The sequence below is a fragment of the Sediminibacterium sp. genome (assembly GCF_019264485.1).
Classification (GTDB): domain Bacteria; phylum Bacteroidota; class Bacteroidia; order Chitinophagales; family Chitinophagaceae; genus Sediminibacterium.
In genome coordinates, this window is sequence record NZ_JAHVAA010000011.1 from 346,029 (window position 1) to 775,212 (window position 429,184).

Annotated in this window: 369 protein-coding genes, 4 tRNA genes, 2 other RNA genes and 1 riboswitch (1 of these 376 running past the window's edge); of the genes, 199 read left to right on the forward strand and 176 right to left on the reverse strand. The window is 40.9% G+C overall.

The genetic code is table 11. The features are described from left to right. The 6 genes from KXJ59_RS07725 to KXJ59_RS07750 form a co-directional block, all read left to right on the forward strand. Window positions 1–227: the end of an acyl transferase gene (locus KXJ59_RS07725; RefSeq protein WP_295202828.1), read on the forward strand. Its footprint begins 757 nt before the window's first position; the window shows 227 of its 984 coding nt (coding positions 758–984); the start codon falls outside the window, past its left edge; the stop codon is at window positions 225–227. Between the two features lie 102 nt (window positions 228–329). Beyond that, a tRNA-Leu gene (locus KXJ59_RS07730) sits at window positions 330–413 on the forward strand. 138 nt (window positions 414–551) lie between these two features. Continuing rightward, window positions 552–2,780, forward strand: coding sequence for an ABC transporter substrate-binding protein (locus KXJ59_RS07735; protein ID WP_295202831.1), 2,229 nt, complete (start codon window positions 552–554; stop codon window positions 2,778–2,780). Beyond that, the gene (locus KXJ59_RS07740; RefSeq protein WP_295202833.1) at window positions 2,773–3,177 is read left to right on the forward strand and encodes a response regulator; all 405 of its coding nucleotides are present in this window, start codon (window positions 2,773–2,775) and stop codon (window positions 3,175–3,177) included. Before KXJ59_RS07735 ends, KXJ59_RS07740 begins: the two co-directional genes overlap by 8 nt. 621 nt (window positions 3,178–3,798) lie before the next feature. Then, on the forward strand, window positions 3,799–4,425 hold the full coding sequence (locus tag KXJ59_RS07745; RefSeq protein WP_294994151.1) for a response regulator transcription factor: 627 nt from the start codon (window positions 3,799–3,801) through the stop codon (window positions 4,423–4,425). A 301-nt stretch (window positions 4,426–4,726) separates the two neighbouring features. Next, a complete protein-coding gene (locus KXJ59_RS07750; RefSeq protein ID WP_295202836.1) occupies window positions 4,727–5,149 on the forward strand; it encodes a response regulator in 423 nt (140 codons plus the stop codon). Between the two features lie 7 nt (window positions 5,150–5,156). On the opposite strand, the gene KXJ59_RS07755 is transcribed toward KXJ59_RS07750, so the two are convergent. From KXJ59_RS07755 to KXJ59_RS07780, 6 genes are all read right to left on the reverse strand, one after another. Continuing rightward, the gene (locus tag KXJ59_RS07755) at window positions 5,157–5,894 is read right to left on the reverse strand and encodes a response regulator (protein WP_295202839.1); all 738 of its coding nucleotides are present in this window, start codon (window positions 5,892–5,894) and stop codon (window positions 5,157–5,159) included. A gap of 59 nt (window positions 5,895–5,953) precedes the next feature. Beyond that, window positions 5,954–7,021: a histidine kinase gene (locus KXJ59_RS07760; RefSeq protein WP_295202841.1), complete on the reverse strand. Its 1,068-nt coding sequence runs from the start codon at window positions 7,019–7,021 to the stop codon at window positions 5,954–5,956. A 3-nt stretch (window positions 7,022–7,024) separates the two neighbouring features. Then, window positions 7,025–7,384 (reverse strand): DUF4288 domain-containing protein, encoded by a 360-nt coding sequence (locus tag KXJ59_RS07765; protein ID WP_295202843.1) that lies wholly within the window; start codon window positions 7,382–7,384, stop codon window positions 7,025–7,027. 23 nt (window positions 7,385–7,407) lie between these two features. After that, complete coding sequence (locus tag KXJ59_RS07770; RefSeq protein ID WP_295202845.1) at window positions 7,408–8,157, reverse strand: hypothetical protein; 750 nt, start codon at window positions 8,155–8,157, stop codon at window positions 7,408–7,410. Between the two features lie 121 nt (window positions 8,158–8,278). Beyond that, complete coding sequence (locus KXJ59_RS07775) at window positions 8,279–9,253, reverse strand: EamA family transporter (protein WP_295202847.1); 975 nt, start codon at window positions 9,251–9,253, stop codon at window positions 8,279–8,281. 24 nt (window positions 9,254–9,277) lie between these two features. Continuing rightward, window positions 9,278–10,090 (reverse strand): 2,3,4,5-tetrahydropyridine-2,6-dicarboxylate N-succinyltransferase, encoded by an 813-nt coding sequence (locus tag KXJ59_RS07780; protein WP_295202849.1) that lies wholly within the window; start codon window positions 10,088–10,090, stop codon window positions 9,278–9,280. 89 nt (window positions 10,091–10,179) lie between these two features. Between KXJ59_RS07780 and KXJ59_RS07785 the strand changes: the two genes are divergently transcribed. The 6 genes from KXJ59_RS07785 (at window position 10,180) to miaA (ending at window position 15,212) form a co-directional block, all read left to right on the forward strand. Then, window positions 10,180–10,752, forward strand: a complete 573-nt coding sequence (locus KXJ59_RS07785) for an L-threonylcarbamoyladenylate synthase (RefSeq protein ID WP_295202851.1) — start codon at window positions 10,180–10,182, stop codon at window positions 10,750–10,752. A 154-nt stretch (window positions 10,753–10,906) separates the two neighbouring features. Next, window positions 10,907–11,122: a hypothetical protein gene (locus tag KXJ59_RS07790; RefSeq protein WP_295202853.1), complete on the forward strand. Its 216-nt coding sequence runs from the start codon at window positions 10,907–10,909 to the stop codon at window positions 11,120–11,122. Between the two features lie 38 nt (window positions 11,123–11,160). After that, window positions 11,161–12,159 carry a glycosyltransferase family 9 protein gene (locus KXJ59_RS07795; protein ID WP_295202854.1) on the forward strand — a complete coding sequence of 333 codons (999 nt, stop codon included), beginning with the start codon at window positions 11,161–11,163 and terminating at the stop codon, window positions 12,157–12,159. A 28-nt stretch (window positions 12,160–12,187) separates the two neighbouring features. Next, on the forward strand, window positions 12,188–13,606 hold the full coding sequence (locus KXJ59_RS07800) for an HD domain-containing protein (RefSeq protein WP_295202857.1): 1,419 nt from the start codon (window positions 12,188–12,190) through the stop codon (window positions 13,604–13,606). Between the two features lie 71 nt (window positions 13,607–13,677). Beyond that, a complete protein-coding gene (locus KXJ59_RS07805) occupies window positions 13,678–14,241 on the forward strand; it encodes a hypothetical protein (RefSeq protein WP_295202859.1) in 564 nt (187 codons plus the stop codon). 56 nt (window positions 14,242–14,297) lie between these two features. Then, window positions 14,298–15,212: a tRNA (adenosine(37)-N6)-dimethylallyltransferase MiaA gene (miaA, locus tag KXJ59_RS07810; RefSeq protein WP_295202862.1), complete on the forward strand. Its 915-nt coding sequence runs from the start codon at window positions 14,298–14,300 to the stop codon at window positions 15,210–15,212. A 5-nt stretch (window positions 15,213–15,217) separates the two neighbouring features. Here the strand turns inward: miaA and KXJ59_RS07815 are convergent, their stop codons facing one another. Continuing rightward, entirely contained in the window at window positions 15,218–16,750 is a 1,533-nt protein-coding gene (locus KXJ59_RS07815; protein ID WP_295202865.1) for a hypothetical protein, read from the reverse strand. Between the two features lie 76 nt (window positions 16,751–16,826). Beyond that, entirely contained in the window at window positions 16,827–17,597 is a 771-nt protein-coding gene (locus KXJ59_RS07820) for a hypothetical protein (RefSeq protein ID WP_295202867.1), read from the reverse strand. A gap of 137 nt (window positions 17,598–17,734) precedes the next feature. On the opposite strand from KXJ59_RS07820, the gene proS reads away from it, so the two are divergent. The 4 genes from proS to truB all read left to right on the forward strand — a co-directional run bounded on the left by proS (window position 17,735) and on the right by truB (window position 22,084). Then, window positions 17,735–19,213: a proline--tRNA ligase gene (gene proS / locus KXJ59_RS07825; protein ID WP_295202870.1), complete on the forward strand. Its 1,479-nt coding sequence runs from the start codon at window positions 17,735–17,737 to the stop codon at window positions 19,211–19,213. Between the two features lie 134 nt (window positions 19,214–19,347). Further along, entirely contained in the window at window positions 19,348–20,301 is a 954-nt protein-coding gene (locus KXJ59_RS07830) for a DUF898 family protein (protein ID WP_295202873.1), read from the forward strand. Then, window positions 20,298–21,371: a M48 family metallopeptidase gene (locus tag KXJ59_RS07835; RefSeq protein WP_295202874.1), complete on the forward strand. Its 1,074-nt coding sequence runs from the start codon at window positions 20,298–20,300 to the stop codon at window positions 21,369–21,371. The genes KXJ59_RS07830 and KXJ59_RS07835 overlap by 4 nt, the downstream gene beginning before the upstream one ends. Next, window positions 21,368–22,084 carry a tRNA pseudouridine(55) synthase TruB gene (gene truB, locus KXJ59_RS07840; protein ID WP_295202877.1) on the forward strand — a complete coding sequence of 239 codons (717 nt, stop codon included), beginning with the start codon at window positions 21,368–21,370 and terminating at the stop codon, window positions 22,082–22,084. Before KXJ59_RS07835 ends, truB begins: the two co-directional genes overlap by 4 nt. Here truB and KXJ59_RS07845 read toward each other — a convergent pair. Then, window positions 22,073–24,463: a BamA/TamA family outer membrane protein gene (locus KXJ59_RS07845; RefSeq protein WP_295202879.1), complete on the reverse strand. Its 2,391-nt coding sequence runs from the start codon at window positions 24,461–24,463 to the stop codon at window positions 22,073–22,075. The genes truB and KXJ59_RS07845 overlap by 12 nt on opposite strands. A 5-nt stretch (window positions 24,464–24,468) precedes the next feature. On the opposite strand from KXJ59_RS07845, the gene KXJ59_RS07850 reads away from it, so the two are divergent. Further along, window positions 24,469–25,206, forward strand: coding sequence for an RNA methyltransferase (locus tag KXJ59_RS07850; protein WP_295202882.1), 738 nt, complete (start codon window positions 24,469–24,471; stop codon window positions 25,204–25,206). Here the strand turns inward: KXJ59_RS07850 and KXJ59_RS07855 are convergent. Continuing rightward, window positions 25,199–26,431 carry an FtsX-like permease family protein gene (locus tag KXJ59_RS07855; protein ID WP_295202884.1) on the reverse strand — a complete coding sequence of 411 codons (1,233 nt, stop codon included), beginning with the start codon at window positions 26,429–26,431 and terminating at the stop codon, window positions 25,199–25,201. The genes KXJ59_RS07850 and KXJ59_RS07855 overlap by 8 nt on opposite strands. Window positions 26,432–26,541: 110 nt before the next feature. Between KXJ59_RS07855 and KXJ59_RS07860 the strand changes: the two genes are divergently transcribed. From KXJ59_RS07860 to fsa, 3 genes are all read left to right on the forward strand, one after another. Then, on the forward strand, window positions 26,542–27,825 hold the full coding sequence (locus KXJ59_RS07860) for a type IX secretion system plug protein domain-containing protein (protein WP_295202887.1): 1,284 nt from the start codon (window positions 26,542–26,544) through the stop codon (window positions 27,823–27,825). Window positions 27,826–28,078: 253 nt separating this feature from the next. Continuing rightward, an RNA gene (gene ffs, locus KXJ59_RS07865) (signal recognition particle sRNA small type) lies at window positions 28,079–28,177 on the forward strand. Between the two features lie 54 nt (window positions 28,178–28,231). Then, a complete protein-coding gene (gene fsa, locus KXJ59_RS07870) occupies window positions 28,232–28,882 on the forward strand; it encodes a fructose-6-phosphate aldolase (RefSeq protein WP_295202890.1) in 651 nt (216 codons plus the stop codon). A 60-nt stretch (window positions 28,883–28,942) separates the two neighbouring features. Here the strand turns inward: fsa and KXJ59_RS07875 are convergent, their stop codons facing one another. Beyond that, a complete protein-coding gene (locus tag KXJ59_RS07875) occupies window positions 28,943–29,998 on the reverse strand; it encodes an oxidoreductase (RefSeq protein WP_295202892.1) in 1,056 nt (351 codons plus the stop codon). Window positions 29,999–30,173: 175 nt separating this feature from the next. Next, a complete protein-coding gene (locus KXJ59_RS07880) occupies window positions 30,174–32,927 on the reverse strand; it encodes a prolyl oligopeptidase family serine peptidase (protein ID WP_295202895.1) in 2,754 nt (917 codons plus the stop codon). 193 nt (window positions 32,928–33,120) lie between these two features. Between KXJ59_RS07880 and KXJ59_RS07885 the strand changes: the two genes are divergently transcribed. From KXJ59_RS07885 to KXJ59_RS07900, 4 genes are all read left to right on the forward strand, one after another. Then, a complete protein-coding gene (locus tag KXJ59_RS07885) occupies window positions 33,121–33,807 on the forward strand; it encodes a response regulator transcription factor (protein ID WP_295202898.1) in 687 nt (228 codons plus the stop codon). Then, window positions 33,807–35,171 carry a HAMP domain-containing sensor histidine kinase gene (locus tag KXJ59_RS07890; protein ID WP_295202900.1) on the forward strand — a complete coding sequence of 455 codons (1,365 nt, stop codon included), beginning with the start codon at window positions 33,807–33,809 and terminating at the stop codon, window positions 35,169–35,171. The genes KXJ59_RS07885 and KXJ59_RS07890 overlap by 1 nt, the downstream gene beginning before the upstream one ends. Window positions 35,172–35,355: 184 nt before the next feature. Beyond that, complete coding sequence (locus KXJ59_RS07895; RefSeq protein ID WP_295202902.1) at window positions 35,356–36,078, forward strand: hypothetical protein; 723 nt, start codon at window positions 35,356–35,358, stop codon at window positions 36,076–36,078. Window positions 36,079–36,109: 31 nt separating this feature from the next. After that, window positions 36,110–37,018 (forward strand): bestrophin family ion channel, encoded by a 909-nt coding sequence (locus KXJ59_RS07900; RefSeq protein WP_295202904.1) that lies wholly within the window; start codon window positions 36,110–36,112, stop codon window positions 37,016–37,018. A 168-nt stretch (window positions 37,019–37,186) separates the two neighbouring features. On the opposite strand, the gene KXJ59_RS07905 is transcribed toward KXJ59_RS07900, so the two are convergent. Continuing rightward, the gene (locus KXJ59_RS07905) at window positions 37,187–37,609 is read right to left on the reverse strand and encodes a small multi-drug export protein (RefSeq protein ID WP_295202905.1); all 423 of its coding nucleotides are present in this window, start codon (window positions 37,607–37,609) and stop codon (window positions 37,187–37,189) included. Window positions 37,610–37,826: 217 nt separating this feature from the next. Between KXJ59_RS07905 and KXJ59_RS07910 the strand changes: the two genes are divergently transcribed. The 7 genes from KXJ59_RS07910 to KXJ59_RS07940 all read left to right on the forward strand — a co-directional run bounded on the left by KXJ59_RS07910 (window position 37,827) and on the right by KXJ59_RS07940 (window position 41,994). Then, a complete protein-coding gene (locus tag KXJ59_RS07910) occupies window positions 37,827–38,252 on the forward strand; it encodes a hypothetical protein (RefSeq protein WP_295202907.1) in 426 nt (141 codons plus the stop codon). 111 nt (window positions 38,253–38,363) lie between these two features. Further along, window positions 38,364–39,053 carry a YafY family protein gene (locus tag KXJ59_RS07915; RefSeq protein ID WP_363265845.1) on the forward strand — a complete coding sequence of 230 codons (690 nt, stop codon included), beginning with the start codon at window positions 38,364–38,366 and terminating at the stop codon, window positions 39,051–39,053. A 144-nt stretch (window positions 39,054–39,197) separates the two neighbouring features. Next, window positions 39,198–39,692 carry a DinB family protein gene (locus tag KXJ59_RS07920; RefSeq protein WP_295202912.1) on the forward strand — a complete coding sequence of 165 codons (495 nt, stop codon included), beginning with the start codon at window positions 39,198–39,200 and terminating at the stop codon, window positions 39,690–39,692. Between the two features lie 83 nt (window positions 39,693–39,775). After that, window positions 39,776–40,279 (forward strand): DinB family protein, encoded by a 504-nt coding sequence (locus KXJ59_RS07925; RefSeq protein ID WP_295202915.1) that lies wholly within the window; start codon window positions 39,776–39,778, stop codon window positions 40,277–40,279. 214 nt (window positions 40,280–40,493) lie between these two features. Continuing rightward, window positions 40,494–40,802, forward strand: coding sequence for a hypothetical protein (locus KXJ59_RS07930; RefSeq protein ID WP_295202917.1), 309 nt, complete (start codon window positions 40,494–40,496; stop codon window positions 40,800–40,802). After that, entirely contained in the window at window positions 40,799–41,458 is a 660-nt protein-coding gene (locus tag KXJ59_RS07935; protein ID WP_295202919.1) for an ATP-binding cassette domain-containing protein, read from the forward strand. Before KXJ59_RS07930 ends, KXJ59_RS07935 begins: the two co-directional genes overlap by 4 nt. 89 nt (window positions 41,459–41,547) lie before the next feature. Further along, the gene (locus KXJ59_RS07940; RefSeq protein WP_295202922.1) at window positions 41,548–41,994 is read left to right on the forward strand and encodes a hypothetical protein; all 447 of its coding nucleotides are present in this window, start codon (window positions 41,548–41,550) and stop codon (window positions 41,992–41,994) included. 90 nt (window positions 41,995–42,084) lie between these two features. Here the strand turns inward: KXJ59_RS07940 and KXJ59_RS07945 are convergent, their stop codons facing one another. Further along, on the reverse strand, window positions 42,085–44,352 hold the full coding sequence (locus KXJ59_RS07945; RefSeq protein WP_295202925.1) for an aconitate hydratase: 2,268 nt from the start codon (window positions 44,350–44,352) through the stop codon (window positions 42,085–42,087). A 281-nt stretch (window positions 44,353–44,633) separates the two neighbouring features. Between KXJ59_RS07945 and KXJ59_RS07950 the strand changes: the two genes are divergently transcribed. Beyond that, window positions 44,634–44,855, forward strand: a complete 222-nt coding sequence (locus tag KXJ59_RS07950; RefSeq protein WP_133474984.1) for a PspC domain-containing protein — start codon at window positions 44,634–44,636, stop codon at window positions 44,853–44,855. A 100-nt stretch (window positions 44,856–44,955) separates the two neighbouring features. Here the strand turns inward: KXJ59_RS07950 and kdsA are convergent, their stop codons facing one another. Then, the gene (gene kdsA / locus KXJ59_RS07955) at window positions 44,956–45,783 is read right to left on the reverse strand and encodes a 3-deoxy-8-phosphooctulonate synthase (RefSeq protein WP_295202928.1); all 828 of its coding nucleotides are present in this window, start codon (window positions 45,781–45,783) and stop codon (window positions 44,956–44,958) included. Between the two features lie 156 nt (window positions 45,784–45,939). Here kdsA and KXJ59_RS07960 point away from each other — a divergent pair, with 156 nt between their 5' ends. After that, window positions 45,940–46,890, forward strand: coding sequence for an NAD-dependent epimerase/dehydratase family protein (locus tag KXJ59_RS07960; RefSeq protein WP_295202931.1), 951 nt, complete (start codon window positions 45,940–45,942; stop codon window positions 46,888–46,890). A 149-nt stretch (window positions 46,891–47,039) separates the two neighbouring features. Here the strand turns inward: KXJ59_RS07960 and KXJ59_RS07965 are convergent, their stop codons facing one another. After that, window positions 47,040–47,777 (reverse strand): DUF3575 domain-containing protein, encoded by a 738-nt coding sequence (locus tag KXJ59_RS07965; RefSeq protein WP_295202933.1) that lies wholly within the window; start codon window positions 47,775–47,777, stop codon window positions 47,040–47,042. 17 nt (window positions 47,778–47,794) lie between these two features. Then, window positions 47,795–48,205: an Rrf2 family transcriptional regulator gene (locus KXJ59_RS07970; protein ID WP_295202935.1), complete on the reverse strand. Its 411-nt coding sequence runs from the start codon at window positions 48,203–48,205 to the stop codon at window positions 47,795–47,797. A gap of 86 nt (window positions 48,206–48,291) precedes the next feature. Here KXJ59_RS07970 and KXJ59_RS07975 point away from each other — a divergent pair, with 86 nt between their 5' ends. Further along, window positions 48,292–48,819, forward strand: coding sequence for a hypothetical protein (locus tag KXJ59_RS07975; protein ID WP_295202938.1), 528 nt, complete (start codon window positions 48,292–48,294; stop codon window positions 48,817–48,819). On the opposite strand, the gene dapB is transcribed toward KXJ59_RS07975, so the two are convergent. From dapB to KXJ59_RS08000, 5 genes are all read right to left on the reverse strand, one after another. Then, the gene (gene dapB / locus KXJ59_RS07980; RefSeq protein ID WP_295202940.1) at window positions 48,814–49,530 is read right to left on the reverse strand and encodes a 4-hydroxy-tetrahydrodipicolinate reductase; all 717 of its coding nucleotides are present in this window, start codon (window positions 49,528–49,530) and stop codon (window positions 48,814–48,816) included. The genes KXJ59_RS07975 and dapB overlap by 6 nt on opposite strands. A 21-nt stretch (window positions 49,531–49,551) precedes the next feature. Then, window positions 49,552–50,214, reverse strand: coding sequence for a DUF5683 domain-containing protein (locus KXJ59_RS07985; protein ID WP_295202943.1), 663 nt, complete (start codon window positions 50,212–50,214; stop codon window positions 49,552–49,554). Window positions 50,215–50,221: 7 nt separating this feature from the next. Further along, window positions 50,222–51,145 carry a ParB/RepB/Spo0J family partition protein gene (locus KXJ59_RS07990; protein WP_295202946.1) on the reverse strand — a complete coding sequence of 308 codons (924 nt, stop codon included), beginning with the start codon at window positions 51,143–51,145 and terminating at the stop codon, window positions 50,222–50,224. Between the two features lie 81 nt (window positions 51,146–51,226). Further along, a complete protein-coding gene (locus tag KXJ59_RS07995; protein ID WP_295202949.1) occupies window positions 51,227–52,027 on the reverse strand; it encodes an AAA family ATPase in 801 nt (266 codons plus the stop codon). A gap of 35 nt (window positions 52,028–52,062) precedes the next feature. After that, window positions 52,063–52,743 (reverse strand): metal-dependent hydrolase, encoded by a 681-nt coding sequence (locus KXJ59_RS08000; RefSeq protein WP_295202952.1) that lies wholly within the window; start codon window positions 52,741–52,743, stop codon window positions 52,063–52,065. 254 nt (window positions 52,744–52,997) lie between these two features. Here KXJ59_RS08000 and KXJ59_RS08005 point away from each other — a divergent pair, with 254 nt between their 5' ends. After that, a complete protein-coding gene (locus tag KXJ59_RS08005) occupies window positions 52,998–54,248 on the forward strand; it encodes a metallophosphoesterase (protein ID WP_295202955.1) in 1,251 nt (416 codons plus the stop codon). A 50-nt stretch (window positions 54,249–54,298) separates the two neighbouring features. On the opposite strand, the gene KXJ59_RS08010 is transcribed toward KXJ59_RS08005, so the two are convergent. Together KXJ59_RS08010 and KXJ59_RS08015 are read right to left on the reverse strand one after the other, a co-directional pair. Continuing rightward, window positions 54,299–54,877 carry a DUF2911 domain-containing protein gene (locus KXJ59_RS08010; protein WP_295202957.1) on the reverse strand — a complete coding sequence of 193 codons (579 nt, stop codon included), beginning with the start codon at window positions 54,875–54,877 and terminating at the stop codon, window positions 54,299–54,301. 36 nt (window positions 54,878–54,913) lie between these two features. Continuing rightward, complete coding sequence (locus KXJ59_RS08015) at window positions 54,914–55,189, reverse strand: TIGR03643 family protein (protein WP_295202960.1); 276 nt, start codon at window positions 55,187–55,189, stop codon at window positions 54,914–54,916. Window positions 55,190–55,350: 161 nt separating this feature from the next. Here KXJ59_RS08015 and KXJ59_RS08020 point away from each other — a divergent pair, with 161 nt between their 5' ends. Then, window positions 55,351–55,941 carry a porin family protein gene (locus KXJ59_RS08020; RefSeq protein WP_295202963.1) on the forward strand — a complete coding sequence of 197 codons (591 nt, stop codon included), beginning with the start codon at window positions 55,351–55,353 and terminating at the stop codon, window positions 55,939–55,941. 71 nt (window positions 55,942–56,012) lie between these two features. Here KXJ59_RS08020 and KXJ59_RS08025 read toward each other — a convergent pair whose 3' ends face one another. Then, window positions 56,013–58,238, reverse strand: a complete 2,226-nt coding sequence (locus tag KXJ59_RS08025) for a DUF4954 family protein (protein ID WP_295202965.1) — start codon at window positions 58,236–58,238, stop codon at window positions 56,013–56,015. 31 nt (window positions 58,239–58,269) lie between these two features. Further along, window positions 58,270–60,108 (reverse strand): glutamine--fructose-6-phosphate transaminase (isomerizing), encoded by a 1,839-nt coding sequence (gene glmS, locus KXJ59_RS08030; protein WP_295202968.1) that lies wholly within the window; start codon window positions 60,106–60,108, stop codon window positions 58,270–58,272. A 96-nt stretch (window positions 60,109–60,204) separates the two neighbouring features. On the opposite strand from glmS, the gene KXJ59_RS08035 reads away from it, so the two are divergent. After that, window positions 60,205–60,813, forward strand: a complete 609-nt coding sequence (locus tag KXJ59_RS08035) for a GNAT family protein (RefSeq protein WP_295202970.1) — start codon at window positions 60,205–60,207, stop codon at window positions 60,811–60,813. A 195-nt stretch (window positions 60,814–61,008) separates the two neighbouring features. After that, window positions 61,009–61,413, forward strand: coding sequence for a hypothetical protein (locus KXJ59_RS08040; protein ID WP_295202972.1), 405 nt, complete (start codon window positions 61,009–61,011; stop codon window positions 61,411–61,413). 89 nt (window positions 61,414–61,502) lie between these two features. On the opposite strand, the gene mgtE is transcribed toward KXJ59_RS08040, so the two are convergent. Next, on the reverse strand, window positions 61,503–62,894 hold the full coding sequence (gene mgtE / locus KXJ59_RS08045; RefSeq protein ID WP_295202974.1) for a magnesium transporter: 1,392 nt from the start codon (window positions 62,892–62,894) through the stop codon (window positions 61,503–61,505). 93 nt (window positions 62,895–62,987) lie between these two features. Between mgtE and KXJ59_RS08050 the strand changes: the two genes are divergently transcribed. The 3 genes from KXJ59_RS08050 (at window position 62,988) to KXJ59_RS08060 (ending at window position 64,712) form a co-directional block, all read left to right on the forward strand. Then, window positions 62,988–63,371, forward strand: coding sequence for an SET domain-containing protein (locus tag KXJ59_RS08050; RefSeq protein WP_295202977.1), 384 nt, complete (start codon window positions 62,988–62,990; stop codon window positions 63,369–63,371). 5 nt (window positions 63,372–63,376) lie between these two features. Beyond that, window positions 63,377–64,189: a helix-turn-helix transcriptional regulator gene (locus tag KXJ59_RS08055; RefSeq protein WP_295202979.1), complete on the forward strand. Its 813-nt coding sequence runs from the start codon at window positions 63,377–63,379 to the stop codon at window positions 64,187–64,189. A gap of 64 nt (window positions 64,190–64,253) precedes the next feature. Then, window positions 64,254–64,712 (forward strand): DUF6265 family protein, encoded by a 459-nt coding sequence (locus KXJ59_RS08060; RefSeq protein WP_295202982.1) that lies wholly within the window; start codon window positions 64,254–64,256, stop codon window positions 64,710–64,712. A gap of 111 nt (window positions 64,713–64,823) precedes the next feature. Here the strand turns inward: KXJ59_RS08060 and KXJ59_RS08065 are convergent, their stop codons facing one another. Beyond that, window positions 64,824–65,705 carry a bestrophin family ion channel gene (locus KXJ59_RS08065; protein ID WP_295202984.1) on the reverse strand — a complete coding sequence of 294 codons (882 nt, stop codon included), beginning with the start codon at window positions 65,703–65,705 and terminating at the stop codon, window positions 64,824–64,826. Window positions 65,706–65,808: 103 nt separating this feature from the next. Between KXJ59_RS08065 and KXJ59_RS08070 the strand changes: the two genes are divergently transcribed. The 3 genes from KXJ59_RS08070 to KXJ59_RS08080 all read left to right on the forward strand — a co-directional run bounded on the left by KXJ59_RS08070 (window position 65,809) and on the right by KXJ59_RS08080 (window position 69,423). Beyond that, window positions 65,809–67,170, forward strand: a complete 1,362-nt coding sequence (locus tag KXJ59_RS08070; protein ID WP_295202987.1) for a GH1 family beta-glucosidase — start codon at window positions 65,809–65,811, stop codon at window positions 67,168–67,170. 54 nt (window positions 67,171–67,224) lie between these two features. Then, window positions 67,225–68,892 (forward strand): DUF3472 domain-containing protein, encoded by a 1,668-nt coding sequence (locus tag KXJ59_RS08075; protein ID WP_295202990.1) that lies wholly within the window; start codon window positions 67,225–67,227, stop codon window positions 68,890–68,892. Window positions 68,893–69,012: 120 nt separating this feature from the next. After that, window positions 69,013–69,423 (forward strand): hypothetical protein, encoded by a 411-nt coding sequence (locus KXJ59_RS08080; RefSeq protein ID WP_295202995.1) that lies wholly within the window; start codon window positions 69,013–69,015, stop codon window positions 69,421–69,423. Between the two features lie 43 nt (window positions 69,424–69,466). Here KXJ59_RS08080 and treF read toward each other — a convergent pair whose 3' ends face one another. The 3 genes from treF to KXJ59_RS08095 are packed head-to-tail and all read right to left on the reverse strand — an operon-like array spanning window position 69,467 to window position 73,383. Further along, a complete protein-coding gene (treF, locus tag KXJ59_RS08085) occupies window positions 69,467–70,990 on the reverse strand; it encodes an alpha,alpha-trehalase TreF (protein WP_295202998.1) in 1,524 nt (507 codons plus the stop codon). A gap of 2 nt (window positions 70,991–70,992) precedes the next feature. Continuing rightward, a complete protein-coding gene (locus KXJ59_RS08090; RefSeq protein WP_295203004.1) occupies window positions 70,993–72,240 on the reverse strand; it encodes an MFS transporter in 1,248 nt (415 codons plus the stop codon). Window positions 72,241–72,258: 18 nt separating this feature from the next. After that, window positions 72,259–73,383, reverse strand: a complete 1,125-nt coding sequence (locus KXJ59_RS08095) for a lactonase family protein (protein ID WP_295203006.1) — start codon at window positions 73,381–73,383, stop codon at window positions 72,259–72,261. Between the two features lie 176 nt (window positions 73,384–73,559). On the opposite strand from KXJ59_RS08095, the gene KXJ59_RS08100 reads away from it, so the two are divergent. Next, entirely contained in the window at window positions 73,560–74,765 is a 1,206-nt protein-coding gene (locus KXJ59_RS08100) for a TlpA disulfide reductase family protein (RefSeq protein ID WP_295203009.1), read from the forward strand. A gap of 177 nt (window positions 74,766–74,942) precedes the next feature. Here the strand turns inward: KXJ59_RS08100 and KXJ59_RS08105 are convergent, their stop codons facing one another. Next, complete coding sequence (locus tag KXJ59_RS08105; RefSeq protein WP_295203012.1) at window positions 74,943–77,357, reverse strand: prolyl oligopeptidase family serine peptidase; 2,415 nt, start codon at window positions 77,355–77,357, stop codon at window positions 74,943–74,945. A 121-nt stretch (window positions 77,358–77,478) separates the two neighbouring features. Continuing rightward, window positions 77,479–78,252: a glycoside hydrolase family 16 protein gene (locus KXJ59_RS08110; RefSeq protein ID WP_295203014.1), complete on the reverse strand. Its 774-nt coding sequence runs from the start codon at window positions 78,250–78,252 to the stop codon at window positions 77,479–77,481. A gap of 247 nt (window positions 78,253–78,499) precedes the next feature. Between KXJ59_RS08110 and hisG the strand changes: the two genes are divergently transcribed. From hisG to hisB, 6 genes are read left to right on the forward strand one after another with little or no spacing between them, the layout of a single operon-like run. Further along, window positions 78,500–79,354 carry an ATP phosphoribosyltransferase gene (hisG, locus tag KXJ59_RS08115; protein WP_295203015.1) on the forward strand — a complete coding sequence of 285 codons (855 nt, stop codon included), beginning with the start codon at window positions 78,500–78,502 and terminating at the stop codon, window positions 79,352–79,354. A 10-nt stretch (window positions 79,355–79,364) separates the two neighbouring features. After that, the gene (hisD, locus tag KXJ59_RS08120; protein WP_295203018.1) at window positions 79,365–80,636 is read left to right on the forward strand and encodes a histidinol dehydrogenase; all 1,272 of its coding nucleotides are present in this window, start codon (window positions 79,365–79,367) and stop codon (window positions 80,634–80,636) included. Window positions 80,637–80,665: 29 nt separating this feature from the next. Further along, window positions 80,666–81,727 (forward strand): histidinol-phosphate transaminase, encoded by a 1,062-nt coding sequence (gene hisC, locus KXJ59_RS08125; protein WP_295203019.1) that lies wholly within the window; start codon window positions 80,666–80,668, stop codon window positions 81,725–81,727. A 47-nt stretch (window positions 81,728–81,774) separates the two neighbouring features. Continuing rightward, entirely contained in the window at window positions 81,775–83,064 is a 1,290-nt protein-coding gene (locus KXJ59_RS08130; RefSeq protein ID WP_295203022.1) for a PQQ-dependent sugar dehydrogenase, read from the forward strand. A 6-nt stretch (window positions 83,065–83,070) separates the two neighbouring features. Beyond that, window positions 83,071–83,499: a cytochrome c gene (locus KXJ59_RS08135; protein ID WP_295203024.1), complete on the forward strand. Its 429-nt coding sequence runs from the start codon at window positions 83,071–83,073 to the stop codon at window positions 83,497–83,499. Between the two features lie 5 nt (window positions 83,500–83,504). Beyond that, complete coding sequence (gene hisB, locus KXJ59_RS08140; RefSeq protein ID WP_295203027.1) at window positions 83,505–84,635, forward strand: bifunctional histidinol-phosphatase/imidazoleglycerol-phosphate dehydratase HisB; 1,131 nt, start codon at window positions 83,505–83,507, stop codon at window positions 84,633–84,635. Window positions 84,636–84,759: 124 nt separating this feature from the next. Here hisB and KXJ59_RS08145 read toward each other — a convergent pair whose 3' ends face one another. Continuing rightward, window positions 84,760–86,139 (reverse strand): sugar transferase, encoded by a 1,380-nt coding sequence (locus KXJ59_RS08145; RefSeq protein ID WP_295203028.1) that lies wholly within the window; start codon window positions 86,137–86,139, stop codon window positions 84,760–84,762. Window positions 86,140–86,142: 3 nt separating this feature from the next. Then, entirely contained in the window at window positions 86,143–87,117 is a 975-nt protein-coding gene (locus KXJ59_RS08150; RefSeq protein ID WP_295203030.1) for a Gfo/Idh/MocA family oxidoreductase, read from the reverse strand. 185 nt (window positions 87,118–87,302) lie between these two features. Between KXJ59_RS08150 and KXJ59_RS08155 the strand changes: the two genes are divergently transcribed. Then, entirely contained in the window at window positions 87,303–88,448 is a 1,146-nt protein-coding gene (locus KXJ59_RS08155) for a glycosyltransferase family 2 protein (protein WP_295203031.1), read from the forward strand. A 61-nt stretch (window positions 88,449–88,509) separates the two neighbouring features. Here KXJ59_RS08155 and KXJ59_RS08160 read toward each other — a convergent pair whose 3' ends face one another. Further along, on the reverse strand, window positions 88,510–90,018 hold the full coding sequence (locus KXJ59_RS08160; RefSeq protein ID WP_295203033.1) for a RagB/SusD family nutrient uptake outer membrane protein: 1,509 nt from the start codon (window positions 90,016–90,018) through the stop codon (window positions 88,510–88,512). Window positions 90,019–90,039: 21 nt separating this feature from the next. Continuing rightward, window positions 90,040–93,003 (reverse strand): SusC/RagA family TonB-linked outer membrane protein, encoded by a 2,964-nt coding sequence (locus KXJ59_RS08165; protein WP_295203037.1) that lies wholly within the window; start codon window positions 93,001–93,003, stop codon window positions 90,040–90,042. A gap of 647 nt (window positions 93,004–93,650) precedes the next feature. On the opposite strand from KXJ59_RS08165, the gene KXJ59_RS08170 reads away from it, so the two are divergent. Then, window positions 93,651–97,343, forward strand: a complete 3,693-nt coding sequence (locus tag KXJ59_RS08170; RefSeq protein WP_295203040.1) for a T9SS type A sorting domain-containing protein — start codon at window positions 93,651–93,653, stop codon at window positions 97,341–97,343. 157 nt (window positions 97,344–97,500) lie between these two features. Here the strand turns inward: KXJ59_RS08170 and KXJ59_RS08175 are convergent, their stop codons facing one another. The 18 genes from KXJ59_RS08175 to KXJ59_RS08260 all read right to left on the reverse strand — a co-directional run bounded on the left by KXJ59_RS08175 (window position 97,501) and on the right by KXJ59_RS08260 (window position 124,283). Beyond that, a complete protein-coding gene (locus KXJ59_RS08175; protein WP_295203042.1) occupies window positions 97,501–98,274 on the reverse strand; it encodes a polysaccharide deacetylase family protein in 774 nt (257 codons plus the stop codon). Window positions 98,275–98,285: 11 nt separating this feature from the next. Continuing rightward, window positions 98,286–99,578 carry a hypothetical protein gene (locus KXJ59_RS08180; RefSeq protein ID WP_295203044.1) on the reverse strand — a complete coding sequence of 431 codons (1,293 nt, stop codon included), beginning with the start codon at window positions 99,576–99,578 and terminating at the stop codon, window positions 98,286–98,288. 91 nt (window positions 99,579–99,669) lie between these two features. Beyond that, window positions 99,670–101,214, reverse strand: a complete 1,545-nt coding sequence (locus KXJ59_RS16000) for an alpha-L-arabinofuranosidase C-terminal domain-containing protein (RefSeq protein WP_363265861.1) — start codon at window positions 101,212–101,214, stop codon at window positions 99,670–99,672. A 27-nt stretch (window positions 101,215–101,241) separates the two neighbouring features. After that, a complete protein-coding gene (locus tag KXJ59_RS08190) occupies window positions 101,242–102,789 on the reverse strand; it encodes a hypothetical protein (RefSeq protein ID WP_295203046.1) in 1,548 nt (515 codons plus the stop codon). A gap of 72 nt (window positions 102,790–102,861) precedes the next feature. Next, the gene (locus KXJ59_RS08195; protein WP_295203047.1) at window positions 102,862–104,796 is read right to left on the reverse strand and encodes a sialate O-acetylesterase; all 1,935 of its coding nucleotides are present in this window, start codon (window positions 104,794–104,796) and stop codon (window positions 102,862–102,864) included. A 1-nt stretch (window position 104,797) separates the two neighbouring features. Further along, window positions 104,798–105,880 carry an alpha/beta hydrolase-fold protein gene (locus KXJ59_RS08200; protein ID WP_295203050.1) on the reverse strand — a complete coding sequence of 361 codons (1,083 nt, stop codon included), beginning with the start codon at window positions 105,878–105,880 and terminating at the stop codon, window positions 104,798–104,800. Then, window positions 105,877–107,247 (reverse strand): putative oxidoreductase C-terminal domain-containing protein, encoded by a 1,371-nt coding sequence (locus tag KXJ59_RS08205; protein ID WP_295203052.1) that lies wholly within the window; start codon window positions 107,245–107,247, stop codon window positions 105,877–105,879. The genes KXJ59_RS08200 and KXJ59_RS08205 overlap by 4 nt, the downstream gene beginning before the upstream one ends. A 4-nt stretch (window positions 107,248–107,251) precedes the next feature. After that, window positions 107,252–108,631 carry a Gfo/Idh/MocA family oxidoreductase gene (locus tag KXJ59_RS08210; RefSeq protein ID WP_295203054.1) on the reverse strand — a complete coding sequence of 460 codons (1,380 nt, stop codon included), beginning with the start codon at window positions 108,629–108,631 and terminating at the stop codon, window positions 107,252–107,254. Window positions 108,632–108,781: 150 nt separating this feature from the next. After that, the gene (locus KXJ59_RS08215) at window positions 108,782–109,765 is read right to left on the reverse strand and encodes a PmoA family protein (RefSeq protein ID WP_295203055.1); all 984 of its coding nucleotides are present in this window, start codon (window positions 109,763–109,765) and stop codon (window positions 108,782–108,784) included. Between the two features lie 26 nt (window positions 109,766–109,791). Continuing rightward, complete coding sequence (locus KXJ59_RS08220) at window positions 109,792–112,410, reverse strand: glycoside hydrolase family 3 C-terminal domain-containing protein (protein ID WP_295203058.1); 2,619 nt, start codon at window positions 112,408–112,410, stop codon at window positions 109,792–109,794. Window positions 112,411–112,425: 15 nt separating this feature from the next. Continuing rightward, window positions 112,426–114,075 (reverse strand): glycoside hydrolase family 43 protein, encoded by a 1,650-nt coding sequence (locus KXJ59_RS08225; RefSeq protein ID WP_295203061.1) that lies wholly within the window; start codon window positions 114,073–114,075, stop codon window positions 112,426–112,428. A 20-nt stretch (window positions 114,076–114,095) separates the two neighbouring features. Continuing rightward, on the reverse strand, window positions 114,096–115,130 hold the full coding sequence (locus tag KXJ59_RS08230; RefSeq protein WP_295203063.1) for a glycoside hydrolase family 43 protein: 1,035 nt from the start codon (window positions 115,128–115,130) through the stop codon (window positions 114,096–114,098). An 11-nt stretch (window positions 115,131–115,141) separates the two neighbouring features. Then, window positions 115,142–116,584 carry an MFS transporter gene (locus KXJ59_RS08235; RefSeq protein ID WP_295203066.1) on the reverse strand — a complete coding sequence of 481 codons (1,443 nt, stop codon included), beginning with the start codon at window positions 116,582–116,584 and terminating at the stop codon, window positions 115,142–115,144. 26 nt (window positions 116,585–116,610) lie between these two features. Continuing rightward, window positions 116,611–117,729, reverse strand: coding sequence for an endo-1,4-beta-xylanase (locus tag KXJ59_RS08240; RefSeq protein ID WP_295203069.1), 1,119 nt, complete (start codon window positions 117,727–117,729; stop codon window positions 116,611–116,613). A gap of 4 nt (window positions 117,730–117,733) precedes the next feature. Continuing rightward, on the reverse strand, window positions 117,734–120,301 hold the full coding sequence (locus KXJ59_RS08245; RefSeq protein WP_295203072.1) for a glycosyl hydrolase 115 family protein: 2,568 nt from the start codon (window positions 120,299–120,301) through the stop codon (window positions 117,734–117,736). Window positions 120,302–120,311: 10 nt separating this feature from the next. After that, window positions 120,312–121,058: an SDR family oxidoreductase gene (locus tag KXJ59_RS08250; protein WP_295203074.1), complete on the reverse strand. Its 747-nt coding sequence runs from the start codon at window positions 121,056–121,058 to the stop codon at window positions 120,312–120,314. Between the two features lie 20 nt (window positions 121,059–121,078). After that, window positions 121,079–123,229, reverse strand: coding sequence for an alpha-glucuronidase family glycosyl hydrolase (locus KXJ59_RS08255; protein ID WP_295203077.1), 2,151 nt, complete (start codon window positions 123,227–123,229; stop codon window positions 121,079–121,081). A gap of 25 nt (window positions 123,230–123,254) precedes the next feature. Beyond that, complete coding sequence (locus KXJ59_RS08260) at window positions 123,255–124,283, reverse strand: LacI family DNA-binding transcriptional regulator (protein ID WP_295203080.1); 1,029 nt, start codon at window positions 124,281–124,283, stop codon at window positions 123,255–123,257. Window positions 124,284–125,337: 1,054 nt separating this feature from the next. On the opposite strand from KXJ59_RS08260, the gene KXJ59_RS08265 reads away from it, so the two are divergent. The 4 genes from KXJ59_RS08265 (at window position 125,338) to KXJ59_RS08280 (ending at window position 129,710) form a co-directional block, all read left to right on the forward strand. Then, window positions 125,338–126,849 (forward strand): FGGY family carbohydrate kinase, encoded by a 1,512-nt coding sequence (locus KXJ59_RS08265; protein ID WP_295203084.1) that lies wholly within the window; start codon window positions 125,338–125,340, stop codon window positions 126,847–126,849. Between the two features lie 37 nt (window positions 126,850–126,886). Next, the gene (gene xylA, locus KXJ59_RS08270) at window positions 126,887–128,215 is read left to right on the forward strand and encodes a xylose isomerase (protein ID WP_295203087.1); all 1,329 of its coding nucleotides are present in this window, start codon (window positions 126,887–126,889) and stop codon (window positions 128,213–128,215) included. Window positions 128,216–128,323: 108 nt separating this feature from the next. Continuing rightward, complete coding sequence (gene uxuA, locus KXJ59_RS08275) at window positions 128,324–129,472, forward strand: mannonate dehydratase (protein WP_295203090.1); 1,149 nt, start codon at window positions 128,324–128,326, stop codon at window positions 129,470–129,472. Between the two features lie 31 nt (window positions 129,473–129,503). Further along, window positions 129,504–129,710 carry a hypothetical protein gene (locus KXJ59_RS08280; RefSeq protein ID WP_295203092.1) on the forward strand — a complete coding sequence of 69 codons (207 nt, stop codon included), beginning with the start codon at window positions 129,504–129,506 and terminating at the stop codon, window positions 129,708–129,710. Window positions 129,711–129,819: 109 nt separating this feature from the next. On the opposite strand, the gene KXJ59_RS08285 is transcribed toward KXJ59_RS08280, so the two are convergent. The 3 genes from KXJ59_RS08285 to KXJ59_RS08295 all read right to left on the reverse strand — a co-directional run bounded on the left by KXJ59_RS08285 (window position 129,820) and on the right by KXJ59_RS08295 (window position 132,768). Next, a complete protein-coding gene (locus KXJ59_RS08285; protein WP_295203095.1) occupies window positions 129,820–130,704 on the reverse strand; it encodes a hypothetical protein in 885 nt (294 codons plus the stop codon). A gap of 135 nt (window positions 130,705–130,839) precedes the next feature. Further along, complete coding sequence (dapA, locus tag KXJ59_RS08290) at window positions 130,840–131,721, reverse strand: 4-hydroxy-tetrahydrodipicolinate synthase (protein WP_295203098.1); 882 nt, start codon at window positions 131,719–131,721, stop codon at window positions 130,840–130,842. Between the two features lie 69 nt (window positions 131,722–131,790). Then, window positions 131,791–132,768 carry an acetyl-CoA carboxylase carboxyltransferase subunit alpha gene (locus KXJ59_RS08295; protein WP_295203104.1) on the reverse strand — a complete coding sequence of 326 codons (978 nt, stop codon included), beginning with the start codon at window positions 132,766–132,768 and terminating at the stop codon, window positions 131,791–131,793. A gap of 149 nt (window positions 132,769–132,917) precedes the next feature. On the opposite strand from KXJ59_RS08295, the gene KXJ59_RS08300 reads away from it, so the two are divergent. Further along, window positions 132,918–132,991, forward strand: a tRNA-Asp gene (locus tag KXJ59_RS08300). A 208-nt stretch (window positions 132,992–133,199) separates the two neighbouring features. After that, complete coding sequence (locus KXJ59_RS08305; RefSeq protein ID WP_295203107.1) at window positions 133,200–134,381, forward strand: heparan-alpha-glucosaminide N-acetyltransferase domain-containing protein; 1,182 nt, start codon at window positions 133,200–133,202, stop codon at window positions 134,379–134,381. Between the two features lie 100 nt (window positions 134,382–134,481). Here KXJ59_RS08305 and mutS read toward each other — a convergent pair whose 3' ends face one another. Continuing rightward, a complete protein-coding gene (gene mutS, locus KXJ59_RS08310; protein ID WP_295203109.1) occupies window positions 134,482–137,118 on the reverse strand; it encodes a DNA mismatch repair protein MutS in 2,637 nt (878 codons plus the stop codon). Window positions 137,119–137,302: 184 nt separating this feature from the next. Then, window positions 137,303–138,859, reverse strand: coding sequence for a M20/M25/M40 family metallo-hydrolase (locus tag KXJ59_RS08315; RefSeq protein ID WP_295203111.1), 1,557 nt, complete (start codon window positions 138,857–138,859; stop codon window positions 137,303–137,305). Between the two features lie 129 nt (window positions 138,860–138,988). Between KXJ59_RS08315 and KXJ59_RS08320 the strand changes: the two genes are divergently transcribed. From KXJ59_RS08320 to KXJ59_RS08340, 5 genes are all read left to right on the forward strand, one after another. Further along, the gene (locus KXJ59_RS08320) at window positions 138,989–139,513 is read left to right on the forward strand and encodes an RNA methyltransferase (RefSeq protein WP_295203115.1); all 525 of its coding nucleotides are present in this window, start codon (window positions 138,989–138,991) and stop codon (window positions 139,511–139,513) included. Between the two features lie 123 nt (window positions 139,514–139,636). Then, the gene (locus KXJ59_RS08325) at window positions 139,637–140,539 is read left to right on the forward strand and encodes a UbiA-like polyprenyltransferase (RefSeq protein ID WP_295203119.1); all 903 of its coding nucleotides are present in this window, start codon (window positions 139,637–139,639) and stop codon (window positions 140,537–140,539) included. A 205-nt stretch (window positions 140,540–140,744) separates the two neighbouring features. Next, window positions 140,745–141,161 carry a Holliday junction resolvase RuvX gene (gene ruvX, locus KXJ59_RS08330; protein ID WP_295203122.1) on the forward strand — a complete coding sequence of 139 codons (417 nt, stop codon included), beginning with the start codon at window positions 140,745–140,747 and terminating at the stop codon, window positions 141,159–141,161. A gap of 152 nt (window positions 141,162–141,313) precedes the next feature. Next, window positions 141,314–141,892, forward strand: coding sequence for a peptide deformylase (gene def / locus KXJ59_RS08335; protein WP_295203126.1), 579 nt, complete (start codon window positions 141,314–141,316; stop codon window positions 141,890–141,892). Then, the gene (locus KXJ59_RS08340; RefSeq protein WP_295203129.1) at window positions 141,889–142,824 is read left to right on the forward strand and encodes a hypothetical protein; all 936 of its coding nucleotides are present in this window, start codon (window positions 141,889–141,891) and stop codon (window positions 142,822–142,824) included. The genes def and KXJ59_RS08340 overlap by 4 nt, the downstream gene beginning before the upstream one ends. 46 nt (window positions 142,825–142,870) lie before the next feature. Here the strand turns inward: KXJ59_RS08340 and KXJ59_RS08345 are convergent, their stop codons facing one another. The 6 genes from KXJ59_RS08345 to KXJ59_RS08370 form a co-directional block, all read right to left on the reverse strand. Then, window positions 142,871–143,875 (reverse strand): hypothetical protein, encoded by a 1,005-nt coding sequence (locus KXJ59_RS08345; protein WP_295203133.1) that lies wholly within the window; start codon window positions 143,873–143,875, stop codon window positions 142,871–142,873. 56 nt (window positions 143,876–143,931) lie between these two features. Next, window positions 143,932–145,524, reverse strand: coding sequence for an outer membrane beta-barrel protein (locus tag KXJ59_RS08350; RefSeq protein WP_295203141.1), 1,593 nt, complete (start codon window positions 145,522–145,524; stop codon window positions 143,932–143,934). 1 nt (window position 145,525) lies between these two features. Continuing rightward, window positions 145,526–146,005, reverse strand: a complete 480-nt coding sequence (locus KXJ59_RS08355) for a sigma-70 family RNA polymerase sigma factor (RefSeq protein ID WP_295203149.1) — start codon at window positions 146,003–146,005, stop codon at window positions 145,526–145,528. Window positions 146,006–146,233: 228 nt separating this feature from the next. Further along, on the reverse strand, window positions 146,234–147,922 hold the full coding sequence (locus KXJ59_RS08360; RefSeq protein ID WP_295203152.1) for a beta-xylosidase: 1,689 nt from the start codon (window positions 147,920–147,922) through the stop codon (window positions 146,234–146,236). A gap of 133 nt (window positions 147,923–148,055) precedes the next feature. Continuing rightward, window positions 148,056–149,171 (reverse strand): carboxylate-amine ligase, encoded by a 1,116-nt coding sequence (locus tag KXJ59_RS08365; protein ID WP_295203157.1) that lies wholly within the window; start codon window positions 149,169–149,171, stop codon window positions 148,056–148,058. After that, window positions 149,171–150,124: a hypothetical protein gene (locus KXJ59_RS08370; RefSeq protein WP_295203160.1), complete on the reverse strand. Its 954-nt coding sequence runs from the start codon at window positions 150,122–150,124 to the stop codon at window positions 149,171–149,173. Before KXJ59_RS08370 ends, KXJ59_RS08365 begins: the two co-directional genes overlap by 1 nt. 195 nt (window positions 150,125–150,319) lie before the next feature. Between KXJ59_RS08370 and KXJ59_RS08375 the strand changes: the two genes are divergently transcribed. Then, the gene (locus KXJ59_RS08375; protein ID WP_295203164.1) at window positions 150,320–151,138 is read left to right on the forward strand and encodes an alpha/beta hydrolase-fold protein; all 819 of its coding nucleotides are present in this window, start codon (window positions 150,320–150,322) and stop codon (window positions 151,136–151,138) included. A 168-nt stretch (window positions 151,139–151,306) separates the two neighbouring features. On the opposite strand, the gene KXJ59_RS08380 is transcribed toward KXJ59_RS08375, so the two are convergent. Then, window positions 151,307–154,573, reverse strand: a complete 3,267-nt coding sequence (locus KXJ59_RS08380) for a carboxypeptidase regulatory-like domain-containing protein (RefSeq protein ID WP_295203172.1) — start codon at window positions 154,571–154,573, stop codon at window positions 151,307–151,309. Window positions 154,574–154,801: 228 nt separating this feature from the next. On the opposite strand from KXJ59_RS08380, the gene KXJ59_RS08385 reads away from it, so the two are divergent. Continuing rightward, window positions 154,802–156,022: a bifunctional 3,4-dihydroxy-2-butanone-4-phosphate synthase/GTP cyclohydrolase II gene (locus KXJ59_RS08385; protein WP_295203177.1), complete on the forward strand. Its 1,221-nt coding sequence runs from the start codon at window positions 154,802–154,804 to the stop codon at window positions 156,020–156,022. Window positions 156,023–156,090: 68 nt separating this feature from the next. Here the strand turns inward: KXJ59_RS08385 and KXJ59_RS08390 are convergent, their stop codons facing one another. From KXJ59_RS08390 to KXJ59_RS08400, 3 genes are all read right to left on the reverse strand, one after another. Continuing rightward, a complete protein-coding gene (locus KXJ59_RS08390) occupies window positions 156,091–157,077 on the reverse strand; it encodes a PhoH family protein (protein ID WP_295203179.1) in 987 nt (328 codons plus the stop codon). A gap of 257 nt (window positions 157,078–157,334) precedes the next feature. Beyond that, window positions 157,335–157,982 carry a ribulose-phosphate 3-epimerase gene (gene rpe, locus KXJ59_RS08395; protein WP_295203189.1) on the reverse strand — a complete coding sequence of 216 codons (648 nt, stop codon included), beginning with the start codon at window positions 157,980–157,982 and terminating at the stop codon, window positions 157,335–157,337. Between the two features lie 73 nt (window positions 157,983–158,055). Continuing rightward, window positions 158,056–158,847 carry a tetratricopeptide repeat protein gene (locus KXJ59_RS08400; RefSeq protein WP_295203192.1) on the reverse strand — a complete coding sequence of 264 codons (792 nt, stop codon included), beginning with the start codon at window positions 158,845–158,847 and terminating at the stop codon, window positions 158,056–158,058. 165 nt (window positions 158,848–159,012) lie between these two features. On the opposite strand from KXJ59_RS08400, the gene KXJ59_RS08405 reads away from it, so the two are divergent. The 3 genes from KXJ59_RS08405 to KXJ59_RS08415 all read left to right on the forward strand — a co-directional run bounded on the left by KXJ59_RS08405 (window position 159,013) and on the right by KXJ59_RS08415 (window position 161,599). Continuing rightward, window positions 159,013–160,092, forward strand: coding sequence for a hypothetical protein (locus KXJ59_RS08405; protein WP_295203194.1), 1,080 nt, complete (start codon window positions 159,013–159,015; stop codon window positions 160,090–160,092). A gap of 201 nt (window positions 160,093–160,293) precedes the next feature. Further along, a complete protein-coding gene (locus KXJ59_RS08410; protein WP_295203195.1) occupies window positions 160,294–161,013 on the forward strand; it encodes a glycerophosphodiester phosphodiesterase family protein in 720 nt (239 codons plus the stop codon). 112 nt (window positions 161,014–161,125) lie between these two features. Continuing rightward, on the forward strand, window positions 161,126–161,599 hold the full coding sequence (locus KXJ59_RS08415) for a hypothetical protein (protein ID WP_295203200.1): 474 nt from the start codon (window positions 161,126–161,128) through the stop codon (window positions 161,597–161,599). A gap of 97 nt (window positions 161,600–161,696) precedes the next feature. Here the strand turns inward: KXJ59_RS08415 and KXJ59_RS08420 are convergent, their stop codons facing one another. Continuing rightward, on the reverse strand, window positions 161,697–162,473 hold the full coding sequence (locus KXJ59_RS08420; RefSeq protein WP_295203202.1) for a hypothetical protein: 777 nt from the start codon (window positions 162,471–162,473) through the stop codon (window positions 161,697–161,699). Between the two features lie 171 nt (window positions 162,474–162,644). Between KXJ59_RS08420 and KXJ59_RS08425 the strand changes: the two genes are divergently transcribed. From KXJ59_RS08425 to KXJ59_RS08435, 3 genes are read left to right on the forward strand one after another with little or no spacing between them, the layout of a single operon-like run. Then, a complete protein-coding gene (locus KXJ59_RS08425; RefSeq protein ID WP_295203204.1) occupies window positions 162,645–163,664 on the forward strand; it encodes a histidine kinase in 1,020 nt (339 codons plus the stop codon). Next, window positions 163,661–164,374, forward strand: a complete 714-nt coding sequence (locus tag KXJ59_RS08430) for a LytTR family DNA-binding domain-containing protein (protein WP_295203207.1) — start codon at window positions 163,661–163,663, stop codon at window positions 164,372–164,374. Before KXJ59_RS08425 ends, KXJ59_RS08430 begins: the two co-directional genes overlap by 4 nt. Before the next feature lie 18 nt (window positions 164,375–164,392). Next, window positions 164,393–164,845 carry a hypothetical protein gene (locus tag KXJ59_RS08435; RefSeq protein ID WP_295203210.1) on the forward strand — a complete coding sequence of 151 codons (453 nt, stop codon included), beginning with the start codon at window positions 164,393–164,395 and terminating at the stop codon, window positions 164,843–164,845. 11 nt (window positions 164,846–164,856) lie between these two features. On the opposite strand, the gene KXJ59_RS08440 is transcribed toward KXJ59_RS08435, so the two are convergent. The 4 genes from KXJ59_RS08440 to KXJ59_RS08455 all read right to left on the reverse strand — a co-directional run bounded on the left by KXJ59_RS08440 (window position 164,857) and on the right by KXJ59_RS08455 (window position 167,543). Next, entirely contained in the window at window positions 164,857–165,993 is a 1,137-nt protein-coding gene (locus tag KXJ59_RS08440) for a histidinol-phosphate transaminase (protein ID WP_295203213.1), read from the reverse strand. Window positions 165,994–166,087: 94 nt separating this feature from the next. Further along, entirely contained in the window at window positions 166,088–166,513 is a 426-nt protein-coding gene (locus KXJ59_RS08445; RefSeq protein WP_295203214.1) for a nuclear transport factor 2 family protein, read from the reverse strand. Window positions 166,514–166,625: 112 nt separating this feature from the next. Continuing rightward, the gene (locus tag KXJ59_RS08450; protein WP_295203217.1) at window positions 166,626–167,120 is read right to left on the reverse strand and encodes a metallophosphoesterase family protein; all 495 of its coding nucleotides are present in this window, start codon (window positions 167,118–167,120) and stop codon (window positions 166,626–166,628) included. After that, window positions 167,121–167,543, reverse strand: coding sequence for an NUDIX domain-containing protein (locus KXJ59_RS08455; protein ID WP_295203220.1), 423 nt, complete (start codon window positions 167,541–167,543; stop codon window positions 167,121–167,123). Between the two features lie 236 nt (window positions 167,544–167,779). On the opposite strand from KXJ59_RS08455, the gene KXJ59_RS08460 reads away from it, so the two are divergent. The 14 genes from KXJ59_RS08460 to KXJ59_RS08525 all read left to right on the forward strand — a co-directional run bounded on the left by KXJ59_RS08460 (window position 167,780) and on the right by KXJ59_RS08525 (window position 180,337). Continuing rightward, a complete protein-coding gene (locus tag KXJ59_RS08460) occupies window positions 167,780–168,937 on the forward strand; it encodes a homogentisate 1,2-dioxygenase (RefSeq protein WP_295203223.1) in 1,158 nt (385 codons plus the stop codon). An 82-nt stretch (window positions 168,938–169,019) separates the two neighbouring features. After that, complete coding sequence (locus tag KXJ59_RS08465) at window positions 169,020–169,397, forward strand: DUF1801 domain-containing protein (protein ID WP_295203225.1); 378 nt, start codon at window positions 169,020–169,022, stop codon at window positions 169,395–169,397. 191 nt (window positions 169,398–169,588) lie between these two features. Next, window positions 169,589–169,993 (forward strand): hypothetical protein, encoded by a 405-nt coding sequence (locus KXJ59_RS08470; RefSeq protein ID WP_295203227.1) that lies wholly within the window; start codon window positions 169,589–169,591, stop codon window positions 169,991–169,993. A 119-nt stretch (window positions 169,994–170,112) separates the two neighbouring features. Next, on the forward strand, window positions 170,113–172,914 hold the full coding sequence (locus KXJ59_RS08475) for a hypothetical protein (protein ID WP_295203228.1): 2,802 nt from the start codon (window positions 170,113–170,115) through the stop codon (window positions 172,912–172,914). 128 nt (window positions 172,915–173,042) lie between these two features. Further along, window positions 173,043–173,261: a translation initiation factor IF-1 gene (gene infA, locus KXJ59_RS08480; protein WP_026752042.1), complete on the forward strand. Its 219-nt coding sequence runs from the start codon at window positions 173,043–173,045 to the stop codon at window positions 173,259–173,261. Between the two features lie 66 nt (window positions 173,262–173,327). Beyond that, window positions 173,328–173,444, forward strand: coding sequence for a type B 50S ribosomal protein L36 (ykgO, locus tag KXJ59_RS08485; protein ID WP_026774906.1), 117 nt, complete (start codon window positions 173,328–173,330; stop codon window positions 173,442–173,444). 66 nt (window positions 173,445–173,510) lie between these two features. After that, entirely contained in the window at window positions 173,511–173,891 is a 381-nt protein-coding gene (gene rpsM, locus KXJ59_RS08490) for a 30S ribosomal protein S13 (RefSeq protein WP_295203231.1), read from the forward strand. A gap of 181 nt (window positions 173,892–174,072) precedes the next feature. Next, window positions 174,073–174,483: a 30S ribosomal protein S11 gene (rpsK, locus tag KXJ59_RS08495; protein WP_295203233.1), complete on the forward strand. Its 411-nt coding sequence runs from the start codon at window positions 174,073–174,075 to the stop codon at window positions 174,481–174,483. A gap of 147 nt (window positions 174,484–174,630) precedes the next feature. After that, a complete protein-coding gene (gene rpsD, locus KXJ59_RS08500) occupies window positions 174,631–175,236 on the forward strand; it encodes a 30S ribosomal protein S4 (protein ID WP_295203236.1) in 606 nt (201 codons plus the stop codon). A gap of 120 nt (window positions 175,237–175,356) precedes the next feature. After that, window positions 175,357–176,358 carry a DNA-directed RNA polymerase subunit alpha gene (locus tag KXJ59_RS08505; protein ID WP_295203238.1) on the forward strand — a complete coding sequence of 334 codons (1,002 nt, stop codon included), beginning with the start codon at window positions 175,357–175,359 and terminating at the stop codon, window positions 176,356–176,358. A gap of 121 nt (window positions 176,359–176,479) precedes the next feature. Next, entirely contained in the window at window positions 176,480–177,013 is a 534-nt protein-coding gene (rplQ, locus tag KXJ59_RS08510) for a 50S ribosomal protein L17 (RefSeq protein ID WP_295203241.1), read from the forward strand. Between the two features lie 146 nt (window positions 177,014–177,159). Continuing rightward, the gene (carA, locus tag KXJ59_RS08515; protein WP_295203244.1) at window positions 177,160–178,266 is read left to right on the forward strand and encodes a glutamine-hydrolyzing carbamoyl-phosphate synthase small subunit; all 1,107 of its coding nucleotides are present in this window, start codon (window positions 177,160–177,162) and stop codon (window positions 178,264–178,266) included. Between the two features lie 74 nt (window positions 178,267–178,340). Next, window positions 178,341–178,763 (forward strand): type II 3-dehydroquinate dehydratase, encoded by a 423-nt coding sequence (gene aroQ / locus KXJ59_RS08520; protein ID WP_295203247.1) that lies wholly within the window; start codon window positions 178,341–178,343, stop codon window positions 178,761–178,763. A gap of 35 nt (window positions 178,764–178,798) precedes the next feature. Continuing rightward, on the forward strand, window positions 178,799–180,337 hold the full coding sequence (locus KXJ59_RS08525) for a glycosyltransferase family 39 protein (protein WP_295203249.1): 1,539 nt from the start codon (window positions 178,799–178,801) through the stop codon (window positions 180,335–180,337). On the opposite strand, the gene KXJ59_RS08530 is transcribed toward KXJ59_RS08525, so the two are convergent. The 4 genes from KXJ59_RS08530 to ggt form a co-directional block, all read right to left on the reverse strand. Next, entirely contained in the window at window positions 180,338–185,071 is a 4,734-nt protein-coding gene (locus tag KXJ59_RS08530) for a translocation/assembly module TamB domain-containing protein (RefSeq protein ID WP_295203252.1), read from the reverse strand. It abuts the gene before it with no gap. Window positions 185,072–185,222: 151 nt separating this feature from the next. Next, a complete protein-coding gene (gene nudK / locus KXJ59_RS08535; RefSeq protein WP_295203255.1) occupies window positions 185,223–185,804 on the reverse strand; it encodes a GDP-mannose pyrophosphatase NudK in 582 nt (193 codons plus the stop codon). An 8-nt stretch (window positions 185,805–185,812) separates the two neighbouring features. Further along, window positions 185,813–186,358, reverse strand: a complete 546-nt coding sequence (locus KXJ59_RS08540) for a DUF1572 family protein (RefSeq protein ID WP_295203258.1) — start codon at window positions 186,356–186,358, stop codon at window positions 185,813–185,815. A gap of 22 nt (window positions 186,359–186,380) precedes the next feature. Further along, window positions 186,381–188,102 (reverse strand): gamma-glutamyltransferase, encoded by a 1,722-nt coding sequence (gene ggt / locus KXJ59_RS08545; RefSeq protein WP_295203261.1) that lies wholly within the window; start codon window positions 188,100–188,102, stop codon window positions 186,381–186,383. 125 nt (window positions 188,103–188,227) lie between these two features. Between ggt and KXJ59_RS08550 the strand changes: the two genes are divergently transcribed. The 5 genes from KXJ59_RS08550 (at window position 188,228) to KXJ59_RS08570 (ending at window position 196,313) form a co-directional block, all read left to right on the forward strand. Continuing rightward, window positions 188,228–190,726, forward strand: a complete 2,499-nt coding sequence (locus tag KXJ59_RS08550) for a M14 family zinc carboxypeptidase (RefSeq protein WP_295203263.1) — start codon at window positions 188,228–188,230, stop codon at window positions 190,724–190,726. 79 nt (window positions 190,727–190,805) lie between these two features. Continuing rightward, window positions 190,806–191,645 carry an alpha/beta hydrolase gene (locus tag KXJ59_RS08555; protein WP_295203266.1) on the forward strand — a complete coding sequence of 280 codons (840 nt, stop codon included), beginning with the start codon at window positions 190,806–190,808 and terminating at the stop codon, window positions 191,643–191,645. 77 nt (window positions 191,646–191,722) lie between these two features. Continuing rightward, window positions 191,723–194,320, forward strand: a complete 2,598-nt coding sequence (locus tag KXJ59_RS08560) for a PIG-L family deacetylase (protein WP_295203269.1) — start codon at window positions 191,723–191,725, stop codon at window positions 194,318–194,320. 4 nt (window positions 194,321–194,324) lie between these two features. Beyond that, window positions 194,325–194,468 (forward strand): hypothetical protein, encoded by a 144-nt coding sequence (locus KXJ59_RS08565; protein ID WP_295203272.1) that lies wholly within the window; start codon window positions 194,325–194,327, stop codon window positions 194,466–194,468. A 129-nt stretch (window positions 194,469–194,597) separates the two neighbouring features. Next, window positions 194,598–196,313: a sodium:solute symporter gene (locus KXJ59_RS08570; RefSeq protein WP_295203275.1), complete on the forward strand. Its 1,716-nt coding sequence runs from the start codon at window positions 194,598–194,600 to the stop codon at window positions 196,311–196,313. Here KXJ59_RS08570 and KXJ59_RS08575 read toward each other — a convergent pair. Further along, the gene (locus KXJ59_RS08575; protein ID WP_295203278.1) at window positions 196,269–197,108 is read right to left on the reverse strand and encodes a KilA-N domain-containing protein; all 840 of its coding nucleotides are present in this window, start codon (window positions 197,106–197,108) and stop codon (window positions 196,269–196,271) included. The genes KXJ59_RS08570 and KXJ59_RS08575 overlap by 45 nt on opposite strands. 94 nt (window positions 197,109–197,202) lie before the next feature. On the opposite strand from KXJ59_RS08575, the gene KXJ59_RS08580 reads away from it, so the two are divergent. Continuing rightward, window positions 197,203–198,468: an alpha-amylase family glycosyl hydrolase gene (locus KXJ59_RS08580; RefSeq protein ID WP_295203281.1), complete on the forward strand. Its 1,266-nt coding sequence runs from the start codon at window positions 197,203–197,205 to the stop codon at window positions 198,466–198,468. A gap of 97 nt (window positions 198,469–198,565) precedes the next feature. Here KXJ59_RS08580 and KXJ59_RS08585 read toward each other — a convergent pair whose 3' ends face one another. Together KXJ59_RS08585 and KXJ59_RS08590 are read right to left on the reverse strand one after the other, a co-directional pair. After that, entirely contained in the window at window positions 198,566–200,089 is a 1,524-nt protein-coding gene (locus KXJ59_RS08585) for a trypsin-like peptidase domain-containing protein (RefSeq protein WP_295203284.1), read from the reverse strand. A 219-nt stretch (window positions 200,090–200,308) separates the two neighbouring features. Beyond that, the gene (locus KXJ59_RS08590; RefSeq protein WP_295203286.1) at window positions 200,309–201,316 is read right to left on the reverse strand and encodes an acyl-CoA reductase; all 1,008 of its coding nucleotides are present in this window, start codon (window positions 201,314–201,316) and stop codon (window positions 200,309–200,311) included. Between the two features lie 59 nt (window positions 201,317–201,375). Between KXJ59_RS08590 and KXJ59_RS08595 the strand changes: the two genes are divergently transcribed. From KXJ59_RS08595 to KXJ59_RS08610, 4 genes are all read left to right on the forward strand, one after another. Next, window positions 201,376–201,723 carry a 4Fe-4S dicluster domain-containing protein gene (locus tag KXJ59_RS08595; protein WP_295203289.1) on the forward strand — a complete coding sequence of 116 codons (348 nt, stop codon included), beginning with the start codon at window positions 201,376–201,378 and terminating at the stop codon, window positions 201,721–201,723. Between the two features lie 290 nt (window positions 201,724–202,013). Then, window positions 202,014–202,994, forward strand: coding sequence for a D-alanine--D-alanine ligase (locus KXJ59_RS08600; protein ID WP_295203292.1), 981 nt, complete (start codon window positions 202,014–202,016; stop codon window positions 202,992–202,994). A gap of 95 nt (window positions 202,995–203,089) precedes the next feature. Then, window positions 203,090–203,932 (forward strand): PASTA domain-containing protein, encoded by an 843-nt coding sequence (locus tag KXJ59_RS08605; protein ID WP_295203295.1) that lies wholly within the window; start codon window positions 203,090–203,092, stop codon window positions 203,930–203,932. Window positions 203,933–203,953: 21 nt separating this feature from the next. Then, the gene (locus tag KXJ59_RS08610; protein WP_295203298.1) at window positions 203,954–204,259 is read left to right on the forward strand and encodes a rhodanese-like domain-containing protein; all 306 of its coding nucleotides are present in this window, start codon (window positions 203,954–203,956) and stop codon (window positions 204,257–204,259) included. A gap of 86 nt (window positions 204,260–204,345) precedes the next feature. On the opposite strand, the gene KXJ59_RS08615 is transcribed toward KXJ59_RS08610, so the two are convergent. Next, window positions 204,346–206,721: a TonB-dependent receptor plug domain-containing protein gene (locus KXJ59_RS08615; protein ID WP_295203299.1), complete on the reverse strand. Its 2,376-nt coding sequence runs from the start codon at window positions 206,719–206,721 to the stop codon at window positions 204,346–204,348. 61 nt (window positions 206,722–206,782) lie between these two features. Further along, window positions 206,783–206,885, reverse strand: a riboswitch (TPP riboswitch). A gap of 81 nt (window positions 206,886–206,966) precedes the next feature. Between KXJ59_RS08615 and KXJ59_RS08620 the strand changes: the two genes are divergently transcribed. The 7 genes from KXJ59_RS08620 (at window position 206,967) to porQ (ending at window position 214,464) form a co-directional block, all read left to right on the forward strand. Beyond that, window positions 206,967–207,698: a head GIN domain-containing protein gene (locus KXJ59_RS08620; RefSeq protein ID WP_295203300.1), complete on the forward strand. Its 732-nt coding sequence runs from the start codon at window positions 206,967–206,969 to the stop codon at window positions 207,696–207,698. Between the two features lie 55 nt (window positions 207,699–207,753). Beyond that, a tRNA-Met gene (locus tag KXJ59_RS08625) sits at window positions 207,754–207,825 on the forward strand. 212 nt (window positions 207,826–208,037) lie between these two features. Continuing rightward, window positions 208,038–208,910: a GTPase Era gene (gene era, locus KXJ59_RS08630; RefSeq protein ID WP_295203301.1), complete on the forward strand. Its 873-nt coding sequence runs from the start codon at window positions 208,038–208,040 to the stop codon at window positions 208,908–208,910. Between the two features lie 59 nt (window positions 208,911–208,969). Further along, window positions 208,970–210,283 (forward strand): ribosome biogenesis GTPase Der, encoded by a 1,314-nt coding sequence (der, locus tag KXJ59_RS08635; protein WP_295203303.1) that lies wholly within the window; start codon window positions 208,970–208,972, stop codon window positions 210,281–210,283. 81 nt (window positions 210,284–210,364) lie between these two features. After that, window positions 210,365–210,544, forward strand: a complete 180-nt coding sequence (locus KXJ59_RS08640; protein WP_295203305.1) for a hypothetical protein — start codon at window positions 210,365–210,367, stop codon at window positions 210,542–210,544. Window positions 210,545–210,766: 222 nt separating this feature from the next. Further along, window positions 210,767–213,169, forward strand: coding sequence for an endopeptidase La (gene lon / locus KXJ59_RS08645; protein WP_295203306.1), 2,403 nt, complete (start codon window positions 210,767–210,769; stop codon window positions 213,167–213,169). Between the two features lie 260 nt (window positions 213,170–213,429). Beyond that, entirely contained in the window at window positions 213,430–214,464 is a 1,035-nt protein-coding gene (porQ, locus tag KXJ59_RS08650) for a type IX secretion system protein PorQ (protein ID WP_295203309.1), read from the forward strand. Between the two features lie 6 nt (window positions 214,465–214,470). On the opposite strand, the gene KXJ59_RS08655 is transcribed toward porQ, so the two are convergent. The 4 genes from KXJ59_RS08655 to KXJ59_RS08670 form a co-directional block, all read right to left on the reverse strand. Continuing rightward, complete coding sequence (locus tag KXJ59_RS08655; protein WP_295203311.1) at window positions 214,471–215,094, reverse strand: chloramphenicol acetyltransferase; 624 nt, start codon at window positions 215,092–215,094, stop codon at window positions 214,471–214,473. After that, window positions 215,091–215,783, reverse strand: coding sequence for an HAD family hydrolase (locus KXJ59_RS08660; RefSeq protein ID WP_295203313.1), 693 nt, complete (start codon window positions 215,781–215,783; stop codon window positions 215,091–215,093). The genes KXJ59_RS08655 and KXJ59_RS08660 overlap by 4 nt, the downstream gene beginning before the upstream one ends. Before the next feature lie 18 nt (window positions 215,784–215,801). Then, window positions 215,802–218,207 (reverse strand): transglycosylase domain-containing protein, encoded by a 2,406-nt coding sequence (locus KXJ59_RS08665; protein ID WP_295203316.1) that lies wholly within the window; start codon window positions 218,205–218,207, stop codon window positions 215,802–215,804. Window positions 218,208–218,281: 74 nt separating this feature from the next. Next, the gene (locus tag KXJ59_RS08670; protein ID WP_295203319.1) at window positions 218,282–221,185 is read right to left on the reverse strand and encodes a tetratricopeptide repeat protein; all 2,904 of its coding nucleotides are present in this window, start codon (window positions 221,183–221,185) and stop codon (window positions 218,282–218,284) included. A 27-nt stretch (window positions 221,186–221,212) separates the two neighbouring features. On the opposite strand from KXJ59_RS08670, the gene KXJ59_RS08675 reads away from it, so the two are divergent. Genes KXJ59_RS08675 through KXJ59_RS08690 form a run of 4 tightly spaced genes read left to right on the forward strand, consistent with a single transcriptional unit; the run spans window position 221,213 to window position 222,918 of the window. Beyond that, on the forward strand, window positions 221,213–221,698 hold the full coding sequence (locus tag KXJ59_RS08675) for a hypothetical protein (RefSeq protein ID WP_295203320.1): 486 nt from the start codon (window positions 221,213–221,215) through the stop codon (window positions 221,696–221,698). Further along, on the forward strand, window positions 221,691–221,897 hold the full coding sequence (locus KXJ59_RS08680; protein ID WP_295203323.1) for a hypothetical protein: 207 nt from the start codon (window positions 221,691–221,693) through the stop codon (window positions 221,895–221,897). Before KXJ59_RS08675 ends, KXJ59_RS08680 begins: the two co-directional genes overlap by 8 nt. A gap of 9 nt (window positions 221,898–221,906) precedes the next feature. Next, a complete protein-coding gene (locus KXJ59_RS08685; protein WP_295203326.1) occupies window positions 221,907–222,299 on the forward strand; it encodes a hypothetical protein in 393 nt (130 codons plus the stop codon). Next, window positions 222,286–222,918, forward strand: a complete 633-nt coding sequence (locus KXJ59_RS08690; protein ID WP_295203329.1) for a SprT-like domain-containing protein — start codon at window positions 222,286–222,288, stop codon at window positions 222,916–222,918. Before KXJ59_RS08685 ends, KXJ59_RS08690 begins: the two co-directional genes overlap by 14 nt. A 157-nt stretch (window positions 222,919–223,075) precedes the next feature. Here KXJ59_RS08690 and sucC read toward each other — a convergent pair whose 3' ends face one another. Further along, window positions 223,076–224,287: an ADP-forming succinate--CoA ligase subunit beta gene (sucC, locus tag KXJ59_RS08695; RefSeq protein ID WP_295203332.1), complete on the reverse strand. Its 1,212-nt coding sequence runs from the start codon at window positions 224,285–224,287 to the stop codon at window positions 223,076–223,078. Between the two features lie 121 nt (window positions 224,288–224,408). Between sucC and KXJ59_RS08700 the strand changes: the two genes are divergently transcribed. Further along, complete coding sequence (locus tag KXJ59_RS08700; RefSeq protein ID WP_295203335.1) at window positions 224,409–224,966, forward strand: YceI family protein; 558 nt, start codon at window positions 224,409–224,411, stop codon at window positions 224,964–224,966. 161 nt (window positions 224,967–225,127) lie between these two features. After that, window positions 225,128–225,838, forward strand: coding sequence for a hypothetical protein (locus KXJ59_RS08705; RefSeq protein ID WP_295203337.1), 711 nt, complete (start codon window positions 225,128–225,130; stop codon window positions 225,836–225,838). Between the two features lie 5 nt (window positions 225,839–225,843). Here KXJ59_RS08705 and KXJ59_RS08710 read toward each other — a convergent pair whose 3' ends face one another. The 14 genes from KXJ59_RS08710 to panC all read right to left on the reverse strand — a co-directional run bounded on the left by KXJ59_RS08710 (window position 225,844) and on the right by panC (window position 240,123). Continuing rightward, window positions 225,844–226,353, reverse strand: coding sequence for a DinB family protein (locus KXJ59_RS08710; RefSeq protein ID WP_295203338.1), 510 nt, complete (start codon window positions 226,351–226,353; stop codon window positions 225,844–225,846). Between the two features lie 2 nt (window positions 226,354–226,355). Continuing rightward, window positions 226,356–228,047: a S8 family peptidase gene (locus tag KXJ59_RS08715; protein WP_295203341.1), complete on the reverse strand. Its 1,692-nt coding sequence runs from the start codon at window positions 228,045–228,047 to the stop codon at window positions 226,356–226,358. 168 nt (window positions 228,048–228,215) lie between these two features. Continuing rightward, a complete protein-coding gene (locus KXJ59_RS08720) occupies window positions 228,216–228,737 on the reverse strand; it encodes a DinB family protein (RefSeq protein ID WP_295203344.1) in 522 nt (173 codons plus the stop codon). An 11-nt stretch (window positions 228,738–228,748) separates the two neighbouring features. Next, entirely contained in the window at window positions 228,749–230,272 is a 1,524-nt protein-coding gene (locus KXJ59_RS08725) for an aldehyde dehydrogenase family protein (protein ID WP_295203347.1), read from the reverse strand. 221 nt (window positions 230,273–230,493) lie between these two features. Continuing rightward, on the reverse strand, window positions 230,494–231,192 hold the full coding sequence (locus tag KXJ59_RS08730) for a LytTR family DNA-binding domain-containing protein (protein ID WP_295203350.1): 699 nt from the start codon (window positions 231,190–231,192) through the stop codon (window positions 230,494–230,496). Next, a complete protein-coding gene (locus KXJ59_RS08735; RefSeq protein ID WP_295203352.1) occupies window positions 231,189–232,274 on the reverse strand; it encodes a sensor histidine kinase in 1,086 nt (361 codons plus the stop codon). Before KXJ59_RS08735 ends, KXJ59_RS08730 begins: the two co-directional genes overlap by 4 nt. 26 nt (window positions 232,275–232,300) lie before the next feature. Further along, the gene (locus KXJ59_RS08740; protein ID WP_295203355.1) at window positions 232,301–233,122 is read right to left on the reverse strand and encodes a hypothetical protein; all 822 of its coding nucleotides are present in this window, start codon (window positions 233,120–233,122) and stop codon (window positions 232,301–232,303) included. Between the two features lie 80 nt (window positions 233,123–233,202). Continuing rightward, the gene (panB, locus tag KXJ59_RS08745; protein ID WP_295203358.1) at window positions 233,203–234,018 is read right to left on the reverse strand and encodes a 3-methyl-2-oxobutanoate hydroxymethyltransferase; all 816 of its coding nucleotides are present in this window, start codon (window positions 234,016–234,018) and stop codon (window positions 233,203–233,205) included. A gap of 168 nt (window positions 234,019–234,186) precedes the next feature. Next, complete coding sequence (locus tag KXJ59_RS08750; protein ID WP_295203360.1) at window positions 234,187–235,077, reverse strand: exopolyphosphatase; 891 nt, start codon at window positions 235,075–235,077, stop codon at window positions 234,187–234,189. After that, entirely contained in the window at window positions 235,058–237,148 is a 2,091-nt protein-coding gene (ppk1, locus tag KXJ59_RS08755) for a polyphosphate kinase 1 (protein WP_295203363.1), read from the reverse strand. Before ppk1 ends, KXJ59_RS08750 begins: the two co-directional genes overlap by 20 nt. Before the next feature lie 184 nt (window positions 237,149–237,332). Continuing rightward, window positions 237,333–237,830, reverse strand: a complete 498-nt coding sequence (rfaE2, locus tag KXJ59_RS08760) for a D-glycero-beta-D-manno-heptose 1-phosphate adenylyltransferase (protein ID WP_295203365.1) — start codon at window positions 237,828–237,830, stop codon at window positions 237,333–237,335. Next, a complete protein-coding gene (locus tag KXJ59_RS08765; protein ID WP_295203368.1) occupies window positions 237,817–238,836 on the reverse strand; it encodes a lysylphosphatidylglycerol synthase transmembrane domain-containing protein in 1,020 nt (339 codons plus the stop codon). Before KXJ59_RS08765 ends, rfaE2 begins: the two co-directional genes overlap by 14 nt. Before the next feature lie 53 nt (window positions 238,837–238,889). Continuing rightward, on the reverse strand, window positions 238,890–239,234 hold the full coding sequence (gene panD / locus KXJ59_RS08770; RefSeq protein WP_295203371.1) for an aspartate 1-decarboxylase: 345 nt from the start codon (window positions 239,232–239,234) through the stop codon (window positions 238,890–238,892). A gap of 37 nt (window positions 239,235–239,271) precedes the next feature. Then, the gene (gene panC, locus KXJ59_RS08775) at window positions 239,272–240,123 is read right to left on the reverse strand and encodes a pantoate--beta-alanine ligase (RefSeq protein WP_295203373.1); all 852 of its coding nucleotides are present in this window, start codon (window positions 240,121–240,123) and stop codon (window positions 239,272–239,274) included. Between the two features lie 107 nt (window positions 240,124–240,230). On the opposite strand from panC, the gene KXJ59_RS08780 reads away from it, so the two are divergent. The 7 genes from KXJ59_RS08780 (at window position 240,231) to KXJ59_RS08810 (ending at window position 247,137) form a co-directional block, all read left to right on the forward strand. Beyond that, entirely contained in the window at window positions 240,231–241,049 is an 819-nt protein-coding gene (locus tag KXJ59_RS08780; protein WP_295203376.1) for a glycogen/starch synthase, read from the forward strand. A 10-nt stretch (window positions 241,050–241,059) separates the two neighbouring features. After that, window positions 241,060–242,550 carry a DUF4270 family protein gene (locus KXJ59_RS08785; protein WP_295203379.1) on the forward strand — a complete coding sequence of 497 codons (1,491 nt, stop codon included), beginning with the start codon at window positions 241,060–241,062 and terminating at the stop codon, window positions 242,548–242,550. Between the two features lie 41 nt (window positions 242,551–242,591). Then, window positions 242,592–243,845 (forward strand): methionine adenosyltransferase, encoded by a 1,254-nt coding sequence (gene metK / locus KXJ59_RS08790; protein WP_295203381.1) that lies wholly within the window; start codon window positions 242,592–242,594, stop codon window positions 243,843–243,845. Between the two features lie 91 nt (window positions 243,846–243,936). Then, window positions 243,937–244,491, forward strand: a complete 555-nt coding sequence (locus KXJ59_RS08795; RefSeq protein ID WP_295203384.1) for an NUDIX hydrolase — start codon at window positions 243,937–243,939, stop codon at window positions 244,489–244,491. Between the two features lie 11 nt (window positions 244,492–244,502). Beyond that, window positions 244,503–245,252: a 23S rRNA (guanosine(2251)-2'-O)-methyltransferase RlmB gene (rlmB, locus tag KXJ59_RS08800; protein ID WP_295203386.1), complete on the forward strand. Its 750-nt coding sequence runs from the start codon at window positions 244,503–244,505 to the stop codon at window positions 245,250–245,252. A 12-nt stretch (window positions 245,253–245,264) separates the two neighbouring features. Continuing rightward, window positions 245,265–246,131 (forward strand): hydroxymethylglutaryl-CoA lyase, encoded by an 867-nt coding sequence (locus KXJ59_RS08805; protein WP_295203389.1) that lies wholly within the window; start codon window positions 245,265–245,267, stop codon window positions 246,129–246,131. A 4-nt stretch (window positions 246,132–246,135) separates the two neighbouring features. Continuing rightward, window positions 246,136–247,137 (forward strand): GSCFA domain-containing protein, encoded by a 1,002-nt coding sequence (locus tag KXJ59_RS08810; protein ID WP_295203392.1) that lies wholly within the window; start codon window positions 246,136–246,138, stop codon window positions 247,135–247,137. Window positions 247,138–247,142: 5 nt separating this feature from the next. Here the strand turns inward: KXJ59_RS08810 and KXJ59_RS08815 are convergent, their stop codons facing one another. Then, window positions 247,143–247,751 carry a tRNA-(ms[2]io[6]A)-hydroxylase gene (locus KXJ59_RS08815; protein ID WP_295203395.1) on the reverse strand — a complete coding sequence of 203 codons (609 nt, stop codon included), beginning with the start codon at window positions 247,749–247,751 and terminating at the stop codon, window positions 247,143–247,145. Window positions 247,752–247,837: 86 nt separating this feature from the next. Here KXJ59_RS08815 and KXJ59_RS08820 point away from each other — a divergent pair, with 86 nt between their 5' ends. From KXJ59_RS08820 to KXJ59_RS08845, 6 genes are all read left to right on the forward strand, one after another. After that, a complete protein-coding gene (locus KXJ59_RS08820) occupies window positions 247,838–248,929 on the forward strand; it encodes an 8-amino-7-oxononanoate synthase (RefSeq protein WP_295203397.1) in 1,092 nt (363 codons plus the stop codon). 62 nt (window positions 248,930–248,991) lie between these two features. After that, the gene (locus KXJ59_RS08825; protein ID WP_295203400.1) at window positions 248,992–251,457 is read left to right on the forward strand and encodes a penicillin acylase family protein; all 2,466 of its coding nucleotides are present in this window, start codon (window positions 248,992–248,994) and stop codon (window positions 251,455–251,457) included. A 9-nt stretch (window positions 251,458–251,466) separates the two neighbouring features. After that, window positions 251,467–251,841, forward strand: a complete 375-nt coding sequence (locus tag KXJ59_RS08830) for a hypothetical protein (RefSeq protein WP_295203402.1) — start codon at window positions 251,467–251,469, stop codon at window positions 251,839–251,841. Between the two features lie 92 nt (window positions 251,842–251,933). Then, the gene (locus tag KXJ59_RS08835; RefSeq protein ID WP_295203404.1) at window positions 251,934–254,408 is read left to right on the forward strand and encodes a DUF5686 and carboxypeptidase regulatory-like domain-containing protein; all 2,475 of its coding nucleotides are present in this window, start codon (window positions 251,934–251,936) and stop codon (window positions 254,406–254,408) included. A gap of 103 nt (window positions 254,409–254,511) precedes the next feature. Further along, entirely contained in the window at window positions 254,512–255,462 is a 951-nt protein-coding gene (locus KXJ59_RS08840; RefSeq protein WP_295203406.1) for a tetratricopeptide repeat protein, read from the forward strand. 181 nt (window positions 255,463–255,643) lie between these two features. After that, window positions 255,644–256,690 (forward strand): rhodanese-related sulfurtransferase, encoded by a 1,047-nt coding sequence (locus KXJ59_RS08845; protein WP_295203409.1) that lies wholly within the window; start codon window positions 255,644–255,646, stop codon window positions 256,688–256,690. A 78-nt stretch (window positions 256,691–256,768) separates the two neighbouring features. Here the strand turns inward: KXJ59_RS08845 and KXJ59_RS08850 are convergent, their stop codons facing one another. Continuing rightward, window positions 256,769–257,701: a phosphoribosylaminoimidazolesuccinocarboxamide synthase gene (locus KXJ59_RS08850; RefSeq protein ID WP_295203410.1), complete on the reverse strand. Its 933-nt coding sequence runs from the start codon at window positions 257,699–257,701 to the stop codon at window positions 256,769–256,771. Between the two features lie 145 nt (window positions 257,702–257,846). Here KXJ59_RS08850 and KXJ59_RS08855 point away from each other — a divergent pair, with 145 nt between their 5' ends. The 5 genes from KXJ59_RS08855 to KXJ59_RS08875 all read left to right on the forward strand — a co-directional run bounded on the left by KXJ59_RS08855 (window position 257,847) and on the right by KXJ59_RS08875 (window position 266,569). Continuing rightward, on the forward strand, window positions 257,847–260,765 hold the full coding sequence (locus tag KXJ59_RS08855; RefSeq protein ID WP_295203412.1) for a TonB-dependent receptor: 2,919 nt from the start codon (window positions 257,847–257,849) through the stop codon (window positions 260,763–260,765). Between the two features lie 168 nt (window positions 260,766–260,933). Continuing rightward, a complete protein-coding gene (locus KXJ59_RS08860) occupies window positions 260,934–261,923 on the forward strand; it encodes a pyruvate dehydrogenase complex E1 component subunit beta (protein ID WP_295203413.1) in 990 nt (329 codons plus the stop codon). 86 nt (window positions 261,924–262,009) lie between these two features. After that, window positions 262,010–263,332 (forward strand): alpha-L-fucosidase, encoded by a 1,323-nt coding sequence (locus tag KXJ59_RS08865; RefSeq protein ID WP_295203416.1) that lies wholly within the window; start codon window positions 262,010–262,012, stop codon window positions 263,330–263,332. Next, window positions 263,329–265,383, forward strand: a complete 2,055-nt coding sequence (locus tag KXJ59_RS08870; RefSeq protein WP_295203418.1) for a TonB-dependent receptor — start codon at window positions 263,329–263,331, stop codon at window positions 265,381–265,383. The genes KXJ59_RS08865 and KXJ59_RS08870 overlap by 4 nt, the downstream gene beginning before the upstream one ends. Window positions 265,384–265,417: 34 nt before the next feature. Further along, on the forward strand, window positions 265,418–266,569 hold the full coding sequence (locus tag KXJ59_RS08875) for a sigma-54 dependent transcriptional regulator (RefSeq protein ID WP_295203421.1): 1,152 nt from the start codon (window positions 265,418–265,420) through the stop codon (window positions 266,567–266,569). A 64-nt stretch (window positions 266,570–266,633) separates the two neighbouring features. Here KXJ59_RS08875 and KXJ59_RS08880 read toward each other — a convergent pair whose 3' ends face one another. Next, window positions 266,634–267,509 (reverse strand): MerR family transcriptional regulator, encoded by an 876-nt coding sequence (locus KXJ59_RS08880; RefSeq protein ID WP_295203424.1) that lies wholly within the window; start codon window positions 267,507–267,509, stop codon window positions 266,634–266,636. A 291-nt stretch (window positions 267,510–267,800) separates the two neighbouring features. Between KXJ59_RS08880 and lepB the strand changes: the two genes are divergently transcribed. Continuing rightward, window positions 267,801–269,309: a signal peptidase I gene (gene lepB, locus KXJ59_RS08885; RefSeq protein ID WP_295203427.1), complete on the forward strand. Its 1,509-nt coding sequence runs from the start codon at window positions 267,801–267,803 to the stop codon at window positions 269,307–269,309. A 201-nt stretch (window positions 269,310–269,510) separates the two neighbouring features. After that, a complete protein-coding gene (locus KXJ59_RS08890) occupies window positions 269,511–269,996 on the forward strand; it encodes a cytidine deaminase (protein ID WP_295203430.1) in 486 nt (161 codons plus the stop codon). Between the two features lies 1 nt (window position 269,997). Here KXJ59_RS08890 and KXJ59_RS08895 read toward each other — a convergent pair whose 3' ends face one another. The 3 genes from KXJ59_RS08895 to KXJ59_RS08905 all read right to left on the reverse strand — a co-directional run bounded on the left by KXJ59_RS08895 (window position 269,998) and on the right by KXJ59_RS08905 (window position 271,541). Then, window positions 269,998–270,657: a hypothetical protein gene (locus KXJ59_RS08895; RefSeq protein ID WP_295203433.1), complete on the reverse strand. Its 660-nt coding sequence runs from the start codon at window positions 270,655–270,657 to the stop codon at window positions 269,998–270,000. Next, the gene (locus KXJ59_RS08900; RefSeq protein WP_295203436.1) at window positions 270,635–271,132 is read right to left on the reverse strand and encodes a methylated-DNA--[protein]-cysteine S-methyltransferase; all 498 of its coding nucleotides are present in this window, start codon (window positions 271,130–271,132) and stop codon (window positions 270,635–270,637) included. Before KXJ59_RS08900 ends, KXJ59_RS08895 begins: the two co-directional genes overlap by 23 nt. Before the next feature lie 79 nt (window positions 271,133–271,211). After that, window positions 271,212–271,541 (reverse strand): tRNA-binding protein, encoded by a 330-nt coding sequence (locus KXJ59_RS08905; RefSeq protein WP_295203439.1) that lies wholly within the window; start codon window positions 271,539–271,541, stop codon window positions 271,212–271,214. Between the two features lie 38 nt (window positions 271,542–271,579). Between KXJ59_RS08905 and KXJ59_RS08910 the strand changes: the two genes are divergently transcribed. Continuing rightward, window positions 271,580–271,990 carry an OsmC family protein gene (locus tag KXJ59_RS08910; RefSeq protein ID WP_295203442.1) on the forward strand — a complete coding sequence of 137 codons (411 nt, stop codon included), beginning with the start codon at window positions 271,580–271,582 and terminating at the stop codon, window positions 271,988–271,990. Between the two features lie 41 nt (window positions 271,991–272,031). Here the strand turns inward: KXJ59_RS08910 and KXJ59_RS08915 are convergent, their stop codons facing one another. Then, window positions 272,032–272,904 (reverse strand): transglutaminase family protein, encoded by an 873-nt coding sequence (locus KXJ59_RS08915; RefSeq protein WP_295203444.1) that lies wholly within the window; start codon window positions 272,902–272,904, stop codon window positions 272,032–272,034. A gap of 238 nt (window positions 272,905–273,142) precedes the next feature. Here KXJ59_RS08915 and KXJ59_RS08920 point away from each other — a divergent pair, with 238 nt between their 5' ends. Beyond that, window positions 273,143–274,222 (forward strand): acyl-CoA desaturase, encoded by a 1,080-nt coding sequence (locus KXJ59_RS08920; RefSeq protein WP_295203446.1) that lies wholly within the window; start codon window positions 273,143–273,145, stop codon window positions 274,220–274,222. Window positions 274,223–274,318: 96 nt separating this feature from the next. On the opposite strand, the gene topA is transcribed toward KXJ59_RS08920, so the two are convergent. Both topA and KXJ59_RS08930 read right to left on the reverse strand, forming a co-directional pair. Beyond that, on the reverse strand, window positions 274,319–276,895 hold the full coding sequence (gene topA, locus KXJ59_RS08925; RefSeq protein ID WP_295203449.1) for a type I DNA topoisomerase: 2,577 nt from the start codon (window positions 276,893–276,895) through the stop codon (window positions 274,319–274,321). A gap of 270 nt (window positions 276,896–277,165) precedes the next feature. After that, the gene (locus KXJ59_RS08930; protein WP_295203452.1) at window positions 277,166–278,032 is read right to left on the reverse strand and encodes an alpha/beta fold hydrolase; all 867 of its coding nucleotides are present in this window, start codon (window positions 278,030–278,032) and stop codon (window positions 277,166–277,168) included. 11 nt (window positions 278,033–278,043) lie between these two features. Between KXJ59_RS08930 and KXJ59_RS08935 the strand changes: the two genes are divergently transcribed. The 7 genes from KXJ59_RS08935 (at window position 278,044) to KXJ59_RS08965 (ending at window position 283,270) form a co-directional block, all read left to right on the forward strand. Continuing rightward, entirely contained in the window at window positions 278,044–278,808 is a 765-nt protein-coding gene (locus KXJ59_RS08935) for a DUF2520 domain-containing protein (protein ID WP_295203454.1), read from the forward strand. A 100-nt stretch (window positions 278,809–278,908) separates the two neighbouring features. Further along, a complete protein-coding gene (locus KXJ59_RS08940; RefSeq protein ID WP_295203457.1) occupies window positions 278,909–279,244 on the forward strand; it encodes a 2Fe-2S iron-sulfur cluster-binding protein in 336 nt (111 codons plus the stop codon). 184 nt (window positions 279,245–279,428) lie between these two features. Then, window positions 279,429–279,668, forward strand: coding sequence for a Fe-S cluster assembly protein IscX (iscX, locus tag KXJ59_RS08945; RefSeq protein ID WP_295203460.1), 240 nt, complete (start codon window positions 279,429–279,431; stop codon window positions 279,666–279,668). Between the two features lie 11 nt (window positions 279,669–279,679). After that, entirely contained in the window at window positions 279,680–280,195 is a 516-nt protein-coding gene (locus KXJ59_RS08950) for an HAD hydrolase family protein (protein ID WP_295203463.1), read from the forward strand. Window positions 280,196–280,254: 59 nt separating this feature from the next. Then, entirely contained in the window at window positions 280,255–281,187 is a 933-nt protein-coding gene (locus KXJ59_RS08955; protein WP_295203466.1) for a geranylgeranylglycerol-phosphate geranylgeranyltransferase, read from the forward strand. 166 nt (window positions 281,188–281,353) lie between these two features. Then, entirely contained in the window at window positions 281,354–281,935 is a 582-nt protein-coding gene (locus tag KXJ59_RS08960) for a Maf family protein (RefSeq protein ID WP_295203468.1), read from the forward strand. A 66-nt stretch (window positions 281,936–282,001) separates the two neighbouring features. Beyond that, window positions 282,002–283,270: a DUF2851 family protein gene (locus tag KXJ59_RS08965; protein ID WP_295203471.1), complete on the forward strand. Its 1,269-nt coding sequence runs from the start codon at window positions 282,002–282,004 to the stop codon at window positions 283,268–283,270. 86 nt (window positions 283,271–283,356) lie between these two features. Here KXJ59_RS08965 and KXJ59_RS08970 read toward each other — a convergent pair whose 3' ends face one another. Further along, complete coding sequence (locus KXJ59_RS08970; protein WP_295203472.1) at window positions 283,357–283,761, reverse strand: OsmC family protein; 405 nt, start codon at window positions 283,759–283,761, stop codon at window positions 283,357–283,359. A 45-nt stretch (window positions 283,762–283,806) separates the two neighbouring features. Between KXJ59_RS08970 and KXJ59_RS08975 the strand changes: the two genes are divergently transcribed. The 4 genes from KXJ59_RS08975 to KXJ59_RS08990 all read left to right on the forward strand — a co-directional run bounded on the left by KXJ59_RS08975 (window position 283,807) and on the right by KXJ59_RS08990 (window position 287,548). Beyond that, window positions 283,807–284,628 (forward strand): hypothetical protein, encoded by an 822-nt coding sequence (locus KXJ59_RS08975; protein WP_295203475.1) that lies wholly within the window; start codon window positions 283,807–283,809, stop codon window positions 284,626–284,628. Between the two features lie 170 nt (window positions 284,629–284,798). Beyond that, complete coding sequence (gene lipA / locus KXJ59_RS08980; protein ID WP_295203478.1) at window positions 284,799–285,734, forward strand: lipoyl synthase; 936 nt, start codon at window positions 284,799–284,801, stop codon at window positions 285,732–285,734. 124 nt (window positions 285,735–285,858) lie between these two features. Beyond that, window positions 285,859–286,569 (forward strand): hypothetical protein, encoded by a 711-nt coding sequence (locus tag KXJ59_RS08985; protein WP_295203481.1) that lies wholly within the window; start codon window positions 285,859–285,861, stop codon window positions 286,567–286,569. A gap of 22 nt (window positions 286,570–286,591) precedes the next feature. Continuing rightward, complete coding sequence (locus tag KXJ59_RS08990; RefSeq protein ID WP_295203484.1) at window positions 286,592–287,548, forward strand: phosphodiester glycosidase family protein; 957 nt, start codon at window positions 286,592–286,594, stop codon at window positions 287,546–287,548. Window positions 287,549–287,664: 116 nt separating this feature from the next. Here the strand turns inward: KXJ59_RS08990 and KXJ59_RS08995 are convergent, their stop codons facing one another. Then, window positions 287,665–288,642 carry an ROK family protein gene (locus KXJ59_RS08995; protein WP_295203486.1) on the reverse strand — a complete coding sequence of 326 codons (978 nt, stop codon included), beginning with the start codon at window positions 288,640–288,642 and terminating at the stop codon, window positions 287,665–287,667. Between the two features lie 27 nt (window positions 288,643–288,669). Further along, a complete protein-coding gene (locus KXJ59_RS09000; RefSeq protein WP_295203489.1) occupies window positions 288,670–290,277 on the reverse strand; it encodes an MFS transporter in 1,608 nt (535 codons plus the stop codon). A gap of 125 nt (window positions 290,278–290,402) precedes the next feature. Here KXJ59_RS09000 and KXJ59_RS09005 point away from each other — a divergent pair, with 125 nt between their 5' ends. The 9 genes from KXJ59_RS09005 to KXJ59_RS09045 all read left to right on the forward strand — a co-directional run bounded on the left by KXJ59_RS09005 (window position 290,403) and on the right by KXJ59_RS09045 (window position 300,373). Next, window positions 290,403–291,818, forward strand: coding sequence for a glycogen synthase (locus tag KXJ59_RS09005; RefSeq protein ID WP_295203491.1), 1,416 nt, complete (start codon window positions 290,403–290,405; stop codon window positions 291,816–291,818). A gap of 79 nt (window positions 291,819–291,897) precedes the next feature. Then, the gene (locus KXJ59_RS09010; RefSeq protein WP_295203494.1) at window positions 291,898–293,181 is read left to right on the forward strand and encodes a glucose-1-phosphate adenylyltransferase; all 1,284 of its coding nucleotides are present in this window, start codon (window positions 291,898–291,900) and stop codon (window positions 293,179–293,181) included. Between the two features lie 262 nt (window positions 293,182–293,443). After that, window positions 293,444–294,751, forward strand: coding sequence for an MFS transporter (locus KXJ59_RS09015; RefSeq protein ID WP_295203497.1), 1,308 nt, complete (start codon window positions 293,444–293,446; stop codon window positions 294,749–294,751). A 37-nt stretch (window positions 294,752–294,788) separates the two neighbouring features. After that, window positions 294,789–296,657, forward strand: a complete 1,869-nt coding sequence (locus tag KXJ59_RS09020; RefSeq protein ID WP_295203499.1) for an alpha-amylase family glycosyl hydrolase — start codon at window positions 294,789–294,791, stop codon at window positions 296,655–296,657. Between the two features lie 98 nt (window positions 296,658–296,755). Continuing rightward, window positions 296,756–297,937 (forward strand): cation:proton antiporter, encoded by a 1,182-nt coding sequence (locus KXJ59_RS09025; protein WP_295203502.1) that lies wholly within the window; start codon window positions 296,756–296,758, stop codon window positions 297,935–297,937. Between the two features lie 10 nt (window positions 297,938–297,947). Further along, window positions 297,948–298,313 carry a VOC family protein gene (locus tag KXJ59_RS09030; RefSeq protein ID WP_295203503.1) on the forward strand — a complete coding sequence of 122 codons (366 nt, stop codon included), beginning with the start codon at window positions 297,948–297,950 and terminating at the stop codon, window positions 298,311–298,313. A gap of 16 nt (window positions 298,314–298,329) precedes the next feature. Next, window positions 298,330–299,265: a hypothetical protein gene (locus tag KXJ59_RS09035; RefSeq protein WP_295203505.1), complete on the forward strand. Its 936-nt coding sequence runs from the start codon at window positions 298,330–298,332 to the stop codon at window positions 299,263–299,265. Window positions 299,266–299,283: 18 nt separating this feature from the next. After that, the gene (locus KXJ59_RS09040) at window positions 299,284–299,706 is read left to right on the forward strand and encodes a tail fiber domain-containing protein (RefSeq protein WP_295203508.1); all 423 of its coding nucleotides are present in this window, start codon (window positions 299,284–299,286) and stop codon (window positions 299,704–299,706) included. Window positions 299,707–299,800: 94 nt separating this feature from the next. Further along, complete coding sequence (locus KXJ59_RS09045; RefSeq protein ID WP_295203511.1) at window positions 299,801–300,373, forward strand: PepSY-associated TM helix domain-containing protein; 573 nt, start codon at window positions 299,801–299,803, stop codon at window positions 300,371–300,373. A gap of 120 nt (window positions 300,374–300,493) precedes the next feature. On the opposite strand, the gene KXJ59_RS09050 is transcribed toward KXJ59_RS09045, so the two are convergent. Both KXJ59_RS09050 and KXJ59_RS09055 read right to left on the reverse strand, forming a co-directional pair. Beyond that, on the reverse strand, window positions 300,494–301,231 hold the full coding sequence (locus tag KXJ59_RS09050) for a GLPGLI family protein (protein WP_295203514.1): 738 nt from the start codon (window positions 301,229–301,231) through the stop codon (window positions 300,494–300,496). Between the two features lie 13 nt (window positions 301,232–301,244). Next, window positions 301,245–304,013: an outer membrane beta-barrel family protein gene (locus KXJ59_RS09055; protein WP_295203516.1), complete on the reverse strand. Its 2,769-nt coding sequence runs from the start codon at window positions 304,011–304,013 to the stop codon at window positions 301,245–301,247. A gap of 119 nt (window positions 304,014–304,132) precedes the next feature. On the opposite strand from KXJ59_RS09055, the gene glgB reads away from it, so the two are divergent. The 3 genes from glgB (at window position 304,133) to KXJ59_RS09070 (ending at window position 307,440) form a co-directional block, all read left to right on the forward strand. Beyond that, window positions 304,133–306,160, forward strand: coding sequence for a 1,4-alpha-glucan branching protein GlgB (gene glgB / locus KXJ59_RS09060; protein WP_295203519.1), 2,028 nt, complete (start codon window positions 304,133–304,135; stop codon window positions 306,158–306,160). 141 nt (window positions 306,161–306,301) lie between these two features. Beyond that, the gene (locus KXJ59_RS09065; RefSeq protein WP_295203521.1) at window positions 306,302–306,970 is read left to right on the forward strand and encodes a DUF2807 domain-containing protein; all 669 of its coding nucleotides are present in this window, start codon (window positions 306,302–306,304) and stop codon (window positions 306,968–306,970) included. 176 nt (window positions 306,971–307,146) lie between these two features. Next, entirely contained in the window at window positions 307,147–307,440 is a 294-nt protein-coding gene (locus KXJ59_RS09070) for a hypothetical protein (RefSeq protein ID WP_295203524.1), read from the forward strand. Here the strand turns inward: KXJ59_RS09070 and KXJ59_RS09075 are convergent. Further along, entirely contained in the window at window positions 307,412–308,569 is a 1,158-nt protein-coding gene (locus tag KXJ59_RS09075; RefSeq protein WP_295203527.1) for a HAMP domain-containing sensor histidine kinase, read from the reverse strand. The genes KXJ59_RS09070 and KXJ59_RS09075 overlap by 29 nt on opposite strands. Window positions 308,570–308,756: 187 nt before the next feature. Further along, on the reverse strand, window positions 308,757–309,731 hold the full coding sequence (locus KXJ59_RS09080; protein ID WP_295203530.1) for a hypothetical protein: 975 nt from the start codon (window positions 309,729–309,731) through the stop codon (window positions 308,757–308,759). Window positions 309,732–309,773: 42 nt separating this feature from the next. Between KXJ59_RS09080 and KXJ59_RS09085 the strand changes: the two genes are divergently transcribed. Both KXJ59_RS09085 and holA read left to right on the forward strand, forming a co-directional pair. Further along, window positions 309,774–310,490 (forward strand): ribonuclease H-like domain-containing protein, encoded by a 717-nt coding sequence (locus KXJ59_RS09085; protein WP_295203533.1) that lies wholly within the window; start codon window positions 309,774–309,776, stop codon window positions 310,488–310,490. A gap of 156 nt (window positions 310,491–310,646) precedes the next feature. Then, on the forward strand, window positions 310,647–311,645 hold the full coding sequence (gene holA, locus KXJ59_RS09090; protein WP_295203536.1) for a DNA polymerase III subunit delta: 999 nt from the start codon (window positions 310,647–310,649) through the stop codon (window positions 311,643–311,645). A 104-nt stretch (window positions 311,646–311,749) separates the two neighbouring features. Here the strand turns inward: holA and KXJ59_RS09095 are convergent, their stop codons facing one another. Further along, window positions 311,750–312,691, reverse strand: coding sequence for a bifunctional riboflavin kinase/FAD synthetase (locus KXJ59_RS09095; RefSeq protein WP_295203538.1), 942 nt, complete (start codon window positions 312,689–312,691; stop codon window positions 311,750–311,752). A gap of 182 nt (window positions 312,692–312,873) precedes the next feature. On the opposite strand from KXJ59_RS09095, the gene KXJ59_RS09100 reads away from it, so the two are divergent. Together KXJ59_RS09100 and KXJ59_RS09105 are read left to right on the forward strand one after the other, a co-directional pair. Continuing rightward, complete coding sequence (locus KXJ59_RS09100) at window positions 312,874–314,052, forward strand: AIR synthase related protein (RefSeq protein WP_295203541.1); 1,179 nt, start codon at window positions 312,874–312,876, stop codon at window positions 314,050–314,052. Between the two features lie 75 nt (window positions 314,053–314,127). Continuing rightward, window positions 314,128–314,808 (forward strand): ATP-binding cassette domain-containing protein, encoded by a 681-nt coding sequence (locus tag KXJ59_RS09105; RefSeq protein WP_295203543.1) that lies wholly within the window; start codon window positions 314,128–314,130, stop codon window positions 314,806–314,808. A gap of 166 nt (window positions 314,809–314,974) precedes the next feature. On the opposite strand, the gene KXJ59_RS09110 is transcribed toward KXJ59_RS09105, so the two are convergent. Further along, complete coding sequence (locus tag KXJ59_RS09110) at window positions 314,975–316,108, reverse strand: glycosyltransferase family 4 protein (RefSeq protein WP_295203545.1); 1,134 nt, start codon at window positions 316,106–316,108, stop codon at window positions 314,975–314,977. Then, complete coding sequence (locus KXJ59_RS09115) at window positions 316,108–317,190, reverse strand: glycosyltransferase family 4 protein (protein ID WP_295203547.1); 1,083 nt, start codon at window positions 317,188–317,190, stop codon at window positions 316,108–316,110. Before KXJ59_RS09115 ends, KXJ59_RS09110 begins: the two co-directional genes overlap by 1 nt. A gap of 239 nt (window positions 317,191–317,429) precedes the next feature. Between KXJ59_RS09115 and smc the strand changes: the two genes are divergently transcribed. Together smc and KXJ59_RS09125 are read left to right on the forward strand one after the other, a co-directional pair. Then, window positions 317,430–320,951, forward strand: a complete 3,522-nt coding sequence (gene smc, locus KXJ59_RS09120) for a chromosome segregation protein SMC (protein WP_295203550.1) — start codon at window positions 317,430–317,432, stop codon at window positions 320,949–320,951. Between the two features lie 97 nt (window positions 320,952–321,048). Continuing rightward, window positions 321,049–321,486 carry a hypothetical protein gene (locus KXJ59_RS09125; protein WP_295203552.1) on the forward strand — a complete coding sequence of 146 codons (438 nt, stop codon included), beginning with the start codon at window positions 321,049–321,051 and terminating at the stop codon, window positions 321,484–321,486. A gap of 1 nt (window position 321,487) precedes the next feature. On the opposite strand, the gene KXJ59_RS09130 is transcribed toward KXJ59_RS09125, so the two are convergent. Next, window positions 321,488–322,321: a hypothetical protein gene (locus KXJ59_RS09130; protein ID WP_295203554.1), complete on the reverse strand. Its 834-nt coding sequence runs from the start codon at window positions 322,319–322,321 to the stop codon at window positions 321,488–321,490. 100 nt (window positions 322,322–322,421) lie between these two features. On the opposite strand from KXJ59_RS09130, the gene KXJ59_RS09135 reads away from it, so the two are divergent. From KXJ59_RS09135 to KXJ59_RS09145, 3 genes are read left to right on the forward strand one after another with little or no spacing between them, the layout of a single operon-like run. Continuing rightward, window positions 322,422–323,546: a DUF3667 domain-containing protein gene (locus KXJ59_RS09135; protein ID WP_295203557.1), complete on the forward strand. Its 1,125-nt coding sequence runs from the start codon at window positions 322,422–322,424 to the stop codon at window positions 323,544–323,546. Window positions 323,547–323,567: 21 nt separating this feature from the next. Next, complete coding sequence (mazG, locus tag KXJ59_RS09140; RefSeq protein WP_295203560.1) at window positions 323,568–324,335, forward strand: nucleoside triphosphate pyrophosphohydrolase; 768 nt, start codon at window positions 323,568–323,570, stop codon at window positions 324,333–324,335. A gap of 4 nt (window positions 324,336–324,339) precedes the next feature. Then, window positions 324,340–328,083: a HAMP domain-containing sensor histidine kinase gene (locus KXJ59_RS09145; RefSeq protein ID WP_295203562.1), complete on the forward strand. Its 3,744-nt coding sequence runs from the start codon at window positions 324,340–324,342 to the stop codon at window positions 328,081–328,083. A gap of 44 nt (window positions 328,084–328,127) precedes the next feature. On the opposite strand, the gene KXJ59_RS09150 is transcribed toward KXJ59_RS09145, so the two are convergent. The 5 genes from KXJ59_RS09150 to rplU form a co-directional block, all read right to left on the reverse strand. Further along, window positions 328,128–330,329, reverse strand: a complete 2,202-nt coding sequence (locus KXJ59_RS09150) for a TonB-dependent receptor (protein ID WP_295203564.1) — start codon at window positions 330,327–330,329, stop codon at window positions 328,128–328,130. 99 nt (window positions 330,330–330,428) lie between these two features. Next, window positions 330,429–332,102, reverse strand: a complete 1,674-nt coding sequence (locus tag KXJ59_RS09155) for a DNA polymerase/3'-5' exonuclease PolX (RefSeq protein WP_295203567.1) — start codon at window positions 332,100–332,102, stop codon at window positions 330,429–330,431. A 96-nt stretch (window positions 332,103–332,198) separates the two neighbouring features. Beyond that, on the reverse strand, window positions 332,199–332,327 hold the full coding sequence (locus KXJ59_RS09160; RefSeq protein WP_255415860.1) for a hypothetical protein: 129 nt from the start codon (window positions 332,325–332,327) through the stop codon (window positions 332,199–332,201). 73 nt (window positions 332,328–332,400) lie between these two features. Continuing rightward, on the reverse strand, window positions 332,401–332,667 hold the full coding sequence (gene rpmA, locus KXJ59_RS09165; RefSeq protein WP_295203571.1) for a 50S ribosomal protein L27: 267 nt from the start codon (window positions 332,665–332,667) through the stop codon (window positions 332,401–332,403). Between the two features lie 53 nt (window positions 332,668–332,720). Further along, window positions 332,721–333,026, reverse strand: a complete 306-nt coding sequence (gene rplU, locus KXJ59_RS09170; RefSeq protein ID WP_295203573.1) for a 50S ribosomal protein L21 — start codon at window positions 333,024–333,026, stop codon at window positions 332,721–332,723. 273 nt (window positions 333,027–333,299) lie between these two features. Here rplU and KXJ59_RS09175 point away from each other — a divergent pair, with 273 nt between their 5' ends. Beyond that, window positions 333,300–334,799 (forward strand): GH3 auxin-responsive promoter family protein, encoded by a 1,500-nt coding sequence (locus KXJ59_RS09175; RefSeq protein ID WP_295203575.1) that lies wholly within the window; start codon window positions 333,300–333,302, stop codon window positions 334,797–334,799. 26 nt (window positions 334,800–334,825) lie between these two features. Here the strand turns inward: KXJ59_RS09175 and KXJ59_RS09180 are convergent, their stop codons facing one another. Continuing rightward, window positions 334,826–335,572: a DUF6498-containing protein gene (locus KXJ59_RS09180; RefSeq protein WP_295203578.1), complete on the reverse strand. Its 747-nt coding sequence runs from the start codon at window positions 335,570–335,572 to the stop codon at window positions 334,826–334,828. Window positions 335,573–335,757: 185 nt separating this feature from the next. On the opposite strand from KXJ59_RS09180, the gene KXJ59_RS09185 reads away from it, so the two are divergent. Together KXJ59_RS09185 and rseP are read left to right on the forward strand one after the other, a co-directional pair. Continuing rightward, complete coding sequence (locus KXJ59_RS09185) at window positions 335,758–336,942, forward strand: 1-deoxy-D-xylulose-5-phosphate reductoisomerase (protein WP_295203580.1); 1,185 nt, start codon at window positions 335,758–335,760, stop codon at window positions 336,940–336,942. 72 nt (window positions 336,943–337,014) lie between these two features. Next, entirely contained in the window at window positions 337,015–338,367 is a 1,353-nt protein-coding gene (gene rseP, locus KXJ59_RS09190) for an RIP metalloprotease RseP (RefSeq protein ID WP_295203583.1), read from the forward strand. 57 nt (window positions 338,368–338,424) lie between these two features. Here rseP and ssrA read toward each other — a convergent pair. Both ssrA and KXJ59_RS09200 read right to left on the reverse strand, forming a co-directional pair. Then, window positions 338,425–338,797: a transfer-messenger RNA gene (gene ssrA, locus KXJ59_RS09195) on the reverse strand. A gap of 258 nt (window positions 338,798–339,055) precedes the next feature. Then, window positions 339,056–339,667: a polymer-forming cytoskeletal protein gene (locus KXJ59_RS09200; protein ID WP_295203585.1), complete on the reverse strand. Its 612-nt coding sequence runs from the start codon at window positions 339,665–339,667 to the stop codon at window positions 339,056–339,058. A 214-nt stretch (window positions 339,668–339,881) separates the two neighbouring features. On the opposite strand from KXJ59_RS09200, the gene KXJ59_RS09205 reads away from it, so the two are divergent. Together KXJ59_RS09205 and KXJ59_RS09210 are read left to right on the forward strand one after the other, a co-directional pair. Then, window positions 339,882–340,313 carry a polymer-forming cytoskeletal protein gene (locus KXJ59_RS09205; RefSeq protein ID WP_295203588.1) on the forward strand — a complete coding sequence of 144 codons (432 nt, stop codon included), beginning with the start codon at window positions 339,882–339,884 and terminating at the stop codon, window positions 340,311–340,313. Between the two features lie 9 nt (window positions 340,314–340,322). Continuing rightward, complete coding sequence (locus tag KXJ59_RS09210; RefSeq protein ID WP_295203591.1) at window positions 340,323–340,820, forward strand: cupin domain-containing protein; 498 nt, start codon at window positions 340,323–340,325, stop codon at window positions 340,818–340,820. A gap of 8 nt (window positions 340,821–340,828) precedes the next feature. Here the strand turns inward: KXJ59_RS09210 and KXJ59_RS09215 are convergent, their stop codons facing one another. Together KXJ59_RS09215 and KXJ59_RS09220 are read right to left on the reverse strand one after the other, a co-directional pair. Further along, window positions 340,829–341,185 carry a hypothetical protein gene (locus KXJ59_RS09215; protein WP_295203593.1) on the reverse strand — a complete coding sequence of 119 codons (357 nt, stop codon included), beginning with the start codon at window positions 341,183–341,185 and terminating at the stop codon, window positions 340,829–340,831. Beyond that, complete coding sequence (locus KXJ59_RS09220) at window positions 341,185–341,748, reverse strand: sigma-70 family RNA polymerase sigma factor (RefSeq protein ID WP_295203595.1); 564 nt, start codon at window positions 341,746–341,748, stop codon at window positions 341,185–341,187. The genes KXJ59_RS09215 and KXJ59_RS09220 overlap by 1 nt, the downstream gene beginning before the upstream one ends. Before the next feature lie 71 nt (window positions 341,749–341,819). Here KXJ59_RS09220 and KXJ59_RS09225 point away from each other — a divergent pair, with 71 nt between their 5' ends. Then, a complete protein-coding gene (locus tag KXJ59_RS09225) occupies window positions 341,820–342,584 on the forward strand; it encodes a C40 family peptidase (RefSeq protein ID WP_295203596.1) in 765 nt (254 codons plus the stop codon). 56 nt (window positions 342,585–342,640) lie between these two features. Here KXJ59_RS09225 and KXJ59_RS09230 read toward each other — a convergent pair whose 3' ends face one another. The 4 genes from KXJ59_RS09230 to KXJ59_RS09245 are packed head-to-tail and all read right to left on the reverse strand — an operon-like array spanning window position 342,641 to window position 344,276. Continuing rightward, window positions 342,641–342,793 carry a hypothetical protein gene (locus KXJ59_RS09230; protein ID WP_295203599.1) on the reverse strand — a complete coding sequence of 51 codons (153 nt, stop codon included), beginning with the start codon at window positions 342,791–342,793 and terminating at the stop codon, window positions 342,641–342,643. Window positions 342,794–342,837: 44 nt separating this feature from the next. Continuing rightward, entirely contained in the window at window positions 342,838–343,278 is a 441-nt protein-coding gene (locus KXJ59_RS09235; protein ID WP_295203602.1) for a sulfite exporter TauE/SafE family protein, read from the reverse strand. A 5-nt stretch (window positions 343,279–343,283) separates the two neighbouring features. After that, window positions 343,284–343,832, reverse strand: a complete 549-nt coding sequence (locus tag KXJ59_RS09240) for an inorganic diphosphatase (protein WP_295203604.1) — start codon at window positions 343,830–343,832, stop codon at window positions 343,284–343,286. Window positions 343,833–343,874: 42 nt separating this feature from the next. Continuing rightward, window positions 343,875–344,276 carry a hypothetical protein gene (locus KXJ59_RS09245; RefSeq protein ID WP_295203607.1) on the reverse strand — a complete coding sequence of 134 codons (402 nt, stop codon included), beginning with the start codon at window positions 344,274–344,276 and terminating at the stop codon, window positions 343,875–343,877. A gap of 136 nt (window positions 344,277–344,412) precedes the next feature. Here KXJ59_RS09245 and KXJ59_RS09250 point away from each other — a divergent pair, with 136 nt between their 5' ends. From KXJ59_RS09250 to KXJ59_RS09260, 3 genes are all read left to right on the forward strand, one after another. Further along, window positions 344,413–345,411, forward strand: coding sequence for a fatty acid desaturase (locus KXJ59_RS09250; protein WP_295203609.1), 999 nt, complete (start codon window positions 344,413–344,415; stop codon window positions 345,409–345,411). 188 nt (window positions 345,412–345,599) lie between these two features. Continuing rightward, a complete protein-coding gene (locus tag KXJ59_RS09255) occupies window positions 345,600–345,803 on the forward strand; it encodes a hypothetical protein (RefSeq protein ID WP_295203610.1) in 204 nt (67 codons plus the stop codon). A gap of 99 nt (window positions 345,804–345,902) precedes the next feature. Then, complete coding sequence (locus KXJ59_RS09260) at window positions 345,903–346,616, forward strand: TlpA disulfide reductase family protein (RefSeq protein WP_295203613.1); 714 nt, start codon at window positions 345,903–345,905, stop codon at window positions 346,614–346,616. A gap of 120 nt (window positions 346,617–346,736) precedes the next feature. On the opposite strand, the gene KXJ59_RS09265 is transcribed toward KXJ59_RS09260, so the two are convergent. Then, window positions 346,737–347,183: an acyl-CoA thioesterase gene (locus tag KXJ59_RS09265; RefSeq protein ID WP_295203616.1), complete on the reverse strand. Its 447-nt coding sequence runs from the start codon at window positions 347,181–347,183 to the stop codon at window positions 346,737–346,739. Window positions 347,184–347,396: 213 nt separating this feature from the next. On the opposite strand from KXJ59_RS09265, the gene KXJ59_RS09270 reads away from it, so the two are divergent. Next, window positions 347,397–348,146, forward strand: coding sequence for a zinc-dependent metalloprotease family protein (locus KXJ59_RS09270; RefSeq protein ID WP_295203618.1), 750 nt, complete (start codon window positions 347,397–347,399; stop codon window positions 348,144–348,146). A 190-nt stretch (window positions 348,147–348,336) separates the two neighbouring features. Next, a complete protein-coding gene (locus tag KXJ59_RS09275) occupies window positions 348,337–348,795 on the forward strand; it encodes a DinB family protein (protein WP_295203619.1) in 459 nt (152 codons plus the stop codon). 50 nt (window positions 348,796–348,845) lie between these two features. On the opposite strand, the gene KXJ59_RS09280 is transcribed toward KXJ59_RS09275, so the two are convergent. The 8 genes from KXJ59_RS09280 to KXJ59_RS09315 all read right to left on the reverse strand — a co-directional run bounded on the left by KXJ59_RS09280 (window position 348,846) and on the right by KXJ59_RS09315 (window position 362,756). Beyond that, a complete protein-coding gene (locus tag KXJ59_RS09280) occupies window positions 348,846–350,267 on the reverse strand; it encodes a TolC family protein (RefSeq protein ID WP_295203621.1) in 1,422 nt (473 codons plus the stop codon). A 19-nt stretch (window positions 350,268–350,286) separates the two neighbouring features. Then, on the reverse strand, window positions 350,287–350,955 hold the full coding sequence (locus tag KXJ59_RS09285) for an ABC transporter ATP-binding protein (protein WP_295203623.1): 669 nt from the start codon (window positions 350,953–350,955) through the stop codon (window positions 350,287–350,289). 29 nt (window positions 350,956–350,984) lie between these two features. After that, the gene (locus KXJ59_RS09290) at window positions 350,985–353,387 is read right to left on the reverse strand and encodes an ABC transporter permease (protein WP_295203626.1); all 2,403 of its coding nucleotides are present in this window, start codon (window positions 353,385–353,387) and stop codon (window positions 350,985–350,987) included. A 31-nt stretch (window positions 353,388–353,418) separates the two neighbouring features. Continuing rightward, complete coding sequence (locus KXJ59_RS09295) at window positions 353,419–355,761, reverse strand: ABC transporter permease (RefSeq protein ID WP_295203628.1); 2,343 nt, start codon at window positions 355,759–355,761, stop codon at window positions 353,419–353,421. Window positions 355,762–355,831: 70 nt separating this feature from the next. Further along, entirely contained in the window at window positions 355,832–358,189 is a 2,358-nt protein-coding gene (locus KXJ59_RS09300) for an ABC transporter permease (protein ID WP_295203631.1), read from the reverse strand. A gap of 30 nt (window positions 358,190–358,219) precedes the next feature. Continuing rightward, window positions 358,220–360,652: an ABC transporter permease gene (locus tag KXJ59_RS09305; protein ID WP_295203634.1), complete on the reverse strand. Its 2,433-nt coding sequence runs from the start codon at window positions 360,650–360,652 to the stop codon at window positions 358,220–358,222. Window positions 360,653–360,685: 33 nt separating this feature from the next. Next, entirely contained in the window at window positions 360,686–361,363 is a 678-nt protein-coding gene (locus KXJ59_RS09310; protein WP_295203637.1) for an ABC transporter ATP-binding protein, read from the reverse strand. Between the two features lie 136 nt (window positions 361,364–361,499). After that, the gene (locus tag KXJ59_RS09315) at window positions 361,500–362,756 is read right to left on the reverse strand and encodes an HlyD family efflux transporter periplasmic adaptor subunit (RefSeq protein WP_295203640.1); all 1,257 of its coding nucleotides are present in this window, start codon (window positions 362,754–362,756) and stop codon (window positions 361,500–361,502) included. A gap of 409 nt (window positions 362,757–363,165) precedes the next feature. Here KXJ59_RS09315 and KXJ59_RS09320 point away from each other — a divergent pair, with 409 nt between their 5' ends. Next, window positions 363,166–364,530, forward strand: a complete 1,365-nt coding sequence (locus KXJ59_RS09320; protein ID WP_295203642.1) for a sigma-54 dependent transcriptional regulator — start codon at window positions 363,166–363,168, stop codon at window positions 364,528–364,530. A gap of 6 nt (window positions 364,531–364,536) precedes the next feature. Next, the gene (locus KXJ59_RS09325) at window positions 364,537–365,901 is read left to right on the forward strand and encodes a HAMP domain-containing sensor histidine kinase (protein WP_295203644.1); all 1,365 of its coding nucleotides are present in this window, start codon (window positions 364,537–364,539) and stop codon (window positions 365,899–365,901) included. A gap of 67 nt (window positions 365,902–365,968) precedes the next feature. Here the strand turns inward: KXJ59_RS09325 and dnaG are convergent, their stop codons facing one another. Next, window positions 365,969–367,903, reverse strand: a complete 1,935-nt coding sequence (gene dnaG, locus KXJ59_RS09330) for a DNA primase (protein WP_295203646.1) — start codon at window positions 367,901–367,903, stop codon at window positions 365,969–365,971. Between the two features lie 135 nt (window positions 367,904–368,038). On the opposite strand from dnaG, the gene KXJ59_RS09335 reads away from it, so the two are divergent. The 4 genes from KXJ59_RS09335 (at window position 368,039) to KXJ59_RS09350 (ending at window position 374,748) form a co-directional block, all read left to right on the forward strand. After that, a complete protein-coding gene (locus tag KXJ59_RS09335) occupies window positions 368,039–368,785 on the forward strand; it encodes a DeoR/GlpR family DNA-binding transcription regulator (protein ID WP_295203649.1) in 747 nt (248 codons plus the stop codon). A gap of 334 nt (window positions 368,786–369,119) precedes the next feature. Continuing rightward, on the forward strand, window positions 369,120–372,263 hold the full coding sequence (locus tag KXJ59_RS09340; RefSeq protein WP_295203651.1) for a SusC/RagA family TonB-linked outer membrane protein: 3,144 nt from the start codon (window positions 369,120–369,122) through the stop codon (window positions 372,261–372,263). A gap of 39 nt (window positions 372,264–372,302) precedes the next feature. Beyond that, entirely contained in the window at window positions 372,303–373,940 is a 1,638-nt protein-coding gene (locus KXJ59_RS09345; protein WP_295203654.1) for a SusD/RagB family nutrient-binding outer membrane lipoprotein, read from the forward strand. A 22-nt stretch (window positions 373,941–373,962) separates the two neighbouring features. Beyond that, window positions 373,963–374,748, forward strand: a complete 786-nt coding sequence (locus KXJ59_RS09350; protein WP_295203656.1) for a DUF4397 domain-containing protein — start codon at window positions 373,963–373,965, stop codon at window positions 374,746–374,748. Between the two features lie 47 nt (window positions 374,749–374,795). On the opposite strand, the gene KXJ59_RS09355 is transcribed toward KXJ59_RS09350, so the two are convergent. Further along, window positions 374,796–375,428: a J domain-containing protein gene (locus KXJ59_RS09355; protein WP_295203659.1), complete on the reverse strand. Its 633-nt coding sequence runs from the start codon at window positions 375,426–375,428 to the stop codon at window positions 374,796–374,798. Window positions 375,429–375,506: 78 nt separating this feature from the next. Beyond that, entirely contained in the window at window positions 375,507–375,905 is a 399-nt protein-coding gene (locus KXJ59_RS09360) for an STAS domain-containing protein (protein WP_295203661.1), read from the reverse strand. Between the two features lie 92 nt (window positions 375,906–375,997). Between KXJ59_RS09360 and KXJ59_RS09365 the strand changes: the two genes are divergently transcribed. Continuing rightward, window positions 375,998–378,553: an ATP-dependent Clp protease ATP-binding subunit gene (locus tag KXJ59_RS09365; protein ID WP_295203664.1), complete on the forward strand. Its 2,556-nt coding sequence runs from the start codon at window positions 375,998–376,000 to the stop codon at window positions 378,551–378,553. Between the two features lie 136 nt (window positions 378,554–378,689). Here KXJ59_RS09365 and KXJ59_RS09370 read toward each other — a convergent pair whose 3' ends face one another. The 3 genes from KXJ59_RS09370 to KXJ59_RS09380 all read right to left on the reverse strand — a co-directional run bounded on the left by KXJ59_RS09370 (window position 378,690) and on the right by KXJ59_RS09380 (window position 382,188). Beyond that, entirely contained in the window at window positions 378,690–379,253 is a 564-nt protein-coding gene (locus KXJ59_RS09370; RefSeq protein ID WP_295203667.1) for a UbiX family flavin prenyltransferase, read from the reverse strand. 132 nt (window positions 379,254–379,385) lie between these two features. Further along, a complete protein-coding gene (gene glgP, locus KXJ59_RS09375) occupies window positions 379,386–381,038 on the reverse strand; it encodes an alpha-glucan family phosphorylase (protein WP_295203670.1) in 1,653 nt (550 codons plus the stop codon). Window positions 381,039–381,231: 193 nt separating this feature from the next. Then, on the reverse strand, window positions 381,232–382,188 hold the full coding sequence (locus KXJ59_RS09380) for a hypothetical protein (protein ID WP_295203673.1): 957 nt from the start codon (window positions 382,186–382,188) through the stop codon (window positions 381,232–381,234). 104 nt (window positions 382,189–382,292) lie between these two features. Between KXJ59_RS09380 and KXJ59_RS09385 the strand changes: the two genes are divergently transcribed. The 3 genes from KXJ59_RS09385 to KXJ59_RS09395 all read left to right on the forward strand — a co-directional run bounded on the left by KXJ59_RS09385 (window position 382,293) and on the right by KXJ59_RS09395 (window position 386,161). Continuing rightward, on the forward strand, window positions 382,293–382,952 hold the full coding sequence (locus KXJ59_RS09385; RefSeq protein WP_295203675.1) for a metal-dependent transcriptional regulator: 660 nt from the start codon (window positions 382,293–382,295) through the stop codon (window positions 382,950–382,952). A gap of 1 nt (window position 382,953) precedes the next feature. After that, window positions 382,954–384,837, forward strand: a complete 1,884-nt coding sequence (locus KXJ59_RS09390) for an Nramp family divalent metal transporter (RefSeq protein ID WP_295203678.1) — start codon at window positions 382,954–382,956, stop codon at window positions 384,835–384,837. A 91-nt stretch (window positions 384,838–384,928) separates the two neighbouring features. Further along, complete coding sequence (locus KXJ59_RS09395) at window positions 384,929–386,161, forward strand: NADP-dependent isocitrate dehydrogenase (protein WP_295203680.1); 1,233 nt, start codon at window positions 384,929–384,931, stop codon at window positions 386,159–386,161. A 92-nt stretch (window positions 386,162–386,253) separates the two neighbouring features. Here the strand turns inward: KXJ59_RS09395 and smpB are convergent, their stop codons facing one another. The 11 genes from smpB to KXJ59_RS09450 form a co-directional block, all read right to left on the reverse strand. Further along, window positions 386,254–386,694, reverse strand: coding sequence for an SsrA-binding protein (gene smpB / locus KXJ59_RS09400; RefSeq protein WP_294995903.1), 441 nt, complete (start codon window positions 386,692–386,694; stop codon window positions 386,254–386,256). A 29-nt stretch (window positions 386,695–386,723) separates the two neighbouring features. Beyond that, window positions 386,724–387,644, reverse strand: a complete 921-nt coding sequence (accD, locus tag KXJ59_RS09405) for an acetyl-CoA carboxylase, carboxyltransferase subunit beta (RefSeq protein WP_295203683.1) — start codon at window positions 387,642–387,644, stop codon at window positions 386,724–386,726. Window positions 387,645–387,768: 124 nt separating this feature from the next. Then, complete coding sequence (gene fbaA, locus KXJ59_RS09410) at window positions 387,769–388,836, reverse strand: class II fructose-bisphosphate aldolase (RefSeq protein WP_295203687.1); 1,068 nt, start codon at window positions 388,834–388,836, stop codon at window positions 387,769–387,771. A gap of 157 nt (window positions 388,837–388,993) precedes the next feature. Continuing rightward, window positions 388,994–389,812, reverse strand: coding sequence for a helical backbone metal receptor (locus KXJ59_RS09415; protein WP_295203690.1), 819 nt, complete (start codon window positions 389,810–389,812; stop codon window positions 388,994–388,996). A gap of 31 nt (window positions 389,813–389,843) precedes the next feature. Next, complete coding sequence (locus KXJ59_RS09420; RefSeq protein ID WP_295203693.1) at window positions 389,844–390,035, reverse strand: hypothetical protein; 192 nt, start codon at window positions 390,033–390,035, stop codon at window positions 389,844–389,846. 59 nt (window positions 390,036–390,094) lie between these two features. After that, a complete protein-coding gene (locus KXJ59_RS09425) occupies window positions 390,095–390,994 on the reverse strand; it encodes a LysR family transcriptional regulator (RefSeq protein ID WP_295203696.1) in 900 nt (299 codons plus the stop codon). Window positions 390,995–391,087: 93 nt separating this feature from the next. Further along, window positions 391,088–392,470: a pyridoxal-phosphate dependent enzyme gene (locus tag KXJ59_RS09430; protein WP_295203699.1), complete on the reverse strand. Its 1,383-nt coding sequence runs from the start codon at window positions 392,468–392,470 to the stop codon at window positions 391,088–391,090. Between the two features lie 158 nt (window positions 392,471–392,628). Then, window positions 392,629–392,814 carry a hypothetical protein gene (locus KXJ59_RS09435; RefSeq protein ID WP_295203702.1) on the reverse strand — a complete coding sequence of 62 codons (186 nt, stop codon included), beginning with the start codon at window positions 392,812–392,814 and terminating at the stop codon, window positions 392,629–392,631. Window positions 392,815–393,113: 299 nt separating this feature from the next. Beyond that, complete coding sequence (plsX, locus tag KXJ59_RS09440; RefSeq protein WP_295203705.1) at window positions 393,114–394,058, reverse strand: phosphate acyltransferase PlsX; 945 nt, start codon at window positions 394,056–394,058, stop codon at window positions 393,114–393,116. A 34-nt stretch (window positions 394,059–394,092) separates the two neighbouring features. Further along, a complete protein-coding gene (gene rpmF, locus KXJ59_RS09445; protein ID WP_078830450.1) occupies window positions 394,093–394,287 on the reverse strand; it encodes a 50S ribosomal protein L32 in 195 nt (64 codons plus the stop codon). A gap of 28 nt (window positions 394,288–394,315) precedes the next feature. Next, window positions 394,316–394,861 carry a DUF177 domain-containing protein gene (locus KXJ59_RS09450; protein ID WP_295203710.1) on the reverse strand — a complete coding sequence of 182 codons (546 nt, stop codon included), beginning with the start codon at window positions 394,859–394,861 and terminating at the stop codon, window positions 394,316–394,318. 123 nt (window positions 394,862–394,984) lie between these two features. On the opposite strand from KXJ59_RS09450, the gene KXJ59_RS09455 reads away from it, so the two are divergent. Together KXJ59_RS09455 and KXJ59_RS09460 are read left to right on the forward strand one after the other, a co-directional pair. Next, a complete protein-coding gene (locus tag KXJ59_RS09455; protein ID WP_295203720.1) occupies window positions 394,985–396,106 on the forward strand; it encodes a DUF3810 domain-containing protein in 1,122 nt (373 codons plus the stop codon). Beyond that, window positions 396,093–396,569 carry a TspO/MBR family protein gene (locus KXJ59_RS09460; RefSeq protein WP_295203730.1) on the forward strand — a complete coding sequence of 159 codons (477 nt, stop codon included), beginning with the start codon at window positions 396,093–396,095 and terminating at the stop codon, window positions 396,567–396,569. Before KXJ59_RS09455 ends, KXJ59_RS09460 begins: the two co-directional genes overlap by 14 nt. Before the next feature lie 42 nt (window positions 396,570–396,611). Here KXJ59_RS09460 and dcd read toward each other — a convergent pair whose 3' ends face one another. Then, on the reverse strand, window positions 396,612–397,148 hold the full coding sequence (gene dcd / locus KXJ59_RS09465) for a dCTP deaminase (protein ID WP_295203739.1): 537 nt from the start codon (window positions 397,146–397,148) through the stop codon (window positions 396,612–396,614). A 111-nt stretch (window positions 397,149–397,259) separates the two neighbouring features. Here dcd and KXJ59_RS09470 point away from each other — a divergent pair, with 111 nt between their 5' ends. Further along, window positions 397,260–397,862 (forward strand): 4'-phosphopantetheinyl transferase superfamily protein, encoded by a 603-nt coding sequence (locus tag KXJ59_RS09470; protein ID WP_295203763.1) that lies wholly within the window; start codon window positions 397,260–397,262, stop codon window positions 397,860–397,862. 91 nt (window positions 397,863–397,953) lie between these two features. Here KXJ59_RS09470 and KXJ59_RS09475 read toward each other — a convergent pair whose 3' ends face one another. Together KXJ59_RS09475 and KXJ59_RS09480 are read right to left on the reverse strand one after the other, a co-directional pair. Next, entirely contained in the window at window positions 397,954–399,060 is a 1,107-nt protein-coding gene (locus KXJ59_RS09475; protein WP_295203765.1) for a hypothetical protein, read from the reverse strand. Further along, entirely contained in the window at window positions 399,053–400,306 is a 1,254-nt protein-coding gene (locus tag KXJ59_RS09480; RefSeq protein ID WP_295203768.1) for a DUF2130 domain-containing protein, read from the reverse strand. The genes KXJ59_RS09475 and KXJ59_RS09480 overlap by 8 nt, the downstream gene beginning before the upstream one ends. A gap of 239 nt (window positions 400,307–400,545) precedes the next feature. On the opposite strand from KXJ59_RS09480, the gene KXJ59_RS09485 reads away from it, so the two are divergent. After that, window positions 400,546–401,097: a hypothetical protein gene (locus tag KXJ59_RS09485; protein WP_295203771.1), complete on the forward strand. Its 552-nt coding sequence runs from the start codon at window positions 400,546–400,548 to the stop codon at window positions 401,095–401,097. A 54-nt stretch (window positions 401,098–401,151) separates the two neighbouring features. Next, on the forward strand, window positions 401,152–401,745 hold the full coding sequence (locus KXJ59_RS09490) for a hypothetical protein (RefSeq protein ID WP_295203774.1): 594 nt from the start codon (window positions 401,152–401,154) through the stop codon (window positions 401,743–401,745). A 397-nt stretch (window positions 401,746–402,142) separates the two neighbouring features. Here KXJ59_RS09490 and KXJ59_RS09495 read toward each other — a convergent pair. Both KXJ59_RS09495 and argS read right to left on the reverse strand, forming a co-directional pair. After that, window positions 402,143–402,228, reverse strand: a tRNA-Leu gene (locus KXJ59_RS09495). Between the two features lie 64 nt (window positions 402,229–402,292). Then, window positions 402,293–404,104, reverse strand: coding sequence for an arginine--tRNA ligase (argS, locus tag KXJ59_RS09500; RefSeq protein ID WP_295203776.1), 1,812 nt, complete (start codon window positions 404,102–404,104; stop codon window positions 402,293–402,295). A 57-nt stretch (window positions 404,105–404,161) separates the two neighbouring features. On the opposite strand from argS, the gene KXJ59_RS09505 reads away from it, so the two are divergent. Further along, window positions 404,162–404,659: a GtrA family protein gene (locus KXJ59_RS09505; protein ID WP_295203778.1), complete on the forward strand. Its 498-nt coding sequence runs from the start codon at window positions 404,162–404,164 to the stop codon at window positions 404,657–404,659. Here the strand turns inward: KXJ59_RS09505 and KXJ59_RS09510 are convergent. Then, entirely contained in the window at window positions 404,656–406,869 is a 2,214-nt protein-coding gene (locus tag KXJ59_RS09510) for a right-handed parallel beta-helix repeat-containing protein (RefSeq protein WP_295203780.1), read from the reverse strand. The genes KXJ59_RS09505 and KXJ59_RS09510 overlap by 4 nt on opposite strands. 201 nt (window positions 406,870–407,070) lie before the next feature. Here KXJ59_RS09510 and dnaK point away from each other — a divergent pair, with 201 nt between their 5' ends. Continuing rightward, window positions 407,071–408,987, forward strand: coding sequence for a molecular chaperone DnaK (gene dnaK, locus KXJ59_RS09515; protein ID WP_295203782.1), 1,917 nt, complete (start codon window positions 407,071–407,073; stop codon window positions 408,985–408,987). Window positions 408,988–409,131: 144 nt separating this feature from the next. Here the strand turns inward: dnaK and KXJ59_RS09520 are convergent, their stop codons facing one another. The 3 genes from KXJ59_RS09520 to KXJ59_RS09530 all read right to left on the reverse strand — a co-directional run bounded on the left by KXJ59_RS09520 (window position 409,132) and on the right by KXJ59_RS09530 (window position 411,116). Then, complete coding sequence (locus tag KXJ59_RS09520; protein ID WP_295203785.1) at window positions 409,132–409,359, reverse strand: hypothetical protein; 228 nt, start codon at window positions 409,357–409,359, stop codon at window positions 409,132–409,134. Between the two features lie 159 nt (window positions 409,360–409,518). Further along, window positions 409,519–410,055: an ORF6N domain-containing protein gene (locus tag KXJ59_RS09525; RefSeq protein WP_295203788.1), complete on the reverse strand. Its 537-nt coding sequence runs from the start codon at window positions 410,053–410,055 to the stop codon at window positions 409,519–409,521. A gap of 110 nt (window positions 410,056–410,165) precedes the next feature. Next, complete coding sequence (locus tag KXJ59_RS09530; RefSeq protein ID WP_295203790.1) at window positions 410,166–411,116, reverse strand: class I SAM-dependent methyltransferase; 951 nt, start codon at window positions 411,114–411,116, stop codon at window positions 410,166–410,168. A gap of 110 nt (window positions 411,117–411,226) precedes the next feature. Here KXJ59_RS09530 and KXJ59_RS09535 point away from each other — a divergent pair, with 110 nt between their 5' ends. Both KXJ59_RS09535 and KXJ59_RS09540 read left to right on the forward strand, forming a co-directional pair. Next, the gene (locus KXJ59_RS09535) at window positions 411,227–412,858 is read left to right on the forward strand and encodes a M14 family metallopeptidase (protein ID WP_295203792.1); all 1,632 of its coding nucleotides are present in this window, start codon (window positions 411,227–411,229) and stop codon (window positions 412,856–412,858) included. A 20-nt stretch (window positions 412,859–412,878) separates the two neighbouring features. Next, window positions 412,879–414,624 (forward strand): M14 family metallopeptidase, encoded by a 1,746-nt coding sequence (locus KXJ59_RS09540; RefSeq protein ID WP_295203795.1) that lies wholly within the window; start codon window positions 412,879–412,881, stop codon window positions 414,622–414,624. A gap of 57 nt (window positions 414,625–414,681) precedes the next feature. On the opposite strand, the gene KXJ59_RS09545 is transcribed toward KXJ59_RS09540, so the two are convergent. Together KXJ59_RS09545 and KXJ59_RS09550 are read right to left on the reverse strand one after the other, a co-directional pair. Then, window positions 414,682–415,821: a pyridoxal phosphate-dependent aminotransferase gene (locus KXJ59_RS09545; RefSeq protein WP_295203797.1), complete on the reverse strand. Its 1,140-nt coding sequence runs from the start codon at window positions 415,819–415,821 to the stop codon at window positions 414,682–414,684. Window positions 415,822–416,246: 425 nt separating this feature from the next. Further along, window positions 416,247–417,476, reverse strand: coding sequence for a serine hydrolase (locus tag KXJ59_RS09550; RefSeq protein ID WP_295203799.1), 1,230 nt, complete (start codon window positions 417,474–417,476; stop codon window positions 416,247–416,249). A 333-nt stretch (window positions 417,477–417,809) separates the two neighbouring features. On the opposite strand from KXJ59_RS09550, the gene KXJ59_RS09555 reads away from it, so the two are divergent. Both KXJ59_RS09555 and KXJ59_RS09560 read left to right on the forward strand, forming a co-directional pair. Further along, entirely contained in the window at window positions 417,810–419,237 is a 1,428-nt protein-coding gene (locus tag KXJ59_RS09555) for an L-serine ammonia-lyase (RefSeq protein WP_295203801.1), read from the forward strand. 177 nt (window positions 419,238–419,414) lie between these two features. Next, the gene (locus KXJ59_RS09560) at window positions 419,415–420,719 is read left to right on the forward strand and encodes an NAD(P)/FAD-dependent oxidoreductase (RefSeq protein ID WP_295203803.1); all 1,305 of its coding nucleotides are present in this window, start codon (window positions 419,415–419,417) and stop codon (window positions 420,717–420,719) included. An 88-nt stretch (window positions 420,720–420,807) separates the two neighbouring features. On the opposite strand, the gene mqnE is transcribed toward KXJ59_RS09560, so the two are convergent. After that, entirely contained in the window at window positions 420,808–421,968 is a 1,161-nt protein-coding gene (gene mqnE, locus KXJ59_RS09565; protein WP_295203805.1) for an aminofutalosine synthase MqnE, read from the reverse strand. A 188-nt stretch (window positions 421,969–422,156) separates the two neighbouring features. Between mqnE and KXJ59_RS09570 the strand changes: the two genes are divergently transcribed. Next, window positions 422,157–423,476 carry a nucleoside permease gene (locus KXJ59_RS09570; RefSeq protein ID WP_295203807.1) on the forward strand — a complete coding sequence of 440 codons (1,320 nt, stop codon included), beginning with the start codon at window positions 422,157–422,159 and terminating at the stop codon, window positions 423,474–423,476. Window positions 423,477–423,611: 135 nt separating this feature from the next. On the opposite strand, the gene trxA is transcribed toward KXJ59_RS09570, so the two are convergent. After that, a complete protein-coding gene (gene trxA / locus KXJ59_RS09575) occupies window positions 423,612–423,929 on the reverse strand; it encodes a thioredoxin (RefSeq protein WP_295203810.1) in 318 nt (105 codons plus the stop codon). 444 nt (window positions 423,930–424,373) lie between these two features. Between trxA and KXJ59_RS09580 the strand changes: the two genes are divergently transcribed. The 3 genes from KXJ59_RS09580 (at window position 424,374) to KXJ59_RS09590 (ending at window position 428,904) form a co-directional block, all read left to right on the forward strand. Continuing rightward, the gene (locus tag KXJ59_RS09580) at window positions 424,374–424,997 is read left to right on the forward strand and encodes a hypothetical protein (RefSeq protein ID WP_295203813.1); all 624 of its coding nucleotides are present in this window, start codon (window positions 424,374–424,376) and stop codon (window positions 424,995–424,997) included. 299 nt (window positions 424,998–425,296) lie between these two features. Further along, window positions 425,297–427,951 (forward strand): hypothetical protein, encoded by a 2,655-nt coding sequence (locus KXJ59_RS09585; protein ID WP_295203815.1) that lies wholly within the window; start codon window positions 425,297–425,299, stop codon window positions 427,949–427,951. Window positions 427,952–428,259: 308 nt separating this feature from the next. After that, window positions 428,260–428,904, forward strand: coding sequence for a methyltransferase domain-containing protein (locus KXJ59_RS09590; protein WP_295203816.1), 645 nt, complete (start codon window positions 428,260–428,262; stop codon window positions 428,902–428,904). A gap of 168 nt (window positions 428,905–429,072) precedes the next feature. Here KXJ59_RS09590 and KXJ59_RS16005 read toward each other — a convergent pair. Further along, a partial coding sequence (locus KXJ59_RS16005; protein WP_363265734.1) for an integrase core domain-containing protein occupies window positions 429,073–429,184 on the reverse strand: 112 nt, incomplete at its 5' end.

Consider the following 429,184-nt stretch of genomic DNA (forward strand, 5'->3'; position numbering starts at 1 on the left):
TTGAATGTCCGCCCTGGATGAAAGTGATGGTGCGAGATGAGGAAGATCCGCTTGGTATGAGTACTACAGGCCGGGGGGTAATACAGGTGATTGATCTGGCCAACCTCTATAGCTGTTCGTTTATAGCCACGGAAGACCTTGGGCAGGTATATTCCGATGGCAGCTTTGAAGTATGGGGCCGACTTGATAACAGCGATATCAGGGGTTGCAGCCTGATGGTAGTATAGAAAAGTATTATCTGAAATTTACTTTGGCAAATAGGGTGGTTTGCCATTATATTTGCAGCCCTGAAACCGGTAATCCATCTATAAAATGGGTTCAAGATCACTGCCCAGGTGGCGAAATTGGTAGACGCACTGTGTTCAGGTCGCAGCGTTCGCAAGGATGTGCTGGTTCGAATCCAGTCCTGGGCACTTTTTTAGAGACGGCACCACCACCGTCTCTTTTTTATGATTCTTGCCATACGATTTTTCTGTATTCGTGTGCAACACCAAAAAAGCGAAAAAACAACTATCTTGTAAAGAGCAATACGATAAGTTGTTTAGGAGTCAATGAAAATAGCCAGATATCTTCTTATTCTTCTCCTGCTAACCGTTATTCCCCGGCCGTCTTCTGCTGCTGGCGATACACTGAGGGTTCAGTTAAAATGGTGGCATCAGTTTCAGTTTGCCGGTTATTACGCAGCTGAGCTCAAGGGCTATTATCGGCAGGAAGGATTGAATGTAAAACTTATTCCCGGCGACCCTCAGCATGCACCCATTTCTGAAGTATTATCTGCCAGGGCCGATTTTGGCATTACGGGTTCCGATTTGGTGATTGAGTACGCAAAAGGCCAGCCTGTAATTGCGTTGGGTGCTATCTTTCAGCATTCGCCCTATACTATTCTTTCGTTAAAAGAGAAGAAAATCAATATTCCCTCAGATCTGATTGGCAAAAGATTAATGGCTTCTCTCGACCAGGGTTGGACAGAGCTTCAGGCTGTTTTTCTGAAAGAGGGGATTAATCCTGATTCTTTAAAACTCCTTTCCCATACCTGGAAAAATACAGATCTGATAGAAGACAAGGTTGATGCCATTACGGCGTATATATCGGTTGAAATTAATCAGCTACGTAAAATGGGTGTAGAGCCTTCGTATATACTGCCCATAAATTATGGGATCGATTTTTATGGTGATGTATTGTTCACCAGAAAAAATATGGCCGATACCGATCCTGTTACCATTGGTAAATTTCGAAAAGCCAGTTTTGCCGGCTGGGAATATGCCATGTCGCATACCGCAGAAATGGCCGATTATATTTTAACACTTCCGGGTGTAAAAGAAAGAGGGGTTACCAAAGACGATTTGCTGGTAGAAGCCGAAGCCATGCGCAAACTAATCCTTCCCGGACTGGTTGAGATTGGCCATATGAATGAAGGCAGGTGGAAACATATTCTGGATGTGCACCAAAAACTGGGTGTTATTGCCAAACAACCTGAGCTGACAGGTTTTTTATATGACGGAACAAAAAAGGTTTCCTCGAAATTCCTTAGAAATACAGTGTATGTATTGATTGCTGTATTGGTGTTGTTGTTGCTCTCTGTATTGTATGGTTTTTCATTGCGTAAAGCGGTGAAAAAAAGAACAGAGGAATTAGAAAGTGAAATTGGGGAAAGGGCTACTGCACAACGCCTGCTTTCCATCAGCGAGCAACGGCTTGAAATGGCTACAGTAGCGGCAGGTTTGGGTATATGGGACTGGGATATTAAAACCGGTCAGGTATATTTTAATGACCAGTGGAAGATGATGTTGGGTTATGCACCTGCTGAATTATCCAATGACTTCGACACATTTGAAAAACTACTGCATCCTAATGAGAAAGAATCGTTGATGCAATTACTACAGGATCACCTGGATGGCAAAAGCAGTGTTTACCAGGCTATGATTCGTATGCGTACCAAAGATAAACGCTGGAAATGGGTATTAACCATGAGTAAGGCCAGTATGCGTGATGATGAAGGTAAAGCCATACGGTTATCGGGTATACACCTCGATATTGATGATATCAAACAAAAAGAAATTGAATTAAAAGAACTGACCCAGGAACTCATGCATAGTAATAATGAGTTACAGCAGTTTGCCTATATTACTTCTCATAATTTACGGGCGCCGGTAGCTAACCTTATCAGTTTGCTCGGGTTGTTCGACAGGGAACATCTTTCAGAAAGAAATACAGTGTTTCTGGAGAAAATGGAAATCAGTGTAGAGCGTTTACATGCTACGCTGAACGACCTGAACGAAATTTTATCATCCAGGATTAATAAGGCCGATCGAGATGATCAGTTGGTATTTGCAGATGAGCTTAATAAAGTAAAAGAACTGATATCAGAAGAAATCAGGTTGAAGGAAGTGGTTATTCAGGCGGATTTTTCAAAAGCTCCTGAAATATTTTTCTCGCGAAAAGTAATGCATAGCATTCTGCTGAACCTGCTTACCAATGCTATTAAATACCGTAGACCGGGTGTACCGCCCTTGATTAAGCTATATACAGAAGAAGACGGCGACTATATTATTCTGTATGTAAAGGATAATGGACTCGGAATTGATATGGAAAAACATGGTAACAAAATATTTGGGCTCTATCAGCGTTTTCATGATAATAAAGACGGGAAAGGACTTGGTTTATATATCATTAAAAACCAGGTGGAGGCGTTGGAAGGTAAAATAGCAGTTGAGAGTATTGTGAATAAAGGAACCATGTTTCATGTGTTTCTGAAGAAAAAAAAGGGACTATATGAGTAATGAAGCATATCAGATATTATTGGTTGACGATGATGACGTAACGAATTTCCTCAGCAGGGAAATGTTGCGTTTGTATATGTCGTCGCCCAAAATTGATATTGCACTGAATGGACAGGAAGCGGTAGACTATTTGTTGGCAAGGGCCAGTGATCCCGACAGTTTACCCAACCTGATTCTGCTCGATATTAATATGCCCATCATGGATGGCTGGGATTTTCTTGCTGAGTTCGATAAAATAAAGGGGCCGGGCTTTGAGAAAATCAATATCATCATGTTTACCTCTTCTGTTTATTATGAAGATATTGACCGTGCCAGGACTTATGCATCGGTTCAGAATATTTATTCAAAACCTCTCGACGAACAAAAGATCAAGGAAATTATTGCCTCCTGCTCCTGATATTTACGGAGTAATTGAATTGGATATTTATAAAATATAAATTAAATTTGTTTTTTATTTTGTTGATTATCATTTGTTTACTTTCTTATTAGCTATTCTCGACTATTTTAACTGATCTAAAATTCAGTGTTTTCCCCAGCATAATTCAGTGAATAAAACAGTGTTTCAGCAATGCGCCTCATGTATCTTGCACTCAGTAAATGATTCATTAGAATTGTTTCGCTGATATCCTAAGAACCAAAAAAAATGTAATAACACGTTATTACATTTTTCCATCGATCCAATCTCCTTTAGTATACAAAATCTTATATTCTACTGTAAAGACCAAGAGAATGGGGTAATTCGTTACCCCATTCTCTATTTTAGCCCTCCCCGTTCATGAAAGTTTTACGTGATGTATTATCATAAAAATTGAGTAACTTTCAGAGTGTCATCTAACAGGTTCTGTTTTTTGTCTTTAAAGAATCATATCGGCGCTGCTTTATCCGTTTCTGCCTTTTTTAAAAATATATCTCTGAAATAGAACAATAAAGCAGTACATAATTGCGTGTATAGCATATATTAGTAGCATATTTCGCATAATTGATTTCTATATCAACTGACTGACTAAAGGGAACTTAAATGAGAATATTGATTGCAGATGATCATAGCCTGATTAGGGAGGGATTACGTAAGATTTTATTGGAATCGCTTCCTTTCGCTGAAGTGCATGATGTGGCTGATTCAGCCGATCTTTTCAAAAAAGCGATCAGTGAAAAATGGGATATTATTATCTCGGATATCAGTATGCCTGGATATTCCGGTATTGAAATACTCAAACAAATAAAGGAACATGCTCCCAATACGCCCGTATTGATGTTGAGTATGCATACTCCTGAACAATATGCAGTTCGTGCCATTAAAGCAGGTGCTTCCGGTTATCTTACCAAAGAAAGTGCTCCCTATGAACTAGTGAAAGCCGTTCAGCAAATACTAAGTGGCAGAAAATACATTACAAGTGAGGTAGCAGAAGTATTGGCCGGTTCGCTCGAACAAAAAGACCAGCGCGCACCACATGAACAATTATCAGATAGAGAATTTGAAGTATTTAAGATGATTGTAATGGGTAAAAGCATTTCGGAAATAGGCGAAATACTTTCTCTGAATGTGAATACCATCAGCACTTACAGGGCAAGAATCATGGATAAAATGAAGTTGCATAACAATGCCGATCTGGTGAAATATGCCATTCAGAATAACCTGGTATAAGCAGGTTATGAAAAAATGACGGTTATTGTGTAGTATAAAACCTACAAGATTTTCACAGGTTATATTATTGCAACTTGCCAAAATAGATTAGTCCTTTGTATGGAGATCGTGCTGTATATCCCCCCAAATTGACAGCCGGTTATCTGTCAGCATAATATTCCACTATCCTTTTTTTAAAATCTTTTTCCGGCTTGGTGTAAACCAAACCTAAACGTATTTATCCTGGAAGAACCTTGCAGCCAAAAGCTGTAAGAGCTTTGTAGGGTGTAACCCTGCAAAGCTCTTTAAAATTAATATTCTAATGATGCCTTTTCCCATTATGGTGGACCGCGCCCTGAAAATATTATTGGTTGACGATTCTGAATTTATACTTCAGCGTATCCAGCATCTGCTGGAAGATATGAAACAGGTAAAAGAAATCCGTACCGCCACCAGTGCCGAAGAAGCAGATGAATGGATTGAGGCATTTAATCCCTCCCTTATTTTTCTGGATATTAATCTCCCCGGAAAGAATGGGTTACAGATGTTGAAAGATATACGCAGTAAAACTACCATCGATCCAGTAATCGTAATGCTCACCAACAATACATTGTCTGGTTACAGAGCAGAATGTATGCAGGCCGGAGCCGATTATTTTCTGGATAAGGCAAAAGATTTTTCAAGCATTCCTGATATTATCCACCAGACAAGAGAGAAACTGATTGCCGGTTCAAAGTTTAATTAAACTGTACCTAAATACCTAAAGCAGCTTTCAGGCGGGTATAACCCGATTTACTAACCGGAAGCCTTACTCCAATACTCAGAATAGCAAGATGACCCTCTTTTTCATAAGGATCAATTCTGCTGATCAGGTGAACATTAACCAGGTACGATCTGTGTATACGGATGAACAATGCCGGATCCATTTTCTGTTCGAAGAACTGCATGGTTTTATTTTTTAAAAAGACAGCTTCAGGCGTATGAATTTTCACATAATCATCTGCTGCCTCAAAGTACTGTACCTGGGCAGTAGGAATGATCTTGATCTTGCCATTGTCTTTTAATACAATTCTGTTTTGCTGCTGTGGTGTGGTAGCTACAGTATCGAGTAATTCACTGGTTCTGTTTTGTTGTACCAGTTTTTCGGTTGATCTCCATTTGTCCATTGCTTTCATAAATCTCTCTTTACTGAATGGCTTCAATAAATAATCAATGGCATGTGCTTCAAAAGCCTTGATGGCAAATTCTTCAAATGCAGTTGCAAAAATTACAGCAGGTGGATTTTCAATCAGCTCCAGCATCTCAAAACCATTGATCTTTGGCATTTGTATGTCCAGTATCACCAGATCGGGCTGGTGTTGCTGAATGGCTTTTACGCCTTCAAAACCATCTCCGCATTCCTGCACTAATTCTATATCGGGATAGGCAAGCAGGTATTCTTTTACAATACTTCTTGCAAGCGGCTCGTCATCAATGATGATTAGTTTCATGAGTTCATTTTTATTGATTTTAGCCACATGGAGTTCGCCAATGAATATTTTCTTTGGTGTTATATCCTGGTATGGCTCATTTCATGGTTGTATTGTGGTATAAGGATATGAGTAGTAAATAATTGATCGGTTTTTGAAGTACGTATCAGATCCTGACGTGCATATAACAAATACAGCCTTCTTGCAATGGAAGCCAATCCAAAACCTGTACCCTGTGTGGCAATAGTAGTAGATGGGTCAAATGGGTTTTCAATCAATATCTCGAGCATATCTTTTTTGGTGCCGTCTGCTTTAATCCTGATGAGTACATTTTCTGTTGTATCATATAAGCCAAATTTAATGGCATTCTCCACCACAGGTTGAAGGAGTAAAACGGGTATCAGCATGGAAGCTGCCTGTTCATCTACTTCAAGTTTGGTTTGGAGCCGGTGACCAAAACGTACTTTTTCTATATCGAGGTATAATTGTAAATGATGAATTTCTTCCTGCAGGCTAACCTGCTGGTGTTCTTCTTTTTTTAATGTACCTCGCAGGAAATCAGATAACTGCTGAATCATATGTCTTGCTTTCTCCGGCTGTGTTCCAGCCAGTGCACTGATGGAGTTGAGACTATTGAATAAAAAATGCGGCTGCAGCTGCTGACGGAGTTTTAATAATTCTGCATCTTTTGAAATTTTTTCTGCCTCTTCCTTTCTCTGTTCATTTTCCTGTTGTTCCAGTAAGGTATACCACAATAAACTGATCATAGACATACAACCGATCATCAGAAACCCTGTGATGTAACGGATATAAAACGATTGCCTCAGCAGTGTCAGGTAAACATCATCTTCTTTAAACCAGACTTTTAAAATGGTTCTTACAAGAAAAAGATAGAGACTACTCAGTACCAGACTGATGATAAGTATATACCAATACCGCTCATTTCTTGGCAGGTAGTATTTCATATTATTCACTACCAGTAAACAAAAAGCGGCCAATAACAGGTTTGATGTAAAGGCATCGGCTAATGACTGTATAAAGCTTACTTCGTATTCACGTAACACCCAGATGTGTACAATGATCCATACCAGCCACCAGGTAGTGAAAGCCAGGTAAAAACTGCGTCCTTTTGTAATGGGTGTTACCATGGGTTAGAGTGCTTGCAGAAACTGATCTGTACAAGACGATAACAAATATCCTGCTTTTAAGCGAACCTCACGCTGGTAACGGTTCGAGTCTGAAGGTAAACATACCTGAGACAATACTTCAGCCCCATCGATTAGCTGGTTGAGTTTATATAATTCAGTAACATCAATAAAATACCAGTTGACCTGGTGAATGGTTTGTTCATCTGATATGAGTTGCTCCTGCTGACCTATCTGTTGTGCTTTATGAAAGGCATGCAATTCATCCTCTGCCTGTATGAGTCGTAACTGCTCATCAAATTGTATATGAGTGGTATCGGCCGGAGATTGAAACCGGTATACGAGTTTTGCGAGAAACCATTCCATAAGCAGGGTGTTGAATGGGTTGATTAATAACTTTTTATTTCAATGCCGCCAAATACAGACGTGCCACTTAGGATCAGTACTTTGTCGGGATCAAATTTGCTGCCGGGTAAGAGGTTGCGTTTGTCTTCGATGCCTGCAAATACGGCTACGGTTTCGGAACGTATTTCCCAATTGGGCGGAACCACCAGTTTGGCACCCCCAAAAACAATGGTTACTTCCAGAAAAACGGGCCCCTGTATATCGGCTTGCGAGAGATTGATCTGTGAACCACCCATAAAACATACTATTTCTCCCCCTTTGAAATTTTTGGAAGTCACCATTTTCTTTACTTCACCAAAAACAGAAGTGCTGTCGATCCGGTCTTCTGAAGAAGGGGGAAACTCGGTTTCATTATCGGTTTTTTGTTTGGGTTTAAAATTGAGTAAAGGGTCCTGACTCAATGAACTCATTTTCGGACGGAAGATGAATAAGATACCAATGCCAATAATCAATCCCGGCCAGAGAAAGCGACGGATCTCTACGTCTTTAATGAACTCGTCAGACATAAAAAATAATCCAACTGCAATCATGATGATCCATGAAACACCCCTGAATTTCACTTTCAAACCAGATATTATGCCCACTAGTACAACAATGGCCGACCAGTCGTATAACCAGGATGGGAGGTATACGCCTACTCTTTTCATAAGTATGGCTGCACCTACAAGTATTAAAATGATACCAGTAAAAAATCGGTCGTTATGATTTCTTAAACCGTAGCCTCTGTTGCTCATTGTTTGAATGTTTTCAGCAAAGCTATACAGGCGGCATTGCAGCGGAAAACAGATTTAGGTTATGGTATATAAAAGGGCGGTAAAAGATGGGAAATCGTCGGTAAATGATCCCGGGAATTTTCTACTGATGTGGTTCACCGGCAACTTTAGATTGCCAGCCTATCAGTAATACACCAATAATTACGAAGATAGTGCCAATGATCTGCTCGGTTATGATAGATTCACCCAGGAAAAAATGTGCCTGTAAAATGGTAGATACAGGACCAATACTGGTAATGATGGCCACATTATTACTACCAATTTTTTTCATCCCTACACTCATCATAAATGAAGGTAAAACGGTTGCAATAATAGCCAGCGCAATACCATATGCAGCCAGTGGGGTAGTTAAATGAAAATCTGTAATCGGTTGTTCAATCAGGTAATGAATGAAAATACCTGCAGTAGCCGTAAGCATGGCATAAGCAGTATAACGTGTAGCACCCACACTGTTTACCAATCTGCCGGTACCAACAAGGTAGAATGAATAAGTAATGGCGCATAAAAAGATCATGAATGAGCCATAAAAAAATTGAGGTCCGTATTGTGCATTACGAATTTCTCCCCAGTAAGCGATGCCAATGCCTATATAAGTAAGAACAAGGGCAATGAGCTGCATCCTCCCCAGTTTTGTTTTAAAATAAAAGGTATTGATAAGTACGGCAAATGTGGGGTAGAGAAAAAGAATCAGTCTTTCCAGACCTGCAGAAACATATTGCAAACCAATAAAATCGAAAAGACTACTCAGGTAATAACCAAAAATGCCCATGAGCATGATTAAAAACCACTGGCGGCGGGTAAGTGGTTTAACCTGATCTTTTCTGGTGGCCAGCCATACTGCAACCACATAAAAAGGCAATGAAAATAACATACGCAAACTCAGTAAAGTAAGCGCATTGACTTTTGTTTCCTGAAAAGCCAGTTTTACAAATATGGCTTTGGTAGAAAAGAAAATGGCACCCCCAAGGGTAATGAGAAAACCAAGCAGACTTATTTTTTGGATCTGGTTATTCACGGTTGATAGTTTATAGTCTATGGTCCATAGTCCATGGTCCATAGACTATAAACTATGGACCCTCTGCTATACACTTACATTGAAGTCTCTCAATGCGTCGTTCAGGCTGGTTTTGAGATCGGTGCTGGCTTTACGCTGACCTATGATAAGGGCACAGCTAACCTGGTATTCGCCTGCATTGAATTTCTTGGTATAACTGCCGGGTATAACCACGCTTCTTGCCGGTACACGGCCCTTGTATTCGATGGGCTCATTACCACTAACATCGATGATTTTGGTTGATTGTGTTAATACCACATTGGCACCCAGTACTGCTTCTTTTTCAACTATTACGCCTTCTACTACAATACACCTGCTGCCGATAAAACAACCGTCTTCAATAATTACCGGACTGGCCTGCAGTGGTTCCAGTACACCTCCAATACCTACACCACCACTCAGGTGAACGCCTTTACCAATTTGTGCGCAGCTTCCTACAGTAGCCCATGTATCAACCATGGAACCCTCATCTACATACGCACCAATATTTACATAACTGGGCATGAGTACCACATTTTTTGCCACAAAAGCACCATAACGCGCAACGGCATGTGGAACGGCCCTTACACCCAGTTCTTTATAATTGGATTTCAGTAACATTTTATCATAGAACTCAAAAGGAGGGAGGGTCCAGGTTTGCATTTGCTGGATACCAAAATACATAAGGATGGCCTGTTTTACCCATTCATTTACTACCCATTTGCCCTCTGCTGGTGTAGCCACACGCAAACGACCTTTGTCTACTTCTTCAATCACTGCTCTTACCGCATCACTATGTTTATTGGCCTGTAACAATTCTCTGTTGAGCCATGCTTCTTCAATTAATGTTTTCAGTTCCATTGCCTTAAAATTTTTGCAAACATACAGGTTCATCTTAAAGGTTGTATAGGCGGCAGCATATTGGGTACAATTTGTACATTGCAGATGCGATGCTTCCATTTCAAAACGATATCGATTCCTGTCTTGAAGTACTGGAAAAGGGCGGCCTGATTCTCTATCCCACCGATACCATCTGGGGAATAGGCTGCGACGCCACTAACCCTGCTGCTGTTGAAAAAGTATTTCAGCTTAAACAAAGAGCCAATCATAAAGCCATGATTGTACTGGTGGCAGATGAAAGAGATATCCTTCAATATATAACTCAACCGGATCTTCAGGTATTTGATTATGTAAAAGGGTTATCTGGACCTATTACGGTTATTTATGACGGCGCTATTGGTTTGGCAGACGCATTACTGGGAGAAGATGGGTCGGCAGGTATTCGTATAACCACCGATACATTTTGTAAACACCTCATCAAACGATTCAGGAAGCCATTGGTAAGTACTTCTGCCAATATTTCCGGCTACCCTGCACCCCGTTCATTTCCAGACATAGAACCGCTGATTAAAGAGGGGGTTGATTATGTGGTAAGGTACAGGCAGGCCGATGAAAACTATTATAAACCATCATCAGTAGTAAAATGGGACAAAAACGGTGTTTTGACCATTTTGCGCCCATAAGTGTGCATAACCCTGTGCGAAAATTGCTTTTTCTGTTAATTGTCTGTTTCTGAGTCAATTAGGTACAATTTGTTACAGTGTGGCAGGAATTTTGTTGAACTTTTAGTTGTATTTCTTGTAATTAAATGCAAACTTAAAGTAAGAAAATAACCGCATGGCACGTGTAATACTGGATGTTCCAAACGACAAAATGCAGCCTTTTTTGAAGGCCATCCTGAACCTCGGGCTGGATAGTCATGCGATCAGTTCAAATGAATCAAGACGGCGAAGTCTTTCTTCCCGCACCAGGAAAAATATACTCAAACATCTTTCCGGCAGTTTTCTTCTTTTCGACTGGGAATTTTTCAGCAATGAGCTGGAATATGAATAGTCCTCTTCTCAAAGAAAGCTTTATAGTAATTTTGTTGGATGCAGCGTATCCTGGTTATTCAAACTGCTTTTATTGGTGATGTTGTACTGGCAACAGGTTTATTGGAAAAATTGCACTGTCAGTTTCCAGATGCCGCTATTGATATAGTTGTAAGAAAAGGCAACGAAGGTTTATTCGTGAATCATCCTTTTCTTCAAACCATTCATATTTGGAATAAAAGAAAAAACAAGTACACCCATTTACTGCAATTGGTTTTTTCCATCCGGAAAAAGAAATACGATATTGTGGTGAATGTTCAGCGTTACATGGCTACTGGATTTTTAGCAGCATTTTCCGGAGCCAAAAAAACCATTGGTTTTGATAAGAATCCACTCAGTTTTTTATTTACAGAGGTAATACCGCATAATTTTTCCGGAGCAGGAGCTGCCATACACGAAATTTATAGGAATCATGCATTGATTCGATCTATTACAGATGAGCAGGCTGCTAAACCAAGATTATATCCCTCAACAGCTGATGAAGAAAGCGTTGCTGCTTACCAGACAAAACCTTATATCTGTATTGCACCGGCTTCAGTATGGTTTACCAAGCAATATCCCGCCGAACGTTGGATAGCGTTTATCAGGCAATTACCCCGGGAGTTCGCTGTTTATTTATTAGGGGCACCCGGCGATGAGGCCTTATGCAGTTTCATACAAAATCAGTGCAATCAGCAGGTAATAAACCTCGCCGGTAAATTATCTTTTTTAGCATCAGCAGCTTTAATGAAAACTGCAGCAATGAATTATGTAAACGATTCTGCACCCATGCATTTTGCTTCTGCCGTAAATGCACGGGTAACTGCTGTGTATTGCTCTACCATACCTGCGTTTGGATATGGCCCGCTTTCCGACCTGTCTTTTATAGTAGAAACACCTGTTGCTCTACGATGTCGGCCCTGTGGCTTGCATGGTCATGCAAAATGCCCGGAAAGGCATTTCAATTGTGCCCTGAACATTGGTGCAGAACAGTTACTGAAAACACTTACAGCCGTATAAAACCCGAAAGGAATTACATTTGCAGCAGATGGATATTGTTTGTACCGATAAGGAGACCTATATTTTTGAAACCATTGCCAAAGCCGCAGCAGCACTCAACCTGCCCTGTTACCTTATTGGCGGTTTTGTGCGTGATAAACTGATTGGCCGCCAGACAAAAGATATTGATATTGTCTGTATCGGTGATGGTATTGCACTTGCCCATGAAGTAGCCAGCTTTTTTAAACCAAAACCACCTGTCTCTTTTTTTAAAACATTTGGTACGGCGCAGATTAAAATAGATGACCTGGAGATAGAGTTTGTAGGGGCCAGAAAAGAGAGCTATACAGATAACAGCCGTAAACCGGATGTATTGCCCGGTACTATTGAAGACGATCAGAATCGGAGAGATTTTACCATTAATGCATTAGCCATTAGCCTGAATGCCGCCGATTACGGAACTTTAATAGACCCTTTTAATGGCAGGCAGGCACTGAACGATAAAATTATTGTAACGCCATTAGAACCCTCTCAAACTTTCAGTGATGACCCGCTGCGGATGATGAGGGCCATTCGTTTTGCGACGCAGCTTAATTATACCATAGTTCCTGTAACACTTGCTGCTATTGAATCTAATGTGGATCGAATTGGTATTGTTTCTCAGGAACGTATTACAGATGAGTTGAATAAAATAATGTTGTGTAAAAAACCATCTGTTGGATGGGATCTTTTGTTCAGGACCAAATTGCTGCATAAAATATTCCCACAAATGGTTGAGTTGTATGGGGCTGCTTATATTGATGGGATAGGGCATAAAGATAATTTTTATCATACACTGCAGGTACTTGATAATATTTCTGAACATACCGATGATCTCTGGTTAAGATGGGCGGCATTGCTTCACGACATTGGCAAACCTGCCACTAAACGTTTTGAAGAAGGGCATGGGTGGACCTTCCACGGGCATGAAGTAGTTGGTGCCAGAATGGTTCCCAAAATCTTTACTAAATTAAAATTGCCCTTAAACGAGAAAATGAAACAGGTGCAGAAACTGGTATTATTACATTTGCGCCCGATAAGTCTTACAAAGGAGAATATTACCGATAGTGCTATCCGTAGATTGTTGTTTGATGCAGGAGAAGATATTGATGCGCTGATGATGTTGTGTTCGGCTGATATAACCAGCAAGAATAAATCGAAAGTAAAAAGGTACCTCCAGAATTTTGAACTGGTAAAACAGCGCCTGTCTGAAGTGGAAGATGCAGACCGTATCAGGAACTGGCAGCCACCTATTACCGGGGGAATAATTATGCAGACATTTGGGTTAGGACCTGGCCGGCAGGTAGGTATTATAAAAGATGCCATCAGGGAAGCCATATTGGATGGGGTTATTCCAAATGAGTATGCTGCGGCCAGGGCCTTTATGTTGGCGAAAGGCGCAGAACTGAACTTGCAGGCGGTAGAATAAATTGTATTTTAGCATTTCTGATAGCACAAATACTGCTATTATATTCATCAACAAAAGCTTAAGTATTTAGAATGGCTGTTTTAAAATTTCGGATTTACCTGGAAGAAGATGATGCGGTTTACCGTGATATTGTGATCAAACATACCCAGCATTTCATCGATCTGCATTTCGCCATTTTGAAAGCATATGAGTTCGATCAGAAACACCAGGCTACTTTTTTCCGAAGTAATGATAACTGGCAACGTGGTCGCGAAATAAGTTTCGAAAAGTATGATAAAACCTATGTAGCCGAGCCATTGTTGATGGCCGATACGACCATCGGGAGTGAAATCAGAGACACGAACCAGAAATTTATTTATCTCTACGATTTTACAAAAAACTGGGTATTCCTGGTAGAACTCATCAATGTAAGTAAAGAAGAGAATGCCAAAATGAATTACCCTGCTGTTTCAAGGGTAGAAGGAATTGGTCCGCAACAATATGGTACCAAGAGTTTGCTGGGCGATAAGTTTGCAGATATAGAAGAGAAATACGATCTCTCCGAAGCAGCAGAGGGTTTTGGAGAAGAAGGAGAAGAGGGGGAAACAGACTCAGATGATTCTGAAACAGAAGAAACCAACGAAGAAGAATTTTAATCATTTTCCCTGACCCGGATTTAAATCCGGGGCAGGGAAAATGTACAATATTTATTTTGTCTCAACAACATACAGTTATACTCGTAGCAGGACCCACGGCAGTTGGTAAAACAGCGGTAGCCATACAGCTGGCCAAACAATTTGAAACAGAAATCATTTCAGCCGATTCAAGACAATGTTACCGTGAAATGGATATTGGTGTGGCCAGACCTTCACCTGAAGAACTTGCTACAGTTCCTCATCATTTTATTGCTTCTCATACTATAAAGGAAGAAGTGAATGCAGGCGTCTTTGAGCAATATGCATTGGCTCAAACGGAAATGCTGTTTGCCAATCATCCGGTTGTGGTGATGACGGGTGGTACAGGGCTTTATATAAAAGCTTTTTGTGAGGGTATAGATGAAATGCCTGCTATTCCATCTGCCATTCGTGAAAACATTATTCAGTTGTACGAAACAAATGGGTTACAGTGGTTACAGGAACAGGTACAGCAAAAAGATCCTATTTTCTGGCAAAGCGCTGAACAGCAAAATCCGCAACGATTAATGCGTGCACTTGAGTTTGCAGAAGCCACGGGAAAATCGATTACATTATTCAGGGCAGGAAAAAAAGCGGAAAGGCCGTTTCGTATTATTAAGATTGGCCTGGAAATGCCAAGGGAATTGCTAAATGAAAGAATCAATCAAAGAGTTGATGTGATGATGAAGAGCGGACTACTGGAAGAAGTAAAAACTTTGTTTCCATTCCGTCGTCTCAATGCTTTGCAAACAGTGGGTTATCAGGAAATATTTGATTACCTGGAAGAAAAAACAGACTTAAAGCGGGCAGTGGAACTGATTAAACAACATACGAGACAATATGCCAAGCGCCAGATGACCTGGTTTAAAAAAGACAGCAGCATCCACTGGGTGAATGCTGCTGAAAATATGGAAGAGCAGATCAAAGCTATTCTTCAGTTATATCATTTGTAAGGTTATTAGAACTTAAATCCAAAGGTCAACATCACATTTCCCCTCGAACCGGTTTGTTCTGCAAAAGTGTTGGGTTTATCGTTGAGTCTGTACGCAAACTGAACATCGCGGTTGAAAGCGTGCGCATAACTCAGGTCAACAAAAACACCTTTGTTACGGTAACCTACACCGCCCGTAGCCATGATACGGTGGGCCTTCAATTCACTTTCTTTATAAGGGCTACCATAGTAGGCACCACCCAGGCGGAACATTACTGTATGGAATTTTAATTCGCCACCTAAGCGAAAATTGATATTGCCTTTATAAGTGTCTTTGATAACATTATTCAACATATCGTAATAGTTCACTAAGGCCTGATCATTTTCATCTTCTGCAGCAAATCTTGACCCCCGATAATTTACATATTCCAGATCGGCGCTTATAAATGCCCTCTGTCTGCGTGTATCTTTTATTTCCCTGAACACATAACTGGCACTAACAATAGCGCGCCATGGGGTAATAAGGCTGTAATTACTGTTACCTGGGTTGCCGCTGTTCAGGTTATCGCTGTTTTCAGACCTTAAACCGGCATAAGTTTCTGTATTGGCGGTCATGGAAGCACGTACACGATCTTTAAAGCTGATAAATTGTGGTGTATGAATGGCAAAACCAACACGCCAGTAATCTTTGGGTTTATAAATGGTACCAATTTTAGCACCTACACCCAAGCCGCGTGAAGTAAAATTTTCCTTGAATTCAAAAAAACCAAACTGGTTATTTGGATCGTTTGTTGCATCGGTTTCCCTGTACACTAAATCTCTTGTGTAACTGATAACCGGAATGGTAAGGCTACCACCAACGTATAATTTATCTTCCATATTGCCAGCCATACCCAGGGCTATTTCATGATAGCCGCCACGGGTTATTGCATCGTAAGACTGGTTAACACCGGAAGAAAGTGGTACAAGGCTCTGATAGCCGATAAAATTTCCCGAAGCGTTATTCGCAGTATCTATCAGGAATGTTCTAAAAGCTAGTGAGGAACCAAAAATATAATTGCTTAATGCAGCATTGGTATCGGCCAGATCGCGGGTAAGTTCTTCGAGGTATTGTTCAGAGAAAGAACTCATGTTATTAAAACCTTTGAACTGAATCCTGTTATTGTAACTGGCGAGTTGATTAACCGATAGGGCAAATGCACTGCTGGTCCACTTGCGGTTATTTTTATAATTACTACTCAGAATAATACCCGAAGCCCCATAACCGAAATTATTTTTATTATTCAGTGTATCAGTACCACGGTATTTGAATTTGTTATTGTTAAGTAGGAAACCGGGCGATAAAACAAATTCATTGGTTTTAAATAAACCAAGTCCGGCAGGGTTAACGTGGTTGGCAGTAATCTCACCGCCCAAGGATCCCATAACGCCGCCTGTGGCAACGTTTCTGGCAGAACCATTTTGATTGAACCAGGCCATTCTCAGCGAATAGTCGGGGTTTTGAGCCGAAGCGGAAAGGGTAGTAAACAATATTGCGATAAAGGGTAGATATGATTTCATATTACAATGCGTTTGGATATAGGTTTAGTAATGGTGTGGTACACCTGACTCTTATTTGCTTCCAACAATCGATCGGTTAATTGCCCCTGCCACCTCTTCCTGAGCTGGAGCTGCTTCCTGTACTTTTTACACCACCACTGTTTCCACCCGCATTGCTGCTGGGAGTAGCAGTTGAACCAGTGTTCGTATTGGTAAAACTTCTTACAGGCCTGTCAACAGAAGTACCTGATGAGCTATTGTTGCCACCTGTGAATACCCTTTTCAGGAGGTTACCAAAACTGTTGTTATTACCACCAGTATTTACAAATGAACCGGTTTTAGGATTGTAATATCCCTGGTTATTATTGTTGAATCCTTTGGTGTTTCTATATGCAGCTAAATTGCTGCCCGATGTGCTGCCACTGTAAAATTTGGGAGATGCATACACAATAACCGTGTACATAGGATTATTCCAGCCCCATCCATAACCTACACCCAACTGTGGTCTCCATCCTCCATAACACACTCCGAGGTTCCAGGGATTGTTCCAGGTATAGGTGTTCCAGTTGTTGTATGGATTGATGCGGTTAAAATCGTAACGGCTGTCGTACCAGTAATCAAAATCATCGATGCCAGACCAGCGGTTTCGGTTGGCAACTTTCATGCGCAGGTAACGATCATCCTGACTGCTGATATATTCCTCATAACGTTCCTGTTGTTCTTTTGCTTTATCCTCTTCTTTTCTGCTCATGCCTTCACGAGCCGGAGAATAGTAAACATCGTCCGGCGTTTGCCCCGACTGGTAAGCCGTAGAGCAGCCGGAAAGAAGTCCGATGGTGAGTAATGAACTGAGTAAGGTTGTTTTCATAACGTGAGGATTGACAAGGTTATATAATGTGAAGTTACATACATTTGCGCTGTTGCAGCTTCTCAGATATTGCGGCAATTAGTTTGCCAACTAACATCTGTAAGCAATGAATTTTGTTAAGAGAATTATAATATTTTATGAGTAAGGAAATTACTTCAAGGGCACAAGACTATTCTCAATGGTATAATGACCTTGTTTTGAAGGGAAGCCTGGCCGATTATAGTGCTGTTCGCGGGTGTATGGTAATTAAGCCTTATGGCTTTGCACTTTGGGAGAATATGCGTGATGTGTTAGACAGAATGTTCAAGGAAACCGGGCATCAGAATGCCTATTTCCCGCTATTTATACCCAAGAGTCTGTTTGAAGCAGAAGAAAAGAATGCAGAAGGTTTTGCGAAAGAATGTGCTGTGGTAACGCATTATCGTTTAAAAACCGATCCAAATAATAAAGGGAAGCTCATAGTAGATCCGGAAGCGAAGCTCGAGGAAGAGCTGGTGGTTCGCCCAACAAGTGAAGCCATTATCTGGAATACGTACAAGGGCTGGATACAATCTTACCGCGATCTTCCTATCCTCGTAAACCAGTGGGCCAATGTGGTTCGTTGGGAAATGCGTACCCGTTTATTTTTACGCACGGCGGAATTTTTATGGCAGGAAGGACATACCGCACATGCTACCAAAGAAGAAGCAGTGGAAGAAACAGTAAAAATGCTGGATGTATATGCCGACTTTGTGGAGAACTGGATGGCGGTACCCGTTATTAAAGGAGTAAAAACACCCAATGAACGTTTTGCTGGTGCAGAAGATACTTATTGTATTGAAGCCATGATGCAGGATGGGAAAGCTTTACAGGCCGGTACCTCGCACTTCCTCGGCCAGAATTTTGCCAAAGCATTTGATGTAAAATTCAGTGACAAAAACAATAAACTGGAATATGTATGGGCCACCAGCTGGGGTGTAAGCACCCGTTTAATTGGTGCGCTGGTTATGGCACACAGTGATGACGACGGACTGATATTACCTCCGCGTATTGCACCCATACAGGTAGTTATTGTTCCTATCTATAAAGGAGAAGAACAGAAGGCAAAGATTGATGAACGTGTTCATCAGTTGGTGGCTGAACTGAAAGGCATGGGTGTTACTGTAAAATATGATGATAACGATAATACCAGACCAGGATGGAAATTTGCTGAGTATGAAATGAAAGGTGTTCCTGTTCGAGTGGCATTGGGGTTACGAGATCTTGAAAACAATGTGGCGGAAATAGCGAGAAGAGATACCAAAGAAAAAAATTCGGTTTCATTGGATGGACTTTCTGCACATATCAAGCAGTTACTGGAAGATATTCAGCAGAATATTTTCAATAAAGCAAAACAATACAGAGACGAACATATTACGCCTGCCAATAATTGGGATGAATTTGTTGGTTTACTTGATGGTAAAGGTGGTTTTATTTCGGCACATTGGGATGGGACGGCAGAAACTGAAGACAAAATAAAAGAGCTTACCAAAGCAACCATACGCTGTATTCCTTTGAATAATGTACAGGAAGAAGGAGTCTGTATTTTAACAGGAAAGCCTTCCAGTCAGCGGGTATTGTTTGCAAGGGCTTATTAAAATACCAACGGATCAATCCTACTAAAAAAGCCATCCCGACTCAGTCGGGATGGCTTTTTTTTAATGTTTGGATTTCAATAAAGTGAAATATATTTAATATAAATTATCTTAGATATATTCAACCAAAACTGCACATGGAAAACAGAACACACTATCGAATGGCCTATCATGGAACGGGCATGGACCTATTCCGTATTGAAATTGTAAATCTTATTTTATGCATGGTTACGCTTGGATTTTACTATCCATGGGCGAAAGCTAAAACTCTGCAATACCTGTACAGCCAGACCCTGTTTGAAGAACAGCCCTTTGTTTTCTCCGGAACAGGTCAGGAAATGTTCAAAGGATTTGTAAAAGCATTTGCGCTCATTGCAATTTTGTGGGCTGGTGTATTTATCAGTCTCTGGTATGGCGGTGAAATTATTCAGCTCACGCTTCTTTTATTCTACCTGATTATTATAGCGATGATACCACTGATTATTCATGGTTCATATAAATACAGGATGGCAAAATCGTCCTGGCGAGGCATACGATTCGGATATACAGGTGAGCGGAGCGAGCTGATTAAAATATTCTACCGCGACCTGTTTTTAACGATCATTACATTTGGTATTTACGGATCATGGCTGGCAATGAATATCCGCAGGTATGTATTGGATCATGTGCGTATTGGAAATGCCACCTTCACCTATCATGGTAATGGAGGTGATTTTTTCTTGCTCAACCTCAAAGGATATTTCCTCACACTGTTTACCCTTGGGATATACATGTTCTGGTGGCAAAAAGATTTGTTTGAATATTTTGTAAATAACCTCAGGCTAAGACAGGGCGACCATAAAGTGGCATTCCGCTCAAAAGCAACAGGCGGAGGGTTTGCAGGATTACTGATTGTAAATTTACTGATTGTTATTTTTACCCTGGGATTTGGATATGCATGGGCAGTAACACGCACACTGAATTACGTTGCAAACAACATTGATATCTATGGCGATTTATCATTTGATGAATTAGTGCAGTCACAATCAGATTACAGTGATGCCACTGCAGATGATATGGCCGATTTCTTTGACTTTGGATTTATTATATGAGTGAGCATCCCCGTTTATTATTTTTTGATGCAAATAATGCCAGCCCGCGTGAAGTTTATGCAGAAACGGGTAATGGGAAAATTTATCTATCAAATATAGATGACCAGGATGGGCATGTATTGATATTTGAAACAGTGAATGCTACCGTATCGGCAACGGGCAATCGCTTATTTATTTTCCTCAATAAAAACGGGGCCTATTTATCTGTAGAGGCGGGTCATCCTTCTTATCATGATCTTAAAACTGCTGTACAACCGGAACGAAAAAGCTGGTTTGGTAAAATGATGGCACTGAAATGGCCGGTATTGGTTACAGTACTGGTTGGCATATTTATAATCGCATATTTTATTATGGCGCGGGTTATTCCGGCAGCTGCGTTAAAAATAATCACAACTGAACAGGAAGCAGAGATCGGCAATAGTTTCTATCGGTCATTGATGACTACTGAAGAAAAAGATACCGCTGCTACAAGGATTGTTAATGAGTTTGCCAGCCGTCTTTATTTAAGTGAAAAATACCGCATCAGGATTACGGTTATAAAAGAAACTGAAGTAAATGCATATGCATTACCGGGAGGGAATATAGTATTGTATACAGGAATACTGGAAACCATGGATGATCCGGATATGCTTGTGGCATTACTTGGACATGAGGCAACGCATATTAATGAAAGACACAGTCTGCAAAGTATGTTATCGGCCATGAGTATGTCCCTTTTACGTTCGATGATATTGAGTGGATTTGGCGATGTAGGCAGTATAGTATTAGAGCATGCCGGTACACTGGAGCAATTAAGTTATTCCCGAAAACTTGAAAGAGAGGCCGACAGAAAAGGAATGGAACTGATGATCCGGAACGAAGTAAATCCTGTTGGGATGAAAAAACTGATGACAGGTTTGCAGGAAGCAAATGATAATTTACCCGGTATCTTTTCATTTATCAGCACGCACCCTATGTCTGATGAAAGAATAAAGACGGCTGATGCTTTCGCTGCTGCACATAAAACGGCTACTTTTGCACCTGACCCTGAACTCAGGAAACTCTGGCAGCAATTGAAAGCAAGGAAATGAAGCAAAAAGAAATACATCCCGCCTTACAACCTTACCTGGATGGAAAAGTGATTTTACTGGATAAACCCATCGACTGGACTTCTTTTGATGTGGTGAAAAAAGTGCGTATCCTCACAAGAATATCTAAAGTGGGTCATGCCGGAACGCTCGATCCACTGGCAACTGGATTATTGATTGTTTGTACGGGTAAATTCACAAAGAAGATCAATGAGTACATGGGTATGGAAAAAGAGTACACGGGTACTTTTACTTTAGGAGCCACAACGCCTACTTACGACCTTGAATCAACCCCTGAAAACATAAGGGATTACACGCATTTATCGGATGCACAAATTCATGCAGCTACATTGCAGTTTAGCGGTCCGATTATGCAGGTACCACCTGCACATTCCGCAATAAAAAAAGATGGCAAACCTGTTTACCTGGCAGCAAGAAAAGGATTGGAAGTAAAACTGGAGCCACGTCCTGTTACGATTCATTCTTTTATCATTGAAAGGATTGAACTGCCTGTGGTGTACTTCAGGGTAGTTTGTTCAACCGGTACCTATATCAGGAGTCTGGCACACGATTTTGGTGCGGCACTGGGTGTAGGAGGGTATATGAGTAGCTTGCGCAGAACGCGTATCGGTTCTTTTGCAGTTACCGATGCAGATGATCTGATAAGTTTCGAAAAAACAATCGATGCATTGAAGGCGGTATCATCAGAAGGGTAGGCCAATACCAAATTGCAGGGCTGCATTGTTTACTTTCAAAGTAGGTGTTCTTTGTTCCGACCATACAAAATCTTTGATGCTCATCCAGCCACCATTGGTGCTTCTGGCAGGGTCTTTTACACGGTAGGCCACATCGAAGCGAATAAGAAAATAGGAAAAGTCGAATCTTAAGCCTGTGCCAATACCAATGGCAAGGTCTTTCCCAAGATTACCAAACGAAAACCTTGAGTCAGGGTCCTGCGCATTTTTTTTCAGGTTCCAGATATTACCTATATCAGCAAATACAGCACTGCCTATTTTGAATGAACCCAGTGATGCCAACTGAAAACGGTATTCGATATTGGTTTCCAATTGCATGTCGCCAAACCTGTCGCGGTAGCTGCTGTTTACGGTATCGCTGAATACAGAACTGCCCAACCCTAACTGACGCAGGCCCCATGCACGCATACTATAAGGGCCACCCACAATAAATTGTTTAAAGAAAGGGAGCGTTCTGCCGATAGTAGGGTCACTGCCGTAATTATAACCGAAACCTGCAAATGCACGATACGCCAACTCCGATTTAGGATATAATATTCTTTGTCTGTATTCTGTTTCTGTTTTTATATATCGGTAGATATTATTTTGTAAACCGGGTAATAATCCAAACAAACCACCTGCTTCCTCTATGCCGATTCTGAGGTAATGACTTTTATTCCTGTTTTTGGGGCTGGTAGTGGTTCTGATGAATGATAAACTCTGACTTACAATATTCCCTTCATTAAAAGAAGCCTGTAGAAAAGGATTGTTCTTAATGAGGCTGTCAAGACCCGCCAGTCTTTTAATACCATACAACTCAATATTGAGTGGTTTATACAACCATAAATGGTCTCCGTTTTTTACGGGCTTACGCCATTCATAGCCAATACTGGCGGTAAAAGAAGTTACGTTGTAAAAATTCTTTCTGTCGATATAAGAACTGTTCAGTGTAAATAAAGTTTTCTTGTTTTCCAGGTTGCGCAGTGAACGCCAGTTGCCAAAAGGAGTAAGAATTCGTGGTAGTACATAGGTATGACTTCCACTCAGTAAAAATGTTTGCAGGAGTGGGTTATTACCCTGACTGAGGAGGTTAAGTTCTACACCCGTTCTCAATACTGTTTGTTGCTGAACGGCCTGACGCCACCTGTTTCTGTTGGTATAACTAAGGTTGGTAGAAATACCAAGTGTATTACCCGTAATCACATCACCGGAATTTCTGCTTCCTTCCAATTCCGCTGCCACTGTTTGCTTAATGGCCGGTACCAAAAGAATATGCATGTCCAGTGTATCCTTATCTCTTATACGTAAAACAGCATCAGCCTGTTGCCATGCGCCCAACTGTCCCAGCCTGTTGATGGTTTTATAATAATTTGCTTCATTGTATTTATCACCCCTGCTCAGGTAAGTATGTTCACGGAGGGGTCTGAAACGAAACAAACCTTTGTTGTATTTCATAATACCAGCCCTGAAACTATCTGTTTTAAAATCTTTTCTGCGTATAACACTGTCAGGAATATCAGCAATGCCTGTTTCGGGGTAATAATAAATATGCCCCATACTAAACTGTAACAACTTGCTTGAATCAAATATGGGTCGATGGGTAAGGTTAATATCCCAGGTAGGATTTTCTTTTCTTCTTTTATCGGCTTGAGCAATAATTTCTGCCTGCTTAAAAGGATCGAGGGTGAGGGGTAATAATTTAGTGTCCAGGGTATCAACCACGGCCATCAAATCGTCCCTGTTGAAATTGTAATACCCGTTCTGGCGGAATAAATTGGTGAGTCGATCCAGTTCATCACTGATTACCTGCTTGGTATAAGCCTTTCCTTTTTTTAACAGGCTTTCCGATGTATTGGCCAATACCAATGCCCGTAAAGTTGAATCTGAAAAATCATAGGAAACAGAATCGATGCTGATGTTTTTCCCAACGGTAATATTCATGAATACATTAGCGCGCAGCTGTGTTTTAAATGTATCATAGGAAACAGAATCTTTTAAGCCTGAATAAAAGTATCCCTGACTGTTGAGGTAGGCTGTCATGAAAGTCATGGAACGGGGAATATTACTGCTGTCGAACACCGGAGGATTGGAAAGAATGTTTTTAAGACCTATATATTTCTGAACGATTCTTACCTGCAAGCTGTCTTCCCAATAATTCTGTAGTTCGGTTATTAGTCGTTTTTTCTCATCTTTGGGAAGGGTGTCAAGGATATTGATCTGGTTACTATAAACAAATGGCCTGTTTTCAGGGAAATTGACAACTTTAATACGTTGCTGTTGAGAACAGGAGCTGAAAAGGCTGATCAACAGAACAGTTGTAATAATAAATGCCAGGGAACCTCTTTTTCCAATCAAACGCATAGTAGATGTTAAGCAAGAATGAACTCAAATATATCCAATCTTTGTGCCAGAAAAAACAAAGGACGGCTGAACGGTTGTTTCTGGCTGAAGGGGTGAAACTGGCAGCTGAGTTACTGGATGCAGGTTATCCGGTAAAAAAAATATATGCAGTGGAAGAGTGGGAGGCACCTGTTACCAGCGTTCCCGTCACCCGTATTCCCTTATTTGAACTGGAAAAAATCAGTTCATTGCAAACGCCGAACCAGGTACTGCTTATTGCGGAACAACAGGAGCCGGCAGGAGAACCTGTACTGAAAAACAACTTTACACTGGTACTCGATGGTATACAGGATCCAGGTAACCTGGGCACCATTATACGTATTGCAGACTGGTTTGGTATCAATCAGGTCATCGCCAGTAAGGATACTGCAGAGTTGTATAACCCCAAAGTCATTCAGGCAACTATGGGTAGTTTTTTACGGGTAAAAACATGGTATCGCGATCTTGAAACCATACTTGCACAAAAACAGGTACCTGTATATGGTGCATTGCTCAATGGTAAATCAATGTACTCCATAGAATCAGTGAAAGAAGGAATATTGGTAATAGGGAATGAATCAAAAGGTATTCGTGAAACAGTTTTACCGCTGATTAATCAGGCTATTACCATTCCGAGAATGGGTAAAGCAGAATCGCTGAATGCTGCCGTGGCCACTGGCATACTTTTGTCGCAATTGAAATCACCCCAACATAATCTTACCTGAACTGGATGGCTTTTACCGGACTTATTTTTCTGACCAGTATGGAAGGCAGTAATAATGCACCATAACAAACCAATGCAGTACCTGTAACAACTGCAATTACCTGCCACCAGATAATTTCCATAGGTGCCTGCGATACATAATAGGAAGCTTCATCTAAACTGATAAAACCTGTCATTTGCTGTAGCCAGCAAATGCCTATACCCAGAAATGCTCCCAAACCAATGCCTGTAAAAGTTATTACAGATGCGTGATAGAGGAATATTTTCTGTATGGTCCAGTTGCTTGCACCCAAAGCTTTCAATACACCAATCATTCTTGTTCTTTCAAGAATAAGAATGAGTAAACAGGTAATGAGATTGATGATGGCTACGGCCGACATAACAATAAAAATTACATCCCTGTTTACATCCTGAATATCGAGCCAGTCAAAAATATTCGGATATACTTCACGAATGGTTCTGCTCATCCATTCTGCAGGTAAAGCAGCAGACAAACTTTTGCTGATGCTGTCCATTTGCCTGTAATCGTTTACGAAAATTTCATAACCACCGCTCTGGTCATCTCTCCATTCATTGATTCTTCTGATAAGCCTCAGGTCGCCCATGATAAAAAGCTTATCGTATTCTTCAATACCTGTTTTGTAAATACCTTTTACTAATAGTTTGCGATAAGTACGACTGTCGTCAATGGAAGAAACAAAATGTACTTTTACCGTATCATTTACTGCAATATTCAACTGGTTGGCAAGCGCTTTAGAAATAATAATCTCTTTGCTGTAGGAACTGTCTGCAAAATTGATCCAGTAGCCACTTTGCATAAAAGGTTTTAGTGTAGTGCTGTCGTAGCCTGCATCGATGCCTTTTATTAGAACACCTTCAATCTCATTTTTATTTTCTATCACTGCCGATTTGGTAGCAAAATTCTGTACCCTTATCACGCCGGTTTGTAAACGAATGGTTTGTCGGATGCCACTGTCCATGGTTAATGGTGTTTCCTCAGCGATCAGCGATTTGCCTGCTTCATATTTCTGTACCCTCATATGCCCCCAGAAACTGAAAATTTTGCCTGCAACAGTATGTTGAAACCCATTTACAAAAGCCAGTGTAATGATCATGGCCATTACACTCAGTGTAGTGGCCGCAATCGACAAACGAATGATAAAGCGGGAAAAAGAATGTTGATGATTAAATGCAATTCTTTTAGCTATGTCGAATGAAAGTCCCAAATGGCATGATTTTGGTAAAAATACGAACTGCCGATGAATGATCGGAACTTATCGCTGTGGTGTTTCTGTATTGTATTATCTTGTATTGCTAAGCACCTTATTTAAGTACTATGAATGGTTGTTTAATTACCCTGGTTATTGTTTTATTGACGAATAGCGTGGTTGCGCAACGACAGCCCGATCGTGTATACATGGAAGGCATAAAAACGGTAAAACTGTTTCAGCAAAACGATCAGCAATCAATTCCACTGATAAAGCTCGGAAGCGCCGATCAGCTGGAGCTGCATTTTGATGATATGGCAGCTTATCCGCGCAATTTCTTTTATACGTATCAGTTATGTAATGCCGACTGGACTCCTGCATTGTTAAATCCTTTTGATTATATCCGTGGTTTTGTACAGAACCGTTTATCGCAATACCGGATGTCATCTATTGCACTTACACGTTACATACATTACCAGGCATTACTGCCCGACAGAAGTGCAGTTCCTACCAAGAGTGGTAACTATCTGTTAAAAGTATTTTTGGATGGAGATACTTCCAAGCTGGCTTTTACCAAACGGATCATGATAGTAGATGATAAGGTAAATATTGGAGCCAGAATAGCACAGCCTTTTAATAACAGTCTCATACGCACCCATCAGAAAATACAGGTAACAGTGGCTACCAAAGACCTGAATATCATGAGTCCGCAGCAGCAAACCAAACTTGTAATTATTCAGAATAACCGCTGGAACGATGCTGCCACAGGGCTGCAACCTGCTTTTATACGTAACAATGTACTGGAGTACAATGGAGAGCAGGATGCTTTATTTCCTGCAGGCAAAGAATACAGATGGGCTGACCTGCGTAGTTTTCGTTTTTCGAGCGACCGTATTGATAGAATAGATAAAACGGCCCAACCCAATCTTATCTATATAAAACCCGATCTTGTAAGAAACGATCTGCGTTATGCATTTTTTAATGACAGAAATGGATGGAATGAAATTGGTACCACTGAATCAATTAATCCATGGTGGCAGGGTGATTATGCTTATGTAACATTTACTTTACTGCCACCCAATGCAAAACCATTTGCAGGGAAAGAGGTGTTTATAACGGGAGAATTTACCGGTAACCAGGCAGGCGACAGCTCATTGATGGAATTTGATACGGAGAAAGGCTTGTACAAAAAAACACTTTTCCTAAAACAGGGTTATTACAGTTATAATTACGTTACAAAAGATAAAAATGGGGTAACCGTAAGATCAGATCCGGCACTTACAGAAGGTAATTACTGGGAAACGGAAAATGAATACCTCATATTATTCTATTTCCGCCCACTTAGTGGCAGGCATGATGAGCTGGTGGGTATTACCCGACTGAATTCAAGAAACCTTGGCAGTGGATTTTAAAGTTCACATAAAATCAATAACTCAACGCTTAACTCCCCTCCTCCCTTTCTCTTTGCTAAATTCCTCTTGAATATTCGCTAGGTAACTCAATGCAAGAGTTTTAACAAAGAGAAAGGGAGCCGTTTGATATGGGTAAGATTAAAATCTGCGAATCTGCGGCTAATATATTTACACTCATAGGGTTAAATCTAAAATTACCGGGTAACTAACTCAAAAAATTAGGGAAAATAGGAGCCAACCCTTACTTTTGCACCGGCAGGTCTTACACGACCAGCTCCTGCCGAACCTCCCCAGGGCAGGAATGCAGCAAGGATAGGCGGTTGAGCGGTGCGATGTGAGTAGCCTGCCATTTTTTTCCCCCTTTCGCCCCTGAAGGGATCACGAAAGGGATTTTAATGTATACACTATGAAATTTTTTATTGACACCGGTAATCTCGCACAAATTAAAGAAGCAAATGACTTAGGTATCCTGGATGGTGTAACCACCAATCCTTCACTGATGGCCAAAGAAGGCATAAAAGGGGAAGAAGCCATTGCTAATCACTACAAAACCATTTGCGAACTGGTAGATGGAGATGTAAGTGCTGAAGTATTGTCTACCGATTTTGCCACCATGGTAGAAGAGGGAAAAAAACTCGCCGTTATTCATCCGAATATCGTTGTAAAAGTTCCGATGATTAAAGATGGTATCAAAGCCATTAAATGGTTTACAGATAATGGTATCCGTACCAACTGTACACTGGTATTTTCTGCCGGACAGGCCATTCTGGCTGCAAAAGCAGGTGCTACTTATGTATCTCCCTTCATTGGTCGTATCGACGACAGTGGTTGGGACGGCATGGAACTGATTGGTCAGATCCGTCATATTTATGATATACAGGGATTCAAAACAGAAATCCTCGCTGCATCTATCCGCAGTGCATTACACATTACCAAAGCAGCTGAACTGGGTGCCGATGTATGTACCTGTCCACTTGATTCTATTCTGGGATTGTTAAAACATCCCTTGACTGATATTGGACTGGCGAAGTTTCTGGAAGACGCTAAAAAAATGTAATTTTCTTTTGAGTGAAATAGAAGCCGGATCTGTATGATCCGGCTTTTTGTTTTATATCCTTTATAGTTTGTCTTTAACTGTAATTGCTTTTCTTTCTCTGCTGCTTGTTCTGGCTGCTTCCAGTATCTGCATAACACGTATACCATCTTTTGCCGAAACAGGGTTTTCTCCTTTTCCTGTCAGTGCATCGTATAAGCGCGCATAATAGTGACTATAGTTGCCTGCAATCGTTGGAATCGTTCTACGCTCCTCCATACCATGGATTTTCGTGTTCAATAAACCCATTTCAGATTCAGGCTCTACACCCCAGTTTGGCTGATCGGGTTTTCCACCTGCCAGCAATGCGCCTTCCTGTATATCGGCTCTTGATTTGATGAATGATCCATATAATCCGTGAACAGTAAAAGAAGGTAAGGGCTCTTTCACCAACAGGCTCGACTTTAAACGCACTCTTATAGATGGGTAATACAAAAGCAGGTCGATATAATCGTCAACCTGTGAGTTGCGTCGCAAGGTTCGTATATCGGCAAACACAGCATCCGGCATACCAAACAGGCATACAGCCTGATCAATTAAATGTGGCCCGAGATCGTATAACAAACCTGCTCCCGGAGCGGCTGTTTCTTTATGCAGTTTCGGACTCAGTTCTTCTTTATACCGGTCGAAATGAAATTCAGCTTCATGCACGGGCCCCAGTAGTCCGTCGCTGATTACTTTTTGTACAGTCTGAAAATCACTATCCCACCTGCGATTCTGAAATACCGATAAGAGCCTGTTTTTTTCTGTTGCCAGACGATCGAGTTCAACGGCTTCATCAACAGTGGTGGTAAACGCTTTTTCTACCACTACATGTTTATTTGCTTCCAGTGCTTTTTTGGCATAGTCGAAATGTGTTCCGGTAGGGGTGTTAACAACAATCAGTTCAATACTCTTATCATCGAGCAGTTCCTCCATTGATCTGGCAATATGTACATAGGGATAAACTTCTGTTGATTCAGACTTTGTTCTTTCCCAGATGGCTTTGAGTTCAAAGCCAGGGTGCAGGTGAATAAAAGGCGCATGGAATACTTTGCCGGATAAGCCAAAAGATAGAATGGCAGTTTTAATAATTTGCATATGAATGATTGAAAGGAGAACTAAAATAAACCATTCTCACGACTTTCTTAACCCGTACTTATTTAACGAAACAGTGTTTCGCAGAGTTGGTTTGTTATTTGTGAGAGGATGTGATGGTAAGTGTAAGAATAAAAAAACCTGCTGTTGATGAGCAGGTTTTTCTTTTTAATGAATCTTATTGGCCAGCGGGTTTTTCTCTCGCTTTCATTTTGTCCATATAACTGATACCGTCAATGATCCATTTCTCTGCAGGCTTACCGAGGAGATAATGTTCAAACCATTCACGCTGACGTTTCTGGTAATCAACCTGGTTTTCTTTTTTGGCCAGGCCATGATTCTCATCTGCATATACCAGCATAACATGTGGTTTCTCCATCCTGCGCATGGTACCATACATTTCAATGCCCTGATGCCAGTCAACAGCACCATCTTTATCGCCAAAAGCCACTAATAAAGGTGCTTTTATTTTTGCAGCATTGAACATGGGTGAGTTACGAATATGCTCCTGTGTACGCTCATACCATGGACCATCAAAACGACCCTGACTGGTTTCGAAAATTTTCTGATCGGGGGTACCGGTATTCCAGTAAATAGACAATGACATACTGATCAGATCGGTTAGAGGAGCACCTGCGCAAGCTGCTTTGAAAATATCTGTTTGTGTGATGATAAAAGATGTCTGATAAGCACCCCAGCTATGTCCCATTAAACCTACTTTGGTTTTATCGATCATGCCTGTTTTTAATACTTCTTCTACAGCAGGCACTACACAGTTTACGGCACTCATACCAGGTTCATTCGTATCATATACTATATCGGGTCTGAAAACGAAATAACCATTGCTGGTATAGTTGGTGGTATTATAAGCACTGCGTTCAGAAGGTGTAACATAACCATGAACTGTGTTCGACAAGAGTTCATAGATGTAAACAATCATCGGATATTGTTTGCCGGGCTCATAATTGGCAGGATAGAATAAGGCGCCCTGTAATTTTTTGCCCTTTTTACTGGTGAAATTCACCAGCTCGCTCTTACCCCAGAAATAATCGGTTTGCTGCGGGTTGGTGCCGGTAATTTTTTTCTGGTTGCTGAAATCATCGGTTACATATAGTTCTGGTGACAGGTTGTAATCCTGTTTTACATAGCTGAAGCTATTGGCTTCTGTTGCTTTTGTAATACGGCCTACAGAAAGGTTTTCATAGATCAGTGACTGAACAGTATTGTTCTCGAGTTTGGCATAACCAAATTTCTTTGTTTTATCTCCATACAAAGAAATATAAATGGGTTTGCTGTCGTCGATATAAGGGTATTCAAAATCGGTTCTTGTTACCCGGTGTGTAATTTCATCTTTCTCACCATTAGTAATCTTTCTGGCAGCACTGCCATCAGGTTTTACTGCCCAGATATTGTACTCGTCATACAACAAAACTTCCTTATCGTCTTTTATCCAGCCACCCAAACCAAATGGAGGTTTGCTGGCAGTATGGTCATCTCTTGTATTCCAGAAAGCGGTTTTGATATTTTGTGTGATGTTAACTGTTTGCTGTGTTGCAACGGAATAAGTCCACCAGTTTTTATCACGGAAAAAATAAAAATATTTGCCATCGGGAGAAGACTGTGGCCCGGTAAAAAATCCCGCAAGCATTTTTTCATAGAGCAATTTCTCTTCACCGGTTTTGGTATTTACCAGGAAGAAATCGGCATAATCTTCTTTGAATGCAGGTTTGTATTTTTTGCTGGTAGAAGTAACGGCATATGCCTGGTTGCCACTTAATAAAGCCACAGGTGTGTTTTCTTTAGCAAGTTGGTAAAACTGGCTGTTGCCCATATTCCATACCGACAAATAACTGGCTTCTTTGTCCTGCCCGAAAGTAATTTTCTGTCTTGGCTGAATTTCAGGATCCTTCCAATGCCAGATATCTACGGCAGCTAATTTATCATCGGGTTTGGCAGCGGGCTTGGGGGCCTGTTTTGCAGTGTCGCCAGGTTTCTTTTCCTCTTTCTTAGGTTTGGCGGTCCAGGTTTTTATGCCAAAAAACAGGGCATTCATATCATCACTTAACCTCGCTACACTTCCATTGTGAACACGCATATCTTTTGGAAAACCGCTTGCCTGTTGCGGGTCGAATGTTTTGAGCGATGCATTGGTGTAGAGGTTGGTATAACCATGAACGGTGGCATTTTCTTCTTCGTAGTCTTTGTGTTTAAAAGTTTTAAAAAATGTAAAACCTTCACCTTCACGCTGCCAGTTAAGCCTTGAAAAACGAAGGGTATCGCTCGCAATAATTTTAAGACTGTAATTTTTGAGGTTCAGTAATTCTACTGCATTGCCTGCTGTATTGGCCGATTCTACTATGTATGAGAGGTAATCGCTTTTCTTGTTGAATGCATATTCTGTTACATTACCAATGGTATGTGTGGTGCCATCGGTCAGGTTTTTTACCAGTAACACACTGCCTTTGTCTTTATGCTCTTTGGGTGGGGCAAGGTATACTGCAAGAAATTTCCCATTTTTTGAAAAACCAAAACGGCTGATATTCTGCACTACTTCTTTTTTGCCGGTAGCAAGATTGAGCAATCCCATTTTGTATTCTATAGGCCGGCTCTGTTCACGTAATTTTTCCGCTTCTTTGAAAGGTATGCCGATACGATAAGCTACCCACTGGTTATCGCCGGAAAACTCAAAGCTGGTAGCAAACTCCAGTTTATATACTTTATCTGTTTTCCGATTAACAATATAGACGGTGTCATTGTCTTCCTGTATGGCAATATGATAACCTACCCAGTTGCCATCGGGTGATAAATCGGTGATGCCCATTTGTTGCCATTTACCATAATCGGCGGAGGTAAGTTGTTTTTTTTGCTGTGCATATACCGTGGAAGTGATCAAAGAAAAAATGACCAGAAGCAATAGTAATGAATATCTCATGTTGGTTGTTTTATCCAGACAAGATAATAAAAAATGAAGCAGTTTCCGGAAGCACCTGCAATTTGCAAAAAAGGGGAAGAAAACTTTGCGGTAAATTTTTTGTTAAAATAGCCGCCTGTGGCAACTCTTTCAGGCATCTTTTGTTATTGTCGCAATATTTAACCCTTATTACTGGCCTGAATAACAGTTAAACATGAAGATTTTACTGATTGAGGATGAAGCCGCTGTGGTATCCCTTATTGAGCGGGGATTAAAAGAAAAGGGACTGGAAGTAAGTGTGGCCATGGATGGCAATACCGGTCTGCAAATGATTCGCGATCACCATTTTAACCTGGTGATTTTAGATATCATGCTGCCAGGTATGAATGGGGTGCAGATTTGTAAAGAAATCAGAGCGATTGGTCTGGAGTTGCCCGTTTTAATGCTCACCGCCCTGGGTAGTACAGAAAATATTGTAACCGGTTTAGACAGCGGTGCAGATGACTATATGGTAAAACCTTTTAAAATAAATGAACTCATTGCCAGGGTAAATGCACTTGGCAGAAGAACGTTCAGAAAAGTACAGGTTACAGACTCGCATATTTTACAGATAGCCAACCTGCAACTCGATACCGATGCCAAGATTGCTCAGCGCGATGATGAAATTATTTCACTTACTTCCACCGAATATAAATTACTGGAGTTCTTTATGAAGAACCAGGCACGTGTACTTTCCCGTATGGAAATACTGGAAAATGTATGGGATATAGATTTTAACCTTGGTACCAATGTGGTAGATGTGTATGTAAACTACCTGCGGAAAAAAATAGACAAGAACCGCGATGCCAAGCTCATTCATACCATGATTGGTATGGGATATATGATGAAGGAGAATGCCTGATGAATATCCGCAATAAAATTACCACACTGTTTACCATACTCACAGGAGCCATTATCCTGATGCTGAGTATTTTCATTTATCATTTCAGTAAACGATCTGTAGACAAAGAATTTTTTCACCGCTTGTCTGTTCGCGGAGGTATTGCCGCACAGGCACATTATGAGGAAGAAACACTGAGTGCTGCAGTGTACAATGAAATCAGGGAAAAACACCTGCAACGTTTACCCGAAGAAAGGGAATATTTTTTTGATACCCTGCCCGATGCTGATTCACTGAAACAAAGCGGAATTTTATTACCTGTAGGTTTTGAAGACCAGATGGCAAAAAATACACGTGTAGAGTTCATCATCGGTAAAATGTATTATGTAGCGATCCCTTACGAGCACGAAGGAAAAAAGTATACCGTACTTATGTCGGCCAGAAACGAATCTGGTGAACTGGCCATGAAAGATATGCGGCAGAATCTTTTTCTGGGGATAGTATTGTCTGTGATCATTGTATTTGTAGTAGGGCTGCTTTTTTCAGCAGAAATCGTAAATCCTATCTCTACGATTATCAGCAGAGTGAAAAAAATAAGTGCTTCCAACCTCGACATGCGTTTGCCTGAACGGGAAGGCAAAGGGGAGATAGCCGATTTGACACAGACTTTTAATGACATGCTCGACAGGTTAGAGACTTCATTTGAAACGCAGAGAAATTTTGTGAATAAGCTGTCGCACGAGCTGCGCACACCCCTTACAGCTATTATTGGCGAAGCCGAACTGGCACTTGATAAAGAAAGAAATTCAACAGAATACCAGGAAGCTCTGTCTGTTATTGCAAGAGAAGCCGATCAGTTACATCATTTAACAACCAGCTTATTGGAACTGGCACAGGCAGGTAACAGTGTTAATGAAGAATTTATGGGCGAAATTCGACTGGATGAACTGGTCTTGTCGGTAAAAAAGCTGGTTGATTTTACCGATCCGCAAAATCATATTCATCTCAACTTTGAAGAACTGCCTGATGATGAAACAAGGATCACCATTTTTGGTAACCAGAATCTCTTAAAGCTGGCCATTACCAATGTGGTACAAAATGCCTGTAAGTATTCTAATAATGGAAAAGTAACCATTTCACTAAGGGCTACTGAAAAACAATCTATCCTGATAGTGGAAGACCAGGGTATTGGTATACCCCAGAAAGAACTCCGTTATATTTTCGACCCTTTCTTCCGGGCCTCCAATACTACCGCCTATAAAGGCTATGGTGTGGGGTTGCCACTGGCCCAGAAAATAATCCGTATACACCGTGGTGAAATTAAATTCACCTCCATGGAAGGAGCCGGTACCAGGGCCGAAATGCGCTTCCCTATTCAGTCATAAGCTGCCTGATTTTCAGGGGTTTAAAAATGTTGTAAGAGCCGCATTAGAATTTAGAGCCCATTCTAATGCCATTCTTAAAAACTTCTAACCATCTCTTAATTGAATCCTTAGACGGTACCAATACCTGCAAAATAGTTTTGCTTTTTATAACGAATCATCGTTTAATCATCAAAATCAAACAGGTATGAAAAAGATTATTATTCCAACCAGGTGTACTGAACATGCGGTACATCTTTTTCGTCTGGCTACAAAATTGTATAGCAATGAAGGATTCCACTGTACATTTCTCCAGGTTGTACCCATACCTGAGAATGAAAGTGATCTGCTGACCCTGGGAAGACAGCCGGCAGGATATATTTTCTCTGATGAATCACTCAGCGAAATCAGGAAAATGGAAAACGAATTTGCACACGTGATAAAAGGGTATAGTATCGACAGGATATATGGCGATTCTCCGGCCGTATTTAAACAATACATACAGGAATTTGGTGCCGATATGGTATTTTATTCGAGAGAAGAATGGCAGGAGGCCCGCAAATCATTAAACCTCGATGTATTCAGGATGTTATGCCGTTCACGGTGTCCGATCATGTATATCGCAAAATCTGATCTGGCGAATATTTCAGAAGAATTACTGCAGCCACAAACAAGGGCCTACCATACAGCAAGAGAAATGTCGGATGCAGTTTCACTGATTGATGCAGCTAAAGCAAAAGATATTCCTGAAGCATTGGTGTACCAGTTTAATGCAGTAGAGAAAAAATTATCCGGTTTCTCTGAAATGATGCAGAATAAAGATATTCCTACTGTTAAAATGGGAAAACTGTCGAGCTATTTTATGCGTGAACAAAGACTGGAAAGAATATTGATGCAATCAAATGTTTCATTGCTCTTACTCACTATCTGATTAAATTTTATTCAACTGAAAAACAGTCTTTATGTTATTGAAGGGTAAAATACCGGTGAAGTATATAGTGGGTAAAATAAAGTATGAAATAATACTCATTTTATTGTACACCTGTACCATCTGGTACCTGAGTAAGGAATACAATATTCATGAATTATCTATTCCACTGGGCGTACCTACTATTTTAGGAACAGTGCTTTCCCTCTTACTCGCTTTCAGATCGAATCAGGCATACGACCGGTGGTGGGAAGCCAGGATTATCTGGGGTTCAATCGTCAATGATTCAAGAACACTTACCAGGCAATTACTCTGTTTTGTACAAACAGGGTATAATGATCCGGAGAAAAAACATTTTATAGACCGTTTTGTCAACAGACAGATTTTCTGGTGTTACAGTTTAGGAAAAAGTTTGCGTGGATTAGATGCTCTGGAAGGTTCTGCAAGATTACTGACAAAAAAAGAAATTGCGTTTGTAAAGAATCACGACAGCGTACCCTACGCTTTGCTGAACCTGCATGCTAAAGACCTGAAACTGGCACTGGAAGAAGGTTGGATCAATGAATTTCAGCAGGTAGAACTGGATGATACACTCAGCAGGTTATGCGACGCCATGGGTAAATGTGAAAGAATCAAGAATACGGTTTTCCCAATGACATACAGTCTGTACATTCATTTCGCGCTTTATTTCTTTATTCTTTTACTGCCCTTTGGTGTCATTGAATATGTAGGTGCTATTGAAATTCCGCTGGTTACTATTTTGGCTTCTTTCTTTTTACTGATTGAAAGAATGGCGGTTCATTTGCAGGATCCTTTTGAAAACAGACCCACAGATACACCCATGCTGGCTATTTCAAGGGGGATAGAAAGAAACCTTCGACAGATGTTGAATGATGAACAAGTGCCGGAAAGAATGGAAGCGGAAAAATATTATTTGATGTAGGGGAGGGAGTCCGGAAGACAGAAAGTCCGGAAGACCGAAAGTTGGATGAAAATAGTAAGACCTCCGTGTAAACGCTGTGCCTCACTCAGTACGGCACAGCGTTTACACGGAGGTCTTCTATATAAAAAAGATCTTTCGGACTTTCGGTCTTCCGTCTTCCCGACTTCACTAAAACAATTTCAATCCATAATACCCTATTGCTGTAAATAGAGCGCAGCGGGTGAATACACCGAGACAGCACCAAACCAATAATTTTTGTAAGGGTACATTAAAACCAACTCCCACACCAATACTTACAGGAGCGCCAACTGTCATGGTACCGAAAAAGCCCAGACCAATAACACCATATTTTTCCCAGAGGGTATAGATAAGGCCGGTTTTTGGTTTTTCGGGTTTGGGTTTACGGTACCTGGCTAGAAAGGCTTTTATTTTATCGCCGAGGAAAGTGGCCACAAATACACCCACCAATCCACCAATCAGGCTGGCAAGGAAAATAACCCAGGCAGGAAGTCCGAATGCAAATCCGGCAGGGATGGCGGCATAAATTTCAAATGTGGCGAGACCGGCAACGGTTAAAATCTTTAGTATCATAAGGAGGAATAATCACTGTTTTCTTCAGGCCGTGAAAATAGGGACAGATGATGGTTAAACACGGGTTTGAAAGATAATTGTTTGTGAAGGTTAAAGACGGAGTTATCCCCGCCTTATGAACAATACTTCATTTTCGGGGCTGGAAACTTGCATTTACGCAAGCTGCTTTCTATTTTGTTCAGTCAAATCATTTTCCCCCTTAAAAAAACGATTGCTTATGAACACCACAAAAATGTTGATTTCCGGTATTGCCGGAGGTATTGCCGCCTTTTTTGCAGGATGGGTCATTTATGGAATGTTATTAATGGATTTCATGTCTCAAAACAGTGGTACCGCTACCGGCGTAATGCGGGCCGATGCAGACATGGTATGGTGGGCATTGATTGCCGGTAACCTGCTTACCGGTATTTTGTATTCTTATATTTTCAACCGCTGGGCCAATATCAATACATTGGCGGGTGGATTGTCGGCAGGTGCCACCATTGGTCTGATCATGGGAGCAGCTTTTGATCTTACCATGTTTGGAACGTCCAATATCCTGGCATTAAAAGCTGTTTGGGTCGATATTGCCGCTTCAGCTGTATTGGGTGCCATTACAGGTGCCGTGGTTGGTTGGGTAAATGGTATGGGTAAAAAAGCCTGATTAATAACAACAACTGATAACGTTAAAAGCGACCCCCGCCGGGTCGCTTTTTTGTTGACCGGTTTCGGAGATAAAGTATGAGTGTATATCTTCAGATTTATATATACTGTTATGAACCGCATCGACCGCCTGTTTAGTATTCTTACTTTTTTACAATCAAAAAAATATGTGCCTGCTGAAAAGATTGCTGAAAAATTTAATCTCAGTATCCGAACCGTGTACCGCGATATCAAGGCACTGAATGAATCAGGCGTACCGGTGAGTTTTGAACAGGGCAGGGGCTATTTTATTGTGAATGGGTATTTTCTGCCCCCTGTTTCTTTTACGAGTGAAGAAGCCAATGCATTGTTACTGATGGAAGCGGTGGTCAATGGTTTTTCGGACCGGTCTATCCAGAAAAATTATTCGAGCGCATTGAATAAAGTGAAAAACGTACTACAGTCAACCCAGCAGGAAAAACTCGAAACACTGGCATCACGTATTCGTTTGCATGTACCGGAATGTATGACCTTACAGGTATCCTATCTCTCCGTGTTACAGGAAGCCATTACCGGAAGAACCATGATACAGATTGCCTACCTCAACAAAAACCTGGAACCCAGTGTGCGAAAAGTAGAACCTATCGGTTTAATATTCTATGCACTGGCCTGGCACCTGATAGCCTGGTGTCATAAACGCAATGGCTACCGCGATTTCAAAGTGGCCCGCATACAAAAACTCACCAATACCGATACCCCCTTTATTCATAGAAAGCATATTTCGCTGGATACGTATATGAAAGATATTCCGGTCGAATACTGAGAGAACAGAAGAATGTTGAATGTCGAATATTCAATATCGAAGTTCATTATTGGATATTCGACATTCAATATTTTTTCAAACCGGCTGCCATAGGGTTGTCAGTGCCTGTTGATTGTTTTGTGATATCAATTAAAACAATCAATTATGACAATCATTCAAGCCTTTCAGCAGGAGCTGGAAAATGAAGCAGTAGTAACCCGTAAAATGTTGGCCCTGGTACCCAGCGACAAATACCAGTGGAAACCCCATTCAAAAAGCATGACCCTGCAGCAGCTGGCCACCCACACTGCAGAATTACCCACCTGGATCGGAATGGTACTGAATACCGATGAACTCGATTTTGAGGCACATCCATACAGTCCGAAAATCATTGAAAACACGGCGGATCTCATTGCTTATTTCGATGCCAGTCTGAAAGAAGGACGCGAGGAGTTCAAAAATGCCGATCCATCAAACCTCTCTAAAAACTGGACACTCCGCAATGGCGAACAGATTTATACGGTGGAAACAAAGTATAGTTTTCTGCGTAGCACATTGAGCCAGATCATACACCACAGGGCACAATTAGGTGTTTACCTGCGCTTACTCGATATTCCGATACCGGGCAGTTATGGTCCGAGTGCGGATGAGCATATGTAGAACAAAAAATCCCCTGACATATTTTGTCGGGGGATTAATTTGCCGTAATCAAATCAACAATAACCAACTACAAATTAAATACAATGAGTTTACACACATCAATTAGAAACAGCGTTGATTATAATATTTGGGTCACTGAGCAACTGGTGAATTGGTTGAGCAATTACCCTGAAGAGTTATTACAAAAGGAATGTCCATCGAGTTTTAGCAGTATCGCAAAAACGCTGAAACATATCAGCGACACACAATTGTATTGGTCATCAATGATTCGTGAGACGCCGATACCAGGGTTTGATTATATGGCTCCAGACGTAGATGTTAAGATTGAAATGGCAAATTTGCTAAATGAAGCTAAAGTTTTGGCGACTTATGTAAAGGATAATAACGAAGCCATGAGTGAGCGTCGGTTGATAGAATCGGAATGGTTTTCATCAAATTTCCCCAAATATGAATACCTGCAACATTTGATTATTCATACAACCTATCATCGCGGTCAGATAGTAACGATTGGGCATCATACAGGTGTTTCAAAAGCACCTATGATGGACTATAATTTTTGGAATGTTATGAACCAGCAAAATAAGTAACAAGCTGCTGACGAGGGCAAAGTTAGTTTTGAAACGGTAGTTGTATAATCAGCGTTCTGGCAATTGCTTTTAACAATTCGTTTCTATCTTTCTCATTGTGCATATACATTTATAATGAGTATCTTACCTATATGCAAGTGGGCGCAAGCCTGATCTCTCACCTGCTTCGGTGAGGAAGATAATAGGGTGAATAATCCAATTTTGTAATCTATAAATGCAATTGCTTAAAACCATACGACTTGTCAGCGGTTTTTACCGAAACTTCTTATTGTTTTCAATAGTAATTACTGTTTGTTGTGCAAGCATCTTCTGGAACAATGGGTTGAGTAGTTTTATGACTATTTTCTGGTTTAAAATAATCACCCTCGGACTCATTTATTATTTCGTGAACAGTAATAATAACAAGCAGTATTATTATTATTTCAATCTGGGTATTTCTAAATTCGTGCTCTGGACTACAACAGTTGCTTTTGATTTAGCCTTGTTTTTATTCATTCTCCTGCTCATTCATAAAATCAGATGATACATACACTCGAAGCAGATGGTATTCAACTGGAGTTTGGTGGGAGAAAAATCTTGTCCAGTGTGTATTTAAAATGCGAAACCGGAAAGATAACCGGGCTTCTGGGTAGAAACGGACAAGGAAAAACCTGCCTGATGAATATTATTTACGGTAGTCTGGATGCTGAAAAGTCTGTTCGGTTTGATAATGTACCTCAAAAATTTGCTTTCAGACGACGCGATTTATTATTGTATCTCCCGCAATTCAATTTTATTCCTAAGGGTTTTTCTCTGAAAAGAGTATTCAGAGATTTTGAGTTGGATTATTCAGTATTCGAACAACTGTTCTCTGAATTTACTTCAAAATATACCACTGCCATTGGAAGTCTCTCAGGTGGTGAGCGAAGGTTAGTGGAGCTTTACATAATACTCAAAAGCAGGTCTCAGTTTGTTATGCTGGATGAACCTTTTACGCATTTGAATCCCATTCAGATTGAAAAGGCAAAGGAATTGATGTTGGAAGAGAAAAAACATAAGGGCTTACTTATTACGGATCATATGTATCAACATATTATTGACGTTTCTGACAACCTGTATGTTTTATCAAACGGAAAAACGCATCTAACAAAAAGTATAGACGAAGTTGAAAGGCTTGGGTATGCCGGATTTAATGCCTGATAGCACTGAGCGCAAGTAGGGATTGTTGTTGACTGAATTCAATATATTAATATTAACTTCCATTATGAATAACCATACTTTGTTTCCAAATGAAAAACTTTGATGTTCCTAACTGGCTAATAATAATAGGTGCAGTCGGACAAATGTTTACAGCTATTATTTATCCTTATATACGTCATGTTGTGTTTGACTGGTATAATGATATCAAAAAATTGAAACCTTTAAATCAGGAAATTGCTAAAACATACGGCCGGTATATTCAAGGATTGAATTTTTCTTTTGGTTTAATATCACTTCTGCTAACAGATGAATTAAAAAATCAAACAGGACTGGCAGTTGCAATTACTGGGTTGATTGCTGCTTATTGGACAGGTAAAATAATTACGCAGTTTGCCTATTACCCCATGTATCAAATACCTAAGAAAACGATATTCCGGATTGGTGAAATAGGGATGAATCTTTTGTTTATTACTTTTGCAATAGTTTTTTTACTCTTATTTATTACAAACTTGATTGGTTATTCAGTACATACTTAAGATATCAGTTTACTTATAATAATTGACACTAATAAATAGAAATCCCCCGACGAAATGCCGGGGGATCTTTTATTGAAACGGGTGAATGGATTAACCCGCCACCTGCTTACGAATAATATTCAACGCACCACCCGCTTTAAACCACTCAATCTGCTGTTGGTTATATGTGTGGTTTACAGTAATACGATCAGAAGAACCATCTGCATGGTGTAATACAACCGTTAATGGCTGACCCGGTGCAAAAGAGGTAAGACCTTCAATATCGATGGTATCGTCTTCCTGTATTTTTTCGTAATCGTTTTTATCTGCAAAAGTAAGTGCCAGCATACCCTGTTTTTTCAGGTTGGTTTCATGGATACGCGCAAATGATTTTACCAGAATGGCGCGAACACCTAAGTGACGTGGCTCCATGGCCGCATGCTCTCTTGATGAACCTTCACCATAGTTTTCATCACCCACTACAATTGAACCAATATTGGCTGCTTTATAAGCACGCTGTGTGGCTGGAACAGGACCGTATGCACCACTCAGCTGGTTTTTTACAAGGTCTGTTTTTTCATTAAAGAAATTCAGCGCACCAATCAGCATATTGTTACTGATATTATCGAGGTGTCCGCGGAACTTCAACCAGGGACCCGCCATTGAAATATGGTCAGTGGTACATTTGCCTTTTGCTTTGATGAGGAGTTTTAATCCTTTCAGATCAGTTCCTTCCCATGCTGCAAAAGGATCGAGTAACTGTAAACGTTTTGATGCAGGATCAACTGCTACCTGAATACCACTGCCGTCTGCGGCAGGTGCCTGATAGCCCGCATCTTCTACAGCAAAACCACGCTGTGGTAATTCCTGACCGGTAGGTTCATCCAGTTTTACCTGCTCACCTTTTTCATTGGTGAGTGTATCTGTAATAGGGTTGAAAGTAAGATCGCCTGCAATAGCTAATGCAGTCACCAGTTCTGGTGATGCCACAAATGCCATTGTATTTGGATTGCCATCGGCACGTTTGGCAAAGTTTCTGTTGAAAGAATGTACGATGGTATTGCGTTCTGCTTTTTCTGCACCCACACGATCCCACATACCAATACAGGGGCCACAGGCATTGGCAAATACAGTAGCACCTATTTCAGAAAAAATATCAAGGAAACCATCACGCTCAATCGTGTAACGAACCTGTTCGCTACCGGGTGTAATAGTGTATTGTGCTTTTGTTTTCAGTCCTTTTTCTTTTACCTGACGGGCCAGACTAACGGCACGGCTGATGTCTTCATAAGAACTGTTGGTACAGCTACCAATTAAACCCACTTCAACTTTGGTGGGCCATCCGTTGGCAGCGGCCATTTCTTTCATTTTAGAAATAGGAGTGGCCAGGTCTGGTGTGAATGGTCCATTCAGGTGTGGTTCCAGTTCGCTCAGGTTTATTTCAATTACCTGGTCAAAATATTTTTCAGGAGCAGCATATACTTCAGGATCGGCATTCAGCGAATCTTTTACTTTATCTGCCATAGCAGCTACTTCTTCACGGCCAGTGGCTTTGAGGTAACGGCTCATACTATCATCGTAACCAAAAGTAGAAGTGGTGGCCCCAATTTCGGCACCCATATTACAGATGGTTCCTTTACCGGTGCAACTCATGGCACTGGCACCTTCACCAAAATATTCCACGATGGCACCTGTTCCACCTTTTACGGTGAGTATGCCGGCTACTTTCAGGATAACGTCTTTAGGAGCTGTCCAGCCACTGAGTTTACCTGTGAGTTTTACACCAATCAGTTTGGGCCATTTCAGTTCCCAGGGTAAACCCGCCATCACATCACAGGCATCGGCACCACCAACACCAATGGCAATCATACCGAGTCCACCGGCATTCACCGTATGCGAATCGGTACCAATCATCATTCCACCAGGGAATGCATAGTTTTCCAGTACCACCTGGTGAATAATACCTGCACCTGGTTTCCAGAAACCGATACCATATTTATTGGATACAGATGCGAGGAAGTCGTACACTTCTTTGCTTTCTGCATTGGCCACTTCAAGGTCTTTTTTAGCTTCCAGTTTGGCAGTAATGAGGTGATCGCAGTGTACAGTGGAAGGAACGGCTACTTTTGGTCTGCCGGCCTGCATAAACTGCAAAAGGGCCATTTGGGCCGTTGCGTCCTGCATGGCTACACGGTCGGGGGCAAAATCAACATAAGATTTACCTCTTTCAAAATTACTCAGTTGTTGATCCTTGTGCAGGTGTGCAAAAAGAATCTTCTCCGACAGGGTAAGCGGGCGTCCCAGCGCCTTACGTGCAGCATCAACCTTAGCAGGCATCTCAGCGTACACTTTCTTGATCATTTCAATGTCAAATGCCATGGAATATTAATTTTAGATGTATGATTAGGGATGTCTGATGTCTGATGGCAGATCTCAGATCTCAGATGGCGGATTGAAGGCCTGAAACAGGGGTTCAATCAATGTTTTGCCTCTGATGGGTGCGAATTTACGAAAAAAGGAGATAGCTTATGGTCCATGGTCGATGGTCCATAGTTAGGAAATTTTTTACCATTGACTATGGTCTATCAACCATAGACTACTTTCTTTTCACCAAAATTCTCTAATTTGCTGTTCAAAGCCCCTTTAATTAACCGTTGATTATGCAAAAAATCAGAGAATTTCTTGAGCTGAGGGCATTTGGTGTTTGTACCGCTATTGGCGAAAAGCTGGGTATCGCCAGTTCAAGGATCAGGATGTGGTTTATCTACATTTCTTTTCTCACCATGGGGTCGCCCGTTATCATCTACATGATCCTTGCTTTCTGGATCAATATCAAAAATTATATACTGGCAGGCAGGAGAAATCCGTTGAGGAACTGGTGAAAAACAGAGGAATATCGAACAGAGGAACAGAGAAATTTCCAATGTTAGTGAAGCTGTAATTCCTTAGTTCTTCTGCTTCTCTGTTCGATATTCCTCAGTTCTACTGTTTAACTGCTCCTCTAAGTTTCACCAACTGCTCCAACAACGGTTTCAGTAAATCAAGTCTTAGCATGTTTGCGCCATCGCTTTTGGCTACGGCGGGGTTGGGATGGGTTTCAATAAAAAGTCCATCGGCACCGGTAGCAATAGCTGCTTTGGCAATGGTACCAATGAGCTGGGGGTTACCGCCCGTTACACCACTGGTCTGGTTGGGTTGCTGAAGCGAATGAGTACAGTCCATAATTACCGGACAGCCATGTTCCTGCATCCAGGGAATATTTCGGTAATCGACTACCAGGTCCTGGTAACCAAATGTGGTACCACGTTCGGTGAGCATAACCTGGTTATTACCTGCCTGTTTAATTTTATCTACTGCAAATTTCATGGAGGGGCCACTGAGGAACTGTCCTTTTTTAACGTTTACCACTTTTCCGGTATCGGCAGCAGCCAGCAGCAGATCGGTCTGGCGGCAGAGAAAGGCAGGTATCTGTAAAATATCAATAAAAGGAGCAGCCATAGCAGCTTCATCATGTGCATGAATATCTGATGTAGTAGGCAGTTTATAGGTATCGCCTACTTTTTTGATGAGTGATAAACCATTGTCGTCACCAATACCTGTAAAGGATGATGCACTGGTACGATTGGCTTTTCTGTAACTGGCTTTAAATACATAGGGGATACCAAGATCGGCGCAAATTTTCGATACCGTATCACCCACTTCCATTACCAGTTCTTCACTCTCTACTACACATGGACCTGCAATCAGAAAAAAATTATTGGAATCGTATTGTTGATGTTTAAATAAATCTGCTAAATAAGCTGGGATCATGGAACTTGTTTAGGGGTAAAATTACGGAATTGTGGATGAGAAAGCAGGAAAGTGAGTAGTGAGTAGTCTGTAGTGAGTAAAAACAGCCTACTTACTCACCATTGACTACTCACTATTCACTTTTTCCTTTTCTTTGCTTCTCTAAAACAAGATTGCATGTCGCAGCAAAAAGAAAAAATACTGGTAATTGGTGCGTCGGGTCAGATTGGTGTTGAACTGACGATGGCGCTGAGAAAATTATATGGGAATAATAATGTGATCGCATCCGATTTACGGGAACAGAATCCTTTACTGGAAGGAACAGGTCCTTATGTAAGTCTGGATGTAATGAATAAGGAAATGTTGCATGTACAGGTAATTCGCCAGAATATTACACAGATTTATCTCCTTGCTGCTATTCTTTCTGCCACGGGTGAAAAAAATCCAAACCTGGCCTGGCACCTCAATATGCAGGGTTTATTAAACGTACTCGATATTGCGCGGGAAGAAAAACTTACCAAAGTTTACTGGCCCAGCAGTATTGCAGTGTTTGGTCCTACATCTCCCAAACAAAACTGTCCGCAGCAAACTATTATTGAACCCACTACTGTGTATGGTATCAGTAAATATGCCGGGGAGTTCTGGTGTAATTATTATTTTCAGCGTTATGGAGTGGATGTGCGCAGTTTGCGTTATCCGGGATTGATCAGTTATAAATCGGCGCCGGGTGGTGGTACAACAGATTATGCAGTAGAAATTTACCATGATGCATTGGAACATGGTAAGTATAAATGTTTTTTACAGGAAGACACGTATTTACCGATGATGTATATGCCCGATGCCATTCGTGCAACGATGGAGCTGATGGAAGCACCGGCAGATAAAATTGCTGTGAGAACTTCTTACAATGTATCGGGTATGAGTTTCTCACCCAAAGAAATAGGAGCAGAAATTACCAAACATATATCCGGTTTTTCGATGAGTTATGCGCCCGATTACCGTCAGCAGATAGCCAATAGCTGGCCACAAAGTATTGATGACAGTGTGGCTACGCACGACTGGGGCTGGAAACCGGAATATGACCTGTCGAAAATGACAAAAGATATGCTGGAGAACCTGAAAAAATAAGGTATGAAAGCAACGTTTTTCATCCCTATGGTATCATATATTACGATTTGACACTGGAATCATTCCTTCATTCAATCAAATCTTTACCGGGGGGTAAACTAAAAGAGCCGCAATAATTTATTGCGGCTCTTCTTTTACAACAGGTTTTGTTAGAACCTGAATCCAATATTGATACCAGCTCCACGAATACCGGCCCATGGGCCGTCTGACTGTATACTGGCACCGGTAGCAGTTACCACTGCATTTTTAAATTTAAACGGACTGGCATCGATGCCATCCAGTTCTGCTTTTAAAGCGTCTCTTTCCTGTTGTGTAGCAAAAGATTTTACCACACTCAGGTCGCCTTTACTGCTTCCATAATGCCCGCCAATGATCCAGATATCTAAAACAAGCACTTTGAAGATTCTATGTTGTGTACCAAACATGATACCACCACTGGTAGATTTTATTTTTCCGGCAATAGGAGCTTCTTCTGTTACATTACCCGAACCATTATTATAGGTGTACTTGATTGGGGCTGTAATATCGAAAGAAGCAAAACGTAAATAGGGGGCTACATAAAATCCGCGCAGGTTGCCTTTGCCAAGGTAAAAACGTATTTCAGGCGTGAAAGCGGTGTTACCCATCTCAAACTTGTTGAAATTAAAATCTGATCCTTCAACAATGTTCTCAAAAGTACTTTTGAAGGGCAGACTGCCTTTGGGCATTGTTCTGAAACCCAGGGAAGCTGAAATGCGACCAGTGAGTTTTCTTTCATAAGTTAAATGGAAGTTCTTGGCTACAAGTGAACTTACATTGAGCTTAACGATATTTTTCCCGCTTAATACAGGAACCTGTGCCTCCGTTACAAACGGAATACAGATAAGGAGGATGAGCCATTTTTTCATACTGTTAGTTTTAGTGGTTACAGGATAGCCAGATCGGCTACCGTTTTATTTTCAAGTACTTTTAATGTATTATCTCTCACTTCAATCATGACTTTATTCAAACCGCATTTTTTTTCATTGCAGTCATGGCATTTTTCATAGAAGTTAAGACTTACGCAAGGCAGCAGTGCAATAGGACCTTCAATCAGCCGCATCACTTTTGCCAAGGGGATTTTATGGGGCTCAACATTGAAGAAATAGCCGCCACCTTTTCCTTTTTTACTCTCCAATAAACCGGCTTTTTTTAATTCAAGCAGGATATTTTCCAGAAACTTCAGTGGTATCTTTTTCTTGCTCGCAATTTCAGCTATCAATACCGGGCCCTCTTTTTTGCGTTCAGCCATAAAGGTAAGGGCTTTAAACGCATATTGTGTTTTTTTTGATAGCATAAGGAGTTGATTGAGGGGATGATTATTAATGGTGCAACTTTATATCATTGACCAAAAATGTTTTTCTTTACAAAGAAATCAATCTCATGCGAAAAGTATCAAAACTTTCTTTATTTATCATCATCGCAACAATTTTTTGTTCGGCAGCGCAGGCTCAAATACTTAAAAGACCCCGTGCACTCGTGTTTGGCAACCTGGCTTATGCTTCACCTGCAGGTAGCGGGTTAGACCAAAACTACCGTGCCGGTGTTGCCGGTGAATTTGGAGGCGGACTTGGTTTGGGTAAAACCATCTTTACCGGCAGTGTTGGTTATCAGTTATTCAGCAGCAGACCGGGTGTTACTGCGGGTAACCTGCGTATTGTTCCGGTTAAAGTAGGGGTAAGACGTTATTTGTTGGGAAGTATTTTTTTGCAGGCACATGGTGGTATTGCCACACAGAGTTATGCCTACAGCGGTACGAAAGGATCTTCTTTTATATATGAGCTGGGTGGCGGATTGAAACTGCTTAAAATGCTCGAAATACAACTTACTACCAATAGCTGGAAACAACCTGCTTCCTTCAACAGGTCGAATGCCTGGTTTTTGAAAGCGGGCTGGTCGCTGCGATTATAAACCCAGCACTTCTTTCATTCCCAGTACACCTTTGTGGTTTACTGCATATTCGGCAGCAAGAACGGCACCACCGGCAAACCCTTTTCTGTTATGTGCCGTATGAATGATCTCGATATCATCAATTGGTGAACTGTATTTTATTTTATGCGTACCGGGTGCCGGATCAATCCTTTCTGAAATAATGGAAAGCTCATCTGTTTTTGTTGATGGTTTGTTTACCCAATGAGTTTTGGTAGTAACAGCCGCCATAATCTGTTCTGCCAAAGTAATTGCGGTACCACTTGGGGCATCTTTTTTCTGTGTATGATGAATCTCTTCCATCGATACATCATAATCCGGATGCTTACTCATGAGCTTTGCGAGCTGTGTATTGATTTCAAAGAAAAGATTCACGCCAATACTATAATTGCTCGCATACACCAGGGTTCCGTTTTTCTGTTCGCATAATTGTCTGGCAGTTTCAAATTTATCTAACCAGCCTGTTGAACCACATACAACAGGTATGCCCAGTTCAAGACATTTCATAACATTATCAAATGCACTGTGCGGACTGGTAAATTCTATGGCCACATCTGCTTTGGCTGCATTCTGGGCATTGAGCTCCTGTGCATTGTCGAGGTCTATTTTTAATATAATGGTATGGCCTTTTGCTACTGCAATTTCTTCAATGGCTTTTCCCATTTTACCATAGCCTACTAAAATAATATTCATTGACTGCGTATTTGTATTGTGTTATCGGATATTAACAGGTTTCTTGTTAGGTGGCTTGATATTCATTACCAGTCCAAACCCCGGTGATCTGGTTACGGGATTAAAAGTGGGTGTTACCTGCATACTCAGGTCATTGCTTACATCGAAATGTTTGAGGTGAGCAAAAACGGTGGCATCTGCAATCTGTAATCCATAAGCAATCACAAACCATAAAATAGAATAATCACGGTCTCTTCTGAATGCGTTACGGTAACTCTGAACCGATGAAATGCTGAGTCCTTGTAACTGTGGGTCTATCAGTCGGTAATCTGTACTATCCGGTATAGTTGCCTGTGCTTTAAACAAAGCCTCATAAGCGAACTTGGTTTTTTTGTACATACTATTGTTGTAAAAAAAAGTTACGGTGGGTATGGCCAGTATACCATATACAACGGGTATTTTCCAGTATTGCTTATTGTATGCCTGTCCCCAACCGGGCAATAAAGCACGACGTGTAGCTATTTTTGGGATATGGGGTTTGCTTACTTTTTTAAGTGTTGCAGTAACACTGTCTTTTTTTACAGTGGTATCTTGCTGACTGAACATACTGGTTTTGGCCAACTGATCTTTATCAGATTGCGCCTGCAATGTGGAGATGCCATTGCATAAGATCAGACATAGTATGAGGAACCGGAATACACGCATGTAGTTATTAACTCACCGTTACATTCATGGCATCAAGTATTTTATTCAGTTCTTCCAGTGAAAAATACTCGATGGTGATGCTGCCATAGCCTTTTTTGTTATGAACCATTTTCACTTTGGTAGCGAAATGTGATGCTAAATTATCTTCAATTTTCTTGTAAGCAGGGGGCAGATCGGCTTTTGCAGAAGATTTAACAGTACCTGTTTTATCGGCCTGGTACAATTTACGCACCAGTTCTTCTGTCTGGCGAACACTGAGTCCACGCTGCTGAATTTCTTTGTAAACGTATAATTGTTTGTCAACCGTGTCAATATTAATCAGGGCGCGGGCATGACCCATACTCAGGTTACCGCTTCTTACTGCGAGTTGAATATCGGGTGGTAATTTCAGTAAACGGATATAATTGGTTACTGTACTTCTTTCCTTACCCATTCTTTCTGCAACCTGTTCCTGGGTATAATCCAGTTCATCCATCATACGTTTATAACTGAGTGCAATTTCAACAGCATTCAGGTTTTCACGTTGTAAATTTTCCAGTAAAGCAAGTTCGAGTAACTGCTGGTCATTGGCCTGTCGTATATAAACAGGCACATCTTTGAGTCCGGCCAGTTTAGCTGCACGAAAACGACGTTCCCCTGCAATCAGCTGGTATTTATTACCCGCCAGTTTTGAAACGGTTAGCGGTTGAATGATATCATGCAGTTTTAATGATTCAGCGAGTTCGTTCAAAGCCTGTTCATCAAAATCGCGGCGTGGTTGTTTGGGGTTGATCTGAATATCAGATAAAGAAATCCGGCTGATATGTGTCACCTGCTCCACCACATCGGTTTTTAAAGTGCCGGCAGTGGTTTTTAAATCAGCATCAATATTCTGCAATAAAGAGCGGAGCCCTTTACCTATGAGTTCTTTATTTTGTTTTGGATTGGTCATGGTTGTTTTTTTGGGTCCATGGTCTATTGTCGATAGTCTATAGTGAAAACTTTTTTCTTGCGATGGACTATCAACTATTTACTACTCAATAATTCTTTCTTCGTTCGACATTTTCGTGAGCCCGTTATTCTGTAATATCTCTTTGGCCAGGTTCAGGTAATTAATGGCTCCCTTACTTTCTGCATCATATAAAATAACAGGCTTGCCTACGCTGGGCGATTCACTTAAACGGGTATTTCGATGAATGATGGTTGAGAACACCATTTCATCGAAATGTCTTCTCACCTCACTTACTACCTGGTTGCATAGGCGTAAACGACCATCATACATGGTCATCAGAATACCTTCTATCTGTAGGTCAGGGTTTAAACGGCTTTGAACAATCTTAATGGTGTTCAGCAGTTTGCCTAATCCTTCCAACGCAAAAAATTCACACTGCACAGGCACAATCACACTGTCGGATGCTACCAATGAGTTTACGGTAATCAAACCAAGAGAAGGAGAGCAGTCGATGATGACAAAATCGTATTTATCTTTTACTGCATCGAGTATTCCTTTCATCACATTTTCGCGGTTGGGGTAATTGATCATTTCAATTTCTGCACCTACCAGATCTATATGGGAAGGAATAATATCAAGATTGGGTATCTCACTTTTGAGAATGACATCGGCGGCAACAACATTATTTACCATGCAGTCGTAGAGACTACTGGTGATATTGTGCAGATCGAAACCAACACCTGTTGTACTATTGGCCTGTGGATCGGCATCAACCAATAATGTTTTGAACTCTAATACGGCCAGGCTCGCCGCCACATTAATGGCCGTGGTCGTTTTACCGACACCTCCTTTCTGATTGGCAACTCCAATAATTCTCGCCATAATTGTCTGCTGTTCGTGTTACCGAACTTTTTGTTTTAAAGGTCTGTAGAAGCTCCGATAGCCGGTAATATTAATTCCTTACCAGCAGCGGTAAAAGCCTGTATGGCTGCTTCTGTATCAATTTTTATAAAACCAAATGTGTTGTAATGTACTCCCACCACTCTTTTGCACTGAACAAAATCGGCACAACGAATAGCATCTGCCACATCCATGGTGAAATTATCGCCTAAAGACAGTACCGAAAAATCAAGTTTTGCCCAGCTGGGTATGAGTTGCATATCCAATGTGAGTGCGGTATCACCGCTGAAATAAAAATTACCTTCATCTGTGATGAATAAAAATCCCATCGGGTTGCCTCCATAACTGCCATCGGGTAAACTGCTGCTGTGTTGAGCAACCACACATTTTACCACACCAAAATCAAAAGCCCATTTACCCCCCGTATTCATGGGATGTGTTTTTACTACACCCTGTTTATTGAGCCACTCATGAATTTCCCAGGCAGCTACCACTGTACAACCTGTTCTTTGGGCGATCGACACCGCATCGGCAATATGATCTGCATGACCATGTGAAAGGAAAATATAATCGGCTTCTATTTTGCCTACCTCAATATCTTTTGCCAGTTCATTATAAGTAATAAAGGGGTCGAACAGGATCTTTTTTCCCTTCACTTCCACCTGAAAACAGGAATGTCCATAATAAGTCAGTTTCATAGTCGCCAAAGTTTTGAAGGATGCCAAAAATACGGTTTCAGGCACATCTTTTGAAAGAATCTTATCCATAGGAGGCTGTCTATGGTCCATGGACTATAGACCATAGTTTTATGTCTCAATTCGTGTTTGATAATTTGTACAAAAGGGGTAAAGTATAAAATGCTATGGTCCATAGACTATCGGCCATGGTCTACAATCCCCAAAATGCAATATTTTCACCCCCTGTACGTCTATAAACACAATAAAACTTTTACATGCGGAACGCGGGTACTCTCTGGGTCATTGCCTTGATTATGTTATTACTGGATTTCTATGTATTCCAGGCAGTAAGAATTGTTACGCAAAACCTGTCAGACAGGGCCCGTATGTGGGTACATATGGGGTATTGGGTGTTTTCGGGTCTTGCACTGATTGCTTTATTGTCTTTCCCTTATGTGCAGGCTTTACAAAATTCCAGGTTCTACCGCAACTATGTATTTGCCATTCTTGTAGGTTTATTTTTTGCCAAACTCATTGCCGCAGTCTTTTTCCTGACCGATGACCTGCGAAGGGTTGCATTATGGCTCATGAGCAAGCTATTTCCGGGAACCGGGGCTCAATACATGAATAATAATGGTGGTGGAATACCCCGCTCTACTTTTTTAAGCTGGCTCGGACTGGGTCTGGGTACTTCTCTTTTTGGTACTTTATTGTATGGGTTCAGTAATAAATATAATTATCAGGTAAAACGAATCAGGCTTCGCTTTGCTAACCTGCCCGCTGCATTCAGCGGTATGAAACTGGTACATATTAGTGATGTGCATAGCGGTAGTTTTCAGAATAAGAAAGCGGTTAATCATGGTATCGACCTGATTTTACAGCAAAATCCCGACCTGATCCTCTTTACGGGCGACCTGGTGAATGACAGGGCCAGTGAAATGGATGAGTATAAAGAAGTCTTTGCCCGGCTAAAAGCACCATTAGGTGTTTACAGTACCCTGGGTAACCATGATTATGGCGATTATGTAGTCTGGCCTACCGCAGCGGAAAAAACGGCTAACCTGGATGCACTCAAAAAAGTACATGCCGATATGGGCTGGCGCTTATTGATGAATGAACACGTGAAACTGGAACGGAATGGTGAACATATTGCATTGCTTGGTATTGAGAACTGGGGTGCTAAAGGAAGATTTCCCAAATATGGTAAAATGAATGAGGCCCACCCGGGAACGGAGAACAGCCCGTTTAAAATTCTTATGAGCCATGATCCCAGTCATTGGGATGCGCAGGTGAGAACTGAATACCCCGATATAGACCTTATGCTTTCCGGACATACACATGGCATGCAGTTCGGTATAGAAAATCCTTATTTTAAATGGAGCCCTGTACAGTGGATGTATAAACAGTGGGCCGGGTTATACGAAGAAGGAAAACAGAAACTATATGTAAACCGTGGCTTTGGTTTTATCGGTTACCCGGGAAGGGTAGGTATATTACCGGAAATTACGGTGATTGAGTTGTTATGAATGGTGAATGGTGAAATATTGACCATTCACCATTCACCATTCAGGCCTCATTATAACTTAACCGGCATTACCACTCTCAGGTATTCCCATTCAATGGCGATGGAAGCATTCTTGCCGTCTTTTTCTATCAGGTAGCTGAGACGCTGTACCATTTTATCTTTTTTAACGGGCTTTACTTTTACCCTTACCAGGTCTTCGGAAGGATTATACTCATCTGCCAGGTGTTGTTTGTTCCTGGAATTAATGATAATCGTCCATTCATCTTTTCCCGGGATGGTAAAGAGTGCATATTTTCCTTTTGGAATATTCTTTCCTCCGATGGTTACGACTGTAGAAAAATCAACGGTAGTAGCATTGTGTGCACCGGTTGCCCACACCTGATCGTAAGCTACCAGTCCACCCCAAATCATCCTCCCTTTTACACCTGGCGATCCATATTCAATATGAATATGTGTATCACCAATGGTTTCCATAGTTACACGCTTAGGGCTGCTTTTTAAAGTGTCTTTTGCAATCAATCCTTTGTTCACGCTGTCTGCATAACCACTGTTGGCCTGGTGATTGTGTTGAGCTAAACATATATTGGATAAGCCGATACCAATAAACAGAAGCAGCAATGACTGACGCATAAATGGATGATTTATGCAAATAAACGAATAAAGCCCTTATCGTTTGCTAATCTTATTACTGCTGATCGCTCGCTGTCTGCTACACTTGAAACGACTGATGCCCGTAGCTCGGATATGACTGTGTTTGGTATTTCGTCCTTTCATTCTTTTCCTCCACATGGTAAAACTGCTTTTTTTACTGTGTCTGCGCATCAGTTCAATGACTTGTGGCTCTTTTATACCAAACTGAAAATGAATGGCTTCAAAAGGGGTGCGGTCTTCCCAGGCCATTTCAATGATTCTGTCGATCTCTTTTTCCGTTAAAAATTCCATAAAGCATTAACACCCGCAATAAAAAAACGTTGAATGACGTTACAATTTTGCCCAGACTCCCTTTTTTTAGCACCTCGTACAACGAAAGGGAGCCAATCCGGGTCTTGGATAGCAAGTTTGGCACGGTCATTGAAATAGGTAAGAAGAATAAAATAAACCTTATGAAGAAAGTATTATTAGCAATGTTTGTGGTAACAGTGTTTACCACTTCATTAAAGGCACAGGGTATCAGACTGGGGGCCAAAGTAGGAGCCAACCTCAATAAAGTTTCAGGTCAGTCATTCAGTGATGGATTTGACCTTGCCTATCATGTAGGTGGTTTTCTTGAAATAGATTTTAATAAAAAATGGGGTATCCAGCCTGAAGTATTATGGAGCCAGACAGCTACCAAACGCTCCAGTTTCAATACCATATATGCCAGTGAGATTAACCCTTTTAATAACCAGGAGAAAATTAAACTCGATTACCTGAGTATACCTGTATTGTTTCGTTATAATATAGGGGGTATTCTTACGCTAAACCTGGGGCCACAGTTTGGCATTTTGCTGAACCAGGACAAAACTCTGTTACAAAATGGAGAGTCGGCATTTAAAGGAGGCGATTTCTCGATGGTTGCGGGCGGACAACTAAATTTTAAAGTTTTACGTATTTATGGCAGGTATAATATTGGCCTGCAAAACATTAACGATATCGACAATAAAGATAAATGGACAAACCAACAGATTCAGTTGGGTCTGGGGTTGAGGTTTTAAAATCCAATATCCATCCGGATTTTCTAACCAGGGGTAATCTTCTTTCGAGGATTACCCTTTTTTATGTTGGCTTACTTAATCTTGAATGTCTTTTTTAATACTGCTATTTTTTGTTTGAAGGACCCGAGTTCAGCCAGTTGCTGTTTGATAAAACTGTTGTCTTCCAGTTTGCCAATTACGGAATTCATTTCTTCAAAACTTTCATAGACCATTTTGCGGAAAGGATTCTGGTAGTCCTTTGCCCTGGAATCATGTATGCCTTTGGTCATCCATTCTTTTGTAGTAAGTGCATTATTGAATAACTGACCTAATTGGTGTGAATCTATTTTCTTCAATGATAACTCTGTAATTTCTGCCAATGAAGCCAGTGCATGTGCTCTTTTCTGCACGGCATATTTATTACCCAGCATGGTATAATGTGCATGCACTTCATCCCATGATTTTATCTTACCTGATTTTATTTTTTCTTTTAGTTGCCGGTGTTCATCTGTAGTGATTAATTGTCCACCCAGATTAACCCAGCCAGTTCTTTTGGTACGGGCGGGGAGAACAGATTTCAGGGTATCGACAGAACGAAGCTGCTCTTCGTTAATCAGGTCTAATAAATGAAGGGTTCCATAATAGCGAATCAGTTCAATAAACAAATGATAAGCAATGCGTGTTTTAATAAGCACTACTTTTCGTTTGCTGTTTTCGAAGCCGTCAACAGTAATTTCCAGTTCATCCACGAGTTTATTGCTGCTCAGCAATAACTGTTTTCCAATGGCAACCGCTTCTTCACTGGTAAGTATTGCTTTGCTGTTGTTTTGTTTGCGATGATAGGCCCTTCCTGTAGCTTCTTCAATAATGGCTAATGAGTCAAAGAGTTCGTTGATGGTATCTGGTGCCAGATAATCGTATTCTATCAGTTGAACGCGCTCTGTTCTTTTATCCCTGTCAACATATTTCCAGGCATTTCTGGCCAGGGCATACATATTGTAAAGGAACCAATAACCAGGCATTACTAAAAGCTGATCCTTACTTACATCATTACTCACCAAAGAGAAGGGTAACCTGATATTCAGTTCTGCAGGATAATCGCCTTTTGTAAGAATGGTAAAACCTGCAAATACAGAATTGTGTTTGAGGCTTACACAGAGTCCGGGCCAAAAGCCACGCCCCATAATAATTTCACCATCAGCCCCACGGCTATTATGATTTGAGCCAATCGTGGCGCCGGCAGCAATATTACTTTGCCCCATTACCAGTGCCGCACATAAAAATGAATTGTTGTGATGCTGTTCGTGTGCCGGAAATATTAATGAATTCAATACTTCGCAGCATGATATGGTAGCATTATGCCCGAGGTAAGAGTTAATAAGCCTTGCGCCATATTTCAGTTGAGAATGTGAGGCCATAATAAAACGCACGGCTTTTACACCGTAAAACATTTTACAGCCATAACCAATGATACCATTTACTGCTTCACAACCTTCACCAATTTGTGTACGCCCTTCTTCACCTGAATTAATGGTTAGGTTTTTGAGTTTGTTAGCGCCTTTTATATATGCATCTGTACCAACCCATACATCCTTAATAATGTTACAGTTTTTGATAACGGTGCGATCGCCTACCTTACCATAATAACCTCTTCTGTTGTCGTAACGCGCTTCTGTAAATGCAACAAACTTATCCTGCAGGAGCTGGTCATTTTTGTCTCTGCTCCATAAATAAGCATCTCCGGCCAGCATACCGTTAAAAGGCAGTACACGGCGACCCGTATTTTCGTTACAGATTTCCATCCATATCCGTACATCTTCCGACTCACCCTGTTTTATAATACCATTGCCGAATTTGGCATGATTGGTAGATACCAGTTCATTTACATTGGTAATAATTACTTCACTGCCAATGATATAGTGAGACAGATAGTTCACATTATCAACGCAAACATTGTCACCAAAATCGCAGCTGATGATGGTTGAATTATATAAACCCACAGGTACTTTCAGGTCACTGAAACCCAGACAGAAAGGTTCCAGTTTGCCGATGCGCACCAGTCCGAAAAATTTGCAGTTTTTTACCAGCTCAGGATTGAATGCATCCGATACTAAAATTTTGTTCCAGTCATCACTTGTATTCCTGTTACGTACCAGCACTTCAATTTCATAGGCATTGAGTATGCGGTAGGTAATACCATTCCGGTTTTGCATATTCCGTAAATAATATTCATCCTTGCCTTTGGGCAATTCATTATTACCCAGAAAATGGTAACCCAGTGATGAAAGCGGTGTTTTGCTGATCTTATTTTGTGCCATGCAAGTTTTGTTTGAACGCTTCTACTGAATATTATTCTACTGTAACACTTTTGGCAAGGTTTCTGGGTTTATCCACGTCGAGCCCTTTCGCCAGTCCAACATAATAACTTAACAGTTGAAGTGGTATGGTGCTGAGTAAAGGAGCAATCACTTCATCTGTATCAGGTACAAACATTACATCATCGGCCATACCGGGGATAATATCATCATTAACAGTGGCCACCGCAATAACTTTACCTTTTCTTGCTTTGATCTCCTGTACATTCGAAACGATTTTTTCGTAGTAAGAATCTTTGGTTGCTACGAAAACCACTGGTAATTTCTCATCAACCAATGCAATCGGTCCATGTTTCATTTCTGCAGCAGGATAACCTTCTGCGTGTATATAAGATATCTCTTTTAATTTGAGCGCTCCTTCCAGTGCCACAGGGAAATTATATCCCCGGCCAAGGAACAGGAAATCGGTGGCGTCTTTATATTTTTCTGCAATTCTTTTGATATTGGAAGTGTCTGCCAGTATTTCTTTTACTTTTTCCGGAACGGCTTCCAGTTCTTTCATTAGTGACAGATAGCGTTTCTCATCGATAGTACCTTTGACATAACCAATTTTCAAAGCCATCATGGCAAGTACCGCCAACTGACCTGTAAATGCTTTCGTGCTGGCCACGCCAATTTCAGGGCCGGCATGGGTATAGGCGCCTGCATGACTGAGCCTGGCGATACTGCTGCCTACTGCATTTACCACACCAAAGATAAAAGCACCTTTTTCTTTGGCGCTTTCAAGTGCCACCAGCGTATCGGCTGTTTCGCCACTCTGTGAGATAGCAATAATTACATCTCCTTTGTTTACTACAGGATTTCTGTAACGAAATTCTGAAGCATATTCAACCTCTACCGGTATACGGCATAATTCTTCAATCTGGTATTCGGCAATTAAACCGGCGTGCCAGCTTGTACCACAGGCAACAATTAAAATTCGTTGTGCATTTTTTAAAGCTTCAATATGATTGTCAACACCGCTCATAATAATCTGCCCGGTTTGTGGCAGCAACCTTCCTCTCAGACAATCGAAAATTGTATCGGGTTGTTCGTGAATTTCTTTTAGCATGAAATGCTCGTATCCGCCTTTTTCAATAGCAGCAAGCTCCATATCGAGTTTGGTAATAAAAGGAGTTTGTTTTTCATTACCCAGGTTTTTCAGGATAAGTTCATCGGGTCGAATGATGGCAATCTCATAATCATTTACATACACTACTTCTTTGGTATATTCAATAATGGGTGATGCATCGCTTGCAAGGAAATGTTCTCCTTTACCAATGCCAATTACCAGCGGACTTCCTTTTCTTGCTGCAATAATTGTTTCAGGGTCATCTTTAGAAATCAGTAGAATACAATAAGCACCTACAATACGTTTGAGTGCAATACGTAAAGCTTCTTCAAGCGAGCAGTTATTATTTGTTTTGATGTCTTCAATAAAATTGAGCAATACTTCTGTATCGGTGTCACTTTTAAAATCATACCCTTTAGAAATCAGTTCCTGTTTAATATGTGCATAGTTTTCTATGATACCATTGTGTATCATAGCCAGTTGTCCGCTTTGCGATAAATGCGGGTGCGCATTCCTGTCGCTGGGTTCACCATGTGTAGCCCAACGGGTATGACCAATACCAATATGGGCGTGTACATCTTTGCCCATGGTATCTTCTTCCATTTCGGCTACTTTCCCTTTCTTTTTGTACACATTTAATTGCCCGTTATGCAGTAGTGCAACACCTGAGCTGTCGTAGCCACGGTATTCCAGTCTTTTTAATCCTTTTAATACAATCGGGTAGGCTTCTCTATGACCAACATATCCAACAATACCGCACATAATTTTTTGCTTTAATAGGTAAATAATCAAGATTAACTTTCACGGCGGAAAATTACCCTGGATTGCAAATATTCAACTTAAACTTAAATAAATTCAATGCATTACACATTCGATCTTTCAAAAGAGTATATACTTGAAGATGACTGCGTTTTATTGCGGCCTTTAAAAGCAGATGATTGCGATAATCTGCGGTATTTCTCCCTAAATGAGCCAGATATCTGGACTTATTCTTCGCAAAAAGCAGCAGGAGAAGAAAACCTTAAAAAGTATATAGAATTTGCACTGAATGCCCGTGCCGCAGGAAATGAGTATCCTTTTATTGTTTTTGACAAAAGAACACAGTCTTATGCCGGCAGCACACGGTATTACGATATCCAGTTACAACACCTCACCCTTCAACTAGGGTTTACCTGGTATGGTAAAGCTTTTCAGGGTACGGGGCTGAATAAACACTGTAAATTCCTGCTTCTGCAATTTGCTTTTGAACAAATGGGTATGGAGAGGGTAGAATTTCGGGCCGATAACAATAATGCCCGCAGCATAGCAGCCATGAAAAGCATTGGCTGTACACCCGAAGGAGTATTAAGGAGTCATGCCATTAAAGCCGACGGAAGCCGCCGCGACTCTATTGTACTGAGTATACTGAAAAATGAATGGTTTGGGCATGTAAAAGAGAATATCAGGAGGAAGATGGCAGATCTATGATTGCTGATCTCAGATGTCTGATATTCATGCTGCATCCCCCTTGAACATTCATTATTCAGTATTCAACATTCATAATTTCTCCCCGTTTATACTTATAAATCGGTAATTGCGTCTTTACACAGGTGGAGAATCAAATAATGTGCGTATTTTTGTTTCATAGACAGTAACCCCCCGCTGATTCTAATTTTTTATTGTATGCAACAGCGGACTATTATTACCCGTACGGAGGATATCCGTAGTATCGCAAGAGATATCAGTATCTTTTCTTGCAAGAAGCAAATCTTTAAGGTTCAGTTGAGCCATATCTCTGAAACAGAGAATTTTGAAGTTGAGAAAAAACTGGTGCGGCTTTACTCACTCGGACAGCATGGGTTCTGGGCCGTACTCCCTGTTTACACCATTCTTGTGTACCTGCTGATGTTGTTTGCTAACATTATACCTTATCATGAACTGGGTATTGTTCCTACCATCCTTCTATATGCTCCCTTTGCTATAGGAGCAATCTTTTTCTTAAGAATTCTGGCTACTTTCTACGCCAAACGTTCATTACTGAAACTGGCACAAGAATTACAAACCGATCCTTCTTTTACTTTTGGATAAACGAACTGGTTTTTACGATTCGATTGATTTAAGTTTCACTTCAACAGGTGGAACTTTTTTATGAAGCGTCGTTTGAAGCCTTGTTATGGTTAGAGTAATAAACCCTGCAGGAAGAAATAAGCGAAACTGAAATAAATAATCAGGCCTGTTACATCTACAAGTGTAGCAACAAAGGGTGCTGAAGAAACGGCAGGATCGGCTCCGAGTTTTTTGAGGAAGATGGGCAGCATGGATCCGGATAAAGTTCCCCACAGTACAACTCCAATTAATGAGAAGCCTACAGTAAAAGCAATCATCATCCAGTGTTCCCCATAAATTTCGGGAAAGAAAGAATGCCATACAGACACGCGAACAAATCCAATAATGCCCAGAACGGTTCCGAGTAATAAGCCACTTAATATTTCCCTTCTTAATACGCGCCACCAGTCGCTAATGGTGATTTCGCCAACGGCCATAGCCTGAATAATCAGTGTAGAAGCCTGTGAACCACTGTTACCGCCACTGGAAATAATTAAAGGAACAAATAAGGCAAGCACCACTGCTTTGGCAATTTCGTCTTCAAAATATCCCATGGCAGTTGCGGTGAGCATTTCTCCAAGAAAAAGAACAATGAGCCAACCCACACGTTTTCTGAATAATTTAAACAATGGGATATCAAGATAGGGTTCGTTCAGCGCTTCCGTACCACCAATTTTTTGCATGTCTTCACTGAACTCTTCATTGGCCACCCATAACATATCGTCGATAGTAATAATACCCAGCAAAATATTATGATCATCTACCACCGGAAGTGCCACACGGTTATTCATTTTAAATACCTGGTTGGCATATTCCTGATCGTCATTTACATTCAGCGATACCACACGTCCGTCGATGATTTCATCAATTCTTTTATCTGGTGGGGCAAGAATTACATCCCTGATTCTTATATCATCTATCAGCGCACCTGTTTCATCTATCACATAAATAACATCGATGGTTTCACTGTTCTTACCAAATTTCCGGATCGTACTAAAAACTTCCGATACTTTATTATAGGCGTACACATACACATAGTCGGGAGTCATCAGCCTGCCTACACTGTCTTCCGGATAACCCAGCATGGCCAGTGTAATTTTACGTTCTTCGGGGTCAAGCAATTTAATGAGGTCGCGGATGGCTGCCTTGGGTAATTCTTCCAGAAAGTCGGTTCGGTCATCGGCAGGAAGTTCGTTCAACAGTTCTGCTGTTTTTGCAGAAGGTAATTCCTTAACAATATCTTTCTGTTGTGCAATGTCGAGGATCTTGAAAACACTGGCCGCCCTGTGTATGGCCATATTGGCAATGATCTGGGCTTCATATTCAGGGAAATCATTGATCAGCTCGGCCACATCACTGATATTCTGGTGATCAAGAAATTCCCTGATCTCCAGTTTATCTTCTTTTGCAATCAGCAATTCAAACTGCTCATTAATGCCGGGCTGTTCCAGTTCGAGTGACATGAGCGCAATTTACGGGGGAATGACCAATGGGCAAACCCGGACTCAGGAAATAACGTATTTTGGAGCCATCAGACCAAGCTTCAAATTAGTAATATGATACTTCCTATCCTTTCTATCGCTCCTTCACCCGAACGAGGCAGGGGTGTTTTTACAACACAGGATATAGAAACAGGTACTATTGTTGAAATATCACCTGTGCTCGTATTAGATCCGGAAGAGAGGGCCAAAGTAGAACAGACCCTTTTGTTCGACTATATTTTTGAATGGGGTGATGACCTGAAAAGTGCCTGTGTGGCGTTGGGATATTTATCGGTATATAATCATTCCTATACCGCCAATTGTATCTACGAAATGGATTTTGAAAATGAACTGATGCAGATAAGAACAGTAAAACCTATTAAAACAGGAGAAGAACTCTTTATTAATTACAATGCAGACCCCGATAATGCCAAACCCATCTGGTTTGAAGCAAGCTGATTTATATGGACTATCAAACTTATTTACCTCAGGAAGATTTAGCGGCTTTCATCAAATGCTACTGGACTTTGTCTGCACCAGCTTCTTCTACAGAAGAAAGGCAGCGTATAGTGCCTGATGGCTGTATGGAAATGATTTTTCATGCAGGCGATCTGTATCGCCAGTACCTGCCTGATGCAACATATATTATGCAACCCAGGTGTTTTGTTTTCGGACAAATTACACAGCCGCTGGAAATTGCTGCAACAGGTCAAACGAAAATTTTTGCTGTGCGTTTTCATCCGGAAGGATTTTTACCATTTATCAATATGCTTATCCGGGAAATGGACAATAAGGCTATTTCTCTTGAGCGTTTGTTTGGTGATAAAGCGGCGGCTTTTGGAGAAGCCGTATGCACTGCAAAAGAAGTTGAAGAACAAATCAGTCTGGTAGAAAATTTCCTGCTCCAGCAATTACAAAACCAGGAAACCAGTGATCGTATCGCTGCCTCAAGTGTACAGACGCTGCTTGCTTTAAAAGGGCAGTTAAGTGTAGATGAATTGGCCGGTCAGTTACAGGTTCATCGCAGACAACTGGAAAGAAAATTTGCAACAGTAATCGGCCTAAGTCCGAAACAACTGGCAAAAATTATTCGTTTGCAGGCCACATTGAAAATGATGGGTGAAGGGCAATATGATAACCTTACCGAACTGGCTTATGAAAATGGTTATTTTGATCAGGCCCATTTTATCAAAGACTTTAAGGAATTTACGGGTGTAACACCAGGTGAATTTTATGCAGATCAGTTAAAGATGAGCCACTTATTCAGTGGCAGCTGATAAATGTCGCGATTTTACAATTTTAGATATACGGATATCTTCAGTTTTGATAAAAATTATGGAAATGAATAAGATTATTGTCATTATCGGATTATTACTGGCAGGAAACACAGTTATGGCCCAACAAACCAAAGCTGTTCAGTGGATGCTGGGGGTATGGAAAATAAGCACACCACAGGGAACTGTGGTTGAAATATGGGAGGCAAAAGACGACAGTACTTTGCAGGGACGCAGTGTTTTTGTAAAAACAAACAATGATACCATTCCACAGGAACGTATTGAAATGGCTTTCAGAAACGGGGAGTGGTTTTATATACCCACGGTGAGTAACCAGAACCAGGGGAAACCAGTTTCATTTAAAGTAATCTTTATTCATGGCAATGAGTTTGTAAGTGAAAACCCGGCGCATGATTTTCCGCAAAGAATTGCTTACCGCAGAATCAAACAAAACATGTATGCCAGTATCGAAGGAAAGCGAAACGGCCGGTTCAGTAAGCAGAATTTCGACTTTACAACAGAATAAGCATCAAAATAACTCCGCGTAATCTCCCCTTCTCCCTTTCTCTTTGTTAACCAGTCTTAGATGATTGAGACCAGCTGGATACATTTTTTTAAACAAAGAGAAGGGGAGGTTTTAGTTGAGGATGTCATTTACATTTTTACCGATGTTTTCAGCTATTCTTTGCATGGGTAAATCATTGTCATCTTTCCCAAATGGGTCTTCAATTTCTTCGGCAATTACTTCAAGGCTGGCCAGTACATAAAAGATGAAGACAACAACGGGTATGGTAATATACCCCAGCGATAAGGCAAAACCAAGTGGTAGTGTAATTACATAGATGAAAATGAATTTTTTGATGAAGGCGCTGTAGGAATAGGGAATGGGGGTGTTTTTAATACGCTCACAGGCACCACAGATATCCAGGAAGGATTGTAATTCATTGTTTAAAAACAATAACTGGAAATCATTGATCTGTTTATCGCGATGCAGCAGGTTTATTTTATTCATCATCAGCATTACCACCTGGTTGGGGATATGTTTGCTGGTATCGAAACCAACGATTTCGGGATGTGGGCTGGAATCTAATGCCAGTCTTGTTTTTTCATTTTGTAAATGAGCCCTTAATTCATTGGCGAATAGCGGGATGATTTTTTTAAAGAAAGCCCGGTTCTTATCATCGTCATTTGGTAATATACTGTTCAGTTTAACGGCCAGGTTGCGACTGTTGTTTACCAGTGAACCCCAAAGTTTTCTTCCTTCCCACCAGCGGTCGTAAGCTGTATTGGTTCTGAACACCAGCAGCATTGAAATGGCGAAACCCAGCAGGCTGTGCATGATGGTAATATTCTTTGCATGACTGCTCTCAGAAAGCTTCAGGTAATTGGCTTCGAGGTAAACAATACCCCATGAATAAATACTGATGAATATTAATAAAGGAAATAACTGCCGGATGGTTTCTGTTTTATGAAAACTGAAAAGAAAACGCACCCAGTCTTTTGGATTATAACTGATCATACAATAAAAATAGTGATCCCGTTCCACTCTTGTATACTGCCGGTAACAAAACCTTAATATTGACCTTCCGGGTCTATACAGCAATTTCGCAGAAATTGCCACATTGCACCAGCAACACGCTTTACTGAAACAATCTTTTGGTCGGAATTTCCAGTGGGGAGTGGCCATTTCAGCCGCACAAAATGAGGGCGCCTGGAATATTGATGGCAGAGGTCCTTCTATCTGGGACCAGTTTGCACGTAAACAGGGCAAAATAAAGGGCAGTGCAAAGCCATATACTTCCTGTGATTTTTATTACCGCTATAAAGACGATCTCATGCTGGTAAAAGCCATGGGATTCGATTGCTTTCGTTTTTCCATTTCCTGGAGCCGCATATTGCCAGAAGGTATGGGGAGGGTAAACAAGGAAGGAGTAGCTTTTTATAACCGGGTGATTGATGAATGCCTGCAATTGGGCCTAACACCTTACGTTACTTTATACCATTGGGATCTGCCACTGGCTTTACATAAAGAAGGTGGCTGGACAAGTCACCAGATGCTCAAATGGTTTACCCGCTTTGTGAATGTATGTACAGAATCGTTTGGCGACAGGGTAAAAAACTGGATTGTATTGAATGAGCCGATGGGTTTTACTTCATTGGGTTATATGATTGGCAAACATGCACCCGGAAAAACCGGCTTGAGTAATTTTTTACCTGCGGTACATAATGCAGTGCTTTGTCAGGCAGAAGGTGGAAGGCTGATAAGAGCCGCTGTTTCAAGGGCTAATATCGGTACCAGTTTTTCCTGTAGTGAAGTGATACCATTTACACAGAAAGAAGAAGACATCAAAGCAGCAAAGAGAGCCGATATTTTGCTGAACCGCTTATTTATTGAACCTTTATTAGGCAGAGGTTACCCACAGGAACAAGGATTTACCTTGCTAGATAAACTGCATCTCCATAATAAAGCCTGGAAATATACAGAACGGATGCAGTTCAATTTTGATTTTATCGGGATACAGAATTATTTCAGTACAACGGTCAAATACAATCCGCTCATTCCTTACATACAGGCATCTGAAGTAAAAGCCATAGCAAGAAAAGTACCACATACCGATATGGGCTGGGAAGTAAATGCAGACAGCTTTTACCGGATGATCAAAAGGTTTTGGTTATATGGTGGTGTTAAAGAAATCATGATCACAGAAAGCGGGGCTTTCTATAAGGATCAGATGATAAATGGAGTAATAGCAGATACCGAGCGGGTTCAATATTTTCAACAATACCTCAATGCCTTATTAAGAGCCAAAAAAGAAGGGGTGAATATCGGCGGTTACTTCGCCTGGACACTCACAGATAATTTTGAATGGGCTGAAGGCTACCATGCAAGGTTTGGACTTGTGCATGTAGATTTTAACACACAGTTACGGACCATTAAACAATCTGGTTACTGGTTTCGTGATTTTCTGCACGACAGGCTCTGAATTTAATTACTCTCATCATGTTTCAGTAAATTTGGTACTACTAAAACCAAACAGATGCGTCGCTTCCTGATTCTTTTATTGATCCTTGTTATTATTACTGATGGCAAAGCACAGTCAAAAGTGCTTGTTCCTTTTCATACTGCTTATGCAACTGGATGGAATGCACATAAAGTAAACAGGCCCTCTGCGAGAAAAGATGCTCTGTTATGGTCTGATACAGCCACACAATTGCGCTTCTTTGTGCATAATTCCAAAACAGGAGCACTCCATATTGCGTTGAATGCAGTTTCACTGCGAACAGCCAAACAACTGACGGTTGAAGTAAGGGGGAAAAAGATGAATATCACAGTACCGATAAATACACTGACTAAAGAAATAAAAATCGGAACAGTACAACTGACTGATACTGGATTTGTGGAACTGGTATTGTCATCTAAAAAATTATTACCAGGGGCACTGGGTATCGGCAACCTGGTTTTATCGGGTCCTGCTTCAGAAGGTTTAAGGTTTAATACAAAAGAAAGATTGAATGCCGCATCTGTTCATCTTCGTTATCCATTGGCCGATTCCATTAAAGCAATTGGTTTTTATAATGAAATAACGATTCCTCAGGGGTACGATCCATTGTATAGCTATTATATGGCTACAGGTTTTTCAAGAGGTTATTTTGGTATACAGGTTAACAGTGAAAAGGAACGCCGTGTTATTTTCTCGGTATGGGATGCAGGCAATGAGGCCGTCGACCGTGGAAAAGTGGCCGACTCCAATAAAGTAAAACTTTTAGCCAAAGGGGATGCCGTAGTGACCAATGATTTTGGTAATGAAGGAACAGGTGGGCATAGCCATTGGGTGTACAACTGGAAAGCAGGTGAAACCTATCGTTTTCTGGTAACCGCACTTGCCGACAGTGCTTCTCAAACCACTATTTATACAGGCTACTTTTTTGTTCCTGAACTGCAACGCTGGAAACTGATTGCAGCATTCAGGACACCAAAAGATGGCAACACCCTGAATAAGTTGTATTCATTCAATGAAAATTTCAGTGGGGAAAACGGACACTTACAACGCAGGGCATTATTTGGTAACCAATGGGTACAACAGCAACGCGGTGGCCGCTGGGTAGCATTAACAGATGCCATCTTTACCACTGATGCAACCGGCAGGTCAGGCGACCGTTTTGATTATGGGGCAGGTGTGACCAATGAACAGTTGTATTTATGGAACGGAGGGTTTAAAGAACAGGAAGCAACACATAATGATCAGTTCAAGAGACCCAATACCACTAAAGCTCCTGTGATTGACTATACAAAAGATGCTGACAGTCTTGCACAGGCTAGAAAAGACATACAGGAAATTACAGATGCTGTAAAGAGTGGAAAGATTGATACAACAGGAAGGGTCGAATCAGTTTACTATCATATTTTACAACAGGGTACCGGGGAATATGTATCGGAAACCGATACGGTAACTGTTCATTACAAAGGAACATTATTGACCGATGGAACTGTTTTCGACCAGACAAGGGATAAGCCTGCCGTATTTCCTTTACGCAGGCTCATACGAGGATGGCAACTGGCACTACCCAAATGCAGGGTAGGAGGCAAAGTACGGGTCATTATACCCTCTGCACAGGCATACGGTATAAGAACACGCAGTAAGGACATCCCACCCAATAGCATTCTGGTATTCGATATTGAAGTGGTGGCTACCAAAAAAATGTAGCAAACTTGGTTCCCGGGATAGGTAATTGACATTTTATGCAGATTCGGAACAAAGGGCTTGCATAAGGCCAGAAAGCTGTTTATCTTAAGACTATCTACTTCTCAACGATAAACCTTGCGTATGAAAGCTGCCCGTCAACTTACCATCGCAATGCTCTTACTTGCCGTTATAGCAGCATTGTATAGTGGTTACAGCCTGATTTCAGATCCGACAGGCTCTACACTTGGTATACCTTTTTACTGGCTCAATGGAACCATGTTTAAAGATTTTACCACACCTGGCTGGATTATCCTGCTTGCCATCGGTGTATTGGGAATCATTACAATTGCCACCGTAATAAAAAGAATCAGGCATTTTCATCTGCTGGTAATTGTACAGGGAGCCATCATCTGTATTTTAGTGATTGCACAGATGATCATTATCGGGGAAGAAAATATGTTGCAATATCTTTTTCTGATGATGGGTATGGCCATCGCCATCGTAGGTGGTTTGTTGAGCCAGGCGGATAAGAAAATAAGAAATAAGGAATAAGAAAATGTCAAATCCTACTTCCTCATTTCTTATTCCTTATTTCTTATTTCTCTGTTCCTCTGTTCTTCTGTTCCTCTGTTTCCTTCCTCATCGCCAGGTACACGCCATTGGTCCAGCCAAAACCATCCTGATTGGGGTACTCTCCACCGCCGGCTTTTGTATTGGTATCAGCCACATTGTATTTCTCCATCATCTTACCAGTTTCAGCATAAGTTTTTTCATTCAATCTCATCCATCTTTGACGAATTTCTTCAGCAAGCGTATTCAATCCGTAATTATTCAGTCCTTTATAAGCAATCCACTGGAGAGGAGCCCAACCATTGGGAGCATCCCATTGCTGGCCGGTTTGTAAAGTAGTGGTTAATACACCCCCTTCCCCCAATAGTTGTTTGCTGATTACGATTGCTGTGGCATTTGCCTGTATCTCATCTGCTATTCCAATAAATAAGGGAAAACATCCGGCCATGGTGATACGGTCACTAACCCGATGTTGCTTCCAATGATAATCGAAATAAAAACCCTGCCCGGCACTCCAGCAATATTTTTGAATGGCATTTGTACGGCTGGTCATTTTTTCCCTGAACCTGTTTACCGAATCATCATCTTTTTCAAGAAGGTAACAGTTAAGCAATACTTTTTCCAACTGCAGTAATAAGCAATTCAGGTCAACAGGCACCAGGTCTGTTGTTTGAATGCTGTGCATGTATTTTTCATCTGCAAACCACCGGCTGCTAAAATCCCAGCCCGATTCTGCAGCAGCCCTGATATGTCTGTACACTTCTTTACTATCCCTACCCGATTCTGCAGCCACATGAATATCTTCAATATACGCTTCTGGCCGGGGAGAAGGATCATCGTCCCAATACCTGTTTAATATTGAACCGTCGGGCATTTTAACTACTCTTCGTACGGATGGGTTTATTACAGTAACCTGATCAATGCCATCCATCCAGAAACTGTATTCTTTTTCCAGTGCAGGCAAATAGTCTCTCAATATTTCATCACCCTTAATCGACGCCAGCAATGAAACCATCATGGCAAAAAAAGGAGGTTGCGATCTGCTGATATAATAAGTTCTGTTGCCGTTGGGAATATGCCCGATTGTATGGATAAGATGCGCAAAGTTCCTGATCATGTTTTCAATCAGGTCATATCTTTCGCTTAGTTCCAGTCCCAGCATGGTGAAATAACTGTCCCAGTAATAGATCTCCCTGAATCGCCCTCCCGGAACAATGTAGGGGAATGGCAACCCGATTAATGTACCGCCTGTTTCATCAGGATTTCGTTGTAACACTTTCCAGAGTTCCTGCAAATGAACAGTAATAGGTTTTGCTGCAGAAGAATAGTCCTCCTGTTTATTATCGGGCAGTTCGAAATATTGCTGTACAAATGCCAATAAATTGAATGATGGACTTTTTTTCTCGGTTAAATATTTTTCAAGAATGCCGGCTGTATTTTCTTTTGGCAATGCATCTACGAAATATTTGGAATCGGAGAAAAGGCCTGCTTTTTGAACATCCTCATACAAAGGCGATAATGCGGTGATATGAAAATATGGCTCCTTCATGGTTAATCTGCTTTAGCTGTTTGTTTTTCCCTGCGTTGTAACCTGTTGAAGAGAAACAAACAAACCACCAGTATAGCCATTGGTATAAGTGAAAAATAAAAAGCCTGTTTGCCATCATAATGCTCAAAAATATTCCCGGTAATAATAGAACCAGTTGTACCACCAAGTGCTGAAAAAATAATGATCAGCCCCGACATTAAACCATGTTGTTTAACCGGCAGTGTGCTCAATATTACGGAGTTAACGGCCGGATAAATAGGTGCCAGCAATAAACCAATCATCGGAAATACAAAAGCAGCCAGCGGGGCAGTAGACCAGCCTGTAATAGGTTGTCCGGTTGTTTTTTCAGCCAATGGTATGGCCACCAGCACCAATACAGCAGCCAGTATAAGACAGGATATCAATACAATCATCCAGTTCAGCTTTTTCAGTACCAGACCGGCAAAGAAGCGCCCGAGTGCGGTTGATCCTGCCAGGATACTTGCCATCTGAATACTTAAAGCAGCAGGTAAGAGCAGCACTTTGTTATTGAATGTGGGTAACCAGCTCATGATACTTTGCTCAATCAACACATAAAAAAAAGCACAGAGTACAAATACCAGTACAATGGGTTTAACCATGAGTTTGAACATATCCGTAAACTCAGCAAACATAGATTTCTGTTCTTTTGCCTGTATGGAAGATTCATCCAAAGATGCTGACCAAAGCAATAGGAAAGCAAGCAATGAAATACCTCCTAATACATAATACACATTGAGCCAGGCGGTTGATTGGGGATTGGTATCATCAACAAAATAACTAAAGATGAAATAGCCGGTGAGTATGCCCACCATAAAAAAAGATTCAATAAAATTCATCAGACTGATATGCTCTTTCTCATTTTTGGTAACCAGGCCAATGGTACTGTAAACAGACATTTTAATCAGTGCAAAAGAAGAACCGACAGCTGCAAATAATAATTTCGTGGTGAAAAAACTGGCCGTAAATGGCATGATAAAACAGATAATACTAATGAACCCCAATGCGATGAGCATGGCATTTTTATAGCCAATCCGAACGATATAGGAAGAGACGAGAAAAGAAACAATGGCGATACTCAGATCCTTGAAGGCTTCCAGCACAGAAGCCGAACCTTCAGTTACACCAAAATTTTGTTGTACCTGAAGTATAACTGTTCCTACACTATTGAGTAGTATGGCAAAAACAAAATAGTTAAGGAACAGAGATGTTTTTATTTTCCAGTTTTGCATATAGAAGTATTAAGCGTTTTATTGTTGTGCAGCAATCAGTTTCAAACAAACGGGGCTGGGAACTTCAACCTGTCTGAGCATTTGTTGTAATAAGCCTGTTTCCTTGTTTACACGGTAGATGACAATATTGTTGGTTTTCTGGTTGGCCACCAGTATAAAATTGCCATTGGGTGCAATGATAAAATTTCTCGGTCCTGCCCCCGGTATAGGCTGGTAGCCTTTAGCCGTTAGTTTTCCGGTTATCTGATCAATGGAAAAAATGGCGAGATTATTTTCATCTCCGCGATTGGAAGCGTATAAGAATTTTCCGTCGGGCGATACATGTATATCCGCACTACCCGGCTGACCCTTATAGTCGGCGGGATGTGTAGCAATATTTTGAATACCCGTCATAAACCCATTGTTGTAGCGGTATGCTTTAATGGTACCTGTTAATTCTTCCAGCACATATACAAAACGTTGGTTGGGATGAAAGTCGAGATGTCTTGGCCCACTACCCGGGGCAGAAGCCGCAAAGGGCATGGCTGCAGGTTTTAGTGGCTTTTTGAGCAAGGGATTAAACTGGTATAACATCACTTTATCGGTACCCAGATCAGGGGCCAGTATGTATTTGCCATCAGGTGAAAAGAAAGTAGCATGAACATGGGGTTTGTCCTGCCTGCTTTTGTTTACACTGCTGCCTGTATGTTGAATCAGTTGTGCGTAATGTTCTAATCCACCTTCTTTATTAACTGGCAAAGCTGAAAGATTACCTCCTGTATAATTACCAACCACCACCCATTTCCCGGTTTTATCAACCGTTACAAAACAGGGATGATCACCGCCACTGGGTTGTGCATTGATAAAATATAACTGACCTGTGGCCTGATCAAAATCATACGCACTTACATAGCCGGGTTGTTCGCCACCCGTTTCATTTACTGCGTAGAGTTTGGTGCCATCGGGCGATAAAGAAATAAAAGAAGGATTGGTGGCACTATCGGTACTGCTTACCCATTGTACTTCACCATTTTGTGAATTAAAACGGAATACATAAATGCCCTTGCTCTTACCCGAAGTATAAGTACCAACAAAGAGATAATGATCCTGTGCCAGCAAGCCAATGCTGAACAGGCAGAACAAAACAGCAATCAGGTGTTTCATAAAAGCCGGGTTTGCTCTAAGATAAAGATTGCGTTGCATTCCTGTTTAACTTTATTTTATGAAATAAACCGATTGGCTGTACGGATATGTTTATTATGAATATTAGCATACTTTTTTAGTAGACTATCTTTACCTTCGCCAACCAAATTTTTTCTATGAAAAAAATACTACCATTAATGTCAGTTCTATTTGCAGCCTGTACAGGCGGACCTACAACATCATTGGAAACAGGAGAGTGGCAGGGCAAACTGTTGCGTGAAGATGGGAATCATATTGTATTCAATTTTGAAGTAAGGCAGAAGAATGATTCACTTAGCTGGGTGATTAAAAATGGGGAAGAGAAAATTGAAGTAACAGATATATTGCTCAATGGCGATTCCATTCTGGTGCATATGCCTGTTTTTGAATCCTCATTCAAACTGATAAAACACGGTACTAATAAATTAATAGGTACCTGGACCAAAGCGGGATCGGCTGGCTTTATTGATATGCCATTTGAGGCTGTATCTGGTACAAAAGAAAGATTTAGTACAAAACAAAAAGCCGGTAATAATATTTCGGGTAAATGGTCAGTGAAGTTTTTCAGGGCAGATGGTTCACCCCGACCTGCCATTGCCGAGTTTGTGCAAAAAGACAATGATCTCTCCGGAACTTTTATTACACCTACAGGTGATTATCGTTATTTAAAAGGAGTGGTAGATGGTGATTCTTTAAAACTATCTACGTTTGACGGTAGTCATGCCTATTTCTTTAAAGCATATATCAATAGCGATAATTCCATCGGTAAAGGATTTTATTATTCCGGCGCCACAAGTACCGAGCCCTGGGAAGCAGTGAAGAACGACACAGCAAGTTTACCCGATGTAGCAGCCATGTACCTGAAAGAAGGGGAAGAAAAACTCGATTTCAGTTTTCCTGACCTTGATGGGAAACGGGTTGCTATTACAGATGAAAGATTTAAGAATAAGGTAGTTATTGTTCAGATCATGGGATCATGGTGCCCCAATTGTATGGATGAAACAGCCTTCCTGAGTACATTTTATAAAAAGAATAAAGACAGGGGTGTAGAAATTGTAGCGCTGGCCTATGAATACTATGAAGATTTTAACCTGGCAGCGAACAGTGTAAAAAAATTCCAGAAAAGATTTGATGTGCAATACCCGATGCTGGTTACAGGGGTAACAGTATCAGATACATTGAGAACAGAAAAAACATTACCGCAGCTCACCAAAATTAAGTCCTTTCCATCTACCATCTTTATTGGTAAAAACGGTAAAGTAGCCAGAATACACGCTGGTTTTGAAGGACCCGGAACAGGAAAGCGACATGAAGCGTTGAAGAAAGAGTTTGAAGAAACGGTGGAAGGGTTGTTGAAGCAATAGCTTTGATGTCAGATCTCTGATATCGGATATCTGATGTAAAGGGAATGGAACACGGATGGTCATGGTTATTATGATTTTTCATGATCCATCATAATAATCATGACCATCTGCGTTCTCTTTAATCTACAAAAAAAGCCATCCACAAACGGGATGGCTTTTTTTGTAATAAACTAAATTTTATTTAGCTCCCTTCACATACTTATCCAACCACTGCTGTTGTTCAAACAAAGTATGCAATACATTTTCCTTTCCACGATAGCCATGTGCTTCATATGGCAGGAACACAAAACGAACGGTGCCGCCATGACCTTTGATGGCCGCATATAAACGTTCGCTGTTGATGGGATAGGTGCCTGTATTATCGTCACTATCGCCATGAATTAAGAGGATCGGCGTTTTAATTTTATCCGCATAACTAAACGGACTCATCTCATAATACAATTGCGGTGCCTGCCAGTAAGTACGATCCTCATTCTGGAAACCAAATGGCGTAAGGGTACGGTTATAAGCACCACTTCTTGCCACACCTGCTTTAAACAGATTGGTATGAGCCAGTAGGTTAGCCGTCATAAAAGCGCCGTAGCTATGTCCACCCACACCTACACGGTTTTTATCTGCAATACCCAGACCAGATAAATGACCGATAGCGGCTTCTGCATTCATCTTTAACTGAGCGACAAAATTGTCGTTCGGTTTTTTGTCGGCCGAAGCTGCAACGATGGGCATTTCTGCATTATCAAGCACTGCGTAACCTTGTGTTACATAATAGATGGGAGAGCCCCAACTCAGTGTGGTAAAACGGTATTGACTTCCACGAATCTGTGCAGCATCAGCGGCACTGTTGAATTCTCTTGGGTAGGCCCAGATTATAAGTGGTAAGGGGCCGTCTTTATCTTTGTTATATCCTTTGGGCAGGTATAAATCACCGGTAAGGTCAACACCATCGGCTCTTTTGTATTTTACTTTTTCTTTCTTCACCCCCTCCAGTTGCGGATATGGATTGCTGAATTGAGTAATGGCTTTATCGGCAATACGAAGCACCAGGTTTTTAATAAAATAGTTAGGTACATCTGTCTGCGATTCTCTCCTGGTCAATAAAACCAGTTTATCGGCATCCAGCACTTCATTCACTGTTTCATACACCCCTTCCTGACAACGCCAGATGATTTCATTCTTTTTGCTGGCAAGATCAAACTTGGCAAGAAAAGGAAGATCACCTTTGGCAGAAGCACCTGTGGTATTGTTCATTAAAATTTTCGTTCCGTTATCAGTAGTTTGAATAACAGGTCTGCCAAATTTGTTGCGTGTTAAAACAGGAGAACCCGGATTATTATACGCATCGGTCTGGTTTCTTTCAATCAGTAATTCAAATGAACCGGTGCTACTGTTATACCTGCTTACACGGATGGTTTGTTTTGATCTTAATACTTCCTGCACCAAGGCGAGGTTTTCGTTACCCCATGTAGTGCCACCATAACGTGTTTTGGTTTTGAACAGTTCTTTGGCTTCACCGGTAAAAGGTGCGCTTAATGCATATACGGCATCATGGTATTCTACCTGTTTTTTAATCAGACCACTATCCAGAGGCATGGCCCAGGTAATGGTAGCCGCTTCATCATCGCGCCAGTCGAAACTTCTGGGTACGTTTTGTGTGTTATCGTAGCCGGAAGGAGTTCCTTCAGAAGAAGGCAATTCAGCCAATACCTTCACTACTTTACCACTTAGGTCATTGATAGTGATGGTAGAGGGAAACCCATTCGCAGTAACTAAGTAAGAGAAAGGTTTACGGATGGTTCTCACCATCATGTATTTTTTATCGGGCGATAAACTGAAAGTTGAAACAATACCGGGTTTGCCCAACACTGTTTCCACTCCATTTTTGTTTTGAATGAGTTGGCCCATGGCATAAAACTCAAACAACTGTTCATCAAAAGGCGATTTAATCAGATCCTGGTAAGTAGGGCTAGGGGCTGCTTTACCCAGGTTCTGCTGAATGGTTGGACCCTTTGGTGTAATCGGTCTTTTGGGTGCATTGGCCGCAGATTGTGTAGCGGCTTTGTAGATGATGGTATTATCATCCACCCAGGTGTAAGAAGTTCCTAATACGGTATTCAATGCCTGTTTATTAATTTTTGCAGCTTTTTTGGTAGCAATATCAATAATATACAAGTCAACACGTGAACCGGTTGTATGTGTAAAGGCAATTTTTGTTTCTGAAGGATTCCAGCTCACACCACCTGCCAGTAAATTGGCGGGTAAGCCACTTACCTGTGAACTCTGCCCCGATTTAATATTCTGCAGGGTGAAATTGTTGATGAAGTTCTGTCTGCTCGGAGAAAAATTATTCGGGTTGATACGTAAGCCCGCAACACGTAATTCAGGCTGACCCAATTCTTCAACCGTTGGATAACTGTTGCGTTCACTGAGCAGCATCCATTCTGCTTTTCCATCAATGCTTACAGAAGGTGTTGGTTTGGCCAGCAGCAGTTCCATTACTTCTTTAGCAGGTGTACGATAGGTATTGTCGTCCTGGGCATATGCAGCAGTAAAGCTGAAACCCAGTATCAACAATCCGAAGAACCATTTTTTCATAGCGTTCTATTTTAGTTGGTGGTTTTATATTAGTCCGAAAATCCGGAAGTCGGAAAGACCGAAAGAAATTTTAAATGAAGCGATCATCTTTCGGACTTTCGGTCTTCCCGTCTTCCGGTCTTCATTGATAAACTCTTACATAATCAACAATCATCTGTTGCGGGTACACTTTTTCATCTACGCCTTTTTGCCCGCCCCAGGAACCGCCCACTGCAATATTGAGCAATAAATGAAAAGGTTTGTCAAAGGGCCAGGCCTCGTTACCGGTATGTTCGTTTTTAAAAGTGAAATAAGGTTTCTTGTCTACAAACATTTTAATGGTTTCTTTATCCCACTCTAACATGTATACATGAAATGTTTCACTGCAGTCGGGAACAGATACAGTTCCTGTTTTTTGGGTGCCGATGCTGTGGAAATATTTTTTGGTATGCGCCGAGGCATGAATGGTTCCCTGGTTATACCCCACATGTTCCATGATATCTATTTCACCATCATCGGGCCAGGTAATTTTCGGGGTACTGGCCAGCATCCAGATGGCGGGCCAGGTGCCAACACCTTTGGGTAGTTTGGCGCGTACTTCTATGCGGCCATAGGTCCAGTCGCCCTTGCCCTTGGTTACTAATCTTGCAGAACTGTATTTATTATCACCTGTTTGTTCTTTATGAGCCTCAATAATGAGAAAGCCTTTTTCCACCCTTGCGTTGCGTGTATTCTTTGATGTATAGTATTGTAATTCATTATTACCCCAGCCATGTCCGCCCACATCATAGTTCCATTTGGCAGAATCGGGTAAGCCATTAACCGAAAATTCATCGCTCCAGACCAGTTTTTTCTGTTGGGCATTGGCCATAGCTATGACAAACAGGGAAATCAGGGAAAGGAATAATCTTCTCATGTATTCGCAGTTTGGGGAGATGAAAGTTAGGTAATCTCAGGTAGTTCTGTACCTGTATTGGATGATCGGGTGAAAAAAATTTGCGCATAACCACAGTTGACTGTATTTTTGCCATCTCATGAAACAATTCGCACATATCCACCATCATCATTTCTTACCCAGAGGGTAGGCTGTTGGTGTTATGTGCTGATCATAAACATTAAAAGGCTTACCAACAGGTAGGCCTTTTTTATTTTAACGCAGAACTATGAAATTAAAATTAGCAATCCAGAAAAGCGGCCGTTTGCACGATGATTCCATTCGTTTGTTGAAGGAATGTGGTATCGATATCAGCAATGGCGTAAACAAACTGAAAGCAGAAGCATCCAATTTTCCGCTCGAAGTTTATTTTTTAAGGGATGATGATATTCCGCAGTATGTGGAAGATGCCGTGGCCGATATTGGATTTGTGGGTGAGAATGTGGTGTACGAAAAAAAGAAGAAACTCACTGTAGTAGAAAAACTGGGTTTTGGTAAATGCAGACTAAGTATGGCCGTTCGCAGAGGTGAACAATATACAGATGCTTCCTTCCTCGAAGGCAAAAGAATTGCTACCAGCTATCCGGTAATTGTTGAATCTTTTCTCCGCGAAAAAGGAGTAAATGCAGAGATTCATGAAATCAGCGGCAGCGTGGAAATTGCTCCCGGTATTGGTTTGGCCGATGCTATCTGCGACCTTGTAAGCAGTGGTTCTACCTTGTTCATGAATGGATTGCAGGAAGCAGAAACCATCCTGCAGTCGCAGGCCGTTCTTATACGTAATAATGAGCTGGATCCTGTTAAAGTTCAGCTGATCGACCGTCTGTTATTCCGTATACAGTCGGTAAAAAAAGCAAAGAACAATAAATACATTCTGTTGAATGCACCCAATGATAAACTGAAAGAAATTATTGCATTGCTGCCCGGTATGAAAAGCCCGACTGTATTGCCGCTGGCCGATCCGGGTTGGAGCAGTGTACACAGCGTACTGAATGAAAATGATTTCTGGGATATCATTGAACAACTCAAAGCAGCAGGCGCACAGGGAATATTAGTGGTACCTATTGAAAAAATGATCGTCTAATCTACAATGTATGAAACGAATTGAATATCCTTCCCGCTCACAATGGAATGAACTGCTGCAAAGACCGGTTATAGATACGGCTACTTTACAACAGCAGGTGAAAGCTGTAATGGATGTGGTTAAACAGGATGGTGATAAAGCTGTAATGCAATTTACCAGACAGTTTGATGGTGTTCAGCTGGAAACTTTGGAAATGACAGAAGCGCTTATCAATGAAACGATTCAACTGGTTCCTGACGATTTAAAACGCGCCATCAAGCAAGCTGCACATAATATCCGCATCTTTCATGAGCAACAAAAAACACCGGTTGAAATAGTTGAAACCATGAAAGGGGTTCGTTGCTGGAGAAAAGCCGTAGGTATTGAAAAAGTAGGTCTGTATATTCCGGGTGGAACAGCACCTTTGTTTTCAACCATCCTCATGCTTGGTATACCGGCACAGATTGCAGGTTGTAAAGAAGTAATTTTATGTTCACCACCCGATAAAAACGGGAAACTGCATCCTGCCATAGTATATGCCGCGAATCTGGTAGGCATCACCCGCATTTTTACTATCGGCGGTGTGCAGGCTATCGCCGCCATGACCTACGGTACCGAATCTGTTCCTAAAGTGTATAAAATATTTGGTCCGGGCAATCAATATGTAACCTGCGCCAAACAGCTGGCCCAGCAGGATGGTATCGCCATTGATATGCCTGCAGGCCCCAGTGAAGTTTGTGTAATGGCAGATGATACAGCCAATCCTGCTTTTGTTGCAGCCGATTTGTTGAGCCAGGCAGAACATGGAACAGACAGCCAGGTGTTATTAGTGAGTACAGATGCAATACTGGTTGATAAAGTAATAGAAGCGTTGGATGTACAATTGGCACAATTATCCAGAAAAGAAATAGCCGCTAAAGCACTTACTAACAGCAAAGCTATTATTGTAAAGGATAAGAATGAAGCAATTGATCTTGTAAATCAATATGCGGCAGAACACCTGATTCTTTCCTGCGAAGACGATGAGCAGATAGCTGAAAAAATTATCAATGCAGGCTCTGTGTTCCTGGGTAATTATTCACCGGAGAGTGTGGGCGATTATGCCAGTGGTACCAATCATACCCTGCCAACCAATGGATTTGCAAGAGCGTATAGTGGTGTAAGTGTTGATTCTTTTGTAAAAAAGATTACTTATCAGAAACTGTCGAAAGAAGGACTGGCATCAATTGCACCCACTGTTGTTATTATGGCTGCAGCGGAAGGACTTGATGCACATAAGAATGCTGTACTCATCAGACAATAGATTGAATCACATTATAAGAGAGTTATTATATGTTTAACCTGGAACAATTAATCAGAAACAATATCAAAAATCTGAAGCCTTATTCTTCGGCCCGTGATGAATTCAGCGGGGAGGCAAAAGTGTTTTTAGATGCCAATGAGAATAGTTTAGGGTCGCCACTTACAAAATGGTATAACCGATATCCTGATCCTCATCAGCAGGCAGTAAAACAGCAATTGAGTAAAATTAAGGGTATCGGCGCCGAACATATTTTTCTGGGTAATGGAAGTGATGAATGTATTGATATACTGTTTCGCTGTTTTTGTGAACCCGGGAAAGATAATGTAATCATCTGCCCGCCTACTTATGGTATGTATGAAGTAAGCGCTAATATCAATGATGTTGACATACGTAAAGCCCCGCTGCTGCCCGATTTCCAGCTCGATCTGGTTCATATGGAAAACCTGACAGATGACAATACTAAAATCATCTGGCTCTGTTCACCCAATAATCCAACCGGTAATTCCTTGCAACGGGCAGATATTGAAATGGTGTTGAATAACTTTAAAGGTATTGTGGTAATTGATGAAGCCTATATCAATTTTGCCCAACAAAAATCATTTGTACAGGAACTTACAGAATACCCGAATCTTGTTGTGCTGCAAACATTGAGTAAAGCATGGGGACTTGCTGGACTTCGTTTGGGAATGGCATTTGCATCGCAATCGGTTATTGAAGTGATGAATAAGGTAAAACCACCTTATAATATCAACCAGTCAACACAGGAACTTGTACTGAAGGCACTTGAGGAAGTAGGGCAGGTGAATGATATGATTAAAATACTGGTAGATATGCGCATTGCGCTGACTGAGGTATTTGAATCGATGCCTACGGTTGAGAAAGTGTATCCATCGGACGCGAATTTTATACTGGTTAAAATTGCAGAAGCCAGAAAAATATATGAATTTTTACTGACTAAGGGCATTGTGTTGAGAGACAGGAGTAATGTTGAATTGTGTGAAAACTGTCTGAGAATCACCATCGGTACAGAAAAAGAGAACACCGATTTGGTGGATGCCATGCAGGAATGGTACTCTTCACCGACAAACTGAGTAAATCTGTGTTTTCATTTGTAATTTTATTCCAAATTCAATCGTATATGAAAAAAAGGCTTCTATTTTCTTTCGCCATCTTTTGTGCTGTGGTTAATCTTGTTGCAGCAAATGATTCTACTAACACTACTCCAAAAAAATTAGTAGCTGATCCTGTAAATGCCGGTTTAAAAACACCCAGTGGTTTTTCAGCATCTATTGTTGCAGATAACCTTGGCAGGGCCAGGCATATTGTGGCTACTGAGCAGGGGGGCATATATGTAAAACTGGAACGCTTGAAAGAAGGGAAAGGTATTGTTTACCTGAAAGATGCAGACGGTGATGGTAAAATGGAAATCAATAAAACATTTGCGAATTATTATGGAACAGGTATCGCTATTAAAAACGGTTATCTCTATGCGTCATCTGATCAGGATGTGTTCAGGTATAAATTGGATGATAAAGGAAATGTAATCGACACCGAAAACCCGCAACGTATTGTAAAAGGTTTGTGGGATAAACGTCAGCATGCTTCTAAGTCATTGGCCTTGGATGATGCCGGGAATATTTATGTAAATATTGGAGCTCCTTCTAATTCATGTCAGGAAACAGACAGAACAAAAGGTTCCAAAGGAATGAATCCATGTCCGATACTGGATTCAGCAGGTGGTATCTGGCAGTTTAAAGTAGATCTCGCAGACCAGAGTTATCATAATGGGGTACGTTATGCCACCGGGTTAAGAAATGTAGTGGGACTTGACTGGAACCAGCAACAGAAGAAATTATATGTTACCATGCATGGTCGCGATATGCTGTACACTTTGTATCCCGATATGTTTGATACCACTGTAAGTGCGGAGCTTCCTTCAGAAACTATGTATGCCATCAATAAAGGTGATAATGCAGGATGGCCCTATGTTTATTATGATCATTTTCAGCAAAAGAAAATACTGGCGCCGGAATATGGTGGTGATGGAAAGAAAACAGGTGGTGAAAATGCCATCGATCCGATTGTGGCTTTCCCGGCACATATGGGACCCAATGCCCTGTTGTTTTATACCGGCAACCAGTTTCCTGAAAAATACAGACAGGGTGCATTTATTGCATTTCATGGCTCGTGGAACCGTTCTCCTTTGCCACAGGAAGGTTACTATGTAGTATTTGTTCCTTTTAAAGATGGTAAACCCAGTGGTAAATGGGAAGTGTTTGCAGATGGATTTTCGGGTACAGGTGTAGTGAAAAATCCAAGAGAGGCACAACACAGACCCTGCGGACTTACACAAGGGCCGGATGGTTCTTTGTATGTATCTGATGATGTAAAAGGAACCATTTATAAAATCAGCTATCCGTCTAAATAAAGAAAGATGAAGTTTGTTTATATCGTTACAATTTTATTGACTACTACAGCTTTTGTATTACCAGAAGAAAAAGCAACTGTTGTACAAGCCCCATTGAAAGCTTCTATAGAGAGAGGTAAAACAATTTATCTGCAAAGATGTATGGCCTGTCATCAGGCAGATGGCGGGGGTGTTCCAAGACTGAATCCACCACTTGATGCAGCTTCTAAAGTAAAGGGTAATGATAAAGTCTACCTGGTCAGGGTTATTATTAAAGGAATGACGGAAAGGGTAGAGTTAGATGGGGAGTATTACGATAATAATATGTCGGCCAATCCCGACCTTACCGATATGCAGATTACTGATGTATTAAATTATATCAGGAACAGCTGGAGCAATAAAGCAAATGCAGTAACTGTAGCAGAAGTAAAAGCTGCCCGGGCAAAAATCAAGTAAAAGCAATGAAGCCAGTATTATTTATAGACCGCGACGGAGTAGTGTTGCAGGAACCACCACAGGATTTTCAGATTGATGATATTGGGAAGACTGCTTTTGTAAAAGGCAGTATTACAGCATTGTCGCAGATCGCAGCCTCCTTTGATTATTATAAAGTAATGGTAACTAACCAGGATGGATTGGGAACAACGAGTTATCCTGAAAAAGATTTCTATCCATATCATGATCTCATGATCCGAACACTGGAAGGTGAGGGTTTTGTGTTTGATGAAATGATCATTGATCGCAGTTTTGCAGCAGACAATCAACCTACACGTAAGCCCGGTACAGCCCTGCTGCAACATTTTTTTGATGAATCGAAATTCGATCTCACCCATTCTTATGTTATTGGCGACAGATGGAGCGATATACAATTGGCTAAAAACCTCGGATGTAAAGCCATCTATTTAAAATCACCTCTGCATTCGCTTACAGCAGAACAGGAAGCGCAATTGCGTTCGACCATTGCTTTGGAAACAGATAATTGGAAAGCAATCTATTCGTTCTTGAAACTTGGTTTGCGTAAAGTGCAGCATGAGCGTAATACGAATGAAACAAAGATTAGTGTTAACCTTAACCTTGATGGTACTGGTGTATCGTCTATTCATACCGGTATTGGTTTCTTTGATCATATGCTTGATCAGATTGCAAGACATGGACAGATTGATTTATCTATTGAAACAAAAGGAGATCTGCATATTGACGAACATCATACCATTGAAGATACAGGTATTGCACTGGGAGAAGCATTTGCAAAAGCATTGATCGACAAGCGAGGTATGGAACGTTATGGTTTTGCTTTGCCGATGGATGAAGCTGAGGCAAAAGTGTTGATTGATTTTGGTGGTCGGAACTGGATCGTATGGGATGCTGAGTTTAAAAGAGAAAAAATTGGTGAAATGCCAACTGAAATGTTTTTTCATTTCTTTAAATCATTCAGCGATGCTGCTAAATGCAACCTGAATATTGAATGTAGAGGAGAAAATGAACACCATAAAATTGAAGCCATTTTCAAAGCTTTCGCCAAAGCCATCCGAATGGCCGTAAGACGAGATCCTTTCTCCAATCATTTACCTTCAACCAAAGGGTTGTTATAGCCAGTTATACGCTTGTATATTTAAACGACTCTGCGAAACCTCTGTGCTCTCTTGTTCTCTGCGGTGAACTTATTCGAATAGTCACCGCAGAGAACAATAGATAATGGAGGTTTCGCAGGGTAATTTATTTTCCTTTTCCGGATAGTATGATACGTAAAGTATGCATCATGATTTTGAAGTCGAGGAGGAGGGATGCATTTTCAATATAAATGAGATCATATTTCATGCGCTGGATCATTTCTTCAATATTACTCGCATAACCAAATTGTACCATTCCCCAGGAAGTAAGTCCGGGTTTTACTTTTAGCAGATAACGGTAATAAGGTGTTTGTTGCAAAATCTGATCAATATAAACTTTTCTTTCAGGTCTTGGACCAATCAGACTCATATCACCGGTAAGTATATTCCAAAGCTGTGGTAATTCATCGAGTCGCCATTTACGCATGATTTTACCCCAGGCAGTAATACGTGTATCATGATCACTTGAGAGAGCGGGTCCATTTTTTTCAGCATCTGCAACCATGCTTCTGAATTTATAAATAATAAATGGGCGACCCTTGTATCCTACTCTTTCCTGCGCATAAATAACAGGGCCGACTGATGAAAGCCTGGTACGGATGGCAATAAACAAAAGCAATGGTGATAATAATAATAACCCGGTTACAGCAACAAGAATATCAGTGATTCGTTTGATATTTTGCTGCCATGCACTAAGTGGGCTGGTACGTAAATCGATTAAAGAAGCGGTGAATATATTGTTGGTTTTTACAGAGCCAGAAACGATATCAAGCGTATCTGCCACCAGTTTTATGTCAACATCTTTTTCAGTCAGTATATAAACGAGTTCGTCTATTAATGCATGATCTTTTTTCTCTAAAGCGAGTATCACTTTTTCTACCTGATAATGTTGTATGATACTGTTTAATTCTTCTGTTGATCCCAATCGGGGAATCCATTTACTTAAACCATTACTCGTTTTTATTTCATGTGTAACAAAACCTACTACCTGCATTCCAAGGTATTTGAAGTTCTTGATTACTTCATGATACACTTTTACAGCTTCTTTATTATTACCGATTATGATTGTATTGAAACGAATTTGACCATTTAGAATAGATCTTTTGATGAGAAGCAGAACAATGCTTCTGTCGATGGCAAAAAGTATAAAATGAAGGAAGAAGAAAAGAATAAAGAAGTTGAAAAAATCAGGGCGCCCCCCGAAAAAAAACAAGGTGATCGCAAGGCTGCCAATCGCAGTCTGGATAAAGGTTTCGGTTATTTCATTCAGCCTTGATTTCTCGTATAATGATTTCTGGTAAGTACCCGATAGCCCAAAAACAAGCAGCCATACAAAAGCAGTAGTCAGACAGCCTAATATAGTAGCTTGAAAAGGCCAGGCTGTTGAGTCGGGGTAAAGCAGATAAAAAAACAACAGATAACCTGTTATGGCAAAAAAGTAGTCGGAAAAGATATACCAACTGATCTGTTTCTTTTTGCCTTGCATGTGTTACACCAGGATACTGGTATTATTGATTTTGTCCAATATCTGATGTGCTACTTCCATTGCCAGAAAACCGTCGATCTCGCTTACTACAGTTGGTTTGTTGTTAAGAATGGCGTCTACAAATGATTCGAGTTCCAGTTTAATGGCATTAGCTTGTGGAATGATGGGATTGGCAATGGCGATGGTTTTCTTTCCGTTTTGGGTATCAATATCAAAAGAAAACACATTCTGGTCATCAGGTTGTTTGAGTTTGATGATCTCTGTTTTTTTCTCCAGGAAATCAATGCCAATATATGCGTCTTTCTGAAACAGACGCATTTTCCGCATTTTTTTCATGCTGATCCGGCTGCTGGTAAGATTAGCTACACAGCCATTATTGAATTCTATACGCACATTCGCAATATCAGGCGTTTCGGTCATTACGGCTACTCCGCTGGCAGAAATATTTTTTACATCACTTTTCACCAGGCTCAGAATAATGTCGATATCATGAATCATCAGGTCGAGTATCACGCTTACTTCGGTACCTCTCGGATTAAATTGTGCCAGCCTGTGCACCTCAATAAACATGGGGTTCAGGTTCATTTCCTGAATGGCGAGGTATGCGGGGTTAAATCTTTCCACATGCCCTACCTGCATTTTTACATTTGCTTCACGAACCATGTTTACCAGGTCTCTTCCTTCCTGAATGGTATGGGCCAGTGGTTTTTCAACAAAAACATGTTTGCCTTTACGGATGGCCATCATACAAATATCAAAATGATGATCAGTAGGAGTAATGACATCAATAATATCACAGGCATCCATTAGTTTTTCTTCGTCTGAAAATCTTTTCACGCCATATTCATCCACTGCAATACGGGCATTATCGTTGTTGGGGTCAAAAAAGCCAACGAGTTTCACGTCTTTTATTTCTTTCCAGTTATTCAGGTGAAACTTACCCAGGTGTCCAACTCCAAAAACGCCTACTTTAAGCATAGCAATACAGGTATTTAATGGGTAAAGATAAATAATAGCCGCCCCCGAAAGCTAGTAAATTGTCTTATGTGGATATCCTGTCCGGCAAAACAGCCCTTTCTTCCCTGCTCCTGAAATCTTACTTAATATTGTAGACGCCCGGTACAGATACTTGAACCCGGATATTATCCTTAACCTGGTCAATAATGAATGTGGTTATCTATAGTTTATTGGTAGTTATTGCATACCCTTATGTTATATACCCCTGTTTGTCTTTTTTGATCAGTCGTTTTAAAACTGAAAAAAAGCATCCTCCATTTTATCCCTCTGTAACTGTGCTGATTGCGGCTTATAACGAGATAGATTATATCAGGCAAAAACTGAACAACACATATGCATTGGAATATCCTCGGAATTTATTACAGGTAATAGTGTTGACAGATGGATCAACTGATGGTACCGATCTTGCAGTTACTGCCGATGGAAGAGCGATACTCATACATAATCCTGAACGGAAAGGGAAAGCTGCTGCGCTGAATAGTGCCATCGGAAAAATTGAATCAGCTATTGTTGTATGTACAGATGCTAACACCATGCTCAATAAAGATGCACTCGTTGAATTGGTTAAGCATTTTGAGGACCCTTTAATTGGTGCAGTTGCAGGAGAGAAACGAATAATAACAGAAAAGGGAAGTGGGGGTACTGTAGCGGAAGGATTTTATTGGAAGTATGAGTCGAAGCTCAGACAATGGGATTCAAAAAATTTTTCAGTCACTGGTGCCGCCGGTGAATTATATGCAATTCGACGGGAATTAGTACAACCAATACCGCCAGATACTGTTTGTGAAGACTTGCTCATTACCATGCGCGTAATTGCGAACGGCAAAAGGGTGGTGTATGAACCGCTTGCATATGGCACAGAGAAGATGTCGGAAACAGTAGTAGATGAATGGAAAAGGAAACTGAGGATCGCTGCCGGCAGTATACAGTTTTTAGGGCGAATGAAAATGCTGAAGTTTTTTAGTAACCAGCCTTTAGCTGCATTTCAGTTCATGAGCCGGAAATTATTTCGATGGCTCATTGTACCTTATTCATTGGTTGGATTATTGCTGATCGGGTCTTTACAAGTATTTCAGACCGATGACCGCTGGATACTGATTATCTGTATTGCTCAATTCTTTTTTTATTGCTGGGCAGTAGCGGGGTGGTTTTTTAGCAGGTACAGAGGATTGCCAGGCGTGTTTTTCTTTCCTTTTTATTTTGTTATGGCTAATGCGGCCATTATTGCAGGAACCAGTCAATACATAATGGGTAAGTCATTTGTTTTATGGGTTCGGGTTAAGCGAAGTTAAGTACATAAAAAAACTCCCCGCCGAGGCAGGGAGTTTTTTATTCTTAAGATCGAAATCTGAATTAGTATCCAGGATTCTGAACCAGGTTTTTATTGGCACCCAGTACACTTTCAGGAATTGGCAGTGCCCATTCTCTTGCAGTAGCTGCAAGTGTGCAGTTACCGGCAGATGAGGTTGGCGTTCCGCAAATTGAACCACGCTGAATAATACGCGTAGTACGCTTCAGGTCGAAGAAACGATGGCCTTCACCAAACATTTCTCTTCTTCTCTCATCAGCAATGGCGTTAATCAGTGCAGTACCGGTTAACACTACTGGTGTATAACCAGTGATACGTGCAGCACGCAAAGCATTCAGGTCGGCCAATGCAGTTACTTCATTGGCTCCTCCCAAACGGGCATTTGCTTCAGCACGGATCAGGTACATTTCACCACTACGCAGTGCAACGAAATTGGCATTACCATCTACAAGTGTTCCTTTACCTCTGTACTTGGTAATAGCAAGGTTCGGAGTAGGATTACCCGCGGCAGGTACATTGGTAAAGTAAGCCTGATAACGCAGGTCATTACTTTGAATTAAACCGGTAGTTCCAGCTGCTGTTGCTACTTCTGGAGCAGGTCTGAAATAACTACGGTTACTTGTTGCAAAGAAAGCAATAAATGAAGGACCAGACTGACCAGCTTCAAACTGAACGTTCCAGATGATTTCTCCTCTGTCTGTTTGTTTGTACATACCGGTAAATGCAGACTGTGTGGTAGCCAGTGGACGACCATTCAGAGCGTTGGTAGCGGCAGTTGCAGCATCAGCCCAGTTACCTGCATAGAGGTTAACCCTTGCCAATAATGCATATACTGCATTACGATCGAGGAAGGGTCTGGTTAAACCGCTGGCAGGGTTTACCGCCTGATCTACATTTCCTAACAAAGTAACTGCCTGATTCAAATCTGCAAAAATGTTATCGTAGTAATCTTTATTATTATTACGAACAGGTTTTACAGAAGTAGAAACGGTGAAGTCTTTGATATAAGGCATTGCCAGATCAGCAGTACTGCTGCGATCATATTTTACCGCAAAAAAACGGAACAGATCGAAATGGGCCATGGCACGTAATGCGTAAGCCTGTCCTTTAATCCTGTTAGACTGTCCCTGGTTATTGGCATTGGTAAATTTGTCAACATCTCTCAGGATAATATTCGCGTGTGCGATGGTATTATACGGAGCAGAATACAAGCTTGTAATCTGGCCGGTTGATGAGTTGAAAATCCAGTCAGCCATTGCTCTTGAGTTAGCCAGTGTTTCGGCAGAAACCTCATAGAGGTTGTCGCTCATTACATCCGGCATTAGTGCCCAGCCAGAACCGGTACCACTACCGGATCCGAAATAATCGGCTGCTCTTAAACTTCCGTATGCACCTGTTAAAACTTCTTCCACCTGTTTCATGCTGGAAGGGTTACTCAAGGCATCCAGAGAAAATTCGGGAGTCAGTTCAATGACTTCCTTTTTGGAACACCCCTGCACCAATGTAAATGCTGCAAAGGCGACGATTGTATTTTTTATGATCTTATTATACATATTATGCATTTTGATTGGTGATTAGAATCCAACATTCAGACCGATGGTTGTTTGTACCAGTGCTGGGTATTGTGCACCCACCAGCGATACTCCTGTTGCTTCAGGATCAAAGCCCTGGAATTTAGTACCAGTCCACCAGTTCTGACCCTGAACGAATACACGGGCAGAACGGATACCTGTTTTCGACAACAATTTAGTCGGAACAGTATAGCCTAATGTTACGTTACGTAATCTCCAGAAACTGCCGTCTTCCAGGAAGAAAGTAGTTTGTGTCTGATAAGGATTGGATGGGCCTAAAGCGGTAGCACCAGATGTTGGTCTTGGGATATTGGTAATATCACCGGGATTTCTCCACTCTTTCAAGAGTTCAACCCACATATTATCAAAGAAATAAGTAGGGTTAACTACGTTGTTTTTATCATTGTTATACTGTACCCTGTTGAGGAAGAAGTTCAACTGAGCACTCAGGTCGAAACCTTTGTAAGACCATGATGAAGTGATACCACCAAACCATGGGGCATCTGAAGTACCCTGGTACACTTTATCATTTGGTGTGTATACCATGGTAGTGCTCTTATCTTTCTTCTGGTATTGCGCGTTACCATTAGCAGGGTTAACACCAGCATACGGAACGAGGTATAAAGTATTCAGCGCTTTTCCTTCTTTCAGGATAGTGATACCAGCTACAACTGAGTCTGTAGGCAGGTCAATAATTCTGTTCTGGTTGTAAGTGAGGTTAGCAGCAATAGTCCATGAGAAATCTTTTGCTCTTAACACATCACCACGGAGTGATAATTCAATACCACGGTTACGTAAGCTACCGAAGTTACTTGGAATGCTACCAAAACCACTGATAGACGGATCGATTGGAAGTGCATAGAACAGATCAAGTGTTTTTCTGTCATACAATTCAATACTACCACTCAGTCTTCTTTTCAGGATAGAGAAGTCGATACCAACGTTGATCGTACGGTTGGTTTCCCAACGGTAGTCTAAGTTACCTGGTGATCCTGGAGACCATCCACTAACACCTGCATAGGTAGAGCGACCGAAGATAGGAATAGGGAAGTCACCAGCCTGTGTATTGTTGTTACCGGTTGTACCGATACTGGCACGTAAACTCAGGTTATCAAACAATTTGCTGTTCTCCATGAATTTCTCCGAAGAAACAGACCATGTAACACCCACAGAACCAAAGTTCGCATAACGGTTGTTTACACCAAAACGTGAAGAACCATCGCGACGGCCTACTAAGGTTAGGTAATATTTACTGTCGTAACCATAGTTGAAAATACCGAAGTAAGACTGGATACCATTTCTGCTACCACCACCACCAATGGCAGGGATATAGTTAGCATTGGCGGTACTACCTGCAGTTAAACCTGCTTCGTTGGTAAAGCCATTAGTGAAACCATAACCGGTAAAACCAAAGTTTCTTGAATCACTCTTAACAACTTCTGTAAATATCCCACCATCAAACTCATGCTTACCAAAGTTTTGCTTGTAGTTGATAGAAGTAGTTCCGGTATAACGGAAATTCCAGGCACTATTTCTGCTCAATGCACCGGCTCTTGCCTGAGCACCTGCGGTACGTGGGTCGTTAAATGCTGTAGATTCGTTATTGGTATAATCAATACCCCAGTTAGTTCTGGCAGATAAACCTTTCAGGAAAGGGAAATGGAATTCCAGGTAACTGGTTGCCACTGTTTTTATCTGGATAGAATTATTATAATCAAGGAACAGTTCCATGGCACCGTTAGGCTGACCAGAAGTCAGGTAACCAGGACCACCGAATTGCTGAAAATCTCCAGTTCTTGGGTCTCTGTCTCTTTCATAAGGGTTAGACCAACGGATAGCATTCAATGGAGTTGCCAGACCTGTATTGGCTTCACCTGTTTGTTTCAGTTTAGAGAAACCTGCCTGCAGGTTAATACCAAAGCGCCAGTTTTTAATGGTATTGTCTACGTTGATACGGGCAGTATAACGTTTTAAACCAGTAGTTTGAACGATACCTTCCTGATCCATATAAGATAATGAAGCAAAGAATTTGCTGGTAGCAGTACCACCGCTTGCACTGATCATGTGCTGATGGGTCATACCTGTTTGCATTAAAGCATCTTTCCAGCTAAAGTTTACTTTGCGTAAGCTGTCTGCTTCAGCAGTAGTCCAACCGTAAGGGTTACCACGCTGTAATTCATAGGTAATTTTCTGATCGCTGTTCATCATCACCAGGCGATCCTGAGGCAATGTGCTCCATCCCACTTGAGCATCATAGTTCAGTTGCAGTGTTCCTGCACGACCGCGGCGGGTAGAAATAACGATTACGCCATTTGCACCACGAGAACCGTACATAGCTGTAGCCACGGCATCTTTCAGCAATTCAACACGCTCAAAGTCGCCCTGGTTTAAGCTGGAGAAGTCAGCAGCAGTAATTTCAATACCATCCATAATATATAATGGTACGTTACCACCACTGATTGAACCATTACCACGGATACGAACAACGGCATTAGCACCTGGCTGACCGCTATTGGCAATAACAGAAACACCCGCAGCCTGACCCTGAAGGGCCTGGTCGAATGAACCAAAAGGTTGTTTCTTCACCTCCTGGGCTGATACGTTGGCAATGGCACCAGAGAATTTCTTACGCTGGATGCTGGTATAACCGGTTACAACAACTTCAGATACACTGTTGGCATCTGCAGTAGTTAATGTAATGGATAAAGCACTTCCTGTTAAGGTTACGGTACGGTCGTTATAACCGATGGAAGTAACCACGATAGAAGTGGTGGCCGTAGGCACAGCAACCGAAAAGTCGCCACTCGCACTGGTGGCGCCAACTGGTTTGCCATTGGCACTAATGGTAGCACCGGAAATAGGTGTACCATTCGATTCTGTTACCTTACCGGTAACAGTTTTGTTTTGAGCGAATGCAGATGCTGTAAAAAGCATAAGCACCGTCAGTAGTGATACAAGTTTTCTCATTTGTTCCAATTTTTAAAAGTTTAGGCTTGTTTCATAAAATGTAGTGGGTACATTTTCGTTTAGGTGATGGAAAATTTTAATGGTGTTTGATTAATTTCTTTCTTTTCGGTATTTTTCTATCCAATACCTCAAAAAGTATCTTTTTTACTGTTTTTAAATGGTAAAGTGAGTTTAAATGACAAACGATGCTTCTTTCGAATAAATGATATTTCATTATCTACAGCACAAAATCTCACAACGTCAGTTTTTCTAAAGGCAGGATCGAAGCATCAGCACCTTAAATAAGACCACCAGCGGGTCAAAGTGCTGCATTAATAGGTGTAAATGTTAATAAAAGATTAATGCAAACAAAAAAATAAATAAATATTATTTTATTATATGCTCAAGTATATTTAAATGAATTTTTTAAGTGTTATTTTTTTTGAAATAAGAGGATATTTATGGTCGATTTTGCCGGCTAAAATCTCCTGGAAAATTAACAAAAGGCTGAAATATTGATCAATCAAGCCAGGTTTTTTCTACTATCCCTGCGAGGAAAACACCGTACATTTTCTAAAAAATACCGTTTTTTCCACATTGAATTAACAGTTAATATGCAATTGATTATTAACGTTTTGTAACCCTAACTAACCCCAAAACGAAAACGTATGGAAAAAAAGCTACGCATTTTTCTCACCCTTTTATCTATTGTATTGATCAGTATCACTACAAAGGCGCAAACGAATTACTACGTTTCTGCCACAGATGGGGATAATCTGAACGATGGATTAAGTGCTGCAACAGCTAAAGCTACTATTACTGCAGCAGTAGATGCTGCATCAGCTGGAGACATCATTCATATAGGTGCCGGTACTTATGTTCAATCTTCTACCATTCAATTGAATAAATCAGTTACACTCAAGCCGGTTGGTATTGCCGGGTCGGTAACCATTCAAACCAGTGGTTCCGCTTATCTGTTTTTGGTAACCGCTCCACAGGTTTCCATCCGCGACCTGGTAATTACTAAAACAGATGATTCACCCAGCCATAACCTTATTGGCGTTCAGGCCAGTAATTTTGAACTGGCAGGATGTACCATCAGTGGCCAATATGCCATGACCGGTGGAAATGTTTCCCGTGCACTGGAAATATCGGGCGGACTAACCGGATTGAATATTCATGATAATACCATTTATAATCTCCGTCAACCCGGCTATATCAATAACAATGTAACAGGTACCATTGCCAATAATCATGTGTACGGTACCCGTGGATGGGTACTGTTATCAGACTGTTCCATCAGTTTTACCGGTAACCAATGGGGTTCTGGGGCTAATGCCAATTATTATGATATTGCCATTCTGAATGCTGCAGTGAATAAATACACTGATATCGCTGCAGTGAGTGCAGCAAATAATAATGCAAACATCGAAAACCAGCACAGCTCATATGGAGCTCCTGTTTTGTCTATTGTATATGTAGATGCTTCCTATGCAGGTACTACCAAAAATGGGTCTGTTCGTGATCCGTATGCAACTATTACACAGGCTATCCCCCGTGTTGCAACCGGTGGTAAAATCATCGTTGCACCAGGAACTTATACTGGTAATATTACCATCAACAAACAGGGTATTAGTTTACTATCTACCGGAGGAGCTTCTGTAACACATATTAATTCAACCGTTATTGGTCTAAATACTGTTGCACTTAGTTCTGGTACTAATAATGTAACCATTGGTGCTCCCGGTAAAGGTTTTACCATTACAGGTTTTGATAGTAATGGTTCATCAGAAACGGGTGCTGTTTATTTATTGGGAAGTCATACCAATATCCGTATCGAGGGAAATGAAATTGTAGCAAATGGAGAACATGGTATCGGTTCCAATTTTAATACTGCTATTGACAATATCATCATCAATCAGAATACTTTTTCGGGTAAAACATTTGCGGGGGCAGAACCAGGCGGTTGCGGTTCTACGGGACAATTTGTAGCCGGTAACAATATTCCCAGACAATTAGTAGTATTAGGAGGAAGCAATACTGTAACCAATTCGAAGAATGTAAGTTTTACCAATAACAGGGTAATTGGTACAACCGGTGGATACAATAGTGCTTCCGGATGTTTTCAGGGAAATACACAGATAACTATCGATGTAATTGGTGCTTTTATTTCCGGAAATATTTTTGATGGTGTTACCACAACAGGATCAAGTTTACGTACAAGAGGTAATGCTACTTCTATCAGTTGTAATACTTTTTATAACAGAAACCTGGGCGAGGGAGCTACCCATATTTTCTTTTTCGATCAGGATCCTTTAACCGGAGCAGTACCCAATACCATTCATGGTGTATTGGAAGCCAATGCATTTCCGGGTGGAGGAACCGGTTTCATAGCAGGTAATATTCCTGGCAATTCCGGAACTTATTTTATCTATAGAGATACAGTACAGGCAACAGCCGTAAATGCAGCATTGGGAAATATATATCCAATGGCAAACGGTTTTGCCGGCCTGGCCACATTCGTTCGCCCTTTGTTTGATTACAGTGTGGTGAATGATGCCAATGCCTGTGGTGGTACTGTAACACTTCAAACACCCGAAACCTATAGCTATTGTGCTAACAACGCTTCTGTAACCAAAGATTTCCAAGGTGCTTTCTTCCCGATTGGAACTACAAAAGTTACCTGGACTATTACAGACAGTAACGGTAATACCGATACAGCTTCTCAGTATGTAACAGTAATCGATAATGAAAACCCGACCATCGAAGCCATGCCTGCCACTACGTTGTGTTATAATGCATCGGGCAATTATCAGGTGCCATCATTAGTAGCCACAGATAATTGTGGAATCTATTCTGTGTCATATGTCATCACAGGTGCCACCAACAGAACAGGAACTGGTTTGGATGCCAGTGGTAATTTTAATGTAGGCAGTTCCACTATCACTTTTACGGTAATGGATGTAAATGGAAATATAAAAACGGGTTCTACAGATGTAATCATCACTGCAGCGCCGGTTGCAGCATATACAGTAAGTACACCCGATGCCTTTTGTAACCAGCTTGTATTAACCGCCAATGCTGCTCCGGGAGCAAGTTATACCTGGAAGCAGGGTACAACAACAGTTTCAACTCAACAAACACTTGGTCTTGGCTTAACGAATACTGATGGAACCTATGAATTAACCACCACCACTTCAAACGGTTGCACTTCTTCACCTGTTACATATGTTTACAACAAACAGACGGTTGCGGGCAATTATACAATCCTTGTAGCCAATGATGTAAAACTGGGTGTTGGCAATAAAGTGGTTACAGGAAGTGTAGGTGTGATGAACACGCTGGGAAGGGCCATTTTTGAACAAAACAGTTCAGTCGCAGGAATGGGTGCATTTGTAAAAGCACCCAAGGTATATAAATACGGAACGGGTATCAACCTCGCATCTGTAATATTGGGAAGAGCAACTGTAACACTTCCAAGCATGAAGTATAATACGGCCTCAACAAAAAACCTGCGTAATTATACTGTGAACAGGAATACTACAGTCACTTTAAGCGGTAATTATGCAGACCTGATCATCCGTGAAGGGGCTAATGTGGTTTTAAGCGGTGATAATTTTAAAACAATCTGTATTGGTGCAGGCGCACGGGTACAGTTTACTGCTTCAGTGATCAATATATCCGATATGGTAGTGGAAGCCGGAACAAGTTCAGCCAATACCACCGTACGTTTTGCTGCAGATGCAGAAATGAAAATTACGGGCAGTGCACAACTCATGTCTAACACAAGAGTAAACCCCGATCAGCGAAAAGTTACTTTTTACATGGGCGACAGTAATAATGATGATGAGCGCTTTACTGTTACCGGGACCAATATTCAGTTCACAGGAAATGTATACCTGCCAAAAGGCCTCATAAAACTGAACCCTGATGGCAGAAGCAGCAGTACAAATTCCAATGTATTCATGACAGGTTTCTTTATTACACAGAACCTGGAAAGCACACTGCCAAACGTTACCTGGAATAGTTATTCATGTGGTAATGCTTTACCGGTTGTTTCAAGCGGATGGACTTCTTCACAGTTCACAACAGCAGAGAACAAAACAACTGATGAAAGCTTTACAGTGCAGGTTATCGGAAATCCTTCAACCAGTTATTTCACCCTGAAATTACAAAGCAGCAGCCAGGCAGCAGTACAGATCAGGGTAACAGATGCTACTGGCCGGATGGTAGAAGCAAAAGCCAATAATAATGCCAACAGCACTGTTCAGATTGGACATGATTTCAAACCGGGTATTTACTATGCTGAATTACTACAGGGCTCAAGCCATAAAGTGGTTCAGTTAATGAAACTGCGTTAATCCCCCTTGCCATACCAATTGCTTAATGCCTGAGGCCCGCCATTTGGCGGGCCTCTTTTTTCTCTGCGGTCTACCCCCGCGTTCTTCTTTCTCTGCGGTGATGATTTGAGTATGATTCACCGCAGAGAAAGGAGAACGCAGAGATTTCGTGAGGAGATTATTTTTGGAAAGACTTAATATGAGCTGCTACTTCTACCATGGGTGCAACAAGAATATCTTTTTCATTTTGTTTGAGGTAGGTTAGAAACTGACGATGGGCACTGAGCGATACATCCAATCCATTTCCGCCACCCACACCATGAAAAAGTATAACCAGTAAAGAATTAGTGGCAACCGCTTTTTTTACCCATTCAATCATTTCTTCTGCTGAATGATTGTTCACCATATAACAATCAACATTGTATAAATCAATCTCATTGATTTTGTGCATTTGATTCCTTACGGCTCTGGCGGCAACAAAATCATTCTTCATCGCATGGATAAAACCAGAGTCTCCAATTTTCATATCACCACAGGTATAGGCAAATGTTCTTTTAGTTTTTCCATCCAGGGCATGCAAAAAAAGATTGGTCATGCGGGTTTCGTCTATCATTTGCTGAACAGTATAGCTTCTCATATCGTATTCAGGCTTTACCCATTCTCTCCCTTTACCACCTACACAAGGATGAAAAAGGGTATGATTGCCCAATTCGTGCCCTTTTTTATCAAGATTTTTCCACTCATTCATTCTTTTCTGTACAGAATTGGAAAAAGCAGTAACGTAAAAACTGGCTTTAAGTCCCAATGAGTCGAGTAATGGTGCTGCATTGTCGAGATGCTGGTCAAGGGCATCATCATATGTAATTACCACGGCACATTTTTTCCCGTTCCAGGGTTGTGCATCGATACGTGCAACAGTAAAAAATAGCAAGAAACAAAGCAGGGCTCTCATAATATTGAAAATTAATTAGTAATCACCAATGTGGTAACACTGTTCGCGGGCGCATCAAATGTTACTTTTTTATCTGAAATGGTTAATGTTTTTTTATTCATGACCATTGTTTCAGAACTGGTATAAGATACAACACCTGTTTGTGTAATTCCGGTTACCTGTACATTGTTTATCGGGAAAGCTTCGGGATTAATTATGACCATGACAGTCTGATTATCTTTTTTATAGGCCGATAGTTTCAGGTAAAAATTCAGGGTAGCATCTGTGCCAATGCGTACAAAACCCGGTCGTATAAACTTTGAAAAATGGGAGAAAGCAAAGCCACGTTTTAATACGGCACCATTGGTAGTGCCTTCTTCTCCATCACCAAGAAAAGAGTAATAACGCTGAAGGTACCACCAGATATATGCGTTCCAGTTATTCAGCATTGCGTCATGCACAGAAACAAGCATTTTTATAGTCTCTCCCCATTTGGCAGCTTCTGTATAAGTGCTCCATTTGGCTGCCCCTGTATTACCTGTATTCAGGTTTAAGAGGTATTCTGTCATCCATATTTCTTTTTGTTTCTGTTCCGCTAATGGAAATTTTGCCAATCCTCCACCATAAATATGTCCGGCAACAATATCAATTTTCTGCGCAGCAGCATCGTTCGATAAAATTGCATTAGTCATGTTCTGATTAAAATTTAATGATTCAGGAGCCGCTACTTTTGCACCTGTAATCTGACCAGGCGCGTTTAAAAAGTTAATCATTTCATCAGCGGTCCAGTCGCAGGATTCATAAGTAGGAGTCCAGTCGGGTTCATTCTGAATAGATACTACATCAATTGTGGCCCCATTTGATTTCATATAGGCCAGAAACTCATTGATATAGTTTTTAAACGCTGTATAATTTTGTGGTAATAATCTACCCCGTATATCACTGTTATTGTCTTTTAATGCGGGAGGGGGCGACCATGGACTCGCCAATACTTTAACGCCATTTTTATTGGCTTCTTTCACGGCTTCGATAATAATGGGCCATTCAGTTTTATTAGAAGATAACCTTACCCTGAATATACTTAACCCTAATTCGTCAACACCCATACCAAAAGCTTTCTGCGCTTCTGCGGGTGTAAGTGATTGTGTTCCCCACATACGATTGGCGCCACCAAAGCCTGCAATGGTCTGGTAAGTGGTTTGCGGAGCATAGCTAATGGTTACTGACGGAGTACTGGATGGTGGATTGACAGATGGATCTGTTTTTGATTTTTTACAGGCTATTAACAGAGACAGTATACAAAAACTGAAAAGAATATTTTTCATGCACAGGTTTTATGATAAACGATATATATGCTTTTCATGTACTGCTTACTCGGTATTTTAATCAGGGGTAAGTAAGTAGTATACGAGGGATTTATTTTAATTCGAGTACTACGACACTAAATGGGGGCAGACTGATTTTTAGTTCATTTCCATTTAATGTGGCTTTGTTGAAAGAAGCAGGTACAACTGTATTTGGTTTATCGAATGTATTGTGGTCTTGTATGTTAGATGAACTAAGGATACGTCCTGTAACAGATTTTGCTCCAGAGTTACCAAGGTTAATGGTAATGGTTTGTTCTTTGGTGCTATGTATATTAACCAATGAAACATGTGTAATTCCGTTTTTATCTTTTGAAGCCGAAGCAGAAACTGCCTGAAGTTTCTTATCTCCCATTACATAATCTTCACTGGTTACGGTTACAGGAATCATTACAGCATCCTGGTGTACATTGTACATCTCCATTACATGATAGGTAGGAGTAAGGATGAGTTTTTCTTCTTTAGTAAGAATAACAGCCTGTAACACATTTACAATTTGTGCCAGATTAGCCATACGAACACGATCAGCATGGTTATGAAAAATATTGAGTGATAAACCGGCAATCATAGCGTCGCGCATCGTGTTCTGCTGATAGAGAAAATTTTTATTAGTACCCGGCTCCACTTCATACCAGCCACCCCATTCGTCTACAATAAGCGCTACTTTTTTCTTCGGATCATATTTGTCCATTATTTCACTGTTCTTTGTAATAAACCTTTCCATGCGCCATGCCTGTTCCATGGTACGGAAATATTCCTGCTCGGGAAATAGCGTAGCTGAGCCTTTAGCCGACCAGTTGATCACAGAATAGTGATGAACAGAAAGACCTTCGATCAGTTTTGAAGGGATATCGCGCATCACGGTTTCTGTCCAGTTATAATCTTCAGAACCTGGTCCTACAGCAATACGAAACAAATTCTCAGAGTTGCCATAATTGGTGATATGTGTAGCATATTTTCTGTATTCACTTACGTACTGACTTGCAGTCATATTGCCACCACAATCCCATGACTCGTTACCAACGCCCCAGTATTTTACGTTCCATGGTTTTGACCTGCCGTTTTTGGCACGCATATCGGTTAAATAACTGCTGCTATTGGCATGATTTACATATTTAACCCAGTCGGAAGATTCCTGTACTGTACCACTTCCCATATTCAACGCGAGATAAGGCTCTGCTTTTATCATATCACAGAGTTCAAGAAATTCGTGTGTTCCAAAAGCATTGTTCTCTCGCACATTTCCCCACGCTACATTTTCTGTATGTTTTCTTTGTGCTTTGGGGCCAATACCATCCATCCAGTGATATCCATCAGCAAAACATCCGCCGGGCCAGCGAAGTACACCTACTTTCAGTTTTTTCAACGCTTCTACTATATCTGTTCTAATGCCATTTTTGTTGGGAATCTTTTTATTATCGCCTACATATAAACCATCATACACACAGCGACCAAGATGCTCAGCAAAATGTCCGTATATGTTTTTACTGATGGTGTCTTTCGCCTCTGAAGTGCGCAGTATAATACTATTTTGTGCAGAGGCTATACACATAAACAGTATGATGTTTGTTATCAAAAGGATACTTCTTTTTTTCATATGCTTGGTTTTAAATTGAATAAACGATTATTGTGCAGCTTTTTTTTCATAATTAAGAAAACGAGAAGCCCATGGAATAAAATGCTTAAAGTTCGGTGCATCGGTATGTCCGCCATCATGCTGGCGCCAGGCTAATTGCCCATCTAACAAACCCGTTAGTACCGGCGGCATTTTTTCTTTCAGATAGTCATTCGATACGCCAATATCTTTTGCTCCCAATAATTTAAATACTGAACCGGCAGCAACAGTAGACATATAACTACCTGTCTGGTCAAGCCATTTAGCATCTCCTTTTTCAGGAATACCATAACTGATAAATGTTAATCTTGGTGCTGCCAGTGCAATCAGCTCATGAGAGTCAACAGTCAGGTCGCAACCTGTTTTTGCACCAAAACCCGATTCAGATGTGCCATACCGTAAATAGTTGCCGGCCATCCAATGATATTCTCCGCTGCTGGTAAGGCTTTCAACTGCTTCCCCAAATATGCGTCTATGTAAAGTAGCTCCCCCTTTGCCAGATGAACCGATTAATCCTACTGCAAAACGTTGATCAAAAGCAAGCGTAACCAATGCGGCTTTACCGTAACGTGATACACCTTCAATACCTACTTTTTTTGCATCAACCAGTGAATCTGTTTCAAGATAATCTAAAGCTCGTGAAGCTCCCCAAGCCCAAGCACGCAACGAACCCCAGTCTTCTGGTTTGCGGGGTTGTCCTTTGTTTACCAAACCAATAATTCCTTTGGTTAATCCAGCTCCATTATCTGCCTGAATACTACCGGGCTCAATAGTGAGGTAACCCCAACCGGCAGCCAATAACTGCTCAGTAGGTGAAGGATCTCCGGGTGGCGGAGCTGCAAATGGATTGGCACCCGCCAACCTGGTGATAGGTGAATAAGCAGGATAACGATCAAAAATAACTTTCATCGACGGATCATTTTTGATCATCAGTTCTTTGAATGCAGTATTTAGTTTTTCGAGATCGGCAGGAGAAGGTTGTGCAGGTGCGGGAAAAGAAGGGAAACCAAACATCATCAATACCGGTACAGGACCTTTCACATTGGTAGGTACAACAAGCATCATGTTAATGTCTACATTCAATAAAGGATATTCGCTGTTGTCAACATATCCTACCAACTGCTTAACTATTGCAGGAGTTCTGCCGATAAATTCTCTGTCGGTTACTTTTACTTTCCAGTTTATGTTAGGAATTTTATTTGGAATACGTCCATACAATTCTTTTTCAATAGCGTTTATCAGTTCAGGTCTTCTTTCCTTCCACCACATGTCTGCACCTGCTACTTTTTTTCCTGATGTTGTTGTGAGGATATCCGGTAACTCCGGACATGGATTTGCTTTTGCCTCATCGTAATTGGCTGGATTGGCTGCATTTTCATTGGCATTAGGGCCGGGCCTTAATCGCTTAATGCCCAATTGCTGCATCATGTTTTGATGATCCTGTTGTGTAGTAAAGTTTACAGGTTTTGGGTATTTGCTGCTGTCTACAACAATTGTTTGTGCAGTTACCCCGTAAAAAAAGATGATGAATAAGTTGAACAATGATATTTTTTTCATCTGTTACTTGTTTTGAATACCCATATGATGAGCCCATTTTATTGTATAAGTACATTGTATCTGCATAAAACATTACTGATCGGTTCTGAAAGGCGAAGCTGGCAAACCTTCTTTGTTATAGAGATTTGGATGCACTGGGTTATCGGCCCATGCATAACGCACATACAATGGCTGAGTAATTTCATCACTCCATACAATCACTTTATTTCCTTCAATCTTAGCCTTGGCCCATACGAATTTTTTATCAGCGCCAGCAATGGCAAAATCGCCAGGTTCTTCTCCATCATTTGTAATTAACCCGCTGCCAGTGTGTTCAAAGCTGATGATGATTTTGTTGCCTTCAATAGTAGCTGTTTTAAAAAGAGGGCCTGAGTAAATGATATTTTCTCCATGCGCCAATTTTAAAGCAGCCAACGCCATTCTTTCACCCACATCTTTTTTATTATCCGGATGGATATCGTTCCATTCACCTAAATCAATGGCTACAACCATGGCACTGTTGGGTGCTCTTAATGCTTTTAGTTGTGCTTCTCTCAACATGGCCCATCCACTTTCAGAAGGGAGATAGTTGTAATCCATAAAACCCGGTAACTGTACATAAAGAAAAGGTAATGTACCCTGCTTCCATTTGTTGCGCCAGTCATTCATCAGCGCACGCATCAGTTTTTCATATTCCTGTGGTCTTCCTGCATTGCTTTCGCCCTGGTACCAGCAGAATCCTTTAATGGTATAATTAATTTCAGGTGCCACCATTGCATTATACAAAGCGGCAGGCTGATTTTGCGCATTGATGCCCCCTCCACCAAAACCCCCACCGCTAACAGGGCGATTAACCAATCCAACTTTATATTGCCAGTCACCTTTCAAATCAACTGTATCTGTGCCCGAAAAAATGCAGTAAGGCTTATCAGGAACAAATCCACCTTTACCATTGGTATTGGTTACACGAATAACAAAAGTATTCTTACCTGCTTTTAACAGGTTGCCCGGAACATAGTATCTCCTTTGCGGATATAAATAAGTCGTATTCCCAACTTGTTTTCCATTGATATAAAGTTCATCTGCATCAACAATTCTGCCAAGGAAAACCCTTGCCTGCTTGCCAACCATGGAAGCAGGTATGTTTACCTCACGACGATACCATACCACACCATTTAAATCCTTTACGCCCTGGTCTTCCCAATAACCGGGAATATTTATGTTACGCCAGTTAACAGGAACATATGCAGGATCAAACCATTTTAAAGTACCAGTCAACCCTGCATCGGCAGGTGGTGAGGGTCTGTTGAAATTGCCAGCCGGTCTGCGGTTCAAACTATTCAGGTAAGCAGTGTCTTTATTTTTCTGGATGCTTACGGTTAAAGCAGAAAAATCTTTCAAGCCTTCTTCGCTTGTCCATGCTTCAATAGGCGTACCACCTACACTGGCATTAATGATGCCAATGGGAACTTTATATTGCTGGTATATTTTTCTTGCAAAAAAATATGCTACTGCAGAAAAAGGGCGAACATCTTCACCAACAGCTGATTTCCAATAACCGGAAGGCAGATCATCCTGAACACCGCGTAAACTGGTTAATGTTGGTATCCAGAATTGTCTGATCTCCGGATTATTGGCTTCTGCAATATCTTTTGCATAAGTAACATCATGAATATTCAGTTGATGTACCATGTTCGACTGTCCGCTACAGAACCATACATCTCCTATAAGTATATCTTTTAGTATGATTTTATTTTTGCCACTTAGTTCCATAGTATAAGGTCCCCCGGCTTTCATTGGTACCAGTTGAAAAAGCCACTTGCCATCGGTGTCTGCTGTAGCCTGATATTTTTTCCCGTTGAAACTAGCCGTAATATTTTCACCCGGTGTTGACCATCCCCAGATATTCACTTTTGTATCTCTTTGTAAAATCATACTATCCCTTACAAGTCTGGGTAGCCTTATCTGGGATTGTGTTTCATTTTGAAGAAGCAACATGCCAAGTAATGCAAAAACAATTTTTTTCATACTAATTGATCTTTTTAATGAATTGTGTACTGCCATATCTTGTCCAGTCAAATCCTTCTACCTTGCTTGTGTTTATTTTGAAATAGAGATTGAAAAATTCATGCGTGGCGTAAAAATGATGTATTGTATTTGCCAATAACCTGGTCTTGTTTTGAGGGCCAGAGAACCAATACAGTTCTTTGTCTTCTATTTTTAATTCAATTGTTGAGCCATTGGGTAACTGATAGGTTCCTGTATATTTCTCGAGTTGCTCATTGCTTAACGCCAGTTTATTTTTTTCAAAAATGTACTGAAGTCCTCTTGTATAGGTTTCAGACTTAGTACCGGAATGTCCGGTGTTTTCCAAAACTTTTGAACGAATATGTACATTATTATACTTCTTATCAATAAGAAAAGAAGCCATTTTTTCAAATGAAGAACGTCCTCTCTCCACGTCGCCAATGGTCATGTATAAACGAATGGGCTTATCAATTTTCTTTTCAGAAAAAATTTTTTCATACTGGTATAGTACCTGATTATCCCAGCCAATTGCCGGGCTGGCCGCAGCATACCCGGAAAACATTTCGCTATGTGTAAGCATGGCATAAATGGTAAATAAACCTCCTAGTGAACATCCCATCAGGATTCGTTCATCTTTACTCGCCCGGTAGTTTTGCTCTATAAATGGAAATAATTCGGTTTTCATAAATGAAAGAAACCGATCGGCACCTCCGCTTTGTAATAGTCTTGCTTCGCGGGTAGGGGTGTAGTCTCTCGCCCGAAGACTGTCGGGATTTGGTTTTTTACCTCCCCAGGTAACACCTACTATAATAAGTTCAGGAATAAAACCGTCATAGTAATATTGGCCATAAATAGATTTTACCAAAGGGAAGTCCCACTGCGAATCCATTAAGTACACAACAGGATATTGTTTTGTACTGTTGCTATAACCACCCGGTAATAAAATCTGTAATTCATATTCCTGCCCATTTACAATTTCAGATTGGATAAAACGTATTTCTGAACCCGGAATGCTCACCGGAGCATATTGTGCTACAGCAGGAACTGTGCAAAACAGCACCAATATGAAGACTATTTTTTTCATTGACTTGTTTTTAATGCTAGTGCTAACCCCGTGGTGGTTGTATAATATTTAGCCAGCATATTGGGAACTTCCCATGAAGGCATATTGTTGTGTTTTAAGTATTTCAGGTAGCTTTCTGTTACACGTGCAAAATGTGCTTCATGCCCTTCTTTCAGCGAATCGGGTATTTTCACTGCCCAGCCTTTTGTAGATTTTACGAGTTGAATACCCGGATACTTAGTTGAGAGCTTTTGTATGGCAGCAGACAATACAGCTGGATAGTTAGCTTCTTTCCTGGTCGGTTCAATGTATAACTGCGGCTGATAGTTCTCTTCTTTTCCCTGGCGTATAATGAGATTGGTTTTGGTTCCCCTCATAATGGAGTAATGTGTATCGCCTGTTCCTTCCGGTGCTTTATAGTTCCATGTTACAGAGGTTTTTGCATGCACACCTTTAACAGTATAGTTAATTTCACCATTGGAAAAAACCTTCGCAACAGAATCGGTAACCACCGGCTGCAGGAAGGAAGGGAATGTATTTAGCTTCGTGATGGCACTAAACTGGCTTAGTGTTACAGGAGTGGCCCAACGTCTGGCTTTTAATACATCAATGTCTTTGGTGTAATCAATAACTGTTTCCGGAAAACATTCCCATTGCACCAGGTCAACAAGATGTGTCATTACATCAACAATACCTTCACCCTGTTGCGATACATCTAAAAACCAGGCTGGTCTTGTAAGTACAGCACCAGATACAAACTTGTAAAAATGGTGCACGCTTTCCTTGGTAATGGCCGGGTTATCAATACTCCCTTTTTCAAGAGTACCAAAAACATCGGGCAGCATCGATAATTCTTTTTGCAAAATGGTATTGATCTCAAATCTTTCTGTCATAATATCATATAACAGCAATTTGTTCTTAGCAGCTATCGAAAAAGCCTGTTTCAATTTGTCAAAACCAGTTGCATCAATTACCATTGGTTTATCGGCCAATACATGAAACCCGTTTTGTAGAGATGATAAAATATAGTCTGTTTTCTTTTGGTTATTACCACTGAGTATCACCAGGTTTCCTTTCTTTTCAGCAATCATTTTCTCAAAAAAATCGGCTCCCGTGTATACCTGCTCATTCCAGTGAGTAGGATTTTCTTTCCTGCTGTTGTAGCTGTTAATCCTGTCGAGATGCAACTGTAAGTCGTTTCCTTTTGGTGCATAAACCTGTACTATGGAATCAACATCTGCGTACATGGTTTTTTGTACCAATGCAGCATGAAAATGGCCCGGATCAAGTGTAACAAGCTGAAAAGGTTTTTGATCAATCTGTTTTGATTCAGTACACGACACTGTTATCAGTGTAAAAAATAGTATGGGGATGATATTTTTGTTCATTCAATTACTCTTTTACTTCGTATTGTTTTCTCTGTGGGCGACTTAACATGGCATTGGCTTCAGCATCGTTGCTGAATTTTTCTGTTTTAGGATCCCAGTATAATTTTCTTTTCAATTTCATGGCAATATGATGAAGCAGACAGGCCGAACAGGCACGATGTGCTTCTTCAACAGGTGCAATGGTTGCTTTATTATCCCTGATGGCTTCCAGCCAGTTACCATGATGCGCTTTACTCACTGTAAAACGAAATTCATTTTCACCAATAACAGAAGTCAGTAAGGACGGATCGCTTGCGTCTAACCTTTTTGCTCTTTCACCTGGTTTGGTTGGGTCTGTAGATGTAACCTGGTAATCGCCTCTTGAAACAAAAATCCATCCTTTTGTTCCTTCGAATTTTATGCCGTTCTGAAATTCATTGCTAACAATCATGGTAACACCATTGGCATATTTTGCTCCGGTTTTAAATATGCCATGCACATCCCATAACCCTCCGGTAGCAAACTCTGCTTTGTCGCACCAGATTTCTACGGGGCCACTTGATTCCATTCCCATACCCCAATGAGCACTGTCAATATGATGCGCGCCCCAGCCTGTAATCATCCCCGCACCAAACTGCTCACAACGTAACCAGCCCGGACGATCATAACCACTTTGTGGATGCACCCTGTCAATTGTATAATACACTTCGGGAGTAGAAGCGAGCCATAAATCGTAATCGAGGTTCGATGGAACAGGCATTTGTTCTTTGTTGCCACCAGACGGGTCGCCGGGTAAGCCAACATACACAGTTTTCAAATCACCAATCCTGCCATTTCTTACCAGTTCTGCAGCATAACGAAATTGTTCACTGCTTCTTTGCTGGCTTCCTATCTGGAATTTTACCCCGCTTTTGCTAACTACATTGCTGATAATTCTCCCTTCCGCAATGGTAAGAGAAGCAGGCTTTTGCATATAGATATGTTTGCCTGCCCTTGCTGCTGCTGCACCAATCATGGCATGTGTGTGGTCGGGTGTGCTGATGAGAACGGCGTCGATATCTTTATTCTGTAATAGTTCCCGGTAGTCGGTGTACATTTTTACGCCATCGTAAGGAGCGCCATTTTTTTTGCTGTAAAAATCATTAACCAGTTTCCTGCCTTCTTCGGCACGCTTACTATCAAGATCGCAAACTGCCATGAGTTGTGCATAGTTGTGTTGCCATACACCCGGCATATCATGAATCCTCGATATTCGTCCTGCCCCAATAGCAGCAACATTGATACGGTTACTGGGCGCATTTTTTCCAAACACGCTAACAGGTACAATAGACGGGAATGCCAGCAAAGCAGAAGCCTTCAGTGAATTACTGAGAAATGCCCTGCGCGATTGCTTTCTTTTTTTCATCTTGAGTTGATTTATGTGATGAATATGATCAACAAAGCCACAATAGGTTTTCTATTGTTACATACTTAATTGCAACACAAATCCATTTGAGTGTATTGATATTATTAAGATCATACACTCAGCGTCAACTTCATTTCCGATGCAGCATCCTTATTTTACTTCAGCCACAAAAGCCTGCCAGGCTTTCTCTGCTTTCGCCGCATCTGTTTTGCCATTAAAAACCACCAGCCTGTATTTCAGTGTATAAGTTTTGCCTGACTCTAATAACCAGTCTTTATCTTTTGTAGGTGCAAAATTTACAAATACATCACCGCGACCGCCATTTGCTTTTTTGTCCCATATGCGTAATGGTTCTGGGTGGTTGTAGTTGGAAGGATGCGATAGCATTACTATCCCGCCTTCCTCATTACCAGGTAGCGATCCATAAGTAATAATCCATTTAGCTTTTGAATTGTCTGTAGCATCTCTTGTTTTTCCTTCGGAAGTAAGCATTTCTGAATTGTCTTTATTCCAATACTCAGTGGCGCGCCAACCAAGACCCGCATACCTGTAAGCAACAATCAGTAAGGGGCTTTCAGAAGCACAACGCATTTCAGAACTGATATCGACGATATAAGAATTTTCTTTTTCATTGAATGAATGCACTTTAACCGTCTGCCATTCGTTTAGTGCCACTTTTTCAGTCCCATTCTTTTTGAAAACCACATGTTCATGCAGTGCCGTGTATTCAGCTAAACCTGCGGTACTTTTTTGTGAAGTGAATTTTGCAAAACGAACAGTTCCCTGTCTTCCTTTGATGTTCCAGAAATCAATGGTGTCTTTTTCAAATACCGTATGCGTCCATGGATTCCATATGCCATAATGATGATAATGATCAGGAGGCTGAATCCTTGTCAGCGTTTGTCCTTTTGGTGTATTCAGTGGATGAATAAAACCACTTCGTTTATAATTTGTATCCTGCCCTGCAGGCGGATACATTGTTTTAAACTGGTAGGAGAGTAATGTCTGCTGATTGTAACGGATATGTAATGCATCGGTAAGTTCTATGTTGAACTTTTGCTGACCCGAACAGGTAGCGGGTACAAAAAAAGAAAGAACAGTACCCGTAATAATGATGGTGAGGATACGTTTCATAAGATTGTTTTTGGTATGAACTACAGTTATAAAATTTGTATGGTACTATTTACCACATTACTGGTTGACTTTGTCTTTACATCTGGCTGACCACCACCGATACTGATCTTCACTTTTCCTTTTGGCTGATAACTTTTACCGGTTGTTTCGTTTACCAGTGCAAGGTCTTCAGGTCTTACGGTAAAACTGATTGTCTTGCTTTCACCTGCTTTCAGCATAACGCGCTGGAAACCTTTCAACGCACGTACAGGTAATTTTCCTTTGGTTTGCTGGTGAGCCACATAAAGCTGAACAACTTCCTCTCCATCTCTTGTGCCTGTATTCTTAACCTGCACACTTAGTTTAATGGTTTTATTTGCCATAACAGTGTTAGGTAATTTTAAACCATCATAATTAAAAGTGGTATAACTTAATCCATAACCAAAAGGATAGAGCGCTTCTCCACGGAAATAGCGATACGTTCTTCCTTCCATAGAATAATCTGTAAAACCAGGAAGATCGCTGTCTTTCTCATAAAAAGTAACAGGTAAACGACCGGCAGGATTATAATCACCGAACAGCACATCAGCAATGGCAGTACCGGCACTTTGTCCGCCATACCATGCATTTACAATTGCAGGTATATTGTTGCTCTCCCATGGAGTAGCAATGGCGCTGCCTGTCATCATTACAAAAACTATGGGCTTGCCCGTTGACTGTAATGCTTTTAGTAAAGCTGTTTGTACAGCAGGTAACTGTATCGTGGTACGATCGCCCCCATTAAAGCCAGGATAATCAACACGCATTTCTTCTCCCTCGAGTTGAGGTGAAATACCGCCTGCAAATACGATGGCATCTACGTTAGACAATCGTTTAGCCAGTAGGTTGAAATCGGTTTTCTCAAAATTACCGGTACGTAACCTCACGTTTGCTTTACCATCGCCCTGCCAGTATTCAAGAACAATATTGTATACAGAATCTTTTTTTGTTTTAAGGCGATAGGTGCGCGCACCCCAGCGATTACGCTGCCATGCATTGATGACTTCCCTGTTATTAATGGTAAAACGATAACCATCATCTGCTTCTACCTCTAAACTTATTTCACCGTCTTTTGAAGCCGTAAACGCAGTACTGTACCTTGCCGAGAAATTATTGGCTCTGATACCATCAGTAACGGCTTCTCCTTCCTGCCAGAAATGGTCAATCGTTTTTTCATTTTTTGTCACAATAGGAGAACCGCTGAGTTCACGGTTATTGAAATATTCCGCTTTAAAACCCTGCTGACCCTCCCAGGTAAATTGAGTTGACTGATCATTGTACACAAGAAGTGTATCAGTCGTGAAGTTGATGGCTTTTTCATAGATCACTTCAACATCAGTACCCAATTTGTCTTTAATGCCCTGTAATAAGGTTACCACTTTGGATGGTACACCATTGTAGTTGCCAAGAACAGCAATGCCATTGTCTGCATTCGGGCCAACTACTGCAATTCTTTTGATTTTTTTAGATAGTGGTAAAGTATTTTGTTCATTTCTCAACAATACAATCGACTGTTGCGCCATTTTCAAAGCATGTGCTTTATGGGCCGGTGCTTCCAGTGCCGATGCAGGTGTTTGTGCATAAGGAACAATGGAAGGAGGATCGAACATGCCCAACTTGAACCTTGTGGTAAACAATCGCTTTAAAGAAATATCCAGTTGCGATTCTTTGATGAGTCCTTGTTTAACCGCATCTATCAATGTTTTATACACTGTTTGTCCGCATTCAAGATCTGTACCATGTAATACAGCGTCTACTGCAGACTCAGTAGCATTTTTATGTGTTTTGTGGTATTTGAAAAAATCGTCAATAGCCCAACAGTCGCTGGTAACATAGCCTGTAAACTTCCATTGTTTGCGAAGTATATCATTCATTAAAAGATCATTACCGCAGCAGGGTTGTGTGTTTACCGCATTATAAGCACACATAACACCTTCAACATTTGCTTTTGTAATCAGTTCTTTAAAAGCAGGCAGGTAAGTATCCCATAAATCGTAAACAGTGGGATTGAAATTATCCGAATGACGGGATGGCTCGGGGCCACTATGTACCGCAAAATGTTTGGCACAGGCGGCAGCTTTTAAATATTTAGGATCATCACCCTGTAAACCTCTTACAAATGCAGCGCCGAGATAAGTAGTAAGAAATGGGTCTTCTCCATAGGTCTCCTGTCCACGACCCCAACGGGGGTCACGGAAAATATTGATATTAGGTGTCCAGTAAGTAAGGCCCAGGTAGCGTTCATTGGTTTTATTTTCCTGGATAGCTTTATTGTGTACCGCTCTTCCTTCAATCGCAGAAAAGTCTGCCATTTGTTTGAGCGAATTGGTATCCCATGTTGCAGCCATAGCAATGGCCTGTGGATAGGAAGTAACACGATAAGGTGTTCTTGCTACACCATGTAGCACTTCGTTCCACCAGTCATAAGCCGGAATGCCTAAACGAGGTATGGCAGGAGTTGCATTCAGCATCTGTGCCACTTTTTCTTCAAGAGTTAAACGTTTCACCACATCATTCACCCTTTGCTCCATGGGTAACCGGTGGTTCCACATGGGCAGCGATTGATAGTCCTGTGTAAAACCGTTAATGCTGGTCAGGATAAAGGCAATGGCAACAATCTTTTTCATAAACAGTTTATTGAATTATTGTTTATACACGTCGTCGTTGTTTTTTATTTCAAACCAGTTGTATAATGCTTTATTATCAGTTGGTTTTCCATTTGATGTAGCATACATGGCATACACACATCCTACAAAACCTCCGGCAGATTTAGTGCTCAGGTAACGCGCATCTATACCATCTGCCAGTAAAATCCATTTGTCTTTTTGTGTAGCGAAATAGAAAGCATACGCATCTGTTCTGGCTTCTATTTTAAAATAAACCTCGTTACCTGTATTGCTGTTGAGAATTTCAGATTTCACAAGGGTATCAGCTTTGAATAGTTCTACTACTTCCTTACCGTCTTTTACAGATTTACACAGATAATAACTGATTTTCTCATTTTGAAATAATAGTAATCCAGCCTTTTCATTTGCTGCTTTTGCAGTGAAGTTTAGTGCTGTAGAAGCATATCCTTTTAAATGTGGTTGATGGAAGGCTAAGAATGATGGATTGCCTTTTCCCGAACAGGTTTCAGGCTGCAACTGCATTGATAGTGAACCCGGTTTTTCTGTAAGACTGTACCATTGATTTCGAACAGTTCTCAAAAACTGGTAACGGATATTTAAGGAGGATTGACTGAATTCATCTTTGAAATGATAGTTTCCATTAAAGGGCTCCCGTTTTATATCGGCTTTGGCATTGATAGGATAACTGTATTTTACTTCATCACCACCCAAATCAAATTCAGGCCAGCCATCTTTCCATACAACAGGTGCCATAAAAGTTTCGCGACCAGTATTGTAATAATCATCTTCATAAGCGCGACAGGCCAGAAATACGCCCCACCATTTACCGTCTTTCCCTTCTACAAAATCTGCATGACCTGCTGTGGTAACAGGGTATTTTCTTTTAGGATCAAGCTGTCTTTGTGTAAGAATCGGGTTCTTTTCATAAGAAACAAACGGCCCTTCAGGCGATTTACTTCTGAAAACCACTTCAGAATGATCATAACCGGTTCCTCCTTCAGCGCAAATGAGGTAGTACCAGCCATCTTTTTTGATAAAATGCGGGGCTTCAATCCATACCGGTTTTTTGGCCATATCTGTACCGCCATTGATGAGTAGTTTTTCTTCACCAATCACTTTTAAGTTTACAGGATCAAATTCAAACATGCGTATGGTACGATGGCCATTGTGCAGGGAAATATTATTGGGTGGAATACTGTTAAAAAGAATATAGGCTTTACCATTGTCATCAAAGAACAAAGAAGGATCAATGCCATTCACCTGCGGTAGTTTTACCGGGTTACTCCAGGGGCCTTTTGGATCTTTGGCGGTAATAACGAAATTACCCAGCTTGCTTACTTCGGTACATACAATATAAAATGTGCCATTGTGATAAGAAATAGCTGGTGCGAATAAACCTCTTGATACACCAGCACCATCCAGGTTCAACTGTTCAGGACGATTCATCGCATAACCAATCTGTTTCCAGTTCAACAAATCTTTGCTATGAAAGAGTGGTAAACCCGGGTAATAGGCAAATGAAGAGTTGACAATATAATAATCATCGCCTGCTCTGCAGATGCTTGGGTCAGGATAATAACCTGCGAGTATGGGATTCTGAAAAGATTGTGCACTACCTGTAGCCATTACAGTATAGAGTAGTATAGCAGACAATAATTTCCTCATGATCAACGAATGTTTTACTGTTATGGTTTGTATGGTTGAATGGTTTGTATAAGACCATTCTCGTCATGTATCAGCTCGGTTACTTTTACACTTCTCAGGTGTGTAATACCTTTACTTAAACTACTGTCGTGATAAAACAGGTACCACCTGCCTTCAAATTCACAAATGGAATGGTGTGATGTCCAGCCGACTACCGGTTCTAAAATTCGTCCACCGTATGTAAAAGGACCATATGGGTTATCGCCGATAGCATAACAGAGAAAATGGGTATCACCGGTAGAGTAAGAAAAATAATATTTGCCTTTATACTTGTGCATCCAGCTTGCTTCAAAAAAACGTCTGTCGGTATCACCAGCCAAAAGCGGATGGCCATGTTCATCATTGATGATAATATCTTTAGGTGTTTCGTCAAATGAAAGCAAGTCATCTGTCAAACGTGCAATTTTTGCAGAAAGAGCTGGTTCTCCTGTTTCCGGCAGATGTGCGAGTGGTCCCTCGCCTTCAGCTTTAAATGAGCCTGTTCTCCATCTTTGTAACTGACCTCCCCAAATACCACCGAAATACATATAGTAAGAGCCATCATCATCTTTGAAAACGGCGGGGTCAATAGAAAAGCTTTCCGGAATAGGCAAAGGCTGAGGAATAAAAGGCCCGGTAGGAGAATCACTTGTTGCTACACCAATTCTGAATATTCCCTCAAGATCTTTTGCAGGAAAGAATAAATAATAAACACCGTTCTTTTCAGTGGCATCAGGTGCCCACATTTGTTTTGATGCCCAGGGAACATCTTTAACATGAAGTGCCGGGCCATGATCAATAGCTGCCGAACTGGGCGTATCCATAGAGAGTACATGGTAATCTTCCATGGCAAAATGACTACCCAGGTCATCAAATGGGGTGTCGTTTTCTATATCATGTGAAGGGTAAATATAGATTCGTCCATTGAAAACATGTGCAGATGGATCGGCAGTATAAATATGTTTCACCAGGGGCTGTGAAATAGCCCGTTGGTTCAGTTCCTCAAAGTTAATATGGTCAATAGCATCTTCAGGCATACTAAATATGTTTATGCGTTACGTCGTTCTTTTAAATCTGTTTCAATTCGTGTTTCCATTGTTTTGTTGATTTCATAAAAAAACAACAGCCCTGCACCAACCAGAAAAGGGATGGCGGGAAATACACTTACGAGTAATTTGGTGCCATTAATGGCTGATGCTGTTTGTACGGCATCGCTGTTGGGTACATAATCGAATAAATTGAGTATGGCAGTTAATAAGGCACTGCCAATACTTAAGCCTGCTTTTAAACCCACCATCATTGCAGAAAAAATAATAGCAGTGGCACGCCTGTTGTTTTTCCATTCACTGTAATCTGCCACATCTGCAATCATGGCCCACAATAATGGAATGGTAATACCATAAAAAAAGCCATGTAGTATTTGTGATATAAACATGAGTGCTACTGAAGTGGGAGGGAAGAAAATAAATGCGAGGATAAAAATTGTAGATATGAACAGCGTTATGCCAAATACATCTCTTTTACCATATTTATCGGCATAGCGTTTCGATAAGGTAATACCCACAATCATAAAAATAATACCACCCGCATTGAACAAGCCAAATCCTGCTGACACAGGATCTTCACCAAAAAAATTCATGCCAAGACCAGATAAGAAACCGGTTATTGGTGCTACAAAAGCTGTCAAGCTTTCTTTGTCTACATAATTTTTGAAATAATAAACATAGGAGCCACCTTTCATTGCCAGCGTAATAAATACCAGTGTGGTAAGTGTAAGCATGATCACCCAAGGCCTGTTCCGGAACAGATCGCCCAGGTCTTCTTTCAGGCTCGACTTTTGTTCGGGCTTGGGTACAATGCGTTCCTTCGTGCTTAAGAAGGTAATAATGAGCATTATGGTACCAATAATCGATAACCAGGTCATCACGGTTTCAATACCGGCTGCTTTATTTCCATTACCCACTGTTTCAATAATGGGAAGCATGAATACCTGAACAAAGAATTGTGCAAACATGACAGCCACAAAACGATAGGCCGACATGCTGTTGCGTTCTTTCATATCGCCAATGATCACACCACTTAAAGCTGAATAAGGGAGGTTATTGGCCGCATAGAACAGCAACAAAAGTGTATATGTAATAACAGCATAAATAACTTTTCCCTTATAAGAGAAATCGGGGGTGCTGAAAGCCAGTAAAGCGATGGCTCCAAGCGGTACTGCTGTCCATAGTATCCATGGTCTGAACTTGCCCCATCTCGACACCGTTCTGTCTGCAATGGCTCCAATGATAGGGTTAAAAGCAAATGCCGCTACGAGTCCAACAGTAAGCATAAGGGCAGATGCATGACTCGTTTCAAGTCCATATATATCTGTATAGAAATAGGCGAGATAGGTCATCAGTGTCTGAAACACCAGATTCGCGGCAAGATCGCCTAAACTATAACCTACTTTTTCAAGTACTGATAATTTGGTTGTGGCTGATTGATTCATATGGCTTGTTTAAAAGGATAAAATCCTTATTTATTTTTTGTTCCTATCACTTTATAATAAGCAGGTTTTGGATTGAATTCGCGATCGAACAGTAATGGATAATTGGTTCTTCCTCTTACAGGCCAATCATTCAGCCAGCTTTGGCCATCGTTCACCCCCCAGAAAGTAACCCTTGTTATCTTGTCTTTGTGTTTTAAGAATAATTTAAACAGGGCTTCGTAATCATTCGCCAATTGCTGTTGTACACTGTCTGGTAAACCATTGGGGTAGGGGTTAAGTGCAGGATTACTGGCCACCCGCTGATTTACATCTGCGCCCTGAAAACTTCTGGGTAATACTTCAATATCAAGTTCTGTGAACATTACTTTAAGACCCATCGCGGCATATTGAATAATACTTTCTTCAATGTCTTTGAAAGGAACTTTACCTACATGCCAATGTCCCTGTATGCCTACACCATCAATACGAACACCGGCATCCTGAATTTTTTTGATCAATGCAATACAGCCGGCTCTTTTGGCAGGTTGCTCATTGTTATAATCATTATAATAGAGTTCTGTTTTAGGTGCAGCCGCTGCTGCAAGTCGAAATGCTTCTGTTACAAAATTATCTCCGAGCCTGCTCAGGAAAACTGACCGGCGCATAGTGCCATCTTCGTTCAGGGCTTCATTCACTACATCCCATGAAAAAATCTGATCCTTATAACGACCAGCTACAGTATTGATGTGATTGGTAAAAAAAGTCCGGAATGAATCCACACTCCTGATATTTCTTGCAAAAGCCGGTAACTGGCTATGCCAGATCAGGGTATGTCCATTGATCTTAATTTTATTCTTCTTTCCATAAGCCACCATTTTATCAGCCAGATCAAAATTGTAAACATCCCATTGCGGATGAATAATTTCTGCTTTCATAATATTCTCTGGGGTGGCCATATTGAAGTGCTGGAGGATAACTGCATTGGCTTTAGCATCCCGCTCTTCAATTTGTGCAGTATTCATGGCCGTGCCAATTCCAAAATCTTTGGCAAATACTTTTTTCAGTGATGTTTTTTTCTGGGCACTCACCCATTGAGTTCCCATTGAGCATGTAGCGATCGCAAGTACAATGCAACGAACGAGGGTTTTGTTATTGTTATATGGCATAGGATTATTTTTTATTTGGTTGATAAATTGTTTCTGAAGGCCCCAGATAACTTGGTTTGTTATTGCCAAAATCGACTACGATTTTTTGAAGGACTACTGTTGGATCAACCATCCAGTATTTGATGGTATGTTTACCGGGGCTATTGATAGTATGTTTGGTCGATTTGATAATGATACTTTCCGATACCCATTTATTCCAGATGCCTGTACCGGTATTTTTATCTTCTTTATTGATACTGATGATCTGTGGTTGCTCATCATCCACAGAAATAGCATAGGATAAACCATTCTCTGTATTCTGCACATTCAGGGTTGGGGAGAAGTAGGCATTGATCGCGAAATTGCCTTTACTGCTTGTATAGATATCATACGATACGTAAGGTGTACCTGCACCAGGTTGCTGACTCGGTGCGGTTACCGGCATTACGGTTATTGCCGATCCTGTTCTTCCCAGATCAGGAATAACTGTCCATTTTATCGTATTGCTGTTGTAGATGTTGGTGTAATGATCTGCAGCAATTGATATGCCTCTTTGGGTGTCTTCATAAAAAGCAGCTCCCTTTTCACGCTGCGGAACCGCTGCCCGTATAGCAATTACCGGTGATTCTGTTTGTTGCTCTTTTACTGAATCCGCCGGTACATACCGAACCATTGGCATACGCTGACGGTTTGGCTGCTGCCAGTAGGTATAACCAATATGTGTCTGGCTCATCATGTGATTCCATTTGCCATTATTGAGCCGGTGATATTCGAGTGTAATCAACGAGTCCTGTAGGTATAATGATTTTACTTTATCGGCGTATATATTGGCCGCTGCATATTTTTTTGCATAAGCCTGCTGGTTCAATGCCACATTATAATACATATCGTAAAGATTACTGCATGCTTTTACAGGATGTAAAACCAATTGAAAAAAAGCATCTCTTTTTTCTGCAGGTAATTTGTTGTTAATAATTTCTGCCTCCTGCAATAGTGTTTTGTATTCATTCACTACAGTCGGCCATTCATTGTAATTGAAACTGTAAGTATTCGCATCCAGCAATTCGGGTTTTCTCCTGCCATTGTATTTGCCATATTTAGTCATAATGCCTGCAATCTCTTTTGCATACTGGTTTCCAAACTGTGCTTTCGCCCATTGAATACTGTATGTTTCCAGGTCATTGGCTTTAATGCGCTCAGGATTCCATGCATAGTCAAGAAAAAATGAAATAGGATATTCCATGGGTTTAATATCACCCACATTCACGATCCAGATTTCACGTGCATTGTATTCCCAGGCGAGGTTCATCTGTTCCCATATTCTTGGCAATGGGTTGGTGTTTACCCATTTGTAATTTCTGGGCCCACCCACATAATCGAAATGGTAATAAATGCCATATCCGCCTTTTCTTGGTGCTTCTTTTGGGTTGGGTAAGCGACGTATATTGCCCCAGTTGTCATCGCATAATAACAGCGTAACGTCATCCGGTACACGCATACCTTTATCGTAATAATCCTGAACCTCTTTATATAAAGCCCATAATTGAGGTGTTTCACTGGCAGGTTTACCGGTTACTTCAGTAATAATATCTCTCTGGTCTTTTACAATTCTCTCCAGTAAAGCTGTAGCAGTTTGTCTCGACATAGGTTCATCTCCATCCCCTCTCATACCTACCGTTACAATTTTTTCATTGGAAGCTCTTTTCATTCCGGCGCGCCAGAATTCTTTGAGCTTAGCCTCGTTACTATCGTAGTTCCATTTACCGGTACCATGTCTTCTCCATTCATCATGGGCACGCATCAATGGTTCGTGGTGAGAAGTACCGATTACAATACCGTATTTATTGGCAGCCTGTATATTGAGCGAATCGTCATCATAAAATGCATTACCCCACATAGCGGGCCAGATATAATTTCCTTTGAGGCGAAGAATCAGTTCAAAAACTTTTTCATAAAGCCGGTGATTGAAACCACCGAATTTCTCTCTGGTCCAGCCAGACAGGGCAGGGGCTTCATCATTGATAAAAATACCCCGGTATTTTACTTTAGGCGCATCGGTTATCGACAGATTTTTTTTAATGAAAACTGCATTCTTTTTTTCTACAGGAACATCAGCCCACCAATACCAGGGAGATACCCCTAACTGTTTTGAAAATTCAAATACACCATATGCAAGCCCTCTCTTATCTGCCCCGGCAATAACAATGGCATTGGTAATTCCTTTTAATGGGTTACTGATTGTTTGAAGATGGTAGGCCTCCCATTTGTTTAGGATCTCTTTAGTGGTTACCAGTTTTTTTGCTTCAAGTGTTTGTAGTAACGCCGACTTGCCGATAGTACCAAGTAAGATTAAGGTTCCGGTATTTTCTGGAACAGTAGCAGTAATTTCAGCAGTAATACCGGTTACAGATTTAATATCTTTTTGTAAAAGAGTAGCTGTTAAATGCACAAGCGCTTCTTCAGATTTATCAACATAAATAACCGTATTTCCCAGTGCAAAGCTATTGCCTGTTGATGTAGGTGAAAATATGGCCTGCCCTGTTAATGTAACAGAAACTATGCAAGCGATGATCAAAAAAACAGTTCTTTTCATATACACAATTTTAAAAACCGATACTATTACCACCGTCTACCGGCAATACAACACCTGTTATATACTTCGATGCGTCGCTGGCTAAAAAATAAGCAGCTTCACCAATATCAGTAGGCTGACCCATTACACCCATTGGTGTTCTGCCAAATACTTTTGCTTTTCTTTCCGGATCACTGTCGAGTGCTTTTGCAGTCATATCAGAATAAATAAATCCAGGTGCAATGGCATTCACGCGAATTCCTTTTGGTGATAGTTCAACGGCCATGGCCCTGGTCATACCATCAATGGCTGTTTTACTTGCACTGTAAGCAATAACTTTTGGCAGACCATATTGCGCAGCCATGGAACTGATATTGATAATGGAGCCTGTTTCTCTGGAAAGCATATGTTTTACCACTTCACGGCTGATGGCAAATACGGCCGATACATTGGTGGTAAGAATCCGCTGGAACTCTTCATCAGTTACTTCTGTAAAAACTTTTTTCATATTGATACCGGCATTGTTCACCAATATGTCTATCTGACCAAAACGTTTTAATATATCTTCTACCAGTGCCGGTATGGAAGAAAGGTTACTGAGATCGCAACTAACTGCATGGGCTCCTTCACCTAATTTTTCTTTGGCCTGCGACAGTTTCTCCATATCGCGTCCCACGATAATAGTTTCAATACCCTGGCGGATAAATTTATCTGCAATGGCGAAACCCAAACCAGAGCCACCTCCGGTAACAACCGCTATTTTTTTATCTGTTGACATAAACTTGTTTTTATGGTTCACTAATTTCCAGGTGCAAACGGAAAACGTAAACTCTTATAATAATCCAGTGTTTTATCAGGTTTTTCGTACTGACCGGGGATAGGTTTTTTGCTGAATGTCTGGAAGTATAACAAACAGGCATTTCTCCACCATACAGCTTCATCATACTGAACATTAAGCAATGAACGAACCTGATCGAATCTTTGCTGATCTACATAAGGGTTGAGATTGGCCCATGATTGCTGCATCTCTTTTACTTTGGCAGCACCAGAATAATAGTGATGACAAAGTTCGTCCCACAACGATCTTCCGCTTCGCATTTTAAAAGTCCAGGGAACATGATGAAACCAGAGCAGGTTTTTTTCTTCGCAGGTATTCATATCCTCCCATAATTTTCTTGCTTCGGGATGATATTGTACTAGTGCATTACTACCTGTTGCAGTGCGGTTAAAACCAATGCCCATGCTGTCTGCTTTATGGTAATACACAGGATTCCAGTCGGGTCTGTTGAGGTTATTCACCCAGGGTGCAGGCCCATAATGATGGCCGGTTCCCATGATATGATGTAAGCCAATGGGGTTTGAATATTGAACAAATATATCCCGGCTCTCCATCATCAGCTTTGATGCAGTTTGAATAAAAGCAGTATGGTTGGAATAGGTCATCCGCAACCATTCATCCGCAATTTTTTCAGCACTCAGTGAATGGTTCCATGCAAGACGGCCCAGTGCATACCAGTTAGCCTGTGCAAATGGGTGGCCGGTCCAGTTCACATCGGTTCCTATATTGGCCACACCGGTAATGCCTGTAAGTGTTTGGTCTTTATTAAAACTTCCGTCCAGTACTTTGGCAACCGTGCTTCCTTTGCCACTGGTATAGGTATCGCTGTCGAGACATTCTTTAAACAATGGACCCAGGTACACCAGATTGGTAGCCTGTCCTAAGTATTCCTGTGTAACCTGAAACTCCATCATGAGCGGCGTTTTTGGCATGGCACCAAACAGTGGGTGAAAAGGTTCACGTGGCATAAAATCAATGGCACCATTTTTTACCTGCACCATTACATTTTTGTGAAAAGCGCCATCCAGTGGTACAAATTCATCATAAGCCTGTTTATGCCTGTCTACATTTTTTTCTGCACTGTATACAAAAGCGCGCCACATAATAATACCGTTAAAAGGCGCTACTGCCTCTGCAAACATATTGGCCCCATCGCTGTGCGATCTCTTATAATCCTGAGGGCCAGGCTGTCCTTCACTGTTGGCTTTTATTACAAAGCCTCCAAAATCGGGTATATGCTGATAAATCTCTTTTACTTTATCCTTCCACCACTGCCTTACTTTTTCATCTAATGGGTCTGCCGTTTTTAAACCACCAATTTCTATTGGTGCACTGAACCTGGCTGTGAGGTAGACCTTAATACCATAAGGCCTGAATACATCGGCCAGCGCTTTTACTTTTTCAAGATAATTTTTAGTAAGAATGGTGGCATTGGCATTTACATTGGTGAGTACCGTACCATTAATGCCAATGGATGCATTTGCTCTTGCATAATCTTTATAGCGGGGATCAATATAACCGGGTAAGCTGTGCCAGTTCCACAAGGAGAAACCGGCATAACCTCTTTCCACTGTTCTGTTAAGGTTATCCCAGTGATTCAGCATTCTCAGTTTTACTTTCGGAACAGACACTGTTTCTAAGTTACTGATCGATTGTTGCGTCTGAAGCAAGCGAAGAAAATGAAACACGCCATACAGGATGGCCTTATCTGTATTGCCGGATATAATAATTCTTTTTTTTCCGCTGAGGTTTTTGGAAATAATTATAAAACCTTCTTCTCCTGTTTGTGCCAGTAATTCTTTTATACCTGCGGTGGCGAGAAGAGAAGATGTACCTCTTGCTGCAATAAGCGATGCAGCAGATCCCATTGCACTGGGGGAAGAAAATTTCTGCTGAAGCATGTCCGACAAACCGTTTGTTAGTTCCTCTCTGGCCATGCGAATGGTTTCAGAATTGCCATCAACATACATACTGCTGATCTGTTGGCGATACTTGCCAAGTAGGGTCTGGTCCTGTATGGGTTGATAGCGAAGCCATAAATCATACCCGGTCTCAGCATTTAACTGAGAATAACTACAGATAAGTAAAAAGAGGAACAATATTTTTTTCATGGTATGGCGACAGCTTGTTGAATAATTATTTTTTTCGGAGAGAGGATTGACGGATGATCAGGTTCGATCGTATGACAATAGTATTGGTATGTTTTATGTTAGATAAACCTTTCAGGTGGTTGATCAGGTTTCTTGCTGCAATCTCGCCCATGTCAATACCCGGATAGTCAATGGTTGTTAACTGCGGTTCAATGATCTTTCCAATCGCATCATTGTTAAAGCCAACAATAGCAATATCTTCAGGAATACGCACGCCGTGCTCTTTAAGTGTTTGCATGCAAACGGCAGCAGAGAAATCGTTGGTTATAAAAGCCCCATCGGGTAGCGGGTTCATTTTGAGGATTTCAAGTGCGGCTTCTACACCGCACTGCTCACTAAGGTCTTTTATAAGTACATATTTTTTATTGAAAGGAATATTGTTATCGTACAAGGCATCTGCATATCCTTTGTGACGCTGTGCGTATACATTTCGTTTCAGGCTGGCGGTAACGAGTACAATTTTTTTGCAACCCTGTTCAATCAGGTGTTGCGTGGCCTGGTAACCGCATTTATAGTTATCGATGATTACTTTGGTGCTTTCCCCTTTTTCTTCTACACGGTCAAAGAAAATTACCGGGATACCTTTTTCCTCAAAGAGTGCATAATGAGCCAGGTCTGCTGTATCGAAAGCCAGGGAAGCAATGAGCCCGTCAACCCTTTTATGGAAAAGGTTAACGGCATTTGCAGCTTCTTTAACTGAACTTTCTGAGGAGTGGGCAATGATGAGATCGTAACCGGCTTCTGTAGTAACTTTTTCTATACCGGCCAATACTGAAGTGATAAAATTACTGTTCAGTTCGTGTACAAGTACCCCAATGGTATTGGTCTTTTGTTTGCGAAGATTACTGGCAAAATTATTATGTCTGTACCCCAGTTCACGGGCAGTTTCCTGAATTCTCTTGCGGGTATTTTTATTAATAGCGGGATGGTCCTGTAAGCCACGGCTCACTGTTGCAGATGATAACTCAAGTTTTTGAGCAATATCATAGATGGTGACTTCCTTTTTCGTTTTCATATTGCAATCGGTTGTATAAAAATCGCAAAAAAAAATTAAAATCAAATTTTAGTTTTTCTGAAGACGAAACCAACTGATCTAAAGCATTGACAGAAGGTATTGAAGCAGGTAAGTTTTCAAAATTTACCTGCTTAAGTGAGTATATTGGCTAATTCATGTTAAAAAGAATAGGGAGCGTCTGGTTTAGATGCCGCTGTTATAGCTGTTTAAAAGGCTTTGCTGACAACCATTTCAGCAGTTTCGTAATAGTGTTTAGCCGTTAGCGGTCAGTTTTCCGGGAAAGCTGCTTATAGTTTTTTATCCGTGTAGCCTTTAGCGGTTTGTTTCTGGCTTTGATCCGTTTGTGCAGATTATGAGGTAGTGGAAAGGCTCCCAATAAGGATCAAAAACGGGATTTTTTTGTAAAAAAATTGCAATCGGTTACATTTTTTGATAAATTCTCTTATATTCGTCTTGGAATGACTGATAACTGGTCGAATCATGTCTGAAATTGCTTGCTGCGTTATATGAGAAAGTGGAAACTATTAAATAGTAAATCCTGTTCATTTTACCCGAACAGGCTCCCTTCCCTTATCACTGCACCTGCAATTTTTCATGGATAGTATTTGTGTAATAAATACACAGATTACCAGCAGGTATCAACTTTTCAAAAGCATAACAAAACTGAATTAGTATAGGGTTCCATCCCGTTCGATTCTATTCAGACATCGTCTGAAAGGTGAATTGGATGGTAATCGGTTCTTCGGGACCGGGTTGGTTATTAAGCGTCATAAGGGTCACTTGCCGGTGTGGTTTGCTTGCAGGTTAGACCGACGATTGGCAAGGGGAGTTTGGCGTTTTACTCTCCTTGCTTTTTTTGAGTCTCGTGATAATGAGAATGGAGGAAAATGAATTGATATAAATCATTATCAAATTAATATAATGGATGAATGAAGAACGGGCTGTTTCCATCAAAATAAATGTGAACAGTTGTTTGTTTTGATAAATAAGGATGAACAGCATGCTTCACCATCCAAGGTTTCAAGTATCTTGATCATTATTAATTATTGACGGAATGTTATTATTAGGTATAGATGTTGGAACTTCTTCTGTTAAGGTTTCAGTTGTCGATGCCGCTACACATCAATGTGTGGCATCAGGGCATTACCCGGAAACAGAAGCAGAAATCATCACCCCGCATCCTGGCTGGGCTGAGCAAAGTCCCGATCAGTGGTGGGAGTATGTAAAACAGGCTATACTAAAATGCAATACCAGCGGTAACTATGATCCACAGGATATTACTGCTATTGGTATCGCATACCAGATGCATGGATTGGTATTGGTAGATAATGATGGGCATGTGTTGCGTAATGCCATTATCTGGTGCGACAGCCGGGCAGTTGAAACTGGTAATAAAGCTTTTGACTTCATCGGTCGTGAATATTGTTTAAGCAGGCTGCTCAATTCACCCGGCAATTTTACTGCAAGCAAACTGGCATGGGTAAAGGAGTACGAGCCGGCTGTTTACGATAAAATACACAAGGTTATGTTACCCGGCGATTTTATTGCCTTTAAAATGACCGGTGATATTACCACCACTAACGCTGCACTTTCGGAAGGTATTTTCTGGGACTTTAAGCAGGAAGGACTATCGACAGATATCATGCGTTATTTCGGATTCGATAATGCGCTTATTCCCAATATACAATCTTTGTTTTCTGCGCATGGTTACCTGAAAGAATCAGTGGCCAGCCGTTTGTCGTTAAAGGCAGGCATACCGGTTGCTTATAAAGCAGGTGATCAACCCAATAATGCGCTCTCGTTAAATGTAATGAAGCCGGGTGAAGTAGCTGCAACTGCAGGAACATCGGGCGTTATATATGGTGTGAGTGATGAGCTGGGTTATGATCCTTATTCCCGTATCAACAGTTTTGCCCATGTAAATCATAGTGAAGCACTCAGGCGAATTGGTATACTGCTTTGCATCAATGGAACAGGTATTTTCAACCGGTGGATCAAAACCATCACGGGCGGTTCACAATCTTATTCAACACTGAATGAAGCTGCTGCATCCGTACCTGTTGGAGCAGAGGGTTTACTCGCCATACCATTTGGCAATGGTGCCGAAAGGATGTTGGATAACCAGATAGTCGGCGCTCACTTTGAACAGATTGATCTGAATATGCATGGCATAGCACATATGGTAAGAGCAGTACAGGAAGGCATTGCTTTTTCTTTCCGTTATGGTCTCGATATCATGCGGGAGAATGGAATGAACCCACAGGTAGTACGTGCATCAAGGGCCAATCTCTTTCTGAGTGATGTATTTGCAAAAGCATTCGCTGGTGTGAATCAGGTATCTGTTGAGTTTTATGACGGAGATGGAAGTTACGGTGCAGCCATAGGAGCAGGAATGGGAGCCGGCATTTTTTCCAGTGCCGCTGAAGCTGCTGCAGGGAGAAAGCCCCTTGGTAATATTACTCCGTCTAATGTGGGTTTATATGAAGAACGTTATGCAGCATGGAAAGAATCATTACAAACAAGAATTGAAATGCTGAAAAGCCATGAACCCGTTTCAGTAAGTTAAAAATATCTTTATTGTATCATACACTTATTTAAGAATTATGTCAATCGTATTAGGTCAACAAGAGTATTTTAAAGGCATCGGCCAGATCAGGTATGAGGGTGTGGAATCTGATAACCCGCTCGCATATCGCTGGTACGACGAAAATAAAGTGGTATCCGGAAAAACCATGAAAGAATGGCTGCGTTTTGCCTGTGCTTACTGGCACAGCTTCTGCGGCAGTGGTGCAGATCCCTTTGGTGAACCCACACATATTTTTCCATGGGACAAGAAAACAGATGCTGTTGAAAGAGCAAAAGATAAAGCTGATGCGGCATTTGAATTCATGACCAAACTGGGTCTTCCTTTTTATTGCTTTCATGATGTAGATGCAGTTGATTTCGGGAATGATGTAGCAGAAAATGAAAGAAGACTGCAAGCCATCAGCGAATACTTTGCCGAAAAACAAAAAGCAAGCGGTATACAACTCTTATGGGGAACGGCTAACCTGTTTTCCAACAGACGATATATGAATGGTGCGGCTACCAATCCCGATTTTCATGTGCTGGCACATGGCGGGGCACAGGTAAAAGCTGCACTAGATGCCACTATTTCATTGGGTGGACAAAACTATGTGTTCTGGGGCGGACGTGAAGGATATATGAGTTTGCTGAATACCGATATGAAACGCGAGAAAGAACACCTGGCACGCTTTCTTCATACGGCTAAAGACTATGCGCGTAAACAGGGCTTTAAAGGCACATTTTTTATTGAGCCCAAACCCTGTGAACCCAGTAAACATCAGTATGATTATGACAGTGAAACCGTGATTGGTTTTTTACGTCAGTTTGATTTGTTGAACGATTTTAAACTGAACATTGAAGTAAACCACGCAACGCTGGCCGGACATACATTCCAGCATGAATTGCAAATTGCGGCCGATACAGGCACATTGGGATCTATTGATGCCAACCGCGGCGATTACCAGAATGGATGGGATACTGATCAGTTCCCCAATAATATAAACGAACTCACCGAAGCAATGCTGGTTATTGTAGAAGCCGGCGGTTTTGCAGGTGGTGGTATTAATTTCGACGCGAAAATCCGCAGAAACAGTACTGATTCAGCAGACCTCTTCCATGCGCATATTGGCGGTATCGATACATTTGCACGTTCATTGGTAGTGGCAGATAAAGTATTGAACCTGTCTGATTACAAGAAAATCAGAACAGAAAGATATAGTTCCTTCGATAGCGGAAAAGGGAAAGAGTTTGAAGCAGGTAAACTGAGCCTCGAAGACCTCCGGAACTATGCAGTAGAGCAGGGTGAACCCGCAATGAGAAGTGGCAGACAGGAATACCTGGAGAACCTGATTAACCGTTATATCTGATTTATATAAACAAATCATAAACCTGACCATGGGATGCGGTTTGATGCATAATGCTTCAGCCGCATCTTTTTTTAAACGTAATTTTATTGTATGTTAATGCATCAGACAATGAGATGGTACGGGCCACAGGATGTGGTGAAACTATCAGATATCAGACAGGCAGGTTGTGCCGGAGTAGTTACAGCTTTACATCATATACCGGTAGGAGCTGTATGGACAACCGATGAAATTAAGCAACGTAAAAAACTGATTGAAGATGCCGGAATGACCTGGACGGTAGTGGAGAGTTTACCGGTGAGTGAAGATATTAAGAAGCAGAATGGCCAATACCTTGAACATATTGCCAATTATAAAACAAGTCTGCAAAACCTTGCTGCCTGTGGGATAGAAGTTGTTACGTATAATTTTATGCCCATACTCGACTGGTTAAGAACAGATATTGCCTACACGATGCCTGATGGCAGCAAAGCTCTTTATTTTAACAGACTCGGGTTTATTGCATTTGATTTATACCTGCTCAAAAGACCCGGTGCAAAAGAAGAACATAGTTTGACCGATCAGGAAGCTGCGGCAGCCTATCTGAATAGCCTGAACAAAGATGAACAGGAGCAATTATTCAGGAACCTCCTGCTGGGTTTGCCCGGAAGCGATGAAGCTTTTACAGCGCAACAGGTTTTGGATGCATTGGAAAACTATGCAGGTATTAATGCTGATACATTGCGTAAGCACCTTGTTTATTTTTTAAGAGAGGTTGTTCCAGTTGCTGAAGCCGCTGGTGTAAAAATGGCCATTCATCCGGATGATCCGCCATATCCAGTTTTAGGTTTGCCCAGAATTGTGAGCACTGAAGCAGATGCTGCTTTCCTGCTCCAGTCTGTTGATTCTCCTGCCAATGGTTTGTGTTTTTGCACAGGATCGTATGGGGCAAGGGCAGACAATGATATTGTTGCTATGCTTAAACGATTTGGCGACCGTGTTCATTTCCTGCATTTGCGCAATACCAAAAGAGACGCGGAAGGAAATTTTTATGAAGCAGCTCATCTGGCGGGTGATACCGATATGTATGCAGTAATTAAAGAAGTATTACAGATACAGCAGCGAAGAAATATTTCAATACCCATGCGCCCCGATCACGGGCACCAGATGCTGGATGATCTCCAGAAGAAAACCTATCCCGGTTATTCTGCCATTGGCCGTTTGAAAGGACTGGCAGAGTTGAGAGGTGTTGAATATGCGCTTGATAAAATGATGCGTTGAAAAATCCTGCCGGCTTTGTGTATTTTTATGGATGCGTAACACCACCAAGCTAAAAGCTGTTCTTCAATATTATCATATTGACCTTTCCATGAACGACCAGGAGTTGATGGTGCTAAACCTCTTTCATAAACAAACCGGTGAAGTCATGACTTTTGAAGATGCATCATACAGCAAACTCATCAGCAAAGCCTATTCGTACATGAACAAACAGTTAAAAGAAACCACAAAAAATATATAGTTCTCTGCGTAAACTCCCTGTTCTCCTTTCTCTGCGGTGGGGTTCCTAACGTCACCCTGACGAAGGAAGGGCACCGCAGAGAAAGAAGGGCGCAGAGGTTACGCTGAGATTAATTTCTTCTTGCTGGTCTTACGTTCTTTCCATGATACACATCAGTGGGGATTTTATGTCCCCAGTAAACCTCGTCGAGTAAAGCATACAAATCGGGGTCATATGCTTTCAGGTCATCGGGCGACTGTATGCGTTTGTCGCCATCATAAAATTCATAGTTCGACCAGAACCACCATTGTGTGCCTTCTGCCCAATACTCAGCAACCGTATTGATGGCATACTGCCCTTTGTACATGCCTTTTTCTTTTGCATTTGCATAAGCGGTATTAATGCGTCGCAGCATGGCCGTGTCGGCTACACGCATGGCGCTCATAATATTGTGGCTGAATTCATGCACTAAAATATTTTCACCATAGTAACGGGTACCTGCATAGCCTAAAATATTTTCTTCCGCACAGGAAGTTATCGTGCCGCCCATACCACGTGCCCTTCTGTTCCAGTATTCTCTATCAGTCATGCTGGCAATACCTCCGGGCTTGTCATAGTTTTCTCTTTCACCGGGTGTGAGGCGCCGGTCTTCTCTGGTGGGTTTTTTCCAGTTGCTTCTTTCCGGTAAATCGGTTTCCATTTCTGTTTCTGCCATGATCAATAAACGTGCACCCTGCTTTACCAGGGCTGCACGGATATCGGTACGTTTCAACAACATGTAATTGATGATATCTCTGGCAACCAGTAAAGCATCATCTGGTACTTTATGAGAAGACACAACGGGGATGCCGAATGCATCGGTGTATTTTTTATAAAAAGTATCAAGTTTTAATTCGGCTGGAGGAGTGGAAATAACGGCTGAAGAAAAACTTTGAACAATTTTTTGTCTGCCGGTCTGAGCACTGGTTACAATGATCGAAAATAAACAGCAGGCTGATAAGCATATACGCAGCATGATACAATGGTTTAATTGGTCGTACTACAAAATACTCAGTCGCTGCAAGCACGAACTGTTGCAGATTAACCGATTGTTCGCAATTTTTGACGCATAGGCCAAACATTACCCATAAACGGTCAGCAGGAAGATATTTTACTTGGCTAAGTACTGTTTAACAGACTGGTGCAATCCACTGCTCAAAGGCACAACAGGTAAACGCACTTCATTTTCAATCAAACCCTGTTCAAACATAAAGGCTTTTACACCTGATGGATTATTTTCAGCAAACATCAGATCATATGCTTTTAATAAAGGATCGTTGAGTTGCTTGGCTGTTGTAAAGTCATGTTTCAATGCCGCACGAACCATATCGGAGAATTGTTTAGGGAATGCATTGGCTGCCACGCTGATAACGCCATTCATACCACAGGCAATCTGTGCCATGGCCAGCGCATCATCACCACTCACCACCAGAAAATCGGCGGGTTTGTCGCGTAGAATTTCCATACATTGAACCATATCGCCACTGGCTTCTTTCATACCGGCAATATTGGCTACTTCATGTGCAAGGCGAAGGGTAGTAGAAGCGCTCATATTGCGCCCCGTTCTTCCCGGAACATTGTATAAGATAACGGGTTTTGGAGAGGCTTCGGCCACCGCTTTATAATGTTGAAAAATGCCTTCCTGCGAAGGTTTGTTATAATAAGGTGCGGCACTTAATACCGCAGCAGCTTTGTCTAAAGGAAAATAACCGAGGTCTTTCACTACTTCATGGGTGCTGTTACCACCAACACCTACTACTACAGGTACACGGCCTGCTACTTTCTCAAAAGTATAGTTTACAATGTCTTTCTTCTCCTGTTTCTCAAGGGTAGGGGTTTCGCCTGTTGTTCCCAAAGTAATGAGGTATTCTACCCCGCCACCAATCATGGCATCGATTACTTTTCCCAGTGCATCAAAATCTACACTAAGGTCTTTTTTAAAAGGTGTTACCAATGCTACACCCGTTCCTCTCAATTGTGTTTCTAAAGACATTATCAAGACTCTTTTAAATGATATAACCTACTTTCTTATTTCTTATTCTTTATTCCTTATTGGACATTTTTATACCGCTTCTTCCCAGAATCCCATCTTACCATATTTCTCAATACGGTTGTTGATACGCTCGGTTGGGTTGATGCTTCTGATCTCATTCAGGGTTTTGATGAGATAAGATTTCAGGATATCAGCTGCTTCGGCATAATCCCAATGTGCACCTCCTAATGGTTCGTGTACAATTTCATCTACTAATCCAAATCCTTTCATATCTGTAGCCGTGAGACGTAATTGTTCAGCCGCTGTTTCTTTTTTATCCCAACTGCGCCAGAGGATGGAGCTGCAACTTTCCGGAGAGATAACAGTGTACCAGGTATTTTCCATCATCAGCACTTTATCGCCTACACCAATACCCAATGCGCCACCGGAAGCACCTTCGCCAATAATTACAACGATCACCGGCACTTTCAGGCGAATCATTTCATAAATATTACGGGCAATGGCTTCACCCTGTCCACGTTCTTCTGCTTCCAGTCCTGGGAAGGCACCGGGTGTATCTACGAGACAAACAATGGGTTTATTGAATTTTTCGGCCAGACGCATTAAACGTAAAGCTTTGCGGTAACCTTCAGGATTGGCCATACCAAAATTGCGCAACTGGCGCAGTTTGGTATTGGTACCTTTCTGCTGACCAATAAACATCACGGTCTCACCATCGAGTTTGGCAAAACCGCCCACCATGGCTTTATCGTCTTTAAAATTGCGGTCGCCATGGAGCTCCACAAAATCGGTACACATTTTATCGATGTACTTGAGTGTATAGGGTCTGTCTGGATGACGGCTCAGTTGCACACGCTGCCAGGGAGTAAGGTGTCTGGTGATCTCTTTTCTTTTTTCAAGGATAGAGTCTTCCAGTTGCTGAATGGTAGCTGTATAATCTATTTTAGGGTTCTTTTCGGCGAGTTTTCTGGTATCCTCAATTTGTTCGTACAGTTCCTTGATAGGGTTCTCAAAATCAAGGAATTGTCTGTTTGGGTATTGGGGCATAATGATCGTTTAGAACGGTAAAATTAGGGGTTCAGATTTTTTCCTGAAAAGATTTGTTTATGAAAAGTCTTTACCCTTATCTTTGCCGTCCCGAAAACGGACTGAAAGGGATGTTTTTAGGATGATTTAACTGGTTTCCCAGTAATCACGGATCGGTAGTTCAGTTGGTTAGAATGCCGCCCTGTCACGGCGGAGGTCGCGGGTTCGAGTCCCGTCCGGTCCGCAGAAAGTCTCAGCTACAAAAGCTGGGACTTTTTTGTTTATGGCATAATATGTCTGTATCCTGCAAAGCCTCACATTTCTGTGAGGCTTTGTTGTTTTTAGGTGAATCGTCTTTGAGACCAACACCCCATTCCCTGCACCGGATTTCAATCCGGTGGAGAATGGTAGCGAATAATTTTTAATTCGTATCTTTTCCTCAAACCCTTCCCATGACCAACAACCTGACTGCCGAAAAATGGAGAATATCTTCTATTGATATCCTCCGTGGGCTGGTAATGATCATCATGGCACTCGACCATGTACGCGACTTCTTTCATATCTCTGCCATGGTTGAAGACCCTGCCAATCCGGCCACTACAACACCCGTACTGTTTTTTACACGATGGATTACACATTATTGTGCGCCCATTTTTGTGTTCCTATCAGGTACTTCCGCTTTTTTATCCGGACAAAAGAAGACCAAGAAAGAATTGTCTTCCTTCCTGCTCAAACGAGGGCTGTTTTTGATGGTGTTGGAAATTGTTGTCGTCAATTTTATCATTGTATTTGATCCCCTATACCGTTTTATATTCTTTCAGGTAATTTGGGTCATCGGATTATCGATGGTACTCTTATCTTTTCTGATCTATCTGCCACTGCGTGTGCTATTCATTATTGGTATCGTAATGGTTGCCGGGCATAATATGCTCGATGGTTTCAATTACAATAACATGAATGAAATTCCTTTCTGGCATGCATTCTTTCACCAGCAGATGTTTACCAGTTATGCAGAAGGAAGATTTTTTGCTGTGTTATATCCGTTGATACCCTGGCCGGGAGTAATGTTGCTGGGTTATTGCATGGGGGCATGGTATGTAAAAGAATTTGATGCAGCCAAACGCAAACGTTTATTACTTGGTTGGGGACTTACTACCATCGCCGCTTTCTTTATACTCCGCTGGGTGAATGTGTATGGCGATCTGGTGCCATGGTCTACCCAGAAAGATAATACCATGACCATTATTTCTTTTTTCAATGTTACCAAATACCCGCCATCTTTGTTGTATTTGTGTATGACTTTAGGCCCTGCTTTATTATTACTCATCTGGCTTGAAAAAGTAAAAGCCGGTTGGACAAATGTGGTAAGCGTTTATGGTCGTGTACCGATGTTTTATTATCTCTTACACTTCTTTACTATTCATGTGCTTTGTATTGTTGCTTTCTTCGCTGTAGGAAGACCATTAAGTGATATGGCAGCCGGTAATTTTGCATTCCGACCCAATGATTTTGGATTCACTTTACCAATAGTATACCTGATATGGATTGCTGTAGTAGCAGGTCTTTATCCGTTGTGTAAACGATATGATACATTCAAGCAACATAATAAAAGATGGTGGACGGGGTATTTATGAGTTTAAGTCAAAAGTGAAAAGGCAAAAGTCAAATAGTGAGTAGTGAGCAGTCAGTAGTGAGTGAATTATTTTATACTCACTATTCACTACTCACTATTCACTACTTCAGTTTTTCCTTTATCTCATTCAGCTTCATCAATGCCTCCACAGGTGTGAGCCTGTTGATGTCTATTTCGCTGAGTGTTTTGCGGATATCGTCGAAGGTTTCGGAGTGCGCATCAAAAATAGAGAGCTGCATTTTAGGGCCACTGATTTCTTTCACAGCCTGCTGTAATCTCTCTTTCGGACTTTCCGTCTTTCGGAGTTCCGGACTTCCCTCATCCACATGCTTTTCTTCAAGCTGCGCTAAAATTTCATTGGCTCTCTGAATCAATTCAGGGGGCATACCCGCCATTTTGGCCACATGAATACCAAAACTATGTGTGCTGCCGCCGGGGGCCAGTTTACGAAGGAAGATGATTTTGTTGCCTACTTCTTTGTTGGTAACATGGAAGTTTTTTACACGTGGTAATTTTTCTTCCAGTTCATTCAATTCATGGTAGTGGGTGGCAAATAATGTTTTGGGTGTATGTGGCGAACCATGCAGGTATTCCACAATGCTCCAGGCAATAGAAATACCATCATACGTTGAAGTGCCTCTTCCAATTTCATCCAGTAATATAAGACTGCGGGTAGATATATTGTTGATGATACTGGCGGTTTCATTCATCTCCACCATAAAAGTAGATTCACCGCCACTCAGGTTATCACTGGCGCCTACACGTGTAAAGATTTTATCGGTAAGTGGTACTTTGGCAACAGCAGCAGGTACAAAACTGCCGATATGTGTCATCAAAGTAATCAGCGCCGTCTGTCGGAGAATGGCACTCTTACCACTCATATTGGGCCCTGTAAGAATAATGACCTGTTGTGCTGAGGGGTCTAAAAAAATATCGTTGGTGATATAGGGTTCTCCCGGCGGAAGATTTCTTTCAATAACAGGGTGGCGGCTTTCTTTCAGATCGAGTATATGACCTTCGTGCAGTTCCGGTTTTTTATATTGATACAATAATGCAGTTTCTGCAAAAGACAGCAGACAATCTAATTGCGCCAGCACCTGCGCATTTTGCTGAATCGCTACAATATAAGGTTGTAAGTTCTGTAATAAGCGATCATACAACTCAAGTTCTATCGCTAATATTTTATCTTCCGCTCCAACAATTTTTTCTTCGTATTCCTTTAGTTCAGGTGTAATGTATCTCTCTGCATTGGCCAGTGTTTGTTTCCGTATCCAGTCTGCCGGTACTTTGTTTTTATGTGAATTGGTGACTTCGAGATAGTATCCGAATACATTGTTGAAACTGATTTTTAAAGAGGAGATACCCGTTCTCTCAGCTTCGCGCTGCTGAATATTGATCAGAAACTCTTTTCCCCCGGAAGCAATACTGCGGAGCTGATCAAGTTCGGCATGTATACCCGCTCTGAATACTTCACCTTTATTGGCAGCAACAGGTGGGTTATCTGTTAATGATTCAGTAATAGATTTTATCAGCGTCTCACAGGGGTCTAACAATTTAGCTGCACGCAGGAGCAAAGGATCTGTAGCAGTACTGCACTGATCCTTTATTTGGGCTACCAGTTGCAAACCTTTTGCCAGTTGTAATACTTCTCTTGGATTTATTTTTTTATTGGGTACTTTACCTACCAGTCGTTCAATATCTCCACATTGTTCTATGGCCTGTAAGAGTGGTTTGCGTGTTTCTGTATGCAGCAAAAAGTATTCAACTGTATTTAATCTCTCCCTGATGCTGGCTGCATCTTTTAAAGGGAATATCAACCATCTTCTCAATAATCTGGCACCCATCGGACTCACTGTGTGATCAATTACTTTGAGCAGGGTATTGCCTTGTTCTGTTCCGGTGCTGAGTATTTCAAGGTTGCGGATGGTGAAGCGGTCCATCCACAGAAAATCATCTTTCTCCATTCTTTGAATGGAACTGATATGTTGCAGGTTGGGATGTTCTGTTTCTTTCAGGTAATATAAAATGGCGCCTGCAGCAACAAGACCTTTTGACAGATGTTCTACGCCAAAACCTTTTAAAGTGTGGGTCTGAAAATGTTTGAGTAAACTTTCTGTTGTAAAAGCTTCATCAAATATCCAGCTCTCCATGGTATAGGTGTAGAAGCGGTTGCCATGTGTTTCTTTAAAAGCCTTCTGGTAATTACGCTGGAAAATAACTTCTGCAGGTTTCAAACCCTGTAACAGGTTATCAATATATTCTGCATTGCCTTCTGCAATAAAAAATTCTCCTGTGGAGATATCGAGAAAAGCAATACCCGTTTCTGTTTCTGTAAAATGAATGGCAGCCAGAAAATTATTATTGCCCTGATCGAGTAATTTATCGTTGGTGGCAACACCAGGTGTAACCATTTCGGTAACACCTCTTTTTACAATACCTTTTACCGTCTTAGGATCTTCCAACTGGTCGCAGATAGCTACACGGTGACCTGCTTTTACGAGCTTATGCAGGTAAGTATCGAGCGCATGATGCGGAAAACCGGCCAGTTCACTTGATGATGCAGCACCATTATTTCTTTTGGTAAGCGTAATACCAAGCACACGTGAAGCAATAATGGCATCTTCTCCAAAAGTCTCATAAAAATCCCCTACACGAAACAGCAAAATCGCATCAGGATATTTCTGCTTAATGGCCCTGTGCTGTTGCATTAAAGGAGTGTCTGCCGAAGATTTTGCCATAGGAGCAAATATAGAATTTGTCCAAGGGACTCCCATGGAGAAAATGAGACAATTTGTCCAAAGGACCCTTATGGGGAAATTTGGAAATGAAAATAGCCTTTTTGCTTTGCAAAAAGGCTATTAAACTATGTGCCATTTCCAAATTAGCAAATTTCCATCCCGTCGCTGGCGGGACCAAATTGGATTAATTCCTCGGTTTCGGCATTGCCTTCCTCGGCAGCTTCGCATCGCGCTGGGCGGTGTTGTAGGTGAAAGCAGCAACGATAGTGGCTATTTGTTTGAGGTCATCTGCAATCAGGTGATCGTAAACGTCCATATTGCTGTGGTGTGTACGGGTATCGTATTCAATAGGATCCTGAATAAACTGAAAACCGGGTAAACCCACACCATCAAATGCCTGGTGATCGGTACCGCCGGTATTGCTGATGGTTACTGTGGTGGCACCCAGGTCTTTGAAAGGCTCTAACCATGCGCTGAAAATAGGTTTGCACTCTGCATTACCCTGTAAATAAATACCACGAATTTTTCCGGTACCATTATCAATATTATAATAAGCAGAGAATTTTTCGTGAGCCGGTAAAGTCTGCATGGTAGCAGGATCAGCAAATGTTTTCTTTACATAATTGCGTGAACCCAATAAACCCTGTTCTTCACCACTCCATAAACCAATACGGATGGTTCTTTTAGGCTGTACACCCAATGCTTTCAGGATACGAATAGCTTCCATCATTACGGCAGAACCTGAAGCGTTGTCTGTAGCGCCGGTACCAGACTGCCATGAATCGAGGTGGGCACCAATCATAACGATTTCATCTTTTAATGCAGGATCTGTTCCCGGAATTTCAGCGATTACATTATAACCCTGTAAATCTTTGGTCTGGAATTTTGTTTTTACATCTACATCCATTTTTACAGGTGTGCCAGATTTGGCCAAACGTAAAATGGTGTTGTAGTCTTCAATACCCAAAGCCATATCTAAAAAGTTTTCAGGATCGGTTCCTTTATAAGCACCGCCGCCCTGGGCAAAAATGGTACCGTCGTGGTTACGGGTGCTGGTAGTAAACATACCCACTGCGCCTTCTTTCAGCGCCATGGCTTTCAAGAGTGCCAATGCACGAACAGCAGGGTTAGGGGTTCCTCTGAAACCACCGCCACCACCGGGTCCGCCAGGATTAACGGGAGGAGGTGTTGCAGCAGCCATTCTAGCCAGTTGAGAATCTGTATAACGAACAGCATCAGCTTTGAAACTGTGTTTATACTCGGTTAGTTGGTCAACAATCAAAATCTTATTTTTCAACTGCCCCCTGTAAGCTTCAATTTGAGCAGAGTCTTTAACGGTTATTACCAATACCTCACCATTCTTTAAACCTTTGGTTCCGGCTGTCCAGGTTTTGGGCCAGGCAAGAATGGGTTTGTAATAAGGAGCGGTAACGGCAACATACATTTTTTCAAGATCCCAGCCTTTGCCAAATTCACCCCATGGGTCGATGGTGGCATTGGCAACGCCCCAACCGGTAAGTGCTTCTTTTGCATAGTTGGCGGCACGTGCATAACCGGCAGAGTTGGTAAGACGGTTGCCGCTTTTATCGGTTAAATTAAAGGCAATATCCATTACCTGTGAACGCTGTAATCCTTCTTCACGGATTTTCTTCATCATGTCAAGGTCAACTTTCTCCTGTGCCATTGCGGCCACGGGCATACTCAGCGCCAGTAACCAGGCATAACGGTTTAATTTTCTCATATTGGTTGGTTTGTGGGTTAGACCATGGTCTATAGTCCATTGACCATGGTCGAAAAGGAGAGTCAATTTACTTATTCTGTTACAATCAGCCATCATCATTATTTGAGTGGTTGAGTTTACCTTTGCAGGATGCGAAAACTAAGCATGGATGAGCTGGGCCGTAAATCGGTGGCAGCATTTAAGGAGGCAGAAAAGAACCGGATAGTATTGGTATTAGACAATATCCGTAGTATGCATAATGTAGGAAGTGTATTTCGTTCTGCTGATGCTTTTCTGGTGGAGGGTATATGTTTATGTGGTTATACCCCACAGCCACCTCACCGCGATATTCATAAAACGGCACTGGGAGCTACAGAAACCATCGACTGGATACATTTACCCACCACTTTGGAAGCAGTTCAGCAACTCAAAGAGAAAGGTTATAAAGTATTTGCACTGGAACAGGCAGATGGGAGTATTTTACTTGATAAGTTTGTGGCGCAGGATTTTTTCCCGTTGGCCATTGTTTTAGGAAATGAAGTAGAAGGTGTTGATGCCGAAGTACTGAAACTATGTGATGGATGTATTGAAATCCCGCAATTTGGTATGAAACACTCACTCAATGTTTCCGTTGCAGCTGGTATTGTTTTATGGGAAATGGTGAGAGGAAAGTAAGATGTCAGATGTCAGATGTCGGATGTCTGATGTCGGATTTGGGAATTCGATATTGGATATTCATTATTCTTGCTTCTTGCCCCTTGTTTCTTGTTACTTGAATCTAATCTTATTTCGTTTTTTATGACTGCTATCAAAAACTACCTGAGTCTTGTAAAATTTTCCCACACCATTTTTGCATTGCCTTTTGCCATGATTGGACTGGTACTCGGTTTTAAACAGGCGACTGTATTGCCTTCCGGCTGGCTGCAGGAGCGTTTGGGTAGCAGTGTTCATCCCTATATCATCAGTTTTGTATTGGTACTGATCTGTATGGTAACAGCGAGAAGTGCTGCAATGGCTTTCAACCGTTATCTTGATCGACAGTTTGATGCAAAAAATCCACGCACCGCTATCCGCGAAATACCAAAGGGTATTATTTCTCCCAATAGTGCTTTGCGTTTTGTGATCTTTAATTGTGCTTTGTTTGTTCTTGCAACATGGTTCATTAATCCCATTTGCTTTTACCTCGCGCCTATAGCTTTATTCGTGATTCTTTTTTATAGCTATACCAAAAGATTTACCATGCTTTGTCATCTGGTACTCGGGCTTGGTCTGTCGCTTGCACCTATCGGAGCATATCTGGCGGTAACAGGTGTATTTGCAGTTTTACCCATTCTTTTTTCACTGGCGGTAATTTTCTGGGTGAGTGGTTTTGATATTATTTATGCCATGCAGGATGTAGAGTTCGATCAGTCACAGAAACTGTATTCCATTCCATCTGTGTTAGGAAAAAAAAGAGCATTATGGGTTTCAAATCTGTTACATCAGCTTAGTATTGGCTGTATACTGGCTGCAGGATTTAACGGCCCGTTTCACTGGGTATACTGGATTGGTTTTATTGTATTCTGTGGCATGCTGGTCTATCAGCACTCCATTGTAAAACCCGATGACCTCAGTAAAGTAAATATTGCTTTTATGACTGCGAACGGAATAGCGAGTGTGGTATTTGGGGTGTTGGTAATCATGTCGTTGTTGTTGAAATGAAAGGAGAGGTGAATGGTCAATGGTGAATCGTGAGTGAGGAAATAATATGTTTTAACCGCATAATAAAGATAACCGAGATCAAATTCCCCTTATTGACTATTGACTATTGACTATTGACTATTGACTATTGACCACTCACTAACTCCCTCCCTTTCCCTAAATTCGCACTACGGAGTTTCGGACTTTCCCGACTTCCGGTCTCTCAATGGCAAGAATACTCTGCATAGATTATGGTGGCAAAAGAACAGGTATTGCGGTGACTGATCCTTTACAGATCATTGCCAGTGCCTTAACAACTATTCCTACCAAAGAGCTGATTCATTTCCTGAAAAAATACATACAGACGGAAACGGTAGAACTAATATTGATTGGCGAACCACTTGGTCTGGATGATAAACCCACACATGCTACCCCGCTGGTTAAAAAAGCCATCCAGCAATTGAAAAGAGAATTCCCGACGATACCTCTTGTAACTGTTGATGAACGTTATACGTCAAAGATGGCTTCCCGTGCCATGATTGATATGGGGATGAAGAAAAAAGACCGCCAGAACAAAGGAAATGTTGACCAGATAGCGGCTACTATTATGTTGCAGGAGTATATGGAGAGAAGTCAAAAGTAAAAATTCAAAAGTCAAAAGCCAGACTATTTTTGAATTTTCACTTTTGAATTTTTGACTTTCAATTGTCGAATTTTCACTTTCTCTTATCCCTCCCCATTTGCTGGTTGCCCAAATTCGGGGTATTTTCGCCGATTATTAACACAGAACACGCAATGATATTACCTATTGTAGCCTACGGGGCACAGGTGCTCAGAAAGAAAGGAGCGGAAATAACAGCCGATTACCCGGGTTTGTCCAAACTGATTGAAGATATGTGGGAAACCATGTATGCCAGTAATGGGGTAGGACTTGCAGCGCCGCAGATTAATAAAGATATCCGTTTATTCGTGGTAGACAGTTCGCAGATTTTTGAACACCAGGAGGCAGAAGACAAAGGGAAATATCCGGATGAACCGGGTATTAAAAAAGTATTTATCAATGCGCGTATTCAATCGCTGGCAGGAGAGGAGTGGCCTTATAACGAAGGTTGTTTGAGTATACCCAATATCCGTGAAGATGTATTTCGAGCAGAAGAAGTGGTGCTGGAATATATGGATGAACAGTTCCAGCCACAGGTTGAAATGTTTAAAGGTATTACCGCACGTGTTATTTTACATGAGTACGATCATATTGAAGGGAAATTATTTATCGATTACCTCAAACCCCTGCGCAAAAAAATGTTGCAGGGTAAACTGAATGATATCAGCAAAGGAAAAACAAGGGTGGATTATAAAATGATCTTTATCAAATGATACGTACGCTCTTCACCATTTTTATTGTTTTTATTATTTCAGCTTCACTGAAGGCGCAGGATACTGCTGTGCTGGTGGATAATCAGGCTTTTACTTTATCTGAAGTGGTGGTGCGTAATAATTTTGATTATAAGCGGTTGCTCTCGCAGATAAAGGAGGATACTACTTTTTATAAAGCCTTCCGTAACCTTCGTATCCTGGGTTTTACTTCGTACAACGATATAAAAATGCTCGATAAAAAGGGAGCAGTAAAAGCATCTTTATACAGCAAAACCAGGCAAAACAGGGCCGATGGTTGCAGAACCATGGATGTACTGGAAGAAAAAATCACCGGTGATTTTTACGACAGTAAAAAAGAATTTAATTACACCACACCCGAATTGTATGCAGGTTTATTTTTTACAACAGGTAAAGTATGCGGGGAAGACAATATTGTAAAGGGACGTGTAAGAACTACCAGCAATAAAAAGGGAATGGAAAAGCACAAGGAACAATTAAAAATGTTGTTCTTTAATCCAGGGAAAAAAATACCCGGTATTCCTTTTATCGGTAATAAACTCGATCTATACGATGATGATGCGCATAAACTCTATGATTATCGTCTCGATCTGGAAGAATATAAAGGGCAGCTCTGTTATGTATTCTCTATTACACCCAAAGAGAATCTTGGCTTCTTTAAAAGCGACAGGGTGGTGGTAGACCAGATGACCACCTGGTTCGATCAGAAAACACTTGAAGTAATGGGACGAAATTATTCGCTCAGTTATAAGGCAGGTGTGTATGATTTTGATGTATCGATGGAAGTGGAAATGGGGAAGTTCGAAGGCTTAACTGTTCCTAAAACACTTCGCTATAAAGGTAACTGGGATGCCATGTTCAAGAAAAGAGAACGCGCCATTTTTACTGCTACGCTATTTGATTTTAAGAAATAAGGGTCGCCAGGGGCAACCCTTATCCAAAATCCCACACCCTTGTATCTTATAAGTTATTGATGTAATTGAGTATATCTGCCAGACTTTTCTTTTGCGGTTCTATTTTATACACATTACTTGTTCCCACATCATTCACTAAGCGGGTGCCCAGGTAAAGATCGGAACCCAGTCTGGAGAAACTCAGTATCCTGATTTTTGCCCCTTTGGGTATGCGTATGGTTGTAAAACTCCTTGACCGGAAATCTGCCGTAAGGTTCACTACTATTTTCTGGTTCTCGAATACAGCATATACCACTGTATTTTTATTGGTGAAATTCTGTGGCAGGTAAGCAAAAATATTGGTATGGGGTAAAGTACTGTCAATAAAACGGTTGGCAGCTGTCCACCTCAATTGTGTTGTCGTGAGTTCATAACCTTTCAATGGATTGCCAAGAGAATCCTGTCCCTGCCATGTTTTAATATGGCTGGTGTCTGTATGTCTTGTCCAGGTATGTAAAGTATCGATACCACTTGAAATAAAAGGAATTGTTTCCCTTGCATGAAATACCTGCATATTGGTTTTAGGATCTTCCGTATCTGAAAAGCGAACAGTGATAGATGCATTCGGAGCGAGCTTTAATTCCTGACCATTTTTAACTACACGGATAAAAAAACCGCCGCCACTTTCTACCAGGTAACCCGATGAGGTAGTGGGTTTAAAGAATTTGATAAAATCACCTTTCTTTTTCAACCTGAAAAATTCAATCCTTACTTTTCCGGTAGCAACTGTGCCTGAGTTTTCTATAAAAGAAGCTGCTGGTACCTGTATACTTATATAATCTTTGAATGTAATTGTATCGCCCAGTGTACAATCAAAAGTATCGATGATCAGGTCTGGTAAAAACTGACCGGCCAGTTGATGAATAGGTGCATTACCAGGTGTGGTAGCTACCCAAACCGTATCGTTTCTGAGATCACCAGGATAGGTGGTAAAATTATCTGACAATTCTTTTTTACAGGCTGTAAAAAAGAAGAGCATTGCAACCGTTGTGATGAATAAATTCTTTTTCATAATCTTTTCTTATCGCTACATCAATAAGATACCAATGTGTGTTTAATCGTTGCCTGTTATTGTCTGTTTAAATTATACCGCAAGCCAATGGATAGCCCACCCAGACTGAATTTCTGCTGGTAAGAAGCCTGTCCACTGGTGATACCTGAAAGATTATACCTGAAATAGGGTTCAAAGAATAACTGTGTATTCTCACCCATTTTTTTCAGTACACTGATACCTCCATATATGCCAAGACCAATATTGTTTTTATATACCTGATTTGTGCCTTTGCTGATGGGTACTGCAGACATACTGCTGTCGAGTATTACACCCTGGTACCAGGATGAAATATTAAAAATTACTCCGGCATTGATACCAAACTTGAGGTTATCGTTTCCAAACTGGTAACCAACCGTAACCGGGATATCAAAACTGCGGAAACGGTTTTTGATTGAATTGGTTTTATAACCTACCTGTTGTACCGTACTGGTATCGGTTACCCGCAATGTATCGCCGGGTCCACGAATAATGGTTCTCACAGAAATAACAGTAATGGTTTTTACTTCATCTTCTGTACGATAAGTGAATTTTTCATTGATCTGGGTATACTGTAAACCAGTTCGCACGAGGAAATTATCTGTAATGGGTTTCACAATGCGAACACCTGCCGAATAACCCAAACGCATGCTTTCACTACTGTCTTTTTTGGCGAGATACTGTTGTGTGGCCGATTTGTTTTCAATGCTTTTGAAAGCAATATCAGGTGAAACATATACTTCCGCAAACCAGTCGGTATTACGGGTTTTATAGGGTGGACAAACAATAATGTTTTTGAATTTCTTTGAATAGGCACTGTTGATTTGTTGTCTCTGCATCAATCCACTCAACCCGAAATTGGCTTTACTTAAGGAGATGATATTACCTGGTTCAAAATTGCCACTGAAAGTAACAGGGTAAAGCATCTCTTCTTCACTGTCTTCCGTTGATGAAATAGCTGCTTCATTTTTGGCAGTGAGGTCAGCGCTTACAAAGGGAACAGGGCGGGTATTTTTTGTTGTTTTATTCAATGCCTGTAATGATTCGATACTACCTGGTGTAATAGATTTTCTCTTGTTATTGCTGATGTTGATATTATCGATTTCTTTAGCAGAGTTCCGCTTCTCAACACTGCCGGTGTTGGCTGCATTACGCGAAGGCGTGGATGTTGTTATTGAGTTTCTGTCTGCCTCAGGTTCCTGTGCTGTTGGTGAAAGCTGCTGCTTATCTGCTGTAGGTTTATTTGAAATTGTATTATGATCAAGGGTTGTTGAGGCTTTTGTTACAGTATTATTTTCAGGCAGGTTGTTTTGTTGGTTATGAATGGATGCATTTGTTTCGGTAGTGGTTGAGGTTATTGCGGCGGAGCCTGTCTGTGCTGCAGAATCCTGGCTTTTGGTGAGGCTGCCTGAAGCATCATCACTGAATATAAAATAACCCGTTACTGAGCCGGCCAGTATCAGCAGGGCAAGCAGTGGCAGGCCCCAACGGAATTTTCTGGGGATGATAATGCCTTTGCGGTCATCATCATCATTGGCAGGGTTCACTTTATCCCACAACCCTGCCGGCACAGGCGAAGAGTGGTCGTGGAGTTTGGCCCTGACGAAATTGTCAAATTGGTTATCGGTCATTTTATACAGCAATTTTTTGCAATTGTAAGATTTGTTGTTGCAGCATCTTCCGCGCCTTTACTAACTGGCTGCGACTGGTGCCGGGTTGTATATGTAGCATTTCTGCAATTTCTTCATGGCTATACCCTTCAATCACATTCAGGTTAAATACCAGTCTGTATCCATCGGGTAACTGGTTAATCAGTTTCATCAGGTCGTCTTCTCCCAGATGCGTATAAGCACTGGCTTCCACCTGTGGGCCACTGTTACTGTGTTCATCAATATCCTTGAACTTCATTTTCTTTCGCTCTAAGTGGCGAATGGCGGTATTTACTACAATACGCCTGATCCAGCCTTCGAAAGACCCTTCAAACTTAAACTGGCCGATATATTGAAAAACTTTGATAAAGGCATCCTGAATCATATCTTCTGCCTCCATAGCGTCGTTGGCATAGCGAAGACATACAGACATCATTTTACCGGCATACTTCTCAAAAAGCATACGTTGGCAACTGTTTTCCTGCCTGATACAGCCTCTAATCAGATCGTGTTCTGTCACCTGCGGGGTAGTTTAGTGGGTTGACGTCGCTTACATAGATACCACTTTATGTGCTATTGTTGCCCGGAACGGGATGAATTTTGCCCGAAAAATAAGGAAAACCCGGCCAGTCAGCCAGGTTTTAACTGAGAAAGAAGCCTTAAAATTTAAAAATCCGACAATGACCCTTCCTTATCTCCAGGTGAGTTGTAACAGCGATACACCCTGGCGGGGCAGTTGCAGCTGAATTACCGCCTGACCATTTTTTATCCTGACTGTTTTCGGGCTTTCGAGCATGGCCAGCTGACCTGCTTTTTCCAGTTCTTTAATTTGTGCTTGACTTGGTTGTTGTGGTGATCCCATTTTCTTCCAGACCTCATAAGAATTGCTGTGTTGGTCATCAATCCGGTAATGGGTGAGCAGGGCTTTTTTAGCCGGTATATTTTTGATGCTTACAGATACCGGTGAAGCAGGTGCGGGCAGGTCTTCATCATGGTAGTTCCATACCATTACACTGGCAGTTTTGTTTTCATAACTGGCCAATGCATTTATATCTGCTTCTCTTCTCACACTTGAATCACGTACACGCAAAAAATCATAAGCCATATTACCACTTACTTCCACTCTTTGTCCGCCCATCTTTCCATACATCCTGAATACATTCAATACCGGTTTATCAACCCCATTGGTGGCCAGGTCGCGAAAACCATGGAACCAGGGCTGATCCTCAAATTCAAAAGCCCATGAAACGGCACCAATAAAATTTATTTTATAATAATCTGCCAGTTCATATTTACGTGCAAACGCAGCTGCTGTATAACTGGAGAACATGGTTCCGTTTCTATAGGCATTTTCTGGATTGGTATGCATACCACAGGCCGCACATCCTTCGGGGTCAGACTCACCAATGATGATTGGCAAGTGTTTTAATTCGGGAAAAGAAGACACCAGCTCAAAACCATTGTTTACTGCTCTTAATTGGGTACCGAGGTTCATTCTCACATGGCCTCTTACTACACTGGGTGCTCCTTTTGCATGAAACGTAATAAAATCGAGCGGCGCACCAATTTTACCGGTGGCATAATTGGTATCTCTTAAAGTATGCTGCAGAAAGCCCTCAAGTAACCGGTAACCCGATAAACGACCTAAGGGGCCTGTACCATCTACACCACCCACTTTGGCAGAAGGCAATGCTCTTTTAATGGCATCGGCTGTATAATCGTATAATTTGAAAAACTCCTGTCTGGTGCCTCTCCAGTAAGCAAGGTCGGGTTCGTTCCAGAGTTCCCAATACCATGTGTCTACTTCTTCTTTGCCATAACGTTCAACGGAATGTTTTACCCATTCATATACCAATGCGGCCCATTTCTTATAATCTTTGGGAGGATAGGCCCAACCGGTATAAATATTTCCATAAGGATCACCGGGTTTCCAGTTATGGCGGTAAGGTTCTGGTTTGGTAGAAAGTGCCTGTGGCATAAAACCTACTTCTGCCATGGGTTTGATGCCTCTGGCGAGGTAGGTATCAAAAATACTGTCTACAATTTTCCAGTTATAAATAGGATTGCCGTTGGCATCTTCTGTATACGCATTGGTAGAACCCCATTTAAAAGATGCTGACCCATCGCCTGTAGTGAGCATATTGTGTGCACGAAAATAGACTGGTACCGATGGTTTGATTTGACCAAGTTCCGTCAGTAATTTTTTTCCGTCTTTCATGTACGCATAGTTGGGTTCATCGCAACCAAACCAGGCCCATACAGGTTCCATTTTTCCTTTTACTTTGTTAATATCTACTTGGATGGAAACAGGCTGCTGTGCCTGTATGTTTTCAAAACAAAGCAGGATCAAGAATAAGAGTGGAACGATTTTCTTTTGCATAGAATGGTATGGTGATATTAAAATCGTCAAAATGACACTTATAAATATATTTAATCGGTCAGTAATCAATAATACCCGGCAAGGAGTGGGTATTATTGATTACTGTACGATCCGATAAATAGGTGGAGGGTACTCAGACTTTAAGCGTCAGAAACTGGTCGTGTATATAATCCACCACATCTACCAGGTTCTGGTTTTTATTGAATACAGACAGTTGTCTGTCGGCCCCGGTTCCATGTTCAAATATCCTGGATACATAATTCAGGGCCTGTCGGCTTCCCAGATCATCTGCTACATCATCTACAAAATCAAGTAATTCCATGATGAGTGTTTTGGTATCGGCTTCGCTTTCTTTTCCAAAATCAATCAGTGTTCCATCAATACCATACCTGCTGGCGCGCCATTTATTTTCATTAATCAGTGAGCGCTGATACATCATGAAATTAAGGTTCTGTGTCCTGAGTTTATAAATCTTGGCACAAATGGCCTGGAACAGGGCAGCGATGGTAATGGTTTCATTGATGGTCATGGGTACATCACAAATCCGGAACTCAACCGTGTTGAAGAAAGGGTGTACGCGTATATCCCACCAGATCTTTTTTGCATTATCAATGCAATTGGTTTTGATGAGCAGGTTCACATAGCTTTCGTAGGCTTCAATGCTTTCAAAAAAATCAGGAATACCTGTTCTCGGGAATTTGTCGAATACTTTGGTGCGAAATGATTTATAACCCGTTTTTCTTCCTTCCCAGAAAGGAGAATTGGTACTGAGTGCATATACATGCGGTAAAAAATACCTTGCCGTATTGGCTATATGAATGGCCATCCTGCGGTCTTCCATACCCACGTGCACATGTAATCCAAAAATGAGGTTACTGCGTGCGGCTTCCTGTAGTTCATTTACAATCTGGTTATAACGAACATGATCGGTAATCAATTGGTTTTCCCAATGACTGAAAGGGTGCGTTCCGGAAGCACCAACCCACAAACCCAGTTCGCCCGCTACATTGGCAATGGTACCACGTAAAGCCGCTACATCATTAAAGGCTTCTTCAATATCGCGGCAAATATCTGTACCTACTTCTACCACAGCCTGGTGCATCTCGGCTTTTACTTTGTCTTTCAGGATTTTTTGTCCTTCCAGTACTATTTTTTGCTCATGACTTTTTAATTCCCGGGTATGGGGGTCGATCACCATGTATTCCTCTTCCACACCTAAAGTAAAATGCGAATAATTCATATGTCCCATCAGATGAGTTTTTGTTTGGCACTGCTGCGTTTGATGTATTCACCCCAGGTGAGGTTATCGGCTCCGTCTTTCTGCGCCTGTGCTTTTTCAATGGCGTAAGTAGCAGCGGTTTCCACTACCCAGTCGAAATTTTCCTGACCCACACTTTTAAGATCGGCATCGGGAGCAGGGTTACAGAAATCGATGGCATAAGGAACACCATCGCGGAGTGCAAGTTCTACGGTATTAAAATCATAACCAAGGTAACGGTTGATGCGTAGCACAATATCTTCCATTTGTTTGAGTCGTTCAGCCGAAGGTTTAAAATCGGCCACATAGCGTAAATGATGAGGATTGCGGGGCTCATAAGACATGATGCGTACATATTTACCACCAATGCAATAACAACGATAATATTCTTCAAAAACAATTTCTTCCTGTAACAGCATTACCAGTTCACCTGTTTCACTGTGTTTCTCGAAGAAGTCTTCCATGCTGGTGAGTTTGTATACATTTTTCCATCCACCACCTGCAAAAGGTTTCATATAGGCAGGGAAACCCACATAACCGAAAATGCCATCCCAGTCTAATGGGTAAGCCAGGTTGCTGAACGACTGATCAGAAGTATCTGCAGGCAGATCGCGTGATGGCAGGATCACTGTTTTGGGAACAGGAACATCTATTTTGGTGGCGAGGCAATTATTAAAAAATTTTTCATCGGCACTCCACCAGAATGGATTGTTGATAACGGCAGTACCACAGAGGGCTGCATTTTTCAGAAAAGCCCTGTAAAAGGGTACATCCTGACTGATGCGATCTACAATCACCGCATAACCACTAGCTTCACCCTGCATCACTTTATCGATCCGAACAGGTTCGGCAGTAATACCCGGAATATTTTTACTATTGATACGCTCCACAAAGGCCATGGGAAAACTTCTTTCCTGCCCGAACAAGATGCCAATCTTTTTCATATGTCAGTAGTTTGGTGTGATTTGTCTTCAATTTAATTAGAATTTTTTGAATTTGAGTCCGAAAGTCGGGAAGTCCGAAAGTCCGTGAGACAGGAAGTCCGATAGAAAGATTATTGTGAAGTGAAATGCTTCGCACTTTCCGACTTTCGGACTTTCGGTCTTCCCGTCTTCCTCAGTTTCCCCTATTTTTGAAACATGACCGAAGTGAGAACTGAATCGAGCCTGACGGCGATTTGTTTAACCCAGCACCTGTTTCATTCCGAATACCTTGAACGGGAAGTAACAATTGATGTTTATCTGCCGCTGCAATACCAGCCACATGAACAACTGAGTCTGCTGTTGATTAATGACGGACAGGATCTTGCCAAAATGCCTTTCGATGAAATATTGGATGGACTGACAGCGGAAGGAAAGATTACTCCGATGATTTGTGTGGCCATTCATTGTGGCCCAGACAGAAAAATGGAATACGGTACGGCTTATGCAGCCGATTATAAAGGAAGGGGTGCAAAAGCAGGGTTGTACACCAAATTTATTTTTGATGAACTGCTCCCTTTTATCCGCAAAACCTGTCAGATTCCCTCTTTTAAAGACAAGTCATTTGCAGGGTTTTCACTGGGTGCATTGAGTGCAATGGATATTGTGTGGAACCATCCGAGTGAGTTTAACCGTGTAGGTATTTTCAGCGGTTCATTGTGGTGGAGAAGAAAAGGATATGAAGATGGATATGAAGATGAAAAAGACAGGCTGATGCATTTACAGGTTCGAAAGGGCGCTTTCTATCCATGGCTCAAAACATTTATTCAATGTGGTTTATTGGATGAAGCGGAAGACAGAAATAAAAATGGTGTAATCGACAGTATCGATGATGCACTTGATCTGATTATAGAACTGAAAGCCAAAGGCTACACAGACGAACATATTCATTACCTCGAACTCGAAGATGGCAAACATGATGTAGCTACCTGGGCGAAAGCCTTTCCGGAATTTTTGAAATGGGGATGGGAGAAATAAGGAATAAGAAATCAGGAATCAAGAATCAGGAATATTTTTTGAGCGTTAACAATAAACGTAATCGCTGTCGAGTTCCCCATATTGACTATTGACTATTGACTATTGACTATTGCCAAAAAAAAGCCACCCGAAAACGGATGGCTTTTTTATTATCAGGAATGTCTCTGATTAGAAGTTGAATCTCAGACCTAACTGGCTGATCCATCTTGCAGCATAAGCAGCATTGGTCGTAGTGCTTATGTTGTATGGAGTTCTGATATTAGGATTGAAACGGAACTGTGGAGTAAAATTGGTAGCACTTACATAACCTGCAAACTGTAATAACTGGAAGTTATCGTTGTTCATGAAGTAAGTACGTCCCCAATTTCTGCTCAACATGTTACCAAAGTTAAATACATCGTATGTTAACTGGAACTGGTAACGTTTATTACCGATTTTCAGGTTGAAATCCTGGGCAATTTTCAGGTCAACGATATTCGTGAAAGGAAGACGGCTGCCGTTTCTTTCTGCGAATTTACCACGGTTGCCTCTCAGGTATTTATCGTTCATGATATAAGCTTCCAAAGCATCTTTTTGTGCCTGTGGAGAAGCAGTTACACCACCACCTGTAACAAAAGTCATAGCAGCTAATTCAGCCGAAGTTGGAATGTAGATAAGGTCGTTGGTACCACCTGTACCGTCATCACGTACCATTGATCCAACACCATTTACATAACTGAATGGGTTGCCAGACTGGCCAGTATAAGCTAAAGTAATTGTGGTAGCCAGTTTTTTATTGGCATATTCAAATTTCTTGCTCAGGTATGCAAAAATTCTGTGACCTGCACTGAAATCTGAAGTAGAACGTGTGATGAAGTTACGGCCGTTAACAGTTTCCATAAATCTCCACTGACTCAGGTTCACAGAGCTGGTACCATCGTTGATAGCAGTTGAGTTACCAAATGTGTAGTTGAAATCAAATGCAAAACCATTGCGTGCACGCTTAGAAACAGTAACGGTGAAATTGTAACCAAAACCTTTAGGGCCATCGTTGTTGCTTAACAGGATAGCATTATCATAAGGGTTTGATCCATCAACATTCAAAGGAATACGAGCGTTATTGGTGGTAGGATATACATTTCTACTACCCGGTGCTACAGATACGCCAATAGGAGGAAGCAGGTTGATATTGGTATAGTAGATCTCATTCATGTTCTGGGTGAAGATACCTTCAAGGGTACCAGACCAGCCATTACCGAATTTCTTATCTACAGCCAATGAAGTTCTGAATACTTTAGGTGTGCTGAATTCAGCAGCAGTCAGGTTCAAAGGTCCTTTTGTGATACCGGCACCTACTTCAGCAGGTGTCCACTGTCCGTTTGGATTAGCCCTGAAACGGATGGTATTCAGTTGAGTGGCATTGGCAGTATAACCCCCTACGAAAATACCGTTGTTCTGGAAAATACCACCTGGCCATACCAGTGGGATACGACCTACAAACATGCCCAATCCACCACGTAACACGAGGTTTTCTTCAGGTATCTTGTAGGTAAATCCAAATCTTGGAGAGAAGGCAATAGGTACTTTTGGAGCCTGACCTGAGCGTGCACCTTTGAGATCGTAATACTGTGCAAATTTAGGAATGGCTACAGTGTTTGTATAACCATCTTCCCAGGGTTTGCTCAGCACTTTGAAATAGTCTGCTCTTAAACCAAAACTCAAGGTAAGGTTATCAGAAGCCCTCATTTCATCGTTGATGAACAATGAACCTTTGGCCATCATGAATTTTGCTGCAGCAGCGGTGTTGTCACCTTTACCCGCATCAACATTGGAGAAACCAAAAGTATAGGCCTGAGGTCTTGCATTGGTCAGAAAATCGTTGAGGTTTGAATAGGTATAGTTACCAAAAGTGTTCTGAATAAATGCATTGTATACATTGTTAAACTCCCAGTCAACACCTGCTTTCAGTGAATGTTTGCCCAAAGTAAATTTGAACTCATCATACACCGACCAGTTTTTCTGGGTTAACAGGTTTACGGTTGAACTGTTATCAGGTCCGAATACCAATGCACCAGAACCATCATTGATACGAACACGTGGGAAATCCTGACCAATCGGGCTACGGTCATCCAGTACATCGGTGAAAGTGATCAGAAATTTATTACTTGAACTTTTGCCTACCAGACTTTTCAATTCGGCAGAAGTTGAATTGGTTCTGGTTGGGAAACGGTGTCCGTTGTTATAAAAGTTAATAATACCGGTCCCGCTGCTAGAAGTATTTAAGCGCTCTGCTTTAGTATAACGGTTACTCACCGATAATTTATGTCTGTCGCTGATATTCCAGTCAACACGGGCAGTAATACGATCGGCAGATACTTCTTCAGTATTGTCCAAGAAACCACCGGGTTCATAGCCATAATTGGTTCTCAATGTATTTGCCAATGCATTAATTGCGGCAAGTCCGGTAGTTCCATTGGTATTACCGGCATACTGACTGAAATTAAATGGCTGCGGACGTACATCTCTCTGCAGGTCTACGTTGATGAAGTAGAACAATTTATTTCTTGTGATGGCGCCACCTACACGGAAACCATAGGTTTTCTTAGAGAAATTGGCCAGTCTTGTAGCGGCAGATTTTAAACCTGTTGGTGTTTTACCAGCCAGTTTTTCGTTCTGTAAGAAATAGTAAACAGAACCTTCTGTTTTATTGGTACCTGAACGGGTAATGGCATTGATACCACCACCAACGAAGTTACCCAGTGAAGCATCAAATGGAGAGATCACAACCTGAAACTGGTCAACCGCATCAATTGAAATTGGAGCAATAGCAGCCTGGCCACCATTGGTACCTGATGCAGAAAGACCAAACACATCATTATTCACGGCTCCGTCTACATAAAATGAATTGTAGCGGTTATTTTGACCGGCAATGGTAACAGCACCTTCAGCAGCACCCAGTTTAGCCTGGGGAACAGCACGCAGGTAATCGTAAATATTACGACCTACGGTTGGAAGGTTAGCCATTTTGTCGCGGCCAATCAATGTTTCAGAACCACCTTTACCCGAAGCTTCAGTTGTTCTGCGCAATGCAGTTACTGTTACTTCACCAAGGTTGTTGCTTTTAGGAGCCAGCGCAACATCTAATTTAAAAGACTCACCCAGGCTCAGGTAAATCTCTGTTTTCTTCTCATTCGCATAGTTTACGAATGTAACTTCAACTGAATATGGACCACCGGGGTTCATATTGCTGATGTCGAAACGACCACCTGTACGGCTTTGAACACGATAAACGGTACCGGTAGGCTCATGGGTTGCTGTTACGGTTGCACCAATCAGGACTTCACCTGTATTGGTTTTTACTGTACCACTCATGCTACTGGTGGTGTTCTGTGCCAGGGTTAGTACCGGCATCAGTAAAACCGCAATTACAAATTGCAAGAGTCTTTTACTTAGCATAATGTTAATTTTTCAAGTGCAAAGAAAATGAATTATTAGCTTAGATATTCAACAGAATGTTAACAAAATATTGTCAGAATGGGCATTTCAGGCCATTTGTCTAATCTTGTTCGGCTTTTTAGAGAGAAATCTTGTTTTTTATTCAAAATCCGGCGATTGTAGTCAAAAAATAACCCTGATTCCCAAATAGGTAAACCTGTTTGGTGCATCGGGCGTAATTTTGCACCGATGGAACAGTTTATACTTAACAGGATTGAGGATGCCATTGAGGACATCCGTGAAGGTAAAATGGTGATTGTAGTAGATGATGAGGACCGCGAAAATGAAGGTGATTTTATCATTGCAGCACGTCATGCCACACCAGAAGTCATCAATTTCATGAGCAAGGAAGGACGAGGACTGATTTGTGCCGCCCTTACCGAAGAACGTTGTAAAGAGTTGGATCTCAGCCCAATGGTAAGCTCCAATACCTCTTTGCATGAAACCGCTTTTACGGTTTCGGTAGACCTGATTGGTCAGGGTACCACCACCGGTATATCAGCCCATGACCGCTCTAAAACCGTTTTGGCGCTTATTGACCCCAACACCAAACCGGCCGATTTAGGGAGGCCCGGACATATCTTCCCTCTCAGGGCAAAAGATGGCGGTGTGCTCCGCAGAACCGGTCATACGGAAGCTACAGTTGACCTGGCCAGACTTGCCGGACTCGAACCTGCGGGTGTATTGGTAGAAGTGATGAACGAAGATGGTACGATGGCCCGGTTACCACAATTGATGGAGATCGCGAAAAAATTTGCCCTGAAAATTATTTCTATCAAAGACCTGATTGATTATCGCATGAAACGCGACTCGCTCATTGAAGAGCTGGTACGCGTAGATATGCCCACCAAATATGGCCAGTTTGAACTGGTGGCATTCAAAGAAAAAACAAGTGGGGGAGAACACCTGGCACTGGTAAAAGGTACATGGAAAGAAAATGAAGCAATACTTACACGTGTACACAGCAGTTGTTTTACGGGCGATATTTTAGGAAGTTTTCGGTGCGATTGTGGTGAACAGTTGCAAAAAGCCATGAAGATGGTGGAAGCAGAAGGAAAGGGTGTAATACTTTATATGAACCAGGAAGGACGTGGTATTGGATTGATCAATAAATTGAAAGCCTATAAGCTGCAGGAAGAAGGGATGGATACGGTGGAGGCCAACCTGCACCTTGGTTTTGGAATGGATGAACGCGATTATGGTGTGGGGGCACAGATATTACGTAAGCTCGGTATTTGCAAGCTCAAACTCATGAGTAATAATCCCCGTAAACGTGCGGGCTTAAAAGGGTACGGACTTGAAATAGTTGATATAGTTCCCATTGAAATTGCGCCCAATCCGCACAACGAAAAATACCTGAAAACAAAGAGAGATAAATTAGGGCATGAGATACTGGAGGAAGATGGATGATTTTTTGATGTCAAATCTCAGATGTCAGATTTGATTTTTAAATCTGACATCTGAGATCTGACATCTTTTTATCTTCTTCCCTGACCGTATTCCTGCTCTTCTTTCTCGTGTTCCTTATCGTAGGCTCTGATGATGGCTTTAACGAGTCTGTGACGAACCACATCTTCTTCATTTAATGCTATATGTGCAATGCCATCTATCTGCTGCAGAATACGTGTGGCTTTTTCAAGACCACTTCGCTGGTTTCTTGGCAAATCAATCTGCGTTGGATCACCTGTAATGATGGCTTTTGCATTGGCACCAATACGTGTGAGGAACATTTTTAACTGGAGATCATTGGTATTCTGGGCCTCATCAAGAATAATAAAAGCATTGTCGAGCGTACGTCCGCGCATATAGGCCAATGGTGCAATTTCAATGGTACGGGTACTCATATAATACCCAAGTTTATCGGCGGGAATCATATCATCCAGTGCATCATATAAGGGACGCAGGTATGGATCAATCTTTTCTTTGAGGTCGCCGGGAAGAAAACCCAAACTTTCGCCTGCTTCTACCGCCGGACGTGTAAGAATGATTTTCTTCACCAGTTTATTTTTTAATGCACGAACCGCCAATGCTACTGCTGTATAGGTTTTACCTGTACCTGCAGGACCAATGGCAAAAACGATATCGTTCTTGTCTGCCGCCAATACCATTTTTTTCTGGTTCTGTGTGCGGGCACGAACGGTTTTGCCATTTGGACCAAAGACCAGGATATCATTGGGATTGCGATCTACAAAATTATCAACCGTTTCAGCATCATCTCCTCCTAAAATCTGTTCAAAATAATTTTCGCTGAGATGGCCGTTTCTTTCGAGGTACTGAATAATAAGATCGATTTTTTCTTTTGCTGATTCAATCTGTTCCGGGGCCCCGCTCAGTTTAATTTGTGTCCCGCGGGAGAGGATCTTTAATAATGGGAATTTCTTTTTCAGCAAATCTAACTTTCCGTTGTTTACACCAAAGAATTCGATGGGGTTAACGGTTTCGAGGTTAATGATTGTCTCTGTCAAATCTGTTTCTGTTTTAGGTTCACGGAATCATGGAATACTTAACCAAACCATCCTTCTCAAATTTAATTTGTTATGTATGAGAATTCCTAACAATTATTATGCACAGGTGTGGATAGGTTAGTCTCCCAAATTTCCTGAATTGCCTTACAGGGTGGTGTGAAGATTGTGTGAAGTTTTGCGACTTTGCTGGCATGAGTGGTGAATGGTCAATGGTGAATTCTGTCTACGAACCATTCACCATTCACCCAATTCACCCTCTACAATGCTTTCAACGCTGCAATAGTAGCAATTGGGTCTTTTGAACGAAAAACGGTATTACCTGCAACCAGTACATCGGCGCCGGCATTGAGGATCGATTTGGCATTATCAAGTGTTACGCCTCCGTCTATTTCAATATGTGTGTGCAGGTTCTTATCTGTAATCATTTTTCTGAGTGTACGGATTTTTTCCAGTGTTTGTGGAATGAATTGCTGCCCGCCAAAACCAGGATTCACACTCATCAGACAAACCAGGTCAATATCGTGCAGTACATCGGCCAGTAAATGAACAGGGGTATGCGGATTCAATGCAACACCTGTTCTCATACCCAGCGACTTTATCTGTTGCAGGTTCCGGTGCAGGTGTGTACATGCTTCGTAGTGTACAGTAAGAATATCTGCACCCGCTTTTTTAAATGCTTCAGCATAATTGCCGGGCTCCACAATCATAAGGTGTACATCACAGATTTTAGTAGTGGCTTTCCTGATATGCTCAATTACAGGTAAACCAAAACTTATATTGGGCACAAATGAACCATCCATTACATCGAGGTGAAACCAGTCGGCCTTGCTCTCATTAAGCATGGCACAGTCTTTATGCAAATTTAAAAAGTCGGCACTCAGTAAGGAGGGGGCAATAATGGGCATAATTGAAGATTAAAGTTGCAAAACTGCTGTATTTTAATGGCCTTTACGAATATTTTATTGCACAATTTTTTTCTTAATCACCCAGTCGCTTTAAAGCCTCATTGGCTTCTTTGATACCGGGGTCCAATACCAATGCTTTCTGGTATTGTAATATGGCTTTATCTTTTTCACCCTTTGTTTCAAAACATTTAGCAAGCCAGTAACTGGCATCGGCATAAGTGGGTCTTATTTCCAGTGCTTTTTCAAAAATGCTGATCGCTTTGTCAGTCTGTTTTGTATCGTATAACAGGAACCCTTTCTCCATATAGGCTTCCATGTACTGGTAATCATTGCCAATGCAACGGTCGAAAGAAGCCATGGCTTTTACAAGATCGCCTGTTCTCGCAAAATAAACACCTTTTATAAAGCTGGCATGCGCCAGGTATTCACGCCCCAGCCTAAGCGATTCCACTTCATCGCAAATGGCTATGGCCTGCCTATTCTTTTTTTCAGCCAATAAGTTGGCCATACTGAGTAATGCATCGGGGGAGGGATAGATACGGACCGCCATCTGGTAACTTTGCAATGCCATGGCTGTATCCATTGCCTTTTCACTTAATTGAGCCTTATGAAACCAGATACCAAAATTGGCACTGTCTCTTTTTATCAAAGAATCCATCTGCGCCAATGCAAATGATAATGCGCCTGCACTGTCGAGTGCATTTACCAGTTGTACCCTTGGTGAAATGCTGTCGGGGTGCTGGTTTACTGCCTTGTAGAGGGCTTCTGCTTCGGCAGGTATTTCAACTTCTTTTTGTACCTGCTTTTTTTCTTCCTGCTGGCAGGCTGCTAATAAAAACAATAATAGTGCCGGTATCCATTTCATACTGCAAACATACAGCAGCAGCAGCTTTTCAATCAGGTATACCTGTTGTAAGCTTGTGAAAAAAGGAACCTGCTGTTTCGTGGCTTATAAAATTCCTCATTCAATGACAATTCTTTGACAATTGAAGCGGTTGATTCTAAATACTTTTGCGCCAGATTTTTTTGTATGAAAAGAATAATATCAACTACACTATTGCTCATCGTTACCGTTACAGTAGCTATGGCTCAGCCTTCTTTTAGTGATAGCGTCCATTTTGCTGGTGAAAAACATTTCAGGAATGTTCAGCAACTCACTTTTGGCGGCGACAATGCAGAAGCCTATTGGAGTTATGATGGAAAATATATCATCTTTCAGAAAACCTATGCCAAAGAAGGAATTCCCTGCGACCAGATTTATATTGGTAAAGTGCCCACTGCCCCGGGTGAAAAATTCTCACCAAAACTGGTAAGTACAGGCAAGGGCAGAACTACCTGTGCCTATTTTTTACCCGATGGTAAACATATTATTTATGCTTCAACACACCTGGGAAGCAGCGAATGTCCGCCTACACCCGACCGGGCTAAATATGGTAACCGTTATATCTGGCCTCTCTATAGCAGCTATGATATTTTTATGGCCGATACCAGCGGAAAAATTGTAAAGCAGCTTACTACGGCAAAGGGTTATGATGCTGAAGCAACCCTTTCGCCCGACGGAAAAAAAATGATCTATTGCAGCGATAAAGATGGCGACCTCGAATTATATGTGATGGACCTGGCAAGTGGAAAAGAAAAAAGAATCACCAATATACTTGGTTACGATGGAGGTGCATGGTTTAGTCCCGATGGAAAAAAGATAGTATGGAGAGCCAGCAGACCAAAGACCGATGCGGAGATCAAAGAATACAAAGAGTTACTTGCAGAAGGTTTGGTGGCACCCACCAATATGGAAGTATGGGTAGCCAATGCTGATGGGTCTGATGCAAAACAGGTGACCAGTCTTGGCCAAGCCAACTGGGCTCCCAACTTTACACCCGATAGTAAAAATATTATTTTTTGCAGCAATCATGAGTACAAAAGAGGATTCCCCTTCAATATGTACCTGACCGATATCAATGGAAAAGGATTGGAAAAAATCAGCCGGGATAAAGGGTTTGATGCTTTTCCAATGTTTAGTCCGAATGGAAAGAAAATTATTTTTGCTTCCAACAGAAACAATGGAGGTACAAGAGATACCAATCTGTTCATAGCAGACTGGACTGAATGATGTTTACTATGAGAATCCATTCAAGGCGGGTCTGCTAGACCCGCTTTTTTTATGGGTAGGGTTCATAAAATCTTCATCTCTGAGCTGCCGGAGCTTTCCTACATTTGATTCTTACTAATGAACCTTCCAATGAAACGGGTATTTCTTTTACTGTTTGTTGCAGTTACAGTTTCCGGTAATGCACAAGAAAATCAATCCTCAATGTCTTTTGCCAAAAACCCTGTGGTGGCCCATCGCGGCGCTTTCAAAGCGAAAACCCTGCCTGAAAATTCAATTGCGGGGTTGAGAAGTGCTATTGGTATGCACTGTACAGGATCTGAATTTGATGTTTGGATGACGGCTGATGATTCGCTTGTAGTAAACCATGATCCTAAATTTCATGAACTACCTATTGAACAAACTAAGTATGCTGATCTTTTACAGTTTACTTTATCGAATGGCGAAAAAATTCCAACCCTTCATGAATATCTTTCCGAAGGGTTAAAGAACAATAAGGAAACCCGGCTGGTACTGGAAATCAAGCCTTCAACGATTAGTAAAGAAAGAGGTAGAATAGTAGCTGAGAAAGCATGGAAACAGGTACAGGCATTGAAAGCTTCATATGCAACGACCTATATCAGTTTCGATCTCGGTATACTCACACGTATTTTAGAACTGGAACCTAAAGCACCTACGCAATATTTAAATGGTGATAAAACACCCGAAGAATTAAAAGCATTGGGTATTATCGGAGCGGATTATCATTTCAGTATCTTCAAAAAAAATCCCGACTGGATTGAAAGCGCCCGAAAAAACGGAATCATTCTCAATACATGGACAGTGAATAGTAAAGAAGATTTGCAGTGGGCACTTGATAATCGTTTTGATTTTATCACTACCAATGAACCCGAGCTGTTATTTGAGTTGTTGAAGGGACGATAGTTAATAGTCGATGGTCTATAGTCCATAGTATAACTCTTATCATGGACTATGGACCATCGACTATCAGCTATTCACTACTTTCCCTATCTTGCAACAACTAAAAACAAAACACATGGATACCGGACTGCTTCATTTACACAACCTTCTTCGCTGGGTGATATTAATTTTATTAATTGTTTCTATTGCCAAAGCCTGGAGTGGATGGCAAAACAAAAAAGTATTTTCTCCTGCCGACAAAAAAACATGGTTGTTTACCATGATTGCAGGGCATACTACATTACTGCTGGGCCTTTACCAGTGGGCCGCTGGGCGCTATGGTTTTTTTACCACCACTTTACCTGAAGGTATTAGTATGATGAAAGATAAGTTCTATCGCTTTTACTGGGTAGAGCATCCCTTAACCATGATATTGGCTATTGTGTTTCTTACATTGGCACATGGCATGTCTAAAAAATCAGTGAGCGATGAAATAAAATACAAAAAGGCATTTTTCTTTTTCCTGATAGCACTTTTACTCATCCTGGCAGGTGTACCCTGGCCTTTCAGAGGTGAGCCAATTGCAAGAGGATTGGTTCCGGGTATGTAATTAACTAATTTGGAAATGGGCTAATTTGAAAATGGGAGAAAGATACTCTTCCCTTTATTTCCAAATTAGCCCATTTCCAAATTTCCAAATTCAATAGCTATTTTGAAAACGGCAGCTTGATTTTATACCTGAACATCTTTCCAAACTGCTGCTCGAGTTTTAAAACTTCTTTTGTTTTCTTACTGATCCAGAAAATTTCTTTGTTGTTGGTATCGTCGTGTTCGAGTAACCAACAGTCTGCTTCTTGTCCGTCTAAGCCCGGTAATTTCCCGTTTCCGGTAACTGTATAAGCTACCCATTTAGGTTGTGAATATCCCGGGTCATAAAAATTAATCATAAACGTCCGGTTGTTTTGATAAGGGAGCTGAGGAAATACTTCCAGATCGAGGTGCCAGTTTAATGAATATTGTGTAAGTGCAGTATCAAATCCATCCCTGATTCTTTTTATTCTTGCAGCAGTATCTGCAGCTGTGATTTTTTTATCATTTATGCTTGCTTCTCCTGTCAGAAAATTATAACTCGTACTGCCTCTTTGTTTCCACCAGGACTGATGAAATAAAGTGCGAAAATCTTTTGCATCGGAAAAAGAGAGGGTGGTATGCATGATACTGTCTTTGTCTTCCCATACCTGTTTTATTTCAAAGGCATCTTTTCCCTGAAATTGTTTTTTTTCAATATGTCTCGACCAGATATTGAACATGGTTCGTGGGCTATCAGCTCCCATTTTAAAATATACCAGCCAGCGATGGGTGCCCGGTATCAGCACTTTTGTGTTCACCTGACCGGGCTTTATATAAACGGTATCTTTTTTCAGAGCGCTCACAGAAGTAAAAGGCAGAATAACTGCAAGTAGTGCAAATGTAATCGGGTTCATTTTTTTTATTGTAAATCTGTCCTTATTCTACCGTTTGATATTTGCTCATTAAATGCTTGGCCGATTCTGTTTAATCAATCCGGTAAAGTAATAAAAAAGGTATTCGTTGAAGAAAAACGATAATTCGTTGAATGGCGACGGGGCTGTTCTATTTCCTTGTAGCTTTGAGAGATGCAGTTCATCAGACAGAAATGGGATATAGCCCGTATACAGTGGGTTATCTGGGTATTGTTGTTTGGTATTAATGTACTGAATCTCCTTCATTTTGATACCCTGCTTCAATCAATGGGGTATTCTGTAATCATCATCAGTTCTTATATGGCGATTGTGTACGGTAATGCAGCCTTACTCATCCCCAGGTTATATATGCGTCAGCAAAAATTATTGTATGTTTTATTGGTATTGATCTTGTTGATTGCAGTTGCCTTGTATCGGTCAGGAACCTCATGGTGGTTCTATAACACTTATTACGCACCCAAACCACAGGATTTTCCCTGGACAAGTGTATTCGGTGCATTGGTATCGAGTGTGCTTATTTATTTTACCAGTGTACTTTTTTATATTGCACTCAGGTATTTTCACCTGCAAAAACAACAACAGGTTTTAGAGAAAAAACAGGTAGAGTCGGAGCTGAATTTATTAAAGGCACAGGTGCAGCCACATTTTTTATTCAATTCACTTAATAATATCTATTTCTATGCACAACGTGAGTCGCCGGTTACAGCGGCGATGCTTGAAAAACTGTCGCAGATCATGCGCTATTTTGTAGATGAGGCCCCAAAGGATATTATTTCTTTGCAAACCGAACTCTCCTTTATTCATAATTACATCGAGCTTGAGAAAACCAGGATGCGTTATCCTTTATCGGTGTCTGTTCAGGAAACAGGTAATACCACAGATGTTCAAATACCACCTATGCTGATTATTCCCCTGGTGGAGAATGTATTTAAACACGGTATTGATAAAAGAAGAGAAGATAATTTTATTGATATAAGCATTGAGAATGCAGAGCAGAAGCTGACAGTAACTGTTAAGAACAGGATTGCTGAAACCGGACCTAAGGAAGAGAGTGGGAAGGGACTGGATAACCTGAGAAACAGGATGCAGTTATTGTATGGAGACAAAAGTAGCCTCAAAGCTGAACCTGACGATGTATTAACTTATACGGCTATTTTAAGTATACCGCTATGAATACAAAAATCAGTTGTCTGATTATTGAAGATGAACCACCTGCCATGCAGTTGCTGGAAGACTATATCCGAAAATTACCAATGCTCGAGCTTAAAGGAAAATTCTACGATGCCATCGAGGCACTGGAATACCTGAAAAAGCAACCTGCAGATATTATTTTTCTTGACATCAACCTGCCTGGATTATCGGGTCTGGAGTTGGCAGAACTTATTCCCAAAGACCAGAAAATTATTTTTACCACCGCTTATGCTGAACATGCGCTGGATAGTTTTTCTTTTCATGTAATTGATTACCTGTTGAAGCCTGTTTCTTTTAAAAGGTTTCTGCAAGCTATTCAAAAGTTACAGTTACATGTTTCGCCCAGCCCTGTAAAAGAAATACAGTCGGCAAAACAAGATGAACTTTTATTTATTAAAACGGGAAGAACAGTTATCAGGATTCAGTTTTCTGATATTATTTATATCGAAGCGCATAAAGAGTACCTGTGTATTCATACCGGTCGGCAAAAACATCTCGTGTATAAACGAATGAAAGAAATGGCCGCATCCCTGCCTGACAGTTTCGTGCGAATACATAATTCTTATATCATAAACCTCCGGCATGTGCAAAAGCTGGGGCAGCAGCTGGTAGAAGTGGGAGGCAGGGAACTGCCGGTAAGTGCTGGCTATAAAGAGGCATTCCAGCAACATATTCAACAACACATGATGTAGAATTTTTAAAATACAGCTATGAAAACAATACTCTTTTTTATCAAAGCATGGTTATTGGTTGGTGTTTTAGATATTATAGCCGCAATGTTTTCTTTTTATTTGTCAACTGGTAAATCGCCTTTAATTGTATTGAAATTCATCGCAACCTCAGTACAAGGTGCTGAAGCTTATGCAGGAGGCACAACAAGTATATTACTGGGCCTGGCACTACATTTTTCAGTAGCATTTCTGTTTACCCTGTTTTTCTTCCTCATATATAAACCATTAAAATTAGATCGTTACAATAGCTACCTCACAGGCATCCTATATGGTATTTTTATCTGGCTGGTGATGAATAAACTTGTTTTGCCAATGACTTCGGTAAAACAGCAAGCTTTTCAATGGCTGGAGGCGGGCAAAGCAATGCTGATACTTGTTGCAATGATTGGATTACCACTTGCATTTATGCTGAAGAAAAGAAAAAATGGATGAACAGACAGGTTTTATACCTGAACCTTTTTCATTACTTCAATAAACTGTTTCATTTCATCCATGGTGCCCACACTGGCCCTTGCCCATTTGCCATTGATATAGTTGGAAGAACGGAGAAATATATTTTTCTGCAGCATATCGGCAGCAAAATCCCCGTTGTAATTAGGAATAGGGAAGAAGAGAAAATTGGTATAGGATTTTACCACATCAATCTTCATGGCTTTTAAAGCATTATAGGTAAAGTCTCTTGCGGCCGCATTTTTTTCTTTACTCAGTTTATGCCAGCCACTATCTTTAAGACTTGCAAGAGCGGCACTCATCGATAATGCAGACATAGCCATCTGTGTGCGGATAAAATAATTGTCTGCAAGGGGTTTAATCAAAGAAGCGTGTCCTATTACCCAGCCAATGCGCAAGCCGGCCATGGCATGAATTTTAGAAAAAGTGCCAATTACAAAAACTTTCGGATGTTTTTCAATTAACTGAAGCATGGATTCATTATCCGGTGCATCAAGAAAATCTACATAAGCCTCATCTACCGCTACATAGGCTTTCCTGGATGCTTCCATACAAAAACTTTTTAAAGAGGCGGGTGAAACGATTGTACTGCTGGGATTGGCAGGGTTACAAACATAAACCAGTGCCGTATCATCATCTACTTCTTTTAACATGGCAGGAAGATCATGTTTCTGATCAATCGTTAAGGGAACTTCCACCACTTTCTGCCCCAGCATTTTAGCAGTAGCAGGTAAGATGCCAAAAGTAGGATTGGCGGTAACCAGTTTGCCTTTATTGAAATGACGGGGCAATAGGCCCAATGCTTCTCCTGAGCCTGCTGTTATCAATACCTGATCCTCGTTTACACCATAATGTGCAGCGAGCTGTTTCTTGAAATCTTTAAGATTGGTATGATTGTATTGATAACGGTGAGCTTCGCCTAAAGCCGCCAGCAGGGCTTCTCTGGCTTTTGGTGAAATACCGTATGGGTTCTCGTTTGAACTCAGGTTAATTAATCCTTCTGCAGCACCATAGCTTCTTACAATTCCTTCCTCATTGCCCATGCCCAGTGATGGTAGTCTCAAGCCCATACCAATAGCAGCCATAGAACCAAACTTTAATAAATCGCGGCGATTGAATGATGCAGACATATGAAATTAATTTTCTGACCGAAAAGATACAAAAGATCGATGAGATTTTGCCACAGATTCATCCGCCCGGGACGAACGAATCTGTGACAAAAAATTATTTGTTCACCCTCGAAAATATCTTACTCACAATTTTCCATTCTCCGTTGATTTTGAGCATGTTCATATAATCGTATAATATGGCAGTTTCTGTTTCAATCTTGATTTTTGCATTGGCTGCACTGCCTTCGATATTCAGCGACTGAATACCTATGGTTCTTTTGCCCGGTCCGGTACCGGCTTTTACACGGGTAATATAGTCAGCAATAGGCACGTCTTTAAATTCGCCGGTATTGATATCTACATACTTCATAAAAGCACTCGGGTGAAAAGCTTTCTCAACACGGTCGCCCATTCCACTCATATAGTTTTCCAGACAGGCTTTTACACCGGCTTCTTCGGGGTTAGATTGTGCAGTGGCAAAATTTTGTAATAAGCAAAAGAGTAAAGTTGTTAATAAAAGACGTGAAAATTTTGTAGGCATAATTTGGGTTTTAATCCTACAATATAGGAGGCAGCTGTATGCGGGAACCTGTTAAATTTGGATGAACGCGCGTAAGACTCCGTGGAAGGTGGATGAAATTGTTTAGTTCCGATTATCGTGGACCCAGTTCAATTACCTGACAGTTTTTCATTTCCTTTCCTTCAATATCAAGTTTAACAAGTGTGCGAACCTTATGCCAGCCATGTTTCCCGGCAGCTCCCGGATTAATATGCAGGCATTGTAAAGTATCGTCAAACATAATTTTCAGAATATGGGAATGGCCACTGATAAATAACTGTGGTTTGCCGGAAATAATCAGTGGTTTTGCATGGCTATTGTATTTTGGTGGATAACCGCCTATATGCAGCATCATTACTTTAATATCTTCACAAACCCATTGCAATAGTTCAGGGTAAAGAGAGCGAATGTCCTGACCATCAATATTACCGTACACCCCGCGCAGTGGTTTGAACTGTCTGAGCTGCTCAGCCAATACATCGTTGCCAAAATCGCCGGCATGCCATATTTCATCACAGTCTTTAAAATGTTGAAATACGGCTTCGTCAAGATAGCCATGTGTGTCTGATAGGATGCCTATTCTTTTCATTTACGGATCAACTTTGTGGTCTTTAATCAGTTGTTGAAATAATAACAAAACACCTGGTACCTGAACCGTTTCCTGCTTGAATTCTGTAAAACTAAAAAAACGGATGGCTTCAATTTCGGCATTCACTTCAGGTGTTGATTTGAGTGTATAAAGAAAACAGTCCTGTTCCATCATTACGGGAGGTAATTCTCCATAAGCCGGGGCAGTAATATGACAATAGAATTCCAGTTCATCGGGTGTTATATCAATGGAAAGTTCTTCCTTTATTTCCCTCAGTATTGCTGTAACCGAAGTTTCTCCCTCATCTAATTTTCCTCCCGGGAGGTAATAAGCCTGTTTTCTCTTGCTGAAAGCCAGTAAAAGCTTGCGTCCTTCAATTACCACAAGTCCGGCGGTAAGTAATTTTTTAGGTGCTTCATTCATAAACTTTACTAATTTCACAGAGAGATTGCAACCTATGCCATTAAAACGAAATTTTACCTACTGGATCGATAAACGCTCATGGAAATATTATTTCCTGATGCTCTCCCTTGCACTCGTAGAATACTAATACCCCTCTGCGTAAACTCCCTTTCTCCGCGGCTCCGCGGTGAATAAAACGCTAAGTTTACTACATCAACCTTGAACCTTGTTTCTTGTAACTTATAACTTTTAGTTCTATGCCACATTATCATACATTAGGTAATATACCCCATAAACGTCACACACAGTTTCGGAAAACCGATGGGTCATTGTATTCGGAACAATTGTTTTCAACAGAAGGATTTAGCAATGATTATTCATTGCTGTATCATCATTATCCGCCAACACAGATCATTCATACAGATGATCCGGTAAATGTACAGCCACGTGTTGCAGAAGAAAAAATGCTCAAACACAGAAGCTTTGAAGGGTTTAATGTGAAACCGGAAAACGATTATCTCAAAAGCCGCAAACCTGTTCTGGTTAATAATGATTGTCATATTGTACTGGCGGCGCCGCGGGAAAGTATGACTGATTATTTCTATAAAAATGCCGATGCAGATGAAATGATTTTTGTACATGAAGGAAGTGGTGTACTTCTTTCACAATATGGTCAGTTGCCTTTTGCATATGGCGATTACCTGGTGATTCCAAGGGGCACTATTTACCAGATAAAATTTGACACCCCTGCAAACAGGCTGTTTATTGTAGAAAGCTTTAGTCCAATCCGTTATCCTAAACGATATATAAGCAAGTATGGACAGTTACTGGAACATGCTCCATTTTGTGAACGCGATATACGCACACCACAGAATCTCTTAACTTTTGATGAAGCCGGCGATTTCCTGATTCAAACCAAAAAGAAAGGTGTTCAATATGGCTTGCATTATGCACATCATCCTTTCGATGTGGTAGGCTGGGATGGGTGCTGTTATCCTTTCGCATTCAGCATACATGATTTTGAGCCTATTACCGGTCGTGTACACCAGCCCCCTCCGGTTCATCAAACTTTTGAGGCGCATAATTTTGTGGTATGTAGTTTCTGTCCGAGGTTATACGACTACCACCCGGATGCTATCCCCGCACCCTATAACCATAGCAATATTGACAGTGATGAAGTGTTGTATTATGTAGATGGTGATTTTATGAGCCGAAAAAATGTAACGAGGGGAATGATCACTTTACACCCGGCAGGTATTCCACATGGGCCACATCCCGGAGCGGTTGAAAAAAGTATTGGAAAAAAAGAAACACAGGAACTGGCCGTTATGGTAGATACTTTTCATCCTTTACAATTAACGGTAGATGCACTGGAGATAGAGAATCCGGGATATACGATGAGTTGGGCGGAATAGTGAATAGTGAGTAGTGAGTTTTTTTGTAGATTTATCTTACTGTCTTTTATTTACTCACTACTGACTATTCACTACTCACTATATGAAAGTCTACGAAAACATCGATGCCTACATTGCCGATTTCCCTGCAGATAAACAGAAGTTGCTAAAACAGATGAGAACTGTTATTCAGAAAGCTGCACCTAAGGCGGTGGAGAAAATAAGTTATGGTATGCCCTGTTTCTTTCAGGAGGGTAATCTGGTATATTTTGCAGCTATGAAAAACCATATCGGGTTTTATCCGACTTCATCCGGTGTACTCAATTTCGAAAAAGAGCTGGAAAAATATACTACCTCCAAAGGTGCTATTCAATTTCCATTGGATAAACCATTGCCGGTAAAACTTATAACCATGATTGTAAAATTCAGGGTATTGGAAAACCTGGAAAAAGCGGCTATAAAAAAGAAACTGAAAAAATAACCCCCTTCTGTGCCCTTCTGTGCCTTCTCCATGGAGTCCTTTGGACATTGGCAAATTAGTCCGAAAGACCGTAAGACAGAAAGTCCGGAAGAAAGAATTTTTGCAGAAGGAGGGTGCTTAGGGGAAAATTCTTCCGGACTTTCTTCCAATTCAAAAATTCCTTAACTTATGCTCCTAAAACGACTTGCCATATGATTAAATTCAGCGACATTAAAATTGGAGACTATGTATTGGCGGAATATGATGGAAAAATGTGGGAGGGAGAAGTTGTTCGCCTAAACGGAGATGAAAAACAGGTTTGTGTACAAACAGATGTACAGGAATTCTGGTTCAGTACCGATCAACTGCATCCGCTTCCGCTCAATGAAGATGCATTGTTGAAACTCAGTTTTGCAAAACAACCCAATGAGGATGGTTCCGTGAAATATATGAAGGGTTCATTCCGACTGGTTACGCCACAATCGAATGATTTCTCCAAAATAGAAATGTGGTATCGCGAAGACAGAAGACATCATCCTGATGTTCATTATGTTCATCAGTTACAAAATCATTACCTGGATATGACAAAGATTCATCTAACCCGGGATCCTATGTAATCCATCAAAAAGAAAATAGAAGAGGGTACCAATAAATGGTGCCCTTTTTTTGTTGGATGAGCTTCACAGAAGTGAGTTGCAACAAAGTGTTTATGTATATTGTTGATAAATTCAGTTACATGCGTTCTGTTTTTTTACTGTCTTTCTTTTTTTTAGTTTCAGTCCAGTTGCTTGCCCAACGTTTTGGAGGTAACCCTTCGCGCCAGCGTTGGAAACAAATCGATACCGATACGGTGAGGATTGTATTTCCTGATGGCAATGAAAAGCAGGCGCAGAAAATTGCAGGTATTGTTCATGGTTTACAACAAAATAACAATACTGGTTTAGGACCTGACCGAAGAAAAATAAGTATGGTCATTCAGCACCGCAGTCTTTTCTCTAATGCATATGTTGGACTGGCACCTTTCAGAAGTGAGTTCTATACTACTGCCCCACAAAGTGCCTTTGAACTGGGGGCATTTGATTGGGTGAGTAACCTGGCCATCCATGAGTACAGGCATGTACAACAGTATGGAAATTTCAACAAAGGATTGTCTAGGCTCGCATCGGTTATTTTGGGTGAAGAGGGACAAGCGGTAGCAAATGCAGCAAGCATTCCTGACTGGTTTTTTGAAGGCGATGCTGTGTACAGTGAAACACAGTTAACGGCACAGGGCAGGGGTAAACTACCGGAGTTTTTTAATGGGTATATGTCATTGCAACATTCAGGAAAACAATACAGTTATATGAAGCTGCGCAATGGTTCTTTGCGGCATTTTGTGCCCAGCCATTATGATCTTGGCTATTTACTCGTGGCATATGGCCGTAAACAATATGGGCAAGATATATGGACAAAAATAACCAACGACGCAGCCCGCTTCAGACCACTGATTTATCCATTTCAAGGTGCGGTGAAAAAACATACAGGTGTTTCATTTGATCGGTTTGTAAATGATGCGTTGGGATATTACCGTTCACAGTGGAAAGTTCTGGCAGTTGAAGAACCTGAATGGGTCACCAGCATTGAAAAGAATAATGTGTTGAATTATCGTTTTCCTTATCTCATGGAAGATGGTGCTGTTCTTACTTTACAGAACAGTTATACCCAGGTTCCTGCTTTTGCCAAAGTATTACCAGATGGTAAAACAGAAAGAATAAGGGTAAGAGATATTGCTATTGATCCGTATTTCACTTACCGGGGCAATAAAATTGTCTATACAAGTTATCGCCCCGATACCCGATGGGGTAATGTTGAAACCAATACCCTGAAAATTTTTGATCTCAGTACACAAACAGAGCAGGTAGTTTGTACAGGTACCCGTTTGTTTTCACCTGATCTGTCTTCCGATCTGCAAAAAATACTGGCTATTGATATGCATACCAATGGAGGGAGTTCCATTGTAAAAGTTGATGTAGCCACAGGGAATACTGATACTCTTTTTTCATCGGAGGATAAAGTTTTTTCTTATCCCCGGTTCGACAGCAAAAAGGATGGTTTTTATGCTGTTCACAGACAGTTAAATGGTCATATGGGAATCAGCTGGTACAGTCATTCGGTAAAGACAGAAAGAATACTGCTGGCCTCTGCCAATCGTGTGGTTGGTTATTTACAGACCCAGGGTGATACGCTTCTTTTCACGAGTACCTACCAGGGGCGGGATGAACTATGGGGGCTGATTGATGACGGAACAAACGTAAAAGGTCCGTTTCGGCTTGCCACTTATCCAACAGGTATCTATCAGGCTATATTAAGAGAAGGCAAGCTGGTAGGATCAGTGTTTACTGCTGATGGATTCAGGCTGGCCTCTTTTGTTCCTAAATGGGAAAGAGTACCGGTGGATCATATTTTGCAGCCATTATATACTGATAATAGTATAACCCCGGCAAGCTTTGGTTTTAGCGAAAAATTGGCAGACAGGAATTTTGCCGTTACCCCATATAAAAAATTCAGGCGGTTTGTTAATATTCATAGCTGGCGGCCTTATTATGACCGGCCGGAGTATTCATTCACGCTTTACGGTGAAAATTTATTGAATACACATCTCACAGAGCTGGCATACACTTATAATGAAAATGAACAAAGCCATAAGCTAAGTGCAGACTTTGCTTATGGAGGGAGCTATATCCAGAGAATTTTCGGAGCCAGTAGTACCTATAACCGTTCAGCGCGCCTGAATCAGGATACGTTGTTGCACTGGGAAGAGCAGACTGCCTATGCCGGATTGCGGTTGCCTTTGAACCTTACATCGGGCAGGGAATACCGAAGTCTGGTTTTCCAAACCACTTTCAATACCAATAATGTAAAGTGGACAGGTATTGCTAAAAACCTCTTGAAAGATCGTAGGGTCAATTATCTGGATTTTAATATTTCGTATTCGGCTCAGTCGCAAAGGGCGCTTCGGCAAATATTTCCCAGATGGGGGCGGGTAATGACTGCCCGTTACCGGACAGCCCTTGGTAAAACCGATGCATGGCAAATGCTGTTGAGCGGGGCTATATATTTTCCCGGATTGGGACAAACCCATAACCTGGTGCTTACAGGAGCTATCCAAAGTCGTGACACCCTGAATCAGTATATTTTCTCTGATAATTTCCCTTTTTCGCGAGGGTATCAATCGGTAAATTTCCCAAGGGCATATAAAATTGGGGTGAATTATCACTTCCCACTACTGTATCCTGACTGGGGTTTTGGACAACTGGTCTATTTTCAGCGGGTAAGAATGAATGCTTTTTACGATCATTCGGTTGGGAAAAGCCTTAGAACCGGTCGAAAATTCTATTTTGGAACGGTTGGGGGTGAATTAATGTTCGACACCCGGTGGTGGAACCAGGAGCCGGTAAGTTTCGGATTAAGGTATAGCCGATTGCTCGATCGGGAGTTTAGCGGTGCAACCACAACTAATTATTGGGAGATAATTCTGCCTGTGGCCCTCTTCAGATAAGTTATATTTGCCTTTATAAGGGGCTCAGGGCCATTATTTTACCCTATTTTCCACAAAATTGGTAATTTTTTCCCCGAAATTTTCATATTTCCATTGCAATCTAATATCTTTGCAGCCCCAAAAATAGTATGTCGAAACAACCGCTGATTAAACAAGATGGAGTAATTCTGGAAGCCCTGAGCAATGCTATGTTCCGGGTGAAGTTAGAAAATGGCCATGAAATCCTGGCCACCATCTCAGGTAAAATGAGGATGCATTACATCAGAATTTTGCCAGGTGATAAGGTAGGGGTTGAGATGAGCCCATACGATTTGAGCAGGGGAAGAATCATTTTCAGGTATAAGTAAACATTTGCGGAACGCTATCGGCTCATGCTGAAAGCCGGAAGCAGTAAAGCGATAAATAATAAAGCAATGAAAGTCAGAGCTTCAATCAAAAAGCGTAGTGCAGATTGCAAGATCGTGAAGAGAAAGGGTAAGTTGTACGTGATCAACAAAAAGAATCCCCGTTATAAACAACGTCAGGGATAATTTCATGTACCGTTACTGATTACAGTGGATGGTACCAGTATTAAAGTATTAAATTAAAATCAGAATATGGCTCGTATTGCCGGTATTGATTTACCAAAAAACAAAAGAGGCGAAATTGGTCTGACCTATATTTTTGGTATTGGTCGTTCAACAGCTCAGTATATCCTAACTCAGGCTGCTATTGACTTCGATAAGAAAGTACATGAGTGGAACGATGATGAGCAGACTGCTATCCGTAATATCATAAACAATGAGTTTAAGGTAGAAGGTGCATTACGTAGTGAAGTATCGATGAATATCAAGCGTTTGCTGGATATCGCCTGTTATCGTGGTTTACGCCACCGTAAAGGCTTGCCTGTTCGTGGTCAGCGTACCAAAACAAACAGCCGTACCAGAAAAGGTAAACGTAAAACAGTTGCCGGTAAGAAAAAGGCACCTAAGAAATAAATGATAACATGATGCTGGAATGACCTCATTTCAGCATCATGATTGTTATACAAATCCTCTACAGCTTGGATAGGCCCGATACAACCGGGAAAGGAGAGTGTAGCGGTTTCCGCCCCGGGCGGAATTTTTCATTGTTAAACCAATCCCGATTTGATCGGGACGACTACCTCAAAAAAGAAACATGGCAAAACCACAAAAAGCGCAGAACAGTGCAAAAGCTGCTGCCAAAAAAAGAGTAGTAAAAGTAGACGCGGCTGGAGAAGTACGTGTTTCTGCTACTTTCAACAACATTATCATCAGTTTTACCAACAAAGCCGGACAGGTAATCAGTTGGAGCAGTGCTGGTAAAATGGGTTTCAAAGGCTCTAAGAAAAATACTCCATATGCAGCTCAGATGGCTGCTGCCGATGCTGCTAAAGTAGCAATGGAAGCTGGTCTGAAACGCGTTGAAGTTTTCGTAAAAGGTCCTGGTGCCGGTCGTGAAGGTGCTATCCGCTCTATTTCACAATCAGGCATTGAAGTTATTTCTATCAAAGACGTAACTCCTTTACCACACAATGGTTGCAGACCTCCCAAGCAGAGAAGAGTATAATTGAATTTTATGATGTAGGATGTTTGATGTCTGATTTGTTTTTAAATCAAACATCCTACATCAGACATCAAACTTTTATAGGGTTCGGTATTGATTTTAGATTTTTAGGATACCGGATCGTCATTAAAAAATCGCAAAACAAAACAAATGGCACGTTACACTGGTCCAAAGACCAAAATCTCCAGAATTTTTGGAGAACCCATTCTGGGAAATGGCAAATGGTTAGGTAAAAACAGCAACCCTCCCGGTCAGCATGGAGCTGCCCGCAAGCGTAAAAGCCTTGGTGAATATGCTTTACAGCTGAGAGAGAAGCAAAAAGCAAAATACACTTATGGTGTATTAGAGCGTCAGTTCCGTAAAACTTTTGAAGAAGCATCACGTATTAAAGGTGTTACCGGTGAAAACCTGATCAAGTTACTGGAAGCTCGTCTGGATAATACTGTATTCCGTATGGGATTAACAGCCAGCCGCCCTGAAGCCCGCCAGTTGGTAAACCACAAGCATATCACTGTAAATGGTGAAGTGATGAATGTACCTTCTTACCAGTGTAAGCCAGGTGATATCATTGCTTACAGACCAAAGAGTGCAGATAATTCTTCTATCATTAGCAAAACACGCGGTAAGAACCCTAAGTTTAGCTGGATCGACTGGAACGAATCTGAGAAGAAAGGTACTTTTATTACCTATCCTGAGCGTGAGAATGTTCCTGAGAATATCAAGGAGCAACTGATCGTCGAATTGTATTCTAAATAGTGAATAGTGAGTAGTGAATAGTGAGTGTTTTACTCACTATTCACTACTCACTCCTCACTCATATCATCCGGAAACCAATAATGGGTTCCGCTACAATCAAGTAAAAAACCAAGTTTTAATATGGCCATATTAAGCTTCCAGAAACCCGACAAAATCGTTTTACAAAAAGCAACAGATTTTGAAGGTCAATTTGAATTTCGTCCATTAGAACCAGGTTATGGTCTTACCATTGGTAATGCACTGAGAAGGGTATTATTGAGTTCTTTGGAAGGATATGCAATCGTAGGTATCAAAATCGAAGGTGTAGACCACGAGTTTGCTACCATGAAAGGTGTAACAGAAGATGTTACCGAAATCATCCTGAACCTGAAGCAGGTACGTTTCAAGAAGCATGTAGAGCATGATGTAGCCAATGAAAAGATCAGCCTTTCTATCAAAAACCGCACTGAATTTACTGCGGGTATGTTAGGTGAGGTTTCACAGCACTTTCAGGTAATGAATCCTGAGCTGGTGATCTGTACCATGGATTCTTCTGCTAAAATGGATATAGAACTCACCATTTCACGTGGTCGTGGTTATATCCCTGCTGAAGAAAATAAAGTAAAAGATGCGCCTTTTGGATATATCGCAATCGACTCTATTCACACACCTATCAAGAACGTAAAATACGGTATTGAGAACTATCGTGTGGAGCAGCGTACCGATTATGAGAAACTGATCCTGGATGTAGCTACAGATGGAACCATCCATCCTGAAGATGCTGTAAAACAGGCTTCACGTATCCTGATTCAGCACCTGATGATCATCACCGATGAAAACATCACTTTCGATAACAAAGAAGACAAGAAAGAAGATGTGGTAGATGAGCATGTATTACAACTGCGTAAAGTATTGAAAACACCACTTGAAGACCTCGATCTTTCTGTACGTGCTTTCAATTGCCTGAAAGCAGCCAAAATCAACAGCCTGAGCGAATTGGTTCAGTACGAACAGGAAGACCTGATGAAATTCAGAAACTTCGGTCAGAAATCACTCTCAGAAATTGAGCAGGTGTTAACTGAGCGTGGACTGAGCTTCGGTATGGATCTGAATAAATTGGGGTTAGATAACTTAGACAATTAAGCTACTAGCTTTTAGCTACTAGCTTCTAGAAAAATACTAGTAGCTGGTAGCTGAAAGCTAGAAGCTATTTATAAACATCCTGCAATTCCTGACACGGTGCAGGGTATAAAAACAACAAGTCATGCGTCACGGAGACAAAATCAACAACCTGGGTCGTAAGAAAGCGCACAGGGAAGCATTGCTGGCCAATCTGGCTAGTCAATTGATCACACACAAACGTATTGTTACTACTTTGGCCAAAGCTAAAGCCCTGAGAACATACGTTGAGCCGCTGATCACCAAAACAAAGAAGTCTGACGATAAAGAAACCATCATGCACCAGCACAGAGTGGTATTCAGCTATCTTCAAGACAAAGCTGCTGTGAAAGAACTGTTTACAGTAGTAGGTCCGAAAATAGCCAGCCGCCCAGGCGGTTATACCCGTATCCTGAAGCTCGGCATTCGTCCGGGTGACAATGCGGAAAAAGCAATGATCGAACTGGTAGATTTCAATGAAATCTATGGTAAGAGCGCTGCTCAGGCTGCTGAACCTGCTAAGAAAACACGTCGTAGCCGTGCACCTAAAAAAGCCGAAGCAGCTCCAGCTGTAGAAGCCGCCGTAGCAGAAACACCAGCTACTGAAGAAACTCCTTCAACTGATAAAGCAGCTGAATAAATTGAAAAAACAGTTTCTATATAAAAAAGCAAGACTTAGCCGTCTTGCTTTTTTTATGTATTTGCCCGTAAAACCGGATGTGTGAAACTTATTCCGACATTTTAACCAACAATTCTTTTTTTTGCACCGTTAAACCGTGAACAATTATGTCTCAATCGAAACAACCCGCAATACTCGTACTCGCTGATGGTCATGTCTTTTATGGACATGCTTTTGGTAAAACAGGTACTACTACGGGTGAAATTTGTTTTAATACCGGTATGACCGGCTATCAGGAAGTTTTTACAGACCCAAGCTATACGGGTCAGGTACTCATTATGAACAATGTGCATATCGGTAACTATGGTGTAAAAGATACCGATGTGGAAAGCAGCAGTGTAAAAATTCACGGATTGATTGCCCGCAACCTTGAAGAGCAGTTTAGCCGTATACAGGCAAATAATAACCTGAACGATTACCTCATAGCCAATCAGATTGTAGCCATTGATAATATCGATACACGTGCACTGGTGGCTCATATACGTACCAAGGGTGCCATGAACTGTATTATTTCATCGGAGATAATGGATGTGGAAGAATTAAAGAGAAGACTTACAGAAGTACCCGATATGGATGGACTTGAGCTGGCCAGCAAAGTAAGTACTACTGAAGAGTATGAGATGGGTGATAGTAATGCTCCTGTAAAAGTAGCGGTACTGGATTTTGGTGTAAAGAAACATATCCTTCAGTGTCTGGTAGACAGAGGTGCGCATATTCGTGTACATCCTGCGAAAACACCTTTAAGCCGGCTGAAAGAATTTAATCCCAATGGTTATTTTATTTCAAATGGTCCCGGCGATCCGGCAGCAATGGATTATGCTGTTGCCACAGTAAAGGGGCTGCTGAATGAAAATAAACCCGTATTCGGTATTTGCCTTGGTCATCAGTTACTTGCACTGGCCAATGATATACCTACGTTTAAAATGCATCATGGACACAGAGGGCTGAATCACCCGGTTAAAAATATCATTACCGGTCAGTGTGAAATTACCACGCAGAACCATGGTTTTGGTGTAGACCCCGAAGCAGTGAGAAATCATCCTGATGTAGAGATTACACATGTAAACCTGAATGACCAGTCTATTGAAGGTATCAGGATAAAAGATAAACCTGCTTTCAGTGTTCAGTATCATCCTGAAAGTACACCGGGTCCTCATGATAGCAGGTACCTGTTCGACAATTTCCTCGATATGATTAAACAGGGTATGAACTGATTTCTGGTAACTCAACTATACTGGCCATGTATCAGCATATGATACGTGGCCATTTTTTTTATTAACTTCGGTACATGAAGATTGCCATCATCAATGGTCCTAATTTAAATTTACTGGGTAAAAGAGAAACCGATATTTATGGAAACATGAATTTCGATGAATATTTTGTTTCCTTACAGGAACTATTCCCCGATGTTCAACTCACTTATTTTCAAAGCAATATTGAAGGTGAACTGATTGATGAGATTCAGAAAGTTGGATTCAGTTATGATGGCATTGTACTCAATCCAGGTGGTTATACACATACTTCAGTTGCATTGGGAGATGCAATTGCAGCTGTTAAAACACCGGTGGTTGAAGTTCATATCAGTAATGTACATGCACGTGAGGAATTCAGAAAACTGTCACACGTTTCAGGAAAATCGGCAGGTAGTATCATTGGTTTAGGATTGAAAGGCTATGAGCTGGCCATTCTATGGTTGTTGGGTAAATCCTGATCTCTTGGTATGGTCTTTGCTTTTTCAGCAACATCATGTATCAATCATATAGCAGAAAAGTTTTTTGGCTGATCATCATCAGCACCATCATTAAGTTACTTGTTGCAGGATTACTGGAACTGGGTAATGATGAAGTGTATTATTGGACCTATGCCATACAATCAGACTGGAACCATTTCGATCATCCTCCGATGGTGGGGTGGCTCATCAGACTCACCACTTTGAATTTATGGTGGGTTAATGAAGTAACCCTACGTGCAGGTGCCGTTATTTGTGCTGGACTTTCTACCTGGATCATTTTCAAATTAGGCAAACTACTCGACAGTGAGAGACTGGGCTGGCTGGCTGCTTTGATTTATACATTATCTGTGTACACCGGTTTTATCGCAGGACTGTTTATTTTGCCCGACTCTCCACAAATGTTATTCTGGGTAGCTTCTTTGTACCTGATGGCTTATATACTCCTGAAAAGAGAAGAAGAAAACCTGAGCGTCTGGCTCTTACTGGGGTTTACAATAGGTATGGCTGCATTGAGTAAAGTACATGGTTTGTATTTGTGGGCAGGTTTCGGCGCTTTTCTTTTATTTACCAGGATACAATGGCTCACCAACTGGCGTTTGTATGTTGGTGTATTGGTTACTTTACTATGTATAGCTCCGATTGTTTACTGGAATATTTCGAATGACTTTATCACGTATCGTTTTCATTCAGCCAGGGTTACAAATACCCGGGTACAATGGGATATGCTGGGTAGAGAGATAGTAGGGGAAGCATTGTATCAGCATCCGTTTTTATTTATTGTTATGCTCTTATCGCTGTTTGGTATTGCCACCAACCGGATTCGTTTTGCAAGGAAACGCATCAGGAAATGGTTGTTATGGATGAGTATTCCCATGATCATCTTATTCTGGGGTGTTTCTTTATTCAATCCTACACTGCCACACTGGGCAGGGCCTGCTTATATACCCTTGTATTTTATGGCAGCAATGTATTTACAACAAAGAACCAACAGGCAATTTCCGGTTTGGATACAGGCATCCTTTATATTGGTTGTGGTAGTATTAACAGCAGGAATTATTCTTGTGCGTTTTTCCCCGGTAAATTTCGGCAGCCAGCAGAAAGAAAATTATGGTGAATATTGTCCAACGCTTGATCTTTCAGGATGGAATGATATGAGTGAACAGTTTGATCAATTGTATAAGGCTGATATTGCAGCAGGACGAATGAATCAAGATGCGGTATTACTCACGCATAAATGGTTTCCGGGCGGACATCTTGAATTTTATACTGCAAGGGAAACAGGTATAAAGCTGATCGGTATCGGTGAATTACAAGACCTTCACAAATTTGCCTGGCTCAATAAAGAACGGGGTAATCTGCAAAAAGGAGCCGATGCTTATTATATACAGGCATCCAATCTGCCTTATGATGTAAAACTCAACCTGGGAAAATACTTTAGTAGTATAGAAGAACCGGTAGTTATTAACCAGGTACGGTCAGGAAAAATTGTTCGTTATTTTTATGTGTATAGGTTAAGAAATGCGCTTCAAACTGTACCGGCATTGTTACCCTGATTATTGTTTCTGACCTGAAGTCTGTGTACTGTCTGTTGGAGCTTTGAATTGAATATCATCTGGTTTGGTAGCAAAAAGATTGTCGAAATCTTTACGATAGGAGATACTGGCACCGAAGCGATTGCGTCTGCCGATTCCTCCTGCGCTGGTATTGGAAATATCGAGACTGTTTTTATTAAAAAGAATAGCTCTTAGTTTTCGGTCTTTTGATAAAATGAATTCAATATTCAGATCAGGCAGCCATTGAAGATTCCCATTTTTTACCGCTGCCGAATTACTTACATTAAAATCAAGGTCGCCACCAAAAGTCACAACCATCTTATCCTGAAAAAAGCTTTTACCCAACTTGAAATTCACCCTTGAACGGTCAATGGAGTTACTATTGATAGCACCGTCTACAACACCGTTTGTAATTTCATTATTACTATACCATGAGGTTCCGAGGTCGAAACGTAAACTTTTATCGCCAGTAAGTTTATACAGAAAATTAGAGAACATCTTGTTAATCTCTTTTGTAAGAATTTGGGAAAGTGTATTGGCTCCAATAGTAGTGAGTGAATTATTAGCCGCATTTCCACCTCCATTTCCCACACTGGGTGGTGCAAATGTGTTAAACACAATCAGGAATGAAACCTGTTTAAGGATTTCATTTTCATCTTTCTCCAGTCTGGTAATATATTGTGATAACACGTTATCACTTTTAACCGGACTTCCAGCAGGGAAGTCTAGTCTGAAACTAATATCGGGTGCATTCAGTTTACCACGTAAAGCAGCAATTACATACACTTCACCACGATAACCTTTGGCAGCGCCGCCAACATTAATATTTGAAACAAGGTCATATAACGCAATTCTTTCTGCGGTGTATTGTGCATCAATACGGATATCAGCTTTAAAAGGATCTCCGGTCCATTCAATATAGTTACCTGCATCGGGCATCAGTATGAATGGTTTTCTGATAAAAGACTGGAAATTGAAATCATAATTTCCTCTTTCAATATTATACTTGCCATTGATTGTTAAAGGTTCAGATGTACCTGCCCTTATTCTAAGCCTGCCATTACCGGTTGCTTTAATTACATCACCTGTAAGATCATCCAGAATTACATCAATCGATGCTTTATTAGTTGCAGTAATGGTGAGGTCGACCGATAAATTAAATCCTGTTTTCTTTTTTTCATTGATCATCTCAGTACCATATTCCTTAAACACAATAAAATCGGCACTACCGCTTTCCCTGCTGATCGAATTAGGAATATAAATGTGAGAACTGTCTGTTGATTCTGCTTTCAGGATCATTTTGGCATTAGACTCTGGTCCTTTAAGGGAAAGCTCGGCGCTACCTATCGCTTTTCCATAGAATTGCTGGTTATCTTTCAATCTGGTATCAATCAACAACATTTTAGTTGTGCTCAGGTCAAAATCAAAAGCCATATTCTTAAAACCTTTTTCATACAGTTTCCCTTTCACGGTACCGGTATTTTTAAATTTATCCCTGATGGTGAAAGAGCCAAAATCGATTCCATCTTCCTCGAAGCGTATATCGGCGGAATCAATCGTATAATAAACCTGTGTGTAGTCTACCTTTAAACCCGCATTAAATAGTTTTACCCTTCCTGAAAGCGTAAGATTGGCAGGGTCGCCACCAATAAAGAGTTTGCCTTTTGCCTGACCAGACAACTCAGAAAATATGCCTTTCAGGAATTGATTGAGTATGCCTACTTTGGCATCGTTGAGGTTGATATCGGTACTCAAAGGATTGCCAATAGAATCTTTAAGGTTATAAAAACCTTTGGCAGAAAAGTCAAATCCAGGGTTGGGTGAATTAACATCAAAAGGAATTAAACCGGTCTTGCTGTTATAACCTGCTTTAATTTTTACCAGACCCACTGAGTCATCATCTAATCTGAATTGTTCTGCTGTAAGGTCAGCATCAGCATTGAACTTCCCAAAGAAATCGCGTAGTAAAATTTTACCACTGGTTATCCCTTCCATTCTCGGGCTTTTTACAAAAAGAGAAGTAAGGTCGCCCAATACCACATTTCTGAGTTTTACCACCAGGTTATTGGTATTGCCGCCATCTTCCTCTTCTGTTTCTACTACTATTTCCTGAAACCCCTGTGTAAATTTTACATTTTCTGCCAGTACAAAATTTTTCCTGATAACCAGTTCTCCCTCCTTTTCAAGATTCCATTTTTTGGTATTGAGTAAAAATGAAGAAGGCAGAAATTGAATCCGTGCACCATCTGCGAGTGTAAAAACCTCGGCATTGAGGTTGGCATCGTTAAGTGTATTATCTGCACTGGTTTTAATGGTAACCAATGAACGATCGTCCTGTGCGGTTACAGAAAATTTAGTGCCGGGAAAACTAAGGCTGTCACCAATGGTAATGGTGGTAATATCGCCGGTGAGGGAAAGCGTATCTAAATTTCCCGCACCTTTAAGTTGTACTGCATTGAATGAATATTTATCCATCTTGGCAAAAGGAATATTAGCAGTTACCTGGAGGTCATTATTCCTGGTATCGATACTGCCATATAAAGAGGCGTCATTAAAGCCCGAAAAACTTTTGCTGGCAATCTGTAAGTATGGCTCAATATAATTGGTATTGATGCGAACATCAAAACGTTGATTCTGTGGAATACTTTTTGGTTCGGGTACATACACAGGATAATAATGGTGCAGGAAAGACTGAATACTGGCTGGTAATTCAAGAATACTAAACTGGCCTCTTATTTCTGCCTTAAATTCATTACTGCCTACCCGTAAAATTTTTGTACTGTCGTCCTGAACAGAAGTAATATTCAAAGAATCGAAACTGATCTTTGTGGTTTCATCTTTTATTGAGGCGTTAAGAAACTTCGCTGTACCTAAGAAGTTGTCGATATTGGTGCCTGTAAAATTCGCATCCAATAAACCTGTTACTTCTATATGGTCCTTGATAAAATTGAGTGTCTTTAAATTTGATTGTACCAGGTCGCCCACGACGTTAAAACTGGGGACTTCTTTTGAGAAATCAATTTCAACCGATGTTGTGAAATTCAGGTTAGGATCATCAATTTCCAGTTCACCCCTGAATGCTTTTTTCTGGAAGGTTCCATTGGTTACAATAGTGGAATAAGTATAGTTGTTGAATTCGAGTGAATCAATATTTCCTTTGAGTGTTGTTCTGATTTTATCAATGGCAAAACTACTACCCTCAATTTCTCCTTTGAAATTAATCAGTCCCAGAGAACTGGTATTTAAAAAACGTCCGATATTAAAGCGCGTGGTTTCAAGATTGCCGGTATAGGTAGGTTCTCCTTTTGAGGGGAGTTTAAGACTCAGATTCGTTTTCAATCCGCCCAACTCGGTGCTGAATACACCAGCCGTTACAAAATTCTTTACTGTGCCTTTAAAATTACCCCTGTAGATTACATTGCCCAGTTCGGCAAGATTGGGTTCTTTTATTTCCTTCAATGCAGGAATAAAACTAACCAGGTCATTATAATTGGTAGATACAACACCATTGGCAAAATTGATCTGTGTGCTATTGATAGAGGGTAATCCTTTCATGGAAAGTCCGCCCGAAATATTTGTTTTATTGCCAATCCTTGCAAAAAGTTTCTCGATGGTAAAATTGGCAACAGTACCTGTATAATGTCCGGAAATATCAATATTCCTTTTTAGGGTATTTAGTTCGGGAGCAAAGAAAGCAATATCATCACTATTTATTTTTGCTTCTTTAAAGCGGGCATCCATCACTACTTTCTCTATATAGTTGCCGAAATCTTTATTGAAATCGGTGAACTTCATAGCATAATAATTTCCTATCCTGCTTTTATTGGTTCTCAGATCTAGCGATGCCAGCTCCATAATCTGTGGTGTAAACCTGAACTTAGTCTTCAACTTCTGTAACTGAAAACCGCTTCTGTCTTTTACGGAAAGATCAATATCGGCTCGAAGTGTGTCTTTGATGAATGACACCTGTTTTAAGGTGCCGTTTAATTTGCTTAACTGAATATGTGCCCCATCGAAATGTGCCAAAGCTGTTTTTTCATTGCCGTCAATATAGAAGCGGCCATTGTTAATCTGCAGGAGACTTGCTTTGATCAGCATATTACCCGCATTAAACTGTAAGCCGGTATCGGCTGAGGCAGGTTGTTTTTTTCTTCTTAATACCTCTGGCCTGAGTCCCTGAAAACCCTGTATGGCAAAAAGAGGTTGATCCAGTTTAATATCATCTATCAGAAAAATACCTTTGTTTAAATCAACTGATTGAGCATTTAATACCATGCTCAACATTTCCAGGGTCATTTTTTCACCCACCCAGCGATCATTTTTAACCAGTTTAATATTTTTCAGGTCAATCTTTTTAAGATCCAGTGCCATGCCACCGCTTTTCTTTTTATCAGTGGAGGGAGAGGAGAAATGATCAACGATATACTGGTAATTCCAGATACTGTCTTTTCTGTTGAGTTTGATTACTGCATCTTCCAGACCTATAAAACGTAAAACAGCTTTTTCTCTCAGAAAGAACCAGTCGGTGATACGTACCTTAAGACTACCTGCATATACAAGTGTGTCTTTAGAACGGTCGCGTACCAATAACCCTTCCATATTCAGTCTGTTGAAAAGCCCCAGGCTTACATGACGGATATTTACTTCGGTACCAAGCGATTTTGAGAGACGGCTGGTGGCAATACCCACCAGTTTATTCTGAACATAATCAGTTTGTATAGCAATAAAGATCAATAAGATCAGGGCAAGAATGACTAAAAGGGTTCGCCTTAATATTTTCAGGGTACGCTTCAGAACAGAATGGGTTTATCGCAAATTTACAGAATACCAACCTGAGTGCAAATTCGGTACCAAAGACGTTAAAACCACGATAAAATCTACTTAATTATGATATTAATCGGTTTAGTGCGGCATATTGAAGCAACATAATGGTTTTGCCATCTTTTATTTCACCTGTTTCCATCATGGCAAGGGCTTTTGAAAAGGGAAGTTCTAATACTTCTATGTTTTCCTGCTCCTCAGCAACGCCACCCCCGTCTGATACTTTCATGTCTTTGGTATACGAGGCCACAAAAAAATACAGGATTTCGGTAACCGATCCGGGAGACATATAAGCTTCGAATACTTTTTTAACATTCGATACTTTATAACCCGTTTCCTCTTCAGTTTCTCTTTTTATGCAATCTTCCGGGTTATCCTGGTCGAGTAAACCTGCGCAGGTTTCTATGAGCATACCTGTTTCGTTGCCATTGATAAAACTGGGTAAACGAAACTGGCGGGTGAGAATTACCGTTTTATGTTCCTGATTATATAGCAGGATAGTGGCTCCATTACCCCGGTCATAAGCTTCCCTTTGCTGTTTTTTCCAGGTACCATTTTTCTCAAGTACTTCGTAGTGAATCTTTTTGAGAATATACCAGTTATCTGAAAGAATCTCTGTGTCAATAATCCGAACGCTTGGTTGCATACCTGAAATTATTTTGCTGAATGTTGTTGAGCCTCTTTTACAGCGTCAAGATAAGATTTACTACCTCCTTTGGGGATACTTAAAGATTGCCATGCTGAATCCTTAATCATCCTGCCTACATAAACAATCTGACCCACATGATATGGGTAATGCGCCAGTTGCCTGAGAATTGCATCATACACTGTGAGTGGTTCGGTACGGATGGTTACTGTTTTCATCAGGTCTTCGGGTTGAAGCGTTTCCAGTGTCTCAAGGAGGCAGTTCCAGCCTTCGTTCCAAAAAGATAAGAGGTCTTCTTTACTCATGGAAACATGCTCAAATTCAGCATCTCTTTTCCGCCACTCTTTTTCACCGTCTTCGGTAAGAAAATTGGTCCAACGGCTCAGCATATTACCATACATATGCTGAATGATTACGGCAATGGTATTGCTTTCTGCGGTAGGTTGGTAGAAGAAGTCTTTCTCTTCTAATTGTGCAAAAGTATTATCGCCAAGTTCTTTGTAATATTTAAAACGCTTGATGGTATCTTTTAAAAACCCCGATTCAAAACTCATAGTCTGTTATTCTTTTATTAGTTTAAAAACCTGCAACGGAATCATCGCCTCTTTTATCGGCAACTGCTTCACGTTTGCCATTAGAGAGAATACGTATGCCTTCTGTTCTGCCGATCGGACTTCTGTCTTTTATTCTGTAACCCATTGCTTCCAGTTGTTTTCGTGTTTCAGGAAGGAAGTCTCTTTCAATGGTAACTTCATCTGGCAGCCACTGGTGATGAAACTTGGGTTTATTAATGGCATTGTCCAGGTCCATATTAAAATCAATCAGGTTTACCAGTGCCTGGAATACAGATGTAGGAATGGTGGTACCGCCAGGGGTACCAATGGTGAGATAAGGTTTTTTATTTTTCAATACGAGTGTAGGGGTCATGGAACTTAACATTCTTTTACCCGGAACAATTGCATTGGCTTCACCACCCAAAGCGCCATACATATTTGGTACACCTGGTTTTACGCTGAAATCATCCATTTCATTATTGAGTAAAAAACCTGCACCACCTACTACTGTTCTGCTGCCATAACCACCGTTTAATGTAGTAGTTACTGCTACCAGGGTGCCTTGTGCATCAATTACACTCAGGTGAGTAGTTTCTTCACTCTGTTGAATCAGCCCTGCTTTTACCGTTGAACTGCTACCGGCTTTTTCTGGTTGATAATCCTGCATCCGTTTAGACAGATAAGCTTCGCTGATAAGTGTATCAACAGGTACTTTCCAGAAATCGGGGTCGCCAAGGTGCTCGGCACGATCGGCATAGGCTCTTCTTTCTGCTTCAATCATTAGCTGAACACTTTTTTGTGTTTGAAAACCATAACTGCCCACCGGAAATTTCTCAATCATCTTAAGCATTTGTGCAATCAGTATACCCCCACTGCTGGGAGGGGAGAAACTGATGATATGATGCCCGCGATAATCAAAATGAATGGGCTCCCTGAGTTTAGCGGTATAATTTTTCAGATCGTCATAACTAATGATGCCCTTTCCTCTTTGCATTTCTTCAACAATAAGTTTTGCAGTCTCGCCTCCATAAAAACCCTGTGCCCCATTTTTCTGCATGCGTTTTAAAGTGCCGGCTAACTCTTTCTGGAATAATGTATCACCAGCTTTCCATTTTTCCGTTTTTACAAAAGCAACAGGTTTTGTATTGTATTTGAGCAATGATTCTCTGGTACTGTTAAGAGAAACCGCTTCTCTCTCTGAAATAACAAACCCTTTTTCAGCGAGGTCTATAGCAGGTTGTATGAGTTTTGCAAAAGACAGTTTAGCATAGGGAAGTGTAGCAAATAAACCGGCAACAGTACCCGGTATACCAGATGCGAGATGCCCGTTTTGTGAAAGTGAAATTTTTGCATTTCCATTTTCGTCGAGGTACATATCTCTCTGAGCGGCTGCAGGAGCTGCTTCGCGGTAATCAAGTCCAATGAGTTCACCGTCTTTTTTTCTGGCGAGTAAAAATCCGCCACCACCCAGATTGCCTGCTGCAGGATATACCACAGCCAATGCCAATTGTGTGGCAATTGCAGCGTCAAATGCATTTCCGCCCTGTTTCATGATCATTGCACCTACCTGACTTGCCAATGGATGAGCGCTTGATACTGCGGCTTTCTGATAACTGGCTTTTTTTACGATAGCATAATTGTAAGGGTCGATGGCTTTCCCTTTACCAACTATTGAGGGAATACCCTGAGCAGTAACCGAAGCTGATATGAGTAAAAGGCCTGTATAACTCCACCATTTTTTCATGGCAGAAAATTAGCACTTTTAACAGAGAACTGATATCAGAATAATTGCTGTCTGTATAAAAAAATGATAGAATCTGGTCAGATACCTCTATTTCTTTGCTACTTTCACGACTCATTTATCGTAATATGAAACCTTTCATTACTTTTTTATCATTCCTGTTGCTTGTATCAGCAACAGTTGCACAAAATGTACCCAGCCCGGAAAACTACCTGGGTTATAAAGTGGGGACACGTTATACACGTCACCACAAGATTGTGGAATATTTTAATGCGGTTGCAAAAGCCAGACCCGATATGGTGAAGCTGGAGCAATACGGATTTACCAATGAGGGCCGCGAACTGATGCTGGCTTTTGTGGGTTCACCTGAGAATATACAAAGACTCGAAGCCATTCGTTTGAATAACCTGAGACTGGCAGGGGTAAGCCGCGACAGGGCAGCACCGGTTTTGGAAGGAGCACCTGCAATTGTATGGCTGAGCTATAATGTACATGGTAATGAACCCTCATCTTCTGAAGCGGCATTGCTCATGATTCATGCATTAACAGATCCATCCAATGCCAAAACAAAAGAATGGTTAAAAAACACCATCGTTGTTGTAGATCCCTGTATCAACCCCGATGGGCGTGACCGTTATGTTAACTGGTTTAATTCAATGGTGGGCGATAAACTGAATGCTCATCCCATGGCGAGGGAACATGCAGAACCATGGCCTGGTGGAAGAAGCAACCACTATAATTTCGACTTGAACCGCGACTGGGCCTGGCAAACACAGGTTGAAACCCAGCAACGCCTGAAAAGATACAATGCATGGTTACCACAGGTACATGTAGATTTTCATGAGCAGGGGTATAATTCACCCTATTATTTTGCTCCCGCTGCACAACCCTTCCACGAAGTAATTACCGGCTGGCAACGCGATTTTCAGGAACTTATCGGTAGAAACAATGCTTCTTATTTTGATAAAAATGGCTGGTTGTTTTTTACCAAAGAAAGTTTTGATCTTTTATACCCTGCTTACGGAGACAGTTATCCTATTTATAATGGGGCCATTGGTATGACTTACGAGCAAGGGGGTCATAGCAGAGGTGGTTTGGGAGTCGTTACTTCTGATGGTGATACACTTACGTTGGTTGACCGTGCCACACACCATTTTACAACTGGACTGTCGACTGTAGAAACATCGAGCAGGAACCAGCAGAAACTGATGGCTGAATTCAAAAAATATTTTGATGATGGTCGCTCGGGTAAAATTGGTGAATACAAAACTTATGTATTAACAGCAGCCGATCAGCATAAATTAAATGCCGTAATTACCCTGCTGGAAAAAAATGGTATTGAATGGGGAACTGTGAGTAATAAAAACTTCAAAGGGTTTAATTATTTTACCGGTAAAGAAGAAAGTTTTACGGATGAAGGATTCAATATTGCAGTGAGTGCCCATCAACCCAAAGCGGTGATGGCGAAAGTGTTACTGGAGCCTAAAACAGTTGTGAATGATTCAAATACATATGATATCACTACCTGGTCGTTGCCCTATGCTTATGGAGTGAAAGGATATGCAGTAAAAGAAAAACTTGATCTGGGTAATGACTGGAAACAGCCGGTTATTCAGTCTGTTAACTCTACATATGGTTTATTGGTTCCGTATACTTCATTCAACAGTGCCAAACTACTGGCTGAGTTGTTGAAAAACAATGTAAAAGTTCGCTTTGCAGAAAAACCCTTTAAATACAGAAATAAAAATTACGACAGGGGTACACTGATTGTTTTGAAAACAGGAAACGGAACTGTAAACTGGAACGCAGTCACGAATGCAGCCTGCGTAAAATTTGGGGTACAGGCCGATGTGGTGGAGACAGGTTTTATGGATCAGGGAGCTGATTTCGGTTCTTCAGATATTAAAAATATCAGTGAAGCACCCAAAGTAGCGCTGCTTACCGGTGATCAGGCATCTTCTCTGGGTGCTGGTGAAGTATGGCATTATTTTGAAAGAATGTTGGAGTATCCGATTACACTGATTAATGGTTCAGATCTGGGTCGCATAAACCTGAAAGATTTTAATGTAATCATCGCTCCGGATGGTTTTTTCCGTACACTTGGAGAAAAAGCGGGCGCTGATCGCTTGAAAGATTTTGTACGTGGCGGTGGTAAAATCATTGCAATGGAAGGATCTGTTTCTGCCATGGCAAGTGAATGGGGATTGAAAACAAAAACAGACAAGGATGAAGAAAAAGGTGATTACCTCGATGTAAAAAAATATGGAGAAAGAGAGCGCAGTTATCTTCCTAATGCTATTCCTGGTGCCATCTTTAAAATGGATCTGGATAATACGCATCCATTAGGTTTTGGGTATCCCGATTTTTATTATACACTGAAACAGGACGGTACTTTATATGAGTTTATGAAAGGTGGCTGGAATGTTGGTGTACTGAAAAAAGAAGCATATGTAACCGGTGTTGCCGGAACCAAAGTAAAGAATAAACTGAAAGATGGTATGTTGTTCGGTGTTCAGAATATGGGTTCAGGATCGGTAGTGTTCCTGACAGAAAATCCATTGTTCAGGAATTTCTGGGAGAACGGTAAACTTTTAATTGCCAACGCTGTTTTCTTAGTTGGACAATAATAGTCAGAAGGCCGTCGCGATTAAATCCCGACGGCCTTTTTTATACTTCTATATGCCTAAAAGCAGGATCGGAAAGTTCATGAAAACAACAGGAATTGTATTGTTGCTCATACTCATTGCCTGGGTAATTGTGGGGGAGAGTTGTATGAAGTTTCGGATCAGCGATGAAGCAGCTACTGAAAAATTTAATAAAGCGGGTGTTTCATTAACCATTCGAAGATTATCTGTCAACCATCGCACACTGCATTATGTGAAAACAGGATCGGATAGTTTGCCGACCATCGTATTTGTGCATGGTTCTCCCGGATCATGGAATGCTTTTGAAGATTATATGCGTGATCCGGTACTTTTAAAAAAATACCGGATGATATCGGTAGATCGCCCCGGATTTGGCTATAGCGATTTCAGGGATGCGCTAAACCTGCAGGACCAGTCCTTAATCATCAATGCCCTGTTTGCCAGGGAAACAAATGGAAAGCCTGTATACCTTGTCGGACATTCATTGGGTGGCCCATTAATTATTCAGATGGCAGTTGATAAGCCTGGCTATTTTGATGCATTGGTTATACTTGCCGGTTCAATTGACCCGAAATTGGAGCAACCAGAGAAGTGGAGGCCTTTCCTGATGAATAATCCATTGAAATTCCTGGTACCTGGTGCTATGCGCCCATCGAATGATGAACTCTGGTACCTGAAAAAAGATCTGAAAATACTGGCTCCACAGATGTCTGTAGTAAATACAAGGATTTATGTGGTGCATGGTGATAAAGATATATTGGTGCCTTATGCTAATATGAATTTCGCCGTTAAAACCTTTACCAATGCCCGCAGCCTCGATACTTTAACCCTGCCCCGGGCTAATCATTTTATTCCCTGGAGTCATTACAAGACGGTAAGGTCGGTATTGTTAAAGCTATAGCCTTTCACCGATTTTTGTTTGAATGGTGTGTCATATCATCTCACAGCCTTTATCTTCGTTAGCACCATTTCTGTCGTATGAAAAAAAATATTGCACTGCTTTTCTTGTCAAGCTGTTTTTTTATAGGGGTAATTCAGGCACAGATTGTTCCGGTAACAGCCAGTTCTGCTGATATCTACCAGCAATTAAAAAAACTGAATGTACTGGGTTCTGTGCTGTATATCGCGGCACATCCGGATGACGAAAACAATGGATTATTGCCATATCTCGCCAAAGAAAAATTATATCGAACGGCCTATCTGAGTCTCACCCGCGGCGATGGTGGTCAAAACCTGATTGGACCTGAGCAGGGTATTGAGTTGGGCATGATCAGAACGCATGAATTAATGGCGGCAAGAGCTATTGATGGGTCGGAACAGTATTTTACCCGGGCTTATGAATTTGGTTTTAGTAAGAGTTCGGAAGAAGCATTACGTGTATGGGATAGAGGACAGGTGTTGGCAGACGTGGTTTGGATGATACGCACATTACAACCGGATATCATTATTGCCCGTTTTCCGCCCGATGCAAGAGCGGGGCATGGACACCATGCTGCATCAGCCATCATAGCAGAAGAGGCATATAAAGTGGCTGCAGACTCTACAAAGTTTACAGAACATTTTAAATATGGTGTAAAACCCTGGAAAGCAAAACGGTTACTCTGGAACACTTTTAATTTTGGAAGAACCAACACTACCAGCGAGAACCAGTTAAAAATGGAAGTAGGCGCCTACAACCCATTGCTTGGTAAAAGCTATGGTGAATTGGGTGGTGAAGCAAGAAGTATGCACAAAAGCCAGGCTGAAGGCAGACCCAGAAGAAGAGGTGAAGTATTTGAATACTTTGTTCATGTTGCCGGAGACTCTGCCAAAACAGATGTTATGGAAGGGGTGAATACCAGCTGGTCAAGATTAAAAAAAGGAAGAGAAGTGGCTGTTGTAAATTCACAGGGAAAAGAAATAACCCTGCAACTATCTACAGAGGCAGATATTAACCAGATACAAAATACAATTCAGGAAATCATCGATCAATACGATTTCAAACAGCCTCATAAATCGGTGCCAAGGCTTACTCAGTTGTATAAACATATGTTGAATAAAATGCCCGATGGTCCCTGGCGCTCACAGAAACTCAAAGAAATACAGGCAATCATAGAATTTGCGTCGGGTTTATTTGTGGAAGCTTTTACCCAGCAGGAAACAGCTTTAAAAGGCGATAGTGTACGGGTGAATTTCTTTGTTAATAAAAGAACCGACGTAAATGCCAAAATCAGGTCCATGCGTTTTATAGGCGAAGAAGATACAGTAGTAATGCAGCCGACAGAAAAAAACAGAAACTATCAATACGCTCGAATACTGGTTGCCAATAAAGGACCTGAATTTACACAGCCCTATTGGCTTAGTAAAACTAAAGTCAGGGATGGTATGTTTGTGGTAGAGGATCAGCAGGATATTGGCAAGGCCTGGAGTGACCCAATTTTTGCAGTAAACTTTGATATTGAAATAGAAGGTGTTCTTTTTCAGGTACAGAGACCGGTTTTGTATAAGTATGTAGACGCAGAAAGAGGAGAACTCTATCAGCCTTTTGTAATTGTTCCTCATATTGAAGTATATATGGGTTCAACAGTAGTGCTATTAAATGTTAAAGATGAAACCGGAAGGAACAGAGCAGATTCTATGTTGCATGTAGTGTATCGCTCAAATTTTTCACAACAGAATGTAACGACTACATTGAATATCCGTCAGGAGTCAATAAAACCCGTATTTAGCCGGGAGCAAAGAAATTTCGTAAAGGGGCAGCGTCAGGTGGTGAATGTACCCATTGCCAGGGTGTATAATCCAAATGCTTCAGCCCAGTATATGGAAGCCACAATCAGTATAGTTCCGCCGGGAGGGCGTGTGTTGAATTTTTCAGATTATTTCAAGTCGATTCATTACGATCATATTCCCAATATCAATTATGCTTTTCGTGATCATGTAAAAATTCTGAAGGAAGAGATTAAGGTAAGAGGAAAGAAAGTAGGATATATTCCTGGTTCAGGTGATATGATGCCGGAAGCATTAAAACAATTGGGTTACGAAGTAAGAGCACTGAATGATGCAGACATTAACGACGAGAACCTGCAGCAATTTGATGCAATTGTAACAGGAGTAAGGGCTTATAATCTGAATGAATGGCTTACCGGCAAATATGATGTGATGATGCGTTATGTGGAAAGAGGGGGTAACCTTATTGTACAGTATAACAGAAACCAGGGTGGTGTTCCATCTCCAAAGATGGGCCCTTATCCGTTTCAGATATCTTCTAACCGTGTTACGGAAGAAGATGCGGAAGTAAGGTTTGCAATACCAGATCATCCGGTATTGAATTTTCCGAATAAAATCGGTAGTAATGATTTCGTAGATTGGGTACAGGAAAGAAGTACCTATCAGGCCGATCAGGCCGATAGTCGTTACCAATCTCCCTTATCTATGAATGATACCGGTGAAAAAGCCAGTAGCGGAAGTTTGATTACAACAGCTTATGGCAAGGGAAATTTTGCTTATGTAAGCCTGGTCATGTTCAGGCAATTGCCTGCCGGTAATGCAGGAGCTTTTAAAATACTGGCAAACCTGATTGCCATGCCCAAACATTGATACTATGAAGCAGAGAAGACAGATAGGAATATTTACGATTGTACTGATTGGTGTGGGTGTAGGCTTGCTCATTAAAAATGTAAAAATTGGGTTGCTGATAGGGTTGGGTCTGGGTTTATTTGCCGGCAGCCTCATCAGAAACAGGTAATAATTGTGTCATCATGGAACCAAAAGAAAAAATACCCTTGTTTAAGAGCTGGAAAAAATGGTATTTGTTTGTACTGTTTTTCTTGCTTGGATTGATTGTATTTTTTCAATGGCTTACTAAAACCTATGCATGAGTACAACAGACTGGATTGTTTTGGTGATAACCCTTGTGGGCATCATTACATATGGTTTATATAAAAGTAGAACGAGTAAAAACCTCGAAGGCTATTTTCTGAGTAACAGAAGTATGCCCTGGTATCTTGTGTTACTGAGTATCATGGGTACACAGGCCAGTGCCATTACCTTTTTATCGGCACCCGGTCAGGCATTTACAGATGGGATGCGTTTTGTGCAGTATTATTTTGGGTTGCCACTGGCAATGATTATTCTCTGTATCACATTTGTACCCTTGTTTAATAAGCTGAAATTATTTACAGCGTATGAATTCCTGGAAAAAAGATTTGACCTCAAAACAAGAATATTTACATCTTCTCTATTCCTGCTATCCAGGGGTTTATCAACAGGTATCAGTATTTATGCGCCATCAATCATACTCTCTTCATTAATGGGCTGGGATATTTTCTGGACCAATATTGTAATGGGAGGAATGCTGATTATCTATACAGTAACCGGTGGGGCCAAAGCGGTGGCATATACACAACAGTTACAGTTGCTGATCATTTTTGCGGGGATGTTTGTGGCAGGGTATCTTATTGTAGATTATTTACCGGAAGGGGTTGGTTTTAGTGAAGCCTTAAAAGTAAGTGGTGCATCAGGTAAACTGAATGTTATTACAACAGGCATCACTGAAAAAGGGTTCGACTGGAAAGACCGGTATAACCTGATCAGTGGTGTAATTGGAGGCTTTTTTCTGGCCCTGTCTTATTTTGGAACCGATCAGTCGCAGGTAGGCAGGTATCTTACTGCAAAAGATACAACTGAAAGTCGGTTAGGGCTTTTAATGAATGGTCTGGTAAAAGTACCCATGCAGTTCCTGATTCTTTTATTGGGGGCATTGCTGTTTACTTTTTATCAGTTCAATCCATCTCCTGTATTCTTCAACAAAGCGGTGGAAGAAAAAGCCATGCAGACATCTTATAAAGATGAACTTGCCGGATTAAAACAACAGTTTAACACATACCAGGTTCAGCAACAGGAGTGGAGCCGTTTGTATACCGTAGAAAAACAGGAAGTGTATAAAGATAGTATCGCGAATGGTTCAAAAAAACTGGCTGCTATTCAGAAAGAATATAAAACTGTTCTGGCAAAAGCCAGCCCGGGGGCCGATACCAACGATACCAATTATATATTCCTACGGTTTGTGGTAGATTTTTTACCCAAAGGATTGGTAGGGTTATTAATCGCCATTATTTTTCTGGCGGCATGGGGGTCTATAGCTGCAGCGTTAAATTCGCTCGCATCCTGTACCATGATCGATTTTCATCAAAGATTAAAGGGCATTCAGACAGATAGTACAAATGCTGAACAATGTGCACTGGAGTACAGGCAATCAAAATATTATACCCTGGCCTGGGGTGTTTTCTGTATTATCACTGCTGAGTTTGCATCGGGTATGGGAAGTTTGATTGAAGCAGTGAATGTATTGGGGTCTTTATTTTACGGTGTGATACTCGGTATTTTCCTGGTTGCATTTTATATGAAAAGGGTAAAGGCCAATGCAGTGTTTGCTTCGGCTATTATTGGTGAACTCATTGTTATTGCATTCTTTCTCCTTGATAAATATAATATTATCGGATTAGGATTTTTGTGGTTGAATGTAGTGGGAGCCTTAGCGGTGGTATTACTGGCTGCTATCTTTCAACTGTTTCAGAGAAGGGGTGCGTAAGAGTGATTTCATTTGTTGAATGGCAGTCTGGTTGAGTTGTATCAAGCGCTCCCGCTGAGTTAAACCGTTTCTTATTAATAGGGCATTGATGCTTTCCAGGTTGGCAAGAATAATAAGCTGTTCCATGCTGGCATGGTCACGCATATTTCCTTTCTCGCCTGGGCGCAGTTGTTTCCATTCTTTTGATGTTAGACCGAATACGGCCAGGTTTACTACTTCGACTTCCGATGCATAAACCATTGCAGCCTGTTTTGTATTGATGGTCGGCGGAATTAAAGTTTCCATGATGGCATCGGTATGAATGCGGTTATTGATTTTCGAAATGGTACGATGAATATTCCACTCTAATTGTAAAGAAGAAGATTCACCTTCTTTAAGTCTCTGAAACTCTTTAATCAGGTAAAGCTTAAATTCAGCACTGATCCAGGCCGCAAATTCAAACGCAATATCCTTATGTGCATAAGTACCACCAGAATTACCCGCTTTTACAATGATTCCTTTCGCATTTACTGTGGTAATCCATTTTAAGGGAGAAAGCACAAAACTATTACTCCCCGCCTCCCTCACAAAGGGGTCGAATTCGACCCCTTTGAAGTCAGGGTTATGAATTTGTTCCCAGATGCCCAGAAATTCAATGGTAGACTTTGCCCTGAGCCAGTTTTTGATGATATCTTTTGGTTCATGCGGGTTTTTATAGCGGGCAATATCCGTTAACGAGATATAATCCAACTGCTCCGTCTTAAGTAATTCAATTTGTTTGCCTTTAACAACGATGGTTTGCTTAGCTTTTTTCATGTAATTATTTTAAGCCCTAAATCTATAGAGCTCGGCAATCATTGTCAATACGTATAAATACCTGATTTTCCCTAAAAATCAGTATCATCGTAACATGAGTCATCGTTTTTCAATTGTACCCTGGGCGAAGTCGGCTTCGATATATGAAGTGAATACAAGACAGTATACTCCGGAAGGAAACTTTAATGCCTTTTCAGCACATCTCCCGCGATTAAAAGAAATGGGTATTGATATACTCTGGTTGATGCCGGTTACGCCAATCAGTGTTGCTGAAAGACAGGGCACATTGGGAAGTTATTATGCCTGCAGCAGTTACACAGGCATTAACCCTGAATTTGGTACCCAAGCAGATTTTCAAGCTTTGGTTACACAAGCACATTCATTGGGTATGAAACTGATCATTGACTGGGTGGCCAATCATACCGGTTACGATCATCATTGGACCAAAGAACATCCTGACTGGTACATAAAAGATGAAAAAGGCAATTTCACGGAGCGAAATGGCTGGAAAGATGTAATTGACCTCGACTTTAGTCAATCCGACATGCGCCAGACAATGATAAACGCTATGCAATACTGGGTAAAAGAATTCAATATAGATGGGTTTCGTTGCGATATGGCCCATCTTGTACCACTTGATTTCTGGATGGATGCACGAAAAGCTTGTGATGCCATCAAGCCCTTATACTGGCTCGCTGAATGCGAAGACGTAAATTACCACAATGCTTTTGATACCAGTTACGCATGGTGGTGGATGCATACAACAGAAAAATTTGTAAAAGCAGAGCTGGGTTTGCATGAGGTACGTGAAGTATTACATGCTTATTCGCAATACCCGCAGGGTGCAAGTAAATTGTTTTTTACCAGCAACCACGACGAAAACAGCTGGAACGGCACAGAATATGAAAAATATGGTCTCTGCGCCAAAGCCTGGGCGGTATTCACTTGCACATGGCAGGGAATGCCATTGGTATACAGTGGACAGGAGAACCCGAATGTAAAACGGCTTGCTTTTTTTGATAAGGACCTGATTGAGTGGAATGAAGAACCTTTACTTCATGATTTCTATCAACGATTGTTACACTTGCGAAAAAATAATGCGGCACTTACCGAAGGCGAAACTTTTATACTGCCAACAGAATCGTCGTCGGTAATGGCTTATTTCAGGAGAAAAGAGGATAAACTGGTATTGATATTATTGAATCTTTCAGAAAAAGAAAGAGCCACCATACAGGTAACACATGAGTGGCTGAATGGGACATTCAAACAACTGTTTTCTGATATTGCATACACTTTCTGCGGTGCAGAAACCTATGAATTATTACCGGGTGATTTTCTGGTGTATGTAAAGCAGGGCTGAGGAGAATAAAAAATAAGGAACAGTAAATAAGAAAGTAGAAGTGCATTCACTTTCTTATTTCTTATTTACCGTTCCTTATTCCTTATTTTTTTCCCCTTTATTCTCTGGTTAAATTCAATGGATAAGTATAACTTCCTTCAAAACCGGGATAAATACCTTCAAGTCTTACAACGCCACCGCCTTTTAAGCTTGCTAATACTTCCTGCAACTCTTCCATATTTTTTACTTCACGTCCGTTTACACCAGTTATCACAAATCCATCCTGCATACGGCTTTTACCTAATAAGCCAGTGCCTACTTTTCTTACACGAACACCACCTTTAATATCGTTGGCAGTAGCCAGACTTTTATCGATATTCTCCAACTCACCACCGAGTTGTTCGAGTGCAGAAGCAGTTTTTACAATTTCAGTATTACCAGCTTTGTTCTTCAGGGTAATATTAACAGTGCTTTCTTTTCCGCCTCTTTTATAACTCACAGTAATTTTATCTCCGGGTTTATACAATGCTACCTGCTCCTGCAATTCAGGGCCATTGGTTACCACATTCCCGTTTACTTTAGTAACCAGATCTCCTTTTTTTAAGCCTGCTGTTGCTGCCGCGCCACCTTCGGGAACAGCAGTTATATAAACACCTTCACCTTCTTTAATAGAGGTGCCCAGTTCTTTTTCCAACTCACGTTTCTGGTCATCAGACAGGTTTTCACTAGGATAATTAATACCGATATACGCACGTTGAACCGTACCAAACTTCACAATATCAGTAACAATTTTCTTTACAATATTCACGGGGATAGCATAGGAATAACCTGCATAAGAACCAGTGGGAGATGCAATAGCCGAGTTGATGCCGATCAGTTCACCAGAAGTGTTGATCAATGCACCACCACTGTTACCTGAGTTTACAGCAGCATCTGTTTGAATAAATGATTCAACCGGACTCTGGCTCTGACGACTGTTGATACCAATGGATCTCGATTTGGCACTTACAATACCCGCTGTAACCGTGGCATCGAGGTTTAAAGGATAACCAATGGCCAATACCCACTGACCCAGCTTTACCTCGTCGCTGTTACCATACACCAGATAAGGAAGTGTTTTACCTTCAATTTTAATAACTGCAATATCACTGCTCGGATCTGTACCGATTACTGTGCCTTTGTATGATTTTTTATTGGCCAGCGTTACGTTAATTTCATCTGCACCATCTACCACATGGTTATTGGTAATGATGTAACCATCTTCTGTAATCAATACACCACTGCCGCTTGCCCGTTGCTCAGGAATTACACGCGGGCCACCAAAGAAATCGCCAAAATCATCTCCAAATAAATCAGCAAAAGGGTTGCTGCGCTGACGCTGGGTATTACTTACCTGACGGGCTTTGGTTTTTGTTTTAATATGCACAACTGCCGGTGTGGCACTCGTGGCAGCAGGTGTAAAATCAACCGCTGCTCCGATATTATTATTCTTATCAAAAAAACCGGCATAGTTCACCGGTAATTTTCCGGTATCCTGTACACCTGCACGTTGAAAATCGTTGTACTTACTAAAGCCCCAGACGCTGAGGACAGCAGTAGTGGCGCTAATGGCAACCACGGCTAAAATGTTCTTAAGATTCATATGCATGGTCTTTTAATTGAATGATACTATTTAAATCAAAAAATATGCCTTTTCAACAGCAAATAAACAAAGCTGTTTAATTGACAGTTTACCACTGACAGTATTTAACAAATGTTTTACGGCAATTCTCGTAGATCGGCTACTGTTGAACCTTAAAGTTAATTGATTATCCGCAGATTAGCACGGACACTGGTACCTGAAAAACAGACAGTTTACCGATTATTTAACGTCAAATTGCTGCAAAAAAGCCATGGTATCAACCCCATCGGCATAATCTGTAAGACCTGGATGCTGTGCCTGGCCAAATGGAACAAACCCATGTCCAACCACACATTGTATATCAGTATTGCCCATCAGTTGTTCCGACAGGCTTTTTTTATCGGAATAATACTGGTAATGAACCTGACTTACAGGAGAGAAAGGAGAACTGTTTTCCGTGAGTACAACAGAATCATTGTTCATGTAGTATTTATTTCCCATGATCAGTAATGCAAGGTGATAGTCGTAGTTATGTTTGTATTTATGGTAATCTACCAGGTGGGCATATTTTTTCAATTCCTCTAACAAAGGAATAAAATCATACCCTTCCGGAACATAGAGCTGGGTAATATTTCTGCAACCCAAACCAAAATACAGTTGAATATCATCTGCCAGTAAAGACAATTCGTTCATTGTTTCTGTTCCGTCGAGGATGGCTGCAGAAGTCCTGTTTTTGCGGATGATATTGGGGTATTTCCCAAAATAGTAGTCGAAATACCTGCCCGAATTATTGGAGCCTGTAGCAATATAGGCATCACATCCTTTTAATTGTTCGGCAAAGGAAACCTGATTTTGTACAGTAATCTCCCATTCATACATTTTTTTGATCAGGTGTTTAATAAGGAACTCATCTTTTGATGAAGTTTTAATAACCATGGCCTGACCGCTGATAAATACCGATAAAAAGTCATGAAAACCAACAAGGGGAATATTTCCAGCCATTACTATGCCAATGGTTTTCAACTGCGCAGGGGAATCTTTTACCCCGTATTGTGCAGCCCAGTTGGTTAAAAGATCGGCTCGCAGAAACCGGTTTGCTATCTGTTGAATAGAACGTTCCAGAAATTCGGGAATAAACCAGGCATTTTCGCGATAAGCCCTTTCCTGAACAGCCATCCATTCTTCGTCTTTACTCAATATATATTCACCCAAACGGGCCATTAACTGAATTCGTTCTTGTAAAATCATTTGTCAACCGTATTTTTGGAAAGCAAATGTAGAATCACTAACCCAACAAACCCATTTATATGGCCATCAAAATAACCGAAGAATGTATTAACTGCGGAGCTTGTGAGCCCGAATGCCCTAATAATGCCATTTATGAAGGTGGTGTGGAATGGGCTATTTCCGACGGAACCACTATCAAAGGAAGTTTTACCCTGATGGATGGTACTGTTGCAGATGCCGACCAGCGTTTTGAACCCATCAGTGTTGATACTTATTATATTACACCTAATAAGTGTACCGAATGTCAGGGCTTTCATGAAGAGCCACAATGTGCTGCCGTATGTCCGGTAGACTGTTGTGTGCCCGATGAAATGTACCAGGAAACGGTAGAAGATCTGCTGGCAAAGAAGGAGAAAATGCACATTTAATGCACAGGTAGTTGTGCTAAACTTTTGCTTAAAAAGCTTGCACCTGCCAAAATAACTATTTAGCTTAGTACTACAATCATTGTTGTATCTGAAAGTACGACAACTAGTAACGGCGGGTGATATTTCCCGTCAACGTGAGGTGAAGAGACGGGTAGTTTCTTCACCTTTTTTTATGTCTGATATCAGATGTCGGATGTCTGATATATTTTTTATTTCCGACATCCGACATCCGACATCCAACAATTCCTCTCCCTATCTTTGTTACTTAGTTACTTAACCTGCAAAAAATCATGAAGAAAAAACTGGCATTGGTTACGGGTGGATTAAGCGGAGAAGCCCAGATCAGTTATAAAAGTGCTGTTACAGTTGGTAATAATCTCGACAGGGATTTATTTGATGTATATAAAATCGATATCAATGCCACAGGCTGGTGGTATGAAGCGGTAAATGGAGAAAAATCAAAAGTAAACCGCGACGATTTTTCCATCAGCGATAAAGGGGCTGTTATTCATTTCGATGTGGTATTGTTGTGTATTCACGGAACGCCGGGAGAAGATGGTAAACTGCAGGGATATTTCGATATGTTGGGCTTGCCCTACACCAGTTGCGATGCAGCAACATCGGCCCTTACAATGAATAAGCGATACACGGTGGCTGTTGTTTCATTTAGTGGGATCAATGTTGCTAAATCAATGCACCTGTTTAAACATACACCTGTTGCACCTGCTCATATATTGAAGCAATTACGCTTACCTGTTTTTGTAAAACCCAACAGCGGTGGCAGCAGTATTGGTATGAGTAAAGTAAATACGGCTGATGAATTACCTCTTGCATTGGAAAAAGGATTTAAAGAAGATACACAATTACTCGTGGAAGAATTTATCAGTGGAAGGGAATTCACTATCGGAGTTTTTAAATCTGAGGGAAACATTCAGGTATTGCCTATCACTGAAATTGAAACAAAGAATGAATTTTTCGATTTTGAAGCAAAATACCAGGGCAAAAGTGTTGAAACCACGCCCGCTCAGATCGATCATCATATGAAAGAACAACTGGAATCAGCAGCCAGACGCGTATATGAAGTATTGAACTGCAGGGGAGTGGTGCGGATTGATTTTATTTACGATACGGCCCTCCAACAGCCTTTCATGCTCGAAGTTAATACAGTACCGGGTCAGAGCGATGCCAGTGTAATTCCACAACAGGTAAGGGCAATGGGCGGGTCGCTGAAAGATTTTTATACAGCAGTAGTAAATGAAGCACTTCGTTAAAATTCGAAAAAACAACTGTTAAAGACCAGTTACACAAAGGGAATCCTTTAACTTGTTTATTATTCTGCAGATTAATTTTAGGTTTGCACCAAGGCATGAAAAAATTCATACAGAAAATAACAGAAAAGCCCCTTTGGGTGAATATCCTGGCAGGCTTAGGTATTATATTGATCCTGATCATTTTATTTTTCTCTTTATTGGGATGGATCACCGGTTACGGTAATATTACCAAAGTTCCTTCTGTAACAGGACAGGAAGTAACAGCCGCTACTCAGTTATTGGAACAGGCCGGATTTGAAGTAGAGATACAGGATTCTGTTTATGTAGACAGCATACCCAAGCTGGCAGTAGTAAGGCAAACCCCTGAAGCCGACGCCTCCGTAAAAACGGGCAGAACCATTTACCTCACAGTAAACCGAATGGTGCCACCACAGGTAGAAATGCCCAGTTTAATAGGGTATTCGGTAAAGAGCGCAGAGCTTTACCTGCAAAGTCTTCAACTGAAAATGGGTACGGTTACCTATAAACCCGATATCGCCCGAAACTCAGTATTAGAACAGTTGTATAATGGTGTTACAGTAAAAGAAGGCGATAAAGTACCATTAGGCGCTACCATCAGTTTTGTATTGGGAAGCGGATTGGGTGGTAATGAAATGGATGTACCCAATTTGATCGGCATGACTTTATCAGAAGCCCGTTCTTACTTGTCCAGTATGAGTATTAATGTAGGAGCCGTAGTGGCCCTTGGCGCTATCCGTGATTCTGCTACCGCATTTGTAGTAAGACAGAGCCCGGAATATTTATCAGATATGCTGGATGAAGCCGGTAGCCGCACACCAAATAAAATTCGACAGGGACAACTGATGGATATTTATATCAGCAGTATAGCCCCCATACGCGATACAGGAAGAATTATTCCTCCGCCTAACCAAAACTAATTAACAAGTACTATTCCTACTATGCAAACAATTACTGTAGAAGAGCTCAAGGCAAAAATAGATAATGGTGAAACGCTTCATCTGGTAGATGTACGCGAACCCCATGAACATGCCGAATTTAATATTGGTGGTATCCTCCTTCCATTAGGCAAGGTGCAAACCATGCAGGTTGATGATATTGAAGAGCTGAAAGATGAAACCGTATATGTGTATTGTCGCAGCGGAAACAGAAGTGGACAAGCCTGTCTCATCCTCGGAACTATGGGATACCAAAATGTAGTTAATGTAACAGGCGGTATGCTGGCCTGGCAAGAGAGGAATAAATAACAGAAAAACAGAGAAATATCGAATATCCAACTTTTATTACTCCTAATTTGGAAATTGGGTATTCGATATTTCTCAGTTCTTCTGTTTTAAAACCTCAGATTCACTGCAATCATAAAATTCCTTCCGGCCATTGGGTAATAACCATTATCGGTATAGAACACCCCGCCACTTGTATAACTATAGCTATAGCCGTTGGGCTCATATAATTTATTGAATAAATTATTGATCTGCCCGATCAGTTGTACCTGCTTTAATGCCTTGTAGCTAAAACTGTAAGCAACACGGAAATCCTGTGTGGTAAAAGCTTTCAGTTCACTTCTTGTCAACTGGCTGTTATCCATATATTGTTTCCCCACATATTTGCCAATTAAGCCCAGTTCAAATTGTTGAACAGGATAAAACATAATCTGTGACCCACCTACAACAGCGGGAGAGAAAGAAATATCGGTACTGCTTCTTTGTACTGCATCCTGATTGCCTGAATCATAATTATCTGTGTATTCAGTAAACGACCTGATTTTATTTTTACTCAGCGTAAGGTTTCCGCCCACTGATAGCCATTCTGCAGGTTTCCATCCACCCTGAAGTTCAATGCCCAGGCGATAGCTTTCAGGAACATTAAAACGTGTATAAGCACCTACATCATTAATCTGTCCGGTTAAAACCAGTTGATTTACATATTTCATATAATACAGGTTGGCTGAAAACTGGTAATTGCTTTTTTTGAATTCAACCCCTAATTCCAGGTCCTGTAGTTTTTCTGATTTAGGCTGGCTGGTTACACCCGCTTCAAAATCATCCCTGTTGGGTTCTTTCTGTCCAATGGCGTAACTGATAAAAGCCTGCCAGTTATTTTTTCTGTAAGTGATACCGATTTTAGGATTGAAAAAATCAAATTCTCTCTTTACCACCAATGCAGGATTATTCTGAAACCCTTTCATATGATGTGATACATGACGGTACTGCACATCAACAAAACCAAAAAAATGATCAGTAAAGCGTTGCTGCCATTTGGCAAACAGGTTAGCATCTTTTTTCAGTGCAGGATTATCATAGTACCGGTAACCAGCAGGAGCAGTTCCTGTTTGCAGCCAGGGTAAAGTACCATAGTGGTCACCTTCATAAGTGCTCCAACCACCTCCGAGTGTTAATTCATTTCCCTTTTCGCGGTACTGCAAAGAAATATTCTGTCCATAGAAATAATTATTCAGCCAGCGCTGACGAACAAGATCAGTTCTTGTAACAGGTGAGCCACTAACAATAGGATCGGGTAATCCGTAATTTGAAAAACGCTGATCTGCTTTGTATTCTTCATAGTAACCATAACCACGGGTTAAGAAAGCGGCGGTTTGTAAGGACCATAAACTGTTAAACGCATGGTTGAAGAACAACTGGTAATGTGTTTGTGTATAGTTGTCGGTCTGGTTATCATACGGAGTACCCGCTTTTTCTGTTCCGGCGGGGTTATTGGTACGATCGGTTGAAAGCAAAGACTGCGAAACACCATACCAGGCCTGGTAAGTTTTTTCTTTGCCACTGAATACATTGAAACGAACCGAAGATTTTTTACTGAGCCACGCGCCACTGATATAAAAAGATTTCAGATCGCTGCTGGCACGATCAATATAACCATCGCTTTGAATACTGCTTACTCTTGCATCAAGTGTGAAATGTTTACCCAATAAACCGGTGCCGGCTTTTAAAGTATGTTTACGCGTGTTGAATGAACCAAAACTATTGTTGAGTTCACTATACGCTTTCTCATTATACTCATTGGTAGAAAGATTGATGGTTGCCCCAAAAGCAGCAGCACCATTGGAAGAAGTACCCACACCGCGCTGTACCTGAATACTGTTTACTGAAGAAGAGAAGTCAGGCAGGTTCACGAAAAATGTTCCCATACTTTCCGCATCATTATAGGGAATGCCATTAAGGGTAACATTAATACGGGTAGCATCGGTACCACGAATGCGGATGCCCGTGTAACCTACACCATTGCCTGCATCGGAATTGATAACAACAGAAGGAGTCTGGTTCAGTAGAAAAGGAATGTCCAGGCCAAGATTGGTTTTAACGATTTCCTCTTTCCCGAGATTGGTTTTGGCAAAAGGTGCTTTGTCTGCTGCACGAATGGATCTTACTTCCAGGGGCTGAAGAAATAAACTACCAGGCTCCAGTTCAATCTTCAGCTCATTAAGTGAAGCAGAAGAAAGGTCAATCTGTTTGTCTCGATACCCCAGACTTTTTACCCATAAACTGGTTTTGGCCGATCCCGACCAGGTGAGCGAGAAAAAACCGGCTTCATCGGTAGTGGTTTGAAAATTGTTAACCGATAGCACTGCACCGGCAACAGGTTGTTGATTGGTTCTGTCGGTAACTTTACCGCGAACCAGGTTTTTGTTTTGCCCGGATACGAGCAGGATGAGGAATGTCAGCGACATTGTTCCCAAAAACTTTTTCATTTTTAATGGTTTAAAAGTTTACAAATGGGAACAGGGGAACAGCTAATAGGAGAGAGGTACGACCAAAAATGTACGCCTTCCCTTCGCAGGAATTACCCTGTTCAGGTTCAACGGGTATTATCTCAGCCTCCCGATTATATCAGGAAGCACCCCGAGGAATGATCTGGTGCAAAAGTAGTAAATGTGTAAATTACCCCCAACTGTAACTTTAACCGATGATACCCGTTACACACAAAACCCCTTTTATGAAGCGGATATTTATATTCTTTCTGGCCTCAATGGCTATATTCCCTGCTTTTTCTCAGGTAGAGAAAAACCTGGTATATGACGGTAATGCAGAGGTGAGGAACTACAAAGGTTTTACAGCTGTTGATGTATCAGGTGCTATCGATCTATACCTGTCGCAGGGAACAGAAGATGCTGTGGCAGTAAGTGCAAGTTCTGATGAAATCATAACCCGCATACGTACAGAAATGCGTGGCAATACCCTGCGTATTTATTTTGATGGAAAAGGATTGAACTGGAAAAAATGGGGCAATCATAAAATGAAAGCCTATGTAACTTTCAAACAACTGAATAGTATAGAAGCCAGCGGCGCGTGTAATGTAAAAGTATCAGGAAAAATAAAACAGGAGCAACTGAAAATTGAAATGTCGGGTGCCAGTGATTTTAAGGGAGATGTTGAAGTATCAGACCTCAAACTGGATGCCAGCGGGGCATCGCGCATTACTGTAAATGGTACTGTAAAAATGCTGGGTGTAAATGCCAATGGCGCCAGTGATATAAGAGGCTACGATATTAGAGCCGATCAGTGTAAGGTAGACGCATCAGGCGCATCAGTAGTAAGAGTAACGGTAAATAAAGAATTAAATGCAACAGCCAGTGGGGCCAGTGCCATATATTATAAAGGTGAGGGACTGATCAGGGATATTAATACAAGTGGAGGTGCCACTATAAAGCGCAAATCTGATGATTAATTAAATAATATTTGGAGGAGAAGTTGCACAGCCCTACCTTTGCACCCCATTACATCGCGAGGTAGAGCAGCGGTAGCTCGTCGGGCTCATAACCCGAAGGTCGGAGGTTCGATCCCTTCCCTCGCAACAGAAAAATCTAAAGGCCTCAGATTGGAGGCCTTTTGTATTAAAAAGGTATAATTTTGAGTCAGAATGACTCGTAATTCGGCTAGGGGCTTCTCTGGATACTGAATAATGAAAGATGCGGGTTTAGTAAGGATCATTTTCACATCTTATTGTTTCGTTCTCATCTGAGTTTCCTCTTTCCGTCTTCCGGAATTTCCGACTTCCCAACTTATTATGAAATCAGGATTTGTCAACATATTTGGTCGCCCCAATGCCGGGAAAAGTACCCTGCTTAATGCACTGGTGGGTGAGAAAATGGCAATTGTGTCGCCAAGGGTCCAAACCACCCGTCACCGGATCAAGGCTTTTTTAAACAAGCCCGGTGAATACCAGGTTATTTTTTCAGATACACCCGGTATCATCGACCCAAAGTACAAGCTTCATCAAAGAATGATGGCCTCTGTAAAAAGTGCACTCGAGGATGCCGATCTGGCCCTGCTCATGGTAGATGCCAATGACGATTTCCAGGAATGTGATGCCATATTCAGCGGACTCCGGCTAAAAGTACCAGCGATCCTTGTACTGAATAAGATTGATACAGCAGCCAACGGAAAGATTGCGGAAGCCGAGGCTTTTTTTGCCGGTAAGAATTACTGCAGGCAATTGGTAAAGATATCGGCACTCCAAAAAGTGCATTTGCAAAAATTACTCGATGCAGTCCTGGCATTTTTACCCGAAGGTTCCCCATTCTATAACGAAGACGACCTGAGCGACCTGCCCACCAAGTTTTTTGTAGGAGAGATGGTAAGGGAAAAGATTTACCAGTTATTCGGCGATGAAATACCCTACCATACCGCAGTGATGGTAAATGAGTTTAAGGAGAAAGATAGGCTGGTCAAAATTCAGGCCGATATTATTGTACAAAGAGAAAGCCAGAAAGCCATCATTATTGGCGAAAAAGGAAAGATGATCAGACAGGTAGGTACGTTAGCCAGAGTAGATATTGAAGCATTCATTGGCCAGAAAGTGTTTCTTGAACTATTTGTGAAAGTAAGACCGAAATGGAGAGATAATGAATTACAGTTGAATGAATACGGATACCAATAAATTGATAATCATTTAGTTAAAATATTTAATTAATTATTTAGTAGAATAAAAATAGCATTATGGGTTATACAGTTGCAATAGTTGGAAGACCGAATGTGGGAAAGAGTACATTCTTTAATCGTTTGCTCGAAACGAGGAAAGCCATTGTGGATGATATCAGCGGCGTAACACGCGACCGCCAGTATGGTATGGCCGACTGGAACGGGAAAGTGTTTAACCTCATTGATACAGGTGGATTTGTGCCCAATACCGAAGACATTTTTGAAAAAGAGATCAGGAAACAGGTTAAAATTGCCATTGATGAAGCCAATGCCATCGTTTTTATGGTAGATGTGGCCACAGGTATAACCGATCTGGATGAGGCAATGGCCGATTTGCTAAGGCGAACTACCAAGCCGGTTTATGTAGTGGTAAACAAGGTGGATAATGGCACCCGCGAACTCGAAGCCACTGAATTTTATAGTTTAGGTTTCGCTCATAACTTCTTCATTAGCAGTATTTCAGGTAGTGGAACAGGTGAGGTAATGGATGCTATAGCTGCCGGTATTTCTCCCGAGGATTCAGAAGATACCACAAAGGATGATGGTTTACCCAAGTTCGCTATTATTGGTCAGCCCAACGTAGGAAAGTCATCCCTGCTGAATGCTTTAATTGGCGAAGAACGAACCATTGTAAGTGATATAGCCGGTACCACCCGCGATACCATTCATACCCATTATAAACTCTTCCAGAAAGAATTTATGTTGATTGATACGGCTGGTATCCGTAAAAAAAGCAAGGAAAAAGATGACCTGGAGTTTTATTCCATCATCAGGGCCATTAAAGCCATGGATGAAGCCGATGTGTGTTTGCTCGTACTGGATGCTGATAAGGGAATTACCGCCCAGGATGTAACCATTTTTAGTCTGGCTACAAGAAAGGGTAAAGGAATAGTGGTACTCGTAAATAAATGGGATCTTGTTGAAAAAGAGACAAATACAGCCCGTGATTACGAAAAAACTTTAAAGCAAAGAATAGCTCCTTTTACAGATGTTCCTGTGCTGTTTATATCGGTAAAGGATAAGACCAGGATCTTCAAAGCCATAGAAATGGGACTGGAAGTGTATGAAAACAAGAAGCGAAAAATTCCAACTTCTCAGTTGAATGATATTATGCTCAAAGCAGTGCAGGCATACCATGCACCTGTTGTAAGGGGTAATACGGTAAAAATTAAATATGTGACACAACTGCCAACCGTGGTGCCATCTTTTGCCTTTTTTACCAATTATCCAGATGATATTAAACAGCCATACCGCAATTATCTCGAGAATCAGCTGCGTACCAGCTTTAATTTTAAGGGAGTACCGGTTCGCATATTTTTCAGGAAGAAGTAAAAAAAGCTGTTAAAAGTTTGCAAAAGACAATTTGACGATTATCTTTGCGCCCAAACAAAAAAACTTAAAAAAACAAGTACAATGAAAAAAGTATTCGCAATTTTAGCTGTTGCAGGTTTCTTCGCTGCATGTAATTCAGGTGAAACAACTGAAGCTACTACTGACACAACTGCAACTGTAGCTCCTGCTGCTGACACAACTGCTGCTCCTGCTGACACTACAGCAACTGCTGACACAACTGCTGCTCCAGCTGCTCACTAGTAGTATTTGTTTTTAGACAATATTACTTCTTGCAAGAAGCTTCCCGATTTTATCGGGATAAAAGGTCTCCCGATTTTATCGGGAGATTTTTTTTGCGACAGTTTGTACCAATCGCCCCATTTTTACCTGCGTGGCACCAATATTGACTTATTTTTGCCGACTTACCTAATAGGTAACAGCTTGGCTATTCATGCCAATCTGGCTTAAGATTGAAAACGAATTATGTTGAACGAGAAACTTTTTTTTAGATCAGAAGACGATACAGACTTCATGCCCATCATCCCCATCAATGAAAATGATGGTGATTTTGATAAGGATACCGTAATTCCGGACACACTCCCTATTTTACCCCTCCGTAATACGGTTCTTTTCCCGGGTGTGGTATTACCCATTACAGTAGGCAGGGACAAAAGCATTAAAGCAGTAAATGAAGCTTACAAGCAGGATAAACTGGTAGGTGTGCTGGCCCAGAAAGATGCCAATGTGGAAGATCCTGAGCCAAATGACCTTTGTGCCATTGGTACCATTGCCAAAATCGTCAAGCTCATTAAAATGCCGGATGGGGGTACCACCATCATTATACAGGGTAAAAAACGCTTTGAACTGCTTAGTATCGTTTCGGAAGATCCTTATTTCAGGGCATCTATCCGTATGCTGGCAGATGATGAAGTACCCAAGCAGGAAGACTTTAACGCCATTGTAAGCAGTATTAAGGACCTGGCCACGCAAATTATACAGTTGTCTCCCAATCTGCCTACCGAAGCGTCTATCATCCTCAAAAACATTGAAAACCCTTCATTCCTCATCAATTTTGTCAGCAGTAACCTCAACAGCGACCTGTCTGAAAAACAGGGCTTGCTGGAAATACATGATATACACGAACGGGCAGAAAAACTGATCCATATACTGCAGCGGGAGTTACAATTTGCTGAACTCAAGGATAAAGTGACGAATAAAACCCGCACTGAAATAGATAAACAGCAACGCGATTATTTTCTTCAGCAACAACTGAAAAGCATCAAGGAAGAACTGGGTGGCGATACCAATGAACGGGAGATAGCCGAAATGAAGAAAAAAGCAGAGGGTAAAAAATGGCCCGAAACTGCCAAAAATCTTTTTAAAACAGGTATTGAGAAACTGGAAAGAATGCATCCCAGCACCCCGGATTATTCTGTGGTCTATAACCATCTCGATCTGATGCTGGATCTTCCCTGGGATGAGCATACGGATGATAATTACGACCTGAAAAACGCCAAGAAAGTATTAGATATTGATCATTATGGCATGTCTAAAATCAAGAGCCGTATTCTTGAATACTTAGCCGTATTGAAGCTGAAGGGTGATATGAAAAGCCCGATTCTTTGTTTTCTCGGTCCTCCGGGTATTGGTAAAACATCTTTAGGACGTTCTATTGCCCATGCCATTGGACGTAAATACGTTCGCCTGAGTTTAGGTGGTATGCATGATGAAAGTGAGATCCGTGGTCATCGCAAAACCTATATCGGCGCAATGCCCGGCCGTATTCTTCAGAATATCCGGAAATGCAAATCATCGAACCCGGTAATGATTCTCGATGAAATTGACAAGATCGGAAACGATTTCCGTGGGGATCCTTCTTCTGCGCTACTGGAAGTACTCGACCCGGAACAGAATAACAGCTTTTACGATAATTACCTCGAACTCGAATACGATCTGAGTAAGGTTTTGTTTATTGCAACTGCCAATAATCTCCAGAATATCCAGCCTGCATTGCGCGACCGACTGGAGATCATCGACCTCAGTGGTTATGCGGTAGAAGAGAAAGTAGAGATTGCCAAACGTCATTTACTGCCGAAACAAAAAGAAGCACATGGATTAGGTAAGGTAACGGTTAAGATGAATGATAAAGTGATCGAAAAAATTATTGAAAACTATACCAGGGAAAGCGGGGTTCGTGAGCTCGACAGGCAACTGGCATCCATCATGCGGTACCAGGCAAAAGAACTGGCTATTAAAAATAAAATCAAAACAACTCTCACAGCCGTTGATATTGAAAAAATTCTCGGTCAGGCAAGGTACAGCAATGAAATCTATAAAACGGCCAATATGCCCGGTGTGGCTGTAGGACTTGCCTGGACTTATGTTGGAGGTGATATTCTTTTTATAGAAACCATATTAGGGGAAGGCAAAGGTGATTTGAAACTGACCGGTAACCTGGGCAATGTAATGAAAGAGAGCGCAAGTACTGCACTTAGCTACCTGCAGGCCAATGCCAGAAAATATGGGATCGACCCTGAAGAGTTTGGTAAAAAATCTATTCATATACACGTGCCGGAAGGTGCTGTTCCTAAAGATGGTCCAAGTGCCGGTATTACCATGCTCACTTCATTGGCTTCTGCTTTTACCGGCAGAAAGGTAAAACCTTACCTGGCTATGACGGGCGAGATAACACTCCGCGGGCAGGTATTGCCCGTTGGCGGGATCAAAGAAAAAGTGCTGGCAGCTAAGCGGGCCGGTTTAAAAGAAATAATCGTTTGCTCACAAAATGAAAAAGACGTAAAGGAAATTGAAGGCGATTTTATCAGGGGCGTTCAGTTTCATTATGTGAAAAGCATGCAGCAGGTAGTAGATATTGCACTGGTATGACATTAAAATTATGGACCGGCTAAACCATTAGCCGTGATACTTGTTATTTAAACATCAACATTTTCTTCATGTTGGTTGTTTTAAGGGTTAAAATCCCCCATCTCAATGGGGGATTCTTTTTTCCCTGCGGTCTTCTTCCTGTTCTCCTGTTCTCTGCGGTGAACGGAGTTATTCATTCACCGCAGAGAGCGTATTAGAGTTCTGATAAAATTGAAAACAGCCTCATTTTTCTTCCTACAGTTATATTAGTTTTGAATGTATTGAAAAACAGACTCCTTATAACATGCAGCCTATGCCTTATGTCTCATATAGGTATTTCTCAGACTTTGGGAGGTAATGCGGTATTTAATTTTCTCAAACAGTCTAATACAGCACAGTTGTCGGCTTTTGGGGGGCTCAATGTTTCTGCACCGGGAAAAGATGTAGGCATGGGATTTCAGAATCCTGCATTGCTCAGAAAAGAGATGCACCAGCAACTGAACACTTCTTTTAACGCATTTGTAGCCGGTATCAGTAATTATAGCCTTACAGGGGCCTGGTATCTGGAAGAAGCCAAAACCAATATCGGACTCGGCATCAATTATTTTAACTACGGAAACATTGACCAGACCGATGCCTCGGGGAATATATCGGGTAGTTTCAGACCAAGAGATTATGTGGTGCAGGTAATGGCATCGCGTAGCCATAAGGAGAAATGGTGGTACGGGGCCACCTTGAAATTTATACATTCAGGCTATGGTCAGTATCGTTCATCAGGAATAGCAATGGATGTAGCTTTGAACTATCATGATACCGATAAAGGACTACAGGCGGGTATTGTGGTGAAAAATATGGGTACCCAACTCAGCACTTATGATGGCACTGGCAGAAAAGAAGAACTGCCTTTCGACTTACAGGCAGGGGTTACTAAAAAACTGGAGAATGCACCCGTTCAATTCTCAATTAGCTTTCATGATCTTCACCGGTTCAATAATTTTTACAACGATACCAGTTTCAGGGCAGGAGAAGGGGATGATGATTTTACAAAAAAAAATACCCTGCAAAAAATATTCAACCATGTGGTAATAGCCGCACAGTTTTTTCCCCACGAAAAAATTGAACTGACAACTGGGTATAATTTTCAGCGAAGACAGGATTTAAACGGATTCAATATCAGTAATGGACTGAATGGTTTTACACTGGGCACTGCTGTAATATTGCCTAAAATACATATTCGCTATGCAACTGGCTTTTACCAGCGACAACTCTTTCATCAGTTTTCTCTGAATTTTAATCTGAAAGGGAATGCTTTCTGATTACTATTACTGTAATAATAATTCCTGGAACCTTTCTACAAACTGTGCTACATGAAATCCATCCATTAAGGCATGGTGTACATGAATGGAAACCGGCATTTGTTTGATGCCATTTTGTTCCATCATCTTGCCAAAAGAAATTTTAGGGCATGAATCTTTGAAACTAAAACTACGGGCATGTGATAAGCTGGTGAAATTGAGCCAGGGTATAGATGAATAATGAATCACATTCTCACCCGATACCGCAGGAATTAATCCCGTACTACTACGAACTTCTTCTATGATAGCTTTTGCGTGTTCACTGAACACAGAAAAGTCGGGATGATAATTCATATAGGAAAACCCAAAAGTTCCGTCGGGCCGGTTAATAGTGGGAGATGCATTTACCTGATCGTAAACATATACAAGCCCGTCTTCAATACGGTAACGAAAAGGGATTGTTTCGTTGGCGGCTTTAAGGGAAGCATGCAGGTAATAAAGAAAAAATGAGTAATTGTTTTCTTTGGCTGTATGATAAGCCCTGGTGCAGTCTACATGTACTGTTAGGCCAAAAAAAGGTTCTTCAAACTGACTAAAAAACCTGAATTGGTCTTTCCGGTTCCAGCTTTCAATGTCTAATAAAGTTTTCATTTCAACAGGAAAGATAATACTTCTTTGATCGATTCAACCTGTCTGAAATTCAGATGATCGATGTCTTTATCAATGGTTTCATGTGCCCATGTGGTATGATAGGGTATATGCACAGCATGAGCTCCCAGTTCCAATACAGGCAGTACATCTGATTTTAATGAATTACCCAGCATCATGAATTCAGCCGGTTGTATATCGAGGTGTTTTAACAATTTCTGATAATCAGTTTCTCTTTTCTCCGACATAATTTCAATATGATGAAAATAATGTTCAAGCCCCGATTTTCTCAACTTTCTTTCCTGATCAAGCAAATCACCTTTTGTTGCCACCACCAATTTGTATTTACCATGTAAGGCCTGTAATACATCTTCTACCTCATCGAGTAAAACAATGGGTTTTTCCAGTAATTCCTTGCCGAGTGCAATAATTTTTTCAATTACATCTACTTTAATGGTTTTCTGGGAAAGCTCCATGGCTGCTTCAATCATACTCAGCATAAATCCTTTTACGCCATAACCATAAAGATTGATATTCCTGATTTCTACCTGTAGTAGCTCTCTGGCAATAGAATGGTGTGGCAAATAATCTTCCAGTAACTCGCAAAACCTGTCTTCTGTTTCCCTGAAATAAGGTTCATTTACCCAGAGGGTATCGTCAGCATCAAATGCAATTACTTTTATGTCATTCATAACAATAAGATGGATCCTTTATTTTCCTCCACCTGGTTTTTTAGGTAAAACAGCTTTGGGTTTATCTGCAGGTGGTGGAGGGGGTACTCCTTTACCATCTTTTTTCTCAGGCGTTTTTGGTGTACTGATTTTGATATCAGACTCAGGTGCTATATCCTCCAGTTTAATATTTTGTGGTACTTCATAATCTTCTGATGTGCCAGTTCCTACATCTTCACCTTCACCACCTAAAATGGGTGTTGAGTCGTTCAGGTAATCAATGGTGATATCATTGCTCATTACATCAGGCTTCACAAAACGTACACTTTTATCAATGCCGCAATTAGGGTCGGCAGCTGCTTTGCTGAAGAAATAAGCCCATATAGGCATGGCAGCACGACCACCCTGACCCCATGCGCTTTCTTTATTAAAATGTATAAAACGATCATCGGCACCTACCCATGCACCTGCCATCAGTTGTGGTGTATATCCCATAAACCAGCCATCACTGTTATCATTGGTAGTACCTGTTTTGGCGCCCATTTCAACGGAAGGCATTCCATAACCCCAGATGCCGCGACCTGTGCCTACCTGCACCGTACCCTGCATCATCTTAACAACAGAGTAAGCCGTTACTTCGCTGATGACTTCTTTTCTTTTGGGCGTGAAAGTGGCGAGTACATTTCCATTTCTGTCTTCAACACGGGCAATGTACATGGGTTTTACATTGAAACCTCTTCCGGGAAACATGCTGAAACCCTGCATCATTTCATACAATGAAATTTCGCATGAACCCAATGCAATAGAAGGATATGGATCGATCTTGGTTTTAAAATCGCAACGCTGGAGGAAATTCACTAATCTTTTGGCACCATTGTTTCCTTCACTATCTAACTGTTTCATAATATAAGCTGATGCACAGTTACGCGAAAATGCCAAAGCCGAAGCCATGGGCATAGCGCCACCCTGACATGACCTGCTGGTAGCCGGTACCATTCCATATCCCCCAAAACTCTGCTGCTCATCGTATACGGTTGTATTGGGTGTAAAACCTGCTTCTTCAATGGCCAGGCTATATAAAAGAGGTTTCATGGTAGAACCCACCTGACGTTTGGTATTAAAGTTTACGTGATCGTATTTGAAAGTTTTAAAACCAATACCACCTACCCAGGCTTTAATTTCACCTGTTAACGGATCCATTACCATAAATCCAGCCTGTAACATCTGCCGATGGTAACGGATAGAATCATAAGGGGTCATTAAAGTATCTGTTTCCCTGTTATTGTTCCAGGCAAATACACGCATCGGTGTTTTTTCGTAGAAGGTTTTTTTAATCTCTTCATCTTTCAGGCCTTCACGATCCAGATTTTTCCATCGATCACTTTGTTTCATCGCTGCTTCCAGCACATTCTCATAGCCTTTCCAGATCGATTTGTTTTTGATATTCGCCTGACCATTAAACAGCTTCTGCATAAAGTTCATATGCTTGGCCACGGCCTCTTCTGCATATTGCTGCATGCGCGGATTGATGGTGGTATAAATTTTTAATCCATCCCTGTACAGGTTATAATTATCACCGTTGTTCTTTTTATTCTCCTTGCACCATTTCTTCATTTCTTCGGCCAGTATCATACGGAAATAAGGACCAAGACCCGTTGTTTCATCCAGTTTCTTGTAGTTGAGTTCAATGGGTTTTCTCTTCAATACATTGGCTTCTGCTTCTGTGAGGTACTCATTCCGAACCATTTGATTGATAACCGTATTTCTTCTGTCGAGTGCCAGCTTCGGGTTGCGCCTGGGATTATAAATAGTGGCACCTTTCAACATGCCAATTAAAACAGCCGACTCTTCAATATTGAGCCTGTCTGGTTCTTTCTGGAAAAAAGTTTTGGAGGCGTTCCTGATGCCAAATACATTATCACTAAAGGCAACGGTATTGAGGTATAGTGTGAGTATTTCTTCTTTGGTGAAATTGCGTTCCAGTTTGATTGCGATCACAGATTCCTTGATCTTCTGAATCATTCTGAGAAAAATATTCCTTGTGCTCCAGTTATCGGTAAACAGGTTTTTGGCTGTTTGCATGGTAATGGTACTGGCGCCACCTTCCCGCCCAAGATAAACAAGTGCACGACCCAGAGAACGGGGGTCTACACCGCTATGACTGTAAAACCTTTCATCTTCTGTGGCTACCAGCGCATTGATTACATGTTTGCTGATATCCTGGTATTTTACATTGATCCTGTCTTCGCCATTCAGGTAATACTTACCCATCAGCGTTCCATCCTGTGCATATACCTGACTGGCAATGGATGCACTGGGGTTTTCAATATCATTAATGGAAGGCATATTCCCCAGCCATCCCCAGTTAATCATTAACAGGAACAGGATACCTCCGCCGAGGGACCAGAAAAAAATGCGCCAGAAAATGCGAACAGGTTTTGACATAACAATCCACTATTGGTTCAAAAAAATGATGCGTAAAACTAAAGAAGAGTTAGTGAAGCAATGCTTCACACTCGTTAAAATTTGTCAGGTAATATTTTTTGCATAAATGCCCGGTATGCAGCTATATCTTTTTTGTTTTGTAATATCCTCAGGTTGGCCGGACTTATAATCTGGAATCCGTATTTATCAGCACTTAACCAGGGTAATATTCTGCTCGCGGCCTGTGGTTTAACCAGATCGGTATAGCTAACCGCATCACTGGCCGATGGGAAAGGCCCCACCAGTAATAATTGTATTTCGGGTACAATGGTTATAGTATTGATGGGCAACCGGCGATTATAGAATTTTTCCTGGTTAAAACGGTTAAAAGCATTTCTTGCCTCACCCACAAACATGCCATCTACTTTGTTCAGTACAATTACGGCATATTGAGTATCGGTAGGTACAAACTCATACTCCGGTTCTGCCAGTGTTAAGGGGGCTGATTTAACAACATTTGTCAAATTAATACCTGGCGCCTGTTTTATTTCTTTTGGTAGAGGAGTAGCAGTAACTGAGCTGTCTTTCTTCGGAATGGTATTAATAATAGAAGCAGGGCCGGTAAGATCAATGCCTCTGGTTACTGCTTCTGCTGGTCTTTCAACAGATAAATCGGTCAGGTATTTTTCAATTTCTGCCCTTCTGCTCAACACATCAATCATGGTAGCCGCTTTTTCAGCAAGGGGGGAAGAGGGGAAACTGGTTAGTAACTGTTGCAGTCTGTTGATGGCAATTGTATCCGCTTTTTGTTTGATGTAGTAAATAGATTCAATGTACAGTAGTTGGGGCGTCCATTGAGAGTTCTTATACTGTTGTTCTGTCTGTTTCTTTGCCTGTATGGCCGATTCAAATTTCCCTTCTATAAACAGGTTGTAGATATTGCTATAAATAATTTCTGCCGGGTCTTTCTTGTTTGCGGCATTGGTATTGTTTAAAAATTTGCTGTCAGCAAAAGTTTTGGCAAATGCATTTTGTAAAGAATCGGCCGCTGACAGGTTATTTGTTTTGCGATAACACTGTATCAGGTTGAAACCTGCTTCCTCTGCTTCAGCAGCGCGGGGGAAACGTCTGAGCAGTTCTTCATAAACTTCTATGGCAGAAGGATAATCATCCAACTGTTCCTGAAATATTTTTCCATTCTCCAGCAAACCACGAATGATCATAGTATTCGATAACTCTTTTTGCTCTTCGGTAAGTGGAATGGTATTCTGTAATGCTTCAAGACTCAGTTCTTCTTTTTTGGGTACCGGCTTATTATCTGCTGAAACTATTGCCTGGTTTTGCGCTGGAATTACTTTGTCTACAGCCGATTGTCTGCGCCAGTTATCTATGTTCGGTCTGTTGCCCCAGCGTCTGTTGAATTCACCTAAACCACGGCTTCTTAAACTGCTGTTAAGAAAATAGAATTCGGCGCCATTGTTATTAAACAGATCAGCAGCCTGGGTATTGCCGGCAGGAAGATCAGAACCAAATGAAGTTTCTTCTGTTTCTTTCAGGCCACGTTCTTTTCTTAACTGACGGAGTATTTTTTTAAGTAAAGCCGTTCTCTCTGCTTCTGGAAGGGTAGCAATTTGTTGAACACTGTCTTCCCGGTTAATGTTTTCCTCATTCATGGCAATGAGCTGAAGCGCAGGTTTTCTGGTATTGATTCTTTCCTGCTCTTTTTCTTTCACCATATTTACCTGTACACTGTCGTAAAACCGGAACGATTGGCTATATGCTTTTCTATCGTAGTTCAGGTCGCCGAGCAAAAGAAAACTTTGCTGCTTCTGTAAAGGGTTATCGTTACTGAATGAAACACTTCTTAATAACCATTGCTGTGCTGCATTATAATTCTTCCGGCTCAGCTCCAGTTTGGCTGCTGCATAATAAATGATATCGCGATATACATCGTACTTGTCTTTTTTGGCCATCTTGAGCAATTCATTCAGGTTTTCCTGCAATGCATTGTCTTTGTCGCCGGTAGAAAGTGCCGCAATATTTAACCTGGCATACACTTCCATAAAAGGATCGGTAGAAAACCTGATAGCTGTCTGATAAGATTGAATGGATGCTTTATTGTTTCCCGCCAGTTCATATAGTTGTCCTGCGAGGTAATACGATCTTGCTTTGGCCATATGGTCATTGCCTTTCTTTAAAGCACGTACCAGGTAATTAGCAGCACTATCGTAAGCATTCAGTTTATAAAAAAGATAAGCACTCAGTTCATCCAGTTCTGGTTGCAGACGAACAGGAAAGAGTGCGTCACTTCTGAGGAGTGCAAGTAAGCCCGCTGCTTCCGCTGCCTTATCCTGTTCTATAAAAGTTCTTGTCATCCAGATAAAACTCTCGTTCCTGCTGGGTAGGGTAGTAGTGAGCTTTTTCCAGAGTGGTCTTTTTTCATTGGTAGAAATGGAGAATATACCACCTGCATTACTGGCATTACTGCCAATAGGAATATCGTATCCTTCGTCCTTGGGGGCAAATGCATAGTTGATATACTGAAATACCATCTGTGCCGAATCAAAATCTTTTCTGAGTAAATAAGCTTTACCCATCAGCATATACAGGTTATCTACCCAGTCGCTGCGAAGGTCATGTAAAAGAATACCGGCCGTGCATTTATACAAAACAGTATCTATCTGATCCTGTGCCGTGGTTTCCAGGTCGTAATCATAAAAAGACAGGAGTTGTGTATAATCATCCCTGTGCGATTCGCTGGCTCTTTCCAGTATTTCATTCAACCGCTGGTTAGCATTGAAATAATAGTTGAAATGAGTCACCGTATTATTATAAATCCTTTTGGGAAGTGTAAACTTTTTATTGCCTGTTTTTTCAGCAGGCAGGGTCCTGTTTTCGTAAGGTTTGTCTTTTTTGAGCTCAATGCTTGTATAAGGTTGTGCCATGCTTTTCAGACTAAAAAAAAGCAATGCGGCAACCATATATGGGATCGGAATCATCCGGGAAAATATGAATCTGGAATTACTGTGCATAAAAACAGTTTAAAAATACAGTTATTTCCCGATCAGCGATGGGTAAAACCTAATTCATCATTACCTTTAACCAGATTTTACCGTATGGCCAGCTCCGAGAATAATAATAACCTCAAACGTATCCGTAACAACTATCGACTGGTAGTGATGAATGATGATACTTATGAGGAAGTAGTTACTTTCCGGTTGTCGCGCCTGAGTGTTTATATTGGACTGAGTACGGTTTTTGTGATTTTGGTGGGGCTTACCATTGCATTGATTGCTTTTTCTCCATTGAAATATTATATCCCGGGTTATGGCACCAAGGAAAGCCGAACGGCTCTTCAGGTGTTGAAAATGAGAACCGACTCACTGGAGCAGGCCATCAGGTATAAAGAACAATATATAGACGGAGTAAAAAAAGTGCTTTCGGGTAATACACCCTCCGCACTGGATACTATTGCCTTACAAATTCCCAAAGCAGATATTTCCAATGAATAAGGATCGCCGCACCGGTTCGGTCTTACAATATGCAGGTATGGCTTCTCAATGGATTATTGTATTGGTGGCAACTGTATACCTGGGAAAATGGTTGGATGCGAAATGGGCTTTTAAACAGGCATTTCTTATCTGGTTATTACCCCTTCTTTCATTGACAGGTCTGATGATTAAACTTATCAGGGATACTTCAAAAAAATGATTTTTGTTTATGACAAAACCCATCCAACCATTATTATTTCTTTTTCTGGGTATTAATATACTCGTGCTTCTGGGTAAAGAAAAGTTAGGTGTTGCCGGTATTAAATTCGAAGTAGTTACAGTAGCCAATATCCTTTTGTTTTTGTTTACACTTATCGGTCTACTGTTGCAAATAAAAGCAGCATCCAATAAAAACCCGAATGCAATTGTACGGGCCGTAATGGCAGGTATGGGTATAAAACTCATTGGTTTTGCCAGCGCCATACTCATTTATATTTATCTGTCAGGAAAAAATAAAAGTAATTTGTCTGTCTATGTTTCGCTGGGTTTATATTTTGTCTATACCTGGCTGGAAGTACGTTTATTCCTGAAGCAGAACCCGAAAAAGAATGCCCAAAGCTGAACATCCCATGCAGGCATTGGCTGCCTTTCTCCCGGAAGGCAGCTTTGAACAGGTGGTCGCTTATATTCAGCGATATAAAGTACATCTTACCATCACAAAAAAAAGAAAGTCGGTGCTGGGCGATTACCGGCATGCCGGCATCGGAAAAAATCACCGCATCACTGTTAATGGCGATCTCAACAAATACGAATTCCTGATTACCTTATTACATGAACTGGCTCACCTGCTCACTTTCGAACAATACCGCCACAGGGTAGAAGCGCATGGCCTGGAATGGAAAAACTGTTACAGTGTGTTACTCAGCGATTTTGTAAAAATGGGTGTGTTTCCGTCAGATATCAGCCAGGCATTACAACGCTCCATCATGAACCCCGCGGCTACTGCCAATGGTGAAACAGATTTACTCCTGGTACTTCGTAAATACAACACCAAACAAACGGGTTTGATACCCGTTGCAGAAATTCCTCCGGGAAAATTATTTCAAACCGAGAATGGACGTGTTTTTATGAAGGGCGTACTTCGCAGGAAAAGATTCGAATGTGTGGAAGTGAAAACCGGGCTTCGTTATTCTTTTAGTGCTGTCACAGAAGTTCGGTTACTGGAAATAGTACCTGCCTAAATAACTCTGCGAAAACCTCTGTTGTCTCTGCGGCTCTGCGGTGAACAGAAATTCATTTACCGCAGAGCCGCAAAGGACAGGGAGTTTTCGGAGGGAGTTACGAAAAGAAAAGGCCGTTCACACAACTTGTATGAACGGCCTTTATAATTAAAGGTTTTTAGGCTACTGCTTTCTTCACTAATGCAGCAGCTTCACTTAATTCAATCGCAGACTGAACTTTCAAGCCACTTTCATCAATCAGTTTTTTTGCTTCAACAGCATTTGTACCCTGTAAGCGAACAATGATAGGGATATTGATATTACCCAGTTTATTGTATGCCTCAATAACACCTGCTGCAACACGGTCGCAACGAACGATACCACCAAAAATATTGATCAGGATTGCTTTTACATTCGGATCTTTCATGATGATGCGGAAACCGGCTTCAACGGTTTGTGCATTTGCTGTACCACCTACATCGAGGAAGTTAGCAGGCTCACCGCCACTTAATTTAATCATGTCCATTGTGGCCATGGCCAGTCCGGCACCATTCACCATACAACCCACATTACCATCCAGTTTTACAAAGTTCAGGTTGTACTGCCCTGCTTCTACCTCTGTAGGGTCCTCTTCTGTTACATCTCTCAATGCAGCAGTATCGGCATGACGCATCAGGGCATTATCATCAATATTCATTTTACAATCTACTGCAATGATTTTCTCATCGCTGGTTTTGAAAAGTGGATTGATTTCAAGCATGCCGCAATCCAATCCTACATACGCATTGTATAAATTGGTTACGAATTTTACGCAGCTTTTAAAAGCTTCTCCACTCAGACCCAGGTTGAAGGCAATTTTTCTTGCCTGGAAACCTTGTAAGCCACCACCGGGGTGTACCCACTCTTTGAATATTTTTTCGGGGGTATTATGTGCCACTTCTTCAATATCCATACCGCCTTCGGTACTGTACATGATAACATTCATGCCTTTGGCACGATCGAGCAGGATGGACAGATAAAATTCTTTTACGGGATTGGGACCGGGATAATAAACGTCCTGAGCTACCAGTATTTTACTCACTTTTTTACCCGCAGCACCGGTTTGAATGGTTACCAGGATACCGCCCAGTATGTTTTTGGCAATGCCGGCCACATCTTCCACGCTTTTAGCCACGGCTACACCACGTTGTTCTGTACCTTCAATTTTACCCTTACCACGACCACCGGCATGTATCTGGGCCTTGATTACGGCAAAATTGTTGCCTGTTTGGGTCTTGATTTGACGATAAGCTTCCTCAGCGGCCATAACTGTATCAACCGCAATACCTTCCTGCACAGGTACATTGTATTTTTTAAGGAGTTCCTTGGCTTGATATTCGTGAAGATTCATACTCGAAAAAAATTTTTGCGAAGATAAGCGAATCAGCCATTCAGATTTACGGAGAATTATTATTGTTGTAACATTAATTTTCCTATTTTTACGATGCTCTATAACTGTAAAAACAAAAACAATGAAAAAACTAGTCCTTACCCTGGTAAGTGCCGCCATGATTATTGGCGTTTCATCTTTCACTTTATTGAAGAAAAAAGCTCCTTTAACCTTAAATGTAACCGAGAAAAGCCGTATCGACTGGATCGGGTCTAAAGCAGGTGATTTCCATACCGGTAGCTTTGCCCTCAAAAGCGGACAGGTTCAGGTAGATAATGGCAAATTGACCGGTGGGTCTTTTGTTATTGACCTCGCCAACCTGAAAGTAACCGACGGAGCCGGCGACCGTTTGGCTGGTCACCTGAAAGGTGCCGACTTTTTCGATGTTGCTAAATTTGCTGAAGCTACTTACACTATCAACAGTGTAAATTATACCAACGATACCAACTGCGAAATCAATGGCACTTTGTCATTGAAAGGAGCCAGTATCCCGGTAAAATTCAATGCCAATATCCGCAGCGCAAGCGAAAAAGGATTCTTTGGTCAGGCTTATTTCAGCGTCGACAGAACAACTTTAGGTGTGCTGTATAAAGGTCCGTCTAACGATGTACAATTGGCCATTCACCTGTTTGCAAAATAATTGGAACAAAAAATATAAAAGAGAGACCTGATCAGGTCTCTCTTTTTTTGTGTCTGCTTCTCAAACAGTAGCGCTAATTTTACCTGATGTATCGTTTATACCTGTTTATAATTTTATTTTCCGGATGCAGAACTGTGACACCACTGCAGGTAAAGCACGGTATGAAGGGCTCATCATTTTATAATGCCACCGCCTCTTTTCAATGGAAACAACGCGACTCTATGGCGCTCCAATTATTGTCTGACGGTAGTATACCTGCTTTTTTAAATCGTTTTGTAGCGATTCATACCAGCATCAAGAACGAAAAGGGCAGAACAGTAAAAGCCACTTATTATGTAACACCAGATTATCTTTCCATAGGCATTAATGAGGATTGGGCAAGGGTACCCTTAACACCTCAGACAGCACAGCTTATTGCAAACAGGTACAACTGTTTTTTACCGACGCGTAAAATGGTGAATGATATTTATGAGCAGGCCCATGTAAAACTCGAACCGGTACCCATGTTTGCATTCAGAGACAGTACAGTAACCATGTGGCAACATCACCTGATGATTGAAGGTCAAAGAAAGGGTAGAAAGGGATTGATTGCGGGGATAAAAAAAGATGTGGTCATCAGCCCCAAGATCAATACAACCGGGAAAAATGACCGTGTGGCTATTTATGGCTGGCATAAAACCAATGGCCAGGCTATTCAGCCTTTATATACCGGTCATGTAAACTGGTATGTTGATTATAGTCATGGTATCCGCCTGGTTTACCAAACCATTTGGGTGAATGGGAAAGCTATGAACTACAAAGATGTATTGAATAATCCTTTTCTAAAAGGGTTGCTCTGCGATGAGGATCAATGTGATTATTTCAGTTATTGAAACAATCAGAGATAACGTTCTTCAATAACAGATTTGTGGTGAAGCATATGACCAAAAATGATGTATGCCAGAGCATTGGCTGTCATCCTGTTGCCACTTGCCACACCCGCATACGCCAGTTGTTCCTGTTGAAGCGATTGCAACAGCAGATCGGTTGATTTCCTGACAGCGATAAATTCTTCTTTTATAGAACTGAAAGACCGGTCGGTTGCTTTTGCATTTTCGGCATAACTGTTTTCATCAAAAGAAGCAAGTGGGGTTTCATCTTTCCGGGCTATACGTAACAAACGATACGACATGATTCTTTCTGTATCAACAATATGCTGGAGTAAATCTTTTAATGTCCATTTCCCCGGGGCATAGGCATAATCTGCTTTCGATTCGGGTAAACCGGTATAAAATGATTCCAGTTCTTTACTGTATTGCGTAATTATTTTTACTGCTGAATCAGCCTGTACTTTACTGATATATCCTTCAAAATAAGGAGGGAAATCGCCTGCTTGTGGTTTGCTCATGTTTAATGTGCTTTATTCTTTTTAGCAACAACAGGTTTAGGATCACTGTTGCTGATGGCAGTATTACTGAACTGGTCGGCAGCTACAACAGCATTGTAAGCATTTACAATGCCACCTGTTTTAGACAATGTGGTAAAAGGTACAATATCTGCTTTGGGTCCGGGTCTGAAACATAAATTACTCGAATCAGGTATCCATACAGATTTTTCAATGATTTTCTTTACCTGTATGGCCGATAAACCGGGATAATATGAACGTATCAATGCTGCAATGCCACTTACAATCGGGGTAGACATACTGGTTCCCTGCTGGTTGCCATATTGATTTCCGCCTGGCATGGTAGAATATATTTTTACACCGGGTGCAAATACATCTACTTTTTCTTTACCATAATTGCTGAATTCTGCTGTAAGGCTACCACTGATTTTAGGATCGCTGCTGGCACCCACTGTAATAAAATTACCAGCCACAGTATTCCATTGTTTCAACCATGCATTGGGGTACACGTCTTTTTCATCGATATTGGCGCCTTCATTGCCGGATGAATGTAATACCAATACATCTTTCATTTCGGCGTAACGAATGGCACTGTCAACCCATACTTTCTCAGGCGAGAAAGATTTGCCAAAACTCATATTGATTACTTTGGCGCCATTGTCAACTGCATAACGAATAGCCAGTGCAATATCTTTATCATACTCATCACCATCAGGCACTACCCTTAACATCATAATCCGTACATTGTCGGCAACACCATCTATTCCAATTCCATTATTTCTTTGTGCAGCAATCAAGCCGCTTACATGGGTGCCGTGATCGGGGTTGGGGCCCATTACATCGGCATTACCGTAAAAACGGTCGGCCAGACTATAATAGTTATCGCCAATTACTTCTGCCCGATAATCTTTGGGTGCTTTTTCTTTTGATTCGAAAACCAATTTTTTTCCATCAATGTATTCTTCCAGTTGCGAAAGCAGTATGGTATTTTTTTCTTCTGCGTCGAGCCCAATCATTTTCATGCAGGTGAGAAAGCCCATTTTAGCTTCCTTACCCATACGGCTGATGGGTTGAAATTTCTCCAGCTTTTCAAAATTATATTCTTCACAACCCATTTCCTGGCGAAGAATTTTATCGTGCTTCTTTAAGGCTTTGGCAGTTACTTCCACAAACATCAATTCCATCTGTTCTTCGGCGCTGAAATTGAGTTCATTTAATGCTTTTTTCCAGAGTGCAAACTGGTCGCGCTCTTTTTCCGTCATTTCTTCCGGATTCAATACCTTATCGGAGAACTGGTTTTTCCAGCGGTGAAAAATGCGGGAACGCTCGTCGGCAGCTTTTTTAATATTCCTGCCATCTTTATTACCTAAAAAATTCCATCCATATACATCATCAATATAACCGTTAGCATCATCATCTATTCCATTGCCCGGAATTTCTTTTGGGTTACGCCATAAAACAGGTTTAAGATCCTCGTGTGTGGTATCGATACCGGAATCGAGAACGGCAACAATAACGGGCTGTGCTTTTTTATTGCTGATGCGGAGGTAGTCGTAGGCCTTGTTCAGACTGATACCATAAAATGAATCTTTGGCAGCATCCATCTGGTACCAGGTCTTTGGTATTTGCTGTGCATATGCATGGCCTGAAACAATCGCGAGTGGCAGGGCCACTAATATTATTATCCCACGAAACATTGAAAGTATATTTTTACTATCCTCACAAATTTCGGTAATGATAATGAAAATTTAACCGCTGTTCTCTTTTTTAGGATAATCTTGGCGGGAACCTAATCGATTTTTAAGCCGGGTAAAATCTTTTTTGGTTTTCCTTAACAATTCTGGTTGTTGAAACCTGTTTGGAAATTATTGAACAATTCTAAGGTAGGCTTTCCAGGGGCCAACATCGTCCCTGAACTGGTGAGCCAATATCCTCGAAACCTGGTAAATATGATCCAGGTCATGTACCACCCAGGTGGTTAATAATTGTCCGAGATTTACTTCTCCCAATGCCGGGTGTACAGCTCTTCTTTGATAATCTTCATTCCTCAGTTTCATTTCTTTTAAAGCAGTAATATTTTCTGTTCGTATCTGCTCAAAAGCAGATAATAAATCCTGTAAAGTTTTATCCTTGCTGTCTTCAAATTGTGCAAAGCGGTCAAAAGGTTGAAAGGTTTTATCCGTAGTGTCAGATAAACAAATCCGAAGCCTGGGTATCCAGTCGGTTTTATCTCCGTGAATCAGATGGCCAACTACATCGTAAGGCGACCATGTTTCTCCTCCTTCATTTGCCTGTATCAAATGATCGGGAAGCCCCTCAAGCATATCACGCAAGAGCTTTGGCGTACGATTGAGTAAGTTGATGGCATCGGATACTGCTATAGACATACAGATGAATTTTACAGATCGAATTGAATACCCTGAGCAAGTGGTAATTGTGTACTCCAGTTAATAGTATTGGTTTGCCTGCGCATATAGGCTTTCCAGGCATCACTGCCGCTCTCCCGGCCACCACCCGTTTCTTTCTCACCTCCAAATGCACCTCCAATTTCTGCACCACTGGTACCAATATTTACATTGGCAATACCACAATCGCTACCTCTATGCGAAAGGAACAGTTCCGATTCGCGTATATTCAGGGTCATGATAGCAGAGGAGAGTCCTTGCGGAACACCATTTTGCAATGCAATGGCTTCATCAATGGTGGTATATTTCATGATATAAAGAATCGGCGCAAAAGTTTCATGTTGTACCACTGCCATATGATTGTCGGCTTCAGCAATACATGGTTTTACGTAACAACCACTTTCATAGTTTTTTCCTTCCAATACCCCACCTTCCACAATAAATTTTCCTCCCTGTTGTTTACAGTCTTCAATAGATTTCAGGTAAAGCTGAACAGCTTCTTTATCTATCAATGGACCTACATGGTTATGTGTATCCAGCGGGTCGCCGATACGAAGTTGACCATAAGCTTTCACCAGTTTTTCTTTAAATACATCATACACCGATTCATGTATAATGAGTCGGCGGGTAGTGGTGCAACGTTGTCCTGCTGTGCCTACTGCACCAAATACACAACCAATCAGCGACATATCCAGATCGGCATATTTTGAAATAATAATGGCATTGTTACCTCCCAGTTCAAGAATGGTTTTACCTAATCTTGCGCCAACAGTGGCCGCTACTATTTTACCCATTCTTGTGGAGCCTGTTGCAGATATCAGTGGTATTCTTGTATCCTTACTCAGCCATTCGCCTACATCTCTTCCTCCCTGTACAAGACAGTTTACGCCTTCCGGCACATCATTTTTTTTGAATACTTCTGCAACAATATTTTGTACTGCGATACCGCAGAGTGGTGTTTTTTCACTTGGTTTCCAGATGGTAGTATTGCCACAAACCCATGCCAGTGCAGCGTTCCAGCTCCAGACGGCCACCGGAAAATTAAAGGCAGAAATAATACCCACTACGCCCATTGGGTGCCATTGTTCGTACATACGGTGCAGGGGTCTTTCGCTGTGCATGGTAAGGCCATGTAACTGGCGGGAAAGACCTACAGCAAAATCGCAGATATCAATCATTTCCTGTACTTCACCATACCCCTCCTGAAGGCTCTTGCCCATTTCGTAACTCACCAGTTTTCCTAAAGGCTCTTTGTATTTGCGTAAGGCTTCACCGACCTGTCGCACTATTTCTCCTCTTTTGGGAGCGGGCCACATGCGCCATGTCTGGAAAGCAGTAACAGCAGTTTGCATAACAGCTTCATAAGCTGTTGAATCGGCCGATACTACACTGGCTGTTTTCTTTCCATCAACAGGTGAATAAGAGTCAATGACGCTGCCTTTACTATTGATCCAGTTGGTGCCGGAAGAAGCAGCACCATTTTGAGGTTGAATGCCGAGTATTTGTAAGAAATCCATGCAGGTAATTTTGCAGCAAAGGTAAAGGATTCGATACCAGCAGAGAGGGTAGGATGGCCTGAAAATAAAAAAGTATCACCTTGTTGAGAACAACGTTGTGATACTTTATTATCTAAAACCCTGCATGAAACGCCTTTCAGCATTTACAGGGTAAAAATACTATGATGATTTACCGGTTGCAATAGCAGATAGGTGAGTACCTTATTTCAATCGGGGAATCATTATTTGGTTTTGGAAATTTCAAGCAATTGGTCATAAACAGCACTATAACTGCTCCCGATAGGTATTTCTTTTCCTGCGATCCAGACTTTTGATTTACTGAATTTTTCAATTTTTGCCAATGGGATAATAAAGGAACGATGCACCCTTACAAAATCTCTGGGCGGTAATTTCTCCTGTATACTTTTTAAAGTCATGAGGGTAAGTACCGGGTTGGGTTTGATATAGATTTTGATATAATCATCCAGTGCTTCAATAAGGTCAATATCTTTTAAATTAACCTTCATGATTTCATAATTCACTTTGATAAAAAGTGAATTTAACTGCACTTCCTGTGAACTCAGGAATTCAATATATTCCTTTGCCTTATAACAGGCTTTCAGGAAGCGGTCGTATTCGAAAGGCTTGAGCAGGTAATCTACAGCATCAACATTAAAACCTTCTACGGCGAAATCCTTATACGCAGTCGTGAAAATAACGGGGGGCTTTTCTATGAGGTTTTTATAAAACTGGATACCTGTTATATCCGGCATTTGAATATCGAGGAATATGAGGTCTATTTTATTGGCCTGCATAAAACTGATGGCTTCATCGGTATTGGTAAAAGTTTTCTCCAGTTTCAGGAATGAAATTTTTGCACAATATTCCTGAATCAGTTGTAGTGCTAATGGCTCATCATCAATGGCTATACAGTGTATCATGTTGTGATCTCCAGTTTTACGACATATGTCTTGTTCTCAATAGTGGTACTTAGCTGGTGCCTGTCAGGGTACATCAATTCTAACCTGCGTTTAACGTTGTTGATACCGATTCCGGTATTCTCCATCAGATTACTTTCAGAAGCTACAATATTATTGCTGGCATAAAATAATATCTTGTTGCCATTGGTATTGATCGTGATATCAATATTCGATAATTCTTTTGTGCTGACGCCATATTTAAATGCGTTCTCAACAAAGGGAATAAAAATGAGCGGTGCAATCAGCATGGTTTCAATATCACCTGTGGCTGAAAAATTAAGTTTCACTTTGTCTGTTAAACGAACCTGCTGTAGCTCTATAAAATTATGGATAAAATCAACTTCATTTCTTAATGGAACCAGGTTGCGTTCGGTTTCCGTGAGTATGTACCGCATAATAGATGAAAGCTTCATCACTGCAGGGGCGGTTTTTTCACTTCTTACTACTGCGAGTGAATAAATATTGTTGAGTGTATTGAAAAAGAAGTGAGGATTTACCTGCGACTTCAGGAAAGACAATTCTGTATTCAATTTTTCATTCTCTGTTTCCTTTCTTGTTCTTTCTGTTTTCAGCCATCGTTGTGTAACTGAAATACAGGTGCCGAATGCAAATACAAGGAGGAACAGCACAGTATTATAAGGGTCGGCGATGGGGCGGGCCCTTCTTGGTGCCCTGGTGAGTTTGGGTATGCCTTTGAAATCGGGGTTTCTGATGAACTCATTGTTCTGACGGATGAATTCAGGCTCTACCAGAAAATTGGCAATTTCTTTTGGTAAGAAAAGAAATGCACCCAGACAGGCGGCTATGGATAAAATATACCAGCCCCATTTTTTATTAATGAGCAGGCGGGGTACCAGTACATGTGTGTTGAAATAATAAAAGAGAACAATGAAAATATTATTACAGATAATGGTAGTGAGCATGTTATCGCTCATGCTGAATTCCCTCAGTCTCGGAAAGAATACAAGATAGGGCACGAAAAAGAAACAGGCCCAGGCCACCATGTGTGTAAATATCGTAATGAGTGATTTGTCGTTTCTCAAAGTGTGGTTGAAGTTATAGAAGTGAATTAATGTACCTCATGTTTGAGCCAGAATGATTGTTCGGGTATACCTGGTTTTGTTGGCGGCATACTTGAGCGTAAGCTGCTGCTTGAAACAACGCTACCACCTCCCTGACTTATTCTGCCGCCCTGGTTACTGTTAGCGGGAACAGCTACAATTCTGGTTTCTGTTCTTATTGGTTGGGATGAAGATGACATCAGTTCTGCTGATTTCAATTTTATACCTACAGAAAGCGGCTTATTCAGGAGGGCTTCTTTTCCGCCCAGTCTTGTAAATGGGATTTCATATTCTATATACATTACAGAACGCTCATCCCATCCAAAACTGATATTGATTTCATTGGGTAAATTAATAGCCTGTAATTCTGTTTCGAATTGCTGGTTTTTAAACCCCGTTTTTTTAAGAAATAACATACCACCTGTCATCTGTTCACGAAAAACCTGTACTTCTTCCGGCGTTTGTGTTTTTGTAGAAAGATATAATGCAATTTCCTGAGGCGTCTTTTGAACCGGAAACTCAACAAATGTTCCCTCTCTCTTTTTTGCTTTTGTATCTACAAATAATTGCATGCCACTCAACATCATTCTTTTCTGTACATCCGGATTCACAATGTAGAGGGCCAGGTATAGTTTTTCTGCATCATTGTCTGCAGCCATACGTATGCCGGTAGCTTCATGAATATCAAATGCAGAAGGGTCCCAGTCGTCGAGTACCGCATCGGTACTATGTTTTACAAGGGTATCACCTGGTGCATTTGCATGTAACCGATTGCCAGTTGCATATAGCAGGCCAAAGGTTAATGATAATATAGTAAATTGTTTAAGCATACGATCTTATTCAAATTTATTCTTCCGCTACAATTTAGAAAATTGTTTTGGGTGAACAATGAATAACCATCGGTAAATCCTTAATAGGACTCTTTTTCAGACGGGAAATCGCCCGATTTTACATCTGAAATATATTGAGTAACTGCTGTATGTATCTGTTCCTGCAAATTGAGGTATTGACGTAAAAAACGGGGCTTGAACATATTGCTGATACCCAGCATATCATGCATCACCAGTACCTGCCCATTACAGCCACTTCCGGCACCAATGCCAATGGTAGGAATAGTGAGTGAGGCACTTACTTCGGCAGCAAGGCTGGCCGGAATTTTTTCAAGCACAATGGCATAACACCCTGCTTCTTCCAGCAGGAGCGCATCTTTTTTAAGCTTGGCTGCTTCTGTCTCTTCTTTTGCCCTTACATTATAAGTGCCGAATTTATAGATAGATTGTGGTGTAAGCCCCAGATGTCCCATTACCGGGATACCAGCAGATACAATACGCTGGATACTTTCGAGCACTTCTTCGCCACCTTCCAGTTTAATGGAATGCCCGCCGCTTTCTTTCATGATACGGATGGCAGAGGCAAGAGCAATATCTGAATTGGATTGGTAGGAGCCGAATGGCAAGTCAACCACTACCAGTGAGCGGTTAATACCCCTTACCACACATTGCGCATGATAAATCATCTGATCCAATGTAATGGGTACGGTGGTTTCATGACCGGCCATTACATTGCTGGCACTGTCGCCAACCAGGACTACATCAATGCCGGCATCATCAAATAGCCGGGCAAATGAATAATCGTAAGCGGTGATCATGGATATTTTTTCACCTGCTGCCTTCATTTTCAACAGGGTATGAGTCGTTATTTTCTTGATTTCTTTCTGAACTGACATCTGCTTGTTTTTAGCTTGAACAGAACTGCAAAGTAGGCAGTTTTTTGAGGATTACCTTCGGTAGGATGGAATAGCCCGGTAAAATAAATACGAGGATAGCTATGAGCCATGAGCTGCGAGTATCTCTAAATAATATTAATGGGTTAGGCTCAGAGCTCACAGCCCTAATTATGCGGAACTTTTTTGCAATTCATCGTAGAGGTGCTGAATAAGACCATCGGCCAGGCCTATTTTCGGAACATATATTTCATCAGCATCGGCCCAGCGCATTACATTGATGTAAATCTGAAGTGCAGGTACAATAACATCTGCGCGGTCTTCTCGTAGTTTATAAGTATTGATACGGTCATCCAGTGAAAAACTGGAGATTTCTTTATAATAATCTTTTAGTAAATCGAGTGAGAGGGGTTTGCCGTCTTTTTTCTTACTCAGTGAAAATACTTTGTTGATATTACCACCGGTACCAATGGCTACAATTTTTTTATAACCTTTTGTTTTGTTTTTGATGATATCCTTCATCTCATTCCAATGCAGTTCATCAACCATATCTTTCAGTATGCGGATGGTGCCAATATTGAAAGATTGTTTAAATACCAGTTTACCATCTGCAAAAAAAGTAAGTTCGGTACTACCTCCGCCTACATCAATATAGAGATAACTGTGGTCGGTATCCATGTTTTCAGCTACATGGTTTTCATAAATAATGGATGCTTCCAGATCGCCGCTGATAATTTCTATGTCGAGACCGGTTTCGAGTTTTATTTTTCTGATCAGGTCTCCGCTGTTACGGGCATCACGCATGGCACTGGTGGCACAGGCAATGGTATGTTGCACACCATAGGCATTGATGAGATGCCCATAGGCTTTCATGGTTTGTAATACCATTCCCCTTTTTTCTTTTGAGATTTCTCCTTTTTCAAATACATCAAAACCCAAACGAAGGGGAACGCGAACAAGGTTGAGTTTGTTAAATCTTGGTTTGCCTTCGGCATCAAGACTAATCTCCGAGATGAGCAGTCTTGCAGCGTTACTTCCTATATCAATGGCGGCCAGCCTCAATGTGTACTACGTTTTTCCGGTGGAGGTAATGATAAGTCTCAATCTGAGAGCGTATCTTCTTTTTACCTGCGGAAGGTACATAGTTGTTGCTTAATTCTTTGTCGAGTATTCTCGCCTTTACATTGTCTCTTAATTGAATGTGGATAATCTCTTTTAATTCGTTCCTGATATCGGGGTCATTAATAGGTACTGCTGCTTCAATACGATGGTCGAGGTTCCTGACCATCCAGTCGGCACTGGAAATAAACATTTTTTCTTTACCACCATTATAGAAAATAAGTACGCGGGCATGTTCCAGGTATTCATCTACAATACTTACGGCCTTAATGGGGTGTTTGAATTTTTTATGATCAATCACTGCACAGAATATACCTCTTACCACCATTTGTATTTCTACTCCGGCTGCTGCAGCCATATATAGTTTATCGATTAATTTGGCATCGCTCAATGAATTAAGTTTCAGCGTAATGCCGGCTGGTTTGCCGGCTTTGGCAGCTTTTATCTCTTTAGCGATCAGCAAGTCCATTTCGCGGCGCATATTATTGGGGCAAATCATCAGTGTTTTACATTGACTTAATTGCGCAGCGCCTGTTTTCCAGTTTTCGAGGTAATGAAAAATGCGGTTGATATCGGCCATGATCATCCTGTTGGCAGTGAACAGACAATGATCGCCATATACATGAGCTGTTTTTTCATTCAGGTTACCCGTACTTACAAAACCGTATTGAACCGTCTTGTTACCTTTTCTTTTTTTAATAATACAGAGTTTGGCATGTACTTTCATTTTGGGTACACCCAATAATACTTTTACACCTTCCTCTTCCAGTATGTCTTTCCATTCAAGGTTGGCTTCTTCGTCGAACCGGGCTTTCAGTTCAAGCATTACAATTACTTCTTTTCCATTTCTTGCAGCGTTGATTAATGCATTGATCACTTTTGAATTGGCAGCCAGACGGTATGCTGTGATCTTGATAGATTGAACGTCGGGATCCATGGCTGCTTCACGCAGAAGATCAATTACTGCATGAAAAGAATGATAGGGGAAATGGAGCATAACATCTTTCTTCAGTACCACTTCTGTTACCCGAACACGACCATGAAAAGCTGGGTGTATCAGTGGTTCACGCCTTGTGTTTTTGGTATTAAAGACATCCGGAAAATCCATAAAATGTTTAAAATTATGGATGCGCCCACCGGGAATAATATTGCTTTTCCGGTTAAGACTTAAGCGTCTGATCAGGTATTCAAGTAAACCGGCATCCATTTCCTTATCGTATACAAAGCGAACGGGTTTACCCTTGCGTCGGTTCTTTAATCCCTTTTCTATTTTCTCTACAAATGTGGTACTTACGTCATTGTCAATATCTATCTCTGCATCTTTGGTTACCTTGAATACATGTGCGTCAAAATAATCATAATCGAAGTAGGTAAAAATTTCCGGCAGGTTATAACGAATCACATCTTCCAGCAGTATAATATGGTTCTCTCCGGGTTTTGAGGGTAATAGTACAAACCGGCCCAGGTCTTTTGATGGTATTTCTATCAAAGCATATTTCTGGTTGTAAGCAGAGTTTTTTTTCTGCATTACCACACCCAGGTAAATACTCTTGTCGCGCAGATAGGGAAGTTGGGGAAGGGTTTCAATCATCAATGGAATGATGTTGGAGCGCACTTTGTCATCAAAAAAATTGCGTACAAAATGTTTCTGTTCTTTGGAAAGCTGTTTTTCATTTACCAGGAATATCTTCTCCTTTCTTAGTTCTTTTAAAATGCCTTCCCAGATCCGGTTGAATTCATTCTGTTGTTTCAATACAATGGTCTGAATCTGGTCAATGATCGATTGAGGGTCTTCTTCCATGTGCATGTTCAGGTTCCGTCTTTTATCGGCGTACTCCACCATGCGTTTTAAAGTAGCTACCCTTACGCGGAAGAACTCATCTGTATTGTTTGAAAAAATACCCAGAAAGCGTATTCTTTCTTTTAGAGGCACAGTTGGGTCATTGGCTTCCTGTAATACCCTTCCATTAAAACTAAGCCAGCTTATATCGCGTTGAATGAGTTGTTTTTTCACAATGACAAGAATTGATGCTTCAATTCACCAAATATAAAAAAGGAGAGGAGAGAGCAATGTTAAGTTTCGTACAATTTGTCTAAAGAATTCCTGTGGAAAAAATTTGAAAATCTGCTGATTTGGAAATTGAAACACCTATACTCCTTGTATCATTTCCAAATCAGCACATCTCCAAATTCCCAAATTAAGAGTAAGACTGCTTGATATGCTGAATAATACCCGTTGTTGAAAATCCTGCTACAATTGGATTAATGACTACTCTGCCTCCATTAGCGATTACTTCTTTGGAGCCTACAATCTGTTCTATCGTATAGTCGCCGCCTTTTACCAATACATCTGGTAATATGGCAGTAATAAGCTGCTGTGGTGTGTCTTCATCAAATACAACAACAGCATCGGTAAGCGACAGGTTTGCCAATATCAAAGCTCTGCTGTGTTCATTATTTACCGGGCGATCGGGGCCTTTTAGTTTTTTTACACTATTATCGCTGTTTACACCTACTACGAGGTAATCGGCTTCTTTTGCTGCGGCACCCAATGAAAAAACATGTCCTTCATGCAGAATATCGAAGCAGCCATTGGTAAAAGCAATGGTTTTTCCGGTGGCGCGCCAGGCGGCTACTCTCGCCAGTAATTGGGTAAGTGTCATGACTTTTGCATCAATAGCATTAACGGCTCTCATGGGTATTGGAAGGTTTGGGTTTATTATAAACGGGTAATAACAGAAGACTGATACCCCCTAATAATACAACGATAAGAAATTGTGCAAACCATTGCAAAGTGCCATTGGCAAAACCAATTTCAAAAGGCACACCATTTTCTTGCAGCACTTTGGCAATAAAAAATGCAAATGCACCAATGCCTCCGGGAGTAACAATCATGCCAATACTTCCAAATGCCAGTGCACCCAAAGCGGCGCCCATGCCTAAATGTGAAGTTCCTTCAGTAGCCATGAGTCCAACCCAGGTTCCGGCAGCATATAAAATCCATATCAGTGCCGAATAAAATACAAACAACCCTTTTTGTTTCAATCGCCTGATGCTGATCAATCCTTCCCATACACCTGCCACAATTTTTTTAACCAGCACTACTATTTTAAGATGCGAAAACTGGTTGAACCAAACCCTGATGGCAATCATCAGGACAATGAGGATACCTGCAAAAATCAGCAAGGCGGTTATCGAAATATTTTCTCCTTTTTTAAAAAGCTGTCCGATGAGTTCGTTGCCATACTCAGCCAAGATATCTGATTGAGTTACCATGGTTAGGAGAAAAACGATACCCAACGATACTACATCAACAGCCCTTTCTGCTACAATGGTACCCACGAGTTTTTCAGCAGGTATTTTTTCGTACTTCGAGAGAAATGTACATTTTAATACTTCACCCAAACGTGGAATGGCGAGGTTGGCCAGATAACCAATCATTACGGCAAAAAAACTGTTGGCAACACGCGGTTTGTATCCCATGGGTTGCATCAGTATTTTCCAGCGTAAGGCACGCACAAGATGGCTAAGCGCAAGGATGATAAAAACGGGAATCAATAACCAGTAATTGGCATTGGATAAACTTGCTTTGAACTCGTCCCATTTATCATTGGGTATCTGGCGAAAGCTCCACCAGACTAAAAACAATCCCAATCCCAGAAAGACCGCATATTTGGCAAAGGAGAGGAGTCGTTTTTTCATAGCCAGAGTGGGTTACAAAATTATACTTGCGTTATCAGGGTATTGCAGTAATACTACAGCTTATTTCCCTCTTTTGGAAATACGACCCAGGGTTTGAACTGTTTAGCCGCTTCAAAATCCATGGTAGCATATGAAATGATAACCACCAGATCGCCTACGGCACCTCTGCGTGCTGCGGGTCCATTCAAACAAACAACACCACTTCCTCTTTTTCCTTTTATGATATAAGTTTCCAGCCTTTCACCGTTATTAACGTTGACCACCTGTATTTTTTCATTTTCAATAAAATTGGCTGCATCCATCAGGTCTTCATCGAGAGTGAGGCTACCCACATAATGTAAGTTTGCTTCGGTAATAACAGCGCGGTGTATTTTCGATTTCAGTATTTCTATTTGCATAATGGGCGCAAAAATAGTTACTTATTCAATGTGACATCTATTCTCCTGTCAGAGAAATGTTATCAATTAAACGTACACCCGACAGGAATCCGGCTGCAAGCGCTACAATTGGCAGTTGCCCGTCCCAATTTTCAATGGGTTCGAGGCTTTGGGCATCGGCTATGCTGATATAATCTACTTTGTCAAAACCTGCTTCCAGTAATATTTTTTCTGCGGCCTCCGACAATGCCAAAGTGGTTCCGGGCCGGATAGTTGTTTTTATCCATTGTAGCGAACGGTAAATGGCTGTTGCTTTTTCCCTGTCTTGGGCAGTCAAGCGAAGGTTTCTGCTACTCATGGCCAGTCCGCTGGCTTCCCGCATCGTAGGAACAATCTGTAGGCGGGTATGTATGCCGGTTTGGCGAATCAGTTCGGTTATTACCATACATTGTTGGTAATCCTTTCTCCCCAGAAATAGCCAGTCGGGTTCTACAATGGAGAGAAGACGATCCACTACCTGACAAACTCCCTGGAAATGCCCAGGACGGAATTCCCCTTCCAGACTTGTTTCAAGTGCTCCCAGCTTATATTGTTTCTTTTGAAAATCGGCAGGATAGATTTCAGGAACCGATGGAAGAAATAAAACATCACAGTTTTCGCTTTCAAGCAAACGGATATCCTGTTCAATGGTAACCGGATATTGTTGATAATCAGATGGATCGTTAAACTGAGCCGGGTTTACAAAAATACTGCAAATGGTGAGTTCTGTTGTTGTTTTTGAAGCCCTGAGGAGAGAGAGATGTCCGGAATGCAGGGCCCCCATAGTAGGCACAAAGCCAACGGAAATGCCCGACAAACGCTTTGCTGTAATATATTTTTTTAACTCATTTATGGTTTTGAACAGGATCATTAGAAGCGATGATTTAAGACTGTTTTTATGCGAAAATGTTGTTCAACTATATTTTACGTACCTTTGCCAACTCATTTTAGGCTTACCGCAACAAAAACGGTGCAAGGATGTCAACAAAGAAAAGAATTTTATTCATAGCCACAGAGATGTCGCCCTACCTCGAATTAACAGAATTCGCAGAGGTTATCAATAAACTGGCTATCAAGAGTAATGATGGTGGTTTGGAGGTAAGATGTATTATGCCAAGGTTTGGTGTAATCAATGAGCGCAGGCATCGTTTACATGAAGTAGTAAGGCTTTCGGGGATTAATGTATCAGTAGATAACGATGATTATCCACTTCAGATTAAAGTAGCTTCATTGCCCAATGCCCGTTTACAGGTATATTTTCTGGAGAATGAAGACTTCTTTAAACGTAAACAAATTTTCCATGATGATGATGAGTCATGGTTTGAAGATAATGCCCTTCGTACCGTATTTTTCTGCAAAGGAGCTCTGGAAACCGTCAAAAAGTTCGGATGGCCTCCAGACATTATTCACTGTAGTGGCTGGATGACGGGTCTTATTCCTGCCTATATTAAAACAGCGTATAAGAAAGAACCTGTTTTTGGTAACAGTAAAGTGGTATTTACTATCGGTGAGAATACCTTCAAGGAAAAACTGGGTTCAGATTTTCTGAAGCAGGCAGTAATCAATGCCAATATAAAAGAAAAGGATCTGGAAGCGTTCAAAGAAGCCAGTAATACTGCCCTTTTCAGAGGTGGTGCCAGTTTTGCTGACGCAATTACTTTCGGTGCAGAAAAAATAGATAAAAAACTGGTGGAGGAATTTGCCAAAGTGAAAGGAAAGAAAGTAGTTCCCTTCAAAGGATGGGATTCTGATTTAACAGAGTATTTAGAATTGTACAACGACCTTGCGGGCAAGTAATCCACAACACATGCGTTTATTTTCGACACTACGTAATACATTCATTTTCTGTATTATTTCGGGCAGTTTCCTCACTGGTTGTACCAGGATTACTTCTACTGAATTAGGCGGTGGTTTAATTCCCCCGATTGATGGTGTATTGACAAAAGATACCATCCTGGATGTCATTACCGATACTTATAATGAAATTGATACTCCCAGAATTTATAAAGGGGATATACATATGCTCGGCGCCATTACCAATGACCCGATATTTGGCCGCACTTCTGCTTCCATGTTTTTTGAATTATCCCCGTCTTTTTATCCTTTTTTTATTCCAGGTAATAAAGACAGTATAAGGGTAGATTCTGCCGTACTTATTTTAGGGTACAATGGTTTTTATGGCGATTCTACACAGCCTTTGCGTTTAACTGTATCGGAGATTGATCAGAGTACACCACTCGACAGGAATCGGTTGTACCCGGTAAACTATCCCAATGTTACTCCCGTTAATGCTGGGGCAGCGCTCGGCTCACCTGTATCTGTTGATATTCGCAGGTTAAGTGATTCAGTAAAAAACAGGTTTGAAATTGCTACCAATCAGATCCGCATCAGGCTGAGAAATGATGTGGCACAGCGTTTTATCAAAACCTATGATTCTACTAATGCCTATAAGAATGATTCTATTTTCAGAACCTATTTTGCAGGCTTTGCATTAACCGCGGATCAAACGGGGCCTGCCAACGCATTACTACGTATCAGTCTTTCAGACACCAATACCAAATTTGCTTTGTATTACAGTTCCAGTTCTACCGGCGCTACCACAAGAGATACATCAGTTCATTATTTCAGATTTAATACACTGGCCGGTGGTGATGCCAACTTCATTACCCGGAGCAGGGCAGGTAGTCAGGTAGCCAATTATACCACTACCAACAATAGCCCCAAATCTGATTCACTGGTATATGTTCAAACATCTCCCGGTACTACAGTAAGGGTGAGGATACCAGGACTGGCCTCATTAAGCAACAGGATTATTCATCGTGCAGAACTTATTGCAGAACAAGTACCAGATGATGCTAACCTGCTTACCATCGATCAGCAGATGAGTGTTCCCCGTTATTTATTGTTAAGTGTATATGATTCGGTTACCAACCGTAAACGAAATGTTCGCAACGATTATATCTTCTCTACAGAAGGTCCGAATATTACAGATTTTGGTGGATTTGCTTTTTATAAAACCACTCAGGGATACAATCGTGTAGCATCCTATACTTTTAATATGAGTCGTTATGTTCAGGGGATCATTTCCCGAAAAGATACTTCTCATTTATTGAAACTCTCTGCCCCGGCAAATGACTCTCTGTATTATGCAAATCCATACCCTAACCCCAATACCTACATTATCTATTACCTGAATCCAAGTATAGGTAACGACCCTGCGAATGGCCGGGTTAGACTGGGTGGCGGAACACATTCAAGGTTCAGGATGCGGATTAGGATTATTTTCTCTCGTATCTAAATCTGTGTTTGCATTATATTTGCACACATTAAAAATAAAATATGCCTTATTTATTTACTTCTGAAAGCGTATCTGAAGGACATCCGGATAAAGTGGCCGATCAGATTTCTGATGCGTTGATCGATAATTTTTTGGCATTCGATGCCCAATCTAAAGTTGCCTGTGAAACCCTTGTAACAACCGGTCAGGTAGTATTGGCGGGTGAAGTAAAATCGAAGGCTTATTTAGATGTACAGGAAATAGCGCGTGGTGTGATCCGTAAGATCGGTTATACCAAGAGTGAATATATGTTTGAAGCGAATAGCTGTGGTATTTTGTCTGCTATTCATGAGCAGTCTGCAGATATTAACCAGGGTGTAGACAAGAAGAAAAAAGAAGAGCAGGGAGCCGGCGACCAAGGTATGATGTTTGGTTATGCGAGCAATGAAACAGAAGATTATATGCCATTGGCATTGGATCTGGCACACAAGATCCTGATCGAACTGGCTGCGCTGAGAAGAGAGAACAAACAAATTAAATACCTGCGTCCCGATGCAAAGAGCCAGGTTACTTTGGAGTATGATGACAATAACCAGCCGGTGAGAATTGATGCCATTGTAGTATCAACCCAACACGATGATTTTGATACAGAAGCGAAGATGCTGGCTAAGATCAAATCAGATATCATCAATATCCTGATCCCACGCGTAAAAAGCAAGTACAAGAAATACGCAAAACTGTTCAACAACAATATCAAATACCATATTAACCCAACCGGAAAGTTTGTCATTGGTGGTCCGCATGGCGATACCGGTTTAACCGGTCGTAAGATCATTGTAGATACTTATGGTGGTAAAGGTGCACATGGTGGTGGAGCTTTCAGTGGTAAAGATCCCAGTAAAGTAGACCGTTCTGCTGCTTATGCTACCCGTCATATTGCCAAGAATCTGGTAGCTGCGGGTGTGGCAAGTGAAGTGCTGGTACAGGTATCTTATGCTATTGGTGTGGCACAACCTACCAGTATCAATGTAAACACTTATGGTACTGCTAAAGTAAACCTGACCGATGGCCAGATTGCTAAAATCGTTGAAGGATTGTTCGATATGCGTCCATACTTTATTGAGCAGCGCCTGAAACTGCGTAGCCCAATCTACAGCGAAACGGCAGCATACGGACATATGGGTCGTAAGAGTGAAGTAGTAACCAAAACCTTCAAATCGCCCGATGGTAAAGAGAAGAAAGTGAAAGTGGAATTGTTTACCTGGGAGAAACTGGATTATGTATCCAAAGTGAAAAAAGCTTTTGGACTCAAATAAAAAAGATTGACATCAACGAGAGCCCCCGGATAACGGGGGCTTTTATGTTTATAAGAATTACTGCTTAAATACATCCTCTAAAAAGAATGGTATGGAAAAAAATCCCTGGGTAAGCCTGCATTCAAAAACTGTCTATGATAATAAATGGATCAGGGTTACGGAAGATGATGTGATTAATCCCAAAGGAGGTCCTGGAATTTATGGGAAAGTGCATTTTAAAAATATTGCAATAGGTATTATTGCGATAGACGAACAACAGCATATATGGCTGGTGGGGCAGTATCGTTATACACTTAATGCATATAGCTGGGAAATACCGGAAGGGGGCTGTCCACTTTCAGAAAATCCGTTAGAGGGAGCCAAGAGAGAGTTAAAAGAAGAAACCGGGCTTGTGGCAGACGAATGGAAGGAATTGTTTCGCATGCACCTGTCGAATTCAGTTAGCGATGAACTCGCCATTATTTACCTGGCAGCCGGTTTAATACAGGAAGAGGCAGAACCGGAAGACACTGAAGACCTGCAACTGCAAAAGGTTTCGGTGGATCAGGCTTATGAAATGACGGAAACCGGTGCTATTACCGATTCGATCAGTGTGGCGGCTATTACAAAACTTAAATTAATGCAGTTACAGGGAAAACTGATATAGTACATTTGCATATGGCAATAAAACAAAGCGCATTGATTATAGGACGGCAACCCCTTGTGGAAGCGTTGGAAACGGGAAGGCCGATTGATAAAATATTGATGCAAAAAAATATTTCCGGGGAATCGATTGCCGCTATTCGTGAACTGGCGAGGGATAAGAATATTCCCATTCAGATGGTTCCACCTGAGAAATTGCATTCACTTACACGTGCCAATCACCAGGGTGTTCTTGCATTCGCAGCCCTTGTTCAATATATGGATCTGCAACAAGTAATTGATCATGTAGTATCAAGTGGAGCCGTGCCATTATTTGTTATGCTTGATGGGGTAACCGATGTACGCAATATTGGTGCCATTGCAAGAAGCGCTCATTGCTGTGGTGCACAGGCATTGGTGATTCCTGATAAAGGTGTAGGGGCACTGAATGAGGAAGCGATGAAAAGTAGTGCCGGGGCATTGGAGCATATTCATATTTGCCGGGTAAATAGTTTACTCAAAGCGGTTGACACCCTGCACCTGAATGGTATACAGGTATTTACCAGTGAAATGCGCGCAGATAAAAAAGTATATGAGCTCCAGTTTCAGGATCCCTGTTGCATCATTATGGGAGATGAGGGTAAAGGTGTGCAACCGTACCTTGCTAAAGCTGCAGATGCTTTTTTTACAATACCTATGGCCAATAAATTTGATTCCTTCAATGTATCGGTAGCAACAGGAATTGTTTTATATGAAGCAATGAAACAAAGAATAGAGAAGGCATAATTTCCCCAATCTATGGCATCAACAAATGAAAAAATACAACTGATTGAATGTCCGCGTGACGCCATGCAGGGATGGGCACATTTTATTCCTACCGCTACAAAGATTGCTTATCTCAATCAGTTATTACAGGTAGGTTTTGATACATTGGATTTTGGTAGTTTTGTTTCGCCTAAAGCCATTCCGCAAATGGCCGATACCAAAGAAGTGATTACGAAATTAGCTTTACACAATTCTTCTACAAAATTACTGGCCATTGTAGCCAACGAACGGGGCGCTGAAGAGGCAGTGGCTTATAATGAAATCAGCTACCTTGGTTTTCCTTTTTCCATTTCTCCTACCTTTCAGCAGAAGAATACAAATAGCAGTATAGATGAAAGTTTTAACCGTGTGAAAACTATTCACGAATTGTGTTTGAAAAAAGGAAAAGAACTGGTGGTATACCTGAGTATGGGCTTCGGTAATCCGTATGGCGATCCGTATAACAAAGAAATTTTATTAGAGTGGGCAGATGAAATGGCGAGTTTGGGCATTGGTATTGTTTCTCTGGCCGATACAGTTGGCCTCGCTTCTCCTGAACAGGTACGCATGGCATTAACAACACTGATTCCTCAGTACCCGTCTGTAAGTTTTGGTGTACACCTTCATTCAACAGCTTCCAACTGGAAAGATAAACTGGATGCGGCTTATACAGCTGGCTGTAAAAGATTTGATGGTGCTTTAAAAGGAATAGGGGGCTGTCCGATGGCACAGAATGAGCTGGTTGGCAATATGGATACAGAAAAAATGATTCCCTATTTCCAGGAAAAAGGCCTGCTCACCCAACTTAACACAAATGCATTGATAGAGAGCAGTAAACAAGCGGGTAAAATTTTTGAGTAAGTGTATGAAATTTCATTACGAATTTGATATCAAATCGCCTGTAAAACAGATACAACATCAACATTCCATGATGTTGCTCGGCTCATGTTTTACAGAGAATATCGGAGAAAAATTAAGGAAACATAAATTTCAGGTAACAGAAAACCCGCACGGAATACTATTCAATCCTGTAAGTGTTGCAGAGGCAGTAACGCAGTATATTGAACAAACTGTTTATTCCCAATCTAATCTTTTTTATTACAACGAATGTTTTCACAGCTGGAAGCACCATAGCCGTTTTTCAGGTATTACAGCTGATGAGGCATTGCAAAAAATAAATTCATCAATCAGTGATACGCATATTGCATTGAAAAAGGCCAATCATTTGATGATTACCTTAGGATCAGCATGGGTATATATGCTTACAGAAAAGGCACTCAACTATAAACAGGGTACGGTAGCTGCAAATAACCACAAGGCCCCTGCTGAATGGTTCTCCAAAAAACTACTCACCACTGAAGAAGTGTTACGGGTGGTGGATAATATGATTCATCGGTTGTTTCATTTCAATCCAGATGTCCAGATCATTTTCACCATCAGCCCAGTTCGTCATTTGCGTGAAGGTGTGATTGAAAACAATAAGAGTAAAGCTGTATTGATACAGGCAGTTCATCACCTGGTAGAAAAATTTGAAAAACTGTATTATTTTCCTGCTTATGAACTGGTGATCGATGATTTGCGTGATTATCGCTTTTATGCTGAAGACCTGGTACATCCCAATTACCATGCAACACAATATGTATGGGAAAAATTGGTGAATGCCTGTATGCCGGAGGATACAAGAAATTTATTAAAAGAAATTGCGGGAATAAACCTGGCTGTACAACATAAACCATTTAATGCGGCTACTGCACAGCATCAGCAATTTTTAAAAACGTATCAGGAAAAAACGAAAGTGCTCCAGCAGTTGCATTCCTATATTAACTGGGATGCTGAATTGAGTTATTTTTCAGCAAATATCCACTGATACTATTAATGTATCCTGTCGCCCCTCAACTCCATTTCCTGTATTATGGATGCTTCATACTCCAGCCATTGCTTCCAGCGTTTGCGTACTATTTCTTTGTTGATATACAATTCCGATAACTCGATGAACAAAGTATAATGTCCCGCTTCGCTTTCCATAAAGCGACGATAGAAATTACGCATATATTCATCAGTCAGTCCTTCACTTAATCGTTTGAAACGTTCACAACTTCTGGCTTCTATCAGTGCCATGGTAAGCAACTGATCAAGGAAGCGACCTTCTTCATCACCCCCTTTTTGCTGGAACTCCAATAATTTATTTACATAAATATCTTTTCGCTGCGTACCCAGTTCTAATCCTCTTTTGTGAAGTTCATTCAGCACAAGCCTGAAATGGCCCCATTCTTCTGTAACAATAGGGGATAATTGTTTTACCAATTCCACTCTTTGTGAGTAACGCTGTATCAGTGAAATACAGGTGAGTGCTGCTTTTTGTTCGCAGTAAGCATGATCGGTAAGGATGGCTTCCAGCCGAATGCTGGCAAGGTCTACCCAGCGTGGGTCGGTTGGTAAATGAAGACCGAGAATATTTTTTGTATGGTCAGAGAGTTCCATAAGCTGTAATTACGGTGCAAAATACTCAGGAAAGATCAATTACCCTACAAAGCTGCTGTAACACAAATTGCTTTAGTTTTACCTCCATGTATCCGGATGATTTTTTAAGACGTAAACTCGAGGAAAGGATTGCAAAACAATCGCTGAGAAGCCTTCGTTTGTCACAGGGCTTGATTGATTTCTGTTCAAATGATTACCTCGGGATAGCGCATCAACATTTGCTGAGATTATCCAGTACAGCAAATCTGGCTTCAGGTTCAACCGGATCTCGGTTGCTTGCAGGACATTATACCTTATTAGAAGAAACAGAAAAACAGATTGCAGGATTTCATCAGGCAGCAACTGCACTCATCTATAATTCAGGATACGATGCCAACCTTGGTTTGCTTTCATCTGTTCCTCAGAAAGGAGATACTATTTTCTACGATCAGCTTTCTCATGCCTCGATAAGAGATGGAATACGATTGTCATTTGCACAATCTTTTTCATTTACGCACAATGATATGGCTGATCTGAGAAAAAAACTACTACAGGCAACCGGTACTGTTTTTATTGTTACTGAGTCTGTGTTCAGTATGGACGGGGATATTTGCCCGCTGCAGCAACTGGTAGCAATTGCAAACGAATATAAAGCTCATCTGGTAATTGACGAGGCGCATGCAACGGGTGTAGTAGGTAAACAAGGGGAGGGATTGGTACAAGAACTCGGCTTGCAAACAGCCATATTTGCGCGAATACATACATTCGGAAAAGCATGCGGATGTCATGGAGCTGTTGTATTGGGGTCTGAACAGTTGAGGACTTACCTGATTAATTTTTCCCGCAGCCTGATTTATTCAACATCCCTTCCGGAACATGCGGTGGCCATGATTGCGGAATCTTATCGTTTATTTCCTTCAATGGATGCTGAGCGAAAACAACTGGAGCAGTTGATTGATATTTTTCAGCATGCAACTATCCGGTATGAAAAACTTTCTTCCTCAACACCTATCCAGGGCATTGTTGTGCCGGGGAATAAGGCAGTAAAAGAATTAGCCGAGAAACTACAACAGGAAGGGTTTGATGTTCGCCCTATTTTATACCCAACAGTGCCGGAAGGCAAGGAGAGACTGCGTATTGTAATGCATGCCTATAATACAGTTCAGGAACTTCAGCGCTTATTAAACCTTCTCACCTGAGAGTAAGCTTATGAGAGGCAGGTTGTGCAAAATGCCTTATATTCATTTTCAAATTTTGGCTAATGAGAATCGTTCCATTTATTATTTCAGCAGTAGGTGCTGCCGGATTGATAGCTGTATTAAATACGCAGTTGCCGGTTGGAGGAAGCAAAACACCCAGGCTGGGTTATTTTCTCTCTCCGCAACAGGGTTTTTGGCAGAATGCTGAACCTGTAAATGGATCCCATGACGGGAATATTAAACTCGTGGGCTTAAAAGCCAAAGTTGATGTGTACATGGATGAGCGACTTGTGCCACATATTTATGCAGAAAACGATGTGGATGCCTATTATACCCAGGGTTACCTGCATGCCAAATACAGGTTATGGCAAATGGAATTTCAGACCCATGTGGCAGCTGGCAGACTGAGTGAAATTGTAGGGCCTGACCGAATTGATACCGACAAGTTTTTCCGAAGAATGGGCATGGTCTATGCAGCAGAGAAAACCATGAAGGAAGCTTCTAAAAATAAGGAAATCAAAGCTGCTATCGATGCTTATGCTCAAGGAGTAAATGATTATATCAGTAAGCTTGAACCTCAACAGATACCGTTTGAGTATAAATTACTTGATTATAAACCGGAAGCATGGACAGCGCAGAAAACATATCTTTTTCTGATGTTTATGTCTTATGACCTTACTGCAAGAGGTGTAACCAACGACCTGAAAATGACCAATGCACGGAATTATTTCGGGTATGAAGATTTTGATCAGTTGTATACAAATGTGCAGGATTCGCTTGATCCGATTGTTCCCAAAGGAACTGCTTATACACCGGCATCCATATCAGTTACAGCGCCTGCAAGTGTTGACTCTTTATACTATGGAAAAACAAATAGCGGTGGTGCTGCTATTGCGCCTGTTGTGCCGGATAAAAATAATGGAAGTAATAATTGGGCCGTAGCTGGTAGCAAAACCAAAAGTGGAAGACCCATACTGGCTAACGATCCGCATCTTGGTCTTAACCTTCCTTCTCTCTGGTATGAGGTTCAAATTACCACACCTACACATAGCACTTATGGTGCCAGTTTTCCGGGTTCACCAGCTGTTATTATCGGATTCAATGATAGCATTGCATGGGGGGTAACCAATGCAGGAAGAGATGTGATTGACTATTACGATATGAAATTCAAAGACAGTACCCTTGAGCAATACTGGTACAACGATGTATGGAACAAGGCCGATGTAAAAGAAGAAGTGATTAAAGTAAAAGGTAAACCAGATGTAATAGATCATGTGGCTTATACCGCATTCGGGCCAGTGATGTATGATCCTTCTTACAAGAATGAAAGTACCAAAGGGAAATACCTGGCACTTAAGTGGACGGCTCACGAAGGAGGACAGGGATTACAAACATTTTATGATTTGAACAGGGCAAGGAATTTTGATGACTATCTGACTGCCATTCATAAATGGACCTGTCCGGGGCAGAATTTTGTGTTTGTCTCCAAGTCTGGCGATATAGCTATCAAACAGCAGGGGGCTTTTGTAGCCAGGTGGAACAGACAGGGTGATTTTATTATGCCCGGAGAAGACAATCAATACATGTGGCAGGGTATTATTCCCAACACAGAAAACCCGATGATGAAAAACCCGGCACGTGGTTTTGTTAGTAGTGCTAACCAGAAATCGACTGATGATAGTTACCCGTATTATTTAGGCGCCGCCAGTGATTTTCCTGTTTACCGTGGTGTGATCATCAACAAAAAACTGGCCGCCATGAATAATATTACAGCGGCAGATATCCAGGAGATGCAAACAGACAATTACAATGTTTTTGCTGAAATGGCCAGACCTGTACTATTGAAATTTGCCAGTGAAATAGCTCTTACAACCGAAGAAAAAAAATACATTGGGGTCTTGCAAAGCTGGAACCTAAGGAACGATGTCGGCGAGCAGGGCGCAACCGTGTTCAGGGCCATCTGGGACAGTCTGGAAACAGCCATCTGGAAAGACGAGTTTGAGCGTTCACCATTGCCATTACCCTGGCCCGATGAACCCATATTATTAGATATCATGTTACGCGATAGTGTGTATTATTTTGCTGACAATGCCAATACACCCGATAAAACAGAAACCTTACGTGATGCTGTATCTATGGCCATTCAAAAAGCAACAAAAGCCTGTGCTGAACTAGAGAAAAATGAAGAACTGGCCTGGGGTAAATTTAAAGACTCAAGAATCAATCATTTATTAAAAATCGATCCACTCAGTCGGTTACATCTGCCGATAGGAGGGGGAGTACATATTATTAATGCAACCACCAAAACACATGGTCCGAGCTGGCGTATGATTGTTCATATGACTGATGAAATTGAAGCATATGGGGTTTATCCCGGCGGACAAAGCGGCAATCCCGGTAGTAAATACTATGATGATTTTGTAGATACCTGGGCAGCAGGTAAGTATTACAGGATTTTATTTTTGAAAAAAATCGCCGCCGCTAAAAGTGCACAGATGAAGTGGCACTTAACATTTACCAACAGCTAAACTCTTTTTATGAAATTTTTATCTGCATTGCTGTTAACAGCATTACTGGCTTTTGCTACAGGATTGTATGGTGCATTACCATGGTGGAGTTTTGCTATCACTTCATTTATCGTAGCTATTGCAATACACCAGAAAGCAGGGAAAGCTTTTTTAGCGGGTTTTGCCGGACTTTTTTTACTCTGGAGCATACTTGCATTTCTGATTGATAATGCCAATGACCATATCCTTGCTACCAAAGTGGCTACAATATTACCGCTTGGGGGATCATACTGGGTGTTGATTCTGTTAACAGGAATCATTGGGGGGCTTGTATCTGGCCTTACTGCACTTGCAGGAAGTTATATGCGCCAGACGCCAAAACCCAAGCAGTCAGAAAGTATATAAGGTATTAATTATTCGTTAAAGCATGACTATCGGGGGATCCGTGTAATAAAAAGCAGGGAATGGCAACTTATTTTCGTTGCAACTCAGCCCACATGAAACCACTACTGCTTACTACACTATTGAGTATTTTAAGTTACACAGGCTATACCCAAACCATTAGTGGCACCATCACCGACTCTAAAAATGAAGTGTTGCCATTCTCGTCAGTTGTTGTGAAAGGCACAACACAGGGAGCTTCTGCCAATAGCAAAGGGTTTTATTCTATTCAATTGCAGCCCGGTATCTATACACTTGTATGTCAGTATATCGGGTATAAATCAGAAGAGAAAAAAGTTACGGTGGAAAAAGGGAAAAATAGTGCGATCGATTTTCAGCTTGAACCACAGCAATATAGTTTACAGGATGTAACGGTGAATACAAAAGGAGAAGATCCCGCTTATGAAATCATCAGGAAAACCATCAGCAAAAGAACCCAGCACCTTAAAGAAATAAAAAAATTTTCAGCAGATGTGTACCTGAAAGGACAAATGCAATTACGCGATTACCCAAATCGATTCTTTGGACAGAAAGTAGACTTTGAAGATGGGGACTCGAGTAAACGAAAAATGTTATTTCTCTCGGAAACCATCGCGAAATATTCAGTAGAAGAACCTAATAAAGAAAAAATTGAAGTGTTATCTACTAAAGTAAGTGGAAGAAGTAATGCTTTTGGTTTTAGCAGTCCGCAGATCATTTCATTTTACAATAATACCATACAGGTGGGTGAGGACCTGAATCCACGTGGATTTATTTCACCTATTGCCTCCGGTGCTCTTTCTTTTTACCGTTATAAGTTTGAAGGAACTTTTTATGAAAATGGAGTGGAGATCAGCAGAATTAAAGTGATACCCCGCAGAAAATATGAACCCTTGTTTCAGGGATACATAAATATCATTGAAAATGAATGGCGCATTCATAGTCTTAGGTTAAACCTTGTTCGTGAACAGCAGATGCAGTTTCTTGACACCCTGGTGGTGGAACAGCTGTATGTGCCTACAGGGAATTTGTGGGTCATTAAAAACCAGGTGATCTATCCTTCAGGAAAAATTTTCGGGTTTGATTTTTTTGGCAGTTTTGTGCAGGTCTATGACCGGTTTAATCTGAATCCCACCTTTGAAAAAAAATACTTCAACAATACTATTATCAAGGTTTACGACAGTGCCAATAAAAAAACAATGGCATACTGGGATAGTATTCGCCCCCTGCCATTGCTAAAAGAAGAAGTACTGGATTACAAAAAGAAAGACAGTCTTGAACAGGTAAGGAAAGATCCAAAGTATATGGATTCTATAGACAGAAAAAGAAATAAACTTTCACTCGCAGGAATCTTACTCGGAGGACAATCTATCAGTATACAAAAGAAAAAAGTATTCATAAATTTCGATCCACTGATCAATACATTTAATTACAATACAGTGGAAGGAGGGGTATTGCATTTTTCTCCCACCTGGAGCAAACGTTTTGATGAAACCAGCAGGAGATCATTGCAGATTACACCATATTTTCGATATGGGTTTGCGAATAAACATTTCAATACCCACATCACTGGCAGATATAATTTTGGTAAAAAGTATTTTAACAGCATCAGTATTGCAGGAGGAAGAAGGGTATTTCAATATAATAATGCCGACCCCATTACTGCCAGAATTAATACCTATACTACACTTTTATATGAGAACAATCATTTGAAGATGTATGAGGCTAATTTCCTGCGTCTTAATTATTCAGCAGGAATTGGTAATGGACTCACTTTTGCAGCAGGCTTTCATTTTCAGGATCGGTTTGGGTTGAATAACCTGGCAGACCCCGTAAGCTGGAAAAATATTGCCGGAAGAAGTTTTACGCCCAATTATCCCGTCGACCTTACCAACACAGTGATGCCACGCAACCAGTCGGCTACATTTACAGCAGGATTCACCTGGAGACCCGGAGGGAAATACATTGAATTACCCGATCGCAAAATTGGAATTGGGTCTGATTTTCCCACTTTTAATTTTTCTGTGACACATGCTGTAAAAGGATTGTTGGGCAGCGATGCTGATTTTACAAAATGGCGGATAGCTGTTTCAGACGACCTCGATCTTAAACTTGGAGGAAAGTTGAGTTATCGTGGGTCAATTGGTGGTTTCCTGAGTGCTAAACAGGTCTATATTCCAGATTATACACATTTTCAAGGTAACCAGACTGTTTTGGCAAATGATCCGCTCAGTGGTTTTCAACTTGCACCTTATTATCGTTATAGCAATACATCGAAATTTTATGCAACGGCTAATGTTGAATATCATCTCAATGGTTTGTTGTCGAATAAAATTCCGGGATTCAGAAGATTAAACTGGTTCTTTGTAACCGGAGCCAATATGTTGTACACGCAGAAAGGCAAGAACTATTATGAAACCTTTTTTGGTGTAGAGAATATTTTGAAATTTATGAGGATTGATTTTGTTCAGGGCTTTGAAACAAAAGGGCCATCGCCAAGAGGTGTTAGGCTAACGATTCCTTTGTTTACAGACAGTAGGGGAAATGATTGATTTATAAATGACATGAAGTAATAAGTGGTGCAGTTAAATCATTGTATGATATACTGATTTGCCAAGAATGCTTAACTTGGTTACATTAATAATTCATTGCTATATGAAATCTGTACCTGTTTTATTGCTGTTTGCAATTGTTGTCATATTCGCCTGTAATAGTTCAAAACAAAATAATGGCAGCGAGGAATTGTTTACAACCTTGTCCGACAGTGCGCAGGCGATTTCATTGCTGGGAGATACTTTGTATCCATCATCTCCCTATACAAATGGTTCAGGAAAGTACGATACTGCTAAAATGAATTATGAGGCATCGCCAGGTAATGTTGATAATATCATTTGGTATGGGCGATGGACGGCATACAAGGGCGATTTCAGAGAAGCAATAAGAATTTATACGGAAGGAATTTCGCAATTTCCGGACGATGCAAGATTATATCGTCATCGGGGGCATCGTTATATTTCCATCCGGGAATTCGACAGGGCAATCCTTGATTTTGAGAAAGCCGCGAAACTGGTTGAAGGCAAAAAGGATGAGATAGAGCCCGATGGTCAGCCCAATGCACGGAATATTCCTATTGGCACACTTCATTCTAATATCTGGTATCACCTTGGGCTAGCTTATTATTTAAAAAATGATTTGGCAAAAGCATTGCCAGTATATGAACGTGCGGTGCGTGAGTCGGATAATGATGATAAGCTCACCTCAACTACGCATTGGCTCTATATGACGCTTCGCTTGCTGGGCAAAAAAGAAGAAGCTGAAAAGCTCTTAATACCCATTCAATCCAATATGAATATCATTGAAAATAAAGCCTATCACCAGTTATGTTTATTATACAAAGGCTTATTACCTGTGGATTCGTTAACAGGCGAAACAGGTTCGGCAAGCAGTAATGATGCTGTTGCATACGGAGTTGCCAACTGGTACTATTATAATGGTAACCATGAAAAAGCAAAAGCTTTATACGAACAGATACTCAAAGGAAAAGTATGGGCATCTTTTGGTTATATAGCGGCTGAAGCTGATTATGTAAGACGCTTCCGGCAGTAGAATGCGGATGGCAGATGTCAGATCTCAGATGTCGGATTTGAAAATTACAAATCCGATATCTGAGATCTGACATCCTACATTTCCTCCTATCTTTGCACTGATTTTGACCACCCTGCAAGTGGTTCCATTATTCATGGATCCCGTATCACTTAAGTTGAGCCGGGGCTGAAATTTGATAAATATGCCCGTTTTACACAACCGTGTTTCAAACGAAGAATTGAAACAACGTTTGATGGAAGAATCTTTCCATCGTATTACCATTAGTTTTTACCAGTATTTTCCTGTACAGAATCCTCAGGCATTCAGGGATGAGTTGTACAAACAACTGAATACATTTCAGGTATTTGGCCGTATTTATATAGCCAAAGAAGGGATCAATGCACAGATCAGTGTACCGGAACATCATATGGATGCTTTTAGAAATTACCTCTACAGTATTGAACCGTTAAAAGACCTGCGACTGAATATTGCAGTAGATGATGATGGAAAAAGTTTCTGGGTATTGAAAATTAAAGTGCGCGAAAAAATAGTAGCAGACGGAATAGAAGATCCAATGTTCAGCATGGAGAACAAAGGGAAATATGTGAATGCAGCGCAGATGAATGAATTGCTACAAAAGCCGGATACCATTGTGATTGATATGCGTAATCATTACGAATACGAAGTAGGGCATTTTGAAAAAGCAATTGAAATACCATCCGATACTTTTCGCGACCAATTACCGATGGCTGTAGATATGATGCAGGGTAATGAAGAAAAAAATATCATCATGTACTGCACGGGTGGAATACGTTGCGAAAAAGCCAGTGCATATATGTTGTATAAGGGGTTTAAAAATGTATTTCACCTCGAAGGTGGTATTATTAACTATGCACGGCAGGCCAGAGAAACAGGGCTTGATAGTAAATTCATCGGAAAGAATTTTGTTTTCGATAACCGCCTGGGAGAAAGAATTACGGATGATGTAATTGCCAAATGTCACCAGTGTGGTAAACCTGCAGATACACATACAAATTGTAAAAATGAGGGGTGTCATTTATTATTTATCCAATGCGAATCCTGCGCTGCTGAATACAATGGTTGTTGCAGTGCAGCCTGTCAGGAAACTATCCATATGCCTGTTGAGCGACAAAAAGAATTACGCAAAGGCACGGAGAACGGACAGAATATCTTTAATAAAAGCAGGGTAAGGCTGAGACCGAGACTGGGAGAAGGCGGAGAATATTGAATGATGAATATCGAATATCAAACTTTGAAGTGAATTTATTTCGATATTGGGTATTCGATATTCATCATTCAATATTTTCTAAACTGCTTCGAGTGTTTTTAAGGAAGCGCTTACGGCAGCAATAATCTCTTCATCTGAGGGCTGTTGTGGAACAAAAGTTTTTCCTGTTACTTTTTCATAAAGTTCAATATATCTTTTGCTGATGGTATCGATCCATTCTTCAGACATTTCGGGAACAGTTTGTCCTTCCTTACCCATGAAATTATTGGCGATCAACCACTCTCTTACAAATTCTTTACTGAGTTGTTTTTGTTTTTCGCCCGATGCCTGTCTGTCTTCAAACCCGTCTGCATAAAAATAACGGGAGGAGTCGGGTGTATGAACCTCATCCATCAGGTAAATGGTATCACCTATTTTCCCAAATTCATATTTCGTATCTGCAAGAATCAATCCCTGCTTGGCAGCGATTTCTTTTCCACGGGCAAATAACTGCAGTGCATAGGATTCCAATATTTCCCAATCCGCAGCACTTACTAATCCCTGTTGTATAATTTCTTCTTTGGAAATATCTTCATCATGTCCTTCTGCTGCTTTGGTAGAAGGTGTGATAATGGGTTGAGGAAAAAAATCGTTTTCCTTTAATCCTTCGGGCATGGTAACACCGCATAATATCCGCTGTCCGGATGAATAAGTGCGCCAGGCATGTCCAACAACATTGCCGCGTACCACCATTTCAATTTTAAAGGGTTCGCATTTTTGTCCGATCGATACATTGGGTGCGGGTACTGTTTTCAGCCAGTTTGGGCAGATATCCCGGGTAGCTTCGAGCATATAAGCGGCTATCTGGTTCAAAACCTGCCCCTTGTAAGGGATAGGTTTTGGTAATATTACATCAAAAGCAGATATGCGATTACTGGCAATCATTACCAGCCAGTTTTGGCCAATGGTATATACATCTCTTACTTTTCCGTGGTAAATATTCGTTTGTTGGGGGAACTGGAGACTACTCATGCTGCAAAATTAGCTAGTGCCTTGAATAATAAAGCGTAACGCAGTTCGTTTTTCTTAACAGATAGTTGGTTTTGTGGACAAATTAAATTTCTGCATAAAACTAACAATTGCTATTTTTCCAGTAACAAACACTAAATCTTGCCAAATGAGAAGATTCTACAGTAAATGTCTGTATGCGGCCCTGGCTACAGCAATAACCATCCCTGTGATGGCACAGCAGACAACTACCGTTTCCGGTAGTGTTAAAAATGCAAGTTCCAAAGAAGCGGTTTCAGCAGTTTCTGTTACAATTAAAGGTGGTACAGTTGGAACCTTTACCGATGATAAAGGTAATTTCCGGTTTACCACGGTTCAGAAACCTCCATTTACTTTAGTTATCTCATCTGTGGGGTATGCCAATAAGGAAGTGTCGGTTAAAGGAACCAATGAAGTTATTACAGTTGATCTTACACCTTCATTCACACTCGGTGATGAGGTGGTAGTGGCAGCATCAAGGGTTCCGGAAAGAATCCTGGAATCGCCGGTGTCTATTGAGCGAATCAGCACTGCAGCCATCCGTAATACACCGCAATTAAGTTATTACGATATGTTAACCAACCTGAAAGGGGTGGATGTGGTAACAGCCAGTTTAACTTTCAGAAGTGTGGGTACACGTGGTTTTAACAGCAGTGGTAATACAAGACTTAACCAGTTGGTGGATGGTATGGATAACCAGGCCCCTGGTTTGAACTTCTCCGTTGGTAGTGTTGTAGGTTTGAGTGAACTGGATGTAGAGAATATGGAATTACTACCAGGAGCATCCTCTGCACTATATGGCCCGGGTGGTATGAACGGTACTGTATTGATCAACAGTAAAAATCCTTTTAAATACCAGGGATTTAGTTTTCAGATCAAACAAGGTATTAACCATATAGATGGTAAACAACGTGGTGCAGCTCCCTATTATGACTGGAGCTTGCGTTGGGCCAAAAAAGTATCGGAAAAATTTGCTTTCAAAATCAATGCCCAGTTTATACAGGCGCAGGACTGGCTGGCTAATCAGGACGATAACTATACACGTATCGGCGGAACACCAAACGGAACAAAAATTCCGGGTACCCGTTTTGTTGACCCCAATTATGATGGGGTGAATTTTTATGGTGATGAAACTACACAGAATATCAGTGCCATCGCATCACAGGTATTTGCAGCAGCCGGATTAACATCCGGACAACTCGCAGCCTTTAACGGATTTTTGGCAGCTAACCCTAATGCACGTCTGGCTGATTTTAATACTTTCCTTACAGGAGCCGGTGCGGGTGCTTTGGTTGCAGCAGGTGTTTCCCCCATCATTTTTGGTGCATCTCCAGCAAGAAACTTCTTACAAAATATGTCGGTAAGCCGTACAGGATATGCTGAAAAAGATGTGGTGGATCCTACTACACTGAACATGAAACTTACTGGTGGACTACATTATAAATTAACAGATAAGATAGAAGCTTCTTTCAATGTATATTTTGGTACTGGTAACAGTGTTTATACCGGAAGTGACCGTTATTCCTTAAAAGATCTCAGGATAGCACAGTTTAAATATGAATTGAAACACAAAAACTGGTATGCCCGCTATTACTCAACACATGAGAATGCCGGAAATTCATTTAATGCAACGATTACAACACGTTTGTTTAATGAAGCATGGAAATCAAGCAGCGCCTGGTATCCTCAGTATATTGCAGCTTTTGTAACTGCAAGAGATCAGGGTGCGGATAATATCGTTTCACATAATGCGGCAAGAGCACTGGCAGATATTGGGCGTCCGACCGGTTATGTAGGAAACAATGCTTTGTTCCAGTCTGTGGCACGTAAGCCTATTTCTCAGGGTGGTGGATTGTTTCTCGATCGCTCACGTCTGAAAGTATTTGACGGACAGTATAACCTGACAGAAGACCTTGGTCTTTCAAAAACCAATACCGACTGGTTAATTGGTGTAAGTGCCAAACAGTATGTACTGAATTCTGAAGGAACACTTTTTGCTGATACAGCTGGCGCAATCAAAATCAATGAATTTGGTGCGTACACTCAAATTTCTCAGCGTCTCTTTAATGATGTGCTTAAATTAACCGTTTCTGGTCGTTATGATAAAAACACCAATTTCAAAGGTCGTTTTACACCAAGGGCATCAGCTGTAGTAAAGCTCGCTAAAGATCATAACCTTCGTTTCTCTTACCAGACAGCTTATCGTTTCCCAACTACCCAGAACCAGTGGATCAATCTGACTGTTGGTGGTGGTACCAGATTAATGGGTGGATTACCTCAGTTACGTAACTTCTACAAATTCAGTACCAACCCTGTATTTACATTGGCAAGTGTTCAGGCTTTTGGCGCAAGTGCATTGGCAGGTGCTCCAAATCCGAATTTGTTGCAGCAGCAGACATTTGGAGATTTCAAGCCAGAGTCTATGAGTTCATTTGAAGTAGGGTATAAGGGTCTGATTGCTCAAAAATTGTTGATTGATGTATATGCATATTGGGGTCGATACAAAGATTTCCTAAGTGGTGTAACTGCTATCCAGTCAAGGAATGCAGCCGTATTCAATCCTGCTGATCTCTTAAACCCCAATGCAAGAATAGCCTACAGTATTTCTGTGAATGCTCCAGGTGAAGTAAAAACATCTGGCTGGGGCGCTTCTGCAGAATACTTACTACCTAATAATTTCTCCTTCTCCGGTAACCTGTATCATGATGAAATCGGTACCCTGCCTCCAGGCTTTGTATCTTATTTCAATACACCAAAATACCGTGTGAATATGGCATTGAATAATTCGGGTTTTGGTAAAGACAAGCGTTATGGATTCAGTGTTGTTTACAGATGGCAGAATTCTTTCTATTATGAAGGTACATTTGGTGTAGGGATGGTGCCATGGATGAGAACTGTTGATGCGATGTTGAGCTATAAACTTCCTTCCACCAAGTCAATGATTAAAATTGGCGGTACCAATATCTTTAACAGGTATTACCGTACCGGCTGGGGTAACCCGCAAATTGGCGGTCTGTTCTATGTTAGCTATGGCTGGAATGTGTTTTAAGCCTATAGAAGGATAAATATTGAATATTGAATATAGAATGAGAAAGTAACTACTTTCTCATTCTTATTTTTAGGCAGGCCGACTGGTTTATGCTTGAACGCTGCCCCTTCTTTCTTTTTTCTTATTCCTTGGAATCCTATATTTTTGCTGCTCATTTAACAAACAGATATGATGCGTTCAATAGCTTTCAGAGAGGCTCTTAGAGAAGCCATGAATGAGGAAATGCGTAGAGATGAGCGGGTATTTCTGATGGGTGAAGAAGTAGCCGAATACAACGGCGCCTATAAAGTGAGCCAGGGTATGCTGGCAGAATTTGGAGCCAAAAGAGTAATAGATACACCCATTGCTGAATTAGGTTTTGCAGCTGTAGCTGTTGGTGCCGCTCAGAACGGACTTCGCCCTATCGTAGAATTTATGACCTGGAACTTTGGGGTGCTGGCTATGGACCAGATACTGAATACTGCTTCTAAAATGCTGGCCATGAGTGGCGGACAAATTGGTTGTCCGATTGTATTTCGTGGCCCTAACGGGAGCGCCGGTCAGTTAGGCGCCCAACACTCTACCGCTTTTGAAAGCTATTATGCCAATATTCCCGGATTAAAAGTTGTTTCACCATCTAATGGTTACGATGCCAAAGGATTACTGAAACAAGCCATTCGTTACGAAGAAGATCCTGTGATGTTTATGGAAAGTGAAGTGATGTATGGCGATAAAAGTGAAGTACCTGATGAAGAATACTATATTCCATTAGGCAAAGCAGATGTTAAAAGAGCCGGCCGCGATGTAACCATCGTTTCATTCAATAAAATGATGAAAGTGGCATTAGGCGCTGCTGCGGAACTGGAAAAAGAAGGTGTGAGTGCAGAAGTAATTGATTTACGTACTATCCGTCCACTCGACTGGATGACCATACTCGAAAGCGTGAAAAAAACGAACAGGCTGGTGATTGTGGAAGAACAATGGCCATTTGCATCTGTTTCATCTGAAATTTCATACCGCATCCAGAAAGAAGGGTTCGATTATCTTGATGCACCGATACGCAGAATTACAAGTGCCGATGCGCCTATGCACTATGCACCCAACCTTACTGCACTCGCCATTCCTGACGTGAGCCGTACTGTTAAACTGGTGAAAGAAGTGATGTATATGAAAAAATAAACCCACGATTAAATAAATTGATTCAGAACCCGGAGAACTTTCTCCGGGTTTTTGTTTTCTGTTTAACTTCATTCAAACTGTTTGTCATGAGAAAACATTCTATTATTGTCATTTGCCTGCTTTTTTCATTGAGTACCCAGGCGCAATACCAGCCTTCTCAGGCTAATTTACAGACACGTCAGTGGTTCGACAGTGCCCGTTTTGGATTGTTTATTCATTGGGGAGCATCAAGCGTACTGGGAGCCGGCGAATGGGTAATGAATAACAGGAATATCAGGGTGGAAGAATACAAGAGATTGATGCATTTTTTTAATCCTACGCAATTCGATGCCCGTAAATGGGTACAAACAGCAAAAGAGGCAGGTATGCGTTATATCACTTTTATTACCCGCCATCATGATAGTTTTAGCAATTGGGATACGAAACAGTCTGACTGGAAAATTACCAATACTGTTTATGGTAAAGATGTATTGAAGGAATTATCCATTGCCTGCAAGGAACAGGGCATTAAACTGGTACTATATTATTCATTGGTAGACTGGTTCAGGACGGATTATCCTTATGAAACAGGAAGAACGGGTAAGGGTACCGGCAGAACACAGAAAAGCAATTATGAAGCCTATCTCAGTTTTATGAAATCACAACTTACGGAACTATTAACCGGCTATGGAGAGATAGCAGGTATATGGTTCGATGGGCATTGGGACCAACTGGATAATGACAATGATAAAACACAACAATCTAAGATCAATTGGAAATACGAAGAAATATATGAACTGATTCATCGCCTGCAACCACAGGCAATGGTGGGTAATAATCATCACCTCTCACCATTACCCGGCGAAGATTTTCAGATGTTTGAAAAAGACCTGCCAGGGGAAAATAAGGGGGGATTAAGTGGTCAGGCAATTTCCAAATTACCACTCGAAACCTGTGAAACGATCAACAATTCCTGGGGTTTTAATATTACAGACAGAACCTATAAATCTACTAAAGAGATTATTCAACTTCTGGTAAAAGCTGCAGGATATGGAACCAATCTCCTGCTGAATGTGGGCCCCATGCCAAATGGAGAAATACAGCCAGAGTTTGTTACACGATTGAAAGAAGTAGGCGACTGGTTACAAAAAAACGGATCAACTATTTATGGAACTAAAGCAGGTAACATTAAGCCGCAGGACTGGGGTACAATGACGGAAAAAGATAACCAGGTATATGTTCACATCTTTAAAAAAACAGCAAACCGTATTTTCTTTCAATTGCCATACAATATTGAATCGGCTTTTTTAACAAGGAACAAAATGCCTATCTCTTTCGACCGTTTAAAAGATGGGTATTGGTCGCTTGATATTTCAACTGCCGACGATACTTTACCAGATGATATTATCGTGTTAAACATAAAAAGATGAAGGAAAGGGTAATAGTAAGAATTGTTTTTTTAGTGGTCTTTATACAGCCATTTTGTACACAGGCACAGGAACCTGATACAACAAGGTTACAGGAAGTGGCTGTAACTGCATTTTATGGACGAAGCAAGTGGCAAGCCATTCCTGCAGCTATAGCATTAATAGGACCATCGGTTCTTAAAAACAGTCCTAACATGTCTTTATTACCTGCAATGAATAGCCAGCCCGGTATTCGCATGGAAGAAAGATCTCCCGGCAGTTATCGCTTGTCAATTCGGGGGAGCTTATTAAGATCGCCGTTCGGGGTAAGAAATATCAAAGTATATTTTGATGAACTGCCGCTTACTGATGGCGGCGGAAATACTTATCTTAATCTGATAGACCTTACACAGGTTAACGGAGCAGAAATACTAAAAGGTCCGGTTGCTGCCGCCTATGGTGCAGGTACTGGTGGAGCTGTATTACTTCAGTCAGGCATACATTTTTCTGAAACGACTATGAACCGAATTTTTGGAGGTGTGGCAGTAGGGTCTTATGGACTTTTTCAACAACAAGCGGGCTGGACGTACATGAATTCGAAATTTAGCAGCAGCCTGCAACAGGTACACCTGCAATCCGACGGTTATCGCGAACAGTCGGCCATGAGGCGGGATGGTTATAAATGGCAGGGAGCGCTGCGAAACGGTAATCATAACTGGCGCTTTCTGAGTATTTATACCGATCTCTCTTACCAGACACCGGGTGGTATTAATGAAACACAATTTAATCAGAACCCTCGCCAGGCTCGTCAGCCTGCGGGTGCTTTGCCGGGTGCAGTGCAACAAAAAGCAGCTATTTATAATAAAACTTTTTATAACGGAGTACATCATCAGGTAAGCTTGGGTCATAAAAACAGTATTCGCTCATTTGCCATGATGAGTGTAACCGGGTTTAAAAATCCTTTCATTACAAACTATGAAGAACGTGCCGAAGATAACTTCGGTATGGGTACACAATGGCAATACAAACACCAGTCTGGCGATCACCAGTGGCAAATTAATACAGGAGGAGAGTGGCAGTACCAGCATTCACTGATTGATAATTTTGGTAACAGGGCAGGTATAAAAGATACGGTTCAATACAGTGATAAAGTATTTGCCCTGCAGTGGTTTCTCTTTTCTCAATTTCAGTATACTTACAAGGAACGGTTATTTATTACTGCAGGTGTAAGTACAAATCAACAAACATATCGTTACAGAAGACTTACCGATGTAGGTTCAGTATATGCCAGTAAACAAATTAGCAGCGTAGTTACACCCAGACTTGCTTTGTCGTATGCTATAAAGCCACAAATGAATATTTATATGGTGCTGGCAAAAGGATTTTCAGCACCTACACTTGCAGAATTCAGACCGTCGGATGGTAATTTTTATGGAGACCTGAATGCAGAGTATGGCTGGAACCTGGAAGCCGGAATGAAAGGGACCCTCATAAAGGAAAAACTATTATTTGATATTGCTTTCTATCGTTTTAAACTCAACAACGCTATTGTTCGTAGAAACAGCAACAATGGGGCTGAATATTTTGTGAATGCCGGCGGAACATTACAGCAGGGTGTGGAAGCGATGGTAAAAGCTTTTCTGGTTAAAAATGCTGCTGGAAGCATAAAAGGACTTTCTGTTTGGTCAGGGTATTCTTATCAACCCTATCGTTTTACGGCTTACCGACAGGGTAATAGTGATTACAGCAACAATAAACTTACCGGTGTACCTGTAAGTACATGGATTATGGGTTGCGATTTGCAGTTGCGTAATGGGGTTTATCTTAGTTCTTTTTTCAATGCTGTATCGTCTATACCACTGAATGATGCCAATGATGCGTATGCAAAAGCATATCAATTATTGCAGGGAAGACTTGGGTACCGGGTAAAGAAACTGGATTTTTTTATTGCAGTCGATAATGCGTTGAATCAGACCTATAGCCTGGGTAATGATATCAATGCCCTTGGACGCAGGTATTATAATACTGCCGCTCCCCGTAATTATATGTTCGGCATGAATTTTGGGTTACGCTGACTTCACATTATATATCTTAGCAAAAAAGAATACCATGCCTACTATTCTGATTATTGATGATGAACGTGCCATACGTAATGTTTTAAAAGATATTCTGGGCAATGAAGGTTTTAAAGTAGAGGAAGCTGCTGATGGGGAAGAAGGGTTGAAAAAATTCACTTCAGGTACTTACGATGTAGTATTATGCGATATCAAAATGCCTAAACTGGATGGAATAGAGTTTTTGCAGAAAGTAACAGAGATCAATGCCGATACTCCTGTTATCATGATCAGCGGTCATGGAAATATTGAAACGGCTGTTGATGCAGTAAAGAAAGGGGCATATGATTATATTGCTAAACCCCCCGATTTGAATCGCTTACTGATTACCATACGTAATGCAATGGACAGAACCAATCTGGTTCAGGAAACCAAAGTGTTGAAGAGGAAAGTATCGAAAGTGCAGGAAATTATTGGTGAGAGTGAGGCCATTCTTCGTATCAAGGAAACCATCGATAAAGTAGCGCCAACAGATGCACGCGTATTGGTAACAGGAGAAAACGGAAGTGGTAAAGAACTGGTAGCCCGTTGGCTGCATGAAAAAAGTAATCGTGCTCAGGGGCCTATTGTGGAAGTAAACTGCGCTGCTATTCCGAGTGAGTTGATCGAGAGTGAATTATTCGGACATGAAAAGGGTTCTTTTACTTCGGCTATCAAACAGCGTATCGGAAAATTTGAACAGGCAAACGGAGGTACACTTTTTCTGGATGAAATAGGCGATATGAGTTTGAGTGCACAGGCAAAAGTATTGCGTGCATTACAGGAAGGTAAAATTACACGCGTAGGTGGCGATAAGGAAATAGCAGTAGATGTTCGTGTAGTAGCCGCTACCAACAAGGATTTATTAAAAGAAGTGGAAGAAAAGAATTTCAGACTCGATCTCTATCACAGGCTTGGAGTTATTTTAATTCATGTTCCTTCACTCAATGAACGCAAAACAGATATTCCTCTGCTGGTTGATAAATTTCTGGATGATATTGCCATGGAGTATGGGCAGGCTAAAAAAGAAATGGAAAAGAAAGCTGTGGAGGCATTGCTACAACATAACTGGACTGGTAATATCCGCGAACTGCGCAATGTAGTAGAAAGGCTGGTAATTTTATCGGGAAAGGAAATTACTGCTGCGGATGTAAGATCTTATGTTTGAATTGCTGATTTTTGATTTCCCGGATTCCGCGTCTGTCTGAATCAAAAAATCAAAGATCATCCAATCAAACTTTCTTTGTAAAATCCAGCATCTCTTTCAATGAATATAGTATTCGTACATTTTTATGTTGCTGGCTTACGTCTTTAGTGAGAGGCCCGGCCATGATGATTTGCTGTTCTTTAAACAACTGCGAAATTTCTGTTACCCAATCATCAACCGATTGTTCTGTAAGATGTGTGATGGCATGAAAGTATAGATGAGATGGTTTTTTATGCATCACATATGCTTTCAGATCACTGAAAGGAAGATCAATACCCATATAAATACAACGTTTTCCACTAGCTTTCATCAGGTAATGTGTAAGCAGCAAAGGAATTTCATGATGTTCTCCTTCGAGTGTAAAAAGTACATAAGTGTCAGTTGAGGTAAGCGGAGCAGCTTTTAGCATTTCAATCTGCGCAATAATTTTTCTTCTTATAATATTACTGGCAAAATGTTCCTGAGCTGGAATCATATGATCGGTCAGCCAAAGTAATCCTACACGTTCGAGGAAAACATACACTATATTAAGAATAGTATATTCGAAACCGAATTGTTTAAATGCTTTGTTAATGGCATGTTCAAATGCCTCTTCATCAAAATCGATGGAAGCTTCTACCAGTTGATGTACATAAGAACCCGCTGATTGCTTATCTTCTTCACCCAATGTCATTGAACGAATGGATTCATCTGATAGACGGGCAATCTTTGAAATTTTAACACCGTTATGGTAAAGTTGTGAAATACGCAGAATATGCTTCAGGTCTTCATTGTCGTAATACCTGTGTTTGCTTTCTTTTCTTTTGGGTACAAAAAGCTGGTATCGCTGTTCCCATATCCGGAGTGTGTGTGCCTTGATTCCACTTAGATTTTCAATGTCTTTAATCGTAAAATGGTTCATGCTTCAATTTTGGTCGTTCGGCCAGGGTGTACGCGTGTAAATTTACGCGATATAAATTAAACAAAGTTTTATGTAAGAATTTTAAGTAGAGGAAGACTAAGTGGGTGAAAGGAAGGACAACGCTGTTTTTTGGCGAGAAAAGGGCTAAAAATCTATTGTTTACCAGCATATCCTGATAATGCTAAAACCATTGTTAGAAGCTGTAAACCACTGATTTAGGAAAAGTTTTCAAACGATTCCCTTATCATGTGCCTGAAAAGAATATTTTTGTTTCCACCTAAAAAATAAAACATGGGTTTAATTCTGTTTGTCGTAGGTATTATTGGCTGGCATGCGGGCATGTGGGGTATGTTTAAAAAAGCGGGAATAGCACCCTGGAAAGCACTCGTGCCTTTTTATAATACATGGGTCATCGTAGAGCAATGTCATATTCGGAAGTATTGGTTCTGGCTTCAGTTGATACCCATTGCAGGTCAGTTTATCACCATCTGGATCACCATCATTTTTGTAATGCACTTCAAAAGGTTTAACCTGATTCACCATTCAGCCACGGTATTGCTACCTTTTATTTATTTTCCGTACCTCGGGTTTTCAAAAAATGAAAAATGGCATGGTGAAGATGCCTTTCATCAATATAAAAAGCCCGCATCGAGAGAGTGGGTGGATGCCGGTGTTTTTGCTGTGGTGGCTGCTACCATTATCCGGACTTTTGTTTTTGAAGCCTATGTAATTCCTACAGAGAGTATGGAGAAAACCCTGTTGGTGAACGATTTTCTTTTCGTCAATAAAATGAGCTATGGTGCAAGGATTCCCCAAACACCGTTGTCTTTCCCCTTTGTTCACAACACCTTACCGGCTTCACAAACTACACCATCGTACCTTAAATGGATACAACTACCTTATAAAAGACTACCCGCATTTACAACAGTAAAAAGAAATGATGTGGTAGTCTTCAATTTCCCTGCAGGCGATACCATCATTAACCTGCCCGATTATGGGAGCAAGGTTACATACTACGATGTGTTACGTTATACATTTAAAGGAAACAGGCAGGAATTATTAGCCAGTCCTGAATATCCTGTGATCGTTCATCCGATGGATAAAACCGATAATTATATCAAAAGATGTGTAGGTGTTGGGGGAGATGTATTGCAGATACGTAATGGCGAATTGTATGTGAATGGAAACCCGGCCATGGTTCCCGGTGGCGCACAAACCGAATATATTATTGTTACCAATAAACAACCCTATGATCCTGATTTCCTGAAAGAGGAACTGGGGATAGATGTGGCTGATACAAAGGGACAACTGGATATGCTTAGCGACAGCAGCTATAAATTCAACATTACGCCTGAAGAACTGGAGAAACTGAAAAAATTACCGAACTATGTTTCTGCTACTCGCTTTGTGGAGAATTATGTTGGCATGACTTTCCCGAACGATGAGGCCAACTATCCATGGAGCATCGATAATTTTGGCCCAGTACGTATTCCCGGGAAAGGTGATACACTTCAGCTGAACAGTCAGACTATTTCACTCTATCGCCGTTTAATTGCTACTTATGAGCATAATATACTGGAGGAGAAAGAGGGTAAATTCTTTATCAATGGAGTAGCTACCAATACCTATATCACCAAATACAATTATTACTGGATGATGGGAGATAACCGTCATCGCAGTCAGGACAGCCGTTACTGGGGTTTTGTACCCGAAACACATATTGTAGGAAAAGCATCGCTTATCTGGTTTAGCTGGGATAAAGGCCCGAGATGGAAAAGAATCATGCGAAGCATCAGGTAGGAGTTATAAGTTTCAAGCTTCAAGTGACAAGGTACAAGGGTGTTGCAGTTGCGGGATAATAATTTCTTTCTTGTGGCTTGAAACTTGTGATCTGTAGCTTAGCTATTCATTCTTTTTAAGAAAAATTCAGTAAATTACATTGCCGTAAGGGGTCCTCTCAGCGTAAGCTTTGGGGACTTTTTTGTCTAAATATGTTAGTGTATGAATCATCAACAGTACCAATTCGAGTTTGAAGTTTACGAATCTGCAGATCAGTTAAATGAACATGATGCTGCATTATTGAGTCAGGCAAAGCAAGCTACAGCTATGGCGTATGCCCCATATTCGCATTTTAAAGTGGGTGCAGTGGCAGTTTTAAGCAATGGGCAGGTGATTACAGGTACCAACCAGGAGAATGCCAGCTTTCCCGTTGGTATTTGCGCAGAAAGGGTGTTATTGTCAAATGCAGCCATACGCTATCCACAAGTTCCTATTGAGAGCCTTGCCATCAGTTACGATAATACAAGAGGAGATAGTAATCACCCTATATCGCCATGTGGTATTTGCAGACAGAGTTTGCTTGAGTATGAATTAAGGGTACAAAAACCTATTCGTCTTATACTCGGAGGATTATCGGGTAAAATATATATTGTACCCAAAGCCAGCAGTTTATTACCCTTGAGTTTTACAGGAGCAGATATGCAATAGTTTAATAGGTTTTCGTAAACGCTATTGTGATAATGGCTTCTTTCTTTTCTTTTCTGTAAAAAAGCAAGGTTTGGGTCACCAGCCGGAACAAAAAAGGATGGTTGATAGCTGTTGGTTGCGCTACAAAAAAATCTGCTGTTTTTTTCTTCCCGTTAAAACGTATAAAATGAAAGGAATAGCCATTTGCTACCTGGCTTCCATTTTTTTGTCCTGTATTGGTAGTTAATATTTCAACAGGCAGGGTTGCCAGACTGTCTAATAAAGATTTGAATACCGGATCGGGGAGGGGAGCATTATAGCTGAGTGTGTCTTTTCCTGCTACTTCAAAGAGTTCAATAATGGCACCGAGTTTTTCGATCTGGTAAGTGACTTCATCTACTGTTGTTGCAGCTTTTACGGCAGCCCTCTGTTCTATATAGGCAAAGTCTTTCTCCATGTCGCGTTGACGCAAACTATCGAGCCTTTTAAAAAAGAAATTCGTTTTATCGCGGTACTGTTCAATGCGAATATCAAAACCCGAAGAGTTACCTGCGGCCCTGGCCGTAACCTGCCAGCTTGTAAGTATTGATTTTGACTGAGCAAAAAATGAAATGGGCAACTGTAATAAAAACAGCAGTAAGATGAAAGAAGGGATAAGGTTAAAACAGCGTTTGTACACCATGTGTAATTTTAAATTCGTGCTGGAGTAGCCATTTTTTTCGCCACATACCACCTGAATAACCCACCAGCGATTTATCGCTTCCTATTACCCTGTGACAGGGTACTATAATGGCGATATTGTTTCTGCCATTGGCACTGGCAGCAGCCCTGATTACTTTTGGGTCGCCCAGTTTTTTGGCCATATCAAGATAACTGATGGTTTTACCAAAAGGTATTTCCAGTAATTCACCCCATACTCTTTTCTGAAATTCGGTTCCTTCCTGGTGAATGGGTATGTCGAAATTTTTCCTGCTTCCATGAAAAAACTCAATTAACTGCTCGGTACACTGATGCATGATTTCGCTCACGCCCGGTTCACCATAGGTGAGTTGATCGGGGTTGTCAACAAAAGTGAGTTCGCCAATAAACTGGTCTGTGCCACCAATTTTTAGTAATCCTACCGGGCTTTCATAATATGTATAATAGCGCTCGCTCATAGTTATGGTCGGGGTCGGACAGGAAATTTTATCTCCGAATATACTAAGCCGAAACCGTAATTGGTAGTTTTGATTGGGGTTAACCTATTCTCTGCCCGTTTTCTACAGCACGGTCTGGTTGTAATAAAATTACATTTCCATCAGTATCATACACCCCCAATACCAGACATTCACTAAAAAAGTTGGCGATTTGTTTAGGCGGAAAATTTACAACGGCTACCACCTGTTTGCCCACTAAAACATCTTTATTGTAGTGTGCTGTAATTTGTGCGGAAGATTGTTTAATACCCAATGGTCCAAAATCGATCTTTATCTGGTAGGCAGGTTTTTTAGCTTTGGGAAAATCTGTAACTTCCAGAATGGTTCCGCTTCGGATTTCTATTTTTTCAAAATCATGCCAACTGATCATATCCTTATCATTTCTTCAAATTTAAAAACTTAATGACTATGAAACGCAATGCAACTGCTGTATGGAACGGCTCCGGAAAAGAGGGTAGCGGACATCTTACCACACAAAGCACCACCCTAAACCAAACCCAGTATTCATTTAACTCCAGGTTTGCGGAAGGTGTAGGAACCAACCCGGAGGAACTGATGGCAGCTGCGCATGCCGGCTGTTTTACCATGAAACTGAGTTTTGTACTGGGGGCTGCAGGATTTACACCCGATACACTCGAAACACAATGTACCATTACATTGGAAGATGGTACGATTACCGGCTCACACCTTGTACTAAAAGCAAAAGTACCAGGTATCAGTGCTGAACAGTTTGAAACATGTGCGGCAGATGCAAAAGCCAATTGCCCGGTAAGTAAAGCCTATAATATGGCTATTACCCTTGATGCGCAATTGTTGTAATAAAAGGGAGGATATTAGTTGGAGTAAATGAATAATTCCAACTAATCATCCAGTAAACCGGCCAGTTGTATCAGTTCTGTATGTTTATAGGCATTGGTAGGACTATCGAAACATTTAGCCAACTCTTCCAGTAAAAGCTGGATTAGTCTTTTATGTGACTGTGGTTTGAAATAAGATGCCACTGGCGGAACAGAAATACGTTTAAAGTAATTCTCAATATCTGCATGGGAGAAAGCCTGTCCGCTGGTACCATCTACAAAGAAGTGGATTTTATCCTGCGGATGCCCGGGAAACAAAGCTGCATCGTAGTCTGAATGATAAAATGCAATAATGCATTGTTTCGGGATATTAATGATTCGTGCGTTGATTTCCAATTGGTCGCAAAGTACCTGATAAATCAGTGCATTTGAAATCGCATTTCCCTTTTTTGTTTCGAGCACTTTGTGAAGAAAAAACTCATCCGGTTTTTCATAATTCACTTCACTGCCCTTCAGGTTATAATAGTTGTAGAGGATACTCGACAATACATTGGCCTGCTCCAGTGGGGTAAGAAAACTGTTCAGTTCAAGCCATACATTACGTCTTATTTTTTCAATTTCCTGGATGACAGGGGTGGTCTGCAGATCGGGATATTGAAATTTTGATACCAGCAATGCACCGAATAAAAGATCGTGATAAGCACTTTCCCGCCATTCGGTAAAATCATTGTTCAGGTCACAAAAATGCAGGCGATGGATAATCATTTCTATTCTTCCCTGTATATCCTCACTGGGGGTATTTTCCCAAAGGTGCTCGAGATTGGGGATAATTCCTTTTCCATATCCTACGATCCGCTCTGAAATAGTGGAATAAACCTCCTCATCAGGGTCATCGATCAGGGTAAACAATGCGTGTATTTCCTTTGTTTCCTGCATGTGTTGAAGCTTAGGGCGTTGTGGATGCCAAAATGCATCCATATTTATATCAAACTAAAATAAAATTGATGTATTTATCAATAAGAAGTTATTCAGTGTTGTGGAAATATCAGGATAATGTTGAATACTATAGTTGCAGATTTGTCGTTCTGTGCCACAGTTCTGTAAAAAACAAGTTTTAACACGTAAATGAAGCATATTTAGCGTTATTTTGTACCCTATCATTTCAATTTTATACATGTCACAGGTTACTATCCCCAAATTCCCCGCAGTAAAACAATCCTTGCACACAGAATTAAAGAAGAGAGTTCAGCAGTATTTTGATGAAAGAGGTATATCGTCTACGGGTAACCCCAAACTTTTTACCAAGGCCATCATTATGGTAATTGCATTTATTACCGTGTATTTGCACCTTATTCTGTTAACACCTGTCTGGTACCTTGCTATTTTTGAATGTATCATATTAGGCGGGCTGGTGGCGGCTATCGGATTTAATGTAATGCATGATGGAAGTCATGGCAGCTTTAGCCATAACAAATGGCTGAATCGAGTGGCTGCATCGTCGATCAGTATGTTAGGCGCCAATCACTTTATGTGGAACATGAAACACAATATGATTCACCATAGTTTTACGAATGTAGACGGGGTGGATGATGATATTGAAGTAGGCATACTTATGCGTATGGCTCCTACACAAAAACATTATAAAGTACATAAGTTTCAGCACCTCTATTTCTGGATTTTGTATATGCTGCTCTATGTATTCTGGATATTTTTCGCTGACTACAAAAAATATTTCTCAAGGAAAATTGGTAACGTACCCCTGAAAAAAATGAGCTGGAATGACCATGTAGAATTTTGGGGAGTGAAATTATACCATGCTGCCGTATTTATTGTACTACCTATTCTAACCGTGGGTTGGTTATACTGGATGATTGGTTTTATTATCATGAGTTTCTTTGCGGGATTCGTGCTGAGTATCGTATTTCAGCTGGCGCATACAGTTGAACATACAGAATTCCCGATTGCCGATATTGAAACCAATAAGTTGCCGGACGAATTTGCGGCACACCAGATAAAAACCACCGCCAATTTTGCTACCAGAAATAAACTGGTAAGCTGGTTAGTAGGAGGATTGAATTTTCAGATTGAACACCACCTCTTTCCAAAAATATCACATGTGCATTATCCTGCCATCAGTGAAATAGTAAGAAATGTTTGCAGAGAATACCAGCTACAATACATTGAGTACCCAACCATGCGTAAAGCAGTGGTGGCGCATGTGCGCTTCCTCCGTCAGATGGGTCGACCGGAGTGAAGGAATACCGAATAAGAAATATTGAATGATCAATAATAAAAATAAAGAGGGTCATCTTTTTTTAAAAGATGACCCTCTTTATTTAACGAAACAGGATTATTTCTTTTTAACTGCAGCTTTCTTTGGGGCTGCTTTTTTAGTAGCTCCTTTCTTTGCAGGGGCTTTTGTCTTTTTTGCAAAAGCATTGGGTACCTGTTCCACAATCATTTTTTTCACCTCTTCTACATCAATATCCGTTAGCTCTTCAGCTGTATATTTTCCTCCATCGGTTTTGCGACCCATTTTCAGCATCTTTTTATTGAAGCGGATAAAAGGACCCCAGCGACCATTTTCTAAGCTTATTTTTTCGGCAGGCCATTGTTTGATAAAACGATTGGCTTCTTTTTCCATTTTCTTCTCTATCAGTTCATTGATATCCTGTTGTGAGAGGCTGTCGAAATTGTAGGCCCTGGGAATATTAATGAACATATCATTCCATTTAATAAACGGACCAAAACGTCCTTTCCCTTTGGTTACCGGTAAATCGTTATAAAAAGCAACAGGTGCATCGGCCTGTTGTTTCTCATGTAAAAGTTCAATAGCTCGCTCTAATTCAATGGTGTGAAGGTCTTCGCCTTTTGGAATAGAAATAAATTGGTCACCTAATTTGATGTATGGACCAAAACGTCCCACGTTTACGGATAACTCCTGTTCTTCATAAGTACCCAACACACGCGGCAAAGCAAAAAGTTCCATGGCTTCTTCCATGGTAATAGTTTCAATACTCTGATCTGCTTTTAATTTTGCAAACCTTGGTTTCTCTTCATCTTCCGCCTGCCCAATCTGTACCATCGGGCCATAACGTCCCATGCGGGCAATTACTTTTTTACCTGTGGCTTCGTCTATGCCCAGCTCTCTTTCTCCTTTGGCCCTTTCGGCATTCTCCAGTGTATGTTCAATGTTTTCGTGGAAGGGTTTGTAGAACTCATCGATCATACTGCTCCAGCGGGTTTTTCCCTCGGCAATTTCATCGAACTCTTCCTCAATGCGTGCAGTGAAACCGAAATCCATCACTTTACTGAAATGCTGTTTCAGAAAATCAGTAACTACCATGCCGAGATCAGTTGGGAAAAGTTTTGACTTTTCGGCACCCGTATTTTCTGTAAGAATTTCTTTTGCTATTTCCTGTTTTGGATTGAGACGTAAAATATTTACCTGTCTTTTAGTCCCCTCTTTATCGCGCTTCTCAACATAGTTTCTTTTGATAATGGTTGAAATAGTAGGCGCATAAGTAGAAGGACGGCCAATACCCAGTTCTTCCAGCTTTTTTACAAGCGATGCTTCCGTATATCTCGGAGCGGCGCGTGTAAATTTTTCTGTTGCTGTCATTTCCCGGAAATCCAGTACCTGTCCGGCTGTTAAAGGAGGCAATATGCCATCATTGTCTTCTTCCTCTTCCTCATCTTTCCCTTCAAGGTATACTTTAAGGAAACCGTCGAATTTCATTACTTCACCGGTTGCGCTTAATGTTTCCTGATTGGTGGAGATATCTATTTTAGCCACTGTTTTTTCAAACTCTGCATCACTCATCTGAGAAGCGATGGTTCTTCTCCATATCAGTTCATACAGTTTACGGGTATCTTCATCGGCCACCGTACGATTGTTCATGTAAGTGGGGCGTATAGCTTCGTGTGCCTCCTGGGCATTTTCGTTTTTATTCTTGTATTTACGAGGCTGGTAATAATTATTTCCGTAGCTGCTGTCTATTTCTTTGCGGATATCGCCCATAGCAGTATCACTCAGGTTGATACTGTCTGTACGCATATAAGTAATCTTACCGCTCTCATATAATTTCTGCGCCAGTAACATGGTTTTACTTACACCATAACCCAGTTTGCGTGAAGCCTCCTGTTGAAGTGTGGAAGTGGTGAAAGGTGCGGCAGGAGAACGTTTGGCAGGCTTTACCGTTACATCCAGAACCTTATATGTGGCATTTTTGCAACTGGTTAAGAAATCAGCAGCTTTTTCTTGTGTATTAAGTTTGGATGGGCCCTCAGCCTTAAAAGAAACATCTCTGTTATTGATGTCTTTTGCTGCAAAAATGGCTTCAATCTTATAGCTGCTTTCAGGAATAAAGTGATTAATCTCGCGTTCACGCTCCACAATCAACCTTACGGCAACACTTTGTACCCTGCCTGCACTGAGGCTGCGTTGCATACCAATTTTACGCCATAAAACGGGGCTCAGTTCAAAACCTACCAGCCTGTCGAGAACCCTGCGGGCCTGTTGGGCATTCACCAGGTTCATATTGATCAACCTTGGCTGCGCAACTGCTTTTTTAATGGCAGGTGCTGTAATCTCATGAAAAACAATTCTTTTCGTGGTTTTGGGATCCAGACCCAATACCTCTGCGAGGTGCCAGCTGATACTTTCTCCTTCACGGTCCTCATCCGATGCCAGCCATACTTCATCGGCTTTCTTGGCCAGTTGGCGAAGTTCTTTCACCACCCTTTCCTTGTCTTCCGGTACAATATAACGGGGTTGGTACTGATTATTTACATCAATACCCATATCGTCTTTTTCCAGATCGCGTATATGCCCATAACAACTTTTTACCTCAAAATCGCTTCCGAGGATCTTTTCAATTGTTTTGGCTTTTGCCGGAGACTCAACTATCAATAAATTCTTTGCCATCTACCGTTAAGTTGCTGTTTTGAGCAGCCTTTTTGATTGCTTTTCAAGCCATTTTTTCATCGCATTCATACATATATATATGCGGTAAAAAAATGGTATGCTACCCTGCAATATTAGGCGAAACCATGAAAACACAAAAAATGTTGGCAGATTAAGGAATAATTACCCCGTATTTACCCGCAGTTAAACGATGAAAATTCAATAGTGTAAGAAAGTTTATTACTCTATGATAATGAATAGGTTAGAACAATATTTCACCTGCTTAACCATTTAGTTATTACTCAGAAAATCAAAAATGCGGGTCATTACCTGTTTATCCCGGTATATTTTATTGTGCCCCAGTCCCTCGGTTACCATAAAGTGGATATGAGGCAGTTGCAAGGATTGAACAGGAAGGGTATCACTATAAGGACAAATTCGGTCACCCTGATCATGAATCCATAAAATGGGTAAACTCATGGATTGTACAACCCTTTTTATGGAGAAATGGTCAACCGGTTTACCGGTCATTTCCATAATCAGTTGTTCAAATTCTGCCTGTACTGGTTCTTTTATCCTGAACATAGAATAAAACCCCCGTATGGCCGAGCTGGTTTCGGTAGCCGGCGCAATTAAAACCAGTTTCCTGTTCACAGACTGATCCATTTGTTCTGTAAGCAGTGATGCGGCCAATCCACCTAAAGAATGTGCAATAATGCCATTGATGGGGCCGAATATTTGTTCAATCTTTTGTAAAAAACGCATATAGATCAGAGCGTTTACCATTTTACCCTCACTCAGTCCATGCGAAGGAGCATCGAATGCCAGTACTTCAAAACCCTCTTTTAACAATGGCTGAATGTATTTTTCAAATTTGTAGCTATAGCTGCTGAATCCATGAACGATGAGAATTTTTTGTCCGGTGGGTTCATCGGGTTTCCATTGAAAACCTTTTGTATGTAATCCCTCAAAAAATACATCCTGTTTGATGGCTTTATGAAAGATGACCGGTTCTTTTTGTTTTACACCCCTGCTGTACGGTGTACAGAAAACACGGAAAGCCTGTTCGGCAGCCCTGCGTGGCGATACCATGGCGATGGTGCGAAGTTTTGTTTTGTAATAACCAATCACAACTCTTTGTGCTAATTTCATCTTCATAATATAAAGATATGGACGTAGTACTGATAGGAGCCGGTAATGTTGCACATGTATTGGGGCGTTCACTAAAACATGCCGGGCATCGTATTCTTGCCATATGGAACAGGGATATTCAAAAGGCTGTTACACTGGCAGCGGAGCTGTCAGCAACAGTTGTGGAAAGAATTGAGCAATTACCACAGGATGCAGACATTTATATATTGGCGGTAAGCGACCATGCTATTGACGAAATGGTCGCTTTATTACAGATTAAGAAGGGCATCTTGGTGCATAATGCAGGCACAGTAAGTATTGATGTATTATCCAAAGCAGCAAAAAAATACGGTGTTCTCTGGCCAATGAAAATGCTGCGGGCTTCCATGAAAGAACTGGGCGATTGTACCATTGTAATTGACGGGAGTGATGAAAATACCCGGAAAGAGCTGGAGCAACTGGCTAAACAGTTATCAACCAGGATAGCGGTTGCTGATGATAATACAAGGCAAAAAATGCACCTGGTAGCGGCCATCAGTTCCAATTTCACCAACCATATGTACCACCTGGCGGCAGACTACTGTACAAGTACCAATATAGATTTTGCCCTGTTTTACCCTCTTATTCAAGCTGCTGCATCGCAAATTCAAACTGCCTATCCGGGTGAAGTACAGGCGGGCCCTGCATTCAGGGGCGATCTGGAGACCATTGAACGTCACAGGGCTTTGCTAAGCAAAGAACCCGGTCTTTTGCGACTATATAATGAACTAACCCTGAGTATCCGTGAAAAATTTGGCCGATAAGCCGTTTTCCACAAAATTCCTCATTCCGATGCTAAAACCCTGAATTGATGGCGGGAAAGAGACGGTTTTGAAATACTTTTGCACTCCAAACGGAACCGATATGTACACGATTAAAGTAAAGTTTGAACAGAAAGGAATGGAGCCGGTTACTTTAACCGCAATAAAACCTGACCAGAGTTTACTGGAAGTTTGTTTAGACAATGGAATTGAATTACACCATAACTGTGGCGCTGTTTGTGCCTGCAGTACCTGTCATTTATATGTGGAGAAAGGAATGGAACACCTGGAAGAGTTAAGCGATAAAGAAGAAGACTTTATCGACCGTGCCATTAACCCCAGACTCAATTCAAGATTAGGTTGTCAGTGTGTGTTACAGGATGGTGATGGTGAAGTTGAAGTGATATTGCCTGATCAGACACAGTTTTTAGGCGAGTAAATAATTTGGAAATTAGGAGATTTGAAAATTTGAAAATGATGAACTATTGTACTACAAAGTTCTCTTTCAGTTTCAAACAGTGTCAGTAAAACGAATACTCCTATTTCCAAATTTTCATCCTGCTTTGCAAAAATTTTACATAATCATAATCCTGCTTGAGCGGGACAAATTTCCAAATTAACATATGAACCATTTTGAACCCCCGATACATTGGTCAGATCATGAAGATATTGCTATGAAACTGTATGAACGTTTTGGTGATGAGTTTACAGAGAGTAAAATCTATCGTATTCGGTTTACCGATTTACTGGAGTGGATACTTCAGATTCCTAATTTTGATGGTAAGCGGGAAGAAAGTAATGAAGGCCACCTGGAAATGATTCAGAGTGCCTGGGTATATGAGTGGAGAGATAATCAGAAATAATAACAGCTCATATGTTAGCAGCCTTTCGTTATATCAGCACTTTTGTATTTGATGTAGACGGTGTAATGACCGATGGCAGTTTGTTGATATTGCCTGATGGTATTATGGCACGTCGCATGAATATTAAAGATGGTTATGCTTTACAGCTGGCTATTAAAAAAGGGTACAGGGTGTTGGTTATTTCAGGAGGTGATGCCCCGGAGGTAAAAGACCGTTTGAACAAACTCGGAGTTGCCGATGTTTGGATGAAAACCCATCATAAGAAAGAAGTGTTGGCCGATTACCTGAAAAAACAGGGTATTACTAAGGAACAGGTTTTATATATGGGTGATGATATTCCTGATCTGGATGTAATTCAACTGGCAGGTTTACCTTGTTGCCCTTCGGATGCAGTAGAGGAAATAAAAGACAAATCGATTTATATTTCTCCCGTAGCAGGAGGTGCTGGCTGTGTAAGAGATGTGATTGAAAAAGTAATGAAACTACGCGGTGACTGGAATGAAGATACTTCCGTAAGGTCCAGGTAACATTTATTTGATACCCCTTGTTCAGACTCATTGTTTATCTTGTATCATAAATTCTTTTTTTGAAATTAATAACCGCTTTTTTACAGTTGGTGCGCTGGCCCAATCTGCTGTTTATCATGCTCACTCAGCTTTTGTTTGAGTATTGTATTTATGAGCGTATTTATGGCGCAGCAGAAGGGTTGAGTCAATACCAGTTCTGGTACATTATAATTGCTTCTGTTTTTATTGCTGCAGCCGGAAATATTATTAATGATTATTTCGACCTGAATATCGATCAGGTAAATAAACCTGATAAGGTTGTGGTAAACGTTGTTATCAACAGGCGTTGGGTTATCTTCTGGCATATGTTACTGAGTATGCTGGGTTTGTTTTTTACGGTAGTAGCCTTACCTGTATCACTTTACTGGCACCTGGTACTGGCCAATATTGGGAGTGTGTTATTACTCTGGTTTTATTCTACCAATTTCAAAAAGCAATTACTGGTTGGTAATATTGTGATCTCCCTGCTTACTGCATGGGTAATATTAATCCTGTTTTTTGCGAAACAACCATTGCAGATCGAACATCTTTTATCTGCCGGGCATAATGAAATCCGTTTTTTCCGTCTTGCCATGCTTTACGCGTCTTTTGCATTTGTGATTTCACTTATCAGAGAAGTGGTAAAAGATGTGGAAGATATGGAAGGCGACAGAAAATATGGCTGTAAAACATTACCTATTGTTTGGGGCGTTCAGGCAGCTAAAATATTTGTAGCAGTGTGGCTCGTGGTTCTCATAGCTGCGCTGACTATTTTACAACTCTATGTATTGCCTCTTGGTTGGTGGCATAGTGCCTTATACTGTCTGATTGCCATAATAGTACCTTTGATCTGGATTTTCATACAGCTCTTTAAAGCGTCTACTCCTGCCGATTTCCATCGATTGAGCTCGGTTATAAAACTGGTTATGCTTACAGGTATTTTATCGATGGTATTTTTCAGGATATATGAGTGAGTGGTGAGTAATGAGTAGTAGCGAGTAAGAGATTTTTTTGAGCGTAAAAAATAAATATAATCGCAGTCGAGTTCCCCATATTGACCATTGACCATTGACCATTGACCATTGACCATTGACCATTGACCATTGACCATTGACCATTGACCATTGACCATTGACCATCATGCAACACATCATTCTAGCATCACAATCTCCTCGCCGTAAAATGTTACTCGAATGGGCAGAAGTACCCTTTGAAGTAATTGTTAAGCCAACAGATGAATCCTTTCCGGCTGAAATGCCTGTTGAAGAGGTGCCGGTGCATATTGCAAAAGAAAAAGCGATGACAGTAAGAAAATATGTGCAGGATGCTTATCATGGGGAGTATGCTGACAGAGCCATTCTTGCAGCAGATACAGTGGTGGTGCTTAATACAGAGATCATCGGTAAACCCAATGACAGGGATCATGCCATTGAGATATTAAAAAAATTATCGGGCCAAACACATCAGGTAATTACAGGTGTTGTGATTCTGTCGGGTGAGTCAGAAATGAGTTTCGCAGACATTACAGAAGTTCAGTTCCATCCACTTACAGAAGAACAGATCATTTTTTATGTAGATAAATACCAGCCTTATGATAAAGCTGGTGCTTATGCCATACAGGAATGGATAGGGGTGGTGGGTATTCAATCCATCAAAGGCGATTTTTACAACGTGATGGGCTTGCCCGTAAGCAGGGTGGTAAAAGCACTTCAACGTTTATGACTTTAAAAATCAGGTATAAACCGCAATAGTGTTCTGGGTATTTTTCGAGGAAACAAATTTCCTCTTATGAACGAGCGTTTATTACAGTTTATCTGGCAGTTCCAGCATTATAATACCAGGGAACTAACCCTGTCTTCCGGAGAACCCCTGAAAATTATTTCTCCAGGTTCATGGAACCATCACCAGGGGCCTGATTTTTCTTCAGCTAAAATCAGGGTCGGTAATACTATTTGGGCGGGTAATATTGAATTACATATACTGGCATCAGACTGGTACAAACATGCGCATGATGATGATCCTAATTATCAAAATATTATTCTGCATGTAGTATGGCAGGAAGATGCAATGGTAAAAGACAGGTTTAATCAACCCGTACCCACACTTGTTTTATCGGGCAGGATATCTGGTTTATTACTCGATCGATACGGACAGATGATGGACACTGTGAGACAGGTTCCCTGTCATCATTTTTTACCCGGAGCCAATGAACTTACCTGGTATTCATGGAAAGAAAGACTGATGGTAGAAAGACTGGAAAGGAAATCGGGTATTATTATGAAACAGTTGCAGGAAACGGGAAATCACTGGGATGAAGTTTTCTGGCGACAACTGGCCATGGGTTTTGGCTCAAAAACCAATGCTGCTTTTTTTGAACAGGTAGCAAGAAGCCTTCCTTACAGCATATTACAAAGACACCGGAATATACCTGATGAACTGGAAGCACTTTTGTTTGGACAGGCGCAATTATTAAACAAAAAAAGAACAGATACTTATCCGCAGAAACTTGCGAAAACATACCTGCATCTTCAAAGAAAATACAAATTGATAAGTGCCGGCGGACAACCCGCTTTTCTAAGGATGCGTCCTGCGTCGTTTCCCACCATCAGACTCTCACAATTAGCCATGCTCATACACCTGCGTGAAAACCTGTTCTACCAGGTAAGAAATATTGAAACGATAGACAACCTTGTGCAACTTTTTCACGTAAAAACAAGTCAGTACTGGAACCAGCACTATCGTTTTGATGAACCTGCAACCCAATCGCTGAAATGGGTTGGCAGGCAAATGACTGTTCACCTGCTCATCAATTCAATAGTGCCCATGGTTTTTACGTATGGTCTTGAGATGAAGCAACAGGCATATAAAGACAAAACCCTGCAATGGCTTTATTCATTGGAAGCAGAGCAAAACAGGATTACAAGTTACTGGCAGTCTGCAGGTATTCATAACCGATGTGCACTCGATTCACAATCGCTGATAGAACTCAATACGCAATATTGTGTTAATAAACGTTGTCTCGATTGCGCCATAGGCAACAAACTGTTGAGCCAATGAGTCCTATGAGAAATTTACCTGCAACTTGTAGCTTGTGACTTGCAGCTTCAAGCCACAAGCTACAAGCTGCAAGAGATTCTGCCTTACTACCAGTAAAAAGCCATATCCAGTTCCATATCCGGATGAAGGCTTCTTTCAACCGGGCAGGTACGGGCAGTGCGTTCAAGTAGTTCTTTGGTTTTATCGTCGAGTTGCAGTGTTGATGGAAAATATACGTGTGTAATGATCTTGCCGATTCGACGGGGATCACTCAACATAATTTTGGTGGTATCAACACGGGTGCCATCCAGATCAATGTTCAAAGTGCGTGCCTTAATGGCCATGGTGGTAACCATACAGGTGCTTAGGGCTGTAGCTACGAGGTCGGTAGGAGAGAAACGCTCACCTTTACCCTGGTTATCGGTAGGGGCATCGGTTTCAATACTGGTTCCGCTCTGAAGATGGGTAGCGATGGTTCGCAACTCACCTTTATAAATAATTTGTGAAGTCATTGCGTCAATTTTGCTATAAATTTACAAGTAACAAATCTAATGGAAGTGAAGAAGCTATTTATCATTGTTAGTCTCCTCGGTTCAGTTGCCATTTCTGCACAACAGAAAACGCAGTCACCGGCCCAAATGGAGAAAGCCAGGAAAAAGGCAGAGAGAAAGGAAAAGATCAATCAAATGATCAAACAGGAAGAGGAGGGTGCCCTTGTTTTTAATAAACAGGGATCATTCAGCTTCAAATTCAATTCAGACGGATGGGGCATGTTTTATGAACGTGGTAAATATAAAACCGTCACCAAAACCAATCTCTGGTGGATTGAATTGGGTGAACACAAGCATCCCAAAGAAGAAAAAGTGCCTACTATCAGTGCTTCAGGCGGTTTTCTGATTGTTTCCAGCTATATATATGGTAAGCGAAATAATTTCTACAACCTTAAATTAGGTCTGGGTCAACAAAAACTGATCGGAGGGAAGGGAAATAAAAATGGGGTAGCGGTTTCAGCCATTTATGGTGGCGGTCTTACGGCTGGTCTTCTGAAACCTTACTATATCGAGATTCAAAACCCCAACAACAATAAGCAGGAACAGATTAAATACGATAATAACGATAACCTGTTTTTGGATCCTACCATTATCCTCGGCCGTGGTGGGCTCACCAAGGGTTTTGGCGAAATGAAATTCGTTCCCGGCGCCCATGTAAGAACGGCTCTTCGGTTTGATTATGGCCGTTACAATGAAGTGGTATCTGCACTGGAAGTGGGCTTAAATGCAGAATATTATTCACAGAAAATGCCCATTTTATTACTAAATAAGGAAAAATCATTCTTTTTTAACGCCTATGTAGCCCTCACTTTTGGTAAGCGAAAGTGACCTATTTTTGTGGTTTGAAAGTCAGTCAGAAAGACCGGAAGTCGGAAAGTCCGAAAGAAGGTGCTCTGATATGCAGGAGACTTGTAAAACAATTACAGGTACTCGTTAATTAAACTTTCAATCTTTCGGACTTTCGGACTTCCCGACTTCCGGTCTAAAAAAGGAGTTACATGCAAGAGTTACCCGTTGTTGCTAAAATTGATCCCGCCAGTTCCAAAATACAAAAACCTTCCTGGTTAAGGGTTAAACTACCCATTGGTGAAAGTTATAAGCATGTTCGCGGATTGGTGGATACCCATAAGCTGCATACTATCTGTGAAAGTGGTAATTGTCCAAATATGGGAGAGTGCTGGGGAGAAGGTACGGCCACATTTATGATTCTCGGAAATGTATGTACGCGTAGCTGTGGCTTTTGTGCAGTAGCTACCGGCAGACCTGAACCGGTGGATTGGGATGAACCCCAGCGTGTGGCAGAAGCCATACACCTCATGAAAGTAAAACATGCAGTATTAACCAGCGTAGATAGAGATGAATTGAAAGATGGAGGTTCCATTATCTGGTACAATACCATCAAGGCAGTTAAAAACCTGAATCCTGATACCACACTTGAAACACTGATCCCCGATTTTAAAGGTTATGCCGATCAGGTACAACGTATTATTGATGCTGCCCCTGAAGTAGTGAGTCATAATATGGAAACCGTAGAACGTTTAACGCGTCAGGTAAGGGTACAGGCCAAATACCAGAGGAGTCTGGAAGTGCTGAACCTGCTGAAAAAAGGAGGTATGCGTACCAAAACAGGAATGATGCTGGGTCTCGGTGAAACCAAAGAAGAAGTAGTACAAAGTATGAAGGATCTGGTGAATGTGGGTTGTGATGTGCTTACCCTGGGGCAATATCTTCAACCCACTAAGAAACATTTAGCCGTTCAGCGTTTTGTGCATCCTGATGAGTTTGCGGAACTGCGAGAGATAGGATACGATCTCGGATTTGATTATGTAGAGAGCGGTCCCTTGGTACGTTCCTCTTACCATAGCGAGAAACACGTAATTAAAGGATGGGGAAGGAACAAATGGATGGAAGAGAAAGCTGCCATGGTGGGTTGAGTGAGTAGTGAATAGTTAGTACTGATTGAACTGATTATTATGGTTGAACATCAAACTGCACATGCGTATATTTTAAATAGTCTTCTCAGTTTTTCTGCCGGCACTCGCTAATATATCACTATCAATGATAGCAAAGGAACAGAATCAGGCTTTACTGACAGTTGGGAATGCAGCATTAAAAAATCCTGCCTGGGTTGATTATGCGAATTACTGTTTTGACAGAGAAAAAGGCCTTCGAAAGCAAGCATTCCATCAGCTTGATAATTTTCTGAAATCTACAGACAGTTGGACCGAAGAAAGAAAAAAGGAGTTTGTACAATTCCTCTTCCCTTTTATGGAAACAGTGCAGGACGCTGACTATGGTCCTTTTCCTCAACTGCTAAGTGAGCAACTGGTTAAGCCTGTTCTGGAGAAATGGTGTGAAACGGAGAAAACAGATGCAAGGCCATTCCGATGGTTTGGTACATATTATCGCAGTGAAGAATATTTGTTTAAAGCTTTGGATATTGATCCTGCGGATGATATTGCAAGGAAGATAATTTTAAAAAACTGGACAGACAGTATTAATTATTCTCTTCATCATTTACCGGAATATTATATTGGAGATCCTATAGAAGATATACAACTCGCCGAAAAAATAAAAATACAAATTGACCAATTAGCTACTGCTTCGCAACGTGAACATTGGGTAAACATACTCGAGGCTGATATGGAGCTTGTAAGAAATTATATTGAATGGCAGACATCCGGGCATAAGAATTTCGCGGAGTGGGGACTGGAAAATAAAAAGAAAACCGGTTACGATACAATACAAACATATTACTACGAGAAATAAGAGCATTTATTCTGATATTTTTATGAGCAAAAAAATATACTTCCTGCTGTTTCATGTAATTCTTATTTCTGGATTACAGGCACAAATAAAATGGATAAATGTCGACTCGCTGTTTCAGCCCTTACCATCATCCGTTCATGTGTACAAAACCACTGATTTTTTAGATGGCAAGTTCAATATAGCCTATTATGTGAGTGTTGACCTGAACGATAAAAAACTTGATCTGACAACAGCGGTAGGCAATGGTAAAAGATATACGCCTGCAGCATATTTTGAGCAACAAAATCAACCACTACTCGTTATGAACACTACTTTCTTTGAATTCGTTCATAACAGTAACCTCAATGTGGTCATCAACAATGGTAAACTGTTATCGTATCAACAACATACAATTGCAGGCAGGGGAAAGGATACACTTACTTACCGCCATCCTTTTGGCAGTGCAATTGGTATCAGTAAAAAGAGAAAGGCAGATATTGCCTGGCTTTACACCGATACTGCTCAACTGGTAGCTTATGCAAGTCAGACGCCTGTTTCCTTTTTTAAAGACAGTATTGCAGATCCGCCAGCAAAGGAAATGCTGAAGAAAGGGGTATTCAAAAAATGGAAAATGAAAACGGCTGTTGGGGGAGGCCCCGTACTGGTACAAAATGGTGAAATCAGTATCTCTAATAACCAGGAAATAAAATTTGCAGGTAAGGCTATCGATGATAAACACCCGCGTTCAGCGATGGGTTACACAAAAGAGGGCAAACTTATATTCATGGTAATTGAAGGACGGTTTCCGGGAAAAGCAGAAGGAGCCACACTTACACAAACAGCTCAGTTGTTAAAAGATATTGGCTGCTTAGAAGCCCTTAACCTCGACGGTGGTGGTAGCAGTTGTTTACTCATCAACGGCAAAGAAACCATCACCCCAAGTGATAAAACAGGACAAAGGGCGGTGCCGGCAGTGTTTGTGGTTAAGAAAAAATTGTAAATCTTAAGCAATAAGTTACAAGCTACAAGCAACAAGCCTCAAGCTGCAAGAAAATAAATGTTTATCAACACAGATCAACTTGTAGCTTGAGGCTTGTTGCTTGTAGCTTTTTTCCACTAATTCTTCTCCCACACCAATGCAGAAGCACCTAAAATTGCCGCATCAGATTCCTTCAGATGACTTACCAGTATTTTTACTTTGTTCTGGAACACCTGAATCAGGTTGTCTTCCATGCTTTCGCGGGTAGGCTTTAAAATAAGGTCACCGGCTTTGGTAAGACCACCGAATAATACGATGGCTTCCGGACTTGAGAACATCACAAAATTGGCAAGGGCAAGACCTAATATTTTACCGGTATATTCAAAAATTTCTTTGGCCAGTTCATCACCTTCCATCGCAGCGTCATATACTTTTCTGGAATCGATTTCATCTTTTGGTACATTTCTCAACCAACTGGGCTGATCGCTTTTCTCCAGTAGTTCCAGTGTGGTAAGGCGTACACCCGTTGCTGATGCATAACTTTCCAGCGATCCGCGTTTACCGGTACCATCGTGTAATCGTCCATCAGGAATAATGATCGTATGTCCCAACTCACCTGCAAAACCATCATGACCATATACCAGCTTTCCATTGGCAACAATGCCACTGCCTACACCAGTACCGAGGGTAATCATAATAAAATCGTTCATACCCTGTGCTGCGCCATACATCATTTCGCCAATGGCGGCCGCATTGGCGTCGTTGGTAAGTGTTACAGGTAATTTAAATTTATCTTCTATGAGTTTGGCCAGTGGAATAATACCTTTCCAGGGAAGATTAGGGGCATATTCAATAGTACCGGTATAAAAATTTCCATTAGGGGCGCCAACGCCAATACCTTTCATTCTTCCAATACCACCAGCTTTGGCAATCAATTCAGATAATAGACTGTGTAATTCATCAATGAATGAGTCTACTTCTGCATGTTTGCGGGTCGACATTTCGTTGGAGAATAAAACATTCCCAATCCGGTCTACAATACCAAATTTGGTTCCTGTACCTCCAATATCAATACCTATTGCAAGTGGTTCTAAAGATGTTGTATTGCTAGCCATATCAAATCAAATTTGTCGTCCACAAAATTAATGTCCACCGCTTACTTGCGCATCGAAATCAAGTCCCTGTGATTGTAATACTTTTTTCATTTTAATTGCCAGGAAACCAAGGAAAGCAAAACAACCGGCAGCAAGTAAATAAGACCGATGCATACCAACCGATTCAAGATCGCCGATAGCACCCTGTAATGGAGGAATAATGGCACCTCCGAGAATCATCATAATCAGGAACGCCGAACCCTGGCTGGTGTATTTACCAAGTCCGCCAACGCCTAATGAGAATATGCAGGGCCACATCACAGAACAGCAGAGTCCGCCAGCCATTAAGGCATAAACTGAAACAATGCCACTCGTAAACACACCTACCAACATGGCCACTGTTGCCAGTATGGAAACAGCCAGCAATGTTTTTGCAGGTTTTTCCTGTCCGTAGAAAAAAGCAATCAGCGTAATGATAATACATACAGCATATCCCCATAAATCACTGATATCACTTCCATAGAGCGAGTTTACACCCAGTACTACCATAAAAGCAATAAAAGGAACCACAATGGTAAGTATCCTTCGCATGCTGGCCGATACATTAAAAACACTAATGGCTCCCGTCCACCGGCCAATCATCAGGCTCCCCCAATAAAGGGAAATATATTTCGAGATCATGCTTTCATCAAGTCCCATTTCAGTGAGATAACCGGGGGTTTTTAACAGCGCACCAAAATTATTGTCGATGGTAACTTCCACACCTACATATACAAAAATGCCAATCATCCCATAAATTAATTGTTGGTATTTCATGGCACCCCAGCCTGCATTGTTTTTAACGGCACTGGCATTTGAATAAAATAAAATTCCTACAACCGACACCAGCGCTATTAATAATAAAGTGAGTTTAGGCACTTCGGTTAATTGTCCGACTACAATAATGGCACCGATCAATAAAGTCATGATGGTTAAAGAAGCGGCTGCTTTATTTGCTTTTTCAAATTTCTCGTCATTCTTGCCATCGGGTAATTTGGAGAAGGCAAAAAACAATGCTACCAATGCAAAGACTCCAGCTACAATCAGGTATAAGACATTGATATTTGTAACAGTTACTTCGCTTTGTTCACCGCCAATAGAACCAAAAAGGAAAAAACTAACGATAATAGGTCCCAGTGTGGTACCCAGTGAGTTTACTCCTCCTGCCAGGTTAAGTCGGTGTGCACCTGTAGATGCATCACCTAAAGAGATAGCAAAGGGTTGAGCTGATGTTTGTTGAAGGGAGAATCCGAGTGCCACTACAAAAAAGGAAGCCAGTAAGGCAGGAAATGAATTGGCATTTGCAGATGGAATAATCAGTAATGCACCTGCTACAGATATCCATAATCCATAAATAATACCTTTTTTATATCCGATTTTGTTGAGGATATCATAACCCAAAACGTTAGAAGATATAAACAGAATCAGTGATCCTATAAAATAAGCCCCATAGAATGCGGAGCCGATTAATTGAGATTGGAACTGGTTGAGCTGAAAATGTGTTTTACAGAATGGAATCAGGATACTGTTTGAAGCTGCAATAAATCCCCAGAAGAAAAAAACGATGACAAGTGTTGCAAGTGCACTTGTATTAGTGGGTTGTTTTGGTTGGGTCATAACAATCGGTCGTTTAATGTGGGCTGTAAAATAACGAGAAAAATCAGCCTGAAAAATTTTAAAGTAGAATTTGACAGTACCATTTTACTTCCTAACTTGAAAGCAAATCAGACAAACTGCTGTTCATGGAGATCATTCATGTGAGTGCCGAATGTTATCCGGTAGCCAAAGCTGGCGGACTGGGAGATGTGGTAGGGGCACTTCCTAAATACCAGGTTAAAGCCGGCCATATTGCCAAAGTGGTGATGCCTATGTACAGGACCAAGTTCCTGTATGAAAATGACTGGACGGTTGATTTTAAAGGGCAGGCGAATTTAGGGAACTGGTTTTTTGATTATACAGTAATCAAGGAAAGCAGTAATAAACTGGGATATGATCTTTACCTGATCGATATCAATGGACTCCTCGACCGACAAAAGATTTATGGTTATGATGATGATGCGGAAAGATTTACCGCCTTTCAGATTGCTTTTGTTAACTGGATGATTCATTGGGAACACCAGCCCGATGTAATTCATTGCCATGATTATCATACCGGACTTATTCCTTTTATGATGCAGTATTGTTATGATTATAACGGGCTGAAACGTATTCCTTCCGTTATTACCATTCATAATGCACAATACCAGGGGTGGATGGGATGGGAGAAGAGTCGTTATATACCACGCTGGGATCTCTGGAAAAGAGGTATGCTCGACTGGAATGACAACATTAATCCATTGGCATCGGGAATAAAATGCGCCAGTAAGGTAACTACGGTAAGCTGGAGTTATATGGATGAACTCAGGATAAGCTCAAATGGCCTTGAGAAATTATTTGAATTTGAAAGAGGTAAATGTGTAGGTATATTGAATGGTATAGATAATGAAGTATGGAACCCTGCCACAGATAAATACCTCGAACATCATTTCAGTGTTAAAAATGTGGCGACAGGAAAGAAGAAAAATAAAGCTGTTTTATGTGAACGTTTTGGTCTTGATGCAGATAAGCCATTATTCGTTTTTATCGGGCGACTGGTAGGAGAGAAAGCTGCTGATATTTTACCCTATGCCATTCGACTGGCGATTGAACAAACACAGGGGCAGGCCAGTTTTCTGGTATTGGGAAGTGGTGAAACAGCAGTAGAATGGGAGTTTCAGCAAATGACAGAACCTTATAAAGGTGTTTTTAATGTGGTGATTGGCTATGATGAAACCCTCAGTCATTTAATGTATGCCGGTGCAGATTTTCTGCTCATGCCCAGCAGGGTAGAACCTTGTGGATTGAACCAGATGTATTCCATGCGTTATGGTACTGTACCAATTGTAAGGAGTACAGGAGGTTTGCAGGATACGGTGGTAGATATGGGCGATCCGGATGGTTTTGGTATCCGCTTTAATCATGCAACACCTGAAGATGTGAACTATTCCATCGGCAGGGCTGTTTCAGTTTATCAGGACAGTACACATATGGAATGGATGCGGAAGCGTATGATGCAGATAGATCATAGCTGGGAGAGTACGGTGGATGAGTATACCAATGTGTATAAAAGCCTGAAATAAAGTTAGATTGTTCAATCTTTGATTTTTGGATTTTTAAATCACAGATCGAACAATCGGAAAATCTATAAATAACGACCATATGAACAGTATTTCAACATCTGTATTAGCAGTAATTCTTGGAGGTGGTGCGGGTACCCGGTTGTATCCATTAACGGCCAGTCGATCCAAACCTGCTGTTCCAATCGCGGGTAAATACCGCCTGGTGGATATACCCATCAGTAACTGTATCAACAGTAATATCAACCGGATGTTTGTACTGACGCAGTTTAATTCTGCATCATTAAATAAGCATATCAAGAATACCTATCATTTCAGTGCATTCAGCACTGGCTTTGTAGATATACTGGCCGCCGAACAAACACCCGATAATCCGGGCTGGTACCAGGGTACTGCAGATGCGGTACGGCAGTCGCTCAGACATATATCCAATATGGATTTTGAGTATATACTGATTTTAAGTGGAGACCAGTTATACCAGATGGATTTCAGTGAGATGCTTGAAAGCCACAAATCAAAAGGCGCTGATATTTCTATTGCCACTATTCCTGTGAATGAGAAAGACGCACCCGAATTTGGTATCCTGAAAGCCGATGAAGAAAATTATATCACTTCCTTTATCGAAAAACCCAAAAAAGAATTATTGCCGGAATGGGTGAGCGATACTGGTGCCGAGATGCAAAAAGCAGGTCGTCACTACCTCGCGTCAATGGGTATATATATATTCAGTAAGAAAGCATTGTATCATTTATTGAGTGAAGTGCATCCAAATGCTACCGACTTTGGTAAAGAAATTATTCCGGATTCCATTCAGAATTATAAAGTGGTAAGTTTTCAATATGATGGTTACTGGACCGATATCGGAAATATCTATTCATTCTACGAGGCCAACCTGGCACTTACACAGGAAATACCACCGTTTAATTTGTTTGATAATACTAAAACCGTATACAGTCGTGCACGTATGCTGCCACCTGCTAAAATAAGTGGCACCACGCTTGAGAAAACAATCATTGCAGAAGGTTCTATTATTCATGCGAGCAGAATTGAACAAAGTGTGGTAGGTATCAGATCACGAATTGGTCATGGTACTACAGTGGTAAACAGTTACCTGATGGGTAATGATTATTATGAAACCATTGAAGAAATGGCAACAAACACAGCAAAAGGGCTACCCAAAATAGGCATCGGTGAAAGATGTTATATTAAAGATGCCATCATCGATAAAAACTGCAGAATAGGCAATGATGTAAGAATCAATGGCGGTAATCATCTGTCAAATACCGACCATGCTTTGTATACAGTAAAAGACGGTATTGTGGTGGTGAAGAAATTAGCAGTACTGCCAGACGGCTTCGTAATTTAAATGATAGTGATAAAAACACTGCGTAATCTCTGTTACTCCTTTCTCTGCGGTAAAAATTCACCGCAGAGAAAGTGAGGGTGCAGGGTTTGTGTTTTACAAATGGTGGAATATTCATTCACTACTTTATAAAAATACGCTACATTTAAGTATATGTAATTACTACACATTGTAAACGATTGCCATGGCCAGCTCAGTACCACATTCTCCTGTCTCTTCAGGATTGATGCCCAAACCCCGTTTATCACTTACCCAGATATTTTTCATGAGTTTTGGATTTCTGGGTGTTCAATTCGGCTTCGCATTGCAAAACGGAAATACCAGTCGTATACTCCGCTCTTTTGGTGCCGATGTAGAACATCTTCCTATGTTCTGGATTGTTGCACCCTTAATGGGAATGATTGTGCAACCCCTGATTGGTCACTACAGCGACAGAACCTGGAACAGGGTAGGAAGACGGAAACCTTATTTTCTGGTGGGGGCATTGCTTTCATCTGCGGCACTTGTATTTCTTCCCAATTCTGGAGCTATGTCATCTGTTATTCCGGCATTATGGATTGGAGCAGGGATGGTGATGATCATGGATGCATCGTTTAATGTAGCAATGGAACCCTTTCGTGCGCTGGTAGCAGATAATTTACCCGATTCGCAAAGAACAAGTGGCTTTGCTGTTCAGACTTTCCTGATAGGAGTGGGTGCTGTCATTGGCTCAGAACTGCCATCCATTCTTGCCAAAAATGGCTTCTCACAGGAAGCCGGTGAATCGGGAGTAGCTGATAATATTAAATATGCGTTTTATATTGGTGCCGCTGTATTTATTGTTGCTATCCTGATAACGGTTTTTTTATCAAGAGAATATCCCCCTGCTGAGTATGAAAAATACCACGGTAAACCAGATGAAGCTTCTCAGAAAGCAGGGATAAGTGAAATATTCAAAGACTTTAAAAAAATGCCCAGAACCATGAAACAATTGGGACTGGTGCAGTTTTTTTCGTGGTTCGCATTATTTAGTATGTGGGTATTTACAACCGATGCAGTAGCTACACATGTATACGGATTATCACCAGATGATGCCAGATCGGTAGCTTATAACGATGCAGGTAATAAAGTAAGTTCTGCTTTTGGTACTTATAACCTTGTTGCTGCTATTTATGCCTTATTTATTCCAATAGTTGCGAAGTTTTTGGGAAGAAAAGGTACGCATGCGTTTTCTCTTATTGCCGGAGGGGTAGGTCTTATTTCCATTTATTTTATTAAAGATCCTTCTATGCTCACCTATTCCATGATAGGGGTAGGACTGGCATGGGCCAGCATTTTAGCAATGCCTTATGTAATACTATCAGGTTCTATTCCTGCCGGGAAACTGGGTATTTATATGGGTATTTTTAATTTCTTTATCACGCTGCCGCAAATTATAAATGGTATTGGTGGTGGATGGATCGTTAAAAATATTTATGGTGGCCAACCTATTTATGCCATCGTACTCGCAGGTTTCTTTATGTTATGTGCGGCCGTAAGTGTATTGTTTGTGTATGATGCAGGCGCCATTCGTATCAGGCAGGAAAAAAAATAAGGTACAGCGTTTATTACTGAATCAAACGGGTATGGTCATGAAAAAATTCTTTTACATAGTAATGTTATTGCTTGTATCAGTATTGGTTAAGGCAGAAGATATTGCTGTATATCCATCACACTGGTTTACAGACATGCAATACAATAATGTACAACTCATACTGAAAGGAAGTGACACTGCATTCTGGCGTTATCGCTTTACCATTACCTACCCCGGGGTACAAAAGCTACGGTCGCACAGGTTCAGCAATGGTAAATATGTGGGGCTGGATATCTCCATCTCTAAAGAAGCAAAACCCGGTGATGTAAAAATAGTCGGTGTATACAATGGCAAAACCATTGAGTTGATATGGAAGCTCAAACCAAGAAGGGCTGGCAGAAATACAATTTTTGCCCAGGGAGTAACTTCAAAAGATTTTATTTACCTGATTATGCCAGACAGGTTCAGTAACGGAGATCCATCCAACGACCAGTTTAATAACCTCTATGATATAAGCAGTAACAGAAAAGATGTATTGCTTCGTCATGGTGGCGATTTAAAAGGAGTACAGAATCATTTATCATACCTGAAAGATTTAGGCGTGAGTACTGTTTGGATGACACCTGTTATTGAGAATAATATGCCACTCAACAAAGAATCAGCAGGGATGATGAGTGGCTATCATGGCTATTGGTTTACCGATCATTATAAAGTAGATCCACGTTTGGGAGGTAATCAGACCTATCGTGAACTCTCTGATGCATTACATGCCAATGGTATGAAGCTGATACAGGATGCAGTGTATAATCATATCGGCTCACATCACTGGATAGCTCAGGAGCCACCATCTCCCGACTGGATTAACCGATGGAATAGCTATACAGGCAGTAACCATAGGGATGAAGCAATTTTCGGAAAATATGCAAGTGCAAAAGATAAACAGCAAATGCTTGATGGTTGGTTTGTACCCCATCTTCCGGATGTGAATCAACGAAACCCATTTGTGGCCAATTTTCTTATTCAACATGCAATTTGGAGCACGGAAGAATTTGGTGTAGATGGATGGCGTGTAGATACCTATAAATATTGTGATGAGGCTTTTCTGAATAAAATCAACGATGCACTTTTAAAAGAATATCCCAGGTTAACCATATTCGGCGAAGCATGGACCAATACGGTTACAGGCAGTGCATATTTCACGCGAAACAATATGAATGTTCCTTTCAAGCACAATGCAGAAGGAGTAACAGATTTTCCATTGAATGCCGGCATCATGGCCACCCTTAATCAACCCTTTGGCTGGACTGAAGGGGCAAATAAATTATACATGACATTGGCGCAGGATATTTTATACCAGCAACCTCTAAGCAACTGTATATTCCTGGATAATCATGATATGGATCGTTTTTATTCTGTGGCAGGGGAGAATATGAATAAGTTTAAACAGGGTATAGGACTACTGCTTACACTCAGAGGTATTCCACAAATGTATTATGGTACGGAAATACTCATGAAAAATTTCAAGAACCCGAGTGATGCGATGGTGAGACTTGATTTCCCGGGAGGATTTGACGGGGATGCCGTAAATAAATTTAATAAAACCGGTAGAACAGCTCAGGAGCAGGAAGCTTTTGATTTTGTGCGGACTCTGGCATTGTTCAGAAAAAAATCTACAGCACTCACTACTGGTAAAACCATGCAATTCCTGCCGGCTGATGGATTGTATGTGTATTTCCGTTATGACGATCGTCAGACCATTATGTGTATTGTTAATACCAGCGATACAAAAAAACAAGTTGTTTTAGCCGATTATGCAGAACGAACCAAAGGCTTTACAAAAGCAGTTGATATTTTTTCAGGGAAAAATTATGGAGAAGCCATAGAACTCCCTGCCCAGGGACTGATGATTGTAGAGTTAACGAAATAGTAACTTGTAGTTTGTATTTGAAGCCATTCTGTTAATCTGCTCATAGAACTACGCCACGGTTATGAAATCCGGCTCGGAGCACTTATATTGCAATCAGCATGACTACATCTATCATCATTACTTTATGTATACTGATATTACTGGCTTATTTATTTGATATCAGTTCGGCGAAAACGAGAATACCTGCGGTTATTCTTTTATTATTGCTGGGTTGGGTACTGAAACAATTAACAGTATTCTTTGCTGTTCCTTTACCTGAACTCTCGTCTCTGTTACCTTTACTGGGTACTGTTGGGTTAATACTGATTGTATTGGAAGGTTCTCTTGAATTGGAACTCAATAAGTCCAAACTGCCATTGGTAAAAAAAGCAGCCGTAGTTTCTTTTTTCCCCCTACTTGCAAGTGCATTGATACTCGCCTGGTTATTCAGTTATTTCGGGGGGTATTCTTATAAACAAGCGCTGGTTAATATGCTGCCATTTGCAATCATCAGCAGTGCCATTGCTATACCCAGTGCCAGAAACCTGAATGGATATAACCGTGAATTTGTTACATATGAAAGTAGTTTATCTGATATCATCGGTGTAATCATTTTTAATTTTGTAATGCTTAATGCAGTCATAGATGCTACTGCTTTTATGCACTTTGGCTGGCAACTGTTGCTGATACTTGTCGTTTCATTCCTTGCTACTGTTGGTCTTTCCTATTTACTCGGGAGAATACAACACCATATTAAGTTCATTCCCATTATGGTAATGGTGATACTTATTTATATTGTTTCCAAGCACTATCACCTGCCTTCACTGCTGTTTATTTTATTGTTTGGAATATTCCTGGGTAACCTCGACGAACTCAAGCGATATAAATGGATTGCAAAACTGAATCCCGATGACCTGAATAAAGAAGTACATAAATTCAAGGAAATAGCCACAGAAGCGGCTTTTGTAATCCGTACTTTTTTCTTTCTTGTATTTGGTTACCTGATAGAGACCAATGAATTATTAAATACAGATACTTTATTATGGGCTGGTATTGTTGTAGTGGTAATCTTTACTATAAGAGCCATTCAGTTGAAAATTGCTAAACTGCCTCTCTTCCCACTCTTATTTATTGCTCCTCGTGGGTTGATCAGTATATTGTTATTCCTGTCTATTTCACCAACTGACAAAATTGGTATAGTAAATAATTCACTGATTATACAGGTCATTATTTTAACGGCATTAATAATGATGGGGGGAATGATGGGCGTGAAAAAAATAAAAGACGAAATACCCGCATAAACTATATCCGATGCATATACGTATTCAAGAGATTGAAATGGGTGCTGCAGAGCCCGGTCAGACGACAAACTTCTTTTCATCTGTCTTGAAATTACCAGTAAAACTGCAGGAAAATACACTAACTGTTTTTGACGGCGGCATACCGGGACTGGATATCAATATTGCAGATCACCTTCCACCTGGTGCTGTGCGTATTAGTTTTTTGACCGACGACCTGCAATCTCTTATTACTATAATTAAAGAACAGCAATTGTTATTTGAAGGTCCTTATGAATCGCACCTGGGTATGTTGGCTATCCGGTTTAAAACACCTGATGGTATTGAAATTGTTGTGAATACGGCTACAGACAGTTCTCCCGGGTGGTTAAAATGTTAAGTCAAATGATCACGCCATGAAATACCTGTTCATACTATGTAGCTGGGTTGTTCTGGGCTCTTTTATCGGACCCTCACCGGGTAAGGGTTTATGGACAGTAGCAGTTGACCCCAGTGGTCGTTTTGCAATAACGGGAGGAGATGACCGGGAACTCCGACTCTACCAGATAAAAGATATGAAATTGCTGAAATCGTTTCCGGTTAGCTCAATGATAAGAAGACTGGCATGGCAACCCTTTGGCCAATTACTGGCGGTTGCTACCAACGATAAGCATATGCACCTGCGTAATATGGTTACAGGCGACTCTGTTTCATTGCAGGGTATTGAATATGGTGGAAGAGGAATTACCTGGAGCTATAACGGAAAATTTCTTGCTGTAACAGATAATCATCTTATTAAAATATTCAATGAAAAAGGGCAGTTGATCAGAATCATTCCCAAAGAAGATAAAACAAGCTATTTTGATATTGACTGGCACCCGTCGAAAAATATATTACTGGTAAGTGGAGATGATATTCGCCTGTATGAAATGAGCGGAAAAAAACTGGCCATCCTCAAACACCGGGAAGAACATACGGGCGTATTGTCTGTTGAATGGCATCCATCCGGACAATTTTTTGTGAGTGGGGATTATGGGCATGATGAGGAAGGCATACCAAGCTTATTACAATACTGGACACCAGAAGGCAAACTGTTCAAAACCATCAAAGGCAGCAAAATGGAATACCGGGATCTGCAATGGAATCAGGATGGTACTTTATTGGCCACTGCCAGTGATAAATTGCGCATCTGGACCAAAGACGGAGCCTTAAAATATGAAGGAGGCAACGGAAAAGAAAACCTTTGGGGCGTGAGTTGGAATGATTATTCAAAAGAACTGGTGACTGTATATTTCACAGGAATTTTAGAAAAATGGAACAACAAAGCTGTTTCTTTGCACCGATTCGAATAGCTAACTAAAAGCCATTATATGAAAAATGCCATAAAAGCTCTTTTTTTAGGGCTATGCACCTGTATTACAGTTCAGTCAGTTTCTGCCCAGGAAATGAATGATACAGAATTAAAAAAATATATCAGGCCTGTAAATGATGCCACCAATCAGATTCTGAAATTAAAACCGCAAATGTTTGAGTACAAAGCTGAATTCAATCGTTCATTGAAATTACCCGCGGGCAGACAATTTGGGTTTGGTATCGAAAATGTTGAAACAGTATTTCCACAACTGGTTAAAAGCCGGACCATTTCTTATACAGCCGGGAAAAATTTGTTCAAACAGGCTTATGTAAAAGAGGTTGAAATGGAGGGATTGATTCCTGTATTGGTAGAGTCGATTAAAGAATTGCAAATACAGATATCTCAATTAAAAGCAGAGTTACAGGCTTTGAAAAAATAACTTTACCCAGCCACATAAAACAACCAGCCCTTCAGCTTAGATTGAATATATTTAGCGTTTCCCGATTCAGGGGTATGCTAAACAGGGCACTATCATGTTGAAACAACAGGAAAACAGGCAACAACAGGCGAAAGTATTAAGGGTGTTCAGAAAAGTGCACAGGATTACCGGGGCATTATTATTTGTATTCTTTTTTATTGTAGCAGTAACGGGTCTTTTATTGGGATGGAAAAAGAACAGTAATGGTTATTTACTGGCCAAATCATACAAAGGATCATCGACGGATACAAAAAACTGGTTATCCATAGACAGTCTCAGCCGAAAAGCCATTCATTACCTGCACGACAGTGTTGATGCAAATTTAACCGGTACCATTGACCGGATTGATTTCAGACCTGAAAAGGGTATGGTTAAAATTCTTTTTAACGATCACTTTACAGCACTTCAACTCGATGCCAGTACCGGTGCATTATTGCATATTGAAACACGTAGGGCCGATTTTATTGAAAAAATACACGATGGGTCGGTGGTAGACCATTACCTGGGTATCACATCGGGGAGCTTCAAACTTTTTTATACCAGTGTAATGGGAGCGGCGTTGCTATTATTTACTGTTACCGGTTTTTGGCTATGGTATGGGCCCAAAAGAATGCGGGCAAGAAAATAAAAAGGAAAGTCCGTGAGTCTGTGGCCGATAGTAATACCCCCAAAACTATACAGCCATATAAACCCCCGGACTTCCCAGTATACATTTCATTCTCACGTATCGGTAAAGTTCCGACTTCAGTTATAGCAAAGAATTCCACAATATTCGTGCCGCTTCTTTGCCCCAGTCCTTCATCGCTTTATTTAAATCAGTTGAAAGTTGTGTCCAACTTGCTTTTTTCCCTTTTTGTGAAGGAGAGAGCTGTGCAGGCGTTGGATCAACCAATTCTACTTTGGTAGCAAACCAGGTAGTATGTAATCTGGGAACGGCCAGCCCGAGTATCATACCAGGCAAACCACTAAAACTTTCCGGGCCGCTGTTAACCATAATCTGGTCTGTATAGAAAGCAACCACATAAACGGAGTCGCAGATTTTAGTGACCGCTTTTTTGCATTCAAAGCCTGCAATAGTGCGTGTTTCATCAGTAATGCGCCATTCGAGCTGGCGTAAACTGTCCTGAATCAGGTAAGTTTGTTCAAATACATCACGTTGCATGGAGATGGTACCTTTATTGATGTCTTTAATGGTAACATCCGATTCGGAAGGCTTACCCATCCAGAGGTATTTATTATCCGGATTTTCTTTGAGTAATCGATACACAGATCTTTCATTATTGAACCGAAGCTCATAATGATCGGTGATCATTTTCGGATAGTTTTTTTTCATTTCAGCAATCCAGGGGCCTTCATTTTCTCCTTCCAACTGACTGTGCTGGTTGTATTTTCTTTCAAATTCAACCCTGCCCGAGCTGATAAACCTGGCCTGTGAAAAACTGGTTGTTGCCGACAGCAGGAATAATAGGATGAATATATTTTTCATGGTTATGATCTGTTTAAAATCCGTTAGTAGGTTTTCCGTTTTTACTGAAATTATAAGCAATACTCAATAACCAGAAACGCTGGATATTCTGCTGAATGGTTTCTGTAATAAAATTGGTGCTGATATTTCTTCTGATATTCTGATTCTGGTTGAAAATATCGTTGATGGCGAGTTTCATTTCCAGCTTATCACTTTTGCCAAAAGTTTTTCCTAGTGAGCTGTTCACGATATAAACATTACTGTTACCAGCGAATACAGAAGTTCTCTGATAAAGGTTTATCTGAGATGAAGTAGTAAATATAAATTTCGCAGGTAATTTAAGTGTCAGATCTGCCCATGAAGAATAAGACCAGTACTTCGTGGTTGCATTGGGGCGAATGGAAGAACTTGAGTGGTTATAACGGGCATCAAAGCTGACATAAAAATTGAATTTCTTTTCCGACCAGTGACTAATACCCAGGTTTATACCCAATGAATTGTTCTTACTGATATTTTCCAGACCATTCACAAAGTTTACAAAACGCGATACTGAAGGGGAAAGACCAAAATTCAGGTTATAAGAAGGGAATAGATCAAATCCATACCTGCTCCACATAGATCCGGTATAATTACCGTTCACGTTGATGGCCTGGTTAATTCTTCTTCCAATACTGTCAATAAAGTTTGCATTGGTAATGGCATTATTGGTAGTACTGAAATTTGCACTCAGGTAAATATTCTTGCTTTTCAGGACTTTGTAATCACTGAAACTCATGTTGAAATTATGCCTGAACTCCTGTTTCAGGTTGGGGTTACCTATGGTGATATTTAATGGATCAATATTGTCAATAAATGGCTGTATCTGCTGCAGACTGGGGTTACGCGTGGTACCATTATAATTCAGGTTAATCCTTCTTTGTTTTTTGGGATTAAATGTAATACCTGCAGTAGGTAGAAAATTTGTAAAACTGATATTTCTGTTAGTACCTTTATTAATATCATCAAGGTTAAACTTCACCGAACCCAAAGAAGCACCACCATATAAACTGAATTTCTTCTCATTTAATCTGAGCGTAAACCCACCAGTATGGTTATTGCTGTTGTAAATAAAATGATTGCTCAATGTGTCAATCATATTTTCATATTTACCACCTGGTGCATTACGCTCGAGTGTATTTCTTTCTGCATCGTTACGATTAAAAGCAAAACGATAATTCAGCTCCATAAAAGTATTCTTCCAGAGCGGTTCTGTATAAGAAAGCCTTCCGTTTACACTGGATAATGCTTCTTTGTTTGTTTTAAACTGATCGAGGTTATCCTGACGAACCAAAGAACCGTTTTTATCGTAAAAATCATTTTTGGCGAAAAGGAACCCGTCATTTGTTTTATCCATGACTGAAAAATCGCCACTGAAGGAAAGGGTACGTCCTTTTTTCTTTAAACGTTTCTGCCATTGTAAGGAACCCAAGAGGTTTCTGTCTTCCCCATCATTGGTAGTGGTACGATCAGACTGGTTAATGATCTGGCCATCTTCACTGATGGCTTTGCCTAAAAAGCTGTTGGCATTCCTGTTGGAAACAATAGATCCTGTTAATGATAATTTTAATGTACTGGTAGAATCAATCCGAAGATCATACTTGCTGTTGATGCGGTTTCTTCTCCTGTCACTCACAAAATTCTGATCCTGCGTATTGATGAAAGTAGTATCAGGTAATATGGTTTGTGTGGTAGTTTGTGTTCTGCCTTTTACATTCAGGTTATTATACTGGTATGAATTATTGATATTGTGTTTGTCCTGGTTCCATTTGTTACTGAAAAGAAAACCTCCGGTAGTAGAAGTAGGCAAACCCTGCCCATATGAAAATTCATCACCACTGCTATACATCATAATTCCTCCATCATCCATTACCTCCATATTGGTATTGTTAGAACCATAGTTATTTCTTTCGTTCCAGTTCAGTGATTCAAACCTGGTATTATCATTGGTGATGTAAGCAGCTAATTTTCTTTTGCCTTTAAATGCGTTCAGCATTCCCTTTCCATATTTATAACGATCAAAATCTGAGCCGGCTTCAATTTTTCCGAAATAACCTTTTTTGGCATCTTCTTTTAACTGAAGATTAATGGTTTTGGCCGTCTGTCCGTCATCAATACCTGTGAAAACGGCCTGGTCACTTTTTTTATCGAACACCTGTACCTTTTCAACGGCATCGGCTCGCAGGTTTTGTGTAACTACTGCTGGGTCATCACTAAAGAATTCTTCGCCATCAACCAGTATTTTCTCTACTTTCTGTCCCTGTGCACTGATCTCCCCCTTTGAATTTACCTGTATACCCGGCATCCTCTTTAACAGGTCCTGTACATTGGCATTGGGACCCACATAAAAACTATCTGCCCGGTATTCGGTAGTATCGCCTTTCATGCGAATGGCAGAAATACGTTGTTTAACAATTACTTCTTCCAGCAAATGCGCCTTGGTGGTTACATAGATATTACCCAGCGTTTTTTGTGGTTGTGCCGACAGGTCGATATCATCCACAAAATCGGCATAATCGGGGTACGAGATAATCATGATATACTTTGTTGCAGGAAGATTGCCAAAGTTGAACTGGCCCTGCTGATCGGTTCTTACAAACTTCACCAATACTGAATCTTTGGGTCTTAATAAAGACACAACTGCATGTTGCAGATTTACTTTATTGGTAGTGTCAACAACCGTACCTTTAAGGGAGGCGTTTTGTGCGTAAACATTTGTAAGGGCAAATAATCCCATTACAAAAAGAAGGGCAGTCAGTTTTTTCATTGTGTTTAGTTGCAGTATTTGATGCCTGATATGGAAAAATCCATAAAAAAAATGTAATAACTAATTATTTAGTCGAAAAATAATGTTAATATTTTTCTTAATCTGATTATGAATGTCTTATGAGCGATAAAACTAATAAGTCAAATGCCACCGATTCAGGTATTCCTGTTAAAGGAGTAGAGAAAGGAGGAAAGGTTGTAAATGAGGATAAAAAATATGAGGAGCTGCATTTTGTGGATACTACTCAGCCTGTATGGAACTATTCTTTGTTCAGCGATACAGATGTACAGAACTTTCAACAGGGTACCCATTATCATTTGTATGATTTTTTTGGTAATAAACAGATTGAAGTATTAAATACACCCGGTACTTATTTTGCCGTATGGGCACCCAACGCTACTTATGTTAGTGTAACAGGATATTTCAATGAGTGGAACAAATCATCACATCCATTAAAAGTGCGTTTGGATAATTCAGGAATATGGGAAGGGTTTATTCCTTATGTGAACAGGGGGGAAGCGTATAAATATCATATTCATGGGTACAAGGGAATTAAACTCGATAAAGGCGATCCCTATGCCCATTTCTGGGAAAAGAGACCTCATACAGCTTCGATTACCTGGCAAACAGATTATGACTGGAAGGATGAAACCTGGATGAAGAACAGATCGAAACACAACGCTTTGGATGCGCCATGGTCTGTATATGAAGTACACCTCGCGAGCTGGATGCGACCCGATAAAAACGATGAAGAATCGTACAATTCATACCAGCAGATTGCAGAACGTATGGTGCCCTATGTAAAGGAAATGGGTTTTACACATGTAGAACTGATGCCCGTCATGGAACATCCTTTCGATGGGAGCTGGGGATACCAGGGAACAGGTTATTTTGCACCAACTTCACGCTTTGGTACACCACAGGATTATGCGGCATTTGTAGATGCTTTTCACCAGGCTGGTATTGGCGTTATTCTCGATTGGGTGCCTTCACATTTCCCTTATGATGCACATGGGTTATTTATGTTCGATGGAACACATACCTATGAATATGCAGACATGCGGAAAGGCTATCACCCCGACTGGAACTCTTATATTTTTAATTACAAAAGGGGAGAAGTAAAATCATTTCTTATCAGCAGTGCCCGTTTCTGGTGCGATCGTTTTCATACAGATGGCATACGGGTAGATGCGGTAAGTTCCATGTTGCGTTTAGATTACAGCCGCAACAAAGGACAGTGGGAGCCCAATGAATTCGGAGGTAATGGTAACCTGGAAGCAATTGCCTTTATCAAGGACCTCAATGAAACATTGTACCGGGATTTTCCTGATATTCAAACCATAGCAGAAGAAGCTACCGACTGGCCCAAAATCAGCCGACCTACTTTTGAAGATGGTTTAGGTTTTGGTATGAAGTGGATGATGGGTTGGATGCATGATACACTTGATTATTTTAAAATGGATCCCATCTTCCGCCAGTTTCATCAGGATAAGTTTACATTCAGCATGATGTATTTCTATGATGAGAATTTTATGCTGCCGCTGAGTCATGATGAAGTAGTACATGGCAAAAGCCCCATGCTATACAAAATGCCCGGCGACGAATGGCAGAAATTTGCCAACCTGCGCATATTATATACATATATGTTTACTCATCCCGGTGCCAAACTCCTGTTCATGGGTAATGAATTCGGTGCTACCAGTGAGTGGAACTATAAAAGTGAGTTGCAATGGGAGCTGCTACAGTTTCAGAGTCATGGCGGCATGAAATATTGTGTACAAAAACTCAATGAACTTTACCGCACCGAACCGGCACTCTATGAGAAACAGTTTTCTACAGAAGGTTTTGAATGGGTAGACCTGAACCACCGCAGTGAATCGGTTATGGTATATAAACGCAAAGGAAAGAAACCCAAAGACGATATCCTCGTCATCCTCAATGTTACTCCTGTTGTTTATCACGACTGGGAGATATATGCACACGGCAAAGAAAAATGGACTGAAATATTTAACAGTGATAACGAAGCCTTCTGGGGAACCGGAGATGTTTATAATCCCGAAATCAGCTCTACCCTGGTCGATAAAGCCTCAAAATGTTACCAGTTAAAAGTTCACCTGCCGGCATTGGGGGCAGTTGTATTAAGATGAGGCCATAAGCCTTGAGCTGCGGGTTAAATACCTGTTACAGTCTGGTAGCCAAAAACTCATGGCTCACGCCTCAAAACTCACAGCTAGCCCCAATTGTAACTTTTTAACTGCCGGCCCGTTACACCCAAAAACAAACCTATCATGAAACAGCTAATCAGTAGTTTATTGGCAGTCACCATGCTTTTTTCTTTTGCCCTGGGGCAGGAAGTGGTATCAGGTGATAATGCGCAGAAAAGAAATGTAGGATCATTCCACGCCGTAAAAACATCAGCAGGCATACAGGTAATATTAACAAAAGGAAGTAAGGAAGAACTGGCTGTAACTGCCAGTGATGCCGATCTGGTTGATAAAGTAAAAACCGTTGTAACCAATGGCGTACTTCGTATTTCCCGCGACAGTGATAACTGGCGTTTCTGGGAAAGAAGAAGAAACTGGAAAGTAGTTGTATATGTGTCGTACACTGAACTCGACGGACTGGAAGCCAGCAGCGGAGGTTCCATACAGGCAAAATCAGTAAGCTTTGATAAACTCACAGCCGATGTAAGCAGCGGTGGAACAATCAGCTTAACAGGATCGGCCAGATCATTGTCTGTAGACGGCAGTAGTGGCGGTATCTTCCGTGGTTACGAACTGGCGGTCACCAATTGTAAAGCTGATGTAAGCAGTGGTGCAGGGGTACAGGTAACAGTTACCAAAGAAATTTCTGCTGAAGCCAGCAGTGGGGGCTATGTTCGTTTTAAGGGAGAAGGACTGATACGCGATATAAATGTAAGTAGTGGTGGATCAGTGAAAAGACAGAGCGATAAATAATCAGGTAGTTGATAGTCCATGGTCCATAGTAGATTCCTGCTATGGACCATGGACTATCAACTATGGACTTCTTCTCTCATCCACAGTTTATGCACAAAAAAATCGAGTAACAATTTCTTTACAATTTAATCATTGTTCGGTTATGTAACTGTGGTCACTTGCGCTAAATAATTTGTATGAAAACAACATCTTACAGCCTGCTCGTAAATGCAGCGGGGCAATTATTACAGCAGCATGCATTTGATCATTTGTCGGATGAAAAATTATCGCGAATGAACAGTTGTCTGCATAAACTCGGTTGCCAGCCTGTTTCAGCGGATTTGCGTTCAATTGAAACAGAGTTATTGAATTATTGCAGGGAAGCAAACTTGTATGTTGAAACCACAACGCCACAATCATTGCATCAATGGTATGCAGCCATGAGTTGTTTTGGTGAACCCATTATGCCTTTGCTGGAAGAGGCAGAATAAGACGGAAACAAGTGCCTTTACCGGCTTCGCTCCATTTTACAAATAACTTACCATTGTGGTATTCTTCCATGATGCGCTTGCTCAGCGGTAATCCAAGTCCCCATCCTCTTTTCTTAGTAGTAAAACCTGGTTTGAAAACTTTATTCAGGTGTGTAGACTGAATACCTTTACCGGTATCAGTTACATCAATCATCAGACCTTCGCTTGTTATATGCGATTCTATTCGAATGGTTCCTTTTCCTTCCATTGCATCCAGTGCATTTTTTATCAGGTTCTCTATTACCCAGTCAAATAAAGGAGCACTTAGCAGTGGGTTTACTGGCAGTGTTGCTGGGTAAAACTCAAACTGTACCTGCGCACCCGAACGCTTTTTCATATACGTAATCATCTGCTCAATCTGTTCATAAGGATTACCCGGTTCCAGTTTTGGTTGGCTGCCTATTTTGCCAAACCTGTCTGTAATGAGTAATAAACGGTTTACATCTTTTGTGATCTCGGGTATAATAGCTTCATTTTCTTTTTTCTGTTTCAATATTTCCAGCCAACCTTCCAGGCTGGAAACAGGCGTACCTAACTGATGTGCAGTTTCTCTGGCCATAGATGCCCATAACTGGTTTTCGGCACCACGGTAATGCGACTGCACCGCCATGATGGCGATGGCAATAAAAAGTGCTACAATAACCAACTGTATCAGCGGATACAGTTTTACTTCTTTTAATAATTTACTTTGTCCATAGTAATAATGATTGGCTGTATATGGACTGTCTTTAATGACGAGTATAATAGGTTTATCATTATACCTACGGAACTCGCTAAGTTTATATTGTAGATAACCCGGATCAGCCTGAACAAAATTACTGTCGAGGTTAAGATAATTACCGGTGATACTGTCTTTTTCGTTGGTTTCGAGAATGGGTATCTCTTTGTTTTCGAATGAAATAAAAGTAGCAAGATTTAAGCTGGCGGTGTCAGGTGTATTCAATATGGTTCGCTGTGCTTCAGCCCAAACGGTAACATATTTTCTTTCTTCTGTAGCGATTTTACCCGCTACGTACTGTGAATAAAAAATGGTACCACTCACCAGTATAATGGCAATAACAACCAATATAATCCGCCAGTTGATACGCATGGATGGTTTTTTGATGAAGATAGGAAAAACTGGAATGGGGTGGTGAATGTTGAATCGTCAATCGTGAATGGTCAATAGTGAATATAATCGTACCTATTCACTATTGACCATTCACCTCCTGCCAGCAAAAAGGGAACCTTTCAGTTCCCTTTTGTCGATTGCTTGCTTATTGTTTCTTTTAGGATGCTTAACTAAATAAGCCACCTTTTTTCAGCGTTTTTACACCTTCGCCAATTTTAAAACCATTATTATAGATTTCAATTTTATAATTGCCGGTTTGGTATTTCTCAGCCTGCTTCCAGTCGAAACTCACGGGTGTTACTTTACCTTGTTCGTAGTTAACGGTAACCTTGCTGGTATATATCTTCTCGCCATCTTCACGGGTAATAAATTTCGTGCCTTCAGAAATCACTTTCCCATCAGGGGCCGTTACGCATACGTAAATGTCTTTACTGCCACTTGCTGCAATACGGTTAGGATCGAGTACAAAGGAAATGCGCATCAGATCGGCACGTTTAGAAGTGCTGGTTGTTTTTTCCTTTCCACTGCTACGTACATCAATGGCAGTTATACCAATATTAGATGCATGCAGAGTAGAAGCAACGTCTACTTTATCGTCAAGTTCTTTCTTAGTAGCACTGAGGTTTTGCTGCAGGTTTTCTTTTTCAGAAGTCAACTGCGTTTTTTCAGTGCTTAGTTGTTCATTGGCAGCTGTAAGCTGCTTATTCTCCCCCTGCAGTTTCTCTATTTCGGCAAATAAACCATCAATCTTGCCATTCATTTCACTGATCATTTGTTTGGCTTGTGCAAGTTCTGCATCAGAAGCATTCTTACGCTTCAGGATATTGCTGATACTACCTTTCAGTTTCTGGATTTCAGAACCACGGTCTGCCAATGCTCCCTGTAACTGGATATTATTCTGTGTCAGCGAATCAGCTTTGGCAGAAACTTCCAGGAACTCCTGCTGAATGGCATTACGCGCACTGTCAACATTGGTAATCCTGGTTTCTAACTGACCAATGGCTTCCTTGGTCTGGCTTTTATCATAGAAGATATAGGCCCATGTGCTCAATAAGGCGAAAATCAGAATACCGTATATTACTTTACGGTTGTCTTTTTGCTGTGGTGCAGCGCTTGGATCTGGGGTGTTGAAGCTACTCATAAAATGAAATTTTCAGTTAACGGATTTTTTTAAAATTTTCTTATGCTCAAGGACCTGTTATTGCTTGATATTGAAACAGTACCAGCCTGTTCATCCTTTACCAGTATGGATCCGGACTGGCAACGCCTATTTTGCGACAAAATATCTAAAACCGTGCCAGAAGGTACGGATCCGGAAGAATCTTACCGAAAAAAAGCCGGAATACTGGCCGAATTCGGTCGGATTATCTGTATCTCCACTGCTTTTTTTCATGCAGATGAGCAGGGGCAATGGCACCTGAAAATGAAGAGTATGTATGGGGATGATGAGGTAGAAATACTGAGGATTTTTACGCAATTATGTGAGAAAATGCAACTGGCCAACCCTCATTTTCAGTTTGCAGGGCATAATATCCGGGAATTTGATATACCCTATATCGGTCGCCGGATGCTCATCAATAACCTGTCTTTACCTTTCTGCCTGCAATTGCAGGATCGCAAACCATGGGAAGCAAAAATGTTTGATACCCTCAGCTGGTGGAAATTTGGTGACCACAAAAACTACGTTTCGCTCGATCTTTTGGCCCATGTTTTAGGCATACCCAGCTCCAAAACCGATATGGATGGCAGCATGGTTCAGGATGTATATTATATCGATAAAGACCTAAAACGGATCGTAGCTTATTGCGAACGGGATGTGGTGGTAACGGCCAATATTATTCTTCGATTCCTTCAGCAACCCATACTAAAGCCCGAAAATATTATAGTGGTAACTGCCTGATGGCAATATTCCGGATAAACAGGCGTTGTAAAATTGTGAATGGTCACTCGTGAATAGCAACAATTCATTCACGATTCACGATTGACCATTCACGATGTTCATAACTAAACCAGCAATCATTTTTTAAATCCTTCATCAACCATCATCTTTGCACCCATGTCGGCGGAGAAGATTATAACAGAATGGAAAAAGGGGCATTTTAAGCCCATTTACTGGCTGGAAGGCGAAGAGTCTTATTTCATTGACCAGGTGGTAAATCATGCCGAGCATAATATACTCCCTGAATCGGAAGCAGGGTTTAATCTTACTGTTTTTTATGGCAAAGATGCCGACTGGGCAGCGGTGGTTAATGCCTGCAGGCGTTATCCCATGTTTGCGGAAAGACAGGTTGTCATCCTGAAAGAAGCACAGCAGATGCGGGATATTGATAAGCTAGAGCCTTATATTGAAAACCCACTCAGTTCAACTGTTTTTGTAGTAAGCTACAAGGACAAAAAAGTAGATGGTCGCTCCAAACTGGCCAAAACCCTGAAAGCAAAAGGGGAAATGCTTACCACCAAAAAAATGTATGATAACCAGTTGCCCGAATGGACCATGGATGTGGTAAAAAAACATGGATTAACCATTAACCAGAAAGCATTGATGTTATTGGTTGATCATGTAGGCAATGATTTGAGCAGGATTGAAAATGAAATTGAAAAACTGGCCGTCAATTTGTCAAACAGAACCAATATTACTGAAGACGATATTGAAAAATACATTGGCATCAGCAAGGAATTTAATGTATTCGAATTACAGGAAGCCATCGGAAGAAAAGATCTGTCGAAAACCATTCGTATCATTCAGTATTTTGAAGCCAATCCGAAAGCAGCACCCATACAACAGGTTTTGCCTGCATTGTATAATTATTTCAGTAAAGTATATATGCTGTTTGGATTACAGAATCCCGATGAAAAAACAGCAGCAAGCACAATAGGGGTGAACCCCTATTTTGTTAAAGATTATATCAGTTCTGCACGTAAATATGAATACACAGGTGTAGAGCGTGTATTGCTTCTCCTGCATCAATATAACCTGCGCAGCGTAGGCGTTCATGATGCCGGTACTTCAGATGCGGGTTTAATGAAAGAAATGGTGGTGAAAATGATGAACTAAAGGTTTTGTTATAGTGGGTTTTGTAAGTTACTCGAGTGAGTAGTGATTGGTTGGAACTGAGTACAAATTTCCTTTCAATCTTTAATTTCCAAACCTGCCTGACACTAAAAGGTAATCGCTGCCAGCGCATCTTTTTTATCCTGTGCCAATTGGGCTTTTAATGCTTCCAGACCGTCAAATTTTACTTCACTGCGTAGTTGTTGTAATACATGTATACGGAGATGTTCTCCATAAATAGCAGTATCGAAATCAAAAATATTTACTTCAATAACCCTTTTCTTGCCATCAACAGTTGGGCGGAGGCCAATATTCATCATACCTCCATAAATGGTGTCATGACTGCCGACTATTTCAACTTTCACCGCATATACACCATTCTCAGGAATCAGTTTTTCTTCACTGCCAATATGAAGATTGGCAGTTGGATAACCAATGGTTCTGCCGAGTTTATTGCCCTCTACTACCAGTCCCTCAAAAAAATAAGGGTAACCCAGTGCTGCATTGGCCGTATTGATATCGTTTTCTGCAATGGCTTTCCTGATTCGTGTAGAACTAACCGCAATCTCATTGAGTAATTGCTCTGTAATTTCTTTTACACTAAACCCTAATTGCCTGCCATAGGATTCGAGTAACTGGTAATCTCCTGTTCTGCCTTTGCCAAACCGATGATCGTAACCGATAATAATTGTATGGGGTTTGAAATATTTGCAGAGAAAATCTGTGATATACTCATCTGCAGACTGATTGGCAAAATGATGATCAAAAGGAACCACTACCAGGTGGTCGATACCTGCTTTTTCAAGTAATATTTTTTTCTCAGCCAGTGTAGTGAGCAGTTTTACATCACCGGGTACAGAGGAAACAATTTTTCGGGGATGAGGGTGAAAAGTAATAATAACGGTTTCGCCATCAATTTTTGCTGCTTCTTCTTTTAGCTGACCCAGTATCTGCTGATGCCCTTTATGTACACCATCAAAAGTGCCAATGGTAACCACAGCATTACGAAATTCGGGTAAAGAACCTGCCAGCTCACGATGTACTTTCATAGCGATGGCGAAGGTAGGAAAAACAGCAATGTAAGCTGCAGGCTGCAGGCTTAAAGCCGCAAGCGTTTAAAATTCACGATCTGCCATCTGTGATTCCCAAATCCACCTTTCAACCCTTACCTTTGCAGCCACGCGAATCAGCGGGGCCGCCAATTTTCAAATTTTCAAATTTTCAAATTAACATGTCTCTCTATTCCCAACGTGGTGTATCAGCCCAGAAAGAAGAAGTCCACGCAGCTATTCAAAAGCTCGATCAGGGATTGTATGCACATGCTTTCTGTAAAATATATCCTGATTTTCTTTGTAATGACGAGGCTTTTGTAAACATTATGCATGCCGACGGAGCAGGTACCAAGAGTATACTGGCTTATCTGTACTGGAAAGAAACCGGCGATGTGAGGGTATGGGAAGGTATTGCACGAGATGCCGTAGCCATGAATCTCGATGATTTATTATGTATTGGTGTAACAGATCAGTTATTATTCTCATCTACGATCGACCGAAATAAACTCAGGATACCCGGGGAAGTATTAGAGGCTGTCATTAATGGAACACAGGCTTTTTTTGATCAGTTAAAAACCTATGGGGTCAATATACATTATCTCGGAGGCGAAACTGCCGATGTAGGTGATGTGGTTCGTACGATCGCCGTCAATGGAACGATGACCAGCCGCTGGCCCAAAGAAAAACTCATTACCAATGAAAAAATTGCTGCCGGAGATGTAATTGTAGGTTTTGCCAGCGCAGGTAAAGCAGTGTATGAAGAAGAATACAACAGTGGGTTGGGTAGTAATGGATTGACCAGTGCCCGTCATGATGTACTCGAAAAATATTATGCTCAGCAATATCCCGAAACTTTTGAAACATCATTGGCTGATGCGGTTGTGTATATCGGAAAAAATAAGATGACGGATACCTTACCCATAAAGGGTTTTGGTGATTTGCAGGTGGGTAAATTACTGTTGAGTCCAACACGTACTTACGCTCCACTGGTAAAACAATTACTCGATCAGTATTTTGGGCAGATTCATGGTATGATACATTGTAGTGGGGGCGGACAAACAAAATGTATGAAATACCTGCCGCAGCCATTCAAAATTGTAAAAAATAACTTGTTCGAAGCACCGCCCATTTTTAAACTGATACAGGAAAATTCGGGTGCTGATATGCGTGAAATGTACCAGGTTTTTAACATGGGGCACCGGCTTGAAATATTTACTGATGCCACAACAGCCAATGCCATGATTGGTATTGCTGAAAAACTGGGTATCGAAGCAAAGATTGTAGGAAGGGTAGAAGCTGCTCAGCAGGCAAGCCTTCATCTGTATAGCACAGCAGGCGAAATAGTTTATGAATATTAACAGGATCAAAACCTGTTGATCCGTATTTTTGAATAAGACCACTGAAGGTACTTGTAGAAATTGTAAATTAGAACCATGTCAGAAACAGTTGTATCCATACATAATGCCAAAATTTATCAGGGGGGCAGTCTTATTTTAGAAGATGTAAATTTCTCTGTAAATAAAGGTGAGTTTGTATATCTCGTTGGTAAAACGGGTACAGGTAAAAGCAGCCTGTTAAAAACATTGTATGGTGAATTACCCCTTACAGAAGGAAGTGCATCGGTAGTAGGTTTTAACCTGCGTGATATGGACTGGAAAAAAGTACCTTTTCTCCGCAGAAACCTGGGTGTGGTGTTCCAGGATTTTCAATTGCTTACAGACAGGAATGTACATGAAAACCTGCGTTTTGTATTAAAAGCCACAGGCTGGCAGGATGAAAAACTGATTGAAGAGAAAATTAATGATGTATTAGATAAAGTAGGCCTTAAAAGCAAAGGTTTTAAGATGCCTTTTGAAATGAGTGGTGGCGAACAACAGCGTGTAGATATTGCCCGTGCTTTACTGAATTCACCCAAACTCATTCTTGCCGATGAACCAACCGGGAACCTCGACCCCGAAACCAGTGATGAAATCATGCAATTGCTCATCCAGATCGCCCGCGATTATGGTACCGCCGTTATCATGGCCACACACGATTTTATTGTCATCAACCGTTACCCATCGCGTATTTTAAAAACAGAAAAAGGCAAGGTAATGGATAGCGCAGCGATGTGAGCAGGGGCTAAAATTCAAAAGCCAAAATTCAAAAGTAAGAAAGCAATAAGCTTGTTTAATTGGCTACTCTGTCCGCGTCAGAGACATCTAGGCGACTTAAAAATGCTAATCATTTTTAAATTTTCAAATCCTCTCAAAAGGGGTCTATCGTACAAATTTCACTCTCTTATAATCGAGGCCAAATCCACCCCACCTGCATTTTTGCATTTCTTTCATTATTAAATAAACTGTTGGTAAGTAACTTTCTTTGTTCCGTTTCTTCTCTGGTGAAGGGCTGCTCAAAAAGTGTTTCGGTTTTTTCAATAAAATCCTCAGCGCTATCAGCAATATGGCAAGCCGATTCAAGTCCTGAATGTTTTACAGTAGCCTCATTTACCAGACAGTGCCGGCCATTAAAAATGGCATTTACAAGTTTTATTTTAATGCCAGTGTGTGTGTAGGAAGGGAGTATGTTGATTTGTGCTTTGGCAATCATGTCCTGCATTTCTCTTTCAGAAGGGTTGGCAACAAGACAGGTATGTCCCATACTATGTGCCAGTTCTTCGAGTTTTTCAGAAGGATTATACCCTGCAATGACGAGTGGAATATTAATCTTGCTGAATACTTTATCGAGTAACCAGATGGCTGCTTTTTCGTTGACATCCACACTCAGATCGCCATGATAAAGACAATAAGTTCCGGTACCCTGTTTTTCTTCAATTACCCAGTTATTGGGTATGTACAAGGGTAGTTGTTCAATATTGGTGGCACCAAATTCATGTTGATAGGTATCATCATCTGCTGTCGTCATTCCCCAGAAAATGGCTTTGGAGGCAATTTTTCGTTCATACGCTCTCAGCATGATACTTTCTCTCTTGTAATAGAGCTTTCTGAAAGCAGAACTGGCCTGTGCACAGAGATCGTTGTAGTATTGATATTCTACATTATGAAGCCTTACAAAACAGTCGCGTTTGCTGAAACGGTCATCCATAAGCGGGTAGGTGCAGTGAACACCTTCCATCATGATGGGATAATTGTCTTTCAGGAGGTTTTGAAGCAGTTCCTCATTCTTTCGCGAAGCAACGATATAAGGAAGAGAAGTAGAAATACCCTTATGTCCTGTGAATCGCTGGTAATATTGAACTGAGGTGCAATATTCATTGAGTGCCGGTTGTTCGCCACGGCCATAATCAAAACAATGCAGGTGAATATGTATACCTTGTTCTTTTAAAGCCTTTAGTTTGTAAAACACATCATAAAGCCCTCCCTGGTTGGCAGGATAGGGAACGGTGTAAGATATGATGTGCAGGTGTTTTTCCATCAGGCTAATTCCTCGTAAAAACGGATAAGCTTAAGCGACTCATGCTCCCAATTGAGTACAGAACGTGCTTTCAGGGCGTTTTGTTGTAAGCCTTTATAAAGAACAGTATCGGCAAGCAGTTTGTTCAGTTCCCTGGCAATTGTATGGCTGTCTGCTGTTTTAATAAGATGTGCGAAGCCAAATTCATTGTTAATGTCCCTGTATTCGGGATAGTCAACGCATAACTGGGGGATACCTGCCATCATATAGTCAAAAAAGCGGTTGGATAATGATTGGTACTGATTAAGTCCCTTTTCATCAAAAAGGGTGAGTCCGATGGTGGCTTTCATAGTAATATCTCTTAGTGCGTCCGGCTTCATATAACCTCTCAACTCAATTTTATCCTCCAGTTGATACTGCTTTATAAGCGCTTTTGTTTGTTCATAGTAATTACCCTTGCCACATATAACCAGTTTGGCATTTACCTCAATCATGGCCGGGATCAGTGTATCAAAACAGCGGCCTTCATTTACAGCTCCCTGGTATAAAATATAATTATCCTTTTCAATAGTTTGTAAGGGGTATTCCGTTGGGAGGTTTCGAATTATATCATATTGAACATCATGTCGTTCCTGCAGCCAGTTAGCAATAAATTGATTAACGGTATAGCCTTTTCTAAATCTTTTCACTGCAAATTGTTCGATCCATAACCAGATCTTTTGTATCTGTGGTCTTCGTATAATTTCAAATTGCTCGCTAAATAATTCATGTGCATCATACACCCGGATTTGTCTCTTCAGTACCGACGAAAAATAACAGGGCAGAATGGTATCAAGATCAATGGCGCAAATGCAATCTGCCTTATGCCATAAAAGAAAAAAGAAAAGCCTGATATTATACTCGATATAAAAAAGAGGCCCTTTTTCCCAAAAGCAAGAAAGCCTTTGTTGCTTAAATGATTGGGCGGATAACTTTTTTGAATCTTTCCGTACTCTTCCTACCAGTAAAACCTGGTACCCGTTGCTGCTTAGCGTACCTGCAATACGGTGCATACGCTGGTCATAATTCAGGTCGTTGGTAACTGTAAAAATTATCCGCTTCAATTACTGTACTTAAGCAACAAATATACAGTCAGAATAACCGGAACTGACAGGCTGAATAAAATGATTTTTTAAATCGAATTAATCTTCTTAACTATTTTATTATCAATTATTTGTGATGGTTTTTATTTTATTCATTTTTTTCATCATCCTTTTTCTCCACCTATTATACACAGGGTTATAATCTTTCCAAAAAATCTACCCCTTTTCCTGTATGTTCGCAGGTACTAAACAGTGGAAAAGTGAGATTAAAATCATTAGAAATCAAAGGGTTCAAAAGTTTTGCTGATAAAACCATAGTGAGTTTTGATGAAGGTATAACCGGCATCATTGGTCCGAATGGTTGCGGCAAGAGTAATATCATCGACAGTATTCGTTGGGTAATAGGCGAACAAAAAATATCGGCACTGAGAAGTGAAAACCTCGAAGCATTGGTTTTCAATGGCAGTAAAACAAGAAGTCCGAGTGGTCTGGCAGAAGTAAGTCTCACTTTCGAAAACACTAAAAATCTTTTACCAACCGAATTCAATACAGTAACTGTAACACGACGCTTTTATAAAAATGGGGAAAGCGAATACAGACTAAACGATGTAACCTGTCGTTTGAAAGACATCCATAATCTTTTTCTTGATACCGGTGTAAGTACCGACAGTTATGCCATCATTGAATTGGGTATGGTGGATGATATCATCAAAGACAAAGAAAACAGCCGACGCAGGATGCTGGAGCAGGCTGCAGGTATTACCATTTATAAAACACGTAAGAAAGAAGCCAAAAATAAACTCGATGCAACTGAACAGGATCTGGCACGTATTGAGGACCTGTTGTTCGAAATTAATAACCAGCTAAAAACACTGGAGAACCAGGCTAAAAAGGCAGAGAAGTATTACGAGATTAAAAAAGAATACAAAGAAGTATCAGTAGAACTGGCTAAAGCAGCACTTGAAGGATTCAACATTACTTACAAAGAGCTGAATGAGCAACAGGAACTGGAGATCAATAAAAAAGTACAACTCGATGCAGAAATAGCGGTGGAAGAAGCAGCGATTGAGCAGGAGAAAGTAGGCTTTATTGAGAAGGAAAGGGCTTTGCAAAGTATGCAGCACGAGTTTAACGACCTTCTGCAAAACCTGCGCAGCAAAGAAAACGAACGTAACCTGGCAACCCAGAAGCTGCATTACCTGAAGGAAAAAGAAACAAGTTTAAAAGATTTTCTGGAGAAAGCATCCGGTCAGTTAAAAACCATTGGCGATTCTATTGAGTATACACAATTGCAGGTGGGTGAAGAAGAGTCGCGTTTGATAGAACTGCAGGACAGGGTAGAAACAGCCAAACTTGATATAGAAGACAAACGCCGTTTATTCGATGAACGCAGAAATGGTGTGGATGCCGTACGTAATCAGTACCAGCAGATACAGCGCAACCAGTTTGATGCAGAAAAGAAAGTAGCCGTTGCCGATACATCTATTCAGAACCTGCAGCGTGCACAGGCACAGCTGAATGAAGAAAAGCAGAACCGCGAACTGCAGCTGGAGCAATTACAAAAAGAGCTGTCAGAAAAAGAAGAAAACCTGGAAGCGCGCCGTATAGATCTGCAGCAATTACAGGAGCAGCATGATCGTACCCGTGAAAATATTTTTGAAACACAGGCACAACTCGAAGTATTACGTAATGAACTGGCAGAAGAGAACCGCAAACTCGACGCCAAGCGTAATGAATATAACCTGCTGAAAAGTCTGATCGACTCGATGGAAGGTTATCCGGAGAGTATTAAATTCCTGCATAAAAACCCCGAATGGAACCATGCGGCACCTATTCTGTCAGATATTATTTATGTAAAAGAAGAATTCCGGGCGGCCGTTGAAAATGTATTGGAGCCATACCTCAACTATTATGTGGTAAATAACCTGCAGGAAGGATTGCAGGCTATTCATTTACTCGATGCCAACAGCAAAGGGAAGGCCAACTTCTTTATGCTGGAAAAATTTGCTGATCTGCGTGTAGAAACCCACCAGCCGGCCAATACCATCCGTGCCATGGATGTAATTGAAGTAGATGAACAATACCGCAAACTGGCAGAATATTTACTGGGCAATGTTTACATCGCCGAGAATGATGAAGCTATTGCCAATAGCAATGGTGCCGTGGTACTCGAAAAAACAGGTAAATACGTAAAAGGTAAATACACATTAACCGGTGGCAGCGTAGGATTATTTGAAGGAAAGAAAATTGGTCGTGCCAAGAACCTCGAAAAACTGGCGGAAGAAATACTCGATCAGGAATCTGTAGTGAGCCTGCTGAAGGCCGATATTCAGGCCAAGCACAATGAAGTGATTGCATTTAATGAGCAGTTAAAAGAAAATGCAATCAAACAAACCGAAAACGAGATCAACCAGCTAACCAATCAGGTATTTGCTACTAAAAACCGTATTGAAAACTTACAGGCAGCACAACAGAATGGCTTACAGCGTTTGACGGATATTGAAACCCGTTTACAGGATGAGCAGGATGGTATTGCCGCTACAAGGGAAGAGCTGCATCTACTGAATGACCAGTTATTGCAAACCGGTGAACAGATGAAACTGGTGGAACAGGATTACCAGCTGGCTGAACAGGAATACAATTATGCATCGGTACAATACAATGAAACTAATCTTCAGTTAACCCGCCAGCAAAGTAAAATTACTACCTTGAAACAGGAGCTGGTATTCAAAGAAAATCAGCTGAGCGAATTACATCAGCAGATTGAAAGTAATACGGCACAGTTATCTGACGCATCAGGTAATATTGAAGAAGGTGAAAAAGCATTAATCGTTTCAGAAGAATTGCTCATAGAATTGATGCGTAAGAAAGAAGAAGAAGAGAAAAAACTGAATGAAGCAGACCAGGCATATTATAACCTCCGTAATGCGTTACAGGAGAAAGAAAGTGAATTGAGGCTGAAAGTGAAGAGTAAGGAAATGATTGATCACCTGGTAACAGAGATCAAAGACAGACTCAATGAACTGAAACTGCAATTGGCAGGAATGAAAGAAAGGCTGAGCGTAGAGTTTAAAGTAGAACTGGATGAAATACTCGATCAGGCACGTACCACAGAAACTTCACTCGAAGAGTTACAGGCTACCAGCGATCGCATGAAAAAGCGACTGGAGAATATGGGAGAAGTTAACCCTACTGCCATTGAAGCTTTTACTGAAATGAAAAAGCGATATGAGTTTATCCTTGAACAAAAGAATGACCTTGTTTCTGCCAAAGAAAGCCTGCTTCAAACCATTCAGGAAGTAGAAGCAACAGCCAACCAGCAATTCCTTGATACGTTTAACCAGGTACGTGAAAATTTCCAGAAAGTATTCAAAGCCCTGTTTACAGAAGAAGATACGGCCGATATGGTACTGGTAGATCCCACCAATCTTGCCGAAACAGGTATAGAAATCATAGCAAAGCCAAAAGGTAAACGCCCATCCTCCATTACACAGTTGAGTGGGGGAGAGAAAACACTTACAGCAACAGCATTGCTTTTCTCCATCTACCTGATTAAACCAGCACCATTCTGTATCCTGGATGAGGTAGATGCACCACTGGATGATGCGAACGTGGGTAAGTTTACCCAGATGATCAAGAAGTTCAGTGATAACTCACAGTTCATCATCGTAACACACAACAAACAAACCATGGGTGCGGTTGATGTGATTTATGGTGTAACCATGCAGGAGCCCGGAGTAAGTAAACTGGTTCCGGTAGACTTCAGAAGCCTTACGAACTAAATAATAGAAGTGAGTAGTGAGTAGTCAGTAGCGAGTTGGTATTTGTACTCACTACTGACTATTCACTACTCATTTTTTTTATCCGCGCCGATATTTCATGTATAAGTCTATTTTCATACTATACCTTATCTGTTTTGGTTGTTACCTGTTATTTACCCGGCAGCCCGATTATTTTGATGGGGAGAAAGTGCCAGCCATAATCAGGCAGGTGCATAATTTATCTGAGGGGGATACAGTGCTGAAGGCCGTTTTCAATACCGGCACAAAAGAATTTTCCATTGATCCATATTATCCGCTGAGAAGTATCAAAGAAGGTCAGCGATTAACTGTTATCTATGAAACGGGTAACCCTGCGTCTGGTAAAGTGTATGGAGGGTGGGGGTATTGGTGGCTATGGGATGAATTATTAATGTCTGCTTTACTGTGTTTTCTCCTTTTCCAGGTAGCAGTTTCAGTAACCAGTAATCCCGATCAGGAAGCACTAACTGAACAAGCTGAGTATAAAGAAGAAAAGAAAAGGAAATACCTTGACTGATTTATTGTTCGGTATACTGGTATTCAATCCTGCCTATCTGTAATTTACTTTTATCGCTACAGATTTCTCCTGTTTTAAGTCCCTTATCATTATACTTATACTTCCATACAAAATAGTTATTGCTACCAAGCGAATACTGGGTCATTTGCGTTGGCTGATTACCGGTATTGTATTCATAAACAAAATCGGGTAGTATCTTTTTGAGCCTGCTGTTATACCTTGCTATATCTGTCAATTGCCTGTTTGCATTATAATAGTAGTAATAGCTCTCGATGGTACGCCCGTTTTTCTTCCATCTTTCTTCGCCAATATTACCCTGTTCATCTTTAATCAGTTGAACCATGACTGTGTCGTACTGGTTTTTAATTTTAAGCATGGAAACCGGAGCGCCATACTCGTCATAAGACCATTCATGCACTTCCGAAATAGTGCTGTTCATGAATGTATCGATGGTAGACAGGCTTACCCTGCTGATACGACCCTGCGTATCATAAGTATATTCTGTTTTGTTGCTGATATTTTTATTATTGGTTTGTGTACGTTTTAAAACACCAAGGTCATAGGTATTTATGGTGACACTTGTCTGGTTATTATTTTGGGTAGTGATATTGACTCTTTTTCCATCCCTGCTGATTTCCTGTGAAACCGAAAAGCCTTCAGTAACGCTATTGTCTGGCTCATAAGAGATCGCTTTTATACCGGCAATTTTTTGGGCCCTCCATATTTTATACTGATCATTTCCCTGACGGATGGAAATGATATCATTGAAATAGTATTGTGCACTGACCGAGCCGGCCAGCAATAAAAAGGAAATTATGCTGAATACTTTAATCATTTAGCAAAATTACTCAAATCTGGCTGTTCATTTTTCAACATTCAACCAAGGACAGTTGCGGCAATGGATTAGTTGTGTATTTTTAGTCAAACGTTAACAAGTGTCACATTTACCCGAAAGAAAGGAAAAAATATGCCTCAATTGCGGCGCCGCCCTCCATGGACGGTTTTGTCATTATTGCGGACAGGAAAACATAGAACCCAAAGACAGTTTCTGGCACCTGGTAACACATTTTGTGTATGATATCATACACTTTGACGGTAAATTTTTCAGTACCCTCAAATATCTTTTATTCAGACCCGGTTTTCTTTCACATGAATATTTAAGAGGTCGCCGGGCCGATTATCTGCATCCGATTCGGATGTATGTTTTTACATCGGCTTTCTTTTTCCTGATTTTTTTTAGTTTTTATCAGAAAGAAGAAGAGATAGTGGTGAAGGAGAAAAAGGACACTGCCGAATCTGTACTGAAAAAATTAGAGAGCCAAAAAGCAAGTCTGGAAAAAGCAATAAAAAATCCAACCGCAATTGTAGCCATGGGGCCAATTAGGGATAAAATAGCGCAGACGGAAGCTGAGATAGTCATGCTCAGACGGGACAGTACATTGTTAGACAGTGTAAAAAGTTTGCCGCAAAGCGGTTTTTCAATTATGTCCGTAGGCAATAACAAGATAAATAGAACCTTGTCTACAGTTAAAGAGTACGATTCTATTCAGGCTCTATTGCCTGAAAAAGAAAGAGATGGATTTTTTGTAAGATCCATTGAAAGACAAAATATTCATTTGCGTGAAAAATACAATGGCGACTCCAAAGCGGGCATGAAAGCCATTACGAATAAATTTATTCACCTGTTCCCGCAGATGTTATTCGTGTCACTGCCACTATTTGCCATGCTGTTACAGGCTATGTATGCAAGGAGAAGGCAGTTTTATTATGTAAATCACATCATTTACTCTATTCATCTGTATTGCGCCATCTTTATTATTATTCTGTCGGGTTTATGGCTGCACAGCATCGTAAAAGGAATTACACATGAAGTGCATGACTGGATTGGTTCGGTATTTACGCTGGCCGGTTTTTTCTATATGTATAAATCAATGCGTAATTTCTATGGGCAAAGACGGGCTAAAACAATACTGAAGTATATCCTGTTGTTATTTGCATCCTTATTGATTATGGTATTATTATTTAGTGTGTTTTTCCTTTTCTCAGCATTTGCAGTATAACCGGAACAAGAAAATTGAAACATGAAATCAACCGCTGATAGTTTTCTGGCATTAGTAACCATAATGGATGAACTCAGGGAGCAATGCCCCTGGGATCGTAAACAAACCATTCATACACTTCGCTCCATGACCCTCGAGGAAACCTATGAACTGACAGATGCAATTGATGCAGGCGACTGGAAGGGCATAAAGGAAGAATTGGGCGACCTTTTATTACACATTCTTTTTTACACTAAAATAGGAACAGAGCAACAGCAGTTTGTACTGAAAGAAGTAATTGACGGAATAGCCCAAAAACTTATTACGCGCCACCCACACATATACGGAGATGTAAAAGTGGAAGATGATGAGGACGTAAAGCGAAACTGGGAGCAGATCAAAATAAAAGAGGGTAAGACTTCTGTACTTGGAGGTGTACCCAAATCATTACCAGCTGTTGTAAAAGCTACAAGGATACAGGAAAAGGCAAAACAGGTAGGATTTGAATGGGATAACAGGGAAGATGTATGGAAAAAAGTGGAGGAGGAGATGGAGGAACTGAAAGAAGCTATAAAAGCAGAAAGTCAGGAAGAGATAAAAGAAGAATTTGGAGATTTACTCTTTAGTCTGATCAATTATGCACGGTTTTTGCAGGTAGATGCAGAAGCTGCCCTGGAGCAGACCAATAAAAAATTCATGTATCGTTTTCAGGCAATGGAATCGATGGCGGCAGAAAAAGGATTAAACCTGCTAGATATGTCACTGGTAGAAATGGATGAACTTTGGAACGAGATCAAACGAAAACAATAAACTGTTGATCAAAACACTCAGAAAAGCTGCTTATAAACACGGTTACCTGGCCATTACTGCTGCCTGGCTCTATACCTTTTCATTTATATTCATCAATTACTGGAGTTATAATGCCTCCCCGCAGAAGGTAAAGTCGAAACTGGAGCAACAGATCAGTAAACTCGAAAAACGGTATTATGACCTTCTCGAAGATACTACCCGGTTACATGCACTGATTGAACCTGCGAATAATACAGTAAAAGAAAAAACTGCAAAAGAGTCTTTCGGTTTATTTGTATATGCCCTTGCAGGCAAAAATACGCCTACATTGCTGTATTGGAATGCCAACAGGTATTACATGGTTCAGGATGATCTTTACAGGCAGGATAGTAACTGGTTTTCTGTAAAACGAAATGGAGAATTTGAGATACTAAAATCAACTGTGCCTGTTAAAGGAGGCGAACTACTTGTAGTGGGTATGATACCCATTCGATGGTCGTATTTTATTGAAAATAAGTACCTGCATAGTGATTTTGCAGGTTTTGAGGGCCTGGATGACCAATACGAACTCACCACTGTTCCCGGTTCAGAAGTGTTACCGATTTTCAGCAGTACAGGTAAAGAACTGTTTGGTATTAAACCTAAACAGGGTAAATCATTTATAGCGTATGACGGATTTACGATCCTGTTAAGAATATTAGCGATTGTTTGTTTACTGATTTTTCTTAATTCGGTAACAACGGAATTGATTGTCGCACATGGATTTAAAGCTGGGTTTAGCGTGTTGGCGGCTATTGTTTTGTTACTTCGGTTTATAGCTTACCAATTTAATTTTCCTTTCGATTACAGTAAGTTACCGCTGTATGATCCTTCAATCTATGCTTCTAATATCATACACCCTTCATTGGGCGATTTATTGGTAAATGCTATCTTATTATTCTGGCTGATTGGTGTGTATAAAAACTATACCGACGATAAAACATGGCTCAGTAAACCCCTGCCATTGAAACTGAGAAACTATGGTAGTATTTTCCTGCTAACATTAATTGGATATGGAATAGCCGGTATTGTTCAAAGCCTGGTACAAGACTCCAAAATATCTACTGATGTTACTAATTTTTTCAGTCTGGATATTTACAGTGTAGTAAGTTTTGTGATTCTCTGTTTTCTGGTACTCAGTTTTTTTGGTTTGTCACAGATACTGTTGCGGCCATTGGTGGAACGTAAATTTCCTTTATTGGAACAATCTGTAACAGTAGTAATAAGTGCTTTTATTTGTTTGTTATTATTTTTCCCGAATAAAGAAATTCCTGCCGGACTGGCAATATTGCTCTGGTTACTGGCGTATTTGCTGATTATTAATTTCAGGCGAAAAGACCTTAATCTACCCTTGCTCAGATCGACTTTTTTTATTTTCTGGGTCATGTTTTTTACTTTTTCCATTGCCGGAATGGTACTGTATGAAAACAGGATCACAGAATTTGAGCAGCGAAAACGTATTGCTGAAAAACTTGCACTGCAAATTGATCCTTCAGGTGAAAACCTGCTGAATATTGCCGCTACCAATTTCGATGACCAGTTTCTGCTCAAAAACTTCAACCGTTTTCAAAGTGAGCTTGAAAACAAATACATCAAGGATAGCCTGATCAACCAGAATTTCTCTGGTTACCTGAATAAATACGATACAAGAATTTATACATTCGACAGTTTATATCACCCACTATACAATGAAGATTCTACAGACTATGCAGCTATTAAAACTATTATTCTCAATCAGGCAAGACCTACGGTAATACCGGGTTTATATAGTTACGACAATACCTCAGAAGGTTTTAGTTATCTCTATCAGAAAGAAGTAAAAGAAAGAGGAAGAACATTGGGTTATTTATTTGTAATTGCCAAATCGAAACGCTATAAGAGTGAAGCTTTATACCCCGAATTATTTAACCAGGTACAAAATCTGTCTTCCGATCTGAACACCAATTATGCATACGGTATTTATAATAAAGGAAAGCTGATTAATCATTTTAATACCTATCATTTCCCGTCAAGACTGAAAAAGAATGAAATCAATGAATTTGAATTTACTTATAAGGTTTCGGGTGAATACAGCGAACTCTGGTTCAATAGCGGCGATGATAAACAGGTAGTGGTGGTTAAAAGAAATACCTGGGTAGTAGAGTTTCTTACATTATTTGCTTATCTGTTTTGTTCTTTCCTGGTCATCATATTTATATTTCATATTGGTAGCCAGTTACTGAAAGCCAGGTTCAAGTGGCGTGAAATAAAGAAACTGTTCCGGTTTAATATCCGCACGCAGATACAAGCCACCATTATATTCCTCAGTGTATTTTCTTTTCTGGTAATTGGTATAGCTACTATTTCTTTTTTTATCATCCGCTTTAACCGGAGTAATGAAGAAAGACTGTCAAAATCCATTCAGGTAATGTCGAATGAAATCAACAGTAAACTGAATGCGCAGTTCAGTTTTGATGATGTGCTTACATTCAAGAATGTAGGATTGTCACGTGAACTGGAGCAAGACATAGCAGAAGTATCTGATCTGCATAATGTGGATGTGAATTTTTATGATATCAATGGTAACCTGCTCACATCCACACAGCCCTATATTTATAATAAACACCTGCTTAGTACGCAGATGGAACCCAGGGCTTACCAGCAATTACATTTCGATAATAGTATTCGATACATACAGTCGGAAAAAGTAGGCGATTTTGAATACCTGAGTATCTATGTACCGCTCTCCGACGATGCAGGTGAAAACTACGCATACCTGAATATTCCATACCTCAATTCACAAAATGAATTGAACCAGGAGATATCAGGCTTTTTGGCTACGCTTATTAATCTCAATGCATTTATATTCCTGGTAGCCGGAGCTATCGCATTTTTCCTTACCAGCAGGATTACGGCTTCCTTCAGCCTGATAGGAGATAAAATGCGACAGATGAACATCGGTAAAAATAATCAGGAGATCATATGGACCCGAAATGATGAAATCGGGATGCTCGTAGGCGAGTATAATAAAATGGTGCGTAAGCTGGAACAGAGTGCTTTTGCATTGGCCAGAAGTGAGAGAGAAGGGGCATGGCGTGAGATGGCAAGACAGGTAGCACATGAAATCAAAAACCCGCTTACACCAATGAAACTGAGTATACAGTACTTACAGAAAGCCATTCTCAATGGGTCACCTGATGTAAAAGAACTTACATCAAATATGGCCCTCACACTTATTGAACAGATCGATCAGCTGTCGAAGATTGCCAGTGATTTTTCTCAGTTTGCAAATATTGGAAATGCAAAAATGGAAAAAATTGATTTACGTGAAGTAATAGAGTCTGTTACCCGCTTATACGCCACACATCCTGAACTGGAGATTAATTTTATCCCGCCAACAGGAATAGTGTGGGTAATGGCCGATAGGGTACAGATGAATCGTTTGCTTACCAACCTGTTACAGAATGCTGTAGAAGCTGGAAATGAGGAGGATAAAAAGGTACAGGTAAAAATCAGTATTCAACAAGAGGGAGATAAAATTTTACTTTCCGTTCAGGATGATGCAGGAGGTATTCCTGAATCGATGCAGGCCAATATTTTTACGCCCAACTTTACCACCAAGTCATCAGGCACAGGCTTGGGTTTGGCTATTTGTAAGGGTATTGTGGAAAAAGCAAATGGAACCATCTGGTTTAATACCCGGGAGAATGAGGGAACGATTTTTTTTGTAGAACTCCCTGCTACCTCATAAAAAAAGAACCGGTTTTAAACCGGTTCTTTTTTTGTTAATAATATTTATAGTTGTATTTCCAATCCCGCAGAAATAAACCGGTCTAACCCAACCCTGATGCCTGTTGGTCTCCTGCTCACGATATATCTCTCATTGAATAAATTCTTACCCGATAAAGTAAAATTAACCTGCGGTGTAATGTTCCAGAAGAAAGAGGCATCCAGTACAAACCGACTGCCAATTAAACCCGTTAACCCATTGGCAGATGCGGTTGTTGTGTTGAGTTCGTCTGCAAATTGTTCCCCGGTAAAAGTGCCATAAAAACGAAATCCAGGACCATTTTTAAATTCTGCTCCTGCATTTAAATTGAGTACCAGAGAAGGAGCATAGGGTAACTTATTGTTCAGTACGTTTTTGGCATTCGTGCCCGAGCCAATAAATCTGTTGGCCGAGTATTTAGATTCCACATAAGTAGCATTTACACCAATCGAATACTGATGTACACTCTTTAGTAATTTACCCATTTCCAATTGTATAGCTGCTTCAAGGCCCTGGTGTTTAGTTCTTCCACCATTTGCCAAACCCGTAGCATTGGTATTGCCGCTTGACTGTGATACCGGTATGATCTGGTTATCAAAATTCATGATAAAGCCTGTGATCTCTGCAGTTAAAAAATCTCCTTTGACGATACGTGTGCCTATTTCATAATTAATACTTTTTTCTGCATCAAGATCAAGTGCTATTCCGTCGGAAGTAATGGCATCTTTTGTTCGTGGGGGTGCAAAACCTTTATGAACACCAGCAAATAGCGTGATAGCTTCTGCGGCTTTATAGCTGATACCAGCGCCTGGTATGAGACTGAAAGTATTATTGCTTGTAACCAGGTTGGTATCGGCAACCACATTGTTTACGCCGTTGATCCTGAATCGACCCCTCAAAATTCTTCTTGAGTAATCAAAGTTTTCCAGGCGGATACCCGCATTAAAACTCCAGCGGTCATCGAGTGTAACTGTATTCTGTACATAAGCGCTAAAAGCATTACCTGTTCTCTCTTCTACATCTCTCAGATCACCACCTCTGGCATCGGCTTTACGCCCGATGAGGAATTGTTCATCCGCTTTTTCATACAATAACCTTGTTCCAATGACCAGTGCATTGCTGCCATTCAACAACCTGTGATTTACTTTTAGCTGAGGTTCAATACCCATTACCTGAAACTGCCTGTTTCGGTGACCATTGGCATTCAACATATAAATGGCACCACCTGCAACAGAAGGATTACCCCAAACAACACCTGTCTGATTAGGAGCACTTGCATTAGCCGTAAATTCCTGCCTTTGCCAGTTTCGAGTAGTAGTATATGCAAAACCTGTAGTCTGCAGCGAAACATGATCACTTATTTTATATTGGTGAGTCGCACTCAATGAATAACGACGAACAGGTAAACGATCATCGGGGGCCATTAGTACAAAATCCTGGCCACCTTTGTCATACATGGTTTGTGTTAAACCTATATAAGTGCTGTTACTAATTTCATCGTACACGCCCATTTTAAGACCCAGTAATGATTTTTCATTCAGCCGGAATTTGATCTTGGCATTCAGGTCATGTATCCTGAAATTGGTATAACCGAGGTTGTCGGCTCTTTTATGCAGGTAGCTTACGATAAAACCAGTGTTATTTACTGTTTTGCCATAACTCGCATAGCTGCTGAAAAAACCTCTTTGCCCACCTTGTATTTTAAACCTTGCTGATTCTTCTGCAGGAGGGTCCTGTGTTATATAGTTTACCACGCCACCAATTGTTTGAGGTCCGAAAAGAATCTGACCGCTTCCTTTCAATACTTCCACGGTCTTCATTTTATCGATCACAGGCGTGAAATACATTTCAGGTTCCCCATAAGGGTTCAATGCCACAGGGATACCATCTTCCAATACCAGTATATTCCGGCTCCTGTCGGGATCCAACCCACGCACACCAATATTTATCCTTAAACCGGCACCTTCTTCATCCACCACATTCAGTCCGGGTATTTTTCTTAGTACATCATTACCACTCACAGGAGCAATCTGCCGGATTTGCTTTTGTCTTATAACAAAAACAGAACCGGGAACACGTGATAATAATCTGTCAGTATAGGATACCACTTGTATTTGTGGCATTTCAACAACCTTGCTGGTATCTTCTGAACTTACAGGTGATATAGGATTCTGGGCATATCCATAATTGGCCATTATCGTTAAGGCAATCATCTTTCCGATTTTCATGCATACTGTTTTAGATGCGCAATATTCGGAAATGATGAAACCCCGGATTGCCCGAATCGGGAAATCGATTTACGGAATGCGTAAAATCAGATAGAGATGCTATCTCTTGGCGTGCTGTTGCACGAGGAAGGCTTCAAAAGCATCTTTTGAAAAACTACTCAGGTTATGTTCTTTGGTTAAACCTGCTTTCTGAGCAGCCAGAACTCCAAAACGGCAGTCATCATAACCTTCAATATAGTGTGCATCGGGATTAATGGAAATAAGTACACCTTTCTCCAGCGCTTTGTCAATCCAGCGCCAGTCCATATCGAGCCTGCGGGGATGTGCATTAAGTTCAATGACCACATCATTGGCCGCACAGGCATCAATGATTTTGGCATGATCAACAGGGTAGCCGTTCCTGCTCAGTAACAGACGGCCTGTCATATGACCAAGAATGCTGGTATAAGGGTTCTCGATGGCATTCATCAGCCTCATCATGGCTTTTTCTTCGGGCATTTTCAGGTTGGAGTGAATAGAAGCGATGATCAGGTCGAAATCTGCCAGTACTTCGTCGGGATAATCAAGGCTGCCATCGTTCAGGATATCGCTCTCAATACTCTTATAAATACGGAAAGGGGCCAATTTCGCATTAAGCTCATCTACCTGCTGATGTTGCGCATATACCCGGTCAATATCAAGTCCGCTTGCATAAAAAGCCGACCGGGAATGGTCACTGATAACGAGGTATTCAAAGCCACCTTCTATAGCAGCTAAGGCCATTTCTTCCAGGGTATTACTTCCATCGCTCCATTTACTATGACTATGAATGATACCCTTAATATCATGGGGTTCAATAACAACAGGTAACTGCTTATTGCGGGCCTGCTCAATAATGGTTTCTTTTTCGCGTAAGAAAGGAGGAATGAATGCAATGCCGGCATCTTCAAAAATAGCTTCTTCAGTTACATAATTCAGTTCAGGTTTCCAGTCTGTAATATTTTTCCAGGCAGATAAAAATGATTCACTGCAACTGGTTTCAAAAAGTTTACTGAAGCATTGTTCTTTGCTGCTGCAATAAAAACCAAGACTTACATTATCGGTTGATTTTACAGACAGGTAATCGGCAGTTGATGTGATGATTTCAAACTGTTGTGCTGAAAAAAATGCAAGCAGTTGATCTGATGAGCAGGTAGTAACCCATTCGAGTATATGCACAATTTCGTCCTGTTTTCTGTACGAACCTGTGGATAAAAAAATGGCTGCCGGGAAGCTTTCCTGGAGTTTTTGGGTCGCTTTTCCCGCAAAACCATCCATTTGCTGGTAGAGGTAACTACCAAGAGAACCGAAATAAAATTCGATTGACTCTCTGATATTGTTCTGCGTTTTCTCACCAAATCCTTTATAAAGTGTCAAACGATTTTCGTTACAGGCATACAATAATTCACCCAGTGTTTCTATTTCGAGTTCTTTCCAGATCGTTGCAATTTTCTTCGGACCCAGTCCTTTGATCTGTAACATTTCAATAATGCCTTCTGGTGTTTTAGCTATATATTCTTCTAACACAGAAAGGGTTCCTGTTTCGAGTTGTTCAAGAATACGCCTGCCTGTACTTTCTCCTATTCCTTTTTGTGCGAAAATTTTATCAGGCGAAAGGGTGGAGAGTTCCATCGGCAGCTTGTCTATGCTGAAAGCCGCACTGGCATAGGATTTGGCCTTAAATGAGTTGTCTCCATGGATATCCATTAGTTTGGAAAGAAGGGAGAAATTTGCGGCAATGGCTTCGTTTGTCATACAGGAAAAAATAAGAAATAGGGGTGAAGTTAACACAAAAAAAGTCCCGCCTTAGGCGGGACTCTTAAATCTATTTTAGCTAAAGCTAAACTAAGATTACTTCTTTTTAGCGGCTTTTTTAGCAGCTTTTTTAGGAGCAGCTTTTTTAGCAGCTTTTTTAGGAGCAGCTTTTTTAGCAGCTTTCTTTGGTGCAGCTTTCTTAGCAGCTTTTTTTGCAGTTGCCATGTTTTTTAGATTTAATGGTTAGTAAATAATACATTAAAAATAAAAACTTATTTGTAACTACAAAAAAAAATTTTTATGCGGTCTCTGCAACGGGTGCAACCGATACAGTTGTTTTATCGTTTCTTCCTTTCCTGAATTCAACGATTCCGTCAGATAATGCGAACAAAGTAAAGTCAGAACCCACACCTACATTTTTACCAGGATGGTAAACAGTTCCTCTCTGACGAACAATGATATTACCAGCAATAGCAGGCTGACCACCATATATTTTTACACCGAGACGTTTGCTCTGAGAGTCGCGGCCGTTCTTTACGCTACCTTCACCTTTTTTGTGTGCCATGGTTATTTGTTTTTGAACCGGGATCACTCAATTGATACCGGGTATGTTTTTTACTAAGCGATGCTTTCGATTTTGATTCGCGTATAATGCGTTCTGTGACCATGCTTCTTGCGGAAGCCCTTTCTTCTTTTCATTTTAAAGGCGATCACTTTGTCTCCCTGAACTAAGTCACTGATGATTTCAGCTTTTACAATAGCTTTTACACTACTGCCTGAAGCAACAGAACCGGCATTGTCTGTAAACAATACATCGGTAAATTCAACTTTGTCTCCGGTTTTACCCTGCAGGTGAGGAACATACAGGCTTTGACCTTCCTGTACCTTAAATTGCTGACCTGCGATTTTTACAACTGCTAACATAGCTATCCAAAATTAGGACGGCAAAGGTAGGGATTTGGACGTTAATTTTGCAAAGATTTTTGAAATAAATCTTATTCACAGTGCTGTAAAAGCAAAATTAAGAGCTGATTTGGCTCAGTTAATCCCTTTTTCACCAAAAAAATAAACTGATTTCGATCGGGTATTTTTATATCTAATTGATAATCATATCGATATAATAATATACCTGCTCAGCCCTTTTAAACGGAACTTCTGTCTATTTTTGCCCGCAGGTCGTAAAGACCTGCTAACGATATGAACCTGAAATCCCTGTTGGCAAAACCATTTGCCCAATATATCCATAAACAGATCAAAAGAAACAGTACTCACGCCCTGGCCGATCAGGAAACCATCCTGAAACAACTGTTGAAAGTTGGGAAAGCCACAGAATTTGGCAAAGAGCACAGATTCAGCGACATAGCGGATTATCAGGCATTTCAGCAGACCGTACCCCTACGCGATTACGAGGCATTCAAACCCTTTATTGAAAGGATAAAAGAAGGTAGGGAGAACGTACTCTGGAAAGGCAAACCCATTTATTTTGCCAAAACAAGCGGTACCACCAGCGGAGTGAAATATATCCCTATCACCAAAGATTCAATTCCTAACCATATTAATACCGCCCGAAATGCCCTGCTCTGCTATATGGCAGAAACAGGAAACACTGCATTTGCCGGTGGTAAAATGATTTTTTTAAGCGGCTCACCTGTACTTGAAAGAGTGGGGGGTATTCCCACCGGCCGTTTAAGCGGTATCGTTAACCATCATGTACCCAGTTATCTGCGCGCTAACCAGCTGCCTGGTTATGAAACCAATTGTATTGAAGACTGGGAAACCAAACTCGATAAAATAGTGGCAGAAACTATTAACAAAGACATGACCCTCATTAGTGGAATACCACCATGGATGCAGATGTATTTCGACCGGTTAATGGAAAAAAGCGGAAAAAAAGTAGGGGAGCTCTTTCCCAATTTCAGCGTAATGGTACAGGGAGGCGTAAATTTTGAACCTTACCGCGCCAAACTATTTGAAAGCATCGGTAGAAAAATAGATAGTATAGAACTGTTTCCTGCCAGTGAAGGCTTTTTTGCTTTTCAGGACCAGCAGGATGCAGAAGGATTATTACTGAATACCAATAGCGGTATTTTTTATGAGTTTGTACCTGCCGCAGAAATCTTTAATGAAAACCCCACCAGACTCAGTCTGAAAGAAGTAAAGCTGGGCGAAAACTATGCACTTATCATTAATAATAATGCGGGGCTCTGGGGGTATAATATTGGGGATACAGTAAAGTTTGTAAGCCTAGACCCTTACCGGCTCATTGTAAGTGGCCGGACCAAACATTTTATCTCTGCTTTTGGGGAACATGTAATTGGGGAAGAAGTGGAATATGCATTATTAAAAGCAGCAATAGAAACCGGAGCGCATATTACAGAGTTTACAGTAGCCCCGATGATTGAACAGGGAGAAGGAAAAAGTTTTCATGAATGGTTTGTTGAGTTTGAAAAAGAACCCGAAAATTTCCAGCTTTTTATTCAGAAAACAGAGGAAAACCTGCGCCTGAAAAATGTATACTATGATGACCTCATCAGGGGCAATATTCTTCAGACATTAAAAGTTCGGAAAGTTCGCAAAAACGGCTTTATAGATTATATGCGATCTATAGGTAAACTGGGCGGACAAAATAAAGTGCCGCGTTTAAGCAACGACAGAAAACTGGCAGATGCTCTAACTGCTTTTGTGGATCATTTATAAGATATTCCCTTCCAAAAAACTAAGCATTATTCGAGAAACAAATCGATCTGCTGCTGGGTAATATTGATGTTTTTGTATTTACCGTTTTGCGTAATCCGATTAATAAACTGTTGCTGAACAATGGGATTGTTCTTTACTGCAAGCAGGTACATGTCTAAAACAAAACGGGTGAGTATCAATAATACCGCTGCTGCCATTGCTCCTTCACCAAAAATGAAAAAGAACCCTGCTAGTATAACCACCATTTGTTGTACAAATATCCTGATATAAGGTTGCATGAATAAAGCTGTCAGTGTATATGCATGATAGCGTTGTGGTAAAAAGAAATTACGAATACTATACGCCAGGCTGGTGATGGCAATCGATGCAAAAGCCAGTTGCATATCGGTCTGCGATAATAAAAAAAGGTAGTTAGCCCATATATTAAATCCGTCTGAAGGTAATCCCGGAAGATTCTTCCCGACCGTAGAAAAAATAAAAATGGATTGAATAAAAATGAAAAAGAAATAATGTACCAGAAAAAAGGGTATCGTTCCCCATCCTTTTAATTGCCTGGAGTTTGTTGAAACAGTTATATTTTTTTGGGTATTACCATAGCGGTAAACCATCCATAATTTGAACAGGTGTATAATGCCAATAATGATGGTTTCAAATACATAGGCAAAGACAATGATTACTGGCCGCCATCCTAAAAAAAACAAACCAGCGAGCATCACAAACATGTTCAGCCAGATAAAGAGATTGCGTGAATCGGGTAAAAAAGTTTTGTACATAAAGTGTCCGGACAATGATTATACTTGGAAGTTATTACTATTTTATATTTGAGTAAAACCTGTTTTGCCAATTCTGTCTTGCTGTAGTAGGCATACTACAGGCTATAAACGAATCATCATCTAAACCGTTAAAAGAAAGAAGGGCTAGTGTTCATACTCCTTTTTTTGACATAAATTGTGTAACTATGCCCGCATCTACCGGGAACGATATTATGAATCAGAAAAGGATTGCCATATTTGGCTCAACAGGATCAATCGGAACACAGGCACTGGATGTAATAGCGGCCAACCCCGACCTGTTCACAGCAGAGATACTCACCGCTCAAACCAATGATGAACTGTTGATTAAACAGGCATTGGCATTCAATCCGAATGTAGTTGTAATTGGCGATGAGAGGAAATACAACACGGTAAAGGAAGCACTCAGTAAAACTGATATAAAAGTATTTGCCGGCGAAAAAGCGCTGATAGAAGCCGCCGCCATGGATTGCTATGATATGATGCTGGCAGCTATTGTAGGTTATGCAGGTCTCAAACCCACATTAATGGCTATTTCCAACGGTAAAGCCATTGGGTTGGCCAATAAAGAAACATTGGTAGTAGCAGGAGATATTGTGGTGAGGACGGCTATGGAAAAAAAAGTGCCCATCATTCCGGTCGATAGTGAGCATTCCGCAATTTTTCAATGTCTGGTGGGAGAGGGAAGAAATAAAATAGAAAAAATCATCCTTACGGCTAGTGGAGGGCCTTTTTTAGGGAAAAAGCCCAATTTCCTTGTAAATGTAAAAAGAGATCATGCTTTACAGCACCCCAACTGGAGCATGGGGGCTAAAATCAGTATAGATTCTGCAACTTTAATGAATAAGGGTCTGGAAATGATAGAAGCCAAATGGCTCTTCAACCTCCATCCCGATCAGATAGAAGTGATGGTTCATGCCCAAAGTATTATTCACAGTATGGTGCAGTTTGAAGATGGTAGTATCAAAGCGCAAATGGGCCTTCCCGACATGAAACTACCCATTCAGTATGCGATGGCTTTTCCACAGAGGATACCTAATGCATTCCCCCGTTACGATTTCAGAAAGCCTAATACCCTCACTTTTGAGGAACCCGATACCAAAACCTTCAGGAATCTGGCACTGGCAACAGAAGCTTTATACAAGGGTGGAAATATGCCCTGTATACTCAATGCTGCCAATGAAATAGCCGTTTTTGCTTTTCTTCGTAACAGGATTGGCTTTCTCGATATGACCGAAGTGGTAGAGCAAACCATGCAGAAAACAACTTTTATCGAAAAACCAACACTCGAAGAGTATTTTGAAAGCGATGGAGAGGCCCGTAACTTCGCCGCTTCTTTGATTCACATGTAATCTTTACCTATTTTCACACCAATATACTGCACGAAAATGAGGTATCATTATCTAAACAATCAGTAAATCTGTATGACATTATTAGCAATTGACTGGGGTAGTGTGGCAGTTAAGGCCGGACAATTCATTTTATCTTTTTCCATTTTAGTCATCTTACATGAACTCGGACATTTTTTACCAGCCCGCTGGTTTAAATGTCGAGTAGAGAAATTCTATCTTTTCTTTAATCCATGGTTCAGTCTATGGAAGAAAAAGAAAGGTGAAACAGAATATGGACTTGGCTGGGTGCCTTTTGGCGGTTATGTAAAAATCGCTGGTATGATTGATGAAAGCATGGACAAGGAGCAGATGAAACTGCCCCCGCAGCCATGGGAATTCAGGGCTAAGCCAGCCTGGCAAAGATTGATCATCATGATTGGTGGTGTAGTAGTAAACGTACTGCTGGCCATTGTAATTTTTATTGGTATTACCTGGATGTGGGGAGATGAATACCTGCCGGTAAAAAACCTGAAGTATGGTGTGCATGCTGATTCGCTGTCGAGGTCAATCGGTGTACAGGATGGCGATAAAATTGTGGGTATCAATGGCAAGCCATTGGAAAACTTTGCTACACTCGAATCAGAAATGGTGTTAAATGATGCACAAACCATACTGGTGGAGCGTAATGGCACTGTGAGGGCATTAAGTGTACCGGAAGGGTTTACCAAACAATTGGTAAAGAACCGAAAAACCGGGGGCATGGCTATCCCGCGCTATCCTGCTATCGTTGACAGTGTTTCAGTAAAAGATGCTGTATTCACCAATGGTAAATTATTGAAAGGCGATACCCTGATTGCACTCAATGAAACCCCGATTACATATTACCATGAATACCAGCAATTGGTGAAAAATTATACTGACTCCATTATAACTCTTACTGTATTACGTGGAACGGATACAGCCAAAGTAAAAGTACTGGTGAATGAAAAGGGCAAGGTTGGATTTTTTGCCGTATCGCCACTGACAATATTTGGTACCGTTGAGAAAAAATACACGCTGGCGCAGGCCATCCCGGAAGGTTTTAGCAGATGCTGGGAAACGCTGGATCGTTATGTTACCGGACTCAAACAATTGTTTACAGGTAAACAGGATGTAAATGATTCATTGGGTAGTGTAATCAGTATTGGTAACACATTCCCCGGTGAGTGGGACTGGCAGCGTTTCTGGACACTGACAGGTATTTTCTCCATAGTGCTTGCTTTCATGAATATATTACCTATACCGGCATTGGATGGGGGGCATGCTTTATTCACTTTAATCGAAATGATCACCGGACGCAAACCCGGCGACAAATTCATGGAATATGCACAGATGGCCGGAATGATTCTTTTATTGGGATTGATGGCTTATGCGCTGGGACTGGATTTCTGGAGATTGTTTAAATAAGCATCTTAGAAGCAACACTTTAAATAATTAAAACCCCCACAATTCTGTAGGGGTTTTTCGTGGAGTCGAGGGGAGTCGAACCCCTGTCCAAACATCGCTACCATTAGCTTTCTACATGCTTATTTCATGATTAATTGTCGGTGTACTGCCGGACATGAACAAACCAACAATACACTTAGCTGTATGGTCTTAAGCAACAGTCACAGCCTTCTGTTGCAGCAACCTGTGTTTATTTTGAGTCGGCGGCGGCACCTGGTAACAGATCAACCTGTGCAGCGGCCCAAATGACTATCTAATCACTGATTAGGCAGCCATGGCATACTGTGTATTGCCATTTGAAGTTTGAATATTCAGATTAAAGTGCTAATTATCCAACGCACTGCATGCTTACACCAACCGTACCATATGCTGTCAAAACCAGTACGACCCCGGTAAGTTGGCAAAGTTACCATTTTTCAACGGTAGATTTCTTTCGATTTCGATAATGCAGAAGTTAAATCCTAAAAGAGAATTACCCACAAAGCCATTAGTGTTATCCCGGCTAGATTTGTATACATCCTGAAAATAAAAGTCTGAATGGGTTACCGATTGCTTTAATCCAAAGTATCTTCTGTTACCGATGCGGTATGCATGTAATAAAAAAAGGACTTCTTATAAAGTCCCTTTTTTATTACAATTCGGTTATTGACTAAAATTCATCCGTATCAAGGTCTGTGACATTACCGTCAGCTGACGGGTTATTAGGTGGAGGATTCGGAGCCACATAAATGGTCTGGTGGTAGAATTTATTAGATGGTTTTACCTGATTCATTTTTTCATTGAAAATATTCAGGTAATTATTGTCTTTGTTATTCTTGCCAAACACTTCTTTCAGGTGTGAGAACAGGTCCATAGAACTGGTTTCAAAAGCAGTGGTCTCCAGACTGATCAGTTTGATATTGGCATCTACATACTGGTTCATCTCTGTATTAATGATGGTACAATGAATGTTTCCTTTTAAAACAGAATCTTTACAGAGGTTAACCCTTAAACCATAGACAGAACCCTCAAATTCACCTTCCACTTTAATGTCATTACAAATGATCACACCTGTCATAACACCGGTAGGAGTAATGTGAACAGTTTTTTTGCTGTACAGCACACCATTAAAATTTCCATCAAGAATGATATCATTCTCAGAATCCAGTACACCTGAAACATTGGTTGACCGTGTAATGAGTAATTGTTTGTCTTCCGGAAAAGACTGGGTACCGAAACCGGCATTGGGGTCGTGCAGTAATTGTTCCCTGAACTTATTCATGGTTTATTTTTTAATTGACGGATAACAAGGATACAAAACTAAGGCCTGCTATCTGTTTGAGGGTCAAGATACAAATTATTATTTATTTGTAAACATTTACAGAGAGGCGTAGAATGGCGGATAAACCACATATTTTGGCTATCTTAAACGTCCAATTATTCATAAAACCATATCCGCTCCTATGTTTTTCCTTAAAAAAAGCAAGTCAGAGCCTATGCTCCCAGCCGTACAGGTAGTGTCAGGAGGCTTTTATTTTGGCATTATCCGTACCGTTTCACCCATACGTATTGAAGGCGATTTCAAGGGTATTATTTTCTGCAATAACAAAGTAATTATAGACCGAAAAGCTACGGTGAGTGGCGATATACTTTGTCATGAAATAGTGATAGGGGGATTAATTGACGGCAATGTAATCTGCAAAAATAAATGCAAGTTAAATGAAGAGGCCACAGTTAACGGCGTTGTGAGAACAGCTTTGTTTGAAAATGAATCCAACAGTTCAGTCTCCGGACCTGTATATGTAAACAAGGAAAATACCCATATCAATATCGATGAGTATTATGAACTCTTTAATAAAAAAGAGAACCTGGAAAAAATTAAAAATGAGTATTTCTCATTGCCACAAAAATTGATCCTTATTAGTTGATCTTTGTACATGCAAGTTACCGTACAGCAATTGATTGAACAGTTTGGTTTGATACCTCATCCGGAAGGAGGGTACTATAAAGAAACCTATCGGTCAACTGAATTTATTTCAAAACAGGCTTTACCCGAACGTTTTACGGGACAAAGGTTTCATTCATCAGCGATTTATTTTTTACTGGTGCAGGGTAATTTCTCTGCCTTTCATCGTATTAAAAGCGATGAATGCTGGCATTTTTACGCAGGGGATACTTTATGTGTACATATGATTTCACCCAGCGGACAGCTAACAACTATTTACCTGGGAAACAAGCCGGGTACCGTGTATCAGTATGTAGTACCGGCAGGCTATTGGTTTGCTTCTGAAACAGCTTCCGGTGGTAGTTTTTCCTTTGTGGGGTGTACAGTTGCACCCGCATTCGATTTTGCAGATTTTGAACTGGCAGACAGTAACACACTTGCTCAACAGTTCCCTCAACACAGTGAAATAATTCAGCGTTTGTGCAGGTAAGTAATTGGTTATTTATACTGATAGAGACGTATAACCCAATAAGCGAGTATACAAAGTAATAGGATGGTAACAATGGTAATGAGGGTCCATTGCTGGCTGTTTAATTTTCTCCTGAGTTTTCGTTTGCGGTCTTTGGAAGTTTGTTTGCGTAACTGCAGGTTTAACTGTGCCGCATATTGTTGCAGTTTTTGTTTATCCTGGAAACCCTGTAACCCTTCTACAGCATCATTGATAAAATCTGAATCTGCCATTTGTTTCTCGATGGCAAAACGTTCTTCTTGCGAAGCATTGCCTTCGAGATAGCGAAGCAGGTCGTCATTTTTTACGCCATCCTCCTCATGTAATATGTCTTGCAAATCGGTCATCAGGCTTGTTTCATTTTCTTTTCAACCAAAATTTTGAGGTTTCTTTTCCCGTTCTGAATATGACTCTTTACCTGTAATAAGGTAAACCCGGTTTCTTCGGTAATTTCCTGGTAGCTTCTTTTTTGCAGGTAGAATAAAGTTACACATGTTTTCTGCTCCGTGTTCAATTCCTCGAGTGCCTTTTCCAGATAAGTGAGTGCCACTTCTTTTTCTATCAGCGATTCTTTGTCCGATTCCTGCGATGTGAGGCCTTTCTGTTCATCGGCTGGTACAATTATATGTTTGTCGCGCAGCTTCATCAGGCAGTGGTTTTTAGCAACCATATAAAGCCAGCTTTTCAGGTAATCTACCTTGTATTTACCGAGTTCTGTAATGGCTTTTAAAAAAATCTGTTGTACAGCATCCTTCGATTCTTCTTCATTTTTGAGGTATTTCATACAAACACCCAGCAACAGAAAAGTATAGCGTTCTAATATAATACCCAGCCATTCATTCTTGCCGTCGGCATAAAAACGTTCCAGTAATTCGTTATCGCTGATATGTGAATATTTCTCTGAAAGCACGCTTTAAAATAGCTATTTCTTATTAGATGCCCAACCTTTTAAATTCCATATCTTGAACACAAATCAAAGCTATGTCATTTGTGATGCCTTTGGTGGCTGTTTGCCCCATGCGTAAAGAAGCGGCACATCGCTCAGAAATGGTGAGTCAATTATTATTTGGAGAATTGGCAACAGTATTGGAAACAGCGGGCGATTTTGTACGGGTACATACTTTATACGATGAGTATGAAGGATGGTGCCAGCAATCGCAACTTATATTTATGGAAGAAACGCCGGTTGCCTCTTCAAACAGGCTGAGTAAAGGATGGTCATCGAAGCTGGAAATCAATGGTAACAGTATGATGATTGGTGCTGGAACACCCCTAAACCTTTTCTCAGCTAATACTTTATCGGTGGAGGGTTTTCACTTTACATATGATTCAGCATGCTGGGAAACAGATAAAGCAAGCTTTGCGGAAGATCAACTAAATGTAGTAGCCAGGCAATTTCTTAATACTGCTTATTTATGGGGTGGCCGTTCGATATTTGGTATCGACTGCAGCGGTTTTGTGCAACAGGTATTCAGGCATTTTGGTATCAGACTGCCACGCGATGCTTACCAGCAGGCGGCTATTGGTGAAACGATAGGTTTTTTGCAGGAAGCACATTGTGGCGATCTGGCATTCTTCGACAATGCTGAAGGCAGGATAACACATGTAGGAATGATGTTATCGGCAGACAGTATCATACATGCATCCGGACAGGTACGAATCGATCCGATCGACAATATGGGCATTGTACACGCACAAAGCGGAAAAAGAACACATCAGTTAAGAATCATTAAAAGATATGCATAATAAAAAAGCAACCCGAAAGGTTGCCTTTTTTATATAAGTCAGTTGATCAATAAATCTTACATAATATCCATGCCTTTGGCAAAATAGGTAACTGTGCCGGGCAATGCCAGCCAGAAAAACTCACGGTATACAAACAATAAAACGATCATTGTGGCAAACCAGAAAAAGAAAAGGGCCCAGTATTTGGCAGTGGATTTTTTCGCTTCCATTTTTTTGAATTTTGGCAAAGATAGGGTGATGGGTCGAATCGGCATCAGCCTTTTTCATGGTTTTTTGGTGATGCTTGACTGATAGTGCTGTCAGCCCGCTCTTTTTTATCGGCCGGGCGGTCGAAAAAAAGCATTTTAACGGAAATAATAAACAGGATCACGGCAAACACTTTTTTCATTCTTTCATCACTCAGCGAAAGCGAGAGTTTGCTTCCAAGAAAGCCCCCTGCCACAAAAGCCAGTGCAACAATTAAAACATAGTTTACATTGATATAACCCTGTTTGTAATATTGAATCACAGCAAGAATACCAATCGGTAATAACATAATACCCAGCGATGTTCCCTGCGCCTGTTTTTGGGTAAAGCCAAGTAATAATACCAGGGCCGGCACAATAATGATACCGCCACCAATGCCCACAAGTCCGCTTAAAAATCCGGCAGCCAAGCCAATGATGATCAATAAAATAATAGTGGTAGTATTCATAGTATTTATTTGTCGCCGAAATTTTCTTTGTAGAATTCAATCGCTTCCTGAACAATAGATAATGCTTTGGCCTTATCACCAAAATCTTCTACCACTACTGATTTATTCTCCAGTTTTTTATACTCCTCAAAGAAATGGCGGAGTTCATCAAAAAAATGCTTGGGTAATTCTTCAATGTTGTTATAATGATTTACGCCGGGATCGGTTGCTGCAACGGCGATTATTTTATCATCGGGGTCGCCTCCATCAATCATCTGCATTACACCAATTACTTTGGCCTCCATTAGTGTGAGTGCCTGAACAGGCAGGGAAGTGATGACCAGTATATCGAGCGGATCCTTATCACCCCCATACGATTGAGGAATAAATCCGTAATTGATGGGATAATAAAAAGAAGAAAAGATTACCCTGTCAAGTTTTAGTAAACCTGTGGTCTTATCAATCTCATATTTACACCTTGAACCTTGTGGTATTTCAATAATGGCATTTACAATGCGGGGTGCGTGTTCACCAAAATGAACACCATGCCAGGGATGAAGAACAGTTGATTGCATAATTTGTTGCTTTATAATTTGATCCAATAGGGGATAAAATAATCAGAGATTTGGGTTAAAAGTGTATTTGAAATCAACCAGCCATTTTTCATTCAGCTTAACCACTTTTACTTTTAAAGGTTGCTGATCGAATGAATTACTGTAATAAATGATAGAGGTTGCGGTATCAATATCACTTACTTCACTGATATTAATAGATGCCGTTCTCAACTGCTGACGCCCTTCCTTATCATAAGTCCTGAACTTGTTTTCAGCTCTCTGCAAATGTGCAAGGTTGGTACTGTCATCTATCATATACCATTTTGCTTTGGTAAAATCGCCTTTTAAACAGGCGTCAATAAATTCCCGTCCTGCATCTAATGCATTTTCAGCAGCAGGGTAGCTATTTGTTTGCTCACCGCAGGCTGTCAGAAATACCAATAAGGATAATAGCAGTTGTTTCAAGCTCTTTTTTTGATAAAGGTAATACCGTCTTTTGAAACCCCCTCAAATTTCAGTATTTGCATCATTTTAGTGTAGTTGTTTGTATATGTGAAACAAAATCATTGTTTTTCTGGAAATAGCTATATATTGAACAAATATGCAGCAGAAAAAAAGTTTTGTCTACTCTCAGGAATCGGAGCCACATCGTAACCGTACCAAAACCATTCTAAAAGCACATCCGCAAATCAGGAACCTGATCGGAAAAAATCCCTTAACCATTATTGCCATCCTGGCATTGGTACTGTTTCAAACCCTGATGGGGTGGGCAGTGGAGGGACAATCATGGTGGATTGTTTTGGGTGCTGCATATTTATTGGGTGCATTTGCCGATCATGCTTTATTTGTGATGATTCACGAGTGCTCGCACCGACTCATTTTTAAGTCGCCGGTAGCCAACAGACTGGCCGGCATATTTGCCAATATGCCACTGATATTCCCCAGTTCAGTTTCATTTGAAAGATACCATATCAAACACCATTCTTTTCAGGGCGTGCATGAACTGGATGGCGACTTGCCCAACCATTGGGAAGCCAAACTGATTGATAACTATTTTATTGGTAAAGTTATCTGGCTCTTGTTTTATCCATTTTTTCAGTTGTTCCGTATTTCGAGGTTAAAAGAAATCAAACCCTTTGATAAATGGATTGCGTTGAACTGGCTGGTACAAATTGCTTTTGTAACAGGGGTTACTTTATTTATCGGTCCGAAGGCACTGGTGTTTATGGTGCTCAGTTTTTTCTTTTCCGTAGGGTTGCATCCGTTAGGGGCACGCTGGATACAGGAACATTATCTAACCCATGGCGAACAGGAAACCTATAGTTATTATGGTGTATTGAATCATGTGGCATTCAATGTGGGCTATCATAATGAGCACCACGATTTTCCTTCTATTCCATGGAATCGCTTACCTCAAATACGAAATACGGCACCAGCGTTTTATAATTCATTGTCTTATCATACATCCTGGACAAAACTCTTTTTCCGATTTCTGTTCGATAAAGAGATCAGTCTCTACTCGCGTATTGTGCGTAAAAACAGGGGTGCGGTTCCCTTGTGCGACCAGTCAACACCAGATCTCGCCACTCAAACGAACTAAGCGCCGAATTAACAACTATTTTACAGTTTTATTTTTTTATGAATCTGTTATGTACTACTTTTGCACCCTGAAAATGAGCAGGTAATAACATCTCGCGGGTTCGCTTTGCATTCTGCACCAACGATTGACTTTATTTCCCCCTGATACTGCTCACTGAAACGATATTGTAAAGAATAAAATGAAATATTATGAAGAGTAATGTAATGCCTTCTATTGTCCAGATAGAAGCAGAAGAACTGAAAGAACTGGTTAGAGAGGTAAAAGAAACTGTTGCTGTTGATGTAATCAACACAAAAAAACAAATTGTGAGCACTCCATTTGGAGCCATTGACCTCTGGAAACTCCGCAGAAATGTAAGAACTGCGCGTGCATCTTTCCATTGGGAGTATTAATACCCTGATACCAATTCATTTCATAAAGTCCTTCCGCTGATGCGGAACGGACTTTTTTTATGTTAAAAATCTTTGTAATTTGAGGAAACAAATCCTGCTATGAAACAGTTATGCTTTTTCCTTGCCGTACTATTCACCTTGTGTACGAATGCACAAACGCCCGGTACTAAAATCTCGCTGAATGAGAAAACGATTGTAAAAGATTCATCCGGTACCATTTATCCCTATGTCATCTGGCAAAAATTATTGCAAACAGGTGAATATAATATCAAAGCACTCAATATAAATGCCGATCCGCCCGAATTTCTATTGGTGAGATTAAATGAGGCAGAAATGAAAGCCCGTGATGAACGAATGCCCAAGCCAAGGGAGAGTGCATATTTCAGAACGGGAACTAATATCAGCAATGCAAAACTCGTAACACTCGACAAGAAAAAATACAACCTTAAGGATCTCGCAGGTAAAGTAGTGGTATTGAATTTCTGGTTTATCAATTGTCCGCCATGTCGCATGGAAATTCCACACCTGAATAAAATGACTGAAACCTATAAAGGCAGAGAGGATGTAATTTTTTTGGCTGTGGCATTGGATGAAGCCTATGAACTGAAGAATTTTTTAAAAGAAATGCCTTTCAATTATGGCATCGTTGATGGAGGCCGATACATCGCATCACAATATGGTATTACATCCTATCCTACACATGTGGTACTGGATAAAGAAGGAAAAGTAGCATTCCACACATCGGGTTATGGTATGGAAACAGTACCCTGGTTAAAAAAATCAATTGATGCGGCACTGGGAGGGAAGCCGTAGGGAACAGAGAAACAGAGGAACAGAGGAACAGAGGAATGTCGAATGTAGAAGTGGGTGAGTTATGTGAATGGCTTTTATTCTTTTATTTTTTCTGTAAAAAGAGTTTCTATTGAGCTTAGCTTATTTTTCAATCCAACTAAAATCTGCTGATTTAGGTACCGATTCAAATACTTCCCTGAAAGAATCAGGTGGAACGGTGAGTTTACGGATTTTTGTATCGAGCCAGGCACCATCAATGTGAAGGATGGCACTCAGTGTGTCGCCATTTTTCCAGATTTCATGTTTCATACTCCAGCGACCCATGTCATGTGTGGCTTTGGTGAGGGTAAGGTTCAGTTCAACTTTGTCATTAAAACTGATTTCTCTTTTGAAAATACATTCTTCCCTGAACAGAATAGGGCCTGTATGTAACTGCATCAACAGAGAAGGGGTAATACCTCTTTCCGTCATAAACGACATCCGCACAAAAGCACCCCAGTCGTAATACACAGAATGTCGAAGATGAAAATTAGGATCCAGATCGCTCCAGCGTACTTCAACCTGTTTGGTGTATGGGGTGGTCATCATAAATTATATGTTTTACTACAAAAGTAATAGTAAATGGTCAAGCCTGTCCAGCCCTGTATGAATAGAACACGATGGATATAAAACTTTTGGAAAGATCTAGCACTTCCTAAAAACAGACACTTCAGATCCGACATTTAAGATCAGACATCTTACATCTTTTTTTGGCATAATTTTTTCATATATCATGTAGTTACCCTTTTCTAAATGCGTTTTATGAAAAAACTATTCGTTTTCTGCCTGCTTACACTGGTTATAGCAGGCTGTAAAAAGGAAACCACCAGCAGTATCATCAGTGGACCTACTTCTAATGTTGATAAACAATCTGCAGGTAGTTCTGCTAATGGTTTATTGGCTGCCGATACTTATAAATCACTGCGTATTGAACTGCAGTATGCACCGGGTATGCAGCCTCAGTCGCAAACCCTTACCAATCTTGCTAATTTTTTAACGGAACGACTCAATAAGCCTGCTGGAATAACCTTTATTTCCAGACAAGTGGCTTCATTGGGCAAGCCTACAGTGAGTATTACAGATATTACCAGTTTTACCGACCAGTACAGAACAATTTATACAGATGGTAGCCAGATCAGTCTGTATATTCTTTTTGCCGATGCGGATTATTCAACCAATGGAGTAGTAGGTGTGGCCTATCGTAATACGGCCATCTGTTTATTTGAAAAAACAATACAGGCCAATAGTGGTGGTATTAACCAGGCCAGCAGGGTAAAAGTGGAGACAGGTGTACTGTTACATGAAATTGGTCACTTACTCGGACTCACCAACAACGGTTCAGCCATGGTCACCCCGCATGAAGATGCGGATAACAGGGCCCACTGTAATAATACTAACTGCCTCATGTATTATAGCATTGAAACAACAGGCTTAATGAATATGTTTAATAATTCTGTGCCAACATTGGATGCGAATTGTTTGTCAGATTTGAAGGGGAATGGAGGAAAGTGAAATAAGGAATAAGAAATAAGAGACAAGGTCTGAAGGACTCCCTTGGAGAATAAGAAACAAGGAACAGGGGGCTGTGTGTAAGATGGGGTATGTAAAGAAAAAGAGCATAAATTTATACAACTTATCTCCCTCTTTGCGAAGCAGAGAGGCCGGGTCCAAAGGACTCCTATGGAGGTGGGTTTAAAATCAGATGAACGAATCAGAAAAAATAGCAGCACTCTTCGAAGCCTTTTATGATGGCGAATGCTGGATTGGTCTCAACTTTAAACAGGCTATAAAAGGCGTTGGAGTACCCCTTGCGACTAAGAAAAAGGGAGAGACATTTAATTCGATTTGGCAACTGGTAAATCATATCATCTATTGGCGTAAAACAGTCATGATAAGAATGCAGGGAGTGCTGGGTAATCCACCCATGCCCGATTTTTATCAACCTGAAACCGCAGATCAACAAGCATGGAAGGAAACCCTGCTTCATTTTGAAGAAGTACAAAAACAACTGGTAAAAGCCATCCGGTCATTTCCTTCCGCTGATTTAGACAAAGCCTCTCCCATGAAAGGACAAACCTATTACCAATTAATAATCGGTTGTTTGCAACACGATGGCTATCATATGGGACAGATCATTCTTCTAAAAAAGGAGAATGCATAAAGTAAAAGCTAAGGCTAAAGTCAAAAATCAAAATTCAAGAAATCAATCTTTTACCATAATGCTTTGCCCTGATAAAAATCCAGCAATTTTATACGCAGTATATAATCATATTTAGCGGCTACAAAATTGGCATTGGCCCTGTCCAGGTTATTTTTGGCCAGCATATATTCCACTACTGTATTTACACCCGAATTAAAACGTACTTCTGCAGCTTTAAAAGAAGCCGCAAAGTCTTCCACCTGTTTTTCTAAAGTCTTGTACCTTTCAAAGGAAGTATTCATGTTAATATAAGCCTGATCTACAGCACGATGTACCTGTGTTTTGATGCTTTCCGATTCATAGGTGGCTCTTTGTACTGTAATCTCCGCCTGTCTGATTCTGGTTTTAGCCTGCATCCTGTTCAGTATTGGAATCTGGAGATTGATACTGATAGAAGAGTTGAAATTGTTTTTCCATTGATCACCATAGCTGATTTTCTGTGAACTGAAATTACTTTGTGGCGCAAACACAGATATTTTATTGTTGTTTACAGTTACATACTGGGGTGTGGCCACATCGCTGGTGCCTAATAATAATTGTCTGCTGGCTACACTGGAATAGTTCGTGCCTAATCCACCATTTAAGCTCAGAGTGGGTAAGAGCAGGGCGCGTGCTGTTAAAACAGCCTTTTGTGCACCTTGCTGCCTGAGTTCTGCAGCTTTAATCATAGCGAGTTGTTGTGTGGCAGTTTTAAAAACCTGATCGGCACCTGCGTCATACAAAACAGGGGCTCCTTTTGTTTCTAATGGCTCCAGTTCCATGTCTGGTGCATAAGGCTGGTTCATTAACTGCGCCAATGTTATCTTAGCAGTTTCAAGACTGTTTCTGATGGTTAACAGAGAAAGCTGATCGCCACCTAATTGTCCCTGCATATCATACAAAGTTGCAGGAGCAATGGCGCCGCTGTTGTTGAGTATGATGAGCCTGTCAACCTGCCCTTTGGTAACAGCTACCTGCTTTTCAGCGATACCCAACTGTTCCTTATTATTCAATACCTGGAGGTAAGACAGTGTTACATTGATGGTTACATTGTCTTTCTCCTGCTGCCAGCTCATTTCACTTGCCTGCACATTCAGTTGATTCTGTTTTATGGAGTGAGTAATGGCCGAGCCGTTCCAAAGTGTAATACTGCTATTAATGCCATAGTTGGCCTGTGTTATTTCACTGTTTACATAACTGTTGGTAAAAGGGTCAATACTTCTTCCCTGATTGATGCCATGTGCAATATTGCCATTCAGTGAGGGCAGGCGACCGGCTTTGGCCTGTTGTAAACTTGTTTTATCCGTTGCCAGTTGGTAAGCTGTTTGTCTCACCTGTAAATTATAGGCAATAGCTGTTTCAATACAAGTACGCAGACTGAGTTGCCCTGCCTGATTTTGTGCAATAACTTGCTGAAAGATAAATACAGATATAATGAGAATGATATGTTTCATAATATTCTTTGGCTGAATTTTATTTGTTTTCGACCCTGCCATCCAGCAGTTCAATAATTCTTTTTCCGTAGGCGGCATTTTTTTCTGAATGGGTTACCTGAATAATGGTTGTGCCGTTTTCTTCATTCAGTTTGCGAAACAGTTCCATGATTTCTTCACCCTGCGAAGAATTAAGATTACCGGTAGGCTCATCGGCCAGTAATAGTTTAGGCTTTGTTACAATAGCCCTTGCAATACCTACAAGTTGTTGTTGTCCGCCAGATAACTGCGAAGGGAAGAGATCTTTTTTTCCTACAATATTAAAACGGTCGAGTATATCGGCTACCATGGCCTGTCTTTCCGATTGTTTGATGTTATGATACAAAAGCGGCGTTTCAATATTCTCATAAACGGTTAATTCATCAATGAGATGATAGGCCTGAAAAACAAAACCAATGTTTTCTTTATACAGTTGTGAACGTTGTTTTTCTTTCAATGAAAACACATCTGTATCATTAAATAAGTATTGACCTTCTGAGGCTTCGTCAAGCATACCTATAATGTTGAGCAGGGTAGACTTGCCCGAACCCGATGGCCCCATGATGGAAACAAAATCTCCTTCTCCGATTTCGAGGTTGATATCTTTTAAAATAAACACGCGGTTACTGCCTGTATTTATCCATTTGAATATATTCTTAAGTTGTATCATGATTGATGTTTAAATAAATAGCACTCGTATTATTCTGTTCTTAAATTTTTAACAGGGTTGATCGATGCGGCCCTTGCTGCGAGCAGACCGGTGGTAAATAAAACCAATGCCAGACCAATCACTGCAGCCAAACCAAACAACCACCAGTTGATATCTATGCGGTAAGCAAATGATTGTAGCCATTTGTTGATGCTCAGGAAGGCAAGCGGGAATGCAATTGCCATAGATATCAGCGATAGTTTGATAAAATCGGCCGACATAAGTCGTATGATATCTGTTACACCTGCACCCATTATTTTTCTTATCCCAATCTCTTTAATGCGTTGTTGGGCAGCATAAGAACAAAGCCCGAGTAAACCAATGCAGGCGAGTAAAATGGAAATGCCGGTGAATATGTTGAACACTTTTCCCAAACGAATTTCTGATGTGTACATGCTGTTGAATTCATCATCCAGAAATTTAAATTGAAAGGGGCGGTGAGGGGCCAGTTCTTTCCATTTGTTTTCAAGACCTGCGAGTATGGTGCTGATGTTTCCTTTGGTTGTTTTTACAAGAAGGATACTACTCCATTGCGTAGGGAAAAGTACCAGTGGACCAATCGGGTTATGTATGGAGGCAAAATGAAAATCTTTTATTACAGCTTTTACATAACCTGGTCTGGTATCATCCAGAAACATTTTCTGTCCTACTGCTTTTGAGGGCTCCCAGCCAAGCTGCCTGGCCGCCGTTTCATTGATGATAAAAGGGAAGTTTTTAAGTGCTGGGTCCATATCGAAAGTGTAGTCCTGTACATTAGCGATGTCTTTTTCAGAGAAATTAGATCCATACAATACTTCAAGACCTGCAGCCGGAATAAATTCTTCATCAACGGGGTCTGCTTTTACATTGAGTTGCGCATTGGAAGGCATCTGGGCACTTCGCATGTTATATCCACCAATGATATTATGAGGGGAGTGCTGAGCCCTGCCAACATAAGTAATACCGGGTATTTTCTTGAGTTCGGCTCTGAATACCCCGATAGTAGACATTATTTTACTATCAGAAGGCAGTATAATAACCTGCTCCCGATTGAACCCCATTTTTTTATTGCGAATAAAATGTAACTGTTTCTGTATGATAAAAGTAGATACCAGCAGAAAGAGAGAAATGCCAAACTGGAATACAGTCAGAGATCGTCTCAGTGTATTTCCTGAACTTGTTCTGGCAAAAGAACCTTTTAATACTTTGATGGGCTGAAAACGTGAAACTATAAGTGCAGGATAACTTCCGGAAAGTAGTATGATGATCAGTACAGCGCCAAGCAAAGAAAGAATGATTGTTTTTGAATAAAACAGACTTATCGGAATTTCTTTGTCTGTAAGCTGGTTAAATAATGGAAGGAGTAACCATACTGTAATAACCGTTAATACGGTTGCCAGTATGGTAAGTACCACCGATTCGCCCATAAACTGAACAAAAATTTGTTTAATAGTGGCACCTGCAGTTTTACGGATGCCCACTTCTTTGGCGCGTTCAAGAGACCTTGCAGTATTCAGGTTGATATAGGTAAAACAGGCAATTAACAATATCAGTAAAGCCACACCTGTGATAATATAGATATATAGAATATTGTTGTTGGGCTCAAAACTGTCATAAGGCGATTGAAGATGAATGGAGAAAAAAGGTTCAAGAAAATAAGTGAGATGTACACTGCCCTGGTCTTTCATCTCCTCTTTAATGAACCCGGGTATTTTTGCTTCAACGGTTTTAATGTCATCAGGAGAGCGCATCATCAGATAAGTGGTGTAATTAGCGTTCCAGTAAGTTCTTTCCTGATTGGCTTCCAGTGAAGAGAAAGAAGCAAGCATATCAAACCGCATCTGAGAATTGACAGGGATATCGGCCATAATACCTGTTACTTCAAAAGGAGTACGTGTTGAACTGATGAACAAGATTTTCCCAACAGGATCTGTGTTGCCAAAATATTTCCTTGCTGTTGATTGTGTAAGAATTATTTTTTTACTGCCTGATAATGCAGTTTTCGGATTGCCCTGCAGCAGTGGAAAATTGAAAAGATCGAAAACAGTAGAATCAGCAAACATCACTTTTTTCTCTGTAAAGAGTTTGTCTTCATAGGCGATAACCCTTTCCAACTGGTGCATCCTTACACCTTCTTCAATCTGTGGAAACTGTCTTTTGAAAGCAGGAAGCACTTTGGTACTGGTGAAGTTGCCTGTTGTTGTACTTCCTCCTCCAAAATTATATTCCATGATTACCCTTGCAATACGGTTACCCTTGGTATGAAAACGATCATAGCTGGTTTCATGCGCGATATACAACGTAATCAGAATGCAACAGCTGAGTCCCACCGTTAGACTGAAAATATTGATCACTGCATAAAACCTGTTTTTGAATAGGCTTCGTAATGCGGTTTTCAGATAGTTCTTAAACATATTGTTGATATTATGTTGTGATCAAATCCATTTATTCTGACCGTAAATTCTTTACCGGGTTCTCCATCGCCGCTTTTATTGCCTGAATACTGATGGTAAATAGGGCAATGGCAGCAGCGGTTAAACCCGCCAGAAGGAATATCCATACCTCGATATTGATTCTGTAAGCATATTCATTCAGCCATTTCGACATTACCCACCAGGCAATAGGCGTGGCGATCATGATACCTACGCCCACGAGTACAATAAATTCTTTGGAGATTAACTGAACAATATGACTAACAGAAGCGCCCAGCACTTTTCTGATACCTATTTCCTTGATTTTTCTTTCAGCTGTAAATGCTGCCAGACCAAACAATCCCAACGCTGCCACCAGGATAGTGATGATGGCAAACAGTAACATGAGTGTTGTTATTTTCTGATCGGTTTTGTATAGTTTGTCAAAATCCTGATCTAAGAAACTGTAGTCAAAAGGAAATTTCGGGAATAATACTTTCCATTTGCTTTCAATAGCCGACAATTGATCTCCGATAGAGCCGGGAGAGAGTTCCATAAAAATAGTATTTAACCAGTTCGACCGCCTGTGTATCAACAGCGGAATAATCTTTTCGTGCATGCTTCTGAAATGAAAATCTTTTACTACGCCAACAATAGAGCCGGTGTCGCCGTTCCAGTTAAATCTCTGTCCTATATAAGGTTTACGAATACCCAGTTCTTTAACAGCGGTCTCATTTAGTATACAAGCATGTGCATCGGCTTTGTTCCCGTCCATCAGCCATCGCCCTTCTTTTATTTCGAGGTTAAACAGTTTGGGGAACATGGCATCGGCCGATAGTACCGCAATGGTGGGATTAAATTCTTTATCCCGTCCATCCCAGTCAAAAGAACCGGAAGAGGCACTTTGATGATCGATGATGGAACCGCTGGCCTGTGAAATTCTTTTTATGCCCGGTACCTGCATCAATGATTGTTGCATGGTTTGCGTAAAAGAAGTAATGGCTTCTTTACTCTTTCCTTTCATGGCAAACCAGGGTACTGTTACTTTGAGTATCTGCTCCTTTTGATAGCTGCTATCTGTTTGCTGAATATGCTGCATCTGTAAATACGCAATGATGGTACAGGCTATAAGTGTAACGGAAATGGTAAATTGTGTTACCACCAATGCTTTCCTGAACAGGCTGTCTTTAATGGTGGGTAAACTGCTGCCTCTTAGTACCTGTAAAGGTTTAAAAGAAGTGAGTATTAGTGCAGGGTACACACCATTCAATAAAGTAGCAATAGCAAGGGTGCCCAGAATAAGTGCCAATACCGGCCAGCTAGACAGAGAGAGGCTGAAGTTGTTTTCTGTAAACTGGTTAAAATAGGGCAGAAATAACTGTACAAGTAATATGGTGATGCACAGGGCAGCCAGACTTACCAGTGCCGATTCGAGCATGAGTTGAAAGAAAAGCGTTTTATTACTGGCACCATTGATTTTTCGGATGCTGATTTCTTTGGCCCGCATACTGGCTCTTGCAGTACTGAGGTTTACATAGTTGATGCAGGCAGTTAATAAAATCAGTATGGCAATAACGAGGAACACAGTTACCATTTGCTTGTTGGTATGCTCAAATGTGTAATTCTGCAAACCGGTCTCAAAATGCATGGCTTTTAAACCAACCAGTGTGCTTTTAATAGTGGAGTCCTCTTTATTCTTTCTTAAGATGCCGGTAATCTTGTTTTCAACCTGTTTAATGTTGGAGTTTTCATTAAGGCGGATAAACGATAAGTAATTAAAGTTACCCCAGCTCTCATCATTTTTTCTGCGTGCTTCATTTTTCATGAGCCCGGCAAGATTACTGAGCAGATCAAACCTGAAACTGGAATTGGATGGATTATCAGCTACAACAGCATTCACTGTATAATAGAGGCTATCCATTTTCAATACTTTTCCGATAGGGTCATCATTGCCAAAGTATTTTCTGGCTTTTGAATCTGTTAAAACCAGTCCGTAAGGGTTTTGTGCGAAATCGGTCAGACTACCTGATTGTAGTTTGTATTGGAACATTGAAAACCAGTTGCTGTCAACATAAGCAATATTGGATTCTTTTAATAAACTCCCCTTATGTTCAAAAATGAGCGGAAGCCAGGTGCCACTCATCATCTTTGTTACCTGATTGATTTCCGGAACCTGTATGCTCATCATATTGGTATAGAGCAATGGAGAGGATTCCCACACCCAGACTTCACCTGGAGATACCTGTATATGATTGGTAACGCGATAAATCTGGGAGGCCTTATTATGATAGTTGTCATAATTCAATTCATTGATAACCCAAATCATGATCAGGATTGAAACTGTCATGCCAATAGAAAGTCCACTGAGATTAATCATCAGTGTTCTTTTTTGTTTGATCAGATTACGATAAGCATTTTTAAACATAGGGTACCGTATGAAAGATGAGTTATTCTGTTCTTAAACTTTTTACAGGATTGGCCGTTGCTGTTTTGAAAGCGTTGAGTCCAACCGTAATCAGGCAAATCAGTAAAGTGATCAAGCCTACTATAAAGAAAATACCTATGCTGATTGTAATCCTGTAACTGAAATTCATGAGCCATGACTTCATCAACCACCAGGCAACTGGAATAGCTATGGAAAATGAAATAAGTACCAATAACAAAAATTCCTTCGACATAAGGGTAAGCAGGCTTTGTATGGATGCCCCTAAAATTTTTCTGATACCAATTTCTTTTGTTCTTCTTTCAATGGAGAAAGAAACAAGACCAAACAGACCCAGGCAACAAATGAAAATGGCAAGACTCGCAAAAATAAATGCAAGACTACCAATCAGTTTTTCGTTGGCAAACTTTTCATTGAATGCCTTGTCAGCAAATGTGTATTCAAACGGGTATTCTGCGTTATATTTTTTATAGGTGCTTTCAATAAGCTGTAATGCTTTTTGTAATTCAACATCTTTTTTTATCCTGATATTTAAACTGCCTATCCAGTTGGGATCATAGGCCAGCATGAGTGGGATGGGTAAAGCATAAGGGGATGTCATGATGAGATCATCAATTATACCCGTGATACGTCTTTCCCTGCCTGCCCATGAAATAGTAGTGCCTACAGGGTTTTTAAGTTTCATAACACGGATGGCTTCTTTATTGAAAATGACACAGTTACTGTCGCCTTGTTTAAAATCGCGTCCATCCAGTATCCGGGCTTTCATAATATCAGCAAAATTTTCACCGGTACCCAGGAAACCAATGATCAGATTGGGGTCTTCAGGTGCACCTGCCCATCTTACACCCGAAGTGAAACCAAAAATATCGCTAACTGGTAAGCTGGTAGTATTAACGGCATCAATCATTCCGCTTTGCAATAATGAATTTCTTATCACTTCATAATTCTTACCCATATCATTATTAGCGGTTACCATAATGAGGTTATTGGTATCATAACCCAGGTCGCGGTTTTGTACGTGTTTAATCTGTTGATAGATGATAAGGGTTGCTGAAATAAGTATGATCGAAACAGCAAACTGTGCAGTTACTAAAATTCTTCTTGGCAAGAGAGCCTGTTTGCCGGGTAGAAAGATCCCTTTTAAAACCTTAACAGGTTTTAATGACGAGAGATAAAATGCCGGATAACTGCCAGCAATAATACCCGTGAGTATAATGATACAGATAATGCCTGTCCAGAATAAAGGCTCCTGGTAAGGAATGGCGATCTGCTGATTTAATATACCATTAAAGAAGGGTAAGCTCGTATAAATGAGACATCCGGCCAGTATGAATGCAAGAATGGACATCAGTAATGATTCACATAAGAATTGCAGTAATAATTGTTTTTTTTCCGAACCCAGCGTTTTGCGAATACCTACTTCACGGGCCCTTTTTTCTGAACGGGCAGTAGAGAGGTTCATGAAATTTACACAGGCAATAATAAGTATGATAATGGCAATCCAGGTAAACAGATTTACATACTGAATACGGCCACCTGTATTTTTACCATTCCTGAATTCTTCATACAGTCTCCATTTACTCATCGGCTGAAGCAGTAGACTGCCTCTTGTAGTTGGATTTTCAGCAGGAGAACTTTTTTTAATTAACGTTAATAGTTTTTGCTCAAGGGAAGCAATATTGGTTCCCTGCTTAACCTTGTAAAAAGTTCGGTTATTACAGTTCACCCAATCTGTAAGTGATTGTTTAACGCCTTCGGATGACATATTAAAGGGAATGATGGCATCAAAGAGCAGGGTAGAAGAAGCCGGCATATCTTTTACTACCGCCCTTACTGTTACGGTTCTGTAACGATTGAGTTCGATCATTTTTCCAATCACATCTGTATTATTAAAAAGTGCTTTGGCTGTACTTTCTGTTAATACAATACCATTGGATTCTTTAATGGCAGATGCATCCCCATGTATAAAATCATAAGTAAATACATCAAAAAAATCATTGGTAACCGTAATGGTGGGACGTTTAATTTTTTTATCGCCGGTGGTAAACAAAGTGTTTTCTCCGTATGACACCAGTGTAGCACCTTCTACTTCCGGGAAATTTTCCTTAGCTGCTTTGGGCAGGGGAAACATCAGATCGGATCCGGTAGACAATTCGCCATTAAAATTTCTGGTAGAAAATCCCTGGTAAATCTGGTCGTAGTTTTTCTGTGTTTTATTCCAGCTTCTTTCATATTGTACCCACAATAAAATCATGATGGTACAGGCCATGCCAATACCCAAACCGGCAATATTGATAAGCGAAAAGAGCTTATTCTTGGATATGTTTCTCCAGGCGATCAGAAAAAAGGTACGTATCATTTATATGATTTGAAGTATGATCAAAAACAATTATTCTGTTCTTAAACTTTTTACCGGATTGGTAAGTGAGGCCTTAATGGCTTGTACACTTACCGTAATCAGTGCAATGGCTATGGCAAGTATACCCGATACTATAAAAACCCACCACTCAATATCGATCCGGTAAGCAAACCCCTGTAACCAGTTATTCATGGCCCACCACGACAAAGGGAAAGCTATCAGGGTCGCTATTAATATCAGTATCAAAAAGTCTTTCGATAACATGGTAGTGATATTGGTTACGGTGGCTCCCAACACTTTTCGAATACCTATTTCTTTTATTCTCTGCTCAGCCATATAGGTAGCCAGTCCGAATAAGCCCAGACACGCAATCAGGATAGCCAGCAGGGAAAATGAAAAAGCGATACTGCCCATTCTTTGTTCACTGCGATACATATTATCGAAACTCTCGTCAAGAAAGCGATAACTGAAAGCAAGAGAAGGAGCCATTGTTTTCCATTTATGTTCCACTTGTTTTATCAGCCCGGGTATATCCTGTGTATTTACTTTAAAACAACCAATCCATCCGCCGCGCCCAAGTCTCATACAAACCGGACCGATTTGTTCGCGCAATGATTCAAAGTGAAAATTTTTGACCACCCCCACAATGGTATAAGCTGTTGGAGTAAGGTCGCCGCTGTTGAGGTTATTTCTTGTATATATTTTTTTACCTATCGGATCTTTAAAGCCAAGGATGGCTGCAGTAGCTTCATTAATGAGCATTGCAGAAGAGTCTGTTCCGAAATCGCGATTGAAATTTCTTCCTTTCGCCATTTGCATGCCCAGGGTGTTGATATAGTCGTAATCTATATCCCAGGTCTGCATATTCAGGCTGTTTTTGGGAGTCATCACGGCTTCAGTAGAGAATGTATTATCGCTTCTTGAAGAAAAGGATACGGGTAAAAAACTTGTTATTGTAGCACTGGAAACACCCGGAAGTTGTAGTATTTCATTTTTAAAGGCGCCTGCATTTTCATTTAATCCGCCAATGCCGCTTACCAATAAAACCTGTTCCTTGGTAAAACCCAGTTTTTTGGTTTGAATATAATTGAGCTGCTGGTATATTACCAATGTGCCGATAATGAGTATGATTGAAATGGAGAACTGAAAGACAACAAGGCCATTTCTTAACCAGCTTTTTTTAAAGCGGCTGTTTTGGTTTCCTTTTAAAACGGCTAATGGCTGAAATCTTGACAGGAAAAATGCAGGATATATACCAGCCAGCACTCCAACAACGATGGGTAAAGCTAACAGAATGGCTAATACATATCCTTTTCCGATACTCGAGCTGCTTAGTTGTTTTGCTGCAACAGTATTAAAATAAGGGAGGATGAGTACGGTAAGAATAATGGCAATAACAAGTGATATAATGACCATGATTACTGACTCACTCAAAAACTGTTTGATAAGGCTTGACCTGTTTGAACCTAATACTTTCCGTATACCTACTTCTTTTGACCTATTGGCAGACCGTGCCGTACTCAGGTTCATAAAATTGATACAGGCAATAAGCAATATAAAAAGCGCTACCGCCGAGAAGATATATACAAACTGAATGCTCCCATTAGTGCTTAATTCAGGAAAGCGGTCTGATTTTAAATGAATATCTATTAAAGGTATTAATGAATAACTAAGGTTATTGCCGGCACGTTTGAATTCGTCCATGCTTTTAATATTCATGAACTGTCCGGCCTGAGGAAGGATGTATTTGTCGATAACCTGTACAAAGTTTTTCTCGAATTCAACAGGGTCTACTCCTGATTTCAACTGTACGTACGTATGAAAATTGTGACTTAAGAAATTACCCATCTGATAATTCACATTTTTCATGGAGAAAATCATGTCAAACTGAAAATGGGTATTCAGGGGAATATCTTTCATTACTGCAGTAACCTTGTACGGGGTTTTATCTGCTTCTATATATTTCCCAATGGCATCTGTGGTGTTGAAATATTTTTTAGCAGTAGATGCCGAAATAACAACTGTATTGGGTTCTGATAAGGATGTAACAGGGTCTCCACTCAGGAGCGGTAAGGAGAAGAGTTTAAAAAATGTAGAGTCTGCATGGCATACATTGTTCTCTGTAATATAGTCGGTTCCTTTTTTAACCAACTTTGAACCGGAAGACGCATAAATACGTGTGTACTCAAGTACCTGGGGATAATCTTTCTTCAAAGTTTCACCCATCGGGTCGGAACAAACAGCAAGCCTGCTTTCATTACCTGAAAACAGAATATCAGAATTAACTCTATAAATATCGGCTCCATTTTTAAAATGCTTGTCATAGCTCAGTTCATCAGCAACATATAAGGCAATGAGGATAAAACAAGATAGCCCGATAGCAAGTCCGGTGATATTAATGACTGAAAAAGCTTTGTTTTTCAGCAGGTTTCTCCAGGCAATGGTGATATAATTTTGAATCATACAGAGGAGTATAGGTGTTGAGGAAATGGGTATTTAAACGAGAATGTTTTCTGTAACTGTTTGTCCATCCAGCATTCTGATGATCCTGTGGCTATACCTTGCATCATGTTCTGAGTGTGTTACCATAACAATGGTGGTTCCTTGTTCATTCAGGTTGGTGAGCAACTCCATTACTTCATTGCCATTGGAAGAATCAAGATTGCCGGTAGGTTCATCTGCCAGAATGAGCTTAGGGGTATTCACAACGGCACGGGCTACCGCCACACGCTGTTGCTGACCACCCGATAATTGCTGCGGATAATGATTACGGCGATGCATGATCTGTACTTTCTCTAATACTTCTTCTACTTTCTGTTTTCTTTCAGCGGCTTTAACACCTGTATAAATGAGTGGTAGCTCTACATTTTCAAATACAGTTAACTCATCAATCAGGTTAAAACTCTGGAATACAAAACCAATATTTCTTTTTCTCAGTTCAGCACGCTGGCGTTCATTGTATCCTGCAATTTCCTGACCGTTGAAAATAAAACTACCGGCATCGGGGTCATCCAACAAACCCAGAATATTCAGTAATGTAGATTTTCCACAACCCGAAGGGCCCATTACGGCTACGAATTCTCCTTTCTTAATTTCCATGGAAAGCTTGTTCAATGCAATGGTTTCCACTTCATCGGTTCTGTAAACCTTTTCGAGATTTGTAATTTTTATCATGCTGTTTGTTTAAGTAAATAATTTTGTCAGTTGTCAGATTGTCGTGAATGGTCAATGGTGAATGGTCAATACCAGGAGTTTTTTTGATTCAGATTGACCATTGACCATTCACTATTCGCTATTCACCATCCCCTTCTCACTGTTTCTTCAACACCAGTTCCTGCATATTGCCATAATTCTCATAACTCGATGTGACAACTTTCTCGCCCGGATTCAAACCCTGTACCACTTCATAATAATCAGGATTCTGGCGATTGAGCTGGATATCTACACGATATGCTTTTGTTCCATCTGCGCTAACTTTAAAGATCCAGTTGCCGCCTGTTTGCTGGTAAAAACCACCACGTGGAATGAGGATGGCTTCTGTTTCATCACTCAAAGCCAGTCCAATCTGTAATGTTTGCCCACGTCTGATACCCTGTGGTATTTCACCCTCAAATTGCATATCAACCTGGAAGCGGCCGGCAGTAACCTGTGTATATACTTTTGTGATTTTTAATTTGTATTGTTTATTGGCAAAACTGAAATCGCCTTTTAAACCAATAAAAACCCTTGAAATATAATGCTCGTCAATATCAACCCTTACTTTAAAACCATTTAATACATCAATCTGACCAAGACGCTCACCTTTATTTTTATTTTGTCCCATTTCTGCATCTAAAGAAGTGAGTTGACCGTCAATAGGTGCGCGAACTACCAGATCGCCTACTTTTTTACGGGTAAGCTGTAAAGCATTTCTGGATCCTTCAAATAATTGTTTGGCCTGTTCGAGGCTTTGTTTGGTAGAAACGGAATCCTGCCCCAATATTTTCTGCGCGAGTTTCTTTTTTTCTAACTGATAATTGTAATTATTCTCCGACTGCCTGAATTCCTGAGCCCCGATGGCTTTTTGTTCGTACAGGTGCTTGTTGAGATCGTATACGCGTTTGGCTTCTTTCAAAAGGTTGTCAACGTCGGTCATCTGGTTTAGCCTGGTCACGGTATTTTGTTCTGCAGCATTCCGGGCAATCTGCATTTGAGTAAGCAGGTTAAAGACTTGTGTTTCCTGTGTAACAAGGTTGAGGGCAAGATCGGTATTCGACAAGCGCATAATCGGTTGCCCTTTTTTCATTATGGCGCCATCTTCCACATATTTTTCTTCTACACGACCGCCCTCCAGTGCATCAAGATAAATGGTAGTAAGTGGAAGTACCACGCCATTAACGGGAATAAATTCTTTGAATGCTGCTTTCTTTACTTCACTGATGGTTATCCGTTCAAGATCAACATTCAGTTTGGGTTTACCGGAAGTATAATAATAACTCGCAGCAATTAATACAACTACTGCAATGATGCCCACCAGGGTCATGATTCTTTTTGAATTCCATTTCTTTTTTTGAATGACTCTGTCCACTTGCTGATATTTTCTGTTAGATAAGGTTAATAAAATGGGTAGTTGAAATTTCCAGTGTTCTGGCTGGCTCATTGTCAGCGCAGCAAAGCACACAAACTACCAACCCGGCCGTAAATACAAATAGCAGAATGCCGGTGCGAGTATTTTTATTTGCCATGATTTTTTTCATTTCAGGTTATTTACTCAATAGGTATTGAAAGGATGGTGCCAAATTTCGATTAGCTGATTATCAATTAGTTGTGTTGATAGTGCCTACCGAACTGTTCGCTTTTGATACAAAAACTGTCCGCTTTTGATACAGTGCTTGCAATTGCCATAAGCATAATCTATTCGTTCTCAGATTCTTAGTGAACTGGTATATTTATGGACTGGAATAGTACAACAGTATATTCAGTTAAAATTGTATTACATGAGTTTAAAAAAAGCGCGCATACTGGTAATTGATGATGATTCGGATGTACTTACAGCGGTGAGGTTATTACTGCGCCCCGAAGTAAAAGAAGTGGTAACCGAAAAAAATCCGGAACAATTACCCGCACTGATTACTTCAAGTGAGTTCGATCTGGTTCTGCTGGATATGAATTTCAATGCATCAATCAACACGGGAAATGAAGGCATTTACTGGCTGAAGCGCATCAAGGAAATTAAACCTGCAACTGCGGTGGTAATGATTACAGCCTATGGTGATATTGATCTGGCCGTGCGTTCTTTAAAAGAAGGGGCAGCTGATTTTGTGGTAAAACCATGGCACAATGAAAAACTACTTGATACTATTGCTACAGTAATAAAAGGTGCAGGAACTGTAAAGACAAATGAACAAATGAATAAAGGTTACCCCGTTGGCGCCACTGGTCATATAATGCTGGGGGAGAGTGAAGTGATGCAGGAAATATTTTATAAACTGTCGAAGATTGCGCCAACTGATGCCAATATACTGATACTCGGAGAGAATGGAACCGGGAAGGATTTAATAGCTGCGGCCATACATCAGCAATCGTTGCGGGCAAATGGGCCTTATATAAAGGTAGATGTAGGCGCATTAACAGAGAGTTTATTTGAAAGTGAATTGTTTGGTCATAAAAAAGGTGCATTTACAGATGCCCGTGACGACAGAGCCGGCAGGTTTGAAACTGCAGATGGAGGTACTTTATTTCTTGATGAAATTGGAAATATTAACCTGCAGCAACAGGCCAAACTATTAACGGTATTACAAAACCGGCAGGTAACAAGGCTCGGGGCTAACCAGGCTATACAAATTGATATCAGGTTAATTTGTGCTACAAATCTTCCTTTACAGGAACTGGCCAATGAAAATAAGTTCAGGAAAGATTTAATCTACCGGATCAATACCGTTGAAATTGTAGTGCCACCCTTGCGAAAAAGAAAACAGGATATACCCTTACTTGCGAATCATTTCGCAAAAATTTATGCAGCCAAATATTTTAAGCCTAATACCAGCTTTGCAGCATCGGCTATCGAAAAACTGCAACAATATTCATTCCCGGGTAATGTTCGGGAATTGCAATACACAGTAGAGAGAGCCATTATTATGACTGAATCTGAGTTGATTGAAGCAAAAGACCTGTTATTTTCTCCTCTCGAAAATCCTTTAACAGAAACAGAAGATATAGCTGAACTGAAGCTGAGTACACTGGAGAAAAATACTATCATGAAAGTAATCGACAAACATAATGGCAATATCAGCCGGGCAGCAAAAGAACTTGGGTTAACAAGAACGGCTTTATACAGAAGGTTGAGTAAATACGAATTATAAAAGCTGATGATGAACAAAATAAACAGTAAAAGAGAAAAATCATTTCAGTGGGATATTCTGGGAAGGGTGGTATTACTCTTTGTAGTATTAACGGCAGCTGCTTTTTTAGTGGTGAAAGGATGGTATGTTTATGCGGTACTTTTATTACCTGTAATTGCTTACCAGGTATATGATTTTTATCGCTTTCATAAAATTGCAGAAGATGAAGTGCGAGAGTTTGTAGAATCTATTCAGTACCGCGATTTTTCAAGAAATTTTAATGTACAGAATGCGCCGCATGAGTTACAGCCTTTGCGTAAAGGGTTTAATGATATCAATTCAACATTTAAACTGATTACGCGGGAAAAAGAAACCCAGTTTCAATACCTGCAAAAAATACTCGAACTGGTTGATACAGGAATTATTTCCTACGAAATTGAGAGTGGGGAAGTGGTATGGATGAATGAATCATTGAAAAAAATGTTACTTACGCCATACCTTAAAACCATTCATTCGCTGGAAAAAAGAGACCCCGTATTGTATGAACAATTAGTGGGCGTAAAAACCGGCAACAGTGTGGTTGTAACTGTGCATCAGGAAAAAAGTAATTTACGTGTACTGGTTTCAGCTACAGCTTTCCAGACTGATAATAAAGTGTTTAAACTCATTGCATTTCAAAATATAAATGAGGCATTGGATGAAACAGAATCGAAAGCCTGGCAGCGGTTACTGAGTGTAATGACACATGAGATCATGAATTCGGTGGCACCTATATCTTCACTGGCCGATACACTCCATAACCGACTTCAGGCTTCTGGTTCAGCACTTAACCAGGACGCAGGATTAACTGAAGACCTGACCATTGGCATTGATACCATCAAAAAAAGAAGTGAGGGCTTGTTGAAATTTGCAGAAGTATACCGTAACCTGAATAAAGTAACCCAACCCAATGTAAAACCAGTATATGTTCGCGATCTGTTTGAAAGTATGCACCATCTTATGGAGCCCACACTCAACCAGAAAAAAATTGAAATGGACATCGTATTAAAAGACCCTGCACTTTCACTCGAACTGGATCACAATCTCATAGAACAGGTATTGATCAATCTAATCATCAATGCCATGGATGCGGTAAAAGAAACAATAGATCCGCGTATTACGCTATCGGCTATTGAAATGCCCAATAAAAAAATAGTAATCAAAGTAACTGATAATGGATCGGGCATGAGTGAAGAAGTGATGAATAATATTTTCATCCCCTTCTTCAGCACTAAAAAAAATGGAAGCGGCATTGGCTTGAGTCTATGCAAACAGATCATGATGCTGCATAAGGGAAATATTACTGTTCAGTCAATTGAGGGTAAGGGAACGGCGTTTACGTTGCAATTTTAATGTGGGAATGGTGAATAGTCAATCGTGAATATTACTGCCAAAAATAGTATTCGCCATTCACTCTTCATCACTTAATAATCACCGTTCCAAGCTGGTTGGTAATTGCGCGTTCTGCTTCTTTGAGGTGTTTATGAACTTCTAGTAATTGCCTGAAATTTTCTATTGGAGCATGTTCAATATCGCGCTGGTTTTCTTCGATCATTTTTTTGATCCTGCGGAGTTTGTAATAACTGATACTCATCATTACATCCTGTTTGCTGGTATCCCGGTTAACAATGTTCATTCCTTCGAGTACTTCATCCCAGTTCTGACTCAATTCAAAAGGGAAAACCGAAATGCTGATTACCAGATTTCTTATTTCTTCATCGTTGTGATACAGCATTGATTTAGTCGTTGGTTCCAGCCCTTTCGTGTACCATGACTTATATTCTTCATAGAGTTTTTCAAGTACAGGTGTTTCAAAATGAAAATGATCCAGTTCAGAGAAGATGTAGTCGGCCATATTAGTGGTTTCATCCCAGGAACGGAGACCATATTCAAGTAAAACCCTCAGTATATTTCTCTCATGAGCTTCATCCTGCACCAGCATTCTGGTGGTATCGTCCAGCACATCTTCTGGTTGTGCGCCTTCCTGTAGTTGTGCATTAACATCATCAAAAGAAACAGTTTTCTTTTCTTCCTTGGAAATTTTGTCGCGCTTATATTTATTAACGAGGTTGGTGAGTCCTGCTTCATCAATTCTAAGCAGGCCTGCACATTGCCTTATATAATCCTGTTGTCTGGTGAAATCTTCTGCTTTATTTATTTTACTCAGTGTTTCAGCGATCTGGTTCACCACTGCACTTTTCCTGCTCACATCAGTGCCCGCTTCTTTGAGCATTACTTCCAACTGGAAGAGTATAAAATCTTTTTTCGATTTGGCAACGAACTCATTGAAAGCCGTTACGCCTACTTTGTTTACATAACTGTCGGGATCTTCATTATCCGGAATAAGAACAAGCCGAACATTGAGTCCTTCTTCCAGAGCCATATCCAGTCCACGCAAAGCTGCTTTTACACCCGCACTGTCGCCATCGTAAATGATGGTAAGGTTGTTGGTGTATTTTTTTATCAGTCTTATCTGGTCGGTAGTTAATGAAGTACCACCACTGGCTACTACATTTTCAATACCAGCCTGGTGTAAACTCACTACATCGGTATAACCTTCTACCAGCAAACATTCATCAGCTTTATCAATAGCCATGCGGGCCTGGTAAGAGCCATACAAAATCCTGCTTTTAACATAGATTTCGTTTTCCGGTGTATTGATGTATTTAGGGCCCCGATCACTTTTGCCAATAACCCTTGCGCCAAACCCGATGATCTTGCCTGTATTGCCATGAATAGGGAAGATGATACGGTTGCGATAATTGTCGACGAGTTCATCGTTGTTTCGCAGTGCCACCAAACCAGTTTTAGGCAATAGTTCTGCATTAAACTGGTTGGCAAGCAAGGCCTTGGTTAATGTATCTCTTGCATCCGGATTATACCCGATCTGAAATTTATGAATGATATCTTCCCTGAAACCACGCTCTTTTAAATAGGAGAGGGCAATATTTTTTCCTTCTTCTGTTTCGAGTAATTGCTGCGAGAAAAATTTCTGGGCAAAATTGTTGATGATGTACAGACTTTCGGAAGTCAGTAGTTGTTGTTTCTGTTCCGGAGTAGTCTCGGTTTCTTCAATTTCTATATTGTATCGAGCAGCCAGCCAGCGTAAGGCTTCTACATAACTGTATTTTTCATGTTCCATCAGGAAAGTGATGGAATTACCACTTTTGCCACAGCCAAAACACTTGTAAATTTCTTTGGTGGGGGAAACGGTAAATGAGGGGGTCTTCTCGTTATGGAACGGACAATTACCAATATAGTTGGTACCTCGTTTCTTCAGCTTCACGAATTCTCCTACTATATCAATGATATCGATACGGTTGGTGATTTGTTGTATGGTGTTTGGGGAGATCATGTTAGTGAGTAGTCAGTAGTGAGTAGTCAGTAATGATCAGATTCTCTCACTACTCACTGTCCGGTACCGGAGGGCGAAAATACAATTTTGGGTCTTAGGAAATTGGGCAATTGTATCATTTCCTTATTTTTAACCATGCTAAAGAAAGAACGTCAGGCATATATTATACAACAGATCAATATCCATAATAAGGTATTGTCGTCTGATCTCAGTGTACAACTGGATGTATCGGAGGATACGGTACGCAGAGACCTTCAGGAGCTTGCTGAAGAAGGGAAGCTGATTAAAGTGCACGGGGGTGCATTGTCGAAATCGTTTCATTTTACCCTTGAAACCAGCAGTATTTATTCATTACCTGAAAAGAAACGCATTGCTTATAAAGCCATAGAACTCATTAAAGACGGCATGTTTGTGGTTTTGTCGGGTGGTACCACCATCCGCGAACTGGTAAAAGCACTGCCTCCCGATCTGAATGCCACTTTTATTACGGTAAGCGTGCCCATTGCGCTCGAATTACTGGAGCACCCGAGTTGCGAAGTAATATTTTTAGGTAATAAATTATCTAAAACGGCACAGATATCTGTTGGTGCAGAAGTCATTCAGCGCCTGGCAGGTATAAGGGCCGATTATTGCTTTTTAGGAACCAATAGTATGGATGTCAATTATGGAATAACTGATCTTGAGTGGGAGATTATTGAGGTGAAAAGGGCCATGATGCATTGTGCCCAGAAGACGGTTTCACTGGCTATTTCAGAGAAACTCAATACTACACAAAGGTTGCAGGTATGTAAACCTGAGGAAATTGATATACTGATTACAGAACTGGAACCTTCTGATCCCAAGCTGGTACCTTATGTTCAAAAGGGGATCACAGTCTTATAAAACCCGAATGCTTGCCGGTTGAGAGGCAAAAGCTACCCAAAACCGCAGTATGATCATCTAAATGCAGGTTTTTGCGGAAATTCACGTGTTTGCCGTATAATGTGCAAAAAATTATGGATAAATATATTCGTAAATATGCACTGTAAACTTTAACATTGCTTTATTATTCCGCTTTTCGATAATCAGGCCTGTTTTTTGCAGTTTTTTGCAACATTAAAATTCAGAACTGGTGCATTGTTTTGCGGGAATCAATTGTCTTAATGAGGAATCCGGGATTGCCATACGAAGCGTTCCGAGACTAACTCACCGTTTATTTGAAACCAAAAAACCTGTTATGAGAAATTTCGTCTCAATGATGAAAGTGGCTTTTGTGCTGCTTTTTCTGTTTTCCCTGCCGGCCCTTGGTCAGAGTCAGACAGTATCGGGTACTGTTACAGATGCTGCGACAAAATTACCATTGGCGGGTGTAACTGTCAGGGTTGTGGGTGGTTCGGCCACAGCACAAACCAACGACAGAGGATCCTTCACCATCCGTGCGAACAACGGACAATCACTTCAGATCAGTTATGTAGGTTATGAAGGCAAGCGTGTGTCGGTTACCGGCAGTCAGCTTACTATTACATTAACTGCGGAAGTATCTGAACTGGAAGAAGTGGTAGTAGCGATGGATATTAAGCGTAAACCACGTGAATTAGGTTATTCTGTTCAGAAAGTAACCGGTAAAGAAATTGCCGAGTCGCAGCGTGAAAACTTTGTAAACAGTTTACAGGGTCGTGTAGCCGGTTTGTCGATCACACCTACGGGTGGTCAGGCCGGTTCATCATCATCGATTGTACTGAGGGGCTTTAACTCAATGGCCCTGAGTAACCAGCCACTCTTCGTAGTAGATGGTGTAATCGTTGATAATGGTTCTGTAAATGAAAGTGGTGGTGGTGCTACCATTGGTATTGCATCTGATCAGCCGAATCGCGGATCAGATTATACCAACCGTATCTCCGACATCAACCCTAATGATATTGAATCTGTAACTATACTGAAAGGACCAGAAGCTACCGCCCTTTATGGTAGTCAGGCTAGTTCTGGTGCAATTGTTATTACTACCAAGAAAGCAAAAGCAACGGGAAAAGTGAGCGTTAATTATGATAACAGTTTCCGTATCCAGTCACTTACCCGTTTACCCAAAGTATCTCATATGTACAGTCAGGGTAACAATGGTATTTCTGATAATTCAATTTTTACATATTACGGTCCTGCATACGGTGCAGATGAGAAAGTATACAGAAACCAGGTAGAAGATTTCTTTGAAACAGGTCTTGCACAAACACATAATGTGAGCGCTGATTATGGTACCAAGAATTCATCCTGGCGTTTTTCTGGTTCATTCTTCGACCAGAAAGGTGTGGTGCCAAACAATAAATTCTCAAGGTATAACCTGCGTGTTTCAAACACCACCAAGGTGAATAAATACATTGATTTTTCTCCCTCCATCAGTTATATCAGAACCACTAACCACAAACCACAGCGTGGTGCCGGCGCATACCTGATGAACCTGCTGGTTTGGCCATCAAATAATGATGCAAGTCAGTACCTCACTGAAGATTCTAAAAAGATCGCCATTGGTCAGGATGAGTTTGATAATCCATACTTCAACTCTAATTTCAACAGGGCTTACGATGTAAACGATCGTTTTTTGATGACATTGGGTGTGAACATCAATCCGTTCCCCTGGTTAAGTATCGCAGGTCGTTTCGGTTATGATACTTATCAGAATGACGGATTCTCTGTCATGGACTCTGCATCATCTGCAAGACTGCCAACTACTTTTGGTGGAGGTTTTGTAAGAACATCAAGAGGATTCCAGGATAATTTCTACCGCAAATACAAAGGATATAACCATACTATTACTGCTACTGCACGTAAGAGTATCGGAGCCTTTAATGGCCGTGCAATGGTGGGTACCATGTGGCAGGATTACCGTACAGAAATGTATGCAGTATCTGGTGCCGGTTTGAAAGGCAACTATAAAAACGGTATGGATAGTAACAACACCAATCCAGCTACCCGTATCCGTTTGAACAATGCATTGCGTAATGGCGGACCTAACTACGTGTTGAGCCGTCAGGTAGCTTTCTTTGGCGAGTTTGCCCTGAACTACAAAAACCTGGCATTCTTAACCTACTCTCATCGTTTTGAAGAGTCGTCTATCTTCCCTAAACAATTCAGAAGTTATAATTACCCAGCGGGTAGCGTGAGTTTTATTATGTCAGATATCCTTCCTTTTATCAAGAAAGGAAATGTACTGAACTACTTTAAACTGAGAGGATCACTTGCACAAACTGCAAGATCAAGCTCTCCTTATGCTAACCAGTCTGTATTTAACTTTGTAAATTCAAGTGGTGGTGGTTTTGCATATGGGTTCTCTAACAACAACTTCTTCCTGGAGCCTGAAATTCAGAAGACTTATGAAGTGGGTGCCGAGTTTAAATTCCTGAACAGCAAAATCAACCTGGATGTTACTTACTATAACACCCTGAATGAAAAGCAAATTGCTGAAAACTTCAGAGCGAGTTATGGTACCGGTTTCGTACTGAATACCCTGAACGTAGGTTCAACACGTAATACAGGTATTGAAGTTGCTATCGACGCAACGCCAATCCAGAAAAAAGACTTTGGCTGGACTACCCGTTTGAACTTCAACAGAATGCGTAATAAAGTGTTGAGTCTGCCTGCCAACGTTCCTGAATTTTATATCTCCGATACCTGGGTATTTGGTAATGCACGTGGTGGGTTGATTACAGGTGGCCCGAGTACCAGTATTACAGCTGCAGGATATCAGCGTAACAGTGCCGGTCAGATTCTTATAGAACCTACAACAGGCTTGCCACTGGTAGATGCAACATTCAAAGTAAGAGGCGATAGAAACCCTGATTTCTCAATCGGATGGAGTAATAACCTCCGCTACAAAAATTTCAGTCTGAGTTTCCTGTGGGATGTTAAAGTGGGCGGCGATATCTTCAATGCCAATGAAATGTTCCTCACCGTAAGAGGTAAAAGTTTAAGAACTGAAAGCAGGAAGCAGGCAATCGTGGTAAATGGTGTATTGAATGATGGTTTGCAGAATACAGCTAACCCAACTAAAAATACCATTGCCATTACACCTTATAACCTCCAGTCTTACTACACATTAAGAATGCCTGAAGAAGAGTTTATTGAAAAGGATGTAAACTGGGTTCGTTTAAGAGATATAACACTGAGTTATGTCTTCCCGGCGAAAGCCATCCGTAAGCTCAGCTTCCTGAAAGGGTTAAGCCTGTTTGCTACAGGAAACGATTTGATTCTGATTACTAACTATACAGGAGCCGATCCGGCTACCAGCGCCAATACATCAGCTACAAGAGGCGTGGGTGGATTTGGGTTTGACTTTGGTAACATTGCCACACCGGTAAGTGTAAACTTTGGTCTGCGTGCAGCCTTCTAAACAGTATCAAATTATTCGTGTAACTACAAAGAAAATATTATGAAACATACATTTTTCAAAAAACTGCTTATCGGACTTACACTTACCAGTGTAATGGCCGTATCATGTAGCAAAAAGATTGATGAAGCCTATCTCAATCCAAATGCCGATGTAAAAGTTCCGCCAGAGCAACTTTTGCCGGGTATTCTGGCAAGTATGGTAGGTAACGGTGCCGGTCATGGTTCGTCAAATGACAATCGTTTTGCCGGCCGTTATACGCAATACTGGCATTCGATCAGTGCCGGAAGCCAGGCCGACGCGTACGATATGATGGGAGGCACTAACACCGTAAGTGATAACGCTGCTTCAATATGGCGTGCACATTATTACGACTTAGGTCAGAACCTGATGCGTATGATCGACTGGGCCGCTGAAGAAAAGAAATGGGATTATGTAGGTGTTGGACAGGCCATTTTTGCCTGGAGCTGGTTAACATTGGGCGATTACCACGGTGAAGTGATCCTGAAAGAAGCATTCAATACCAGTCTGATTACTTTCAAATACGATGAACCACAGGAGGTATATACTTATGTAAGACAACTTTGTCATACAGCATTAGCTAACCTGAATAAAACAGGTGATGGTGTAAGTCAGGCAAACCTCGCAAAAGGAGATCAGTATTTCTATGGCGGTGATGTAAACAAGTGGAAAAAATTTGTTTACGGTGTATTGGCACGCAGTTTCAATCACCTCAGTAATAAAAGCTCTTATAATGCTGATTCAGTAATTGCTTATTCAAACCTGGCTATTACTGCAAACGCAGATAATGCAACACTCAAGTATGTACAGACTATTTCCGCCAACTCTAATTTCTATGGACCGCTGAGGGGTAACCTGGGTACATTGCGTCAGGGAGCCTATTCTGTGAACCTGCTGAATGGTACCAATCCGCACCCATCATTTAATGGGGTGGTAGATCCTCGCAGATGGTACCTGTTCCGTACAAATCCCAATGGTGGTTTTGTAGGATTAGAGCCTAACAGGGGTAATGCAGGTATTACGAATGCGAATGACCGTCCGGAAAATTTCTGGGGAGGTACCAGTGCTACTACAGCCTCACCTGCAAATGATGCAGCCTGTCGTTTTATCTTCAGAAATGCGGCTGAATTCCCTGTGATGACCGCCAGTGAAATTCAGTTCATGAAAGCAGAAGCGGCCTTCAAGAAAGGCGATAAAGTAACTGCTTTAGCTGCGTTCCGTCTGGGAGTGAGCCTGCATTTTGATATGCTGACTGACAAGTATAATGTGAATATACCTGCGGGTAATGAAATTACATCTGCTACCAAAGCGGCTTATATGGCCAGCACTGCAGTGCCTAATGATCCGCTTACATTGACTTTAAGCCATATCATGATGCAGAAATACATTGCACTCTGGGGTTATAATGCGTTGGAAACCTGGGTAGATATGCGTCGTTACCATTATACTGATGTTGATGCTACCACTACTTTACAGGTATATACCGGGTTTACACCGCCAAGTGGTATCAATATGTATGCAGATAACGGTGGTAAGTTTGTTTACCGTGTCAGACCCCGTTATAACTCTGAATATGTGTGGAACTTCAATGAACTGGTGCGTATTGGTGCCGATAAACTGGATTATCATACCAAAGAAACCTGGTTCTCACAGAAATAATCACACCCTCAAAACTTAACAGATGAAAAAAATACTATCATATACAGCCTTACTTGCTGCAGGGATGATGACCATCATTGCGTGTGAGAAACAGGCCGATAAGACAGCTACATTTACGTCAGCTTCCGATATGGCTTTTGTGAATGTAATACATGCATCTCCTAATTTCAGACAGGTGTTTAATGCACCCGACTCGATCAATGTATTCATCAATAACAATAAAGTAAACGGAGCTTTAATTACTTATGGAGGCACATTTCCTACACCTGCAACTTCATTGAGTGGATATATTGCATTAGCTCCGGGATTGCAGAATATTAAACTTACAGTGGCGGGAAGAGTTACTCCGGATTCTATTCCGCTGACGACTTTGTCTAAAATATTTTCAAAAGGACAAAAGTATTCACTGATCATTACAGACGCCATTCAAAATGCAAGAGACTCTTCTAAGATTTTGCTGCCGGATGTGTATACAAAACCCAATCCCGGAAGCTATAGTCTTCGTTTTGTAAATGCTGTTTCTACTGATACAGCAGGTACATTGGTAAGTGTATTCTCAACCAGAAGAAATGCGCATATCTTCAACAGTATCGCACAAGGTGGTGTGGCTAATTTCCAGTCATTCCCTTATAATATTCAGTTGAATGATACCCTGTATATCCGTAGACCCGGAAGCACTTATAACCTCGATACATTAAACAATGTTTCTTTCAGCAACCAGAGAGTATATACCCTCATTTATCGCGGTGATGGAAGAACCAATGTAGGAACCAAAGCAAGAGCATTGGTAACCTATTTACACGAATAAGAATAGTTAAGAATATCCTTTAAAAAGCCCTTCACTGAAGGGCTTTTTTATGCATAGTATATCAGTACACAGGTAATAAGCGCTATTAAAAGCGCCACCCATATTTTATACCTGTTCCAGTAATACTGTCTTTTATAATTGGTCAGAAAATGAGTGATGCTGTCTGTAGCGTTTTTATTTAGTCCATTTATTTGCCGGAGGGTATTTACAAACTGCATACAGTCGCTCCAGTTCAGGTATTGAATGCAAAACAAAACATTCGATATGAGTAACCCATTTTGTTGCTCATCATTGTATTTCTCCAGTAACTGTATATGATATACGGATAGTAAGGCCTGAAGGTCGTTTACCAATCGGTCCAGGTTAATTCGATCCGGATTACCTGCTTTAATCCGCTGCACCAGTTCATCACTCATTAGTCTTACTTCTTCAGGAGTAGTGGCAATGATACGTGTAACAGTTTTTCCTGGAAAACGGGTAAAATCATATTTCTTTCGCTGCAAAGGATCGCTCAAAACAGCATAAGCCTCACGGATCATGACAAACTGGGCAGCAGCCTGTTGGGAAGTATTTTTATCGGGATGAAATTCCAGTGCCAATCTGCGATAGGCTTTCCTGATATCAGCAGCACTTGCAGTAGGTTGTAATTGTAAAACCTGGTAATAGTCTTTGTCAAACATTTAAACAAATTTGCAGATCTCAGATGGCAGATTTGAAAAATAAATCTGACATCTGCCATCTGAGATCTGACATCAAAATTATTCTGCTTTATCAAACTCCACATCATCCCCATCCAATAACTCTCTTTCAATTTCTTCCATCTGCACAATATCCCAGGCTTCACTTTCGGTAGGGGTAATATTCATGAAATCGAGCAGCTCTTCTTTTTCAAAAACAGCTTCAAGAGGTTCTTTTATATTACATAAAACAAAGGAAGCACTGTTTTCATAAAAATGCTGTTGTAAGCCGGCAATGGCACTGGCTGCTTCGGCTTCTATTTCAGTTACAGGCTCGAGGTTTAAAACAATATTTTTAACCGGTTGTTGAAGAAAAGCAGAACAGGTTTCGGCAAGTTTTGCTGCTATATTGGCAGAAATAATCGGCACAACTGGTGTTACAACGGTGAATTTCTCTTTGGTATCAATTTTGACTTCCATTTGCAACGAAGGTTAGGTTAACAACTGTGAATAACTGATGCACAACTTCGCTCAAAAATATTCGTTATAATTGTATAAATCCAATTTAGGTTATGGATAATAATTTTTCAGCACAGGTTAAAGAGATCATCTCTTTCAGCAGGGAAGAGGCTTTGCGGCTCGGTAACGACTTCATTGGCACAGAACACCTGTTATTGGGTTTGATCAGGGATGGTGATAATACCGCCATCAAAGTGTTAAAACAACTCAATGTAGACCTTTACGAATTAAGGAAAGAAGTGGAGCTGGCGGTAAAAGATAAGACAGGTAAAAATATTGCCAATATCAATAGTTTACCCCTTACCAAACAGGCCGAAAAAGTAATCAGGGTAACGGTACTCGAAGCCAAGGCATTAAAAAGCCCCCTGGTAGAAACCGAGCACCTGATGCTCAGCATCCTTAAGAATAAAGAAAATATTGCTACACAGATATTGAACCAGTTCGATATTGACTACGATCTGTTCCGCAATGAGTTAGGAATGGTTGGCTCAGCCAATCCACCTAATCCAAGGGCTGAATTCAGTGATGAGGGAGAAGATGAATTTGATGAAGAAAAACGCTCATCGGGATACCAGCAGCAGAAAGCGGGTGGTAAAACAGGGGCCAATGCAAAAAGTAAAACCCCTGTACTCGACAATTTTGGCAGAGATATTACCAAATTGGCAGAATCAGGATCTCTTGACCCGATTGTAGGCAGGGAAGAAGAAATTGAAAGGGTAAGCCAGATATTGAGCCGCCGTAAAAAGAATAACCCCATTCTTATTGGTGAGCCGGGTGTGGGTAAAACAGCAATTGTAGAAGGACTGGCCCTACGTATCGTTCAGCGAAAAGTAAGCCGGGTTTTATTTGATAAAAGAGTGATTTCACTCGATCTGGCTGCACTGGTTGCGGGTACCAAATACCGTGGTCAGTTTGAAGAAAGAATGAAAGCCATCATGAATGAACTGGAAAAAAACAGGGATGTGATTCTCTTCATTGATGAAATTCATACCATTGTAGGAGCAGGTGGTGCCAGTGGGTCTCTTGATGCATCTAATATTTTCAAACCCGCATTGGCAAGAGGGGAGCTGCAATGTATCGGAGCATCTACACTCGATGAGTATCGAATGTACATTGAGAAAGATGGTGCATTGGACAGACGCTTCCAGAAAGTGCTGGTAGAACCACCCAGTGTGGAAGACACCATCATCATACTCAACAATATCAAATCGAAATACGAAGACTTCCACAACGTGAGTTATGCTGATGATGCCATCGACGCCTGTGTGAAACTGAGTGATCGTTATATGACCGACAGGTTATTACCCGATAAAGCCATCGATGTACTGGACGAAGTAGGAGCCCGGGTGCATTTGAAAAACATCAATGTACCGGAAGAAATTGTAGAACTGGAGAAGAAGATCGAAGACATCAAGAACGAAAAGAATAAAGTTGTCAAGAGTCAGCGTTTTGAAGAAGCCGCTGCTTTACGTGATACAGAAAAAAGACTGGGCGAAGAACTGGAAAAAGCTAAGAACCAGTGGGAAGAGGAAAGCAAACACAAACGCTATCCTATTTCCGAAGAACATATTGCTGAAGTTGTGAGTATGATGACCGGTATTCCTGTGAAACGTATGGTACAGGCAGAAACAGAGAAACTGCGCAGGATGAGTGAAGACATGAAAGGAATGGTGATTGGTCAGGACGAAGCAATACAGAAAGTGGTAAAAGCCATTCAACGTAACAGGGTAGGTTTGAAAGATCCTAAAAAACCAATTGGTACTTTTATCTTCCTCGGCCCCACAGGTGTAGGTAAAACAGAGCTGGCTCGTTCACTTGCGAGGTATATGTTCGATTCGGAAGATTCGCTGATACGGATCGATATGAGCGAATACATGGAGAAATTTACCGTAAGCCGTTTAATAGGAGCACCTCCGGGTTATGTGGGTTATGAAGAAGGCGGACAACTTACAGAGAAAGTAAGAAGAAAACCATACTGTGTAATTCTGCTCGATGAAATAGAGAAAGCGCATCCCGATATCTACAATATACTTTTACAGGTATTGGATGACGGACAATTAACGGACGGACTTGGCAGAAAAGTTGATTTTAAAAATACCATGATTATCATGACATCGAATATCGGTGTACGCCAGTTGAAGGAGTTTGGTGATGGTGTGGGTTTTGCTACTGCTACCCGTATACAGAATGCAGAAGAAAATAACAAAGCAGTCATTGAAAAAGCACTGAAACGTACATTCTCTCCTGAATTCCTGAACCGTATTGATGATGTGGTGGTATTTAATGCACTGAACCAGGAGAATATCTTCAATATCATCGATATACTCATGAAAGGGGTATCGAAACGCTTGCAGAACCTGGGTTTTTCACTTGAACTGACTCCGGCCGCAAAAGAATTTATTTCTGAAAAAGGATACGATTCACAGTTTGGTGCAAGACCATTGCACAGGGCCATCCAGAAATACCTGGAAGATCCTTTGGCTGAAGAAATTCTGAATATGAATATCAAACAGGGAGATGTATTAATTGCAGATCTGGATAAAGAATCAGGTAAACTGAAATTCGATTTCCAGAAAAGGGTAGAAGAAGGCGAAAGCGCAAATGTATAAGAGAAGGTAAGTGCTCAATATAAAGGCTCTGCTGAAAAGCAGGGCTTTTTTTGTAAATGGTGGAAGGGCTAGTGAGTAATGAATAGTCGGTAGACAATAGTTTTTGACAATTCACTCACTGCTCACTACTGACTACTCATTCCTGCCCCCATCTGTATGAATGTTGCTCGAGACCGGCGATATCCAGCACCCTGTCAACAACGGTAGCAGCAGCTTCTTCAATGGTTTGGGGGCGGCTGTAGAATGATGGAGTAGCCGGACAGATAATACCACCTGCCAATGTTACCGTCTCCATGTTTTTAATGTGGATGAGATTGTAGGGCGTTTCACGCACCAACAGAATCAGTTTTCTTCTCTCTTTCAGTATTACGTCTGCAGCACGTGTAACAAGATCGTCGCTCACGCCTGCCGCAATACGCCCCAGTGTTCCCATACTGCAGGGGGCAACAATCATAATATTGTATTTGGCAGACCCTGAAGCAAAAGGGGCGTTAAAATCGTATTTATCAAAATAGCGGAAAGGGTAGTTGTTATAATCTTCATTACCCAATTCTGTTCTCCATACTTCTTTGGCATTCTTGCTCATAACTATACCCACTTCCTCATATTGGTTACTGAGTGAAATAAGTTTATCAAGAAGGAGTTTTGCATATACAGAACCGCTGGCACCCGTAATGGCAATGGCTATTTTGTTACTCATGGTAACGCTTTATACTGAAAAACAAAGTTAAAGGGAAAAGGTTGGGAAATACATTAAATCAAAAGTCAAAATTCAAAAGCCAAAATGTACATTTCAGCTTTTGAATTTTGACTTTTGATTTTTAATTTATACCTACTTGTACATGATTTCATAATACTCATGCGCCATCCTGTTACTATCAAACTGGAAGCGCACATCACGCATACCATTTTTAGTAATCTGTCTCCAGGTATCAAAATTATCGTAGTACATAGGAATAATCTGCTGCTCGAGTATTTCATAAGCCTTGTTCAGGTCATACTCATCCTGGTCATGAACGGTCATGTTTTCATAGTCTGCTTTAGGAACTACGAAACCATTATTGCCATGGTTCACGAATTCTGGAATCCATCCATCGTCGGTAGAGAAATTCACAGCACCATTCATAGCGGCTGTCATACCACTGGTACCCGATGCTTCGCGGGGTACACGCGGATTATTGAGCCATACATCAGCCGCCTGTTTCAGGCGTTTACTCAAGCCTAATTCATAGCCGATTAATACGGCTACGTTTTTATAATTCTTGCTCAGGTGAACAAGGTTATTGAATTGTGAGATCGCAGGGTAGTCAACCGGATAAGGCTTACCCGCCCAAATAATCTGAACAGGATGCTTGGTGTTGTTAAGCATCTTTTCAAATCGTTCCATATCATAGGTAAGCATATCGGCACGTTTGTAACCTGCAAACCTTCTCGCCCAGACAATGGTTAACACATTTGGATTAAATACTTTACCTGTCTGATCGGCAACAATTTCAAAAGCTCTTTTCTTCAGGTATTTTTTGCGGTCGTCAAATGTATAATCATTGCCATCTTCCATAGCACGATACATTTGTTTATCAGCCCAGTAACGCCAGTTTTGCGCATTGGTAATGGAAGTAATAGGGCAGATACCTTCATAATTCTTCCACATCTCACGGCTTACATGCCCATGCAATGCAGAAACACCATTCGCTTTGCGGGCAAAACGCAATGCTGCCAATGAGTGGTTAAACTGGTCATCTTTCATGCCAGTTAATTTGCGCACTTCGTCAAGCGATAGGCCACAGAAATAGCTCATTTTATGACAGAGGTAAATATCATGCTTTTCATTTCCTGCTTCTTCCGGTGTGTGTGTAGTAAAAACAAGATGCTCTCTTACTTTTTCCACACTCTTGAATTTGTTTAACAAATAAAAAGCCGAAGAAATGCCATGTGCTTCATTCAGATGGTAAACATCAGGATTGAAACCTAATTCATCAATCAACTTGGCACCAGCAACACCTAATAAAATAAACTGTGCTACTTTGGTAGCAACATTCGCATCGTATAAACGATGCGTAATAGTTTGCGAAACGTAATCGTTTTCGGGTAAGTCAGTACTCAATAAGAATAGCGGGGCACTATTGAATGTTTCCGGATTCAGGTAATACGCTTTTACCCAAACAGGATGCTCGTGAATGAGTATCTGAAATTTAATACCGGTATCTTCCAGAAAACTATAAATTTTTTCCATGAAGGTAACCTGTAAAGTCTGATCCTGATTTCTGGCCTGATCGTAATAACCGTGTTTCCAAAGTATACCTATACCGATCATGTTCTGTCTTAACTCGTATGCACTGCGTAAGTGAGAGCCAGCCAGGTATCCCAGGCCGCCACTGTATATTTTAAGAGGTTGGTGAATGGCAAATTCCATAGAAAAATAAGCAGCTTTTTTTCCGTACTGCTCATTGATCTGATAAGGGACATGATAGTTTCTAAAATTCATAATTGCTTGTTTGGTGATCAAATAGCGTTTGCAATATAGGGGTATTTCGAGAAAATGTATTTCATACACAATAACGATGTGGGTAATCAGTGGGAAGAAAGGCGAAATTGAACAAACAATCGTTAGGATTCAATGCAGAAAGGTGTTTGCAAACGTTTTCGAAACAGAAACATTTACAGACTATTATTCAAATTTAGGGTGCAGCTGTTCTTTTTTTCTTTGTTTTCGGCTCTCTTTTTTTACGGTACGTATCATCAAAAAAACATTTGATACCCCGGTGATTACCGCAACTACCCTGTTCTTTTACTGTAACATAGTTGCCAGCAAACTTAAAATCAATAATACAGGGGTCTCCATTTTGGAGATACTGTGCATTTCCAGATGATTTCAATTTAAACTCACCTTTCAATTCACCCACACAAGTGGCTTTGTCTTTTTCAAAATGAATAAAGAATAAATAGTTATTGGCATCTTTACCATCTCTGACAGAGATATAATTTTTTTCATTTTTTACATATTCTCCACTCAATTTATTAAGGCGGGGTAAAGTATCGATGGGATTGATGACTGCTGTTTTCTCCGGGTCTTCATTGCTGTCTGTTACAACCAGCATAAAAATACCGGCATCATTATATACCCAACCAGACCGGGTAAATTTCAAGGTATTTTCCGGTGATGTTTTTTCCCGGTTAAGCATAAAAGTAGGCTCTTTGTTTATCGATACAAAACGATAATAGCCGCCTGTTTTCTGGTTGTTTAACAATTCCTTTGAAGCGAGATAGTTTAGTTTTTTATCAGTTACAAAAACAACACAGCTTGTTTTCTTCTGACGGGTAAAATTGATAAGCAGGTAATTCTCTTTTTCTTTTTCAATGATACCTACGGGTTTGATCACCGTTTTTTTGTCTTTACCAATATATAGCGCAATGGCACTATCAGGGATAAACTGACTCAATGCTTTATAACCAATTTTTGTTGTATCAGATTTGCGGGCAATATTCGAATCAGCCATCAGGTAGGATCCGGTGATTTTTGGGAAGGCAGTAATAAATTCTTCTGCTTTGAGTGGTACTTCTCCTGAAAAATCAATTTTTTCATCCTTGCAGGCCATGAAAAGAAGGAAGATAAAAAGATAAACAAAGGGCTTCATGGGGAGAATTTGCAATAAAAATAGGGTTTTCGGGCGAAGTAGGGTAGATATCTTGGATATTATCTTTTTATTTTTTAGGTTTGTCTAAAAATAAATTTAGGGTAATGATATTTACAGTTGCCGAAGAAAATTATATCAAAGCAGTGTATCACCTGCAACAGGAACAGGAAACGGTTTCTACCAATGCCTTGTCTGCCGAACTGCAAACAAGACCGGCTTCTGTTACCGATATGCTGAAAAAATTAAAATCCAAACGTATCATCAGCTACGAGCCTTACCATGGTGTGAAACTGAGTAATGAAGGAAGGAAAGTAGCATTGGGCATTGTGCGCAAACATCGGCTATGGGAATATTTCCTCGTAGATAAGTTACAGTTTGGCTGGGATGAGGTACATGAAGTTGCAGAAGAATTGGAGCATATCAGCAGCACGAAACTGGTTGATAAACTGGATGCATTTCTAGGCTATCCCAAATTCGATCCGCATGGCGATCCTATTCCCGACAGTAAGGGACGTTTGGCGGCTCAGCAACAAGAACCATTAGCGGCTATACCATTAAATAAAACAGTAGAGATTACCGCTGTGGGAAGTCAGTCATCTGAATTACTGGAGTTATTAAAACACAAAGGACTACAGATGGGCACAAGATTAGAGGTTAAAAAAATATTTGATTTTGATGGCTCCCTGGAATTAAAAAGTAAGAACCAGCAGATTGTCACCATCAGCCGCGATCTGGCATCTGTATTATTTGTAAAACCAGTTTGAGATGAAACAGCAACCGGAAGACCAGCTTTCTTTAAGTGAGGTACATGGCACAGTAGATACCACGGTGCCACGAAAAGGATGGAGAAGAATATTGGCTTATCTCGGCCCCGCTTACCTTGTAAGTGTGGGGTATATGGACCCCGGTAACTGGGCAACAGATTTACAGGGCGGTGCCAAATTCGGTTACCAGCTGATTTGGGTATTACTCATGAGTAACCTGATGGCATTATTGCTGCAAAGCCTGAGTGCGCGTTTGGGTATTGTGAGAAGGAGAGACCTTGCCCAGGCCAACCGGGAAACCTACCCGCCCTTTGTTAATTTCTGTTTGTATATACTTGCAGAGCTGGCCATAGCCGCAACCGACCTTGCTGAAGTAGTGGGCATGGCCATTGGTATTCATTTACTCACCGGGCTTCCTTTAATCTGGGGAACCGCTATTACGGTGCTCGATACTTTTCTTTTTCTTTTATTACAACGATATGGTATCAGAAAAATGGAAGCTTTTATTCTGGCACTGGTAGCCACCATTGGTGTTTCTTTCCTGATTGAAATACTGATTGCAAAACCTGACCTGAAAGAAGTAGTAACCGGTTTTATACCATCTGCATTCAGTCATGAATCACTTTATATTGCTGTTGGTATTATTGGAGCCACAGTAATGCCCCATAATTTATACCTGCATTCAGCATTGGTACAAACCAGAAAAATTGGTGCCGACCAACGCAGTATCAAACGTGCACTCAAATATAATTTTATAGATAGCCTTGTAGCACTGAACGCAGCTTTTTTTGTAAATGCAGCTATTCTGGTGCTGGCGGCAACTGTTTTTTTTAAAACAGGCAATACTGACGTGGCCAGAATTGAAGATGCGCATCAGTTATTGCAACCATTACTGGGTACAGAAATGGCACCTATTTTATTTGCTGTTGCACTGATTGCAGCCGGACAAAGCTCTACCATCACCGGAACACTGGCCGGACAAATTGTAATGGAAGGTTATTTGCGTTTACGGCTGAATCCCTGGCTCAGACGTTTGCTGACAAGACTGATTGCCATTATACCTGCAGTGATTGTGATTAGTATTTATGGCGACAATAAAGTAGATGACCTGCTGGTGTTTAGTCAGGTAATATTGAGTTTACAACTGGGTTTTGCGGTTATACCACTGATTCATTTTGTAAGTGACAAGGAAACCATGGGCAGTTTTGTCATCAAACCATGGGTTAAAATAGCTGCATGGGTAGTGGCAATTGTTCTGGTTTTCCTGAATGTAAAACTGGTAGCAGAAGAAGCATTGCAGGTATATAGTTCAGCAGGAGAATGGGGCTTGAAAATTTTAGTGACGATACTGATCCTTGGTTTCTTATGGCTATTTCTCGTGATGACTTTCCTTCCTTTCTTCAAAAAAAGAAAACAAAGACAGCAGGCTGCCATTCATGGTGAATGGGCACAATTGAATGATCTTTCAGTTAGTAATATCAAAAAAATTGCGGTGGCATTGGATTTTACCAAAGCAGATGAAAAACTCATTGCTCATGCACTGGCGCAGGGAAATAAAAATGTATCGCTTTTATTGATTCATGTGGTAGAAAGTGTATCGGCCAAATATTTAGGTACGGCCAGTGATGATGAAGAAACAAGAGTAGACCAGCAGAGACTCAATCATTACTGTTTGCAGTTGCAAAAACAGGGTTATCAGGCAGAGGGTTTATTGGGTTATAAGAACAGGGTAACAGAAATTATCCGCATGGTGAAAGAAGCCGAGGCTGATATGGTGGTGATGGGGGCACACAGACACAGTGGCTGGAAAGACTATCTTTTTGGAGAAACCATTGAAGATGTACGCCATGCCCTGCAAATACCTGTATTGATCGTAAACGTTTGAGTAAAAAGTCTGGATAAACTAGTTCCTATTAGGGACACAGAAAGCTTGAAATCATTACTTTTGTCACCGTTTATCATTTAAAACTATCGCAATGGCGCAAAAAATCAAAGTAGCAAATCCGGTGGTGGAACTGGATGGTGATGAGATGACCAGAATCATCTGGAAATTTATCAAGGAAAAATTGATCCTTCCTTACCTGGAAGTAGATATCAAATATTATGACCTCGGAATGGAGTACCGCGATGAAACCAATGACCAGGTGACCATCGATGCGGCCAATGCCATTAAACAGTATGGTGTAGGTATTAAATGTGCTACCATTACACCCGATGAAGAGCGCGTAAAGGAGTTTAGCCTGAAACAAATGTGGAAGAGTCCGAACGGAACCATCCGTAATATACTCGATGGTACCGTGTTCCGTGAGCCCATCGTTTGTAAGAATGTTCCCCGTTTAGTACCCAACTGGACTGCACCTATCTGTATTGGTCGTCATGCTTTTGGTGATCAGTACCGTGCAACAGACTTTGTAACCAAAGGCAAAGGTAAACTCACTGTAAAATTTGAAGGTGAAGACGGCACTGTTCAGGAGTTTGAAGTATTTAATTTTAAAGGAGATGGTGTTGCACTGGCAATGTACAATACCGATGAAAGTATCAAAGGTTTTGCACGTTCTTGTTTTAACCAGGCATTGAGCAAAAAATGGCCTTTATACCTGTCAACTAAAAATACCATCCTGAAAAAATACGATGGTCGTTTCAAAGATATTTTTGAAGACATTTATCAGAATGAATTCAAAACTGCATTTACAGAAGCAGGTATTACTTATGAGCATCGCCTGATTGATGACATGGTAGCCAGTGCACTAAAATGGAACGGTAATTTTGTATGGGCCTGTAAAAACTATGATGGTGATGTACAAAGCGATACTGTTGCGCAAGGTTTTGGTTCACTCGGTCTTATGACTTCTACACTGGTAACACCAGATGGTAAAGTTATGGAAGCAGAAGCCGCACATGGAACTGTAACACGCCACTACCGTGAGCACCAGAAAGGGAAGCCGACATCAACCAACCCGATTGCATCTATTTTCGCATGGACAAGAGGTTTGGAGTTTCGTGGTAAACTCGATGGAAATCAGGAACTGATTAATTTCTGTCAGGCATTAGAGCAGGTTTGTGTTGAAACCGTTGAAAGTGGTAAAATGACCAAGGATCTCGCTGTATGTATCCATGGTAATAAAGTAAATCATGGTGAACACTATCTGTACACAGAGGAGTTCCTGGAAGCGCTGGATCAGAACCTGAAAGCGAAACTCGGGCAATAGAATAATTTTTTGAATTTTTGATCTTTGATTTTTTGATTTGAGATATATAATAAATCAAAAAATCAAAAAATCAAAGATCAAAAATTCAAACTTTACTTAAGAAATCTTTTAATTTCCTTCTGCACATCCCTATCTTTAATGGTTTCACGTTTATCGTGGAGCTTTTTACCCTTGCCGAGACCAATCTCTACTTTCACCAGGTTTTTTTCATTCAGGAAAACACGCAGCGGCACAATAGTGTATCCCTTTTCCTTTAATTTGGCCTGTATTTTTTTGAGTTCTCTTTTTTGTAATAACAGTTTTCTATCGTGAACGGCTATGTGATTATTGGCTGTTCCATGAGTGTATTCGGCTATGTATAATGCACGAACCCATAATTCGCTGCCATCAAAAAAACAGAACGAATCATTGAAACTTACTTTACCATCGCGTATCGACTTTACTTCAGTACCCAGCAATACAATACCTGCTACATATTTATCTTCTATGTAGTAATTATAATAAGCCTGCCTGTTGTTCATTTCTTTTGCCATGGCAGTAGGTAATGATAATGGGGTAGCAACTAACTCCTGAAATGGATCGACAATTGCGCCAGTTTCTGTTTCAGGTTTTTTCTGTCGACGATAAAATCGAGGAACCCATGTTCAAGTAAAAATTCACTGCGCTGAAAACCTTCAGGCAGGTCTTTTTTAATGGTTTCTTTGATCACACGTGGACCCGCAAAGCCAATGAGTGCACCAGGTTCAGCGATATTTAAATCGCCCAGCATACCAAAACTGGCAGAGATACCACCAAAAGTAGGGTCGGTGAGTAATGATATATAAGGTAAGCCTGCATCGCTCAATTGAGAGAGCTTGCCACTGGTTTTGGCCAATTGCATCAGGCTGAATGCACTCTCCATCATACGGGCACCACCACTTTTACTGATAACGAGATAGGGGAGTTTATGTTCAATACAATAGTCTACTGCACGGCTGAATTTTTCACCCATCACACTTCCCAGTGAACCACCGATGAATTCAAAATCCATACAGGCAATCACATAACCTTCGCCTTCTATTTTTCCGGTAGCTACACGCATGGAATCTTTCAGGTCGGTCTTGGCATGTATTTCATCCAGTCTTTTCTGGTAAGGCTTCAGGTCGGTAAAACCTAAGGCATCCTTACTCCTGATCTGGTCAAAGAGTTCTGTATATTCTTTGTTATCGAACAGGAATTCATAATAATCCTGGCTGCCGATACGATGATGGTAATTACATTTCGGACATACATACAGGTTTTCACTTAGTTCTGTCGTCGTACATATATAATTACATTCCGGACACTTGTTCCAGAGTCCTTCCGGTGTTTCTTTTTTATCGGCAGTAGAAGTGAGAATACCCTTACGGATTCTTTTGAACCAGCGGGGTTTATTCACATCTTCACCTTGCGCATCTTCACCTGTCAGATTTGCTTCAAAATCCTCTTCACGTTCTTTTTTCATAACGAGCAATGATTGGGGGGCTAAGATAGGGATATAAGTCGGAAAGTCCGAAAGACCATGAGTCGGAAAGTCTGAATGATGGTTTATGCAAAACAATCATTCAGACTTTCCGACTTTCGGTCTTTTACGCGTTTCTGTTAATACAATTCAGGTCCTCAAATGCCAGTTCCAGGCGTTTGGAGAAGCTTTCTTCACCTTTGCGGAGCCATACGCGCGGGTCATAGAATTTTTTATTGGGTTTATCGGCCCCTTCGGGGTTGCCTAACTGCCCCTGGAGATAGGCTTCATTCTTTTTATAAAAGTCTTTGATTCCTTCCCAGAAAGCCCACTGCAGATCGGTATCAATATTCATTTTAATGGCACCATAACCAATGGCTTCCCTGATCTGATGTTGTGGTGAACCGCTTCCTCCATGGAATACAAAATACACAGGTTTTTTACCGGTCTTCAGCTCCTGTTCAATATACACCTGGCTGTTATTCAATATTTCAGGACGCAACTCTACATTGCCCGGACTGTATACGCCATGTACATTTCCAAAAGCAGCAGCAACTGTAAACAGTTTACCTACTTTGCTTAATTCAGTATAAGCGTAAGCCACATGTTGTGGTTGTGTATAAAGTTTATCATTTTCAATACCACTGTTATCAACACCATCTTCTTCACCACCGGTAACACCCAGTTCAATTTCAATACTCATTCCCAATGGAGCCATGCGTTTGTAAAATTCAACTGAGGTGTGAATATTCTCTTCGATGGGTTCTTCAGAAAGGTCGAGCATATGTGAACTGAACAATGGCTGACCTTTTTCTTTATAGAATTGTTCGCCGGCATCAATTAAACCACTTACCCATGGCAACCATTTCTTGGCAGCATGATCGGTATGTAAGATAACGGGAACACCATAATATTTTGCTACATTATGAATATGCAAAGCACCAGAAATGCCACCTGCAATATTTCCCTGTAAATTATCATTGGGCATTCCTTTTCCGGCCACAAACTGCGCACCGCCATTTGAAAATTGAATGATAACAGGAGAATTTACTTTGGCTGCTGTTTCCAGTGTGGCGTTAATGGTATTACTGCCAATCGTATTTACGGCAGGTAATGCAAACTGATTATCTTTTGCATCATTATACAATGCTTCCAGTTCTTCACCGAATAAAACGCCGGCCCTGTACTTTTTCATGTTTGTTCTTGTTTTGTAGATTATGGAGAATCGTGAGTCGTGAATCGTGAATGGGGAATGGTCAATAGTGCGTAGTCAGTATTTATTCACGATTGACCATTCACCAGTCACGCTCAACATTAGGGCGGCAAGATACTCCACTTACCGCAAACACATGTTAGCTTTTTGAGCTTGTGGATGAACTGTTGATTCTGTTTAATAACCCGCAAAAATAGGCAGGCGCCTGCATTAAACGGCTGCCATACCAGCTGAACATTTCTCCGTCAACCAGTTCTATCCTGGCAGCCGGTAACAGGTGTTGCAATGCTTCCATATGCTTACCGGAAAAAGGGTAGGGCTCTGATGATAAAAGAATCAGTTCGGGTGATAATATCTGTAACGCTTCTACAGAAGTTTCCGGGTATCGGCTGGCCGAAGCAAAGAGGTTATTGAATGTACAATACCCAAGCATATCATGGATAAAAGTATCCGACCCGATCGTCATATAAGGGTCTTTCCAGATCAGGTAAACACAGTTTTTTGGAGGGGTTCCCTTGCTTTGTTCCTGCAGTTGCGCGAAGCCCTCTGCTGTTTTTTGAATGATGGCGGCTGCTTTTTTTTCTTTTCCAGTAATAATACCTATCTGCCTGATCATATCATAGGCTTCCGGTAAAGTATGAATATCACTTGTCCATACCGGTGCAATAGTTTGCAGTGCTTCAACCTGTTCTTTTACATTTTCTTCCTTATTGGCAATAATAAGGTCTGGTTGCAATGCCGCAATGCGGTCTGGCTTTATATCTTTTGTTCCGCCAATCCTTGTTTTATTTCGAAACCATGATATGGGATGCACACAGAATTTTGTGATACCCACTACTTCATCTTCCAGATTCAGGTCTGCAAGTAACTCTGTCTGTGAAGGAACGAGAGAAATAATTCTCTTGGGTACTGAAGCAAGTGAAATGGTATTGCCTGTCTGATCGGTGTACAAAGCCATGCTGCAAAATACAGAAGTTCTGCTGATCAGGTTATGAAGCACTGGTGTCGAAAGCAACAAGTGGGATGCTGCTGTCTGACTGACTATATGCTTTTTCTGCTAATTTTTTCCAGCCGGCGAATAAGGCATTGTATTCGGGTGTAAGATAAGAGGAGAGCAGGGAAGCTAATTTCTCCACTGCTTGTACAGAAATGGTTACCGATGTTTCAATCCTTGGTTTCATCCCGCAAACATAGGAAGTGTTTTATAACCTGATTTATCAGGTATTGTTATTGGTTATAACTAAAAGTTATAAATCTTTTCGGCTATTCTGATGAGTGTACGGTTGAGTTCGCTGTTTTCACCCTTGCGTTCTATGAAGTAGAAATTTCTTTCGATATGCAGACCGGTGAAATGAATTTCTGTCAGCTCGCCCTGTTCCAGTTCTTTTAGAACAGAACGTCGGGGAAGAAAACCAAGCAGGTCTGATTCTACCAGAAAATTCTTCAATGCTTCCGTTCCGCCGAGGCGGGCTTTTACCTGCAGGGAACTCATTTTTATTTTTTTCTTTTCCAGCGCAGCACGCAGGGCAGTAAGGGTACCGCTTCCCATTTCCCGAAGTGCCAATGGAAGGGTCTTGAGTTCTTCCAGTTCATATTGTTTCTTTTTTGCGATGGCACTTTTTTTACTGCAAACAGCTACTACTTTATCGGTAATAAACGGGCGGTGACTTACCTGCATTAATTTGGAACGACCTTCTACAATGCCAAGATTAATTTCGCCATTCAATAAAGCCTGTAATACGATTTCTGTGTTACGGTTCAGTAAGTTGATAATGATTTGCGGGTACCTTGACTGAAAAGCAGATAAAACTTTGGGTAGAATATATAAAGCCACTGTAGTACTGGCTCCCAGTTTCAAAGTACCTTTTACCTGTAATAAGTCTTTGATGGCCGACAGTTCGAATTCTGTTTGTTCCTGTATGGATTTTACTTCGGTAATTTTTTCATACAGGAGCCGACCCGCTTCCGTTAGTTCAATACTCACTCCTTTTCTTTCAAACAAACGGGTAGCATACTGTTCTTCCAGGTTTCTGATATGTTTGCTGATGGCGGGCTGTGAAATGAAAAGTAACTGACTCGCTTTTGAAAAACTTTTCTGTCTGGCTACTTCAAGAAAAACTTCATGCTTTACGGAGAGCATTGTAATGGTTTAAAGAAGTATAAAGGTATTCTTTAAAAACTAGCATAAAAAGCCCTGCAGATTTTCGTTGCAGGGCTTTTTATATATAGTTATTTACTTTGTCAAACTTTGTATCACATCATATTTGGTAATGATGTGGTAATCGCCTTTTTCATCTTTGGCCAATACGGCACCATTTTCTTTATTGATGAGGGTCCCTATTTTTTCAACGGGCGTAAGAAAGTCAACTACAGGATACGCATGTTCCAGTACACTCGATACAGAAGCATCTTTGAGTTCGGGATTGCTGAATATTTTCTGGAACAAACCACTTTCACTCAGTGAACCTATCAATTCCCCATCTTTTAATACTGGTATTTGCTCAATATCGTATTTCTTCATGAGTTCTACTGCTGCAGCTACTGTATGATCAGGTGCTACAGTAATGAGTTTTTGTCCGCCGCGGCCATTGATAATATCCTTGAACGTTTTAACGTCAAGAAAACCTCTTTCCATCATCCACTGGTCGTTGTATACTTTACCTACATACCGGCTTCCATGATCATGAAACACACAAACTACCACATCGTCTTTGGTTAGACTTGCTTTCAGCAGCATAAGTCCCTGTAAGCAACTACCCGCACTGTAACCACAGAATAACCCTTCTTCCTTTGCTATACGGCGAGCCATTACAGCACCATCTTTATCGGTCACCTGCACAAATTCATCAATTACACTCATATCATAGTTCTGCGGAACAAAATCTTCTCCGAAACCTTCTGATATATAGGGGTGCACTTCATTCATATCTATCTCACCAGTCTTGAAATACTTGGTGAGCAATGAACCATATACGTCTACTGCCCATACCTTGATATTCGGATTTTTCTCTTTCAGGTACATGGCAGTTCCGGTAATGGTACCACCTGTTCCTGCTGTACACACAAAATGGGTGATTTTTCCTTCTGTCTGTTCCCAGATTTCAGGCCCGGTGGTTTCGTAATGAGCCTGACGGTTGGCCAGGTTATCGTACTGGTTCATGTACATGGAATTGGGAATTTCCTTGCCCAGTCTTTTTGCAACACTATAATAACTGCGGGGATCTTCGGGGAGTACGTTGGTTGGACAAACAATCACTTCTGCGCCAACCGCTTTGAGGATATCTGCTTTTTCTTTTGATTGTTTATCAGTGGTAACAAAAATGCATTTGTACCCTTTTACACAGGCTGCCAGTGCAAGGCCCATACCGGTATTACCGCTGGTGCCTTCAATGATGGTGCCGCCGGGTTTTAGTTTGCCTTCTTTTTCGGCTACTTCAACCATTTTCAAAGCCATACGGTCTTTGATGGAATTACCGGGATTGAAATAATCTACCTTGGCCAGTACGGTGGCAGGAATGTCTTTTGCTACTTTATTCAGCTTAATCAGGGGAGTATTTCCGATCGTTTCGAGGATATTATTCAGCCACATGCTAAAACTAACGTTTGTTTGCAGCAAAGGTAAAGTTTTGCGGCTGCTGTTGAACAGCTAAGAAGGATTTAGCATTTTTCGTTGAAAACGATGGGGAAAAGAGGGTGGTGTACTCTCAATTGTGCATTTCTAACACCACTGCCTCTTGTTATGCAGCGATGTACGGTATAGAATCATAACCGGAATTAGAAGCTTTTCACTAAATGAATCACATTACCTACTTCTATCAGGTTGGTTCCTTTACGTACTATTTCTGTTTTTTCTTTCGACTCTTCTGTGGTTGACTGAGTAGTACCCAGGTAAGCAACTACCATTGCAGGAATAAGGGCCATTGTGGCGATGATCTGGAGGTTGTTGATGAACTTTTTCATTTGACTTATTTTTTGTTGTTTTTTAATTTGATAAATCAAAGATAAGTCAACTTTTGGTACTATGCAATAAATAGTACCATCTTTAAGATAGTAATATCTGTTGCAAAATAGCTTATTTAGCCTTTTAGTTATTGATTATCAGCATATTAATATCTTTCCTGCATCGAAACGAAATTTCAATCTTTGTGATGAGTGGTTGTAAAACCTGATGAAAATAAAATTGCCACTGAAGACACAGAGGCTCACAGAGATATTTCTGTGCATTTCTGTGTCTTCAGTGGCAATAAATAGTTGTCTGATTATGCTCCAAAACTAGCTGCCATTTTTCCGCAAAGATCGCTTTCAATCATTTTGGCAGCAAGGCCAATCATGTTCATAAAGGCTTTATCGTTGCTGATACCGTGACCAATGATCACCGGTTTGGCTACCCCCAGTACAGGAGTTCCACCATAATTTTCATAATGAAAACGGCTGAAATAGCTATCTGAAGAGAGGTTACGCTGGCGGGCAATATCGTATATCGATTCCGCCATTTTAAGGATGATGTTTCCGGTAAAACCATCGCAGACCATTACATCGGCTTTGTCGCCAAAAATGTCGCGGCCCTCAAGGTTTCCGATAAAATTGAGTTGGGTATTTTCTTTGAGCAGGGGATAAGTTGCTTGCGCAAGAATATTTCCTTTTCCTTCTTCTTCCCCTACATTCATCAGTCCTACAGAAGGATTACTGATGTTGAGAATATGCTGTGCATATAAACTTCCAAGCTGTGCAAACTGATTCAGTTGTTCGGGTTTGCAATCGGCATTCAATCCTACATCTGCCAATAAGCCTGTTCCTCCATTGAGTTTGGGGATAATGGTTGAAATGGTTGGCCGGGCAACACCCGCAATAGGTTTAATACTATACATGGCACCAACCAGCATGGCACCTGTATTACCAGCGCTGATAAAAGCATCAATCTTACCTGTTGCCAGCAAATGAAAACCGATGGCAATAGAAGAGCGTTGTTTCTCTTTGAGTGCTTTGGTTGGGTGTTCATTGTAACCGATGACTTCGGGGGCATGTACTATATGCAAATTAGGTGACGATACCTGGTGTTCCTCCAATAATGGATTCACCAAAGTTTCATCACCTATTAAATATAGTGAGGCAGCAGGTGTACTGGCAGACAGATAAAGTTTCAGTCCTTTCACCGCTTCTAACGGTGCAAAATCTCCACCCATCATGTCTATACCAATATTCATGCGCGCTAAGCTTGGATCAATTGAACTAAAAGGATTACGCTTTCAGAGGAGCTTTTTCAGCTACCAGTTTACCTTTATAGAACAATTTTCCTTCGCTTACATGCGCACGATGGCGTACATGTGTTTCACCTGTGGTGCTGTCTTTGCTCAATGTAACTTCCTGAGCCACATAGTGCGTTCTTCTTTTTGCACTGCGCTGCTGTGAATGTCTGCGTTTAGGATTCGGCATATCTCGAATTTTAAAGTATCAATAATGTTTATTCCAGGTCCTTAAATTTCTCTAACCCTTTCCATACCGTATGATGGTTGTCTTTCTGTGCATCTTCCTCCATCTTCCTCAGTTTCTCCAACACTTCCTTATTACACAAAGGACCACCCATTTCACTGTCTTCACACATTTTCTGCAGAGGAATACTGAGGTTAATGAATTCATAGATCCAGTCGCTCAGGTACAGATGGCTCTCACCACGGCTTATATAATATACATCCGGGTCTTCTTCCTGCTCATTCATGATTTCGGGATCATCCACCATTTTTACAATGATGTTGAATTCATCCCAAAGCTGCATGGGCAGTTGATTGCCACATCTGTCGCAGGTACTTTCCAATGCGCCATCAATATCAAACCTGAGCTGCATGAAGTTGTTATTCTTCTCCAGACTCAGTTTTACATTGGTGACACAGTTTTTAAAATCCTGCTCTCCATAATTGGTAAAGAACTTGTCCTCAATACGGTACTCGTACACATGTGTCCCCGGCTTCAAACCCACAAAAGCTATCTCAAATTCCCGCCGATGACTCATAACCGATTTTTAAGGGCTTGCAAAGGTAGTCCAAAATGGTGGAAATGCCAAGAGAAACTTGATTTTTAGGGGTTTCGAGTTATCAACAAACCTGAATCAGGAGGAATATGCATATTTGTAACCATGAAACCTGCGGCGAAAATATCACCTGTTTTGTTTATACGCCCGGCTTTTTTGCTGGTACTTGCTTTGGTACTGCATATACTGGGTTATTTCCCCAAAGCGGTTGAGAACTGGTATAGTACTGGCATTTATAAAGGCATTTCGGCTACACTGCGTTTATTAACCAAATGGGCACCCTTCAGTATTGGAGATTGTTTATATATTCTATTCATTATCAGTATTATAGTCGCTTTGGTTCGAGCCCTTATCCGATTAAAAAGAGAGGGATGGAACAGGTGGGTGTTGATTCCGATGGGACTTCATTTATTCAGTAAAATCCTCTGGATATATATTGTTTTCAGGCTTTTATGGGGTTTAAACTACAATCGCCTGGGTATTGAGTATCAATTAAAACTGTCAAAAAAAGGCTATCAGACAGAAGATGTTATCCAACTCTCCAATCGCCTCATCGACAGCCTCAATGCCTGCCGTCAGCGATTACCTGATACTTTGTTACCAGCACCGCCACTCGACAGTATTTTCAGGATGGCGGGTATTGGTTATGCCCGTGCCTGGGAGGAATACAGCTTTCTTAATTATACACAGCGGTCTATTAAGCCCAGCTTATTTACAGGCCTGGCCGACTGGATGGGTTTTACCGGTTACTATAACCCTTTTACGGGTGAGGCACAGGTGAGGACAGATGTTCCAAAGCTGGTATTACCTTTTGTAGCCTGTCATGAAATAGCACATCAGTTAGGTTATGCGAGTGAAAGCGAGGCCAATATGGTTGGTCTATTAGCCGCACTTGCTTCGGGCGATCCTTTCTTTCGTTATTCTGCTTATAATGATCTCTTCAGTTATGCGCAAAGGGAAGAATTATACCTGCTGGCAATGGATAAAGATTCTCTCAGGTTTCAGCAGGTTATTCAGTTGAATCGCGAACGGATGGATACACTGGTAAGAAAAGACCGTAAAGAAGTGCGTGAATTTTTTCAGCAAAGACAGCATAAAACATCGGCCACTTTAAATAATCTCTACGACCAATACCTGCGTTTTAATAACCAGGAAGCAGGGGTGAAAAGTTACGATGAAGTAATTGGCTGGTTAATTGCGTATCTTAAGAAATATGAACAGAACTGATACTATCAAATTAATCACCGCTGTTGCCCTTACAGTTGTTTTAGGTGCCGTGGGCGGATTGGTAACAGCTCCTGAAATTCCGGTATGGTATGCGGGTCTGAATAAACCCTCATTCAATCCGCCCAGTTGGCTGTTTGCGCCTGTATGGACAACACTCTATGTATTAATGGGAATTAGTTTGTTTCTCATCTGGAAACAGCCTGTTTCCAAAGAAAGAAACAAGGCAATACTGTTCTTTATCAGTCAGTTTATACTGAATATGGCATGGTCCTTTATTTTCTTTGGCATGCATGAAACAGGATGGGCACTGGTAGAAATGATTATACTATGGCTTGCGATACTGCTCACCATTTTTTCTTTTGTAAAATTCTCCCGTATAGCTGCATGGCTATTGGTGCCCTATATAGTTTGGGTAAGTTTTGCCATGATATTGAATGGGGCGATCTGGAGATTGAATAGTTAATAGTGAGTAAAAAGGTCTACACTCACTACTGACTACTCACTATCAGAATTTATTCTTCCACATCATACTCTCCACTGGCTTATTGGGTTGGCCACTGTATTTGGCATTGCTTTTCTGGTTGTATTTTATTTCAATTTCACCATCCACGGGAAAGTAGATCAGCTGACCAATGGGCATACCATGGTAAACTCTTACGGGTTGTTTACAGGAAATTTCGAGGGTCCAGTTACCGCAGAAACCCACATCGCCTTTGCCTGCAGTAGCGTGAATATCAATACCCAGCCGGCCGGTAGATGATTTACCTTCCAGAAAGGGTACATGCGCATGTGTTTCGGTGTATTCGAGTGTAACGCCTAGATAAAATTTATGTGGCTCCAATACAAAACCTTCATCGGGAATATCGAAGTATTCAATTTTATTATGCTTTTTGGCATCGAGCACATCATCTACATACAAAGCAAGGGTTTTGCCGAGATGAACATCATAACTATTACTACCCAGATCAGCACGGTTATAGGGTTCAATTTTGATGGTACCCTTGTCTATTTCTTCTAAAATGCGCTTGTCGGTGAGAATCATTCCTGAATTGTTTTGGGTTGGGATGCAAATAAATCTTAAATCTGCAATCTAAAACGCTCAACGTTCAGGGTGCCGCTGTTTTATCAACAAGATATCAACGAACAAACCCGTTTGGCTGTCTGGAAGATAGCCGAACCGGAATCGTTTTTTCTTGAAAGAGTAGAGCTGAAAAAAGAAATTACACATCCCCATAAACGTTTGCAGCATCTGGCTGGCCGATACCTGCTCTTGTACCTCTTCCCCGATTTTCCTGCTGCTACCATTGCTATAGCAGATACCCGAAAGCCTTTTCTCCCCAATGAAGCCTATCATTTTTCCATTTCTCATTGTGGCGATTATGCTGCAGCCATCGTAAGTAAAACAGAAAGGGTGGGGGTTGATATTGAATTACTGACACCAAGGGTTGAAAAAATCAAACATAAATTTCTTCACCCTGATGAATTAAAAATGCTGGTGCAAACAAATGCAGACCCTGTTACAATACTTACATTATTATGGAGCGCCAAAGAAGCCATGTTCAAATGGTGGGGAAACGGTGATGTAGATTTTAGTGATGTACTTCGAATTCACGAATTACCCGCACAACTTGAAGGTATTATGAATGCCAGTTTTATTAAAAAAGAAATATACCCTTTATTATTACACTATCGCCTCTTTGGTAACCTTACACTGGTGTGGACCGATGGAAGCGGAGAAATAAGAAATAAGAAATAAGAAATAAGGAACAGAGGAATAAGGAATATGAAAGTGGATTGGCGTTCACTTCCTTATTTCTTATTCCTCTGTTCCTTATTTCTCTGTTCCTTCAGTCATCAAACCTGCTTTTTGTTTTGGGGATCAGTAATAAATTATTTTGAAGTGTTTGTTTGAGTTGGCGTTTAACGAGTTGGCCCATGGTACGTGCTTTGCCGAAAGAGGCAGTGGCATTAAAATGAACTGCCAATTGCTCTTTCAACTGCTCCAGTTTTTCTTTGGTAGAAATGGTATCCGTACTCATAATATCAAGCAGTTCTTTGATGCGATAACGGGAAGACACGAGACGGTAGGTCATCATCGTTCTTTCCTCAGCCTGGTATTGGGCGATTGAATTTGTATTTAAATGTTTAAGCACAATATCTACCAATGCTTTGTTTTCTTTAAAAAACTGGGGCAGGTATAAATTTTTTCTTCCTTCATACGATTGCTGGTCAAAATCAATGGCCCGAATCCGGTATTGAAAATCTTCAATATCGGGGATGATGTTTACAACGAAATTATAAGAACGCATATCACCCAATAACTGTACAAAACACCGCTCGTTGAATTTTACAAATTCTTTAGCCAGCCTGATGAGGTTGGTATTGGTGCTATGCAGGTGATCTGCAATAAAAATATCTCCCGGTATACCTGGAATATGTTCTTCAATTAAAGTATCACGATCGGTGAAATAGGTCATACGATTCGGAGAGAGAAGGTGCTCTAACTCCAAACCATATACCCTGCTGGCATCTGCCTGTTTAATATAATAATGATCGTAGTTGTCGTTGAATTTATTGACAATACGTATACGGAATGGCTGGCTGTTACCGAAATAACAAAAGTCGATCCTGGCTACATCAAGGTGATTGATATAACTCATATCACCTTCCGTTTTCAGAATGGCATAAATACGGACGAGGTTTTCGCGGAGAAAATTCCATTCATGCATATCATAGGAAACTTTCTCCCATGAAGTATCATTACCCTGTCTGTCTTTTAACGGAACAGAATAAGTATATCGTTGCAGATCGCGGTAACTCACCGGTAATTTCACCTCTCTGCTGTAACGGGTAAGGTAATTTCTCAGTTCATCATTGACCGGAAAAATGGGCTTTTTTCTGGAAGGTTTTTCGGCTTCCCCGGTTTTACTGATATGTCCGAATACATTACTCAAGTACTAAGGGTTCATTGTCTTCAAGCAGGTTAAGGTTTACTGCATCGGCGCCGGCAATACCTTCGATAGATCCTTTTATATGTGCAGCATTCAGTAATACTTTCTCCAATTGTTTTTCCCTGGCTTTCCAGAGTTTCTCCATGGCGTCGCGTTCTTTCTGTATGCTTAGCTTCATGGTCATGAAACCTTCCCGGATGGCTTTCCACTGCTCACTGAATTCTGAGCCAATGAGGTAATCGTATAACATCACCATTTTATCCCCTTTGTTTTCCTGACTTTTCCTTGCATCAGCAATTTTTAAAAGTGCATTGCGCAATAGAAGGGCCACACTTCTCACTTCGTTAAAGGTGCAGATGTATACACCGTCTTTTTCACCAAAACGTTCCATATCTTTTGGTAATGCCTGTGTAACAATTACAGCTACATCGGCACCCAGGTTACGCATATCGGTTTTTAATTTTTCAATCCAGTCGTTGACAAAATCTTTGGTACGTTTACTTTCATAAATAATTTTACCCGATTCATTGCCAAACTGGTTGCGAACTGTTTGGATACAATCGGCACCACGAACACCTTTGCCTACTTCTTCAATTTTGTCAAAAGGGAAAGTGGTTTGTAATAAAGCCTCCAGCATCAGTTCCTGTACCTCACCCTGCAACTGCATACTGCCTTGTTCCGATTTGCGGCGCATTTCTTCTACCAGTTTTTTCTGGTCTTCAATCTGCTTCTCCATCTCTTTCATCCGTAACTGGTATTCCTGTTCCTTAATGCTGAGTTTTTCGGCTTCCTCTTTTGATAACTGCTCTTTTAATTTTTCCCTCTCTTCAATGAGTTGTCTTTGTAATGACAGTTCCAGTTCTTCTTCTTTGGTTTTAAGGGCCTGCTCTTTCTGAAGAAATTCCAGTTCTTTTTTGCGTGCTTCTTTTAATTTTTCTTCTTTCTCCTTATCGGCTTCCTGCAACATTTTTAACTGGTTCTCAAAATCGGCACTAATATTTTTCCGGAGTGATTCTTTTAATTCTTCTTCCAGTTTCTTTTTTTCAAGGGCTATTTTTTTAATGGCTTCTTCATCTTTTAACTGAAGCTGTTGTTGAAAAGCCATTTCTTTCTGTCTGAATTCATCGTCTTTTTTCTTTTGCCAGTCAACCATTTGTCCTCGCAGTTCCCGCTGAACTTCTTCCCGTATGGAGTCGCCGGGTTCAAACTGGTGGTTGCAATTGGGGCAGTGTATAATAAAATCGGCCATTGGTATTTTTTTACAAAGTAATACTATTCAGATAGAGCAGAAAAAAGTTCATGCTAAGGTCTTGAAAACAGTAGTGCCTTTTTATTGCGTAATGAAGGCCTGTTACTTGTACCGATAGTGCTGTAGTCTGTAGATTAAAAAATGCCACTGATTGAAATTAAGAAAAAATCATATAGGTGAATGATATTTTTAACCCCTGAATAGTATTACTCAATAATTCAAAACCAATATCCATGATTATGAAAAAAATCATCCCGTCATTAAGTCTGTTTTTTGCGATGCTGTTAGGTGCATCCTGTTCAAAATCTGATAAAGGCCCGGGAACTGACCCCGGCTCATCGGAAGCAAGCTGGAAAATGGGTACTTACGCCTATACAAGAGGAACCAGCAATCAAAGTAGTTCAATTATAGGTGGGGCCAATTTGCATATAGTGTATGCAACAACTTCAGGTGCACCTACACAGGGTGTTTTTTCAGGGAGTGCAGTTACCGTTAAATTTTTTGATCAGGGGCCAGGTGAATATACCATTGTCGCCGAATCTGCCTTTTCAAGTGCCAATGCTGTCAATAAAATCATGTCAATTGATTGTGCTATTGGCACTGCTGTGTCAACAGGCAGCACTTTATATACTTATGCATCCGGAACAGGGAAAGCGAAAGTTACAAAAGTTGATAATCAATACAGGATTACCATCGATAACGGTATTACATTGAACAAAAAGCTTGATGTAAATGGCGGAGTTGCCGGAGCACTTACCAGTTATAGTTTTACTTGTAAATCGATATTCTAGCACTGCATATTATGAACAGTACTTTTTTTATTATCTGAATTTTATATCAGTTATATGAAACATAGTCTTGTTTTATTTTTTATAATAGCCTGCACGGCTTGTAATTCAATTAAGGAGGCTGACAGGCTTGCAAATAAGCAGCAAATAGAAATTATTTATCCTGATGCTGTATTTGATTCGGTGGCAGCAAAGAAGCTCATGGCCTATGGAAATTCAGCCATTAAAGGTCTTGTGTATAAAAAAACAAATAAGTTATCGGTGGTTGGAGGGAAGCAATATGGATCGAATATTGTCATAACCCTTTTCCCTGTTACACCTTATTTGATGGATTGGTATAAACTGAGAGAAAAAAAAGAAAGTAAAAGAACAAAAGTATACATAGCAGATCACGTAGCGAGATTCAGGTTTGAAGTAGTATCGGATGCTTATGGAAGATTTGTATTTGATAAAATAAAGCCTGGAAAATATTTTATCCAGGCTTTTATGACAACTATAAAAAATCTGACAAGAGATGTAGAGGTTGGGGCAAATTCATACGGCACAAAATTTTACCAAAAACAACAATACAGTGTCTCCAAGGGGCATCGTTTAGAACAATTTATTGAGATTTCAAAAGAAGGAGAGGTTCAGGAAGTAGTATTAAAGTAGAAGCATCTTCAAAAAGTAAATTCTTATATATGCGCTGCTTAGTATATTTCTTTAAATACCAGGTTAAATATACAGCGGATGAAAATTAGCATCCGCATTTCAAAACCGTAGAAAACAAATCTGTTCATCAAATTGTAGGCTTTACAGTCTTACCAGTGTTGTTCAATCCAGCAAAAGAGTTTTATCACTAAACCAAAACCCAGACTAATTATCTGGGTTTTGGTTTAGTGCGGAAGAGGAGATTCGAACTCCCATCCCCACGGTACCGTTGGGACTACCACCTCAAAGCAGTGAGTCTCCCAATCCCGCTGTCAGGTTCGTTGTAAAAGCGTTGCTTCTCAGAAAGGAATTATGTAAAGAGGGAATAAAAAACCCAGATAAAATTATCTGGGTTTAGTGCGGAAGAGGAGATTCGAACTCCCACGCCCGGTAAAAGGCGCTACCACCTCAAAGTAGTGCGTCTACCAATTTCGCCACCTCCGCATCTTTGGGACGGCAAATGTACAGTATTCGGTAAATCTATACAAAGCCTTCCGCAAGATTTTCTTTACATCCGCTCCGGAACCCTGATACCCAACACAGACATACCATTTTTCAAAGCCTGTGCCGTTAGCTGTGATAACTGTAAACGAAGCAGTTTCTTTTCCTCTGTCTCAGCATTGGCAATAGAATGTTCGGAATAAAATGAATTGAATGTTTTGGCCAGGTTAAACACATAAATCGCCACTTTGGAAGGATCATGTTCCGAAGCCGCTTCCTGTAAAACAACAGGGAACTGTTCGAGGGTGATGAGGAGGGCTTTTTCCAGGGGAAGTAGGGGTGAATGGTCAATGGTGAATAGTGAATCGGGTTTATCATTGATCATTGACCATTCACCATTGCCCGCTGCTTTTCTGAGGATACTCCTGATCCTCGCATGCGTGTACTGTACAAATGGACCGGTAAACCCGTGGAAATCGATACTTTCTTCGGGATTAAAGATCATTTTCTTTTTGGGATCAACACGCAGCAGGAAGAATTTAAGTGCACCCAGACCAATCGTATCATATAATTCTGTGAGTTCTTCAGGAGTAAAATCTTTCACCTTGCCCAGTTCCTCCGTTTTCAGACGGGCAATATTTACCATTTCTTCTACCAGGTCATCAGCATCTACTACGGTTCCTTCACGACTTTTCATTTTACCCGACGGCAGTTCCACCATACCATAGCTGAGGTGATAAATACCGTCGGCAGAAGGTAATTGCAGTTTCTGACAGATCAGTTTTAATACTTTGAAATGATAATTCTGTTCATCGCCCACCACATAAATACTTTGGCTTGCATTAAACTCTTTTTGTTTCTGTTCAGCCAAACCAATATCCTGGGTAATATAAACGGATGTGCCGTCTTTTCTTCTCACCAGTTTCTCATCCAGTCCGTCTGCAGTAAGGTCAATCCATACACTGCCATCATCTTTCTGGTAAAACACCCCTTTCTGTAAACCTGTTTCTACCAGGTCTTTCCCCAGTAAATAAGTATTGCTTTCGTAATAAGTTTTATCAAAATCGCTGCCAATACGCTGGTAAGTGCTGTTAAATCCTTCATATACCCATCCATTCATGGTGCGCCAAAGCTCCATTACTTCAGGCTTGCCGGCTTCCCAGTCTATCAGCATCTGTTGTGTGGCTTTCATAATGGGGGCTTCTTTTTCAGCCAGGTCCTCACTCATGCCGCTTGCTACCAGTTCCTGGATTTCTTTTTTATAGGCATCATTGAATTTTACATAATAGTCGCCCACAAAATGATCGCCCTTAATTCCGGTATTTGCAGGTGTTGCCCCATTGGCAAACCGCTGCCAGGCAATCATGCTTTTGCAGATATGCACACCTCGGTCATTGACAATACAGGTTTTTGCCACTTCATTACCGGTCGCTTTTAATATTTCGGCGATACTCCATCCGAGGAAATTATTTCTTAGATGTCCCAGGTGTAAAGGTTTATTGGTATTGGGTGACGAATATTCCACCATTACTTTTTCAGCATTGGGTTTGCTGAATCCGAATGTTGTATCGGCAAAAGATGTATCCAAAAAATTCAGCCAATAATTGTCGGCTACCGATAAATTCAAAAACCCTTTAATGATATTATACCCGCTGAATAAACCGGGGTTTGCCTCCAGCAGTGTTTTACCCATTTCTTCTCCCAGGGCATCCGGCGATTTCTTTAGTTGTTTCACCAAAGCAAATAAAACAACAGTATAATCGCCCTCAAATTCAGGTTTGGTGGCATTTACCAATACCTCATGAGGGTGAATATCGATCTGGTATAATGCTTTAATAGCTGCCGATGCCGCCGTTTTTATCTGGTCTACAACACTCATATTCATAATGGTTACAGCGGCAAAAGTAATTAATTAAGCCCTACCTTCGCCGGGTTCATGCGAAACTTACACGAACATATCCGGAGTTTTATCCTCAGCGTGGTGGACCTTTTTTATCCGATTTTTAAAAAGATCATGCCCCTGCAAACCTATCGCTATGCAGCCTGCGGCGGGTTTAATACGGCGCTGGATATTACCTTGTTTTTTGTATCGTATAACTATATTTTCAATAAAGAAACACAACACCTGCCCTTTATTGCCATCAGCGCGCATATCGCCGCATTCCTGGCTGCATTTGTGGTTACTTTTCCAACGGGTTTTTATTTAAGCCGTTATGTGGTATTTCAGGAAACATCAGTAGCCAAAAGAAAGCAACTGAGTAAATATTTCCTGGTGGTTTTGGGTTGTTTCCTCCTGAATTATGTGTTCCTTAAACTCTTTGTTGAAGTGTTTGGATGGTATCCTACAGTATCTAAAATCATCACCACTTTTTTTGTGGTGGCTTTCAGCTATTTCTCTCAGAAGAATTTTACCTTCAAAGCACCCGCCGGTTAATGATTACTGATGCGTAACTGGTAAACAGGCTGCTGTGCCTTATCTTTTACAGGGTTGAAATAAAACATCAAAGTAGCAATTCCCGATTTTTCTGCATGAATCACCCTTATCTGGTGTAACCCTTTCGAAAGTTCAATGACAGTTCTGTGATGGGTATATTCATCGTAAAGGGTGAACTTAGGGTCCCAGCCATCAATGACCAGTTTGCCATCCACATATATTTTTACAAAATCATCTGCCGTAACAGCTAAATCGTAAAATCCTTTTTCTGTTTCAATGTCAGTAACCGCGTCAGTGGCAAATGAATCGGCGGGTAAATTTTTACCGATACTGCCCCACCAGGTAAAATCAAGTTTAGGTAGCGTATCTGTATGAATAGGTGTTGATGCCAGCAGGTTCATAAAAGCATCTGTAGCCGTTAAAGGATCGTTGGTACTATCCCATTTAAACCAGCGTGTGACCCATTTTTGTTGCACTGCGAATTGTTCATATTCAAATACAGTACCGCTGTTTTCTTCTTTTCCCAATTGATTGATAAAAGCGGGCCCTTCGTATTGCAGCCTGATATTTTTTTGTACTGAACTACCTACAGGCTTTGCTATAATTAAAGAAGGAAAACTGTCATTGCCTTTCTCTGTTATTTCAAACCCGTTCAGTTCTTTTACCTTCCAGGAACCAGTCTTACCCAACACTTCAAAATGGTACAAACCGCTGCTGTCAATATTTTTCAGCCATAACAGCGGGTATTGAAAATTATAAGGCCCCCATTTGGCGATACGGATATTTTCTTTTCCTTTCTGAAACAGTGGATCAGGTCTTTTGGTAACCGGAACCTGCTTTAATCTTTCATCAGGAACATAATCCATATCTAAAGGGTCATCTTCACGTGAAGTATCAATATCATTGGTTCTTTCGCCCAGTTTCAGGTTCACGGTATGTGCCATTTTCTGGTTGCCACTGAAAGCCACTGTATCTGTACCCATTATGTCATAAATAGTTTCAGTGGCCGTAAACTGGTTGGCCGCAATCCAGTAATTCATACTCCTGGTATCTTTTACCTGCGCATATTTCCAGTCGGCAGGCTGAGTGGCCCGCGACCATAATTTAATAGCTGTTTTATCGTACAGAAAACGGTTAATGGCAATATTATTATTCTGCCCGTGTTCAATGGCAATACCAATCCGGTTAAAAGCAAAATCATTATCTGTAAAATCGCTGTCGAAACTGTAACCGCCCCATATTCCATGGTCGCAGTCGCGAATAATATTTTTCATCACCAGGTTTCTGCTGAAAGTTACTTCCACGCCATTGGTAGGTGCATAAGAAAAATCGTTGCCATAAATAAAATTATCATTACACCCCCCTTCACCTGTATCCATGGTATGCTGACCAGCCCAGAGAAAAAAACCATCACCACTGTGAGTGGCGCTGTTATAGGCGAAAATATTGTCGTTGCACTGTTCAAATACCAGAAACCCGGCACTGTCTTGCCCGCGTTTGTATTTACCATGACTGTAACCACGCACATTCCAGTCGAGCCGGTTATGATAAAAAGTATTAAAACTGCTTCTGTACAAACCAATACCGATACCAGAATTGAAAGAAAAATTATTATTATAAACTGTTGCTTTTTCAGAGTGGGTCATCATTAATCCGCACTGACCACCCGTAATGGTATTATTAGCAATCAGTGCATTCTTGCAATGGTTGAGATAAATACCGGCACCATACCTTTTCCACTCCTGGTTTTCATTTTTATGGTAACTCATCCAGTCGCTGATATCTTCTCTTTCCCGGTTGCTTTTCAGTTCCTGACGGTAATTATAACTGAGGTCGCAATCTTCTATACTGAGTCTGTCAACACTGTCTGCCAGTATGGCTATTTTATACCCGTGAATATTGGCATTGCGGATATGGATATTTTTTGAACCGGGTCTGATATAGATGGCTACCCCATAAAATTCATCCGGACGGGTTTTGTCATTCGAGCCTTGCAGGATAACCTCTTTTAAATCCACGGTAATATTCTCACCGGCAATTTCAATAAGGGGAGAGCTTGAATCGGAATTAAGGGCATAGAATCCGGGTTGCAAACGGGTAGATGAAATAATTTTCATGCCCTTTTCAGGCTTAACCGAAGGCATATCCTGGGCCGACAGGTATAAAAGAAAACCTGACAGTAACCCTGTAAGCAGACATTTCAAATACATACTTAAAACTAAGATTTTCTGTTATATAGGATGCCAAATGGCAGATTTTACATAGTTAAACTGTCAGAAACGCATTGATTTGGAGCAGTTTCGATAAGGCTAACAGGGATAAAGGCGGGGGGCTGACAATTTTTCATTTTAGGGGCAGATGGCATAATGATTGACAGGTGTTAGCCGATTATTAACCTGAAATCAATAGTTATGGGCAAGATAATAGGCATTGACCTTGGAACAACAAATAGCTGTGTGGCCGTTATGGAAGGTAACGAGCCGGTAGTGATTGCAAATGATGAAGGACGCAGAACCACCCCTTCCGTAGTGGCATTTCTCAAAAACGGGGAGCGTAAAGTAGGAGATCCTGCCAAACGTCAGGCCATTACCAACCCGCAAAACACTATTACGAGTGTAAAGCGTTTTATGGGCCGTCGTCACGACGAAGTAACCGAAGAAATAAGTCACTGGAGCTATAAAGTAGCTAAAGGCGATAACAATACTGTACGTGTTGCCATAGATGATCGTTTATACACTCCGCAGGAAATCTCTGCCATGATCCTTCAGAAAATGAAGAAAACAGCAGAAGATTATCTCGGACAGGAAGTAACAGAAGCGGTAATTACCGTGCCTGCTTATTTTAACGATGCACAACGTCAGGCAACCAAAGAAGCCGGAGAAATTGCGGGTCTGAATGTTCGCCGTATTGTAAACGAGCCTACAGCTGCAGCATTGGCTTATGGCCTGGATAAAAAACATGCCGACCAGAAGATTGCCGTATTCGACCTTGGTGGTGGTACATTCGATATCTCTATCCTCGAACTGGGTGATGGTGTATTTGAAGTAAAGTCTACCAATGGTGATACTCACTTAGGTGGTGACGATTTTGATAAAGTAGTGATGGACTGGCTGGCAGATGAATTCAAAAGCCAGGAAGCCATCGATCTGCGTAAAGATCCAATGGCGTTACAACGCTTGAAAGAAGCGTCTGAAAAAGCAAAGATTGAATTGAGTTCTTCTGCTGAAACAGAAATCAACCTTCCATACATCACAGCAGTTGATGGTGTTCCCAAACACCTGGTACTGAAATTAACACGTGCAAAATTTGAGGCATTGGCCGACAATTTATTCGCCCGTTGTTTAAAACCCTGTGAAGCTGCATTGAAAGATGCCGGATACAACACATCCCAGATCGATGAAGTGATCCTGGTAGGTGGCTCAACCCGTATTCCTAAAGTACAGGAGATCGTAGAGAAATTCTTTGGAAAGAAACCAAATCGTGGTGTAAATCCGGATGAAGTAGTTGCCGTAGGTGCCGCTATTCAGGGTGCCGTATTAACCGGTGAAGTGAAAGATGTATTGTTACTCGATGTAACCCCGTTAGGCTTGGGTATTGAAACCATGGGTAGTGTAATGACCACCATGATTCCTTCCAATACCACCATTCCTACCAAGAAAACAGAAGTATTCTCAACCGCCAGCGATAACCAGCCCGGTGTACAGATTCATGTATTACAGGGAGAGCGCCCGATGGCCAACCAGAATAAGAGCCTGGGTATCTTTAACCTCGATGGCATTCCGCCAGCACCAAGAGGCGTACCCCAGATTGAAGTAACTTTTGATATCGATGCGAATGGTCTGCTGCATGTTAGTGCAAAAGACAAAGGCACTGGTAAAGAACAGAAGATTCGTATTGAAGCAGGTAGCGGCTTAAGCAAAGAAGAAATTGAAAAAATGAAAACTGAAGCCAAAGCCAATGAAGCAACCGATAAAGAAGCGCGTGAAAAAGTAGAGAAACTGAATCAGGCCGATAGTTTAATCTTCCAGACCGAGAAACAATTCAAAGAGTTCGGAGATAAAATTCCTGCCGATAAAAAAGCGCCGATTGAAACTGCATTGGCCAAACTGAAAGAAGCACACAAAAACCAGGATATTGCTGCGGTAGATGCTGCAATGACTGAAATGAACACCGCATGGACAGCTGCCAGTGAAGAAATTTACAAGGCGCAGCAGGAAGCAGGTGCCCAGCAGCCGGGTGCTGAAGCGCAAGCGGGTGGTGCTGAACAGGCAAACGGGTCAGCAAAAAATGATACCGTTGAAGATGCGCAATTCGAAGAAGTGAAATAATAAAGACCTTATAAATTGTCAAGGCCCCGATTAAAAAACCGGGGCCTTTTTTATACCTGTAAATGAGAAAACTATTTTACCAACGATTTTATTCCCGTAGAGGATACATTATTTAAGCCGTAGCCTTAACATTTTCAGCAAAATTTATACTTCCTGTACGAGCGTAGTATTGGTAGTGAAATCTTTTACAAAAGAATTGTTCTCTTTTCCTGCATATAATACCCGGTATTTTTCGCCTGCACTTAAACGTTTCCACCAGGGACGTGATGAAGCAGTGAATAAAATGCAGGCCTGGATTTCCATGAATAACAATTCGCTTTCAGAAAAAACACGGGCTTCTCGATAGGGTTTAAAACGGGGAGCTGTATGCATGACTTTAATTTTATCAAAATTATTCTTTACTTACGAAGGAAAAATTGTTTCGCTAAAAAAGAGTAATAATACTCCGTATAATTACCTAATACTCTTTATGGAGTGAAGTACACTCCGCTTCAGATTGAGTAATAAGGTATCGCAAATTGCGATACCTTATTACTCTTTTTCATCTGCTCTTCTGAAACCAATTCTCCGGGTGTTTGATTCCTGTATCAATAATTTTTGAAAGAGTCCGAATACTGTTTCAAAATCTTCATCATGTTTATCAACACGTTTACCTATTCGTTCCAGTGTAAGTAACACTTCCTGGCTATTCGACAATAAAGCCCGCATCTGTACAAAGATCTCAATGATTCTGATACTGACTTTTAAAGCTTTTTCTGTTTTTAAAACATTGGCAAGCATCAGTATGCCATGTTCGGTAAAGGCCAATGGTATGGCACCGCCTAAATGTTGTACAGAAGGTATCGCATTTTGCGATACCATGAATTTAATTTCTTTCTGATTGAGTGGAAACATAAAATGTTTGGGAAACCTCTTCAGGTTTCTTTTTACCTGCTCTCTCAGTCTTGTAGGTATTACATCATACAGTTTGGCGAGATCACGATCCAACATAATTTTTTGTCCTCTTACCAGGTGAATATGCTGTGTAATGGTTTCGTCTGTAAATTTTTCGTTTCGTTTAGATGGCATAAAAAAAATTTCAACTAATCTATTATGATCCGTTGATTTTTTATACCGTATTTATACCTGATTTTTATTGCGGCAACTACCTGTTTTAAGGTATCGCATTTTGCGATACCTTATTTGGTAATACGATAACACCAGCGTTTTAATTTCCCTTCAAAATCAAATGGGGTAGTGGCTTTGGTGATGTCTTTAATATCGGCAGCTTGTATTTGTTCCGTTTCAAGAATGAATTTTGTATAGTTGGTACTGAAGAAAAGGGTGCCGCCTGTGGTCATGGCAGCCAGCACATCATTAATCAGTTCCACATGGTCGCGCTGGATATCGAGAAAGTCTTTCATGCGTTTACTGTTGCTGAAAGTGGGCGGGTCCATAATAACCAGATCGAAGCTATTGGGTTGCAGTGTTTTCAGGTACTGCTTTACATCAGCATGTACAAAAAAGTATTTGTCTTTATCCTTAAACCGGTTGATTACCATATGATCTTCTGCCCAGTTGAGATAGGTTTTCGATAAGTCTACTGAAGTAACAGAAGCAGCGCCACCCGCAGCCGTGTAAACAGAAAAAGATCCGGTATAGCAAAACAAATTCAATACCCTTTTGCCCGGAGCAATTTCTTTTGCCATCTGACGGGTAATACGATGGTCAAGAAACAAACCTGTATCTAAATAATCGGCAAGATTAACCAGAAATTTCAAACCGTTTTCTTCTACAGTAAAGAATTCTTTTTTGCTGTCTATTTTTTCATACTGTTCATCCCTGTGCGACATTCTCTTGCGCTGTCTTACAAAAATAGATGCTGGTTTTATCTCCGTTATCTCAGTAATTACAGCAATACATTGGTCCAGCCATGTTTCATGTTCCTCATCGGTCATGCCATGCCGGCGCAGGTATTCTGCGAGGTAAATCTTGTCTTCATAAAATTCAATGGCAAAAGGAAATTCCGGAAGGTCATGGTCATACACACGGTAACAACTAATACCCATTCTCCGGGCCTGTTTATGCCGGTGTTTGTACACTTTCTGTAAGCGGTTACGAAACATCTCCAGTTTGGGGCTTTCAGACATGCGGCAAAGATAATGGGTGTGGTCTTATCATCGGTTATTCAGCCACTCACAGAAATTAGCTGTAAAAGCGCTGTGTTTACTTTATATTTAAGACCCAAAAATCAAACTGCATGCGAAAACTCATGATCACAACACTGCTGTGTTGGGTAGCCGCCACCGTTGGCGCCCAGGACTACAGTAATGCGGCAGAACAGGCTAACAGGCTCAATGCACTAACCAAAGCCTACCCGCAACTTACAACACTCAAATCGCTTACTAAAACAAATGGTGGTAAAGACATCTGGTTGCTCACCATCGGTACCGGTAAAACAGAAACCAAACCGGCTATAGCTGTCATTGGCGGCGTAGAAGGCAACCATTTACTCGGAACAGAAATGGCCATTGGTTTTGCAGAACAATTATTAAAAGGGTCGGGCAGCGACAGCATCCGTGCCTTACTCAACCGCACCACCTATTATGTGTTCCCGAATATGAGTCCGGATGCCATGGAACAATATTTCAGTAAAATTCGTTCTGAAAGAGCCGGTAATGCAACAGGTACAGACGATGACCGCGATGGTAAACAGAATGAAGACGGATGGGATGACCTCGATGCAAACGGAAAAATTACTATCCTCCGTATTGAATCTATAACCGGAGATTATAAACTGCACCCCGATGATGCACGTGTACTCATTAAAGCAGATATGGGCAAAGGAGAGAAAGGCAAATACAAATTACTCATAGAAGGTATTGACAACGATAAAGACGGCTTGTTCAATGAAGATGGAGAAGGTGGTATAGCATTTAATAAAAACCTTACCTATAACCATAAAACATTTGCAGCAGGTGCCGGTGAATTTCCTGCCAGCGAAAAAGAAACAAGGGCCATGCTCGATTTTCTGTACGATGCATTCAATGTATATACAGTAGTAAGTTTTGGTACCAATAATAATCTGTCAACACCTATTGCATACAATCCTGCAGCAGCAAACCAACGTATTGTTGCAGGGTTATTGGAGCCCGATGCCAAAGTAAATGGTATGGTGAGCGATATGTACAATAAAGTAACAGGCAGCAAAGATGCACCACGTACCAATGTAACGGGTGGAGATGTGTTGTCATGGGGCTATTTCCATTTTGGTCGTTATAGTTTCAGCACACCGGGCTGGTGGGTACCTAAAGCAAAACCCGATACAGCTAAAAAAGAAAAAGCATTTACAGTAGAAGATGCCACTGCTAACTATTTGCGCTGGGCTTCGCAGCAGGGTATTGCCAATACTTTCACTGAATGGAAAACCATACAGCATCCCGATTTCCCCGGGCAGAAAGTAGAAGTGGGGGGTATCGACCCGTATGTAATGAATAACCCGCCGTATAAAATGGCAGATGCAGTAGTAAAAAAACATGCAGAGTTTCTGGTGAAACTTGCATCAAATCAGCCGGAGATTGATATTATAAACCTGAAAACAGAAAAACTGGCCAGTGGTTTAACGCGCATCAGTCTCGATGTGGTAAACAAAGGCAGTATGTCAACACACAGCAAACTCGGTGAAAGAAACTACTTTGTTAAAAAAGTAAAAGTAGCTCTGCAAACAGCCGCTAAACAGGATGTGGTTGGTGGAAGAAAAATTCATTTACTGAACAGTATTGAAGCCAACAGTTCCAGTTCATTTAGTTGGGTGGTAAAAGGTACGGGCAAAATTACTGTAGAAGCAGGTTGCCCTACAGCAGGTACCAAAACCATTGAGATTAATCTTTGATCACCACAAATTATTTCAACATGAAACAGTTTATTCTTAAAATATTCACTACCATACTCGTTCTTGGTTCGGGTATGTATGTGCAGGCACAATTGCCCGATCAGGTATTCAAGGCTGCAGGCTCACCTGTAAACCCTAAAGTTACTGCTACCTGGAACCGTTATTATGACCATGCGGGTATCAGTGAAATCTGCAAAAAAATAGCAGCGGCTTATCCCGATCTGGCCAAACTGCAGTCTATCGGTAAATCCTACGAGGGCCGCGATCTCTGGTGCCTTACCATTACCGATTTCAAAAAAGGAAATGCAGATAAGAAACCGGGAATGTATATCGATGGAAATATTCACTCGAATGAAATACAGGGGGCAGAATTTGCTTTATACACCGCCTGGTACCTCACCGAATCTTTTGGTGATACCAAATTCATACAGGAATTACTGGAAGATAAAGTATTCTACATCGTACCTACCATCAACCCCGATGCGCGCGACAGTTATATGCACAAACCCAATACCGGAAGCTCACCCCGCTCTGGTGTAATACCGGTAGATAATGATGGGGATGGACAGGTGAATGAAGACAGTTATGACGATATCAATAAGGATGGTCATATTACCATGATGCGCAGAAAAAGTGCCAACGGCCGCTGGAAACTCGATCCCAAAGACCCGCGTAATATGATACAGGTAGGCCCCGATGAAAAAGGGGATTATGAATTACTCGGTATTGAAGGAATTGATAATGACGGCGATGGTCGTGTAAATGAAGATGGTTATACGTTTGAATACGATCCTAACCGCGACTGGGGTTGGGGATGGCAGCCAAACTATATTCAGAATGGTGCTTATAAATATCCCTTCTCCTTACCAGAGAACAGGGCCATCATGGAATTTGTAATGAAACATCCGAATATAGCCGCTGCGCAGTCATTCCATAATGCAGGTGGTATGATTTTACGTGGTCCGGGCGGACAGGAAGACGTTGGAACCTACAATGCACAGGATATTGCCGTGTACGATGCCATTGCCAAAAAAGGAGAGGAACTGATTCCGGGTTATAAATACCTCGTGGTGTACAAAGATTTGTATTCTGCTTATGGCGGAGAGCTCGATTGGTTTTATGCCGGTCGCGGTATCTATACCTATTCCAATGAATTGTGGACGCCCTACCTGATGTATATGCGTGAAGCTACACGTGATCCATTTGATAATGCGAGTTTCAGTTTCGATCGTTATTTATTGTTCCAGGATGCATTTGTGCCATGGGCTGAATACGATCATCCTCAGTATGGTAAGATAGAAGTGGGTGGGATGAAGAAGAATTTCGGTCGTGCACACCCCGGTTTTTTACTCGAATCGGATGCACACAGAAATATGGCATTCAGTATCTATCATTGTTTCCATACACCTAAACTCGATGTGCAGGAAATTAGTGAGAAAGATTTAGGTGACGGATTGAAAGAGGTAACGGCCGTTATTACCAACAGCCGCCTCATGCCAACACATAGCAGTCAGGATACCAAGAATAAAATTGAACGTCCTGATTATATTACGCTCACCACTTCAGGAAAAATACTTTCCGGTATGCAGGTAGAAAACCGCGACCTGAACCTGAGCAGAGAACAGGAACAAAACCCCGGCACCATTGAAGTAGCCAATATTCCCGGTCTTGGATCGGTAACGGTGAAATGGATTGTACAGGGTGGTGGTAAATACACGGTAAGTGTAGACAGTAAAAAAGGCGGAACAGTGTCCGCCTCTAAATAATCTATCTATAATCTGTGAATCTGTGGCTTAATTCTTTTGCCACAGATTCACGGATTTTTATTTTAGTTGCGCCAGCGCATCTTTAATTCTTCCCCACGCTTTTTCAATATTGCCCATACTATTGGCAAAAGAAAAACGCACACAATTCGGCTCACCAAAAGCATCACCCATTACAGAAGATACATGCGCTGTATTTAACAGATACATGCTAAAGTCTGCTGCGTTGGCAATGGTATTGGTTCCATCAGATTTGCCATAATAAGCGCTCACATCAGGAAACACATAAAAAGCTCCTTCGGGTTCAAAGCATTTGAAACCGGGTATTGCTTTAACCAGTTCAAGTGTTCTTGTTCTTCTCCTCGTAAATTCTTCGGTCATTTCTTCTGAAGGACGCAAATCGCCTGTTAAAGCGGCAACGGCTGCTTTCTGTGTAATAGAGCAGGTGCCACTGGTAAACTGCCCCTGTAATTTTTCACAGGCTTTGGCAATAGTGGCATTGGCTGCAATATAACCCAGGCGCCAGCCCGTCATGGCAAAACCTTTGCTCAATCCATTGATGAGCACCACACGGTCTTTCAGATCGGCAAACTGTGCAATGCTTTCATGTTGTCCAACGAAATTGATGTATTCATAAATTTCATCTGAAAGAATAATAACATCAGGATATTTTCTGAACACATCTGCCAGTGCTTCCAGTTCTGTTTTGCTATACACTGCACCTGAAGGGTTACAGGGAGAAGAAAACATAAACACTTTTGTTTTGGGTGTAATAGCAGCTTCGAGTTCAGCAGCAGTGGTTTTAAAACCATTTTCTACTGAAGTTCTGATCTCTACCACTTTACCGCGTGCAATCTTCACCAGTTCAGAATAGGTAACCCAGTAAGGTGTAGGAATCACCACTTCATCACCGTCATCTACGAGGGCGAGAATGGCATTGGCCAAACTTTGTTTGGCACCGGTAGAAGTAATAATATTTTCAGGAGCGTAATCAAGGTTATTATCGCGTTTCAGTTTGGTGCAAACAGCTTCTCTCAGGTCAAGAAAACCGGGAACGGGTGTATAATGACTCCAGTTATCGTTGATGGCTTTAATGGCAGCATCTTTAATATGCTGAGGCGTATCGAAATCGGGTTCACCTAAGCTAAGGTCTATTACGTCTACACCTTTGGCTCTTAATTCACGGCCCAATTTGGCCATTTTGAGGGTTTCCGGCTCATTAAACCGGTTGAGAAGCGAGGATAATTGCATTGCTCTTACATTAAATAAATTGGTTACTTGAATTTTGCGAGCGGAAGTTCGGAAAAAACAAGCAAACAGGTGTAAGTTTTAGAGGACAGATGTCGGATGGCAGATGTCAGATGGCGGATTTCTGATTTTTTTGTGCATAATATGATAGAACTGTTATAAATCGAACACGGATTATCATGATTATGATGATCTGTCATGATAAATCATTATAATCATGATAATCTGCGTTCCATCCTTCGCTTTCGGCTATTTAACCACAAAAGCAAACTTTACTTTAACATGTAACTCTTCGCCGTTGTTGGTCGCCTGACCAACAACAAATGTGATTAACCACACAGCTCATCTTTCGGACTTTCCGACGCCGGTCTTCCGGACTAATAGCCAATTTTGTACCTGCTTAAATCCGGTAACCGTTTTTTCTTTCTTTGTACTTCATGCTCGTAAATAAGCTGCCCGAGATTTTTCAGGAAGGGATATCCTACAGCATCATAATCGTATTTGTCATCGTTAAACACGCCATCGCTGTTGCATAAAATGGTGGCGCTTAAAAAGAATTCGATCTTTTTTTCAAAATCTACGAAATAGCATACATCAGTAAGGAAACCATAAGCACCGCCGATTTTATTGAAGATGCGGATATGTTTTGGTGCCCTTCCTTTAGCAGCACCATAAAAAAGAAATTTGGCGGAAGCATCGCCCACTTTGCTGGTATCATATTTAGGCGATTCGCTTTCTGAAGGGAAGGCACTCATCCAGCGGTATAAAAAATTGTAATCTTCTTTGGTAAAATCAAATCGTTGTTTGGCAGGAAAGGCATCGGGCATGATGACGGTTTGTAACATTCGGTGAAAATCTTTCAAATACACCCTGTTCTTATCATCGAATACAAAAGGTTCATTCACCAACAGATTGCCAGCATAATAACCTTTGCCTAATCGGGTTTGAAAAGAAGGGAAGATGGCTTTACTGAAAGCAGGTGGTTGAGAAGTAAGGTATCCGCCGGTATTGGTAAGAAAAGTTACTGAATGTGTTCTTCTGTTTTGTTCTTCTGTTCTGCTAACGCTGAGCCGGTGACGAATAATGGCATCCGGATAACTTTTTTGAGTCAATTTTTGCTGAATATATTCCTGCCCTAAATATTCGTACAGTCTGTTAAAAGCATCATTGTCGCTCACCAGAAAAATCTGTTTGATAAACCTTTCAATGGTTGAACGGTTGGGTACATTATCCTGAATTTTATTGATATGTTTAATCATGTCAATGCTGTCGGTAATGATAGTAGTATTTATGTCAATAGGAATACCAGCTCTCTTTGCCTTACTTAATTTTTCCAGTGCCAGAAAAGCCACCGGCATTTTAACCGTACTCGCAGGGTAGAAATATTCATTCTCATTCAAATGAAAACCAAAATCAGTAAATGAAGGTCTGTTCTTTTTATCTCTATCAATCTGCGTGTACATGATTTGTACCCGGAAACTATCCCTGTTTTGAAGGATTGTATTAAATAGTTCAGGTTTTGTCTGCATCAGTTGCCTGAGCAGAACAGTATCCTGGGCATGAAGTTGTGTGACTGAGAGCAAACAGAAAATTAAAAATATTCGCATGGTTAAAAATAGGAGAAAGTGGGGAAGACTGGAAGTCCGAAAGTCCGGAAGTCGGAAAGACCGAAAGTGAGGAAGAAGGAGCTCTATTCTCTATAGATAATCAAAACACATAGGCAAACCTCCGTGTAACTCCGTGCCACACTCTGTGAAACTCTGTGGTAAAAAAAACCACAGAGTGACGCGGAGTAAAGCACGGAGTTACACAGAGGTGGTACTATTATTGTTTATATCCGACATCTGACATCCGCCATATCCTGTCTTTCTCCCGGACTTTCGGTCTTTCCGACTTTCGGACTCCCATACTACTTAACTTTACCCCTCTAAACGATAACCATGCCACACGAAGCTATTTCGGTATTTGATATGTTTAAAATAGGTGTAGGTCCATCCAGTTCTCATACACTCGGGCCATGGCGGGCAGCATTGCGTTGTGTAAACACCATCCGCAGTAAACACCAGTTAGAAGAAGTGGCATCTGTAACCGTATTACTCTATGGCTCACTCGCCAAAACGGGTAAAGGACATGGTACCGATATAGCCGTACTATTAGGTCTCGGTGGAGAAGATCCCGTAACCATTGATGTAAACAGTATTACACCCAAAATAAAAGAGATAGAAACAAAGCAGACCTTACTGCTCGATGGCAGAATAGCTATTCCTTTTCATTTTCCTGATAACCTGCAATTTCTTTTTAATGAAACACTGCCATTTCATCCGAATGGATTATCGTTTCTGGTGGCATTAAAGAATGGAGAACATTTTAGTGAAACCTATTACTCTATCGGTGGTGGATTTGTAGTGAAAGAAGGAGAAGACAAAAGTACACAACAGTCGGTTGATCTTCCATTCCCCGTTAACACAGCCGATGAACTTTTACACTGGTGTATGAAAACCGGTATGAATGTGAATGAAGTGGTGATGGAGAATGAAACAGCCTGGCGTTCAGAAACAGCTACCCGTGAAGGTGTAATCAGCATCTGGAATGCCATGCGTGAATGTACTTTCAGAGGATGTCATACCAAGGGAGAATTACCCGGTGGCTTACAGGTACGCCGCCGTGCATTTGATCTGAATAAAAAACTCATCGGCGATCGACCTTATACCGACTACCACTCATGGATCAACGCCATTCGTGCTGGCGGACATGATTTCAAATACATCCTCGACTGGGTAAGTTGTTTTGCACTGGCGGTGAACGAAGAGAACGCCTCATTTGGTAGGGTAGTAACAGCACCTACAAATGGCGCTGCGGGGGTTATTCCGGCCGTACTTCAATATTATATTACTTTTTGTGATGGGTTTGAGGAAGAAAAAATTATCCGCTTTTTGTTAACGGCCTCCGAACTGGGTAGCATCTTTAAAAAAGGAGCCACCATATCTGCAGCTATGGGAGGGTGTCAGGCAGAAATTGGTGTATCATCGGCCATGGCAGCAGCGGCATTAACAGAATCGCTGGGAGGTACACAACGACAAACACTGATGGCCGCAGAAATAGCCATGGAACACCACCTCGGTCTTACCTGCGACCCCATCGGCGGACTGGTACAAGTGCCCTGTATTGAACGCAATACCATGGGCGCCATTAAAGCCATTACAGCCTCGCAACTAGCTTTGCAGAGCTCACCCGACTATGCCAAAGTAAGCCTCGATAAAGTCATTAAAACCATGTGGGATACCGCCCTCGACATGAGCAGCAAATACAAAGAAACAGCCGACGGAGGATTAGCGATACATATTCCGATTAGTCTGCCGGAATGCTGAGAGGGAATGGTAGATGTCAGATATCAGATGTCAGATTTTTTTGCAATTCTCTGTTAAATCAAATCTGACATCTGATATCTGACATCTGCGATAAATGATTGTAGGAGTGATTTCTAAAATCGAAACTGTCAAATCATAATTCCCCTGCACATGCCGTAACTTTGCAAGAAATGCACCATGTTAAACCGAATTGTTATTCTGGGTGCGGGTTTTGCCGGGTTACAACTGGCACGCAGATTGAAAGGCTCTAACTTCGATATTACACTGATCGACCAGTATAATTTTCACCAATTCCAGCCACTTTTTTACCAGGTTGCTACAGGACGCTTAGAGCCAAGCTCAGTATCATTTCCTCTCCGTAAAGTATTTCAGAATAAAGCCAATGTACATGTTCGTATTGCGAATATTGAAAGGATAGACAAAACGGAAAAAACAGTGTACACCGATGCCGGTATTTTTGCTTACGACTATCTCGTGATTGCCACCGGATGCACCACCAATTATTTTGGCAACAAGAATATTGAACGCTATGCTTATCCGATGAAGTCAACCACAGAAGCCATTGCATTGCGTAATCGTATACTGCTCAATTTTGAAGCGGCCTTAGATGCTTCACCGGAAGAACTGGAAGGCATCATGAATATTGTAGTGGTAGGAGGTGGCCCTACGGGTGTTGAACTTTCGGGTTCACTGGCAGAGCTGAAAAGAAATATCCTGCCACGCGATTATCCCGATATGGATTTCTCCCGGCTCAATGTGTATTTACTCGAAGCAGGTCCGGCAACACTGGGGCCCATGAGTAAAATATCGCAACAGAAATCGCAGTCCTATCTTGAATCGATGGGAGTACAGGTGAAAGTAAATACGCAGGTAAAAGATTATGATGGAAAGAAAGTATTACTCGCCGATGGCAGCACTATTGCCAGCAATACACTTATCTGGGCCGCAGGTGTTACCGGTAATGTACCCAATGGTATTGATGCCTCATTACTCGTAAGAGGTAACAGAATTAAAACAGATGCATTCAACCGCATACCCGGTACCGACAATATTTTTGTATTAGGCGATATTGCCTATATGGAAACAGAACAGTTCCCGAAAGGGCATCCGCAACTGGCCAATGTAGCTATTGCACAGGCCAAAAACCTGGTACAGAATTTTAAACGGTTACAGAACGGAAAAACATTGTTGCCATTCAGCTATAAAAGTCCCGGCACCATGGCCACTGTAGGCAAAAGAAAAGCAGTAGTAGACTTACCCTTCATGAGTTTCCAGGGACGTTTTGCCTGGTTTGTATGGATGTTCCTGCACCTCATGCTGATACTGAGTGTAAAAAACAAACTCATCATCTTCATCAACTGGGCCGTCAGCTATTTTACCAACGATACGACGCTCCGTCTAATTCTGCTCCCCACCAAACACCAGGTTTATTTGTACAAAGAAGAACAAACGCCGATAGAGCAGAAGATACACCAGTTGTAATTTTTGATTTTTTGATCTTTGATTTGAAAAAGTAAAATCGAAAAATCAAAGATCAAAGATCAAAAAATCAAAAATCTGCCATCTGAAATCAGACATCCGACATCAGAAATTCCCCCGAGTAGTCCTTAATCTCATTATAAAGTGTTCCTCTTTCCACCGGTTGTCTATTCACTTGTTTAATGAGACGAACTAATTCTTCGGTACTCATGGTAGGTGTTTGTTCTTCACTACCTGCCATGGCGTAAATTTTGGTGGAGTCGTCGATGGTGCCGTCGATATCATTAACACCGAATGATAAAGTAAGTTGTGCATTCTGTCTTCCCAGCATGGGCCAGTAGGCTTTGAGGTGCGGGAAATTGTCCATGTACAAACGCGAAACGGCATACATACGCATATCTTCTACCACAGAAGATTCTGCAATATGACTCATATCATTCTCCTTATTGCGGAACTTGAGCGGAATAAAAGTGTTGAAGCCGCCGGTTTTGTCCTGCAACTGGCGCAGTCTGTCCATATGATCAATGCGGTGATGAAATTGTTCAATATGTCCGTAGAGTAAAGTGGCATTGCTGTGCATGCCTAAGTTGTGCGCGGTTTCGTGAATGAGTAACCAACCGTCAGCATCTACTTTATCTTCACAGATCTGTTTGCGGATATCGGGATGAAAAATTTCTGCACCACCGCCCGGTAAAGAATCAAGACCTGCTTCATGAGCCATACGCATACCTTCTTCCACAGAAACTTTGGCTTTGCGGAACATATAATCCAGTTCAACAGGCGTAAAACCTTTGATGTGTAAATCCGGACGATGCGCTTTGATGGTACGCAGGAGTTCGAGAAAGAAATCGAGGTTCATTTTGGGGTGAACACCACCTACAATATGCACTTCGGTAACGGGTTTACCGTCGTAGCTTTTAACGATATGCATCATCTGCTTAATACTCAGTTCCCAGCCTTCATCGCGGTGGGCATAGAGACGGGAGTAGGAGCAGAATTTGCAGGAGAACACACATACATTGGTGGGTTCAATATGAAAATTGCGGTTGAAATAGGTTTTGTTACCGTGTTTCTCTTCACGCACCCAGTTGGCGAGGGCACCGAGCCAGGAGAGCGAGCCTTTTTCGAAGAGCAAAACACCCTCATCAAAAGAAATACGTTCCTTATGTAGAATTTTTTCGCCTATCTTTTTTAACTGGACATCGGGCTGAGTAGCAACCAATACAAACGGGTCTGAAATTCGCGCGCTCATCTTCACTATTTAGGGTGCAAAAATACGATTAAAAATGTAGCTTCTGGTGATCAGCTACTAGCTACTAGCTTCTAGCTGCTAGAAGCTAGTAGCTGGCAGCTAGCAGCTTATGCTCCCAGTTCAACTTTTTTCTATAGATTCGTTGGTCACCCTGCAACAGCGGGCATTCATTCATAACTAACTGAGCTATGTCAATAAAACTAAGGCTGACGATTTTAAGTTTTTTGCAATTTTTTATATGGGGTGCATGGCTAACTACCCTGGGTTCATATGGGTTTGGTTTTAAAAACTGGACAGGCGGGCAGTTCGGGGCCGTATTCTCCACCCTGGGTCTGGGTTCACTCATTATGCCAGCCCTGGTGGGTATTATAGCCGACCGATGGATGAATGCCGAAAAACTCTATTCTATTCTACACATTTTATACGGCATCACACTATTTGCCCTGCCATTGATTGATGTGCCCGACACCTTCTTCTGGGTATTATTGGCGAGTATGTGTTTTTATATGCCCACCATCTCCTTATCCAATTCGCTCTCGTACCGTATTTTAATAGACAACCGGATGGATGTGGTAAAAGTATTTCCACCCATCCGAGTATGGGGAACCATTGGTTTTATTGCGGCCATGTGGCTCACCAACCTCATCAGCGATCCGAAATCGCCATGGGATGCCGGTAAGGCTTTTGGGGAACAGATAGCTTCTGTAACCGGACATGCCATCAACGCCAACCAGTTTTATATAGCGGGTGTATTTGCCATAGTGCTGGGTATTTATGCATGGTTCCTGCCCAAATGTGCGCCGGAAAACAAAGGAAAAGGAAAGGGCTCCTGGATCGATAACCTGGGTTTGCGCGCCTTTAAACTGCTGGGTAATTATAAAATGGCCATCTTCTTCCTGTTTTCTATGTTTTTGGGAGCCGCCCTGCAGCTAACCAATATGTATGGCGATACCTACCTGAAAGATTTCGAAAAAATAGAACAGTATAAGAACTCTTTTGTGGTGGAATATTCAACCATCATCATATCCATCTCGCAGATATCGGAAACACTGTTCATACTGGCCATACCCTTCTTTATGAAAAAGTTTGGCATTAAAAAAGTGATGCTGATATCCATGTTTGCCTGGGTATTAAGGTTTGGTCTGTTCTCCTTCGGAAACCCGGAAGGATTGCTTTGGATGATCATCCTCTCGAATATTGTGTACGGAATGGCTTTCGATTTCTTTAATATATCCGGATCGCTCTTTGTAGAAACCACCATAGAACCTGAAATACGTTCTTCGGCACAGGGATTATTTATGATGATGACCAACGGTTTTGGCGCCATCATGGGAAGCATACTGAGTGGCTGGATGATAGATAAGTATTACCTGCTACCCGATGGCAGTAAAGACTGGCCCGGCATCTGGATGGTCTTTGCCATCTACGCCCTCTTCATCGCCATCTTTTTTGGTATACTCTTCCGTCATAAGCACAATGCAGCAGATGTGGCGCATGCGGGGCATTAGGAGCTTCTAGCTGCTAGCTGCTAGAGCTTAGTTTAGAAATAACAATAAAAAAAGGAAACCAGCTATTTTACGGCCGGTTTCCTTTTTCATTTCTAGCAGCTGGCAGCTAGTAGCTAGAAGCCTGCTGCTTGCAGCTTATAAATGCGACTGAATCTTCTTATCCAGCACCGACTTAGGCACGGCACCAATTTGTTTGTCTACAATCTGACCACCTTTAATGAAAAGGATGGCAGGAATAGAAGTAATACCATAGTTAACACTGAGGTTAGGGTTATGGTCTACATTCACTTTACCTACATTTATTTTACCGTCATAATCTTTGGCCAGTTCTTCAATAACGGGTCCGATGGCGCGACAGGGTCCACACCATTCAGCCCAGAAATCTACTACGGTCAGTTTATCACTATCCAGCACGGTCGTCTGGAAATTCGCATCGGTTAATTCTAAAGCCATTGTTTTTATTTTTAGATGTTTAATTTTTGAGGAAAGTCCATAGTCGATGGTCCATAGTCCATAGTAAATAATCCTATTTTCCTTCTATGGACTATCGACCATGGTCCATAGTTCTCATTTCCTTCTATGGACTATGGACTATCAACCATGGACCAAAGAACAAATTTAAGCCCAAACCCCCTTCTCTGCCCCTTTGACTTTTCCACCACTGTTATTAATGACGTTAGGGCAGGAGAAACCTGACAGGGGGGCACAAATAAGGAATAGAGCTTGCCCTGAGCTTGTCGAAGGGAAACAAGAAATGGATGGGCTTGCAGGAATGAATAAAATGAGTAAATTTACTAATGTGTGAAATGGGCTTCGTAAATCTGCATGTATAGGGTGGATTGGCGAAAGTTGGTTTTGGCAATTTACAAGTTGGCAGCAATTAGACACAACATTTATATGGACGATAAATACATAGCAATTTTAGGCGGATTAGTAGGTTCATCATTCACTATTGTTGTGACAAAAGTTTTTGAATATTATCAGACTAGCCAACTGCACAAGCTTTCTTTAAAAAAAGAACTTTTTATTAGGAAGCTGAATGTATTTGAAAAAACTGTTTCTTATTTAACCATTGCCCACACCTCGATAACAAATATGGCGGTCTTGCTCAAAACCGCAATGAATGAGAACGTAACATTTACTGATGAACAGAGCAAGGACATTTTCGACAGGCTACAAAAAAATATTGACCAGGTGTATCAAGTAACGCAAGATATGGCAGGCTCGATTGACCTTTACATTGATTTAAAGCACGACCATAAAGAAGTCGAAGATACCCAACGATTTTGGGAATTGTTGGGAACAATTAACCAATTAGCTCACGATGTGAACTTTGGTTATGACTTGTTAAAAACTGCAACTACCGAGGATGATTATCGTAAGATGGAAATAGCAATAGACTTGAATGAAAAGGCGTTGGCGAAAAAAGTAGAAAATTTGGTAGACTTTAGTAATTCAATGAGACATAAATATTTAAGTATGACTTCATTGTTGAGAGAAGAATTGAAGTCTTATGAATAAACTGCTGCCAACATTTGGTTTTATGCAACTTTTTTCTTCTCAGGGTGTATATCACCAAAAGGAGTTCGTCAAAGAGTCTCCGAGGTACGAAGGACTCTTTGTGTTACATGGACAGGGTGTACGAATTATTTTGAAGCTTACTAATTCATTACTGAAGAATCGGGCAATGCAATTAATCAGTAACTTTCCCATGCGTGAGCGATCGCAGAGTCCTCTGCGAGAGAAATCTGCGCGGAACGTTCGAAAAAGTAGACCCTTCGGAGAAAAAAAACATCAATTAAGGACTTTTTAATTATACAATGGCAACCAAAATTTACAAGGCATTCATCGCTTCTCCAAGCGATACACAACACGAAAGAGACATTTGCGACAAGGTATTTTCAGAGATAAACTCGGGAATTGGATCAATATTCAATTTTAGGATAGAATCATTAAAATGGGAAAATAATGTCCGCCCAACAATTAAAGATAAAGACGGACAATCAGTCATTTTTGAGCAGATTGGAAATGAACATCAAATTTTCATTGGGATAATGAGTAAAAAATTTGGTAGCCCAACTCCAAGAGCAGGTTCAGGAACGGAAGAAGAATTTAATATCGCTATTGAGAGATATAAAACTAAGAAGGATATTGAAATTGTTTTTTATTTTAATGATGAGCCACCTAAGACCATGTCTGATATTAACCCCGAAGAATTGTTAAAAGTTTCAGCTTTCAAAAAGCAATTGCAGCCTTTAGGTATTTATGGAGTGTACAACGGAATTGCTGATTTTGAAGAAAAATTGAGAAAGCATTTTTCGAAATATTTTATTAGCATCTTTAAAGATCGTGGTGATGATTTAGATACACAGCAACTGATAAATAAAGAAGTTGTTAAGAAGATTTACAAAAAAAGATTTGATGATTCTTTAAAAGGATTTGATGAACAGCCTAAAGTATGGATAGAGCCTGTAATAAGCAGAACTAGTGAAATATCTCAAGATCCTGATGATAACTATCAACAGAGAGTGTTGATTGAAGAAGTTTTATTCTCTGATAAGTCATATTTTATCAACGCACCTTCGCAATTTGGACTTAGCACGTTAGGGCATTATTTGGTATTGGAAGCCTGGAATAATGATGAGCTATGGGTTTATATTGATAATGCTAAAATTAAGCCGCATAAAATTGAGAATGTTATTAAGGATGAGGTCGAATCGTTGGAGCAAAATATTAATGCTCTAAAATGCATTGTTTTTGATTCGTTTCTTATGAAAGACAAGGTCTCACACCGAAAATTGCAAAAGCTGATACAAGCCAATCCAACAATAAGAATTATAGTATTAAATACCGTTGATGAAACGCTGTACCTAAAGACTGACGATGAAACGGATAGTAGCGAAGTCAAAATTGAAAAGGAGTTTACACAATTGCATTTGATAGCGTTGCCAAGAAATCAAGTAAGAAGCATTGTTAAACAGTATAACGAACAAAAAAGAATAGAAGACGAAAATAAAGTGCTCAATAAAGTGATTTCTGAGCTAGAGTGTTTAAACTTACATAGAACACCTTATAATGTGCTTACTATTTTAAAAGTGTCAGAAAAATATTGGGACGAAAGCCCTGTGAATAGAACAAAAATGATCGAAATGATTCTGTTTGTTTTGTTTGATTTGGGAGAAATTCCAAGATATAAGACTAAGCCTGATTTAAAGGATTGCGAGTATGTGTTAGGAAAGTATTGTGAGTTAATGTTGCGAAGGGAGAACTATACCTTTTCAAAAGATGACTTTATTGCTGAGCTAAAGAAATTTTGCTTAGAAAAATACATTGATTTAGAAGTTGAGGTTGTGTTTGAGGTTTTAATTAATAATAATATCATCATTAGTGAATTGGAGAGATTTAAGTTCAAGTCTTCATTTTGGGTTTATTACTTTGCTGCAAAGAGAATGCATGTAGATGAAAGCTTTAAAAACTTTATTCTTGAAAAGAGAAAATATACAGTTTTTCCTGAAATAATAGAATTCTACACTGGAGTTGATAGAAATAGAAATGATGCTGTTGAGATTTTATTGAATGATATAAGAGCAACCAAACAAATGGTGGAAGAAAGATTAGGTATTAAAGGTAATATAAACCCGTTAAAACTAGCACAATGGAAGCCCAAAGAAGATGAATTAAGCAAGTTGCAAAAAGAAATTGCAGATAATGTTATTCCATCAAATCTTCCTGACTCTGTAAAAGATCAATTTTTAGATAAGTCATATAATCAGATACGTCCATATAATCAGTCCATACAGAATTTTTTTGAAGAATATCACCTTTATAATTTAATGGGACAAATTAGTGCAGCATCAACAGCATTAAGAAACAGCGACTATGCTAATCCTGAACTTAAGAAAAAACTTTTAAAAGAAATTTATGAGTCTTGGAATCAACTATCTAAAGTGTTGTTTGCCCTTTCTCCTGTAATGGCGTCTCAAAGGGAGGCAACATTTGGAGGTGCAACTTTTGAATTGCATGGTGATTTTGGAAGTACTTTTGAAATAAGACTAAATCGTATCATACAGGTATTGCCAACGAATGTAGTAGGATATTTTAAAGATGATTTATATTCCCCCAAAATTGCACCTCTGCTTTATGATAATTTTGAAAATGAAGAAAATGATCTTTTGAAACATCAACAAGCGTTGTTATTGATTTTTAAACGTCCGAACGGTTGGAAGAAGCAAATTGAAAATTATATTAATTCGACTAATAAAAATTCTTATTACCTTTTCGACATAGTTAATGCCCTCCGAGCTAGGTATAGATATGATTTTGCAAGTGCAGAGGAGCTTAACGATATGAAAATTCTAATCAAATTAGGAATAGCTAAGCATGAATTTGGAGGGGACAAGTCCAATTATATCACTAAGCTTTCAAAAATTGACAATAAGGTTATTCCTGATAGAGAATTTAATGGGGATGAGTAAGTTTTAAAATAGCGAAATGAGGTTTAGACAAAAGCTAGATTTCCCTTCCTTCTCCGAAGTGTGTACTTATTAAGCGAGAACTTCGGCGCATCGTCTCCTGAGGCACGAAGGGACGTTGCGTGTTACACAGCTAGGGTGTACGAATTACTTTAGAGCTTACTAATTCATTACTGAAGAATCGGGCAATACAATTAATCATTAACTTTCCTTTGTGGTAGTGTTCGTAGTGTTCTCTACGAGAAATAGCTGCGCGGAACGTTCAAAAAAGTAGACCCTTCGGAGAAAAAAGTCGGCAACAATACAAATTTATGCTACGAATCATTTTATGTTTATTGGTGGTTGTATGTAGTTCAAATCGAATAATACAAAAAACTGATGAACTGCCCGGGATAACCGAGATTAGAGAATATAAACTTGAAACAGTTGATACATTGGTGGATATTGGTTGTCAGGATGGGCTCTTTTCAAGAGAAATTGCTCGGTTTTATCCGAATGTATTCTTAGTGCTCGAAGATTTAGAATTTTTCACTTTATGTAATAAGAGCGGCAAGAAGTGTACTGATTATTTTACGCAAACTGAAATAAAAAAGACGTTCAGGGATTCAAGAAAATATCAAAATATTGAGAATAGGTACAGGTTTATCGCAGGTCGAATTGATTCAATTCCTTTGGCTACGTCTTCTTACAAAAGGGTTTTGTGTAGAAGGACAGTACATGAGTTTGAAAAAACCAAAAAAATGGTCAGTGAGCTTAAACGAATATTGAAAACGGATGGGATTCTTACAATCGTTGAGCCAGAACCGAACTATAAAAACCATATAGATGAATTTTGCAATAAAAAATACTTAACTAAAAATGAAGTACTTGAAATTTTTAAAGATTTTAAACTTTTGACCTTCAGGTCAATTCCGTATGGTAGTGATCGAATGAATATGTTTAACTTTAGTAAATAACTATTTTGTTCTCCGGATATTCTCCCTTTCCTTCTCCGCAGGGTCTTGTATTTAAGAAATGTTCGGCGCATCGTCTCCTGAGGCACGAAGGGACGTTGCGTGTTACACAGCCAGGGTGTACGAATTACTTTAGAGCTTATGTAGGCTCCCCTTATTTTAATGCCAGGATCAATTAGAGTTTTCTAAGTTATTAATTTTTCGATAATACTGTTCCGCATAGTTCAAAGGTGACAGATAACCGAGCGATTTGTGTGGTCGTTCAGTATTGTAATCTATCCTC

What these genes read in the sequence shown, in the direction of transcription:
- KXJ59_RS07735 (WP_295202831.1), top strand. Translation starts at nt 552, where the DNA reads ATGAAAATAGCCAGATATCTTCTTATTCTTCTCCTGCTAACCGTTATT.
- KXJ59_RS07740 (WP_295202833.1), top strand. Translation starts at nt 2,773, where the DNA reads ATGAGTAATGAAGCATATCAGATATTATTGGTTGACGATGATGACGTA.
- KXJ59_RS07745 (WP_294994151.1), top strand. Translation starts at nt 3,799, where the DNA reads ATGAGAATATTGATTGCAGATGATCATAGCCTGATTAGGGAGGGATTA.
- KXJ59_RS07750 (WP_295202836.1), top strand. Translation starts at nt 4,727, where the DNA reads ATGATGCCTTTTCCCATTATGGTGGACCGCGCCCTGAAAATATTATTG.
- KXJ59_RS07755 (WP_295202839.1), bottom strand. Translation starts at nt 5,894, where the DNA reads ATGAAACTAATCATCATTGATGACGAGCCGCTTGCAAGAAGTATTGTA.
- KXJ59_RS07760 (WP_295202841.1), bottom strand. Translation starts at nt 7,021, where the DNA reads ATGGTAACACCCATTACAAAAGGACGCAGTTTTTACCTGGCTTTCACT.
- KXJ59_RS07765 (WP_295202843.1), bottom strand. Translation starts at nt 7,384, where the DNA reads ATGGAATGGTTTCTCGCAAAACTCGTATACCGGTTTCAATCTCCGGCC.
- KXJ59_RS07770 (WP_295202845.1), bottom strand. Translation starts at nt 8,157, where the DNA reads ATGAGCAACAGAGGCTACGGTTTAAGAAATCATAACGACCGATTTTTT.
- KXJ59_RS07775 (WP_295202847.1), bottom strand. Translation starts at nt 9,253, where the DNA reads ATGGACCATGGACTATGGACCATAGACTATAAACTATCAACCGTGAAT.
- KXJ59_RS07780 (WP_295202849.1), bottom strand. Translation starts at nt 10,090, where the DNA reads ATGGAACTGAAAACATTAATTGAAGAAGCATGGCTCAACAGAGAATTG.
- KXJ59_RS07785 (WP_295202851.1), top strand. Translation starts at nt 10,180, where the DNA reads ATGCTTCCATTTCAAAACGATATCGATTCCTGTCTTGAAGTACTGGAA.
- KXJ59_RS07790 (WP_295202853.1), top strand. Translation starts at nt 10,907, where the DNA reads ATGGCACGTGTAATACTGGATGTTCCAAACGACAAAATGCAGCCTTTT.
- KXJ59_RS07795 (WP_295202854.1), top strand. Translation starts at nt 11,161, where the DNA reads ATGCAGCGTATCCTGGTTATTCAAACTGCTTTTATTGGTGATGTTGTA.
- KXJ59_RS07800 (WP_295202857.1), top strand. Translation starts at nt 12,188, where the DNA reads ATGGATATTGTTTGTACCGATAAGGAGACCTATATTTTTGAAACCATT.
- KXJ59_RS07805 (WP_295202859.1), top strand. Translation starts at nt 13,678, where the DNA reads ATGGCTGTTTTAAAATTTCGGATTTACCTGGAAGAAGATGATGCGGTT.
- KXJ59_RS07815 (WP_295202865.1), bottom strand. Translation starts at nt 16,750, where the DNA reads ATGAAATCATATCTACCCTTTATCGCAATATTGTTTACTACCCTTTCC.
- KXJ59_RS07820 (WP_295202867.1), bottom strand. Translation starts at nt 17,597, where the DNA reads ATGAAAACAACCTTACTCAGTTCATTACTCACCATCGGACTTCTTTCC.
- proS (WP_295202870.1), top strand. Translation starts at nt 17,735, where the DNA reads ATGAGTAAGGAAATTACTTCAAGGGCACAAGACTATTCTCAATGGTAT.
- KXJ59_RS07830 (WP_295202873.1), top strand. Translation starts at nt 19,348, where the DNA reads ATGGAAAACAGAACACACTATCGAATGGCCTATCATGGAACGGGCATG.
- KXJ59_RS07835 (WP_295202874.1), top strand. Translation starts at nt 20,298, where the DNA reads ATGAGTGAGCATCCCCGTTTATTATTTTTTGATGCAAATAATGCCAGC.
- truB (WP_295202877.1), top strand. Translation starts at nt 21,368, where the DNA reads ATGAAGCAAAAAGAAATACATCCCGCCTTACAACCTTACCTGGATGGA.
- KXJ59_RS07845 (WP_295202879.1), bottom strand. Translation starts at nt 24,463, where the DNA reads ATGCGTTTGATTGGAAAAAGAGGTTCCCTGGCATTTATTATTACAACT.
- KXJ59_RS07850 (WP_295202882.1), top strand. Translation starts at nt 24,469, where the DNA reads ATGTTAAGCAAGAATGAACTCAAATATATCCAATCTTTGTGCCAGAAA.
- KXJ59_RS07860 (WP_295202887.1), top strand. Translation starts at nt 26,542, where the DNA reads ATGAATGGTTGTTTAATTACCCTGGTTATTGTTTTATTGACGAATAGC.
- fsa (WP_295202890.1), top strand. Translation starts at nt 28,232, where the DNA reads ATGAAATTTTTTATTGACACCGGTAATCTCGCACAAATTAAAGAAGCA.
- KXJ59_RS07875 (WP_295202892.1), bottom strand. Translation starts at nt 29,998, where the DNA reads ATGCAAATTATTAAAACTGCCATTCTATCTTTTGGCTTATCCGGCAAA.
- KXJ59_RS07880 (WP_295202895.1), bottom strand. Translation starts at nt 32,927, where the DNA reads ATGAGATATTCATTACTATTGCTTCTGGTCATTTTTTCTTTGATCACT.
- KXJ59_RS07885 (WP_295202898.1), top strand. Translation starts at nt 33,121, where the DNA reads ATGAAGATTTTACTGATTGAGGATGAAGCCGCTGTGGTATCCCTTATT.
- KXJ59_RS07890 (WP_295202900.1), top strand. Translation starts at nt 33,807, where the DNA reads ATGAATATCCGCAATAAAATTACCACACTGTTTACCATACTCACAGGA.
- KXJ59_RS07895 (WP_295202902.1), top strand. Translation starts at nt 35,356, where the DNA reads ATGAAAAAGATTATTATTCCAACCAGGTGTACTGAACATGCGGTACAT.
- KXJ59_RS07900 (WP_295202904.1), top strand. Translation starts at nt 36,110, where the DNA reads ATGTTATTGAAGGGTAAAATACCGGTGAAGTATATAGTGGGTAAAATA.
- KXJ59_RS07905 (WP_295202905.1), bottom strand. Translation starts at nt 37,609, where the DNA reads ATGATACTAAAGATTTTAACCGTTGCCGGTCTCGCCACATTTGAAATT.
- KXJ59_RS07910 (WP_295202907.1), top strand. Translation starts at nt 37,827, where the DNA reads ATGAACACCACAAAAATGTTGATTTCCGGTATTGCCGGAGGTATTGCC.
- KXJ59_RS07915 (WP_363265845.1), top strand. Translation starts at nt 38,364, where the DNA reads ATGAACCGCATCGACCGCCTGTTTAGTATTCTTACTTTTTTACAATCA.
- KXJ59_RS07920 (WP_295202912.1), top strand. Translation starts at nt 39,198, where the DNA reads ATGACAATCATTCAAGCCTTTCAGCAGGAGCTGGAAAATGAAGCAGTA.
- KXJ59_RS07925 (WP_295202915.1), top strand. Translation starts at nt 39,776, where the DNA reads ATGAGTTTACACACATCAATTAGAAACAGCGTTGATTATAATATTTGG.
- KXJ59_RS07930 (WP_295202917.1), top strand. Translation starts at nt 40,494, where the DNA reads ATGCAATTGCTTAAAACCATACGACTTGTCAGCGGTTTTTACCGAAAC.
- KXJ59_RS07935 (WP_295202919.1), top strand. Translation starts at nt 40,799, where the DNA reads ATGATACATACACTCGAAGCAGATGGTATTCAACTGGAGTTTGGTGGG.
- KXJ59_RS07940 (WP_295202922.1), top strand. Translation starts at nt 41,548, where the DNA reads ATGAAAAACTTTGATGTTCCTAACTGGCTAATAATAATAGGTGCAGTC.
- KXJ59_RS07945 (WP_295202925.1), bottom strand. Translation starts at nt 44,352, where the DNA reads ATGGCATTTGACATTGAAATGATCAAGAAAGTGTACGCTGAGATGCCT.
- KXJ59_RS07950 (WP_133474984.1), top strand. Translation starts at nt 44,634, where the DNA reads ATGCAAAAAATCAGAGAATTTCTTGAGCTGAGGGCATTTGGTGTTTGT.
- kdsA (WP_295202928.1), bottom strand. Translation starts at nt 45,783, where the DNA reads ATGATCCCAGCTTATTTAGCAGATTTATTTAAACATCAACAATACGAT.
- KXJ59_RS07960 (WP_295202931.1), top strand. Translation starts at nt 45,940, where the DNA reads ATGTCGCAGCAAAAAGAAAAAATACTGGTAATTGGTGCGTCGGGTCAG.
- KXJ59_RS07965 (WP_295202933.1), bottom strand. Translation starts at nt 47,777, where the DNA reads ATGAAAAAATGGCTCATCCTCCTTATCTGTATTCCGTTTGTAACGGAG.
- KXJ59_RS07970 (WP_295202935.1), bottom strand. Translation starts at nt 48,205, where the DNA reads ATGCTATCAAAAAAAACACAATATGCGTTTAAAGCCCTTACCTTTATG.
- KXJ59_RS07975 (WP_295202938.1), top strand. Translation starts at nt 48,292, where the DNA reads ATGCGAAAAGTATCAAAACTTTCTTTATTTATCATCATCGCAACAATT.
- dapB (WP_295202940.1), bottom strand. Translation starts at nt 49,530, where the DNA reads ATGAATATTATTTTAGTAGGCTATGGTAAAATGGGAAAAGCCATTGAA.
- KXJ59_RS07985 (WP_295202943.1), bottom strand. Translation starts at nt 50,214, where the DNA reads ATGCGTGTATTCCGGTTCCTCATACTATGTCTGATCTTATGCAATGGC.
- KXJ59_RS07990 (WP_295202946.1), bottom strand. Translation starts at nt 51,145, where the DNA reads ATGACCAATCCAAAACAAAATAAAGAACTCATAGGTAAAGGGCTCCGC.
- KXJ59_RS07995 (WP_295202949.1), bottom strand. Translation starts at nt 52,027, where the DNA reads ATGGCGAGAATTATTGGAGTTGCCAATCAGAAAGGAGGTGTCGGTAAA.
- KXJ59_RS08000 (WP_295202952.1), bottom strand. Translation starts at nt 52,743, where the DNA reads ATGAAACTGACTTATTATGGACATTCCTGTTTTCAGGTGGAAGTGAAG.
- KXJ59_RS08005 (WP_295202955.1), top strand. Translation starts at nt 52,998, where the DNA reads ATGCGGAACGCGGGTACTCTCTGGGTCATTGCCTTGATTATGTTATTA.
- KXJ59_RS08010 (WP_295202957.1), bottom strand. Translation starts at nt 54,877, where the DNA reads ATGCGTCAGTCATTGCTGCTTCTGTTTATTGGTATCGGCTTATCCAAT.
- KXJ59_RS08015 (WP_295202960.1), bottom strand. Translation starts at nt 55,189, where the DNA reads ATGGAATTTTTAACGGAAAAAGAGATCGACAGAATCATTGAAATGGCC.
- KXJ59_RS08020 (WP_295202963.1), top strand. Translation starts at nt 55,351, where the DNA reads ATGAAGAAAGTATTATTAGCAATGTTTGTGGTAACAGTGTTTACCACT.
- KXJ59_RS08025 (WP_295202965.1), bottom strand. Translation starts at nt 58,238, where the DNA reads ATGGCACAAAATAAGATCAGCAAAACACCGCTTTCATCACTGGGTTAC.
- glmS (WP_295202968.1), bottom strand. Translation starts at nt 60,108, where the DNA reads ATGTGCGGTATTGTTGGATATGTTGGTCATAGAGAAGCCTACCCGATT.
- KXJ59_RS08035 (WP_295202970.1), top strand. Translation starts at nt 60,205, where the DNA reads ATGCATTACACATTCGATCTTTCAAAAGAGTATATACTTGAAGATGAC.
- KXJ59_RS08040 (WP_295202972.1), top strand. Translation starts at nt 61,009, where the DNA reads ATGCAACAGCGGACTATTATTACCCGTACGGAGGATATCCGTAGTATC.
- mgtE (WP_295202974.1), bottom strand. Translation starts at nt 62,894, where the DNA reads ATGTCACTCGAACTGGAACAGCCCGGCATTAATGAGCAGTTTGAATTG.
- KXJ59_RS08050 (WP_295202977.1), top strand. Translation starts at nt 62,988, where the DNA reads ATGATACTTCCTATCCTTTCTATCGCTCCTTCACCCGAACGAGGCAGG.
- KXJ59_RS08055 (WP_295202979.1), top strand. Translation starts at nt 63,377, where the DNA reads ATGGACTATCAAACTTATTTACCTCAGGAAGATTTAGCGGCTTTCATC.
- KXJ59_RS08060 (WP_295202982.1), top strand. Translation starts at nt 64,254, where the DNA reads ATGAATAAGATTATTGTCATTATCGGATTATTACTGGCAGGAAACACA.
- KXJ59_RS08065 (WP_295202984.1), bottom strand. Translation starts at nt 65,705, where the DNA reads ATGATCAGTTATAATCCAAAAGACTGGGTGCGTTTTCTTTTCAGTTTT.
- KXJ59_RS08075 (WP_295202990.1), top strand. Translation starts at nt 67,225, where the DNA reads ATGCGTCGCTTCCTGATTCTTTTATTGATCCTTGTTATTATTACTGAT.
- KXJ59_RS08080 (WP_295202995.1), top strand. Translation starts at nt 69,013, where the DNA reads ATGAAAGCTGCCCGTCAACTTACCATCGCAATGCTCTTACTTGCCGTT.
- treF (WP_295202998.1), bottom strand. Translation starts at nt 70,990, where the DNA reads ATGAAGGAGCCATATTTTCATATCACCGCATTATCGCCTTTGTATGAG.
- KXJ59_RS08090 (WP_295203004.1), bottom strand. Translation starts at nt 72,240, where the DNA reads ATGCAAAACTGGAAAATAAAAACATCTCTGTTCCTTAACTATTTTGTT.
- KXJ59_RS08095 (WP_295203006.1), bottom strand. Translation starts at nt 73,383, where the DNA reads ATGAAACACCTGATTGCTGTTTTGTTCTGCCTGTTCAGCATTGGCTTG.
- KXJ59_RS08100 (WP_295203009.1), top strand. Translation starts at nt 73,560, where the DNA reads ATGTCAGTTCTATTTGCAGCCTGTACAGGCGGACCTACAACATCATTG.
- KXJ59_RS08105 (WP_295203012.1), bottom strand. Translation starts at nt 77,357, where the DNA reads ATGAAAAAATGGTTCTTCGGATTGTTGATACTGGGTTTCAGCTTTACT.
- KXJ59_RS08110 (WP_295203014.1), bottom strand. Translation starts at nt 78,252, where the DNA reads ATGAGAAGATTATTCCTTTCCCTGATTTCCCTGTTTGTCATAGCTATG.
- hisG (WP_295203015.1), top strand. Translation starts at nt 78,500, where the DNA reads ATGAAATTAAAATTAGCAATCCAGAAAAGCGGCCGTTTGCACGATGAT.
- hisD (WP_295203018.1), top strand. Translation starts at nt 79,365, where the DNA reads ATGAAACGAATTGAATATCCTTCCCGCTCACAATGGAATGAACTGCTG.
- hisC (WP_295203019.1), top strand. Translation starts at nt 80,666, where the DNA reads ATGTTTAACCTGGAACAATTAATCAGAAACAATATCAAAAATCTGAAG.
- KXJ59_RS08130 (WP_295203022.1), top strand. Translation starts at nt 81,775, where the DNA reads ATGAAAAAAAGGCTTCTATTTTCTTTCGCCATCTTTTGTGCTGTGGTT.
- KXJ59_RS08135 (WP_295203024.1), top strand. Translation starts at nt 83,071, where the DNA reads ATGAAGTTTGTTTATATCGTTACAATTTTATTGACTACTACAGCTTTT.
- hisB (WP_295203027.1), top strand. Translation starts at nt 83,505, where the DNA reads ATGAAGCCAGTATTATTTATAGACCGCGACGGAGTAGTGTTGCAGGAA.
- KXJ59_RS08145 (WP_295203028.1), bottom strand. Translation starts at nt 86,139, where the DNA reads ATGCAAGGCAAAAAGAAACAGATCAGTTGGTATATCTTTTCCGACTAC.
- KXJ59_RS08150 (WP_295203030.1), bottom strand. Translation starts at nt 87,117, where the DNA reads ATGCTTAAAGTAGGCGTTTTTGGAGTTGGACACCTGGGTAAGTTTCAC.
- KXJ59_RS08155 (WP_295203031.1), top strand. Translation starts at nt 87,303, where the DNA reads ATGAATGTGGTTATCTATAGTTTATTGGTAGTTATTGCATACCCTTAT.
- KXJ59_RS08160 (WP_295203033.1), bottom strand. Translation starts at nt 90,018, where the DNA reads ATGTATAATAAGATCATAAAAAATACAATCGTCGCCTTTGCAGCATTT.
- KXJ59_RS08165 (WP_295203037.1), bottom strand. Translation starts at nt 93,003, where the DNA reads ATGAGAAAACTTGTATCACTACTGACGGTGCTTATGCTTTTTACAGCA.
- KXJ59_RS08170 (WP_295203040.1), top strand. Translation starts at nt 93,651, where the DNA reads ATGGAAAAAAAGCTACGCATTTTTCTCACCCTTTTATCTATTGTATTG.
- KXJ59_RS08175 (WP_295203042.1), bottom strand. Translation starts at nt 98,274, where the DNA reads ATGAGAGCCCTGCTTTGTTTCTTGCTATTTTTTACTGTTGCACGTATC.
- KXJ59_RS08180 (WP_295203044.1), bottom strand. Translation starts at nt 99,578, where the DNA reads ATGAAAAATATTCTTTTCAGTTTTTGTATACTGTCTCTGTTAATAGCC.
- KXJ59_RS16000 (WP_363265861.1), bottom strand. Translation starts at nt 101,214, where the DNA reads ATGAAAAAAAGAAGTATCCTTTTGATAACAAACATCATACTGTTTATG.
- KXJ59_RS08190 (WP_295203046.1), bottom strand. Translation starts at nt 102,789, where the DNA reads ATGAAAAAAATATCATTGTTCAACTTATTCATCATCTTTTTTTACGGG.
- KXJ59_RS08195 (WP_295203047.1), bottom strand. Translation starts at nt 104,796, where the DNA reads ATGAAAAAAATTGTTTTTGCATTACTTGGCATGTTGCTTCTTCAAAAT.
- KXJ59_RS08200 (WP_295203050.1), bottom strand. Translation starts at nt 105,880, where the DNA reads ATGAAAAAAATAGTCTTCATATTGGTGCTGTTTTGCACAGTTCCTGCT.
- KXJ59_RS08205 (WP_295203052.1), bottom strand. Translation starts at nt 107,247, where the DNA reads ATGAACAAAAATATCATCCCCATACTATTTTTTACACTGATAACAGTG.
- KXJ59_RS08210 (WP_295203054.1), bottom strand. Translation starts at nt 108,631, where the DNA reads ATGAAAAAAAGAAAGCAATCGCGCAGGGCATTTCTCAGTAATTCACTG.
- KXJ59_RS08215 (WP_295203055.1), bottom strand. Translation starts at nt 109,765, where the DNA reads ATGAAACGTATCCTCACCATCATTATTACGGGTACTGTTCTTTCTTTT.
- KXJ59_RS08220 (WP_295203058.1), bottom strand. Translation starts at nt 112,410, where the DNA reads ATGAAAAAGATTGTTGCCATTGCCTTTATCCTGACCAGCATTAACGGT.
- KXJ59_RS08225 (WP_295203061.1), bottom strand. Translation starts at nt 114,075, where the DNA reads ATGAGGAAATTATTGTCTGCTATACTACTCTATACTGTAATGGCTACA.
- KXJ59_RS08230 (WP_295203063.1), bottom strand. Translation starts at nt 115,130, where the DNA reads ATGCCTGAAGATGCTATTGACCATATTAACTTTGAGGAACTGAACCAA.
- KXJ59_RS08235 (WP_295203066.1), bottom strand. Translation starts at nt 116,584, where the DNA reads ATGAATCAATCAGCCACAACCAAATTATCAGTACTTGAAAAAGTAGGT.
- KXJ59_RS08240 (WP_295203069.1), bottom strand. Translation starts at nt 117,729, where the DNA reads ATGCCATATAACAATAACAAAACCCTCGTTCGTTGCATTGTACTTGCG.
- KXJ59_RS08245 (WP_295203072.1), bottom strand. Translation starts at nt 120,301, where the DNA reads ATGAAAAGAACTGTTTTTTTGATCATCGCTTGCATAGTTTCTGTTACA.
- KXJ59_RS08250 (WP_295203074.1), bottom strand. Translation starts at nt 121,058, where the DNA reads ATGTCAACAGATAAAAAAATAGCGGTTGTTACCGGAGGTGGCTCTGGT.
- KXJ59_RS08255 (WP_295203077.1), bottom strand. Translation starts at nt 123,229, where the DNA reads ATGAAAAAAATATTGTTCCTCTTTTTACTTATCTGTAGTTATTCTCAG.
- KXJ59_RS08260 (WP_295203080.1), bottom strand. Translation starts at nt 124,283, where the DNA reads ATGAAAACGAAAAAGGAAGTCACCATCTATGATATTGCTCAAAAACTT.
- KXJ59_RS08265 (WP_295203084.1), top strand. Translation starts at nt 125,338, where the DNA reads ATGTTATTATTAGGTATAGATGTTGGAACTTCTTCTGTTAAGGTTTCA.
- xylA (WP_295203087.1), top strand. Translation starts at nt 126,887, where the DNA reads ATGTCAATCGTATTAGGTCAACAAGAGTATTTTAAAGGCATCGGCCAG.
- uxuA (WP_295203090.1), top strand. Translation starts at nt 128,324, where the DNA reads ATGAGATGGTACGGGCCACAGGATGTGGTGAAACTATCAGATATCAGA.
- KXJ59_RS08280 (WP_295203092.1), top strand. Translation starts at nt 129,504, where the DNA reads ATGCGTAACACCACCAAGCTAAAAGCTGTTCTTCAATATTATCATATT.
- KXJ59_RS08285 (WP_295203095.1), bottom strand. Translation starts at nt 130,704, where the DNA reads ATGCTGCGTATATGCTTATCAGCCTGCTGTTTATTTTCGATCATTGTA.
- dapA (WP_295203098.1), bottom strand. Translation starts at nt 131,721, where the DNA reads ATGTCTTTAGAAACACAATTGAGAGGAACGGGTGTAGCATTGGTAACA.
- KXJ59_RS08295 (WP_295203104.1), bottom strand. Translation starts at nt 132,768, where the DNA reads ATGCCCCAATACCCAAACAGACAATTCCTTGATTTTGAGAACCCTATC.
- KXJ59_RS08305 (WP_295203107.1), top strand. Translation starts at nt 133,200, where the DNA reads ATGACCAACAACCTGACTGCCGAAAAATGGAGAATATCTTCTATTGAT.
- mutS (WP_295203109.1), bottom strand. Translation starts at nt 137,118, where the DNA reads ATGGCAAAATCTTCGGCAGACACTCCTTTAATGCAACAGCACAGGGCC.
- KXJ59_RS08315 (WP_295203111.1), bottom strand. Translation starts at nt 138,859, where the DNA reads ATGAGAAAATTAAACCGTTATGCCTGGTTACTGGCGCTGAGTATGCCC.
- KXJ59_RS08320 (WP_295203115.1), top strand. Translation starts at nt 138,989, where the DNA reads ATGCGAAAACTAAGCATGGATGAGCTGGGCCGTAAATCGGTGGCAGCA.
- KXJ59_RS08325 (WP_295203119.1), top strand. Translation starts at nt 139,637, where the DNA reads ATGACTGCTATCAAAAACTACCTGAGTCTTGTAAAATTTTCCCACACC.
- ruvX (WP_295203122.1), top strand. Translation starts at nt 140,745, where the DNA reads ATGGCAAGAATACTCTGCATAGATTATGGTGGCAAAAGAACAGGTATT.
- def (WP_295203126.1), top strand. Translation starts at nt 141,314, where the DNA reads ATGATATTACCTATTGTAGCCTACGGGGCACAGGTGCTCAGAAAGAAA.
- KXJ59_RS08340 (WP_295203129.1), top strand. Translation starts at nt 141,889, where the DNA reads ATGATACGTACGCTCTTCACCATTTTTATTGTTTTTATTATTTCAGCT.
- KXJ59_RS08345 (WP_295203133.1), bottom strand. Translation starts at nt 143,875, where the DNA reads ATGAAAAAGAATTTATTCATCACAACGGTTGCAATGCTCTTCTTTTTT.
- KXJ59_RS08350 (WP_295203141.1), bottom strand. Translation starts at nt 145,524, where the DNA reads ATGACCGATAACCAATTTGACAATTTCGTCAGGGCCAAACTCCACGAC.
- KXJ59_RS08355 (WP_295203149.1), bottom strand. Translation starts at nt 146,005, where the DNA reads ATGCTTTTTGAGAAGTATGCCGGTAAAATGATGTCTGTATGTCTTCGC.
- KXJ59_RS08360 (WP_295203152.1), bottom strand. Translation starts at nt 147,922, where the DNA reads ATGCAAAAGAAAATCGTTCCACTCTTATTCTTGATCCTGCTTTGTTTT.
- KXJ59_RS08365 (WP_295203157.1), bottom strand. Translation starts at nt 149,171, where the DNA reads ATGGGACATATGAATTATTCGCATTTTACTTTAGGTGTGGAAGAGGAA.
- KXJ59_RS08370 (WP_295203160.1), bottom strand. Translation starts at nt 150,124, where the DNA reads ATGAAAAAGATTGGCATCTTGTTCGGGCAGGAAAGAAGTTTTCCCATG.
- KXJ59_RS08375 (WP_295203164.1), top strand. Translation starts at nt 150,320, where the DNA reads ATGACCGAAGTGAGAACTGAATCGAGCCTGACGGCGATTTGTTTAACC.
- KXJ59_RS08380 (WP_295203172.1), bottom strand. Translation starts at nt 154,573, where the DNA reads ATGCTAAGTAAAAGACTCTTGCAATTTGTAATTGCGGTTTTACTGATG.
- KXJ59_RS08385 (WP_295203177.1), top strand. Translation starts at nt 154,802, where the DNA reads ATGGAACAGTTTATACTTAACAGGATTGAGGATGCCATTGAGGACATC.
- rpe (WP_295203189.1), bottom strand. Translation starts at nt 157,982, where the DNA reads ATGCCCATTATTGCCCCCTCCTTACTGAGTGCCGACTTTTTAAATTTG.
- KXJ59_RS08400 (WP_295203192.1), bottom strand. Translation starts at nt 158,847, where the DNA reads ATGAAATGGATACCGGCACTATTATTGTTTTTATTAGCAGCCTGCCAG.
- KXJ59_RS08405 (WP_295203194.1), top strand. Translation starts at nt 159,013, where the DNA reads ATGAAAAGAATAATATCAACTACACTATTGCTCATCGTTACCGTTACA.
- KXJ59_RS08410 (WP_295203195.1), top strand. Translation starts at nt 160,294, where the DNA reads ATGTCTTTTGCCAAAAACCCTGTGGTGGCCCATCGCGGCGCTTTCAAA.
- KXJ59_RS08415 (WP_295203200.1), top strand. Translation starts at nt 161,126, where the DNA reads ATGGATACCGGACTGCTTCATTTACACAACCTTCTTCGCTGGGTGATA.
- KXJ59_RS08420 (WP_295203202.1), bottom strand. Translation starts at nt 162,473, where the DNA reads ATGAACCCGATTACATTTGCACTACTTGCAGTTATTCTGCCTTTTACT.
- KXJ59_RS08425 (WP_295203204.1), top strand. Translation starts at nt 162,645, where the DNA reads ATGCAGTTCATCAGACAGAAATGGGATATAGCCCGTATACAGTGGGTT.
- KXJ59_RS08430 (WP_295203207.1), top strand. Translation starts at nt 163,661, where the DNA reads ATGAATACAAAAATCAGTTGTCTGATTATTGAAGATGAACCACCTGCC.
- KXJ59_RS08435 (WP_295203210.1), top strand. Translation starts at nt 164,393, where the DNA reads ATGAAAACAATACTCTTTTTTATCAAAGCATGGTTATTGGTTGGTGTT.
- KXJ59_RS08440 (WP_295203213.1), bottom strand. Translation starts at nt 165,993, where the DNA reads ATGTCTGCATCATTCAATCGCCGCGATTTATTAAAGTTTGGTTCTATG.
- KXJ59_RS08445 (WP_295203214.1), bottom strand. Translation starts at nt 166,513, where the DNA reads ATGCCTACAAAATTTTCACGTCTTTTATTAACAACTTTACTCTTTTGC.
- KXJ59_RS08450 (WP_295203217.1), bottom strand. Translation starts at nt 167,120, where the DNA reads ATGAAAAGAATAGGCATCCTATCAGACACACATGGCTATCTTGACGAA.
- KXJ59_RS08455 (WP_295203220.1), bottom strand. Translation starts at nt 167,543, where the DNA reads ATGAATGAAGCACCTAAAAAATTACTTACCGCCGGACTTGTGGTAATT.
- KXJ59_RS08460 (WP_295203223.1), top strand. Translation starts at nt 167,780, where the DNA reads ATGCCACATTATCATACATTAGGTAATATACCCCATAAACGTCACACA.
- KXJ59_RS08465 (WP_295203225.1), top strand. Translation starts at nt 169,020, where the DNA reads ATGAAAGTCTACGAAAACATCGATGCCTACATTGCCGATTTCCCTGCA.
- KXJ59_RS08470 (WP_295203227.1), top strand. Translation starts at nt 169,589, where the DNA reads ATGATTAAATTCAGCGACATTAAAATTGGAGACTATGTATTGGCGGAA.
- KXJ59_RS08475 (WP_295203228.1), top strand. Translation starts at nt 170,113, where the DNA reads ATGCGTTCTGTTTTTTTACTGTCTTTCTTTTTTTTAGTTTCAGTCCAG.
- infA (WP_026752042.1), top strand. Translation starts at nt 173,043, where the DNA reads ATGTCGAAACAACCGCTGATTAAACAAGATGGAGTAATTCTGGAAGCC.
- ykgO (WP_026774906.1), top strand. Translation starts at nt 173,328, where the DNA reads ATGAAAGTCAGAGCTTCAATCAAAAAGCGTAGTGCAGATTGCAAGATC.
- rpsM (WP_295203231.1), top strand. Translation starts at nt 173,511, where the DNA reads ATGGCTCGTATTGCCGGTATTGATTTACCAAAAAACAAAAGAGGCGAA.
- rpsK (WP_295203233.1), top strand. Translation starts at nt 174,073, where the DNA reads ATGGCAAAACCACAAAAAGCGCAGAACAGTGCAAAAGCTGCTGCCAAA.
- rpsD (WP_295203236.1), top strand. Translation starts at nt 174,631, where the DNA reads ATGGCACGTTACACTGGTCCAAAGACCAAAATCTCCAGAATTTTTGGA.
- KXJ59_RS08505 (WP_295203238.1), top strand. Translation starts at nt 175,357, where the DNA reads ATGGCCATATTAAGCTTCCAGAAACCCGACAAAATCGTTTTACAAAAA.
- rplQ (WP_295203241.1), top strand. Translation starts at nt 176,480, where the DNA reads ATGCGTCACGGAGACAAAATCAACAACCTGGGTCGTAAGAAAGCGCAC.
- carA (WP_295203244.1), top strand. Translation starts at nt 177,160, where the DNA reads ATGTCTCAATCGAAACAACCCGCAATACTCGTACTCGCTGATGGTCAT.
- aroQ (WP_295203247.1), top strand. Translation starts at nt 178,341, where the DNA reads ATGAAGATTGCCATCATCAATGGTCCTAATTTAAATTTACTGGGTAAA.
- KXJ59_RS08525 (WP_295203249.1), top strand. Translation starts at nt 178,799, where the DNA reads ATGTATCAATCATATAGCAGAAAAGTTTTTTGGCTGATCATCATCAGC.
- nudK (WP_295203255.1), bottom strand. Translation starts at nt 185,804, where the DNA reads ATGCAACCAAGCGTTCGGATTATTGACACAGAGATTCTTTCAGATAAC.
- KXJ59_RS08540 (WP_295203258.1), bottom strand. Translation starts at nt 186,358, where the DNA reads ATGAGTTTTGAATCGGGGTTTTTAAAAGATACCATCAAGCGTTTTAAA.
- ggt (WP_295203261.1), bottom strand. Translation starts at nt 188,102, where the DNA reads ATGAAAAAATGGTGGAGTTATACAGGCCTTTTACTCATATCAGCTTCG.
- KXJ59_RS08550 (WP_295203263.1), top strand. Translation starts at nt 188,228, where the DNA reads ATGAAACCTTTCATTACTTTTTTATCATTCCTGTTGCTTGTATCAGCA.
- KXJ59_RS08555 (WP_295203266.1), top strand. Translation starts at nt 190,806, where the DNA reads ATGAAAACAACAGGAATTGTATTGTTGCTCATACTCATTGCCTGGGTA.
- KXJ59_RS08560 (WP_295203269.1), top strand. Translation starts at nt 191,723, where the DNA reads ATGAAAAAAAATATTGCACTGCTTTTCTTGTCAAGCTGTTTTTTTATA.
- KXJ59_RS08565 (WP_295203272.1), top strand. Translation starts at nt 194,325, where the DNA reads ATGAAGCAGAGAAGACAGATAGGAATATTTACGATTGTACTGATTGGT.
- KXJ59_RS08570 (WP_295203275.1), top strand. Translation starts at nt 194,598, where the DNA reads ATGAGTACAACAGACTGGATTGTTTTGGTGATAACCCTTGTGGGCATC.
- KXJ59_RS08575 (WP_295203278.1), bottom strand. Translation starts at nt 197,108, where the DNA reads ATGAAAAAAGCTAAGCAAACCATCGTTGTTAAAGGCAAACAAATTGAA.
- KXJ59_RS08580 (WP_295203281.1), top strand. Translation starts at nt 197,203, where the DNA reads ATGAGTCATCGTTTTTCAATTGTACCCTGGGCGAAGTCGGCTTCGATA.
- KXJ59_RS08585 (WP_295203284.1), bottom strand. Translation starts at nt 200,089, where the DNA reads ATGAATCTTAAGAACATTTTAGCCGTGGTTGCCATTAGCGCCACTACT.
- KXJ59_RS08590 (WP_295203286.1), bottom strand. Translation starts at nt 201,316, where the DNA reads ATGATTTTACAAGAACGAATTCAGTTAATGGCCCGTTTGGGTGAATAT.
- KXJ59_RS08595 (WP_295203289.1), top strand. Translation starts at nt 201,376, where the DNA reads ATGGCCATCAAAATAACCGAAGAATGTATTAACTGCGGAGCTTGTGAG.
- KXJ59_RS08600 (WP_295203292.1), top strand. Translation starts at nt 202,014, where the DNA reads ATGAAGAAAAAACTGGCATTGGTTACGGGTGGATTAAGCGGAGAAGCC.
- KXJ59_RS08605 (WP_295203295.1), top strand. Translation starts at nt 203,090, where the DNA reads ATGAAAAAATTCATACAGAAAATAACAGAAAAGCCCCTTTGGGTGAAT.
- KXJ59_RS08610 (WP_295203298.1), top strand. Translation starts at nt 203,954, where the DNA reads ATGCAAACAATTACTGTAGAAGAGCTCAAGGCAAAAATAGATAATGGT.
- KXJ59_RS08615 (WP_295203299.1), bottom strand. Translation starts at nt 206,721, where the DNA reads ATGAAAAAGTTTTTGGGAACAATGTCGCTGACATTCCTCATCCTGCTC.
- KXJ59_RS08620 (WP_295203300.1), top strand. Translation starts at nt 206,967, where the DNA reads ATGAAGCGGATATTTATATTCTTTCTGGCCTCAATGGCTATATTCCCT.
- era (WP_295203301.1), top strand. Translation starts at nt 208,038, where the DNA reads ATGAAATCAGGATTTGTCAACATATTTGGTCGCCCCAATGCCGGGAAA.
- der (WP_295203303.1), top strand. Translation starts at nt 208,970, where the DNA reads ATGGGTTATACAGTTGCAATAGTTGGAAGACCGAATGTGGGAAAGAGT.
- KXJ59_RS08640 (WP_295203305.1), top strand. Translation starts at nt 210,365, where the DNA reads ATGAAAAAAGTATTCGCAATTTTAGCTGTTGCAGGTTTCTTCGCTGCA.
- lon (WP_295203306.1), top strand. Translation starts at nt 210,767, where the DNA reads ATGTTGAACGAGAAACTTTTTTTTAGATCAGAAGACGATACAGACTTC.
- KXJ59_RS08655 (WP_295203311.1), bottom strand. Translation starts at nt 215,094, where the DNA reads ATGAAAACTTTATTAGACATTGAAAGCTGGAACCGGAAAGACCAATTC.
- KXJ59_RS08660 (WP_295203313.1), bottom strand. Translation starts at nt 215,783, where the DNA reads ATGAATGACATAAAAGTAATTGCATTTGATGCTGACGATACCCTCTGG.
- KXJ59_RS08665 (WP_295203316.1), bottom strand. Translation starts at nt 218,207, where the DNA reads ATGTCAAAACCTGTTCGCATTTTCTGGCGCATTTTTTTCTGGTCCCTC.
- KXJ59_RS08670 (WP_295203319.1), bottom strand. Translation starts at nt 221,185, where the DNA reads ATGATTCCGATCCCATATATGGTTGCCGCATTGCTTTTTTTTAGTCTG.
- KXJ59_RS08680 (WP_295203323.1), top strand. Translation starts at nt 221,691, where the DNA reads ATGAATAAGGATCGCCGCACCGGTTCGGTCTTACAATATGCAGGTATG.
- KXJ59_RS08685 (WP_295203326.1), top strand. Translation starts at nt 221,907, where the DNA reads ATGACAAAACCCATCCAACCATTATTATTTCTTTTTCTGGGTATTAAT.
- KXJ59_RS08690 (WP_295203329.1), top strand. Translation starts at nt 222,286, where the DNA reads ATGCCCAAAGCTGAACATCCCATGCAGGCATTGGCTGCCTTTCTCCCG.
- sucC (WP_295203332.1), bottom strand. Translation starts at nt 224,287, where the DNA reads ATGAATCTTCACGAATATCAAGCCAAGGAACTCCTTAAAAAATACAAT.
- KXJ59_RS08700 (WP_295203335.1), top strand. Translation starts at nt 224,409, where the DNA reads ATGAAAAAACTAGTCCTTACCCTGGTAAGTGCCGCCATGATTATTGGC.
- KXJ59_RS08705 (WP_295203337.1), top strand. Translation starts at nt 225,128, where the DNA reads ATGAAGGGCTCATCATTTTATAATGCCACCGCCTCTTTTCAATGGAAA.
- KXJ59_RS08710 (WP_295203338.1), bottom strand. Translation starts at nt 226,353, where the DNA reads ATGAGCAAACCACAAGCAGGCGATTTCCCTCCTTATTTTGAAGGATAT.
- KXJ59_RS08715 (WP_295203341.1), bottom strand. Translation starts at nt 228,047, where the DNA reads ATGTTTCGTGGGATAATAATATTAGTGGCCCTGCCACTCGCGATTGTT.
- KXJ59_RS08720 (WP_295203344.1), bottom strand. Translation starts at nt 228,737, where the DNA reads ATGTCTATAGCAGTATCCGATGCCATCAACTTACTCAATCGTACGCCA.
- KXJ59_RS08725 (WP_295203347.1), bottom strand. Translation starts at nt 230,272, where the DNA reads ATGGATTTCTTACAAATACTCGGCATTCAACCTCAAAATGGTGCTGCT.
- KXJ59_RS08730 (WP_295203350.1), bottom strand. Translation starts at nt 231,192, where the DNA reads ATGATACACTGTATAGCCATTGATGATGAGCCATTAGCACTACAACTG.
- KXJ59_RS08740 (WP_295203355.1), bottom strand. Translation starts at nt 233,122, where the DNA reads ATGCTTAAACAATTTACTATATTATCATTAACCTTTGGCCTGCTATAT.
- panB (WP_295203358.1), bottom strand. Translation starts at nt 234,018, where the DNA reads ATGTCAGTTCAGAAAGAAATCAAGAAAATAACGACTCATACCCTGTTG.
- rfaE2 (WP_295203365.1), bottom strand. Translation starts at nt 237,830, where the DNA reads ATGAGAGCCGTTAATGCTATTGATGCAAAAGTCATGACACTTACCCAA.
- KXJ59_RS08765 (WP_295203368.1), bottom strand. Translation starts at nt 238,836, where the DNA reads ATGAAAAAACGACTCCTCTCCTTTGCCAAATATGCGGTCTTTCTGGGA.
- panD (WP_295203371.1), bottom strand. Translation starts at nt 239,234, where the DNA reads ATGCAAATAGAAATACTGAAATCGAAAATACACCGCGCTGTTATTACC.
- panC (WP_295203373.1), bottom strand. Translation starts at nt 240,123, where the DNA reads ATGATCCTGTTCAAAACCATAAATGAGTTAAAAAAATATATTACAGCA.
- KXJ59_RS08780 (WP_295203376.1), top strand. Translation starts at nt 240,231, where the DNA reads ATGTCAACAAAGAAAAGAATTTTATTCATAGCCACAGAGATGTCGCCC.
- KXJ59_RS08785 (WP_295203379.1), top strand. Translation starts at nt 241,060, where the DNA reads ATGCGTTTATTTTCGACACTACGTAATACATTCATTTTCTGTATTATT.
- metK (WP_295203381.1), top strand. Translation starts at nt 242,592, where the DNA reads ATGCCTTATTTATTTACTTCTGAAAGCGTATCTGAAGGACATCCGGAT.
- KXJ59_RS08795 (WP_295203384.1), top strand. Translation starts at nt 243,937, where the DNA reads ATGGAAAAAAATCCCTGGGTAAGCCTGCATTCAAAAACTGTCTATGAT.
- rlmB (WP_295203386.1), top strand. Translation starts at nt 244,503, where the DNA reads ATGGCAATAAAACAAAGCGCATTGATTATAGGACGGCAACCCCTTGTG.
- KXJ59_RS08805 (WP_295203389.1), top strand. Translation starts at nt 245,265, where the DNA reads ATGGCATCAACAAATGAAAAAATACAACTGATTGAATGTCCGCGTGAC.
- KXJ59_RS08810 (WP_295203392.1), top strand. Translation starts at nt 246,136, where the DNA reads ATGAAATTTCATTACGAATTTGATATCAAATCGCCTGTAAAACAGATA.
- KXJ59_RS08815 (WP_295203395.1), bottom strand. Translation starts at nt 247,751, where the DNA reads ATGGAACTCTCTGACCATACAAAAAATATTCTCGGTCTTCATTTACCA.
- KXJ59_RS08820 (WP_295203397.1), top strand. Translation starts at nt 247,838, where the DNA reads ATGTATCCGGATGATTTTTTAAGACGTAAACTCGAGGAAAGGATTGCA.
- KXJ59_RS08825 (WP_295203400.1), top strand. Translation starts at nt 248,992, where the DNA reads ATGAGAATCGTTCCATTTATTATTTCAGCAGTAGGTGCTGCCGGATTG.
- KXJ59_RS08830 (WP_295203402.1), top strand. Translation starts at nt 251,467, where the DNA reads ATGAAATTTTTATCTGCATTGCTGTTAACAGCATTACTGGCTTTTGCT.
- KXJ59_RS08835 (WP_295203404.1), top strand. Translation starts at nt 251,934, where the DNA reads ATGAAACCACTACTGCTTACTACACTATTGAGTATTTTAAGTTACACA.
- KXJ59_RS08840 (WP_295203406.1), top strand. Translation starts at nt 254,512, where the DNA reads ATGAAATCTGTACCTGTTTTATTGCTGTTTGCAATTGTTGTCATATTC.
- KXJ59_RS08845 (WP_295203409.1), top strand. Translation starts at nt 255,644, where the DNA reads ATGCCCGTTTTACACAACCGTGTTTCAAACGAAGAATTGAAACAACGT.
- KXJ59_RS08850 (WP_295203410.1), bottom strand. Translation starts at nt 257,701, where the DNA reads ATGAGTAGTCTCCAGTTCCCCCAACAAACGAATATTTACCACGGAAAA.
- KXJ59_RS08855 (WP_295203412.1), top strand. Translation starts at nt 257,847, where the DNA reads ATGAGAAGATTCTACAGTAAATGTCTGTATGCGGCCCTGGCTACAGCA.
- KXJ59_RS08860 (WP_295203413.1), top strand. Translation starts at nt 260,934, where the DNA reads ATGATGCGTTCAATAGCTTTCAGAGAGGCTCTTAGAGAAGCCATGAAT.
- KXJ59_RS08865 (WP_295203416.1), top strand. Translation starts at nt 262,010, where the DNA reads ATGAGAAAACATTCTATTATTGTCATTTGCCTGCTTTTTTCATTGAGT.
- KXJ59_RS08870 (WP_295203418.1), top strand. Translation starts at nt 263,329, where the DNA reads ATGAAGGAAAGGGTAATAGTAAGAATTGTTTTTTTAGTGGTCTTTATA.
- KXJ59_RS08875 (WP_295203421.1), top strand. Translation starts at nt 265,418, where the DNA reads ATGCCTACTATTCTGATTATTGATGATGAACGTGCCATACGTAATGTT.
- KXJ59_RS08880 (WP_295203424.1), bottom strand. Translation starts at nt 267,509, where the DNA reads ATGAACCATTTTACGATTAAAGACATTGAAAATCTAAGTGGAATCAAG.
- lepB (WP_295203427.1), top strand. Translation starts at nt 267,801, where the DNA reads ATGGGTTTAATTCTGTTTGTCGTAGGTATTATTGGCTGGCATGCGGGC.
- KXJ59_RS08890 (WP_295203430.1), top strand. Translation starts at nt 269,511, where the DNA reads ATGAATCATCAACAGTACCAATTCGAGTTTGAAGTTTACGAATCTGCA.
- KXJ59_RS08895 (WP_295203433.1), bottom strand. Translation starts at nt 270,657, where the DNA reads ATGGTGTACAAACGCTGTTTTAACCTTATCCCTTCTTTCATCTTACTG.
- KXJ59_RS08900 (WP_295203436.1), bottom strand. Translation starts at nt 271,132, where the DNA reads ATGAGCGAGCGCTATTATACATATTATGAAAGCCCGGTAGGATTACTA.
- KXJ59_RS08905 (WP_295203439.1), bottom strand. Translation starts at nt 271,541, where the DNA reads ATGATCAGTTGGCATGATTTTGAAAAAATAGAAATCCGAAGCGGAACC.
- KXJ59_RS08910 (WP_295203442.1), top strand. Translation starts at nt 271,580, where the DNA reads ATGAAACGCAATGCAACTGCTGTATGGAACGGCTCCGGAAAAGAGGGT.
- KXJ59_RS08915 (WP_295203444.1), bottom strand. Translation starts at nt 272,904, where the DNA reads ATGCAGGAAACAAAGGAAATACACGCATTGTTTACCCTGATCGATGAC.
- KXJ59_RS08920 (WP_295203446.1), top strand. Translation starts at nt 273,143, where the DNA reads ATGTCACAGGTTACTATCCCCAAATTCCCCGCAGTAAAACAATCCTTG.
- topA (WP_295203449.1), bottom strand. Translation starts at nt 276,895, where the DNA reads ATGGCAAAGAATTTATTGATAGTTGAGTCTCCGGCAAAAGCCAAAACA.
- KXJ59_RS08930 (WP_295203452.1), bottom strand. Translation starts at nt 278,032, where the DNA reads ATGAAGATGAAATTAGCACAAAGAGTTGTGATTGGTTATTACAAAACA.
- KXJ59_RS08935 (WP_295203454.1), top strand. Translation starts at nt 278,044, where the DNA reads ATGGACGTAGTACTGATAGGAGCCGGTAATGTTGCACATGTATTGGGG.
- KXJ59_RS08940 (WP_295203457.1), top strand. Translation starts at nt 278,909, where the DNA reads ATGTACACGATTAAAGTAAAGTTTGAACAGAAAGGAATGGAGCCGGTT.
- iscX (WP_295203460.1), top strand. Translation starts at nt 279,429, where the DNA reads ATGAACCATTTTGAACCCCCGATACATTGGTCAGATCATGAAGATATT.
- KXJ59_RS08950 (WP_295203463.1), top strand. Translation starts at nt 279,680, where the DNA reads ATGTTAGCAGCCTTTCGTTATATCAGCACTTTTGTATTTGATGTAGAC.
- KXJ59_RS08960 (WP_295203468.1), top strand. Translation starts at nt 281,354, where the DNA reads ATGCAACACATCATTCTAGCATCACAATCTCCTCGCCGTAAAATGTTA.
- KXJ59_RS08965 (WP_295203471.1), top strand. Translation starts at nt 282,002, where the DNA reads ATGAACGAGCGTTTATTACAGTTTATCTGGCAGTTCCAGCATTATAAT.
- KXJ59_RS08970 (WP_295203472.1), bottom strand. Translation starts at nt 283,761, where the DNA reads ATGACTTCACAAATTATTTATAAAGGTGAGTTGCGAACCATCGCTACC.
- lipA (WP_295203478.1), top strand. Translation starts at nt 284,799, where the DNA reads ATGCAAGAGTTACCCGTTGTTGCTAAAATTGATCCCGCCAGTTCCAAA.
- KXJ59_RS08985 (WP_295203481.1), top strand. Translation starts at nt 285,859, where the DNA reads ATGATAGCAAAGGAACAGAATCAGGCTTTACTGACAGTTGGGAATGCA.
- KXJ59_RS08990 (WP_295203484.1), top strand. Translation starts at nt 286,592, where the DNA reads ATGAGCAAAAAAATATACTTCCTGCTGTTTCATGTAATTCTTATTTCT.
- KXJ59_RS08995 (WP_295203486.1), bottom strand. Translation starts at nt 288,642, where the DNA reads ATGGCTAGCAATACAACATCTTTAGAACCACTTGCAATAGGTATTGAT.
- KXJ59_RS09000 (WP_295203489.1), bottom strand. Translation starts at nt 290,277, where the DNA reads ATGACCCAACCAAAACAACCCACTAATACAAGTGCACTTGCAACACTT.
- KXJ59_RS09005 (WP_295203491.1), top strand. Translation starts at nt 290,403, where the DNA reads ATGGAGATCATTCATGTGAGTGCCGAATGTTATCCGGTAGCCAAAGCT.
- KXJ59_RS09010 (WP_295203494.1), top strand. Translation starts at nt 291,898, where the DNA reads ATGAACAGTATTTCAACATCTGTATTAGCAGTAATTCTTGGAGGTGGT.
- KXJ59_RS09015 (WP_295203497.1), top strand. Translation starts at nt 293,444, where the DNA reads ATGAGTTTTGGATTTCTGGGTGTTCAATTCGGCTTCGCATTGCAAAAC.
- KXJ59_RS09020 (WP_295203499.1), top strand. Translation starts at nt 294,789, where the DNA reads ATGAAAAAATTCTTTTACATAGTAATGTTATTGCTTGTATCAGTATTG.
- KXJ59_RS09025 (WP_295203502.1), top strand. Translation starts at nt 296,756, where the DNA reads ATGACTACATCTATCATCATTACTTTATGTATACTGATATTACTGGCT.
- KXJ59_RS09030 (WP_295203503.1), top strand. Translation starts at nt 297,948, where the DNA reads ATGCATATACGTATTCAAGAGATTGAAATGGGTGCTGCAGAGCCCGGT.
- KXJ59_RS09035 (WP_295203505.1), top strand. Translation starts at nt 298,330, where the DNA reads ATGAAATACCTGTTCATACTATGTAGCTGGGTTGTTCTGGGCTCTTTT.
- KXJ59_RS09040 (WP_295203508.1), top strand. Translation starts at nt 299,284, where the DNA reads ATGAAAAATGCCATAAAAGCTCTTTTTTTAGGGCTATGCACCTGTATT.
- KXJ59_RS09045 (WP_295203511.1), top strand. Translation starts at nt 299,801, where the DNA reads ATGTTGAAACAACAGGAAAACAGGCAACAACAGGCGAAAGTATTAAGG.
- KXJ59_RS09050 (WP_295203514.1), bottom strand. Translation starts at nt 301,231, where the DNA reads ATGAAAAATATATTCATCCTATTATTCCTGCTGTCGGCAACAACCAGT.
- KXJ59_RS09055 (WP_295203516.1), bottom strand. Translation starts at nt 304,013, where the DNA reads ATGAAAAAACTGACTGCCCTTCTTTTTGTAATGGGATTATTTGCCCTT.
- glgB (WP_295203519.1), top strand. Translation starts at nt 304,133, where the DNA reads ATGAGCGATAAAACTAATAAGTCAAATGCCACCGATTCAGGTATTCCT.
- KXJ59_RS09065 (WP_295203521.1), top strand. Translation starts at nt 306,302, where the DNA reads ATGAAACAGCTAATCAGTAGTTTATTGGCAGTCACCATGCTTTTTTCT.
- KXJ59_RS09070 (WP_295203524.1), top strand. Translation starts at nt 307,147, where the DNA reads ATGAAAACAACATCTTACAGCCTGCTCGTAAATGCAGCGGGGCAATTA.
- KXJ59_RS09075 (WP_295203527.1), bottom strand. Translation starts at nt 308,569, where the DNA reads ATGCGTATCAACTGGCGGATTATATTGGTTGTTATTGCCATTATACTG.
- KXJ59_RS09080 (WP_295203530.1), bottom strand. Translation starts at nt 309,731, where the DNA reads ATGAGTAGCTTCAACACCCCAGATCCAAGCGCTGCACCACAGCAAAAA.
- KXJ59_RS09085 (WP_295203533.1), top strand. Translation starts at nt 309,774, where the DNA reads ATGCTCAAGGACCTGTTATTGCTTGATATTGAAACAGTACCAGCCTGT.
- holA (WP_295203536.1), top strand. Translation starts at nt 310,647, where the DNA reads ATGTCGGCGGAGAAGATTATAACAGAATGGAAAAAGGGGCATTTTAAG.
- KXJ59_RS09095 (WP_295203538.1), bottom strand. Translation starts at nt 312,691, where the DNA reads ATGAAAGTACATCGTGAGCTGGCAGGTTCTTTACCCGAATTTCGTAAT.
- KXJ59_RS09100 (WP_295203541.1), top strand. Translation starts at nt 312,874, where the DNA reads ATGTCTCTCTATTCCCAACGTGGTGTATCAGCCCAGAAAGAAGAAGTC.
- KXJ59_RS09105 (WP_295203543.1), top strand. Translation starts at nt 314,128, where the DNA reads ATGTCAGAAACAGTTGTATCCATACATAATGCCAAAATTTATCAGGGG.
- KXJ59_RS09110 (WP_295203545.1), bottom strand. Translation starts at nt 316,108, where the DNA reads ATGGAAAAACACCTGCACATCATATCTTACACCGTTCCCTATCCTGCC.
- KXJ59_RS09125 (WP_295203552.1), top strand. Translation starts at nt 321,049, where the DNA reads ATGTATAAGTCTATTTTCATACTATACCTTATCTGTTTTGGTTGTTAC.
- KXJ59_RS09130 (WP_295203554.1), bottom strand. Translation starts at nt 322,321, where the DNA reads ATGATTAAAGTATTCAGCATAATTTCCTTTTTATTGCTGGCCGGCTCG.
- mazG (WP_295203560.1), top strand. Translation starts at nt 323,568, where the DNA reads ATGAAATCAACCGCTGATAGTTTTCTGGCATTAGTAACCATAATGGAT.
- KXJ59_RS09150 (WP_295203564.1), bottom strand. Translation starts at nt 330,329, where the DNA reads ATGAAAATCGGAAAGATGATTGCCTTAACGATAATGGCCAATTATGGA.
- KXJ59_RS09155 (WP_295203567.1), bottom strand. Translation starts at nt 332,102, where the DNA reads ATGACAAACGAAGCCATTGCCGCAAATTTCTCCCTTCTTTCCAAACTA.
- KXJ59_RS09160 (WP_255415860.1), bottom strand. Translation starts at nt 332,327, where the DNA reads ATGGCAACTGCAAAAAAAGCTGCTAAGAAAGCTGCACCAAAGAAAGCT.
- rpmA (WP_295203571.1), bottom strand. Translation starts at nt 332,667, where the DNA reads ATGGCACACAAAAAAGGTGAAGGTAGCGTAAAGAACGGCCGCGACTCT.
- rplU (WP_295203573.1), bottom strand. Translation starts at nt 333,026, where the DNA reads ATGTTAGCAGTTGTAAAAATCGCAGGTCAGCAATTTAAGGTACAGGAA.
- KXJ59_RS09175 (WP_295203575.1), top strand. Translation starts at nt 333,300, where the DNA reads ATGAACCTGAAATCCCTGTTGGCAAAACCATTTGCCCAATATATCCAT.
- KXJ59_RS09180 (WP_295203578.1), bottom strand. Translation starts at nt 335,572, where the DNA reads ATGTACAAAACTTTTTTACCCGATTCACGCAATCTCTTTATCTGGCTG.
- KXJ59_RS09185 (WP_295203580.1), top strand. Translation starts at nt 335,758, where the DNA reads ATGCCCGCATCTACCGGGAACGATATTATGAATCAGAAAAGGATTGCC.
- rseP (WP_295203583.1), top strand. Translation starts at nt 337,015, where the DNA reads ATGACATTATTAGCAATTGACTGGGGTAGTGTGGCAGTTAAGGCCGGA.
- KXJ59_RS09200 (WP_295203585.1), bottom strand. Translation starts at nt 339,667, where the DNA reads ATGAATAAGTTCAGGGAACAATTACTGCACGACCCCAATGCCGGTTTC.
- KXJ59_RS09205 (WP_295203588.1), top strand. Translation starts at nt 339,882, where the DNA reads ATGCTCCCAGCCGTACAGGTAGTGTCAGGAGGCTTTTATTTTGGCATT.
- KXJ59_RS09210 (WP_295203591.1), top strand. Translation starts at nt 340,323, where the DNA reads ATGCAAGTTACCGTACAGCAATTGATTGAACAGTTTGGTTTGATACCT.
- KXJ59_RS09215 (WP_295203593.1), bottom strand. Translation starts at nt 341,185, where the DNA reads ATGACCGATTTGCAAGACATATTACATGAGGAGGATGGCGTAAAAAAT.
- KXJ59_RS09225 (WP_295203596.1), top strand. Translation starts at nt 341,820, where the DNA reads ATGTCATTTGTGATGCCTTTGGTGGCTGTTTGCCCCATGCGTAAAGAA.
- KXJ59_RS09230 (WP_295203599.1), bottom strand. Translation starts at nt 342,793, where the DNA reads ATGGAAGCGAAAAAATCCACTGCCAAATACTGGGCCCTTTTCTTTTTC.
- KXJ59_RS09235 (WP_295203602.1), bottom strand. Translation starts at nt 343,278, where the DNA reads ATGAATACTACCACTATTATTTTATTGATCATCATTGGCTTGGCTGCC.
- KXJ59_RS09240 (WP_295203604.1), bottom strand. Translation starts at nt 343,832, where the DNA reads ATGCAATCAACTGTTCTTCATCCCTGGCATGGTGTTCATTTTGGTGAA.
- KXJ59_RS09250 (WP_295203609.1), top strand. Translation starts at nt 344,413, where the DNA reads ATGCAGCAGAAAAAAAGTTTTGTCTACTCTCAGGAATCGGAGCCACAT.
- KXJ59_RS09255 (WP_295203610.1), top strand. Translation starts at nt 345,600, where the DNA reads ATGAAGAGTAATGTAATGCCTTCTATTGTCCAGATAGAAGCAGAAGAA.
- KXJ59_RS09260 (WP_295203613.1), top strand. Translation starts at nt 345,903, where the DNA reads ATGAAACAGTTATGCTTTTTCCTTGCCGTACTATTCACCTTGTGTACG.
- KXJ59_RS09265 (WP_295203616.1), bottom strand. Translation starts at nt 347,183, where the DNA reads ATGATGACCACCCCATACACCAAACAGGTTGAAGTACGCTGGAGCGAT.
- KXJ59_RS09270 (WP_295203618.1), top strand. Translation starts at nt 347,397, where the DNA reads ATGAAAAAACTATTCGTTTTCTGCCTGCTTACACTGGTTATAGCAGGC.
- KXJ59_RS09275 (WP_295203619.1), top strand. Translation starts at nt 348,337, where the DNA reads ATGAACGAATCAGAAAAAATAGCAGCACTCTTCGAAGCCTTTTATGAT.
- KXJ59_RS09280 (WP_295203621.1), bottom strand. Translation starts at nt 350,267, where the DNA reads ATGAAACATATCATTCTCATTATATCTGTATTTATCTTTCAGCAAGTT.
- KXJ59_RS09285 (WP_295203623.1), bottom strand. Translation starts at nt 350,955, where the DNA reads ATGATACAACTTAAGAATATATTCAAATGGATAAATACAGGCAGTAAC.
- KXJ59_RS09290 (WP_295203626.1), bottom strand. Translation starts at nt 353,387, where the DNA reads ATGTTTAAGAACTATCTGAAAACCGCATTACGAAGCCTATTCAAAAAC.
- KXJ59_RS09295 (WP_295203628.1), bottom strand. Translation starts at nt 355,761, where the DNA reads ATGATTAATCTCAGTGGACTTTCTATTGGCATGACAGTTTCAATCCTG.
- KXJ59_RS09300 (WP_295203631.1), bottom strand. Translation starts at nt 358,189, where the DNA reads ATGATACGTACCTTTTTTCTGATCGCCTGGAGAAACATATCCAAGAAT.
- KXJ59_RS09305 (WP_295203634.1), bottom strand. Translation starts at nt 360,652, where the DNA reads ATGATTCAAAATTATATCACCATTGCCTGGAGAAACCTGCTGAAAAAC.
- KXJ59_RS09310 (WP_295203637.1), bottom strand. Translation starts at nt 361,363, where the DNA reads ATGATAAAAATTACAAATCTCGAAAAGGTTTACAGAACCGATGAAGTG.
- KXJ59_RS09320 (WP_295203642.1), top strand. Translation starts at nt 363,166, where the DNA reads ATGAGTTTAAAAAAAGCGCGCATACTGGTAATTGATGATGATTCGGAT.
- KXJ59_RS09325 (WP_295203644.1), top strand. Translation starts at nt 364,537, where the DNA reads ATGATGAACAAAATAAACAGTAAAAGAGAAAAATCATTTCAGTGGGAT.
- dnaG (WP_295203646.1), bottom strand. Translation starts at nt 367,903, where the DNA reads ATGATCTCCCCAAACACCATACAACAAATCACCAACCGTATCGATATC.
- KXJ59_RS09335 (WP_295203649.1), top strand. Translation starts at nt 368,039, where the DNA reads ATGCTAAAGAAAGAACGTCAGGCATATATTATACAACAGATCAATATC.
- KXJ59_RS09340 (WP_295203651.1), top strand. Translation starts at nt 369,120, where the DNA reads ATGAGAAATTTCGTCTCAATGATGAAAGTGGCTTTTGTGCTGCTTTTT.
- KXJ59_RS09345 (WP_295203654.1), top strand. Translation starts at nt 372,303, where the DNA reads ATGAAACATACATTTTTCAAAAAACTGCTTATCGGACTTACACTTACC.
- KXJ59_RS09350 (WP_295203656.1), top strand. Translation starts at nt 373,963, where the DNA reads ATGAAAAAAATACTATCATATACAGCCTTACTTGCTGCAGGGATGATG.
- KXJ59_RS09355 (WP_295203659.1), bottom strand. Translation starts at nt 375,428, where the DNA reads ATGTTTGACAAAGACTATTACCAGGTTTTACAATTACAACCTACTGCA.
- KXJ59_RS09360 (WP_295203661.1), bottom strand. Translation starts at nt 375,905, where the DNA reads ATGGAAGTCAAAATTGATACCAAAGAGAAATTCACCGTTGTAACACCA.
- KXJ59_RS09365 (WP_295203664.1), top strand. Translation starts at nt 375,998, where the DNA reads ATGGATAATAATTTTTCAGCACAGGTTAAAGAGATCATCTCTTTCAGC.
- KXJ59_RS09370 (WP_295203667.1), bottom strand. Translation starts at nt 379,253, where the DNA reads ATGAGTAACAAAATAGCCATTGCCATTACGGGTGCCAGCGGTTCTGTA.
- glgP (WP_295203670.1), bottom strand. Translation starts at nt 381,038, where the DNA reads ATGAATTTTAGAAACTATCATGTCCCTTATCAGATCAATGAGCAGTAC.
- KXJ59_RS09380 (WP_295203673.1), bottom strand. Translation starts at nt 382,188, where the DNA reads ATGAAGCCCTTTGTTTATCTTTTTATCTTCCTTCTTTTCATGGCCTGC.
- KXJ59_RS09385 (WP_295203675.1), top strand. Translation starts at nt 382,293, where the DNA reads ATGATATTTACAGTTGCCGAAGAAAATTATATCAAAGCAGTGTATCAC.
- KXJ59_RS09390 (WP_295203678.1), top strand. Translation starts at nt 382,954, where the DNA reads ATGAAACAGCAACCGGAAGACCAGCTTTCTTTAAGTGAGGTACATGGC.
- KXJ59_RS09395 (WP_295203680.1), top strand. Translation starts at nt 384,929, where the DNA reads ATGGCGCAAAAAATCAAAGTAGCAAATCCGGTGGTGGAACTGGATGGT.
- smpB (WP_294995903.1), bottom strand. Translation starts at nt 386,694, where the DNA reads ATGGCAAAAGAAATGAACAACAGGCAGGCTTATTATAATTACTACATA.
- accD (WP_295203683.1), bottom strand. Translation starts at nt 387,644, where the DNA reads ATGAAAAAAGAACGTGAAGAGGATTTTGAAGCAAATCTGACAGGTGAA.
- fbaA (WP_295203687.1), bottom strand. Translation starts at nt 388,836, where the DNA reads ATGAAAAAGTACAGGGCCGGCGTTTTATTCGGTGAAGAACTGGAAGCA.
- KXJ59_RS09415 (WP_295203690.1), bottom strand. Translation starts at nt 389,812, where the DNA reads ATGGCTTTGTACACCGATCAGACAGGCAATACCATTTCACTTGCTTCA.
- KXJ59_RS09420 (WP_295203693.1), bottom strand. Translation starts at nt 390,035, where the DNA reads ATGAAACCAAGGATTGAAACATCGGTAACCATTTCTGTACAAGCAGTG.
- KXJ59_RS09425 (WP_295203696.1), bottom strand. Translation starts at nt 390,994, where the DNA reads ATGCTCTCCGTAAAGCATGAAGTTTTTCTTGAAGTAGCCAGACAGAAA.
- KXJ59_RS09435 (WP_295203702.1), bottom strand. Translation starts at nt 392,814, where the DNA reads ATGAAAAAGTTCATCAACAACCTCCAGATCATCGCCACAATGGCCCTT.
- plsX (WP_295203705.1), bottom strand. Translation starts at nt 394,058, where the DNA reads ATGAATATTGGTATAGACATGATGGGTGGAGATTTTGCACCGTTAGAA.
- rpmF (WP_078830450.1), bottom strand. Translation starts at nt 394,287, where the DNA reads ATGCCGAATCCTAAACGCAGACATTCACAGCAGCGCAGTGCAAAAAGA.
- KXJ59_RS09450 (WP_295203710.1), bottom strand. Translation starts at nt 394,861, where the DNA reads ATGAGTCATCGGCGGGAATTTGAGATAGCTTTTGTGGGTTTGAAGCCG.
- KXJ59_RS09455 (WP_295203720.1), top strand. Translation starts at nt 394,985, where the DNA reads ATGAAACCTGCGGCGAAAATATCACCTGTTTTGTTTATACGCCCGGCT.
- KXJ59_RS09460 (WP_295203730.1), top strand. Translation starts at nt 396,093, where the DNA reads ATGAACAGAACTGATACTATCAAATTAATCACCGCTGTTGCCCTTACA.
- dcd (WP_295203739.1), bottom strand. Translation starts at nt 397,148, where the DNA reads ATGATTCTCACCGACAAGCGCATTTTAGAAGAAATAGACAAGGGTACC.
- KXJ59_RS09480 (WP_295203768.1), bottom strand. Translation starts at nt 400,306, where the DNA reads ATGGCCGATTTTATTATACACTGCCCCAATTGCAACCACCAGTTTGAA.
- KXJ59_RS09485 (WP_295203771.1), top strand. Translation starts at nt 400,546, where the DNA reads ATGAAAAAAATCATCCCGTCATTAAGTCTGTTTTTTGCGATGCTGTTA.
- KXJ59_RS09490 (WP_295203774.1), top strand. Translation starts at nt 401,152, where the DNA reads ATGAAACATAGTCTTGTTTTATTTTTTATAATAGCCTGCACGGCTTGT.
- argS (WP_295203776.1), bottom strand. Translation starts at nt 404,104, where the DNA reads ATGAGTGTTGTAGACCAGATAAAAACGGCGGCATCGGCAGCTATTAAA.
- KXJ59_RS09505 (WP_295203778.1), top strand. Translation starts at nt 404,162, where the DNA reads ATGCGAAACTTACACGAACATATCCGGAGTTTTATCCTCAGCGTGGTG.
- KXJ59_RS09510 (WP_295203780.1), bottom strand. Translation starts at nt 406,869, where the DNA reads ATGTATTTGAAATGTCTGCTTACAGGGTTACTGTCAGGTTTTCTTTTA.
- dnaK (WP_295203782.1), top strand. Translation starts at nt 407,071, where the DNA reads ATGGGCAAGATAATAGGCATTGACCTTGGAACAACAAATAGCTGTGTG.
- KXJ59_RS09520 (WP_295203785.1), bottom strand. Translation starts at nt 409,359, where the DNA reads ATGCATACAGCTCCCCGTTTTAAACCCTATCGAGAAGCCCGTGTTTTT.
- KXJ59_RS09525 (WP_295203788.1), bottom strand. Translation starts at nt 410,055, where the DNA reads ATGCCATCTAAACGAAACGAAAAATTTACAGACGAAACCATTACACAG.
- KXJ59_RS09530 (WP_295203790.1), bottom strand. Translation starts at nt 411,116, where the DNA reads ATGTCTGAAAGCCCCAAACTGGAGATGTTTCGTAACCGCTTACAGAAA.
- KXJ59_RS09535 (WP_295203792.1), top strand. Translation starts at nt 411,227, where the DNA reads ATGCGAAAACTCATGATCACAACACTGCTGTGTTGGGTAGCCGCCACC.
- KXJ59_RS09540 (WP_295203795.1), top strand. Translation starts at nt 412,879, where the DNA reads ATGAAACAGTTTATTCTTAAAATATTCACTACCATACTCGTTCTTGGT.
- KXJ59_RS09545 (WP_295203797.1), bottom strand. Translation starts at nt 415,821, where the DNA reads ATGGCCAAATTGGGCCGTGAATTAAGAGCCAAAGGTGTAGACGTAATA.
- KXJ59_RS09550 (WP_295203799.1), bottom strand. Translation starts at nt 417,476, where the DNA reads ATGCGAATATTTTTAATTTTCTGTTTGCTCTCAGTCACACAACTTCAT.
- KXJ59_RS09555 (WP_295203801.1), top strand. Translation starts at nt 417,810, where the DNA reads ATGCCACACGAAGCTATTTCGGTATTTGATATGTTTAAAATAGGTGTA.
- KXJ59_RS09560 (WP_295203803.1), top strand. Translation starts at nt 419,415, where the DNA reads ATGTTAAACCGAATTGTTATTCTGGGTGCGGGTTTTGCCGGGTTACAA.
- mqnE (WP_295203805.1), bottom strand. Translation starts at nt 421,968, where the DNA reads ATGAGCGCGCGAATTTCAGACCCGTTTGTATTGGTTGCTACTCAGCCC.
- KXJ59_RS09570 (WP_295203807.1), top strand. Translation starts at nt 422,157, where the DNA reads ATGTCAATAAAACTAAGGCTGACGATTTTAAGTTTTTTGCAATTTTTT.
- trxA (WP_295203810.1), bottom strand. Translation starts at nt 423,929, where the DNA reads ATGGCTTTAGAATTAACCGATGCGAATTTCCAGACGACCGTGCTGGAT.
- KXJ59_RS09580 (WP_295203813.1), top strand. Translation starts at nt 424,374, where the DNA reads ATGGACGATAAATACATAGCAATTTTAGGCGGATTAGTAGGTTCATCA.
- KXJ59_RS09585 (WP_295203815.1), top strand. Translation starts at nt 425,297, where the DNA reads ATGGCAACCAAAATTTACAAGGCATTCATCGCTTCTCCAAGCGATACA.
- KXJ59_RS09590 (WP_295203816.1), top strand. Translation starts at nt 428,260, where the DNA reads ATGCTACGAATCATTTTATGTTTATTGGTGGTTGTATGTAGTTCAAAT.